This is a genomic window from Fusibacter sp. QWL-12 (genome assembly GCF_058683495.1).
Genome location: NZ_CM178745.1, coordinates 2,764,459 through 3,225,831 on the forward strand (window position 1 = coordinate 2,764,459; position 461,373 = coordinate 3,225,831).

432 protein-coding genes, 13 tRNA genes, 3 rRNA genes, 1 other RNA gene, 3 pseudogenes, 5 riboswitches and 3 other annotated features (1 of these 460 only partly in view) are annotated in these 461,373 nt (G+C 37.1%); of the genes and pseudogenes, 390 read left to right on the top strand and 62 right to left on the bottom strand.

Annotated features, from left to right (window positions below; all coding sequences use genetic code 11):
- Positions 1-132: 132 nt before the first annotated feature.
- Complete coding sequence (locus tag AC4PID_RS13270) at positions 133-768, bottom strand: NUDIX hydrolase (protein ID WP_492132489.1); 636 nt, start codon at positions 766-768, stop codon at positions 133-135.
- 129 nt (positions 769-897) lie between these two features.
- On the opposite strand from AC4PID_RS13270, the gene AC4PID_RS13275 reads away from it, so the two are divergent.
- Both AC4PID_RS13275 and aroF read left to right on the top strand, forming a co-directional pair.
- On the top strand, positions 898-1,407 hold the full coding sequence (locus tag AC4PID_RS13275; protein ID WP_492132490.1) for a DUF2179 domain-containing protein: 510 nt from the start codon (positions 898-900) through the stop codon (positions 1,405-1,407).
- Positions 1,408-1,427: 20 nt separating this feature from the next.
- Complete coding sequence (gene aroF, locus AC4PID_RS13280) at positions 1,428-2,183, top strand: 3-deoxy-7-phosphoheptulonate synthase (protein WP_492132491.1); 756 nt, start codon at positions 1,428-1,430, stop codon at positions 2,181-2,183.
- A 122-nt stretch (positions 2,184-2,305) separates the two neighbouring features.
- Here aroF and hflC read toward each other — a convergent pair whose 3' ends face one another.
- On the bottom strand, positions 2,306-3,358 hold the full coding sequence (gene hflC, locus AC4PID_RS13285) for a protease modulator HflC (protein WP_492132492.1): 1,053 nt from the start codon (positions 3,356-3,358) through the stop codon (positions 2,306-2,308).
- Positions 3,358-4,296 carry an FtsH protease activity modulator HflK gene (hflK, locus tag AC4PID_RS13290; protein WP_492132493.1) on the bottom strand — a complete coding sequence of 313 codons (939 nt, stop codon included), beginning with the start codon at positions 4,294-4,296 and terminating at the stop codon, positions 3,358-3,360. The genes hflC and hflK overlap by 1 nt, the downstream gene beginning before the upstream one ends.
- 200 nt (positions 4,297-4,496) lie before the next feature.
- On the opposite strand from hflK, the gene AC4PID_RS13295 reads away from it, so the two are divergent.
- Entirely contained in the window at positions 4,497-5,375 is an 879-nt protein-coding gene (locus AC4PID_RS13295; protein WP_492132494.1) for a YihY/virulence factor BrkB family protein, read from the top strand.
- On the opposite strand, the gene AC4PID_RS13300 is transcribed toward AC4PID_RS13295, so the two are convergent.
- Positions 5,356-5,973, bottom strand: a complete 618-nt coding sequence (locus tag AC4PID_RS13300; RefSeq protein WP_492132495.1) for a hypothetical protein — start codon at positions 5,971-5,973, stop codon at positions 5,356-5,358. The genes AC4PID_RS13295 and AC4PID_RS13300 overlap by 20 nt on opposite strands.
- 168 nt (positions 5,974-6,141) lie before the next feature.
- On the opposite strand from AC4PID_RS13300, the gene AC4PID_RS13305 reads away from it, so the two are divergent.
- The 3 genes from AC4PID_RS13305 to AC4PID_RS13315 are packed head-to-tail and all read left to right on the top strand — an operon-like array spanning position 6,142 to position 13,315.
- On the top strand, positions 6,142-11,040 hold the full coding sequence (locus AC4PID_RS13305) for a cytidyltransferase (protein ID WP_492132496.1): 4,899 nt from the start codon (positions 6,142-6,144) through the stop codon (positions 11,038-11,040).
- A 5-nt stretch (positions 11,041-11,045) separates the two neighbouring features.
- Positions 11,046-12,275 (top strand): lactate/malate family dehydrogenase, encoded by a 1,230-nt coding sequence (locus AC4PID_RS13310; protein WP_492132497.1) that lies wholly within the window; start codon positions 11,046-11,048, stop codon positions 12,273-12,275.
- Positions 12,254-13,315 (top strand): flavodoxin family protein, encoded by a 1,062-nt coding sequence (locus tag AC4PID_RS13315; RefSeq protein WP_492132498.1) that lies wholly within the window; start codon positions 12,254-12,256, stop codon positions 13,313-13,315. The genes AC4PID_RS13310 and AC4PID_RS13315 overlap by 22 nt, the downstream gene beginning before the upstream one ends.
- A gap of 590 nt (positions 13,316-13,905) precedes the next feature.
- On the opposite strand, the gene AC4PID_RS13320 is transcribed toward AC4PID_RS13315, so the two are convergent.
- Positions 13,906-15,681, bottom strand: coding sequence for a hypothetical protein (locus AC4PID_RS13320; protein ID WP_492132499.1), 1,776 nt, complete (start codon positions 15,679-15,681; stop codon positions 13,906-13,908).
- 191 nt (positions 15,682-15,872) lie between these two features.
- Between AC4PID_RS13320 and AC4PID_RS13325 the strand changes: the two genes are divergently transcribed.
- The 8 genes from AC4PID_RS13325 (at position 15,873) to pepT (ending at position 26,382) form a co-directional block, all read left to right on the top strand.
- On the top strand, positions 15,873-17,099 hold the full coding sequence (locus tag AC4PID_RS13325) for a metallophosphoesterase family protein (protein ID WP_492132500.1): 1,227 nt from the start codon (positions 15,873-15,875) through the stop codon (positions 17,097-17,099).
- Entirely contained in the window at positions 17,089-19,677 is a 2,589-nt protein-coding gene (locus AC4PID_RS13330; RefSeq protein ID WP_492132501.1) for an ATP-binding protein, read from the top strand. The genes AC4PID_RS13325 and AC4PID_RS13330 overlap by 11 nt, the downstream gene beginning before the upstream one ends.
- Positions 19,670-19,936: a hypothetical protein gene (locus AC4PID_RS13335; protein WP_492132502.1), complete on the top strand. Its 267-nt coding sequence runs from the start codon at positions 19,670-19,672 to the stop codon at positions 19,934-19,936. The genes AC4PID_RS13330 and AC4PID_RS13335 overlap by 8 nt, the downstream gene beginning before the upstream one ends.
- A 78-nt stretch (positions 19,937-20,014) precedes the next feature.
- Positions 20,015-20,815, top strand: coding sequence for an ABC transporter ATP-binding protein (locus tag AC4PID_RS13340; protein WP_492132503.1), 801 nt, complete (start codon positions 20,015-20,017; stop codon positions 20,813-20,815).
- Positions 20,816-20,839: 24 nt separating this feature from the next.
- On the top strand, positions 20,840-22,876 hold the full coding sequence (locus AC4PID_RS13345) for a COG1361 S-layer family protein (protein ID WP_492132504.1): 2,037 nt from the start codon (positions 20,840-20,842) through the stop codon (positions 22,874-22,876).
- A complete protein-coding gene (locus AC4PID_RS13350; protein WP_492132505.1) occupies positions 22,869-24,203 on the top strand; it encodes an ABC transporter permease in 1,335 nt (444 codons plus the stop codon). Before AC4PID_RS13345 ends, AC4PID_RS13350 begins: the two co-directional genes overlap by 8 nt.
- Before the next feature lie 128 nt (positions 24,204-24,331).
- Complete coding sequence (locus AC4PID_RS13355) at positions 24,332-25,162, top strand: aminotransferase class IV (protein ID WP_492132506.1); 831 nt, start codon at positions 24,332-24,334, stop codon at positions 25,160-25,162.
- On the top strand, positions 25,159-26,382 hold the full coding sequence (gene pepT, locus AC4PID_RS13360) for a peptidase T (RefSeq protein ID WP_492132507.1): 1,224 nt from the start codon (positions 25,159-25,161) through the stop codon (positions 26,380-26,382). The genes AC4PID_RS13355 and pepT overlap by 4 nt, the downstream gene beginning before the upstream one ends.
- A gap of 118 nt (positions 26,383-26,500) precedes the next feature.
- Here the strand turns inward: pepT and AC4PID_RS13365 are convergent, their stop codons facing one another.
- A complete protein-coding gene (locus AC4PID_RS13365; RefSeq protein WP_492132508.1) occupies positions 26,501-27,040 on the bottom strand; it encodes a LiaI-LiaF-like domain-containing protein in 540 nt (179 codons plus the stop codon).
- A gap of 181 nt (positions 27,041-27,221) precedes the next feature.
- Positions 27,222-27,433, top strand: a binding site (T-box leader).
- 157 nt (positions 27,434-27,590) lie between these two features.
- On the opposite strand from AC4PID_RS13365, the gene AC4PID_RS13370 reads away from it, so the two are divergent.
- A complete protein-coding gene (locus tag AC4PID_RS13370; protein WP_492132509.1) occupies positions 27,591-30,233 on the top strand; it encodes a valine--tRNA ligase in 2,643 nt (880 codons plus the stop codon).
- Positions 30,234-30,242: 9 nt separating this feature from the next.
- Complete coding sequence (locus AC4PID_RS13375) at positions 30,243-31,523, top strand: bifunctional folylpolyglutamate synthase/dihydrofolate synthase (RefSeq protein WP_492132510.1); 1,281 nt, start codon at positions 30,243-30,245, stop codon at positions 31,521-31,523.
- A 147-nt stretch (positions 31,524-31,670) separates the two neighbouring features.
- On the opposite strand, the gene AC4PID_RS13380 is transcribed toward AC4PID_RS13375, so the two are convergent.
- A complete protein-coding gene (locus AC4PID_RS13380) occupies positions 31,671-33,338 on the bottom strand; it encodes a lectin like domain-containing protein (RefSeq protein ID WP_492132511.1) in 1,668 nt (555 codons plus the stop codon).
- Positions 33,339-33,426: 88 nt separating this feature from the next.
- Complete coding sequence (locus AC4PID_RS13385) at positions 33,427-33,960, bottom strand: DUF4364 family protein (RefSeq protein WP_492132512.1); 534 nt, start codon at positions 33,958-33,960, stop codon at positions 33,427-33,429.
- Positions 33,961-34,095: 135 nt separating this feature from the next.
- Here AC4PID_RS13385 and AC4PID_RS13390 point away from each other — a divergent pair, with 135 nt between their 5' ends.
- Positions 34,096-34,227: a hypothetical protein gene (locus AC4PID_RS13390; RefSeq protein WP_492132513.1), complete on the top strand. Its 132-nt coding sequence runs from the start codon at positions 34,096-34,098 to the stop codon at positions 34,225-34,227.
- 234 nt (positions 34,228-34,461) lie between these two features.
- On the opposite strand, the gene AC4PID_RS13395 is transcribed toward AC4PID_RS13390, so the two are convergent.
- Entirely contained in the window at positions 34,462-35,637 is a 1,176-nt protein-coding gene (locus tag AC4PID_RS13395) for a CD0519/CD1768 family membrane protein (RefSeq protein WP_492132514.1), read from the bottom strand.
- A 190-nt stretch (positions 35,638-35,827) separates the two neighbouring features.
- On the opposite strand from AC4PID_RS13395, the gene hpt reads away from it, so the two are divergent.
- Entirely contained in the window at positions 35,828-36,355 is a 528-nt protein-coding gene (gene hpt / locus AC4PID_RS13400) for a hypoxanthine phosphoribosyltransferase (RefSeq protein WP_492135382.1), read from the top strand.
- Positions 36,356-36,410: 55 nt separating this feature from the next.
- Here hpt and dapD read toward each other — a convergent pair whose 3' ends face one another.
- The 4 genes from dapD to AC4PID_RS13420 form a co-directional block, all read right to left on the bottom strand.
- A complete protein-coding gene (gene dapD, locus AC4PID_RS13405; RefSeq protein WP_492132515.1) occupies positions 36,411-37,118 on the bottom strand; it encodes a 2,3,4,5-tetrahydropyridine-2,6-dicarboxylate N-acetyltransferase in 708 nt (235 codons plus the stop codon).
- A 96-nt stretch (positions 37,119-37,214) separates the two neighbouring features.
- Complete coding sequence (gene dapB / locus AC4PID_RS13410; RefSeq protein ID WP_492132516.1) at positions 37,215-37,988, bottom strand: 4-hydroxy-tetrahydrodipicolinate reductase; 774 nt, start codon at positions 37,986-37,988, stop codon at positions 37,215-37,217.
- Positions 37,981-38,865, bottom strand: coding sequence for a 4-hydroxy-tetrahydrodipicolinate synthase (dapA, locus tag AC4PID_RS13415; RefSeq protein WP_492132517.1), 885 nt, complete (start codon positions 38,863-38,865; stop codon positions 37,981-37,983). The genes dapB and dapA overlap by 8 nt, the downstream gene beginning before the upstream one ends.
- A complete protein-coding gene (locus AC4PID_RS13420; RefSeq protein ID WP_492132518.1) occupies positions 38,862-39,863 on the bottom strand; it encodes an aspartate-semialdehyde dehydrogenase in 1,002 nt (333 codons plus the stop codon). Before AC4PID_RS13420 ends, dapA begins: the two co-directional genes overlap by 4 nt.
- Positions 39,864-40,093: 230 nt before the next feature.
- Between AC4PID_RS13420 and AC4PID_RS13425 the strand changes: the two genes are divergently transcribed.
- From AC4PID_RS13425 to pxpB, 26 genes are all read left to right on the top strand, one after another.
- Positions 40,094-41,242: a M20 metallopeptidase family protein gene (locus AC4PID_RS13425; RefSeq protein WP_492132519.1), complete on the top strand. Its 1,149-nt coding sequence runs from the start codon at positions 40,094-40,096 to the stop codon at positions 41,240-41,242.
- Positions 41,243-41,275: 33 nt separating this feature from the next.
- Positions 41,276-42,205 carry a CPBP family glutamic-type intramembrane protease gene (locus tag AC4PID_RS13430; RefSeq protein ID WP_492132520.1) on the top strand — a complete coding sequence of 310 codons (930 nt, stop codon included), beginning with the start codon at positions 41,276-41,278 and terminating at the stop codon, positions 42,203-42,205.
- An 8-nt stretch (positions 42,206-42,213) separates the two neighbouring features.
- Complete coding sequence (locus tag AC4PID_RS13435; RefSeq protein ID WP_492132521.1) at positions 42,214-42,954, top strand: class I SAM-dependent DNA methyltransferase; 741 nt, start codon at positions 42,214-42,216, stop codon at positions 42,952-42,954.
- An 11-nt stretch (positions 42,955-42,965) separates the two neighbouring features.
- Positions 42,966-43,859: an Hsp33 family molecular chaperone HslO gene (gene hslO, locus AC4PID_RS13440; protein WP_492132522.1), complete on the top strand. Its 894-nt coding sequence runs from the start codon at positions 42,966-42,968 to the stop codon at positions 43,857-43,859.
- A gap of 36 nt (positions 43,860-43,895) precedes the next feature.
- Complete coding sequence (locus AC4PID_RS13445; RefSeq protein WP_492132523.1) at positions 43,896-44,603, top strand: DUF6873 family GME fold protein; 708 nt, start codon at positions 43,896-43,898, stop codon at positions 44,601-44,603.
- Positions 44,604-44,607: 4 nt separating this feature from the next.
- Positions 44,608-45,204 (top strand): DUF445 domain-containing protein, encoded by a 597-nt coding sequence (locus AC4PID_RS13450; RefSeq protein ID WP_492132524.1) that lies wholly within the window; start codon positions 44,608-44,610, stop codon positions 45,202-45,204.
- A 488-nt stretch (positions 45,205-45,692) separates the two neighbouring features.
- Positions 45,693-47,624 carry a threonine--tRNA ligase gene (gene thrS / locus AC4PID_RS13455; RefSeq protein ID WP_492132525.1) on the top strand — a complete coding sequence of 644 codons (1,932 nt, stop codon included), beginning with the start codon at positions 45,693-45,695 and terminating at the stop codon, positions 47,622-47,624.
- Between the two features lie 236 nt (positions 47,625-47,860).
- Complete coding sequence (gene infC, locus AC4PID_RS13460; RefSeq protein ID WP_492132526.1) at positions 47,861-48,376, top strand: translation initiation factor IF-3; 516 nt, start codon at positions 47,861-47,863, stop codon at positions 48,374-48,376.
- Between the two features lie 29 nt (positions 48,377-48,405).
- Positions 48,406-48,603 carry a 50S ribosomal protein L35 gene (rpmI, locus tag AC4PID_RS13465; RefSeq protein ID WP_492132527.1) on the top strand — a complete coding sequence of 66 codons (198 nt, stop codon included), beginning with the start codon at positions 48,406-48,408 and terminating at the stop codon, positions 48,601-48,603.
- Positions 48,604-48,632: 29 nt separating this feature from the next.
- Positions 48,633-48,986, top strand: a complete 354-nt coding sequence (rplT, locus tag AC4PID_RS13470; protein WP_492132528.1) for a 50S ribosomal protein L20 — start codon at positions 48,633-48,635, stop codon at positions 48,984-48,986.
- A gap of 236 nt (positions 48,987-49,222) precedes the next feature.
- Positions 49,223-50,227, top strand: a complete 1,005-nt coding sequence (gene pta / locus AC4PID_RS13475) for a phosphate acetyltransferase (RefSeq protein ID WP_492132529.1) — start codon at positions 49,223-49,225, stop codon at positions 50,225-50,227.
- A 224-nt stretch (positions 50,228-50,451) separates the two neighbouring features.
- Positions 50,452-51,810, top strand: coding sequence for a TrkH family potassium uptake protein (locus tag AC4PID_RS13480; RefSeq protein ID WP_492132530.1), 1,359 nt, complete (start codon positions 50,452-50,454; stop codon positions 51,808-51,810).
- A gap of 35 nt (positions 51,811-51,845) precedes the next feature.
- Entirely contained in the window at positions 51,846-52,493 is a 648-nt protein-coding gene (locus AC4PID_RS13485) for a potassium channel family protein (RefSeq protein ID WP_492132531.1), read from the top strand.
- A gap of 1 nt (position 52,494) precedes the next feature.
- The gene (locus AC4PID_RS13490; protein WP_492132532.1) at positions 52,495-53,325 is read left to right on the top strand and encodes a TrmH family RNA methyltransferase; all 831 of its coding nucleotides are present in this window, start codon (positions 52,495-52,497) and stop codon (positions 53,323-53,325) included.
- A gap of 75 nt (positions 53,326-53,400) precedes the next feature.
- Positions 53,401-53,606: a binding site (T-box leader), on the top strand.
- Between the two features lie 106 nt (positions 53,607-53,712).
- Positions 53,713-54,732, top strand: coding sequence for a phenylalanine--tRNA ligase subunit alpha (gene pheS, locus AC4PID_RS13495; protein WP_492132533.1), 1,020 nt, complete (start codon positions 53,713-53,715; stop codon positions 54,730-54,732).
- A 17-nt stretch (positions 54,733-54,749) separates the two neighbouring features.
- Entirely contained in the window at positions 54,750-57,140 is a 2,391-nt protein-coding gene (pheT, locus tag AC4PID_RS13500) for a phenylalanine--tRNA ligase subunit beta (protein WP_492132534.1), read from the top strand.
- Positions 57,141-57,299: 159 nt separating this feature from the next.
- Positions 57,300-58,637, top strand: coding sequence for an MATE family efflux transporter (locus tag AC4PID_RS13505; protein WP_492132535.1), 1,338 nt, complete (start codon positions 57,300-57,302; stop codon positions 58,635-58,637).
- Between the two features lie 89 nt (positions 58,638-58,726).
- On the top strand, positions 58,727-60,346 hold the full coding sequence (locus AC4PID_RS13510) for an ABC-F family ATP-binding cassette domain-containing protein (protein ID WP_492132536.1): 1,620 nt from the start codon (positions 58,727-58,729) through the stop codon (positions 60,344-60,346).
- A gap of 216 nt (positions 60,347-60,562) precedes the next feature.
- Positions 60,563-60,763 (top strand): cold shock domain-containing protein, encoded by a 201-nt coding sequence (locus AC4PID_RS13515; RefSeq protein ID WP_492132537.1) that lies wholly within the window; start codon positions 60,563-60,565, stop codon positions 60,761-60,763.
- 166 nt (positions 60,764-60,929) lie between these two features.
- Positions 60,930-61,778: a CvfB family protein gene (locus AC4PID_RS13520; RefSeq protein WP_492132538.1), complete on the top strand. Its 849-nt coding sequence runs from the start codon at positions 60,930-60,932 to the stop codon at positions 61,776-61,778.
- A 9-nt stretch (positions 61,779-61,787) separates the two neighbouring features.
- Positions 61,788-62,162, top strand: coding sequence for a PTS sugar transporter subunit IIB (locus AC4PID_RS13525; protein ID WP_492132539.1), 375 nt, complete (start codon positions 61,788-61,790; stop codon positions 62,160-62,162).
- 122 nt (positions 62,163-62,284) lie between these two features.
- Positions 62,285-62,830, top strand: coding sequence for a cell division protein ZapA (locus tag AC4PID_RS13530; protein WP_492132540.1), 546 nt, complete (start codon positions 62,285-62,287; stop codon positions 62,828-62,830).
- A gap of 108 nt (positions 62,831-62,938) precedes the next feature.
- Positions 62,939-65,416, top strand: a complete 2,478-nt coding sequence (locus AC4PID_RS13535; protein WP_492132541.1) for a U32 family peptidase — start codon at positions 62,939-62,941, stop codon at positions 65,414-65,416.
- Positions 65,417-65,444: 28 nt separating this feature from the next.
- A complete protein-coding gene (locus AC4PID_RS13540; RefSeq protein ID WP_492132542.1) occupies positions 65,445-67,814 on the top strand; it encodes an endonuclease MutS2 in 2,370 nt (789 codons plus the stop codon).
- Between the two features lie 9 nt (positions 67,815-67,823).
- Positions 67,824-68,570, top strand: coding sequence for a LamB/YcsF family protein (locus AC4PID_RS13545; RefSeq protein ID WP_492132543.1), 747 nt, complete (start codon positions 67,824-67,826; stop codon positions 68,568-68,570).
- On the top strand, positions 68,567-70,555 hold the full coding sequence (gene pxpB / locus AC4PID_RS13550) for a 5-oxoprolinase subunit PxpB (RefSeq protein WP_492132544.1): 1,989 nt from the start codon (positions 68,567-68,569) through the stop codon (positions 70,553-70,555). Before AC4PID_RS13545 ends, pxpB begins: the two co-directional genes overlap by 4 nt.
- Before the next feature lies 1 nt (position 70,556).
- Here pxpB and AC4PID_RS13555 read toward each other — a convergent pair whose 3' ends face one another.
- Complete coding sequence (locus AC4PID_RS13555) at positions 70,557-71,384, bottom strand: rhomboid family intramembrane serine protease (RefSeq protein WP_492132545.1); 828 nt, start codon at positions 71,382-71,384, stop codon at positions 70,557-70,559.
- 164 nt (positions 71,385-71,548) lie between these two features.
- Positions 71,549-71,739: a binding site (T-box leader), on the top strand.
- A 37-nt stretch (positions 71,740-71,776) separates the two neighbouring features.
- On the opposite strand from AC4PID_RS13555, the gene argS reads away from it, so the two are divergent.
- The 5 genes from argS (at position 71,777) to AC4PID_RS13580 (ending at position 76,553) form a co-directional block, all read left to right on the top strand.
- A complete protein-coding gene (gene argS / locus AC4PID_RS13560) occupies positions 71,777-73,477 on the top strand; it encodes an arginine--tRNA ligase (RefSeq protein WP_492132546.1) in 1,701 nt (566 codons plus the stop codon).
- Positions 73,478-73,643: 166 nt separating this feature from the next.
- Positions 73,644-74,174: a 2-oxoacid:acceptor oxidoreductase family protein gene (locus AC4PID_RS13565; protein ID WP_492132547.1), complete on the top strand. Its 531-nt coding sequence runs from the start codon at positions 73,644-73,646 to the stop codon at positions 74,172-74,174.
- Positions 74,174-74,476, top strand: a complete 303-nt coding sequence (locus AC4PID_RS13570; protein ID WP_492132548.1) for a 4Fe-4S binding protein — start codon at positions 74,174-74,176, stop codon at positions 74,474-74,476. The genes AC4PID_RS13565 and AC4PID_RS13570 overlap by 1 nt, the downstream gene beginning before the upstream one ends.
- A complete protein-coding gene (locus AC4PID_RS13575; RefSeq protein WP_492132549.1) occupies positions 74,476-75,660 on the top strand; it encodes a transketolase C-terminal domain-containing protein in 1,185 nt (394 codons plus the stop codon). The genes AC4PID_RS13570 and AC4PID_RS13575 overlap by 1 nt, the downstream gene beginning before the upstream one ends.
- Positions 75,657-76,553: a thiamine pyrophosphate-dependent enzyme gene (locus tag AC4PID_RS13580; RefSeq protein WP_492132550.1), complete on the top strand. Its 897-nt coding sequence runs from the start codon at positions 75,657-75,659 to the stop codon at positions 76,551-76,553. The genes AC4PID_RS13575 and AC4PID_RS13580 overlap by 4 nt, the downstream gene beginning before the upstream one ends.
- 202 nt (positions 76,554-76,755) lie before the next feature.
- Here AC4PID_RS13580 and AC4PID_RS13585 read toward each other — a convergent pair whose 3' ends face one another.
- Both AC4PID_RS13585 and AC4PID_RS13590 read right to left on the bottom strand, forming a co-directional pair.
- Positions 76,756-77,118, bottom strand: coding sequence for a response regulator (locus tag AC4PID_RS13585; protein ID WP_492132551.1), 363 nt, complete (start codon positions 77,116-77,118; stop codon positions 76,756-76,758).
- 19 nt (positions 77,119-77,137) lie between these two features.
- A complete protein-coding gene (locus AC4PID_RS13590; RefSeq protein ID WP_492132552.1) occupies positions 77,138-77,641 on the bottom strand; it encodes a hypothetical protein in 504 nt (167 codons plus the stop codon).
- Between the two features lie 131 nt (positions 77,642-77,772).
- Between AC4PID_RS13590 and AC4PID_RS13595 the strand changes: the two genes are divergently transcribed.
- From AC4PID_RS13595 to AC4PID_RS13715, 25 genes are all read left to right on the top strand, one after another.
- On the top strand, positions 77,773-79,548 hold the full coding sequence (locus AC4PID_RS13595; RefSeq protein WP_492132553.1) for a B12-binding domain-containing radical SAM protein: 1,776 nt from the start codon (positions 77,773-77,775) through the stop codon (positions 79,546-79,548).
- Positions 79,549-79,550: 2 nt separating this feature from the next.
- Positions 79,551-80,372 (top strand): NAD(+)/NADH kinase, encoded by an 822-nt coding sequence (locus AC4PID_RS13600; RefSeq protein ID WP_492132554.1) that lies wholly within the window; start codon positions 79,551-79,553, stop codon positions 80,370-80,372.
- Positions 80,373-80,418: 46 nt separating this feature from the next.
- Entirely contained in the window at positions 80,419-81,561 is a 1,143-nt protein-coding gene (locus AC4PID_RS13605) for a tetratricopeptide repeat protein (protein ID WP_492132555.1), read from the top strand.
- Between the two features lie 331 nt (positions 81,562-81,892).
- Positions 81,893-82,801, top strand: coding sequence for a bifunctional enoyl-CoA hydratase/phosphate acetyltransferase (locus AC4PID_RS13610; protein WP_492132556.1), 909 nt, complete (start codon positions 81,893-81,895; stop codon positions 82,799-82,801).
- 30 nt (positions 82,802-82,831) lie between these two features.
- The gene (iorA, locus tag AC4PID_RS13615) at positions 82,832-84,610 is read left to right on the top strand and encodes an indolepyruvate ferredoxin oxidoreductase subunit alpha (RefSeq protein ID WP_492132557.1); all 1,779 of its coding nucleotides are present in this window, start codon (positions 82,832-82,834) and stop codon (positions 84,608-84,610) included.
- A gap of 2 nt (positions 84,611-84,612) precedes the next feature.
- Positions 84,613-85,194: an indolepyruvate oxidoreductase subunit beta gene (locus AC4PID_RS13620; RefSeq protein WP_492132558.1), complete on the top strand. Its 582-nt coding sequence runs from the start codon at positions 84,613-84,615 to the stop codon at positions 85,192-85,194.
- Between the two features lie 347 nt (positions 85,195-85,541).
- A complete protein-coding gene (locus tag AC4PID_RS13625; RefSeq protein WP_492132559.1) occupies positions 85,542-85,676 on the top strand; it encodes a hypothetical protein in 135 nt (44 codons plus the stop codon).
- Positions 85,677-85,709: 33 nt separating this feature from the next.
- A 16S ribosomal RNA gene (locus tag AC4PID_RS13630) occupies positions 85,710-87,241 on the top strand.
- Positions 87,242-87,446: 205 nt separating this feature from the next.
- Positions 87,447-87,522 (top strand) — tRNA-Ala (locus tag AC4PID_RS13635).
- A 138-nt stretch (positions 87,523-87,660) separates the two neighbouring features.
- Positions 87,661-90,579: ribosomal RNA gene (locus AC4PID_RS13640) — 23S ribosomal RNA — on the top strand.
- Positions 90,580-90,734: 155 nt separating this feature from the next.
- Positions 90,735-90,851: ribosomal RNA gene (gene rrf, locus AC4PID_RS13645) — 5S ribosomal RNA — on the top strand.
- Together the 16S, 23S and 5S rRNA genes with 13 tRNA genes alongside form the textbook arrangement of a ribosomal RNA operon.
- A gap of 108 nt (positions 90,852-90,959) precedes the next feature.
- Positions 90,960-91,034: transfer RNA gene (locus AC4PID_RS13650), tRNA-Asn, on the top strand.
- A gap of 35 nt (positions 91,035-91,069) precedes the next feature.
- A tRNA-Glu gene (locus AC4PID_RS13655) sits at positions 91,070-91,144 on the top strand.
- Between the two features lie 3 nt (positions 91,145-91,147).
- Positions 91,148-91,223, top strand: a tRNA-Val gene (locus AC4PID_RS13660).
- Between the two features lie 9 nt (positions 91,224-91,232).
- A tRNA-Leu gene (locus AC4PID_RS13665) sits at positions 91,233-91,316 on the top strand.
- 4 nt (positions 91,317-91,320) lie between these two features.
- Positions 91,321-91,395, top strand: a tRNA-Gly gene (locus AC4PID_RS13670).
- A 3-nt stretch (positions 91,396-91,398) separates the two neighbouring features.
- Positions 91,399-91,472 (top strand) — tRNA-Gly (locus tag AC4PID_RS13675).
- A 4-nt stretch (positions 91,473-91,476) separates the two neighbouring features.
- A tRNA-Lys gene (locus tag AC4PID_RS13680) sits at positions 91,477-91,552 on the top strand.
- A 7-nt stretch (positions 91,553-91,559) separates the two neighbouring features.
- Positions 91,560-91,634, top strand: a tRNA-Cys gene (locus AC4PID_RS13685).
- Between the two features lie 8 nt (positions 91,635-91,642).
- Positions 91,643-91,719, top strand: a tRNA-Arg gene (locus AC4PID_RS13690).
- A gap of 25 nt (positions 91,720-91,744) precedes the next feature.
- A tRNA-Leu gene (locus tag AC4PID_RS13695) sits at positions 91,745-91,828 on the top strand.
- A gap of 6 nt (positions 91,829-91,834) precedes the next feature.
- Positions 91,835-91,910: transfer RNA gene (locus tag AC4PID_RS13700), tRNA-Val, on the top strand.
- A gap of 13 nt (positions 91,911-91,923) precedes the next feature.
- A tRNA-Gly gene (locus AC4PID_RS13705) sits at positions 91,924-91,998 on the top strand.
- A 188-nt stretch (positions 91,999-92,186) separates the two neighbouring features.
- On the top strand, positions 92,187-93,302 hold the full coding sequence (locus AC4PID_RS13710) for an AI-2E family transporter (RefSeq protein WP_492132560.1): 1,116 nt from the start codon (positions 92,187-92,189) through the stop codon (positions 93,300-93,302).
- 114 nt (positions 93,303-93,416) lie between these two features.
- The gene (locus tag AC4PID_RS13715; protein WP_492132561.1) at positions 93,417-94,373 is read left to right on the top strand and encodes a phosphotransferase; all 957 of its coding nucleotides are present in this window, start codon (positions 93,417-93,419) and stop codon (positions 94,371-94,373) included.
- Between the two features lie 112 nt (positions 94,374-94,485).
- Here AC4PID_RS13715 and AC4PID_RS13720 read toward each other — a convergent pair whose 3' ends face one another.
- From AC4PID_RS13720 to AC4PID_RS13735, 4 genes are read right to left on the bottom strand one after another with little or no spacing between them, the layout of a single operon-like run.
- Positions 94,486-95,703: an aspartate kinase gene (locus tag AC4PID_RS13720; RefSeq protein WP_492132562.1), complete on the bottom strand. Its 1,218-nt coding sequence runs from the start codon at positions 95,701-95,703 to the stop codon at positions 94,486-94,488.
- 6 nt (positions 95,704-95,709) lie between these two features.
- Positions 95,710-96,603: a homoserine kinase gene (gene thrB / locus AC4PID_RS13725; RefSeq protein ID WP_492132563.1), complete on the bottom strand. Its 894-nt coding sequence runs from the start codon at positions 96,601-96,603 to the stop codon at positions 95,710-95,712.
- A gap of 11 nt (positions 96,604-96,614) precedes the next feature.
- Complete coding sequence (locus tag AC4PID_RS13730) at positions 96,615-97,865, bottom strand: homoserine dehydrogenase (protein WP_492132564.1); 1,251 nt, start codon at positions 97,863-97,865, stop codon at positions 96,615-96,617.
- A gap of 17 nt (positions 97,866-97,882) precedes the next feature.
- Complete coding sequence (locus AC4PID_RS13735; RefSeq protein ID WP_492132565.1) at positions 97,883-98,332, bottom strand: ACT domain-containing protein; 450 nt, start codon at positions 98,330-98,332, stop codon at positions 97,883-97,885.
- 163 nt (positions 98,333-98,495) lie between these two features.
- Here AC4PID_RS13735 and AC4PID_RS13740 point away from each other — a divergent pair, with 163 nt between their 5' ends.
- The 14 genes and pseudogenes from AC4PID_RS13740 to AC4PID_RS13805 all read left to right on the top strand — a co-directional run bounded on the left by AC4PID_RS13740 (position 98,496) and on the right by AC4PID_RS13805 (position 114,844).
- Positions 98,496-98,957 (top strand): peroxiredoxin, encoded by a 462-nt coding sequence (locus AC4PID_RS13740; RefSeq protein WP_492132566.1) that lies wholly within the window; start codon positions 98,496-98,498, stop codon positions 98,955-98,957.
- 132 nt (positions 98,958-99,089) lie between these two features.
- A riboswitch (cobalamin riboswitch) is annotated at positions 99,090-99,265 on the top strand.
- A gap of 129 nt (positions 99,266-99,394) precedes the next feature.
- On the top strand, positions 99,395-100,897 hold the full coding sequence (locus tag AC4PID_RS13745; protein ID WP_492132567.1) for a cobyric acid synthase: 1,503 nt from the start codon (positions 99,395-99,397) through the stop codon (positions 100,895-100,897).
- A gap of 2 nt (positions 100,898-100,899) precedes the next feature.
- Positions 100,900-101,955: an adenosylcobinamide-phosphate synthase CbiB gene (cbiB, locus tag AC4PID_RS13750; protein ID WP_492132568.1), complete on the top strand. Its 1,056-nt coding sequence runs from the start codon at positions 100,900-100,902 to the stop codon at positions 101,953-101,955.
- 38 nt (positions 101,956-101,993) lie between these two features.
- The gene (locus AC4PID_RS13755; RefSeq protein WP_492132569.1) at positions 101,994-103,079 is read left to right on the top strand and encodes a pyridoxal phosphate-dependent aminotransferase; all 1,086 of its coding nucleotides are present in this window, start codon (positions 101,994-101,996) and stop codon (positions 103,077-103,079) included.
- An 84-nt stretch (positions 103,080-103,163) separates the two neighbouring features.
- Positions 103,164-103,733: a bifunctional adenosylcobinamide kinase/adenosylcobinamide-phosphate guanylyltransferase gene (gene cobU, locus AC4PID_RS13760; protein ID WP_492132570.1), complete on the top strand. Its 570-nt coding sequence runs from the start codon at positions 103,164-103,166 to the stop codon at positions 103,731-103,733.
- 46 nt (positions 103,734-103,779) lie between these two features.
- The gene (cobS, locus tag AC4PID_RS13765; RefSeq protein ID WP_492132571.1) at positions 103,780-104,508 is read left to right on the top strand and encodes an adenosylcobinamide-GDP ribazoletransferase; all 729 of its coding nucleotides are present in this window, start codon (positions 103,780-103,782) and stop codon (positions 104,506-104,508) included.
- Positions 104,499-106,028, top strand: a complete 1,530-nt coding sequence (locus AC4PID_RS13770) for a cobyrinic acid a,c-diamide synthase CobB (protein WP_492132572.1) — start codon at positions 104,499-104,501, stop codon at positions 106,026-106,028. Before cobS ends, AC4PID_RS13770 begins: the two co-directional genes overlap by 10 nt.
- A 180-nt stretch (positions 106,029-106,208) precedes the next feature.
- Positions 106,209-106,400, top strand: a pseudogene (locus tag AC4PID_RS13775) ((2Fe-2S)-binding protein); the annotation flags it as partial.
- Between the two features lie 300 nt (positions 106,401-106,700).
- Positions 106,701-108,944 (top strand): U32 family peptidase, encoded by a 2,244-nt coding sequence (locus tag AC4PID_RS13780; RefSeq protein ID WP_492132573.1) that lies wholly within the window; start codon positions 106,701-106,703, stop codon positions 108,942-108,944.
- 243 nt (positions 108,945-109,187) lie between these two features.
- On the top strand, positions 109,188-110,906 hold the full coding sequence (locus tag AC4PID_RS13785; RefSeq protein ID WP_492132574.1) for a proline--tRNA ligase: 1,719 nt from the start codon (positions 109,188-109,190) through the stop codon (positions 110,904-110,906).
- Between the two features lie 125 nt (positions 110,907-111,031).
- Positions 111,032-112,810, top strand: a complete 1,779-nt coding sequence (locus tag AC4PID_RS13790; protein ID WP_492132575.1) for an FAD-dependent oxidoreductase — start codon at positions 111,032-111,034, stop codon at positions 112,808-112,810.
- Positions 112,811-112,924: 114 nt separating this feature from the next.
- A complete protein-coding gene (locus AC4PID_RS13795; protein WP_492132576.1) occupies positions 112,925-113,308 on the top strand; it encodes a NusG domain II-containing protein in 384 nt (127 codons plus the stop codon).
- A 15-nt stretch (positions 113,309-113,323) separates the two neighbouring features.
- Positions 113,324-113,860, top strand: coding sequence for a Gx transporter family protein (locus tag AC4PID_RS13800; protein ID WP_492132577.1), 537 nt, complete (start codon positions 113,324-113,326; stop codon positions 113,858-113,860).
- A gap of 24 nt (positions 113,861-113,884) precedes the next feature.
- On the top strand, positions 113,885-114,844 hold the full coding sequence (locus AC4PID_RS13805; RefSeq protein WP_492132578.1) for a polyprenyl synthetase family protein: 960 nt from the start codon (positions 113,885-113,887) through the stop codon (positions 114,842-114,844).
- Positions 114,845-114,894: 50 nt separating this feature from the next.
- On the opposite strand, the gene AC4PID_RS13810 is transcribed toward AC4PID_RS13805, so the two are convergent.
- Positions 114,895-115,389 carry a GAF domain-containing protein gene (locus tag AC4PID_RS13810; protein WP_492132579.1) on the bottom strand — a complete coding sequence of 165 codons (495 nt, stop codon included), beginning with the start codon at positions 115,387-115,389 and terminating at the stop codon, positions 114,895-114,897.
- A gap of 147 nt (positions 115,390-115,536) precedes the next feature.
- Between AC4PID_RS13810 and AC4PID_RS13815 the strand changes: the two genes are divergently transcribed.
- Positions 115,537-116,802: an MFS transporter gene (locus AC4PID_RS13815; RefSeq protein WP_492132580.1), complete on the top strand. Its 1,266-nt coding sequence runs from the start codon at positions 115,537-115,539 to the stop codon at positions 116,800-116,802.
- 114 nt (positions 116,803-116,916) lie between these two features.
- Here the strand turns inward: AC4PID_RS13815 and greA are convergent, their stop codons facing one another.
- Positions 116,917-117,378, bottom strand: a complete 462-nt coding sequence (gene greA / locus AC4PID_RS13820; protein WP_492132581.1) for a transcription elongation factor GreA — start codon at positions 117,376-117,378, stop codon at positions 116,917-116,919.
- A 191-nt stretch (positions 117,379-117,569) separates the two neighbouring features.
- Here greA and glsA point away from each other — a divergent pair, with 191 nt between their 5' ends.
- Positions 117,570-118,487: a glutaminase A gene (gene glsA / locus AC4PID_RS13825; protein WP_492132582.1), complete on the top strand. Its 918-nt coding sequence runs from the start codon at positions 117,570-117,572 to the stop codon at positions 118,485-118,487.
- Between the two features lie 41 nt (positions 118,488-118,528).
- Positions 118,529-119,545: a hypothetical protein gene (locus AC4PID_RS13830; RefSeq protein ID WP_492132583.1), complete on the top strand. Its 1,017-nt coding sequence runs from the start codon at positions 118,529-118,531 to the stop codon at positions 119,543-119,545.
- A gap of 111 nt (positions 119,546-119,656) precedes the next feature.
- Here AC4PID_RS13830 and AC4PID_RS13835 read toward each other — a convergent pair whose 3' ends face one another.
- Positions 119,657-120,829 (bottom strand): GGDEF domain-containing protein, encoded by a 1,173-nt coding sequence (locus AC4PID_RS13835; protein WP_492132584.1) that lies wholly within the window; start codon positions 120,827-120,829, stop codon positions 119,657-119,659.
- Positions 120,830-120,993: 164 nt separating this feature from the next.
- On the opposite strand from AC4PID_RS13835, the gene asnS reads away from it, so the two are divergent.
- Positions 120,994-122,385 (top strand): asparagine--tRNA ligase, encoded by a 1,392-nt coding sequence (asnS, locus tag AC4PID_RS13840; protein ID WP_492132585.1) that lies wholly within the window; start codon positions 120,994-120,996, stop codon positions 122,383-122,385.
- A 100-nt stretch (positions 122,386-122,485) separates the two neighbouring features.
- Positions 122,486-123,643, top strand: a complete 1,158-nt coding sequence (locus AC4PID_RS13845; protein ID WP_492132586.1) for a hybrid sensor histidine kinase/response regulator — start codon at positions 122,486-122,488, stop codon at positions 123,641-123,643.
- 24 nt (positions 123,644-123,667) lie between these two features.
- On the opposite strand, the gene AC4PID_RS13850 is transcribed toward AC4PID_RS13845, so the two are convergent.
- Positions 123,668-124,108: an MgtC/SapB family protein gene (locus AC4PID_RS13850; protein WP_492132587.1), complete on the bottom strand. Its 441-nt coding sequence runs from the start codon at positions 124,106-124,108 to the stop codon at positions 123,668-123,670.
- A 117-nt stretch (positions 124,109-124,225) separates the two neighbouring features.
- Here AC4PID_RS13850 and AC4PID_RS13855 point away from each other — a divergent pair, with 117 nt between their 5' ends.
- The 9 genes from AC4PID_RS13855 (at position 124,226) to AC4PID_RS13895 (ending at position 133,096) form a co-directional block, all read left to right on the top strand.
- Positions 124,226-124,513, top strand: a complete 288-nt coding sequence (locus AC4PID_RS13855) for a DUF1294 domain-containing protein (protein ID WP_492132588.1) — start codon at positions 124,226-124,228, stop codon at positions 124,511-124,513.
- A gap of 161 nt (positions 124,514-124,674) precedes the next feature.
- Positions 124,675-125,631, top strand: a complete 957-nt coding sequence (locus tag AC4PID_RS13860) for an L-threonine 3-dehydrogenase (RefSeq protein ID WP_492132589.1) — start codon at positions 124,675-124,677, stop codon at positions 125,629-125,631.
- Between the two features lie 78 nt (positions 125,632-125,709).
- On the top strand, positions 125,710-126,603 hold the full coding sequence (gene ftcD / locus AC4PID_RS13865) for a glutamate formimidoyltransferase (protein ID WP_492132590.1): 894 nt from the start codon (positions 125,710-125,712) through the stop codon (positions 126,601-126,603).
- A gap of 4 nt (positions 126,604-126,607) precedes the next feature.
- On the top strand, positions 126,608-127,879 hold the full coding sequence (hutI, locus tag AC4PID_RS13870) for an imidazolonepropionase (RefSeq protein WP_492132591.1): 1,272 nt from the start codon (positions 126,608-126,610) through the stop codon (positions 127,877-127,879).
- A gap of 19 nt (positions 127,880-127,898) precedes the next feature.
- A complete protein-coding gene (locus AC4PID_RS13875; protein WP_492132592.1) occupies positions 127,899-128,516 on the top strand; it encodes a cyclodeaminase/cyclohydrolase family protein in 618 nt (205 codons plus the stop codon).
- A gap of 149 nt (positions 128,517-128,665) precedes the next feature.
- Positions 128,666-129,505: a DegV family protein gene (locus AC4PID_RS13880; RefSeq protein ID WP_492132593.1), complete on the top strand. Its 840-nt coding sequence runs from the start codon at positions 128,666-128,668 to the stop codon at positions 129,503-129,505.
- 266 nt (positions 129,506-129,771) lie between these two features.
- Positions 129,772-130,842, top strand: coding sequence for a pyridoxal-phosphate-dependent aminotransferase family protein (locus AC4PID_RS13885; RefSeq protein WP_492132594.1), 1,071 nt, complete (start codon positions 129,772-129,774; stop codon positions 130,840-130,842).
- A gap of 57 nt (positions 130,843-130,899) precedes the next feature.
- Positions 130,900-131,814, top strand: coding sequence for a D-2-hydroxyacid dehydrogenase (locus AC4PID_RS13890; RefSeq protein ID WP_492132595.1), 915 nt, complete (start codon positions 130,900-130,902; stop codon positions 131,812-131,814).
- Positions 131,815-131,845: 31 nt separating this feature from the next.
- On the top strand, positions 131,846-133,096 hold the full coding sequence (locus tag AC4PID_RS13895) for a DUF1015 domain-containing protein (RefSeq protein ID WP_492132596.1): 1,251 nt from the start codon (positions 131,846-131,848) through the stop codon (positions 133,094-133,096).
- A 113-nt stretch (positions 133,097-133,209) separates the two neighbouring features.
- On the opposite strand, the gene AC4PID_RS13900 is transcribed toward AC4PID_RS13895, so the two are convergent.
- Positions 133,210-135,111, bottom strand: coding sequence for a type I glutamate--ammonia ligase (locus tag AC4PID_RS13900; RefSeq protein WP_492132597.1), 1,902 nt, complete (start codon positions 135,109-135,111; stop codon positions 133,210-133,212).
- 154 nt (positions 135,112-135,265) lie between these two features.
- Positions 135,266-136,342, bottom strand: a complete 1,077-nt coding sequence (ytvI, locus tag AC4PID_RS13905) for a sporulation integral membrane protein YtvI (RefSeq protein WP_492132598.1) — start codon at positions 136,340-136,342, stop codon at positions 135,266-135,268.
- A gap of 99 nt (positions 136,343-136,441) precedes the next feature.
- Between ytvI and AC4PID_RS13910 the strand changes: the two genes are divergently transcribed.
- The 5 genes from AC4PID_RS13910 (at position 136,442) to AC4PID_RS13930 (ending at position 141,335) form a co-directional block, all read left to right on the top strand.
- Complete coding sequence (locus tag AC4PID_RS13910) at positions 136,442-137,473, top strand: threonine aldolase family protein (RefSeq protein ID WP_492132599.1); 1,032 nt, start codon at positions 136,442-136,444, stop codon at positions 137,471-137,473.
- Positions 137,470-138,057 carry a hypothetical protein gene (locus AC4PID_RS13915; RefSeq protein ID WP_492132600.1) on the top strand — a complete coding sequence of 196 codons (588 nt, stop codon included), beginning with the start codon at positions 137,470-137,472 and terminating at the stop codon, positions 138,055-138,057. The genes AC4PID_RS13910 and AC4PID_RS13915 overlap by 4 nt, the downstream gene beginning before the upstream one ends.
- Positions 138,058-138,138: 81 nt before the next feature.
- Positions 138,139-139,068, top strand: coding sequence for an RluA family pseudouridine synthase (locus AC4PID_RS13920; protein WP_492132601.1), 930 nt, complete (start codon positions 138,139-138,141; stop codon positions 139,066-139,068).
- A 23-nt stretch (positions 139,069-139,091) separates the two neighbouring features.
- Positions 139,092-139,267, top strand: a non-coding RNA gene (gene ssrS, locus AC4PID_RS13925) — 6S RNA.
- 217 nt (positions 139,268-139,484) lie between these two features.
- On the top strand, positions 139,485-141,335 hold the full coding sequence (locus tag AC4PID_RS13930) for an LTA synthase family protein (RefSeq protein ID WP_492132602.1): 1,851 nt from the start codon (positions 139,485-139,487) through the stop codon (positions 141,333-141,335).
- A 67-nt stretch (positions 141,336-141,402) separates the two neighbouring features.
- Here the strand turns inward: AC4PID_RS13930 and AC4PID_RS13935 are convergent, their stop codons facing one another.
- Together AC4PID_RS13935 and AC4PID_RS13940 are read right to left on the bottom strand one after the other, a co-directional pair.
- A complete protein-coding gene (locus AC4PID_RS13935; protein ID WP_492132603.1) occupies positions 141,403-141,888 on the bottom strand; it encodes a bactofilin family protein in 486 nt (161 codons plus the stop codon).
- A 17-nt stretch (positions 141,889-141,905) separates the two neighbouring features.
- Positions 141,906-142,910, bottom strand: a complete 1,005-nt coding sequence (locus AC4PID_RS13940) for a M23 family metallopeptidase (RefSeq protein ID WP_492132604.1) — start codon at positions 142,908-142,910, stop codon at positions 141,906-141,908.
- A gap of 139 nt (positions 142,911-143,049) precedes the next feature.
- Between AC4PID_RS13940 and AC4PID_RS13945 the strand changes: the two genes are divergently transcribed.
- The 24 genes from AC4PID_RS13945 to AC4PID_RS14060 all read left to right on the top strand — a co-directional run bounded on the left by AC4PID_RS13945 (position 143,050) and on the right by AC4PID_RS14060 (position 171,734).
- Positions 143,050-143,475: a MarR family winged helix-turn-helix transcriptional regulator gene (locus AC4PID_RS13945; protein ID WP_492132605.1), complete on the top strand. Its 426-nt coding sequence runs from the start codon at positions 143,050-143,052 to the stop codon at positions 143,473-143,475.
- A gap of 56 nt (positions 143,476-143,531) precedes the next feature.
- Positions 143,532-148,910, top strand: a complete 5,379-nt coding sequence (locus AC4PID_RS13950) for a diguanylate cyclase (RefSeq protein WP_492132606.1) — start codon at positions 143,532-143,534, stop codon at positions 148,908-148,910.
- Positions 148,911-148,951: 41 nt separating this feature from the next.
- Positions 148,952-150,826, top strand: coding sequence for a YgiQ family radical SAM protein (locus AC4PID_RS13955; RefSeq protein ID WP_492132607.1), 1,875 nt, complete (start codon positions 148,952-148,954; stop codon positions 150,824-150,826).
- A gap of 44 nt (positions 150,827-150,870) precedes the next feature.
- Complete coding sequence (gene hutH / locus AC4PID_RS13960) at positions 150,871-152,400, top strand: histidine ammonia-lyase (RefSeq protein ID WP_492132608.1); 1,530 nt, start codon at positions 150,871-150,873, stop codon at positions 152,398-152,400.
- Positions 152,401-152,467: 67 nt separating this feature from the next.
- Positions 152,468-152,644 carry a DUF896 domain-containing protein gene (locus AC4PID_RS13965; protein ID WP_492132609.1) on the top strand — a complete coding sequence of 59 codons (177 nt, stop codon included), beginning with the start codon at positions 152,468-152,470 and terminating at the stop codon, positions 152,642-152,644.
- Positions 152,645-152,658: 14 nt separating this feature from the next.
- Complete coding sequence (locus tag AC4PID_RS13970; RefSeq protein ID WP_492132610.1) at positions 152,659-153,105, top strand: chemotaxis protein CheW; 447 nt, start codon at positions 152,659-152,661, stop codon at positions 153,103-153,105.
- A gap of 113 nt (positions 153,106-153,218) precedes the next feature.
- A complete protein-coding gene (locus AC4PID_RS13975; RefSeq protein ID WP_492132611.1) occupies positions 153,219-154,346 on the top strand; it encodes a sensor histidine kinase in 1,128 nt (375 codons plus the stop codon).
- Between the two features lie 11 nt (positions 154,347-154,357).
- Positions 154,358-155,008, top strand: coding sequence for a response regulator (locus AC4PID_RS13980; RefSeq protein WP_492132612.1), 651 nt, complete (start codon positions 154,358-154,360; stop codon positions 155,006-155,008).
- A 79-nt stretch (positions 155,009-155,087) separates the two neighbouring features.
- Entirely contained in the window at positions 155,088-156,515 is a 1,428-nt protein-coding gene (locus AC4PID_RS13985; protein ID WP_492132613.1) for an aminopeptidase, read from the top strand.
- A gap of 139 nt (positions 156,516-156,654) precedes the next feature.
- Complete coding sequence (locus tag AC4PID_RS13990; RefSeq protein WP_492135383.1) at positions 156,655-157,344, top strand: response regulator transcription factor; 690 nt, start codon at positions 156,655-156,657, stop codon at positions 157,342-157,344.
- A gap of 9 nt (positions 157,345-157,353) precedes the next feature.
- A complete protein-coding gene (locus AC4PID_RS13995; protein WP_492132614.1) occupies positions 157,354-158,772 on the top strand; it encodes a sensor histidine kinase in 1,419 nt (472 codons plus the stop codon).
- A gap of 123 nt (positions 158,773-158,895) precedes the next feature.
- Positions 158,896-159,306, top strand: coding sequence for an Hsp20/alpha crystallin family protein (locus AC4PID_RS14000; RefSeq protein ID WP_492132615.1), 411 nt, complete (start codon positions 158,896-158,898; stop codon positions 159,304-159,306).
- A 23-nt stretch (positions 159,307-159,329) separates the two neighbouring features.
- The gene (locus AC4PID_RS14005; protein WP_492132616.1) at positions 159,330-160,766 is read left to right on the top strand and encodes a S1C family serine protease; all 1,437 of its coding nucleotides are present in this window, start codon (positions 159,330-159,332) and stop codon (positions 160,764-160,766) included.
- Positions 160,767-160,928: 162 nt separating this feature from the next.
- Entirely contained in the window at positions 160,929-161,399 is a 471-nt protein-coding gene (locus tag AC4PID_RS14010; protein ID WP_492132617.1) for a flavodoxin, read from the top strand.
- 2 nt (positions 161,400-161,401) lie between these two features.
- Positions 161,402-162,181 carry a MerR family transcriptional regulator gene (locus AC4PID_RS14015; RefSeq protein ID WP_492132618.1) on the top strand — a complete coding sequence of 260 codons (780 nt, stop codon included), beginning with the start codon at positions 161,402-161,404 and terminating at the stop codon, positions 162,179-162,181.
- A gap of 97 nt (positions 162,182-162,278) precedes the next feature.
- Entirely contained in the window at positions 162,279-163,892 is a 1,614-nt protein-coding gene (rlmD, locus tag AC4PID_RS14020; protein ID WP_492132619.1) for a 23S rRNA (uracil(1939)-C(5))-methyltransferase RlmD, read from the top strand.
- A gap of 38 nt (positions 163,893-163,930) precedes the next feature.
- Positions 163,931-164,008, top strand: a riboswitch (NiCo riboswitch).
- Positions 164,009-164,119: 111 nt separating this feature from the next.
- The gene (locus tag AC4PID_RS14025) at positions 164,120-165,040 is read left to right on the top strand and encodes a cation diffusion facilitator family transporter (protein WP_492132620.1); all 921 of its coding nucleotides are present in this window, start codon (positions 164,120-164,122) and stop codon (positions 165,038-165,040) included.
- Between the two features lie 138 nt (positions 165,041-165,178).
- The gene (locus tag AC4PID_RS14030) at positions 165,179-166,624 is read left to right on the top strand and encodes a carbohydrate-binding domain-containing protein (protein ID WP_492132621.1); all 1,446 of its coding nucleotides are present in this window, start codon (positions 165,179-165,181) and stop codon (positions 166,622-166,624) included.
- Between the two features lie 133 nt (positions 166,625-166,757).
- Positions 166,758-167,765, top strand: a complete 1,008-nt coding sequence (locus tag AC4PID_RS14035; protein WP_492132622.1) for a GAF domain-containing protein — start codon at positions 166,758-166,760, stop codon at positions 167,763-167,765.
- Between the two features lie 121 nt (positions 167,766-167,886).
- Positions 167,887-168,192 carry an ArsR/SmtB family transcription factor gene (locus tag AC4PID_RS14040; RefSeq protein ID WP_492132623.1) on the top strand — a complete coding sequence of 102 codons (306 nt, stop codon included), beginning with the start codon at positions 167,887-167,889 and terminating at the stop codon, positions 168,190-168,192.
- 103 nt (positions 168,193-168,295) lie between these two features.
- Positions 168,296-169,342: an ACR3 family arsenite efflux transporter gene (gene arsB, locus AC4PID_RS14045; protein ID WP_492132624.1), complete on the top strand. Its 1,047-nt coding sequence runs from the start codon at positions 168,296-168,298 to the stop codon at positions 169,340-169,342.
- Positions 169,343-169,370: 28 nt separating this feature from the next.
- Positions 169,371-169,790 carry an arsenate reductase ArsC gene (locus AC4PID_RS14050; RefSeq protein ID WP_492132625.1) on the top strand — a complete coding sequence of 140 codons (420 nt, stop codon included), beginning with the start codon at positions 169,371-169,373 and terminating at the stop codon, positions 169,788-169,790.
- Between the two features lie 70 nt (positions 169,791-169,860).
- Positions 169,861-170,241 (top strand): YkvA family protein, encoded by a 381-nt coding sequence (locus AC4PID_RS14055; protein WP_492132626.1) that lies wholly within the window; start codon positions 169,861-169,863, stop codon positions 170,239-170,241.
- A 227-nt stretch (positions 170,242-170,468) separates the two neighbouring features.
- A complete protein-coding gene (locus tag AC4PID_RS14060; RefSeq protein WP_492132627.1) occupies positions 170,469-171,734 on the top strand; it encodes an MFS transporter in 1,266 nt (421 codons plus the stop codon).
- Here AC4PID_RS14060 and AC4PID_RS14065 read toward each other — a convergent pair.
- Both AC4PID_RS14065 and AC4PID_RS14070 read right to left on the bottom strand, forming a co-directional pair.
- Positions 171,675-172,682 (bottom strand): DUF6179 domain-containing protein, encoded by a 1,008-nt coding sequence (locus AC4PID_RS14065; protein ID WP_492132628.1) that lies wholly within the window; start codon positions 172,680-172,682, stop codon positions 171,675-171,677. The genes AC4PID_RS14060 and AC4PID_RS14065 overlap by 60 nt on opposite strands.
- 12 nt (positions 172,683-172,694) lie before the next feature.
- Positions 172,695-173,225, bottom strand: coding sequence for a DUF6323 family protein (locus AC4PID_RS14070; protein ID WP_492132629.1), 531 nt, complete (start codon positions 173,223-173,225; stop codon positions 172,695-172,697).
- 243 nt (positions 173,226-173,468) lie between these two features.
- On the opposite strand from AC4PID_RS14070, the gene AC4PID_RS14075 reads away from it, so the two are divergent.
- The 6 genes from AC4PID_RS14075 (at position 173,469) to AC4PID_RS14100 (ending at position 180,038) form a co-directional block, all read left to right on the top strand.
- Complete coding sequence (locus AC4PID_RS14075; protein WP_492132630.1) at positions 173,469-174,584, top strand: PucR family transcriptional regulator; 1,116 nt, start codon at positions 173,469-173,471, stop codon at positions 174,582-174,584.
- A 103-nt stretch (positions 174,585-174,687) separates the two neighbouring features.
- Positions 174,688-175,611: a DMT family transporter gene (locus AC4PID_RS14080; RefSeq protein ID WP_492132631.1), complete on the top strand. Its 924-nt coding sequence runs from the start codon at positions 174,688-174,690 to the stop codon at positions 175,609-175,611.
- Between the two features lie 256 nt (positions 175,612-175,867).
- Complete coding sequence (locus tag AC4PID_RS14085; protein WP_492132632.1) at positions 175,868-177,091, top strand: FprA family A-type flavoprotein; 1,224 nt, start codon at positions 175,868-175,870, stop codon at positions 177,089-177,091.
- A 91-nt stretch (positions 177,092-177,182) separates the two neighbouring features.
- On the top strand, positions 177,183-178,031 hold the full coding sequence (locus AC4PID_RS14090) for a GGDEF domain-containing protein (protein ID WP_492132633.1): 849 nt from the start codon (positions 177,183-177,185) through the stop codon (positions 178,029-178,031).
- Positions 178,006-178,812 carry a polyphosphate kinase 2 gene (gene ppk2 / locus AC4PID_RS14095; protein WP_492132634.1) on the top strand — a complete coding sequence of 269 codons (807 nt, stop codon included), beginning with the start codon at positions 178,006-178,008 and terminating at the stop codon, positions 178,810-178,812. The genes AC4PID_RS14090 and ppk2 overlap by 26 nt, the downstream gene beginning before the upstream one ends.
- A 116-nt stretch (positions 178,813-178,928) precedes the next feature.
- The gene (locus AC4PID_RS14100; protein WP_492132635.1) at positions 178,929-180,038 is read left to right on the top strand and encodes a DEAD/DEAH box helicase; all 1,110 of its coding nucleotides are present in this window, start codon (positions 178,929-178,931) and stop codon (positions 180,036-180,038) included.
- Here the strand turns inward: AC4PID_RS14100 and AC4PID_RS14105 are convergent.
- Positions 180,023-180,949 (bottom strand): hypothetical protein, encoded by a 927-nt coding sequence (locus AC4PID_RS14105; RefSeq protein WP_492132636.1) that lies wholly within the window; start codon positions 180,947-180,949, stop codon positions 180,023-180,025. The two genes, AC4PID_RS14100 and AC4PID_RS14105, sit on opposite strands and share 16 nt — an antisense overlap.
- 178 nt (positions 180,950-181,127) lie before the next feature.
- Positions 181,128-181,225: riboswitch (SAM riboswitch) on the top strand.
- Positions 181,226-181,379: 154 nt separating this feature from the next.
- Between AC4PID_RS14105 and AC4PID_RS14110 the strand changes: the two genes are divergently transcribed.
- Together AC4PID_RS14110 and AC4PID_RS14115 are read left to right on the top strand one after the other, a co-directional pair.
- The gene (locus AC4PID_RS14110; RefSeq protein WP_492132637.1) at positions 181,380-182,684 is read left to right on the top strand and encodes an O-acetylhomoserine aminocarboxypropyltransferase/cysteine synthase family protein; all 1,305 of its coding nucleotides are present in this window, start codon (positions 181,380-181,382) and stop codon (positions 182,682-182,684) included.
- 47 nt (positions 182,685-182,731) lie between these two features.
- Entirely contained in the window at positions 182,732-183,643 is a 912-nt protein-coding gene (locus AC4PID_RS14115; protein WP_492132638.1) for a homoserine O-succinyltransferase, read from the top strand.
- A gap of 82 nt (positions 183,644-183,725) precedes the next feature.
- On the opposite strand, the gene AC4PID_RS14120 is transcribed toward AC4PID_RS14115, so the two are convergent.
- Together AC4PID_RS14120 and AC4PID_RS14125 are read right to left on the bottom strand one after the other, a co-directional pair.
- Entirely contained in the window at positions 183,726-183,983 is a 258-nt protein-coding gene (locus AC4PID_RS14120; protein WP_492132639.1) for a hypothetical protein, read from the bottom strand.
- A gap of 112 nt (positions 183,984-184,095) precedes the next feature.
- Positions 184,096-184,395, bottom strand: a complete 300-nt coding sequence (locus AC4PID_RS14125; RefSeq protein ID WP_492132640.1) for a CC/Se motif family (seleno)protein — start codon at positions 184,393-184,395, stop codon at positions 184,096-184,098.
- 175 nt (positions 184,396-184,570) lie between these two features.
- Here AC4PID_RS14125 and AC4PID_RS14130 point away from each other — a divergent pair, with 175 nt between their 5' ends.
- Entirely contained in the window at positions 184,571-186,277 is a 1,707-nt protein-coding gene (locus AC4PID_RS14130) for a methyl-accepting chemotaxis protein (RefSeq protein ID WP_492132641.1), read from the top strand.
- A 338-nt stretch (positions 186,278-186,615) separates the two neighbouring features.
- On the top strand, positions 186,616-189,162 hold the full coding sequence (locus AC4PID_RS14135; protein WP_492132642.1) for a copper-transporting P-type ATPase: 2,547 nt from the start codon (positions 186,616-186,618) through the stop codon (positions 189,160-189,162).
- Between the two features lie 132 nt (positions 189,163-189,294).
- Here AC4PID_RS14135 and AC4PID_RS14140 read toward each other — a convergent pair whose 3' ends face one another.
- On the bottom strand, positions 189,295-189,699 hold the full coding sequence (locus AC4PID_RS14140) for a SoxR reducing system RseC family protein (protein ID WP_492132643.1): 405 nt from the start codon (positions 189,697-189,699) through the stop codon (positions 189,295-189,297).
- A gap of 78 nt (positions 189,700-189,777) precedes the next feature.
- Between AC4PID_RS14140 and AC4PID_RS14145 the strand changes: the two genes are divergently transcribed.
- The 86 genes and pseudogenes from AC4PID_RS14145 (at position 189,778) to AC4PID_RS14570 (ending at position 280,709) form a co-directional block, all read left to right on the top strand.
- On the top strand, positions 189,778-191,226 hold the full coding sequence (locus AC4PID_RS14145) for a two-component system sensor histidine kinase NtrB (RefSeq protein ID WP_492132644.1): 1,449 nt from the start codon (positions 189,778-189,780) through the stop codon (positions 191,224-191,226).
- Positions 191,201-192,547: a sigma-54-dependent transcriptional regulator gene (locus AC4PID_RS14150; protein WP_492132645.1), complete on the top strand. Its 1,347-nt coding sequence runs from the start codon at positions 191,201-191,203 to the stop codon at positions 192,545-192,547. Before AC4PID_RS14145 ends, AC4PID_RS14150 begins: the two co-directional genes overlap by 26 nt.
- Before the next feature lie 153 nt (positions 192,548-192,700).
- Complete coding sequence (lgt, locus tag AC4PID_RS14155; RefSeq protein WP_492132646.1) at positions 192,701-193,528, top strand: prolipoprotein diacylglyceryl transferase; 828 nt, start codon at positions 192,701-192,703, stop codon at positions 193,526-193,528.
- 9 nt (positions 193,529-193,537) lie between these two features.
- On the top strand, positions 193,538-193,927 hold the full coding sequence (locus tag AC4PID_RS14160) for a NusG domain II-containing protein (protein WP_492132647.1): 390 nt from the start codon (positions 193,538-193,540) through the stop codon (positions 193,925-193,927).
- Positions 193,928-194,058: 131 nt separating this feature from the next.
- Positions 194,059-194,835 carry a hypothetical protein gene (locus AC4PID_RS14165; protein WP_492132648.1) on the top strand — a complete coding sequence of 259 codons (777 nt, stop codon included), beginning with the start codon at positions 194,059-194,061 and terminating at the stop codon, positions 194,833-194,835.
- A 169-nt stretch (positions 194,836-195,004) separates the two neighbouring features.
- Positions 195,005-195,361 carry a DUF4180 domain-containing protein gene (locus tag AC4PID_RS14170; RefSeq protein WP_492132649.1) on the top strand — a complete coding sequence of 119 codons (357 nt, stop codon included), beginning with the start codon at positions 195,005-195,007 and terminating at the stop codon, positions 195,359-195,361.
- Positions 195,362-195,388: 27 nt separating this feature from the next.
- Entirely contained in the window at positions 195,389-195,943 is a 555-nt protein-coding gene (locus AC4PID_RS14175) for a helix-turn-helix domain-containing protein (protein ID WP_492132650.1), read from the top strand.
- A gap of 75 nt (positions 195,944-196,018) precedes the next feature.
- Entirely contained in the window at positions 196,019-196,483 is a 465-nt protein-coding gene (locus tag AC4PID_RS14180) for a flavodoxin domain-containing protein (RefSeq protein ID WP_492132651.1), read from the top strand.
- Between the two features lie 179 nt (positions 196,484-196,662).
- Positions 196,663-197,127 carry an RNA polymerase sigma factor gene (locus tag AC4PID_RS14185; protein ID WP_492132652.1) on the top strand — a complete coding sequence of 155 codons (465 nt, stop codon included), beginning with the start codon at positions 196,663-196,665 and terminating at the stop codon, positions 197,125-197,127.
- Positions 197,128-197,366: 239 nt separating this feature from the next.
- On the top strand, positions 197,367-198,578 hold the full coding sequence (locus AC4PID_RS14190) for a hypothetical protein (protein ID WP_492132653.1): 1,212 nt from the start codon (positions 197,367-197,369) through the stop codon (positions 198,576-198,578).
- Positions 198,579-198,690: 112 nt separating this feature from the next.
- On the top strand, positions 198,691-199,458 hold the full coding sequence (gene ygiD / locus AC4PID_RS14195; protein ID WP_492132654.1) for a 4,5-DOPA-extradiol-dioxygenase: 768 nt from the start codon (positions 198,691-198,693) through the stop codon (positions 199,456-199,458).
- Between the two features lie 394 nt (positions 199,459-199,852).
- Entirely contained in the window at positions 199,853-200,836 is a 984-nt protein-coding gene (locus AC4PID_RS14200; RefSeq protein ID WP_492132655.1) for a helix-turn-helix domain-containing protein, read from the top strand.
- A gap of 148 nt (positions 200,837-200,984) precedes the next feature.
- Positions 200,985-201,179, top strand: coding sequence for a 4Fe-4S binding protein (locus AC4PID_RS14205; protein ID WP_492132656.1), 195 nt, complete (start codon positions 200,985-200,987; stop codon positions 201,177-201,179).
- A 111-nt stretch (positions 201,180-201,290) separates the two neighbouring features.
- Positions 201,291-202,013 (top strand): Crp/Fnr family transcriptional regulator, encoded by a 723-nt coding sequence (locus AC4PID_RS14210; protein ID WP_492132657.1) that lies wholly within the window; start codon positions 201,291-201,293, stop codon positions 202,011-202,013.
- Between the two features lie 71 nt (positions 202,014-202,084).
- Positions 202,085-204,007, top strand: coding sequence for a 23S rRNA (uracil(1939)-C(5))-methyltransferase RlmD (rlmD, locus tag AC4PID_RS14215; RefSeq protein WP_492132658.1), 1,923 nt, complete (start codon positions 202,085-202,087; stop codon positions 204,005-204,007).
- 191 nt (positions 204,008-204,198) lie between these two features.
- Positions 204,199-204,462, top strand: a complete 264-nt coding sequence (locus AC4PID_RS14220) for a (2Fe-2S)-binding protein (protein WP_492132659.1) — start codon at positions 204,199-204,201, stop codon at positions 204,460-204,462.
- A gap of 158 nt (positions 204,463-204,620) precedes the next feature.
- On the top strand, positions 204,621-204,923 hold the full coding sequence (locus AC4PID_RS14225; protein ID WP_492132660.1) for a metal-sensing transcriptional repressor: 303 nt from the start codon (positions 204,621-204,623) through the stop codon (positions 204,921-204,923).
- 25 nt (positions 204,924-204,948) lie between these two features.
- Positions 204,949-206,034 carry a DMT family transporter gene (locus AC4PID_RS14230; RefSeq protein WP_492135384.1) on the top strand — a complete coding sequence of 362 codons (1,086 nt, stop codon included), beginning with the start codon at positions 204,949-204,951 and terminating at the stop codon, positions 206,032-206,034.
- Between the two features lie 211 nt (positions 206,035-206,245).
- Positions 206,246-206,590, top strand: a complete 345-nt coding sequence (locus tag AC4PID_RS14235; protein ID WP_492132661.1) for an ArsR/SmtB family transcription factor — start codon at positions 206,246-206,248, stop codon at positions 206,588-206,590.
- Entirely contained in the window at positions 206,587-206,919 is a 333-nt protein-coding gene (locus AC4PID_RS14240) for a CGGC domain-containing protein (protein ID WP_492132662.1), read from the top strand. Before AC4PID_RS14235 ends, AC4PID_RS14240 begins: the two co-directional genes overlap by 4 nt.
- A gap of 30 nt (positions 206,920-206,949) precedes the next feature.
- The gene (locus AC4PID_RS14245) at positions 206,950-208,083 is read left to right on the top strand and encodes a cysteine desulfurase family protein (protein ID WP_492132663.1); all 1,134 of its coding nucleotides are present in this window, start codon (positions 206,950-206,952) and stop codon (positions 208,081-208,083) included.
- A 2-nt stretch (positions 208,084-208,085) separates the two neighbouring features.
- Complete coding sequence (locus tag AC4PID_RS14250) at positions 208,086-208,406, top strand: DsrE family protein (RefSeq protein ID WP_492132664.1); 321 nt, start codon at positions 208,086-208,088, stop codon at positions 208,404-208,406.
- Positions 208,406-209,395 carry a selenoprotein TsoY gene (gene tsoY / locus AC4PID_RS14255; RefSeq protein WP_492132665.1) on the top strand — a complete coding sequence of 330 codons (990 nt, stop codon included), beginning with the start codon at positions 208,406-208,408 and terminating at the stop codon, positions 209,393-209,395. The genes AC4PID_RS14250 and tsoY overlap by 1 nt, the downstream gene beginning before the upstream one ends.
- Positions 209,396-209,818: 423 nt before the next feature.
- Entirely contained in the window at positions 209,819-213,895 is a 4,077-nt protein-coding gene (locus tag AC4PID_RS14260) for an S-layer homology domain-containing protein (RefSeq protein WP_492132666.1), read from the top strand.
- Positions 213,896-213,946: 51 nt separating this feature from the next.
- Entirely contained in the window at positions 213,947-214,636 is a 690-nt protein-coding gene (locus AC4PID_RS14265; RefSeq protein WP_492132667.1) for a hypothetical protein, read from the top strand.
- 169 nt (positions 214,637-214,805) lie between these two features.
- Positions 214,806-215,093 carry a DUF4314 domain-containing protein gene (locus tag AC4PID_RS14270; protein WP_492132668.1) on the top strand — a complete coding sequence of 96 codons (288 nt, stop codon included), beginning with the start codon at positions 214,806-214,808 and terminating at the stop codon, positions 215,091-215,093.
- 188 nt (positions 215,094-215,281) lie between these two features.
- Complete coding sequence (locus AC4PID_RS14275; RefSeq protein WP_492132669.1) at positions 215,282-215,638, top strand: hypothetical protein; 357 nt, start codon at positions 215,282-215,284, stop codon at positions 215,636-215,638.
- 15 nt (positions 215,639-215,653) lie between these two features.
- Positions 215,654-216,502 (top strand): DNA adenine methylase, encoded by an 849-nt coding sequence (locus AC4PID_RS14280; protein ID WP_492132670.1) that lies wholly within the window; start codon positions 215,654-215,656, stop codon positions 216,500-216,502.
- Complete coding sequence (locus AC4PID_RS14285) at positions 216,499-217,002, top strand: hypothetical protein (protein ID WP_492132671.1); 504 nt, start codon at positions 216,499-216,501, stop codon at positions 217,000-217,002. Before AC4PID_RS14280 ends, AC4PID_RS14285 begins: the two co-directional genes overlap by 4 nt.
- A gap of 57 nt (positions 217,003-217,059) precedes the next feature.
- Positions 217,060-217,617, top strand: a complete 558-nt coding sequence (locus AC4PID_RS14290) for a YodL domain-containing protein (protein WP_492132672.1) — start codon at positions 217,060-217,062, stop codon at positions 217,615-217,617.
- A 40-nt stretch (positions 217,618-217,657) separates the two neighbouring features.
- On the top strand, positions 217,658-217,882 hold the full coding sequence (locus AC4PID_RS14295) for a DUF6133 family protein (RefSeq protein ID WP_492135385.1): 225 nt from the start codon (positions 217,658-217,660) through the stop codon (positions 217,880-217,882).
- A 16-nt stretch (positions 217,883-217,898) separates the two neighbouring features.
- Entirely contained in the window at positions 217,899-218,270 is a 372-nt protein-coding gene (locus tag AC4PID_RS14300; RefSeq protein ID WP_492132673.1) for a SpoVG family protein, read from the top strand.
- 67 nt (positions 218,271-218,337) lie between these two features.
- Positions 218,338-218,532, top strand: coding sequence for a DUF6133 family protein (locus AC4PID_RS14305; protein ID WP_492135386.1), 195 nt, complete (start codon positions 218,338-218,340; stop codon positions 218,530-218,532).
- Positions 218,522-218,944, top strand: a complete 423-nt coding sequence (locus tag AC4PID_RS14310; RefSeq protein WP_492132674.1) for a prepilin peptidase — start codon at positions 218,522-218,524, stop codon at positions 218,942-218,944. The genes AC4PID_RS14305 and AC4PID_RS14310 overlap by 11 nt, the downstream gene beginning before the upstream one ends.
- Positions 218,941-219,162 carry a hypothetical protein gene (locus AC4PID_RS14315; RefSeq protein WP_492132675.1) on the top strand — a complete coding sequence of 74 codons (222 nt, stop codon included), beginning with the start codon at positions 218,941-218,943 and terminating at the stop codon, positions 219,160-219,162. The genes AC4PID_RS14310 and AC4PID_RS14315 overlap by 4 nt, the downstream gene beginning before the upstream one ends.
- Positions 219,163-219,199: 37 nt before the next feature.
- Positions 219,200-219,973, top strand: coding sequence for a Flp pilus assembly protein CpaB (gene cpaB / locus AC4PID_RS14320; RefSeq protein WP_492132676.1), 774 nt, complete (start codon positions 219,200-219,202; stop codon positions 219,971-219,973).
- A gap of 2 nt (positions 219,974-219,975) precedes the next feature.
- On the top strand, positions 219,976-220,788 hold the full coding sequence (locus AC4PID_RS14325) for an AAA family ATPase (protein ID WP_492132677.1): 813 nt from the start codon (positions 219,976-219,978) through the stop codon (positions 220,786-220,788).
- Between the two features lie 53 nt (positions 220,789-220,841).
- Positions 220,842-222,239, top strand: coding sequence for an ATPase, T2SS/T4P/T4SS family (locus tag AC4PID_RS14330; protein WP_492135387.1), 1,398 nt, complete (start codon positions 220,842-220,844; stop codon positions 222,237-222,239).
- Positions 222,240-222,241: 2 nt separating this feature from the next.
- Entirely contained in the window at positions 222,242-223,171 is a 930-nt protein-coding gene (locus AC4PID_RS14335) for a type II secretion system F family protein (protein WP_492132678.1), read from the top strand.
- 9 nt (positions 223,172-223,180) lie between these two features.
- Positions 223,181-224,050 carry a secretion protein F gene (locus AC4PID_RS14340; RefSeq protein WP_492135388.1) on the top strand — a complete coding sequence of 290 codons (870 nt, stop codon included), beginning with the start codon at positions 223,181-223,183 and terminating at the stop codon, positions 224,048-224,050.
- Between the two features lie 15 nt (positions 224,051-224,065).
- Positions 224,066-224,461, top strand: a complete 396-nt coding sequence (locus tag AC4PID_RS14345) for a DUF4320 family protein (RefSeq protein WP_492132679.1) — start codon at positions 224,066-224,068, stop codon at positions 224,459-224,461.
- Positions 224,452-224,994 (top strand): hypothetical protein, encoded by a 543-nt coding sequence (locus tag AC4PID_RS14350; RefSeq protein WP_492132680.1) that lies wholly within the window; start codon positions 224,452-224,454, stop codon positions 224,992-224,994. Before AC4PID_RS14345 ends, AC4PID_RS14350 begins: the two co-directional genes overlap by 10 nt.
- Before the next feature lie 100 nt (positions 224,995-225,094).
- The gene (locus AC4PID_RS14355; protein ID WP_492132681.1) at positions 225,095-225,652 is read left to right on the top strand and encodes a DUF6550 family protein; all 558 of its coding nucleotides are present in this window, start codon (positions 225,095-225,097) and stop codon (positions 225,650-225,652) included.
- 63 nt (positions 225,653-225,715) lie between these two features.
- Positions 225,716-227,458, top strand: a complete 1,743-nt coding sequence (locus tag AC4PID_RS14360; protein WP_492132682.1) for a DUF8193 domain-containing protein — start codon at positions 225,716-225,718, stop codon at positions 227,456-227,458.
- 28 nt (positions 227,459-227,486) lie between these two features.
- Positions 227,487-227,828 (top strand): DUF3852 domain-containing protein, encoded by a 342-nt coding sequence (locus AC4PID_RS14365; RefSeq protein WP_300687950.1) that lies wholly within the window; start codon positions 227,487-227,489, stop codon positions 227,826-227,828.
- Between the two features lie 12 nt (positions 227,829-227,840).
- Entirely contained in the window at positions 227,841-228,278 is a 438-nt protein-coding gene (locus tag AC4PID_RS14370) for a hypothetical protein (RefSeq protein ID WP_492132683.1), read from the top strand.
- A 68-nt stretch (positions 228,279-228,346) separates the two neighbouring features.
- On the top strand, positions 228,347-229,249 hold the full coding sequence (locus AC4PID_RS14375; protein ID WP_492132684.1) for a conjugal transfer protein TrbL family protein: 903 nt from the start codon (positions 228,347-228,349) through the stop codon (positions 229,247-229,249).
- 54 nt (positions 229,250-229,303) lie between these two features.
- A pseudogene (locus AC4PID_RS14380) lies at positions 229,304-230,948 on the top strand (DNA cytosine methyltransferase).
- Positions 230,949-231,206 (top strand): hypothetical protein, encoded by a 258-nt coding sequence (locus AC4PID_RS14385; RefSeq protein ID WP_492132685.1) that lies wholly within the window; start codon positions 230,949-230,951, stop codon positions 231,204-231,206.
- Complete coding sequence (locus AC4PID_RS14390) at positions 231,194-231,814, top strand: hypothetical protein (RefSeq protein WP_492132686.1); 621 nt, start codon at positions 231,194-231,196, stop codon at positions 231,812-231,814. The genes AC4PID_RS14385 and AC4PID_RS14390 overlap by 13 nt, the downstream gene beginning before the upstream one ends.
- Before the next feature lie 58 nt (positions 231,815-231,872).
- On the top strand, positions 231,873-233,636 hold the full coding sequence (locus tag AC4PID_RS14395) for a VirB4 family type IV secretion system protein (protein WP_492132687.1): 1,764 nt from the start codon (positions 231,873-231,875) through the stop codon (positions 233,634-233,636).
- Positions 233,636-234,124: a hypothetical protein gene (locus tag AC4PID_RS14400; RefSeq protein WP_492132688.1), complete on the top strand. Its 489-nt coding sequence runs from the start codon at positions 233,636-233,638 to the stop codon at positions 234,122-234,124. The genes AC4PID_RS14395 and AC4PID_RS14400 overlap by 1 nt, the downstream gene beginning before the upstream one ends.
- 12 nt (positions 234,125-234,136) lie before the next feature.
- The gene (locus AC4PID_RS14405) at positions 234,137-235,186 is read left to right on the top strand and encodes an amidoligase family protein (RefSeq protein ID WP_492132689.1); all 1,050 of its coding nucleotides are present in this window, start codon (positions 234,137-234,139) and stop codon (positions 235,184-235,186) included.
- 8 nt (positions 235,187-235,194) lie between these two features.
- Complete coding sequence (locus tag AC4PID_RS14410) at positions 235,195-235,698, top strand: gamma-glutamylcyclotransferase family protein (RefSeq protein WP_492132690.1); 504 nt, start codon at positions 235,195-235,197, stop codon at positions 235,696-235,698.
- Positions 235,699-235,740: 42 nt separating this feature from the next.
- A complete protein-coding gene (locus AC4PID_RS14415) occupies positions 235,741-236,784 on the top strand; it encodes a M23 family metallopeptidase (protein WP_492135389.1) in 1,044 nt (347 codons plus the stop codon).
- Positions 236,785-236,799: 15 nt separating this feature from the next.
- Positions 236,800-237,375, top strand: a complete 576-nt coding sequence (locus tag AC4PID_RS14420) for a DUF6329 domain-containing protein (protein ID WP_492132691.1) — start codon at positions 236,800-236,802, stop codon at positions 237,373-237,375.
- A gap of 11 nt (positions 237,376-237,386) precedes the next feature.
- On the top strand, positions 237,387-237,767 hold the full coding sequence (locus tag AC4PID_RS14425; RefSeq protein ID WP_492132692.1) for a DUF3846 domain-containing protein: 381 nt from the start codon (positions 237,387-237,389) through the stop codon (positions 237,765-237,767).
- 12 nt (positions 237,768-237,779) lie between these two features.
- The gene (locus AC4PID_RS14430) at positions 237,780-238,178 is read left to right on the top strand and encodes a DUF6103 family protein (RefSeq protein WP_492132693.1); all 399 of its coding nucleotides are present in this window, start codon (positions 237,780-237,782) and stop codon (positions 238,176-238,178) included.
- 63 nt (positions 238,179-238,241) lie between these two features.
- Complete coding sequence (locus tag AC4PID_RS14435) at positions 238,242-238,502, top strand: DUF6103 family protein (protein WP_492132694.1); 261 nt, start codon at positions 238,242-238,244, stop codon at positions 238,500-238,502.
- Between the two features lie 401 nt (positions 238,503-238,903).
- Positions 238,904-239,326 (top strand): hypothetical protein, encoded by a 423-nt coding sequence (locus AC4PID_RS14440; protein ID WP_492132695.1) that lies wholly within the window; start codon positions 238,904-238,906, stop codon positions 239,324-239,326.
- A gap of 21 nt (positions 239,327-239,347) precedes the next feature.
- A complete protein-coding gene (gene mobP3, locus AC4PID_RS14445) occupies positions 239,348-242,020 on the top strand; it encodes a MobP3 family relaxase (protein ID WP_492132696.1) in 2,673 nt (890 codons plus the stop codon).
- A 121-nt stretch (positions 242,021-242,141) separates the two neighbouring features.
- Positions 242,142-242,444: a hypothetical protein gene (locus AC4PID_RS14450; RefSeq protein ID WP_492132697.1), complete on the top strand. Its 303-nt coding sequence runs from the start codon at positions 242,142-242,144 to the stop codon at positions 242,442-242,444.
- Between the two features lie 106 nt (positions 242,445-242,550).
- Positions 242,551-242,682, top strand: a complete 132-nt coding sequence (locus tag AC4PID_RS14455) for a hypothetical protein (protein ID WP_492132698.1) — start codon at positions 242,551-242,553, stop codon at positions 242,680-242,682.
- Positions 242,683-242,692: 10 nt separating this feature from the next.
- Positions 242,693-244,096, top strand: a complete 1,404-nt coding sequence (locus AC4PID_RS14460; protein WP_492132699.1) for a DUF3991 and toprim domain-containing protein — start codon at positions 242,693-242,695, stop codon at positions 244,094-244,096.
- A 53-nt stretch (positions 244,097-244,149) separates the two neighbouring features.
- The gene (locus AC4PID_RS14465; RefSeq protein WP_492132700.1) at positions 244,150-245,997 is read left to right on the top strand and encodes a VirD4-like conjugal transfer protein, CD1115 family; all 1,848 of its coding nucleotides are present in this window, start codon (positions 244,150-244,152) and stop codon (positions 245,995-245,997) included.
- Positions 245,998-246,010: 13 nt separating this feature from the next.
- Complete coding sequence (locus AC4PID_RS14470) at positions 246,011-246,265, top strand: helix-turn-helix domain-containing protein (RefSeq protein WP_346065882.1); 255 nt, start codon at positions 246,011-246,013, stop codon at positions 246,263-246,265.
- A gap of 358 nt (positions 246,266-246,623) precedes the next feature.
- Positions 246,624-246,833: a helix-turn-helix domain-containing protein gene (locus tag AC4PID_RS14475; protein WP_013273423.1), complete on the top strand. Its 210-nt coding sequence runs from the start codon at positions 246,624-246,626 to the stop codon at positions 246,831-246,833.
- A 62-nt stretch (positions 246,834-246,895) separates the two neighbouring features.
- Positions 246,896-247,492, top strand: coding sequence for a DUF1819 family protein (locus AC4PID_RS14480; protein WP_492132701.1), 597 nt, complete (start codon positions 246,896-246,898; stop codon positions 247,490-247,492).
- The gene (locus AC4PID_RS14485) at positions 247,492-248,076 is read left to right on the top strand and encodes a DUF1788 domain-containing protein (protein ID WP_492132702.1); all 585 of its coding nucleotides are present in this window, start codon (positions 247,492-247,494) and stop codon (positions 248,074-248,076) included. Before AC4PID_RS14480 ends, AC4PID_RS14485 begins: the two co-directional genes overlap by 1 nt.
- Before the next feature lie 13 nt (positions 248,077-248,089).
- Positions 248,090-251,713, top strand: a complete 3,624-nt coding sequence (brxC, locus tag AC4PID_RS14490) for a BREX system P-loop protein BrxC (RefSeq protein WP_492132703.1) — start codon at positions 248,090-248,092, stop codon at positions 251,711-251,713.
- 12 nt (positions 251,714-251,725) lie between these two features.
- Entirely contained in the window at positions 251,726-255,304 is a 3,579-nt protein-coding gene (gene pglX / locus AC4PID_RS14495) for a BREX-1 system adenine-specific DNA-methyltransferase PglX (RefSeq protein ID WP_492132704.1), read from the top strand.
- Positions 255,305-255,312: 8 nt separating this feature from the next.
- Complete coding sequence (locus tag AC4PID_RS14500) at positions 255,313-255,978, top strand: hypothetical protein (RefSeq protein ID WP_492132705.1); 666 nt, start codon at positions 255,313-255,315, stop codon at positions 255,976-255,978.
- A 29-nt stretch (positions 255,979-256,007) separates the two neighbouring features.
- A complete protein-coding gene (gene pglZ, locus AC4PID_RS14505) occupies positions 256,008-258,527 on the top strand; it encodes a BREX-1 system phosphatase PglZ type A (protein WP_492132706.1) in 2,520 nt (839 codons plus the stop codon).
- A gap of 20 nt (positions 258,528-258,547) precedes the next feature.
- On the top strand, positions 258,548-260,614 hold the full coding sequence (gene brxL / locus AC4PID_RS14510; protein ID WP_492132707.1) for a protease Lon-related BREX system protein BrxL: 2,067 nt from the start codon (positions 258,548-258,550) through the stop codon (positions 260,612-260,614).
- 52 nt (positions 260,615-260,666) lie between these two features.
- Positions 260,667-265,718, top strand: coding sequence for a DUF3320 domain-containing protein (locus tag AC4PID_RS14515; protein ID WP_492132708.1), 5,052 nt, complete (start codon positions 260,667-260,669; stop codon positions 265,716-265,718).
- 39 nt (positions 265,719-265,757) lie between these two features.
- Complete coding sequence (locus tag AC4PID_RS14520; protein ID WP_492132709.1) at positions 265,758-266,882, top strand: DUF4268 domain-containing protein; 1,125 nt, start codon at positions 265,758-265,760, stop codon at positions 266,880-266,882.
- A gap of 16 nt (positions 266,883-266,898) precedes the next feature.
- Entirely contained in the window at positions 266,899-267,918 is a 1,020-nt protein-coding gene (locus AC4PID_RS14525) for a hypothetical protein (protein ID WP_492132710.1), read from the top strand.
- A 129-nt stretch (positions 267,919-268,047) separates the two neighbouring features.
- Positions 268,048-269,043, top strand: a complete 996-nt coding sequence (locus AC4PID_RS14530) for a helix-turn-helix transcriptional regulator (RefSeq protein WP_492132711.1) — start codon at positions 268,048-268,050, stop codon at positions 269,041-269,043.
- Positions 269,044-269,078: 35 nt separating this feature from the next.
- Complete coding sequence (locus AC4PID_RS14535) at positions 269,079-270,107, top strand: Wadjet anti-phage system protein JetD domain-containing protein (protein ID WP_492132712.1); 1,029 nt, start codon at positions 269,079-269,081, stop codon at positions 270,105-270,107.
- Entirely contained in the window at positions 270,082-271,668 is a 1,587-nt protein-coding gene (locus tag AC4PID_RS14540) for a hypothetical protein (protein ID WP_492132713.1), read from the top strand. The genes AC4PID_RS14535 and AC4PID_RS14540 overlap by 26 nt, the downstream gene beginning before the upstream one ends.
- Positions 271,652-272,386 carry a DUF6063 family protein gene (locus AC4PID_RS14545; protein ID WP_492132714.1) on the top strand — a complete coding sequence of 245 codons (735 nt, stop codon included), beginning with the start codon at positions 271,652-271,654 and terminating at the stop codon, positions 272,384-272,386. The genes AC4PID_RS14540 and AC4PID_RS14545 overlap by 17 nt, the downstream gene beginning before the upstream one ends.
- A 39-nt stretch (positions 272,387-272,425) precedes the next feature.
- The gene (locus AC4PID_RS14550) at positions 272,426-276,838 is read left to right on the top strand and encodes a coiled-coil domain-containing protein (protein WP_492132715.1); all 4,413 of its coding nucleotides are present in this window, start codon (positions 272,426-272,428) and stop codon (positions 276,836-276,838) included.
- A gap of 136 nt (positions 276,839-276,974) precedes the next feature.
- Complete coding sequence (locus AC4PID_RS14555) at positions 276,975-278,012, top strand: LEM-3-like GIY-YIG domain-containing protein (protein WP_492132716.1); 1,038 nt, start codon at positions 276,975-276,977, stop codon at positions 278,010-278,012.
- Positions 278,013-278,045: 33 nt separating this feature from the next.
- On the top strand, positions 278,046-279,419 hold the full coding sequence (locus AC4PID_RS14560; RefSeq protein ID WP_492132717.1) for an ADP-ribosylglycohydrolase family protein: 1,374 nt from the start codon (positions 278,046-278,048) through the stop codon (positions 279,417-279,419).
- Positions 279,416-280,027, top strand: coding sequence for a hypothetical protein (locus tag AC4PID_RS14565; RefSeq protein WP_492132718.1), 612 nt, complete (start codon positions 279,416-279,418; stop codon positions 280,025-280,027). Before AC4PID_RS14560 ends, AC4PID_RS14565 begins: the two co-directional genes overlap by 4 nt.
- A gap of 118 nt (positions 280,028-280,145) precedes the next feature.
- Positions 280,146-280,709 (top strand): hypothetical protein, encoded by a 564-nt coding sequence (locus AC4PID_RS14570; protein ID WP_492132719.1) that lies wholly within the window; start codon positions 280,146-280,148, stop codon positions 280,707-280,709.
- A gap of 127 nt (positions 280,710-280,836) precedes the next feature.
- Here AC4PID_RS14570 and AC4PID_RS14575 read toward each other — a convergent pair whose 3' ends face one another.
- From AC4PID_RS14575 to istA, 3 genes are read right to left on the bottom strand one after another with little or no spacing between them, the layout of a single operon-like run.
- Positions 280,837-281,019 carry a hypothetical protein gene (locus AC4PID_RS14575; protein ID WP_492132720.1) on the bottom strand — a complete coding sequence of 61 codons (183 nt, stop codon included), beginning with the start codon at positions 281,017-281,019 and terminating at the stop codon, positions 280,837-280,839.
- Positions 281,009-281,782, bottom strand: a complete 774-nt coding sequence (gene istB / locus AC4PID_RS14580) for an IS21-like element helper ATPase IstB (RefSeq protein ID WP_492132721.1) — start codon at positions 281,780-281,782, stop codon at positions 281,009-281,011. The genes AC4PID_RS14575 and istB overlap by 11 nt, the downstream gene beginning before the upstream one ends.
- Entirely contained in the window at positions 281,779-283,260 is a 1,482-nt protein-coding gene (gene istA, locus AC4PID_RS14585; protein ID WP_492132722.1) for an IS21 family transposase, read from the bottom strand. Before istA ends, istB begins: the two co-directional genes overlap by 4 nt.
- Before the next feature lie 90 nt (positions 283,261-283,350).
- Between istA and AC4PID_RS14590 the strand changes: the two genes are divergently transcribed.
- Genes AC4PID_RS14590 through AC4PID_RS14615 form a run of 6 tightly spaced genes read left to right on the top strand, consistent with a single transcriptional unit; the run spans position 283,351 to position 287,796 of the window.
- Complete coding sequence (locus tag AC4PID_RS14590; protein WP_492132723.1) at positions 283,351-284,181, top strand: DUF4139 domain-containing protein; 831 nt, start codon at positions 283,351-283,353, stop codon at positions 284,179-284,181.
- 9 nt (positions 284,182-284,190) lie between these two features.
- Complete coding sequence (locus AC4PID_RS14595; RefSeq protein ID WP_492132724.1) at positions 284,191-284,772, top strand: hypothetical protein; 582 nt, start codon at positions 284,191-284,193, stop codon at positions 284,770-284,772.
- A gap of 31 nt (positions 284,773-284,803) precedes the next feature.
- Positions 284,804-286,228, top strand: coding sequence for an SIR2 family protein (locus AC4PID_RS14600; protein ID WP_492132725.1), 1,425 nt, complete (start codon positions 284,804-284,806; stop codon positions 286,226-286,228).
- Positions 286,228-286,710 (top strand): TIR domain-containing protein, encoded by a 483-nt coding sequence (locus tag AC4PID_RS14605; protein WP_492132726.1) that lies wholly within the window; start codon positions 286,228-286,230, stop codon positions 286,708-286,710. The genes AC4PID_RS14600 and AC4PID_RS14605 overlap by 1 nt, the downstream gene beginning before the upstream one ends.
- Positions 286,711-286,738: 28 nt before the next feature.
- Positions 286,739-287,428 (top strand): TIR domain-containing protein, encoded by a 690-nt coding sequence (locus AC4PID_RS14610; RefSeq protein WP_492132727.1) that lies wholly within the window; start codon positions 286,739-286,741, stop codon positions 287,426-287,428.
- A gap of 17 nt (positions 287,429-287,445) precedes the next feature.
- Positions 287,446-287,796, top strand: a complete 351-nt coding sequence (locus tag AC4PID_RS14615; RefSeq protein WP_492132728.1) for a hypothetical protein — start codon at positions 287,446-287,448, stop codon at positions 287,794-287,796.
- A gap of 36 nt (positions 287,797-287,832) precedes the next feature.
- Here AC4PID_RS14615 and AC4PID_RS14620 read toward each other — a convergent pair whose 3' ends face one another.
- Both AC4PID_RS14620 and AC4PID_RS14625 read right to left on the bottom strand, forming a co-directional pair.
- A complete protein-coding gene (locus tag AC4PID_RS14620; protein ID WP_492132729.1) occupies positions 287,833-288,345 on the bottom strand; it encodes an ImmA/IrrE family metallo-endopeptidase in 513 nt (170 codons plus the stop codon).
- A gap of 65 nt (positions 288,346-288,410) precedes the next feature.
- Positions 288,411-288,833 (bottom strand): helix-turn-helix domain-containing protein, encoded by a 423-nt coding sequence (locus tag AC4PID_RS14625; RefSeq protein WP_492132730.1) that lies wholly within the window; start codon positions 288,831-288,833, stop codon positions 288,411-288,413.
- A 179-nt stretch (positions 288,834-289,012) separates the two neighbouring features.
- On the opposite strand from AC4PID_RS14625, the gene AC4PID_RS14630 reads away from it, so the two are divergent.
- The 27 genes and pseudogenes from AC4PID_RS14630 to AC4PID_RS14760 all read left to right on the top strand — a co-directional run.
- Entirely contained in the window at positions 289,013-289,603 is a 591-nt protein-coding gene (locus tag AC4PID_RS14630; protein WP_492132731.1) for a hypothetical protein, read from the top strand.
- 465 nt (positions 289,604-290,068) lie between these two features.
- Positions 290,069-291,268, top strand: a complete 1,200-nt coding sequence (locus tag AC4PID_RS14635) for an IS110 family RNA-guided transposase (protein ID WP_492132732.1) — start codon at positions 290,069-290,071, stop codon at positions 291,266-291,268.
- A 289-nt stretch (positions 291,269-291,557) separates the two neighbouring features.
- Positions 291,558-292,013: a sigma factor-like helix-turn-helix DNA-binding protein gene (locus AC4PID_RS14640; protein WP_492132733.1), complete on the top strand. Its 456-nt coding sequence runs from the start codon at positions 291,558-291,560 to the stop codon at positions 292,011-292,013.
- Between the two features lie 644 nt (positions 292,014-292,657).
- On the top strand, positions 292,658-292,870 hold the full coding sequence (locus AC4PID_RS14645; RefSeq protein ID WP_013273391.1) for an SHOCT domain-containing protein: 213 nt from the start codon (positions 292,658-292,660) through the stop codon (positions 292,868-292,870).
- Between the two features lie 80 nt (positions 292,871-292,950).
- Positions 292,951-294,555 carry a recombinase family protein gene (locus tag AC4PID_RS14650; RefSeq protein WP_492132734.1) on the top strand — a complete coding sequence of 535 codons (1,605 nt, stop codon included), beginning with the start codon at positions 292,951-292,953 and terminating at the stop codon, positions 294,553-294,555.
- A complete protein-coding gene (locus tag AC4PID_RS14655) occupies positions 294,552-295,529 on the top strand; it encodes a recombinase family protein (protein ID WP_492132735.1) in 978 nt (325 codons plus the stop codon). Before AC4PID_RS14650 ends, AC4PID_RS14655 begins: the two co-directional genes overlap by 4 nt.
- Positions 295,465-297,129, top strand: coding sequence for a recombinase family protein (locus AC4PID_RS14660; RefSeq protein WP_492132736.1), 1,665 nt, complete (start codon positions 295,465-295,467; stop codon positions 297,127-297,129). The genes AC4PID_RS14655 and AC4PID_RS14660 overlap by 65 nt, the downstream gene beginning before the upstream one ends.
- A 128-nt stretch (positions 297,130-297,257) precedes the next feature.
- On the top strand, positions 297,258-297,650 hold the full coding sequence (locus tag AC4PID_RS14665; protein ID WP_492132737.1) for a resolvase: 393 nt from the start codon (positions 297,258-297,260) through the stop codon (positions 297,648-297,650).
- A 111-nt stretch (positions 297,651-297,761) separates the two neighbouring features.
- Positions 297,762-297,995: a single-stranded DNA-binding protein gene (locus AC4PID_RS14670; RefSeq protein ID WP_492132738.1), complete on the top strand. Its 234-nt coding sequence runs from the start codon at positions 297,762-297,764 to the stop codon at positions 297,993-297,995.
- A 66-nt stretch (positions 297,996-298,061) separates the two neighbouring features.
- The gene (locus AC4PID_RS14675; RefSeq protein ID WP_492132739.1) at positions 298,062-301,130 is read left to right on the top strand and encodes a UvrD-helicase domain-containing protein; all 3,069 of its coding nucleotides are present in this window, start codon (positions 298,062-298,064) and stop codon (positions 301,128-301,130) included.
- Between the two features lie 90 nt (positions 301,131-301,220).
- Complete coding sequence (locus tag AC4PID_RS14680; protein WP_492132740.1) at positions 301,221-302,804, top strand: hypothetical protein; 1,584 nt, start codon at positions 301,221-301,223, stop codon at positions 302,802-302,804.
- 6 nt (positions 302,805-302,810) lie between these two features.
- Complete coding sequence (locus AC4PID_RS14685; protein ID WP_492132741.1) at positions 302,811-303,908, top strand: hypothetical protein; 1,098 nt, start codon at positions 302,811-302,813, stop codon at positions 303,906-303,908.
- A 65-nt stretch (positions 303,909-303,973) separates the two neighbouring features.
- On the top strand, positions 303,974-304,594 hold the full coding sequence (locus AC4PID_RS14690) for a hypothetical protein (RefSeq protein WP_492132742.1): 621 nt from the start codon (positions 303,974-303,976) through the stop codon (positions 304,592-304,594).
- Positions 304,594-305,538 carry a DNA-processing protein DprA gene (locus AC4PID_RS14695; RefSeq protein ID WP_492132743.1) on the top strand — a complete coding sequence of 315 codons (945 nt, stop codon included), beginning with the start codon at positions 304,594-304,596 and terminating at the stop codon, positions 305,536-305,538. The genes AC4PID_RS14690 and AC4PID_RS14695 overlap by 1 nt, the downstream gene beginning before the upstream one ends.
- Entirely contained in the window at positions 305,535-306,056 is a 522-nt protein-coding gene (locus tag AC4PID_RS14700; RefSeq protein WP_492132744.1) for an HAD family hydrolase, read from the top strand. The genes AC4PID_RS14695 and AC4PID_RS14700 overlap by 4 nt, the downstream gene beginning before the upstream one ends.
- A 364-nt stretch (positions 306,057-306,420) precedes the next feature.
- Positions 306,421-306,684, top strand: a complete 264-nt coding sequence (locus AC4PID_RS14705) for a (2Fe-2S)-binding protein (protein ID WP_213236921.1) — start codon at positions 306,421-306,423, stop codon at positions 306,682-306,684.
- Between the two features lie 140 nt (positions 306,685-306,824).
- Positions 306,825-306,992 (top strand): hypothetical protein, encoded by a 168-nt coding sequence (locus AC4PID_RS14710; protein WP_213236922.1) that lies wholly within the window; start codon positions 306,825-306,827, stop codon positions 306,990-306,992.
- A 496-nt stretch (positions 306,993-307,488) separates the two neighbouring features.
- On the top strand, positions 307,489-307,875 hold the full coding sequence (locus AC4PID_RS14715) for an ArsR/SmtB family transcription factor (protein ID WP_425513872.1): 387 nt from the start codon (positions 307,489-307,491) through the stop codon (positions 307,873-307,875).
- Positions 307,868-310,267 (top strand): heavy metal translocating P-type ATPase, encoded by a 2,400-nt coding sequence (locus tag AC4PID_RS14720; protein ID WP_213236923.1) that lies wholly within the window; start codon positions 307,868-307,870, stop codon positions 310,265-310,267. Before AC4PID_RS14715 ends, AC4PID_RS14720 begins: the two co-directional genes overlap by 8 nt.
- Before the next feature lie 27 nt (positions 310,268-310,294).
- Positions 310,295-310,876: a methyltransferase family protein gene (locus AC4PID_RS14725; RefSeq protein ID WP_213236924.1), complete on the top strand. Its 582-nt coding sequence runs from the start codon at positions 310,295-310,297 to the stop codon at positions 310,874-310,876.
- Positions 310,877-311,042: 166 nt separating this feature from the next.
- Positions 311,043-311,123: riboswitch (cyclic di-GMP riboswitch) on the top strand.
- 59 nt (positions 311,124-311,182) lie between these two features.
- A riboswitch (cyclic di-GMP riboswitch) is annotated at positions 311,183-311,262 on the top strand.
- Between the two features lie 12 nt (positions 311,263-311,274).
- Positions 311,275-312,066, top strand: coding sequence for a transglutaminase-like domain-containing protein (locus tag AC4PID_RS14730; protein ID WP_213236925.1), 792 nt, complete (start codon positions 311,275-311,277; stop codon positions 312,064-312,066).
- A gap of 500 nt (positions 312,067-312,566) precedes the next feature.
- Positions 312,567-316,631, top strand: coding sequence for an S-layer homology domain-containing protein (locus tag AC4PID_RS14735; protein ID WP_459840817.1), 4,065 nt, complete (start codon positions 312,567-312,569; stop codon positions 316,629-316,631).
- Between the two features lie 46 nt (positions 316,632-316,677).
- The gene (locus AC4PID_RS14740; RefSeq protein ID WP_213236926.1) at positions 316,678-317,367 is read left to right on the top strand and encodes a hypothetical protein; all 690 of its coding nucleotides are present in this window, start codon (positions 316,678-316,680) and stop codon (positions 317,365-317,367) included.
- Positions 317,368-317,536: 169 nt separating this feature from the next.
- Positions 317,537-317,824 carry a DUF4314 domain-containing protein gene (locus AC4PID_RS14745; RefSeq protein ID WP_213236927.1) on the top strand — a complete coding sequence of 96 codons (288 nt, stop codon included), beginning with the start codon at positions 317,537-317,539 and terminating at the stop codon, positions 317,822-317,824.
- 336 nt (positions 317,825-318,160) lie between these two features.
- Positions 318,161-319,360, top strand: coding sequence for an IS110 family RNA-guided transposase (locus tag AC4PID_RS14750; RefSeq protein ID WP_492132732.1), 1,200 nt, complete (start codon positions 318,161-318,163; stop codon positions 319,358-319,360).
- Between the two features lie 301 nt (positions 319,361-319,661).
- Entirely contained in the window at positions 319,662-319,925 is a 264-nt protein-coding gene (locus tag AC4PID_RS14755; RefSeq protein ID WP_492132745.1) for a hypothetical protein, read from the top strand.
- Positions 319,926-319,940: 15 nt separating this feature from the next.
- Positions 319,941-320,090, top strand: a pseudogene (locus tag AC4PID_RS14760) (DNA adenine methylase); the annotation flags it as partial.
- Positions 320,091-320,100: 10 nt separating this feature from the next.
- Here AC4PID_RS14760 and AC4PID_RS14765 read toward each other — a convergent pair.
- Positions 320,101-320,769 (bottom strand): Crp/Fnr family transcriptional regulator, encoded by a 669-nt coding sequence (locus tag AC4PID_RS14765; RefSeq protein WP_492132746.1) that lies wholly within the window; start codon positions 320,767-320,769, stop codon positions 320,101-320,103.
- Between the two features lie 90 nt (positions 320,770-320,859).
- Here AC4PID_RS14765 and AC4PID_RS14770 point away from each other — a divergent pair, with 90 nt between their 5' ends.
- Genes AC4PID_RS14770 through AC4PID_RS14785 form a run of 4 tightly spaced genes read left to right on the top strand, consistent with a single transcriptional unit; the run spans position 320,860 to position 322,952 of the window.
- On the top strand, positions 320,860-321,342 hold the full coding sequence (locus AC4PID_RS14770) for a permease (protein ID WP_486724955.1): 483 nt from the start codon (positions 320,860-320,862) through the stop codon (positions 321,340-321,342).
- Entirely contained in the window at positions 321,339-322,076 is a 738-nt protein-coding gene (locus AC4PID_RS14775; protein WP_492132747.1) for a permease, read from the top strand. The genes AC4PID_RS14770 and AC4PID_RS14775 overlap by 4 nt, the downstream gene beginning before the upstream one ends.
- Position 322,077: 1 nt before the next feature.
- Complete coding sequence (locus tag AC4PID_RS14780; protein ID WP_492132748.1) at positions 322,078-322,710, top strand: 4Fe-4S binding protein; 633 nt, start codon at positions 322,078-322,080, stop codon at positions 322,708-322,710.
- On the top strand, positions 322,707-322,952 hold the full coding sequence (locus AC4PID_RS14785; protein ID WP_492132749.1) for a hypothetical protein: 246 nt from the start codon (positions 322,707-322,709) through the stop codon (positions 322,950-322,952). The genes AC4PID_RS14780 and AC4PID_RS14785 overlap by 4 nt, the downstream gene beginning before the upstream one ends.
- Before the next feature lie 8 nt (positions 322,953-322,960).
- On the opposite strand, the gene AC4PID_RS14790 is transcribed toward AC4PID_RS14785, so the two are convergent.
- Positions 322,961-323,623: a Crp/Fnr family transcriptional regulator gene (locus AC4PID_RS14790; RefSeq protein ID WP_492132750.1), complete on the bottom strand. Its 663-nt coding sequence runs from the start codon at positions 323,621-323,623 to the stop codon at positions 322,961-322,963.
- A 91-nt stretch (positions 323,624-323,714) separates the two neighbouring features.
- Between AC4PID_RS14790 and AC4PID_RS14795 the strand changes: the two genes are divergently transcribed.
- The 20 genes from AC4PID_RS14795 to AC4PID_RS14890 all read left to right on the top strand — a co-directional run bounded on the left by AC4PID_RS14795 (position 323,715) and on the right by AC4PID_RS14890 (position 341,980).
- Positions 323,715-324,029, top strand: coding sequence for a cupin domain-containing protein (locus tag AC4PID_RS14795; RefSeq protein WP_492132751.1), 315 nt, complete (start codon positions 323,715-323,717; stop codon positions 324,027-324,029).
- 21 nt (positions 324,030-324,050) lie between these two features.
- Positions 324,051-325,679, top strand: coding sequence for a hydroxylamine reductase (gene hcp / locus AC4PID_RS14800; RefSeq protein WP_492132752.1), 1,629 nt, complete (start codon positions 324,051-324,053; stop codon positions 325,677-325,679).
- A 57-nt stretch (positions 325,680-325,736) separates the two neighbouring features.
- Positions 325,737-325,994: a type IV pili methyl-accepting chemotaxis transducer N-terminal domain-containing protein gene (locus tag AC4PID_RS14805; RefSeq protein WP_492132753.1), complete on the top strand. Its 258-nt coding sequence runs from the start codon at positions 325,737-325,739 to the stop codon at positions 325,992-325,994.
- Between the two features lie 5 nt (positions 325,995-325,999).
- Complete coding sequence (locus AC4PID_RS14810) at positions 326,000-326,263, top strand: MCP four helix bundle domain-containing protein (RefSeq protein ID WP_492132754.1); 264 nt, start codon at positions 326,000-326,002, stop codon at positions 326,261-326,263.
- Between the two features lie 680 nt (positions 326,264-326,943).
- A complete protein-coding gene (locus tag AC4PID_RS14815) occupies positions 326,944-327,561 on the top strand; it encodes a helix-turn-helix domain-containing protein (protein WP_492132755.1) in 618 nt (205 codons plus the stop codon).
- A 98-nt stretch (positions 327,562-327,659) separates the two neighbouring features.
- Entirely contained in the window at positions 327,660-328,580 is a 921-nt protein-coding gene (locus tag AC4PID_RS14820) for a Fic family protein (protein WP_492132756.1), read from the top strand.
- 142 nt (positions 328,581-328,722) lie between these two features.
- On the top strand, positions 328,723-329,298 hold the full coding sequence (locus AC4PID_RS14825) for a helix-turn-helix domain-containing protein (RefSeq protein ID WP_492132757.1): 576 nt from the start codon (positions 328,723-328,725) through the stop codon (positions 329,296-329,298).
- A gap of 395 nt (positions 329,299-329,693) precedes the next feature.
- Complete coding sequence (locus tag AC4PID_RS14830) at positions 329,694-330,575, top strand: carbon-nitrogen hydrolase family protein (protein ID WP_492132758.1); 882 nt, start codon at positions 329,694-329,696, stop codon at positions 330,573-330,575.
- Positions 330,576-330,784: 209 nt separating this feature from the next.
- The gene (locus AC4PID_RS14835; RefSeq protein WP_492132759.1) at positions 330,785-331,546 is read left to right on the top strand and encodes a hypothetical protein; all 762 of its coding nucleotides are present in this window, start codon (positions 330,785-330,787) and stop codon (positions 331,544-331,546) included.
- 134 nt (positions 331,547-331,680) lie between these two features.
- Entirely contained in the window at positions 331,681-332,655 is a 975-nt protein-coding gene (locus AC4PID_RS14840) for an NAD(P)-dependent alcohol dehydrogenase (protein ID WP_492132760.1), read from the top strand.
- A gap of 84 nt (positions 332,656-332,739) precedes the next feature.
- Complete coding sequence (locus tag AC4PID_RS14845) at positions 332,740-333,129, top strand: hypothetical protein (RefSeq protein ID WP_492132761.1); 390 nt, start codon at positions 332,740-332,742, stop codon at positions 333,127-333,129.
- Between the two features lie 871 nt (positions 333,130-334,000).
- The gene (locus AC4PID_RS14850; RefSeq protein WP_492132762.1) at positions 334,001-334,399 is read left to right on the top strand and encodes a hypothetical protein; all 399 of its coding nucleotides are present in this window, start codon (positions 334,001-334,003) and stop codon (positions 334,397-334,399) included.
- Positions 334,400-334,859: 460 nt separating this feature from the next.
- Positions 334,860-335,930 (top strand): glycoside hydrolase family 5 protein, encoded by a 1,071-nt coding sequence (locus AC4PID_RS14855; RefSeq protein WP_492132763.1) that lies wholly within the window; start codon positions 334,860-334,862, stop codon positions 335,928-335,930.
- 73 nt (positions 335,931-336,003) lie between these two features.
- The gene (locus AC4PID_RS14860; protein ID WP_492132764.1) at positions 336,004-336,981 is read left to right on the top strand and encodes a MerR family transcriptional regulator; all 978 of its coding nucleotides are present in this window, start codon (positions 336,004-336,006) and stop codon (positions 336,979-336,981) included.
- Between the two features lie 189 nt (positions 336,982-337,170).
- A complete protein-coding gene (locus AC4PID_RS14865) occupies positions 337,171-338,187 on the top strand; it encodes a GGDEF domain-containing protein (protein WP_492132765.1) in 1,017 nt (338 codons plus the stop codon).
- A 32-nt stretch (positions 338,188-338,219) separates the two neighbouring features.
- Positions 338,220-338,732: a GyrI-like domain-containing protein gene (locus tag AC4PID_RS14870; protein ID WP_492132766.1), complete on the top strand. Its 513-nt coding sequence runs from the start codon at positions 338,220-338,222 to the stop codon at positions 338,730-338,732.
- A 157-nt stretch (positions 338,733-338,889) separates the two neighbouring features.
- Complete coding sequence (locus AC4PID_RS14875) at positions 338,890-339,387, top strand: sigma-70 family RNA polymerase sigma factor (protein WP_492132767.1); 498 nt, start codon at positions 338,890-338,892, stop codon at positions 339,385-339,387.
- Positions 339,368-340,519 carry an anti-sigma-I factor RsgI family protein gene (locus AC4PID_RS14880; protein WP_492132768.1) on the top strand — a complete coding sequence of 384 codons (1,152 nt, stop codon included), beginning with the start codon at positions 339,368-339,370 and terminating at the stop codon, positions 340,517-340,519. Before AC4PID_RS14875 ends, AC4PID_RS14880 begins: the two co-directional genes overlap by 20 nt.
- A 51-nt stretch (positions 340,520-340,570) precedes the next feature.
- Positions 340,571-341,008: a hypothetical protein gene (locus tag AC4PID_RS14885; protein WP_492132769.1), complete on the top strand. Its 438-nt coding sequence runs from the start codon at positions 340,571-340,573 to the stop codon at positions 341,006-341,008.
- Positions 341,009-341,245: 237 nt separating this feature from the next.
- Positions 341,246-341,980 carry a DUF554 domain-containing protein gene (locus AC4PID_RS14890; RefSeq protein WP_492132770.1) on the top strand — a complete coding sequence of 245 codons (735 nt, stop codon included), beginning with the start codon at positions 341,246-341,248 and terminating at the stop codon, positions 341,978-341,980.
- A 65-nt stretch (positions 341,981-342,045) separates the two neighbouring features.
- On the opposite strand, the gene AC4PID_RS14895 is transcribed toward AC4PID_RS14890, so the two are convergent.
- Entirely contained in the window at positions 342,046-342,882 is an 837-nt protein-coding gene (locus tag AC4PID_RS14895; protein WP_492132771.1) for an AraC family transcriptional regulator, read from the bottom strand.
- A 302-nt stretch (positions 342,883-343,184) separates the two neighbouring features.
- Between AC4PID_RS14895 and AC4PID_RS14900 the strand changes: the two genes are divergently transcribed.
- The 11 genes from AC4PID_RS14900 to AC4PID_RS14950 all read left to right on the top strand — a co-directional run bounded on the left by AC4PID_RS14900 (position 343,185) and on the right by AC4PID_RS14950 (position 354,662).
- Entirely contained in the window at positions 343,185-344,546 is a 1,362-nt protein-coding gene (locus tag AC4PID_RS14900) for a carbohydrate ABC transporter substrate-binding protein (RefSeq protein WP_492132772.1), read from the top strand.
- A 127-nt stretch (positions 344,547-344,673) separates the two neighbouring features.
- Positions 344,674-345,558: a carbohydrate ABC transporter permease gene (locus AC4PID_RS14905; RefSeq protein ID WP_492132773.1), complete on the top strand. Its 885-nt coding sequence runs from the start codon at positions 344,674-344,676 to the stop codon at positions 345,556-345,558.
- Between the two features lie 14 nt (positions 345,559-345,572).
- Positions 345,573-346,463 carry a carbohydrate ABC transporter permease gene (locus tag AC4PID_RS14910; protein WP_492132774.1) on the top strand — a complete coding sequence of 297 codons (891 nt, stop codon included), beginning with the start codon at positions 345,573-345,575 and terminating at the stop codon, positions 346,461-346,463.
- Between the two features lie 8 nt (positions 346,464-346,471).
- On the top strand, positions 346,472-346,660 hold the full coding sequence (locus tag AC4PID_RS14915) for a DUF6903 family protein (protein ID WP_492132775.1): 189 nt from the start codon (positions 346,472-346,474) through the stop codon (positions 346,658-346,660).
- 75 nt (positions 346,661-346,735) lie between these two features.
- Positions 346,736-348,898: a 1,3-beta-galactosyl-N-acetylhexosamine phosphorylase gene (gene gnpA / locus AC4PID_RS14920; RefSeq protein WP_492132776.1), complete on the top strand. Its 2,163-nt coding sequence runs from the start codon at positions 346,736-346,738 to the stop codon at positions 348,896-348,898.
- Between the two features lie 165 nt (positions 348,899-349,063).
- Positions 349,064-350,137 carry a phosphotransferase enzyme family protein gene (locus tag AC4PID_RS14925; protein ID WP_492132777.1) on the top strand — a complete coding sequence of 358 codons (1,074 nt, stop codon included), beginning with the start codon at positions 349,064-349,066 and terminating at the stop codon, positions 350,135-350,137.
- A 40-nt stretch (positions 350,138-350,177) separates the two neighbouring features.
- Positions 350,178-351,110: a nucleotidyltransferase family protein gene (locus tag AC4PID_RS14930; protein WP_492132778.1), complete on the top strand. Its 933-nt coding sequence runs from the start codon at positions 350,178-350,180 to the stop codon at positions 351,108-351,110.
- 61 nt (positions 351,111-351,171) lie between these two features.
- Entirely contained in the window at positions 351,172-352,188 is a 1,017-nt protein-coding gene (galE, locus tag AC4PID_RS14935) for a UDP-glucose 4-epimerase GalE (protein WP_492132779.1), read from the top strand.
- Positions 352,189-352,267: 79 nt separating this feature from the next.
- A complete protein-coding gene (locus tag AC4PID_RS14940) occupies positions 352,268-353,158 on the top strand; it encodes a hypothetical protein (protein WP_492132780.1) in 891 nt (296 codons plus the stop codon).
- A 117-nt stretch (positions 353,159-353,275) separates the two neighbouring features.
- On the top strand, positions 353,276-353,503 hold the full coding sequence (locus AC4PID_RS14945; RefSeq protein ID WP_492132781.1) for a DUF4287 domain-containing protein: 228 nt from the start codon (positions 353,276-353,278) through the stop codon (positions 353,501-353,503).
- A 16-nt stretch (positions 353,504-353,519) separates the two neighbouring features.
- Positions 353,520-354,662, top strand: a complete 1,143-nt coding sequence (locus AC4PID_RS14950; RefSeq protein WP_492132782.1) for a M20 family metallopeptidase — start codon at positions 353,520-353,522, stop codon at positions 354,660-354,662.
- A 66-nt stretch (positions 354,663-354,728) separates the two neighbouring features.
- On the opposite strand, the gene AC4PID_RS14955 is transcribed toward AC4PID_RS14950, so the two are convergent.
- Together AC4PID_RS14955 and AC4PID_RS14960 are read right to left on the bottom strand one after the other, a co-directional pair.
- Positions 354,729-355,661, bottom strand: coding sequence for a DMT family transporter (locus AC4PID_RS14955; RefSeq protein WP_492132783.1), 933 nt, complete (start codon positions 355,659-355,661; stop codon positions 354,729-354,731).
- A gap of 31 nt (positions 355,662-355,692) precedes the next feature.
- Positions 355,693-356,109, bottom strand: a complete 417-nt coding sequence (locus AC4PID_RS14960; RefSeq protein ID WP_492132784.1) for a winged helix-turn-helix transcriptional regulator — start codon at positions 356,107-356,109, stop codon at positions 355,693-355,695.
- Positions 356,110-356,251: 142 nt separating this feature from the next.
- On the opposite strand from AC4PID_RS14960, the gene AC4PID_RS14965 reads away from it, so the two are divergent.
- A complete protein-coding gene (locus tag AC4PID_RS14965; protein WP_492132785.1) occupies positions 356,252-356,857 on the top strand; it encodes an FMN-dependent NADH-azoreductase in 606 nt (201 codons plus the stop codon).
- 52 nt (positions 356,858-356,909) lie between these two features.
- Positions 356,910-357,323, top strand: a complete 414-nt coding sequence (locus tag AC4PID_RS14970) for a pyridoxamine 5'-phosphate oxidase family protein (RefSeq protein ID WP_492132786.1) — start codon at positions 356,910-356,912, stop codon at positions 357,321-357,323.
- A gap of 99 nt (positions 357,324-357,422) precedes the next feature.
- Here the strand turns inward: AC4PID_RS14970 and AC4PID_RS14975 are convergent, their stop codons facing one another.
- Complete coding sequence (locus AC4PID_RS14975; RefSeq protein WP_492132787.1) at positions 357,423-358,412, bottom strand: LacI family DNA-binding transcriptional regulator; 990 nt, start codon at positions 358,410-358,412, stop codon at positions 357,423-357,425.
- A gap of 245 nt (positions 358,413-358,657) precedes the next feature.
- Between AC4PID_RS14975 and AC4PID_RS14980 the strand changes: the two genes are divergently transcribed.
- The 21 genes from AC4PID_RS14980 (at position 358,658) to AC4PID_RS15080 (ending at position 378,726) form a co-directional block, all read left to right on the top strand.
- Positions 358,658-359,569, top strand: coding sequence for a sugar phosphate isomerase/epimerase family protein (locus tag AC4PID_RS14980; RefSeq protein ID WP_492132788.1), 912 nt, complete (start codon positions 358,658-358,660; stop codon positions 359,567-359,569).
- A gap of 120 nt (positions 359,570-359,689) precedes the next feature.
- Positions 359,690-360,736, top strand: a complete 1,047-nt coding sequence (locus AC4PID_RS14985) for a Gfo/Idh/MocA family protein (protein WP_492132789.1) — start codon at positions 359,690-359,692, stop codon at positions 360,734-360,736.
- Positions 360,737-360,753: 17 nt separating this feature from the next.
- Positions 360,754-361,926 (top strand): sugar ABC transporter substrate-binding protein, encoded by a 1,173-nt coding sequence (locus tag AC4PID_RS14990; protein ID WP_492132790.1) that lies wholly within the window; start codon positions 360,754-360,756, stop codon positions 361,924-361,926.
- A 76-nt stretch (positions 361,927-362,002) separates the two neighbouring features.
- On the top strand, positions 362,003-363,538 hold the full coding sequence (locus AC4PID_RS14995) for a sugar ABC transporter ATP-binding protein (RefSeq protein ID WP_492132791.1): 1,536 nt from the start codon (positions 362,003-362,005) through the stop codon (positions 363,536-363,538).
- Positions 363,501-364,589 (top strand): ABC transporter permease, encoded by a 1,089-nt coding sequence (locus tag AC4PID_RS15000; protein ID WP_492132792.1) that lies wholly within the window; start codon positions 363,501-363,503, stop codon positions 364,587-364,589. Before AC4PID_RS14995 ends, AC4PID_RS15000 begins: the two co-directional genes overlap by 38 nt.
- 201 nt (positions 364,590-364,790) lie before the next feature.
- Positions 364,791-365,246 (top strand): FHA domain-containing protein, encoded by a 456-nt coding sequence (locus AC4PID_RS15005; RefSeq protein WP_492132793.1) that lies wholly within the window; start codon positions 364,791-364,793, stop codon positions 365,244-365,246.
- Positions 365,239-366,528, top strand: coding sequence for an FtsW/RodA/SpoVE family cell cycle protein (locus AC4PID_RS15010; protein ID WP_492132794.1), 1,290 nt, complete (start codon positions 365,239-365,241; stop codon positions 366,526-366,528). Before AC4PID_RS15005 ends, AC4PID_RS15010 begins: the two co-directional genes overlap by 8 nt.
- Complete coding sequence (locus AC4PID_RS15015; protein WP_492132795.1) at positions 366,503-367,924, top strand: peptidoglycan D,D-transpeptidase FtsI family protein; 1,422 nt, start codon at positions 366,503-366,505, stop codon at positions 367,922-367,924. Before AC4PID_RS15010 ends, AC4PID_RS15015 begins: the two co-directional genes overlap by 26 nt.
- Before the next feature lie 39 nt (positions 367,925-367,963).
- Positions 367,964-368,560 carry an MFS transporter gene (locus AC4PID_RS15020; protein WP_492132796.1) on the top strand — a complete coding sequence of 199 codons (597 nt, stop codon included), beginning with the start codon at positions 367,964-367,966 and terminating at the stop codon, positions 368,558-368,560.
- The gene (locus AC4PID_RS15025; RefSeq protein ID WP_492132797.1) at positions 368,487-369,257 is read left to right on the top strand and encodes an MFS transporter; all 771 of its coding nucleotides are present in this window, start codon (positions 368,487-368,489) and stop codon (positions 369,255-369,257) included. Before AC4PID_RS15020 ends, AC4PID_RS15025 begins: the two co-directional genes overlap by 74 nt.
- 56 nt (positions 369,258-369,313) lie before the next feature.
- The gene (locus AC4PID_RS15030; RefSeq protein WP_492132798.1) at positions 369,314-369,931 is read left to right on the top strand and encodes a DUF6273 domain-containing protein; all 618 of its coding nucleotides are present in this window, start codon (positions 369,314-369,316) and stop codon (positions 369,929-369,931) included.
- Position 369,932: 1 nt separating this feature from the next.
- Positions 369,933-371,903 (top strand): EAL domain-containing protein, encoded by a 1,971-nt coding sequence (locus AC4PID_RS15035; protein ID WP_492132799.1) that lies wholly within the window; start codon positions 369,933-369,935, stop codon positions 371,901-371,903.
- A 195-nt stretch (positions 371,904-372,098) separates the two neighbouring features.
- On the top strand, positions 372,099-373,403 hold the full coding sequence (locus tag AC4PID_RS15040; RefSeq protein WP_492132800.1) for a Y-family DNA polymerase: 1,305 nt from the start codon (positions 372,099-372,101) through the stop codon (positions 373,401-373,403).
- Positions 373,393-373,725, top strand: coding sequence for a YolD-like family protein (locus AC4PID_RS15045; protein ID WP_492132801.1), 333 nt, complete (start codon positions 373,393-373,395; stop codon positions 373,723-373,725). The genes AC4PID_RS15040 and AC4PID_RS15045 overlap by 11 nt, the downstream gene beginning before the upstream one ends.
- Before the next feature lie 127 nt (positions 373,726-373,852).
- A complete protein-coding gene (locus AC4PID_RS15050) occupies positions 373,853-374,761 on the top strand; it encodes an AraC family transcriptional regulator (RefSeq protein WP_492132802.1) in 909 nt (302 codons plus the stop codon).
- Positions 374,762-374,793: 32 nt separating this feature from the next.
- Positions 374,794-375,546 (top strand): NAD(+)--rifampin ADP-ribosyltransferase, encoded by a 753-nt coding sequence (arr, locus tag AC4PID_RS15055; protein ID WP_492132803.1) that lies wholly within the window; start codon positions 374,794-374,796, stop codon positions 375,544-375,546.
- A 21-nt stretch (positions 375,547-375,567) separates the two neighbouring features.
- Positions 375,568-376,020 carry a hypothetical protein gene (locus tag AC4PID_RS15060; protein ID WP_492132804.1) on the top strand — a complete coding sequence of 151 codons (453 nt, stop codon included), beginning with the start codon at positions 375,568-375,570 and terminating at the stop codon, positions 376,018-376,020.
- 196 nt (positions 376,021-376,216) lie between these two features.
- Positions 376,217-377,200: an alpha/beta hydrolase gene (locus AC4PID_RS15065; protein WP_492132805.1), complete on the top strand. Its 984-nt coding sequence runs from the start codon at positions 376,217-376,219 to the stop codon at positions 377,198-377,200.
- 10 nt (positions 377,201-377,210) lie between these two features.
- Positions 377,211-377,645, top strand: coding sequence for a cupin domain-containing protein (locus tag AC4PID_RS15070; RefSeq protein ID WP_492132806.1), 435 nt, complete (start codon positions 377,211-377,213; stop codon positions 377,643-377,645).
- Between the two features lie 11 nt (positions 377,646-377,656).
- Positions 377,657-378,361 (top strand): carboxymuconolactone decarboxylase family protein, encoded by a 705-nt coding sequence (locus tag AC4PID_RS15075; RefSeq protein WP_492132807.1) that lies wholly within the window; start codon positions 377,657-377,659, stop codon positions 378,359-378,361.
- Positions 378,362-378,372: 11 nt separating this feature from the next.
- Entirely contained in the window at positions 378,373-378,726 is a 354-nt protein-coding gene (locus AC4PID_RS15080; RefSeq protein ID WP_492132808.1) for a cyclophilin-like fold protein, read from the top strand.
- Positions 378,727-378,749: 23 nt separating this feature from the next.
- Here AC4PID_RS15080 and AC4PID_RS15085 read toward each other — a convergent pair whose 3' ends face one another.
- Entirely contained in the window at positions 378,750-379,196 is a 447-nt protein-coding gene (locus AC4PID_RS15085) for a MerR family transcriptional regulator (protein ID WP_492132809.1), read from the bottom strand.
- Between the two features lie 192 nt (positions 379,197-379,388).
- Between AC4PID_RS15085 and AC4PID_RS15090 the strand changes: the two genes are divergently transcribed.
- From AC4PID_RS15090 to AC4PID_RS15105, 4 genes are all read left to right on the top strand, one after another.
- Complete coding sequence (locus tag AC4PID_RS15090) at positions 379,389-380,237, top strand: DUF3737 family protein (RefSeq protein WP_492132810.1); 849 nt, start codon at positions 379,389-379,391, stop codon at positions 380,235-380,237.
- Positions 380,238-380,254: 17 nt separating this feature from the next.
- Complete coding sequence (locus tag AC4PID_RS15095; protein ID WP_492132811.1) at positions 380,255-381,415, top strand: MalY/PatB family protein; 1,161 nt, start codon at positions 380,255-380,257, stop codon at positions 381,413-381,415.
- Between the two features lie 187 nt (positions 381,416-381,602).
- Positions 381,603-382,169, top strand: coding sequence for a dihydrofolate reductase family protein (locus AC4PID_RS15100; RefSeq protein ID WP_492132812.1), 567 nt, complete (start codon positions 381,603-381,605; stop codon positions 382,167-382,169).
- Positions 382,170-382,223: 54 nt separating this feature from the next.
- Positions 382,224-382,646 carry a DUF1761 domain-containing protein gene (locus AC4PID_RS15105; RefSeq protein ID WP_492132813.1) on the top strand — a complete coding sequence of 141 codons (423 nt, stop codon included), beginning with the start codon at positions 382,224-382,226 and terminating at the stop codon, positions 382,644-382,646.
- Positions 382,647-382,716: 70 nt separating this feature from the next.
- Here AC4PID_RS15105 and AC4PID_RS15110 read toward each other — a convergent pair whose 3' ends face one another.
- Complete coding sequence (locus tag AC4PID_RS15110; RefSeq protein ID WP_492132814.1) at positions 382,717-383,976, bottom strand: PxKF domain-containing protein; 1,260 nt, start codon at positions 383,974-383,976, stop codon at positions 382,717-382,719.
- Between the two features lie 200 nt (positions 383,977-384,176).
- Between AC4PID_RS15110 and AC4PID_RS15115 the strand changes: the two genes are divergently transcribed.
- Genes AC4PID_RS15115 through AC4PID_RS15125 form a run of 3 tightly spaced genes read left to right on the top strand, consistent with a single transcriptional unit; the run spans position 384,177 to position 386,732 of the window.
- Positions 384,177-384,830 carry a response regulator transcription factor gene (locus AC4PID_RS15115; protein WP_492132815.1) on the top strand — a complete coding sequence of 218 codons (654 nt, stop codon included), beginning with the start codon at positions 384,177-384,179 and terminating at the stop codon, positions 384,828-384,830.
- Positions 384,831-384,846: 16 nt separating this feature from the next.
- Positions 384,847-386,319, top strand: coding sequence for a PAS domain-containing sensor histidine kinase (locus tag AC4PID_RS15120; protein WP_492132816.1), 1,473 nt, complete (start codon positions 384,847-384,849; stop codon positions 386,317-386,319).
- An 8-nt stretch (positions 386,320-386,327) separates the two neighbouring features.
- Positions 386,328-386,732 carry a response regulator gene (locus AC4PID_RS15125; protein WP_492132817.1) on the top strand — a complete coding sequence of 135 codons (405 nt, stop codon included), beginning with the start codon at positions 386,328-386,330 and terminating at the stop codon, positions 386,730-386,732.
- Between the two features lie 76 nt (positions 386,733-386,808).
- Here the strand turns inward: AC4PID_RS15125 and AC4PID_RS15130 are convergent, their stop codons facing one another.
- Positions 386,809-388,554: an ATP-binding cassette domain-containing protein gene (locus tag AC4PID_RS15130; RefSeq protein WP_492132818.1), complete on the bottom strand. Its 1,746-nt coding sequence runs from the start codon at positions 388,552-388,554 to the stop codon at positions 386,809-386,811.
- A 212-nt stretch (positions 388,555-388,766) separates the two neighbouring features.
- Here AC4PID_RS15130 and AC4PID_RS15135 point away from each other — a divergent pair, with 212 nt between their 5' ends.
- A complete protein-coding gene (locus AC4PID_RS15135) occupies positions 388,767-389,948 on the top strand; it encodes an aldo/keto reductase (RefSeq protein WP_492132819.1) in 1,182 nt (393 codons plus the stop codon).
- Between the two features lie 38 nt (positions 389,949-389,986).
- On the opposite strand, the gene AC4PID_RS15140 is transcribed toward AC4PID_RS15135, so the two are convergent.
- The 3 genes from AC4PID_RS15140 to AC4PID_RS15150 are packed head-to-tail and all read right to left on the bottom strand — an operon-like array spanning position 389,987 to position 391,891.
- On the bottom strand, positions 389,987-390,808 hold the full coding sequence (locus tag AC4PID_RS15140; protein ID WP_492132820.1) for an endonuclease VIII: 822 nt from the start codon (positions 390,806-390,808) through the stop codon (positions 389,987-389,989).
- A gap of 14 nt (positions 390,809-390,822) precedes the next feature.
- Positions 390,823-391,260, bottom strand: coding sequence for a YaiI/YqxD family protein (locus AC4PID_RS15145; protein WP_492132821.1), 438 nt, complete (start codon positions 391,258-391,260; stop codon positions 390,823-390,825).
- Positions 391,244-391,891 carry a class I SAM-dependent methyltransferase gene (locus AC4PID_RS15150; protein WP_492132822.1) on the bottom strand — a complete coding sequence of 216 codons (648 nt, stop codon included), beginning with the start codon at positions 391,889-391,891 and terminating at the stop codon, positions 391,244-391,246. The genes AC4PID_RS15145 and AC4PID_RS15150 overlap by 17 nt, the downstream gene beginning before the upstream one ends.
- Before the next feature lie 158 nt (positions 391,892-392,049).
- Between AC4PID_RS15150 and AC4PID_RS15155 the strand changes: the two genes are divergently transcribed.
- From AC4PID_RS15155 to AC4PID_RS15175, 5 genes are all read left to right on the top strand, one after another.
- Positions 392,050-392,385: a PadR family transcriptional regulator gene (locus AC4PID_RS15155; RefSeq protein ID WP_492132823.1), complete on the top strand. Its 336-nt coding sequence runs from the start codon at positions 392,050-392,052 to the stop codon at positions 392,383-392,385.
- An 8-nt stretch (positions 392,386-392,393) separates the two neighbouring features.
- Positions 392,394-393,107 carry a hypothetical protein gene (locus AC4PID_RS15160; RefSeq protein WP_492132824.1) on the top strand — a complete coding sequence of 238 codons (714 nt, stop codon included), beginning with the start codon at positions 392,394-392,396 and terminating at the stop codon, positions 393,105-393,107.
- Positions 393,108-393,126: 19 nt separating this feature from the next.
- A complete protein-coding gene (locus tag AC4PID_RS15165; RefSeq protein WP_492132825.1) occupies positions 393,127-393,561 on the top strand; it encodes a hypothetical protein in 435 nt (144 codons plus the stop codon).
- Between the two features lie 163 nt (positions 393,562-393,724).
- The gene (pulA, locus tag AC4PID_RS15170; RefSeq protein ID WP_492132826.1) at positions 393,725-396,502 is read left to right on the top strand and encodes a type I pullulanase; all 2,778 of its coding nucleotides are present in this window, start codon (positions 393,725-393,727) and stop codon (positions 396,500-396,502) included.
- A 162-nt stretch (positions 396,503-396,664) separates the two neighbouring features.
- Positions 396,665-397,003, top strand: coding sequence for a zinc ribbon domain-containing protein YjdM (locus AC4PID_RS15175; RefSeq protein ID WP_492132827.1), 339 nt, complete (start codon positions 396,665-396,667; stop codon positions 397,001-397,003).
- Positions 397,004-397,086: 83 nt separating this feature from the next.
- Here AC4PID_RS15175 and AC4PID_RS15180 read toward each other — a convergent pair whose 3' ends face one another.
- Positions 397,087-397,992 (bottom strand): ketopantoate reductase family protein, encoded by a 906-nt coding sequence (locus tag AC4PID_RS15180; protein ID WP_492132828.1) that lies wholly within the window; start codon positions 397,990-397,992, stop codon positions 397,087-397,089.
- A 175-nt stretch (positions 397,993-398,167) separates the two neighbouring features.
- Between AC4PID_RS15180 and AC4PID_RS15185 the strand changes: the two genes are divergently transcribed.
- From AC4PID_RS15185 to AC4PID_RS15200, 4 genes are all read left to right on the top strand, one after another.
- Positions 398,168-398,851, top strand: coding sequence for a class I SAM-dependent methyltransferase (locus AC4PID_RS15185; RefSeq protein ID WP_492132829.1), 684 nt, complete (start codon positions 398,168-398,170; stop codon positions 398,849-398,851).
- Positions 398,835-399,605: a DUF6597 domain-containing transcriptional factor gene (locus tag AC4PID_RS15190; RefSeq protein ID WP_492132830.1), complete on the top strand. Its 771-nt coding sequence runs from the start codon at positions 398,835-398,837 to the stop codon at positions 399,603-399,605. Before AC4PID_RS15185 ends, AC4PID_RS15190 begins: the two co-directional genes overlap by 17 nt.
- 69 nt (positions 399,606-399,674) lie before the next feature.
- On the top strand, positions 399,675-400,040 hold the full coding sequence (locus tag AC4PID_RS15195; protein WP_492132831.1) for a DUF8051 family protein: 366 nt from the start codon (positions 399,675-399,677) through the stop codon (positions 400,038-400,040).
- Between the two features lie 8 nt (positions 400,041-400,048).
- Positions 400,049-400,897, top strand: a complete 849-nt coding sequence (locus tag AC4PID_RS15200) for an EFR1 family ferrodoxin (protein WP_492132832.1) — start codon at positions 400,049-400,051, stop codon at positions 400,895-400,897.
- 46 nt (positions 400,898-400,943) lie between these two features.
- On the opposite strand, the gene AC4PID_RS15205 is transcribed toward AC4PID_RS15200, so the two are convergent.
- Positions 400,944-401,717, bottom strand: coding sequence for a helix-turn-helix domain-containing protein (locus AC4PID_RS15205; RefSeq protein ID WP_492132833.1), 774 nt, complete (start codon positions 401,715-401,717; stop codon positions 400,944-400,946).
- 169 nt (positions 401,718-401,886) lie between these two features.
- Here AC4PID_RS15205 and AC4PID_RS15210 point away from each other — a divergent pair, with 169 nt between their 5' ends.
- Positions 401,887-404,181 (top strand): glycoside hydrolase family 3 N-terminal domain-containing protein, encoded by a 2,295-nt coding sequence (locus AC4PID_RS15210; RefSeq protein ID WP_492132834.1) that lies wholly within the window; start codon positions 401,887-401,889, stop codon positions 404,179-404,181.
- 110 nt (positions 404,182-404,291) lie between these two features.
- Here the strand turns inward: AC4PID_RS15210 and nox are convergent, their stop codons facing one another.
- The gene (gene nox, locus AC4PID_RS15215; protein WP_492132835.1) at positions 404,292-405,626 is read right to left on the bottom strand and encodes a H2O-forming NADH oxidase; all 1,335 of its coding nucleotides are present in this window, start codon (positions 405,624-405,626) and stop codon (positions 404,292-404,294) included.
- A gap of 551 nt (positions 405,627-406,177) precedes the next feature.
- Here nox and AC4PID_RS15220 point away from each other — a divergent pair.
- The 13 genes from AC4PID_RS15220 (at position 406,178) to AC4PID_RS15280 (ending at position 419,181) form a co-directional block, all read left to right on the top strand.
- On the top strand, positions 406,178-407,338 hold the full coding sequence (locus AC4PID_RS15220) for a TMEM165/GDT1 family protein (protein ID WP_492132836.1): 1,161 nt from the start codon (positions 406,178-406,180) through the stop codon (positions 407,336-407,338).
- 286 nt (positions 407,339-407,624) lie between these two features.
- Positions 407,625-408,494 carry a helix-turn-helix domain-containing protein gene (locus AC4PID_RS15225; protein WP_492132837.1) on the top strand — a complete coding sequence of 290 codons (870 nt, stop codon included), beginning with the start codon at positions 407,625-407,627 and terminating at the stop codon, positions 408,492-408,494.
- A gap of 78 nt (positions 408,495-408,572) precedes the next feature.
- On the top strand, positions 408,573-409,241 hold the full coding sequence (locus AC4PID_RS15230) for a hypothetical protein (protein WP_492132838.1): 669 nt from the start codon (positions 408,573-408,575) through the stop codon (positions 409,239-409,241).
- 87 nt (positions 409,242-409,328) lie between these two features.
- Complete coding sequence (locus AC4PID_RS15235) at positions 409,329-410,246, top strand: DegV family protein (protein ID WP_492132839.1); 918 nt, start codon at positions 409,329-409,331, stop codon at positions 410,244-410,246.
- Between the two features lie 604 nt (positions 410,247-410,850).
- A complete protein-coding gene (locus tag AC4PID_RS15240; protein ID WP_492132840.1) occupies positions 410,851-411,897 on the top strand; it encodes a C4-dicarboxylate TRAP transporter substrate-binding protein in 1,047 nt (348 codons plus the stop codon).
- Positions 411,898-412,038: 141 nt separating this feature from the next.
- Positions 412,039-412,539 carry a TRAP transporter small permease gene (locus AC4PID_RS15245; RefSeq protein ID WP_492132841.1) on the top strand — a complete coding sequence of 167 codons (501 nt, stop codon included), beginning with the start codon at positions 412,039-412,041 and terminating at the stop codon, positions 412,537-412,539.
- Positions 412,539-413,822, top strand: a complete 1,284-nt coding sequence (locus AC4PID_RS15250; protein ID WP_492132842.1) for a TRAP transporter large permease — start codon at positions 412,539-412,541, stop codon at positions 413,820-413,822. Before AC4PID_RS15245 ends, AC4PID_RS15250 begins: the two co-directional genes overlap by 1 nt.
- Positions 413,823-413,850: 28 nt before the next feature.
- Positions 413,851-414,645, top strand: a complete 795-nt coding sequence (locus tag AC4PID_RS15255) for an HAD-IIA family hydrolase (protein WP_492132843.1) — start codon at positions 413,851-413,853, stop codon at positions 414,643-414,645.
- Between the two features lie 24 nt (positions 414,646-414,669).
- Positions 414,670-415,239, top strand: coding sequence for a glycerol-3-phosphate responsive antiterminator (locus AC4PID_RS15260; RefSeq protein WP_492132844.1), 570 nt, complete (start codon positions 414,670-414,672; stop codon positions 415,237-415,239).
- A gap of 107 nt (positions 415,240-415,346) precedes the next feature.
- Positions 415,347-416,777 carry an NAD(P)/FAD-dependent oxidoreductase gene (locus AC4PID_RS15265; RefSeq protein ID WP_492132845.1) on the top strand — a complete coding sequence of 477 codons (1,431 nt, stop codon included), beginning with the start codon at positions 415,347-415,349 and terminating at the stop codon, positions 416,775-416,777.
- A 15-nt stretch (positions 416,778-416,792) separates the two neighbouring features.
- Positions 416,793-418,088, top strand: a complete 1,296-nt coding sequence (locus tag AC4PID_RS15270; RefSeq protein ID WP_492132846.1) for an NAD(P)/FAD-dependent oxidoreductase — start codon at positions 416,793-416,795, stop codon at positions 418,086-418,088.
- Positions 418,089-418,090: 2 nt separating this feature from the next.
- Positions 418,091-418,465, top strand: coding sequence for a DUF1667 domain-containing protein (locus AC4PID_RS15275; RefSeq protein WP_492132847.1), 375 nt, complete (start codon positions 418,091-418,093; stop codon positions 418,463-418,465).
- Between the two features lie 14 nt (positions 418,466-418,479).
- Complete coding sequence (locus AC4PID_RS15280) at positions 418,480-419,181, top strand: MgtC/SapB family protein (protein WP_492132848.1); 702 nt, start codon at positions 418,480-418,482, stop codon at positions 419,179-419,181.
- Between the two features lie 29 nt (positions 419,182-419,210).
- Here the strand turns inward: AC4PID_RS15280 and AC4PID_RS15285 are convergent, their stop codons facing one another.
- Positions 419,211-419,804 (bottom strand): TetR/AcrR family transcriptional regulator, encoded by a 594-nt coding sequence (locus tag AC4PID_RS15285; RefSeq protein WP_492132849.1) that lies wholly within the window; start codon positions 419,802-419,804, stop codon positions 419,211-419,213.
- 233 nt (positions 419,805-420,037) lie between these two features.
- Here AC4PID_RS15285 and AC4PID_RS15290 point away from each other — a divergent pair, with 233 nt between their 5' ends.
- From AC4PID_RS15290 to AC4PID_RS15315, 6 genes are all read left to right on the top strand, one after another.
- A complete protein-coding gene (locus AC4PID_RS15290; RefSeq protein ID WP_492132850.1) occupies positions 420,038-420,388 on the top strand; it encodes an FMN-binding protein in 351 nt (116 codons plus the stop codon).
- Positions 420,389-420,396: 8 nt separating this feature from the next.
- Positions 420,397-421,842, top strand: a complete 1,446-nt coding sequence (locus AC4PID_RS15295) for an FAD-dependent oxidoreductase (RefSeq protein WP_492132851.1) — start codon at positions 420,397-420,399, stop codon at positions 421,840-421,842.
- 167 nt (positions 421,843-422,009) lie between these two features.
- On the top strand, positions 422,010-422,447 hold the full coding sequence (locus AC4PID_RS15300; protein ID WP_492132852.1) for a DUF2178 domain-containing protein: 438 nt from the start codon (positions 422,010-422,012) through the stop codon (positions 422,445-422,447).
- The gene (locus AC4PID_RS15305) at positions 422,434-422,649 is read left to right on the top strand and encodes a helix-turn-helix transcriptional regulator (protein ID WP_492132853.1); all 216 of its coding nucleotides are present in this window, start codon (positions 422,434-422,436) and stop codon (positions 422,647-422,649) included. Before AC4PID_RS15300 ends, AC4PID_RS15305 begins: the two co-directional genes overlap by 14 nt.
- Before the next feature lie 58 nt (positions 422,650-422,707).
- On the top strand, positions 422,708-423,670 hold the full coding sequence (locus AC4PID_RS15310) for a YbgA family protein (RefSeq protein WP_492132854.1): 963 nt from the start codon (positions 422,708-422,710) through the stop codon (positions 423,668-423,670).
- A gap of 114 nt (positions 423,671-423,784) precedes the next feature.
- On the top strand, positions 423,785-424,099 hold the full coding sequence (locus tag AC4PID_RS15315; RefSeq protein WP_492132855.1) for a cupin domain-containing protein: 315 nt from the start codon (positions 423,785-423,787) through the stop codon (positions 424,097-424,099).
- 30 nt (positions 424,100-424,129) lie between these two features.
- Here the strand turns inward: AC4PID_RS15315 and AC4PID_RS15320 are convergent, their stop codons facing one another.
- The gene (locus AC4PID_RS15320; protein ID WP_492132856.1) at positions 424,130-424,759 is read right to left on the bottom strand and encodes a TetR/AcrR family transcriptional regulator; all 630 of its coding nucleotides are present in this window, start codon (positions 424,757-424,759) and stop codon (positions 424,130-424,132) included.
- A 316-nt stretch (positions 424,760-425,075) separates the two neighbouring features.
- Between AC4PID_RS15320 and AC4PID_RS15325 the strand changes: the two genes are divergently transcribed.
- Together AC4PID_RS15325 and AC4PID_RS15330 are read left to right on the top strand one after the other, a co-directional pair.
- The gene (locus tag AC4PID_RS15325; protein WP_492132857.1) at positions 425,076-425,957 is read left to right on the top strand and encodes an ABC transporter ATP-binding protein; all 882 of its coding nucleotides are present in this window, start codon (positions 425,076-425,078) and stop codon (positions 425,955-425,957) included.
- A gap of 18 nt (positions 425,958-425,975) precedes the next feature.
- Positions 425,976-427,589 (top strand): ABC transporter permease, encoded by a 1,614-nt coding sequence (locus AC4PID_RS15330; RefSeq protein WP_492132858.1) that lies wholly within the window; start codon positions 425,976-425,978, stop codon positions 427,587-427,589.
- Positions 427,590-427,719: 130 nt separating this feature from the next.
- Here the strand turns inward: AC4PID_RS15330 and AC4PID_RS15335 are convergent, their stop codons facing one another.
- Positions 427,720-428,265, bottom strand: a complete 546-nt coding sequence (locus AC4PID_RS15335) for a glutathione peroxidase (protein WP_492132859.1) — start codon at positions 428,263-428,265, stop codon at positions 427,720-427,722.
- Positions 428,266-428,351: 86 nt separating this feature from the next.
- The gene (locus AC4PID_RS15340) at positions 428,352-428,900 is read right to left on the bottom strand and encodes a flavodoxin family protein (protein WP_492132860.1); all 549 of its coding nucleotides are present in this window, start codon (positions 428,898-428,900) and stop codon (positions 428,352-428,354) included.
- 111 nt (positions 428,901-429,011) lie between these two features.
- Between AC4PID_RS15340 and AC4PID_RS15345 the strand changes: the two genes are divergently transcribed.
- From AC4PID_RS15345 to AC4PID_RS15360, 4 genes are read left to right on the top strand one after another with little or no spacing between them, the layout of a single operon-like run.
- Entirely contained in the window at positions 429,012-429,341 is a 330-nt protein-coding gene (locus AC4PID_RS15345; protein ID WP_492132861.1) for a winged helix-turn-helix transcriptional regulator, read from the top strand.
- Entirely contained in the window at positions 429,338-430,021 is a 684-nt protein-coding gene (locus AC4PID_RS15350; RefSeq protein WP_492132862.1) for a MerR family transcriptional regulator, read from the top strand. Before AC4PID_RS15345 ends, AC4PID_RS15350 begins: the two co-directional genes overlap by 4 nt.
- A gap of 46 nt (positions 430,022-430,067) precedes the next feature.
- Entirely contained in the window at positions 430,068-430,580 is a 513-nt protein-coding gene (locus AC4PID_RS15355) for a putative immunity protein (protein ID WP_492132863.1), read from the top strand.
- Positions 430,580-430,930 carry a hypothetical protein gene (locus AC4PID_RS15360; RefSeq protein WP_492132864.1) on the top strand — a complete coding sequence of 117 codons (351 nt, stop codon included), beginning with the start codon at positions 430,580-430,582 and terminating at the stop codon, positions 430,928-430,930. Before AC4PID_RS15355 ends, AC4PID_RS15360 begins: the two co-directional genes overlap by 1 nt.
- Before the next feature lie 88 nt (positions 430,931-431,018).
- Here the strand turns inward: AC4PID_RS15360 and AC4PID_RS15365 are convergent, their stop codons facing one another.
- Positions 431,019-431,489 carry a DUF8821 family protein gene (locus AC4PID_RS15365; RefSeq protein ID WP_492132865.1) on the bottom strand — a complete coding sequence of 157 codons (471 nt, stop codon included), beginning with the start codon at positions 431,487-431,489 and terminating at the stop codon, positions 431,019-431,021.
- A gap of 157 nt (positions 431,490-431,646) precedes the next feature.
- Between AC4PID_RS15365 and AC4PID_RS15370 the strand changes: the two genes are divergently transcribed.
- The 9 genes from AC4PID_RS15370 (at position 431,647) to AC4PID_RS15410 (ending at position 440,721) form a co-directional block, all read left to right on the top strand.
- Positions 431,647-432,204: a TetR/AcrR family transcriptional regulator gene (locus AC4PID_RS15370; protein WP_492132866.1), complete on the top strand. Its 558-nt coding sequence runs from the start codon at positions 431,647-431,649 to the stop codon at positions 432,202-432,204.
- 62 nt (positions 432,205-432,266) lie between these two features.
- Positions 432,267-432,935 (top strand): hypothetical protein, encoded by a 669-nt coding sequence (locus AC4PID_RS15375; RefSeq protein WP_492132867.1) that lies wholly within the window; start codon positions 432,267-432,269, stop codon positions 432,933-432,935.
- Between the two features lie 3 nt (positions 432,936-432,938).
- Positions 432,939-433,355, top strand: a complete 417-nt coding sequence (locus AC4PID_RS15380; RefSeq protein WP_492132868.1) for a DUF2871 domain-containing protein — start codon at positions 432,939-432,941, stop codon at positions 433,353-433,355.
- 144 nt (positions 433,356-433,499) lie between these two features.
- Complete coding sequence (locus tag AC4PID_RS15385; RefSeq protein ID WP_492132869.1) at positions 433,500-435,125, top strand: ABC transporter substrate-binding protein; 1,626 nt, start codon at positions 433,500-433,502, stop codon at positions 435,123-435,125.
- A complete protein-coding gene (locus tag AC4PID_RS15390; protein ID WP_492132870.1) occupies positions 435,092-435,742 on the top strand; it encodes a DUF6305 family protein in 651 nt (216 codons plus the stop codon). Before AC4PID_RS15385 ends, AC4PID_RS15390 begins: the two co-directional genes overlap by 34 nt.
- 7 nt (positions 435,743-435,749) lie before the next feature.
- Positions 435,750-437,114, top strand: coding sequence for a HAMP domain-containing sensor histidine kinase (locus AC4PID_RS15395; RefSeq protein ID WP_492132871.1), 1,365 nt, complete (start codon positions 435,750-435,752; stop codon positions 437,112-437,114).
- Positions 437,115-437,120: 6 nt separating this feature from the next.
- A complete protein-coding gene (locus AC4PID_RS15400) occupies positions 437,121-437,759 on the top strand; it encodes a response regulator (protein ID WP_492132872.1) in 639 nt (212 codons plus the stop codon).
- A 148-nt stretch (positions 437,760-437,907) separates the two neighbouring features.
- The gene (locus AC4PID_RS15405) at positions 437,908-439,452 is read left to right on the top strand and encodes an AbgT family transporter (RefSeq protein WP_492132873.1); all 1,545 of its coding nucleotides are present in this window, start codon (positions 437,908-437,910) and stop codon (positions 439,450-439,452) included.
- Between the two features lie 156 nt (positions 439,453-439,608).
- Positions 439,609-440,721: a M20/M25/M40 family metallo-hydrolase gene (locus tag AC4PID_RS15410; RefSeq protein ID WP_492132874.1), complete on the top strand. Its 1,113-nt coding sequence runs from the start codon at positions 439,609-439,611 to the stop codon at positions 440,719-440,721.
- 96 nt (positions 440,722-440,817) lie between these two features.
- Here AC4PID_RS15410 and AC4PID_RS15415 read toward each other — a convergent pair whose 3' ends face one another.
- Entirely contained in the window at positions 440,818-442,002 is a 1,185-nt protein-coding gene (locus AC4PID_RS15415; protein WP_492132875.1) for a helix-turn-helix domain-containing protein, read from the bottom strand.
- A 104-nt stretch (positions 442,003-442,106) separates the two neighbouring features.
- Here AC4PID_RS15415 and AC4PID_RS15420 point away from each other — a divergent pair, with 104 nt between their 5' ends.
- Positions 442,107-443,624, top strand: coding sequence for a beta-N-acetylhexosaminidase (locus AC4PID_RS15420; protein ID WP_492132876.1), 1,518 nt, complete (start codon positions 442,107-442,109; stop codon positions 443,622-443,624).
- Positions 443,625-443,634: 10 nt separating this feature from the next.
- A complete protein-coding gene (locus tag AC4PID_RS15425; RefSeq protein ID WP_492132877.1) occupies positions 443,635-445,002 on the top strand; it encodes an MFS transporter in 1,368 nt (455 codons plus the stop codon).
- 43 nt (positions 445,003-445,045) lie between these two features.
- Here AC4PID_RS15425 and AC4PID_RS15430 read toward each other — a convergent pair whose 3' ends face one another.
- The gene (locus AC4PID_RS15430; RefSeq protein ID WP_492132878.1) at positions 445,046-445,564 is read right to left on the bottom strand and encodes a YdeI/OmpD-associated family protein; all 519 of its coding nucleotides are present in this window, start codon (positions 445,562-445,564) and stop codon (positions 445,046-445,048) included.
- 103 nt (positions 445,565-445,667) lie between these two features.
- Here AC4PID_RS15430 and AC4PID_RS15435 point away from each other — a divergent pair, with 103 nt between their 5' ends.
- The 14 genes from AC4PID_RS15435 (at position 445,668) to AC4PID_RS15500 (ending at position 458,134) form a co-directional block, all read left to right on the top strand.
- Complete coding sequence (locus AC4PID_RS15435) at positions 445,668-446,219, top strand: putative immunity protein (RefSeq protein WP_492132879.1); 552 nt, start codon at positions 445,668-445,670, stop codon at positions 446,217-446,219.
- Between the two features lie 161 nt (positions 446,220-446,380).
- Complete coding sequence (locus AC4PID_RS15440; RefSeq protein WP_492132880.1) at positions 446,381-447,178, top strand: SDR family NAD(P)-dependent oxidoreductase; 798 nt, start codon at positions 446,381-446,383, stop codon at positions 447,176-447,178.
- Positions 447,179-447,197: 19 nt separating this feature from the next.
- The gene (locus AC4PID_RS15445) at positions 447,198-448,403 is read left to right on the top strand and encodes a sensor histidine kinase (protein ID WP_492132881.1); all 1,206 of its coding nucleotides are present in this window, start codon (positions 447,198-447,200) and stop codon (positions 448,401-448,403) included.
- On the top strand, positions 448,400-449,038 hold the full coding sequence (locus AC4PID_RS15450; protein WP_492132882.1) for a response regulator: 639 nt from the start codon (positions 448,400-448,402) through the stop codon (positions 449,036-449,038). Before AC4PID_RS15445 ends, AC4PID_RS15450 begins: the two co-directional genes overlap by 4 nt.
- A gap of 121 nt (positions 449,039-449,159) precedes the next feature.
- Positions 449,160-450,164: a mevalonate kinase gene (gene mvk / locus AC4PID_RS15455; RefSeq protein WP_492132883.1), complete on the top strand. Its 1,005-nt coding sequence runs from the start codon at positions 449,160-449,162 to the stop codon at positions 450,162-450,164.
- 23 nt (positions 450,165-450,187) lie between these two features.
- Positions 450,188-451,174, top strand: coding sequence for a diphosphomevalonate decarboxylase (mvaD, locus tag AC4PID_RS15460; protein ID WP_492132884.1), 987 nt, complete (start codon positions 450,188-450,190; stop codon positions 451,172-451,174).
- 88 nt (positions 451,175-451,262) lie between these two features.
- Positions 451,263-451,535, top strand: coding sequence for a hypothetical protein (locus AC4PID_RS15465; protein ID WP_492132885.1), 273 nt, complete (start codon positions 451,263-451,265; stop codon positions 451,533-451,535).
- 4 nt (positions 451,536-451,539) lie between these two features.
- Entirely contained in the window at positions 451,540-452,892 is a 1,353-nt protein-coding gene (locus AC4PID_RS15470; protein ID WP_492132886.1) for a tripartite tricarboxylate transporter permease, read from the top strand.
- A gap of 14 nt (positions 452,893-452,906) precedes the next feature.
- Positions 452,907-454,079, top strand: coding sequence for a phosphomevalonate kinase (locus AC4PID_RS15475; protein ID WP_492132887.1), 1,173 nt, complete (start codon positions 452,907-452,909; stop codon positions 454,077-454,079).
- A gap of 67 nt (positions 454,080-454,146) precedes the next feature.
- Entirely contained in the window at positions 454,147-454,893 is a 747-nt protein-coding gene (locus AC4PID_RS15480) for a helix-turn-helix transcriptional regulator (protein ID WP_492132888.1), read from the top strand.
- Between the two features lie 92 nt (positions 454,894-454,985).
- Entirely contained in the window at positions 454,986-456,071 is a 1,086-nt protein-coding gene (locus AC4PID_RS15485; protein WP_492132889.1) for an S-layer homology domain-containing protein, read from the top strand.
- A 61-nt stretch (positions 456,072-456,132) separates the two neighbouring features.
- Positions 456,133-457,029 (top strand): helix-turn-helix domain-containing protein, encoded by an 897-nt coding sequence (locus AC4PID_RS15490; protein WP_492132890.1) that lies wholly within the window; start codon positions 456,133-456,135, stop codon positions 457,027-457,029.
- 216 nt (positions 457,030-457,245) lie between these two features.
- The gene (locus AC4PID_RS15495) at positions 457,246-457,569 is read left to right on the top strand and encodes a PadR family transcriptional regulator (protein WP_492132891.1); all 324 of its coding nucleotides are present in this window, start codon (positions 457,246-457,248) and stop codon (positions 457,567-457,569) included.
- Between the two features lies 1 nt (position 457,570).
- Positions 457,571-458,134 carry a DUF2812 domain-containing protein gene (locus AC4PID_RS15500; protein WP_492132892.1) on the top strand — a complete coding sequence of 188 codons (564 nt, stop codon included), beginning with the start codon at positions 457,571-457,573 and terminating at the stop codon, positions 458,132-458,134.
- A 76-nt stretch (positions 458,135-458,210) separates the two neighbouring features.
- Here AC4PID_RS15500 and AC4PID_RS15505 read toward each other — a convergent pair whose 3' ends face one another.
- The gene (locus AC4PID_RS15505) at positions 458,211-458,870 is read right to left on the bottom strand and encodes a YkgJ family cysteine cluster protein (RefSeq protein WP_492132893.1); all 660 of its coding nucleotides are present in this window, start codon (positions 458,868-458,870) and stop codon (positions 458,211-458,213) included.
- Positions 458,871-459,099: 229 nt separating this feature from the next.
- On the opposite strand from AC4PID_RS15505, the gene AC4PID_RS15510 reads away from it, so the two are divergent.
- The 4 genes from AC4PID_RS15510 to AC4PID_RS15525 all read left to right on the top strand — a co-directional run.
- Positions 459,100-459,444 (top strand): DUF1292 domain-containing protein, encoded by a 345-nt coding sequence (locus tag AC4PID_RS15510; RefSeq protein WP_492132894.1) that lies wholly within the window; start codon positions 459,100-459,102, stop codon positions 459,442-459,444.
- A 237-nt stretch (positions 459,445-459,681) separates the two neighbouring features.
- Positions 459,682-460,212, top strand: a complete 531-nt coding sequence (locus AC4PID_RS15515) for a PadR family transcriptional regulator (protein ID WP_492132895.1) — start codon at positions 459,682-459,684, stop codon at positions 460,210-460,212.
- Entirely contained in the window at positions 460,205-461,005 is an 801-nt protein-coding gene (locus AC4PID_RS15520; protein WP_492132896.1) for an alpha/beta fold hydrolase, read from the top strand. Before AC4PID_RS15515 ends, AC4PID_RS15520 begins: the two co-directional genes overlap by 8 nt.
- Positions 461,006-461,188: 183 nt before the next feature.
- Positions 461,189-461,373: the 5' end (the start) of a mechanosensitive ion channel family protein gene (locus AC4PID_RS15525; protein ID WP_492132897.1), read on the top strand. Its footprint extends 823 nt past the window's final position; the window shows 185 of its 1,008 coding nt (coding positions 1-185); it begins with the start codon at positions 461,189-461,191; the stop codon falls past the right edge of the window.

Here is a 461,373-nt window from a genome sequence, read left to right on the forward strand (position 1 = left end):
TTTAGGAGGAATGCTTATAATTACAGAATTTACCGATACAATTGAATATGTTTTACATCAACGTGCCGAATCCCGTTAAATGGACTTTCATATGTTTGTGAGAGTCCATTTAGTATGTTTAGAGCTAAGCATTTACTCACACTTAAAGGATTTAATTTCTTCTTGATCGAGCATGTCGATAAACTGTTCGGTCATTCTGGCAGTTAACCCCCATATGCTATATGCATCGTAATCATAAAAAACTACTGGATAGCGCGCTGTTTTAAAATTATAGTTTTTACCATCGGGGATACTCTGATACGGAAAATCCTCGGACAAGTTAAAAACGGAGTTAATAAAGTATGTTTTGGGTGGATTTTCAACGAAGTATGAAAGTGGGACGGTAAAGATATGATCAACCTCGTCAGTCGCATACTTAATCTGATCAAAAGGGCGCTTGATGATACCGACATAACAATGGATGATCATGTCAAAACTGGTCATAACAGAGTCAATCTGTCCAACGATTTCTACCTCATTCATGTTGATATTGAGTTCCTCACAGGTTTCTCGTATTGCGGCTTCTCTAGAATGCTCCACATCCTCTATAGCACCACCTGGAAAACAGATTTCACCTGGTTGAGATTTTAAGGTTAATGCTCTTTTCTCAAAGAGAAGTTCCCAACATCCGTTTTTTTCAATAAGTGGAATTAGTACTGAGGACTGTCTTTTAACACCCGAAGTATTTGGTTTATATGCTTTTATTACATCGATAAGACTATCAATCATTTTAACCCCTTGTAACTTCTAATTTTAAATAAAATAAGGTATAATGTTTATGCACAAGATATCCTACTACTATCATACTATATACATACCCAAACTCAAAGGGGATAAGTAATAGAAAAGGAGTTGCCGATGATTTATTTATTTATAGTATTCGCAAAAGTAATAGAAGTTTCTATGGCAACCGTTCGAATGGTTTTAATCACAAAAGGAGAACGGAAAATTGGAGCCGTTATAGCATTCTTTGAAGTTTCACTTTGGGTTATACTGGTCAGTACTGTGCTCGACAACATCATGGAGAATCCATTGAAGATTGTAGCATATGCCTTAGGTTTTTCACTTGGCAACTATATTGGTAGCTGGGTGGAGGAAAAAATCGGAATTGGACTTGCTGAAATTCAAGTTATTTTAAAGGAAGAACATGGTGCAGCAGTGGTCTCTAATCTACGAGATCAAGGCTATGCGGTTACGGTTTTAAGGGGTGAAGGAAAAAATCATCCAAGATATGTGTTACTTATGTATGTGCAACGTAAAAAAATAAAAGAATGTGCCAACTTTATAAAATCGATTCAAGAAAATGCAGTAATTACAGTATCAGATAAAAAATCACTTTATGGTGGATACGGTATGCTCAGAAAATAAAGTGGTTATGAGGAAATGAAATGAAAGTAAAAGAAATAAAAGTTGATTCGTATACAATTGGAGGCGACTCCCCAATTATTATCGCTGGACCCTGTTCTGTGGAATCTCATGAGAGCATTCTTGAGATCGCCAAGGCTGTCAAAGAAGCTGGCGCGCACATGCTCAGAGGTGGCATTTTTAAACCTAGAACAAACCCGCATGATTTTCAAGGCTTGGGTTTAGAGGGACTAGAGTTCATGCTTGAGGCGAAACGATTGTATCAGTTACCTATTGTTACTGAACTCATGGATGAAAAGCATCTCTCTAGATTTGTTGACGATGTGGATGTGATCCAAATCGGATCTAGAAATATGTACAATTACAGTTTATTAAAAGCGGTGGGAGAGACTCAAAAACCGATCCTTTTAAAACGTGGCTTTAGTGCTACCGTAAAAGAATGGATATTAGCAGCAGAGCATATTCTCAAAGGTGGTAATGAAAATGTGATTTTTTGTGAGCGGGGAATTAGAACCTTTGAAACCTATACAAGAAATACATTAGACTTAACTGTAGTTCCAATTATTCAAAAGGAAACTGGACTTCCAATTATCGTCGATCCTAGTCATGGTACTGGAAAACGAGAATTGGTTGAGATTATGTCAAAAGCAGCTCTTGCTTGTGGCACAAATGGCTTGCTGATTGAATCACATATTTCACCTGATTTATCTATATCAGATAAAGACCAAACGATTGATATTGAGACCTTGAGTCGTATCGTTTGTGCTACGCAGCTATAAGCAGTAAACATGATTTGGAATGCAACCGTTTAAAAAAGGAGAACCTGTAAATCTAATGAATAGATTTTAAGGTTCTCCTTTAAATTTTTTGTAATAAGGACTTTCTGATTTAGACAACTTAATTAGTTAATGCTGTTTGCGCCATTTGAGAAGAATTTTAAATATTGATTATTTTTATCGATATACATAATGGTATCTTCATCAATTGTGTTTTCATAAGACTTAAGTGTACGCCAAAATTCATAGAAATCAGGATCCTTACTAAAGCCACTTGCGTAGATTTCAAGTGCAGTTGCATCCGCCTCACCGCGAATTTTTTCAGACTCTTCAATGGCACTTGCTTTAATTTGTGCCACGTTTCTATCTGTATCTGCTACTGTGTTTTGATAGAGTTCAAGTCCTTCTGATCTAATTTGTTGAGCGATCGCTTCACGTTCTGCTACCATTTTCTTATAAGTAGAATCGATATTTGATGCAGGAACAATGGTGCGATAGACATCGATATCAGTTAGCTGAATGCCTTGGGTAGCAAGATTGTTATTAAGCTCAACCATCGCTTCTTGAAGCACAGTTTGTAATGCCTCTTTGTTGTTTAAGAAGTCTAAGCTGCTCAAACGATTGATTCTATCAATGATAACGGCATAAGTGATTTCGTCAATTTTTGTGTTAGCGCCAGTGACAGTTCCAAGTGAAGATCTAAAGATCCCTGGGTGAGTAATCTCCCATTGTGCAAACATGTTTATTTCATATTTGATTTTGTCCTTAGTATTAATTTTAGCAGTGTTTGAAATATAAGTTAAAAGCTTGCTTGTATCTTTGTCGACTGTTGTAATAAATGGCACTTTGAACTTTAAGCCTTTAGAAGTTACTATTTTGACGTCTTTAAATCTTGGGTCAAGGTCATTCTGTAACTGTGCATCCTTGTTATCTGCATCTACAACGATGGCTTTAATTTCTCCAAGTTCTCTTACGGTAGCCACTTCATCTTCTCTAACGATATAGAAGCAGTTGGTTAAAACGACGATGGCGGCAATAATTATAATAAAACCAACCACTGTAGCAACACTTTTCTTAGCTTGAGATTTCACATCTTTGAATTTATCTCTAGCTTGCGAAAACTCATCTCTAACGGTTTCTTGAGATTCTTGTTTATGTTCACCTTGATTAATATTCATTATTGTGTACCTCCTGTTGGTTGGAGTGGTAAAAACTTAAGAACATTATCGTTATCAAAGTCAATAATGTATTTGTTTTTAGCTGTTCCTAAAATTTTCTCCATTGTTTCGATATAGAGTCTCGTTTTTGTGATGTCCTTAGAAACCACATATTTATCATAAACTTGGTTAAAGTTAGTAACATCACCTTTGGCTTGAGCCACCTTTTCAGCTTTGTATGATTCTGCTTCTTGAATCATTTGATAAGCTTCAGCACGCGCTTTTGGCAGCATTTCGTTTGAATACTTATCCGCTTGACTCTTATAAGAATCTTTTTCATTTGAAGCGATGTTCACGTCATCGTAAGCGTATTGAACGTCTTCTGGAAGTAAAACATCGGTTAACTTGACTTCATTTACTAAAATACCGACGTTATAAGTAGCCAGTTTTCTTTTTAAGTCAGGTAAGATTTCTTTTGCGATACTGTCCTTGTTAACCAGTGCTTCATCTAAAATTTGATTTTGGATATTGCTTCTTAATACACTTTCAAATGCAAGTCGGATGGTACCTTCTTGATCGTCAACGTTGTAGTGATAAGCTGCGACATCTGTGATTTTGTACTGAATAACCGCACCGATATTGATTAAATAGGAGCCCTTAGTCAATACGATTTGCTCACTACCAACATCCTGATAAGTTGCTGCAGATGAAGTCGTCGGATCGCTGAGTGGTCGATAGCCGTATTGTAGTGAGTAAATTTCATTGGTATTGTAAATGATTACTTTGTCGATGAATGGAATTTTAAAGTGTAAACCAGCGGTAGTATTTACACTAGACAACTTTCCAAATCTTTCAATGATTGCTTCTTCAGCATTGTCAAGCGTGTAGTAGCTGCTAAGAAAAACAGACGCTATGATAATGATTAAAGGAATCAGAACAAACAATTTTCTTGCTTTCATAGTTTCCTCCTCGTTTCGTTATATTACTAGTTTATAAGTTTGTCACAGAAAATACAATTAATAAACCATTAAATGTGGCAAATTTTGAAGCGCTACATCACAAATTAAATTAAGGCTCTTTTAACGCTTTTTTAAGGATTTCTCTGTAATACTTTAAGAGAAGGCTTAACAAACTGCCATGAAGCGGTTAGAATAGTACTATGTTTAAAGATCAGGTATGGGGGATTCAAATGTCAATTAAGTCAAATGAAAGAATGCTAGGTTACTATATTAGAAGGATTGGTGAGCGATATAAAGCGCATCATATTACTGCATTTGCTGGTCAAATGGCGTACTTCTTTGTATTGTCGTTTTTTCCTTTGTTGATATTTATCATTTCAATTGTATCCAAGCTGAACATTAACTATGATTTCGCTTTAGAAATACTTCAAAGGTTTATTCCAAGTAATATTAGTAAAATGGTTACTGATTTTGTTGGGCAAACCATCATGACTGAGGGGCTAACGGTTTTATCAATTTCCGGGATTACGATGCTCTATTCTGCATCTCGTGCGATCAGTGCACTTCAAAGATCTATTAACATGTCCTATGACGTAAGTGAAACTCGTAATTTTATTTTGGTTAAATTAATGGGAATGTTTTATACGCTGATGTTTATTTTGATTATTGTGTTGTCGTTACTTGTACCTTCTGTTTTCCAAGGCATTTTTGATTTTATTAACACCTATATTAAATTCAGTATTGATGATTATTGGTTAGATCTTGCACATTTACTCAGAAATCTTCTACTTTTCATCAGCTTTATTTTCGTTTTTCTTTCAATCTATTTGTTTTTACCAAACAAAAAAGTACACCTGACAGAAATTCTGCCAGGTGCTGGTTTTGCTGTTATAGGTTCATTAACGACAAATTATATATTTACGAGTATCGTGACCAAATTAACGGATTATTCCATTGTATATGGATCACTATCAGCGATCGTTGCATTTATGGTATGGGTTTATTTCATGGCGTTGATTATCATAATTGGTGCAGAAATTAACGCAATTACATTAAATCTTAAGCACGAAGATCGATAATGGACCCTTCAATTCGATCACTTGCTAGAATGCTTTGAATTTTTAGATAGACCCTTGATTGTAACTCCATAAAACCATCAGGTAATTTAAATAAAAATTTGAATTTATCAGGCTGATCGCACAATGTCTTGAAAAATAGGGTTCGATTTAGCTTGAACTGATATTTAGTATGTGTCAATCCAATTGCTTCAAGACGCTCTTCAAAATCGTTTGTAATACTCTCTACAACAAATGTGAAATGCGTACCATACATTCGATCGCATTGACGCGCCTTATCAAATAGTAAGTGAATGGCTTCGATTAAATCAAGTGCGCCGGATATAACTTCTTCTTCATGTTGCTTGTAATAGCTTTCCATTGTTTGATCATTGCTATCGTGCTCTGAAAGTCGAATAAATGATGCTTTTAAGTTGTGTGCATTAGAGTAAAACAAATCAATGATGAAGCGTTCATTTCCAGATCGATGGTCAGGAGTATTATGCACTTCACCTTTTCCGTAAACATGTGTTACGGGTTGTGACTTTTGTGTACTTTTAACATTACTTACTGGAACTTTGCTATAATTTGATACTGCTGGACTTTTCGTAATATTAGCCATAGTACTCCCTCCTTTCTCTTTCTAATACATATATCGGCATAAATTCAGTATTTATTAGTTTTGCAAAGTTCTTGTAATAAAATCGATACAAGCAGGTGTTAATTAGAAGCTTCAACAACTCTTGGATATGTTATAATATCAGTAAGACTATTTACGAGAGGTGTTGTGATGATCAATCGTATTCAAGCAATTACTGTTGAACTAGAGAAAGAACTGCTCAATCGATCATTTCTTAAGAATTTTGGGATTACACGTAAAGCGATTATAGATTTAACCAGCGATGAAAGATTTAAGGAGCAACTCAAAAGCATGATGGATAATAATTTATATTCCTGTCAGGCTGTTTTCGAGTTGCTTTTACCATTTTTTGATTCTAATTCTGTTCAAATGGATCAAGAAGCTTGGTTGAATTACTTTTATCAGTATGCACTTCATTTTTCATTTCCAGATGCAATTACAACAACGCTTACTGTGGCTAAAAATAAAGTAGCAGAAGTTTATTTGCGCACATTAAAAATAGTGGCTCAATGGCAAATGCATTCAAAGGATGATACATGGCAGAGCCAGTATCCACTTGAGCTATTAACAGATAAAGAAATTGATGCCTTAGAGGATAAAACTGAGTACCTTGCATTTAAAAGGGCTTATCAGCATTTATATGTCTATGAAATGATGAAACTCAATCAAGAAGTGATTGGTTACACGACATTAGATCATATTTGTGGCGTTAATCACTTGGCGATGAAAACCGCTAGACAGCTGAAGGCAGCGGGCTTTCCAATTGACCTAGGTAGGGTTTCAGGTGCTGCAATTGGCCACGATGTAGGTAAATTTGGATGTAAACCAGACGAAATGAAAAGAGTGGCTTATTACCACTATTTTTATACAGGAGAATGGTTTGAAAATCATGGAATTGTCTATATTCGTAATGTTGCGATCAACCATTCAACATGGGACCTAGAGCTAGATGCTTTACCGATTGAATCCTTAATTTTAATACACAGTGATTTTAGGGTTAAAGCTGAAAAAGTTAATAATAAATCAGTAATGCGATTTTATAATCTAAAGGATTCATTTGATGTAATCCTTGAAAAACTTGATAACGTAGACGCCGCAAAAGAAAATCGCTATCGTAAAGTATATGCAAAATTAAGAGACTTTGAGGCCTTTCTACAAGATTTGGGGATTAAAACTGAACCAAATGAAGCGTATGATTTGAACGTTCAATACACGCCAACCGCAGTGCGTAAATATTTCACACTGATGCAAGGTGAGGAAATTTCGAAGAATGTGATTTTTTCGTCTATTGATCATAACATTGAGTTGCTTTATCGACTTAGAGATGAGGCTTCTCTTAATAAAATGCTTGAACCTGTCCGAAATAGTAGAGATTTAACCAGCTTAAGAGGTTACATTGCTATTATGGAGGAATACTATAATTATCTAACTCAGAAGCAAAAACAGATCATGCTGAGTTTTTTATACGAAAAATTAGTATTACCGGAAGAGGATATACGCAAACAATGTGCAGAATTAATTGGTACGATAATTGCGTCATATGATGAGGAAATAAGAAAAGAAACACCCCCAAGTGCAGATCAAGAAGCGCAAGTATTGGATACGATTGGTTTACTAAAAATCTATATTGATAAGTTCTTAAATCCTGAGAACAAGATTATTGATCGTCATAAGAAGTTTATCAGTTACAGTATGAGAGATATGCTAGACGCTTATTTCAAGCATCTTAAAGGGACAGAAAAGCGCATTAAGAGCTTTGAAGTGACTGTGAATTTCTTTACTGAATACAGTGAGCACGAACAGATTCGTTTTTATTTAATTAAATCTGCAAGGATCTTACCTTTTTCCGAATTCACACATGAACAAACCTATACGGTTTTGAACTTTGTCTCCAATCTCCTAACCAGTCCTGAATATAAGGTTAGGTTGAGAGCGTATAATTTGATCTATTCCATCTTACCGCTATCAAGCAAAACGGTTATAGAGCAAGCAAAGGTTGCAAGAGTTCTAGAAGATGTTGCAACTCTAAATGACCCTGCAGAAAATTATGCGAGATTAAAGCTAGCTGAACAGCTTAAACTTGATGAAGAAGTAATTGAGCAATTTAAAGCCATATGCCTAGACGATTTACAATATACCAGTAACATCTTTCTTAGTAATTTGAAAACGGCGACACTTGATGTTGCAAAGCGCTTCCAAATTGAGCTTTTAATGAGAAATACGCTTTTATACGATTATGAAAACTGTTTTTATATGGCAATGCATCTATGCAATTTGCTAAAAGTAAGTGCACTAGAGTCGGTTAGAAATACTGCTGGACGAATGCTTTTAAATTTGATTCCACATCTCAGCTATGAGCAAAAGAATGATATTGCAGTGGAATTGTTACGTGCACTTGAAATGGAAAGTTACGAGTTCACTAAATATATTCCGCCTTATCTAGGTAAAATCATACTATCTGTAAAGCCGAAAGAGTTAGATGAAATTATCGAGAGCTTTGAGAAAAAAATGAGCACAAACAATGAAAAACTCATTGCCCTTATTGAAAAGACAGTAGGCTATGCCATTGCACAGTATGCGGATTACAAGTACGCCTTTAAGGAAGAACTAGAAAATCATAATAAGAGAGTCCTTAGATTGTTTGGTGTGCTATTTAACGGCTTCGTTCATGGCTCAAGCTATGTTAATCAAGTTGCATTTTCAGTGATTGCCAAGGACATTCTAACGGACAAAAATCTGACGCTCAGAAAAAAAGAGTTCCTTTATCGAATGGTCATTAAAAAAGTAATGTCACTAATGATTAACACCGATGAGGGTGAAGAACTTATTTTTTATAACAATACGGCTTGCTTGAAGTATATTTATAGCTTTATTTCAGAGTTTACACATGAAATAGGGCCAATACCGCTTAAGCCCAATAATAAAATTGCATTTTTTCCTGGTGCTTTTGATCCTTTTACACTTGGACATAAACAAATTGCTAATGATATTAAGAATTTAGGTTTCGAGGTCACACTTTATGTAGATGAGTTCTCATGGTCAAAAAGGACACAACCCAATCTGATTCGACGCAATATCATTAAGAAATCAATTGCTAGTGAAATTGATATCTATCAATTCCCTAGGGATATCTCTATCAATATTGCAAATGAGAAAGATTTAAAACGATTAAAAGAGTTATTTCCAGAATCAGAAATCTACATCGTTGTCGGTTCAGATGTCATATTGAATGCATCCGCTTACAAGGGGCAAACGCCAGGTATTATCAATGAAATACCACATATTGTCTATGAAAGGTTTTATGATCAAGCAGAAGAGGAAATGCATCAGAAGCTGGACGAGAAGCTAAAATATCTTCATCCAAATTCTTTGAAGTTTTCTTTACCGAAGGATTATGAACATATAAGTTCTACTTTGATTAGAGATTACATCGATGAAAAACGCGATATTTCAACACTTATAGAGCCACTTGCGCAGAATTATATCTATGAAAAGAGCTTGTATCAACGTGAACCTATGTATAAAAGTATGATGACGACCAAGTCAATTTATTTAGAAGTTCTTGAGCAATTAGAGGATTATTTATTAGACGAAATTGCTGATCTTTTCGGATCAGATGCTGACGAGATGATAGGTAATTTGGTTAAAGTTTCAGAATACCCTAGCTTTAAGCTCTATGTGCTTCGAAGTCTTGAAAAAAGTGGAGAAATCGTCGCTATAAGCGTGAGCCATTGGCTGAGAGCCACTGAGATTCACCATGAGTTTAATGATGAGATGATTATAAGATACATCCGAACCAATTCAATTGGTAGAATTCTTGTAATTGACGGCATCATAAAAAGAAAAAATACAGATATAAGAAATACAGAACAGATTATGCTAACTGAAACCATTGCGCATGCTCTTTCTAGGGATTACACTTACTGTATTTATAAAGAGGCTTTTAAAGGCACAACGACAAAAGAAATTCATGATGTATTAGAAATACAGGGTTTTATCAATTTGACATCAGCAAAAACTGCTGAATTGGTACACGTTGTCAACATGTCTGCGCCTTGTACTTTAAATTTAGATATTCACTCCATGTTTAAAGAGCCCTATAGAAACACACCTGAGATTCTGAGTGCTATGGCAAAGGCGAGACATAGGCTGCAGCTATCGATGACACAGCTATATCCAGGTAATTTAGTTTTGAGCTTTGACCGTGCGATGATCTATGAAAACTTGATTAAAAAGGTCTGTGAAGAAAATAATATGCCAACGGTTCCAATTATTCCTAAAACAGTTGGCGAAGCAATGTGTGTGCCATTTGGTGCTGTTTTTAAGAGATGGTTGATTCCTAATACTGTAACCAAAACACTACATGCAGAAAAATACTTTTCACCAGATCTCATGACACATCAAATTAAAGAGTATCCGTTTTATTTAGACATCGAGAATCAAATAAAAATGTTAAAATCGTTTAATCGACCTGTGATTTTAGTTGATGACCTTTTAAATAAGGGGTATCGAGTTAAAGCATTAGAACCGTATTTTAAAAAGTACGATGTAGAGATCAAGCGATTTATTGTGGCAATTATGTCCGGCCAGGGGAAAGAAATTGCAGAATCTATGGATATTAATGTAGATTCAGCATATTTTATCCCTAAAATTAAAGTTTGGTTTTATGAAAGTAAGCTATATCCATTTATCGATGGAGATGCGGTTTGGAGAGGTGGCATACCTGAGAGAAATCTAATCAACTCAATCAATCTCGTGTTGCCTTATGCATCTGCTTCCTATGTTGCTGATACTACTAAGGAGGCAATCTATAATTTATCTGAGACGGCTTTGACTAATGCAATTGAGATAATGTGTGCAGTCGAAATGGTATATGAGCGACTTAATGATCGTTTGTTAACGATTGATCGATTGGGGGAAGTATTAAATACACCAAGATATCCTGATAAAGGACGACATATTTTTTATTCTGATAACATCAAGCCTTCAGAGTATATTAAAGACGATTTAGAGCAATTGAAAAAAATGAAGACAATCTATATAGGGTGATGATTATGAAGACATATTTTTATAACAACTGGGAAATTGTATCAAATGAAGCTTTCGATTTTTTTGATACTGGGATTGAGAGCATGGAAAAAAAACAAGCCGATAAAATAATCGTTTTTAGAGGTGAGAAAGGTAGGACTAAGCGATTAACAGAAATGCGAGTTGAAGACTTGGATGGGGATTTATGTGAGTCTTTAGAAGCCATTTATGCAACTGACTCAAGTTTTTATCCTGCAATAAACATTGATTATTTTAATGAGGCATCTCTTGAGATCGAACTCTGTCAGTTTTTGGACTCGCTGTCAATAAGTCGTTATGCGTTTAATAAAAAGAGGGTGCATTTACTTGCCTTGGGTGATGTAGGTGGACAGCTTGCAACTGGCTTGAAGCTTTTGGGTGGTGACGTGATTCATACGTTGGGTTTATATGATATCAACCCTAATGTAATCAAACGATATGAATTTGAGTTAAACCAAGTTGCTATAAATTCCGAATTAAAAGTAGTCGGTCTAGATGAGTCGGAATTATTTGATGCAGATGTTTTCCTGTTTTGCGCCTCGAAATATGTACCTAAAGTTGGAGAAGTGGTTGCGGACGTAAGAATGGCACAATATGAGGAAAATTCAAAGCTAGTTGCCCATTTTGCTAAACTAGCAAGGAAAAAATCGTTTAAAGGTATTTTTGGTGTGGTGTCAGATCCAGTTGATCTACTTTGTCTAGCTGCCTATCACAGTTCTAACTTAAATGAAGAAGGCATCTATGATCATAAGGGCTTGTTACCTGAGCAAGTTGTCGGGTTTGGTTTAGGTGTGATGGATGCTCGGGCAAAATATTATAGTGATCTTTTGAAATTTCAGTATCCAGTAGTAGGGCGTGCGTATGGACCACATGGTAAAGATTTGGTTATCGTTGAAAATGTTGAAAAAGCAGCATTGGATAAGTCGACGATATTGACAGAGAAGGTAGTTACTGCAAATCTTGAAATGAGAGCTCTAGGCTTTAAGCCTTTTATTGCACCTGCTCTTTCATCAGGTGCAATTTCAGTGGTTAAGATGCTAACAGGCGAATACCATTATAGTGCAAATTTTTTAAACGGCATTTATTGGGGTGGACTCAATAAAAGAAAAGATAATTGTATAAATTTTGAGAAAATGCAATTGCCTGAAAAAGAGTACGATCGTGTTAAAACGGCATATGAAAAGCTGGAGGCTCTATGGGAAACATTGATGTCATAAAGTTTGAAAGCTTAAATCCTACGATTGATTTTGACTGGATTGAAAAATACGTTGATGAAGTGGTAATGGTTGATGACCCTTTGGTTAAAAAGCGGATACTTTATATCGTTGAACTTGATGAACTAGGTCAATCAGATCAAGTTAATCAATATTTAAAAAAAGCGATAACGCAATATAACACTGACGGAGAGCTCCCTTTTGATAATCAGGTTGCAGCACTTGTTATAAGGTCTGAAAGTGAGCTTTTCACAAAATCCTTTGCAAAGAAATTTATGTTTCATCTCAATCAGTTAGGATGTGAGTTTATAGGACATCCATTGGTAGAGCGAATTGTCGATGGTCAAAATTTTAGAACTTGGTCGAAGGCAACTGGCGAATCGCTTGAGGTAGTAGAGAGAGAACAAGTCTATAAACTGATATCAAGATTGGGAAATTACAGCATAATCAAACGTGAAAAGGTTAAACTGCTCGTACTACACGCAGGACATAAAGATACATCAAATACATTAATGTATTGGGAGAAAATAAAAGAAAAATTGAATCCTGAATTAATTCAAGTCGACGAACTACATGTTGAAGAGGGGAAAATTTCTGATTGTTATGGGTGTAGTTTTGAGACCTGCATGTATTATGCAAAAGAGAAGGCTTGCTTTTATGGTGGCTTTGTTGTAGAAGACTTATATCCGAAAATCGAGCAGGCTGATATGGTTCTGTGGATTTGTCCAAATTACAATGATGCCATATCTGCAAAGCTCATGGCAGTCATCAATCGTTTAACTGCATTGTATCGATCGATGAATTTTTATGAAAAATATCTGTTAAGTATCGTTGTATCGGGAAATTCCGGAAATGATTCCGTTGCGATGCAGTTGCTCGGTGCGCTTTGTATCAACAAAGGCTTTAGACTGCCATCACAATTTGCTGCTATGGCAATTGCCAATGAACCCGGTGATATACTCAGTTTGTCGGACTTAGATACGAGAGTTGGTCATTATGTAAACTCTGTGCATAAATTAACAAACAAAATTGTGACAAAATAGTAAAAAAAGGTTTTATTTTTTTTAATTTGTGGTATAATCATATTAAGAAACCAGTTCAGTGAAAATTAGTATAGAGTAGGAATACCAACCATTCTAGAGCTTTATTCAAAGGAGTGAGTCCGCCAAAATATTAATTTGGAAATAATTGTTTTAAAGAAGTAAATGTTTTGTTGAAACAAAATTATGTCAACTGATGAACAACACCAAGTTATGAGTCGCTAAGGATTCGAAAATTATTGTGGGTCGGGGTCATCGGTAGATATGATCGATTCAAATTTAATTTTTAAATTAGCTTCAAAATTAGTTTTTAATTAGCTTTAAATTAGTTTTATTTAGTTTCAAAATTTAGTTATAAAGAGTTTTGAAAGTTTAGTTTTAAACAGCTTCAAAAATTTAGTTTTGAAATTAGCTACAAAATAAGCTTCAAAAGTATGATTAAATGAACTGGTTCAGATGGACTTTAGTCCAAGAGAAAGGGTGAGTCCACCAGAAGTGTTAGAAGAAATATTTGAAACGAAAAAGTGAAGTATCTCATGAGTTTATGTTGAGATACTTCACTTTAGTTTTTGTAAGAGGTGACTAATAATTATTTATGGTGCTTCAGTCGGATCGGTTATACTTGAAGAGCTACTGCCCTTTGTAGTGTAGTCTACCGTATAAGGAACACTCCATTCGCCATCTTTGCCTTGTACACTTAATTGAATGGTATAAGTGCCATCAGATTCAAAGACAGGGAATAAATTTTTATCGTCAAAGGTTGAAATTAATGAGCCTGCATAGTAGATTTCCCATTCATAAGCGACAATGTCCTTTCCTCCCGTAGACTGATTCATGAAAGCAACGCGATTATCATGAAGGGGTTCAATTTCAAAACTGGCTTCAATAGGTTCATGTTTAAAAAATAATGTACTTCCAAAATAGATTAAGCCAATTACAACTAGAATTACGATTGGTATTATTACATACATAACTTTAAATTTTGAAGGTGGCTTATCAAGATCATCATTTTGAGATTCAAAAAGCTCATCTAACAAGCGATCCTCAAGAGCCTCTTCGTCATCAAACTCTCTTTGCTTACTGCTTTTAGGTAGTGTTTCAGGCAAACTAAGTTCATCTTTGAACAAATCTTTAAAGGATTGCGTATCGGTTGTACGCTTATCGTTTAAATAATCCAATTCGGATTTCGTAGCGTTTTCTTCTTGCATTATAGTTTCAGAAAGATTAATTTCGCCTTCGTCTTCGACAACAGCTGGAACCTGTTCTACAATGCTTTGAGCTTGTACACCGTCATTCTGTTTAGTGTCCTCGTCCTTTTGCGTTGATTCGCCTGTGTTTTGAGAGATTTCCTCTACGTCCTGTGGTTGTTCTATGATATTTTGAATTGGTACTTCAACATTTTCTATTGATTCATCAATATTTTGATTTGATTCGTCAGTATCTTGATTTGATTCGTCAGTATCTTGATTTGAAGCGTTAAAGTTTTGAACTGATTCATCAATTCTTGCCTCAAAATCAATACCATCTGGTGCGGTTACTGGATCTCTTTCACTAACTGCAGTGGTTTCATAATCACCAGCGCTCATATTTTTAAGCAAATTCGCAAGTTCACTTTGCAAATCTTCATGTGTCATTGTTTCTGGAACAGGTATTTCTGTTTTTGTACTAGTAGGTGCAATATGGTTATAAGGTAGTGGTGGCCCAGCTTCTAAATCGTTGATAATGATATGGTATTCAGCATTTATGGACTCCAACGCCTCAGGTTTTTCAAATATAAATACATCCTTGAAATCTTTTCTAAGCGATTTAAATGATCCATATGAGTGATGTCCGAGTATTAGGTTGTCTATAAATTGACTATGATAACCCTCAGAATCATATAAAATAAAATCAATGGTCTTTCCTAATTGTTTAAATAATTCAAAGTCTGAATAAAGATCTGAAGCAGTATAATCGATTAATTCTCTAAATGCGAGACCATCATCAGTTATGAGTATTTGATCTTCATCAACGAGTTGAATTTTAATAGCATTATTAAAGACATCGTACTTTTCAATCATCTTTAAGATTTCATATACAACTTGTATACGGTCGTCATAATCAATTTTAGCTTTATTTATAAATTTTTTTAGCTCACGTCCTGATTGTTGGTGAAGAATGAGATGCAATTTTCCTTCGTCATCAATTAACCCTACATAATTGTGAAGGTGTGATTGGATTAAATGTTTTGTCGCCTTGCTGATGTTTTCTGGATTAAAGAAGGTAATTAGGAATACGGGTGTTTGATCTATTATAGTCACTGCGCTTGAAAAACACAGTTGTTCATCTTCATAAAGAAGTTTCCAAGATTTGAAATCAGTTAGTGTCATTGAGTCCTCCTTATCAGGTAACTTTGATTTATTTTATCATAAGTGGTGGACTCATGTACAAGGAATTATTCAAAAATTCACTACATATGGTATTATGCTTGTTTTTCCACTTATTTATTCTACAATATACTGGTTAGTTTTCTAACCATGTACTATAATTAAAGGAGAAAAGTGGAAAAAGGAGTGGCAATATGATTAAGGTTTTACATCTTTCTGACATACATTTAAATTCTGGATATGCAAATAAAAGCGAAAAGGTACGAAAACAGCTTAAGAACAGCTTGAAACAGTCTTTAACCAATGCATTTGATTATGCAATCAATCATTTGTGTGATGTGATAATGATCGTTGGTGATTTGTTTGATCACGATAAAATTTCATTTGAGGATGAGCAATTTGTAATAAGTGAATTTGAGCGGATATTGAAATCAGGCATTCATATTGCTTACTGCTCTGGCAATCATGATCCCTTAGGCACTTTTCCTTTTATGAGTAAACTATCTCAATATGAGAATCTGCATATTTTTCTCGATGATACCGTTCGAATTGATTTGGTGCACAGTAGAGATAACACACCATTTGAGCTCATAAGCGTTGGTCATCAATCAAAGTCTGAACAAAGAGATCTGATTCGTACATTTCCTAGAAAAGATGGTTTTATCACTAGAATAGGAATGGCACATGCCAGTGTACCCAGTGCGCTTACAACCTCAGATAAAGTTGCATATATGGCAACGCCGTTACACACCATTGAGTCCTTGAATTATGATTATTTTGCTTTGGGTCATATCCATATTCGTCAATTGTTAAACGATAGAATTGGCTATTCTGGTAACATTCAAGGATTAAATATCAAAGAGACTGGAAAAAAAGGTGGTTTTTGGATTGAAATTGAGGGAGGAATCACTCACATTAAGGCAGTTGATTTTAATGCCCTTTCTTGGTATCAATTGAGTTATGCTTTTAGAAGTGAAATTACAAGCATGGAAGCTTTAAAGGATGATCTCATTAGTTTGATTCAGGAAGAATTGAAAGATGAACGTCGTCCAAAATTGATTAGAGTACTGTTAACGGGTAAGACACGATTACTTGAAGAACTAAATTCAATTAATCTAGAATATTTAGAGAAGGATTTGATGGATCTGCTGGATTTACTTTTTCTAGAGTTTGACATAACTCAGTTAGAGGCTTATATATCTGAAGAAGCTCTTAAGCAAGAGCATACGGTTGTTTCAGAATTACTCAGTCTTTTAGATGAAAGAGATTATCCAGAGGAATTATTGATAAGGCTGAATCAGCTACCAGGTTTTTCGGGCTTCAAACAAAAACAACAAAAAATGGATGCGATAAATGCACTCAATCAAGAAGTAAAAACATTGCTAATCAATAGAATGGTGGTATCTAAGGATGAAAATTAAACAACTGGACTATAAAGTATATGGTAAATTGGTGTCTCAATCATTTCAATTAGGTGAGAAGATTACATTTTTCTATGGACGCAACGAGTCTGGCAAATCTACAATTTTCAATTCAATTTACTCAATGCTCTATGGATTTAAGCCTGCCAATAGAGAAAAACATCCCTACGTGAATTGGCAACAAAATGAAATAAATTTTTCTTGTGAAATCGCAAATAATGGGGAACTTTTTGAGGTTGAAAGAAGTCTAAAGAGTGCGCCTAAATTAAATTTAACGGATTTATCAAAAAATAGCATTCAGAGTTATAGAAACGAAAGGCTCCCGTTTATTACAAGTGTCAGTGACAAAATGTTTGAGAGTGTTTTTTATTTAACTGCGGATACCTTAAACAGTATAGAACAGGATACTTGGGAGAATGTACAAGAGCAGCTTATTTTCAACTATGGCTCCGACTATTTGAGAAATGTAAATGAAGTCTTAAATGAACTAGATAAAGAAATTAGTAGTATTTGGAGAAAAGACAAGCGTGGTAATCCTCAAATGTCTGTTGTTCTTTCGGAAATCAATGAGCTTAAGAAAGAGAAACTTAGATTAGAGCAGCTATACGAGGAAAAAAATGCTGATATAGAAAGGCTCTATGAGCTCTCAAATAAGATTGAATCTTTGTCAAATCAAAAGAAGATCATTAACGAGCAATTAAAAGAGATTAGAACTTGGCGCCCTTATAAAGATTTAAATGATAAAATCGAAGAATTATCGCGTCGAATTTATAAACCTGAATCGTTTAATGGCTTACCTGATCAAATCATGAATCAATATGATCAGAGCTTAGCGAAACTTTCAGAATTAAAAATTAGAGTTGAAAGTTTAAAAGAGAAAATAGACCAATTAAAAAGGAATATAAATCCATTAAATGAATCAGACACTAAATTGCTTGAGTTAAACGTAGTTAGAAACGAAATTGAAAGTGGTGTAGCAGTCTATGAAGCAAAAGATCATGAAATTCATAGAATCATTGATGAGAGAATGCGTTTAAATGATAAAATTGCCGCGAACTTTCAAATGCTATTTAACAAGGAACTAACACCAGAAGACAAACGCAATCTAAAAGGTGTTCAAGTACTAGATTTAATCACACTGGTTCAAAAGATAGCCGAAGGTGAACAGAAAAATCAAGAGATCATTCAAAATGAAAAGACAGAGGTTAAGAGCAATAAGCTTATCATGCTTGCTATTGGCACTATTGGTGTTATTCTTACAGCTTTAGGATGGCTGTTACCGACGGTTAAGCTCTTATCGTGGCCAGGACTATTGATGATTGGTTATGCAATTGCTAGTTTAATGCCATTGGGGTCAAAAAAACAGAATTTAATGATGGATTTAAGTGACTTATATGCAAAAATCAATCAATCTACAAATGGGATCACTTTACCAGAATATGTTTATCGTGATAGCGATCAACGATTCTTTACGCGTCTAGAACAGTTGATTGCATTGGTAATTGATGAGTCTGTCCTAGAAAGTAAGCTTGAACAAATGGCGATTGAAAAGAAAAATGATGAAGATAAATTGATAGGTTTAATGAATATGCCAAATGTAGATTTTACAAGAGGCGTGAGGTTGACAATCCAATTAATACTTACTCAACTGGAAGCGCTCAACAAAAGAGTGGCTGAAGAGTCTTCTAAAAACAGAGAAATTATGCAATATGAGGAACAACTTCATCAAGAGTTAAGTCGCTATGAAGCTGAACAAAAAGAGTATGATGCATTCGTAAACATGATCCTTGATTTTGGAGATGGTGATTTAAACTTTGGTCTAAAGCAAATTGAGTCCAATCGCGAGGTCACTCAAACCATTAAAATTTACCAATCGGAGTTAAGTAATTATGATGTGGACTTAGAAAAGTTGAAACTGCTTGAAGTCTATGATTACGATTTGCTTGAAGAGCAGTTTGAAGAAGTGAGTGAACATGAAAAGTCTCTTCTTACAGAGAAAACAAAGCTCACAACAGAGATAGAGAACTTTAAGCAGCAGTTCAACCTAGAAGAAGTCATTAGCAATATACTCTCTAAACAGCTTGAATATGATACGTTGACTAAAAAACGCGATTTGTTAATGCTTTCATTTGAACTCTTAAAATGGACTGATGAGAAGTTTAGAATTGAAAATCAACCCAATATCATTCAAAGAGTTAGCGAGCTTCTTAGAGACATGACCAGTGGTAAATATGAGCAAGTGTTACTACAAGAAGAAAATCAAAAATATGAGTTGATTTTTAGAGTATCAGGTGAGCTTTTACCCGCTTCACTTGCTTTTAGTAAAGGAACAAAACAACAACTATTTTTAGCTTATCGAATTGCAGTGATAGAAGCACTTGATCCCGAGGGTAATTTACCTTTGGTTTTAGATGAAGCTTTAATCAATTGGGATCAAGAGCGATTTGACAATACAATGAATGTTCTAAGCAAGCTAACAGAAAAAAGACAGATTATAGGCTTTACATGTCATCTTGATTTGGCTAATAGACTTAAGAATTTACAATCTGTTAGAGTGATTGAGGTGGAAAATGAGTAAAGAGATTCTAGAACAATTAGAGTTTGAAAAAAACAAACGCAATATATTAAAACAAATTAACGAAAGTAAGACAGAGCAGTTGACCAATAAGACGCATTCAAATCAGAAATATGCATGGGAGTACGAGCTAGAGTACTACAGAAGAAGTAAGCGAAAAGAACGTTTTTACACGTTTGGCGCTATATGTGGCATATTAGCTTTAGTCATTAGTATAGTTTCTAACTTCAATACATGGGTTGGATTTCTAATGCAATTTTAATGAATTCCTTAGTATAAGTAAAGAGAATCGCGTTATGATGGTTACGATATAGAATAGCATAAGGAAGGAGGTCGTAACGTGATTGAACAGACCAGTGAAATAAGTACAAAAAAATCGTCGGAGTCAACATCTAAAGATATCGTCATCGATATTAAAGAACTAAGAAAAGTTTATAAGGTCGGTGGCGAGAAGGTTGTTGCTCTAAACAAGATTGATTTGCTCATTCATCGTGGGGAAATATGTTGTATCCTAGGTACTTCAGGCTCAGGAAAATCAACACTTTTGAACATGATGGCAGGTCTTGAAAAACCTACGAAAGGGACAATACGAATTAAAGATCAAGCAATGGAAAAGATGTCTGAGAAGCAGCTTGCTGTTTTTAGACAAAAGTATATTGGCTTTATTTTTCAATCGTATAATTTACTCCCTGCACTTACAGCACTTGAAAACGTGGCGATGCCATTGATCTTTCGTAGATTTACAAAAAGTAGACGTGAAAAAATTGCTAAGAAATACCTAGAAATGGTTGGCCTCAAGGAACGCTATAAACATAAGCCGAGTCAGATGAGTGGTGGACAGCAGCAAAGGGTTGGTATTGCAAGAGCTTTTGTCGGATCGCCTGAAATTATTTTTGCAGATGAACCGACAGGTAACTTGGATACTAAGACCTCAATAGAAGTCATGCATATCATGTGGAAAATGGCGAGAGAGAAAAATCAAACCATCGTCATTGTAACGCATGATCCTGAGGTTGCTTTATATGCAGATAAGGTTATCCATATTAGAGATGGGGACATTCAAAGCATTGAACTAAGAGATGGCGATGACGTATACGAAAAGTATATAAAACCATACGAAGAGAATTATGTAGAAATTTAACAATCTTATACTAAGGGGAAAACAATGAGAAATAGAATATTGAAAACGATGATTTTGATGATGGTAATCGTTCTAACCGTCAGCGGAAGTGGATTTGCACTTTCGGATCCTTATAAACCAGTAGTCGGCGTAAAAGCAGATGGTACGCTTCAAGTTGTTAAGGCAGGGCAAAATTCAGAATATAAAATCACGCTTCAAAATGTGAGCTACATTATGGCGAAAAATGTTCGCATTACGATTCAAGGCAATCATCCATTTAGAAGTGATATCGCTAACTTAACTCAAAAAGTTACTTATTTGAATCCAAATGAAACTAAAGAACTTGTGTTTAATGTTGCAACTAGCCCAACAGCTGAATCAAAAATATATGAATTTGATGTATTAATTGAGTTTAGCAATTTTGAAGATACCGATTACACCATTACTGACAAGGCATATGTACAAGTTGAAAATTCAAATGTAGAACCTATTTTAGGTGTTGTTTCGTATAATACAGGACAAGATGCACTTCAGGCAGATACGCCAGATGCATTAGCACTTAAAATTAAGAATACAGGAACCATGAAAGCAAAAGATATCAAAGTATCTGTATCCGGTTTTTCCAATGAAGGCGTTGTATTATATAAAGATGTAGATACAAAGACCTTAACGGAACTTTCTTCTAAAACAGAGCAGCTCGTTTATTTTAATATTATTGCTGGAAAAGATGCCAAAGAAGGTACTTTCCCAATCAATGTGAAAATCGACTACATCGATGAAGTGGGGAAACAATACAGCAAAACTTCAACCGCTTATGTTACTTTAGCGGGCAAAGACGCAATTGATGCTGATTTAGAAGTAACAAACGTCGTTTATCCAAACTCAGTCAAAGCTGGAAATGACTTTGAGGTTACTTTTACTGTAAGTAATAAAGGAAATACTGAAATCTCAACTGCAGATATTAGCTACGAATATCCAGAAGTTTTTATCTCTAAAGCAACTTCAAGAGTCGTTGTTAAAGCATTAGCACCAGGAGAGTCAAAAACAGTTACTTTCAAAATGATGGCGAAAGCGGACACAACAACTGAAAACTATCATACCTACATCAAGGTAGCTTATGTGCCTAAGGGTGTTACAAGTGCAGAAGCTGAGACCGTTCAAGAATATGTAGGCATTTATGTTGAAGGCTCAACTGAAGATGCTGGATCAAAACCAAAGTTAATTGTTGAAAGCTATGATTACGGCGGTGAGTATGTATATGCTGGTCAAGATTATCCTTTAACAATTAACATTAAAAATACAAGCACATCTGAAAGCACTAAAAATATCAAAGTGACTTTAACAAGTGAAGATAATGTATTTACACCAGTGGATTCTTCAAGCTCTTTCTTTGTTCCAAGTGTTGGACCAGGTCAAGTTTATTCACATACGGTGTACTTAAAAACAAAAATAGATGCAAGTGTAAAAATCTATACAGTTACAGCAAAAATGGAATATGAAGATGGTAAAGGTAATGCATACGATGCTAACAAATCACCATACGAAGAAAGTGAAGTTCTAAGCGTTGCAGTTGCACAGCCGGTTAGATTGGAAACTGCTGATATGGTCGTGCCTTTTGAAATCTATTCAGGTCAACCGTTTTATATAGAGCAAGAGTTTTACAACATGGGTAAATCGATCATGTACAATATGATGGTTAAACTTGAAGGTGTTGAAACCAACGAAGGCAGCTACTTTGTCGGTAACTTCGATGCTGGAAAGAGCGATTATTTCTCAGCTCAAGCTTTTGCTTATGAAACTGGCACCTTTGAAGGTAAGCTAGTATACACTTTTGAGGATGCATTAGGTACAGTATCCACAGTAGAAAAACCGTTTAGCTATACTGTAATGGATATGCCAATCATTGATAATGGTGGAGAATACCCAATTGATCCAGGGATGCCTGAAGAACAACCAAGTGGCATTGCATTATGGAAAATTCTATTAGGTGCATTTGTAGCTGCTGTAGTGGTATTCTTTATCATTAGAAAGGTCTTAAAAGTAAGAAAACACAAGAAAGAAATGGAGGCTTTAGATGAGTAGTTTCGATTTAGCTGTAATGGGTTTAAAAAACCTATTACGACGAAAAGCTAGAACGATTCTTACGGTCTTAGGCGTTATTATAGGTACAGCGTCAATCGTTGTCATGGTATCATTAGGATTAGGGATGAACAAAGCATTTGAACAACAGCTTGAATCCTATGGTAGCTTAACAATGATTGATGTGTATGCCAATAATTATTATTTTGAAGGTCAATCTAGTAGTGACGGTCAAGTTTACTTGGATGATGACACAATAAGCTCTATTGAAGGTATAGAGAATGTTGAATTTGCTGTTGGCTTCAAGCGTTTCGAATCAAAAATTTATGCTGGGAAATACGAAAGCTATACGAGTATTAAAGCCGTAGATTTCGAAAAATTAGCATTAATGGATATTAAACTCAGTGAAGGGACTTTGCCTACAGGTGAGTTTAAAAATGAAGTGCTTTTTGGATTTTATGCTAAAAATTACTTCTATGATCCAAAGTCACGAAACCCTTATCAAAGCCCACCAGTGATTGATGTGTTCAATACGAAACTTGAAATGCTACCAACTTCTCAATATTATGAAGGAAGAAGACCAAAAGGATTCGTTTTAACGGTTACGGGCGTAACGTCAGAAACAGATTATAATTATGCCAACGACGTGTTTATGGATTACGATACTTTTGTAAAACTAAAAAATGATTTTGATAGAAAGAACAAAACGAGCGATCAAGGGAATACTGGCAACACGAGTTCAAAAGGATCGCGAGGTAATGCTACTAAAGAAAACAAATACGATGAAATGAAAGTAAGCGTTAGTGACATTAAATACGTTCAAGAAGTACAAGATCAAATTAAAGCAATGGGATACGAAGCCTATAGTTTAACCGACGCACTTGAAAATATGAAGCAAACTTCAGGATTGATTCAAGCCATTTTAGGTGGTATCGGAGCGGTTTCATTATTTGTAGCTGCAATTGGTATTACGAATACGATGGTAATGTCGATTTATGAAAGAACGAAGGAAATCGGGGTTATGAAAGTTATTGGCGCTCAATTAAAAGATATCAAGCGATTGTTTCTATTTGAAGCAGCTATGATTGGTCTATTTGGTGGTATCCTAGGCATTGGACTCAGCTTTGGTATTTCATTTATTATCAATTCAGTTTTATCAGGTATGAACGGCAACTCAGGCTATTATGGTCCAACGATATTATCTGATATCCCAGTGTGGCTTGCATTGTCTGGTATGGGTTTTTCAACGGTTATAGGATTAGTAGCAGGCTATTATCCAGCCGTACGAGCAACAAAACTCAGTGCATTAGAAGCCATTCGTACAGAATAAAAAGTGTACCAATTTTTAAACTGTAAGTAGAATCAATAGTGGGTTGTTAAAGGCTTAATTTTAAGTTTTTAGCAACTCTTTTTTTGATTTTGCAGTGGGGATACATTATAATGAGAAAGGAGGTACAAATGCCAAAACAAGTTAAGACAATAAGAATGATTGACGGACATCCAGTAAATCAAACTCAGGATGTACCTTTTACAGCGCCACCTATTTACGAAGTCATTCGTTTGTATGATGGTGTGCCTTTATTTATAGAGTCCCATCTAAAACGACTTTATAACTCAATGCAACTAACCGATTTAATTTTAGATTTGCCATTAGAGTTAGTCGTAAATGCAATCAAAGAGCTAACAGAATTAAATCATATATCAATAACAAACGTGAGATTGGAAGTCGGCAAAATTTCATCTGGTCAAATATGTTGGACGCTTTATTTGGTTGAATCCATTTATCCAGAGCGTTCAACCTATGATACAGGTGTGGAGACTTCTACTTTCAAAATTGAACGTCCCAATCCACATGCTAAAATATACCGAGCGTCATTTACTGATATAATTGGTGCTGAGAAAACTAGAAATAATGTATTTGAAGTTATTTTAGTAAATGAACTAGGTCAAATAACAGAAGGCAGCCGTTCCAATTTGTTTTTTATTAAAGACAATGCACTATTTAGTGCAAATAGAGAACTGGTACTTGAAGGGATTACACGGGAAAAAGTTCTTGAAATACTTTTTGAGAAGGGGATTACCTTGGTCGAAGGTGTTCTGCCAGTTGAAAATTTAGGGGATTTTGAGGCCTGTTTTTTAACAGGAACATCGATTCATATCTTGCCCATTAAACGTATCGATTCATTTTCATATGATTCGGCCAATCATTCAATGATCAAAATGCTACAAATTGAATTTGAAACTAAAATACAAGATGATCTACAACAAACAAGGAGGCTTTACAAATGACAAAAGTACATGAAAGATTTTTAAAGTATGTGGCATTTGATACAGAATCTGATCCTGAATCAGAGAGTTGCCCATCGACAGCTAAGCAGTTAGAACTTGGAAAGTATTTAGTTGAAGAAATGAAAGCAATGGGTATTGAAGGTGTAGAAATGGATGAGAATGGTTATGTCTATGGCCATATTAAGGGCAATGCACCAGGCCCAAAACTTGCTTTTATCGCACATATGGACACATCTCCTGATTTGTCAGGTGCAAATATTAACGCGAGAATCGTATCCAATTACGATGGAAAGGATATCGTTTTAAATGAAACAGAACAGATTATTATGTCGCCAGTTGAGTTTGAAAGTTTAAATCACTATGTAGGTCAAGACTTAATCGTAACCGATGGCTTAACGTTATTAGGGGCAGATAATAAAGCAGGAATTGCTGAAATACTAACCATGGCAGAATATTTGATCAACAACCCAAGTGTAAAACACAGCGATATAAAAATAGCATTTACGCCAGATGAAGAGGTCGGTAGAGGTGCTAACCTTTTCAATCTTGAAAAGTTAGATGCTGATTTTGGTTATACCGTAGATGGTGGTGAGCTCGGTGAAGTGGAATATGAGAACTTTAACGCAGCGACTGCTAAAATAAAAATTAAAGGATCTAATATCCATCCTGGTTCAGCAAAAGGCAAAATGAAAAATGCCATATTAATCGCAATGGAATTACACGGGATGCTACCAGTTTTTGATAATCCTGCGTATACAGAAAAATATGAAGGCTTCAATCATTTAAATGATATATCTGGTAATGTAGAAGGCGCAAGCATGCTTTATATTATCCGCGATCACGACCTTGCTAAATTTGAAGAAAAGAAAGCAATGTTTGTTCAAATCGAAAAGTTCCTCAACCATAAATATGGTGAGGGTACGGTTAAAATTGATCTAATTGATTCTTATTTCAACATGAGAGAAAAAATCCTACCGCATTTCCATTTAATAGAAAATGCGATGACAGCGATGAAAAATTTAGATATTGAACCATTGGTGGTTCCGGTTAGAGGGGGAACAGATGGCGCAAGGTTATCCTATATGGGATTGCCATGTCCAAACCTATGTACTGGCGGTCATAATTTCCATGGTAAATTTGAATACATTCCAGTACAATCAATGGAAAAGACAGTCGAAGTACTTTTAGAAGTGATTCAATTGTATGTGAAAGAAGCTTAAGATAAAAATAAAATCGAATCGATATTAATGTAAAAATCAAATTTGAAGTAACAAAAAAGCCATTTATGACATTTAGACATAAATGGCTTTTGTTTAGCCACGAAGATTTTTATTAGTTTTAGTAGCGTTCATCCTCATCCTCTTGATGATTTCGACTGCTATCATTTGCATATCCATCATCAGAATTAGCTGGTTTTCTAAGTAAGTATAGACCTACTGCGATTAAACCCACAAATAAGATTAAGTCGTAATTTAAGTTGACGAAATTCTCAACTAAGAATAGAAGTGAAATACCAAGCAAGATCATTCCAGTACGGTAGTTAGCTCTTGGACGGTGACCATAGTATGCCATTTGTAAAAAGCCAAGTGCTGGTCCCATAATATAGAGTGGCCATAAGTGTCCTTGCACGTTCCATGTCGTAAATTCACTTACGAGAAAAAATAAACCATAAGTTAAGAAAGTGGCACCAGTTAATAAATTTCTACCGCTTGCATTTCCTGAGAAATAATCTCTTTCAGCTTTAAGTCCAATATAGACAAGAGCAAGTGGCCATAAATCCCAAATGTTAAAATTGATAATGTGATAATGGTCCATGACCAATACCGCGCCAATGGCAATTAAGAAAATGCCAAGCAAACGATTCTTAGAATCTTCCATAGTAACCTCCTATTAATGGATAATTCGTATAAGTGCTAATCTGATAAATCCCCTTCAGATGCATTGTTACGATGATTTTAAACATAGTATAAGATAGAAAGGTTAAATTAACGTTAGAGCAAAATTAGAATGCCCCTTATATTGACTTTCTTTTATACATTTATTATAATGAGAACAATATTGAAATTCAATGAAGATGAGGAGTAATCTTTGGCAATCATTAGAGAGGTGAGCCTAGCGCTGAAAGTTCACTTGATGAAAGAAGATGAAGGTAGCATTGGAGAAGATTTGGTAAGTTAATAGCCAAATCCGGTTAGCGCCGTTAAAGCGTCGAGGTGTCATCTAGAAGCTTAGATGAAATTAGGGTGGTAACGCGGAGCTTTCGTCCCTTGGACAAAGGTTCTTTTTTTATGCCCAAAAACCAAAATGGGCATAAAAACTGAGAGGAATCTCAGTTTTTTTATTTAATAGATTATTATTCAAGATGCGTAGATCATACAAAATTATATATGAATTTCATCCAAGAGAGGTTTGAAAAGTAGGAGGTCAAATGCAAAGTAAGTATAATCCAAAGGAATTTGAAGATCGTATTTATGCGAAGTGGTTAGAAGAAAAGAGTTTTAGTGCAAAAGTGAATCCGGATAAAAAACCGTATACGATTGTTCTACCACCACCTAATATTACAGGACAACTGCATATGGGGCATGCATTAGATCAAACGCTACAAGATGTTTTGATCCGTTTTAAACGTCTTCAAGGCTATGAAGCACTTTGGTTACCTGGAACAGATCATGCGAGTATTGCTACTGAAGTTAGAGTTTTAAAGACGATAGAAGAAAAAGAAGGCTTAACCAAAGACCAATTGGGCCGTGAAGAATTCTTAAGAAGAGCTTGGGAATGGCGCGATGAGTACGGTAGAATTATCGTAAATCAAATGCAAAAGTTAGGTTCAAGCTGTGACTGGGAAAAAGAGAGATTTACAATGGATGAAGGTTGTAATGAAGCCGTTACTGAAGTGTTTGTAAGACTTTATGAAAAGGGCTTAATCTACAGAGGCAATCGACTCATTAACTGGTGTCCTGATTGTAAAACGACGTTATCTGACGCAGAGGTAGAACACGAAGAGAAGCCAGGTGCATTTTGGCATGTTAAGTATCCTGTAGTGGGTACTGACGAATATCTTGAAATCGCAACAACTCGTCCTGAAACTATGGTTGCAGATACTGGTGTAGCCGTACATCCTGAAGATGAGAGATACAAGCACTTAATCGGTAAGAAATGTATATTACCACTATTCGATAGAGAAATTCCAATTATTGCAGACAGTTATGTTGAAATGGATTTTGGTACAGGTGCACTGAAAGTGACACCAGCACATGATCCAAACGACTTTGAGATTGGTCTTAGACATAACCTAGAGCAGATCAATGGAATGAACGAAGACGCAACTATGAATGAAGTTGCAGGTCAATATGCGGGTATGGATCGTTTTGCATGTCGTAAGGCGATCGTTAAAGATCTTGAGGCAAACGGTTATTTGGTTAAAACCAAAGAACATCCACACAACGTAGGTACTTGTTACCGTTGCAGTACAATCATCGAACCTAGAGTTTCGGACCAGTGGTTTGTAAAAATGGAGCCACTGGCTGGCCCTGCAATCGATGTCGTAAATGAAGGCGATCTTAGAATTATTCCAGATCGTTTTACAAAAGTATATATGAACTGGCTAGAAAACATCCGTGATTGGTGTATTTCTAGACAGTTATGGTGGGGGCATAGAATTCCAGCATACTATTGCGAATCTTGTCCAGAGATCGTCGTAGCGAAAGAGATGCCAGATGTATGTCCAAGCTGTGGTGGTACACACTTCAGACAGGATGAGGATGTTCTAGATACATGGTTCAGCTCCGCGCTTTGGCCTTTCTCGACGCTTGGTTGGCCACATAAAACACCTGAACTCGATTATTTCTATCCGACGAACGTATTGGTTACTGGATATGATATCATCTTCTTCTGGGTTATCAGAATGGTATTCTCTGGTCTAGAATCCATGGGTGAAAAGCCATTTGATGACGTATTTATTCACGGTCTCGTTAGAGATGCTCAAGGACGTAAGATGAGTAAGTCTTTAGGCAATGGGGTTGATCCACTTGAGATCATCGATCAATTTGGAGCAGATGCGCTTAGATTTATGCTTGCGACTGGTAATAGCCCAGGAAATGATTTGAAATTCCAAATTGAAAGAGTTGAATCTTCTAGAAACTTTGCGAATAAACTATGGAATGCCTCACGATTTGTAATCATGGGTCTTGAAGGAGAGCTTTCTGATTTAGATGGTACTGAAGCTTTGACTTTAGCAGATGAGTGGATTCTATCTAGACTTGAAACAATGATTGCTGAAATCACTCAAGCGCTTGAAAAATATGAGCTTGGTATTGCCGCTAATAAAATTTATGAATTCACTTGGAACGAGTATTGCGACTGGTACATCGAGCTTGCTAAAAAGCGCTTGTATGGTGAAGATGCAGTTGCGAAAGCAACCGTACAAAAAGTACTTGTAAAAGTATTAAAATCGATTTTAAAATTACTTCATCCATTCATGCCGTTTATCACAGAGGAAATTTGGTCGTTTATGCCAAATGTAAGTGGCTTACTTGTAACGGACCAATGGCCAATAGCAGCACCACAAAACAATAACCCTGATGCTGAAGCGAAGATGACACTCATCATGGATGCGATTAGAAACCTCAGAAATGTAAGAGCTGAGATGGACGTTGTGCCTTCGAGAAAAGCAAAATGCTTAATCGTTGCGTCAGATGCATCTGTAGGACAACTTTTAGTGGATCAAGCGGAGTATTTAATCACCTTAGCATCATGCTCTGAAGTGGTTTTAGTAGCAGCATCTGACATTCCAGAGGATGCGGTGTCTGCAGTTATCCATGGTGCTGAGCTATTCCTGCCATTAGATGATTTGATAGATTATGATAAAGAATTAGATCGATTAACTAAAGAAAAATCAAAGCTTGAAAAGGAAGTGGAAAGAGTGACATCTAAGCTTGCGAATCAAGGATTTGTAAGTAAAGCACCTGCACACTTACTTGATGAAGAAAAGCAGAAAGAGATAAAATACCAAGAGATGTTAGGTACAATCAATTCACGTATCGAAGCCATCCAATTAAAATTAAGCAAGTAGGTGAGCGACATGACATATGAGGCGGCCTTAGCATTTATACACGGCACCTATAAGTTTGGCAGCAAACTGGGTCTCGACAACATCAAACTTTTGATGTCGAGACTCGGCGATCCGCAAAAGAAGCTTAAGTTTGTGCATATAGCTGGTACCAATGGAAAAGGATCTACAAGTGCGTTTACACATTCTGTTCTTGTTGAAGCGGGATATAGAGTTGGACTATATACGTCGCCATTTATTGAAACCTTTAATGAGAGAATGAGAGTTAACCATACTTTGATTAGCGAGTCAGCGCTCGCTAAGCACACAGAAAAGGTAAAAGAACAAATCGACGAAATGGTTAAAGAGGGCTATAATCATCCTACAGAGTTTGAAGTGGTGACTGCCATTGCGATGCTTTATTTTCTAGATGAAGCTTGTGATGTCGTTGTATTAGAAGTTGGCTTAGGTGGAAGACTTGATGCAACGAATGTCATCGATACGCCTCTAGTTTCCGTTATAACGCCTTTGGCACTTGATCATACAGAGTATTTAGGTGACACCATTGAACTGATCGCTTACGAAAAAAGCGGTATTATTAAAAGAGATGGTATCACTGTGTCCTATCCACAAAAGGAAAGTGCGTTGTCTGTTATTTCTGAGAAGTGTCAAAATGAGAATAATGATTTGATCATTACAGATTTAAACCAGTTGTCGATTACAAAGAGCACCTTTGGTGCGTTGGAGATGACCTATAAAAGTCAGCCGTATTCTCTGAGTTTGTTTGCACCTTATCAAGCACAAAATGCGGCTATGGCAATAGAAATCATAGAAGTATTGAAGAGGAAATATGGCTTTTCAGTTTCTGATGTACAGTTGTCAGAAGGCCTTAAAAAGGCTAAATGGATTGGACGTTTAGAAATTATTTCTAGAGAACCTTTTGTCATCATTGATGGTGCCCATAATCTACATGGTATTTTAGGACTTGTTGAAAGTCTAAAAATGCTAAAAGGGGATTTGGACGTAGTTGGTATCGTAGGGATTCTAAAAGATAAGGATGTTTTAGGTATGTTGAATGAAATTACACCATACTTAAAAGGTGTTGTTACAACAAAGCCTGATAACCCAAGAGCACTAAATGAAAGTGCCCTGTCTGATGCTTTCAGAGAACATGGAACGCCAGTCCTTTATGAGAATGAATCAATTAAATCATGTGTCGATTGGGTATTAGAACACGCAAATCCGAATACACTTTATTTGGGATTTGGCTCGCTCTACATGATTGGTGAGATTCGGGCAAAGTTTCATAATTAACTTCAACAATCAAGTTTAAACTGAATCCAATCAAAGAGAAGTAAAATCAATAGAAATGAAATAATTATCAAACAGATCAAAATAAAAAATCCTAGTTATGAATCGAATTTTAACGTTCGTGACATAAATAGGATTTTTTTTAACCTTTTACTGAGTAATGGCACGTATTGCGATACTTCCTTGTTGCCAAATTTGAGTAATGTCCTCAAATCGTTCACCATTACCTATAAAACTTCTTCCCGGCAGACCCTTGATGGTGTAGTCAATCCCTGGATAGGGCGCTTCAATTGGCACTAGAAAGCTCTGCGTGCCATCAAACTGTGCTGCTATCCAGAACCCTTCTTTTGATGTGAGTGTTAAAGGTACGGGGAGTTCAATTTCATGATACCCCTTCTCCCTTAACGTAACTGTGTTTAATTCCGTTCCTATTGCGTTTGCAAAGATACCTTTTCCTGCGAAGATAGAAACACGCTCGTCTGATTCTGTCGTATATACGCCTATCGAAATGAGTTTAGATGCAGCTTTGGCAGTAAATTGATTTACCCCAAAAACGGGATTTTCATCTTCATATGCATCAAAATGAGTCACGCCAGTTTCATCATAGTAATAAAGGGTTGTGTGATCAAGTGAAGTGTCGTAATCGGTTATGGCATATGTGTAGTCCATAATATGAACGTCTTCATAGGAGATGTAGAAAAAACCATTGTCTCCCCAACTGTTGCCAAAACTGTTTTGAGCGATAAATGCACCATCTCTTGTCGGTTTTATTTGAAAATTGGATTTGTCATAAGTGTCATCCCAACCTACAATTACCAGTTCATGTGTACGAGGTTTGTTTTCGCTTGAATTGTAGTAGGCGAAGGTATCTTGCTTATAAACACTGGTATCAGATTCATTTAGATAAATAGAAGATAAGGCAGCGCCGTATTTCATGATGTTGGATTTGATTTTTATCAAATCATTGTTGACTTCTGAGTAGCCAGTTAATCGATAGTTCTGATGACCTTTTGTGTCTACAGGTCCTATCCCATTTAAAAAATAGGTAGAAGAGATATTAAAATTACCACCACTCAATGGTGAAACCGGCATAGGTGCATTATCTAAAAGATGTGCTTCCGAGAAATCGAGAACTTTCCCAGTATTAACTGCAATAGAAAGTTCAAATAGGGTATTGGCTGCAAAAGCCCAGCAGGTTGCTGCGCTACCTTGATCTCTAACAAATGCAGAAGCATCAAACTGTTTATACGTATTGAAAACAAGTGGCATATAAACGGGTAAATCTGGTGCAATCGTAATATTATTCTTTACACTGCCTGTGAGAACTGCATTTAGTATGGGGGTATAATCCAGTGCAACATATGTGACCCCTGATAAGTTATAAATAGGTAATTCACTATAAAGTGGATATCCGAGTGCGCGTACCGGATAGGTAACTTTATTGGTCGAACCGCTTATAGCCAAATCACCAAGGCTTCTAGTGGTAATCATATTCGAGCCAATCGAAGTCCGCTTCTTTAAGATCAACCCAGTTTCAACGGTATATTTTGCATCAAAGCCTAGTGTCTGTGTCATTTCCCATGTAAGTGGAAAGTAGACTTGATCGTCAATGAGAAGTATTGGGTATTTAAAATCTGTATTGTTATAGGTTTTTCCAACCAAGGTTACTTTTATTTGAGGAATGATATAGCTTGTTGGGCTAACTGTTGCTGAAAAGCTGTGCACGTTTGTTCCCCATAATGAAATAAAAAATGCAAGAACAACTAAGAAAGGCCCTTTTATATGAGTTTGAAGGTGTTGAAATAGATTGGATTTCATAAATACTCCTTTAAATAACAGATCGGTATCTAATAAATCAAATGAATCAAGCGAATGCTCAGGTTCTGATATGAAAAAAGATACAGAATCACTCTGTATCATCAATTAATCGGTTAAGGATATCTCCATAGAGATACTGCGCGCGTTTCTCCCAATTTTCGCAAATTTGTTTTGCGTGTTTGTTTGAAACGACATTAACTTTGATGTCCATAAGGGTATAGATGCCTTCTTTAACCGCTAAATGAACAATGTAATCGTTATCGTCTTCTTTATAGTAATCTGCGGTTACATTTGTTTTAATGACAAATGAACGCTTTTTCATATCGATGCTATCGTTGATCGTGCGTCTTAATGTCTGAGAGACACGATCTGAAAACAGTTCTAAGGTGTTTCGACCGGTTTCTGTAATGATATAGTATTTATCACCTTCGCTTGAACTGTACTCAAGCATAGACGTTTCAACGAGATCGGTTAAGTATTGTTGTAGGTCGAAATAATTCATTATATCATGTTCCAAAACAAAGTCAGTGAGTTGTTGATTTGTTAATGGTACCGAAAAATGATTAATCGTATATAAGATTATGATCTTAAATTTAAGTTGCTGGTCTGAGTTGGGCTTCAACAGCAGTCCCTCCTAATCAATATGGTTACAGATGATAGTATAGCATAGAAATCTAAAAACTCAAAACGAATTGAGAAGTTGGATAGAAATTTATCGTATGGTATAATTATTGACATAACAGGTTTGGAGGTAGATATGGGAAGTATAAATTATGAATTGATTGGAATTATTTTCTTCTTCTTGATTCTAGTCTCGATACAGTTTTCACTGAATAAAATCATCGTGTTGCTTAAGGAACTGATCCAAATTACCAAGGCGAAGAAATAAAAAATCATCGGACATCGAGTCCTCAGATTTTACCACAAACAAAGGTTGTGGCTTTATGAAAATCATCGGACATCGAGTCCTCAGATTTTACCACAAACAAGATTGTGGCTTTATGAAAATCATCGGACATCGAGTCCTCAGATTTTACCACAAACAAGATTGTGGCTAAATAAAAAAAGGAGCTAATAGAGCTCCTTATTTTTTGCATCTAATGAAATATGATTTGAAAATGAGCTAGAGGAACATGCTATATAATACAAATAAATAGTGTGCTGCAATTCCTGCCATTAAACCACCGACAGTGTGCGCTATAATCGCTTTTGATGCAAGCTTTCTAACGTGTAATGCATCCATCATACCTACATGTGTACTTAAATAACCACTCCAGCACATACCCATAGCAGTGAAAACAGCAATATCATTTGGTCCGATAAGGTTTTTAGCAAGGAAGTCTTTTACAAGTCCCATAGCTGCACCTACTGAACCAAGAGAAGTAATAGGGAATGCAATTGCTTCGGCACTTTTAAATCCGAAAAGCGGAGTTAAAATCGGACTTAGTAGCTCGCCAATTTTAGGGAAAAGCGCAACCCCTTCTTTTTTAGCGCCTGTATAAACCGCTACGCCATTTACTGTTTCTGCAGGACCAAAAGTAAAGACCATAACTAAGGTACAGATAATAACAACACCTGGTATAATTGCGAGACCGAGCTCAACGCCTGTCTTCCCACCTTCTAGTGTGGCATCGAGAACACGTTCAAATAAGTTGCCATCTCTAACTTCACGGGTTGTCATAAAGTCATCAGAATCAACAGTAGGTGCTGCGTTGTTTTTCGTAACACCATAGTATTGTTTGGTAAAAATCATCATAATTCTGACGCTGACAACGCTGCCCACAACAGCGCCTAAGTTGCCTAGTACGACTGGTACTATAAACTCAGTTCCTTTACCAAGACCGATCATAAAAGTACTTACGATTAAACCCATACCAAATGCAGTACCCAAATTACACAAGGTTGGGAGTTCATAGTTTTTAAAATACTTTTTAAAGCCTTTGTCGTGTGCCAATGAGATAATTGCAGGGTTGTCTGAAAGATAGGTCGTAATCATACCAATAGAGGCAGCACCAGGTAAACCATAGATTGGTTTAATAATTGGTGAAATGATCTTATTGATAAGTGCAACAACCCCGAATTCCGACAAAAGTGCAGCAAATGCGCCAGCTAAAACGGCGATTGCCATAATAAAAAATACGACCTCAATCAACAGATAGTGCGCCGTATTCATAATGGTATTGAACATCTTGTCGATCCCCATAACCGTTCCAAGATATCCGAAAACCAAACCAGCGATACCTAGAAATACAAAAGTTTCTAGTGAAATCGCCTTTTTCACTTTTTTGCCGTGTTCCATTTGTAATCCCCCTTCAAGTCGTTAATTACATTTTACTATTTCACTCGTTAAATTGACATTATTTTCTGAAAGCGGACTGATTAATTTCTTGTAATAACTATTATTTTTTTTGAAATGCCAAATAGACTTGAAAATAGGCAATATCTACTATAAAATATTGATAATTAAATTGTTGGAGGTAATGATGGGAATTGAGAATAAGAGAAGAGAAATCTTATTATCAAAAGAAAGTATTGATGAGAGAATCAAATCGTTAGGTGAGTTGCTAACGTCAGAGTATAAAGATAAAAATCTAATGGTGATTTCACTTTTAAAAGGTAGCTTTATTTTCACAGCAGATTTGGTAAGAAAAATCGATTTACCAGTTAGAATAGAGTTTATGACAACTTCAAGCTATGGCCATAGTGAAGAGAGTACTGGCCAACTAAAAATCGTTCAAGATATTAGTGTAGAAGATCTTTCTGAGTTTGACGTGTTAATCGTTGATGATATTACGGATTCTGCATTGACGATGACAGGTGTGCTAAGCATCCTAGAAAAGAGAAATCCTAAGTCGCTGAAAGCATGTGTGCTTCTCGACAAACCTTCTAGAAGAAAAGTAGAGTATGTACCTAACTACGTAGGATTTGAGATTCCTGATATGTTCATCGTTGGCTATGGTTTAAACTATGGCGATTATTATAGAAATGTGGATCACGTATTTGCGTTTGTTGATTAAAAAATGAAAAAAAAACTAGGTTACTTAGCATCACTAAGTCTCCTAGTTTATTTTTTTATCTTAAGTCTTCTAATAATTGTGTTTTACTTTCTGTTTGCTCATCTTTGGTTTTAATAACCTTTGCAGGTACCCCGGCTACTACTGATCCAGCTGGAACGTCCTTAGTTACAACTGAACCTGCCGCAACGACAGCACCTTCACCAACTCGGACACCTTCTAAAATCACGCAATTGGCTCCAATCATAACATTGTCTTCTATTATAACTGGTGTTGCACTTGGCGGTTCTAATACGCCTGCTAAAACTGAACCTGCACCAACGTGGCAGTTTGCGCCAACCGTCGCTCTTGCACCAAGAACCGCATTCATATCAATCATGGTGCCTTTTCCAATGTGTGCACCAATGTTAATTACCGCTCCCATCATGATTACTGCTTGATCTTCGATTTCAACGCGGTCTCTAATCAATGCGCCAGGCTCAATTCTAGCGTTGACCTTTGTTAAATCAAGAAGTGGAATAGCAGACAATCTTCTATCGTTTTCTAACTCTTGTTCGACGATGACATCAGCATTGGCTTCTAAGAAAGCTTTCATATCGATCACATCGCCAAAAGCGATATAGAAAGGTACATCGCCAAAAAGCTTAATGGTATCTGAAGTTAATGGCGCATTCGACTGGATATAGGCTTTTATCGGGGTTACTTTTTTTGCATCCTTAATAAATTTTGCAATTTCATATGGGTTCGTTAAATCGTATTGACTCATTTTTTCTCCTTTATAACCTTTGTATCAATTGAAGTTATCTATTACTTATTCTATCTATTGTTACTCTATTTGCATATGCAAAAACATTGTGACTCATCATCTTTTACTTAATTTTTCCTGAATCAAGTGGTTCATATCATAAAGACCAGCTGCTTGGTGGACTAAGAATTGGGCAGCCTCAACAGCACCTTTTGCGAATACGCCTCGATCCAGTGCGGTATGCTTGATTTCGATCAGTTCTTCTTCACCTGCGAAAAGCACTTCGTGATCGCCAACGATATTGCCACCTCTAACTGAATGGATGTTGATAACCGACTTTTCCTTAGCGCCATGTGCTGGTCTGCCGAGAGCGACATCATAAGAAGTCGCTTTACCTTGATTAACCGCATCAGCTAGCATAAGAGCAGTACCACTAGGTGCATCTAGTTTTCTGTTATGGTGTTTTTCGATAATCTCAATATCGTAGCTTTCATCTAGAAGCTCTGATACCAATTTGATCGCATGCGATATGGCATTTATGCCAAGTGACATATTACCAGATTTGAAAATAGGGATTTGTTCACTGGTTGCTGTGACCTTTGCATTTGTTTTTTCACTCAGCCCAGTTGTACAAAGAACCAAAGGCAGTTTTCTACCTACAGCAAAATCCAATAAAGCATCCACAATCGATGCATTTGAAAAATCAATGATACAGTCAATTTCAAGGTTTGAAGGGATTTCACTAAAGTTAGTATAAATAGGGTACCGTTCATCTGTATGCGCAACATGTCCGAGTCCGCCAACAACATTACAATTTGGATATCGCTCTATGATTTTGACCAAGTGTCCGCCCATGACGCCAGTAATGCCAGTGATAAAAATATTATTCACTTAAAGCACCTCTTTCCATTAGCAATGTCTTTATGGTCTGTACTGTCGAAGCTTCTGCATCGGTTAATGGTAATCTCACCGAACCCACTTCAAAACCGAGTAGTGCAACGGCTGCTTTAATCGGAATTGGATTAACTTCAGCAAAAACGGATTTAACAAGAGGATTCATCATAAACTGTAGTTGAACACTGGTATTAAAATTGCCATCAAACCATGACTGACATAGGTCATGTACCTCTTTTGGAATAATATTGCCAACCGTAGTAATGACGCCATGACCGCCTAATGCTAACAAAGGTACGATATGATCATCATTTCCTGAATAAACTGAAAAGTCAGATGGCAGGAGTCTAAAGGTTTCTGTAATCTGAGTGATGTCTGCTGAAGCTTCTTTAAGACCGACGATACCAGGTAACTTAGAAAGCTCTAAAACAGTTTGCGGCAACATGTTAAGTCCCGTTCTTGAAGGAACGTTATATAGAATTGAAGGTATCTTTACCGACTCTGCAATCGCAGTGAAATGGGCAATTAATCCCTTTTGTGTACATTTATTATAATATGGCGTGACGAGCAATAAGCCGTCTACACCGCAGGCTTCAGCTAATTGACTATACTTTATAGACGTTGCTGTATTATTTGTTGCAGTACCTGCAATGATCGGGATGCGTTTTGAAGCAGCTTTAACCGATTCTGTATAAAGACACTCCCTTTCTTCATAGGTTAATGTGGAGGCTTCACCTGTGGTACCGCTTATGATAATCGCGTCAGTACCATTATCTATGTGCCAATTAATTAAATCATGCAATACTTTTACATCTATACCGGTAGCACAAAAAGGCGTAACGAGTGCTACGCCTGATCCTTTAAATAAACTCATATTAAATTCCTTTCCAACATCGTTTCAGCGATTTGAATCGCATTAGTTGCAGCTCCTTTGCGAATATTATCAGCAACAATCCAAAGGTTAATGCCGTTATCTGTACTTTCATCTCTGCGAATACGTCCGACATAAACAGGATCAGTACCAGTTGCAGACGCAGCAAGTGGATAAACACCATTGCTTGGATCATCTTGGAGCACGATACCAGGTGCTTCTGCTAAACATTTTTTTACATCAGCAATATCAAATGCAGATTTTAACTCAATGTTCACAGATTCACTGTGGCTGTTGAAAATAGGAACTCTTACTGCAGTTGCAGTAACTTTAAGAGAAGCATCTGAGAGAATTTTTTTCGTCTCATTGATCATTTTCATTTCTTCTTTAGTATAACCATTCTCTAAGAACACATCGATTTGAGGCAAACAGTTACCCGCTATCGGATGTGGGTAGCAAGAAAGTGGATTATTGCCTTTAAGACCTTCTTCAAGGTCGTAAACGCCTTTAACCCCAGAACCTGAAACGGCTTGATAAGTAGAGTAAACAACTCTTTCAATACCGTATTTTTCATAAAGTGGTTTTAAGACGACCATTGCTTGAATCGTAGAACAGTTGGGATTAGCAATGATGTTATTGTGAGTAGAAAGTGCCTCCGGATTGACTTCTGGAACGACGAGTGGTACAGTAGGGTCCATTCGCCAAGCACTTGAATTGTCTATGACGACTACGCCCTTTGAAGCTGCAATAGGCGCGAAAACTTCACTGATGTCACCACCAGCGGAAAATAGGGCAATATCAATGTCTTTATCAAATGAAGCTTCAGTTAATTCTTCTACGACATATTCCTTACCTTTACATACGACCACTTCACCAGCTGATTTTTTAGAGGCAAAACAGTAGAGCTGGTCAAATGGAAAATCTCTGTCTTCAAGAACTTTTAAAAAAGTTCTACCAACCATTCCTGTTGCACCCACAACAGCCAAATTGATCTTTTTCATGAAAAAACCTCCTAAATATAATTGTTTTAATTAGTTAACAGAGCTAACCTTGAATACTTAAACCATATCATATAGAATATAATAATGATTGACACTAAAGTGATGTCCAAAGTTGGGTGATTGGTTCCCAATTATATTGTATACATGCAGGCTTTTGGATAATTATATATATACTATCACTATGAAATTGTAACGTCAATAATAAAAATAATGTTATATGAGGTGATGAAATGGACTTGATGACTTTAAAAAACGATATAATTGAAGATCGTATAGCTTTACATCAGATTCCAGAAGTGGGATTTGAAGAATATAAGACACATGAATATTTAAAAGAGACGCTTATAAAATTAGGCATCGAGTTTGAAGTTGTAGCAAAGACGGGGATTGTCGCTTTTCTTAAAGGCGTATCACCAACCCAAACAATTGCTTTTAGAACAGATATAGATGGTTTAACTGTAACCGAAGAAAGTGATTTTAAGTTTCATTCATCCCACGAAGGGCATATGCATGCGTGTGGACATGACGGACACATGGCGATGATGCTTGGACTTGCAAGGGCTTTGAGTTTACCAGAGGTAAAGCTGGTCGATAATGTGTTATTAATCTTTCAACCCGCTGAAGAAGGTCCTGGCGGTGCAGAAGTTATCGTTAACAATGGCATTTTAGACAAATATAATGTCTCAGAAATTTATGGTATACACGTTTTCCCACAAGTGATGCAAGGTAAAATCGGCCTATGTCCTGGTCCAATGATGGCGATGACCGGTGAATTTGATCTCGATATATTAGGCACCAGTGCACATGGTGCAATGCCACATACGGGGATAGATTCAGCAGTAATAGCGAGTGAAGTGATTTTAGGATTACAAACCATCGTAAGCCGTAATGTTAGCCCAATACAACCTGCTGTATTAACCGTAGGTAAGGTTGAAATCGGTGAAAGACGCAATATTATAGCTGGTAAAGCAAGGCTTGAGGGAACCATTAGAGCCTTTGATAAAAATGTGTATCATTTGGTTAAATCAAGAATGTCTCAATATCTAAAAGGAATTGAAATCGCGTATGGAATTACCATTCAAGTAGAATTTAGAGATATGTATCCACCCGTAATCAACGATCATAAACTATTTACTGAGTTTATGACCTATCATGGTGACATCTGTGAAGAAATTGAACCACAAATGATCAGTGAAGACTTCTCATATTATCAGGAAAAGGTACCGGGCTTGTTTTTCTTTGTGGGTACGTATAATGAAGAAAGAGGCTATGTGCATCCGCTTCATAGTTCAAAATTCAATTTTGATAATGAGATCATGATGACTGGGCTTAAAGCTTATATGAATATATTAACGTATAAAGGCAGCATTCAATACTAATAGACGACTGACCCTAAACTGATAGGAGGACGTATGATTGAACAAGAGCAAACGCAAATTAGAAATAACCTTACAATATCTGAAGCCAATACATTTTTTATTATTTTAGCCGTTCTATTTTTAACCGTTGGTGGGTATGTTCAGTCTAGAGAGTTAATATCAGGACTTCTAATTACAGAGTTTGGTATAATGGCAATCCCAATACTTATCTACACAGCGCTTAGAAAAAAATCAGTTAAAGAAATTTTTCGTTTTAAAAAACTAGAGCTAAAGGCGATTCCAAAAATTATTGTTCTCGCAGCTTTGATGTTACCTGCGGTTGCAGTTGCCAATCTAATTACTATATTTATCATCGAGCTATTGGGTGAATCAATATCTTCACCAGTGCCAACTGCGAGTAGTCCATCTGAGTTCTTGCTTTTATTTGCTGTTATAGCTGGTTCGGCTGGAATCTGTGAGGAACTATTTTTTAGAGGTGCAATTTTAAACGCTTTTGAGTCTGATCTAGGTAAGAAGTGGGGCGCAATTTTTAGTGGATTATTATTTGGCATTTTTCATTTTAATCCTCAGAACCTGTTAGGCCCAATTTTGCTAGGGATCTTGTTTTCTTATTTGGTTCAATTGACAGGATCCATATTTGCAGGTATGATTGCACACGTGACCAATAATGGTCTTGCTGTTACTCTAGGATATGTCAATAATCTATTTAGCTCAGTTGACACGGCGAGCACTGGTGCAGTGCTAGACTCGCCAAGTGCATTGATTGCAGTTATTGGCTTTTATTTAATGATTGCTTTAGTCTGTCTTATGGGTATAAGAGCTGTTCTAAGAAGTCTTAGAAAGCAGTATTCTGTAACAAAGCTTTGGGATGATGAACCGTTAACACTTAAATTCAAACATTATTTACCGATAGCACTTTCATTAGTGATGTATCTATTGGTGATTAAGTTAGCTTATTTTTAGAGGTAATTATGGAAATTTATCAAACATTTGCTTCAGTCTATGACAAGATGCAATATGATGTGAATTATCCTTTTTGGATAGAAAAATTAGACTGCTATATAAAAACTCTTAACCCAACTTCAAAGCAGGTTTTAGAGCTGGCTTGTGGCACGGGTACTATAGGAATTGGGCTCGCTAAGAAGGGGTATATCTGTGATGGTGTCGATATATCCGAGGATATGCTGACAGTAGCGCAGGCAAAAGCCTACGAGGCTGGGTTAAAAATGAAATTTTTTAACCAAAACATGACAGAATTTTTTACAAAAAGAAAGTATGATATGATATGTTGCATGTGCGATGGCATGAACTATTTAACTGAAAACGATCAAATCATACAAACATTTGAAAGAATGGCGATGCATCTCAATGACAATGGCATTGTCATCTTTGATTTGTCTTCTAGCTATAAACTTGAACACGTTATAGGCAATCATACTTTTGCAGAAACGTTTGATACAGAAGCCTATATTTGGGAAAATGAGTTCGATACAGTTTCAAGGCGATTAAGTTTTAATCTAACGCTCTTTGTTGAAGAAGATGGCGTCTATTATAGAGAAGAAGAGCATCACGTACAAAGAGCATATGAAATTGAAGAAATCAAGTCGTTAATACCAGATCAGCTTGAGCTAATTGAGATCGTCGATGGTGATACCTTTGAAAGTATTAAGAATCAATCACATCGAATTTGTTTTATATTAAAGAAGAAATAATTGGAGGCAATATGAAAGGCACACTAATAACTGGCTTAACAAAAAATCATGAGGTCAGAATCTATATTTCACAGACGACAGATATGGTTGAAGCTGCGAGAGCGACACATGATTTATCACCTACGTCAACGTCGGCTTTAGGTAGAACTCTAACGGCTACAGTGATGATGGGTATGATGAGCAAAATCGATAAAGAAAAAATCACTTTGCAAATAAGAGGCAATAATGAAATTCGTCAAATGGTTGCAGTTGCAGACACACATGGTAATGTTAAAGCCTATACCAGCGATCCACAAGCCCCAACGCTTCTTGATAATAATGGTAGATTAAGTGTAGGTCAAGCAGTTGGAACGGATGGACAAATTATCGTTATTAGAGATATCGGTATGAAAGAACCTTTTATTGGACAAATCAACTTGGTTTCAGGTGAAATCGCTGAAGATGTGGCTCAATATTTCAGTCAATCTGAACAGCTAGCTACTGCAGTCGCATTAGGCGTTAGCTTTGGCAACGACGCACATGTTAATTATGCAGGTGGTTTTATCGTGCAGCTATTACCAGAAGCATCTGAAGAAACCATAGATCAGCTAGAAGCTAACCTTCAAGGAATGATGCCATTGACGCATCTTTTTGAAGAAGGTCTAACAATTGAGCAAATTGCTAACCAAGTTCTCGCGGGTCTTGGTTTAGAGGAACTTGAAACCTATGAATTAAGATATAATTGCGATTGTTCTAGAGAAAAAATGGAAATGGGCTTAATGAGCCTTGGCAAGAAAGAAATAGACGCAATTATTGAGGAAGATCATGGTGCAGAGCTGGTATGCCACTTCTGTAATAAGAAATATCATTTTGATGAATCTGAACTAATAAATCTACAAACTGTCCACACTGAGCATTTGTCATAGATGCAACTGGTGTTCTTAAATAGGGATATTGCTCGGATGGTCAAGCAAAATAACGCTTTAATGACACGTTTAAAGACACATCAAATTGAATTGTTTGAGATACCACATCTCCTTAATGTTGACGACAGAGTTTCCGGGCATGTGGATTTAGGATTATATACTGAGGCTGAGTTTATTCTACTGGAACCTGGTATATATGAGTTGATCGGGGTTAAATTAGAGGAAATTATTGATTCTTTTAAAGCAGAGTCTAAAGAGCTTAAGGTCATAAAGGGCAGCCATTATTTGAATAAAACTTATCCATATGATGCGAGATACAATATCTTAATTGTGGGGGAGCAGTGTTTTCATAGGTTAGATATTACCGATGAGCAAATCCTAAAATACACTACAAAGCATTTCGTGCATATGAATCAAGGCTATGCAAGATGCAGTGCACTTACAGTGGGTGATCATGCCGCTATCACATCCGATCAAGGTGTTGCAAAAGTCATGAAAGAGCAAGGGATTGAGGTGCTTCTCATAAAAGAAGGACACATAGAACTACAAGGATTCAAAAATGGTTTTATTGGCGGTGTGGGTGGCAGTGTGGGCTCGCTTATGTTAATTGCGGGTCAGCTAAAGAGCCATCCGGACGGAGAACTGATTCAAGCATTTATTATGGAAAGAGGCTTTCAAATCATCGAACTATTTAACGGACCGCTATTAGATATCGGTTCAATATTATCATGTAATTTGAGGTGACAAAATGAAGCTACTAATCTTAGCCGTCATCGGCGCACTTATTGGTTGGATGACAAATGTGATTGCAATTAAACTCATGTTTAGACCAATTAACCCAATTGGTATAAAAGGAACACCCTTTGTTTTGCAAGGATTAATACCCAAGAGAAAAGCAGATATCGCAAAGTCGATTGGTGAGGTGATCAATGATGAGTTGATCTCTATGGAAGCTATCGTAGACAAAGTGATTGAGGATATGGATAAAAAAGCCGTCGTTGATATGATCAAGACGAAAATTCTATCGATTGCAAATGAGAAAATGCCATCTTTAGTACCTTCGATGTTCAAAGGGATGATCTTACAAAACATAGAGTCAATGATAGAAGAAAACGGCGAATCTATCGTTGTAGAGTTGGGTGAGCAGTTGAGTCATAAAGCCATTGATAGCATTGATATCAGCAAAATGGTTGAAGATCAAATCAACGCATATGATTTTGAAAAAATTGAACAAATGACACTCAAAATTGCAAAAAATGAACTTAAACATATAGAAATCCTCGGTGGTGTTATCGGATTTTTTATTGGTTTGATTCAAGGATTATTTGTTTTATATGTTTTATAAATGGATATAAAGCAGATAGAATATTGATTGATTAATGTGATGTTAACTTATAAAAGAATCAAAATAGAATCATATTGACATTTTTTTAGAGTTGGGCTATCATAGGGTTAATATGAAGGCAATGATAAAGAAGAGTACCGAGTAGAAGACTTTTAGAGAGTTTGCTCCATGGCTGAAAGAGCAGATAAGAGACCTATAAGGGAAAACTAACTTTTAGCTCAATACGAGTAGGAAATCGAAAGTATTGCGACACACCGCGTTAAGGTGATTAGAGTGGCTCTTTTGAGCTATTAGGGTGGAACCGCGATTAACCTCGTCCCTAGCGTATGCTAGTGATGAGGTTTTTATTTTGCCACAATCAAGTCTGTAGTAAAACCTAATGGCTCGGTGCCAGAAGATTTATTTTTTTTAAAACAATTAAAGTGAAAAATCTAATAGAAAATTCCTATCAAAAGGAACATTAGATAATAAGACAAAGGAGGGTATTTATGGTTAAAGTAACATTAAAGGACGGCTCAGTTAGAGAAGTACCAAAAGGATCAAGTGTTTATGATGTTGCAGCGTCTATTTCAGGCAGACTTGCAAAAGAAGCGGTTGTAGGATCGGTGAATGGCAAAACCGTAGACTTATTCTATAAATTAGAGGAAGATTGCGAGCTTAGCATTTTCAAGTTTGATGATTCTGAAGGCGCACACGCGTTTAGACATACAAGCTCTCATATCATGGCACAAGCGGTTAAAAGATTATTCCCAGATACTAAGCTGGCGATAGGGCCTGCAATCGATAATGGTTTTTACTATGACTTCGATACAGATCATAAATTTGTTCCAGAAGATTTAGAAAAAATTGAAGCAGAAATGCAAAAAATCATCAAAGAGGACTTAAAATTAGAAAGATTTGAACTCCCAAGAGATGAAGCAATTAAATTTATGGCAGAGAAGGGTGAGAGCTACAAGGTTGAGCTGATCAATGATCTACCAGAAGATGCAATTATTTCTTTTTATAGACAAGGGGAGTTTGTAGACCTTTGTGCAGGTTGTCATGTGCCAACAACTAAAGATGTTAAAAGCATTAAATTATTATCCCTCGCTGGTGCATACTGGAGAGGCAATGAAAATAATAAAATGCTTCAAAGAATCTATGGTACTTCATTCCCTAAAGCATCTTTATTAGAAGCTTATCTTCAAATGTTAGAAGAAGCAAAAAAACGCGACCATAGAAAACTAGGTAAAGAGTTAGGTCTGTTCTCTTTAATGGAAGAAGGTCCTGGATTCCCATTTATGTTACCTAAAGGTATGGTGGTAAAAAATAACCTTCTTAAATACTGGAGAGAAGTACACGATAGAGCGAACTATGTAGAGATAGAAACACCAATTATGCTCAATAGACACCTTTGGGAAACTTCAGGTCACTGGTTCCATTACAAGGATAATATGTATGCGCTTCAAATTGATGAAGAGGATTTCGCAGTGAAACCAATGAACTGCCCAGGTTGTATGTTAGTATATAAAACTGAGCTACGTTCTTATAAAGATCTTCCAATAAGAATGGCAGAAATCGGTAGAGTACACCGTCATGAGCTTTCAGGAGCGCTTCATGGTTTGATGCGTGTTAGAGCGTTTACACAAGATGATGCGCATATCTTCATGTTACCAGAGCAAATCAAGGATGAAATCATCGGTGTTGTTAACTTAATCGATGAAGTCTATAAGACTTTTGGTTTCAGCTATCATGTAGAGCTTTCTACAAGACCAGAAAAATCAATGGGTAGTGATGAAGATTGGCAATTGGCTGAAGATTCATTGGTAGAGGCTCTAACTTCATTAGGTATCAACTACAAACTAAACCCTGGTGATGGCGCATTCTATGGTCCTAAAATCGACTTCCATTTAACTGACTGTTTGGGTAGAACTTGGCAATGTGGTACAATTCAGTTAGATATGCAAATGCCACAACGCTTTGAACTTTCTTACATCGGTAAAGATGGTGAGAAGCATAGACCAATTATGATTCATAGAGTTGCATTTGGCTCGATTGAACGTTTCCTCGGGATCTTAATCGAAGAATATGCAGGTAAATTCCCTTCTTGGTTAGCACCTGTTCAAGTTAAACTTCTTACAATTGCAGATCGTCATATTCCATATGCTAAAGAAGTTGCAGATAAGCTTGCAGCAAGTGGCATAAGAGTTGAAATCGATGATCGTGCAGAGAAGATTGGCTATAAAATAAGAGAAGCGCAGCTTGCGAAAAGTCCGTACATGTTAATTGTAGGTGATAAAGAAGCAGAGCTAGGTCAAGTTGCTGTTCGTTCAAGAGATATTGGTGAACTTGGAAGTATTGAACTAGATGCATTTATATCTAAAGTAGTTGAAGAAATTGCTGAGAGATCTTTGCAAACAAAATTTGAAAAAGTTCAGTAATAGGGTTGACAGACTAAGACGAACATGATATATTTATTGAGGTTAACAAGTAGAAGTCCGCTTCTCACCATATAACTACGCGTTCATATGGTTCATGTATTCTCATTTTATTTGAGTTATTACGGCGGATATTCTATCCGCCGTTTTTTTATTAATGTAATCTAGTACAACAACCGTAAGAAATTCGATGCAGCGATGCTGTGTCTCACTTATAGTTTCTTATAATACAATAGGGGGTGTATCTTATTAAAACAGCTGAAATCAATGAAGAAATTCGCGACCTTGAAGTAAGAGTTATCGGAGATGACAACGAACAATTAGGTGTGATGACAAGTAAAGAAGCTTATGCTTTGGCTCAAGAACGCAAACTTGACCTTGTAAAAATCGCTCCTAACGCTAAACCACCGGTATGCAAAATCATGGACTTTGGTAAGTTTAGATATGAACAACAAAAAAGAGATAAAGAAGCACGTAAGAAGCAAAAAAGTGCTCAAGTTAAAGAAATTAGACTTGGTCTCAATATTGAGAAAAACGACTTAGAAACCAAAGCTAAAAATGCAATCAAATTCTTACAGAGTGGAGATAAGGTGAAAGTTTCTTTAAGATTCAAGGGCCGTGAAATGGGTTATACTCAACAAGGTTTTGAGGTAATTAAGAAATTTAGCGCAGCTCTTGAAGAAGTTGCTAGCCTTGAAGCTCCAGCAAAATTAGAAGGTAGAAGCTTAGTTGCAACCTATGCACCTAAAAAATAAGCGAACAATTTGGAAGGAGGAAATCAACTATGCCAAAAATGAAAACACATAGTGGCGCTGCTAAAAGAGTTAAAAAAACAGGTAGCGGAAAATTAAAAAGAAGCAAGGCGTTTACTAGCCATATCTTAACTAAGAAAACTTCTAAAAGAAAAAGAGGCTTAAGACAAGCTACAGTTGTTAGTGAGTCAGATATGAAACGTGTAAAAACTTTATTGCCTTATTTATAAGAAATCGATTAGAAGGAGGTCCCTAAACCATGGCAAGAATTAAAGGCGCAGTAAATGCGAAGAAAAAACACAAAAAAATTCTTAAATTAGCTAAAGGCTTTTATGGCCAAAAAAGCTTAGTATTTAGAGCAGCAAACCCTGCGGTAATGAGATCATTAAGATCTGCTTACGTAGGTAGAAAACTTAGAAAAAGAGATTTTAGAAAACTTTGGATCGCTCGTATCAACGCTGGTGCAAGACAAAACGGTCTTAGCTATTCTAAATTCATGAATGGTCTTAAAAAAGCAAACATCGACATTAACAGAAAAGTATTATCTGAAATGGCAATTAGCCATCCAGAAGATTTTGCTAACTTAGTTACTGTTGCAAAAGGTCATTTATAAAAAATGAAAAATAAGGAGTTCTCTTCAGTATGAGAGAGACTCCTTTTTTATGTTTTTAAGCTTGTAATAAAGTGTGTTGTTCATTTTCTAAACACTTGATTTTCCAACGTGTTATCTTTGGTTTACAGATGAAAAATATCTCAAAAATAATACACTTTATTTGTTTGTTGTATCTTGTATACACCAAACAAATGGCATATAATGAACGTGTGAATAATTTCAAAGGAGTGTGTGTTATGGCATTTTTAGACAAAGTGATAGAAGTTGCTAAAAAAGATATTCAAACAATCGTATTGCCTGAAGCGTTTGATCCAAGAACGATTGAGGCGACTCATAAGATTTTAGAAGCAGGAATTGCGAACATCATCTTAGTGGGTGATAAAGAGGAAATTTTATCAACAGCTGGTGAGTGGAAAATCGAAGGGGCAACTTTCATCAACCCTAAAACATTTGATCAATTAGACGCGTTTGCTGCAGAGCTTGCAAATCTCCGCAAAAGCAAAGGTATGACAGTAGATGAAGCAAAAGAAATATTAATAGATAGCGAACTCTTTTTTGGTGTAATGCTTGTAAAAATGGGTCTTGCTGGTGGTATGGTTGCTGGAGCAGCAAATTCTACAGCTAATGTATTAAGACCAGCGCTTCAAATTTTAAAAACTGCACCGGGAACAAAGTTGGTTTCTGCAGTATTTTTAATGGAAGTTCCAAATTGTGAGTTTGGCGAAGAAGGTATCTTTATCTTTGGTGACTGTGCACTTAATCCAAACCCAACTTCAGAAGAACTTGCTCATATCGCAATCAGCTCAGCTAAAACATTTGAATCTATCGTACATGCTGAGCCAAAAGTTGCAATGCTTTCATTTTCATCTATGGGATCAGCTTCTCATGCAGATGTTGACAAAGTAGTAGAAGCAACTAGAATCGCTAAAGAATTAGCTCCTGAATTAGCGCTTGACGGAGAGTTGCAATTTGATGCGGCAATCGTTCCTTCTGTAGGAAAGAAAAAAGCACCTGAATCTAAAGTAGCTGGTGAAGCGAACGTTATCATTTTCCCAGACTTAGACGCTGGCAACATCGGTTATAAACTTGTTCAAAGACTTGCAAAAGCAAATGCATATGGCCCAATTTGCCAAGGCTTAGCTATGCCAGTAAATGATTTATCAAGAGGCTGCTATGCTGATGATATCGTTGGTACAGTTGCGTTAACAGCGCTTCAGGCTCAAATGCAAAGTAAGAAATAAGTGAAGTAAACAGGAAATAAATCTTCCCACTAAAGCCAAGTTGTTTTAGTGGGATTTTTTTTATTTAGTCTTAACCTTACTTGTGGTAAAAACCTAAGACTATATCCTTGAGATTTAATTATATTAATGTAAATCATAGAGATATTTTTGATTTTTAGTACTAAGTTTGATACAATGATAGTTATGAATTACAACGTACGAAGCAGACTTCGTTGGAGGAAATAATGGAATTAAGACGGAAAATGACTAAGACTCTAAAACCAGCACAAATACTAGTATTGAGTTTTGGTGGTATGATACTGTTAGGCGCATTTTTATTAATGTTACCAATCAGTTCGCAGACAAATCAAGTAACTTCATTTATTGATGCTCTATTTACTGCTACTTCAGCAGTATGTGTAACCGGTTTGGTCGTTGTAGACACGGGCACATATTGGTCTGTATTTGGGAAGACAATCATTTTGTTGCTCATCCAAATAGGGGGACTCGGGTTTATGACGATGACGACCTCTATTGCAATTATTTTAGGAAAACGAATTGGACTTAGAAATAGGATGATTATGCAAGAAGCATTAAATCAGTTTTCTATTTCGGGTGTTATTAGATTAACGAAGTACGTCATCATGGCGACTTTTTCAGTTGAGTTAATTGGCGCGTTTTTACTTTCGACGCGATTTGTTCCGCTTTATGGACTTAAGAATGGTTTCTACTACTCTGTTTTCCATTCGGTATCAGCATTTTGTAATGCAGGATTTGATATTATTGGTGGTTATAGAAGCTTAACCCCATTTGCAAGAGATCCAATCGTCAATATCGTTATTATGGCTTTAATTGTACTTGGTGGTTTAGGTTTTGCTGTAATTGCAGATTTATCTACCTTTAAAACGTATAGAAAATTGTCATTACACACTAAATTGGTTTTACTGATGACAGTATCATTAATCCTCTTTGGCTTTGTTATGATATTTACTCTAGAATTTAATAATCCAAATTCAATCGGTGAGTACACTTTAAGTGAAAAAATTGTCGCTTCAATGTTCCATGCGATTACGCCGAGAACAGCGGGCTTTAATACATTAGATCTATCTCAAATGACGGTGCCAGCGCGATTTATTACTATGATATTAATGTTTATTGGTGGTTCGCCTGGTTCTACAGCTGGTGGTATTAAAACGACGACTTTTGGTATGTTAATATTGTATGTTATTTCCGTTTTCAGAGGTAATGAGGACATTAATTTTTCTAATAGAAGAATATCGAAGGAAGCAGTTAACAAAGCACTTGCGATTGTATTTATTGCGACTTTTTTAGTGGTTATTATGACCTTCCTGATGACGGTGTTTGAAGGTGGCGATCATCCGCTAGAAGCGATAATATTTGAAACCATCAGTGCGTTCGGTACGGTCGGCTTATCGCTTGGCATAACGCCAACGCTGGGGATTATGGGTAAGATTATTTTGACCTTTATGATGTTCCTAGGTCGTTTGGGGCCTTTGACGATCGTTATCGCCATCAGTAAAAAAGCATCACAAAGTAAAAAAGACTTATTAAGATATCCAGAAGGTAAGATCATCGTTGGATAATTCATTAGATAAGATAGATAATATGGAGGTATTTTGTGAAACAGTTCGTGGTAATAGGATGTGGTAGATTTGGACAAAGCGTTGCAATCAAATTAGCTGAACTAGGTAGCGAAGTCATGGTTGTAGATGATAAAGAAGAAGTCATCCAAAATATAGCGGATAAAGTAACTTATGCGGTTCAAGCAGATGCAACAGATGAGAGTGCGATCAAAGCACTTGGGATAAGAAATTTCGATGTTGCAATCGTCACAATTGGTTCTGATATACAATCTTCAATACTTGTAACGTTATTGGTTAAAGAGTTGGGTGTAAAGCACATCGTTGCCAAAGCGCAAAATCCTGCACATGCTAAAGTTCTATATAAAATTGGTGCAAATCGCGTTGTATTTCCTGAGAAAGAAATGGGTGTAAAAATTGCTAAAAGCTTGGTTTCAAGCAACGTTTTAGATCTTATCGATTTAGCACCTGAATATAGTATTTTAGAAATCAAAATGAATGATGAATGGGTAGGCAAAACCCTAGTTGAAATCAATATGCGTAGACGATATCAAATATCGGTTATAGCGATTAGACGCGATGATCATGTGGATATCAATGTAGAGCCAGATCGTGTGTTACTTAAAGACGATATCCTGATCGTAATTGGTAACAACAGTGATCTCAGAAAAATAGAAAAGAATTAATATGAGCAAGCAACCTAATCTAATACAATCCAATCAAAATAAAACCTTTAAGAAATTTAAAGCGTTGACTTTGAAAAAGTATAGAGAAGCTGAAAATGCATATTTACTTGAAGGTGAAAGGTATGTGCGTACTGCACTTGGGATCAATCATCCTTTTATAGGTATAATTGTTGAACAAAAGTACTGGTCGCTATTGACAGAAGAGATTCAGAATTACTTTTTAAGTAAAACAGAAATTTATATTATGCCAATTGACCTTTTAGTAGAGATCGTACAAACTGAACAATCTCAAGGCATTGTAGGTGTCGTTGAAAAAAGAAACCACATAACACTTGAAGAACTAGATAAGTTTGATGGACTTGAAAATGTTGAAACTGATCAATTTATTTGGCTTGACAGAATTCAGGATCCAGGTAACTTAGGGACGATTATAAGGACTGCAGATGCTTCTGGATTTAAGAATATTGTTTTAGGCAAAGGGACCGTAGATCCTTACAATCCGAAGGTCGTAAGAAGTACTGCGGGATCGCTATTAAATGTGAATTTTATAGAGGTTTCAGATGAGGATGCTTTGGTTAAATGGCTAAAATCCAAATCGATTAACCTGATTGTTACAGCACTTGAGAATTCAAACAATTATATGGATGATGCAAATTATAGCGAGTTAAATTGTCTAGTAATTGGTAATGAAGCGAATGGTGTAAGTGATTACCTGCTGTCTCAAGCAGATGCTAGGGTGATCATACCAATCTATGGTGGGGCAGAGTCGCTTAATGCATCTGTAGCTGCTGGCATCATGATGTATAGAATTGATATGTTCTTAAAAAAGTAGTACTTGAATGAAGTGGTTTTATGGATTCATCTTGTATACAATAAAAAATTATGTTATGATAGCGATATTGAAAATTTAAAGTCTATGAAAGAGAGAGTAGGCAGTATTGGTATGAAGAGAGGGAAAGGTTGGTGAAATTTCCTTACTGATAGTGTTGAAGTTCACTCTGGAGATTCATCTTTGAACAAAAGTAGGAGATGACGTTCACCGCGTTAAGGTTTCAAGTGATTCGCAATAGCGATTAATTTGGGTGGTACCGCGGAGATAGCTTCGTCCCATTATGGGATGGAGCTTTTTTATTTATCAGCCATAAGCTCACTTGTATTTAAAGCAAAGAAAAATCTGAGTTCTCGGATTTTATGTATATGAAATAGTAGGAGGTATGAGATGAAAGAAAAATTACAAGTTCTGCTTCAAGACGCAAAAACTGAAATAAGCGCTGCAAAGGCACTTAAAGATCTTGAAGATATTAGAATTAAGTTTCTTGGAAAAAAAGGCGAAGTGACTTCAGTTTTAAAGAACATGAAGGATTTAAGTGCTGAAGAAAGACCTTTAATTGGTAAGATTGCAAACGAGATTCGTGAAGAAATTGAGAATCTACTTGATGCTGTGAAAGAAGATAAGAAAAAATTAGAAATTGAAGATCGTCTTGAAAAAGAGTCGATTGATGTTACTATGCCTTCTAAACAGACGTCTAGAGGTCATAAACATCCAATTAATGTGGCACTCGATGAAATCATTGAGATCTTCTTAGGGATGGGCTTTAAAATTGCAGAAGGACCTGAAGTTGAAACGGTATATCACAACTTCGATGCATTAAATGCACCTGTAGATCATCCGTCGAGAAGTCTATCAGATACCTTTTATATTACCGAGGATTTAATCTTAAGAACGCAAACCTCTCCAATTCAAGTTAGAACGATGATGAATCAAAAACCACCTATTAAAATCATAGCACCTGGCAGATGCTTTAGAAATGATGAAATCGATGCGACACATTCACCAATGTTCCATCAAATTGAAGGCTTAGTAATTGATAAAGACATTACAATGGCTGATTTAAAAGGAACACTGGATATGTTTGCAAAAAGATTATTTGGCTCGCAAACAAAAACAAAATTTAGACCACATTATTTCCCATTTACTGAGCCAAGTGGTGAAGTTGACGTCTCTTGCTTTAAATGTGGTGGCGAAGGATGTAGATTCTGTAAGGGCAGTGGTTGGATAGAAATCCTAGGATGCGGCATGGTACATCCGAATGTCCTTAGAGAATGCGGTATTGATCCAGAAGTTTATAATGGCTTTGCTTTCGGTATGGGTCTCGATAGAATTACGATGTTGAAATATGAGATTGATGATATTCGCGTCTTATTCGAAAATGATGTTCGTTTCATAAAACAGTTCTAGAGAAAATAGGAGGGAATATGAGAGCGCCATTACAATGGATAAAAGATTACGTCAAAATTGACGACTTAAATGATAAAGAGCTAATAGATAAGCTTGTTTTAACAGGGTCAAACAACGAAGGTAGTGAAAATTTAAGCAAAGAGCTTGAAAATATTGTCGTTGGTAAAATCGTTAAGATTACCGATCACCCAAATGCTGAAAAGCTTTGTATTTGTCAAGTGGATATAGGTAGCGAGGTTTTGCAAATCGTTACAGGTGCTACAAATGTATTTGAAGGCGCTTATATTCCTGTGGCGGTTCACGGTGCGGTTATCGCAGGTAATATTAAAATTAAAAAAGGTAAGCTTAGAGGCGAAGTTTCGAACGGTATGTTGTGTTCTTTAGAAGAAATGGGATTTGAAACTTCAAATATACCTAAAGAATTTGATGATGGAATTCTAATTTTAGATAAAGAATACCCACTGGGTGAAAACATTTTGACCGCTTTAGAGCTGGATCAAACGATAGTTGAGTTCGAAATTACGCCTAATCGCCCAGATTGCTTAAGCATGATTGGTATGGCACGAGAAATCGCTGCAAGCTTTGATAGAGAAGTAAAAATGCCTGAGGTTTATTCAGCTATGTTGACATCAGAAATTGATAGTCTTGCATCTGTAGAAATCAAAGACGCTGATTTATGTGGTAGATATGTGGCTAAAGCGGTTAAGGATATTAAAATAGAACAGTCACCGATGTGGTTACAGCTTAGACTGATGCAAGCTGGCATGAGACCGATCAACAATATCGTCGATATCACGAATTACGTTATGCTTGAGTATGGACAACCGATACATGCATTCGACATGGATACGCTTAAGGATGGCAAGGTAATCGTTAGAAGAGCGGTTGACGGTGAAGTGTTTGAAACACTGGATGGTAAAGAAAGAGCATTAAATAATGAAATGCTCGTGATTGCAGACGCTGAAAGAACGATTGGTATTGCAGGTGTAATGGGTGGTGCCAATACAGAGATTTCATCCAACACCAAAAACGTTTTAATTGAAGTAGCAAGCTTTGACAAGTCAAGTATTAGAAAAACGTCAAAAACTCTTGGATTAAGAACTGAAGCTTCATCTAGATTCGAAAAAGGCGTGAGTCAAGAACTACCACTTGAGGTAGTGAATCGCGTTTGCTATTTGATTGAAGCGTTGGGTGCAGGTAAAGTAATCGGTGGTACAATTGACGTCTATCCAGGGAAAAAACAGCCAGTAGAGATTCCATTTACAGTTGAAGGGATTAACAGAGTCATCGGTACAGCTTTAAATGAAGCGCAAATGATTGAACTTTTGAACCGTTTAGGTATCACCACAGTAAAAGGTGAAAAATTAATTGCTCAAATTCCACATTATAGATTGGATCTTGATAAGCAAATTGATTTAGTTGAAGAGGTTGCAAGGTTATATGGGTACGAAAAAATTGCGATGACGCTACCAAAAGTCGATGCTTGGGGAGCTAAAACAAACGCTCAAATGATTAAAGATAAAGTCAAATTTGAACTACTATCGAACGGTGTAGACGAAATTCTTTCATACTCATTTGTTTCAAGAAAAGATCTTGATAAAATCGGCCTTCCAGAAAACAGCTTGCTTAGAGAACAAGTTGCACTGATCAATCCACTAGGAGAAGAGTTCAGTGTTATGAGAACAACACTCGTGCCAAATGTTTTAGAGGTATTAGCTAGAAATTACAACCGAAAAAACAAAGACGTTAGAATTTTTGAAATTGGAAGCATCTTCCTGCCGAAAGAAGTACCGGTGGTTCAATTGCCAATTGAAAAAGAAATGCTGACAATTGGAATCATGGGCGAAAAAGAGGATTTCTTTTCATTAAAAGGAATCGTAGAAAATGTAATAAGTGGCCTTGGCATTAATGGCTACTATTTCGAAAAAGAGACCAACCATGGCATGTATCATAAAGGAAGATGTGCAAATTTAATTTGGAATGGACATATTCTAGGCGTACTTGGAGAAGTTCATCCAAATGTAATTGAAAATTTCGGTTTAACTGAACGTGTTTATGTTGCTGACTTGGATTATAACATCTTAATGCAACTTGCTAGAGAAGATAAAAAGTATACACCTGTACCAAAATATCCTGCGATCGAAAGAGATATTGCAGTTTTAGTAAGTGATTCTGTTACTTCAATGGCAATAGAAGAAACGGTGAAGGAAGTTGCAGGAAAGCTACTTGAGTCAGTGAAGATGTTTGATATGTATAAAGGTAAGCAAATTGCCGAAGGATTTAAATCTGTAGCATATGAACTCGTCTTTAGAGCAGAAGATAGAACGCTTGTAGATGATGAAGTGAATACAATCTTCAAAAAAGTACTTTCGGCACTTGAGGAAAGATTGGGTGCTCAATTAAGATAATCAGTTAAAGGTGTTGCTAAAGATCGGGTATAAAACCTGATTTGAAGCAACATCTTTTTTTATATTTTCACATGATAAAAAAGTAGTAATCTATTACATTTTAAGATATGATATTGGAATGAAATATTAGTCGTTCTTATTTGTAAAGGGAGATGAAGCATGAAACTAGATGAGACAACAAGCCCTGTTAAACTTGCAATACCTATATTTATTGAATTATTACTCTTCATGTTCATGGGGAATGTAGATACAATTATGTTGAGTCGTTACTCAGATTTAGCAGTTGCTGCCGTAGGTAACGCCAATCAGCTAACCAATACACTTCTTATTCTATTTAATATCACCTCATCAGCGACAGGTATTATGGTAACGCAATACATTGGCGCATCAAAGAGAGAAAATTTGAATAAGATTTATACGATGGGTTATGGTATGAACTTAATCCTTGCAGTATGCTTGGGTGCGCTTTTTATGTTATTCCAGCCACAGTTTTTCAGCTTGGTTCACATGCCAGCTGAACTTTTTGTGGATGCAAAATCTTATTTGTCGATTATCATGACGTTTTTGTTTATTCCAGCGTTTTTTAGTTTGTCTTCAATTATTCTTAAAAGTCATGGCATTACAAAACTTTCGATGTATTTGGCAATTATGATGAACGTCATCAATATAATTGGTAATTATACTTTCTTGTTTGGTCCATTTGGACTACCTGTTCTTGGTGTCAAAGGGGTTGCTATCTCTACCGTTGTCAGTAGAGGCCTTGCAGTCTTCATCATGATTTGGGTTTTGATAAAAAAAGTAGACGTGAAGGTGAGTTTGTCATTTCTACAACCGTTTCCAAAACAGATTTTCAAACAGTTTTTAAAGTTAGGGATACCGTCAGCTGGTGAGCCCATCTCATATCAATTTTCTCAAGTGGTCATCTTTTCGATGATCAATACCATGGGTACGGAGACAGTTACAACAAAAATCTATGTACAAATCATCGTCTGGTTTACTTTCCTCGCATCATCTGCACTAGCACAAGCCAATCAAATCATAGTTGGACAGCTTGTTGGTGCAAAACGTGAGGATGAAGCAAAACATTTGACTTTTAGTTCGTTTAAAAAAGCATTAATGATTACATTATCGGTTTCTTTATTATTTATTTTGCTCAGAAATCAACTCTTAGGCATCTTTAGTGACAACCAAAGCATTATTCAATTAGGCGCACTTATATTGACGGTTGATATCTTTGTTGAACTTGGACGCGTGTCAAACCTCGTAATTATATCCGCACTAAAAGCGGCTGGGGATGTTAATTTCCCAGTGATCGTCGGAATATTTTCCATGTGGTTGGTTTCAACGTTACTGGCTTATATTTTAGGAATTGTCCTTGGACTAGGACTTTTAGGAATTTGGATTGCAATGGCAGCAGATGAGGTTTTAAGAGGCATTATCATGATCTTTAGACTCAAAAGTGATAAATGGAAAGGAAAACGAATCGTTTCAGAATAAAGTTTATCAAAGGCTTGAGATTGAGTAAAAAAATGGTATAATTAATAGTTGAGTGTATAAGTTCGGATTATTGAAAGGTGGCAAAAAAAGTGATACAAGTAACTAATGTTAGTTTGCGTTTTAGCGATCGTAAACTGTTTGATGAGGTAAATTTAAAATTTACACCAGGCAATTGCTATGGTGTTATCGGTGCAAACGGCGCTGGTAAATCGACATTCTTAAAAATTCTAGCAGGTGATATTGAGCCGACTTCAGGTGAAGTTTTTATTACACCAGGGGAACGTTTGGCTGTATTAAAACAGGACCACTTTGAATTTGACGAATTTTCAGCAATGGATACTGTCATCATGGGTCATAAAAGACTCTATGAGATAATGAAAGAAAAAGACGCACTTTATATGAAGGAAGATTTTACAGAAGCAGATGGTATGAGAGCGGCTGAGCTTGAAGGCGAGTTTGCAGAACTCGACGGATGGGATGCGGAATCAAACGCAGAAAAACTATTAAATGGTTTAGGCGTTAATCCAAGTAGCTTTAGTAAAATGATGGCAGATGTGCCTTCTGATGATAAAGTGAAAATCTTGTTGGCACAATCGTTGTTTGGCAATCCGCATATTCTATTGCTAGATGAGCCTACCAACCACTTGGATTTCAAAGCAATTAAATGGTTAGAAGAGTTCTTAATCAACTATCCAAATACAGTAATTGTCGTTTCCCATGACCGTCATTTCCTTAATAATGTATGTACGCATATGTTAGATATCGATTTTGGAAAAGCAAAGATGTTTGTTGGTAACTACGATTTCTGGTATGAATCAAGTCAATTAATGGCGAGACTATTAAAAGAACAAAACAAGAAAAAAGAAGAGAAAATTAAAGAGTTACAAGACTTTATCGCACGTTTTAGTTCAAACGCTTCTAAAGCGAAGCAAGCGACTTCAAGAAAGAAAATGCTTGATAAAATCAATATTGAAGACATTCAACCTTCTTCAAGAAGATATCCATTTGTAGGGTTTACACCTGAAAGAGAAGCAGGTAAAGATATTTTATTGGTAGAAGGCATTTCTAAAACAGTAGATGGCGAGAAAATTTTAGATAATGTTTCATTTACAGTAAATAAAGGCGATAAAATCGTATTCATGAGTAGAAACGATGCAGCTAGAACGATGCTGTTTAAAATCCTTATGGGAGAAGAAACTGCTGATGAAGGAAGCTTTAAATGGGGCGTAACAACTTCACAAGCATACTTCCCTAAAGACAATACAGAGTTCTTTGAAGATGTGGACATGAACCTCATCGATTGGTTAAGACAATTCTCAGAAGAGAAAACAGAGACCTTTATTCGTGGTTTCCTTGGTAAAATGTTATTTTCTGGTGATGAACCACTTAAAAATGCAAGTGTTTTATCAGGCGGAGAAAAAGTAAGATGCATGTTCTCTAAATTAATGCTTTCTAAAGCGAATGTTATTATTTTAGATGAACCAACCAACCACTTGGATCTTGAATCTATTGAAGCGGTTAATAATGGATTGATCGCATTCAAAGGCACGATGCTATTTACGTCTCATGACCACAAGTTCATAGAAACTATAGCAAATAGAGTAATTGAAATCACGCCTAATGGTTTATTTGATAAGATGATTGATTTTGATGAGTTCTTGGATTCGGATGAAATTCAACAACAAATTGAAGAAATGTATAAAAAGTAGTAGGTTTTCAGAAAATAAAGTCAAATGTAAACTTTTTTTAAATAGTTACTTCTAATTTTCTTGCAAAAGAACTTATTATTGTGTATGATTAAAAAGTAACTTAGATTCACCTGCATCAAATCAATTAATAAGTTGGAACAACCTCTGGTCTTCCAAAGTTTTATTAATGGCGTTCGGGTTTAGGTTTTCTAGGAATAAAAATTTTGGAGGAACAAAATGAACGGTACAGTTAAATGGTTCAACTCAGAAAAAGGATTCGGTTTTATTACTGGTGAAGATGGTAAAGATGTATTCGTACACTTTTCACAAATCAACAAAGATGGCTTCAAATCTTTAGAAGAAGGCGAAGCAGTTACTTTTACAATCGCTCAAGGTCCTAAAGGTCCTCAAGCTGAAAACGTAACACCACTTAGATAGTTGAGCGAGCCCCGATAAAATCGGGGCTTTTTTACATAATAAACAAAGTTATAGGATTACTGAGGTCATAGGTTGTTTAGCTGATTTTAGGGTAATAATAAAACGACGTTTACAATGAAATTAAACATGATATAATGGTTATCAGACTATTTGTAAGGAGTAATTTATGCTAGAGATCGGCAAAGTACAGACTGCCTATGTGAACAGAATTTCTGAGCATGGCGTTTATTTAACAGAACAGAAGGATGGCGAAGTAGAAGTTTTACTTCAAAAGGGTTTTTATAAAGTAGAACCAGAAATAGATGCCTCAATAGACGTATTTATATATAAAGACAGTGAACAAAAATTAATTGCAACAACTAAAAAACCATTACTACAACTGGGTGAAATCGGCATGCTATCTGTTGTAGGTTCAATTCCTAACGCTTATTTTCTCGATCTTGGTATTGAGAAGGATTTATTTTTGCCTAATAATGAAGCTAAAGGAAAACTACAAAAGGGCAGAAAAGTCTTGGTTAAATTGATCAAGGATTCAAATGAACAGCTTTTAGCAACTATGAAAATATACAACCATTTAACAGAAGGGACCCATATTAAGACTGGAGAACATGTTAAAGGTGTTGTCTATGAAATCAAAGATGAGATGGGTGCTTTTGTTGCAATCGATGGTAAATATCACGGATTCATACCAAAACATGAGCTCTACAAGGAAATCAAGGTTGGAGCAGAAATAGAGGCGAGGGTTACGCGCGTTCGAGAAGATGGAAAAATTAACCTTAGTATCAAGGAAAAATCTGCGGTACAAGTACATCAGGATGTTGACATTTTAATGAAAGCATTAACTGAAAACGATGGCCAGCTTTACTTAAATGATGAGAGTGAGCCGGAGGTAATTAAGAAGCGTTTGAACATGAGCAAAAAGGCTTTTAAAAGAGCTGTAGGCCGTTTACTAAAAGAAGGCAAACTTCAGATATTTGAAGATGGCATTCGATTGATCAAACAGGATAAGGAATAAGGTGGTAGTTTGAAAGTTGTTTTAATGCTCTGTAATGGTGGTTTATCAGGCCAACATTTTTTAAATGCACTCGCACGCTCAGCTTCAGAAGATGGGTATAGGGTTGGTGTTGATTTTGGTGGAATTTTGTATGACAAAAAGGCATTAAGTAAGTACGATGAAATGGATTATTTGTTTTTATTTGCACCTGCAACTGAAATGACGCGTGATGCAATCGAAACCAGTTATATGCCGATTCATACCGTTTTACTTGCCCCACAAGTGAGATACCTTTATCAAGCTATGAGTGAACTATTCGACGGCACTGAGATTAAATGTATAGCAATTGAACCGATTACGTTTGCTGAAATGGCGGTTAAAGAACTGTTTACTTTAATAAAATAGCAATTTTCTACCATATTTTGTGTTAAAATACTTGATTCTTTAGTATAATAGACGTGTGGAAAAGTTCACAATCGAAATTCGAATCATGATAAATGGCGAAACTGTATTCAAGAGGTGAGAGAATGAGCAATAAAAACAAAGTGACTGTTAAAATAATGGATAGAGATTATACGCTAGTAAGTGATGATACAAGAGAACATATGCAGCGCGTTGCCAATTACGTCGATGACAAAATGAGAGATCTTTATGTTGGTAACAAAAAATTAAGTACCTCTATGGTTGGCGTTCTAACAGCTCTAAATGTTGCAGATGAGTTGTTTAAAGCGATTTCAGAACGAGATGAACTTGAGAAAAGATTGAATTCACCTCAGTATGAGCTTAAAACCACTAGAGATGAACTGGATGCGGTTGTCGCAGAGTATGAGCGACGAAGTAAAGCATATGAACAAATGATACAAGAATTTTCGAGATTGATCGATTCTTCAAATATTTATGAAACTGGCGTAGCGCAACTTAAAAAGAGAATGGACAAATTGGATATGGATTTACGCGCCAGAGAAGAAAATCTAAAAAAATCTAGAGAAGAGGTTTTAGAGATGGAGAAAGAGTTTTCGTCGAAAGAACCAGGTTCACAAATGATAGATTTTGATGATGAAACAACAAAGTAATCAAAGGCGCCTTAGGCGCCTTTTTTTTAAGCTAAAAATCAATATAGTCAACCGAATGTTTTAGTTATGTAATTTCGTATACCTTATATAGAAAGCAAAGTGAATTAAATGATAAATAAAAATATTGAACTCTTAGCACCTGCAGGATCAATGGAAGCGTTAGTAGCAGCAGTTAATGGCGGCGCAGATGCAGTATACTTAGGTGGCAAGGCTTTTGGTGCAAGAAGATCTGCTTTGAATTTTGATGACGAAGAGATGATTAAAGCAATAACCTACTGCCACGAAAGAAATGTGTCAGTATATGTAACCGTTAACACTTTGGTGAAGCAAGAAGAATTGAAATCAGTGATGGTTTTTATCGATTTTTTATATCGCAACCAAGTGGATGCTGTCATCTTGCAAGATATTGGTCTATTAAAAAGAATAAAAGAGGACTATCCAGATCTACAATGTCACGCGAGCACGCAAATGACCTTTCATAGTTTGAAAGGGGTTCAAATGGCTGAAAAGATGGGTTTTTCAAGAGTTGTTTTGTCGCGAGAATTATCATTTGAAGAAATAAAACAGATATCAGAAGCGACTCAACTAGAAATCGAGTTCTTTGTCCAAGGCGCACTCTGCATTTCTTATTCAGGTCAGTGTTTGATGAGTAGTCATATTGGCGGCAGAAGTGGTAATAGAGGTGCATGCGCGCAGCCCTGTAGAAAAAAATATCGATTGCTAAATCGTACCAATGGTAAAGTATCCGAAGTCGGTTATTTCATGAGTCCTAAGGACATGATGACTGCAAAGCAAATAGAATCCTTTAAAACACTTAGCCGAGTGTCGTTAAAGTTAGAAGGGCGAATGAAGGGTGCGGATTACGTTTACTCTGTGGTGTCATCCTATAGAGAAGCACTTGATGATCAATATGCTGACCGCATAGAAGACGGCTTAAAAAGAACCTTTAATTGTCAATTGAGTACTGGGTTTATGTTTGAGAACACCTATAAAGAGATGATGAACTATCAACTACCAAGTTCTTATGGTACTGAAGTAGCGAAATCAATTGGTTTTACTGAAGGTAAGGTTAAACTCAAACTAACAGATGTGCTCAATAAAGGTGATGAAATTCAGTATCGAATTGGGATGCAAAATTTTGGTACACGAGCAGATTTGATTTATTTAAATGGACAACGTGTCAATCGTGCGTCGATCGGAGACATAGTTGAAGTCCCTTTCAAGACAAAAGTACCATCTGATCAAGTTTTTTTCAAAACCTATGATAAAAATCACATAGATGAAATGACACAAAACAGTACCGTTGAACGTAAGCGTGAGTCAGTTCGTTTCCAGTTTGAAGCGTTTAAAGGCAATCCTGCAAATCTAACTGCTGTCTTTTTTGGAGCGAATCAAAAATGCTATCAGGTACAATCAGAAAAAAAAGTTGAAAAAGCTTTAAAAGTGCCCTTGTCACAGGATCGGGTTAAAGAACAACTGAGTAAACTCGGTGGCACACCATTTGAGCTTGAACGTATAGAGATCAAAATGGATGAAGATGTCACACTGCCTATAAGTGAAGTTAACTCAATGCGACGACAACTTCTGGAATTGTATTTAAAGGAAAAGTGTGTGCGCTATCCTGAACGACAAATCAGCAAACAAAAGGGCAGCGCAACTGCTTTAGAATCAGTAAGTTTATTTAGTGAGCAGAAGACATCCCTTGTGTCAGAAAGAGAACTTTCTGGGACAGAAGCGTTGATTTTAGTGTTTTCAAAATATGAGACACTAAAGCACGCATATGAGTTATTCGAAAAGTATGGATCCCAATCGGTGCATATACATTTCGTATTAGATAACATCGAGGATTATCACACTCACTTTGATGCACTGATTCAAAGTAAGGTGGCGATTAAGTTGCCAAGAATTATTCGTATTAAAGATGAAGAAAGAGTGGTCAGTCTTTTGAAACGTTTAGCGGATTTACAAGATTTTTCAGATCAGTCAAATGTGCCAGCGATACATCTATCTCATATTGGACAACTCAACTACTTAGAGGATAGGTTTTTAGATATTAGAGGCACACATCATTTAAATATGATTAATTCGGAGTGTGCAAAAGCACTTCATGGTTATGGCATGAATACTGTAACTTGGTCTTATGAAATGAGCCAATCTGAGTTAGAAAAAACTAAAGATGTGAATGCGTTTAGTGCGTTATGGGTTTACGGTAGAATACCATTGATGATCTCAGAGTATTGTCCAGTCGGTGGCGTGATGACTGGACATGATAATTGCAATTTATGTACTGTGGGAAGCTATGCCTTAATCGATGAGCATGAGACTGCTTATCCACTAAGAATGAATCGTATGGCTTGCCAAGCTGAGGTTTTATCTGAAGAAAAGCTGTATTTACTAGATCAAGTAAAAAATCTGAAGGCGATTGGCATCAAACGATTTGAACTGAGTTTTGATGAACCAGATGCTTACGATTTAGAGCTTTTAGAAAAGCTCGCACAAATACAATCAGTTGAAGAAATTGTAAAAATTAAAATCAATACAACACAAAAGACTTCTCGCGGCCGCTTTTTTAGTGGCATCGAGTAATCATTAAAGAAGATACACAGGAGGAGTTATGAACGAAAAGGCCTTACGGGTATTGGAATATAATAAAATTATTGAAATGTTATCTGAGAAAGCAACTTCTGCTGTTGGGAAAGAAATGTGCAGAGCGCTTAAACCGAGTTCAGAACTAATAGAAGTAAAAAGAGGTCAAGAAGAAACTAGCGAAGCCGTGAGTATGATGATACAAATCGGAACACCACCAATTGGTCCGATATACGAACTCAAAGATGCTTTAAAGTTAGCAGAAATTGGAGGTTGTTTGACACCGAAGGGATTACTTGAAATTGCTGATGCACTAAGAACGGCAAGATCTTTGAAAAAGTACATCGCAAGTAATGATTCAAATCGTGAGAAATACCCGATATTGTCAGAGCATGCTAGCCATTTAAGTCCTCAAGTTGAGCTTGAGAAACACATTGAGCTCTGCATTATCTCTGAAAACTTAGTGTCAGACAATGCATCTTCAGAACTAAGAAAAATCAGAAGAAGCATTGAATCAAAAAATGCAGCAATAAGAAGCAAGTTAGAGTCCATGATTACTTCACCAAACTATCAAAAATACCTTCAGGATTCTATCATTACCATTAGACAGGATCGATTTGTACTGCCAGTAAAAAGCGAGCATAAGAGTCAAGTAAAAGGATTGGTCCATGACCAGTCTTCAAAAGGCAGCACCTTTTATATTGAACCATTAGCTGTTGTAGAGCTTAACAACGAGCTAAGAGAACTGTTTATCAAAGAGCAGGATGAAATAGAACGTATCTTAAGACAACTAACTGCTGAAGTTGCTGTCGTTTCAAATCCAATCCGATTAAATTTAGAAACGCTTAGAATACTTGATTTTATCTTTGCCAAAGGTAAATTTTCTCTGGATATGAAGGCGGTAGAGCCTGAAATCAACGAGAATCAAACCTTTAGAATAAAGAACGGTAGACACCCACTTTTACCAAAGGATAAAGTGGTGCCAAGTAATATGTGGTTGGGTCAGACCTTTTCAACTTTGTTGATCACAGGCCCAAATACAGGTGGGAAAACCGTTACGCTTAAAACGGCAGGCTTATTGACGTTGATGGCGCAAGCAGGGTTACATGTTCCTGCTGACTATGGCACTGAACTTAGCATTTTTGATGAAGTTTTTGCTGATATCGGCGATGAACAAAGTATCGAGCAAAGTTTGAGTACGTTTTCTTCACACATGACCAATATTGTTAGTATTTTAAATGATGTAACAGATCGATCATTGGTATTGTTTGATGAGTTAGGTGCGGGAACAGATCCTACTGAGGGCGCTGCGCTGGCTATGGCTATTCTCGATTTATTAAAGAAAAGACAGATCAGAACGATGGCAACGACGCATTACTCTGAGCTAAAAGAGTTTGCTATTATGACCGAGGGCGTTGAGAACGCATGTGTTGAATTTGACGTTGAGACATTAAGTCCAACGTATAAGCTTTTGATTGGCATCCCGGGTAAATCAAATGCATTTGAAATTTCTCAAAAGCTTGGCCTTTCCAAACAAGTGATTGAAGAAGCTAAGGCTTATATTCACAAAGACGATATTCGCTTTGAGGACATACTTGCAAATATTGAAAAAAGCCAAAAGCAGATTGAAATTGAACGTGATGAAGCGATTCGCGCAAAACGTGAAATTGAACAATTAAAGTCTTCACTTAAAGATAAAGAGGATAAATGGCTACGTCAACGCGATGATATGGTTAGAAAAGCAAAAGAAGAAGCGAGAGAGCTTCTTAAAGATGCTAAGGATGAGGCGGATGAGATTGTAAAAGAGCTTAGAAATATCAAACAAAAATCAGACCAAAATAGAAATAAAGACATTGAAGAAATGCGCAGACGCTTAAATGAAGGCATCGATAAGCATTCTACTGCAGTAGTTGACTCTGAAGTGGTTAACGAATATGCACCTGAAAGCCTTTTGGTTGGAGATTCTGTACGTGTGCTGACCATTAATCAAGAGGGGACTGTAACAACGCTACCAAACGACCGTGGCGATGTGGTTGTACAAGTGGGATTAATGAAAATGACCGTTAATCTAAAACAGCTTTCTCTCATGAGTAAAAAGAAAACAGATGAGAAAACGTTTAGAAAAGTAAGAGAAATCACTGCTAGAAGTGCTACGATTAGCCCTGAAATAGATGTTAGGGGTCATAACATAGACGAAGCGATCGGTATTGTAGATAAATATCTAGATGACGCAGCTTTATCAAGTCTTAGCCAAGTTAGAATTATTCATGGAAAAGGAACGGGAGCACTTAGAAAAGGATTACAGGATCATTTTAGAGGACACCCACATGTGAAAAAATACGAAGAAGCAGCATACAATGAAGGTGGTAGTGGGGCAACGGTAATCACACTAAAATAGAGGTGACTTATGAGAGTGGATTTAAATTCTGATGTGGGTGAAAGCTATGGCAACTTTAAGGTGGGTGAGGATGCATCTCTGATTCCGTTGATTTCATCTGCAAATATCGCTTGTGGTTTTCATGCAGGAGATTATGATATTATGTCAGAGACCATCGCGCTATGTATTCAGCATCAGGTTAAAATTGGTGCACATGTTGGATTTTATGATTTACATGGCTTTGGGAGACGCAAGCAAGTCATAACTGAAAAAAGCTTAAAATCGCTTGTTTCCTATCAACTAGGAGCCCTTTATGGTATCTGCGCTTTGCAACAAGCGAAGATACATCACGTTAAATTACACGGTGCGTTATACAATCAGGTCGCCGAAAGCGAAGCACTATCAAGAGCCTATGTAGAAAGTGTAAAGGCATTTGATGAAAGCTTAATCCTGTATGTCCTTTCTGGAAGCATCACAGAAAAAGTTTGTGAGTCGCTTAATATGCGATATTATTCTGAAGTTTTTTACGATCGAAACTATACGGCTGCTGGCACACTTGTATCAAGAGAGCTTTCAGATGCAATGTTAACCGATCTTCACTTTGCTGGTCAAAGAATTATTTCACTTCTTAAAACCGGTGAACTCACGGCGCATACAGGAGAAATCATCAAACTGAAAGCAGATACCATTTGTATACATGGTGATCAACCCAATGCGGCTGAGCACGCTTCATTTTTAAGAACTCAATTGATTGAAAGTGGCGTTGAACTAATATGAGAGTCATGAATCTAAATGAAAGAACACTTGCTTTATATTTTGATGAGGTCATCGATGAGCAGCTAAATGAAAAAATCGTCTGGATGAAAATGCAGTTAGAGCGGGCTAACATCAAAGGAAGCAAAGATAGCAAAGGCATCAAAGGTATCCAAGCAGTTCAGAACACCTATCATATGGTAGCGATACATTTTGATCCGTATGTTGTGGACGCTTCAGAGATCGAAGCTGAATTACTAAAATATCTTTCTAAACCAGCGGATAGCGTTATCCAGTCAAGAACGGTAGAAATCCCAGTTTGTTACGATGGTCCTGATTTAGAAAAGGTTGCAAAGACGGGCAAACTCACAGTCTCAGAGGTGATTCGCAAGCACTCTGAGACCGAGTATCATGTCTACTTTTTGGGGTTTGCTGCTGGATTTCCCTATCTCGGTGGGCTGAGTTCAGAGTTAACCACACCTAGACTTGAGCAACCAAGAGTGAAGGTTGATTCGGGTGCTGTCGGAATCGCAGATCGACAAACGGGTATCTATACAGTCCCTTCTCCTGGTGGGTGGAATTTAATTGGTAGAACCCCTTTAGAATTGTTCTCGCCGACGCAACAGCCCAATTGTTTGATTCAGGCCGGGGACAAGCTGAAATTTGTGCCCATCACATCAGAACAGTATGACCTTTATAAGCTGTCTCAGAGCAACCAACCACAGAAGATTCAGATTCAGAACAACCATGCTACTGATACACGACCAGAAAACGCGCAAGTAGAAAATACGCAAGTAGATAACACCCAAGCAGATAACACAAAAGCAGATAACACAAAGAAACCGAATTTTTGCTCAAATGTTGAGAGTACAAATCATCCAAATGAAAAAATTCAGGTTCAATTTAGGGGAATCAAAGTACTGAAAGCTGGCATTTTAACGACGATACAGGATGAAGGTCGGTATGAAGGCTTGAGCAGTGGATTGAGTCAGTCTGGTGTATCAGATCCGTTTGCCTATGAATTGGCGTTAGCGCTAGTGGGTCAAAAAAAGCCACATCCAGTTTTGGAATTAACTCTGGGCGGATTTGAATGTCAGTTTGAGGAGGATACAACCTTTTCGATTACTGGTTCAGATGCGGATGTCTATCTAAACGAGGTTAAAATAAAGAGATGGACAACCTATAAAGCCCGTTCAGGTGATCGACTAAAAATCAACACACCACTTCATGGGCTTAGAAATTATATAGCTTTCGGCAGTATATTTCATGAACAGTATCAGTTTATGAACGCTTATGCAACGGATCTGAAAAGCAAATTGGGTGGGGTAAATGGAAGGAAGCTTATGGAAGGCGACAGCATTTATTTCGCTGAAAAAACAGATAAAGGTGAAGCTCCTGAGGATAAAACAACATCCCCAAAAACGGGGTGGCGAAAGGGTTCGATAAATCAGTCTTTCTTTGAAACAAGTCACTATTTCGAGAATTTGACGCGCACTACAAAGAAAGTCAGACTGCATACAGGGCCTCAACAGAATCGCTTAACTCAATTAGAATGGCAAACGTTTATAGAAACCACCTATATCGTAAGTCCGAAGTCGGATCGAATGGGGATTCGCCTTGAGGGTAGTACATTCAGACCAACTGGAAAGATGGACATACTAACGGATGTGATCGCATTTGGGGCGATTCAACTCACGCAGGACGGAACGCCAATTATCCTTATGTCAGAACGCCAAACCACAGGCGGCTATGCTAAGGTAGCCAATGTCGCTTATGATGATTTAGGCATTTTAGCACAGGCGAAGCCAGGGGATCAAATTGAGTTTGTCGAGTTTGCAAATCTGACAAATAACACAAATAAAACAGTTTACACCAATATCAGTAACAGCTTAGAGGATTTGATTATTTGGGAAGACATGCAAGGCGTTTCAGAAACAAAAAAAATAGCGCTTAAATATGATAATTCAAGCGCTGTGTATCACGTGTTAGTTGAAAGAAAAGACGATTAAATCAATTGCTATTTTGGGTTAGGATGCTCTTCATATACAGTAGATCCTCTTGATCCGGATGAACCTTAAGTCCCTTTTCGATAATGGAAAGGGATTTTTCAATTCTCCCTTCTGTATAATAGTAATAAGCTCCTGAGACGAACATCGTGTCATCTGATTGAATGCGATATGTTCCACCGGCGATAGGTGCAATGAGTAGAATGACAGCGAGGACATAATAAGGCAGACGCTTCATTGAAAATAACTTCATATGATTGATGCCCACTGCGCTTGCAACCACAAAACCACCGATTAAGCCACCGATATGACCTGCCATATCAATGTTAGGCCTTATAAGACCAATCACTAGGTTGACGACGATAAGAATAATCATGTCTCGTCCATAAATACGTTTGTATACCATAGGGTTTAATTTGTATAGATATAAGTTGGCGCCCATTAAACCAAAGATAGCACCTGAGGCACCAACTGACATGCCTTCAACAAGAACGAAGCTCGCAGCTGAGCCGACCAGTCCTGATATAAAGTAAATCAACAAAAACTTCTTCTTGCCAAAGAAGCGTTCGATGTCTCTACCAAAAATATATAGCGCAAGCATATTAAAAACAAGGTGCATGATGTCTGCGTGAAGGAACATCGCTGTCAGCAAGCGCCAGTATTCACCCAATCCAATCAATGGATTTACTTTTGCCCCAAGCTTAAGTAAACCGTTGCCACCTGTCATATCGATGAGCTGAGTGAGTAAAAACATGATGATGTTAACGCCAATGAGAATTTCTGTTAAGGTCGCATTTTTAATTTTATTCTTATAATAATTAAGGTTAGCCATTTGTCATCTCCATTTTACATACTTATAATAGTATGATTATACTATGAATTTAAGCGTTTGTGCGAAAATCAAAATGAATTCATAAATTCTTTACAGACGTGTCAAATACTGAAACAATGGGTTGAATTGTCCTAGAAAATATGCTAAACTTATGTTCAAATTAGTTAAATTCTATGAGTGGAAGAGTAAATCACATGTCCCTTTTAAGCGAATCGGAGTTGGTGGAAGTCCGATAATACATGTAGTTGAAGAGAGCCCATGAGAAGCCTATGGCCGGTCGTCCCCGTTATCGACATTGAGTGAGAAGGAGATTCCTTCTAATAAGAGTGGCAACGCGGATTTATTCGTCTCTTGATTAGAGGCGGATTTTTTTATTTTTTGAGGAGGTAGAGATGGTTAATTACAAAGAGGCAATCGCCAAGATATTGAGTGAATCAATTGATGCGATGTCCTACGATGAGATACTCACCCTCGTAGAACATCCGAAAAATCCAGAGATGGGAGATTATGCATTCCCATGCTTTAAGCTTGCAAAAGCGTTTAGAAAAGCACCAAACGTCATAGCGGAAGAGCTTGTTGCTACACTGGGTACGGTTGAACTGTTTTCTAAAATAGAAGCAATTGCAGGATTTTTAAACTTTACTGTAGATGCTGAACAGTTTGCTAAAAATGTAGTAGAAGAAGTGGTTAAATTAGGAGATGCTTATGGTGCATCTAATGTTGGAGAAGGCAAGAAGACGATAATTGAATATTCTTCTGTAAATATCGCTAAACCTTTCCATATGGGTCATATTAGAAGTACGATGATCGGTGAATCGCTTCATAGAATATATAAATTTTTAGGTTATGATACAGTTGCAGTTAACCACTTAGGTGACTACGGCACCCAGTTTGGTAAACTCATAGTAGCTTATAAGCTCTGGGGAGACAAAGATGTGATCGATGCTGATCCAATTCCAGAATTGCTTAAAATCTATGTGAAATTCCACCAAGAAGCAGAAACCAATCCAGCGCTTGAGGATGAAGCGAGAGCATGGTTTACAAAGCTTGAAAATGGCGATGCTGAAGCAACTGAACTATGGACGTTGTTTAAAGACATGTCGCTGAAAGTCTTTAATCGTGTCTACGGCAAGCTAGGCGTAACCTTTGATTCTTACGCAGGTGAAAGCTTCTATTCCGATAAAATGCCTGCGATTATTCAGGAATTAAGAGATAAAAAGTTGGTTGAGAAATCTGAAGGAGCTGAAATTGTTAATCTAGAACCATATGGTTTAATTCCAGCGTTGATTACTAAAAAAGATGGTTCTTCACTTTACTTAACACGTGACTTAGCTGCTGCTAAATACAGAAAAGAACACTATAACTTCGATAAAAACATCTATGTCGTTGGTAGTGCGCAAAAGCTACACTTCCAACAATGGATTAAGATTGTTGAGCTTATGGGCTACGATTGGTATAAGGATTGTATTCACGTTGAGTTCGGGATGGTTGCTCTAGAAGATGGCGCATTATCCACACGTAAAGGTAACGTTGCGTTTCTTGAGGACGTACTGGATAAAGCCGTTGAAAAGACACTTGAAATTATCAATGAAAAGAATCCAAATCTTGAAAATAAAGAAGTGGTTGCAAGTCAGATCGGTGTTGGTGCAGTCGTTTTCCAAGAACTCTATACTTCAAGAACGAAAGATTATTCATTTGTACTCGATAAAACGCTATCTTTTGAAGGAGAGACTGGTCCTTATGTACAATACACGCATGCTAGAGCTTGTAGTGTTTTAAGAAAAGTTGGCGATAGTACCGAAGTCACTGCGGATTACAGCGTGTTAAGTGATGAAGCATCAAAAGCAGTGGTTAGAACCTTGTCTAAATTTGGTGAAGTGGTATTATTGGCGCACAAAAATTATGAACCACATACGGTTGCTAGATATGCAGTAGAGCTGGCTCAGTCCTTTAATAGATTTTATCATGATAATCCGATCTTGGTTGATGATGAAGCAGTTAAAGCGGCAAGAGTTGCGCTGGTTAAGGCAGTAGAAATTGTTCTTAAAAATGCGTTGTATCTAGTATGTTTACAAGCACCTGAACAAATGTAGTAAATGAGAGCCCTGTTCAAATTTGAGTAGGGCTCTTAAAATTTTTTGATAAAAGTCGTGCTTTAGTGTATTGAATAGTAAACATAACTATGGTATATTTTTAATATGCAACTGATATATCAGAGGCATATTAAACAGAGTTTCTTATTTTGAGAGAGGTGTAGTTATGTTTGAAATCAGATGGCATGGAAGAGGCGGTCAAGGTAGCTTTACTGGCGCAAAACTTCTAGGGGTAGCAGCTTCGATTTACGATCAACAATACGCACAAGCATTTCCATCATTTGGACCAGAACGCCGTGGTGCGCCAGTCCTTGGGTTTAATCGTATCGATTCAAAGAAAATCACTGATAGAAGTGAGATTGATACTTGCGATTATATTGTCTATCTTGACGATACCTTATACGATGATGTCGTTTTAAATGACCTTAAAAATAACGATGCAATGATCCTAATTAATACACAAAGAGAAAGCTGGCACGACCGTATAAAATGTATCGACGCAACACAAATAGCTCTTGAAACCTTGGGATTACCAATTGCAAATACAGTAATGCTCGGCTTTTTAGCGTCTTTTGCATCAAATGCAGTTACAAAAGAGGCGTGTATTGAAGCCATTCGTTCTAGTATGAAACCGAGTCAAGCGGATAAAAATATCAAAGCCTTTGAAATTGCATTTGATAAAGGAGGTAATCTCTAATGAAAGATTTTAAACGTGTTCCTGTACCAATTCTTGAACGCTTAGACCAATACCCTTTGGGATCAAGCTGTAAAAGCTTTCATATTACAGATATGAATGCGGGATGGCGAGTTTTCAAGCCGGTTATAGATAAAGAAAAATGTGTCGCTTGTTATAGATGCTATCTCGTATGCCCTGATGGTGCGATTCATCAATCAGAAGATGGAAAATTCGAGATAGATTATGATTATTGTAAAGGGTGCGGTATCTGCGCCAATGAATGTAAAGTCAAAGTGATCGAAATGGTAAAGGAGGCTAAATAATGAGTCGTAATGCTTTTTTAAATGGCAATGAAGCTGTTGCGTATGGTGTTAAGCTTTCTAGACCTAATGTCGTAGCTGCTTATCCAATAACACCTCAGACAAAAGCAGTGGAAAAGATTTCTTCTTTTGTCCAAAATGGAGAACTCGATTGTGAATATATGCATGTTGAATCAGAACACAGTGAGATGGCTTGCTCTATTGGCGCGAGTTCGGTAGGTGCTAGGACCTTTACTGCGACGTCGTCACAAGGATTGCTTTATATGGCAGAGTGCCTACCATATGCATCGGGTGCTAGACTCCCCATCGTAATGATGAATGCCAATCGCTCTCTAGCGACACCGTGGAATATCTACGGCGATCAAATGGATACCATGTTTCTGTTAAACTCAGGTTGGGTTCAAATTTTCGTTGAAGATGCGCAAGAGGCTCTAGATGTAACCATTCAAAGTTTTAAGCTAGCAGAAGATGAACGTGTAATGGCACCAGTTATGGTGAACTTAGATGGCTTTGTATTGACACATACGTATGAAAAAGTTTCAATTCCAAGTCAAGAAGCGGTTGATCAATATTTGCCACCTTTTAAACCAAGTGCACATATGATGAACGATGAAGAACCAATGAGTATGTGTATTACCGCGGGTAATCAGCATAATATGGAGTTTAAAATAAAGCAGCATCAAGAATTGTTTAATGCGCTTCACGTATTCGAAGAGATCGATCACTCTTTCTACGAAAAGTTTGGCAGAAGCTATGGCGGTGTATTAGAAGGCTACCAAAATGAAGATGCAGATTATTTATTGGTTACGACTGGAAGTGTCACTGGTACAGCGAGAGTTGTAGTAGATGAGCTTAGAAGTAAAGGCGTAAAAGCAGGTATTATAAAGCTAAGAGTCGTTAGACCATTTCCAATAGAGGCTATGATTCGTTCTGTAGCAGGCGCTAAAGCGATTGGTATTATCGATAAAAACATTTCATTTGGTTACGAGGGTACAATTTATACAAATGTTAACTCAGCGCTACTACAAAGAGGGCTAAACCTAATAACATTGAACTTCATAGGTGGCATTGGCGGCAGAGACATTACCAAGCAAAATATCGAGGAAATGTTTGAAAAGCTAAGCACTACGTCATCTTTAGAAGCCGTCGATACGGTTAGCTATTATAATGTGAGGTGTTCATTATGAGTCAACCAGTTAAAATAAATGCTAGAACGATCACCAAAGATGAGTATTTCTATGGACATAAAGCTTGTGGTGGCTGTGGGGAAAGCTTAGCTTTGAGACTTGCTTTGAAGGTAATTGGCGAAGATGCTTATTTATCTCTTCCAGCAGGATGTATGGCAGCGGTATCCTTTATCTATCCGAACATGGCCTTTAAACAAAACGCAATTATCACGCCTTTTGCATCAACTGCAGCAGTTGCAACAGGCGTAGCAGCTGGTCTTAAAGCGCTAAACAAAAACAAACTGTCAGTTGGATTTGCAGGTGATGGTGGTACTGCTGATATTGGCATTCAGGCATTATCTGGTGCAATCGACAGAGGTGAAAAATTTATCTATATCTGTACCGATAATGAAGCCTATATGAATACTGGTATTCAGAAAAGTGGTTTGACACCATTTGGTGCAAGTACGACGACAACACCGGCGGGTAAAGTCATTCGTGGTAATGTAAAACCTAAGAAGAACATGTTTGAGATCGTAGCTGCTCACGGTATCGCATATGCAGCAACCGCAAGTGTTGGTTATCTTGAGGACTTTATGATGAAGGTTCAAAAAGCCAAAGAAGCAAATGGCCCTGCTTATATCCATGTCTTTTCGCCATGCCCGACTGGCTGGGGTCATGAGTCGGATAAAACCATTGAAATTGCGAAAGAAGTCGTAGACAATGGACTTTGGTATCTTGCAGAGTTTGAAAATGGTAAATTTATGCTCAATAAAACACCAAAATTAGATTCTGATGTTAGACCTTATTTAAATGCACAAAGCAGATTTAAGCATTTGACTGACGATGACATAAGAGAGATTGAGGCGTTAAGAGAAGAAAAGTGGGACAGATTAATTAAAGAATGGTCATAAAAAATGTTCGTAAAAAAAAGGTCATGTATATGGTTGTGAACAAAGTAAGGTCATGGATAAAGAATTGTATGTAGTATATTTCTTATAAAATGGCAGTGAAAATGGATCATTGTAAGACAAAAAAGGAGTTCTTGTACATCTATATATAAAAGACGTACAGGAGCTCCTTATTTTTAAAGATTTAGTACAGTTAAAGTAACCGTTATATGGAATCAAATCTGGAGACACATTTTCTAAGTGTTTCACTTGAAAGATTTTCTTTGAGGAGAAAGTCATTAAATTCAATTTCTTTTAATCGCTTATGAATATCAGCAATTTCACTAGAGGTTAATATAACGACTGGAATATGCTTGTATTTTGAGTCTTTTAACTGTTCTATAAGCGATTCTGCATTCATATCGGATAATTCCATTCCTGTAAATACAATATCAATATCATATTTGGCTAATAGCTTAAATAAATCACTGCCATCATGAGTGCCGATGTAATCATAGCCGAGTCGAACGCTTAAATCGTGAACCACTCGTCTGAAAAAATCACTATATTCAAAGTGTAATATCCGCATTTTATACCCCTTTTACGCTTTAAAATTTGATAGAGTCATTCAATATGTCAGGTTCTTTCTTAGTGTAGACGCGTGCAGAACGTTTCATTATATCTTTGATATGCTCTAATATCCCATCGACGCTATCATCTAATTTTCCAAGATCGTCTTTACTGATATTGTAATAAAGATATAAATCTTCAAACAAACGCACCAACTGTGAAAGATGATTGTCTATTTCTATAAACTGACTAAAATTTGAGGAATGCATCGCTATTAAAAATTGCTCTAAATCCACTTTGATGACTTCCACGATTTCTTCTTCAGAATTATACTCGCCTATTCCGAGAAAATAAGGCTGTAATCTTTCAAGATAATAGGTATTATTCTCGGTGATATGATAGGCATAAGTTATCTTATAAGCTTCATATTTAAATTTAACTAAGAACATGATGCCTTCAATATCTATATACCGTGCCCCGAGGTTCTTTAACTCATCTTTACAAATCTCGTGTCTTATGAGACGTGAGGACATGATCGACATAATTACCTCCTTATCGCTTATATACAGTATAACATATTAATTCAGTTAATCATTAGAGGATTTTTCATGGTATACTATAGATTAATTCACGAATATAAGTTCGTGTAATTCGTAATTATAGTGAGGTTATAATGAAAATACTTTTAATGTCTTTGAATTCAAAATACATTCATACTAATCTTGCCATTCATTATTTGTATCAGTTTGCCACTCAAGAAATCCCTGAAGTTGCAAAACAGATTGATGTGAAAGAGTATACCATTAATAATGAAATGGACAATATTTTAAGGGATATCATTCGTAATGACTACGATGCCATCTTTGTTTCAGCATATATTTGGAACATTGATGCTCTAAACATATTATTCTCCGATTTTAGGAAAATTAATCGCAATACGAAAATTTATTTTGGCGGGCCAGAAGTGAGCTACGATGCTGAAGTAAAGTTAAGTCATTATGCTTACCTAGATGGCGTGTTGGTTGGAGAGGGTGAAGTAACTTTTGTTGAATTCATTCGATTGATTGATTCAGTAGGGTTTGAAATCGCTGAGGAAGAAACTGAAGGTATCATTTATAGAAGAAATGATAAGGTTATAGCAAATCATGAGCGGGCGTTAATTGCCAATTTGGATATCGTTCCATTTCCATATACAAATGAGCAGCTCTTAGATAATCGAATTTTATATTATGAAAGTTCGAGAGGGTGTCCTTATAGCTGTTCTTATTGCTTGTCATCAGCTGAAAAAGGTGTGAGAAATTTCTCTCTTGATCGCGTCTTTGCTGATTTGGAACGATTTTTAGAGGCAAAAGTGCCACAAGTCAAATTTGTCGATCGTACCTTTAATGCCAATAAGAAACATGCCATTCCTATCTTAAAGTATTTAATTGAAAGGGATAATGGCATTACAAATTTTCACTTTGAAATCACTGCATCACTTTTAAATGAAGCCTATTTTGAAGTGTTGCAAAAAGCTAGACCAGGTCTTTTTCAGTTTGAAGTCGGCATTCAAACCACAAATGAAGATACTCTATTTTCAATCAAAAGACCAATTCAGTTTGAAAAAGTACGTGAGGCGTGTAAAAAAGTAATAGCGCTGAAGACCATACACCTGCATGTAGATTTGATCGCGGGGCTACCATATGAAGGCTTTGACCGTTTTCTAAAGTCTTTTGATCAAGTCTATGAAATTGGTGCAGAGCAGTTACAATTGGGATTTTTAAAGATTTTAAAGGGCACACTAATTGATCGACAAAGAGATTTACATGAATATGTCGTAAAAGAGTATGCACCTTATGAAGTTATGCAGAACAGGTACTTATCTTATTCTGAAATGTGCCGCTTAAAAGAAATAGAATCTTTAGTTGAATCCTATTATAATTCGGGTAAGTTTAAAATTACTTTGGCGTTTTTAATGAAGAAGATGAAATTGTCGCCAAGTCAATTTTATCTAAAGCTTTCAGATTATTATTTAGAAAGAGGCTACTTTAATTCACCTGTAGGCGTTTATCGACTATATGAAATCCTATTTGAGTTCGGCATATCAAATCAGTTTAATGGAACTATTATTAAAGATCTTTTGAAATACGACTACTACGCTGCAAATCTAAAGGGGCAGAAAGAGCTGTTTAACTATGTTGAATTGCCACAATTTAATCAACGAAGACTAGAACTGCTTAAAGACAACAACTTCCAAACACAGTATTTTAGTTGTAGTGATGTACCTGCAAAGCAGTTACTGAAAAATCTAGAATTTATTACACTTACTTATGATATAATGACTTTAATTGAAACCGGGTTTAAAACGTTAAATGAAAACCTTAGTGTCGTTATGTTTGACTATCATCAGGATAGCAATATCAAAGCATATAGGCTGGATGAAAACTATTTTACTGAAAAGGGTGATTGAATATGGAGAAAGTACTGATACATCATAATATAAAAGCGGATTCGATGAATGTTAAGAAGGCTTTGACAGAATTATTACTATCAAAAGGAAAGCAAATCGTTTCGGATCAACCAGATGTGATTATCGTTATCGGTGGTGATGGAACGATGCTAAGTGCTATCAGAAAGTACAGACATTTGAAAAAGCCCTTTGTTGGCATTGACACAGGTACACTTGGATTTTTAACGACAATTATGCCGGATAACCTAGAGAAAATCTTTGATGTTCTAGATTCTAAGAACTACAGAATTATGTCATATCCTTTATTAATGGTAAATACGAAAACGCTAAGTGGTGAAATTTATACTGATTTTGCGTTTAATGAAATCACCATTAAGCACGTTGAGCCTAAACTTATGGAAGCGAAAGTTTATCTCGATTCGAAGCCGTTTAACTACTTTACTGGTGATGGCTTAATCGTATCGACACCTATGGGGGCGACGGGCTATGCGATTTGGGCGGGTGGTGCTGTTGTACATTCAGATATACCAGTCTATCAAATTACACCTTTGACACCTAATGATAATAGTGTGAACCGACCTATGAGTTCCACTATGATCGTTCCAATTCAAACCTGTTTGGATATTAATATCATTAAAGCACATAAGAGAAAGGTCATCGTGGCATGTGATGGGATTAAATTATCTAACGAATACATTGAAGACATTCACGTTAAGGTTGCACCGGATATGACCATTGATGTTATTCGTTCGGATGAGTTTGATTACTTTGACTTATATAAAAGAAAGATAATCGACAAGAACATTAGAAGAGTTCTAGAATAAGTTGAGTTTATAATTTTCAAATCAGAATTATTAGAAAGAGGACGTTATGCATACAAAATTTGACCAAATCCTAAATAAATTATTGGACCGATTCGTTAATGAAGTGGTTTTTATTGAGCTTAAGGAAACGCATCAGTTGAATATCGACGGGATTGAAATGCCAGAGAATATTTCATTACCAGTTTATCTAGATGATTTGGCTAAAAATATTAAAACCGGTGATTTAGAGGTCATACCAACGGTGGGACTAATTAAAGGTTTGGTTTATATCGTTGGTTCAAGATCAACCATAGAAACCTACGAGCTTTATAAAAATATGTTGGTTTCTCTTAATCGAGTGAAAGCATATGGCGATTTAAATTTGGCTGGTTCACTCTTAGTGGATGGGATAAATTATGCTGAAAGCAAGCAATACGCAAATGCAATCCTTTATTTTAGTGCCGTCAATGCGATTGATCCTGATAATTTAGATGCGTTATATAATATGGGTAGGGCTTTTGAAGATTTATCAATAAATGAAGAAAGAGAAGAACTTCGTCGATTGGCTATTAGCTGTTTTGAATCTTGTCTTGCTATAGATGACGATTTTGAGTTGGCACATTTTAGTTTGGGATTTCTTTATTATAATGAAGAAAAGTACCTACAGGCAGAAACTCATTGGATCAAAGCGCTTCAACTTGGTATTTCAGATGAAATGAGAGAAGAAATAGCTGTTGGTTTAGGCAGAGTTAAAGACAAAGCCGCTTATGAACGTGGATATGGGATGATTTTATCTGGTAGAGTTGAGGAAGGATTAGAAATCCTAAAAACACTTGAAGATGAACATGATGAATGGTGGAATTTACTGTTCTTCATCGGTGTTGGTTATCGAATGCTTGAGCAATACGAAGATGCACTAGGCTATTTTTTAAAGGTCATGACATTAAATACAGGTCATATTCAAACCATGAATGAGATTGGGATTTGCTTATTGTCATTGGGCGATTTTAATGAAGCCGAAAGATACTATAAAGAAGCAATTCGATTATCTCCTCAAAATAGCGAGCTTGTATGCAATCTTGGTATCGTCCATTTCCATAGAGGCGATTTAGATGAGGCAAGAAGGTTGTTTGATAAAGCACATGAATTAGCACCTGACGATGAGGTTGCTAAAATGTGGCTGGATCACATCAATAAAAAACTGATGTAATTCAGAAAAAATGATTTAAGAGAATTATTACAAAGAGACTCACTTTTATGTGGTGTAGTTGTGTTGTGGAATGAAGTGAATAAATAAATAAATGCAAAATCAAGAGCTGATAAGATCCTTTAGGGTTTTTATTAGCTCTTTTGTTTTGAGTAATTCGTTTAAAGAGCCATTCTTTGCTTTGGTGTGTATAATATAAAGTCTGAAGAAATTTTAACAGTCTAAGGCATAGAAATTTACTAATTGTATTGAAGCTTTCAAAAATTTATAGTAGAATGAGTTGAGATTAAAATTTTTGTTGAACACATCTAAAAAATATGTAAAAGGTGAAATTATGATTACAAAACTTGAAATGTTGGTTGATGCAGCTAAACAAGGGAAAACGATGAAGTTAGTCGTTGCTGCTGCACATGATGAGGATGTTCTTGGGGCAATTTGTAAAGCCGCAACCGATAAAATTATCGATCCGATTCTAGTTGGTGACAAAAATGAAATTCTAGCCATTGCCGACAGACAAGGTTTAGAAGTTTCAAATTATGAAATTCACGACATTACCGATTTATATGAAGCAGCAAGGTTTTCAGTCAAGCTTGTTTCAGAAGGTAAAGGTGATTTTCTTATGAAGGGTCTTATCGATACTGCAATTTTATTAAAAGCAGTATTGGACAAAGAATATGGCCTAAGAACAGATCGTTTACTAAGTCATGTAATGATTTATGAAGTACCACATTATCATAAATTAATCTATCTTACAGATGGTGGCATGAATATTGAACCTTCATTTGACGAAAAGGTCAAAATTACAGAAAATGCAATTGATGCTTGTAAAGCACTTGGCAACAAAGTTGTAAAGGTAGCAGCTATTGCGGCTAAAGAAAAAGTTTCAGAAAAGATGCCTACTACAGTTGACGCTAGAAAACTACAAGAATTATGTGAGCAAGGTCATTTTGGACCAAACGCAATTGTAGAAGGGCCATTGGCACTTGACTTAGCAATTTCAAAAGATGCAGCTGCAATTAAGAAATTTAAGAGCGAAGTATCAGGTGATGTTGATATTTTACTTGTGCCTACCATCGAAGTTGGCAATGGTATTGGTAAAACATTGACTTACTTGGCGGGTGCAGAATCCGCAGGAATCATTATGGGTGCTAAGGTACCAGTAGTTTTAACTTCAAGAGCAGACAGTTATGAGGCGAAACTGTATTCAATCGCTCTTGGATCAGTTATTTCAATGAACAGTTAATTGTTTAGAATATGTGTAAGGAGTAAAATAATGAAAGTTTTAATGACGGGGAATGAGGCGGTTGCCAGAGGTGCTTATGAAGCCGGTGTTACTTATGCGAGTGCATACCCGGGTACACCAAGCACAGAGATTTTAGAAAACATGGTCCAGTACAAAGACGATTTAGTAGCTGAGTGGGCACCAAATGAAAAGGTGGCACTAGAAACTGTAATCGGCGCATCTTTAGCGGGTGCAAGAACGATTGCTGCTATGAAACATGTGGGTGTTAACGTTGCAGCAGATCCATTATTTACTATCGGTTACACAGGTGTAACCGGCGGATTGGTTTTAGTTTCAGCAGATGATCCAGGTTGCCATAGTTCACAAAATGAGCAGGACAACAGATACTATGCAAAATTTGCTAAAATTGCAATGTTAGAAGCAAGTGATTCACAAGAATCAAAAGACTACGTCAAGGCTGCTTTTGAAATATCAGAAAAATTTGATGTCCCAGTTTTATTCAGAATGACAACCAGAGTGTGTCACTCAAAAGGTCTTGTTTCTTTAGAAGATAGAAAACCAGTTGAAATTATTCCGTATAAAAAGCAACCACAAAAATTTATCGCTGCACCTGCACATGCTAAAATGTTGCATCCTATTGTAGAAGATAAATTGGTTAGACTTGAGCAATTTTCAAATGAAACTGAGCTTAACAGAATCGAATGGGGTTCTAAAAAAATTGGTATTGTTACTTCTGGGGTTGCATATAATTATGCGAAAGAAGTATTTGGTGATGATGCATCTTACTTAAAGTTAGGTTTCACATTCCCATTGCCTATGGATAAAATCAGAGCATTTGCAAATGAAGTAGAAGTGCTTTATGTAGTTGAAGAGCTAGAGCCATTTATTGAAGATCAAATGAAAGTGGCTGGAATTCCATGTATCGGTAAAGAGAAGATTCCAAGAATTGGCGAGTTAAATCCTGATATCGTTGCAAAGGCTTTATTAGGCATTGAGAGAGAGACGGTTCAACCCAGTCCAGAGCAAATCGTTGGTAGACCGCCTACACTATGTGCAGGCTGCCCTCATAGAGGTTTCTTCTTTGCGCTTAGCAAGAAAAAGAATGTCGTTATAACAGGCGATATCGGTTGCTATACTTTAGGTTCAGCAGAACCACTTAATGCAACAGATTCGGTTATTTGTATGGGTGCATCTATTTCCATGGGACATGGTGCTTCAAAAGCATTTAGCTTTAATAATGTAGATAAAAAAGTGGTATCAGTTATTGGAGATTCAACTTTCTTCCATACAGGGATCAACTCTTTAATTCATGTTGCTTATAATAAAGGCAATACAGTAAGTGTAATCCTTGATAATAGAATCACAGGTATGACTGGACATCAAGAGAATCCAGGAACAGGCTTCACATTACAAGGTGATCCTGCTAATATTATCGATATTCCACAACTCGTTAAGTCAATCGGTATCGAACATGTAATTACAGTAAATCCACTTAAACTTAAAGAAGTTGACGCTGCTCTTGAGGAAGCATTTGCTTACGAAGGACCGTCTGTAATTATCACTAGATGGCCATGCGTTCTTAAAAACTTCTCTGAAGCAGATATTAAGGAATTTGATTTAAGCAAAAAACAATGCCATGTAATTGAAGATCAATGTAAAGGCTGTAGAGTATGTACAAAAACAGGTTGTCCAGCAATCAGTTTTGATAACAAAACTAAAAAAGCTAAGATTGATAAGTACATGTGTGTCGGATGTGAAGTTTGTTTACAAGCATGTCCATTTAAAGCTATTGAAAGGGTCGGTGAATAATCATGTCTGAGATTAAGAATATTCTATTATGTGGTGTTGGTGGTCAAGGTATTATCCTTGCATCAAAAATCCTCGCTACTGGCCTAATTAAAGCAGGTTATGATGTTAAAATGAGTGAAGTTCACGGTATGGCTCAAAGAGGTGGTAGCGTAACAACTCAAGTTAGATATGGTGAAAAAGTTTATTCTCCAATTATTGGAAAAGGACAAGCAGATGTTTTAGTTTCATTTGAAACTATGGAAACACCAAGATGGATTGATTACGTTAAACCAGATGGTAAAGTTGTAATTAATGCCTATCAGATTCCGTCTGCAACCATTTTGTCAGGTGCTGCAGAGTATCCAGAGGGTGTTATTGAGGATCTATCTTCTAAAGTTAATACGACGGTGTTTAAAGCTGCAGAATTAGCTGAAGAACTTGGAAATATCAAAACAATGAATGTGATCATCGTTGGCGCGCTTGTTAAGGCGATGGGGCTCGAGTCGGCAATTGATTGGACAGAGATTATTAAAGAGAACGTAAAAGAGAAGTTTATTGATATCAATATCAAAGCTTTTGAAATTGGTATAAACCAAGTGAACTAGTAGCGATTTATAAATCGTATTATCATAGTAAGAATTACGCCACTGTTATAGTGGCGTTTTCTTTTATAGATAAGTATAGTTTTCTGAATAGTTTTTCTTTTACATTTTAGCTTGACTCAAAAAATAAATGGTGTTATTATAACTAAGCACCTGTCGAGAACACAAAAATGTTTAAGACGAGTGAGTAAAGCGTAATATATAAACATTGAGATTTATGTTAAATCGATGTTAAAAACTTTATGAAAAACTCTAAGAAAGATATTGACAACGAAAACGAACGGTGATATCATAAGAGAGTCGCCGCAAGACATTGCGGACACAAAGGGTAATAAATAGGACCTTGAAAATTGAATAGCGCAAATGAAAAAAACCAAAAAGAATTGAAAAATTCTCGTCAACCTTTTGAGGCTCTAGTAGCAACAAAAGAAGTGATAAAAAACGGAAACGCTTCGCAAGAAATTGAGAAGCAAAAAGCAAGTTAGCTCGTTTTGAGATAACAGGCAAAACTTAAAATTAATTTTAAGAGTTTGATCCTGGCTCAGGATGAACGCTGGCGGCGTGCCTAACACATGCAAGTCGAGCGTGATTAAGTGGAGTGGAGACTTCGGTCAAAGCGAAACTTATGAAAGCGGCGGACGGGTGAGTAACGCGTGGGCAACCTGCCTCATACAAAGGGATAGCCACTGGAAACGGTGATTAATACCTTATAAGTCGGTAGCATCGCATGATGTAGCCGACAAAGATTTATCGGTATGAGATGGGCCCGCGTCTGATTAGCTAGTTGGTAAGGTAACGGCTTACCAAGGCGACGATCAGTAGCCGACCTGAGAGGGTGATCGGCCACACTGGAACTGAGACACGGTCCAGACTCCTACGGGAGGCAGCAGTGGGGAATATTGCACAATGGGCGCAAGCCTGATGCAGCAACGCCGCGTGAGTGATGAAGGCCTTCGGGTTGTAAAACTCTGTCCTATGGGAAGAAACAAATGACGGTACCATAGGAGGAAGCCCCGGCTAACTACGTGCCAGCAGCCGCGGTAATACGTAGGGGGCAAGCGTTATCCGGAATCACTGGGCGTAAAGGGTGCGTAGGCGGCTTATCAAGCCAGGGGTGAAAGGCATTGGCTCAACCAATGTAAGCCTTTGGAACTGATAGGCTTGAGTGCAGGAGAGGTAAGTGGAATTCCTAGTGTAGAGGTGAAATTCGTAGATATTAGGAGGAACACCAGTGGCGAAGGCGACTTACTGGACTGTAACTGACGCTGAGGCACGAAAGCGTGGGTAGCGAACAGGATTAGATACCCTGGTAGTCCACGCCGTAAACGATGAATACTAGGTGTCGGGCGTCAAAACTCGGTGCCGCAGCAAACGCATTAAGTATTCCGCCTGGGGAGTACGCACGCAAGTGTGAAACTCAAAGGAATTGACGGGGACCCGCACAAGCAGCGGAGCATGTGGTTTAATTCGAAGCAACGCGAAGAACCTTACCAGGTCTTGACATCCCTCTGAAGTAGCCTTAGCCGGCTATGTCTTTCGGGACAGAGGAGACAGGTGGTGCATGGTTGTCGTCAGCTCGTGTCGTGAGATGTTGGGTTAAGTCCCGCAACGAGCGCAACCCTTATGTTTAGTTGTCATCAGGTAATGCTGGACCCTCTAGACAGACTGCCGTGGATAACACGGAGGAAGGTGGGGATGACGTCAAATCATCATGCCCCTTATGATCTGGGCTACACACGTGCTACAATGGTCGGTACAACGGGCAGCGAAGTCGTAAGATGGAGCGAATCCTAAAAAGCCGATCCCAGTTCGGATTGTGGGCTGAAACTCGCCCACATGAAGTTGGAGTTGCTAGTAATCGCGAATCAGAATGTCGCGGTGAATGCGTTCCCGGGTCTTGTACACACCGCCCGTCACACCATGGAAGTTGGGGGCGCCCGAAGCCAGTGGCCTAACCGCAAGGAGGGAGCTGTCGAAGGTGAAACCAATGACTGGGGTGAAGTCGTAACAAGGTAGCCGTATCGGAAGGTGCGGCTGGATCACCTCCTTTCTAAGGAGAAATAGACATTTGCGCTGTTCAATTTTGAGGGTCTTAGAGATAAGATGCTTAATTGAATAAAAAGTTACCACCCAATTTTCGAACAAGTCGGAAAAGGAAGCTTAAGAACGAGAAAAACGCTTGAACTTATGCCCTCCTAGAAATCCAAAGGATTTCCCACGTCGGGTTCGATAAATTACGGAGTAATTTATCTCATGGGGGTTTAGCTCAGCTGGGAGAGCACCTGCCTTGCACGCAGGGGGTCAAGAGTTCGAATCTCTTAATCTCCACCATGACAAGTAGTTGATACTTGTGAAAAAACCATGTACCTTGAAAACTGCATATAGAGAAGACATTAAAAAGTGTAGATTTAGATGAGAGTCTAAATCGAAAGAAGTAAAAAACCCGATATTAGTAAAATAATATCAAATGGTCAAGATAATAAGAGCATAGGGCGGATGCCTTGGCACTAGGAGCCGAAGAAGGACGTGGTAAGCTGCGAAAAGCTACGGGGAGCTGCAAGCAAGTGTAGATCCGTAGATATCCGAATGGGGCAACCCGGCTGGAGTAATGTCCAGTCATCCATAACTGAATTCATAGGTTATAGGAAGGGAACTCAGGGAACTGAAACATCTAAGTACCTGAAGGAAGAGAAAACAAAAGTGATTTCCTAAGTAGTGGCGAGCGAACGGGAAATAGCCCAAACCTAAGTCTTCGGACGAAGGGGTGTGGACAGTCGATAAAGTGAAAATGTATCTTAGCAGAACTGCTTGGGAAAGCAGGCCGAAGAGTGTGAGAGCCACGTAAGCGAAAAGAGAAGTATAGCGAGACTGATCCGGAGTACCACGGAGCACGTGAAACTTTGTGGGAAGCAGGCAGGACCATCTGCCAAGGCTAAATACTACCTAGTGACCGATAGTGAATAGTACCGTGAGGGAAAGGTGAAAAGAACCCCGAGAGGGGAGTGAAAAGAACCTGAAACCCTATGTTTACAAGCAATGGAAGTTCGTTAAAGAACGACCATGTACTTTTTGTAGAACGGGCCAACGAGTTACGTTATGCAGCAAGGTTAAGTGCTTCAGGCACGGAGCCGCAGCGAAAGCGAGTCTGAAAAGGGCGAATGAGTTGTATGGCGTAGACCCGAAACCGGGTGACCTATCCATGTGCAGGGTGAAGCGAGGGTAAAACCTCTTGGAGGCCCGAACCCATATCTGTTGAAAAAGGTTGGGATGACATGTGGATAGCGGAGAAATTCCAATCGAACCCGGAGATAGCTGGTTCTCCTCGAAATAGCTTTAGGGCTAGCCTTGAGGTAAAGAGATACGGGGGTAGAGCACTGAATGTCCTAGGGGCTTTCACCGGCTACCGAAGACTATCAAACTCCGAATACCGATATCTTATACTCAGGAGTCAGACTATGTGTGATAAGATTCATAGTCAAAAGGGAAACAGCCCAGACCATCAGCTAAGGTCCCAAAATGTAAGTTAAGTGGAAAAGGATGTGGGATTGCCCAGACAACTAGGATGTTGGCTTAGAAGCAGCCATACATTTAAAGAGTGCGTAATAGCTCACTAGTCGAGTGATCCTGCGCCGAAGATTACCGGGGCTCAAACTTACTACCGAAGCTATGGAATTAGAGTAATCTAATTGGTAGAGGAGCATTGTATACGGGGTGAAGCACGATCGTAAGGACGTGTGGACTGTATAGAAGAGAGAATGTTGGCATGAGTAACGAGAGACGGGTGAGAATCCCGTCCGCCGAAAACCTAAGGTTTCCTGAGGAAGGTTCGTCCGCTCAGGGTAAGTCAGGACCTAAGCCGAGGACGAAAGTCGTAGGCGATGGACAACAGGTAAAGATTCCTGTACCACCGAGAACCGTTTGAGAGAGGGAATGACACAGGAGGTTATGCTAAGCGCACGATTGGTTGAGTGCGTCCAAGCAGCGAGTCTGAGAGGTAGGCAAATCCGCCTCTTGTAAAGGGTGAGCTGTGATGGGGAGTGAAAATAGTAGCGAAGTAGCAGATATCACACTGTCGAGAAAAGTTTCTATCGAGGGAGCAGGTGCCTGTACCGTAAACCGACACAGGTAGGAGAGTAGAGAATACTAAGGCGAGCGAGAAAACTATTGTTAAGGAACTCGGCAAAATGACCCCGTAACTTCGGGAGAAGGGGTGCCATCACAGGTTCAGAGCTAGTGGTGGCCGCAGAGGATAGGTCCAAGCGACTGTTTACCAAAAACACAGGTCTCTGCTAAATCGAAAGATGATGTATAGGGGCTGACGCCTGCCCGGTGCTGGAAGGTTAAGGGGAAGTGTTAGAGCAATCGAAGCATAGAACCGAAGCCCCAGTAAACGGCGGCCGTAACTATAACGGTCCTAAGGTAGCGAAATTCCTTGTCGGGTAAGTTCCGACCCGCACGAAAGGCGTAACGATTTGGACGCTGTCTCAACAATAGACTCGGTGAAATTGTAGTACCGGTAAAGATGCCGGTTACCCGCAGCTAGACGGAAAGACCCCGTGGAGCTTTACTGTAGCTTGGCACTGGATAATGGTATATCATGTACAGGATAGGTGGGAGACTTAGAAGTTAGGACGCCAGTCTTAATGGAGTCACCGTTGGGATACCACTCTTGATATAACGTTATTCTAACTGTAATCAGTTACCCTGATTCAGGACAATGTCAGGTGGGCAGTTTGACTGGGGCGGTCGCCTCCTAAAGAGTAACGGAGGCGCCTAAAGGTTCCCTCAGCGCGGTTGGAAATCGCGCGAAGAGTGTAAAGGCAAAAGGGAGCTTGACTGCGAGAGAGACATTTCGAGCAGGTACGAAAGTAGAGCTTAGTGATCCGGTGGCACCGCATGGAAGGGCCATCGCTCAACGGATAAAAGCTACCCCGGGGATAACAGGCTTATCTCCCCCAAGAGTCCACATCGACGGGGAGGTTTGGCACCTCGATGTCGGCTCGTCTCATCCTGGGGCTGAAGTAGGTCCCAAGGGTTGGGCTGTTCGCCCATTAAAGAGGCACGCGAGCTGGGTTCAGAACGTCGTGAGACAGTTCGGTCCCTATCTGCTGTGGGCGTAGGAAATTTGAGAGGAGCTGTCCTTAGTACGAGAGGACCGGGATGGACAAACCTCTGGTGGATCAGTTGTCTTGCCAAAGGCACAGCTGAGTAGCTAAGTTTGGACGGGATAAGCGCTGAAGGCATCTAAGCGCGAAGCCCCCCTTAAGATGAGATTTCCCATCCAGAAATGGAGTAAGACCCCATGAAGATAATGTGGTAATAGGCCTGAGGTGTAAGTGCAGTAATGCATTCAGCTGACAGGTACTAATAGGTCGAGGTCTTGACCAAATTTTTACTAAAACTTTTAATGAATGATCTGTATGTAGTTTTTAGGGTATATGCCTTAAACTGTTGAAACCATCATTTTATGATGTTTTAATAGAAAGCCTAGTCTATTTACTTCGTAAACAGACCTACGGCAAATTTCACTACGTGAAATTTTATCTAGTGACGATGGCGGAGGGGCAACACCTGTTCCCATACCGAACACAGAAGTAAAGTCCTCCAGCGTCGATGGTACTTAGCGGGCAGCTGCTTGGGAGAGTAGAACGTTGCTAGTTAGAAATTCTCATACTATATGAAAATTTCAAAAGTGCTGATATTTGTTACTTGTGCCTTCACGCAAATTGTATTTGCGACGTCGGCTAATCTTAACAAGTTAAGCTTATTCCAAGGTAGCTCAATGGTGGAGCACTCGGCTGTTAACCGATAGGCTGAGGGTTCGAATCCCTCCCTTGGAGCCATTTATTTATCGGTTGGTATTTTACCAAAGTATTTAGGCCCCTTGGTCAAGCGGTCAAGACACCGCCCTTTCACGGCGGTAACAGGGGTTCGATTCCCCTAGGGGTCACCATTTGGAAGTTTAGCTCAGCTGGGAGAGCATCTGCCTTACAAGCAGAGGGTCATAGGTTCGATCCCTATAACTTCCACCATTTTAATACGCGGGTATGGCGGAATTGGCAGACGCGCTAGACTTAGGATCTAGTGACTGGTTCGTGGGGGTTCAAGTCCCTCTACCCGCACCAATTTGCGGAAGTGGCTCAGTGGTAGAGCATCGCCTTGCCAAGGCGAGGGTCGCGAGTTCGAATCTCGTCTTCCGCTCCACTTGCGGGTGTAGCTCAATGGTAGAGCCCCAGCCTTCCAAGCTGGTTGTGAGAGTTCGATTCTCTTCACCCGCTCCATCGTGATCCATTAGCTCAGTCGGTAGAGCACCTGACTTTTAATCAGGGTGTCCCGCGTTCGAGTCGCGGATGGATCACCATTTTTTTGGCGGCGTAGCCAAGTGGTAAGGCACGGGTCTGCAAAACCCTTATTCACCAGTTCAAATCTGGTCGCCGCCTCCAAAATTTATGCGCTCTTAGCTCAATTGGATAGAGTGTCTGACTACGAATCAGAAGGTTAGGGGTTCGAATCCCTTAGGGCGCGCCATTTAGGTTTTTATAGTATTACAATCGCGGGTATGGCGGAATTGGCAGACGCGCTAGACTTAGGATCTAGTGACTGGTTCGTGGGGGTTCAAGTCCCTCTACCCGCACCATTTTGTGGAAGTTTAGCTCAGCTGGGAGAGCATCTGCCTTACAAGCAGAGGGTCATAGGTTCGATCCCTATAACTTCCACCATTTAATTTCATCTGCGGAAGTGGCTCAGTGGTAGAGCATCGCCTTGCCAAGGCGAGGGTCGCGAGTTCGAATCTCGTCTTCCGCTCCATTTAGACGAACACAATGTGTTCGTCTTTTTATTTACCCGCATTTATATATTTGATTGTAGCTTCTAATGGTATTCTAATATGATTTTATTTTTGCATAAATTGACTTAAGATTAGATATTTGGATATAATAATGATAGAAGAAAGTAGAATGAGTAAAAAAAGAATATAGCAATTTAAGGAGTATAAAATGTCAGTATTTAAAAAATATTTTCCCATTGTAACTTATGCGATAATCCTATTTTGGGGCGTTATGTATTATGAAGTTGTAGCAAAACTCTTATCAAAGTTATTTTCTGTGCTTACACCACTAATAGTTGGAATCGCAATTGCTTTTGTTCTTAATTTGCTTATGAGAAAAATTGAAAAAATGATCAAATCCACTTCTAAGTTAAAAGCTCTACATAAAAAAAGTCGAATGGTTAGTTTATTGTCAACATATCTAATTACATTATTGGCTTTTACACTTATTATTATCTTTATCGTACCGCAAGTAGCGGCGAGTGCTAAAACACTAATTGATAAACTACCTGATTATGCGGTTAAATTGACAGAGTGGGGAACTGATATTTATGAAGACTTAAATTTATCAAGCGATCTCACAGCTCAATTATTTGATAATTTTAAAGAAATTTTTGTAGGACTTTCATCGTTTACAGCAAATACGTTTATTAAAGTGATTGATGTAACTCTAGGAATCACATCTAGTGCATTAATAACATTTATGGGAATAATATTTTCGGCATATATATTGGGGCAAAAGGAAAAACTTATTAAAATAGTATCCGATTTAAATAAAGCGCTTGCACCTAAAAAGGTAAGTAAATATTTAAGTGAGTTAATGCAGATGACTGAAAGAACATTTTCAAAGTTTGTAGGTGGTCAACTCACTGAAGCCATGATACTGGGGACACTTTGTTTTATTGGACTTATATTATTTAAAATACCTTATGCGCCGTTAGTTAGTGTCTTAGTAGCGGTTACTAGCTTGATCCCAGTTGTTGGAGCATTTATTGGAACTGTACCTTCTGTATTAATTATTGCAATGGAAAGTCCATCTAAAGCACTTTTCTTTGTTATTTTTATCGTTATATTACAACAAATTGAAGGAAATCTGATTTATCCAAAAGTAGTTGGCGATGCAATTGGAATTAGTGGCTTTTGGGTATTCTTAGCGATTACTGTAGGTGGTGGATTGTTTGGTATCCCTGGAATGCTATTAGGTGTTCCTTTAATGGCAGTACTTTATACAGCTTCAAGTAAAGCGGTTAAGAATAGACTAAAACATGTTGGTGAAAATAATTAAATAAATCAAAACAAACAAAACAAGCAAAAAGAGAATTACAATTACATCTAAGAATGTGTAACAATAAATAATAGCGTGTATTACCATCTTACTAGTAAAAATTTGGAGGGAAGTATGGAAGATAGAGTTCAAGAGACTAAAGGCCTATTTTACAATCTTTTTAAAGAAAATATTATTGAAATCCTTCCTTGTGGTAATCATGAGCTTAAACGCAATTTGGTCTATCATGTGAGGGTTTCAAGTGATCACTATATTATAAAGTATTTTTATAAACCGCTAAAAAGAGATCGTGAAATCAACATACTTCCTCAAACCTACGCATTTAATCCTCTTAGAGTTTTGCATCAAGGCGAGTTAGAAGATGGTACTGAGTGGATTATTTATAATTACATTGAAGGATGGCTTTTAGATCATATCCTTGATGATTTAGATTTAGATCAGAAAAGGGCAATTTTTGAGCAAATTGGAATTAAACTGGCAAGACTTCACAGTTTGAAATCTTTTGATTATTTTGGAGATTTGAAAACGGAAAAGCAAAGTAAATGTTCATCTTATAAATCATTTATAATGGAGGATACTGAGCGTTTAATCAAGAATATTAATGATCAAGATTTATCGAGTATACCTGAGATAAAAAGAGCAATTATGGTCATTAGAAAGGAATATGATAACATAAGAGTTCTTACAGAAGGTAGATATTGTCATAGAGATTTAGATGGAAGAAATATTATTATTAAAATGAGTATAGAAGAAGGTTTAACTTTAGAATCATTCTTAGATTTTGAAAAGACGGTCATTTATAATGAGTATTATGACATTGTAAATCTGTATAGAAGATATTTTCTAGTTGAACCAAAGCTAATTCCACATTTTTTTAAAGGTTATACGAGTGTTTTGCAGGTGGATGACAGCTTCAACAAAGAACTGAGATTTAATCTCTATAGATTAGGGATTGATTTATGTAGTTGGTCCAAAACTTTGTCAGACAAATTTTTTGAGCATACCATTGAGTATCTCAATGTGTTGATTCATAAGGACGAGCATTTGAGTAATTACTATTATTGCAAGTAAGTTAACTTACTTCAAATAGGTTAGAAAAAATAAAAGCGTCTACATTGTGTAGGCGCTTTAATCATTTAAATTATAATTACGAACATAGAAGTGAATAACTATAAGCCATTAACTATAAGCCATTAACTTCAAAATATCTATGAACCTCTTCTAAAGCTTGTTGCGCTTGATTCTGATTGATAATACAAGAAATTTTTATTTCTGATGTAGAAATCATTTCAATATTAATACCTAACTCATAAATCTTACCAAATAGTCCAGATGCGATTTTTACATCTGACGTAATGCCAGTACCGACAATGGATAGCTTCGCAACATCTTTTTTAATTAATATTGGAGAAGCACCGACCTCATCGACAAAGGCTTCAATTGTAGGGATAATTCTATCAATATCTTCGAGTGGTACAGTAAAACTAATATCGTTGAACCCATCGTGATTTAAGTTTTGTAGAATCATATCAATGTGAACATTCAAATTTATAAGAGAAGAGAATAGTTTATAAGCAATACCTGGTCGATCCGGTACGTTTGGTACAGAGATTCTCACTATATCTTCGTCTAACGTAACACCTCTTACTTGTGCTTTTTCCATTTCTTTCACCTCGATTATTTCTGTCCCGTCATTAGTAAAATCAAAGGTTGATCGAACAACTAACGGCATATTGTTTTTTCTTGCAAGCTCTACAGATCTAGGATGCATTACGCCAGCACCTAACTTAGCCATTTCAAGAATTTCATCATAGCTAATTGTAGGTAGCAATTTAGCTGTACTGACCATTCTAGGGTCAGCGGTATAGATACCAAGGACGTCAGTATAAATTTCACATTTTGCTGCATTTAAAGCGACTGCAATAGCTACCGCTGTCGTATCGGAACCCCCACGTCCTAACGTCGTAATTTCAAGTGCATCTGTATATCCTTGAAATCCAGCAACAATTACAATTTGATCATCATTCAAAGCATCTTGAATTCTGTGAGGATCTATTGAGTCAATTTTCGCTTTCGAAAAGTACCCGTCTGTGTGAATACCACCTTGATACCCTGTTAATGATACCGCTTTATAGCCGTATTCGTCAATAGCCATCGCCAATAATGCCACAGAGGTTTGCTCACCAGTAGCCAAAAGCATGTCAAGTTCGCGTTTGGGTGGGTTTTTATGAATTTGTCGTGCAAGTGTAATTAATTGATCAGTAGTATCTCCCATAGCTGAGACGACAACTACAACATGATGACCTGCCTGTTTTGTTTCTATAACACGTCGGGCAACGTTTTGAATACGTTCAACACTACCGACGGATGTTCCGCCATATTTTTGTACTATGATATCCATAAAGCCTCACTTTAATACTTCTATAGTTGTGCCGCTGTGATTAACTGGAATTGAAAAATATTGCCAATTGTGCTTAAACTCAGATGTATTTATAAGACTTGAAATATTAATAACAGTTCCTTTTTTTACAATTGTAATTAAGGTTGGGCCAGCACCTGAAATAAAATAACCTAAATGATCGATTTCATTTATTGCGGTAAGAATCAAATGACTGTCTTCAATGAGTGGAAAGCGGTACGGCTGATGGACACAATCTTCAAAAGCCATTTTAAGGTGTTTATAGTCCTGTGTAATCAAGCCATGCATCAAGAATCCCATTCTTGAAACATTGAAAATTACATTTTCACGAGGATATTCAGCTGGCAATGATCGACGTGCTTTTTCTGTACTAAGTTTATAATTGGGCACAAAAACAACAAGCTCTAGTTCTTTTGGAAATTTAATTTGAGAATAAATCGTTTGATCATTAATTGTGGTTGCAAGAACCACATTGCCTAAAATTGCTGGAGCAACATTATCAGGATGACCTTCTAGCTGATTGGCATAGTCGATAATCTCATGCTGAGAAAGTGGATAATCCAAAAGGTAGTTTGCGGCAAAAAGTCCAGCTACTAACGCTGCTGCAGAACTGCCCAAACCTCTAGATACTGGAATTTGAGTATCTTCCATAACAAGAGTATAGCCAAGTTTGGATTGGTTAAATTTTCTAAGTACAAATTCAATTGCTTGAATTACATAATTATCTTTATCCTCGACAAGCTTCTCATTTGTCCAAAAGACCATTTTTTCGGAATCGTTCTTTTCTATTGTGATGGTTTGAAAAAGCTCCAATGCCATTCCGAGACAATCGAAACCTGGACCGAGATTAGCTGTGGTTGCAGGAACTTTTATACGAACCATAGGACCTCCAATTAGTCTAGCATAAGGTAGTGTTGTAAATGAGATAACTGATATTTTAACTTTAACTCTATAACCTCTTTTTCAGTGAGTGAATCAAGTTGAATATAGAGATGATCCACGTTACTTTCAATTTTATCTGTCGAAGGAAGAGGTTTAATCTCTGAGCCAGTAAGAACAAACAACTTATAATCATTAAGAGATCTAACTTCAATAGCATTAAATTGTTGTTTTGGAATGCTAATAAGCCATGATGTAGCAACTGGATAAAGCTTTAATTGAGGCACCTCTTTTAATATTCGGTTGATTGATTTTTTCTTGTTTTGCATTAGATCAACCAAATCACCTATGACTGCAGTAGCTGTAGGATTTTTACCCGCACCTTTTCCTGAAAAAAACAATTCACCTACTGCTTCTCCAACAACGCTAATTGCATTAAACTCATTGTTTATCGAAGCAAATTTTGAACTTGATGGCAACATCACAGGTCTGACGCCGATATATAGCCCATCATCAAACTGCTTTGAAATTCCTAATAGTTTTATGATCTTCCGTTGACTGTTTGCAAACAAAACATCTTCAAAAGCAATTTTTGTAATTCCTTGAACCGGAACCTCTTTCCAATTGATATTCGTCTTCATACCAAGTTTGGTTAAAATGGTGATTTTTCTTGTGGCATCAAGTCCTTCTACATCAGAAGTCGGATCAGCCTCTGCGAACCCAGCAGCTTGTGCTTCAGCTAAGGCATCACTGTAGCTCATATTCTCATGAATCATCTTTGTTAGAATGAAGTTAGTTGTACCATTGATAATGCCCATTATTTCATGGATTTGATCACCACCAAGACATTCTCTAAGTGGTTTAAGAACTGGGATGCCACCACCCACGCTTGCTTCATAACTGAGTTCAACTTGATGTTCAAGTGCAAGCTTATGCAGTTCGGCACCTTTTTCAGCGATTAGATCTTTATTGGAAGAAATAACTGGTATGCCACGCTTTAGAAGAGAACTCACGTAATCAAATGCTGGCATTATTCCGCCGATGGTTTCAATTGCCACATCAAAATCCAGTTGAAACAGTTGATCAAAGTCATTAGTAAATAAATTAAAATGAGGTAATTCAGCATATTTGTCTAATCGATTGACGAGGATGCCAACAACTTCGACATTTTGATCATACTCTTCATTAAATCGGTTTTTGTTTGCTTGTATTAACTCATAGACGCCAGATCCAACGACGCCATAGCCTAATAGTAGTACTTTCATTTTGCCCCCTAGTTGATTTATTCGTTTGATTCGATGGCGTCTAATGTAAATCGATACACACCTTCAATATTTTTTAATTCTTGTGTGAGAGAGGTAAATGTCGTAGACATTTCCGTTATATCTAATGTAATAGTAACATTTGCTTTCCTATCAATCGGTGTACTTTGACTAATCGTAAGAATATTGCCATGATTTTCAGCGATAATCTCTAGTACTTGAGATAGAATTCCCGAATGATGATCCAAGGTCATTGAAATTGTCGCTTTCTTACCTAAGAAGCCATCCGTTAGTGTGAAAACATAATCATTGTATTTATAAAAAGTACTTCGACTAATTCCAACTATTTTAACAGCCTCAGCCACAGATGATGCTTTTCCATTATGTAGTAGTTCTTTGGCTTCAACAACTTTTAAGAACACTTCTGGAAGAACATTAATGTGAATCATTAAAAAATTACCTTTTTCCATATTGCCTCCCTGTCTTTCTATCGCGTACAACTGTACGTCGTTTGCATTACAAGGATTATAGCATAGGTTAATCACAGTGACAATAAAATGCTTGAGAAAAATAATGTTTTTTTTCTTGAACAAGGGTATAATACAGTTAAATACAATTATTTGGAGGCATAAAATGTCGTATTTTAAAGAGATAATTGAGTTACCTGCAACTGGTAATAAAGTGATTACTTTGGACTTATTAAAAAATCAAAATTTTGTTCTCTATTTTTATCCTAAAGATAATACTTCTGCTTGTACAACCGAAGCGATAGAGTTTGGTGAACTATATGATGATTTTCGAGCGCTCGGATATCATGTTTATGGCATTAGTAAAGATACGCTGAGTTCACATGAAAAATTTAAAGACAAATATCAAATTCCGTTCACGCTAATTAGTGATAAAGATAAATTATTGCTAACTGATTTTGATGTTATCAAGGATAAAAAAATGTATGGAAAAGCAGTGAAGGGGACCGTAAGATCAACATTCATTTTTAATGAAGGTTTGAGATGTGTGAAAGAGTTTCGCGACATAAAAGCGGTCGGTCATGCAAAAGAAGTTTTGAATTTTATTGAAGAACATCTTGAAAAGTAACAGATTAAATAATATACTATATATTGATCGTTATTGTATGTCTCGATCTAAATATAGTATATTTTTAATTAGAAGGGCATAAATATTTTGTTTATAGCTTGACAATTATTTGTCACAAGATTATAATGAGTTTAATTGAATAGCCATCTAGGTGCTTAGCCATAAGCTAAGAGGGAAAGAGGTTGAAATCCTCTGCAGCCCCCGCTACTGTAATTAGGGATGAAATCCGGAATACCACCGATTATCGGGAAGGTCGGAAAGTAAAGTGAACTATAAGCCAGGAAACCTGCCTTGATGTAATATAACCAATACTTCGGAGGGAAGTTATGTGGAATGGTAGATACCAGCACACGTTTTCCTCGTGTGCTGTTTTTTTTATACAAGAAAACATTTTCTTATATATTAATGGCGTTTTTTATAGATTATTTGGGGGAAATATGGCGAAAAAAATTATGTTTCAGGGTACGGGTTCATCTGTTGGAAAAAGTTTAATTGTGGCTGCTATGTGTCGTATTTTGAATGACGAAGGCATAAAAGTAGCACCCTATAAATCACAGAATATGGCATTGAACTCTTTTATTACAGAAGACGGAAAAGAAATGGGGCGTGCGCAAGTGGTTCAAGCTGAGGCAGCACGTATTAAACCAACTGTGGAAATGAACCCTGTTTTATTAAAGCCTACAAGTGATGTGGGTAGCCAAGTCATATTAAATGGCGTCGTATTTACCAATATGGATGCACTTAATTATTTTTCAGCTAAAGAAATCTTAATTCCCCATGTAAAGGCAGCTTTTGATGCTTTGGCAAATCAGTATGAGGTTGTCGTCATTGAAGGCGCAGGGTCACCAGCTGAGATCAATCTCAGATCGCGAGATATCGTCAATATGGGCTTAGCAGAGCTCGTTGATTCTGATGTGATCATAATCGGAGATGTGGACAAAGGTGGCGTTTTTGCTTCATTATATGGTACTTTTATGCTTTTGAGTGAATCTGAGCAGAAGCGTGTCAAAGGATTTTTGATCAACAAATTTAGAGGGGATGTTAGCTTACTTATGCCAGGCGTTGAAATGCTTGAAAAGCTAATCGATCGCCCATGTGTTGGTGTTATTCCGCATATCCAAAACTTAAAAATAGACGATGAAGACAGCGTGACTGAAAGGTTTAATGCAAATAAAAAAGGCGATATCAAAGTCGGAGTGGTTAAACTCCCTTATATGTCCAATTTTACTGATTTTACTGTTTTTGATATCGAACCCGATGTAAACCTGAATTATTTAACAGAAGCAGAGCAAGTGAGCGATTGTGACCTCATTATCATTCCTGGAAGTAAAAATACGATTCACGACATGCGATTTGTAAGTGAATATGGATTTCAGCAAGCACTTTACAGATACCATAGACAAGGTAAGAAGCTCATAGGCGTCTGTGGTGGTTACCAAATCCTAGGACAAACCATAGAGGATAATTATGGCGTAGAATCAAAAGAAGTGAAAATTAATGGTCTAGGACTTTTAAATGTAGCGACGCAAATGGCAAAAGAAAAAACGACACGTCAAGCAAAGGGCAAAATTCTTCATACCATCACAGATGAGAAACTAGTTGGCACTGAGGTGACCGGCTATGAGATCCATATGGGTGAATCTACTGTGCTGAGTGGTGAATCGAAGGCATTTTTAGTGACAGACAAGGGTCATGAGGATGGTCAAATCAGCTCAGATGGGCTTGTTATGGGCACTTATTATCACGGTATTTTTGACAATGATGATTTTAGAAATGCTTTATTAAGTGAAATTAGAAACCACAAGGGATTAGCTCAAAATACGGCGACACTTAGCTACGAGCAGCTAAAAGACCTTGAATACGATAGATTGGCAAAGCATGTTAAAGAACACCTTAACATGCCACTTTTGAAAGACATTCTAAATGCATCTAGGAGTTAAGAATGAACTATTTTGTAATCATCGCAATTGCGATACTTCTAGATCGATTAATTGGTGATCCTCCTAATTGGCCGCATCCAGTTAGGTTTTACGGGTGGTTGATCAAACGTAATGAAAGGTGGGTCAGAAAGCATTTCACAAACCTAGTGGTAGGTGGTTACTTTCTCGTCTTCCTTTCAATTGCGGCTGCAGTTTTACCTATTGTGATCCTGCATCTACTTCTCCCACCTCTATTTTTTAAAATTCTAGCAGTTTATGTACTGTTTACTTGCTTGGCTTCAAAATGCTTATGTGATGAAGCAAAAAAGGTTGCAGAGACACTATTGCAAAACGATATAGAAAAGGCGAGGCTTCAAATCTCATATTTGGTTGGTCGTGATACCAGTCAGTTAGATGAAGCGGGCATTGTTAGAGCAACTGTTGAAACCGTTGCTGAAAATACCATAGATGGTGTTTTAGCGCCACTTTTTATGATGCTGATCGGTGCGCCATTCGGCATCTCAGTTGAGCTTGCTGTGGCGTATAAGGTAGTAAATACATTGGATTCAATGGTGGGCTATATCCACGATCCCTATCGTGAAATTGGGTTTGCATCTGCCAAGTTGGACGATCTATTTAATCTCATTCCAGCGAGGCTTGGCGCATTGCTGATGATTCTTGCAGGTGGGGTGAGCGGTAGCTTGAGGAAGAACGCCAACACAGGTAAAAACGAAACCTCAGTAGAGGATACCTATTCAGTAAAGAGAGCTTATACGATAAATTACGACTACTCAATAAAGAATGCCTATCGTGTATTTATGAGAGATCGTTATAATCACAAAAGTCCGAACTCTGCACATCCTGAATCGGTGGTAGCGGGACTTTTGGGCATTAGACTGGGCGGCACCAATACCTATTTTGGCAACGTCGTTGTAAAGCCAACCATCGGTGATTCAATCCATGAAATCGAGGTTCAGCACATAGACGAAACCAATCGAATCCTCTATAGCACATTGTGGCTTGTAGCAGCGATAACCATACTTTTGGCAATTTTTAGTACGTTTCATCCTTTGGGGTAAAACGTGCTTTGCTTTTCAAAGACAAGGAGTAAAATCGAATGATGAACTACCATGGCGGGCAGCTTAAAAAAGAAGGTCTCATTGATTTAAGTGTGAACATTCCACAAATTAAGTTCGAAAATGAGCTAAAAGCACTGATCTATGACAGCATAGAAGAAATGATGAAGTATCCTGAAATTGATGGTATTACCGCTAGACGGTCTATCGGAGAGGCACTGGGCTTAAGTGAAAGTGAAATCGTCTTAGGAAATGGCGCTACTGACTTAATTTATCTCATCGCAAGAGCACTTAAGTTTGAAAGCGCAGTGATACTTCAACCGACATTTACAGAGTATGAAAGAGCTTTAAAACAAAATCAAACTGAAATTGAACACGTAGCTACATTTATGGAACGTGATCTAAATATGATGCATGTTTCAGAGGCGGTATTGAAGACAGCGAGATTAAGATTTGGTCGCATGGCTGAGGCAGTCTATTTTTGTAACCCAAATAATCCAACTGGTCATTTTATACATGCTGATGAGATTGAAAAGTTTCTGGCACTTTTTCCAGAAAATGAAGTGCCAACGTTAGTGATCGATGAATCCTTTGTCGAGTTTAAGGATCGACCAGATCACCATGAGAAAATGAAGGTCTTAACTCAAAAATATCCGATCATTATCATTCGTTCTATGACGAAAACTTATCGCGTTCCGGGTATTAGAATTGGCTACTTGTTTGGTAGTAAGGTTCTAATAGAGAAGATAAACAAATTGCGAGAACCCTGGGCACTTAACCATTTTGCGCTGCGCATGATCCCTTATTTTATGAAGCAGTCGGCATTCAGAAGCGATTTGGAAAAGTGGGTCACTACAGAAAGCACATGGGTAGAAGATCAGTTCAAAGGGATAAACGGTGTTGATGTTTTTTCAGCAGAGGCAAACTTTGTTTTAATCAAGCTGGATTACGAAGTTGAAATTTGCGAAAAAATTTATCGAGATCTTATAGATCAAGACGTGCATTTTAGAAAATGTCTTGATTTTAGAGGTTTGGATGCAAGCTATTATCGAATTGCGATTAGTACACGTGAAGAAAACCAGAAGATGATCAATGCGTTTAGAAGTGTGCTAAAGCCATATATTTAGACGATGAAATAATACGGATAATTGAGCAGTTAAGTGAACATAAACGATAATGAAATTTCGAAATTGTTTTAAGTAGGAGGCAACATGGCTATAGTACATCTCGTCGTCGGCGGCGCAAGAAGTGGCAAATCAGAGTATGCTGAAGGCTGTGCAAAAGCACTTTCTGAGAAGGTGACTTATATTGCAACCGCAATTGATACCGATGGTTCGATGTCAGATCGAATTAAAAAACATATAGAGAGTCGACCTTCTACTTGGCCAACGATTGAACAGTTTATACATTTTAAGTCAATTGAGCAGCATAAGGATTTTATAGGTGCGGATGTGATTCTACTGGACTGTATGACAGTGATGATGACTAATCTCATGTTTGCGTATCATCAAGATTATGAAGCGATTTCACCCGAACAACTTGATGAAGTTGAAAGTAACATCATAGGTGAGTTCGATAGTTTGGTCGATAGTTGCCGAAAACATGGGAAAGAACTGATCCTTGTCACCAATGAGGTGGGTTTAGGTTTGGTAGCACCCTATAAGCTGGGCAATTACTTTAGAGACATTTCTGGACGCGTCAATCGGTATGTAGCAACACTTGCGGATGAAGTCACATTTGTCGCTGTGGGATTGCCACTTAAGTTAAAAGTGGCTGAATAAAAAGCATTTTAGGAAGGAAAATGAACCTATGTCGGGATTTTTATTAATGATTAGTTTTTTTACTAGAATTCCAATCGGTAATCGAGTTGAGTATACCGAAAAACGATATCTCAGTGGATTAAAGTACTTTCCATTTGTGGGATTGATCATTGGTCTTTTTCTTGTGCCATTCTCAATGCTGCCAATAGATAATACTTTAATTAAAGGGCTGCTCATTACCATCGTTTATCTCTTTATATCTGGAGGCATTCATTTAGATGGGCTTGCTGATAGTACAGATGGACTTTTCAGTGCGAGAGATAAAGAGCGTATTTTGGTGATAATGAAGGACTCGCACATTGGTTCTTTTGGTGTAATCGCACTCATCCTTTATTTTATTAGTATGGTAATCATTTCAGGCAATCTATCATTTATGTGGCTCCTGTTAATGCCTTTTATTGGGAAATCCTTTGGCCTGATTGCGGGAAGTTTTTCAGATTATGCGAGAAAAGATCAAGGTATGGGCTATTTGTTTATGCATCATCTTAAACCATTACATGGGCTACTCATTCTTGCGGTAGTAGCATGCGCGGTTGGTGTTTTTCTAGGTTTAGTGGGACTATTAGCCATCCTTTTTTGTTTATTGATGTTATTTTTGATTCAAAATAAGTGTATTAAAACGATTGGTGGACATACGGGAGATACGATTGGTATGACCATAGAAGTCATTCAAGTTTGTTTTTTACTTGCAGGTTATATCTGTAGTGCTTTAATGGGGAGTCAAATATGGGGATAATGATAGCTGGCGTTTCCAGTGGATCGGGGAAAACGACATTAACAATTGGATTGATGCGAGCATTAAGGGATAGAGGATTAAGAGTTGCAGGCTTTAAATCGGGACCAGACTATATCGATCCTATGTTTCACCGTCTAGCAACTGGAAATCCATCCTATAATTTACCCACCTGGATGGTTCCGGATGATGCTTTGGCATATCTATATCATAAACATTCTGAGACCGTAGATCTGTCAGTCATAGAAGGTGTAATGGGATACTTCGATGGGCATGATACGTCTAATATTACTGGTAGCTCTGCTCACCTCGCAGAAGTCATCGATACCCCTGTTGTGATCGTAATGGATGGTTCAAGTACAGCGCTTACTGCGGCAGCTGTTTTAAGTGGATTGATAGGATTTCATTCGCCTTCCAAAATTCAAGGCGTTGTTTTTAATAAGATCAAAACAGAGCACCACTATCAGCTACTGAAACGAGCAGTAGAAACACACTTGCCAATTAAAGCCTATGGTTATTTAAAACCCAATGAATCTATTAGCTTAAAAAGTCGCCATTTGGGTTTGGTTCAAGCTGAAGAAGATGTTGAGATCGAAGCTAAAATATGTGCGATGGCTAAAATGGTAGAGGAGACGGTTGATGTCGAGGGGATTATAGCGGATTTTAGAATCGTTCAGACTCAGGCACAATCAGAAACCATATCAGAGTCAGTGTATAATAGAGAAGTGAATATTAATAGTGATTCAAATAACAGTGATCCAAATAAGATTGATTCAAATAAGATTGATTCTAATATGGACTGTGAAACTCGCATTCACAAAGTTACAGATGGTCATAATGATATTGCTTACGGGAGCAACTTTAAAGAATACGCTCTAGAAAAAATTGAACATATTAAAGATAGGGTTCTGCAAAATGGTGGACTTACTTTAGCCTATGCGAAAGATCAGGCTTTTTCATTTTACTATGCGGATAATTTGGAGTTACTTGAAGCGGTAGGCGTAAAATTAATACCATTTTCACCGATGCTGGATTTAGAATTACCACCTCAAACCGATGCGGTCTTACTGGGGGGTGGCTATCCGGAAATTTTCAGTGAAGCACTAGAGCAAAATAGAACAATGAGGAAGTGTATTCACGATTTTATAGCTTTGGGTGGTCCAGTATACGCTGAATGTGGTGGCTTCATGTACTTGACGAACTCAATCACCGATTTGAACCAAAAAACATATAGTATGGTTGGTGCCATAGATGCTGAAACGATTATGACTCAGAAATTACAGCGTTTTGGACATGTAGAGGCAGAATTTGAGGACTTGGTGTCTGTTAGAGGACATGAATTTCATCATTCTCAGATCATCCCCAAAAGCGAACAAAGCTATCAGATTACAGTCAATCGTAAAGGGAAACAACATTTATGTGGCCTTAAATATAAGAATGCCTTTGGCACTTATGTTCATACACATTGGTACAGCAATCTTGAGTTTTTCGATTATTTAATCACACATTTATCAAAGAAGTAGTTTAAAGATGATATAAGAAAAAGTTTAAAGATTATATAAGAAGTAATTTAAGGACTCTAGTTGATATATGCATAAGGATAAGATAAAATAGTTGAGAAGTCGAATTTAGGAAGTGTTGAAATGGAAGTATTGAAATGTTCTTGTTGCTCAAGTCAGAAGGCTGAGCCAGTCATCGGTGATTATGTGTGTTATTGTAACCATGTAACGGAACAAGACATACATAAAGCAATAGATAATGGCGCTCAGACCGTTGAGGCTGTTATTGAAATCACAGGTGCAATGAAGAACAGTAACTGTGCGGTTAATAATCCTAAAGGAAAGTGCTGTTATTCGGATATCGTCTTTGTTTTTAATCGATATAGAAGTGTGTAATTTCTAGCTTTCAAAGTATCTCTAAACACATATTCAAACGTGTTTAGAGATTTTTTTGTTGTCTTATATTTAGTCATGTCTAAATGTTCACACAAGATTTCTTGTTTTGTGTGACCTGACTTGTTATAATGCTATTTGAGGAAATTTAAGTCATAAGATTTTATTAAAGTGGGTAAATATAGGATGTGATCAATAAGTGACACGATTCTTAATAGCTAGGATTGATCGACGTCATAGTGATAATAGTAAATACCTATTGGAAATACCTAGCGCTATGAAGCGAATAGTTTGGAGGAAAAAATGACGGAATTATTAGCTCCTGCAGGAAATATGGAGGCTTTAAAGGCTGCTATTTCAAATGGGTGTGATGCAATATATCTGGGAATGCAAAAATTTGGTGCGCGTGCTTATTCATCAAATTTTGATTTTGAAACGTTGAAAGAAGCTGTGGCATATGCACATCTTAGAAATGTAAAAATCTACGTTACAATGAATACAATCGTATTTGAAAGTGAAATCTCAGAGATGAAAGAGCAAATGAATCTTTTAAATGAGATTGGGGTTGATGGTATTATTGTTCAGGATTTGGCGGCACTTGATTATATTGTTAAAAACTTTGTTGATTTAGAGGCACACTGTTCAACTCAAATGGGCATTGATGATTTAGAGGGGACTCTTCTTTTTAAAGAGTTAGGGGCAAAACGTGTCGTATTGTCACGTGAAGTCGAGATTGAAAAAGTAAAAGAAATTAAAAAAAATGCAAAAATTCCTTTAGAAATTTTCGTACATGGTGCACTATGTGTCTCTTATTCAGGAAATTGTCTCATGTCAGGATTAATTGGTTATAGAAGTGGCAACCGTGGTCGTTGTGTAGGTTCTTGTCGTAAAGAATATGAACTCATAGACCAAACTACGGATACAATAATAGGAAAAAACTATATTTTATCGACAAAAGATTTAAATACCATTGAACATATTGAAGATTTAAAAGAGATAGATTCTTTAAAAATAGAAGGTCGAATGAAAGAGCCTGCTTATGTGGCCAATGTGGTTTCAAAATATAGAAAAGCTTTAGATGGTGAAATTACCACGACTGATATTGCAGATTTGAGTAAAACCTTTAATAGAACCTACACAAAGGGCTATCTATTTCATGAAGATAAAAAAGACATTACCAATATCACTCGACCAAATAACGTCGGATTTGAGATTGGTCGGATTTCGAAGATTATTAAAGATACGTATGAGATTACACTAACGAAACCCTTAAATCAAAACGACATTATCAGAATCAGTCACGATAATGAAGATGTCGTACTCACTGTAGTCAAATTATATGATAAAGAGGGGAATTTAATTAACAAAGCAGACCGCGTTTGCTATATCAAGATTAAAGAAAAGTTATCAAAAGGTGACCTTGTTTATATCACCAAAGACTTTGCATACTATAAATCACTTGAGGCTTCACTTGAAAATGAGTTTAAAAGATTTGATTTGAACTTGAAAATCTATGCCTATCCAGATTCAAAACTGGTTATTGATGCTGAGGGGTTGGGATTTAATTACGTCTATGAAAGTGAAGACGTTTTAGCTGAGGCAATAAATAATCCGACCACAAAGGAACAAGTGGTTAAACAAGTTGCAAGGTTAAACGATACGATATTTGAGCTAAACCACATAGAGTTCGACGAATATGGTGCGTTTATACCCGCTAAACTTCTTAACGCTGCAAGACGTGATATTGTTCAGGCATTATATGACTTAAAGTTAAATAGTCAGAAGAACCGAGTAAAATCAGTTGAGCCAAATAAAAAAATAGCGTTTTCACTCAATCTGCCGTATCTTACTGCAACTGTAACGACTAAGGAGCAGTACGATGCGTGTATTAGCAGTGGTATAAAGGAAGTCTATTTTGATAACATCATTAGAAGAAATCAAATTGAATATCAAGAAAAGTCAGGACAATTGCTCATTGGTGGCTATGGTGGTGTTTACCACTATAAAGATAAAAATGACTATGTAACAGACTATTCGTTGAATGTTGTCAATGCAACCAGCTGTTTAGAGCTTTATAATTTGGGTGCCAAACGCGTTACTTTATCTTATGAGCTTAATAAAAGTCAAATTGATGACTTAATTGAAGCTTATCATAAAGAAAATGAGGGTGCACCAGCACTTGAGATGATCGTCTATGGCAAAGCACCTTTGATGTTCACCAAATACTGCCCACTAAAAAAAATGAATCAATGTGGTTTGTGTAGAACGAAGCAATATGTAATCAAAGACGAGCATGGTACGTTTCCTATTATCACACATGATGATTGCACTGTAACCATTTTGAACGGAAAAACATTGAATTTACTAGATGAAATTCAAAGTATAAAGGGAATCGAGGCATTTCGCTTGAACTTCACCGTTGAATCAAAAGATCAAGTGATCAAAATCATCAATAGGGCATTAGGAAAGTTAGATGGGTCTCTAAATCGATCTGTTTTCAATCAAGAAACGGATACGAGAGGGCATTACAACAAAGAAATTATGTAATCAAATGTGCGCAACAAATCGTTAATCAAATTAGTAATAAAGTGAATTTGGTCCTCAAATTTATTGGAAACAATAGGTTTGAGGACTTTCCGTCTATAAAGATAAATGGTTTATTGTTAAAGCAGAATATAATATAAAAAAATGAGATGTTAATTATTATTATTTTAGTCGGGTTTTCCTTGTATTTTTATGTTTTTTCATATATTATAGTGAATTGAGCAGTACGATAATGAGGTGAATTATATGAAAATGTCAAATTTATATATGCCTACACTTAGAGAAGTGCCAAGTGATGCAGACATCATGAGCGCACAACTTTTATTAAGAGCTGGTATGATTAGAAAGCTAGTTTCGGGAGTGTATTCATTCTTGCCACTGGGTTTTAGAGTTATGAAAAATATTGAACAAATCGTCAGAGAAGAAATGGATGCTCATGGTGCACAAGAAGTGCTGATGAGCGCGATTCAACCAAGAGAGATTTGGGATGCAAGTCAAAGATGGGAAAACTTTGGTCCAGAGATGTTTAAGTTAAGGGACCGACATGATCGTGAGTTTTGTTTAGGACCCACACACGAGGAATATTTCACATTTTTAATTAATAATGAACTAAAATCATACAAACAATTGCCACTTAATCTCTATCAAATTCAGACAAAATATAGAGATGAGAGACGCCCACGTTTTGGACTTGTAAGAGCAAGGGAGTTTATTATGAAAGACGCCTATACATTTGATGTTGATCATGAAAGCATGGTTAAATCTTACGATAATATGGCGGTTGCTTATAATAAAGCGTTCGATAGAATGGCGATGAAATATAAGGTTGTCTTAGGTGATTCAGGAAACATGGGTGGCAGTATTTCTCATGAGTATATCGCTATTACACCTAGTGGTGAAAGTACGATTGCTTATTGTGATGCCTGTGATTTTGCTGCAACGGATGAAGTTGCACCTGCAATATTTAACATTGAAGCGTCAAAACAAACGGATTCGTTAGAAAACGAAAAAGTACACACGCCAAATGTAAAAACAATTGAGGAGCTAGAAAGCTTTTTCCATTGTGATGCAAGCCGTTTTATAAAGACATTGCTTTATCGTTCAGAGGATGCAAAACGCGTTTTTGCCGTTATGGTGCCAGGTCATAGAACCTTGAATTTGGTCAAATTTGGAAAACTTGCTGGTATATCTGAAGATGAAATTGTCATGTTATCAGAAGATGAAATTAAATCTATGGCAGGAACGGTACTTGGATTCGTTGGCCCAGTAGGTTTAAGTTCAAATGTTGAACTATATGCTGATCAGCGCGTTTTCGAAATTCAAAATGGTATTTGTGGCGCTAATGAAGCTGACTATCACTTAAAGAACATTAAATTAGATAAAACAATCTGTAAAGGGATTGATGACTTAGTTTCAGTTGAAGCAGGAGATGCATGTCCACATTGTCACAAACCACTTGCTATTGATAGAGGAACTGAAGTTGGAAACATATTTCAGTTAGGCGATAAGTACTCAAAAGCAATGAATGCAACTTTCCTTGATAAAGATGGCAAAGCAAAACATTTTGTCATGGGCTCATATGGTATCGGAATTTCAAGATGCGTTTCAGCAATCGTTGAGCAATTTCATGATGAAAAAGGAATTGTATGGCCAATTGCAGTAGCACCTTATCAAGTTCTGATTACAATTGTTAATGTTAAGAATGAGCTTCAAGTTGAAAAAGCATTTGAGCTTTATATGAAATTACAAAAGATGGGCATCTCTGTAATGATAGATGATAGAAATGAAAGAGCAGGTGTTAAGTTTACCGATGCGGATTTAATTGGTATTCCATTAAGAGTCACAGTTGGTAAAGGTATTGATGAGGGCATTGTAGAGTTCTCAAAAAGAGTAGATTGCGTTAAAGAAGAAATAGAATATATTGCAATCTCAGAAAAATTAGAAATGTTAATCAAAAACCAGTAATTATAGAATACATTGACAAATTTTATTCAATTTTGTTAAGCAATTATTAAAATTGTATTTCTATTTAAGTGGTTTTTGGTATAATATTAAAGAGGAATTATAGAAATTATAGAAAGAGGGATACTATGGCTGAAAAGAAGCGAATTTTGATTCTCGGCGGTGGCTATGCCGGAGTCAAAGCTGGCAAGACGCTCCACAAAATCTTCAAAAATGATGATTCAGTAGAAATCACATTGATCGACAAAAAACCATACCACACATTGATGACAGAACTTCACGAAGTTGCTGGTCATCGTACAGAACCACATGCGATTCAAATCGATTTGAGAAAAGTTTTTGCAGCAAGAAAAGTTAAAGTTGTAACAGACACAATTACTAACGTTGACTTTGAAGGTAAGAAACTGGTTTCTGAAAGAAAAGAATATCCATTTGATTACTTGATCTTAGCTGCTGGTTCAGATTCAAACTCATTTGGTATTGAAGGTGTTGATCAACACGCCTTTACACTTTGGTCGTATGAAGATGCTGTTAAATTAAGAGCACACATCGAAAACATGTTCCAAATGGCTGCAGTTGAAGAAGATGAAGTAAAAAGAAAACAATTATTAACTTTTGCAGTTGTTGGTGGTGGTTTCACTGGCGTTGAGATGGTTGGTGAAATCGGCGAAGCTAAAGATCATTTAGCTGAAAAATACGGTGTTGATAAGAAAGAAGTTACAATCTACAACATCGAAGCAACACCAAGAATCCTTAATACACTTAAGGACGAAAGACAAATTGCTAAAGTAGAGAATAGATATAAAAAATTAGGTATCGAGCTTCTTAAAAATGCTGCTTTAGTTAAAGCAACTGAAGAAGGCTTTGAGCTTAAAGATGGTAGATTCATCAGCACTAAGACATTGGTCTGGGGCGCTGGTATCAAAGTAAGCAACTTTGTTGGTAAATTAGGTCTTGAAGCTGGTAGAGGCGGAAGAGTTATCGTTAATAAATTCATGCAAACTAACAAGTATGATTATGTATTTATGGCTGGTGACAATGCACACTACGAAGATAAAGATGGTTTCTTACCACAAATCGTTGAAGCTGCTGAGCAATCAGGTCATACTGCAGCATTAAACATCGGTAATTTAATTCAAAATAAACCACTTCATGAACACAAACAAAATTATCACGGATTCATGGTATCTATCGGTTCTAGATACGCAGTTTCTGATAACAATGGTTTAAAATTCAATGGTTGGTTAGCAGTTCTTGTTAAGCACATGGTAAACTTCTACTACTTATTTATGGTAGCAGGTTTGGCTCAATTGTTTGAGTACATGCAAAATGAGTTCTTCAAAGTTAAAAACAGAAGATCATTCGTAGGTGGTCATTTCTCTAAAGCGTCTCCTAACTTCTTCTTAATGCCTTTCAGAGTATTCTTAGGCGTTATGTGGTTAATTGAAGGCCTTAACAAGATCGATGAAGGTTGGTTAGTTGAAGCAAAAATGTATGCGTCTGATGCAGTTACACAAGCTTCTGAAACTGCAGAGACTGCAGTAGAAGCAGCTAAACCATTAATCGAAAAAGTTCCAGGCGTCGTTCAATGGGCAATCGATAATATCATCGCACCACATGCTGTTTTATTCCAAACAGGTATGGTATTCATGGAAATTATCTTCGGTTTAATGCTAATTGCTGGTTTATTCACATTTATCGCATCAATCGCTACAACGTTTATGACAGTAGGTATTACACTTACAGGTATGTCTGATGCATCAATCTTATGGTTCTTCTTCGGTGGTATCGCTATGATCGGTGGTTCAGGTAGTGCACTTGGTTTTGACTACTATGTACTTCCAGTTCTTAAAAGATGGTGGAAGAAAACACCTCTTGCTAAGAAGTCGTATTTGTATTTCCATTAATTGAATAATCAATAGCTATTGCTATAGATGAATCACAAGAGTTTGTGACTTAAAATTAAATCGTATCTGCTCTGCAGATACGATTTTTAAATGATTTATGAAAAGAAGGTATAAATGAAAAAGAATGATATTATTCTCATGTTGATTGTCTTAATAATTGCAGTAGTTGCATTTATTGGGTTTAAAATATCATCTGAGTCGAATCAAGGTGATCTTGAGGTTTTAATCAAACATGATGGAGAGATCATAAAATCATATCCATTTTCACTTAAAACAAACGAAACCTATATCTTTGAAGAGGATGGAGAGCTTAATATCATCCAAATTAAAGATGGTATTGTCAACATGGTTGAAGCAAACTGTCGAGATCAAATATGTGTTAAAACTGCTGCAATTTCACAAAATGGTGAAATTATTGTCTGTTTACCACATAAGTTAACCGTAGAAATTTTTTCTGAAACGGTTGATAATGATGGTTTGGATAGTATAGCAGATTAGTTGAAGGAGATGTGTATGGAGCAAACAAGAAGCAATAGACCTCCTTCTAAGACGAGAATGTTAGTGTTTATCTCTGTTCTAGTAGCACAAGGGATGATTCTTTCATTTATAGAGACGATGTTACCTATACCTTTTATTGCACCAGGTGCAAAGCTTGGTTTAGCGAATATTGTTACTTTGTCAGCTATTTATCTTTTGACATTTAAACAAGCTGCAGCAGTTGTACTATTAAGAGTTGTTTTAACTGCTGTAACCTTTGGTTCGTTATCAAGCTTTTTATATAGCTTATCAGGTGGCGTACTAAGTCTATTAATTATGGCTGGAATTCTTAAGGTCTTTAAAGGTGAAATTAGTTTGATGGGCGTCAGTGTTGCTGGTGCAGTTGCTCATAATATTGGACAGCTTGTGGTAGCGACTATTATGATTCACAATGTTTTAATTTTCACTTATTTGCCAATATTATTAATTGTTGCGATTCCAACAGGGATATTTGTGGGAATCGTTGCAAGAATACTAATAAACTATTTAGAAAAAGTAAAATTTATGAGATAACATAGATTTGAAATGGAGATTGTTATGGCACTTACTGTACAACAAAAAAACGAAACAACTGAATTACAGCAAGCGCTTACAACAGAGTTGATCAAAGTTAGAGAAACCATAATCAAACAGTCAAAATCAAAGTTCTCTGGAATCAGTGAAATCATATCGGATATCATTGATTTAAATGGAAAAATGCTAAGACCACAAATGTCTATTGTTTCAGCTCACTTTGGAGAGTATCAATCAGATAAGAGTGTCAATCTCGCAGCAGCTGTAGAAATGCTCCATATGGCAACTTTGATACATGATGATATAATTGATGACTCTAAGTTGAGAAGAAATAAAGAAAGCGTTCAGAGCAAATATGGCAAGGATATGGCGGTGTATGCTGGTGATTATCTACTTTCAAAGGTAATGGGCATGCTTAATAGCAATGACTATGATGGTGAACACATGCAGAAAATTGCTAAAGCCATCGAACATATTTGTGAAAGTGAATTATTGCAATTTCACAGTAAGTTTCAGTTTATGACAGTTAAAAACTATTTGAGAGTCGTATCTGGAAAAACGGCTGCACTTTTCGCTGTGAGCATGTATGCAGGTGCTTTTGAAAGCAAATGCTCAGAGCGCTTATCCAATCAACTCGGTAGAATCGGCTATGAACTAGGAGTGGCTTTTCAAATTATTGATGACATTTTGGATTTTTCTGATGATCAAGCATTGGTAGGGAAGTCAACACACAACGATTTGAAGAAAGGGTATTATACTTTACCTGTAATATATTCATTTCAGCGTGAGGATGCTTCTGTTTTGCAAAAATCAGAAGTAGAGTTACTAGAACTAGTTAAAAAGAAAAAAGGTCTAGAAAAAGCGAGAGCACTTGCACAGAAATATACAAATAGAGCATATCGAAAAATAGATGCATTGCCTGAATGCGAGGCAAAGATTGTATTGAGTGAAATGTCACGTCAATTATTAGATCGTAAATACTAAAAAAACACCGCTGTGCGGTGTTTTTCTTTTTAAAAAGAGAATCCTATATTTTATAAAGGAAAACCTACGTGTTCTACAATAAGAGTAGCAATTTTTTCTAGAGCTAATTGATCGACTTCTTTAAATCGGCCAATTTCAGGGCTATCGATATCTAATACACCGAGTAATTGGTCATCTTTGATTAACGGAATAACGATTTCGCTATTTGAGAAAAGATCGCAAGCGATATGACCAGGATATTGATGAACATCTTCCACTACGATTGTTTTCCGAGCTGAAGCCGCATCACCACAAACGCCCTTTCCTAGTGCAATTCTAGTCACTGCTGGTTTACCCCAGAATGGTCCTAGTACAAGTTCGCCACCTTTTAAAAGATAAAAGCCTGCCCAATTTAAATCGTGAAGTAAGAAGCCAAGAGTAGCAGCTGCATTCGCTGCATTGGCGATCCAGTCATTTTCATCGATGAGGAGTTTTTTCATTTCTTGTTCAATATATGGATACAAAATTTCTGGTTCTTTACTAGTAGATGGATACATACATGCCATAATAGACCTCCAGTATTTTTATATTAAGTATACCCAAAAGCGTACCGTGTGACAATGCGAATATTATAAAAAAAATATAATATTTCGGATTCCTAAATTTATATTTCGAATACCGAAATTTATGCTATAATGTGTATTGGTGATGATATGAAAACAGCATTTTCAGTATATGTAGATTTTTTTAAAAATATTTCCAAAAACGTCAAGCTCTATTTGGGAATCATATTTTTTGCAACCGTAGTCAGTTCTGCGTACAATGTTTTGTTTGGAATTTATCTTAAAAACTCAGGATTTAATGAAGCGTTTGTCGGACAAATTATGTCTGTCAATACTTTAGGGGTTGCTCTTGGTGCACTACCCGTTGCCATATTTGCAGAGCGTATGAATAAGAAGATAACCTTAATCGTCGGTTTGTTAATTATGGTCATCAGTAACTTAGTTGTTTTGAATGTTCATATTCCATTTGTGATGGTATTTTTTGCATTTACATTTGGCGTTGGTAACTCAACCTTAATGATTCTTCAAGCACCGATTATTTATGAGCATACACCTGATGAACATAGAGTGACGGCGTTTAGTATGGCATTTGTTTTACAAAATGTCGCATTTGTAACTGGTAGCCTTGTATTGGGACACCTATCTAGCATGCTTGGAAATATCTACGGGGATCAAATCGCAGGAAGAATTGTACTCAACGTTTCAACCGCACTGATATTTATTGCTGTTGTGATTGCACTGAAGTTCTCAGGAACCCATATGGTTTCCGGTCAAAGAGATAAACCACTTTCTACTACGGTTAATTTAACGCTCAGTGGATTTAAGAAACTGCTGCAAGGGAAGACATTGCTATACTTAATTCAGGTTTCATTAATTGGTTTAGGCGCCGGAATGATTGTTCCGTTCTTTAGTATGTACTTAAAATATACCCTAGATATATCCGATGGTGTTGTCGGTAACATTATGGCGATCAGTCAGATCGGAACGGTTATTGGTGGGTTGATTGTGCCACCATTAGCCAAGAAGCTAGGGCGAATTAGAACGGTAATAGCATGTCAGCTTCTGTCGATTCCTTTTTTAATTTCAATTTCATTTCCACAAGGTATTATCGTGATCACGATGTCGTTCTTTTTTAGAAGCTCACTGATGAATATGGCAAGTCCAATTATTGGAAGCTTGGCGATGGAAATTGCAGGTGATGAAGCGCGAACATTTATGAGTAGTCTCGTTAGCTTAACTAATAATTTATTTAGGGCTGTGGGGATTTACTTAGGTGGTATTATCATGTTCAAATATAGCTATAACACACCTTACTATTGGACGATTGGTTGTTATCTGATAGGTACATTTATCTTGTATAGGGTGTTCAGGCACATCGATCACCCAAAAACGAAACAAAGTATGGTTATAGAATAAAAATGCTTTGACATTGAACCTTAAAATTATACCAATTACTAAATTTAGACTAAATAAAAAAGGATTTGAAACTATTTTGAAAATAGTTTCAAATCCTTTATTTGATTATGCTGATTATAAAATGTCCAAAACTTCAAGCTTAACAAGTCCATTTGGAGATTGAGCTTCAACTTTATCGCCTTTTTTCTTACCCATAAGGGCATTTCCAATAGGGGATTCATTTGAAATCTTTGAGTTCAACGGATCAGACTCAATTTTTGTAACGATTTCAATCTCTTCAATATCGTCGAAATCAATATATTTTACTTTGATTTTTGAGCCGATAGTGATGCTGTCTTTATCAAAAGCTTCCTGAACAAGTTCATAGCTTTCTAAGATCTCTTTAAGTTTTAATATTTCAGTCTCATTATGCGATTGAGCTTCACGAGCTGCATGGTATTCTGCATTTTCTGAAAGGTCTCCAAATCCTCTGGCTCTTTTTATCTCGTCAGAAATCTGATGTCTCTTTTCAATGAGTTCATCGTATTCTTGTTGTAGTTTTGCAAGTGCCGATTCAGTTAATAAAGTTTTCTTCATTCCTGACAACTCCTTATGTGATATGGATATGTAACATATAATATACTACCAAATATCAGCATGTTTGTAAATAAGGAATCTTCATGATATGGCTGTCATGTCTAAAAAAAAATACACAATTGTTAAAATCACTTCAAATTTTTCATATCACTGTTATAATGGATATTGAAACTATATATGAGGTGGGTAAAATGCAGTCATTACTTCAAGAACTCGTCAGCAAGAATTTACCATTATGTGCACAAGGAAAAGTAGCAAGCTATATTCCTGAGCTAAGTAAAGCAAAACCAGAACAGCTGGGCATATCCGTGTTTGATATTGAAGGGAACTTATATGAAGCAGGGGATACGAGCACCTTATTTACCATTCAAAGTATATCAAAACCAATTGTACTCTTATTAGCACTGTTGGATAATGGTGAGGATAGAGTATTTGAGAAAGTTGGAAAAGAACCAACCGGTGATCCTTTTAATTCAATTGTTCGTCTTGAAACCTTTGATGAGCACAAACCACTTAATCCAATGATTAATGCTGGCGCAATATCTGTTTCAGCACTAATTAAAGGTGATTCCGCTGAAGAGAAAATCTATCGTATATTGAGTTTTATTAGAAAATTAACACATAATCCTGAGATTCAGATCAATGAAGCGGTTTATAAATCTGAAGCAAGAACTGGACATAGAAACCGTTCAATGGCATATTTTCTTAAAGATTTTGGCAACATTGAAGGAGATGTGGAGGAAACACTTGAGGTATACTTTAAACAGTGCTCTATAGAAGTCAATACAAGAGATTTGGCATATATAGGAGCGATTCTTGCTAACGATGGTGTTGATATTGTCTCAGGAGAAAGACTTTTCTCAGCTAGGTATAGCAGAATTGTTAAATCCTATATGGCAACTTGTGGTATGTACGATGGTTCAGGAGAGTTTGCTATTAATGTTGGGATTCCCGCAAAGAGCGGCGTTGGAGGCGGTATTATGTGTACCGTTTTAAATGATATTGGAATCGGTGTATTTAGCCCTGCACTCGACAAAAAGGGAAATAGTTTGGCAGGCATTAAGGTTTTAGAAATGTTATCTCAAAGCTTAGAACTCAGCATCTATTAATTTAATCAAAATATTCACTATACTATAGAGGGAGGGATCATATGAAGAAATATGCAGTATGGATAATCGTGCTTTTAATATTAACATCATGTGGTCGTACTCCCTATAACTTAAATCCACCAAATGAAACTTTATTGGCTTTTTTACAAAATACGGTTGATTCCTATACAGGAGACAGTAATTATTTTCATGTAGTAAAAACAATCACCAATGAAGCGTCCAATTCAGTAACGCTCACTGGAGAAGTGAAAAACAATTCAACGGGTGGCACTAAAAGTGAATATGAGTTTGAAATATCGTGTTCAGTGGACGGAGATCGAATGATTCAAAGTATTGAAGGAACACGACTAAATGATAGTGATTACAATGAGGTTGTACTTCTAGAAGCACCGTTAGAGATTGGACATCAATGGCATTATAAAGCGATTGATTATGATGGCAAAAAGGTGACATTTAATGCAGAAATTATAGATGTTTGGAAAAATGGCGATGCAGTGAAAGTAAGATATGAGACCAAAGAGGGCTATTATGAAGAGCGCACTTTATTTAAAGGACACGGTACCATTGATTTTGTTAAAGGGATATCCTATAAAGGGACATCCATAATAACGGGATATCATAGTGCCTTTGATCTTGAAAGTGTTAGTGATTTGGAATCTACTACTAGTGTCGAAATTGAAACCTCTTCTGAAGTGCCAACTGTGGATATACCTTTAGTTTCAATTAATATACCAGTATCTATATATAATTTGCTATTGGGTTTTAATCAATCCTGGGATGGCCTTATTAATGACGGGGATGACGCAGTATGGAAGCTAGTTGAAGAAGCCTCTCCAGCTTCAGATAAGCTCAGTGCTGTGGATTTTTCTGAAGAGAAAGGTTACCGATTTTCAAAATTCTACGCGTATGAGCTATATGAGGAAAAGCCGTATGTTGTCGTTTCTATCGTCGAAACCTATATAGATGAGAATCAAAATGAGATTAGGAATAAAGTAACGTATTGGATCAGTGATAGCGATACAGTGCCAAAGATATATGATTTCTCAGGAAATAATTAAAACCACTAGCTCGGTTGAAAAATGAGTTAGTGGTTTTTAATTTGTCACAATATTGATAGTGGTAAAATTAGAGGACTTGATGTTAGTGATTTGCATTTGAATAAAAAGGTATTATTTCTTCAACATAGGGACATTGCCCTCATAGGCAACTCTATTTTTTCCAAGCTCCTTAGCTTTATATAAACTTTTGTCGGCATTTTCCAACAGCTCATTAAAGCTTCTTCCGTCATAAGGATAAGATGCGATGCCCATTGAAATCGAGAATTTTGGAGAAGATTTAAGTGCCACCTCTTTGCGTAAGCGATCACAAATTTCCATAGCGGCAGGGGCGTTGACGTGAGGCATTAGCAAAATGAACTCATCACCACCATAACGGCCTAGTAAATCGGTCTTTCTATTATGAGTCATAAAGGTATATGATAAAAATTTCAGACATTCATCACCAATGATATGCCCTTTTGTATCGTTAATCGTTTTAAAAAAGTCGATGTCAAACATCGCGATTGAAAAGATTTTGACAGAGGAGTCATTAATTAATCCATTCATTTCATTTAGGATGCCATTTCTATTGTAAGCCTTTGTCAATGGATCTTTTTGAGATTTTTCTTTTATATATTCAACTTTATCTGCCAATTGTGCTGTTCTTTTCTTTGCCTCAAACTCTACAGACCGTTCAAACTTATTTTCAAGCTCAGAAAGCCTTCCGTCTGTACTTTCAACAGCCCTTCTATAATGCTTTGCTTCTAAAGCGAGATGGGCGACAACCGCTATAATAATAACTGAAATACCAAGGTTTTGATTGAATACGCTTGAGCCTAGAGACAAACTGATGCCACCAACCCAGCCTATAAAACCAACTTCCATTGTTTCTTTTGAGTAAAGTGATCTTTCAGAATTATAGACATGCAGTTTAGAAATCATTTCTAAAGAAAAGACCAGTGCCACGAATATATTAATGATTAAATTAGGGATTAGGATTGGATTGAGAGCAATCGCAAGTATAATACCTGCAGCTACAAAATCGTAAACAAGCAAATATTCCTTTAATGTTTTTATCATTAATCGTTCAAAAATAAGCCTTCCACCTATGCTTAATATTAGACTGAGCTTTAAAATAGTGAAACTACTCACTTGAAGTGGCATCAGCGATGTCACCCATATCGTAACAAAGGGGATTAAGTCTGTAAGAAAAGCTTCATTTTTCTTATTTGTAAAGGATAGATGATAAATAAAGTTGGTTAAAAAAAGTGATGATAAAAGAAACAAAAGGTTAATATATTGCATGGACAAGTCTCCTTACTTTTTAAAGAGTTTTAGTACTATAATAGTATAAGAAAGTGATTGATTTTTCAACGTATTATTTTGACTTAGGCGGTTGATTGTATTATAATTTAATAGAATTTTAGAGCGAGACAGAAGGTCATATTAGATAGATTATGGAGGAAAATATGAAAAATACCGTTATTAGAGAATTATTTCTCAAGCCTTCGGAGTATGTTGGTAAGGAATTACAGGTTTCAGGTTGGATTAGAACCTCTAGAAGTTCAAAAACATTTGCATTTATTGAGTTAAATGACGGAACGTACTTTAATAATTTACAAGTTGTATATGATGATACACTTGAGAATTTTCAAGATATAGAGAAATGTGCAATATCTTCTGCATTGATCATTAAAGGAACCCTAGTGGAAACGCCAAATGCCAAACAACCATTTGAGCTGAAAGCGACTGAAATTGTTGTGGAGGGATACTCAAGTGCAGATTACCCACTTCAAAAGAAAAGACACACAATGGAATATCTTAGAACGATTGCGCATCTTAGACCAAGAAGTAACACATTCTCAGCTGTATTTAGAGTTAGATCCGCAGCAGCATATGCCATCCATAAGTTTTTTCAAGATAGAGGCTTTGTCTACGTTCATACACCAATTATTACAGGTAGTGATGCGGAAGGCGCAGGCCAAATGTTTAGAGTTACGACTTTAGATTTCAATGACTTACCTAAAACTGAGGAAGGTGCAATTGATACAACTTTAGATTTCTTTGGTAAAGAAACCAATTTAACTGTAAGTGGTCAGCTTGAAGCGGAAACATTTGCACTTGCATTTAGAGATGTTTATACATTTGGACCAACTTTTAGAGCTGAAAATTCAAATACGAAAAGACATGCTGCAGAATTCTGGATGATCGAGCCTGAAATTGCTTTTGCTGACTTAAATGACAATATGGCTTTGGCTGAAGATATGGTTAAATATATCATTGCATATGTTTTGGAAACTTGTCCTGAAGAAATGAAATTTTTCAATGAAAGAATCGATCAAGGTTTATTAGAGAGATTAACTCATGTACTTAATTCGGATTTTGGCAAAGTGACGTACACAGAAGCGGTTGACGCATTGATAAAATCTGGTGAAGAATTTGAATATCCAGTATTCTGGGGTGCTGATTTACAAACTGAGCATGAAAGATATTTAACAGAAGTGATTTATAACAGACCAGTCTTTGTTATAAATTATCCAAAAGAGATTAAGTCATTCTACATGAGAATGAACGAAGACCAAAAAACCGTTGCTGCAATGGATTTACTAGTTCCAGGTGTTGGCGAGCTAATCGGTGGTTCACAAAGGGAAGAGCGTTTGGATCTTTTACTTGAAAGAGTTAAAGAGCTAGGCTTACACGAATCGGATTACTGGTGGTATTTAGAACTTAGAAAGTTTGGTACAACTAGACATGCTGGTTATGGTCTGGGTTTTGAAAGAATGATTATGTATTTAACTGGTATGGGAAATATCAGAGATGTTGTTCCTTTCCCAAGAACAGTAAAGAACGCAGAATTTTAAGAAGTGGAGCTGTGGCGTGACTATTTGTGTAGTTGTGCTACAGCTCCTTTGATTTTCAAAGGATAACTTGGGTATATATGCAACAGTTAAGGAGGCTTACATGAATATACTAATTGTTGATGATAGTCGATTGAATGTTAAATTAATCGAAGATATATTACACCAACTCCAAGGAGATCACTTCATTCTAAAAGCTTCAAGTGGCGAGGAAGCTGTGGAAATTTTGAGAAATACGGAAGTTAGTGTTGTCTTGTTAGATCTAGTCATGCCAGGTATGTCGGGAATAGATGTATTAAAGGTTATGAACGAGATGGCTTTGATGGCACAAACTCAAGTAATCATGGTGACAAAGGTGGAGGATTTAGAAATATTAAAGGAATGCTTTGAACTAGGTGCCAAAGATTTTATTAGGACACCTTTTAATGCACTTGAATTTTCAGTGAGGGTCCAAGCGATTATTAGTTCGGTTGAAAAAGACTCTAGATTAAATAAAGCATTAAATTTACTTGAAAATCAAAATGTTGAACTCAAACGGATCAACCAATCATTGAAGGATACGCAAAGCTATGTTGTTGAAAAAGAAAAAATAACTGCTATTGGAAGTCTACTGAAAAACCTATCAGAAGAAATAGAAAAACCAATTGGTAATTCACTCCTAGAATTGAATCATTTAAGAGATGAATTAAATCAACTTTCACAGCCTTTAGAGATAAGCTATAAATCAGTAGAGAATATTGAAAAACAGCTCGGAAGTGTTCAAAAGAGAATTAATGCCATTAAGACATATTTTGATGAGGAAGAACATGGCGGCTTTATTTATGTGACACTTGGGGATCTGGTAGATGAAGTTGTTTATTTGATGAGCAGAGAATTGACCAATATCAGTGAGCTTGTTAGAGATTATAGGGAAGAGCAAATGGTATATTGTAACCCCTTAATGTTAAAACAGGCAATAAAGTATATCGTAGAGAATGCAATTGAAGCAGTTAAAGAGTTACCTCGAAGTAGGATTGAAATCAAGACTTTTAGTAACAGTGGAACTGTGTTCTTGATCGTTGAAGATAATGGAGAACCTGTAATCGGTGAAGCGACAAGTCGAGTCTTTGAACCATTCTTTACAACAAAATCAAGGCAACATCACATGGGTTTAGGTCTCAGCATCGCTTACGATATTATCGTGAACAAGCTTGGTGGAAATATTGAGTTGGAACAACTTGAAAATACAACACGCGTGAGTGTCGCTTTTATAAGAAAATAGAGGATAGAATCATCTATCCTCTGTTTATGCTTTAGGTGGTTTTTTTCTACCTGAGTATTTTCTTTCTAGCTGGCTGAACGTTTTCAGTGTCAGTAACATTAGTAGTGCTGCAAATACCGCAAGAAGATAATATCCTGCGCCAATGACCAATCCTAGACACGCGACAGCCCAAAGTCCAGCAGCGGTAGTTAAACCACTAACCGTTGCACCTTCTTTTAGTATGGTACCGGCACCTAAGAAACCCATACCGCTAATGACCTGAGCACCGAGCCTCATGGGATCAGCATTAACAAATTCTTTTGCTACTAGAAGATTCATATCCATGATTAGGGCACTTGCCACACAGACTAAGATATGAGTTCTAAAACCTGCTGGACGTCTGACTGATTCTCGCTCTAGACCAATTAATCCGCCAACCAATACGGCTACTAATAATTTAATAATACTTTCAATTTCTAGTGTCATATTAACCTCTTTTTGATTGATAGGGTGAAAATATGAAGCTTACTTAAAAAACAAGATATTTCTTACATTATACATTATAATAAGAGTATTATTAAGGAGAGTTTTATTGGAGGCATTATGTTTTTTAAGAGCATCACTCTTATTGTTGGTTTAATTAATCTGTCTGCATTTATCTCCATGTTACTGGATAAAAGTTATGCTATAAAAGGGAAGTGGCGAATTTCCGAAAACTTTTTATTAATGCATGCTTTTTTAGGTGGTGGCATTGGTATGGTGCTTGGGATGATTATTGGAAAGCATAAGCTTTCAAAACCTCGGTTTAGATGGATTGGGTTGTTTAGTATATTAATTTGTTTGATTATTTTAGGTTATTTTATTGCGTCTGACCATATCATATATGTGTAGTCAGTACAGCTTTGTGATGAATCCATTCTAATGCAATGACTTGAATCTAAATGTTAAAACAATTTAAGAAAAGATTTATTTCACTCAATGTAACAATCATGTAAAATAGAGTTGGTGAATTGTTTTTAAGGTTTCAAATATTTTTATAAGGGGAGCGCTAAATGAAAAAAATATTGATTACAGGAGCTTGTGGTCAGATTGGAACAGAACTGACACATACCTTGAGAAAACTTTATGGAGTTGAAAATGTCGTTGCTACAAATATCCGTAGAGGTAGTAGTGAAACAGTTGAAAACGATGGTATATTTGAAGAATTGAACGTAACAGATTACGATCGTATGTTAGAACTCGTTAAGAAATATGAAATCGATACAATTATGAATCTAGCTGCTTTATTATCTGCAGTAGGTGAGAAAAATCCGCAACTTTTATGGGATGTTAATATGAACGGGCTCTATAATTGTTTAGAAGTAGCAAGAGAGACGGGTGCTATGGTCTTTACGCCTAGTTCAATAGCTGCCTTTGGCCCTTCAACACCAGCTGACTTAACACCACAAGATACAATTCAAAGACCGACAACTATTTATGGCGTTTCAAAAGTTGCGGGTGAGTTACTCTGCGATTACTATTTCAATAAATTTGGTGTAGATACAAGAGGTGTGAGATTCCCTGGATTAATTTCTTATAGCGCATTACCAGGTGGTGGTACTACTGACTATGCTGTTCACATTTATTATGAAGCACTTAAAAACAAGAAATTTACTTGTAACCTAGCAGCTGATACGTATATGGACATGATGTATATGCCGGATGCGATTGAATCGATTATACAGCTTTGTGAAGCAGATGGTTCAAAGCTTATTCATAGAAATGCATTTAATATTACTGCGATGAGTTTTTGTCCAGAAGATATTAAAAAAGCAATACAAAAACATATTCCAGAATTTGAAATGGATTATGGTATAGATGAAGTAAAACAAAAAATTGCAAATTCATGGCCAAATTCGCTTGATGATTCTTGTGCAAGAGCCGAGTGGGGTTGGAATCCTAAGTTTGATTTAGAAAAAATGACAGCAGATATGATTGAGAAGTTAACGATTAAATTAGACATTAAATAATCCGTAGGATTCAATATGATGGGCGTAAAATAGACGTCTTTTCAGTATAATCATACCATCAAACTTTTGGAGGTTATTATGCATCAAATTATTCAATGTGTTCCTAACTTTAGCGAAGGCCGTGACCTTGATAAAATCGATAAAATTGTATCTCCTTTTAGAGGAAAACAAAATGTAAAATTATTAGATTACAGCAACGATGAAGATCATAACAGATTGGTTGTAACTGTAGTAGGTGAGTATGAAGCATTGAAAAATGCTGTTGTTGAAGCAGTTGGCATTGCAACAGAGTTAATTGATATGACGAAGCATGAAGGTCAACATCCAAGAATGGGTGCAACAGATGTTATCCCATTTATCCCAATCAAAAATGCTTCTATGGAAGAATGTATTAAACTTTCTAAAGAAGTGGCTGAAACTGTATATAATAAATTTGGTGTGCCAAGCTTTTTATATGAAAAATCAGCTTCAAAATCTGACAGAGAAAATCTTGCAACGGTAAGAAAAGGTCAATTTGAAGGTATGTCTGAAAAAGTTAAGGATCCAGAATGGACACCTGATTTTGGAACTGATATTCATCCTACAGCTGGAATTACAGCAATAGGTGCAAGAATGCCACTAGTTGCATTCAACGTAAACTTAAACACAAATGATATTGAAATCGCTAATAAAATCGCAAAAAATGTAAGACATCTTAGCGGTGGCTTAAGATATTGTAAAGCACTTGGCATCGCTCTTGAAGAAAGAGGGATTGTACAAATTTCTATGAATATGACGGATTTCACAAAAACACCATTGTATAGAGCGTTTGAATTAATTCGTATTGAAGCTCAAAGATATGGCGTTTCAATAGTTGGAAGTGAAATCATTGGACTTGTTCCGATGGATGCACTATTAGCTACTTCTGAATATTATCTTGGAATTGAAAATTTCTCATATGAGCAAGTATTAGAAAAAAGAATAATGGAGTAAATTCATGAAAAAAGGAAGCATAGTGATCTATAACGCATCTGAAGTCGTTACATGTAGCGGATTTAAAGGAAAAGCAGGAGATCAAATGCAAGATTTAAAGGTAATTAAGAATGCGTCTATCGTCGTAGAGGACGGCATAATTACCAAAATTACTGATGATGTTTTAGACCTTGATTACTACAGAGAAAAAGAGTTTGCATTGATTGATGCAACCGATAAATGTGTTTTACCTGGATTTGTTGATTCACATACACATTTTATCTTCGGTGGCTATCGAGCTGATGAATATAACTGGCGTTTGAATGGTGTTTCATATATGGAAATCATGAATCGCGGTGGTGGTATTATTAATTCGGTAAAAGGCACAAAAGAAACGACTAAAGAAGAGTTGATTTCATTAGGCATTCGTCGATTGAACTCAATGGCTGGTTTTGGTGTTACAACGGTTGAAGGCAAAAGTGGATACGGTCTAGACTTAGATACTGAAATCAAACAATTAGAAGTAATGAAAGAGTTAAGTAAAATACATTCTCTCGATATTATTACAACTTTTTTAGGACCTCATGCGCGTCCTGCTGAATACAAGCAAGAGCCTGATAAATTTATCGATTTTATGATTGACGACGTATTACCAATCGTGGATCAAAGAGGACTAGCTGAGTTCGCTGATATTTTCTGTGAGGAAAATGTATTTTCAGTTGAACAGTCTAGAAGGTTTTTATTAGCTGCTCAAAAGAGAGGGTTTAAATTAAAGGTACATGCTGATGAAATTGTGAGACTCGGTGGCGCTGAACTTGCTGCTGAATTAGGTGCAATATCTGCTGATCATTTGCTCCAAGCGTCTGATGAAGGTATTAACGCTATGAAAGAGGCTGGAGTGGTTGCGACTGTTTTACCTTGTACAGCATTTTCACTTAAGGAATCTTATGCACGCGTACGCCACATGATAGACCAAGGCTTAGTGGTTGCTCTTGCAACTGACTTTAATCCTGGAAGTTGCTTTACAGAGTCAATTCCTCTTTTAATTGCTCTTGCTACAAATCAAATGGGAATGACAATTGAAGAAACCATAACAGCTTTAACCATAAATGGCGCTGCTGCAGTTGATCGTGCTGATCAAGTTGGCAGTATCGATATTGGTAAAAAAGCGGATTTAGTAGTTCATGAGTTCCCATCGTATAAATTTTTACCATATCATATCGGTGTGAGTACCGTTGAAAAAGTTATAAAAAATGGCGTTTTAATTTTAGATAAAGAAAACAATAAACCACTTTAAGCACTTCTTAGGAGGAATAATGTTAAAAGAACTTGGATTACAAGCGTTTCTTAATCAATTAGAATCTAACGAACCAGTACCTGGTGGTGGCAGTGTAGCTGCATTGTCATCTGCACTTTCTGTTGCTCTAGGTGCTATGGTTGCAAATTTAACCGTTGGCAAAAAGAATTATGAGGCTGTCAATGATGAAATGCAAGCTGTTGCTGTTAGAATGAGCAATCATAAAGTCTATTTTGTAGATATGATTGACAAAGACGCAACTTCATTCGATAGTGTTATGAAAGCTTTTAAATTGCCTAAAGAAACTGATGAAGAAAAAGCACACAGAACTCAAATGATTCAAGAGGGTATGAAATATGCTGCATCTGTTCCTTTTGAAGTTGCTGAAAAAACGTCTGAGTTATTTGATGATCTTGCGTTCTTAGTGGAAAATGGCAATCAAAATGCGCAAACTGATGCATTGGTTGCTGCTATGATGGCAAGAACTGCAATTCTTTCAGCGTTATACAATGTAAAGATTAACTTGGGTAGTATTAAGGACGAAACCTACGTATCTGACATGACATCTAAAGTAAAAGCTTTGGAAGAAAAAGCGATTTCTGAAGAGAAACGCGTTCTTAGCCTATCAACTTTATAAGTTAAGAATTGTACAAATCTGTTTAGTTTTATCCAAATAAGGAAATATATATGAACACCAGAGAGGGAGACCTTTCTGGTGTTACTTTTATTTGTAAAACAGTTGTCTATACAGTATAATGTAGATATTAACCCTTAGGAGATGATTTGATGTTTAAAGTGATAGGAGATAGCAGTACGGATGTGGATCAAGCATTCCAAGAAAAATATCCAGTTACGATAGTGCCTTTTAAATTAATGATTGATGGAAATGAGTATGTTGATGATGCATCACTTGATGTAGATCAATTTATTTCAGATATGAAAAAATCAGAGAATACGCCTAAGTCAGCGTGTCCATCACCCAATGATTTTTTAGCACATTTTGACGGCGATGACGATGAAATTTTTATCGTAACCATATCTTCTAAATTAAGTGGAACATATAATAGTGCAATGTTAGCTAAGAATATATACGATTCAGAGAATCCTACAAAAAAATTAATTCATATTTTTGACTCTCTTGGTGCAGCCGCTGGTGAAACACTCATTGCGAGAAAAATATATGAGTTTAAAAATTTAGGTTATTCTACTGAGAAGCTAATTGAGCAAATGACGGATTTTATCAGCGATATGCGCGTTATATTTATATCTGAGAGCCTTGATAATCTTATTAAGAACGGTAGAATATCCAAATGGAAGGGCTTAATTGCCTCTACATTAAACATTTTGCCAATTATGGGAAGCGATGGACATGGTGAAATTAAATTGATTGAAAAGGTTAGAAATACAAATAAAGCCTATTCGAGATTGATTGAAATTATGCAACAAGAACTTATAAAGAATGGGAAAAAAATTGTAGCAATTACGCATGTAGGTAACCCTGAGCGTGCAGATCAAATTGAAGAAGAAATTTCTAAGATGGATTGTGTAGAGGAAGTTGTCAATGTAAAATGTGCTGGTTTATCCTCTATGTATGCGGATAAAAAAGGTATTATTGTAGCGTTTTAATTAATGATTCGTAGAAGGCCAGTTGGATTATTTAAGATTCGATTGGTCTTTTTCATTTTTTGAAAAGAAGGAAGAATACTTATCGATATATCAAAAAATATTTTTATACCAGAATTTGTTAAAATGATGTCAAATTGCAAAAAAAATTGAATATATGAAATAAATTTAAAAGATTTTGGGGAAAACTTAGTGGGACAAATATTGTTATTCAACCTATTAAATGATATGATAAACTTGATTTAAATAATAATTTTGAGGTGATTTGAATGCATAAGAAATTGTTTATTCCAGGTCCTGTAGACGTTAGAGAAGATGTTCTTTTGAAAATGGCAACACCACAAATCGGTCATAGAACAAAAGAAGCATCAGCTTTACAAAGAGGTATTTCTGATAAGCTTAAAAAATTAATGTACACAGAAAGTGAAATCCTACTTTCAACATCTTCAGGTAGTGGATTAATGGAAGGCGCAGTTAGATCTTGTACACGTAAAAGAGCTGCAATTTTTTCTGTTGGTGCGTTTGGGGATAGATGGTATAAAATGGCTACCTCAAATAATGTTCCTGCAGATATCTTCAAATCGGAGCTTGGTCAACCGACAACTCCTGAGATGGTAGAAGAAGCATTGGCAACTGGAAAATACGATTTAATCACCATTACACATAACGAAACATCAACCGGTATTATGAATCCAGTTGATGAAATCGCAGAAGTAGTAAAAAAATACCCTGAAGTGATTTTCTGCTTAGATACAGTTTCTTCACTTGGTGGTACAAAAATTGAAGTCGATAAGCTTGGTGTGGATATTTGTATTACATCAACTCAAAAATGTTTAGGCTTACCAGCAGGTATGGCGATTTGTACTTTCTCTGAGAAAGCAAAAGCAGCTGCAGAACAAGTTGAACACAGAGGTTTATACTTCGATTTACTTGAAATCTATCAATATATTCAAGATAAAGATTACCAATATCCTTCTACACCTTCTTTATCTCATATGTTTGCTCTTGATTATCAATTAGACAACATTTTAGCAGAAGGTCAAGAAAACAGATTCGCTAGACATCTTGAAATGGCTAAAATCACAAGAGAATGGGCAAACAAACACTTTGAAATGTTAGCTGAAGAAAAATATGCTTCAAATACACTTACAACAATAAGAAATACAAAAGGCATCAGTGTATCTGATCTAAATAAAGAACTTGCTAAACGCGGTTATATGATCTCTAATGGTTACGGTAAACTTAAAGATGTAACGTTTAGAATTGCACATATGGCTGATACACAAGTTGAAGAACTTAAGACTTTATTATCTGTTATTGAAGAAATTCTTGGCTTATAATTATCATTCTAGGGCAATTGACAACAATTGCCCTGTCTTATGAAGGAGAGGGGTCTCATGGTTTTAAAAATTTTAGCAAACGATGGTATGGATAAAAGTGCAGTTGACGCACTTGTTGGATTGGGTCATGTCGTAGATACAAATCACTATGATGGTGATACATTAGTTGAAGTTTTAAAAGATACTGACGTTATCGTTATTCGTTCAGCTACAAAAATTAGAAAAGATTTAATTGATCAATTAAAAGGCAGTCGTCTTAAATTGATGATCAGAGCTGGTGTTGGTATCGATAACATTGATCATGTCTATGCTACTGAACAGGGCTTTACAGTAAAGAATACGCCAAACTCTTCAAGTGCTGCTGTTGCTGAGCTTGCGATTGGACACATGTTTACATTGGCAAGATTCATTCACATCGCTAACGTGACGATGAGAAATGGTGAATGGAATAAAAACAAATATTCAGGAATAGAGCTATCTGGCAAAACGCTTGGCTTAATTGGTATGGGAAGAATCTCTCATGAAGTAGCTGTAAGAGCTAGAGCGCTTGGAATGAATGTTATATATACAAATAGACGAGGTAAATTGGCTGAATACCCTGAATTTGAGTATAAGTCTATGGAAGACCTTTTAAAGGCTTCCGATTTTATCTCACTACACATTCCGTTTGATAAAAATGTTGGCGCAACACTTAAAAAAGAACAATTCGATATGATGAAAGATGGCGTTTACATTATTAATACTGCTCGTGGTGGTGTTGTTTGTGAAAAGGATTTACTTGATGCATTGAATTCAGGTAAAGTAGCAGGCGCAGGTATCGATGTTTTTGAAGAAGAGCCAACTAAAAATCTTGAGTTAATCAACCATCCTAAGGTTTCTTGTACACCTCATATAGGCGCATCAACTGGAGAAGCACAAGAGAGAATTGGGGATGAAACGATTTCTGTAATCAAAGCGCATTTTAACTTATAGTTTGAGATAATTTAAATTTTGGAGGTATATTGTGGCAGTTGTTAGACCTTTTAAAGGAATTGTACCAAAACAAGAGTTAGCTGAACAAGTAGCTTGCTTACCTTATGATGTAATGAATCGTAAAGAAGCAAAACAAATGGCTGAAGGTAATCCAAATTCTTATTTACACATCGTTCGTTCTGAAATCGATTTACCAGATTCAGTTGGTGATTATGACAAGTTGGTTTATGAAACAGCACGCAAAAATTTAGACAAGTTTGTTGCTGAAGGCATCATGTCACAAGATCCTGAGCCAATTTACTACATTTATCGTCAATTAATGAACGGCAGAGTTCAAACTGGTATCGTTGCATGTACTTCTATTGATGATTATATGAATGATATCATCAAAAAGCATGAGTTTACACGTCCTGCTAAAGAAGTAGATAGAATTAACAATTTTGATTATTGTGATGCAAATACTGAGCCAGTATTTTTAACGTATAGAAAAAATGACGAGATCAATCAAATCGTTAATGATTGGATTAAATTCCATATGCCGATCTATAACTTTACATCAGAAGATGCAATCACACATATTTTCTGGAAATTAGATGATCAAGCATTGGTAAGTAGAATTCATGAAATATTCAATGGCATTGATTATTTATATATCGCAGATGGCCACCACAGATCAGCTTCTTCAGTAAAAGTGGGCTTAAAGCGTAGAGAAGAGTATCCTAATTATGATGGTTCAGAAGAATTTAACTATTTCATGGCAGTAATTTTCCCAGATGAAGATTTGTTCATCATGGATTACAACAGAATCGTTAAAGATCTTAATGGTAATGACAAAGATGCTTTCTTAAAAGCAGTAAGTGAAAAATTCGAATACGAGTTAGCGACTCAAGAGGGTCCATTTAAACCGATGAGCAGAGCAACATTCGGGATGTATCTTGATGGTGCTTGGTACAAATTAACAGCAAAACCTGGTACTTATGATGCAAATGATCCAATTGATAGATTAGATGTATCTATTTTACAAAAGAATCTACTACAACCAATCTTGGGTATAGAAAACCCAAGAACGGATGATAGAATCGACTTCGTTGGTGGTATTAGAGGTTTAGGCGAGTTAGAAAGAAGAGTAAATGAAGGTTTTGCAGTGGCGTTCTCAATGTATCCAACAACTATGGATGATTTAATTGATATCGCTAATGCTGGTGAAGTAATGCCACCAAAATCAACTTGGTTCGAGCCAAAATTGAGAAGTGGGTTATTCGTTCATAAACTTGGTGAGTAAGTTAATTTCGACTTGAAATAAGAGAGAATGAGATGAAAAAAGGAAAAGGCTCAAGCGTATGCTTGAGCCTTTTCCCTTTGAAATAAGAATAGGAGTGAGATGGGATTTTATGGTTATTCACTGATAATGAGGAGATTGCGTCTATAATCTAAATACATTTTTGTGAGGGCAGTCATTTGTGCGTTCATTTCAATTTGAAGAAGTGAAGCAAGTGAGTAATTGCCGTCAGCTAAAGCTTCTCTGATACGTGTGAAAAGTGATTTCGTATCGAGAGAATCCTTCATTAAATAATGTTTGAGTGTCTTAATTTTTTCCCAGTTAACGATATCCAAATCTGTGATTTCTTCGTCAGTATGAAGCTTTACTAATCTTCTTATCGTTTTTAAGTGATCTGGGATAATTCTATCTTTAAGTTCAATTGACCATTCGCTTAACATAAATGATTTATATGAAGCAATGATTTTATCTGTAAATACATCGTTACCAAGTAATACTTGTGCTTTTTCTGCATTTTGATCAAATGCAAGAAGGTTTTCATAAACTGTTTTTGGAGGCATACCAAACAATTTATCTCTTTCTTCTGGAGAATAATCTTCAAATACATCTTCTTCAGCTCTGTATGTGCGATTTTCTTCTAAATAGAAATGTTTTTCGCCATAACCTTTATTGAAGCCTTGCTCAATTGCAGCTAATTCTAAACCACTCTTTAAAGTTGCTTTGATCCCTTGTAAACTAGCTTGACATACAGCAGCAAGTAAAAGGTAAGAGTTAGAGTTAGGATTTGGTGCTCTTAATTCGAATCGAGTTGCATATTTGCTACCCATATCTCTAACCAATCCAATTAATACCGTTCTGTTTCTTGATGGTACCTCAGGTGAGTGACCTAAAGAAGATACGATACAAACTGGTGCTTCAAAACCAGGTTTCAATCTATTTAAGCTATCATTTGTAGAAGAAACAAATGGATTGATGATTTCGTAGTTTTTTAAGATGCCCATCAAAGCGCCATAACCAACTTTTGTCATATAATTTTTAGTCATGTCGATTGGAGTAAATAAGTTGATTATTTTACCGTTTTTAAGCTTAAGTGCAGCGCCAATGTGGTGATGCTCGCCACTTCCAGCAACACCTTCAAGAGGTTTAGCTTGGAAAGTAACGCTTAAACCGCAAGATTCAAAAGCATCTTTAATAATATCTTTAGCCAATAATTCTTTATCTGCAGCAAGAAGTGTTTTGTCATACTTCCAGTCGATTTCAAGTTGTTCCATTACTGATGTGTGAATGTTTGTACCAGATAATTTTGAGGCAACGCCACCAACTTCTTTATGGCCCATTTCTGGTTCGAAACCATAGTTTTGTAGATCCATTAGAGATTTTTCTAATGCAGTTCTTACTTGACCATAAGTTCTTTTCCAGTATTGTTCTTTTAAATTTTGTGAAGTGGCAAGTTTTTCAATATCTGTTTTAGATTCAGGTGTTTTAACCCAAAATTCTAACTCAGTAGCACTAGTTAAAATGACGTCATCAATGTCATCGGCAGAAGTAATGCCTTCGTAGTCGTTCACTAATGTAGGATTTTCTTTAAACAATTCAATTATTTCATTTTTGAAGTTTACAACTGCATTTTTGAGTACGCTTCTTGAACATACTTCATTCTCGTCGTGTACTAAGAAAGCTGGAATAAGAAGGGAACCACAAGGTTTACCACTTGGTAGAATATGACCATAATTATAATCAACTACCCAGTTGGCATCAAGATCAGGAATTAAATCAACTTTAGCGTTGTTGATAGAAGCAATTTCAGGAAGATATACAGATGAACCATCCGTTTGAATCCCCACTTTTAAAAAATCTTCAAGATCATCAATAACTAAATCTACAGGAATTTTTTCATCTGTATGGTTGTTACCAAAGTCTACTGCTAATAATGATAAAAATTGAATTTCAGGATGTTCCTTTAAAAGTGCCGCTAGTTTAGCTGGCGATTTGTCTTCTGGCTTAACGACGTATAGCATTTTATTGCCTCCTTGTAAAATTGTATACACACATCGATTATATGAATTATTATAGCATGGCATAAAAAAATGTAAAGATTTTATTTGCACAAAAAATCTCTACATTCCTTGTGTTTTAATATGCGAACAGGGTTATTCAAAAATTATAATAAGTTCAACAATTTGTTGAATGTTCGTCTTTTTGCTTTAGTTCTTTATAAGTTTGTAGGGTTATAATGCCCAACATAACTAAAATTGCTCCGAGAATAAACCCGAAGACACCAAATATTCTGTAGCATGTATACATTGAAATTATCGTAATAAGAGGATGTGTGCCTATCTTACTACTAACAATTTTAGGTTCAATAATCTGACGCGTAAGCGTTGTTACTAAATAAGCGACAAGTAGTCCAAAACTTGTTGAATATTCGGAAATTAGTATGGTAAAACCAATCCATGGCATATAAACAAAAGCAGGTCCAACCATTGGAATTAAATCAACAAAGGCGATTAAAAACGCAATTAAAGGTGAAAATGGAATCTTCAGAATTGTTAAACCAATCAAAGAAATTGTGAAAGTAATGCTAACTAAGATCAATTGAGCCTTAACGTAGTTAAATAGCGTTTCTTTAGTCTTTTTTAGTAACAGTAACATGAATGATGAATTTATTTTTGAGTAACCTTTCTTTAACATCTCATTTACCCAATCCTGATCTTTAATAAAAAAGTAGAGTGAAATAAACAAGAAGAAGAAGAAAAACAAAACGATAGGAATGGTTTTGATGATACTCATTAAAGTATCTACAACTGAGTTTGTGATACTTGATAGGGATTCAAAAATTAAATTATACCCTTGCAATATCATATCGTTAAGTGATAATGGTTGATCCAACCATGGCAAATCAATCTCAATATCTCTCAAATTACTTGTGAGTGATTGAATGGAATCTATAGTAGTAGTAATGTGAGATGAAAATCCACTTAATGAAGTTGCAAATTGGTAGACGGCAAATGAAATTATAAAGATAAATGCAGATACAAATAATAGAACAATAAATAAGGTTAAAATACCAAATGGTATTCTTATTTTTGAATGAAGCCATCTAGTAAATCTTGATAATGGTTTTGAAAGCAGATAAGATATGATAAAGGGGATTGCAATAAAGAACACTCTTACGCTAAGCCATAAACTTGCTATGACCAATGATGTAAAGACGATGACAAATAAAATTTTAGATACAAACACGTTCATATGCGTCCTCCTTAAGTGTTTTTTTAGTTTCGGCGCTATGGTATAATTATATATATTATAACCCAAATGGCACAAAATAATTATATGAAGGTGAAGATTATGCAATATTTTGATTTTAGAAGTGATACAGTGACTTTGCCAACAGATGAGATGAGAAACGCTATGGCTCAGGCCCTTGTTGGCGATGATGTATATGGGGATGACCCAACAGTAGCAAAACTTGAGGAAATGAGTGCCAAATTGTTAGGTAAAGAAGCTGCACTATTCGTGCCTAGTGGTACTTTTGGTAACCAATTGGCATTGCTGACGCATACGAGAAGAGGCGATGAAGTGATTGTAGGAGATGCTTGCCATATCGTTATGCATGAGGTAGGCGCAGCATCTGTAATTGCTGGTGTACAGCTTAGACAAGTTCCTACTGTAAATGGTTCTATGTCAATTAAAGATATAAATCGCATGATTCGCGAAGTCGATATTCATTATCCGGACACAGGATTAATTTGTGTTGAAAATGCACATTCCTCTGGAGCTGTAGTTAAATTGAGTGAGATGAAAGCTGTTTATGAGTTGGCAGCTCAGAAGAAAATTCCAGTCCACTTAGATGGTGCTAGACTATTTAATGCAGCACAAGTTTTAGGTGTTCCTGCGAGTCAGATCGCTAGTTATGCAGACACTGTAATGTTTTGTCTTTCTAAAGGCCTATGTGCCCCAATGGGTTCAATGTTAGTGGGGGATAAAACTTTTATTGATCGAGCGCGTAAAAATAGAAAACTGATGGGTGGCGGTTTAAGACAGGCGGGCATTGTTGCTGCCGCAGGAATTGTTGCTTTAGAATCAATGGTCGAACGACTTGTAGAAGATCATGAAGGTGCAAAGTACTTGGCCGAAAAGCTCAACATGATTGAAGGCATTACTGTTTTAGAAGATCGACTTGATATCAATATGGTGTTTTGTAAAATTCGTTTGAATCATTTGACGGAAGAAGCATTTGTAAATAAGCTCTTAACTGCAGGTATAAAAGTCAACGGTTCAGAGGATGGGGAGTTTAGATTTGTCACCAATTATTGGACGCCAATCGAAGCCATTGATAAGTTAGCCACAGAAATCAAACAGATCTTGGAGGCAAAATGAGTTATCAAATAAACGATTTGAAAGAAGCGGTTGAGAGACTAAGCGATTGTTTGTTACGTGATGACCCAGAAGAAGTGGATATGTTTGTTAGAATGATCAAAAATATCGTCACTCAAATAAAAAACGATTATTGGAGTCAGCATGTTAACGAGGACGATATCGTCATACAACCGGTTCAATCTAAATCGAAAGAGTATAGAATTATCAATACTATAGAATTTTTATATAAGCCGATGTACTTTCAAAATATATATGAAGGTAATGAAATAGAGCTATATTCAAGGGATCGCACGGAAGAATTGATGGAATCAGGCGCTATTGAAGCACATAATGAATTCTGGCAAGCACACGAAATTATTTATGGCAATGTCTATGGGTCAATGCCTTTGGAAATGGCCGACACAGAGGGTATTGCAAAGCTTATCAGATGTGGGTGGAAAAAGGTGTCTGTTGATATTGTAGAATTTGATAAGAAATTGGATGAAAATAGAGTGCGTTCTATAGCAGAATCAAAATACAGACATTATATTCTACTGAGGGAACTGGAAACACAGAGTATTTTATTACTTCGATATAATTTTTAACTTTAAGTAGTCACTTAAAAGTGACTACTTTTTTAAAGTCATCACCTTATTTAAAATCATTAAATCGATAAAGGAAAATTTATGTTTGTTAATAAAGAAACATTGCGACTTGCCTATCAGGTTGAAAAGAAGGATGAAGGATTAAAAGTGATTGACGTTTTGGCGACTTCGATGAACATATCCAGTCGATTAATTCGCAAGTGTAAAAATCATAAGAATATTTTATTGAATGGTAAAAGTGGCTCTGTCAACCGTCTGGTTTATGAAAATGATATCATCACCATGATGCTTGATCATGATGATAATACGTTTGACCCAAATCCGATAGAGGTTGAAATTCTCTACGAGGATTGCGATATGATGGCAGTGGCTAAAAAGCCATTTTTAGTTGTTCATCCGACAAAGGGCCATCCTGAGGGAACCCTTGCAAATGCATTGTCTCATCATCAGTATCAAACTGGAGAAAACTATAAAATCAGATTTATTAATCGATTGGACCGAGATACTTCAGGGATTGTGTTAATTGCAAAGAATGCATATGCCCAGCAAATTATTTCAGAGCAAATGCAGGCGGATGAAGTTGATAAAACGTATTATGCAGTAGTGATGGGAATCCCAACGCCGCTAAAGGGGACCATTGATCTTCCAATTGATCGTGAAAAGGAAGAAGATATCAAACGAATCGTTATAGACTCTGGTCTCAGATGTGTTACGCATTATGAGGTCGTCACCTCAACAGAAACACATAGTTTAGTAAAAATAAAGCTTGAAACAGGTAGAACCCATCAGATTAGAGTACATTTCTCACATATTGGACATGCAATTGTTGGTGATACACTTTATGGTGAACCGAGCAGTTTAATCAACCGGCAAGCATTGCACTGTTATCAGATGTCGTTTAGACCTCCAAGATCTACAGAAAGAATAGATGCAATTTGTCAGCTACCAGATGATATAATTTCTGTGATGAATCAATTGAATTTAGAGATTAAGATTGATAATAAAGCATAAAAGGGGTATAATAAGTCTAAGAAAAGCTTCTGGAATGTTGGTCATCTTTTGAAATTTTACCACTGATTATTTATAGGGAAGACGTGTTCCACTGCGTATGACAAGCTGCTTTAGGTAGAAGTCAGAACCAGTAGATAGTCCACCCACCTGGTGAAGGTGTGGTGTGAGATTTTAGGGATGACGGCATTCTGGATAAAATAACAATTAAGCCACGTTTACGTGGCTTTTTTATGTTTTATCTTAGAATTTTTACTTATGAAATGTCCAATTACATCATAATACATTTAGAATAATTTTTAAGTGATCTCGTTAATGAAAATTTAAGAATCTTGTCATAGAATTGTGAAGAATTTGTTAATTTAATTTTATTGTATTCCGCATATGTGAAGCATATAATCACGATATGGAGGTGTGACATGAAATTGCTGCACAAAGTCAATTTTAGAAGCGACACAATCAAACACGCTATTATACTCATTATATGTTATTTAATTAAAGTCAATTATTTCAATTTTTCTACAGGAATGCCTCTCAATAAGATCAGCTATAGCGTCGTTACCGTATCGGTGCTTTTTTTATTGCTAACATTACTATATAAATTGAGAAAATGGTACATTGTTGTCAGCTTGGCAATTACAACGATCATGTTTGGAGATTTGTTGTATTTCAGGTACTTTAATGATTTTTTATCAGTAAAGCTAATGAATCAAGCGACCTTTGTTGGTTCCGTAACATCTATTATTGTGTTGATATTTAAGCCAACCGATTTGATATTATTCATCGATATCATCGTGTATGTCGTTTTAACAAAGAACAAAAACAAATTAGAACTATTTGCTCATAAGCTATCATTTATACTGACACTTATTGTTTTACCAACTATAATTCTAAGTATTTCATTTTCATCCATCTATACTGGAATTAAAAAGTATGAGTTTTTTAATTACCATGTATATGATTTGATTTCATTGGATACAGAGAATGGTAATCTAACCAATGAAGAGCGTAATGCTGTTGTCGATGAAATGCGATCGGATTATCGAGACAGCCTTTCGGGTAATTACTTTGGATTGGCTGCAGAGAAGAGAAACGTCTATGTTGTTCAGATTGAATCTTTGCAAAATGCGCTTATTGGTAAGTATTACAATGGGCAAGAAATCACACCAAATATCAATAAACTATTGAAAGAGGATTCAATTTATTTTGACCATTACTATCAAATGATAGGCAAAGGGAATACTTCTGATGCTGAGTTTACAACACTAAATTCACTATATGCAATTACTACAGGCAATACCTACAATGTCTATGAAAATAATAATTTTTATGGTATGCCTTGGATTTTAAGAGAGAATGGTTATTCAGCTACCTCTTATCATGGCTTTGAAGCAAGCTTTTGGAACCGAGAAAATATCTATCCTCAAGAAGGCTTTGAATTGAGCCATTTTGAACCTGATTATGTACTGGGTGAAAAGATAGTTTTTGGACTTGATGATCACGACTTCTTTGAACAAACTTTACCAATGCTTAAAAGTCAAGAAGGTAAGAATTTCAATTTTTTAGTGACATTGTCCTCTCACAAGCCTTTTACTTTACCAGATGATAAGAAATGGATTCAACTGGATGAAGCTGACGACAACTTCTTCGGACATTATATCCAATCGGTACACTATATGGATGATGCCTTTGGTGAGTTTATTGAAGGTTTAAAAGAAGAGGGGCTTTATGAAGATTCTATTATTGTATTCTATGGTGATCATTTTGGAATAGGTATGGAGGATGAGGTTGCACTTGAGAGGATGGAGAACTTTTTAGGCGTTCCTTATACATTTGAAGAAATGTTCAACATTCCTTTGGTATTTCACATTCCTGGATCGGGAGTCTCTGTGACAAAGGAAATCACAGGTGGTCAAATTGATCTATTGCCAACCTTATTGAATTTACTAGGGATAAAGAACAATTATCTAACACTTGGACAAGATCTACTTAATTCAGAATCTGGATTTGTGGCAACTCAGACTTTTATGGAAAAAGGCTCTTTCATAGATGATGAAAAAGTGTTCCAAATTGCAAGAGATGGTGTCTTTGAAAACTCAACCGCTTATACGCGTGATACTCATGAACCTATTGATATCGCAAGCTGTAGAGAAGGATATGAGTATGCCATTAAAAGAATCAATTTAAGCAAAAAAATAACAGAGTCCGATTCGGTAATGGACATTGTCACTGAGCTAATGAATAAGAATAGTAAATTTGAAATTGAATAGGCTGGTTACACAATAATACTAAAAGGGCTGATTCATGATATTACATGAATCAGCCCTTTTTTATTCTTTATGCTTTTTTATCCTCAAGATTTTGATTTTTATCGCTATTTTCGTTTTTATTATCTTTATTTTGCTTGTTACCTGGCTTAGTAAAATCAACTAGGTTTGTATCTGTCGATTCGTTTATATTGACGTTGATAACCAGTTCCTCATTTGGATCAACAACACAATTCCCCTTAAATGTAGAGCCTTCTTTTGTGTTAAAGCTTTTTGCAATAATATCTCCAAGAAGTGAAGAGTTTTGATGAATGTTAATTTTACCTTTTACGTGAACATTACCTTCACAGCTACCGTAGATATCAGCGTTAACGCTTGTAATATCACCTTTGACAAAAGCATTTTCACTAATAATGACATTACCTAATGCAGTTATATTGCCATAGATTTTGCCATCGACTCTAATACTACCTTCACTTTCAATATCTCCTCTGATAATAGAGTTAGGACCTATGATAATATCGAAGTTTACTTCCATTTCTTTTCTTTGAAACATTTCAGCCTCCTAATTAACTATTGGTTGAGTATCTTAAGTGGATTAATTGGTGTACCGTTATATCGAATCTCAAAATGTAGATGAGGTCCGGTTGTTCTTCCGGTTTGACCGATGGTAGCCACTTGTGTGCCTTTTGTTATTTCATCTCCTGGGCTATAAAGTAAGGTTTTACAATGCGCATAAACGGATTCATAGCCATAACCGTGATCGATGATCAAGACGTTACCAAAGTTGCCGTCATATCCTGCAAAGGTGACGATACCAGTACCAGCTGCATAAATTGGCGTACCAACCTTATTGCTGATATCGATACCATTGTGAAGTGCTGTTTTTCCCGTAATCGGGTCTTTTCTATATCCAAATGGTGAGCTATATGTACCCTTAGCTGGATAATAGTCAGGACGAGCATCTAAATAGCTTAATTGTGATTCCATTGAACTAACAAGATCGTTATAAGCTTGAGTTTGCTCAGCTATAATAACAGAAATCTCATCATTAGTAATAAGGGCATTGATGTCAGATAATAAGACGTCATCAGCACTTAATTCAGCACTTTGAGATTGGCTTGAATCAAGCTCACGATTAAAGGATCGACTGATCGGTGCTTTTACATCTGAATTAGTTTCTTCATTGAAAAGGGTCACCAATTGGGTTACATAAGCCTGTGTTTGTTCCATTTCAGTTAATCTCGCAACTAGAAAGTCATTTGAACTTTGAAGAGATTCTTTCAGCTTTGTAATTTCTTCGGTTTTATTAGAGTTAATGTTTTCAAGTAATGCAATTTTATCCTGAGTCATTAGCAAGTCGGTTGAGAGCTGCGAATTTTCTGTGCTAAGCGATTGTGAGATATAGTTTGATGTAATCGTATTGATAAGTAGTGTCACATTGACCAAGATTAACCCAACCAAAATGATAAAAGCGATTGCTATATTAAACTTCCATTGCTTTATTGATTTTTCAGCGTTAGGTATGATCATTATAGTTACTTTATTACGCATAAAGTAATTTTTAATTTTTTCCATATTACCCCCGTTGTAATAAAAACTTAATATATTGTACCATAGTTTCTGATAAAAAAACAATGTTAATGGAGAATTTAGTTTACCTAACTATATTTATTCTGTAAAATAGAATATAAGAGAAGACTATGGAGGTTTATAAATGAACGAAAGAACGATTAGAATAGAGGAAAACTTACGTAGAGTTTGCTATAAAATTAAGAAAAAAGGAAGAGAAATCTTAAATGATGTTGATATAACGCCACCACAATTCGAAGCATTACAATATCTAAGAAAACAAGATAATCTCACTATCGGTGAATTGAGCAGTCAGATGTACCTAGCTTGTAGTACTGTGACAGATCTTTTAGATCGTATGGAGAGAAATGAACTTGTTAAGCGAGTAAAAGATGAAAATGACAGAAGAATTGTGCGTATAGTGGTACTTCAAAAAGGGCATGATTTGATAAAGCTAGTTATGGACAACCGCGTCAATTATGTAGAGAGCATATTAACGGAGCTTGATGAAGAGACAATTGATGCCATCGATAGAGGATTTGGTATCTTTAACGAAAAAGTTGAGTTATAGTGAAATGCAATTGTCTAATAGTTTGTTAAGATAATTTGTGTAGGAGGAATGTTCAGTTGAAGGTTATTAATGATCGATACGATGTCATAAGATTATTGCATAAAGACAGTAGTTTTATAGAATATCTCGTATCAGACAAGGCAAAAAATAAAGAAATTAAACGTATTAGAATTTTCGACACTGAAATGTCCAACTATGACTTTATCAAGCAGATGGAGGAACAATTTGTCGAGTTAAAAACAATTGTACATGAAAATGTACTTTCTAATTATGAATTTCAAGCGATTTTAACGGTAAATGGCAATCGAGTTAATCGGAAACAGTATTTCTATACTTATGAACATTATGAAGACTCAGATATTGTCAATTACATTGAATTGAATAAATCCGAAATCAATAGCGTTATTGCACAGTTATGTAAAGCGATAAGATATCTGCATTTTAGAGGAATCGTATATAAGTACCTCAATTTTGATCAGTTGATTCTACTTAAAAAAGAGGGCAGTATACAACTTAAGCTAAAAGACATCGCAAGTAACTTCATCAATGATTATTATTTTAAAATGGACCATGAACGCTTTAGTCAATTCATTGCCCCAGAGATCGTTTGGGGTGAGGAGACAAATGAACAAGTAGATATCTACTCGTTAGGCGCTATGGTCTATTATTTGTATTACAGAATTGATTACAGAACAAAATCCCTTCAAACTTTAATTGGAAGTGGTCATAATAACGAAATACAAAGAATGATTATGAAAGCAACCAGTCAAATTAGAGATGAAAGACATGAGAACATTGACCGCTTCATCTCAGAATTGTCGAGTTTGATTTGGATTGAGGTTGATCATGGCGATGTAAAATACTATGACAAAATCAACGAAAGTACCCGTTTAATTGGTAGAGACTCACTGATAAAGGATGTAAAACGCCTTTTAAGTTTAAAAAGTAGAAAAGCCTTAAATCAGCATGGCATTATGATTCAAGGCGAGATGGGAAGCGGTAAAACGAGAGTCCTAAATGAAATCTTCTACATCTCTAAGTTTAGTCGTTATAATTATATTCAATTAAGACCTACGGATTATTCAGATGTATTCTATACAACTAAAGCTCTTATAAGGCACATTTCTGCGCAAGACGACGTCTCTCCTATGCTCATTCAGAAATATGGTCAAGAGCTTGTTTGTCTTGTGCCTGAGTTGGCAGTCCAATGGAATATTAAAGACGTTAAAAGCATTGATATAAAGAATCAGTATCTACGAATTTTAAATCGAGTGTTTAATTTCTTTATCGATTATACCAGCAACAAGTTTTTCCTTTTTTTAATAGATGATTTTGATAAGATTAGCAAAGTAGAACGTACCTTTTATGAAATGCTCTTTGAATATAAGGGGACGAGCAATTACTTCGTTATTGCAGCAACTTCAGAAGAAGATACATCGTTTAAAAAGTACGATGAGGTAATCACCCATTTTAAACTGTCATCACTCAATCTAGAAGAGACCGGTCAAATGGTAAAGGCTTTGCTTGGCCTAAATTATATTCCATATAAGTTGACACACCGCTTAATGCTTGAAAATCAGGGGAAAGCGAGTGTTACTAAAAGACTTGTAAAACGTCTTTGGTATGACAATGTTATCTATTTTGACGATCAAAGAATGGTTTGGAATTTTGATGAAGTGGATGATAGCTTTACCTTTGACTATGTGGATCAGAAGAAGGAAGATTTCGATACTATTATCAATAGTATAAAAAGAGAGCATTATGAAGTCCTTAGAAAGTTATCAGTACTGAAGGGCTCATTTAGCATGCAAACATTAATTAATTTTGCTGATGTAGAAGAAGAGTTCGGCTATTACTTTATCTATGAAATGGAAGAAAAACACATTTTAAATAAGAGAATCAGCGACGTTGAATACGTTTTCGTCTTTCATACAAATGAAATGAGAAAAGCCTTTTACGACACACTTTCGAGTGAAGAAGTGATTGCAATTTCTCAAAAAGCATCCGGTTTATTTGAAAAGAAGTTTACAGATTATGGAGAAATCAATGAGTCTTTAATCGATTATCTTGTTGCAAGTGAGGACCTTCCTAAAGCTGCAGATTATTGTATGACTTTTTCAAAAGTTTACATGGACAAATCAAACATTCATAAAGCAATTGATCTCATGGAGCAGGGACTAGAACTGTACTTGAAACAAAACGATAATATTAAAGTTGTGGATTATGCGATTCAGCTAATAAAATTATTAATAAAAGCAGGTCGACTTGAGCGTGCAATAGAAAAGGTTGAGTTCACTTATACAATCATTCCTGAAGAAGCAAAAGAGCGTTTGATTGATCTGAAAATTGAAAATGCATATATCTTGTATTTTAAAAATGACATTACAAGATCAGAGGAACTCGCAAGAGAAGCACAAGAATCAGCACGGAGTATTGAATATATCGACGGTGAGCTTAGAGCCGGTTATATTATTTCTAGATGCTTAATCAGTCGCGGCGAGCTTGTAGCACATGAAAAACTTGCACTAGAATGTCTTGAATTAAGTAAAAAGCACCAATTAACTTATCACAATGCGGTTTTCGAAAATGAGAAGGGAATCAACAGTCTTTATAACAACAAGTTTGACGAGAGTATTGAAGCTTTTACTGAAAGCTTAAAATTGCATAAAGAAATTGAAGACGACGAAAATATCGTGAAAGCCTATAATAACTTTGGCGTCATCTATCTAGATGGATATGGTGATTATATTGTTGCGCGTGATTACTTTAGAAAAGCATATACGAAGGCAAATTCAAAAAACTATTTTATGAACCTGCCTGTTTATCTGAACAACCTTGGCGAGACTTATCGCATTGAAGGTCGTTACGAGATGGCAAATAAGTATTTTGATGAATCTTATCAAATGGCTGAAACCGTGGGTGACAAAACCATGATCATATTGGCACTCCTCAATTTATGTCATGGTAAGCTTTTAGATGAGCAATATGGTAAGACGCATAAACTGATTGCTAGATTAGAGCATGAGATTGGTATTATTCAAAATAGAGATTATGACAAATTGGATTTTTACTTACTTCACTTTGAATATTTCCTAACCATGAACAGCATTATGAAAGTTAATCAGTGGCGATATGAGTTTAATGCAGATGATGTTGTAGACGATTATAGAAAATATCGTTTAAAAATTATAGATTTAAAACTAAGCTATAGAAAAGAACACCAGGCAATCCCTCAATTGAGTGAAGGCGTTTCAAAGCGTGTTTTACCTATTGCAGAGATAGAAACTCTTTTTGAGATTACCGAAAACCCAGCTGAATCAAAGCTACTTAGAGAGTTCGTTCTAGAGCTATTAATTGATATTATAGTAGAGAGAGATTATCTACAGGCTGAAAAGCTACTTCAAATTGACAACGCACTAATGAAAAGATATAATACCAAATTGGTGCGATTGAAAAGAGATTTTATAGAAGCTTGTTTTTCTGATTATTCTATTGAGAGAACCGTTTCTCTTCTCGATCAAATTAAAGAGCAGTCTGCAGAGTTTTTATGGCGCGTTTACTATATATTAGGCAATGAGTATTACGATAAGAACAACACTTATGAGGCATTAAAATACTATTTAATGGCACTTGATGTCATCGCTGATTTAACTGCGAACATTCCATATGAGTTTAAAGAAACCTATATCCTACACGATGATTTGAAAATGGCTTTAAAAAATAAAATCAATAAAATCATCAGGATTTTACTTAATTTCGAGGGGACGCGTTATGGCGTGATTTCAGAAGGTAGAATCGATACGGTAGAGGATTTCTTTGATCTTAGTCAGTTTAATTTACTTTACAACAATTCAGAGTTTTTGAACCTAGTTTATAAAAATTATGATTTATCGGAAAGTGAAAAGTATGAGAGCTCAATTGACTTAATTAAGCATTTAGAGAAGGATGAGATTACAAATCTTAAGCTGATTTTAAAATATTTACAGCAGCTGACGATTGGTGAACGTGCCTTTATTTATCTTTTGGATGAAAACGATAACATTAGTGAAGTTATTCGAACAGAAGCATCTACACCAGATTATGACATAATAAAGCTGATTAATAATTTTGGTAATGATATTGAGGGCATTCATATTTCTAAGCTCAATCCGCATACCAATATTCAGCTTTTATCAGAAGATCAAAAAGCGATGATCTGTTTTCCTATCTACGAGGCTTCTGCAGATCGTAAGGATGGGGAAAAGCGTCGAGATGATATTTTTTCTTCGAAGAAAAAAATCAGTGGTTATGTGTTTTTGGATACAACAAATGTCATTAATCGATTCAATGATTATACTTTTGAACAGGCGAAATCGTTTATCAACTTGATTTATGTGTTTATAGACAACTATAATCTCAAGAAGCTATCGACGATTGATAAACTTACAGGCGTTTATCTAAGAAAGCATATAGAACAGCAATTTGCTGTGCTTATGAGTATCTCTAGACAACAGAATTATAGCTTATCCGTCATTATGTTAGATATTGATAAGTTTAAAAACGTCAATGATACGTATGGTCATAGAAAAGGTGATGAAATCCTTTCTGTCATTGGTGAGCTTTTATTAAAATCAGTTCGTAACACAGATTTTGTCGGGCGATATGGTGGTGAAGAGTTTGTCATTATCTTACCTGAAACGGATGCTTCTAGCGGTTATAAGGTCGCTGAGAAAATTAGGCTCTTAGTTCAGGAAAGTAAACTTTTAGGAGAAGAACATCCTTTAACTGTTAGCTTAGGGATTGCGACCTATCCAATTGACGGTGCCAATGAAGAAGAGTTGATAGAAAAAGCTGATCAAGCGCTGTATTATAGTAAAAACAACGGGCGAAATCGATCAACCAGTTGGGACGATAACTTAATCAAAGAAGGGCACCGCTATGACCGTTTAACTGGGATTTTAACTGGGAATATTTCATCTGATACAAGAAACATGCAAGCCATTCTAGACATTATCAATCAATTGAATCATGGTCATAGTCAAAAGGATGGTATAAAAAACACCTTCATTTCACTACTGGATATCACAGAGGGTGATGAGATACAGTTCATAAAATTTGATAAAAAGGGTCAAATTCAAGATATCTTGTATAAGAAAAAAGGATTTGATGAGATTGTCGATAAACAAATATTAGATCAAAGACTCATCGAGCAGTTTACTGGCACCAATCAGAGTCATTATTTTATCGATTGGGAAGAAATTACAGACAAAGATGCACTTGCTATAGATGATGCCATTATGCCTGATTGGAAATCATATATTTTTATGAGTTTTCATTCAGAAGACAATTGTGGACTATTGGCTATATCAGTTAGAATTAAAGTTAAAGAATTTGATTTTAGCAATTTTAACTTTGTAGAATCGTTAAGACCTGTTCTTGAACATATTTTATTTTGATGTTATGGCATTAAGCTGTAACGATTTGGAAAGGGAAACAAATGATTTTAAATGACTTTCTCCCGATGAATAGGGAGGATTTAAACCGATTAGAATGGGATGCTGTAGACTTCGTGCTCGTTTCTGGAGATGCGTATGTTGACCATCCGAGCTTTGGTCCTGCCATTATTGGCAGGGTTTTGCTTGATGCTGGGTTTAAAGTAGGGATTATTGCTCAGCCCAACTGGAATGATCCTGAAAGCGTTAAGGCCTTAGGAACACCTAGATTGGGTTTCTTGGTTACTGCTGGAAATATGGATTCTATGGTTAACCACTACTATGTGTCGAGAAGAAAAAGAACGACTGATAATTATTCTCCTGGTGGCGAAATGGGGTTAAGACCAGATCGTGCAACCATCGTTTATACCAACCTGATTCGTAAATCCTTTAAAGATATGCCTATAATTATAGGTGGGATTGAAGCCTCGCTTAGACGATTTGCACACTATGATTATTGGGATGATAAAGTGCGTCGTTCAGTCCTTTTTGATAGTGGTGCGGATTTACTCGTGTTTGGAATGGGGGAATCTCAAATTGTTGAGATTGCTGAGTTCTTAGACAATGGGATAGATGTGAAGTACATTCAGCATATTCCTGGGACTTGTTTTATAACAGATGATTTGTCAAATGTTCCCGGTGCACTTGAAATCGATTCTTTTGAAGTCGTATCAACAGATAAAGTGGCCTATGCTAAGAGTTTTAAAATACTCTATGATGAACAAGATCCAATTAGAGGTAAAATCATAGCACAAAAACATCAGAACTCTTATATCGTTCAAAATCTACCTGCAAGACCTTTAGAAAGAAAAGATTTTGACTGGGTGTTTAAACTTGGATATCAAAGAGAAGTTCATCCATCTTATATGCCACAAGGCGTTCCCGCAATCTCAGAAGTTAAGCTGAGTATCATCAGTGAGAGAGGCTGCTTTGGAAACTGTTCTTTCTGCGCACTGGGCTTCCATCAAGGTAGGATTATTACCTCTAGATCGCACGAATCGATTATGGACGAAGCACAAGAAATTATTACAGATAAGGATTTCAAAGGCTATATTCATGACGTTGGTGGTCCGACGGCTAACTTTAGAAATCCAGCGTGTGAAAAACAATTAAAGCATGGTGCGTGTAAGCATAGACAATGTCTTTATCCAGAGCCTTGCGAACATTTGAATGTCAATCATGAGGACTATGCAGAGCTTATGAAAAAGCTTCGTGAGATGGAAGGGGTCAAAAAGGTCTTTATCCGAAGTGGTATTCGATATGATTATCTAATGTACGATGATTCGAAAGATTTCTTCGTAGATTTATGCGAGCATCACGTCTCAGGGCAGCTAAAAGTCGCACCTGAGCATATTGATCAAACCGTTTTAGATTATATGGGTAAACCTAGTGGAAAGCTCTATGGGGATTTCGTAAAAACATTTGATTCAATAAATGCTTCGCTACACAAAGACCAGTATATCATTCCATACTTGATGAGTTCTCATCCAGGGAGTACAATTAAATCGGCAATTAAGCTTGCTGAGTACCTTCGTGATATATACTATACACCAGAGCAGGTTCAGGATTTTTATCCAACGCCAGGTACACTTAGTACGTGTATGTACCATACAGGACTTGATCCTAGGACTATGAAACCTGTTTATGTGCCAAAATCAACACATGAAAAAGCGATGCAGCGCGCATTGCTACAATATAAAAATCCCAAAAATTACGATTTAGTGTATGAAGCGCTTGTTTTAGAGGGAAGAACTGATTTAATCGGATTCCATGATAAAGCACTCATTCGCCCGCGAAATGAAAAGCGTCAACATCCAGTCAAAACAGGGAAGGGCAACCCTCCTAATAGAAGTACGCAAAAGACTCAAAAAAGACGATAATTTGATACGATTTAGACAAAATATCAACAAAAAGGGGAAGCGTTATGAAAAAAGTTGTGATTGATGGTCAAAGTTTAACGATTGATAAAGTATTAGAAGTTGCTAGATTTGGAGCTGAAGTAGTCATCTCTGAGGAAGCAGCTATAAAAGTAGAAAAAGCTAGACAATTCGTAGATGAGTTAGTGGATTCTAAAAAGGTTGTCTATGGCATAACCACTGGTTTTGGTAAATTTTCAGACGTAGTTATCTCTAAGGAAGAAACAAAAGACCTTCAAAGAAACTTAATTATCAGTCACGCTTGTGGTGTTGGTAATCCTTTCTCTGAAGAAATAGCAAGAGCAATTATGCTTCTTAGAGTGAATAACTTATCAAAAGGTCACAGTGGTGTTCGTCCAGTGACGATTCAAACTTTAGTTGATATGTTAAACAAAGGAGTTAATCCAATTATTCCTGAGAAAGGATCTTTAGGCGCGAGTGGTGATCTTGCACCGTTATCTCATATGGTTCTAGTTATGATAGGACTTGGAGAAGCGACTTATAAAGGCGAGAGAATGTCAGGAGCTGAAGCAATGAAGCAAGCTGGCATTGAACCAATAGAATTGACTTCGAAAGAAGGCTTAGCTTTAATTAATGGCACACAAGTTATGACTGCAGTAGGCACGATTGCAGCATATGAAGCGATTCAACTTGTGAAACTTAGCGATATTTCTGCTGCGTTAACTCTTGAAGCATTGAATGGCATTACAGATGCCTTTGATCCAAGATTACATCAAGTAAGACCACATCAAGGTCAAATCGATACAGCTGCAAATATGCTTAGATTAGTTGAAGAAAGTGGATTGACGACAAGACAAGGTGAAATTAGAGTACAGGATGCCTATACATTAAGATGTATTCCGCAGATTCATGGTGCGTCTAAAGATGCACTTAATTTTGTAGTCGATAAAATCAATATCGAAATCAATGCAGTGACTGATAATCCAATTCTATTTCCTGAAGATGGTGTTGCTTTTTCAGGGGGTAACTTCCATGGACAACCAATGGCATTGCCATTCGACTTCTTGGGAATAGCGCTTTCTGAAGTTGCGAACGTTTCAGAGAGAAGAATAGAGAGACTTGTGAACCCTCAATTAAGTGGTTTGCCTGCATTCTTAACACCTTACGGTGGTTTACATTCAGGATTTATGATTGCTCAATATGCTGCAGCAGCTCTCGTATCAGAAAATAAAGTGTTGGCACATCCAGCAAGTGTCGACTCTATCCCTTCATCAGCAAATCAAGAAGACCATGTAAGTATGGGAACGATCGCCGCTAGAAAAGCAAAAGAAATACTATTCAACGCACAAAATGTAATCGCAATTGAGCTTTTATGTGCTGCTCAGGCGATTGATTTTAATGATGCTAGTAAGCTTGGCAAAGGAACTGCTATTGCGTACAAATGCATCAGAGAGGTAGTTGACAAAATAGAAGAAGATAGAGTAATGAATGTAGATTTTAACAAGATTTATGATATAATAAAGTCAAATGTAATTTTATCAAGAGTAGAAGAAGTGCTTGGTACTCTTAAAGCCTAAAAGAATCTTTATGAATAATTGAGATTCAGCGGTTGCTAATGAGACTCAAGCTTAGAAAGGTGAAAATTTGTTAGGACAAGATAAGTTGGATCGAATTAATTTTCTTGCTAATAAGAAGAAAACTGAAGGACTTACTGAGGCAGAGGCGATTGAGCAAGCAGAACTTAGAACGAAGTATCTCGAAGCCTTTAGGAAAAACTTCAAACAACAGCTAGATAACGTTGAAATTGTTTATAAAGATTAGTGTGAGGTGATTGTATGGCAGATAAGCAGTATATAATATTTAAGCTGAATGATGAAAAATTCGCAGCAAACATTAACCATATAGCTTCAATTACTGAATATGCCTCAATTACGCCACTACCTAATGGCCCGGCATACGTTGATGGTTTATTGAACTTAAGAGGCGATATTATTCCAGTTGTCAACTTGAAAAAGCGCTTTAACTTAGCTGAACAACGTATGAATCAAAAGAGAATTTTAATTGCGCGAAAAGGGGATATGCAGATTGGCTTTTTAGTTGACGATGCGTCTCAATCGATGTCTGTTGATACAGCAGATATTTTACCGCCACCTAAAATCGCAATTAAAAGAGACAATGCTTATATTTCAGAGGTGTGTGTCCATAAGGGTGAACTCATAATTGTAATTGACCTTGACCGCGTCTTAAGTGATGAAGAGATAGACGAATTGACCGGATTATAATACAGAATATATTTACTAGATTACTAGGACTCAAGATTCAAAAAAGCCCACGTTATATATACACGTGGGCTTTTATGGTATAATACTCTTTAGACTAAATATGGGGTGTTGATGTGAAAAACGCTATAACAATTGGCAGTTTAGATCAGATTATTCAAAAGACAGCTTCGGCCATTGAAGAGGGAAAAAAAGAAATATTTGAAATTTCCGAACGGGCTAGACATGACTTTATTTCCTATGAACAAGAGTTGATTGGAATTAAGGCAAAGTTGACCATCATGATCAACGAGGTCGATAAGCTTGAAATTCGGTCTAAAATGGCGCGAAATATGATTAAAACCATCAACGAGCATTTTGAAGAGTTTACTGAAAATGACATAAAAGAAGCCTATGCGCTTTCACAAAAGGTTATTGTAGCTTTGAACTCCAAAAGACAAGAGGAAAAGGAACTTGGAGAACGAAGAAATGAGCTAGAGAGACTGATGCGCAACAGCATTGAAGTGATTAAGAAATCAGAGATTTTGGAAACTAAAGTGAGCGTTGCCTTAGAGTATTTGACAAGTGGCGTGTTTGAGCAAATAGAAGATTTGAAGCAAAAGCGTGATCTGAGCATCAAGATCGTCGAAGCTCAAGAGAACGAGAAGAAGAGGATTTCGAGAGACATCCACGATGGTCCTGCACAATCTTTAGCAAACGTCATATTTAAGGCAGAATATGCCTCCAAAATGATCGACGCCTCTCCTGTAAAAGCAAAACGTGAGATTGCAGAGCTTCAAGAGGATGTACGCGTTACACTTAAAGACATCAGAAAAATCATATACGACTTAATGCCAATGTCACTAGATGATTTAGGACTAGTCCCGACGATTAAGAAACTGATCAATAATATAATGGATACGACCAATATTCATATCGATTTCAATGTTATGCAATCATCTGTCATCGATAATCAGCTGACAAATTTAATGGTTTTTAGAGTCATTCAAGAAGCGTTTAATAACATTGTTAAGCACTCTAATTGTAAAAAAGCCAGCATAGATTTATATATAAGCGATTTAGAAGTGACGCTAACCATTTCGGATGATGGTGTAGGCTTCGATGTCGATAAAACGACGCTTAACCCAATGGGTTTTGGATTATATAACATGAAGGAACGAATTGAGATTATCAACGGAACACTAGAGCTCGTTTCTGGTCACCTTCAAGGAACGACAATCAAAATAAGAATACCTAATAGTTGACGGAGGCTTATATGAATAAGATTAAAGTAATGATTGCCGATGACCATGCATTAATTCGAGAAGGAATTAAAAAATTACTAGAACTGGAAGAAAACTTCGAAATCGTTGCATTAGCTGGTGATGGTGAACAGGCAATTGCAAGTATTAAAGAGACATCTCCAGATGTGGTTCTACTTGACATCAATATGCCAGTGATGAATGGTATCGACTGCTTAAAGCAAATTAAACAAGATTACCCAGAAATCAAAGTAATTATGTTGACGATTCATGAAGATGCAGAATATCTTATTGAAACGATTAACATAGGTGCAGAAGGCTATGTACTTAAAGATGCAGATGTTTCATCACTTGTGAAAGCCATCCAGAAGGTTGTTCAAGGTGAGGTTTATATCCATCCAACACTCTCTGGGATTCTTGTCAGAGAGTATAAAAGAAAAGATAAAAACATAGAAGATGTTATAGGTAATAACCTTACGAAAAGAGAGTACGAGGTCATCCGTCTAATTTCAAAGGGATATAATAATAAAGAAATTGCAATTGAGCTTTTTATCTCTGAGAAGACCGTTAAAAACCATGTTTCAAACATCTTTAAGAAGATCAAAGTAACTGATCGTACTCAAGCGGCACTCTATGCAATTAAACATAATATTACAAAAATTTAATTGACTTGAATATATAAATTTATTTAGATATCCTATATATATGGCGTAGCGATATGCGAATCAATTCAAGGGGGATATTATGGAAGATTCTAAGTCATTTGAAGAATTGTCAAAATCTTTAACACACAGTTTCAAAAATGCCTGGGAAGCATTAAGCGAAGAAGAAACAAAGGTATGCTTTGACTTTAATGAAGATTACAAACGTTTTCTTGATAAAGGTAAAACTGAACGTGAAAGTGCTAACGAGATTTTGAGACTTGCAGTTGAAAAAGGATATAAAAGTATTGATCTTTTCTTAGAAGGAAAAGAGAAAATTAATGCTGGTTCAAAGATTTACGCGATGAATCGTGACAAATCGATCGTTCTTTTCGTAATCGGCGAAAAACCATTAAAAGAGGGTATGAACATCGTTGGTGCACACATAGATGTACCTAGAATTGATTTAAAACCATTCCCACTTTATGAAGATAGTGATATGGCTTTCTTTAAAACACACTATTATGGTGGCATTAAGAAATACCAATGGACAGCTACTCCGTTAGCTTTACACGGTGTTGTATTTAATAAAAATAACGAAAAAATCGAAGTTATAATTGGTGAAGATGATAATGATCCTGTATTAGCAATTACAGATTTACTACCACATCTTGCTAAGGATCAAGCTTCAAAATCACTCGCTGAAGGTATTGATGGAGAGACTTTAAATGTCTTAGTCGGTCATATGCCAATCGGTGATGATAAAACAAAAGATAAAGTTAAACTTCATGTTCTTAAAATTCTTAGCGAAAAATACGGTATTGAAGAAGCTGATTTTATGTCTGCTGAATTTGAAATCGTGCCTGCAGGAAAAGCAAAAGACCTTGGTTTTGACCGTTCTATGATCTCTGCTTACGGACATGATGATCGCGTTTGTAGCTATACAGGACTTGCAGCTATGCTAGAACTTGAAAATGTTCAAACAACTGCTTGCGGTATGTTTATGGACAAAGAAGAAGTGGGCAGCCAAGGTAATACTGGCTCACAATCTAGATATTTTGAGAATATCGTTGCAGAGTTAATCGCACTTCAAGAACCGAACTTTAGTGATCTTCTATTAAGAAGGTGTATTTCAAACACACAAGTGTTATCTGGAGATGTTGGCGCAGCATTTGATCCGAATTATGCTGGGGCATATGACAAACGTAACTCGGCTCATATCGGAAAAGGTGTTCAATTGGTTAAGTACACTGGCGCTAGAGGCAAAGGTGGCTGTAACGATGCCAATGCAGAGTTTCTAGGTGAAGTAAGAAAAATCTTTAGTGACAACGATATTGTATGGCAAATTGGTGAACTTGGTAAAGTTGATCAAGGTGGTGGTGGTACAATTGCTTATATATTAGCAAATTCAAATGCTGAAGTTGTTGACTGTGGCGTTCCTGTACTAAGCATGCATGCACCATATGAAATCGTAAGTAAAGTTGACGTTTATATGACTTTCAAAGCGTATAAAGCATTCTTGAATCGCTAGAACAAGCCTATATCGTCACAAATAATTTACAACCTATTCAATAGTTAAATTGGAAGAAACCATAAAAGTATTGTATAATATTTCTAGACTAGTAAATGAGCATTGTTACAATGCTCATTTTTACTTTAATTAGGAGGGCATTATGAGCAAACAGATTTTTGTAATCGACGACGATGAGAATATCAGAGAACTAATCGCATTATATCTCACAAAAGAAGGTTATTCTGTTGAGCAATATGACAGCGGCGAAAAAGGAATTGAAGCATTTAATAAGACGACACCTGATTTAGTTTTGCTTGATATAATGATGCCTGGCATGGATGGTTATGACACATTGAAAGCAATCAGAAAACTTGGATCAGTGCCAGTAATAATGGTAACAGCAAAAGACGAAACTTTTGATAAAGTACTAGGCTTAGAGCTTGGTGCAGATGATTATATCGTTAAGCCGTTCGAACCAAAAGAGATGACTGCTCGCGTTAAAGCGGTTATAAGAAGATTTCAAAATTCAGATAAGATTGAAAACGAAGGAATCGTATCTGTTCCGAATTTAACTATAAATATGTCAGATTACAATGTTACTTACTTTGGTGAAATTTTAGAATTACCACCTAAAGAAATTGAATTACTCAATTACCTAGTGAGTCATCCCAATAGAGTGTTTACTCGTGAACAGCTTCTAGATCATATCTGGGGTTACGATTTCTTTGGTGAGACGAGAACGGTAGACGTTCATATTAAACGCCTTAGAGAAAAATTTGAACGTGAAGATAACGGTTGGGAAATTAAAACTGTTTGGGGCGTTGGGTATAAATTTAAAATAGATTAGAGGTGTTTTATGAAGACCATTTTTCATAAATTTGCTTTTATCTATATTATGATTTTTTTAATTTCTTTTATACTGATTATCATAGGTGTAAGAACGGTTCTTGACATCTATTTCGTCAGCCATGAAACCGATTTGATTATTAAAAGAGTTTCCAATTACGAAGAGCTCGTCAATAGCAGATATGTCAATTCCATAAGTCTTAATGTATTACAGGAGCAGGTGATTCTGCTGGATGGCTATACGGGTGCAAATATTTGGCTGTTTACAGAAGATGGACAGCTTTATACGACTGAAATTGATCGTTCTGCGATGAATTTAGAGGAGTTTCCTGATTTAGCGAGTGAAATTCAGCAAGTCTTCGCAGGTGAGACAACCAGTAAAGAAGTTTCATATAAAAATCTATATACAGATAGAATGCTAAGAGTTGGTTATCCGTTCAATGTTGGTGAAACCACTTATGCAATGTTTATAAATGTGCCGATGCCGGAAATTGAAGATACCATTTCAAGAGTTTCTATTATTATCTTTGTTTCACTTGCGATATCTGGTTTGTTGGCCGTTATTTTAATTTTCATGATCACGCGTCGAATGGGTTATGAGATTAATGTTATTAACGAGTCAGCGAGATATATTGCTGAAGGTAACTTTGACAAAAAGATCATCATCAACAGAAAAGATGAGTTGGGCGAACTTGCAGAGAGCTTTAATGTTATGGCAGATGAGCTCAATAAACAAGAGAATACAAAGAGAATGTTTATATCCAGTTTATCTCACGATTTAAGAACGCCACTGACTACCATCAAGGGTTACACACAAGGGATATTGGATGGTACGATAGATGGCGAAAAACAGGATCGTTATTTAAAGATCGTATTGAATGAAATTGACCGCTTGGTTAAAATGATTAACGATTTACTGGACCTTTCGAAAATGGAAAGTGGCGCATTGGTATTAAACAAAACTGACTTTGATTTAAATGAGTTAATTGTCAATGTACTGGATAACTTCGAACAGAAGATTGTTAGTAAGCGAGTTAAGTTGACGATTGATTTATCGAAAGAAAAAGTGTTGGCACATGGTGATTATACGGCGATTCATAGAGTGGTTTATAATCTTATGGACAATGCAACAAAGTTTGTAAACGAAGATGGGTCTATCAGTATTCGAACAGAGTTTCGTGATGACAAGCTTTATGTAGGCGTGAGCAATACAGGTAAAGTACTTAGCGCGAAAGAACTGTCAATGATCTGGGATCGATTCTCTAAGCTGGACAAATCAAGAGGTCTTGAAAAAAAATCCTCAGGTTTGGGTCTATCTATTGTAAAGGAAATTATTAAAGCACATCATGAAAAAATTGATGTCTTTTCAAATGAAGATATAGGTGTTGCATTTATTTTTACTGTATCTACTCAGATTTTCAAGTCGTAAATAACACGTCATTTATGTTCGTTTTTTCGGGTTATTGTGGCAAAATCTTTAAATATGATTATAGTATTATTCATAAAATGTTCAAATTAATGCCTTATTGTATAGTCTAGGAGGTGTGTAAAATTGTTGAAGACGAATACAGGTTCTAAACATCGACAAGCTTTGGATCAACTGTTTTACGATGTCATGGAAGAAAAAGTCAGTTGTGCTATCAAGAAGGGTGAAAGTGTCATTAATACGTTTGACGTCGACGTAAGAGAAAATGACAAGGGTTTCGTCGTAGAAGCCGAGTTACCTGGATTTACAATTGAAAATATCACGATTGTCTACGAAAACAGTTATCTAAGTATCATTGCTGAAAAGCGTGGGCTTGATCACGATGAGGAATATGATTTTATACGCCGCGAAAGAAGGTTTGGAATCTTTAGACGCAATTTCTTAGTTCAAGATGTTGACAGTGATCATATTAAAGCGACACTTAAAAATGGCGTGTTAAAGATTGAATTACCCAAAGCTTCACATACGATGTTTTAAATCTTATGACGAGGTGATTCAAGATGGATGAAAACGAACGCAAAGATTCATATTTAGATTCAGAATTGACAGATCAAGATTCAGAATTGACCAATCAAGATTCGTCAGTTGAAAATGAGGCAGATTCAAAAGCTGAAAATAGCGATATTATTGAAGCTGTTAGCTTAGAAGGAAATACTGAGTATTCAGAGCAAGCAAAGCAAGAACCAAGCAATAAACCGCCTGAGTTTATTACAATTAAAGAAGAGGCTACAGAAGCTAAACCTATAAAGGTGAATAAGAAAAGACATATTAAACTCTCTTCTGTCTTAACGGTTATGCTCGCAATTGTTTTAATTAGTGGCAGCACTTATACGATTGGCTATTATAATGGTCAAATTAATTTAAATGAATCAGCAATCAATGATAAAATTGACAAATTGCTAGAAAGTAATTTCAAGGCAGATATTTATCAATCTGTAAAGGAGTACATCGATCAAACTGGCGTCAATACCACTATGACAGATGCGGATGTAAGTGAAATATATAAAAATGTTGGTAACTCAATTGTGGGCATAACCAGCAAGTCTTATATTTACGATTGGTTCAACAATCAACAAGAAGCAACTGCAAAAGGTTCAGGTGTAATAATTGATCAAGATTCGAAACAGTTCTTTATCGTTACAAACTACCATGTGGTTTCCGATGCGACAGATGTCGTCGTTGAGTTAGCAAAAGATCAGATCGTTGATTCGAAACTGATAGGATATGATGAAACCACTGACTTAGCAGTTATATCGATTCAAAAATCAGATGTAAACAGCGATTTGATAGGGGATCTCAGACCGATTGCTATTGGTGATTCAAGCAAGCTTCAAATTGGTGAAGTTGCTATCGCAATTGGTAATCCACTCGGCTATAGTAATACTGTAACGTCAGGCATCGTAAGTGCCGTTGATCGTCAAGTATCGGAAGATACAGACATGACTTATATTCAAACAGATGCCGCAATTAATCCAGGTAACTCTGGTGGTGCACTTGTGAACAGTAAGGGCGAATTAATCGGTATTAACTCAGCTAAGATAGCTGAAACCGATGTTGAAGGTATCGGGTTTGCCATTCCTTCAGATAAAGTCATGGAGATTGCACAGGAGTTGATGGACAAAGGCTACGTATCTAGACCATTTATTGGTATAGGTGGTGTAGATGTTGATGAGAACTCTGCTAAACTCTATAACATACCAATGGGTGTGCTTGTTAAGTATGTTTATGAGGGTTCACCAGCTGAAAAGGCTGGCCTTCAAGTAATGGATTTAATCGTCGGTATGAACGATCAAAACATTTACAATATGGAGGATTTAACCACTCAGCTTGCAACCTATAAGGTAGGCGATACCGTTAAACTTAAAATCGTTAGAAACGAAAAAGAAGAAATGGAAATCAACGTTGTGCTGGGTGAAAAAGGCACACAAAAACAATAGTCGATTCAACAAGTGATACTAAATGACCATAAAAAGCTATTCTCAGAGATGAGAGTAGCTTTTATTTTATTACATAAACAAGACATTGACAGTAACGTAACGTTACAGCATATAATAAAGCTAGTTACAAAATGATACGAAATAGACTCTTGGAGGATAATAATGGCACAATCATTAATTGTATATTACTCATATTCCGGCACAACCGAGCATTTAGCTGAAACCATAGCGATTATTACTGACGGTGACATTAGAAAATTGATTCCCGAAAGGCCATATTCGTTTACCTATAATGGTGCAACAAAAGAAGCAAGGAATGAGATTGAGAGAGGGTATTGTCCCAAACTATTAACAGGTTTGGAATCAGTTGAAAATTATAATCGCATTTATATAGGGAGCCCGAACTGGTTTAAATCATTTGCCCCGCCAATATTAAGCTTTTTACGGTCAGTAAATTTGAACGGTAAAACGGTGATCCCTTTTTGTACGCACGGTGGTGGTGGTTTTGGCAGTATTGAGGCGGGTATAATCAAAGAGTGCCCACAATCGATCGTATTACCGGGTTTTGAAACGACAAGCGCATTTTGTGATGAGCATGTTGAAATTTGGATTAATAGTATGATAGGGAGGTAATTTTGAAAGAAAATCATTTTACTGTAAAAGATATTACAAAGATAACAGGAATATCACGTCGAACTTTGCATTATTATGATGAGATTGAACTATTAAAAGCCACTGAATATACTACAAATGGTTATCGGCTGTATAGTAGAGAAGAACTTGAAAAATTACAAATTATATTATTTTTAAAAGAGTTGGACTTATCTTTGAAAGAAATTTCAACCATTTTGAAATTATCAAAATGTGAGCAAAATGAATTTTTGGAACAACATTCTGATATTTTATCAAGTAAAATTCAACGGTTAGAAAATATCAAATCCAATTTATCACGGTATTTATCAGGTGAAAATCTTGTGGCATTAGAGTTGTTTCAAAACTCTAAAATTATTCCCTATAAAAACCAGTACGAGAGAGAAGGAAAGTTGATCTTTGGAGAAACCCCCAAATATAAAGAATATGAAGCAAACTTGGCAAAGTTGAATAAAGAGGAAAGAGATCAATTTTTTATTTCTTTTGAAAGTCGTATGGAAGAAATTTTCAAACTATTTGCAATGCATACTGATGAATCACCATATTCTCAAGTAGTTCAAAGCATTGTAAGTCAATGGGTAGATGGGTTTACAGGCGTGTTTGAATGTGACAATGAAATCCTAATCTGTGTGGCACAAAATTATAAACACGATAATCGATTTAGGACCTATATTAATCAGTTCAGCAATATAGATTTAAGTGATTATATCTATAAGGCGATTCTATTTTATTGTGGTGAAGAACCTGTTAAACTGGATCAATAGATCCAATTTGACTCTTTTTTATTAACATCTTTCCAGCAAGCGATAGAAAAGGTATAATCAGAGTATATTCTTTGAGGAATATAAATAAGGAGATTATATGTCAAATAAAGAAGTAAGAAGTTCAAGTGAAAAGAAGCATCGAAATGATACTGAAAATACAAAACAGAGGTCATTTAAATCTAAACCTTCATTAGATAGAAGCAAAACTGAATCAGAGAAATCGATGTCTGTATCAGAAAAATCGAAATCTGTTTCAGAAAGGTCAAAATCAAATTCAGAAAGACCTAATCGACCATCGGGTTCGACCTATGATAGAAAGAAAAAAACTGAGAAGAAACCTGAGAAGAAATCTGTCTCCGGACCAACAATTGAGTTGGCGATTACAGATATTGGTGAAAGTGGCGAAGGCGTTGGCAAATTTGAAGGCATGACGGTTTTTGTTCAGGGTGCTCAGCCTGGCGACACAGTAAAATGTCGTGTATATGAGCAAAAAAAGACTTACTCAAGAGCCAAAACAATTGAAATTATTAAACCTTCAAAGTTTAGAATTGTACCACCATGCCCAGTTTACGAAGCTTGCGGTGGTTGCCAGATTCAAGAAATCGAGTATCAGCAACAGCTCAAGCTTAAAGAGTCCATGGTGAACAATGCGGTTAAGCGCATTGGTGGCGTTGACCTTAAAAGTGCGCCAATTATTGGAATGAACAATCCATTTAGATACCGCAATAAAGGTGTCTATCAGATTCAAGGCTCATCAGAACAGCCTAAAATCGGGTTTTTCAGACCTAAATCACACGATGTTGTTGACGTGAAGGATTGTTTGTTACAAGATGAGATCAATGCTAAAATCGTTGATGTCATTCGTAAATACATGAAAGACTTTAAAGTCGAACCTTACAATGTCGCTAAGAAAAAGGGGACATTGATTAGTTTGATGATTCGAAAATCTGAAACAACTGGTGAAATAATGGTGGTTTTAGTAACCGCATCAAACAAATTGGCGATGTCTAAGACATTAGTAGAACTCCTTAAAGCGGTCTCGTCCAATATCGTATCTATCATTCAAAGCGTCAAAGAACATCACGGCATCAAAGGCTTGGGAGACCACTCAAAAGTTCTATATGGTAAATCCACTATTTCAGATGCCATCGAGGATTTAAACTTTGAGATTTCCGCAGAATCGTTTTATCAAGTTAACGCTAAGCAAACCAAGCAATTGTATCAAAAAGCACTTGAGTTTGCAGCACTAACGGGTGAAGAAAACGTATGTGAGCTTTACTCTGGAACGGGTACAATTTCTCTGTTCTTGGGAAAACGTGCAAAGCGTGTTTTCGGTGTGGAAATAGTACCAGAAGCAGTTGAAAACGCTAATTCAAATGCAAAGCGAAACGGACTTGAAAATGTTACATTTATCGAAGGCGATGCACATAATGTCATTACAGATTTGAGTAAGACACTTGGTGAAGATCAAAAAATAGATGTCGTCGTAGTCGATCCACCTCGTTCAGGATGTGATGAAGGCGTTATCAGTGTGATCAAAGAAATGAATCCCGAAAGAGTTGTCTATGTATCATGTAAGCCTTCTACTTTATCAAGAGATATAAAGAGACTCACAGAGGATGGTCAATATCATCTAAATCAAATCCAAGCGGTAGATGTATTTTGTCAAACGGCACATGTGGAATCTGTTGTATTATTAACGCGAGCATAATAGGAAGTCGTTACTTGACTATAAATTAACATTGAGCTATACTAAAATTCAGATCAGGTGTTACTTTACAAGTAATAACCGGGCCTTATGGCAGCAGATTAACCTGTGGGACTGTGAAATCATTCATAGTACCACAGGTTTTTATTTTTATAAAGTGCAAGTCACCAATTGATTTAAAAAAAACTTGGACAACTGAGAATGATAATAAATTAAATGAGGTGAAACGCATGGCAGAATTAACTAAAAAAGAAAACCGCCAGGAATATATTCGAGCAAAGACAGCAAAAAAAGTTACTCTAGTAGGGTTTGTAGTCAATGTGATCCTAACAATTTTTAAAATTTTCGCTGGGATACAAGGCAAAAGTGCTGCAATGCTTGCAGATGGAATTCATTCTTTATCGGATTTCTTTACGGATATCGTTGTACTCGTCGGATTTAAGTTTACCGAAAAGCCTGAAGACGACGATCATAATTATGGACATGGCAAATATGAAACATTAGCAACTGTAATCATTGGAATTGCACTATTTTTGGTAGGATATAAGATATTTTCTTCTGGTGTTGGTAACATTTATGCAGTTTTATTTAAAAGTGTTAGTCTACCAAAACCAACTGCAATTGCACTAATAGCGGCTTTTTTTTCGATCCTATCAAAAGAACTTTTATTTAGATATACGAAAGCAGTTGGTGAAAAAATTAATTCAAGTGCAGTTATTGCCAATGGTTGGCATCATCGTTCTGATGCGTTTTCATCTATAGGTACGTTAGTCGGTATAGGTGGTGCAATGCTTCTTGGACACAGGTGGACGATTCTAGATCCAGTGGCATCTGTTTTGGTTAGCTTTTTCATCTTTAAAGTAGCTTTTGAGATATTAATGCCTGCCATAAAAGAGTTAACCGAAGTCTCACTGTGTGAAAGTGAGTTAAAATACATTGAAGATACCATTAATAATTGCGAACAGATTATGAATTATCACCATCTTAGGACTAGAAAAATTGGAAACAGGGTAGCCATTGAAGTTCATCTGATGTTCGATAAAGGGATGACTTTGTATGAAGCACATGAACATGCAACCGAAATTGAGCGTGAAATTAAAGCGCATTTCGGTGCTCAAAGCATTATTACGACGCATCTTGAACCCAATTGAATACAATAAATAAAAAAGAATCATTTTTTTCAAAAAAGGTTTGGTTTTAAAGTTCCATTTAAGGTTCGTATTCTAATATAGTATCAAGGAAGCGCTCAGACAGAGATTACTTGAAATTAACTATAAGGAGATTAGAATATGAAACTAAAAAATTTGAAACCCCAAAATATGAAATTAAAAAATATGTCAGTGATTGGACTGGTGTTAATTCTGATTGTATCGTTGGCGGGCTGTGCAAGTACGACAGCGTCTGCGGATACAGATAATACTGCAAAAGTAACAGAAAGTTTAACAGATACCGTAACGATTAAAGATACTTCAAATGCTTCGAACGATGCTACTTCAGCTTCAAATGTTGATGGAGATACCAATGAAAATGTAGATGAAGTTACATCTGCAACCCAATCAGATGCACCTGCAGGTGGCGGTGATGCACAATTCCAAGGAAAAGGTCAGGTGCCAAATGGTCAGCAACCGAATGGCAACTTAGGCGGAATGCCTGGTGAATCAACCCCTACAACTAATGAATACTCAAGTGATGCGTCTCTTGATACAGGGATTGATGTAACCGATCAATTTTCAAACAGAGATTTAGAGCAAACCGCAGATTTAACTGGCGCAACAACGATTAACTTAACCAGTGGAAAAGATGTTACTATAACTGCAGAAGGCGTTTATTTAGTAAAAGGTAGTGCGACAAACAGTTCTATTATCGTCGCTGCGCCAGAAGATGCTAAAGTTCAAATCGTACTTGATGGTGTAACGATTACCAATGAAACCACTCCAGCCATCTATGTTAAGACTGCCGATAAGGTTTTTGTCACGACAACAAGTGCAACTTCGGTACTAACGGTAAATGGTACATTTACAGCCGATGGCGAAACAAATGTTGATGCTGTGATTTTCTCAAAATCTGATTTGACTTTAAATGGTACTGGCACTTTAAAAGTCGTATCTAAGCAAGGAAATGCAATTACTTCAAAAGATGACTTGAAAGTAACTGGCGGTACCTATAATATAACTGCATTGGGTCATGGTCTTGAAGCAAATGATTCAATTAGAATCTACGACGGTAACTTTACAATGAACGTTCAAAAAGATGCTGTACACAGTGAAAACGATGAAGATAGCACTAAAGGATATATTTATATTAAAGATGGCAATTTTGAGATTACAGCTGCTGATGATGCAATTCACAGCAATACGATCGTACAAATCGATGGTGGAACAATTAATATAAAAACTGCTTCTGAGGGCATTGAAGCAACCTTTGTACAAATCAATGGCGGAAATATTACCATTTATGCAACGGACGATGGCATCAACGCAGCCAATAAAAGTGATAATGAGGTTAGAATCGAAGTAAATGGTGGTACAATTTCCGTAACCATGGGCAGTGGTGATACAGATGGATTTGACTCAAATGGTGATCTTTACATCAATGGTGGCAATATTACAGTCACTGCAAATTCATCATTTGATGTAGATGGAACGAGACAACTCAACAGTGGAACTGTCATCGTCAATGGACAACAAGTAACTGAAATTACAGTTCAACAAATGGGTGGCGGAAAAAGACATTAATGAGCATGAAATATTTCAAAGGCGATCTCTCATAAATCTGAGGAATCGCCTTTTTTATATTGAAATTATTTGATAAAATAGAAGTATACGAAACAATTGCATACGATTGCAAATGGGTTGAAAGGATTTTTTAATGGGACAAGTGAATTTTCAAAATGATCGATTAATTGAAATCATCAATATACAAACTGAAATTGCCCAACTGGGTTCTGATCTTACGAGTATTATGAATCTGGTTACGAAACGTGCGGGTCAATTAACCGTTTCAGCAGGCGCTTCTATTGAGTTGATCCAAGCGGATGAGCTTGTTTATAGTGCTGTTTCAGGTGGCGCTGAGTCCTTTCTTGGACTTAGAATTCCCATTGGTAATAGCTTGTCTGGACAATGTATCACACAAAAGATACCTTTGATTAGCAATGATATTGAATTAGATGAACGCGTTAATAAAGAGGCTTGTCGTAAAATTGGGATTCGTTCAATGATTGTGTTACCACTTATATTTAGAGCGTCAGTAGTTGGAATTTTAAAAGTGTTTTCAGATCAGCCTGATCATTATAAAGAGGACGACTCAAAAACACTTGAACTGATGACAGGGTTAATCGCTGCAGCGATGTATACTGCGATGCAGACTGAAGACAATGCGTTGTTTTATAAAGCGACACACGACAGTTTAACTGGAATTGCAAATCGATCCTTATTTTATGATCGGCTGCGTCAAAAATTAGCACAAGCTTTGCGACTTCATGAAACCTTTAGCATCATTTCTCTTGATATGGATGGTCTTAAAATGATTAATGATACTTATGGACATCGTTTTGGTGATGCCGCATTAACGGAGCTTGCAGGTCGCGTATCAAAGGTGCTTAGAGATACAGACACGTGGGCAAGACTTGGTGGTGATGAGTTTGGAATTATTGTTTCTTCCGTAAACGAGGCAAATGATGTCAAACAATTGATAAAAAGAATCGATGAAGTCCTATGCAAAACATTTGAATATGACAACATAGCGATTCCTTTAAAAGCAAGCATTGGGTATGCTTTATTTAGCCAAGATGGTATTGAGCTAGAAATGTTGATTGAGAAAGCAGACCAAGCCATGTATGCATCAAAGAGGGCAAAAAAGCAAACTAAGAAAAGTTAAAGACGGCGAGAGTCGTCTTTTTTTACATAGATTTTACATGAGGATTGACAGTGATATATTGAATACAGATCATAACCGTGGTATACTCATATCGATATTTATCGATTTGAGGAGGTGTATTTTGAGTCATGTAGAAGTAGCTAAAGTTTTTAAAGCATTTTGTGATGTCAATCGTCTTCAGATAATAGAGAGTTTACAGCATGGCGAGAAATGTGCCTGCAATTTGCTAGAAGAACTTCAGATCGTTCAGTCAACTTTGTCACACCATATGAAAATTTTAATTGAAAGTCAAATGGTCATTCAAAGAAAGAATGGTAAATGGACGTATTATCAGTTATCAGATCACGGATTTGAGAAAGCTCAAAAACTGCTAAGTGATTTACAGTCTAAGGCAGCAGATTATTCGCCGAGCTGTCAGTGTGAGTAAGTGTGGAAAAGTGTAAATAAGAACAGACTTTAACTAGAAATAATTTATCTATACAAAACTAGAGATAAAAGAATGTAATAAAACTAAATAAAAGGGGATAATTATGAAAAACAATTCGAATAAGATCGATATGAAATTTTTCGAAAAATACCTTAGTGTATGGGTACTTCTTTGTATGGTTCTAGGTGTATTTATTAGCATCTATATACCTGTAATACCAGATGTGTTAAGTCAATTTGAGTATGAGAATGTCTCTATACCAATAGCACTTTTACTTTGGCTGATGATTTATCCAATGATGCTAAAGGTTGACTTTGTTTCAGTAAAAAACGTAAGAAAGAATCCAAGAGGCTTATATGTGACATGGATTACAAACTGGTTGATTAAGCCATTTTCCATGTATCTAATCGCTTCATTTTTCTTTATGACGGTATTTAAAGCATGGCTACCAAATGATTTGGCGAAGGATTACCTTGCAGGTGCAATCCTCCTAGGTGCTGCACCTTGTACGGCGATGGTTTTTGTATGGAGCCATCTGACTAAAGGCGATCCAGCCTATACAGTGGTTCAGGTTGCGACTAACGATCTGATTCTATTAGTGGCATTTACACCTATTGTTGCTTTTTTACTTGGGCTTAGTGGTATCACAATCCCTTGGGGAACCTTACTTTTATCAGTATTACTTTTCGTTGTCATTCCATTGGCACTCGGTGTGATTACAAGACATACTGTCGTTAAATCAAAAGGAAAGGCTTACTTTGAGAATGAGTTTTTAAAGAAATTTGACCATGTTACGATCGCTGGACTATTATTAACTTTGGTACTCATCTTCTCGTTTCAAGGAAGAACGATCATCGATAATCCAGTTCATATCGTACTTATCGCAATTCCATTAATTTTGCAGACGTTTTTAATCTTTGCCATCGCTTATGGCGCAAGCTATCTATTAAAATTACCACACTGTATCAGCGCACCTGCTGGGATGATTGGTGCTTCCAACTTCTTTGAGCTAGCAGTTGCAGTAGCCATCGCATTATTTGGTGCTGATAGTCCAGTTGCACTTGCGACAATCGTTGGCGTTTTAGTTGAAGTACCGGTGATGTTACTATTAGTTAGTTTTGCAAATAAAACAAAAGAAAAGTTCATCTAATTGATGATCATTATAAGGAGAAAGAATTATGGAAAGAAAACCAAAAGTCGCATTTGTATGCGTCCACAATTCATGTAGAAGTCAAATGGCAGAAGCGCTTGGCAAGCACTTCGCTGGAGATGTATTTGAAAGCTATTCAGCTGGAACTGAAAGAAGACCACAGATCAATCAAGATGCAGTTCGACTCATAAAAAAATATTATGACATCGATATGGAAGCGACACAATCTTCAAAATTATTGAATGAAATTCCCGAAGCGGATATTTTGATTAAAATGGGCTGTAACGTTATTTGTCCAGTTTTACCAAATCAACATGAAGAGGATTGGGGATTAGACGATCCAAGTGGCAAAAGCGATGAAGAGTTTAAGATCATCATCGACAAAATCGATGAAAATGTAAAAAATCTAGCGAAGCGCATCCAATCAGGAGAAATCAAAATCCAATAAACAATTATTATGATAGAATATAAATGCACTGTACTTGAAAGTAAATAAAAAAGGTCAATATGGAGCTTTTATGAAAATCATAGAACATGCAAAATCATATGCAAAAAAAATCAAGCGAGAGCTTCCTGTTTTATATCTGGCGATGAAGCATAAAGACACGCCTTGGTATGCTAAGCTTTTAGCACTAATCACAGTAGGATATGCACTGTCGCCCATCGACCTAATTCCGGATTTCATCCCCATATTAGGCTATTTGGATGACATTATATTAATCCCATTGATGATGACTTTAACGATCAAGTTGATTCCTAATGCCGTCATCGAATCGTGTAGAGTAGAGGCCGTTGAGATATGGGCTGAGGGCAAACCTAAGAAATGGCGATACGCTATCCCCATCGTTTTGATATGGACAGTGGTTATCGTTTCTATAGTAACCCGTCTATTGAAATGAAGAACATTAAGTGATAGAATATAAGAATCGAAATCCGATATCGGGAATCGATTCTTATTTTTTTTAAGCCACAATGAAATACAATATCGTTAGTGGTCATATCAAATAGCTGAAATGAGACATTAATCGGTATACTATATAAAATAAAAATATGACATATATAAGTGTATGAGGCGTATAATACTTAATGAGGCATTTGATAAATTTACATGAATAAGGAGACTAAAATGATCTTGCACAATGAAATCAAGAAGGATCATCAAATCATTAAATTTTGCTTTTATGGCTTTTTTAAAAATCTTAAGTTCTTTGAACCCTACTTAATTATCTATTTGATAGGACTTGGACTATCTCTATTTCAAATTGGGATATTGTATGCCATAAGAGAAGCGGCAACTTATGCGCTTGAGATCCCCAGTGGCATTTTCGCAGATCATTATGGTAAAAAGAAAGAGCTCTTGCTTTGCTTTACTTTTTATATCGCATCCTTCATCGCATTGTTTATCGGTCAAAGTTTTATATTAATTGCACTTGGCATGCTGTTATATGGACTGGGTGAAGCCTTCCGATCAGGCACACACAAGGGCATGATACTCAGCTATCTAGAACAAAAGGGCTGGTATAGTGAAAAGGGGTTTGTCTATGCGAGAACGCGATCGTTCTCACTCCTCGGCTCATCTCTTTCAGGTTTTTTATCAATTTTATTCGTTTTGAATTTACCATCCATGAGGTGGATATTTTTGATGAGTACGATTCCTTATCTTTTTGACTTTTTTCTGATTTTAAGCTATCCAGAATCCTTGGATGAAGCAACTCAAAAGCATTTTAAATTTAAAGAGTTTTGGCAAACCAGCTTAAAACAGCTTAAGGCGATTCTTAAAAAGCGCAGATTGCTGGGGATTGTCATCAGTGCGTCTTCCTATGATGCCATTTTCAAGACCATTAAAGACTATATTCAGCCCATCATGGGCAGTTTACTAGTGGCTTCGTCAATATCGATCATTTCTGATTTTACTGTGGATCAGCAACTGAAAATCAGCTTAGGGATTTTATATGGACTATTTTATATACTCAGTTCAATCGTTTCTAGAAATAGCTATCGTCTCACTAAGAAGTCCAGTGCAGAAACGGTATTTAACAAACTCTATGAGCTTATGGGCGTCGGACTGCTTTTACTTGGCGTCGCGCTTAGACAAAATATGCTGATCGCTTCGATACTCGTGTTCTTAAGTCTTTATTTGATGATGGACGCAAGACGACCGATCTTCGTAGATGTTTCCAGTGATTACATGACCAAAGAGGAACGCGTTACGACACTTTCCATAGAAAGTCAGTTTAAATCACTATTTATGATCGTATTTGGGCCCGTTTTTGGGTTTATAGCAGACACCTGGCAGATTAGCACCTTGTTCTTAACGCTTGGGGTACTGGTTTTAGTCTTTGGCGCACTTTTGAAACGTTTCAATAGCGACAAAGTTGCCAACGCCGAGTGATGTAATGGTGGTGAGGAGTTTAATGGTAATGCTGTTCATATAAGTAACGCAATAGCTTTGCACGTACGCATCCGAAAGATTTAGAGCTTTAAAAATCCTTTTGAGGGCGGTTCGCATATCTCGGGTTAGCGCTTCATAGGTGGTATCGCGGTATCGGTGATGAAAAGTATCGATGTCTTCAGCAGTAAGAGCGAGCATGGGAATCCGAGAGGGATAGAGCATGCTTTCAATAAGTGCATGCTGGATGGCCGGCTCAAACAGGTTGAAGATGACGTCGATATCGTCTGCTGAAACAAAGCGATACAAACGCTTTAGAGCATCAAGTTCAAATTTTTGGAGAAAAACGTGCTCCGCTGTTAAGTGGCGAATGTAAACGTTGATAAACTCAGTTCCCAGAAGCTGTGTCGCAGGGAGTGCAGTGGGATAATCTGCCGTAATGATTTGGTCGTGAGCGAAAAAATTCGGCCGATAGTGTTTGAAAAAGCCTTGAATGGCATCGCGAACAGTCTCGTTGTAGGTGCGATTGTCTACTAATAAGAGCTGGGGCAGTAGCGCCTTGTAACGCAATCGAGATTTATATAGTAATTCTTTTAGGGTTAAGCGCCCCAAATCTAAAAGTGCTCGGGCATCTTGATATTGCTCGGGTGCTTTTTTATAAGCTTTGGAACGTAGTGCGAGATCGAGTGTGAATTTAAGTGAGGTCAGTAAGTCCTTTGTCTTATCCGTAGATAAGGTGAAGCCTTCATCTCCTAGGTACTCCTCGAGATATGTCTGTGAAAGTAGTGTGACGTAGTGCTTGAGAAGGGGATTTGACGTAGAGTTAAGGTCGTTTGATTTTTTTATGCTAGCGTTTTGGTAGTTTAGTGCTTGGTCGCTCAGATTTTGATTACTCAGATTTTGGTCGCTCTGATTTTGATCGTTTTGATTTTGATGATATGGATGATTCATAATTGACTCCTTTTAATAAAGATCTGTTTCAAAATCTTCTTGAATCGGTCTTAAAGGTAGCGTTTCATCTAAAAAATCTTGAAGTTCATCTAGAGTAGGGGCTCTACCAAGATCGTAGGATAGGTTAACCAGCTGCGGCATACAAGTTCCCTCTAGATAGGACATAGCGCCTTCACATCTCTCTTCGAAGAGGTAAAACATCAGCTCGATCAAGGGGGCATCTTCAATTAAGCCTTCTAAGTCACTTTTATAGTAATGATAGATATTGAGTAGGTCAAACCAGTCTTCATCCGATTCGAAGTAGGCGGATTCAGAGAAGATGAGTAGTAATGAAGGGATAAATTGATCCTTAATCATGATGCGTTTGTGGTGAATTAAAGCGTCTTGATTGCTTTCACGAATGGCTAATACGCTGGATTTGATTTCGCTGATGGATTTGTTTTTGAAGTACGGTGTGGCAGCTAAAGCGCTATATAGCTCTGATTCTGTGAGAGCTGTCGTTGTTTGGAAGTTTCGCATAGCTGGAAACGATGATGATGACATAATACCTCCTTATAAAAAACACTTGACATTTTACTTAAAGTGTGAAATAATATATTTGTATAAAACTATTTAATTTTAACCATTGCCATCTAAATAGAATATCACATTTAATTGAGTGCGTCAACTTACTGGAAAATCTGAGGAATTATATCCGATGATTTATTTTTTTGCCACAATCTCACTTGTGGTAAGATATAATGAATCGAGGACAGAAATTTTTTTTATACCATTATGGAGGCGACTGTGGGAATAACGATTTTAGAAACGATGAAACTGGATATTTGCAAAAGCTTTAGATTGATTTCTGGAATCAATGGCCTTGAAAACCCAGTGGATAAAGTCGGGATATTGGATTGGGAGTTTTTTAAAAGGGAAAAAGGCCAGTTTGTGCATGGTGAATTTGTTTTGACCAGTTTACTATTTGCCAAGGATCACCCTGAGTACATCTATGATGCGGTTAAGGATTTGATAGAAGACGGTGCCAGTGGACTTGCGATTAAAAACATCTACTATGATGCCATGCCTGCAGAAGTGGTTGAGATGTCAAACGATCATAAATTTCCAATCTTTATCTTTGATAACAGTGCTTATTTTGAAGATATCATCACTGAGGTGAATGACTGCATCCGTATTCAGTCGGATTCTGAACTCATAGAAGCAAAGCTCTCGCTTATGATTGAAAAGGCATTAGATCCAAGAACGGTAAAAGAAATATCCAGTGAGATCAATCCTTTTTTTGAGGAAGATTTAGAGTTTCTTTATTTGAGTTCAGAAAGCTATGTCAGTGAAGGGAATTTAAAAAAATGGCAGCAGAAATTTAAAGCTGAAAAATGGCTACCCAAGCAATACAGTTTACTTAAATACAGACAAGGCCTGTTTCTAATAGGCAATAACCTCGATGCGGTACTTGAGACCGTTGTATTACGTCTTGGTAAGGCTTATGAAGGTCGAATCGTAGGCAAAAGCGATGGGAACCAAGCCTTTAATATTGGATTGAAGCAGGCGTATTACAGTTATCGATATGCTATAATGACTGAACAAAATGAGGTACATTTTAAACAGCTTGGTCTTTTTCAGTTTATATTGCCACATCAAAACGATTACTGGCTAAATTGGTTCAGTGATCACACTTTAGCGCCGCTCATACAACATGACGAGAAATATCAGTCAGAGCTAATGACAACAGCTGTCACCTATATCGACAAGGGCGGAGACTTAAAGCAAACTGCTGAGGCTTTATTTCTGCATATCAACACAGTGCGCTATAGAATGAGTAAGATTGCTGAGCTGATAGGGGATGCACTTTCTGAATACGATTTATATGCCACTCTCCTTATGGCGATTAAGAGTCGAGGGTGATTGTAAATATTACAAAACATTTGATTAATGATTGTAAAAATGACAATGACAAACCACCTTCGAGTTGATAGAATAAATTTAGAAATTTATTATGAGGTGAATTATGCATAAACGCGCATTTGCAAACGCTGCATTACTATTAACTGCTGCTATTTGGGGGCTGGGTTTCGTCGCACAACGCGTAGGCGCTCAATATGTCGGCGCATTTACATTTAACGGAATTAGATTTGGATTAGGCGCACTTTCTCTTTTACCACTGATCTACTTCATGGATAAAAAAGACTCCGAAAAAAGAGTTAAGACAGGCGAGGTGAAAGCGGTTGGTACGTTTAAAACCAATATCTTGCCAGGTATTTTGGTAGGACTTGTACTCTATATAGCGGCGACATTACAACAAGTGGGATTAACTTACACCACTGCAGGAAAAGGCGGCTTTATCACAGGCCTTTACATGGTGTTTGTACCACTACTTGGACTATTATTAAAACACAAAATCTCAAAAAACTCATGGGCAGGTGTGGTCATCGCAGTTGTGGGTCTTTATCTCCTTAGCGTCAATGAAGATTTTACCATCGCTTATGGTGACTTGTTGGTACTCATCGGTGCCATCTTCTGGGCAATCCATATCTTAACCATCGATCGTTTCGCACAAAGAATGAATCCACTTAAGCTCTCAAGTCTTCAATTTGCAACCTGTTCAATACTGAGCTTAGGAACTGCTTTAGCGACAGAAACGGTTACTATGGCTGGACTTCAAGGTTCATTGATTCCAATCCTATACGGTGGTCTTTTATCAGTTGGGGTTGCCTATACGCTTCAGGTGGTTGCACAAAAGCATGCAAAACCGTCACATGCAGCGATTATCCTCAGTATGGAATCGGTGTTTGGTGCAATTGGCGGTGCGCTATTGCTAGGTGAGAGCATGAACCTAAGAGGTTTAATCGGTTGTGGGTTGATCCTTGCCGGTATTTTAGTCTCTCAAATGACATTTGGTAAAAAGCCTGTTCCTGTTTCGGTTACAGAGTAATAGTGATAGAGCCTAAAACAAGTAAATCATAATAATCAAATTCAATGATACAATCATAAATGGTCCTATATGGATTTGTTTTTAGACCCAATCTTCTTTTGATTCAGAATTAACATTCTAGATTAAGACGATTGGGTTTTTATATTTCACTTTTTTAATGTTTAAAGATAGGTTTTTACTGGTATAATTCAATTGAGAAATATTATCAATAAAATGTTCGAAACGCAAAGTTAAATTATTAACGAAGGAGAAAACTATGAAAACCCAACGCATTCATGAAGGAATTGATCAATTAACAATCGATGTAAAAGATATACTCTTTGAAGGTCTTTGGGAAATGCCAAATGGTGTCACACTGAATTCTTATATCGTACATGGCGATGATATCGCAATTATAGATGGCGTCTGTGGCTGGGATGGCGTCCCAGAAACACTGTTTCAGTTATTTGATTCCCTTAATTTAGATGTAAAAAAGGTCAAGTATTTGATTCTCAACCACTTAGAGCCAGACCATTCGGGATGGATCGAGCCTTTTAAGAAGATTCACTCTGATTTTGAAGTCGTATGTACCGACAAGGGAGCAGAGCTTTATCGCTCCTATTATGGTGATAACGAAACCATTCATGTGGTGAAGGACGGCTCTGAACTCAATCTTGGGAATGGGAAAAAATTGAACTTTATCACCATCCCTCATGTCCATTGGCCAGATGCGATGCTCACCTATGAGGTTAACAGTCAGACGGTGTTTAGCTGTGATGCGTTTGGTATGTTTGGCACATATGAAAAATCCAATGCTTCGGAGTATACGGTAGATGAGCTAAAAAGCTTTACTCGTGATATTGATCGCTATTATTCCAACATCATCGGTGCTTTTTCACCCTTTGTACTAAAGGCGATAGAAAAATGTGATGGGATTGAGATCAGTAGAATTGCGCCTGGTCATGGGCTGCTCTGGGATACGCAGATCGACTGGATTATAGAAAAGTACCGTTCTTTGGCGAATTGTCAAAAGGGTGGCGAACAGAAGATCACACTATTATGGGGCAGTATGTACGGTATGACAGAAGCCGCTGTGAAAGTGGCTGAGTCAGTACTTAAAGCTTCTGGTATAACCTATGAAGTGCATCGAGTACCTGATTCTAGCTGGGGAGAGGTTTTAACCTCTGTTTGGACTTCTAAGGGTGTAATTCTTGCGATGCCAACCTACGAATACAAGATGTTTCCACCTATGGCAGCAGTTTTAGAAGAAATCGGTAGAAAAAAAGCACATTGTAGGTTGGGCTTTAGATTTGGTTCATTCGGTTGGTCCGGAGGGGCACAGAAAGAACTCGATGAAATTTTAGAGAAATATAGAATGAATTGGACCTTTATTGAGCCACATGAGTTTAAAGGTCGAGCAACCGATGAGAGTCTGGAAATCGTCAAACAGCAAACGCTTGAGTTGATTGAACTGGTTAAGCAGTGTGAATCAGCAAACTAAATAAGTATCATAAAGCAGTTTCTAAATACTGTGTAAAATAAAAAAATTATGGGTATATAACCATCAAATAAATTTAGGTGGTTAGTGATGTATGAGTAGGCAAAATTCAAATGGACAAAAACTTAAGAGAATCAGTCGGCGTTCTAAGCTCGTTTTTCTTGTAGTTGTCACATTGATGATGTCTACTCTTTTTGCGTTTGTCTTTAAGACCGACCGAATTTATGCGCATCTTTTTTATCTGCCCATTGCTTTATCAGCCTTGTGGCAGTTACAAACCACCACGATCCTCGGTATCGTCTTTGGCATCTATCATATCCTTCTTGAGTGGCTAATCGTAGGTGAAATTGAATTAACCGTCATTCTACGTGCTGGGATGTTGGTCTTGATTGCTTTATTAATGCAGGTATTATGTGAAAGAGAGATTCTGTATCAGAAGGAGATTGAAAAACTCTCCCAAGAAAGTTCACACGATGCGTTGACAGGCGTTTATAACCGACGAAAGCTCGATCATGTGTTCCAAGGTCATTTGGGCTTTCCAGTGTGTCTGTTTATTGCAGATATTGATGGACTCAAGCGTGTTAACGATCGATTGGGACATGCAGCAGGAGATATTCAAATTAAAGAAACTGCAGACGTCCTACATAAAAGTTTGAGAGCCTATGATGTACTCGCACGTGTGGGCGGCGATGAGTTTTGTGCCATCGCACAAGAGTGCGACGAACAAGGTGCTTTAGAAATTTTACTTAGAGTTGAAAGTCAACTTGAAAAGCTCAATCAAACCCTTGAACCGCAAGAATGGCTGTCGATTTCCATCGGTTACGAGCTTTGTCAATCGAGAGATAACCTTAAAGAGGCTTATCGAATTGCTGATCAAAAGATGTATGAAAACAAAAAGAGAAAGTACGAGGTGTTAAATGAAACTGACGAAAGAACTCTATGAAAAAAGGCTGGAACACTTACAAGTCGAACTTGTGAAGCTACAAGAATGGGTGGTTTATAAAGGCTTGAGAGTGGTCGTTCTGTTTGAGGGGAGAGATGCGGCTGGTAAAGGCGGTGCAATTAAGCGCATCACTGAAAGCCTAAACCCTAGAACCTGTCGAGTCGTTGCTCTACCAAAGCCTACAGAAAAAGAGCAAACACAGTGGTATTTTCAAAGATACGTCTCACATCTGCCAAGTGCCGGTGAAATTGTCCTATTTGATAGAAGCTGGTATAATCGTGCAGGCGTTGAACGCGTTATGGGATTTTGCTCCGATGAAGAGTACTGGGAGTTTCTTAAATCCGTTCCAGAGTTTGAAGATATGTTAATCCGTTCTGGAATTATCTTGATTAAGTATTGGTTTTCTGTTTCTGATGAGGAACAGGAACAAAGATTCCAAGACCGCATCGACGACGTAACCAAACAATGGAAACTCAGTGATATGGATCTTGAAGCGCGTTCAAAATGGGTTGAGTATTCAAAGGCAAAGGATGTGATGTTCCAGTACACGGATACTGAAACCTCACCTTGGTATGTAATTGATTCAGACATAAAGCGAAATGCGAGAATCAACTGTATCTCACATTTGCTCGCCATGATCCCTTATGAGCCACTTAAACATAAGAAAATCGAACTACCAAAACGACAAGAAAATGCCGGCTATGTCCGTCCGCCTATGGATACGATGAAGTTTGTCCCCGACTATGCGAGCGAGTATGCAAAAAAGCATAAAAAGGATTAATTGACTTTTAGGTCAAGTCATAGCATACTTATGAAGGCTCATTCAGAGCCAAATGAATGCTCACGTTGAGCCAAATGATTGTTCATGCTGAGCCAAATGAATGGTAGGAGATTCTTATGTCATTTTATAAATTAGGACTTTCATATATGCTAGTGACACGCCTTGAAGAGATGGGCATTATCGACCCAACACCGATACAAGCCATGTGTATCCCTGAAGTGTTAAAGGGAAAAGATGTGTTAGGTGAGGCTCAGACGGGTACGGGGAAAACCTTGGCATTTTTACTGCCGATTTTTGAAAGGATTAACCTTGAGGATTCGAGAACACAAGCCCTTGTCATTGCACCCACGAGAGAATTGGCTTTGCAGATTGCTTCGGTGGCAAAGCAGTTAACACAGGCTTACCCAGTTAAACTTCTAGCGGCTTATGGTGGCCAAGATATCATGGCTCAGCTTCACAAATACGGCGGTGAAGCACAGCTGGTAATCGGTACCCCCGGTCGTATTTTAGATTACTTAAGAAGAGAAAAACTGAATTTTAGTACCCTAGATACGTTAGTTGTAGATGAAGCCGATCAACTCTTTCAAATTGGTTTTAGAGAAGAGCTCTACGCGATAATCGATCAAACCAATCCTGAAAGACAGACGCTCTGTTTTTCAGCGACGCTATCTCAAAGTGTGGATCGCTTTGCAGAAAAAGCTTTGAATAATCCTGTAGCGATGACTGCTCCAAGAAAACAAATCACACTGGATGCCATCGATCAATACGTGGTACTTACCTCTAACCGTAGAAAATACCATGACTTTAAGCAGATTTTTAAACAGAATTATCCGCAAAAAGCAGTTATCTTCTGTCGCTCAAGAATCGGCGTGGAAACGCTGACTAAGGAGATGCTACAGGATGGTTTTGATGTAGATGCCCTTCATGGCGGACTAACACAAGCCAAACGTGAAGCGGTGATGCAGCTTTTTAGAGATAATAAACTTAGCTATTTGGTTGCTACAGACGTGGCTGCAAGAGGCCTTGACATTGAGGGCGTCAGCCATGTGTTTAATTATAATTTACCCGATGAGCCTGAAAATTACGTCCACCGTATCGGTCGTAGTGGGCGCGCTGGACAGATAGGCGTCGCCTATACCTTCTTGACTGGAAAGGATGAAAAAAGGCTCCAAGCAATTGAAGCCTTTATCGGTCAGTCAATCAAACAGATTCACTTGGGAAACTGATACTCTGAGCAGATAATTTCATGGTATTTTAAGGGGCGATAGGCTCTTAATATCTTCAGTGCTCTCAGTGTATTAAAACGCCCTCCACGTCCTTCTTCAAGAGGAAAGTGGACCTTTCCAGAATATTGTGTTCCCTTTGAAACATAGCCCTTTTCTATTGCTTTTTCGATGAGATCAAGTGACTCATCCATGATGCTAGAATAGGGTCTTTTCATGTCTACAAAGTACTCTAATGCGCGAGGCATATCGTAGTACCAGCGAGGTGGATAGTGAAACTGGGTAAAACGTGGATGGATGGCTTCGCCCGTACTTTCACGGCGGAAAAAGCGCTTTTTAAGAATGAATGCTTCACCGTCCTGTAGACATTTTTCGATACGGTCACGCTTGTAGGGATAGCAATTTTTTAGCACCTCTGCAAAGCCCTCAAGCACTGAGAGTGTCGTGTGGAGTGAACTTTTTTTCGATCCACCCCTTTTAGGGTGATAGCGGCAGTTCCATCCACCGTCAGGCTGTTGATTCTCTATGATAAAGTCGATCATTTCAAGCAGTCGAGGGTCTTTTGAGTGACCGTATGCAGAAAGCCCGACGAGCATGCCGATGATACACATGTCCACTTTAAGTGGGTCATCAGCCACCCATTCATAATCGATGACGTGAGAGAGCCCCTCGTGGTAATAAGAATGATCAGGATCGATGGCCATGTATTTTAGTTCCATCAAGGTATAGTGTGTGGAGATCCATTTCGGACCGTAGACACCGCCTCCCCAGAGCCGAGTTGAAGGGTCGTATAGATCGATATAACGCTGAATATACCCATGCGTTTCAGATAGCACAGGCTCGTTTTCCAAATGCCGTTTGGTAAGTGTTTCAATGACTGGATCTCCTTCTTTTAGCCAAGCAAGTACTTTCATAAGACCTCCTTATTGTCATTCCCCAATTTCTATTTGTAGCTTATAATAAAGGTTTTGTTCACCTTACTATCTTTTACGCACGGATATTATGTATGATTTTATTATGATACCCAATATAAAAAAATATTGACATGAAAAACGGTAGGTGCTAAGATAGGAAAAACCGAATAACAAGATACTCTTATCCAGAGTGGCGGAGGGACAGGCCCTATGATGCCCGGCAACCAGCGAAAGCATGGTGCTAATTCCTGCAGGTAAAAACCTGAGAGATGAGAGAGGACGAATCCGCATGTTTTGACCTCTTTCTAGGAAAGAGGTCTTTTTTATTTAGCCACAATCTTGCTTGTGGGAAAATCTAAAGACGCTATGTCTGAGGACTTTTAGTTTGATATTAGATCAGCCGAGGATAGGCTTAAAAAAGGAGAAAGACATGAGTGAAAAACATTTGAGATTCGAGACATTACAAGTACATGGTGGTCAAGTTGCAGACCCTACAACTGGTTCAAGAGCGGTCCCAATTTATCAAACCACTTCATACGTCTTTAACGACGTTCAGCATGCTGCAGACCTTTTTGCTTTAAAGGCGGAAGGCAATATTTATACGAGAATTATGAATCCGACAACAGACGTTCTTGAAAAACGCATTGCGCTTTTAGAGGGCGGTATCGGCGCACTTGCAGTAGCATCTGGCTCTGCAGCGATTTCCTATGCGATTCAAAACATCGCTGAGGTGGGCGATGAAGTGGTGGCGGCTACGACACTTTACGGCGGTACTTACAACTTATTGAAGGTGACGCTACCTAAGTTTGGGATTAAGACGAACTTCGTAACCCCTGATCCTGAAAATCCAAACTCTGTGGATGCATTTGAAAAAGCGATTACTGAAAAAACCAAAGCGATTTTAGTAGAGGCAATCGGCAATCCGGAGATCAACATCCTCAATATTGAGAAATTAGCAAAAGTGGCACACACACATGGCATACCGCTCATCGTGGATAACACCTTTGCAACCCCATATTTGTTTAGACCCTTTGAGCACGGAGCAGATATCGTAGTTCACTCTGCGACGAAGTTTATCGGTGGCCATGGTAACTCTATCGGTGGCCTCATCGTCGATTCAGGCAACTTTGATTGGGCAGCTTCGGGCAAATTCTCTGGATTAACAGAGCCAGATGAAAGCTACCATGGTATCAGGTATGCACAGGACGTCGGTGCAGCAGCCTACATCACGAAAGCACGCGTACAACTGCTCAGAGATACAGGTGCTTGCCTCAGTCCATTTAATGCATTCTTGCTTTTACAAGGCTTAGAGACACTTTCGCTAAGAGTAGAGAGACACGTATCAAACGCTACTAAAATCGCTAAGTTTTTAGAAAATCACGAAGCGGTAAGCTGGGTCAAATACCCTGCACTTGAAAGCTCGCCATACTTTGATCTGGCGACGAAATTCTTCCCAAAAGGCTGCGGCTCAATCTTTACCTTCGGTATAAAAGGTGGCACAGAGGCAGGAAAAAAATTCATTGAAGCTTTAGAAATCTTTTCGTTACTAGCAAACGTAGCCGATGCTAAATCACTGGTGATTCACCCGGCGAGTACCACGCACTCACAGTTAGGCGAAGCAGAGCTCTTTAAGGCAGGCGTCACACCAGATTTAATCCGTATCTCTATCGGTATAGAAAATGGCGATGATCTTATCGCTGACCTTTCTCAGGCACTTGAAGCCTCACAATTATAAACCGAAACGAAGTCAGTATAGATCTGCTTAGTGAAAGGAGCAAATAGATGCCAATTATTATCCCAAACGACCTACCAGCTGCTGTCCAGTTAGCATCGGAAAATATCTTTACCATGACTGAGTTTCGTGCGATTCATCAGGACATAAGACCGCTTCGCATCGGCATACTCAATCTTATGCCGACGAAGGAAGTGACCGAAACCCAGCTCCTTAGAGTTTTGGGTAACTCGCCACTTCAAACTGAAATCGTCTTGATTCAGCTTGACGGTCACGTGCCACAAAACACGACAAAAGAATATCTTAAAAGGTTTTACGTCCCATTTTCAAAGGTCAAGCATCTGAATTTTGATGGACTTGTCATCACAGGTGCACCAGTGGAGAACCTCACATTTGAAGAGGTGAGCTACTGGAACGAGCTTGAGGAGATCTTAGACTGGTCAAGACACCACGGCTTCGCCACTTTCCATATCTGCTGGGGCGCACAAGCTGCTCTTTACAAGCACTACGGCATTCCTAAATATCCACTGAACGCCAAATGCTTTGGCGTCTTTGAACACAAATGTGTGCAAAAACACGTCAAACTGTTAAGGGGCTTTGATGATACGTTTAACATCCCACAGTCCAGACACACAGAGGTGAAGCTCACAGATATAGAAAGCGTTTCAAACCTTGAGGTGATTGCGTATTCTGAAGAGTCTGGTGTCGGCTTGATCGTATCGAAGGATGGACGAGAAGTGTACGCCACTGGTCACTCTGAGTACGATGCGGAAACACTTGGGCTTGAATACTTTAGAGACTTAGATAAGGGACTGCCGATTACGGCACCGAAGTACTACTTTGTAGACAATCAGCCTGCGAAAGGGGTCAGCGTTTCATGGCGTTCACATGCACATCTGCTGTTTTCCAATTGGCTGAACTATTATGTGTATCAGGAAACACCGTTTGAACAACTTGAATAATTAAGTATTTAAATTAAAAACACCATCTGATCATTCAATATAGTTGATCAGATGGTGTTTTTTTAGGGACAAACAAAGATCATTAACGGCGATGATCTTTAGAAAATAACATCATTCCTACATGCATTAGTGGACACATTAGAAGCAATAACCATCTATACGCACCACCTGTTACCCCCAAAACTGGGAGTAAAAAAATAAGTACAATTGGGATTAAACAACATAATAACATCATTAGCATGTGCTTACTGTGGTTACTACCGTGTGATGATGATTCAGAAGAGTGGCAATCACTTTGATTTTTTTTAACTTCTAGATTCTTAGAATTGTCATTTTCCATATTGGTTACTCCTTCTAATAATAAATATTTTATAATTTGGTATTTCAATAAAAGCTTAAATCAACTGTGTCATTTCACACAGTTACTGTTGCATATAGTAATTATATTTAAACTATCTTCTTTTTAATGAAAGACCAGATACAATTATTGAGTTTGTAAAAATATTCTTTTGTAGGCTAAAAGCTAATGTAGATATAATAATCGCTTTTTTAGACATAAATATGGTAATACCGTTGGATTGATAAATATCATATGTGTTTATATCTTTTGGTTTGCCTAATTCAATTTCAGCGATTTCAAAAGTTGGACAGCAGCCACCGCCAGATGTTGTAATATTGACTGCAAAACTATCATTTTTTTTCTTTTGAAGATAATTGATTACAGCCTCCTCAATGTTAATGTTGATATTCATTTTAATTTCCTCCTTTGTTATTTATTGATACCTTAACTATAAATTATGCAAAAACGATGCCAATTATTTTGTTGATTAAATATAGTCATATTAAAACAATAAATATTGTTGACATGTCATAATTCTGTCATAATGATATTATATTCTTTGTAAAGAAAATAATGCGGAGGCTTTTATGTTAAGAAAATTAAAAATAAGCTATAAATTGATTCTTATTTCTGCTGTATCAATGATTATAATGATTGTTATGAGTTTTTTGAACCTATTCCAATTGAATGAAGTCAACCAAAATTCAATTGTCATGTATGAGGATAATTTGATGCATATTAGAGAAATAGGTGAAATAAAAGAAAATTTTCTTCAAATTCATAGCGATTTAGTTTCACTTGTTAGCATTCACGATTCAACTATTACAAATACTCTTAAAGATGAAATAGACCATCTGAGTGAGAAAAATATGATGCTAATTAATGAGTTTGATAAAATGACCATGCAAAATGAAGAAGGAACTTTGATTAAAGAATTTTCATCTAACCATGAGGCTTACATGATGATTCGGGATGAGTTATTAAGTGCAATAAATCAAAATAATACAAACAAAATAGATGAACTAATTATTAAAGCTAATGCGGCGCGTGGCGTTACATTTGAAAGTATTAACAAGCTAATTGATTTGAACATGGGTGAAGCAGAGGACGCAAGCCAAAAGAATGCAGAAATATATAAGCAAGCGGTTGGAATTACTTTATTGCTTTCTTTTTTGGGAATTACAATATCACTGATTTTAGGTATCTTAATTTCTAAAAGTATTTTAAAGCAATTAAGCCATATATTAAAATTTGCCAATACATTTAGTGTTGGAGATTTAAGTCAGGAAATTATAATCGAGTCAAATGATGAAATCGGAAAACTCTCTCTTGCATTAAATAAAGCAAGAGAGAATACTATTGAGTTGATTAAAACGCTCATGTCAACTTCTGAAAACATGAATAACATGAGTATAGCATCTAAAGAACTTAACAATTCCTTATTTTTACAATTGAACAGCATTAAGGAAGCCACAAAAGGAATTTCAGTCGGTGCTGTTGAACTAAGTGCAACTACGCAAGAAATAAATGCTACTGTTGAAGAAATAAACGCGAACACAAATGATCTATCATATAAAGCTAGCGAAGGTGATCAAGAATCTGTAAACATCCAGATGAGAGCAAAAAAGATTAAAGAGAATAGTGAGAAAGCGATCATACAGTCCAAAGCAGTTTTTGAAGATAAGAAAAAAGTCATCTTAGAAGCTATTGAAATTGGAAAAGTAGTTGAAGAAATTGGTATAATGGCTGACTCAATTGCTGCAATTGCATCACAAACTAATTTATTAGCTTTAAATGCAGCTATTGAATCTGCTAGAGCTGGAGAAATGGGAAAAGGGTTTGCTGTCGTTGCTGACGAAATTAGAAAATTAGCCGAACAATCTTCTGTTAATGTATCCAGTATTAGAGAGGTAATAACACAAGTAAAAACAGCCTTTTCAAATCTAACTGAAAATTCTACTGGTCTATTAGATTTTATTAATGAAAGTGTGCTTGTTGATTATACAAATTTTTTAGAGACAGCAATGAAATATCAAGAAGATTCAAATTTCATTATGAATATGTCTAAAGAAATATCTACTGGGAGTCAGTTTATATTAAATGCAATTGAACAAACGAGTAACTCTTTGGAAATAGTTTCTACCACAACACAAATTTCAGCTTTGAATTCTGAGTCGATTTTAAGCAATTTAGAAACTGCAGCTGACGCATTTAACAGTGTGCTAGAAATGTCTAATGCTCAATTGAGATTATCCGAAGAGATTTATAACAGTATTCAAAAATTTAAATTTTAATAAATTAAACTTTAATTTAGTTTAATTTAGTTATTATATAAATTGTAAAATATTAATGTACGCATGTGATTTGTTTTCAATTTATTAAGGACAGAGGAGATCAATATTTATAATATAATCTCCTCTTGTTATTTTTAATTACTTGCCAATAGTGGTTCTACGGCATCAATATTATATATAATATTGCTATTGATTATATTTGGATTTGTTTGATATTTTGACATGAAATATGCTGATCAATAGCTGAAAAAATAACCTGTGTTGTTACATAATTAATAAATGTGGCTCTAATATTTTAATATGGGTATATAAAACAAAAACATATTAAGGAGGATTACATGTATCAATGTCCAATGAATTGTGAAAAAGGAAAATTTTATGATCAACCTGGTAAATGTCCGATTTGTGGTATGCATTTAAAAGACTTAAGTGATTCTAATATTAATAACAAGAACATTCATGGTATTGAACAAGAACACCATGATCACCAAAAACACCAAGAACACCAAGAACACCAAGAACACCAAGAACACCACGAACACCAAGAACACCAAGAACACCACGAACACCACGAACATCACGAACATCACGAACACCATGTACACCATGAACATTTAGATCCATTAAACCTTGAACATCAAAGCTATAAAAATCCAAGTGTTTGCTTGTGTGGAGAGTCGAATTGTGACGGAAGATGTGAAAATGAAAGTCAATGTACTTTTGAAGAAAAAAATTATAGTAGTAGGATTACTTTTTCAAATAAAAAGAATGAAAAAAAATATATTTGCCCTATGAGGTGTGAAGAAAATAAAACTTATCCTAATCCAGGTGATTGCCCTATTTGTGGTATGCACCTGATTGAGTTAGTTTCTTTTGGAGAATATAATGAAAATGACGATTCAGGGTATGTTGCTTACCAAAAAATGAAACGGCGGCTAATCATTTCAACAATCTTCTCAATACCGATTTTGATGTTAGCAATGGGAGAATTAATACCAGGTCTAAGTAATGTCATATCGACTTTATTTACAAGAAGGTTAAATCTCACTTTACAGTTAATATTATCATTACCTGTGGTACTCTATACATCTACCTTTATTTATAAAAAAGCTATTCGTAGTTTAAAAGGGCGAAACTTTAATATGTTTACATTAATTGGATTAGGTACTATAATTGCGTGGCTGTTTAGCGTAATTGGAACTTTGTTTCCTTCATTTATCCCTCAAGCAACTGCTATGATGGATGGTTATCCAGCAGTTTATTATGAAACGACTGTAATTATTCTGACTTTAGTAATTCTTGGACAAATGTTAGAACTAAGAGCGCATTCTAAGACAAGTTCAGCAATAAAAGAACTTTTGAATCTTGTTCCAACAACAGCTATTGTCATTCGTCAAGATGAAGAAATTGAATTAAATCTGAATGATGTAGTGGTTGATGATCTAGTAAAAGTAAAACCTGGAAACAAAATTCCAGTTGATGGCGTTATTATTGAAGGTGATGGTGTCGTAGATGAATCAATGATTACAGGTGAGCCTATTCCAAAAGAGGTCAGTGTTCATTCAAAAGTCACTGGTGGTACAATAAACATAAATGGTAGTTTTATTATGGAAGCGAAGCAAGTAGGTGGAGATACTGTACTCGCTAGAATAATTCAAATGGTTAACGAAGCATCAATTTCTAAAGCGCCAATTCAGAAGGTTGCAGATAGAGTTGCAGGGTATTTTGTTCCATTGGTTATCGCATTTTCTATTTTAACATTTTTTGTTTGGGGGTTATTTTATGGTAATTGGCAGTCAGGATTATTAAACTCTATAGCTGTGTTAATCATTGCTTGTCCTTGTGCATTGGGCTTAGCAACTCCTGTTTCAATAATGGTTGGAACAGGAAAAGGTGCTCAAAATGGTATTTTAATTAAGAACGCTGCTGCAATTGAACAAATGAGAAAAGTTGACACTGTATTAGTAGACAAGACAGGTACTTTAACAATTGGTAAACCTACCTTTAAGTCGACAACATCATTTGAAAGTATCACGGAGGATGAAATTTTAAAATTGGCAGCATCAATTGATAATAATAGTGAGCATCCATTAGCGATTTCTATTGTGAAAGCAGCATCAGAGAAGCGAATTAGTTTGTATAAAACTGAAAATTTCAAAATGATAACAGGGGAAGGTGTTTTTGCAGATATTAACGGTTTGAAATATGCACTTGGAAATGAAAAGCTTGTTAACAGGCTAGGGATGAAACTCATTTCAAATCAGGATGAAATTAGAAAGATGCAATCAATAGGCCAAACTGTAATGTATCTTATGGATCCTTCAAAAATACTTGGAATTGTCAGTGTTCATGATCCAATTAAAGAATCATCACTAAATGCTGTAAAAGGTCTTCATGATTTAGGTGTTAAAGTAATAATGTTAACGGGTGACAACGAAGTTACTGCCAAATCAGTCGCTGAGACACTTAATCTTGATTCGTATCAATCTGATTGTTTACCAGATGATAAATTTGAAAAAGTTAAGAGTTTACAAGAAAACGGTTCGATTGTAAGCATGGCTGGCGATGGAATCAATGATTCACCAGCGATAGCCTTAGCAGATATAGGTATTGCAATGGGGACTGGAACCGACATAGCTATGGAAAGTGCAGATATTACTTTAATTAGTGGAGATTTAAATGGAATTGTGAAAGCAAAGCAATTGAGTGTAAAAGTTATGAAAAATATTAATGAAAACTTATTCTTTGCATTTATCTATAACATTATAGGAATTCCAATAGCAGCGATAGGATTATTAAATCCAATAATCGCAGGCGTAGCCATGACATTAAGTTCTATATCAGTACTAACCAATGCACTTAGAATAAGACAGATTAAACTGTAATGTAATTTCTAATACACAAAATAAGCAGTTATCTATAAAGGTATAGTTAACTGCTTGTTTTTTTATCCAAATTTTATTTCTCATTAATAAACGTATGTTATAATGAACTATGTGTAGCATATGCTACGCCAGTTAGAATCTTCTGATTACGCTTGTAAGTTTAAAGTTGATATGTGAATCCTTAGTTAGTTTATGAATCAAAAATAGACTGATGGCTAAAAGTAATGTACCTACTAAGAGTGAAACAAGATCAGAACCTTTTAAGAAAACTGATGTGCCAAGTATGCCAACCATTAAAAATACTAGCGGAATTAGATAAAAGACACTGCTGAATTTTAATACGCGTTTAGTATCTGCGTCTATCCTTACGATATCTCCCTTTTGTGCTTCTAGTGTATTTTCGACTTTTACAAGTATGCCATTAGTTTGACAACCACCTTTGCATGATGCGCAATTTTCACCACATGCACTTGTTCTAATTACTTCAATAACAGCCATTTTATCTGCAATTGAAACAACTGTACCATTTTTATACATATATGCACCTCCTGAGAATATTAATTAAAAATCTATTAATAATATAATTATGCAAATTATATGCCAAAGAGGTTTAAAATGAAAAAAATCATTCAAGCAGTTAAAGAGAATTATTATAAATTTCGAAACTTAAATTATGCAAATGCACTGGCTTTACTCCTTGTTATTAGTTTTGTACATTATTTTCAAATCGTTATGAATGCATCAGTGCATGATATATATCGAAGGTTGTACTATATCCCAATCTTAATGGGTGCTTCAACTAAGGGAATAAAAGGTGGTATTCGAATCGCCTTTTTTTCGATGTTAGTCTATTCACCACATTTTTTTATTTTGAATCAATACGAATTTAATACTTATATTAATTTAATACTTGAAATTGTAATGTTTTATTTTATAGGAATACTCGTTGGCTATTATAGTGAAAGACAAAATAAAAACCAAAGGATTTTAAGAGAACAAATAGAACAACTTGAATCATTAGAGTCAGAAACACGAGCACTGATTGAAACCGTTCCTGTGGCAGTTCTGTCGACAAATCGATATTTTGAAATTAATAAGTCAAATGATTTAGCAAGCAAGATATTTAACAATCCTGTTTCAAAATTAAGTGTAAAAGACAAATTAATCGAACTTGGGATATCAGAAAGAGTTTTGAATGAACTGATGTTTGGCAATTTAGACGACTATGATATAGATATATCTATAAAGGACAATATGGGTACAAAGACATTTGCATGCTCACTTGCAGCTCGGTTTGACCAAAATAAAAGCAAAATAGGAATTGTTATTGTAATGAGTGATATAACAAAAATCATTGAGTTTGAAAAACAATTAGGCCAAGCCGATAAATTGTCTTCACTTGGATTGATGGCCAGTGGTGTTGCTCATGAAATACGCAATCCTTTAGCTATAATAAGGGCAATAGTTCAACAATTAACACATGATAATGTAATTCATGATACTGAAGGGATTGAGATTATTTTGGAGGAGATTGACAGAGTTAATAGATTAATACAAGATATGTTGGTATTTTCTAAACCAGAGGAGTCACAGAGACTTTTGATTGATCTTCAGGAGGTGATTGAATATGTCACCCATTTTACTAAAAATTATGCACAGCAAAATAATGTTGAGATTAATGTGAGTTCAGATGAGAAAATATTAATTTGTGTAGATAAACCCAAGATAATTCAAGCTTTGATTAATATTATTCTCAACGGCATTCAATCCATATCGTTGGAAGGTTATATTGATATTACAACATTAGAAAGTGAAAACGATGTAGAAATTAAAATTAGTGATAATGGATGTGGCATTAGCGAGGATAAGATTAAATATTTGTTTGACCCCTTTTTTACTACGAAGGATACTGGCACAGGCTTAGGACTTTCAACAGCACAAAGTATTATTCACGATCATGGTGGTAAAATAAAAGTTAATAGTACGGTAGGTATTGGAACGCAATTTATTATTGAATTACCTAAGGTGGAGGAAAAACATGAAGACAATTCTAATAGCAGATGATGAGAAAAACATGCGTTGGATATTAAAAAATGCATTATCAACGTCTGGATTTAAAGTGATAGAAGCAGAAGACGGCGAAGATGCACTTGATAAATATAAAACAGAGTATCCGGATCTGGTTTTGTTAGATCTTAAAATGCCGAAGATACAAGGTATTCAAGTTTTACAAACTATGATTGAAATCCGCGAGGATATTCCAATTATTATTATTAGCGCTCATGGCACTATGAAAAATGCAATAGATGCAATGAAATTAGGCGCTTTCGATTTTATATCTAAGCCCTTTGACCTTGAAGCTTTAAAACTGCAAATATTGAGAGCACTTAAAATGAATGGACTTTCTCAAGAAATTAGCGACTTTAAGAAAACCTTAATGGATATTGGTAATACAGGCATTATAGGGACTAATCCAATTATGGTACAGATCTATGAGATCATCGAAAAAGTTGCTAAAACAGAAGCAGTAGTTTTAATAACAGGTGAAACTGGGACGGGAAAAGAAGTCATTGGAAATGCCATATTTTCAAAGAGCAATCGATTTAACCAACCCTTTGTAAAAGTTAATTGTGGTGCAATCCCTGAAACATTGATTGAAAGTGAGCTTTTTGGCCACGAGAAAGGTGCTTTTACGGGTGCAATTTCTCGTAAACCAGGTAAATTTGAGAGAGCTGAGAATGGGACGATATTCTTGGACGAGATAGGCGAACTTCCAATGGACATACAAGTTAAACTGCTTAGGGTCATTCAGAATAGAGAATATGAACGTGTAGGTGGAACTGAAACTTTAAAATGCGATATCAGAATAATTGCATCTACTAATAGAGACCTTAAAAAAATGGTTGATGAAGGAAGCTTTAGAGAGGATTTATATTATAGACTAAATGTAATTCCCATTCATGTACCACCATTACGAGCGAGAAAGACGGATATTCCTTTATTAGGACAGTATTTTATTCAAAAAATTTGCGGAGAGATGAATAGAGAGGTTCCAGATGTAGAAGATGAAGTCTGGACATGTTTGATAGATTATCAATGGCCTGGTAATATAAGAGAACTACAAAATATCGTTGAACGTATCTTGATACTTCATGACAGTTCTATTATCAAAGTGAAAGATTTACCTTTGGAAATCAGAAATTATCAGCTTAAAAATTCTGAAATACAACTACCCAGTGAAGGGATTAATATGGATGAGGTTATTAAATCTTTTATTGTACAAGCGCTTGATAGATGTGATGGAAATAGGACTAAAGCTGCAGAATTACTTGGTATTACTAGGCATACTTTACTTTATAGGATGGATAAATATAAAATTGAATAAAGACAATTATTTGCTACAGCAAGTGTAGCAAATCCCACAATTAAATGTTGAAATTATTAATTTCGCCATTAATTTTGTGGGATTTTTTAATTCAGCAATTGGCACGATATTTGCGTATCTCTTATAATTAAGAAATATATTTTAGGAGATTATATGGAACGCATTCTTACAATTGGGAACATAAGTGTTTATTTGTTTGGTTTAACCGTAGCATTAGGACTACTTTCAGGTATTTTCATTTCATATCAAGAAAGCAAAAGGAGAAGACTAGATTCAGATTCATTTTTTAATTTTGCTATTTACTCAATTATTGTCGCTATTGTATCAGCTAGAATTTTTTATATTTTTGTATTTGACCCCAAGTATTATATGGAAAATCCGAAAGAAATTTTCCATATTAGCAATGGTGGGTTATCAATTCAAGGCGCTTTGTTTGGCACAATTATATTTGGATTGATTTACTCTAAATTGAAAAAAATTTCGTTTTATGACTTTGGGGATGTTGCTGTATTAGGGTTATCTTTTGGACAGTTTATCGGGAGAATCGGATGTGACGTATATGGAAAACAAATGGCGTCAAATTATCCTTGGGGAATTTGGCATAATGGTCAATTACTACATCCTGTTCAAATTTATGAAGCGGTATTGGACCTAGTATTATTTACTTGGTTGATGTTACGAAGGAAAAACAGTAAATTTAAAGGACAATTATTAGCAGAATATATCATTGGGTTTGCCATCATTAGAGGGATTGTTGAATTTTTTAGAATCAATCCAGCGGTGGTTGGTGACATTACAGTTGCACATATAAGTAGTTTAGGACTAATGATTGTTGGTCTTATATTTTACTTCGTTTTAAAGTCAATTGCACCTATTCGAGAAGAACGTCATAAGATTGCACCCAAAGAGGTCATTGCAGTTCTAGTTAGCGTAGTTTCAATAGGTATAATTGGTATCATTATTTTTTTTATGATTAGATAAAGTGTATGTATGAAAAAAGTTGATATAATCATTTTATCGGGCATTTTAATTTTAAGTATAATGCTGATGGTTTTCATGAAATATGTACCAAATTTATCTAGTGAAATGACAGCAGTTATTAACATTAAAGAAGAGACCTATCGAGTAAATTTTAGTTCCACTGATATTTTCGAACAAACGATACCCTTTGAAAGAGGTACACTAACTGTGGAATTTAATAAAGGCAAAGTAAGCGTTAGAGAAATGGATAAAAGTATCTGTCCAAAAGGAATTTGTTCTAAAACGGGCTGGATCGATAAATCTTATCAAACGATCGTTTGTCTCCCTAATAAAATAAGTGTGAAAATCATTGATGGGCTGGATACTAAAATCAATTCAATAGATTCAATCTCTAATTAAATTAAGAGATACAAAGTGGATGTGATGGCATTTAATAAACTTGTTATATTTTTTTGTAATCAGTCATATTTGAAACACAATTATATTTGATAATATACTCAAGAAAGGATTATTTTAGAAAGGTGATCAATATGATGAAAAAGAGAGTTTTTATGATATTAATTGTTGTGTTGCTATTAGTCGCTAGCATTAGCGGGTTTGTATTTGCACAAGACAGTTTTGGAAACTATGGTTTTAATTCGATGATGGGACAAGGCTATTCAAATAATAATGGCTTTAATTTTGGTAGTATGGGTTCCATGATGCGTGGTTTTTTTAACCAGTCAAACTTGAATGAAAACAACGAGCCATATCCTGTTGAAGATCTAACTTTAGAAGTTGAAAAATTCCTCGCACATTATGGTGATGATTTAGTAATTGAAGATATTTTTATCTTTGAAGATAGTGATTATTATTATTCAGTTGTTGAAAAGTCTACTGGTAAAGGTGCAATGGAGCTTTTGGTTAATCCATACACAAAAGCGATTTATCCTGAGTTTGGACCTAATATGATGTGGAACCTAAAATATGGTATGCACTCAGGTGGCGGTATGATGGGAAACTCATATATGGGAAGAGGCATGATGGGCAACTATTATACAAGCTATAATGATTCTAACGAAGGTATTGTTGAGAACACAATATCGAGTGATGAAGCATATAAAAAGGCTGAAGCATATCTTGCAAAGTATTATCCTGAGATCAGCTTAGGAGATGATGATCATGAATTTTATGGCTATTATACTTTTCATGTTATGAAAGAAGGGCAACCATTTGGTATGCTAAGTGTTAATGGTTTTACAGGTTATGTTTGGTATCATGATTGGCATGGTAGCCTTATTGATGTAATTGAAAACGAAATTAAATAGATTGTAATCCACTTCTTAAGTTTTTGAAAAATCCCGATATTAGCAGATAAAATGCTGGTGTTGGGATTTTTCGTTTTTTATTTAATAGTACTAAAGTTGACAATTGACAAAAGGTAATATATACTCCTTATAAACTACTATAAGATATAAAAAGGAGCAATTAGTAACCATGAAACGTTTAAATGAATACAAAGTACCCATCGTACATCTAGATACGAGCTATGAAATTCACGGAACTGATGCGTTATTGGATGTCATCGCAACCGTTCAGTATTATGAAAAGTGCAACCGAATTATCGTACACCGTGAGAGTCTTGGTGAGGCATTTTTCGACTTAAAGACTAAAATCGCAGGTGAAATACTGCAAAAACTGATGAACTATAACATGAAGATCGCTATAGTGGGCGATTTCAGCGAAGTACAAAGCAATGCGCTAAAGGATTTTATCTATGAATGTAATAAAGGAAAAGCCGTTTTCTTTAAAGCGACAATTGAAGAGGGTGCAACTGCTCTAGAAATGGTATAATGAGATATCATCAAACAGGAGAAAATTATGTCGATTTATTATACAGTGGATCAGGTGGCTGAATTACTAAACCTTCATCCGAAAACCTTACAGCGATATATCAGAGAAGGCAAGCTAAAGGCGACCAAGCTAGGGAAAAGCTATCGTATTACTGGACATGATCTAAGTGTGTTCACAGAAGGGACCAGCTTTTACAGCGGCAATGATAGAAATAATGATAGAAGTAGTGATGGAAGTAACGAAGCAATTCTTGATCATGAAAAAGATGCTACGTTTCAAAGCGAGTCCTTTAGTAGTAAGCCTATATATAATGAAGAAAAACGACCCCCTCATCAGACCTCAAAAAGAAAACCGATCATGCTCTCATCCGTAGTGGATATTCCAGTGCTGTCAAGAGATGAAAGCATCCGTATCGCCAATATGATGACCGCACTCTTAAACACAAGTACCAAAAGAGAAACCCCTGCTTCCTTAACCGCACAATTTTTAGAGTCCGAAGGGGTATTAAGGTTAATGATTTGGGGCGATTTGGATTTGACAGAAGGTTTACTGGGACACTTAAAACAATTACTTGACCATTAGCAAATTTCAAACAATTCTCTTACGCGATTATAACCTTTAAGGCATATAATCATTTTAAAAAAGGGGGCGTGTGTTATGAAAACTCTTATCGTCTATTATTCAAAGACCGGAACGACGCGACAGATTGCAGAAGCTATGGGGGCAGAACTTGAAAATGCAGAAGTAAAAGCGATTGGTGACGCTATCAAATTTGACGATTATGACAAGGTGATCGTCGGGGGGCCAATCAATGGTATGAACTGGAACGAATCGGTTAAAACATTTGTAAAAGCAAATCAAACAGAGCTTGAGAAAAAGAAAGTGGCTTTCTACGCAGTGTCTTATATGGTGGACGCATGCCGAGATGGCTGGAACAAAAAAATCCATCACTTTTCAGATGGTATGATGAAAGTCGATGCCAACACCGTATTTTCAGGCAGAGTAGACAAAGAAATGCCAGGCTTTGCTAGATTGATCTTTGGACTAGAAAAGGGGATGCCGATAGATCGCGTTGACCTAAGTCAAGTCAAACAGTTCGCAGAGCAAGTAAAAAACATCTAAAAGATGCCAACTCATAAACAGAACCTATTTCATCCTACCCATAAATCCGATATGATTTAGAGGTAGGAATTTTTTTTAGCCATAATCTCATTTTTTTTAAAATATTTTTGGACACTTTGGGAGACTCATCCGTTATATAGATGTAACACATAAGCACAGAGTAGTGCATGAGGTGCAAGATGAAGATTTATCAGATATATGAAACCTACCAAGAGCAACTGATTCGATACGCTTTTTCCTTAAGCCGGCAATGGGAAGATGCGGAAGATCTCGCACAACAAGCGTACATCAAAGCGCTTGAGCAGTATGAGATGTTCGAACAGATGCATCCGATGCAGATTAGAGGCTGGCTGTATACCACAGTCAAACGTCTTTACATCGATCAATATCGGAAGCAGAAAAGACTGGTACACCTAGCTGAAGATTATGAAATGGGCTATGAGGCCTTTATAGAAGATCATCTGGTAACCTCAGACCTGTTGATGCGGCTGCCTGAAAATCTCAGAACCGTTGTGGCACTTAGATATATAAGTGGCTATAACAGTACTGAAATCGGCGAGCAGCTTTCGATGAAACCGTCCACCGTCCGATCTAGACTCAGTCAAGCGATTGAATTCCTAAGAACGGCACTAGAGGATGTATAACGAAAGGAGTCTTTTATGAAATTAGATTCTATCTATAATGGTTTGTGGTATGGCGATCCAAATGGCAGAATCGTCTTCAAACCAGAACCCAAACAAGAAGAAAAAGAAAAAATAGAAAAATGGTGTAAATAAAACGATTAAAAGGATGAATTGGGAAAACGTGCAACGCTATTCAGAAGCAGAGCCGTCAAATAGACAAATGATAATAAACCGATAAGATAATCACTGAGGAGGATTTTATGAAAAAGTATATGAACATTGGCATGCTAGATCTTAGAAAAGCGACAAAAGAAGAGCTTAAAAATATTTCAAAGATAGAAAATATCGGAACCGTGGTGATCACAGAAGAACAACTGGGTGATATGGATCAAATCAAGCAGAAAAATGTCGGTGCACTTTTACAGGTACCTGAGAATGTAGATTTGGTAACGCATAATGGGATGCACACACTTTCAAAGGTCATACTTGAAGGTTTAGAAAATCCGATGTTATTGGTCATCAACGGTAAGCTTAAAGTTGAGCCAATTAACTCACCGGAAGCTTTGAAAAAGCTTTATAAAGTCGTTATCAATGGCAGAATGATTATCAGTGAAACCGACTTTGGAGCAATGGCGGGCCGTGTCACTGTAAATGGAGATACCGTTCTCTATAGAAACGATGAAGTTTACGTAGAAGGTACTTTTTCAGTAATAGATGAACAACTTTTTGGTGTTCAGCTAGGAACCAAGCTTTTAACTGATCATTTAAAGGTGCTTGAACCATTTGATGAAGCTTTATTTAATGAGACCTTTGATAGCGTTAGAATTCTCAACACCTTGATTGTTAGCAAAAACAATATTAGATTAGTCGCAAGAAAAATCAGTAATTACCTTGAAATCGAAAAGGTTATCGTAGAAGAGGGCTATGCTTATTTCGATAAGCTCACGATCGATGAATCAAACTACCAATCTCTTGGAAGTGATCGACTTCATATTAAAGGTAAACTTGTCATTGATCTACCAGTTGAAAAGATCAAACCATATGTGAATAAAATCATCTGCAAATCGGTTGAAGTCACAGAGGCAGAATTAGACGCCCTTAAAGAAATCATTGAAAAAGCAGAGCACATCAGTGTGATTGACCCCAATATGACCAAAAATTTTGCCATATTGACCATCAATAAGGCTTACCTCGAAGATTCTGAAGGTGTAAAAATTAAAAATAACGGCGTTCTAACGTTTGATTCATCGGTTACAAAAGAAATCGTTGAAACCAAGATTATTAAAATCGAGAATTACGGCGTATTGGGCTTCCAAAAAGAAATCCAAAATGCGATCATGCAGAAGTTATCTAAAAACTATGGTGTGATCAATTTACAGGATGGTGATGCTGAACCCAGCGATGCAAACACATCTGATATAGATGACGAAAGCAATCAAACCATCTCTAACTTAGGTAGCTATGAACTTTAGCATATAAACGCTACATCCTACTTCTTGAAAAGTCGTTGATCCTCCCTTTAAAGTGGTATAATACTAATTAGGAAATGGCTTCACTAATTAGTGAGCTTAAAGGGAGGTAAAGATGACTAGAATGCCTGTAATATTTGCCGGACACGGCAATCCAATGAATGCAATTGAAGACAACGCGTTCACACAGAAATGGGAAGAACTCGGTAAAAAAATTCCTAAGCCAGTTGTGATACTGGCTATTTCTGCGCACTGGTATACTGAAGGGACTAAGACCTCGGATACTGTAGAGCCAAAACAAATCTATGATATGTACGGTTTTCCAAAAGCGCTGTACGAACTGAAATACCCAGTCAAAGGTTCAAAAGCATTTGCTGAACAATTGGTGGGTCTTTTAGGTGATGAAGTGACCATCGATAATCGATGGGGCATCGATCACGGCACGTGGTCCGTTCTTTGCAAGATGTTTCCAGAGGCGGATATTCCAGTGGTTCAACTGAGTGTTAACCTTCGTGCACCTGCACAGAAGCACTTTGAAATCGGACAAAAATTAAAAGCATTAAGAGAACAAGGTATTCTTATATTTGCCAGTGGAAATGTGGTTCATAACCTTTCATTGGTGAACTGGAACATGGCAGATGGCTATCCTTGGGCACAAGAGTTTGATGATTATATTAAAAATAGAATATTAGCGCATGATTTTGACGGCTGTGTGAACTATGAGCGCGCAGGTGCATGTGCAGAAAAAGCATTTTATACGCCAGATCATTATTATCCATTATTATATGCACTTGGTGCTGTAGATCCTAAGGATACAATTGAAGTTTATAACGACAAATGTCTGATGGGCGCTATGTCCATGACGGGGTATTACTTTTATTAGAGTCTAAGTATGCTTGTATTTAAGCAAAATAATTTTATGAACCAAAATAAGATAAGGATCATAGTCATATAATATAAGGATCATAGTCAAAATAATATAAAGATCTTAGTCATATCATGATAAATACAAGACCTCGCTCGACGGTATCTTCATTAAATTTGGATTTGTAAAATCATAAGGTTAATTTCTAAAAAAAATCTTAGTCGCAAGTGACAGTTCGGTAGTTGCTACCGAAATTGATTGAAATTCCAACAAACGCAACCGTTAGTTGACAAATTTCAAAGCGTGATTGGTGGCTTGCCACTGCTTCGAATGTTAGAATTTGACCATAAACCAAATCCACTTTGTAGGATCAAAACGCTACTTAGTGGCAAATTGAGAAAGGATGGTCGTTATGATTCTAGCAGATAAAATCATACAATTAAGAAAACAGTTTGGATGGTCACAAGAAAATTTAGCAGATGCATTAAACGTATCTAGACAATCAGTTTCAAAATGGGAAAGTGGCAACAGCATTCCCGATTTAACCAAAATCCTAAAAATGGCTGAAATTTTCGGCGTCTCCACAGATTACTTATTAAAAGATGAAATTGAAATACCAGATGCAACAGGTACAGATGATAATGAAGGCTTAGTCAAACTATCTTTGGAAGATGCGAATCATTATGTGTCTGAAAAAGAAAAAAGCATCAAGATGGTAGCAAGAGGCGTACTATTATGTATCTACGCAGTCATTCCATTATTGATTCTTTTGGGTCTTTCAAAAGGTGAAGGCGCATTTGTCAGTCACAATGTGGCATTATTGGTGGGCTTGACCTTGATCTTACTCATTGCAGCGATAGGCGTTAGTTTGTTTATCATCAGTAACCAATTCAACCTTTCGGTAGAAAAGCTGGAAGCACAGTTTGAACTGAGCTATGGGGTTGAAGGTGTTTATAAAGACAAGTTGGCAAAATACAAACCTAAGTACAATAGAGGCATCGCAATTGCCATCATTATGATGATCACAAGTGCAGTCCCTCTCATCTATGCAAGTGTACTTTCTAGTTCTGCCACATTGAAGCTTATGATGGTTGTGGTTTTGATTTTACTTGCTGGATTTGCACTCTACCGATTGATCCTTGTGAATGCGACTAAAAATGCTTATGAAGTCATCTTAAAAACAGGTGAGTTTACACCAACGCGTATTAAGGAAAATAAAAAAATTGGTTTACTGGCAGTTGTCTTTTGGCCGATCGTGGTAGCCATCTACCTCTATTGGAGCTTCTGGTTAAACGCTTGGTACATCTCATGGCTGATTTGGCCAATCGCTGGACTCGTCTTTGCAGCATTAGCAGGGCTCGTACAAATCTTGTTCCCTGTGAATAAAGAAAAGTAACCTGTGATTAAATCACTGATGCACATGCGCTTATTCACTATAATGACTTAAGAGGTATAGCATGACCTAACACAGAGCTAAAGTCCCCCAGACTCAGGTTAGATGGAAGAGGTCAGCACAGTAAGGATTTAGATTAGAGGTGTAAGAAATGAGCAGTACTTTAACTTTAGTAGTGAAGACAAACCGTTGTCCACAAAACCACCCCTGTCCAGCAGTTCGGGTATGTCCGGTAGACGCAATGCGTCAAATCGGATATGGCGCACCGACTGTCGATATGGACAAATGCATCGCTTGTGGTAAATGCGTACGTTTTTGCCCGACGAGAGCACTCGTATTAGAATAGTTTCGCGAATTCTACTAATATCCCAATAGCCGTGGTATAATAGACATTGACCACATCTGTTGGGATTTTTTGTGTCTAAAAATCCCACTGAAATGAGCAGAGGGGAGTAATATGGGTATATACGATTTAGACAGAAAATTGCGGTCAGATTTTGACGAAAATGCACTGAGTGAGCTGCTGAAACAGTTCCTACCATTTTGGTCGAATCTCACAAGTAACGAACAGCATAAACTGATCAACAACACTTATAATGTGTCTTATAAAAAAGGCGAAATGATCCATGGTGGTGAAAGCGATTGTATCGGGATTTTGTTGATCCGCACTGGAGGGCTTCGCACGTACATCCTATCAGAAGACGGAAGAGAGGTCACCTTGTACCGACTCGCACCCAATGACGTGTGTGTGCTTTCGTCCTCATGTGTGCTGAGCAACATCACCTTCGACGTGCACATCGATGCGGACTTTGACAGCGAGCTTTTGATCATCAATTCCGACGTCTACAGCGAGCTGGCAGCGACCAACGTTCACGTGGAGAACTTTACAAACAAAGAGGCTGTGGCGCGTTTTTCGGACGTTATGTGGGCGATGCAGCAGATCCTTTTCATGAGCTTCGACAAGCGACTTGCCAGCTTTTTACTGGATGAGATTTCTAGAAATGGCTCGGTAGAAATCCTAATGACGCACGACCAGATTGCCAAGTACGTTGGCTCCGCAAGAGAAGTGGTCTCGCGCATGCTCAAGTACTTTGCTGCTGAGGGGATTGTTACCATGCAGCGCGGTGGCGTCATCGTCAACGATAAAGCGAGATTAAGAGAGATCGTTGGCTTGTTTTAATAAATAGAGAAAAAACGTGTAAAGACTTGATTACTAAAAAGTCAGCGTATTTATAAGAGAGTGTGAGGTATATGGCGAAAAAATCCAAACCAAAAAGTAAACTAAGCGATTCTCCTTTTTTCGAGGGACGCAAAACACCAAAGCAAGGACAGATGAATCATTTTGAGGACGATTATGACCAAGCGTCAGAAAAACGCACATCAGATCGTAAAAGTGCTAAACCTATCGGCAATGCATACGGCAAAGCCAGTGGAAAGCCAAAGCCTTATGATCAATCAAATAGCAACTATAATAACAAATCTAAAGCTAAGGGTGAATCCTATACCAACGTTGTGATCGACGGGGATTGGGATGACGAGGACGAATCTGATTATGATAACCTAGCCCACGGAAAGGGTGCGCATTATAAAGAGAAGGCGTATAAAAAATACGGCTCAGAGTTTAGCGACCGTTCAAAGGGCGGTTCTAATCAAAGCCCTGGTGCTAGAAATCGCGCTAATGGGAACCCATCAAATGGCAATGCTGCTTATGGTAGTAAACCGAATGCGGGTAAAGCAGGTGCGAATAAGCCGTATGCAGGCAAAGGTGCATCAAAGAATGAGTCAAAGGGCAGCTATAATAGATCTGAACAAACAAAAGGCGCTAATCAAGGGGCCAATCAAAATTCAGATCAAAGATCAAATCAGAGATCAAACCATAACTCAAATAATTACTCAGGAAAACCATCGCCCAACTATAGAGGCAAAACCAATTATAGAGGTAAAGGCAATACGCGCAACGGCTATCAACAAGCTGAAGACCGCGTCGTTCGTGAAATCTTCCACAAATTTCACACCGAAAATACCTGTGGTGTCTATGGTAGTTGTGGTGGCTGTCAGCTACAACATCTCACTTATGAGGGACAGCTCCGTTACAAAGACCATAAAATCAATCAGCTGCTAGGTGCATATGGTAAGGTGCAACCAATCGTCGGTATGGACAACCCACTTCACTACAGAAACAAAGTGCATGCGACTTTTTCATACGATAAAAAGGGAAAGATTATTTCAGGGATCTACGAAGAAGAGTCGCATCATGTCATTCCTGTGACCAACTGTGAGATTCAGAATTCAGTGGCAAATAAGATTATCAACACGATTCGCGAGCTGATGCCTTCGTTTAAAATGATGCCATATGACGAGGATTTTGGAACTGGCTTCTTAAGACACGTTCTAATCCGCCGCGGTCATGTGAGTGGAGAAGTGCTTGTGGTACTTGTAGCTGGGAGACCAGTTATGCCGAGTAAGAACAACTTTGTAAAGGCACTTTTAGAAAGACACCCAGAGATTACAAGTGTGGTGCTTAACATTAATAGCAGAAGAACCAGCATGGTACTGGGCAATCAAGAGACTGTCCTTTACGGCAAAGGAACGATAGAGGATACACTTTGTAGTACGGTATTCCGCTTATCTCCAAAGAGCTTTTATCAGGTTAACTCTGTTCAGACGGAAAAACTTTACAATAAAGCCATCGAACTCGCTGGGCTGACGGGTGCTGAAACAGTTCTAGATGCCTACTGCGGTATCGGAACGATCGGTCTCATCGCTAGTAAAAAGGCAAAAGAAGTTATCGGTGTCGAGCTCAATAAAGACGCCGTAAAAGACGCCATCTATAACGCAAAATACAACCACATCGATAACGCTAGATTCTATCAAGCCGACGCAGGCGACTTCATGGTAGCACTTGCTGAAGAAAAAGAAAAGATCGACGTCGTGTTCATGGACCCACCAAGATCAGGCAGTGATGAACCATTCTTGGCTTCACTTGTGAAGCTTTCACCGAAGACTGTGGTGTATGTGTCGTGTGGTCCTGAGTCACTTGCAAGGGATCTTAAGTATCTGACTGCGAATGGGTTTAAGGTTCAGTCGATGCATGCGTTTGACATGTTTCCTATGACGGAGCACGTAGAAGCGATAATTCTGATGACGCGTAGTGGTTCTGGTGATAAAAAGTAGAGTTTGACCACAACATATAGTGGTTTTGGACTGAATTTTGGGTCAAAAAACAGCAAAAAAATGACGTTTTTTGACCCCGAAAAAAGGGCAAAAATATAGATGACATAGCTAATTTGATGAGTTAAGGATACAAAAAAAGTCTAAATAGTTGTGATATCAAAAAAACTAGAAAGCCTAGAGGTGGTCATTCAATGAGTGAAGAAAAATGTTGCTCTTGTTGCAGTTCTGAGAATAAGGATCCTATTATCGGTGAATATGTTTGTTATTGTGATCATGTAACTGAACAGGATATTATCTTAGCAATTGAGAACGGTGCATTAACTGTAAAAAATGTAATTGAAGCAACAGGTGCTATGAAGAATAGTAATTGTGCAGTTAATAATCCTAAAGGGGTTTGCTGTTATTCAGATATTGTATATGTATTCAATAAACACTCAGATAAAATGAAATTGTAAAATTTGATACCAATTGAAAATAATATACTTTTGAATCAAAGGCAGAGTTTCTAGGTCAACTTAAATTGACCAATAGACTCTGTCTTTTTTTATCGCATCTAATTAGGATATATGATACAATATAAAAAACCCCCAGGGGGGGATATGGAGGTGTAAAAATGAATGAACATAACCATCCACAAAGTAAACAAGTTATAAATCGATTATCCAGAGCGATAGGACATTTAGAATCTGTAAAGAAGATGGCTGAAGAAGGTAGAGATTGCAGTGAGTTATTGGTACAAATTTCAGCAGTGATATCGGCTCTAAATAGTGCAAGTAAGGTTATACTAGAAGATCATATCAACCATTGCGTTGTAGAGGCAGCAAAAGAAGGTGACAAGAAAGTTATTAACGACCTTATTGATGCCATCAACGAATATGTTGGAATCAATGTTAAGAAAGACGCTGGAATACATTAGTATTCAATTTGAGGGAAATAGAATGATGGAGAGACTAAATGAAATTAATTCAATTAAAGGTCGTGATAAAAAATTAAAAGCAGTCAGCTATGCAATACTGGCGGCACTATTATATGGCATAAGTTCACCGGTATCTAAGATCTTATTAGTTGAAATTCCACCAACATTGATGGCAGCACTTTTATATCTTGGTGCAGGCATAGGGATGGCTGGCATCAATTTGTACAATGTGCTTTCAAAAAAGGAACAACTTGAGGCTAAAATGACAGCAAAAGAACTGCCATTTATATTGGGCATGATTCTACTAGATATTGCGGCGCCAATATTTTTGATGCTTGGACTGACATTGACTACTTCTTCAAACGCATCTTTGCTCAATAATTTTGAAATAGTCGCGACTTCCTTAATTGCACTTTTTATCTTCAAAGAAACAATCGGAAAAAGAATGTGGTTAGCGATAACGCTCATTACAATTTCGAGCATTATTTTGTCAGTATCTGATTTAAGCAGCCTGTCATTTTCAGTAGGTTCTATTTTTGTGTTGTTGGCGTGTATAGCGTGGGGCTTTGAAAATAATTGCACCCGAATGCTATCGTTAAAGGATCCACTCCAAATTGTCGTGATAAAAGGCTTTGGATCTGGTTTAGGATCTTTAATCATTTCATTTGCAATTCATGAATCAAGTTACAACTGGCTCTATATTCTATTCACATTATTATTGGGATTTGTCGCATATGGCATGAGTATTTTTCTATATATCAAAGCCCAAAGAGAATTAGGCGCTGCAAGGACCAGTGCATTTTATGCGACTGCACCTTTCATCGGCGTGGTGATATCGTGGATTGTGCTACATGAGCCTGTCACAGCCACATTTGTGATAGCGCTGACAATTATGTTAATTGGTACGTACTTTGCAGTTTCAGAAGATCATAAGCATAGTCATGTACACTTGGAAGAGGTTCATGAGCACAAGCATAACCATCTTGATGGACATCATAACCACACACATCATGAGGAAATACAAGGTGAGCATTCTCATCAACACACTCATGAAATAATTGAGCATGTTCATACCCACTTGCCCGATTTACATCATAGACATCAACACTGATCAATATGGGTACAAAATGATGAATAGGTTATAGACAAAGTTTTTAGGTCAACTCACATGATCGATAGACTTTGTCTATTTTTTTTCAAATTCATTTAGTATCTCAAACAGCAGACACTGAATAGTCATCTTGACAAAACCTTATCAAATGGGTAATATTAAGTTATTACTTATTTGCGAAAGTATGCAAATATAAAAAGGGGTAAATTCTTTGCAAAGTGAAAAAGAGTTATATAAGTTACATGCAGAATTTTGCAAGTTCATGGCAAACCCAAAAAGAATAGAAATTCTATTTTTATTAGGTAATCAAGAACTTTGTGTTGAGGAAATTGCATCCAAAATGGAAGTTAAAGTGCCAAATATCTCGCAACATTTAGCTGTCATGCGAGAAAAGGGCGTAGTGACAGTGCGGCGTGAGGGAACGAAGATGTATTATTCATTGGATAATCCCAAAACGCTACAAGCATGTATGATCATGAGAGATGCAATGGTTGAACAAATGGAAAAACAATTTGATAAGATTAAATCGATTAGAAGTGAGGTGCTCGAAAAATGAAGGTAGGTTTAATAAGATGTATGCAGACGGAGGATATGTGCCCTGCTACAACTTGTTTCAAAGTCATGAATACTAAAAAATTAGCCTTTGAAGGTATTGAAGAAGATATTGAAGTTGTTGGTGTGAATACATGTGGTGGATGTCCAGGTAAAAAAGCTGTTACAAGAGCTGCGGAGATGGTAAAACGTGGGGCAGATACTATTGTACTCGCTTCGTGCATCACAAGAGGCAACCCAATTGGCTTCCCCTGTCCACATGCTGAACAAATGAAAGCGGCCATCGCTAAAAAAGTTGGAGACTCGATCAAAATCATAGATTATACACACTAAAATAGTTCAAATTAAGAGAGGAGCGTACAAATGATCTATCTCGACTATAATGCCACGACACCCATAGACAAAGTCGTTGCAGATGCTATGCTTCCCTACCTATATGGTCATTTTGGGAACCCATCAAGTACTCATGCGCTTGGAGTAGATGCTAAAAACGCTATTGAATATGCAAGGAAGCAAGTTGCAGACTTATTAGGTTGTACTCAAAATGAAATTATTTTTACAAGTGGTGGCAGTGAATCAAACAATACTGTCATAAAGGGTGTTGCTCATAGTTTTCAGAAAAAAGGGAAGCATATCATTACTTCTGTAACAGAGCACCCAGCAGTTATTAATCCTTGTAAGTATCTTGAAAGTATTGGATATGAAGTGAGCTATCTGTCAGTTGATCAACATGGAATGATTGATCCAGCAGATGTGGAGCGACTGATTAGAGAACAGACGATTTTGGTAACCATAATGCATTCTAATAATGAAACGGGAACAATCCAACCCATCAAAAAGATTGCCCAAATCTGCCAAAAACATCAAGTTCTTTTTCATACCGATGCATCACAGTCTATAGGCAAGGTACCCATTGATGTTAACGATTTAGGCGTGGATTTCCTAACCATTGCAGGACATAAACTCTATGCACCAAAAGGCATAGGAGCCTTGTATATCAAAAATGGGTTACACATTGAACCTTTGATTCACGGAGCAGGTCATGAAGCTGGAAGGCGAGCCGGCACTGAAAATATCATTCTAGAAGTTGGTTTGGGAAAAGCATGTGAAATTGCTATTGAAGCACTCAATAATTCGGATGTTCATAAGATGACGTCATATTTTTATGATCAGATGAGACAAAACTTCGGAGAACGGATTGTATTAAATGGACATCCTGAGAAACGGCTTCCCAACACTCTAAATCTCAGTTTTCTTGGCTATAACGGGCATGAAATTTTAAATCATCTTATAGATGTTGCAGCTTCAACAGGCTCTGCGTGTCATTCTGGCATGACGACCATATCGCCTGTTTTAAAGGCAATGGGAGTGACCGAAGAAGTTGGACGTGGTGCAGTGAGATTTAGTCTTGGCAGGTATACCACGAAGGACGAGTTAGATGTAGCGATTGTAGCGCTAGTGAAAACGATAAAATTATTACAAAATCAGGAGGGATAAGAATGAAACTTGGAATTATTATTGAAACAAAAGAATTTGAAAAATCATGGAATGCGATGAGATTTGCTGTTACTGCTAAGAAATCAGGACATGAAGTAAAAGTGTTTCTCATGGGAGAAGGTGTTGAAATTGAAAATTTAACACACGATGTATTTGATGTAGCAGCTCAAGTAAAGGCTTTTCACGAAATAAAGGGTGAGATACTTGCCTGTGGAACATGCTTGAAATCAAGAAGCATGGGAGGCACTGAAGTTTGTCCGATAAACACAATGAGTGACTGTGTTGAAATGGTTGAGTGGGCGGACAAAGTGATGATATTCTAATGGATAAAAAATTAGGTAGTAAGATGAATTTTAATCCATTATTTTTTCAAGCCACATTAGCTGCGGGTGGCATTTCACTGATGCCTTTTAATTTTTTACAATTTGCTTTGCCTCATGGAAAAGGTCTCATTAAATTTTCTGATATTGTATGGGGTAACATGAGCAGCATGGAAATTGGTCTATATGGTGTTTTGGTAGCGATTATGCTTGTAAGCATCATGATGCATTTTGTACTAACCACCCTATTTCTGGGTGGATTGACTCAGTGGTTGAAGACTAAAGGGACGTTTTTGGAGTTTATGAGCGATCCGTATAAAAACGTCACAATATTTGCCGTTATAGGTTCTTTAGCGATGAGTGCAAATGTACTATGGGCACCAGTTGGATTTTTCATGCCTTTTTTATCGATGAACTTACAGAAACTGATGCTTCCCTCTTTGATATATTTTGGATTATTGGTGGGGACTCTCAGTTATTTAGAATTAAAAGTCATGAAAACTTGGCGTATAGATTCCACTGATGTGAGGAAGTTTAACTTTGTTTGGTTGTTAGACACATTTGCTTTTGGATTGGTAAGCTTAACGGGTTCAGGAATCGCCATCATGGCAAGCAATGTCACTATTTCTAATCTTGCAGTAATAGGGACATGCTTTACTGTCAGTTTAGGATTATTTATATTGGTTGCTAAGCTGGTTCGTTTAATGAGTAATCAAATCAAAGCGGCCAAGTTGCCTGATACGCCCATTCTGCCAGCATTTTTCTTAGTGATTCCCATTACTTGTCTGTATGGACTAAGCCTGTTTAGATTAGCATCTTATGGCCAGACGCTTTTATCTGTTGATTTAAGTGGGTTATCTTTTATAGTAGTCATTGCATCTTTTGCGATAACAATAATATGGGCAGTATTCACCGTTTACTTAATCGGTGACTATCTAAAGAATCAATTCATAAAGAGCAGTTTTTCTGCACCGCAGTGGGGAATGGTCTGAGCGTTCGTTGGCACTCAAGTTTTGGGTGTGTATGTACAAGGCTTGTACATTGGGAATTTCTATTTGGACCTTTTTAATTACCTAAGTATTATTGTAGCTGTGGTCATTTATTCCACAATATTTGTTAAGTTTATTAAAGCTAATGGATATTTAGGATTGTTTAGCAGATAAGCTCTGGTATTATGGTTTTTATATTAAGTAATGGAAATAGAGGCGTAGTTTGTGGGTCAACTCAAATGACCTATACACTACACCTCTTTTTTTATTCTAAAAAAATATGAAAGAAATCACTAACAATCAATTTTTGAACTGTACTTATGCAAATAGCCAATGTATATGAATTTAAAATGGATTTGAAGCCGGGGTCAAATAGCTGACTCCGGTTTTTTCATATCAAAAATTAAACGAAAGGATGGAAAATTTATGAGACAGAAAGAAAAACGAATTGGTATTATTGCAATCGTCTTCTTGATTCTGCTGTGTAGCGGAATCTATATTGCTTACCGACTTCATCCGGAAAGCTTTATAGGCAAGGACGAAATTATCACACGTGGCGAATACGCTACAATTCTAGCTAAGGAGATCTCGCTTGATATCTCAAATTCAGAAAAGGAACCACCGAGTTTTTCAGATATCGATGGACACTTTGCAGAGAAGTACATTGAGGCATTAGTAGACGCAAGTATCATCAATCCTTCAGATTATCCAGATGGTTTTCACCCCGATGATCCAATCACTCGCTCCGAAATTATTAAACTGATAGTGAAAATTAAAGGTTTGGATGATGAAGCAGAACAAACAAAAGGGCATAGTGGTTATAAAGATCAGTCAGACATCAAAGATGAAGACAAAGGCTATGTAATCATTGGTCGAGAGAATGGAATCATTGGTGATGAAGATGATGATAAAATCAGACCCTATGATCCGGTGACTAAAGGCGAAGCTGACAAAATGAATGAGAGCATTAAACCAAAGCCACCACAAGTAAAGCCTACAAAACCTTCTCAAACACCCGATACGACAAAACCTGTTGTAATACCTGAACCTAGCACGCCAACAGAGCCTTTAGATCCCACAGGCCCAAGCACAACGACAGAAGAGAACGTGCCACCTATTACACCAGCTCCGGATTATAGTGGTGGAAGTTCACACGATAATTCTGATAGAGATTCTTATCATCCAACAGCAGAGGTGAAATTTGAATTGCCACAGATAGCCCACACAGACAATGAAATTGAAGTGATGCCCGTATGGAAATACATGACTGACTATACTTGGACGTTAACTAAAACTGATGTCGATGGTTCTGAAAAGCCTATTGAAATGAAAGATGCTGTCACAGGGACACTCGGACTTGAAGGTGGTGCTATTAAGTTTAAGGAACACGGTCAATATACTTTAACAGCCACCGCTAAGAATACCAGAGGAAAAGAAACGGTTCTATCAAAGCAAATCAAAGTATATCCAGTTATCAATATGAACTTTGAATTGCCAGAAACAACACACACTGACAAATCAACAACAATCATATACTCATTGGAAAATCTGTACGGAAACACTATTGAGTGGTCGGAAACGAAAGACGGAGAAACTACTAATCTAGCGGATATCCTTGAAGGTGATCTTAATAATGAAGGCGGAACTTTTGTCTTTAAGAACAGTGGTGAGTATGCCTTAACTGCATCAATTAAAGATGAAACTGGACGTGTCTTTTCACATTCGGTATCTACAAAAGTATACCCTGTTGCAGGGATTTCATTTGATATTCCGTCAGCGTCTCATACAGACAAGGAAATTCATCTAACAACGGTCCTAAAAAATGCGAATAACCTAAATGTTGAATGGAGCCTACAGAAAAATGGTGAAATAGCTGAACTTTCAAAAGATGTCGAAGGTAAGCTATCAAATGAAGGTGGAAGCATTCGCTTCAAAGACAAGGGAGTCTATTTGCTCACTGGAAAAATAATCGATGAAACGGGTAGAATGTTCGAATCTTCAAAGACAATAACAATCTACCCCGTTGGTTCAGTTGGGTTTTATGCACCTGAAATCACGCATACAGATAAGACCGTCCATGTAGAAACTAGGTTTGAACACCTTGGAGACGCATCAATTGAGTGGTCACTATTAAGAGATGGTGAAATAGTTGAAATTGAAAATATGGTTCAAGGTAATCTTTCTGACGAAGGTGGCTTTGTTCGCTTTGTAAATGACGGCGAGTATATTCTTAAAGCATCTTTCGCTGATAAAGCAGGAAGAAGTTATAGTTACTCAGCTCCAGTAAAAGTGTATCCTGTTCCGAGTATTGCTTACTCTTTGCCTGACACTGCACACACAGATACATTAGTCCAAGTGGTCACTGAATCATCTGAAATGGATGGACTTAATGTTGAGTGGTTACTAGAGAATGGATTTGGATTTCAAGATTTTGAAACATATGTTGATGGATCGCTCGATAATAGTGGCGGTTCAATAAAATTCAAACATGTTGGCACTTATGAATTGATTGCTCGCATTACTGATGAAACTGGGCGAGTATTCCTATTTGAAAAGGGTGGTAAGGTTGAAGTTCTACCAGTGCTGAACATTTCATTTGAACTTCCAGAAACGACACATCTCGACCGAACTCTTGATATGAGAACAAGAGGCAATAACAATGTACTACCGGTGACGTGGTCAATTATGAAGAACGGAGAGTCAGTAGAAATATCTGATGTTATCCAAGGAGAACTCAATGCCTATGGCGGACAAATTAATTTTAAAGAAACTGGAGAGTATACGCTGACGTCATCGATGACAGATGCTCTCGGAAGAGTATTCGCTTTTACAGCATCAACGACAGTATATCCAGTTCCAGAAATTTCACTTGATGTGCCAAAGATTTGGTACGTAGGTGAGGAAGGGACAATCAATGCTGCTGGTACTTATGTGAATGACCTCACTACGAAGTGGACCATCATAAAAGATGACGGGGGCTCTGAGCCATGTTCCAATTTTGCAACGGGTGAGTTGAGCAAACAAGGTGGTAGTCTGGTCTTCTCTTCAAAGGGTCAATATGAATTAATATTAACCATGACAGATCCTACAGGTAGAAGCTATGTAAAAAGTAGCATCTTTACTGTTTACCCGGTTCCGAACATGGGCATTTCGCTCACTCCGTTAACTTACAGTGGAGATAGCATTACAGCAATTGCATTAGGTTCAGAACTTGATGAAATGGATACTGAGTGGCTAATGTCTATTGATGGAGCGGAAGAAAAGCCTTATACAGAATGCGCTGCAGGTTTACTTGGGGCAAATGGTGGATATTTTAGAATAAACACAGAGAAAACAATCGAAGTTAAGCTGATCGCAAAGGCCACAGATGTAAACGGCAGAGAATTTACTTTCAAATCAAATACAGCGACAGTCAAGCCATTAGCAAACTTCATTTTCTCGGTTCCACAGACTGCGCATATTGGTGATAATCTAAGTGTTTCAATGCAGTCCATTTCGGGGCTTGAGGGAAGGACTTTAAACTGGTCCTTATCACAAGAAAGTAATCCAGAAAGTTATTCTGGAACATTATCAAATTTAGGTGGCAACATTGTCATCACCAAAACCGGTAGCTTTATTTTGAAGGCAAGCTCGTTTGATAGCACAGGGAGAGAATTCAGTTATTCTAAAAGCATCTCCATTGCAAATACCGCACCGAATAAACCTGTTGCAAGTGCTGTTGTAACAAGAACCGCACTGAATTCTAAGTTAAAGGTCAATATTACTGCTACAGCAACAGACCCAGACTCAGATCAAGTTACACTTGAGTATTCAGGAAATACAGATGATGGTTATTATTCTGTTGGTACTCATTCTGTGAAAGTTAGAGCAAAGGATAAGTGGGGTCAGTATTCGGATTGGACAATCATAGCATTCACTGTTACAAATTCAGCACCGACAACACCAATAATTACACGTACACCAGACGGAAATAGCGTCGCTCCTAGTGTACCAATCACCATTACAGCATCAAGTACTGACCCTGATGGCGATGCCATCACATACGTTTGGGAAGGAAGACCTTCACAGACAAGCACAGCCTATCCACTTGGGAAAAATGTTGTTCGTGTTAAAGCAGTGGATTCAACTGGAGCAGAGTCACCATGGGCAGCTATCGTGTTTTTCGTTGCGGATCCTAATCGAGGTGGAGGTATGATGCTCAGTGGTCCTGAATCCGTAATTCTCGAACAGGGCATTACAGGCGCTACTATTACGAACTACACCTTTACAGTTCCACCAGTCAGTGGGCATAGCGGTGAGGACTATGGGCGAGTACGTGGCTATAATGTGTTAGCTGGGCAGTGGGATCAGCTTGACTACGCACCGACAACTAATGGCATTACATTCAGCCGAAGTCTTTCACCGAACATCTATAGTAAATTGGAATTCTATTATTACACCAACCATAACTGCATGTACAATCAATCCAATATTACCTATTCGGTAAGCTATCATTTTCAGTAACCGATAACGAATCCAACTAAAATAAACAAATAAGATTGAGAGGAGAAAACAATGTCAAAGTTATATATGTATGGCACTGAGCTTCAAGAGCTAGAACAGCTGATGATGCTCGTGCCTAATTTTATGCCAAGAAAAAGTGAAATGATTGTTGTTCATGGCAGAAACAGTCAAGTATCAGTATCAAAATGCCGTCCATGTCCGAATAGTGAGAGGAGAAGACAAAAAAATGAAACTGGTGATCAGAATAGTGAAAGAAATATATTGGTATTTGATAGTTACAAAGACTTAGCATTCTCTTGCTTCAAGAGATATAGATCTTTTAGACTTAATGAAAGACTAATAGAATTGGTCAGACATTATGACGGGGAAATTTTTTTGAATGAAAATCATCGCTTAAGATTTTACTCTGTCTGTAGACTGCAAGACGTGACTTCCGAGGTTAGAAATCCATTTTACCTTGCTGTACTTTATCTAATTACAGCTGATGATAAATTATGGAGTGCTGCAAAAGATCATGTCTATTCAGAGTGCTTTGATTTTAAAGGAATGCACCTCGGTGGAATTAATACTGATGGATATGCTCTCTATCAAACGGCCCGAACGATTTGTTTGGGAAGAGAGTATATCCAGATGGCTGAAATTGCAGATAAAACGCTTATTGGTGACATGGCTTTTAAAGCGATTATTAATGCAATACTCATTTCAAAATATGGATTTGAAATGCTAAATGTAAATGACTAGAAGAGTTACTTTCTTGTTGAGATATCAGTCTCAATAAAATAGAAGGTAGCTTTTTTTTAATTGGGTCAAATAGTAAGTGGCCTAGCTTTATGGATCATGAAAATTGGTCTTGGAAGACCGCTGAAGTGCTTGAAATAAAAGAACACACAGACCATGGGGGTATACGTATATGAATGGGTTTAAATCTCGAAACGAAGTTGAAAGAATCAAAGAGCAGTATCCTGTAGGCACTAGAATTGAACTCATCGGTATGGATGATCCATATGCACCAGTTGAGTCAGGTATACAAGGAACTGTTGAAATAGTTGACGATGCGGGCACTCTCCACATGAAATGGGATAACGGAAGAACTTTGGGCATCGTCCCCGGAGAAGATCAGTTTAGGGTAATATCGAAACCCACTGAGGAAACAATGGACAATGATCAAAAGCAAGGTATGGGAGGATTAAATATGTAAAGACAAGAATAAAAACTGCTACAAACGAATTAATTGAATAATTTAAGGCATATGCGTACGGAGTTAAAACCGTACATTTTTTATGCTGTAAATTCTATGGGCCGCTTGAATGACTGCAATACGCAGTGAATCGAGCGGCCTTTTTTTATTTCTAAGAAAACTATCCCACCAGAAAAGGAGGCGAGGAGGTGGAACATGTAAATCTAAACGAGAGACTTTTAAGTCACTTAAAAAGAAATCATACGGGTGCAGGAAGGGCTGTACAAAGCAAGGGATTGGAACTTCGGTTTCAGATGAGCGGTAGAAAGATTCGTGACATTGTCAATGCACTCAGGTGCGAAGGACATCCCATCTGCAGTGATGATGGTGGCTATTACTACGGTGCTAATCGGCATGAAGTACTTGGAAGCATACGACAGCTGAGTAGTCGAGTTGAAAAAATTGCAGAAGCAAAAAACGGACTTGTGGATGCCCTATCTCACTATCCAGATTCAAAAAGTAGTAAGCAGCTTCAAATCTGGGTTGTGTGTGTGAAGGAGGGATGATGTATTAATAGTTTTATGAGTTGGATAGGCGGAAAGAAATCCATGAGGGAACTGATTGTTTCTCTCTTTCCGCTCTATTATGAAAGGTATATTGAAGTGTTTGGGGGTGGGGGCTGGGTACTATTTCATAAACCACCGGGCAATGACTTTGAAGTTTACAATGACTTCAACAGTTTGCTTGTGAATTTATACCGATGCGTCAGGGAACAATATAAGGACCTAGAAGAGGAACTCAAATATGTGCTGAATTCCAGAGAAGATTTTGAAAAAGTAAGGTCCATACTGGATACAGAACAAGTTGAAGATGATGTCAAAAGAGCAGCATATTTTTATCAACTCATCAGATACAGCTATGCATCAGGCCTAACTAGTTTCGGAAGTCAACCACATGACATCAGAAGTAATTTTCCTATCATCGAGCAGGCACACAGAAGACTCTCAAAAGTAGTCATTGAAAATAAAGATTTTGAAAAGCTGATTCGGCAGTATGATCGCCCTGTCAGCTTTTTTTATTTGGATCCGCCATATTTTGACACAGAAAAATACTACAAGAATGTTGGTGAAGGTGGATTCCAAAAGGAAGATCACATCAGACTTAGGGATACACTGCTCGGCATCGAGGGGCAGTTTCTGCTTTCTTATAATGACTGTGAGTATATCAGAGAATTATACGATGCCCCAGGTATCATGATTGAAAGCTACAACCGTATCAACAACATAAAGCAAAGATATGACAATGGCGCTCAGTTCCCCGAGATTCTCATAGCCAACTATGACATGCATGAACGGGAGCGAGATGGATTGGGGCAATTGAATCTATTTGATATTAATAACGAACTTAATAAGGAGGAAAATAGCTTATGAAAAGACTAGAACAAACGGTGAAAGGTTTTCTGTGCCTACCCATTACAGAATCAGCAGAAAGAAAAATTGGTGATGTTGGAATGCTCGAAGCAACCATCATCAAGAGTGGTGTAGTGCTTACGAAGTCTCAAATGACAGCAATGGACGTACTTGAAACTATTGATGGACTAGAGGAGATTCTCAAAGATCTGTACAACGCACTTATTGATGCCACCGGTATTTGTTGTGAGGATTGTGATCAAGACGAAACAGAGGAGGCCACCAGTATCAAACTGCCAGAATTTATTCTTGAAGATGCAGGTATTCCAAAAGATGCTAAGCTTTGTGCATTTACGACTGAAGAGAGCGGCGAAGTGACTGTCATGGAGGCTGAATACAAACATGATCTCACAGATGTGCCTGAAGACATGCTTAGGTTATTGAAAGATATTGGTGTGTGCCTGTCGTGCCTCAATGGGTGCCTAATGTCTGAAAGGATCATATACGGAAAACAGAAGTAACTCAATTCTCAAATCAGATAATAGGAGTCGGCGCTACGACACGAGGAGGTGATGTAAATGGGCGGCATTGAAATGAAAAATGGACTACTTGTCTATTATGGGAATCCAGCTGGCTATCTCAAAGAAAACGAAGCAACGGTGGACAAGATGTTTCAGAGCAAGGAGTTCGAAGAGTGGCTTTCAGAAAAAAACGTAAGTGTAAACTGGACAGAAGGCGTATTCGAAAGGCTTTCAAAAGGTGAAACCTTAGGGGATCTACTTGAGACTAGCAGTTCTCTTAAAAACGTTCGAATATGGCAGTTGAAGTCAGACTCGGATATCGAACTTAGGTTTAGAGGCTATGATGAAATACTGAAGGTATCAGGCGAACCGAGCAGCAACAATTATGATGTTGTCTTTGATGGTGAACTTGAAACAAATGATCTTGAGACCATCTATACAAAGTTTAACTTGAATCACCCATCAGATTTTAAAGGACACTCTCTTTCAATTTCTGATGTGGTGGAGCTCTACGATAAAAACTGCAGTGAGTTTCATTATGTGGATCAATTCGGATTCAAGAAAATCGAATTTATGGATCAAGAAAGAGAACCGGATATAAAAATGAGTATGTAAAAAATCTAAACTACAGGAGGAATTATCAATGAAAAGATTTATGAAAAGTGTAAACAACTTTGCTGTAAGACAGGCTATCAGAGTGGATCAAGCACTTAGAAATAATAAGGGAGAAGGCTATATCGATACAGCGGTCAAAATTTTGATTGCCGTTGTACTTGGCGCACTTTTACTTGCAGGACTCTACGCATTGTTTGGCGAGGTGGTCATGCCGACACTCACACAACGCATTAGAGACATGTTCAACTATGGTGGTGCAAATTAAGGAGGGTTGATGACTCATGGGAAAAACAACAAAAGCTCAGAATAAAGAACAGTCTAGTCTTCACTATGATGTGAAGATTCAAAGTATTAGACCTGAAGGAACGCTAAGAGCCACTGCAACAGTCAACATCAATGATGCTTTTGCCATCAGAGGTGTAAAACTCATGGAAGGATCAAAAGGGCTTTTTGTATCCATGCCAAGTTACAAAGCAGGAAATGGGGAGTATAAGGATATCTGTTTCCCTTGTACCTCTGAATCCAGAAAAGAATTTGATAAAGCGGTGATTGGAGCGTATGAACAGGCTCTGACACAAGGGCAAGATCAGAAACAAAAGGAAAAAGCTTCAGAAGAAGCGACTCAAGAAAAAGCACAAACGATGACTTTGTAAATCAAAATAAAGAAAGGTTGGGAACGCTGATATGCATGAATTTATAAAGAAAGTGAACGCCTTTACTATGACCTACGCCATTAAAGCAAGGATGGCTATCGAAGGCAATAAAGGAGAGGGCTACATTGATACAGCTGTTAAAATTCTGATTGCAGTAGTGCTTGGTGCATTACTACTTGCTGGACTTTATGCTTTATTCGGTGAGGTGGTTATGCCCACCCTCGAGCAAAGAATTAGGAACATGTTTAACTATGCAGGTTAGTAGCATCATACAAGTGGTGCTGTTTTTCATTTTGATGGGATGTGCAGTCTATACTGATATCAAAATAAGAGAAATTCCAACGATTATTTGGTCATCTGTGGCTTTGATATCGCTTTTGAATTTTCAGGCTGTGCATCTGTTTGGCATTTTAGCAGCATTGCCATTATTAATTGCAGCTATGATGAGCCCATCTGGCATTGGCGGTGGCGATATTAAGCTTATAGCTGCGATTGGACTTGTCATTGGCTTTTGGAAAGCATTGATTGGGATGGCCATTGGACTGTGCCTAGTGATTGTTTTTCACGGAAGTATAAAACTGATTAATGCAGCCATGAGAAAAAAGTATGGGCGTAGGGCTTATCCTCTAGCGCCTTATCTCGCTCTTGGCTATATGTTCATCTATTTTTTATGAAGGAGATAATAAAAGTGTTTGTAAAAGGACAAAGATTTGAAACGAGTTATAACAATGAGACCTATTCATTTGCAGGCAAATGGTCAGGATCCATGGTACTTGCTCCTGAAAATGACGAGAATGCGGAGGTTCTCATTTATACAGAAAATGAAGTTAACGAACTGATCGAGTCAGGTGAATTAAAGCTGATCATAGGTCAGGAAATGGTGATGCGCTAGCAATCTAATCAATGAATCTATAAAAACGGAGGTACGTATGAATATATTTAAAAACAGAATGGTGGTCGGGGTGTTTTGCATTGTGCTGTCGCTCCTCATTTGCTTTGGCATAACACCGTTATTCAATAAAGGCATCAGCCAAAAGACTGAGATTGTCAGAGTAACTAAAGAAATCAAGACAGGGGCTCAAATTACTAAAGATATGGTCCAAAACGTTGAAGTTGGTGGGTACAACCTCCCAACAAATGTAGTGAGATTAAAAGAAACAGTAGTTGGAAGCTATGCACTTGCTGATTTATCAGTTGGTGATTATATCCTAAGTTCGAAAGTTTCAAAATCACCGGCTGCTGAAAATGCCTATTTGTACAATCTAGATGGCAGTAAACAGGCCATGTCAATTACCATTAAGAACTTTGCAAATGGTCTATCTGGAAAGCTTCAAAGTGGTGATATTGTATCCGTCATTGCCCCAGACTATAAAAAACAGGGGGCAACTGTCATTCCACCAGAACTTAAATATGTGGAGGTCATCTCGGTAACAGCCCCAAGTGGGTATGATGCCAACACAGGTGAACAGAAGGCTACCGAGGACGAAAGAGAACTACCTTCAACAGTTACACTTCTTGTAACGCCTGAACAGGGAAATATATTAGCGAGTCTTGATGCAGATGGAAAGACCCATCTTTCACTTGTGTATCGAGGAGAACCGAAAAACATTAAGGAGTTTCTTGATACACAGACTAAAATTTTAGATGCTCTTTATCCCAAAAACAGCGCTAATACTACCACTTTTGACGGACAGGGGGAATAAGGATGATTAACTTTAAGAAGAATTCAATCTTCTCCCGTGATGCCAAAGAAGAGTCAGTAAAAGAAGAGATTCTCCACAGCGGTGTTCTTGCTGTTTGGGGTAGTCCTGGATCAGGGAAAACTACGACAGCCGTCAAACTAGCCAAGTATCTTGCAGATAAAAAGAAAAATGTCATTTTAGTACTCTGTGATATGACTGCACCGATGCTACCGTGCATTTGTCCACCATCAGATTTGGAATGTGAAAAGTCTCTTGGAAGCATTCTATCTGCAACACATGTGACCGAACCTTTGGTGAAATACAACATGATTACCCACAAGAAGATGGCCTATCTATCAATGATTGGAATGTTGAAAGGCGAGAATGAGTATACCTATGCTTCGTATTCAAAAGTGCAGGCGATGGAATTCATTGAATCTCTAAGAAAAATTGCGCCATTTGTTATCATTGACTGCAGCAGCTACATTGCCAATGATATTTTATCAGCTGTTGCTCTTCTTGAATGTGACAGCGTTCTGAGACTGTCCAACTGTGATTTGAAGTCTATAAGCTATCTCTCCAGTCAGTTATCACTACTTCAAAACAGCAATTGGGATATGGAGAAACAGTACAAAGTCGCATCCAATATCAAATCCAATCATGGAATAGAACATATGGCGGGGGCACTCGGGAATCTTTCGTTTAAACTGCCATATTCAGAAGACGTTGAAGAGCAAACACTAGCGGGAAATTTGCTTGCAGATCTATCACTTAAAAACAGTAGGGAATTCAGAAGAGAAATTGAAAAGATTGCAAAGGAGGTGTTCGGATGTTAGAAAATCAAAATGAAAAACTGATTGAACCAATGGAAAATCGAATCGAAGAACTGATGAACACCTCAAACAAATATAAGAAAAATAAGGAGTTGGGTACTGAAAATCGTACACACTCCTTATTTTTTGCCCCTGAGTCAGAGAAGAAAGACTTTCAGGCTGTCCTTAAAGAAGTGCAAGAATACATCTCGAGCAACTACTCTGTTCTGATCACCGATCAGGGTTTAGAAGATGCTAAAGAGCAGATGAAACGTTACATCAGCAAGTACGTCATGGATGAAAGAATTGCAGTCAAGGGCATGGAAGGACAAGAACTGGTTGATGCCCTATATACCGAAATGGCTGAGTATGGTTTTCTCACAAAATACATCTTTGGAAAAGGCATTGAGGAGATAGATATCAACTCATGGCAGGATATCGAGGTGCAATACTCTGATGGAAGAAATGAAAAACTGAAGGAGCACTTTGACTCACCTGAACACGCAATCAATGTCATTAGAAGGATGCTTCACGTCTCTGGGATGGTCCTTGATAACGCAAGCCCTGCAGTTCTTGGACATCTTTCAAAGAATATCCGAATTGCTGTCCTTAAAACGCCACTTGTGGATGAAGATGTTGGCATTGCAGCATCTATTCGAATTGTTAATCCTCAAAGTATGAAGAAAAAGGATTTTGTCAGGAGCGGTACAGCTACGGAAGAGATGCTCGACTTCCTGTCCAACCTGATTCGCTACGGCATTTCTGTTTGTGTAGCAGGAGCAACAAGCTCTGGTAAAACAACGGTCCTTGGATGGCTACTGACAACCATCCCAAACAATAAGAGAATCTACACCATTGAGAATGGATCCCGTGAGCTTGATTTGATCCGTCATGATGATGGGAAGGTCGTCAATTCAGTGATTCATACTATCACTCGTGACAGTGAAAATGAAAAACAAAGAGTCGACCAAATCATGCTTCTGGATATGGCACTTAGGTTTAATCCTGATATTGCAGTAGTTGGTGAAATGCGTGGTGCTGAAGCAAACGCAGCTCAGGAGGCCGCTCGAACGGGTATTGCGGTACTTACAACAATCCATGCAAATTCTTGTGAAGCAACCTACCGAAGGATGGTATCTCTTTGTAAACGTGCAGTGGATATGTCAGATGACACGCTTATGGGATATGTAACAGAAGCCTATCCAATCGTGGTCTTTTGCAAACAGCTTGAAAACAAGCAACGAAAGATGATGGAGATCATGGAATGCGAAATTCTACCGGATGGATCCAGGAATTATCGTGCACTGTTTCAGTACATCATTACAGAAAACCGAATGGATGAGCAGGGCAAATTTATCATTGAGGGAACACACAAACAAGAGTGTAGCATATCAGAGAGCCTGTCTAAAAGACTCCTTGAAAATGGGATGCCTATTGAAATGATCAATCGCATGAAACGAAGGGAAGTGACTTAAAGATGAATGTGATACTACTAATAGCCTGTATCGGAATGATAACGGGCTTTTTTATACTCTTATCGTTATCACCAATGGAATTTACAGATAGCGTTTTTAAAAATGTTTTAAATAAACCACGCAGTATAAAAGAAGAAATTAATGAAATAACCAAACGAAAGAAAGTGTCTTACTTTAGACGTGAAGTTATTGAAGTGCAGTCGATTTTGAAGCTGACCGGACGCGAAGGCTGGTTTCCTATGATATGTGCAGTGTCACTGTTTTTATTTGCCATTGGGAGTGGAATCGCAATCGTGCTCGGGAATTTCTTTTCGGTGCCTGTCCTTGGGATCGGATTTATGCTCCTGCCGTTTTGGTATGTAAGGCTAACTCAAACCCATTTTAAAAGGGATATTGCAGCTGAGCTTGAAACAGCTCTGTCGATCATCACGACAGCGTACCTAAGAAATGAAGATATTGTGACCGCAGTAGAAGAAAATATTGATTATCTAAATCCACCAGTTCTGTCTGTATTCAAGGGATTCGTCTATCGCATTAAGATGATTAATCCAGACATTGCAGCAGGTTTGGAGGACATGAAAGTTCAGCTTGAAAACGCTGTGTTTCGTGAATGGTGTGATGCTTTAATTGCATGCCAGATTGATAGAAACCTAAAAACCACACTTACGCCAATTGTATCAAAGCTTTCTGATATGCGAGTGGTAAATGGCGAGCTAGAAAACATGGTTTTTGAGCCGAGAAAAGAGTTTATTTCCATGCAACTCTTAGTGGTTGGCAACATACCTTTATTATATTTTTTGAACAAAGATTGGTATAACGCATTAATGCATACACCTCTTGGACAGATTATTCTAGCCATCTGTTTTGCTGCAATCTTTATTTCGGCAGCATTTGTTATTAAGCTGACACAGCCCATTGAGTATAGGAGGTAGGCAGAGATGATGTTATTGATTGTATTATTTGGACTTCTGTTTGCCGTGGGTCTGTTCTTCATACTAGCTGAAGTACTCAAGCTTCCAAGACTTGCAACTGGGAAAGCCATGCTCTCTGCAGTTAGTCAGCATAAGGGTAAGACAAAAAATCTGGATGTTCTGATTGGTAGTTTATCAGTGAAGCTTGCCAAGTATCTTCCTATGGATGAATACAAAAAAAGCAGGATGAAAAATACGCTCAAAGCTGCAGGAATGAGCCAAAGTCCAGAAGAATTCATGGCATTCGCACTAGTGAAAGCTTTACTTGTGGCGGTTGGTGTTATTCCATGCCTTCTGGTTTTGCCGTTACTTGCCCCTGTTTTGATGTTCCTCGCAGTGATGATTTACTTCAAGGAAATTAAAAAGGCCGATGAAAAACTGTCTGTCAAAAGAGAAAAAATCGAATCAGAACTGCCAAGGTTTGTGGCTACGATCACACAAGAGCTGAAGGCAAGTAGAGATGTTCTTGGCATACTTGAGAACTTTAAGAAAAATGCTGGGGAGGAGTTTGGAAATGAACTGGACGTTTTAACTGCGGATATGAGATCTAGCAGTTATGAAGCGGCCCTGACAAGATTTGAGGCAAGAATCAACTCGCCTATGCTATCGGATATCACAAGAGGTTTAATTGGTGTTCTTAGGGGTGACGAAGGGGGCGTATATTTTCAGATGCTTGCCCATGATATGAAACAACTGGAACTTCAAAGATTGAAAGCGCAGGCGATGAAGATACCACCCAAAATTCGCGTGTTCAGTTTCATCATGCTCATGTGTTTTTTAATGACTTATATGGCCATTATTGTGTATGAAATTCTACGTTCCCTTGGCGGAATGTTTTAGGGGAGGTGGTGACGTGTGAAACATTTATTAAAAAGCAACCGTGGTGAAGGATATATTGATGTGGTTGTGCTTGTACTTTGTGCAATGCTTGTGATTGCGCTTGCTGTGAAGGTATTTCCTGCCTACATCATCAAACAGCAAGTGGATACCTTTGCCGTTGAGCTGATGAGAGAAGCAGAAATTGCTGGAAGAGTGGGAACAGAAACTACCCAGAGAGAACTGATTTTGAGAGAAAAAACTGGAATTATCCCAATGATTGTATGGTCGAAATCGGGTCAGATTCAGCTCAACGAAGAAATAACAGTGACAGTGACTTATCCGATTAACATAGGACTGTTTGGAGGTTTTGGGTCCTTCCCGATTACCCTCAGAGCAGATGCTACAGGAAAGGGGGAGGTCTATTGGAAGTGAAAAAAGTACTGTCAAACAACAGGGGCAGTGGTTTTCCACTGGCAGTTGCCATCACACTATGTCTGGTCATGATTTTCACTGGGATATCTGAATATTTTAGGCTCATGATAGTTTCACAAGGTGTTCGTGATGCACTTCAGTCAGCTGTCATTTCAACAGTCAGTGATAATTATGATGATGTTTATCATGGTGTTCGTGAAGGGTACTCAGGTGGGTATCAACCTATTGATTCAGATTTTGAAGAGTCCTTCGACTATGGTGATGTTTATGATCGTTTAGATGGAATTCTTGGTTTGAATCAACTTGGCTATGACCACATAAAAATAACCAACGAAGGTAAAACAGAGTTTAAAATATGGGATTTAAACGTTGATATTCAAAATGCGCCACTTGCTAGTGGAGATATCAAGCAGCAAAGATTTAAGGTGGATAGTTCCATCATGCTTGAAGTACCAGTGTCTTTTGGTGGGAAACTACTGCCACCTATGATAATTAAGGTCAAAAACAGTGCTGGTTACACCCCGAAATTTTAGATTCTTACAACTTGTAAAATTATAGTAGACTATTCCAAAAGCTTGTGCTAGGGTGAGGTCTAAGAAGGACAATACTTTAAAAATTAAGGAGGCATTTCTCATGAAAAATATGAACGATAAAACGAAGAAAAGAGTAATACTGGCTGGAGGTCTCGTGATCAGCGTGGCACTTATTGTGATGATCGGGGCTAGATTTACGAAAGCACCAGTGACTGAGGCTGTCAATAACACCCAAAACACTGAAATCAGTGAAGTTATCGTAGAAAATCCTAATGGTGCAGAAACAAATAAAAATGTCGAGGTCAAGGTCGAACCAATAGAAGTGCCAAAAGAAACTCAAGCGGATAGTGGTGCAGACGATACAGGAAGAGACCAAAAAATTCAAGGTGATATCCCCGATAAACCAACTTATACCGAAGAGCAACTGACGGATCCGACACAAAAGCCTGACGGCGAAAAAGTGGATCCACCAAAATCAGAAGTAAAGAATCCTCCAACGACTACAACTCCAAAGCCAAATAAACCAGTAGCGACTACGGAACAGAAACCTTCTGGTGGGCTACCCGGATTTGACAGTGTGCCAGATGGTGGAGCAAATCAAGTGATTAACGGAGAAAGCGACGGAGATATCAACAAAGAAGTTGGATCAATGGATTGAGAAAAGTAGCAAATGGGGGCACTGCGAATAGCAGTGCTTTTACTTTTGCAGAAAGGAGCACAAATGAAAAAAATAGCTAGAAGCGTTTTGATGATTCTGATGATATTCAGTCTATTGGTACCAGTGAATTCATTTGCTGATGGGGACGGAAACATTGATACAGGTGGTGGGAATATGGGTTCGGGAACCAGTACCAATGTATGGAATCCCGGGAATGAAGGCGTTAGAGTTACTGTTGTTAGAAGCAGTGATCATGCAATAGTAACGACACCGATTGATATTACTAACAAGCAGCCCAGTGCGTCCATTTATCACTTTGGTAAAGTGAGTAAAGTCCAATACAGTGGCGGTAGAGCACTATCGCCAGTAAAAGGTGGATATGCTAGTGTGAAACCATCTCAGAGCATGCCTAAGATAATCAGTACGAGCGGGAAAAATAACATAACAGCTATTAAAAAATACTTCTGTTCGGAGTATCTGGTCAAGTTGATTGCCAATCAGAGCAGTATGGACTATGACGTTTTAGTCAGTGGCGATTACAAATTACTCCTTGAACCGATGGCATATTATAAATTTGAAGGGGTTATGATTGCAACTACAGCGACTGAAGCTGCCATGTATGATGAGAAAGTAAATGGCTTGCTGAGAAAAAGAATGGTTTCATTAACTCATAAAAACTTGCCACTAGCCATGTTCTTAGAAGTTGCGGATTTAGGATATCCTGCGTGGAATGGTAGCACGACAACACCAGCTACAAATGCAAATATTAAATCCTCATTAGGACTTGGTATAGTCAGGTATAAGGATGAACCAACCGAAGCACCAGTAGTAAGTGCTAATGATTACGAATACCGGGTCAACACGGATGTCATCACAGCGGTTACAGTTAGTGGTGGTCAATCGGATCCAGATCACCCAACGCGGGTCAGTTTTAGCATTGAAGGAACTACCTATAACGTTGGAAATGTATTTTATCCGAGTGGTGATTCACAACTGGCATGGGTCAAATGGAGGACTCCTTCAGAACCAAGAAACATAACCATACAAGTAACTGTAAGTGGTCCTGGAAATACTTCGAAATCAATGATTCATGTGAAGATTGTTGATCTTGATAAGAATCCACCACCGAATCCTGTGGCAGACGATAGGAACGATGAGTTCACATTTTCATCAGTACCTACAAGACAAGAAATGACAAGGGCAGATTGGAGTATTTGGCGCCCTTGGTGGTTTGCATACTGGGTCGATGAAGGTCATTGGGAGAGTGACTCATGGACGGATAGTGAGGGACACTCACACTCGAGTAGTTACTGGGTATCAAATTGGGTTGATCGAGGGTGGTGGGAATTTAATCTAGATCAATATTATGCTACTTTTTCATCGAACATGAGTATCAAATGCGACAGTAAAAACCCAACCGCAAATGGCAAAACGATGAAAAGTGGATACGGAATCAATGAATCTGTAACTGCATCAATCACCAGTAATCAAAGTACTGCAGTCACACATCCTCAAAATGCAGTGGCTTATTTCCCAGAGTTTCAGTACAAAACTTACTGGAGGCTACTTGAAAAAATTCAAAGTGGATCAACAGCTAGATTTGAGTATAAGAGGAATTCATATAGCACTTACAATAACCGAACACACTTCACACCTATATGGATGCCTGATGGAAACTACACAGTGAATACTTGGGTCATCGATGCATGGACTCCTGTTGGGATGTTATCCATGAACCTAACGGACTCATTAACAATCAGGGGCAACCTTTGGAATGATTGGCACATTGCACCGCTAAAACCTTAGATAAAAACAAGAGAGGTGGAAAATATAAATGAAAAAATATAAAAAAATAGCAGTGATTATCTGCATGGTATTACTTCTGACATTGATGTTTAGTACCACAGCCTTTGCAGGTGGTACTGGAGATGTTGCAGGCGCAATTGAGAGCACTTGGACTGATGCCTCTGGGCAAATCAAAACCGTTGTGAACAAGGTAGTCTTTCCGGCAATCGACCTTATTCTAGCGGTTTTTTTCTTTGCTAAACTTGGGATGGCATACTTTGACTATCGCAAGCACGGACAATTTGAATGGGCAGCGCCGGCTATTTTGTTTGCGTGTCTTGTTTTCACATTGACCGCCCCAACATATATTTGGAAGATACTCGGGATATAGGAGGCATTGTCTATGAACTTTTTTGAAAAGGAACTAAGAAAATTTTTCGCAAAGGATCACGCATTCGATGATGTAAAATTCATCGGAAAAGTCTGCTATGGTACTTTGGGTGAAACGACAAGAATGAAACTTGAATTTGTAACAATTGGTACCTATCAGAAATATGAAGGGATCAAGGCGACAGTCATTGATAAAACAGATGGTGTCATTGACACACTCACGTTGAAGTTTTCAGATGTTTGGGGTAAGAAAAAACTCAATAACCCCAATTTCAGAGATGGAATAGAGCCATACGTCTGGATTTATAACGAAAAAGCAGAGTGGTATGCATATGAGCCAACAAATGCTGATTACAAAGTAATGGCGGAATCAGTGAGTGACTATGCTGAGCTATTCAAAGAGCAGACACAAAAGATGAAAAACAGTTATTTTCTAAATCAACAAATGTAATAAAGAGAGGCATGTCGTGACAAAAGCGGCATGCCTTTTCACTTTGATGGAAAGGAGGTAGCTGTCAAATGTTTATATGGGATTTTGTAATGGGTGATGTCATGGATCAGATAATCAACTGGTTCTATGGTCACCTTGTAGGTTTTCTGGGAGATTTCTTTGCCCAGATGGGGAACATGGGTGTTGAACTGTTTGATATGACATGGGTGCAAAGCATTGTGCTTTTTTTCACTTATCTTGCTTGGATGCTGTATGTGGTGGGGTTAGTTGTGTCTTGCTTTGAAACAGGAATTGAGTATCAATCAGGAAGAGGAAGTGTCAAGGATGCTGCACTTAATGCTATTAAAGGATTCATGGCAGTGAGTCTTTTCACAACTGTACCGATTGAACTCTACAAGCTATCAGTAACGCTACAAAGCAGTCTAACTGCAGGCATTACGGGTAACAATAGCGGCGTTGGAGATCTTGCAAATGCAATCATTGGGGAACTGGGAAACATCAGTGATGTTTCAAGCGTAGGCAGTTCAGGTGTGTTCGGTGGACTTTCTACGATAACAAGTCCTATTATGGCTCTTTTTATTATTATCCTCATGGGATATGCAGTCGTGAAAGTGTTCTTTGCAAACCTTAAAAGAGGTGGAATCCTGCTCATACAGATAGCCGTTGGAAGTCTTTATATGTTCTCGGTTCCAAGAGGATACATCGATGGATTTATTCAGTGGATAAAGCAAATCATTGGTCTTTGCCTCACGACTTTTTTGCAGGCAACAATGCTGACTGCAGGCCTAATGGTGGTAAAAGATAACGCGCTCCTCGGTCTTGGACTCATGTTATCAGCAGGAGAAGTACCAAGAATCGCGGGTGCCTTTGGTCTAGACACATCAACAAAAGCCAATGTGATGAGTGCGGTTTACACCGCTCAAGCAGCCGTTAATACAACTAGAACCATTGCACAATCTATACCAAAATAGATTAATTGGGAGGATTATAAAAATGTTACGACTGGCGCAAGGGGAGGCGTTGCCATGATTACTATGGGAAGCCTCTTTGATGGAATTGGAGGTTTTCCACTTGCTGCAGTCCACAATGGTATTGTTCCAATGTGGGCAAGTGAAATTGAGAGTTTTCCAATTGAGGTCACAAAAATAAGATTTCCTGAAATGCTTCACGTAGGGGATATTACAAAACTTAGTGGAGATACCCTTCCTGTTGTGGACATTATCTGTGGAGGATCTCCTTGTCAGGATTTATCTGTTGCGGGACAAAGAGCTGGACTTGCCGGTGAGCGATCAGGGCTTTTCATGGAACAGATAAGGATAACGAAAGAAATGAGGATTGAAGATGGAAAACGAGGCAAAACAAATGACCTTGTGCGACCTCGATTCTTCGTTTGGGAAAACGTCCCTGGAGCATTTTCATCAGCAGAAGGAGAAGATTTCAAAGCAGTTCTTGAGGAAACCGCAAGAATTGCTGACAACAACATACTTATACCTCGACCTCCGGGAGGGGTATGGAAATCTGCTGGGTGCATTTTGGGAAGTCAATTCTCCGTTGCTTGGAGAGTTCTCGATGCTCAACACTGGGGTGTCGCCCAACGACGCAAAAGAATCTTTCTTGTCGCAGATTTTGGAGGATACACCGCTCCCAAAATATTATTTGAGCAAGACCGCTTGCTTAGGAATACTTAGAAGGTCGAAAGCTAGAGATAAAGAACTACCATTTCAACTTAAAAAGGCTCTCGAAATTCAGGCAGGTATCACTCATTTGGATCAAGATTTATCAAGCAATTTGGCAACAGAACTGAGGTCATATCACATAAATCAACGAAACGAGGGCATCGATCTAAATGGAATATCCGGTGCGTTAATGGCAACTCAAAATATGCAGATGCAGACCTTTATTGCAGAGCCTATGATTTGCCTTAACGATCAAGGTGGTAATCGGATGGATATCACTGAGAATATTACATCCACGTTAAGAGTTTGCATGGGAGGGCATCTGCCGATTGTAACTCAGCACTTTCAAAAGGGTGTTGAATCAGAAAGGGGAGAAACTGAATTACTTTTCGATAATCATGCGAAGGACTGTAGATACACTGGTCCACTGCATGTAGCTCCCACCATTGCAGCAACCTACGGGACAGGTGGTAATAATGTTCCTTTGGTTTCAAAACACATGAATGACGAAAGTTATTGTATCGCAAGTAACATCATCAATCGGCAAGATAAGAATGGTGGAAATGGTTGTGGCTTTCAAGAAAATATAAGCTATACCTTGACTACAGCAGACATCCACGCTGTATGTTCAATCCCGAAAGCCTACCAGAATATCGTTGGAGCTTTGTGTGTAGGTGATGAAAAAGGAATTGGAAATCAATATGTGAGTCAAGATAAATGCATAATAGACTATCAAGAGATGACATCTGAGAAAACTGAGGATACTGAAATTCATAAAAGAACATCCTCAATAAATCTTGTTCGGAGATTAACTCCACTAGAATGTGAAAGACTTCAAGGCTTTCCGGATGGGTGGACAGATATATCAAAAGCATCAGATAGTCCGAGATATAAAGCGCTCGGAAATAGTGTAGCAGTTCCATGTGTAGATTTTATTATGCATGGAATTGCTTGTTTTTTGAGAAAAATCAGGCAAGAAGAGGAGGAGCGATAGATGTACATGTACCCTGACAACCTGAAAGCTAAAGCCACACTTTGGCTTTGGGAACTAAAAGATATAGGCATTATTGGAGTGGGACTTCTGATATCTGTATTTGCACTTTCACAGACTGGAATCCTGGTTCCTTTAGTGATAACAGCAGTTTATGCCTTTTTAGCAATCCGATTTGAGGACACGAGTATTTTGGATTTTATCCGTTATGCTTGTGCCTTTTTTATTTTAAAGCAGCAAATGTATGAATGGAGGTTGTAGATTTGAAAAATAATCGTCAGAAAGAAAAACAAAAGCAGTCCACAAGGGAGCTCATTGGGATCAATGAAATCACGGACTACAGCATTAAAACGGCATTTGGGGAACTAGTCTATTTCATCATTCATCCTACAAACATTTCTGTTTTATCAGAATCAACAGTCAGTGCAAGGATCTATGCCCTCATGACTGTGCTTAAAGGAATTGCTGAGATTGAAATGCTCTGTTTAAACTCGAAAGAGAACTTTGATGAAAACAAGCAATACCTGAAAAAAAGAATGGAGGAAGAATCAAATCCAGTGATTAGAAAACTACTTCAAATGGACAGTACAAATCTTGATCGAATGCAAGTTCAAATGGCTACTGCCAGGGAGTTTCTAATCATTATTAGATTAAACAGAGGCGAAGAAAAAGGGCTGAAAGATAAAACTTCAGATGTGTTTCCTTATCTATCAAGAATTGAAAAAAGCCTTAAGGATCAAGGCTTTACTGCTAGACGAGCAGACAATGCTGACATAAAGCGATTACTCGGAGTCTACTACGAGCAGAATGTAACGACTGAGAAGTTTGAGGATTATGATGGCGAAAGGTGGGTGATTATCGGTGAGTAAAAAAAGAAGTGAGAAGTTGTCCAGTTATGATAGTGAAAAAATAAAAGCCTTTGTCGACATGATTGCTCCATCAGTCATCAAATTTAACGTGGACCATTTTATCTGCGGTAACACATTTCGCTGTGTTTGGGCACTCCGTGAGTATCCGACAAGCACCAATGAGCAAGCAATTCTCAGACATCTGGGAGAGAAAGATGGTGTTACACTGCGTATCTATACAAGACAGGTGACAGCAACTGAAGAAAAGAAAATCATTCATAATGCAGCCAATAAGAACCGCATGCATTCCACAAGCACGAATGACCTTCAACAGACCGTCACAGCCGAAAGCAACCTTCAAGATGTGGTTACCTTGGTATCTACCATGCACCGAAATAGAGAACCATTGCTTCACTGTGCTGTTTATATTGAACTTACTGCTAGTGATATGGATGGCTTAAAGCTCTTGCAGACGGACGTTCTAACTGAGCTTGTAAGGAGCAAATTGAATGTGGATCGGTTGATGCTTAGACAGCAGCAGGGTTTTATGTGTGTTGGACCAACGGGTAGAAATGTGTTCGGCAGTCAGTATGAAAGGGTGCTTCCAGCATCTTCTGTAGCCAACTTATATCCATTCAACTATTCGGGGAAGACCGATAGCAATGGCTTTTATTTAGGCAGAGACAAGTACGGATCCAATGTCATTGTAGATTTTGACAAGAGGGATGATGATAAGACCAATCCTTGTATCCTCATCTTGGGGAACTCCGGGCAGGGCAAGAGTTATCTCTTGAAACTCATTTTGTGCAACATACTGGAATCTGGCAAGAATGTCATCTGCCTTGATCCTGAGCATGAGTATGTGGAGCTCGCTGATAACATCGGTGGATGCTTTGTAGATTTGATGTCTGGTGAGTACATGATTAATCCGCTTGAACCCAAAACATGGGATGAGGGGGGAGCTCCACAAGATAAGGATGCTCCCATTGCTTTTAGACAGGCAACAAAACTTAGTCAGCATATATCATTCTTAAAGGACTTTTTCAGATGCTATAAGGATTTTGATGATAAGCATATTGATGTCATTGAAATTATGCTTGGGAAGCTGTATAGCAAGTGGAACATCAGCGACAATACCAATTTTAAAAGCTTAAGCTCCAATGACTATCCAATCCTTTCAGATCTTTATCAGTTGATTGAAGAAGAATATCAAAACTATGATAAAGGCAAATTTCAACTGTACACGACAGAATTGCTTCAGGAAATACTCCTTGGGCTCCACTCCATGTGTCAGGGGGCTGAAAGTAAATTCTTTAATGGGTACACCAACATCTCATCGAATCGCTTCATAGTGTTTGGTGTGAAAGGGCTGCTTCAAGCGAGTAAAAATGTGAAAAATGCTTTGCTTTTCAATATACTATCCTTCATGAGCGACAAGCTTCTGACGGAAGGAAATACAGCAGCTGGGATTGATGAGCTCTATCTGTTCTTAACCAATCTCACAGCAATTGAATATATCCGAAACTTTATGAAACGTGTACGTAAGAAAGAATCATCGGTTATTCTAAGTTCTCAAAACCTTGAAGATTTCAATATCGAAGGGATTAGAGAACTGACAAAACCGCTGTTTTCCATTCCAGCGCATGCGTTTTTATTTAATGCAGGCAATATCGATAAGCAGTTTTACATGGATACCTTGCAGTTAGAAGAATCAGAGTACAACCTCATTAAGTTCCCTCAACGTGGGGTCTGCTTATATAAGTGTGGGAACGAACGATATAACCTTGCCGTACATGCCCCGGCATATAAAGAAAAACTGTTTGGAAAGGCAGGTGGAAGATAATGAATACCCATAACAATCTAGTGGAACTTAGAAAGAAAAAGGATGAGATCATTGCCGATATGAAAGCTTGCATTACTTATACACCAGATCAAGTAAACGATCTGCTATGCCTAATGGAGCAATATATAAAAGCAGAGACAGAAGAACGGCAAAGGCTTATTGGCCAGATCAGAAGATGCATGGATGGAGAAATCTATGATAATCCTTTCGAGGCGTATTATTGTTATTCAATCGATGACATTGAAAGATTCGACCAGATCCTGAGCAGTTTTATCAATCAAAGTAAGGGCCTTGGCTATAGACAATTGGAACTTGAAACTGAGGTGCAGAATGTAGTAAAACAACTGAATCATTTGAATGCCAGTTGCCTTGACGAGTTAATTGATCCTTACAGAAGAGAAAAGCTGATAAGTCTGTTTGAAGACGTAGGAAAGCTTCTAAAAATTGAGGGCATCAAAGGAACTATCAATAATCACCGAACATGGTAAGGCGGTGACTTCATGGACCTACGAGAGCAGAAGTTTGGAATTGAAATTGAAATGACGGGCATTACAAGACAAAGAGCTGCCGAGGTGCTTTCAGAATATCTTGGCGGCTATACGGATTATGAGGGAGGTGGGTATGGCACTTATACTGTAGCTGATAGTGAAAACAGGAAGTGGAAACTGGTCAGTGATGCCAGCATTCAGTGCCAGAAAAAAGTGGGGAACCGCAAGCAGATTGCCGACCGAGATTACAGTGTTGAACTGGTAAGTCCGATTTGTAGGTATGAGGACATTGAAAAGATTCAGGAGATGATCCGAGTGCTTAGAGAGGCAGGGGCTTTCAGTAACAAATCCTGTGGCATTCATATTCACATCAATGCAGCACCCTTTGAAGCGTATCAGCTCAGAAATTTGGTGAATATTATTGCTTCGAAAGAAGACATGGTCTACCGTGCTTTACAAGTGGATTCACAGAGAGAACGGCGATATTGCAAGAAAATCGATTCAGAGTTTCTCGAAAGCATGAACCGCCATAAGCCTAAAACTATAAGTCAGTTGCAGAACCTTTGGTACAAGGGGAACGATGGCAGCTATCAGCATTATCATGACAGTAGGTATCACTGCCTTAATCTTCATTCTGTCTTTCAAAAGGGAACGATTGAATTCAGAGCGTTTAATGGAGCTCTTCATGCAGGTAAGGCGAAAGCTTATGTTCAGTTCTGCATGGCAATTACAGCCCAAGCTTACAATCAACGCTCAGCGAGTCCTATCAAAACGGTATCAGACAATGAGAAATATACGTTCCGTGTTTGGCTACTTCGCCTTGGTCTTATCGGAGATGAATTTAAAACAGCACGAAAGCATCTGTTAGATCATCTTGAAGGGAACATCGCATGGAAATCCCCAGAACAGGCCATTGCACAGAAAGAAAGGCTTCGAAAGAAAAAGGAGCTAGAGCTCATTGAACCTAGTGAATTAGTAATAAATCAAACAGAATATGTAGTCATTGAAGAAATTCAGCAGGAGGAAGAGTCTCCTGCTTTTTCTATGTCTATGGGAATGTAGGAGGAAAAATGCAGAAAGAAAAACTATATATCGCCTATGGTAGCAATATGAATTTGCCCCAAATGAAACAACGTTGTCCCACAGCAAAACCAGTGGGGACAACTGAAATCAAAGATTACGAACTGCTATTCAGAGGTTCTAAAACGGGTGCTTATGCAACGATAGAGCCAAAGGAAGGTAGCACTGTTCCTGCTATGATTTGGTCTGTTGGTCCCAAGGATGAAATTGCGCTAGACCGATATGAAGGATATCCGAGGTTTTATGACAAGGAAACTGTGGAACTTGAGGTAGATGGTGAGCCTGTGTCGGCTTTTGTCTATGTAATGACAGAAGGTCATTTGCTTGGCATTCCGTCTGATTTTTATTTGAAAACCATTGAAGAAGGCTATCAGGCCGCAGGTTTTGATACGGAAATTCTAGAACGGGCAGTCGAGTATACCAAAGAACGAATGGAATCAGAGCAAGTTGAAGACTACGAACAAGATAATATGTATGGACTCGGGTGGTGGTGATAAAAAATGGCGGATCCTGTTTTAGTGGCTAGAGCTGTGGCGATGGCCCTTAGTGATGAAAGAATTAGAAAAAGTGTTGGGTGGACGATAGTCGCAATACTGTCTCCAATCATTGTGTTAATCGCTATCCTTTGCGGGATGCTTTCTGGGTCTGCAAATCATAACAATACAGCACTTGAACTGTGCTTTCATGGAGGTGTCATAGCAGGGAGTGTGCCAGCAGAGTATCGCGAGCACATCGAGAATATGCGGGGTAGTTTTTCTGTTCTTGATGATGCAATCAAAGAGGTAAATTCAAGTATGGATGGTGGAGATAGTCTGGATTCAACAAGAATCAAGGCTATTTTTTATTCTCTGTATTTCGGCGCCGAGCAGCCATCCCAGGTAAACAGCAAGACATTTGTTGATTGCTTTGTAACTTATGAAGAACGCACAAGGTCGGTGATTGGTAAAGACGGAACAACTCATACTGAAGTTTATACCGTTACAGTTCCAATAAAAGACAAGCCTACCATCGATAAAAATATAGATAAGAAATTGGGCATTACCGTCACAAGTGAAAATATAGCAAACGCAACAGAAATCTATTATCGGATATTGTACGAAAAACCTGCGCCTACTTACGGTAGTGAATTTGACGATTTTATAAACGGAATTGCAGTTTCAACGGAGCCTTTCATTGGTGAGGATGGGTTCTGTTCGCCTGTCGGTGTTAATTGGAGGAGTACTGTGACGAGCGAATTTGGATATCGAGCGGATCCTTTTACTAAAAAGAAAAAAGGGCATGGTGGTATAGATTTGGGGATGCCCAAAGGAACACCTGTCTACTCGGCTCTAAGCGGTACTGTCATGTTGGTGAGGTACTCAACCTCTGGATATGGCTATCATGTCGTTGTTGATCATGGTGGTGGCGTTATCACTTTGTACGGACATTGCTCGAAAATACTTGTTAGTGAGGGAGAACCAGTAACTGTAGGACAAGAGATTGCCAAGGTCGGCTCTACCGGAAGAAGTACAGGAAACCATCTACATTTTGAAATCAGAGTAGGTGGTGAAAAACAAGACCCAAGAAATTATTTACCCTAGAAAGGACGTGTAGAAATGCTAAAAACAAATGCTATATTTTCTAGAAAAGTAAGCGAACTAGAAACACAGCCATGTGTGATTCAAGCTATACAGCTGATGAACCAGAGTGAATATGATGAGCTTTCAAAAGGATTACTAAGGGATAGGCCATTTATTTCAGACAGAAAAGAAGATATGTTCACAGACCCCTCTGGACAAACTCACTGTCTGCTTGCACTAAATGAAGAAAGTGGTGACGGGATTTTGATTGATAGCAGCGGCTATAACTACGCAAGATACATCAGTTTTATGCCAAACATTAAGGCGTACATCGATCAGCAAATCTCTCAAGTAGCAGATCAAATACTACAGGAGGCTGCCGAAAATACATCGAATGGGAGTTGGATTGTGTACTTTGAAGAAATCGCTGAACAGCACAGCCTTAATGTGAAACCAAATAACGGAATCGGTACTTTGCTTGTGAACGAGCTTCAGGGCAGAGAAGAAATGGCGGAAATTAACTTGGAGGAGGATTGCCTTGATATGACGCTATACCTCGACTTCTGCAAGAATATCAATCCATCTGAGCTAGAACAAAACATGGGAATGTAGGGAGGACTACGATGATGAAAAACGAAAATACGATTAAGGTACTGAAAATTGAACCCGGGAAAATGCCTTATGAAAAAGAAATGGTCAATGACCTTGAAGGGATTCAAGCTGAAGTAGAAGGTATGTTTGAATGTGTTTATCTGGATCACAACTGCATCGCCGTTGTGAATGAAGAAGGAAAATTGAATGGAATGGAGCTGAATCGAAGGATTGGTAATGACATTATTGCCGGTCCTTTTTTCATTTGTGGCGATAGCGATGATGGTGAGTTTATTTCATTAACAGATGAGCAGATGGATGTATTCGCTAGTGAATTTAAGGATGCCCCTGTATTTACTGGTGATGAGCCAGAGGCTCAACCGAGAATGATTGTTACTAGTTTCAACTATTAGGAGGTGCAAATCATGAGTATAACAACAGAAAAAACAACGCTTCAGGTGAGCTTTCCAAAAGAAAAGTTGGAGGCGCTCAAGTTTTATATGGACGAAAAGGATACCACTGTTGAAAAAGAATTGCAGGGTCATATCAAAAGTATTTATGAAAAATATGTACCTGCAGCGACAAGAAGATACCTTGATCGAAACGATCCTGCGGAAGGTCTGCAAACTGAAGTCAGAGTTGAAGCAGAGGAACAACCGCAAGAAATAACTGCGCCAACGCCTTCTACACGTGGCAGAAGACGTAACGCCAGAGAACAAAATGAGGAAATTGTCGAAGTAAATCAATTGGTTGAATCCGAGAGTGCTGATGAAAATCAGGAGCAAGGTGAAGAACAATCACAAGGGATGAGCATGTCGATGTAGGCTTTTCTAAACTTTAAATTGCGACTTTTGATCATGAAAAATCAAATATGGAGGACTACGAATATGAAAAAAGAAACAATTGCTATCAGCCTTGAAGCTGAAAAACTGAGAGCTATTAAGAAGTATATGGAGAAAAAGGAGGCCGATTTGCAGGCAGAGATGGCAGATCAGTTACAGAAGCTTTATGAGAAATACGTGCCAGCCAATGTAAGAGAGTACATTGACGAGCGAGAAGAGGAGGAAATCGCGCCGGAGAAGACAAAAAAAGTGATCAAAACAACTACTCAGCCGAGATCCATTCCAACATCTCATGAAGGGCAGTAGTTAATCGGGTTTTTGAGCCGCCATTTGCCCCTGTGTGCAATTCTTTGGCATGGAGTGGAGTAACACTACCCCCTGCTGATATTTTGGCGAAATTTGAGCCGAATCTAGCAGTTTTTAAAACCCAGGAATGAGGCGGTAATTGAATGTGAAATCAGGCGAGAATTGGTGCTGATTCTATTTATGATTCTGGTGCAGGATAAAGAGAGGTGGTCGCACAGCGCCACCTCTCACCCACATCGCCCGGCAGTGCCGAGCGTTCAAAGATTTACGATAGGTGGTCAGAATCGCGTAAATGGGACAAATAGGTGGTCAGATACGGAATGAATGCCCATATTGCAGGGTATTTCAGGTGGTCAATTGTGTGGACAAGATTGGTAAATGACGATATGGAGGTGGTGTGATTGAGTCCATTACAGAATAAAACCAAGAGCAGAACGGCAGTGTGGCTTTATCCTGAGACAATGAAGCGCATGGATGACATGCTGGAAAAGGACAACGTGAAAAATCGGAGTGAGTTCATCGAAAAGGCTTTGCAGTTTTATATGAGCTACCTTAACAGTGAAGGTTTAACGGAATACTTGTCCAAGGTAATCGTCTCAGCAATGCAGGGGCTACTTAGAGAAACGGAAAGCAGACACTCCGGAAACCTATTCAGGCTTTCCGTTGAAATGTCCATGATGATGAATATTCTGGCTGCGGGGCTTGAGATTAGCGATGAAGATTTAAGAAAACTCCGTGGACGATGTGTCAATGAAGTGAAAAAGACAAAAGGTAAAATCAGCATGGAAGAAGCGGTGAAGTTTCAGCAGGGATTCGAAGAATAACGCATGAAGGGAAGGTGACCTATGCCAAGGATCGTATTGAAATGTCCGTACTTAAAAGGAGGCACAAAAAAGTCGGCTGCTCATCTTTCCAATCTTGTAACCTACATGGCGACTCGAAGCGGTGTTGAAAAGTTACCAAAGGAAAGGAGAAGTCTTCCTTCAACATTGAAACAGGGGGATTTGATTCAGCAGATTATTAATGAATTCCCAGAAGCCAAGAAACTATTTGAGTATGAAGATTACATTGAAAGCAAAACAGTAGAAAACGCATCTGAGTTTATCACAATTGCACTTGAGCAAAACATGGATAAAATCGGTCAGCGAGAAAACTACGTGGATTATATCGCCAACCGTCTAAGGGTACAGCGAATGGGGACTCACGGTTTATTCACCGATGGGGATGATGAAATTGTCCTAAGTAGAATTGCAGAAGAGGTTGGCAATCATCCTGGCAACATCTGGATTCCTATCATTTCACTCAGAAGAGAGGATGCGATCCGTACAGGATTTGATAAAGCCGAAGCTTGGCATAACATGCTTTCCTATTTCACCCCGGAACTTGCGGAGGCGATGAAAATACCGATTCAGAATTTTAGGTGGTACGCTGCATTTCATAATGAGAGTCATCATCCTCATGTTCATATGGTCTGCTACTCAACAGAACCAAATGAAGGGTTTCTTACGAAAAAGGGAATCGAGCAAATGAAGTCCGGACTTGCCAAAAACATCTTCAAAAGTGAATTGCAGGAGATATATGCTCAGCAGATGGAGAGACGGGATCAACTAAAACGTGAGAGTAACGAAGCACTGCTTAAGCTGATCGGTGAAATGAAAACAGGACATGCTCAGAATCCCAAAATCGAAGCGCTATTCTTGGAGCTATCAGAAAAACTAAAGCGTTCAAACGGTAAGAAAGTCTACGGTTATTTGCAGCCAAGCTTAAAAGCGCTTGTTGATGAATTGATTGACGAGCTTTCAAAAGAAGACGTTGTGGCGAAAGCATATGCGCTATGGTACGAGATGCGAGAAGAGGTACTCCATAGTTACATGGATGATCTCCCATACCGGCTTCCGCTTTCAGAGCGAAAAGAATTCAAATCCATCAAGAACATGATCATTGCGGAGGCAAATCAGTTTTCGGTTGAGTCATTTGAGTTTGCGGAGATGACTGTAATTGAAGATTCATTCAATGATGAAATTCCAGAGCCTCATGGATATGAAGTGGGTGAAGAGTTCAATGGCTTTGACTATGAGCAGGATGAAGTACAGAGTAGAAATGTTTTGAATGAAAATGCACAAGAATTTTTTGTGGATTGGACTGATTCATATAAGATGGCTCGAGAACTTTTAGTTGGGACAGAAGACATTCCACAAGATTTTGAGATGGCGCAAATTAAGCTAGAGCAAGAAGCAGAAACGGGAAATGTGCTTGCGATTTATGACTTAGGAAGAATCTATTATTTGGGCCTTGGCGTGGAGAAGAATTCGGATGCTGCAGATGAATACTATGTCAAAGCTTTTGCAGGATTTCAACAAGTAGAATCGAGCAAGCCATGGAAGTACACAGAGTACCGCATTGGCAAAATGCATGCAGCAGGACAGGGCACGGATCAAGATTATCAAAAGGCAGCAGAATGGTTTCAGTTATCAGCAGAGAAAAAATACAAGTATGCTCAATATTCCCTTGGAACACTGTATCAGCGAGGACAAGGCGTCGAGCAAGATTTAGATAAAGCTTTTGAACTGTATCTGAAGTCCGCAAAGCAAGGATTTCCCTATGCGAATTTTGAAGTGGCCAAGATGTACCGGGATGGTATTGGAACTGACAAAGATGAAACAAAAGCGAGACAGTATTTTCAAAGAGCCTTTAAAGGGTTCGAAAGTTTAGAGCAAACTGGCAAGGATGATAAAATCAAGTACCGTTTGGGGTGGATGCTCCAAAACGGTGTTGGTACAGAGCCAGATTTAATAAGGGCAAAAGATTACTATAAGAAATCAGCAAAGATGGGCAATGTCTTATCAAGCTTCGCACTTGCCAAGATGGTTCTTAAAGAAGAAACGCCTGACCCAGATGAATTGAAAAAGGCGATAGCGTTTCTGCAATCAGTGGCTGATCGTGATGATGTTTCTTTGAAAGACATCAAGAACTCAGCCGCCTATTTACTGGGGAAGCTTTTTATTGAAGATAAGGTTGTGGCTAAAAATATAGCCCATGCAATTCGTTACTTTGAGACATCGAATGAGTATGGCAACCAGTGGGCGAGCTATCAGCTTGGGAAACTGTATTTGCACGAAAAGGAGATGCCCCAAAACATTGAAAAAGCAATTCAATATCTAACGAGCTCTGCGGAAGTTGGCAATCCTTTCTCACAGTATCTTTTAGGGAAGACCTATTTGCTTGGAAAAGATGTGGCGAAGGATAAAGAACAAGCAATTAAATGGCTGAGCCTTTCTGCAGAACAGGGAAATGAATATGCAATGTTCTTTCTTGATAACATCGATAAGTTCAGAGATCCTTCAGTGGCGTTTGTTATATCCCGTTTGCTGAAACACATGAGTAAGATATTCGAAGAAAATAGCATGCCTTTCAGAAACTCAAATGGTATGAAAATTGACAGCAAGCTGCTCAGAAAGTTGAAGGAGAAGAAGGTGGCTCAAGGGCATAAACAAGATGAGCAAAACTATTTACTATAAATAGAATAGCAAAGATGTATTTGTTTTCAATTAACACAATATGGTAAAATAAAAAGGTGGGTTTATATATGCTCAATACAACAAATAGATTTTATGCCATAGAGTTAATGGAGGGATACACATGATTTCAGATAAGCAGTTTGATGATGCTTTTACAGCAGCAGGCGGTTGGTTTGTTGCTATGTACTATGAATTGGTTGCAGATTGGAAGGGCAGCAAAGATGACTTGATAGACAGAATTTATCAAGATGGAACTGATGCCAAACGAACTGGTACAAGTACAAGGGTTTCATCGCTAATGAGGATTATTGACAATCAAAGAGGACATGAAGCATTGGAAAAAGTGAAGGAATCTTCTAGAATAGCTAAACAAAATCCGGAAGCAGTAAAAACTGCGAAAAGAATAATCGCTGAGCGATTTTAATAAACATGAAGACAAATCAAAGATGATATCTATCACATACAGCCTTTCATTATGAGGGGCTGTTTTTATTTCGCATTAATGAATAGCAAATGAGAGGAGAGTCCTTATGAAGAAATCTCAATATTTATATTCAAACAATAATTCTAAGAAACCACCAAATAAAAATATCAATCCTTACATGAAACGCCGTCCGGTTAAAAGGACGGCGTTTCATCGTATAGGAAGTAGAAAACAGTAGGAGGAACGCCATGGGGACATACATTCATTTTACTGATGAACAAAAGCTAAGAGCCAATAGCGTGGATCTTACCGTGTTTCTAAAATTGCATGGTGAAACACTACTCCCTTCTGGAAGAGAAAAGCGTCTTCAAAGCAATCACAGCATAACCGTGCGAGGCAATGAATGGTTCGACCACGCAACGAAGGAAGGTGGTCTTGCTATTGATTTCGTCCAAAACTACTACGGCAAATCATTTCCTGATGCCGTTATGATGCTTTTGAATGGTGAGCAAGGTGCACCCTATGCCATGGCAAAAGACCGGGTAGAATCCAGAAAGCCCTTTGCACTGCCGCCGAGCAACAATGACATGCGAAGAGTATTTGCATACCTGATAAAGCATCGACTGATAGATCGTGAAGTGGTGAACTTTTTCGCCAGAGAAAAACTCATCTATGAAAGTAAGGAGCCTTCTGCAGATGAATCAAAGGAATATCATAATGCCATTTTTGTTGGCTACGATGAAAATGGAGTGGCACGCCATGCACATAAAAGAGGTCTCTACACGGAAGGGAAAGGCTTTAAAGGAAACATAGATAATAGTAATCCGTGCTATAGCTTTCATTATATGGGGAGTAGTGATCGATTGTATGTGTTTGAAGCGCCAATCGACCTGCTGTCCTTTATCACAGTCCGTAAGAATTCAGACTGGAAGAAGCATAGTTACCTTGCCCTTTGTGGAATATCCGAGCAATCCATTTTTAAATCCATTGAGAACAATGCGGAACTAGCCCATGTGGTTTTGTGTTTGGATCATGATTCAGCTGGCATTGAAGCCAGCGAGAAAATTGAAGATATGCTAGCTGAGAGAAATCTAAGCTGTAGTAGGTTAGTACCTTGCTTTAAAGACTGGAATGAAGATTTAAAGGCAGCACATAACCGCACTGCTATTCCAGCTGAAGAACATCCTCAGCACCAATTCAAAAATGAGCTTTGCGAAGAAATCTTGCTAATCGTTAAAGATATGAATACCACACAAATCGAATATTCAGATGGGGAGCAGATACTGAAACAAGTTCGGAACCAAAATGAGCATCCGGCTGAAGCTATGAAGTTAGCAACAGCCGTTTTTTTATGTCTAGCACTGAGAGAATATCGGCAATTAGGCAATCAGATGGCTGTAGAAGAAATCGTTCAAAGAATGAGTGAGCAGTTCCGTGCATATCAAAATCGGAGCCGCTGGGATCCGAAACTTACAGAAGCAGTTGAACTGTTTTCTAAAATTGAAAAGCCGGCAACAATCATAGGCGAAGTAGAAAAGATAAACTGTGCTAATGGGTACTTTGGCGTAGCGTTAGAACTCTTGAAAGCCACAATTAAGTTAGAACTCCATGAGCATAAGCAGGCGCAAGCAGCAGTTTTAAAAATGGCATGATTGGATGAGGCATGGGAATTCCTGTGCCTCTATGTACTGAAAGGAAGTGAAAAATGAGTTCACAAGTTTATATGTTAATCGCAGCTGCTGCAATTATGTTCTCCGTTATCGGCGGGCTGTCATTACTTGCCCATTACTATACCTTGAACGGAATCAAATCGAAAACTGTAGGGGATGGACAGCATGGTGTCGCAAGATTTGCAACAAAGAAGGAAATAGAAAATACCTATCATCACATTCCTTTCAAGGTGAAGGAGTGGAGGCAAGGCATTAACCTGCCAGTTGATGAAAGAGGCAATCCGATACAAGGGCTTATAGTTGGGTGCAAAGGATCAAACAACATAGTGACAAGCATTGTGGATCCTGGAGATGTCCACTGTTTAATGATTGGTGCAGCAGGCGTTGGTAAGACGGCATATTTTCTATATCCGAATCTAGAATATGCCTGTGTCAGTGGAATGTCGTTTATCACAACTGACACCAAGGGCGATCTTGCCAGAAATTATGGAATGATTGCGAAAGAAAACTATGGCTACAATATCGCAGTCATTGATTTGCGTAATCCAACCAGAAGTGATGGGAATAACCTGCTCCATCTGGTCAACAAGTACATGGATTTGCATCGAATGGATAGTAGCAATTACTCAGCGAAAGCAAAAGCAGAGAAATATGCAAAAATCATTTCCAAAACGATTATTTCAACCGATGGAAATAATGCTGCAATGGGGCAGAATGCATTCTTCTATGATGCAGCAGAGGGGCTACTTACATCAGTGATTCTTCTAATTGCAGAATTTCTCCCACCAACCGTTGAAGACGGCAAGAAGATAGATAAACGGCATATCATTTCAGTCTTTAAAATGGTACAAGACCTCATGGCACCGAGCAAGATCAAAGGAAAGAGTCAATTTCAGCTCTTGATGGATAAGCTACCACCGACTCATAAGGCAAAGTGGTTTGCTGGGGCAGCTCTCAATTCTGCTGAACAAGCTATGGCATCTGTACTCTCAACGGTACTGTCGCGGCTCAATGCTTTTCTGGATTCCGAGATGGAACAGATTCTTTGTTTTGATACGGCGATTGATGCGGAAACTTTCTGTAACGAGAAATCAGCAATCTTTCTCATTCTCCCGGAGGAAGATAACACAAAGTACTTTATGGTGTCGCTATTCTTACAACAGTTTTACCGAGAAATGCTTACTGTGGCAGATGAGAACGGTGGTAAGCTCCCAAGTAGAGTGATGATATACGCAGATGAAATTGGGACCATCCCAAAGATTGAGTCTTTTGAGATGATGCTGTCTGCTGGTAGGTCGAGACGGATATCGGTGATTCCAATTATTCAGTCATTCGCTCAGCTCGATAGAAACTATGGAAAAGAAGGCAGTCAAATCATAACAGATAACTGTCAGCTTACCATCTTCGGTGGCTTTGCTCCCAACTCTGAAACTGCACAGGTACTCTCTAAGGCTCTTGGCAGCAGAACTGTGATGAGTGGCAGCATTAGTCGAGGAAAGAATGATCCGTCTCAGAGTCTACAGATGATAGAAAGACCACTACTAACAGCGGATGAATTAAAGGCATTACCCAAAGGAAACTTTGTTGTTATGAAAACGGGTGTACATCCGATGAAAACAAAGCTGAAACTCTTCTTGGACTGGGGAATAACATTTGAAAAGATATATGAAACCGAGGAGAAGTCCCATCGTAAAGTGTACTACGCTGATAAAGAGGAGCTTGAAGAAAATATAGTGAGACATACTATGGCTCTTGATGTGGATGATGAAGTGACTGATGACGAAACTACTGAAACCGGCAAGCGGGGTGGAATGCTCCATTCTCCTGCGATGGATTCAAGTGATGAATCAGCCGTGAAACGAAAAGCAATTATTAGAACATAGGGAGGTGAAGCGGTTGAGTTTCTTTGGGAATCTATACCGAGAAGAAATACCCTCTAGAGCCAAAGCAGTATATATGTATTTGAAAGACAGAAGCAATGCAGAAGGCGAATGTTGGCCAGCCATAAAAACCATTGCTAGAGATACTTCAATGTCAGTCAGTACAGTAAAACGAGCTTTAAATGATTTGTTGAAGTGTGGATTGCTTCGTAAGGAATGCCGCTATAGGGAGAATGGCAGCAATTCTTCAAATCGATATTTTATAAAATAGCAGTATGCCGGTCGTGAAATAAGTATAGTTTTCCACCAAGGGGGAACTATGCTTTTTTCGTGGACTGAGCTGGGGTTCATGATGGACTGACAAGAAGGACTCACTTGAAGAATTAATTTAACATCAGAGAAAGAACAATTATAAAGGCAGAGTACTAGATGATTAATGCTATAGCGCAGCAAAGCACCGTTCAATAGGTTGTTTGTTACTTGCTTATTCATGATACTTTTTTCGAGATATTGAACGATTGTATTGAAAGACTATAACGTTATTGATATAATTAACTTGGTAGTATTTGTATGACCAAATGTAGCTGTATGGCTTTCACAAAATTTGTTAGCTGTGAAGAGGTGTAAATATGGGCGTAAGCTATAAACGACTTTGGAAATTAATAATTGATAAGGACATGACGAATGTCGAAGTGAGAAAAGCAGCGAAGATAAGTCCTGCTACATTTACAAAACTAAAAAAGAATGAGATTGTATCTCTCGATGTATTGCTCAAGATTTGTCAAATACTTGACTGTGATATCGGAGATATTGTTGAAGCCGTTAAAAGTGTAGATTAGTGTCCGTTTTATAGGACAAGCAATTTGATATATTTATAGTGGTATCATGCGGAGGGTGAACTATGGAGAAGTACAGTTCTGGTCTTGTGTCAGAATCCTTTTGGTTTATAGAATTCAGGAAAATCATTAAACTCAAACACGAAGGAAAGTCATGGGATGAAATTAAAGACTTATGTTTAACGGATAATCTGCTTGGTATTTCCAAGGAGTATCGAGCTAAGCGGAATTATGGATATCTCAAAAACAGAATAGATGCGCTTGATACAGGTTTGATTGAAGTTTTCATTCACGCAGACTTGAACACGCAGAAGATCATCAATCTGATTGCCATTGCAAAAAAAAATAGGCTGTTCTTTGAGTTCCTTTATGAGGTCTATCGCGAAAAAGTGCAGATGGGAGCACCTGAGCTTACTGAGAGTGATATTAATATCTTCTATAAAAACAAACAAAGTCAAGATGACGATGTGAGTATGTGGACGGATGTTACACTCCGAAGGCTAAGAAGCACATACATGAATTTTTTGACTGATGCTGGGCTTCTAACTGTTAGTAGCAAAGAGAAAAAAATAACACCTCCAATTCTTGATATAACGCTTGAAAATTACCTGAAAGATAACGGTGATAATCAAATGATTAAAGCCATTACGGGGGTGAGCTAATGATAGAACTGGAAAACAGATTGAATAAACTCGAGGAAAAGATTAAGCAGCCGAATTTCAGAAAAAACAAAGGATTAGGAAATGAAGTTGGTTATTATGTGTTTGATTATCCAGCGGAATATGAGCTGTTGGTACGGGAGCGGATCGAGTACCTTGCTTCAAAGTATGAAAACGATAATCATGATTTCCGGATTGTTGTCTTTGACTTATATGACATCATAATCGACAATCTGATAAGAGAAGGCTTTTTAGACATATGTATGGACTTTGAGAAAACAAAAGGGTTTTCTGAAATAACCAAGGCAGTTAATGAAATGTTGAGAATGGAAGAGGATAATCAGAGTAATGAAATCTTGGCACATATTAAGAACAACACACCAAGCAATTCCATTGTGTTCTTAAAAGGGGTAGGAAAGTGCTTCCCAATGCTACGATCACATAAGATTTTGAATAACTTGCATCAATTCATAGATGATGTACCGGTTATTATGTTTTTCCCTGGAAAGTATGATGGTCAATCCTTAATGCTTTTCTCAGAAATCAAAGATGATAATTACTACAGAGCATTCAAGCTCGTAGATTAAGGGGTAGAAGACTATGTATGTAAAAAATATGTTTGCAAAAGCAATTGATAGGGATATTAAAGGTGTTATCAAAGTTGGACAAGGCGATGATGAAAACGTCAGACAGGAGCTTGAGGAATATGTTGTTACCAGAGAATTGCAGAAGCATTTTGCTGACTTTTTCTCAAGCTATAAGAAGGGAATAACAGGCAATACCGACAAGATGGGAGTATGGATTTCAGGCTTCTTTGGAAGTGGTAAATCTCATTTCTTAAAAATATTATCTTACCTATTGGAAAATAGAGTTGTCGATGGGAAGACAGCTCTTGATTATTTCATTGAAGATCGAAAAATTAAGGATGAAATGGTGCTTGCAGATATGAAATTAGCTGCGAACATTTCAAGTGATATCATCCTGTTTAATATAGACTCCAAAAGTGGCATGGCAGATGCACAGAACAACAAAGAAGCCATCCTTTCTGTGTTCCTTAAAGTGTTTAACCAGCATTTAGGGTTCTATGGAGCAAATCCGTTTTTAGCAGATCTGGAAAGGCATTTATCCGATGAAGGCAAGTATGAGGAGTTTAAGAACGTATTTGCTGAAATCAGAGGGAAGGAATGGGAAGCCTCAAGGCATCAGTTCAGATTCGTACAGGATCAGGTTTGCAAAACATTAGTACATATAGGCTATATGAGCATGGAGGCTGCTAAGAATTGGTGTGAAAGCTCTACCGGAGCGTACAACATTGATGTAGCGACCTTTGCAAATATGGTGAAGCATTATATCGACAAGAAGGGAAACAACCATCATGTGGTTTTCCTCGTGGATGAAATCGGTCAGTATATCGGTGAAGACTCAAAGCTGATGTTAAATCTTCAAACGGTTACTGAGGATTTAGGTTCAGCATGTGGTGGTAAGGCATGGGTAGTAGTAACGAGCCAGCAAGACATCGATAGCATAACGAAAACGAAGGGGAATGACTTTTCAAAGATTCAGGGCAGGTTTGATACAAGGCTGTCTCTTTCTTCTGCAAACGTTGACGAAGTAATCCGGAAAAGAATTCTCGAGAAAACAGAGAGTGGAAGGCAAACATTGGGCCTCCTCTATGATGAAAAAGATACGATAATCAAAAACCTGATTATATTTAATGACGGCATTGAAAAGAAGCTCTACTCTGATAGGGTTAATTTCTCTGCAGTTTACCCATTTGTTCCATATCAGTTCAATCTTCTTGCAAGTGTGCTTACATCGATAAGAACCCATGGCGCTAGTGGTAAGCACTTAGCGGAGGGTGAACGGTCCATGCTGGCACTGTTCAAAGAATCTGCTGTTAGAATTATGGACAAGTCAGAAGGAACCATTGTGCCCTTCAATATGTTTTATGACGCTCTTGAGCAGTTCTTGGATCATAGTCACAAGGGTGTTATTATCCGTGCCTACGATAATGAGTATTTAAATCCTGATAAAGCAGAGGATTGCTTCGATGTAAATGTACTAAAGACTTTGTTTATGATTAAGTATGTCAAAGAAGTTGTTGCTAACCTTGAGAACATCACAAGTTTGATGGTCTCAAGTATTGATCAGGATAGAATTGCTCTGAAGAACAAAGTTGAAGAGGCGTTAAAACGCCTTGCAAGACAAACGTTGATTCAGAAAAATGGAGAAATCTATGTGTTCCTTACGGATGAGGAACAAGAAATCAACAGAGAAATTGAAAGTCAGAATGTAGAAATCTCAGAAGTTGTTGGTAAGGTATCGGAATTGATTTTTGATGGGCTTTATGACGAAAAGAAATACCGTTATCCAGCATTTAACGGGCGGTATACTTTTGGGTTCAATCAATTGGTTGATGACAGGCCATATAAGGCAAATCAAAACTTTGATATTTCCTTGAAAATACTGACTCCAAATTATGAGATGGGAACAGATGAAACGACTCTTCGACTGATGAGTGGACAAAGTAAAAGTGTTCTGGTAGTTCTCCCCGATGATAAAGCATTTATTGATGAGATTAGAAGTGCATTGAAAATTGAAAAATACTTAAGACTTAATACATCAAATACAGTATCAAAGTACGAGCAGATCAAGGAAGCGAAGAGAGTGGAGATGCGTGAGAGAAGTGGAAATGCACGAATCTTTCTTGAACAATCTCTTAGAAGCGCTGACATTTATACGAATGGAGATAAACTGACTATTGGTGCAAAGGATATTACTGCTCGCATCAATGAAGCTATGGGCAAGTTAGTTAATACAACTTTCCACAAGCTGTCATATATCGATACTGCAATGGGAGAAGCTAACGTTCGAGCAGTTCTTAAAGGCACAAATAATAGCCAAATTTCACTTGAAGGCACAGTGCAAACACCTAACCGGCTTGCACTCAATGATGTGCTTGATTTCATCAGTATGAATTCAGTAAGACATGCAAAGACTTCGATGAAGGCTATTATGGAGCGTTTTACAAAACCACCGTACGGATTCATTGAAGACGATGTTCAATGGTTGGTAGCCAAGTTATTCAAAGATGGTGATGTTGCTTTCTTTGTGAATAATGATGTGGTTAATCTTCTGACGAAAACTGAGGATGAAGTATACCGCTACCTAAGCCGTAAGGAGTATCTTGAAAAGCTGCTCGCAGAAAAAAGAGAAAGAGCAAACGATAAGCAGAAAAAGGCCGTAAGAGATGTTATGAAGGAACTCTTCAATATCACACCTTCAAGCGATGAAGATGATGCAATCTTGAAGAGCTTTCAGCAGTATGCTTCACACCTGAAGAATGATTTAGAGAAACTTGAAATCCACTATAAAAACGAACCAACCTATCCGGGCAAGAACGTCGTTAAAGAAGGAAAATCGTTGCTCTTAAATTTACTGGACATCCAGTATTCTTCAGAGTTCTTTAGAACAGTGGATGAAAAGCAGGATGTGCTCTTAGACTTTGCTGAATACTACGAACCGATTAAAGCCTTCTTTAAAGGGGATCAAATTGATATTTGGAACCGAAGCCTTAAACTCATTAAAATCTACGATGATAGTAAAACTTTCATTGTTAATGCAGAGATAGAATCTGTCGTGGAAGAAGTTAAAAGCATCATGAAGAAATCTGCTCCATTCGGTGAAATCAGAAAGATTCCTGAGCTGCTGGATCGCTATACGGATCTATATAGTAGTATGCTGACCGAGATGGAGAAGCCAATTTTTGCTGCCATAAAAGAAGCTCGCCAGAGAGTAATTGAGGATCTAGATTCAAAAGAATGCAAAGAATCCTTCTCAAAGAAGGTTGCGGAACGTTTTGATGAGCTATATAAAAAGGCTGAATCTTGCAATAATGTAGCAACACTGCAGAATATTAAAGTTGAAGCAGATGCACTAAAAGTACGTCTGCTAAATGAGATAGGTGAAGAAGAAGCTAGACTTATTGCAGCGAGAAAACCAATAACACCTGTGTTTCCTCCTACTGGTGGTGTAAGTGATTCGCCTGGAACCTACGATTTGCCTAAAGTTAAAAAACAAAAGACGGTGAGTATTAAAACAATCAATACCGAAGCAACATGGAGAATCGAGACTGAAGCAGATGTAGAGCGATATGTAGACGCACTCAAAGCCAAATTGAAGCAACGGATCCAAGACGATATTATTCTAAACGTAGAATTTTAGTGGAGGGGCAACATGAATAAAACAGCTATAAAAAATTTCGCAGTATGGGCAAGACGAAAACTCATTAGCGAAATCACATATAAAGCCGGACTTATTGGTATTACAGAAAAGGGCATCTCGAAACCCCTTTCTATGTCTACCGACAATATTCAGTTTTTTGATATTGGCACTGGAAAACCTACTGAAATATCAGATAATGAAATCAAACAGCGAGAGGCACTAGTTAACCGGATCAAAGATAAAGAGAGTACGTCTGACTACAAAACTGCTTTTCAATTTGTAATTGAAGAAGTAGCGTATACGTGGTTTAACCGTTTGATTGCTATTCGATTTATGGAAGTTAATGACTACTTGCCATCCCGAATTAGGGTACTTTCAAGTGAAACAGCAGGCAAATCTGAACCAGATATGGTAACAACACCATTTGATACAGATATGGTCTTCTCGGCATATGAAAAAGATAGAGTCATGCAGCTCAAACATGAAAATGAACTGGATGAGCTTTTTCGTATGCTCTTTATTAAACAATGTAATAAGTTGAACGAAGTATTGCCTGAGCTGTTTGAAAAGACTGCTGATTACACGGAGCTACTTTTGACTATTGCATTCACTGATAGTGATGGTATAGTCAGTCATTTGGTGAAGGATATTGCTGAGGAAGATTTTACTGAAGCAGTTGAAATTATAGGATGGATGTATCAATACTACAATGAAGAACGGAAAAATGAAGTAATAAATATTTACAAAGGAACCATAAAGAAGGAAGATATTCCTGCAGCAACTCAGCTATTTACGACAGACTGGGTTGTTCGTTATATGGTTGATAATTCATTAGGTCGCTATTGGATTGAAAGAAATCCTCAAAGCAAGCTTAAAGAAAAACTTGAGTATTTTGTTACCCCTAAAGATGGGCAAATTCAATTTGTTAACGAAAAAGTTGCTCCAGAAGAACTCACATTTTTCGATCCTTGTATGGGTAGTGGCCATATACTTGTATATGCTTTCGATGTCTTGATGGAAATCTATCGAGAATGTGGTTTTGTTGATAGGGATGCTGCACAAGCGATAATTGAAAAAAACATATTTGGCTTAGATATTGATAATCGTGCCTACCAACTTTCATATTTCGCTGTGATGATGAAAGCCAGAAGCTATGATAGAAGATTTCTGACAAGAGAAATAGAACCAAATGTTCTGGCAATCAACGAAACAAATAGCTTATCGAGATTCACATGTGATGGTATCACAAATGATAAGGAACAAAATAAAATTGGCGAATACTTAATTGAAGTATATAAGCATGCCAAAGAAATCGGCAGCTTGATTTCTGTTGATAAGCATGATTACAGGTCGTTCATTGAATATCTTGGCAACTGTAGCTTGTCAGGCCAACTCACCCTGGAAAGTGATCACTGGCTTAGAGTTGTTATGCCGGAAATGAAGTGGTTGGCAAAGCAAGCATCATTTATGTCAGAAAAGTATGCCGTTGTATGTACTAATCCACCTTACATGAATAAGTTAGAAGGGCAACTGAAAAAGTTTGTAGTAGGAGAGTACAAGCAATATAGTGGAGATTTATTCTCAGTATTTATCTATAGGAATTTTGAATTCTGCAAACCAAATGGATACTCTGCTTTCATGACACCATTTGTATGGATGTTTATAAAAACATATGAGCAGTTAAGGGGATATATAATTCAGCAGAAGTCAATAACAACACTCGTTCAGATGGAATATTCAGCATTTGAGGAAGCCACGGTTCCAATCTGTTCGTTTGTGTTAAAAAATGGTAACGAAAACACAAAAGGCTTATATTTCAAACTTTCAGAATTCAAAGGTGGAATGGAAATTCAGAGGAAAAAAGTTTTAGATGCAATTAGCAATAAAGATTGTGGTTATTTTTTTGAAACGAGTGAAGTGAATTTTACAAAAATATCAGGAACACCTATAGCTTATTGGGTAGGAAGTAAATTGTTATATGCTTTCGAAACCGGCACAAGACTGGGCGAAATTTCAAAGCCGAGACAAGGGATGGCAACAACAAACAATGAACGTTTTTTGCGTCTATGGCACGAAGTCCATTATTCCAACATTGGATTTGACTTAAATAGTATTGAGGATACTATGGGAGATATAAAATGGTTTCCATACAATAAGGGTGGCGATTTTAGGAAATGGTATGGGAATAATGATTATATTGTTAATTTCAAAGATAAAGGAGCAGAAGTGTGTAAATATATTGATGAAACTTCTGCAGTTAATAGCAAAGGAAGAGTAATTAATAGAGAGCATTATTTTCATGAATGTATATCTTGGTCACTAATATCATCTTCGAGTATAGCATTTAGATATAAACCAAATGGTTTTATATTCGATGTAGCTGGAATGAGTTGCTTTGCAGAAAAAGGTATTCTTTTTTATTTGTTAGGCTTGAGCAATACTAACGTTGTAAGAACTATTATGCAAACATTGGCACCTACGATCAATTATCAGGTAGGTGATATAGCTAACATACCCGTCATAATAAATGATGAGCAAAAGCAAAAGGTAATCGAAATTGTGATGGAAAATATTGCTGTTGAAAAAGAAGAATGGGATTCGTTTGAAAACTCATGGGATTTCACGGTTCATCCATTAGTTCGTTTTAGAAATCACGTAGATAATTCCTTCAAGGACAATCAAGGCATGCTTGAAAGTGCTTTCTTATACTGGGATTCGAAATCCAAAAGCAATTTTGATAAAGTAAAGTATAACGAAGAAGTACTTAATAGCATTTTCATTGAGGTTTACGGATTAGAAAAAGAAATTTCCGCACATGTGGAAGAAAAAGACATTACTCTTCGTAAAGCTGACTTATTAAGAGATGTTAAGAGTTTAATATCGTATTCTGTTGGCTGTATGTTCGGCAGATATTCGCTTGATGGCGATGGAATTGCTTATGCTGGCGGTGAGTGGGAATCAAACAGATACAACACTATTGTTCCGGATAAAGATAATTGTATCCCGATCACTGACGAGGAGTACTTTGCTGATGATATAGTTGGTAGATTTGTTGAGTTTGTTAAATGTGTATATGGTTTGGAGACACTTGAGGAAAACCTTGATTTTATAGCAAAGGCACTTGATAACAAAGGGAATACTTCAAGAGAAATAATTCGTAACTACTTTGTTAAGGACTTCTATAAAGATCATGTGAAGACCTATCAAAAGCGCCCAATATACTGGCTGTATGACAGTGGTAAACAAGATGGATTCAAAGCACTTGTTTACATGCACCGTTACACTGCAGATACAACAGGTATTGTCCGTGTAGACTATCTTCATAAAATGCAGAAAATCTACATGAGTGAAATTGATCGAATGAAAGAAATGGCAGAAAACAGCAATAACACAAGAGAAGTTGCTCAAGCTGAGAAGAGAAGAGAAAAACTTATAAAACAGTTGAAAGAGACAAAAGAATATGATGAGAAAATTGCCCACCTTGCTCTAAGCCGTATAGCGATTGATTTGGATGACGGTGTAAAAGTGAACTACGAAAAAGTTCAAATAGGTCAAGATGGTAAGAAGCTTGATATTCTTACGAAGATTTAGGTGAGCGGATGAAAGAAACATTTATAAATCTGTTAAAAAGTATTGAAACGTTTTTTACGGAATACCAGTTCACCAAAGATTTCCTCATCACATGCTTAGGGGTTATCTTTGGTGGTGGCATAACTATATTGATTAATAGGGGTGCTATTAGAAAAGAAGCATATTTTAAGCTACAATATGAAACCCTAAGCGAACTGATAGATGAAGTTTACCAACTCGAAAAGAGTATTGAACATTTGGAGATTGGATTATCTTTTGGAAACAGAGAAACAGCTACGTTTGAAGATCAAATTTCTTCAATCGAAAAAAGTGCACTGGCACTGAATGAAGCTTTTAGAGAAAAGCGTAATCTGATTCATCAATGCCTGACTGGAGTTATGCTTGAAGAGTCCGCTCATATTCCTGGGACTTTTTTGGGGATTTTTCTTGACAAAGAAAAGGCAAGTCTCACTAACTTTAGAAGGAAGAAAATGTTATTGATTGAGGATGTAGAAAAATTAAGAAATCTCACAATCGATGTAAGAAGATTAAAAAATCAAATGATTGATTCTCTTGAAAGCATAATTTTCCCTGGCTTTTTTTCGAAAGTAATTAGAAATCTAAAGAAAATAAAAGTTGTATGTGGTAATTTGTATGGCATGTGGAAAGTGAATAGAAGAAAAAGTAATAAGTAGTATCTCATGAAGAAGAGGTAGGTGAAAAAATGGCAGAGCTTAACCTAAAACAAATTACAGATAAACTCAATGCTGAGTTCGCGTCTGACATACGAAAATTGATATTTTGGTACGATGCAGGCGCTGAGTTCAGTTCAGATATTGAATCCATAGAACTTGAAAATGCCAAGGTGTTGAAGCTGGAGCGGGATAATCAATTTTATATCAAGTATTTCTTGGAGCGTGAGGATACTACAACGAACTACTTGATTTATGCTCCATTTACAAAGCCTGCCCTTAAGGAAAATCATCTTGCAGATACGATTCGATATTCTAAAGAATTCTTTGCGGATCGAGCATCTTTACTAGCAGTTGACTTAGGTATTGATGAAAAATATAAGCCGGTGTTGCAGCATTATATCAAGTTCTTTGGATCAAAAGAAAGGACTCAAAAATTCTACGAGCTTGAAATTGAGAATTTTAGCAAGAGTATCATTGAAACGGCTCTAATGGGAGTTCTATGTAAAACGAAAATTGTATCCTTCGAGGAAATCGTTCGTACAGTGCTTACTGATGATGATCTGGAAGACAATAAATACATTGCTGATTTTGAAAAATTCGATTTACTTATGCCGTTCTGGAAGATGTGTGAAGAGACTTTTGGTTACACAGATGTTTCGCCATCTCTCAATAAATTAGTGTATACACTCTTTGTAACGTATACTTCAAAGGCAATTCGTACAGAGCTTCCTCAAGCTTGGAAGAATTATTGCTCTTATAAGTCGGGGAACATTATTGCTTTTCTCGACAGCTTGATGAATAGTTTGATCTTCAAGGAGAACTTTGATGTTTTATCAGACATGGTATACAGCACACTGAATGGTGATGCCATCTTTGAAAAATTGAATGTTAGTGACTATTCAGAGCTAGAGATCTTCAAGAAAACAGACATTTTTATTCTTAAGTGGCTGATTGATAGACTTGAGGGTGAGGACACAGCAGCCAAATTGAATGGGCACTCAATACCGGAGCTGTGCAGAGTAAGAAGAAAAATGCACTTTGGCCAGATGTATTTTTCGCATTATTACATTCTAGAGAATGCATACCATCTAATAATGTCAGCAAGGTTTGAACCACAAAAATCATCCTCCGATATTTGGAAGAGCTATATTTCAAAGGATTATGTTGTCGACCAAAAATATCGATATTTCTATTACCATTATGATTTGCTAACTAACAATTCTCCTTATGAGAACTTGAGAGATTTGGTTGAAAATATTTATACAAATCGCTATTTGGATCCTTTATCTGTTGCTTGGAATCGATCTTTTTTTGAGTGCAAAGGAGATACAGGATTAATCAAGCAGCATGAGTTTTATAACAAGTTTATACGTCATGCAAAGGAGCGAGTAGTCGTCATTATTTCTGATGCGCTCCGTTTTGAAGTTGGGCAAACACTACTTAAGAGACTTATAGCTGATGAGAAATGTAATGCGTCTATGAGTATGATGCAAAGCGTCCTTCCATCATATACGCGGTTTGGTATGTCGGCACTTCTGCCACACAAAGAGCTGTCAATGAGCGAAGACTTTAAAGTACTTGTAGACGGAAAGGTTTGCGATGATCTTAAGACCAGAGAGCAGATACTCCAGAACTTCGTGCTTAATAGTCGTACTGTCCAGTTCGATGACATCAAAACAATGAAGATTGCAGATTTGAAGGAAATCTTCACTGGACAAGAGGTTGTCTATGTATATCACAATCAAATAGATGCCAGAGGGGATAAGCTGAATACTGAGAATGAAGTATTTAGCGCTTGCGAAGAGGCAATCGAAGAAATCCACACAATGATCAAGAGATTGACCAGTGCAAACAACACACGCTTTATTATCACCGCTGACCATGGCTTTATTTATAAGCGTGATAAGCTGGCTGAAAGTGACAAGATTGGCGGCTTTGATAAAAAAGATGCCTTTGTAGGTAGAAGGTATGTCATTGCTAATGAAGCAGTTTCTGCAGATGGTATTGGAACTGTTACCTTGGGAGATATATTAGGCAATCATGATGAGCGCATCATATCTGTTCCTATAGGAAGTGATATCTTCAAAGTTGCTGGAGGGGGACTGAATTATGTTCATGGTGGATCATCACTCCAAGAAATGCTGATTCCAGTCATTGATGTGAAAACGAGCAAGGCACACACAGAGACAAAAGCAGTGAGCATAGCACTTGTTAGCCTAATTCATAAAATTACTAACCTAACAACCAATTTGGATTTTATTCAAACAGAAGCTGTTACTGACGTGAATAAAGAAACAACATACAAGCTATTCTTTATCTCTGGCGATAATGAAAAAATATCCAATGACAATATTTATGTGGCTGATAAGAAGGACGAGGATGCAAGTAAGCGAGTATTCCGATTGAAGTTTACATTTAAGAACAAGAAATATGACAAGACTAGAAAATACTATTTAGTAGCTTATGATGAAAAAAATGCTCTTGAAGTCTTAAGGCATGAAGTACAAATGGACTTGGCTTTTGCAGATGACTTTGGGTTCAATCTTTAAGGCAGGAGGATTAGAGAGAAGTGGAAGAATTTAAATTCGAAGAAGTGGACAATCCAAATGCTGCACTTAACAAAAAACTAAGACAGTTTTTTGATGGCAAGATTGTCCGAAAGGACTTAACAAAGTCCATAAAAGAAGGGGCAAATGTCCCTGTATATGTATTAGAGTTTTTACTCGGGCAGTATTGCAGCTCAGATGATCCTGAGATCATCGAAGAAGGGGTTAAGACGGTAAAGAGGATACTCTCTGAGAACTTTGTAAGGCCGGATGAGGCTCAGAAAGTATTGTCTATTCTGCGTGAACGGGGTAGCTATACAGTAATAGATCGAATCACTGCTAAGCTCAACATCAAAGAAGATCGATACGAGGCTGAGTTTTCAAATCTTGGAGTTCGAGAAATCCTTCTTGCTCCGAGTTATGTATCAGAATATGATCGACTCTTGTGCGGTGGAATCTGGTGTATCGTTCAGCTTGAATATGAGTATTTGGAAGAAGATAGACGAGCTAATCCTATCAGGGTTCGAAAACTGACACCTATCCAAATGCCGCACATCGAGCTTGATGAAATAAAGCAAGCAAGAAGGGAATTCACAAAAGAAGAGTGGCTGAATGTTCTTATTCGTTCAACAGGTATGGAATCGGATAAGTTCTCTACTCGTGAGAAGTGGTTGTTGCTTGCTCGTATGATTCCACTCGTGGAAAACAATTTCAATCTATGCGAATTGGGTCCTAGAAGCACCGGTAAGTCCCATATTTATAAAGAGATATCACCAAATAGTATTCTCGTATCGGGGGGGCAAACCACGGTCGCAAACCTGTTCTATAACATGTCCAATAAAACAGTAGGGCTTGTAGGTATGTGGGACTGCGTTGCGTTTGATGAAGTTGCCGGAATCACATTTAAAGATAAAGACGGCGTACAGATCATGAAGGACTATATGGCATCTGGTTCTTTTGCACGAGGCAAAGAGGAAAAGGCTGCCAGTGCTTCAATGGTCTTTGTGGGTAATATAAATCAAAGTGTGGATGTATTACTTAAAACGTCTCACTTATTTGAGCCGTTTCCAGAAGTTATGGCATACGATACAGCATTTTTGGATCGTATGCATTGCTATGTGCCGGGATGGGAGATACCAAAGTATAGACCGGATTTTTTCACCAACGAGTATGCATTCATAACCGATTATTTATCAGAATTTATGAAGGAAATGCGAAAAGAACAGTATGGCGATGCCTGCGATAAATTCTATAAATTCGGTTCTAATTTAAATCAGCGTGATGTTATCGCTGTCAGAAAAATGATTTCTGGCTTTACCAAGCTCCTGTATCCAAATGGAGAATTCACTAAAGAGGATATGGCAGAAATAATTACTGTTTCGCTTGAACTTCGTCGCCGTGTCAAAGAGCAACTCAAGAAGATTGGCGGGATGGAGTTCTATGATGTGAATTTCTCCTATGTTGATAATGATACTTTTGAAGAACACTACGTCCCGGTACCTGAACAAGGTGGAGGTAAGCTGATCCCAGAAGGAATGACTAATCCTGGCCATGTCTATACCGTATCAAGAGGTAAATCAGGCATGGTGGGTGTCTACCGCTTAGAAACACAAGTGTTGCCTGGAAATGGCAAGTTTGAACGTACAGGACTTGGATCGGATCGTGATGCCAAAGAAGCTACTAACACAGCATTCAACTACTTGAAAGCCAATGGCAGGCATATTAGCAATTCGGTCAGCACTACGACAAAAGATTACATGATTAATTATCAGGATTTAAATGGGATTGGTATTACAAAAACCTTAACCCTCCCAACTTTGATAGCAATATGCTCGGCCGCTCTTCAAAAACCAACTCTTTCAAGTCTTGCGGTACTTGGGGAAATAAGCATCAGCGGCACTATTCAAAAGGTCGAAGAGCTTGCAAATACTTTGCAGGTATGCCTTGATAGTGGAGCTAAAAAGGTATTGATTCCGATCACATCAGCAGTAGATATGGCGACTGTACCTCCGGAGCTTATGGGGGCATTCAGTATTATATTCTACAATACACCGCAGGAAGCTGTCTTTAAGGCTTTGGGCGTGGAGTAATAACCGGATAAAAATAACAGAATTTAATCGTTCGTAGATAGGGAGTGAAAATATGGCCGCCATAGATTTGAAATTAGAAGCTTGGAAAAATAAGCTACTTGATCTTGGGAAAAGAAACCGACTGATAAACTACAAAGAGACAAAAAGGTCTAGTTTGAAGATCATTAAACCTGACATTCTAAATCTGTGGCAAGATTTTGTTGTGAATGAAAGAGCCATAGAATTCCCTTTTTTTGATGAAGAGCTGTCGGATTCAGATAATGAGCAATTAAGCTTGATAGAAGAAGATTTAATCGATATACAAAGCTACATTCAAACAAACCAGTCAATAAAGGAACAACAAAGGACATTAAGATCACTAAGAGAAAAGGCTAAAACAGCTTCAGAAGAGCTTGGGGTAAATATTCTATATTTGTCTTTTGGATTTTTGAAATGGACTGAATCAGGTAAATCAGAACAGTCAATGATGTCACCACTTGTTTTAGTACCGGCATCATTGACAATAGAATCAATCAATGATCCTTATATTCTCAATATTCATGAAGACGAAATAGTTATTAATCCAACTTTGAAATACAAATTGGAAAATGACTTTGGGATTATTTTGCCTGAAATTGATGAAGACCAAGATTTGAAATCATACTTTAGTCGAATAAGGGATCAGATTTCAAAAAACAAATGGGATCTTGTTGAGGATGCAAGTCTGAGCTTGTTGTCGTTTTTAAAAATTAATATGTACAGAGACATTGAAAAACACAAGGAAAAGATAAAAGCTCATACTGTCATTCGGACAATTTCAGGGGATGCAAGCGCATCTAATTATGATGTTGATAGCATCAATAATTTTGATCATGACAAACAGACGAAACCAGTTGATGTTTTCCAAGTGGTTGATGCAGATTCAAGTCAACAAGACGCCATTGTGAGTGCGAAAAAAGGCGTTAGCTTTGTGTTGCAAGGCCCTCCTGGAACGGGCAAAAGCCAGACTATAACAAATATCATTGCAGAAAGTATTGCGGATGGGAAAAAGGTTTTATTTGTATCAGAAAAAATGGCAGCACTAGAGGTTGTACATAGAAGACTATCTATTTCGGGATTAGAAGATTTTTGTCTAACCCTGCATAGTCATAAAGCAAATAAGAAAGAAGTACTTGAGCAACTACGTACTGTTCTTGATTTTACTCAGAATACTGTTAAGTTAAATGATGAAGCTTTTCAAAAACTTGATCTTTTACAGACAGATAAAGAGAAACTGAATGCCTATATTGAAGCAATTCACACAAAAGTGTTACCTCTAGAGAAAACAATCTATGAGGTTAACGGAATATTGGCAAACTTAAATCAATATGAGGATATTATCTTTAGTGTCCCCCAAGTCAATGAAACAACGTCACAAAAATATAACCGGCTTATTAACTTACTTAATCAATTCGTTCATACCATGGGAAAAATGACTGATGATTATAAATCAAACCCTTGGAATAGTGCGAATGTTGCGATTGTAACTAATGAATTGAGACATGATATAAGTTCGAATTTGAAAAATCTAATTCCTAAGCTTGGTAATGCACTAGATCTTTCCTTAAAAATAGAAAGTTCGTTGGGGCTTAAGGGTGTTAACTCATATGCAACTTTACAGGGTATGTCTGAAATTTTGGAAGTCTCATCTCGTTCGCCGCAGGTACCTGTAAGTTGGATAATAGGTGATGATTTATCAGGACTATTTAAAGAAATTGATGAGTATTCGGCCATCAAAACAAAGTATATGGAATCAAAAGAAGATTTGTTTTCAATCTACCGGACAATTGAAAAGATGAGCTCTGATATGATAAGTGCCGATGATAGAGAACTTTTGACTACGGTGCAGATTGATGATGCTATTGCAAAGTGGACTTCGATTATAGATAAAAATAACTCATTTGATACTTGGAACAAGACCGCGTGTTTTGATAAGGCAAAGAGTCTTTTTGATGAGCTGAGTTGCAAACTGGGTGATTATCGTTCGTTAAAAGAAGACTTACTAAATACTTTTGAGAGTGAAGTTTTTAATATTGATTATCAGTCGATGTTACTTAGATTTAAAACTGAATATACGTCATTCTTTAAGTTTTTCAAAAAACAGTATAGAACAGACCGAAAAGAGATTTTAGGAAAATACAAAACTATAGTAAAAAAGATTGATGATGGTACTGTTGTAGAGATTCTTACGCATTTGAAGCAATTGGATGAATTGTCTAAGTGGGTGACTGAAAAATCTCAAGAGTACAAAATGCAGTTTTTTGAAGCGTTCAATGGTGAAAATACTGATTTGAAAGTTTTAGAATCATCATTGGAAATGTATTCAAATATTAAGCTGAGTCTTAATACATTGAATTCTCTAAAATCTATGACGAGCTCGATAGAAGAAAATGAATTCAAACTAAAGAACCATTATGAAGGCATGTATGCTGGCTTCAATACTGACTGGATTCAAGTAAGAAAATCACTAGAATGGGCGAGTGAATTCAGAAAAATTGTAGAACGGTATGATATTAATAAGGCGTTTTGTGAGAACGTTTGTAGTGATAATGCAAAGGTGACTCTCTGCTCCGAATATTTAGTAAAAGTAAACTCTTTGCTACAGCAAATTGACTTAGAATTTAAATGGTTTTTATCGCTATTTGATGATAAAGATTCATTGTTAATGGCCAACTTTAGCATGCTCATTGAACGAATTAACAGATGTCAGAATGGCCTTGCAAGCCTTGAAGAATGGATTGATTTTAGAACCGCACAAGAGAATTGCATTAGTGAAGGTTTAGAAGATTATATATGCAAGATTAAGGACCAACAGATAGAAACTAGTAAAATCATACCGGTTTTTAGAAAGCGATTTTATCGTTTATGGCTTGATGCTATAATGCCCCAATATCCAGATGTAATGAACTTTAGAAGAAAGAATCAAGACCACTTAATTAGTGAATTTTCAGCTTTAGACAGAGAACAATTAGATATAGCCAAAGCAAGGATAAAGAAAAAACTTATTGAGAACCTGCCTTCTCTCTCTAGATTTACAAATGGTGCAGATGAAATCAGCATATTAAAAAGAGAACTGAGTAAACAGAGAAGAATTATGCCTATTAGAAAGCTGTTTGCTCAGATCCCTAACTTATTATTAACTTTAAAACCATGTTTGATGATGTCACCATTGTCAGTGAGTATTTTTCTTGAGTCAGAGAGCTATGAATTTGATCTTGTAATATTTGATGAAGCATCACAAATTAATACTGAAAATGCTATAGGTGCAATCTCGAGAGCAAAGCAAGTTATTATTGCAGGTGATAGTAAACAGCTTCCACCTACGAATTTCTTCTCAGCATCTGTATCTGATGATGATTTTGATAATGATGAAGATGATGATTCAGAAGATGTGAATGCATATGAGTCAATTTTGGATGAAGCTAATTTGTTACCTGAAAGAACTCTATTATGGCATTACAGGAGTAGACATGAACATTTGATTGCGTTTTCAAATGCAAAAATTTACAAGAATAAGTTAGTTACTTTCCCTTCAAACTCAGAAAAAGTGAAAGATAACGGTGTTGAATATGTTTATGTCAAAGAAGGATTTTACGATAGAGGTGGGAAAAAGGGAAATATTATCGAAGCGCAAAGGATTGCAGAAATGGTATTTGATCATTTCAAGCGGTTCCCAAATCGCTCATTAGGTGTAATTGCATTTGGGGAAGTTCAGCAACAAGCCATTGATGCGGCAGTTCGCCACTTAAGAATGAATAATCAGTCTTATGAACACTTTTTTAAAGAAGATCTGGAAGAAGCGTTCTTTATTAAAAATCTAGAAAATGTTCAAGGGGATGAAAGAGATACAATTATCTTTAGTATTGGATATGCAAAACCACCTCAAGGTGGACAGATGCACATGAACTTTGGTCCGTTGAGCAAAACTGGTGGTGAAAGAAGGCTAAATGTTGCGATTACCAGAGCAAAGCACAATGTTAAACTGGTTGGTTCTATTATGCCAACAGATATCGACCTGAATAGAGTAACCTCAGATGGACCCAAATTACTTAGAAGCTATATTGATTTTGCTATAAATGGTCCATCTGTGTTCCTGGCTGAAGTTATAGATAATAATATCATTGAACATGATTCAGCTTTTGAAGAAGCTGTATACAATTATCTGGATAGAAAAGGATACAAAGTTGGATCTCAAATTGGATGTTCCGGATATAGAATAGATCTTGCAATTAAGCATCCAACACATAGTGGGAAATATGTTCTTGGTATTGAATGTGATGGTGCTGCCTATCACTCAGCAAGGACAGCCAGAGAAAGAGATCGACTGAGACAAGCAGTACTTGAAGACATGGGATGGAAAATATATAGAATATGGTCTACCGACTGGATCAAAGATCCGGTTACGGAAGGCCAAAAATTAGTAGATGCAGTTGAAAAGGCTCTGTTAGATTGTAGTAACGAAACAGACGATTCACTATTTGAACGAACTGAACAAATAGAAGAAAGCACAGAACAGACATACTTGACGATTGATATTAAAGATACAAGGGAAGAGGACGAAGATAATCCTTATCAATTTGAGATCAGAAATACAGCAAGCTTTGAACGACTCCCTAGAGATGCAAATGGTTACTTGGATCTTGCTGACTGCATCATGGAAGTCGTTAATGTAGAATTTCCTGTCCATTACGATTTGCTTTGTAAGCGAATAGCACCACTGTTTGGTTTTGAAAAAGTGACATCTACTGTAAGGAAAGAAGTGGATTATAAGCTTCAACAACTAAAAAAACAGGTCATTAAAAAGGGTGATTTCTTTGTGCCTAATAAGGATATTGCCATAAAGCCAATGCATAACAATACTAGACAAATCCAGCATATTTGCACAGAAGAACTTGCTGTTGCTATGCATCATGTAGCCAGAGTCTGCGTAGGAGCCACTGTTGATTCAGTTTGCTCAGAAACGGCAAGGGCTTATGGGTTTAAGAGAAAATCTGATAAAATCAATAGTTCAATGATGGAAGCATATGAACATCTAACATTAAGCGGAAAAGTCAAAGAGGTTGATGGAAAAGTTATCGTTCTCTAAGGCTTTATGCGCTATTAGTGATTTGAAATGAGGTGAACCATGTATATCATCAATAGAGATAACAAACAGTCTAAGAAGATAGAAGCCATTACATTCTCGTCGTTAGGATTAAAGGAAAGAGATGATTTGCAGGAATGGATTGTAAAAGAACCAACTATTTTGGGTGAGGAGCTCCTGATCATTCAAAAGGAGTTCAGCGGCTTTTCGGATACCAACGAAAGACTCGATTTACTTGCCATTGATCGCAAGGGTAATCTTGTAATCATTGAAAATAAGCTCGATGATTCAGGGAAAGATGTTACGTGGCAGGCAATGAAATATGCTTCATACTGTTCAACTTTAGGGAAAGAAGGTATTCGTAAGATTTATCAAGATTATCTGAATAAAACAGAACCTGGCATTATAGCAGAAGATAAAATATGCGATTTCCTGAACAAATCGGACTTTGATGAGGTGCAATTGAACCATGACCTTTCCCAGAGGATTATTCTGGTTGCCAGAGAGTTTCGTAAAGAAGTGACTTCAACAGTTTTGTGGGCAAGGAAGTTCAGGATCCAGATTCAGTGCATCAAAGTGACACCGTATCTGTTTGAGGGTCATTTGTTGCTTGATACGGAGCAGATTATACCTGTAAAAGATGTGGCGGATATAACGATCTCCCTTGATGAGAAGGCTCATGATGAAATAGCAACTGGAGCTGAGATTGCAGAAAGAGAGATTATTAGAAATCGGTTTTGGAATGAACTGCTTCCTATGATGAATGCGAAGTCACAGTTGTTTAGTGGTATCAGCACAGATTCGACTCATTATGACCATTGGCTGACAGCAGGCGCAGGCATGAGTGGTTTAGGCTATAGTTTTGTTATCACGAAAAAGTATGCAGCGGTTGAACTTGGGATAAATAAACCGAACCAAGAAGAAAACAAGAGAATCTTCGATTTGTTATTTGAAGATAAAGAGAATATCGAGCAGACATTTGGGTCACCTTTGTCATGGCAGAGATTAGATGACAAAAAGATGTCCAGAATTACTTATATTTTAGATGGGGTGAATGTCTTTAACGAAGACGATTGGCCACAGATGCAGCATTTTTTAGTGGAAAATATGATCAAATTGAATGACGCTTTGAAGAAAAACATAAATAAGCTTAAACAGAGCCTATGAACGGGAGGTTAGTGAAATGAACATACAAGGGCAGATTGTAAAACATAAAGCATTTGGAACCGGAACTGTTATTGAGAGTGATGACAACTTAGTTGTCGTATCATTTTCAGTGGGAGATAAGAGGTTCCAGTTTCCTGAAGCCTTTGGTTCATTTTTGGTGGCTGAAGATGATAGCTTTGCTGCATATATTGACACTATAAAAAAAGAAAAAGAACAGAAGGAAGCAGAAGAAAAAGCTATCAAATCAGAAGTGGCTGCTATCAAGCACGCTGCAGCAGCCAAAGAACCAGAAGTTAAGAATAAAAAGATGGCGAGAGCCAATATTGCATTTAAGTGCAACTATTGTGATGGGGGAAGATCGGACAAACAAGTTGGTTTTGAAGGGGTTTGTAGTGACTCCATTATAAATAACAATATCGCTATAGAACGCAGAACATGGTGTAACTCAGAAGACTGTGCATGTTTGGATTATTATAACGGCAAGATATCTCGTGAAGAACTGGATGCACATTGCGATGATGGCGGATTTGTCTGCTATGAAAGCCAGATGTTAAGAGATTGGAAGGCGCTTGCAGGCATCGTTCAAAATGGCGATCGAAAAGGTGAGCCGATGAAGCTACATCAGGTTCAAAATAACAGCTTGTGTGTTCTTACGACTCGTAATCCAGGCAGTTCGGAAAATGAAAGATACATATTTGCCGTTTTTCTGGTAGATGATACGTATGAAGGCGACAATAGGGATGAGGGGTACGTTTCAACAACATCAAAATACAAACTGAAACTCTCGCCAACTGAAGCTCAAAAAATGTTGTTCTGGAACTATCACTGTAATAGCAATAATCCAGGTATCCCTGCGTGGAACTCTGGACTCCATAGATATTTTCAAGATGATGTCGCTGCGCTAATTCTGCGTGATATTTCAGAAATTAAAAAGGGAACTAAAGATCATAACCTTGCAGAAGAATTCTTCAACTATTTTTGCAGAATCAATCGAATTTCAGAACTTAATGAGTATAGTGGTGCTCTAAGAAGGTAATTGAGTTGGTAAAATCAATGGAGCTGTCCTTCTAGTTTAATCACTATCCGTTTTAATGGACACCTCTTGTGATAATATGTTATCATAGGAGGTGTAATTATTTGGGATTGATATTATGAGGTGGATGCTATGGCCAAGAGTTCAAATCAGAAATTGAAGCTGCTGTACTTGCTTAAAACACTGAATGAAAAGACAGACGAAGAAAATACCTTGACGATTAATGATATGATCGCAGAGCTTGAGCGCTATGGAATAACCGCTGAGCGAAAATCTATTTATGATGATTTGGAAGCATTAAGACATTACGGATTGGATATTGCGACACGCAAGTCAAAGACCACTGACTATTTTGTTGCCAGCAGATTATTTGAGCTCCCCGAGCTCAAGCTATTAGTTGATGCTGTCCAATGTTCAAAGTTTGTTACACATAAGAAAAGCAATGAGCTTATCAAGAAGATTGAGAGTTTAGCGAGCTATAGACAGGCTCAATCGTTGCAGAGACAGGTTTATGTCTCGAATAGAGTCAAGACCATCAATGAAAGCATTTACTACAATGTGGACAGGCTTCATACAGCAATTGCAGAGAACAAAAAGGTGTCATTCAAATACTTTGACTACGATATCAAGAAAGAAAAGGCATTCAGAAAGAATGGTGACAAATATTCGGTGAGTCCGTATGGCTTGTCATGGGATGATGAGAATTATTATCTGATTACTTTTTCGACTAAATATAATGGATTTACACATTACCGGGTAGATCGAATGACAGATATCGATCTGATTGATGAGGAAAGAGATCCGCTGCCGGATAGGGAGCATTTCGATATTGCTGAGTATACAAAAAAGGTTTTTAACATGTTCGGTGGTGAGGAAGTTCTGGTACAGCTGCAATTTGATAATTCGCTTGTAAATGCAGTTATCGACCGCTTTGGCAAAGACGTTGCGATTGGAAAAAAGGATGAAAATAGCTTCTGTATCTGGATTAAGGTAGCCGTAAGCTCTACTTTCTTTGCTTGGATATCACAGTTTGGAAGCAAGGTGAAAATACTATCTCCAGAGCCGGTGATTGAGCAGTATAAACTACATTTGAGTGGAATTCTTGATCAATACCAGCTAGAAATTTAGAAACGCTCGAGTATAAATCATTGGAGGCAATGTTGATGATAAATATTCTAAAAAACTATAGCAAGAAAACAATAGATATATATGATCTAGCTTTCGAATATCGTAAGAAACCGGTACTGCAATGGTCTCGTGAAGAAATCAATGAATATATTCAGCAGCTTCAAGATTTGGATGACCAAAGAATTATTCAAATAAAGAGAAGTGCCAAAGGTGAGACAAATTTGGATTCTATCCAGAGAAAAATCACTATTAATAAATGGAATTTGGAAGGTCAATCTGGAGACGTAGATCTTGATTTGTTTTGCCACGATTTAGGGATGGACGCTTCATACTATCTGAAGAATTTAGAGCAATATCATATTGATAGACCCCACATTGAGAGATTAAAAGCCCTTCTACATAGAAATTCTGGAGAATTGACGCTCAATGAAATTTCATATGTGGTTTTCAAAGACGAAAAAGCATTATCACAGCCCGAAAAAGCTTCAGTGAATGGGAAACGTATCCTTAACAATCTGGGGCTAGAGATTAGTGACATTCCGTATGTGGATACAATATCGCCCTTCTATTATCCGACATCGTCCGATGGTGATACGGTTCTAGTTGTCGAGAATAAAGATACCTGCTTTTCACTACTAAGACTATTAGCTGGGAAAGAGTCCAACATCAAAGGTGTTCTCTTCGGAGAAGGAAGAGCAGTTATTAAGATCTTTAAGTTCTTGCATGTATATAGCCTCGGGAACAACGATTTGTTTTTATACTATGGAGACGTTGATCAAGAAGGTTTTGATATTGCAAGGTCGCTTATAGAAAAGTATCCGCAGCATAACATCAAGCTCTCAAGGGCTCTTTACCATAGCTTGCTTAGCTACGAAGGACGGGCGCTTTACAAAAAACGAACGATTGATAACTCAAAAGCGGAAGACATACTGACAAACCTATATGACGAAGATAGAACCACAATAATGTCAATATTGGAATCTGCGGGATGTATTCCGCAGGAAGCATTAAACTATGATGATATGAAGGTGACAATGGATGAATTACAATATAGACTATTCTGATGCCAGTAACCGTCAGGAAATAATAGGGATATATTCGCTGTATTATTATATTGTGTCGGGAGCTTCCTATGCGTTCGATATTGGCAATTTGGTAATATCACTTCTCATTTACATGGTTGAGGAAGGGCGACTGAATGCATATGCGATGAAAGTATATGAAATCAAAACTTTTATAAATGAGTACTTAAGTGGTATTGCGTATGTTGATGAATACAACTTGGATGAGATTGCCGAGAACCTAATTTCCAAGCTTCAAGGAGCTAAACCGAATGGAGATCCAATCAAATTTGAATATTATGATCACGAAATTCGCAGTGTAAAATCGGTTAAGGTTGCCTATGTGGATTACAGCCTAAAAGATGAAGGCTTCAAGATAACCGATAAAGGTTTGGAGTTTCTTATTTCATCAAAGGAGATTCCACAGGAAGCTAAGTTGACCGTGGCGTTATACCTTTTCAAACTGCAATTGGAAAAGAAAAAGTATAAAGCAGCTCTAAATACCATTAAGAGCATTAATCTGGAAACCTTGAGGCAATTGGACATTAAGACCGAAATCTTGTCGATGAACAGATTTGGCCGTGATGAAGCGAGTAGACTTTACAAAAAATATTGGGGCGATTTCTTTGAACTTCGCAGCGAAGAAACAAGTCACTATGAAGATGCCAAGGAGCGCCTGCAGCTTTACAAGGAGAGCGAATACCTAGAAAAGAATAACATTACACTCACACCCGAAGATATCGAGGTGTTAAGAGCTATTGAAATTGAACTCAGCAAGAGTTCGAACCTTCAAGCCCTGTATACAAATGAAATTTCAAAAATGCCAGTTGAGATGCTTGAAATTGATAAATCATCGATGATTAATATCTTTCTAAGTCTGTTCAATTTACAGGAGCACTTTGATGAATTGACAAAACTCGATACCCCTATCGATAAATTTATAAATTCTGTTCAGCCATTACTATTGCCGAAACGAAACAAGCGATTTGGGGTTACGGTCGCGTTATCGGGGCAAAAGGTTACAAGGCAAATGGAGAACATAGCAGCCGAAGAAATCAATGTAAAACCGCAAAAACATGAAGACTTTGAAAAAATCTACGATGGCCGAATGAAGAACAATTATTTTAAACTGTTCGAGATGTTGGTCGAATACCTGGTTAAGATAAATACTACGATAGAGGATATCTCAGATTTTATAATCTATGTTGAGCAAGGAAAGGGAACAGCAGCAATAGGGTCAATTGACTTTTTAAGCTTCTTATTAAGCTTAAGCTATTTGCCGGATGCTCAAAGAGAGAATGATTACGGTTCTGATAATGTGCAGGTGATACAACTGAATGAAAGAAACTTGATAATAGATAAACCTATTGAAGTGTTCCAAGTACAAGAACTATTAACATACTTCTGGTTTGAGAAAATGAAAATGGCTTATAATGCCGAGATCCATATTGCAACTGAACCGGATCAAAAGGTACAAATTAACGGTGAAGAGGATAGAACGATCGGGAATTTGAAAATTAGCTTGATTGAGAAAGGAAGCTTGAAAAATGGCCAAGAATATTGATGCCGTAGGAAATGCTCTTAAAGTGCTGATTGAAAAAGGAAGTCTTTCAAGAGATGAATTTCCCATAATCCATGAAAGTATTATTAACGATGGAGATACTCTGAGTGACTTAGAAAATCTATGCCAAACAATGGGGCTATTTTTAAATGAAAAAGCTGGAACCTTCTACGTCTCGCCGATACCTGGAGTAAAAACATTTGGTTATACAAACGAAGAGATGAGGAAAGAATTCGGATATTCCTTTAATAACGAAGATCTGTATACAGCTCTATTTATCATTGCAAATGTTATTACTGAGTTTTTCCCAGAAGCAAGCCCCTCAGCAATGAAGCCATTCATGAAAAGCAACGACTTGATGGATATTGTTGATAAAAAGGTAGAAATTCTAAGAGAACAAGCTAATCTAGATGAAATCTCATACGAGAAATCATACAACTTTGAAGTTGTAGTAAAGAAATGGTCTGATTTGCCCAGAGTAAGGCTTGATAAGGGCGAAGGGGATAGCAGGAAGGAATATGGTAAATCATCGAAAATCCAACTGCTCAATACAACGCTTCGCTTTATGGAAAATCAAGAACTTATTAAGCTGGTCGACTTGAATGGAGACAAAGTGATTTACATTACAGACCGCTTCAAGGCTACAATTTTGAATGCCTACAATGCAGATGAAATTCAAGCTGAAATATACAATTACCTTGATAACCTGATTACTGAATAAATCGAAGATAATGTGTTTCTAGAGAAGGAAGGGAGAAATATGGCCAAATTAGAGGGTTTTAGGTTGGTAAATGTTCATGCTAATCATAACTCGATTGTGTATCCAAACGAGTATTTCTTTATTGATGGCAAAAATGCTCTGCTTGATATGAAAAATGGTGGAGGCAAAAGTCTTGCAGCCCAGATGCTGTTTCAAACTGTTTTGCCTAATTCATTTTTTTCTGATAAAAACCAAGTTCTTAATTTGTTTTCAGGGGTAACACTGGGATCAACAGTACATTCGGTATCTCATTTTAGTATTGAAGGACACCAGTTCAACAATATCTATCTTGGGTTTGCTGCTATGGCTGAGCCAAGAAATAGTGATGAAGCTGCGGATGCAGTAGATAACTCCGACTTGGGACTCAAATATATGAATTACATCATTGCTGGCAATAATTTAGCGGCAGATTCGTTATCAATTGAAACATTGCCATTGTGCAAAGAGGACGGCGACAGGATAACACCTGCAAACTATAAAAGTATAAAGGACTTTTTACAGGCAAAAATGAGAAGCGATAAGCACGGTCGCTATTTTGTCATACAAACTTTTGAAAATGAAAAGAGTCGGTACTATCAGGAGTTAAAGAAATTTGGAATCAACTCAGAAGTATTTGAATTCTTGAGAGAAATCAACAAAGACGAAAACTACATCAAGCAGTTCTTTGAGGAAAAATGTAAGCGCCCCAAGGACCTGCTGATGAATTTTATTGTTCCAAATACAGAAAAAGCGCTTGACGCTAGAGCATTCGTAATGAATCTGGAAAAAGTAGACCGATCATCTCAACTCGCGGAATCGCTTTTTGAAAAATCACAGAGTCTGAATGAACTTAATAAATTTCAAGCTGACAAAGCAGAGTATGAGCGGTTAAGAGAGGAAATTGCAGCCTTTATTGAATTTGTGAATGGGAGAGTAAATGCTCTTGAGGAGTATGATACTCATTTGAAAGAATACCCTAAGCAAGCTGCGGCATATGTATTTGCTCTCAGGCAAATGGAAGAGCGCTCGAGGGGATTGGAAGCTGAACATGTTGGACTTAATGTTCTGAAAAGTAATTTCGAGAAAGACATTGAAAATATTGAAATTCGCAAGCTTCAGATAGAACTTGAAAAACTAAACAAGACGCTCGCTTATAAAACAGAGATCGTGAATCAACAAAATGCAGAAATAGAAGATCTGCAGCAAGAAAAGACCAAACTTGAGACTATTAATTTGACTATTGATTACAAGCAACATGAGTCTGAAAAAAATGGGATCGACGAAAGATTGGAGAAATTAACGAGCGCACACTATGACGAGAAAAAGATCACAGCAGAATATGCGAATACAATCTATATGATTGCAGAAAAAGAAATCGACCATTTGGAGATTCAGCTTGACTCGAATAATAAGCATTTGTTTCAAGTAAATCAGAAAATTGGTGATATAAAAAAGGCTGAAGGCGAATTTGGATTACGATTAAAACAATGCACAGAGAACATCTCAAGTGCTAATAATCAAAAGTACAACTTGGAAAGTTCTTTATCGGATATCGACAAAGAACTTAGAGAATACCCTAATTTCAGTAATTCGCTGTTGGATGAAGAAGAGCTTAAATGCCTTGAAACGCTAAAAACAAGTGTTGCATTAGAATTGAAAGGCACATCTGAAGCAATCAATAAGAACAAAGAAGAGCAAATAACAGCCAAAGGTGATGTAAACAATACTGAGACAATCATCGGTGAACGTAAAAGACAGCTCTCAGAGAAAAATGAATGGGTGGAAGCATACAGAAACTCTCTCAAAGAAATTAGGACAAAGACATCCGCTCAAGAGAGTGATATCGAAGAAATTTGTGGCCAGTTTAAAAAACAGGTTGAAAGTCATGCTTCAAGATTGATTGAAATCAACAAATCTGTAGATCAGTTAAATGACGAGATTAAAATACTCGAAGACTATGGGTTCCTAAGAGCTAGATCAAAGTATGATGCTCTTAATGCAATTAAAGGCGACTGGAAATATGCGAAATTTGGATCGGATATTTTGAAAGAACTGGATGAAGAGAAATCCAGAAAAATACTTGATAGATTTCCGGGCTTTGCTGAGGTCTTGATAGTTGCAGATGATGACTATAAGCGTGTTTCAGAAGGTAAGAAAACCGTAAGTATATCGGTAGCTCAAGAAAACTTGGTGTTAATGCCGTGGTCCGCTATAAAGAAATTTGAGGAAGAATTTCAATTCAACTCACTGTTTCTGCTTACCCGTGATGGAGAGTATTATAGAAATCTTCTCAATCCAGAAGTGGCAATTGAATCGAGATGTAAAGAAATCAATAAATTATCAGAAAAGCAAACTGCTCTAACTACAGAAAAGGAAATGATAGAAACACAGATAGCCTTGTTAAGCGCCCATATTTATAAGTATCCCTTACAAACAGTCGAAAAATATTTAGAATCTGTAAGTAAATTGGAAAAAGAAATTTCTGCATCAACGGCGACAAAGCTGCAGCAGGAGCAGTACATTCGAACACTAGAGCTTAAAGCAGAGGAACTAAAGGATAAGCTTCAGAAGCTTGAAAACGAAAATACAGAGGTAAATGAAAAGCAGCAACTACTCATTTCCAAACTGAAATTGACTAACGAGATTAGTGAAATTGCTGCTCGAATTAAAGATTTCATTGATGAGAAGTCAAGTTTAGAATATGAAAATGACAACAACAATGCTGATCTTAACCTTGCCCAAAAGGAAAAGGATCATCTTGAAAAGACCATTGAAAGATTAAAAGAAAATATCCGCATATATCGTGACTATGTAGACGGATCGAAAGGTTATAAGGATGAAAGCTTTGGCATATTAGAGGAAGCGGATGTAGCCAATCTCTACAGCAAATTTATAGCAGCAAAGCATGCATTCGATGAAAAGGCACAGAATTACGAAGAGCTGGTTGAAAGGCAAGCCAAACTGAATAAATTGATGCAAGATATCCAAGAAGACCATAGGTTCGGGCAGATAGATTTTTCGGAAGTCTACGCACTTAATTATGTTCAAAAGGTTGCTCCGGAAGAGTTTAAGGTTATTGATCTGAAAATTGAAGACTTGAATAAAAAGAAATACGGATTTGAAGAAGAAAGAAACAATGTCAAAGCTGAACTGATCGCCTGCAAAAAGGGTTACGAAAAACTAGAGAATAAAATTACTGTGTACTTTGATAAATTTAAAGCTCTTGATGCGCAGCAATTATCTAGCTTGGAGAGAGAAAGTCATACAGAGCTATTGAAGGTTAATGATCAAATTGAAACTATTAGAAAAACAATGAATGACATAACTGAGGAACGTAATCTATATACGAACGAGCTTGGTCAGTTCAAAGTTTTTTGTGACACAAATGCGTTGAATTGGCAAACCGCTGTAAAATCAGATTTCATGCTTTCTTATAGTGAAATGCAAAAAAGCTACGCAAAAGTGAAAGCAGAGTATGATAAGGCAATTAGTCGAATAAATGGGGAGATAAAAAAGCTCGACGCCATGCTCCATAAGCTTATTATCAACGAGCAGCTTAAGCTTAAGCTCAAAGAATACCTTACCAATAAGCGGACGTTTGAAGAAACGATATTGCTTGTAAAACTCCTTTTACAAACTTCTGATAGCATCAATACGACTATTCGAAATTTAGAAACATCGATTGAAAACATCGGACGTCTTGATGAAGAGATTGCTGAACAAGTATTTAGAATGCTTAAAACGATATTGGATGAGATTGCAAAAATTCCGGAGTATTCAAAGTTTAAGTACGGTGATTACACAAAAGAATCATTTAAAATCAACTTAAGTGATGAGAACAGTTGCAGGATTGAAAATGATATTGCTCTAAGCAGACTTAAGGCTTATGTCTATGAACTGGCGTATTCAGTCCAAAATGAAGGGATGACTAAGAAGGAAATCAAAAACCGGCTTAGCATTAACAATATCATTCAATATGGAATTGATTTTGATAAGCTGAATATCCAGATACTAAAGATTGAGCAAGAAAAGCCTAAATACTATAGTTGGGGAAGGCTTTCAGCATCATCAGGTCAAAGCTATGTAACATATGTTATGTTTGCTATCACGATGGTTAAGTATTTTAACAATGTGACAGTGATAAATGACAAGATGAAAGCACCGATTTTTATGTTCTTGGATAATCCGTTTGCATCTGCATCCTCAATTGAGCTTTGGGAACCAGTAAGGCGATTCCTCGATAAAAGCAATGCTCAACTACTCTGTGTTGCGCACAACGTACCAAGTTCAGCACAGATATTGTTTGATAAACACATGATTATTGAACAGACAAAGAATGCTAAAGGTCAGTTCATCAATACTATACGGAATGAGAAAACGGAATCAAAGGAAATCATTCAAATGAGGCTGTTCGATCATTTAGAGATTGATTAGCAATAGCATATTGAAAATGCAAAGTTAAGTACACACGGTATTAAGTCATGCAAAATGAATTACTCTCGTCTTTAAAGGAGGGATAGAAGTGTTTTCACCACTAACGCAAGAGAAAATCGGGTATTACGTATATTGCTTGAATTATCCTGATACAGGAGAGACCTTTTATATTGGAAAAGGCAAAGGAAATAGGGTATTTAGTCATGCCAACGGAAACTTGGAAAGTGATTCAAATATTGAGAAAATTGAAGTGATCAATAGTATAAAAAGTAGAGGTCAAAAGGTTGAACACTGGATTATCAGATATGGAATGAGTGAGAAAGAGGCTTTTGAAGTTGAAGCAGCTTTGATTGATTTTGTTGGACTTGATAATTTATCAAACTGTGTCAAAGGGCATTCCATTGAACGAGGTAAAATTTCTTGTGAGGAATTAGATATTCTTTTAGGAGCTAAAAAAATTGAGATCCAAGATAATGTTATGACAATAAAAATAAATGCCAAATATAGAAGCGATATGAATGAACAAGAAATATATGAGGCAACGAATAAATGGTGGAAAGCAAATCAAGTAAATGCTGAAAAAGCAGATTATGTTCTTAGTATTCATAACGGGATTGTGAGAGGTGTTTTTAAACCTATAGCATGGTTTAAAGCAGAGGACTCCAACAGAATTGGATTCGAGGGAATACCAGCTTATGATTTAATCAAGGAAAGGTATCTGCATCGTTCAATTGAAGAATTTATCGTAAAAGGAAATGCAAATCCGATTCAATACTTCTTTGTGAATAATTTTAAAGAGAGCTTCAATATGCAAGAATCTGACGACATAAACGATGACGAAGAAACAAGGATTGAAGAAAAAGCAATTTTGATAAAGGTAAATGCAACTTACCGTGATGGGATGACCAAAAATGAAATCTACACTGCTACTAGAGGTAATTGGAAGCTGTCATTGATAAAAGCACAAAATGCAGAATATGTATTTAGCATTGTAAATGGGACAATCATGGAGGTATTTAAGCCTTTGAGCTGGAGCAAATGTACTGATTCAGAAAGAATATTTTTTGATGGAATATTAGCTCCAGAGGTTATAAGAGAAAAGTATCTCGATAAATCCGTTAAACATCTCTATTCAAGGGGAGAAGCAAATCCATGTAAGTATTTGAACTTATGAGGATAGAGATTATGTATGTGGAGGGGCATAACCATGAAAAATCTAGTTATTGACGGGATAATGGGTCTATGTGTAGCAGATGCACTTGGAGTACCTGTTGAATTTAATAGCCGTGAAAAACTCAAGGCAAACTCAGTTACAGATATGAGGTCATACGGGACGCACAACCAACCGTCTGGAACATGGTCAGATGATACCAGCATGAATTTATGCCTTCTCGATAGCTTATGTCACGGTCTTGATTATCAGGATGTAATGGAGAAGTTTAAATCCTGGCTCACCGAAGGGAAGTACACGCCTCATGGAAAAGTGTTTGATGTAGGAGTTGCCACAAGACAAGCAATTATGAGATATATCTCTGGAGTAGCGCCATTACAGTGCGGTGGTGAAGGTGAACGTGATAATGGCAATGGATCTCTTATGAGAATTCTACCGTTGCTGTTCTACATTCAATCGTTGTATGGCACTGACTTTCAGGAACATGACGAAGCATTTTATATGATCCACCAAGTGTCTGCTTTAACCCATGCTCATAAGCGAAGCCAAATAGCATGTGGCATTTATCTTTCGGTAGCATCAATGCTTATTGGGAACATGGACCTTAGCATTGCAGTAGAGTTGGGGATTTACAAAGCTTTTGAGTACTACAAGGGAAAATCGGAGTACGAAACAGAAATTAGGCATTATCATCGGCTGTCTGAAAAGAACTTTAGAGAAATCAATGAGGCTGAAATAAGAAGCAGTGGCTATGTAGTGGACACTCTAGAAGCTGCAATCTGGTGCTTGATTAATACAAAAACATATAAAGATTGTGTTCTTAAGGCGGTCAATCTTGGAGATGATACGGATACGGTTGCAGCCGTTGCAGGAGGCTTGGCGGGACTATACTATGGAAGCGAGAATATTCCAATTGAATGGACCGCAAAAATCGTGCGTAAAGATTACATTGAAGAGCTTTCAGAACGGCTTCATCGCTCTCTGGCAAAACGAAGCATTGATAAGCTGCTGGCATTCATCCCTTACTTTGAAAACGTAAATGAGAAAAATGCTTGTTCCTGGGGTGGTGGAGAAAAGCTTGGAGAGAATCACTTTTCCATGCCATATCCTATATATGAACAAACATTGGAGGATTTTATCCAAGCAGTATATTCATCAAATCTAATTTGCTACAACTACCTTGAGGTCATTGAAAAACATGGTCTACATGGTACGGAAGAAATGAATACAGCAATAGAAGAATCTGACCTTGAGTTGACTCTGGCGATTTTAACTGGATATATTCGGCAAGAAAGATTTTGTGATGGACTTTGGGAGTCGGCGGTAAAAGACAAAACATTTTTAAAGATGTTAAGAAGATTTGAGCGGTTGACGTATGCAGCAAAATGTATTGATGAGGGTGGTGTTTGACAGTGAGATTAAATATTGATGTTATTCAGCGAGAAATAGAGAATCTAAAGGAACTTCGAAATGTTAATCTTCTGGATGTTGTCGATCACCTTTCTGATGGGAGCTATAGATTAAAGGCAAACATCTTTCCGAGTTCAGGGGCAGTTTATGCCTTTTGGTGGACAGGCTCATCAGAATCCTTTATGGCCGAGGAAGTGAATCGAATAATGAGATTTAAAGGGCCAAACGGTAGAAATGTTGATGTGGAATTCTCTGATGATTGGATTAATCAAATTCATGTTGATGGCAAGATTCCCTTATACGTTGGGAAAACAGCGGACAGCTTACATAAAAGGTTAAGCCTTCATTTGCAGCTGAAAACCAAGAGAGGGTTGAGCCTGGGTGAAAAAGCTCTCAGCGAAGAAAGAAAAACAACAAGCAATCAGGTAAGGGATAGAATTGAGAGGATGTTCTTGAATGAGGCTGATATTAGAAAATTGATGCTACATAATATTGGGCTTTCATATGTGTTACTTGATGGGGATATTGAATCTGCAAATAGGTTTTACCTCGAAGACAAAGCGATCGGCGAATTACTGCCTCTATTTAATATTGACATTGAAAGATAGTAAATTGGTGTCTTGACCCATTTGAGAAAATTATAAATATTGAAAAATGAGAGATGCACTGTCCGTTTTATTGTACTTGCTGTTTGATACAATAATTATAAACGGAGGTGTATTTTTTATGGCGAAAATTTCTACTCGTGAAGACACAAAGGAAATAGCATTAACAATCTACAATGGTGGATTTGGTGCTGTCAAAGAAAGAAGAACAGTTCTTCTGGAGAATGGGGTTACAGAGCTGATTTATGCAGATGTTTCACAGAAGATTGAAACGGATTCACTGATTGTTGACGGTATAAATATTCTTGAATTCAACTACGATTTTGATCTAGTTGATCGAGACAAATTGCTAAGAAAGTATATTGATAAAGAGGTTTATTTAAAAGATCGTAAGACTGGAGATAAAAAGAACTGCCGGTTGTTGTCTGTTGAGTGCGGCGGTAGATGTGTATTGGAAGATTCGGAGACGAAAGAAATCTATCTAGACACACAGGCGGAGCTTGTCCTTCCATCATTACCATCCGGTCTTATTGTAAAACCTGCATTGGTATGGAAAACAGATGGAAAGGCAGCTGAGGATGTTCTGGTTTCGTATTTGAGTGGCGGTTTCACTTGGACTGCCAGCTATGTATGTGAATGTCAACGAATTTCTTTACCACTTGATCACGAATTTGTTTACCAGTAGTGATCACGAATCTGTTTACCACTTTGGGAAATTTGATCATGAATTTGTTTACCACTAAACTGCTAAATATGGGGAAAAACCGTTGCCAGCCTTTCCCTTTTGATTATTTAAATATGCTATTACCCAATTAAAAGACAGCAGGCTCTTCAAATGGCGGAAACTCAACGTAATGCTTCTTACAGAGGTCTGTAATGAGTTCTATATAGTCCTGAAGTTTCTTGTTTTCATCTAACACGTCTTGGTATTGGTGCTTAAGTTCACAAAAACAATCTTCCAAGCTAAGCTGATGCTCTCGTTCATTATTGCTCATTGTCGGCATTCTCCTTTGTCCTTTTTTCTGAGTGTTCTCTGCGAAATGAATCACCATTCATATTTAAAACATGAGATCTGAACGTCAACCGATCAATCAAAGCCGCAACCATCGTCGCGTTCTCAAATAAGGTAGTCCACTCAGAGAACTTTAAGTTGCTAGAGACAATAACACTTTTCTTTTCGGCTCTGTCAGCGATTACTTTAAACAGAAGTTCTGATTGATGCCGATTAAAGGTGATGTATGACAGCTCGTCAATAATGAGTAAGTCCACTGCAGCAAGCTGTCTTTCAAATTTCAAAAGCCGTTTATACTCCCTTGCTTCAATGAGCTCATTGGAAAGATTGGCTGCGGTATAGAACCGAACATTCATACCTTGCATGCATGCCTTAATTCCAAGAGATATTGCGCAGTGCGTTTTCCCTCGGCCTGTATTGCCTATCATTACTACGTTCTGCCGTTTATCGACAAAGTCGCAAGTGGCTAACTCGTGGAACGTCGCTTCTGAAACATGTTCATAACGCTTTAGATCTAACTCGTCAAAGGTTTTTACATAGGGAAACTTTGCCATATGAATTCGACGTTTTTGACGACTCTCCATTCTTGATATATTTTCGAGTTTTAAGAGTTCTATTAAAAAAGCTTCATATCCACCCTGTGTACCCAGCTGGCGTATCACGTCCTCATATCGGTTAAATGAAGGTGTCTTCAACTGCTTTGAGTATAGGGCAATCGTTTCTGCATTTAGATTTTGTACGCTCATTCGTGCACCGCCATTCCATATTTTTTATCGTATTGAGTGAGGTCGACTGAATCGACTCCGATTTCATTTGACAGGTAGATCACTGAGGATTCAGTGGGTTCGTTCAAATGGGACCGGATCATGTCAACAGTAGGCACGACATGGCTGGGGATCAGATTCTTTATCTTAATGATTCGCTCCGTTCCATAATCGACACACAGTCTGAGCAGCTTGACCATTTCTTTATTGCCTCCAGGAAGTTGTTTACCCCAATCAAGCAGAACCTTCTCCATTGTTTCTTTTACGGGTCTGGCATTGAATATGGAGCGTGGTTTGCGTTCCAACAGGTCGATGTAATGCTCAAGTTTATAAAATGTTTTCCTCTCAGAATAAGCTCGATCATAGGATGCAATTACTCTATTCTGATGTAAAATTTGAATGTCATTACCGAATCCTTTTACTGTCACCGTCTGACGCAAAAATTTTACCGGTACAGAATAGTTGTTTTTATCAAAACGAACGGTTGAATAATCGTCCACATGACAAAGTATCGTTTTACTTGTATCGAATTTGTATGGCGCAATTGCGTTCAAATGTCGCAACTCTTCGGCATATAGAATGCTTACAGGATGATTTCGACTTTCCACCTTGTGCTTTTGGCGGTACTTCAGACAATCATCTAAAAGACGGAGGTTTAATTCTTCAACACTGGTTATTCTAGGAACAGGGACTAAAAAGTTGCGTCTAGAATAACCTACGAGATTCTCCACCAATGATTTCTCATTGCCCTTACCAGGATTGCAAAAATCCAGATCAAAGGCGTAGTGGGCACTGAAAGATAGGTATTTGTCCTGTGGCTTGGCATGTAGTCCAAAACCTTCTTTAACGGCAACCTTAGCGTTGTCAAAGATGACTCTCTGAGGTACACCCGCGAAATAATCAAACATTCGCTGTTGGGCTTCTAGAAAAGATTCTTCATTGGCGGCTTTGAATACTTGGACGAATATATCGCAACTGTAGCAAAGCCGAGCACAGAAGATATATAGTTTCAATTTCTCATCGTTCAGATATACAGTGACTTCACCCCAATCAATCTGTATTGCTTCACCTGGTTCATAGGAAAGTGGAACAATTGCCTGCGGAGGGACGGATTTTCTGCCTTTGATTTCACGAACGACTCTTCGTATCGTTGATTCGGCTCCTAAAAAGTCTTTCTCATCTACAAGACGATCAAAAATGCGTTTTGAAGTGTGCTTTTGCTTTTTCAGATTCTCTTCTTGATCTTCTTGTAGACACTTCAAGATAAAGTTGGTAATGTCCTCGGTTACGATTTCCGGACGCCTTTGATACGGCTTTCTCTCATCCGGATGGGTAGCTCCTTCACAGTATTTTTTTACAGTTTGTCTCGCAATCCCTAATCGCTGCGCGATGTGACGCTGAGACTCACCCTCAATAAAGCTACTGCGAATGTCTTTGTATATATCCACTTCGACTTTCACACCTTTCGTCCTCCTGTAAAATAGCTATACTCATTTTACAAGATTTTTATTGTCGGGTGGTAAACTTATTCGAGATCATAAACCGCTCAAGTGGTACACTTTTATAGTATCATTCACAGCTATGTAGTTGAACTAAAAGATGGAACCTTAAATCTTATTGGTTGGGCAGAAATCGAGAACAAATGCGGGATGTCATTTGAAAACGCAAAAATAAAACTTATTGCTGGTGAAGTTAATCGGTTTAAGGATGATGAAGATGAGATTGATTCAAGATACTATGTCTGCGAATCTGCAGCTGCACCTCAAGCAGAAGAAAAGGCATTCTTCGACTATCATATGTATACGTTAAACCAGCGTACAACGCTCAAGGACAATCAATCGAAACAAATATGTATTTTGTCAGGAAACCAAATTCCGTATAAGCAGTACTATAAGCTCGATTTGCATGAAGAGAAGGCGGATGTAATTGTAGAGTTTATTAATCGCAAAGATGATGGACTTGGCATAGCGATGCCGAAGGGCAAAATAAAGCTGTATAAAGAAGACGAGGCTGATGGCTCACTTGAATTTATCGGTGAAGATCATATTGAGCATACAGCAAAAGATGAAACTCTCAAGTTATCTATTGGCAAGGCGTTTGATATTGCTTTTGAATACAATGAAGTTGACCGAAAGAAAGCTGCAGGATTCGAACATTACACATATGAGTGCATCATTCGAAATCACAAAAATACTGAGGCTGAAATCAGCTTTGAACCATACGTATGGGGCATTTGGGAAATGGTAAAGTCCTCTCATGAGTTTATAAAGAAAACTGCTACACAGTTGGAATATAGATTATCTGTGCCAGCTGACAGTGAGGTATTAGTACGATTTGAGTACAAGATTGACAGACGTACTGAAGTAATTGTGAAAAAGTAGGGTGAAAATATGGACAATAAAATCGCCGAAAGGTACGAATCGTTAAAGGGCATGGTGGTCGAACGGAGAAGTCAGTTTGATAGGCTAATAAGCTTTATGGAAAACGAAACCACATGGCTTACGGCTCCGGCAAGTACGAAATATCATCTTTGCAAAGAAAGTGGATTACTTGAGCATTGTGTCAATGTTGCTGAATCTATGCTGAAAATTCGAGAAGCACTGGCTCCAGATATCAGTGCGGAAAGCTGCGTCATTGTTTCGTTGGTTCACGATTTAGGGAAAGTGGGGATGCCTGGGAACCCTCAATATCTTATAAATGAACCTACTGATAAACAACAGCAAAGTGGTTATAAGCCGGATCCACCATATCGTTTCAATAAGAATCTAACGTATTTAAGCGTTCCAGTGAGAAGCCTATATCTTGCTTCAAAACATATAGATCTCACGGAAGAAGAAGTACAAGCCATTGTTTATCATGATGGGCAGTACGTTGATGATAACCGGTCGGTTGCAACACACGAAGAGCCTTTGACATTGCTGCTGCAGTATGCGGATAGCTGGAGCGGGTTTGTATTGGAAAAATCTTATTAAGAAAAACATATTAAATGGAGGGGTGCTACTTATGTCAGTAAGCTTAGAAGAATTTAAAAGAGAATATACGAAAGCAGTTATTGAAGGATATGCAGCAATATTTGCTGGTGCAGGTTTATCGAGGGCTGCAGGTTACGCTAATTGGAAAGAGCTATTATCTGTGATAGCTAGAGATATTGGCCTTGATGTGGATAAAGAAACGGATTTAGTGGCTGTTGCTCAATATTACAAGAATGAGAAAGGTGATAGACGTGATGGCATAAATCAGAGAATAATTAATGAATTCACTAGAAATGCACAGCAGAACGTTAACGTTGAGATATTAACAAGATTGCCTATCATCTCATACTGGACAACAAATTATGATGAATTGATAGAAGATAATCTAAAGAGTAACAAGCGAAAACCAGATATAAAAGCCAATCAAGATAGTCTTGCAAACAATATATACGATAGAGATGCAGTTGTTTATAAAATGCATGGTGATGTTAGGAATCCTTCTGAAGCTGTTATAACAAAAGATGATTATGAAACGTACAATCAAAAGAGACCACTCTTCACAACAGCATTGCAGGGTGATTTAATTTCTAAAACCTTTTTGTTTATTGGTTTTAGCTTTGAAGATCCGAACTTAGAATATATATTGAGCCGTATAAAAGTTCTGCTTGGCGAAAATACTCGAACGCACTATTGTTTTTTGAAAAAAGTTGTTGCAGATGACTTTGAAAGTGAGGACGAATTTAAGTATGCAGCTGTCCGACAAGACTTGAAAGTAAAAGATCTGAGGCGCTATGGAATTGAAGCAGTTATGCTTGATTCTTATGAGCAGATAAAAGAAATACTTACTGACATTGAGACCAATTATAGAATAAACAATATTTTCATTTCAGGCAGTGCAGAAGAATACGGTGACGTCTGGAATGAAGATGCAATTTGTTTTATGCATAACCTTTCAAAGCGGTTAGTTGTTGAAAATTATCGTATTATCTCAGGGTTTGGCCTTGGGGTTGGTAGTGTTATTATCAATGGAGCGTTGGACGAAATAATGACTAGCAAATTTAAGCATGTCGAGGAACATTTATGTCTTAGACCGTTTCCTCAAATTCAGTCCGGCACAAAAACGCTGAGCGAATCTTGGGAAGAATATAGACAAGAAATGATAGAAAATTGTGGGATAGCAATTTTTATCTTTGGAAATAAGATTACGGATGCTGGTATAACTGTGGCAAATGGAATGATTAGAGAGTTCGAAATAGCAAATGAAAAAAACAAGTATATTATTCCGATTGGATCCACAGGTTATGCAGCAAATGAAATCTGGATGAAAGTGAAGGAGAATATCGATCAATATCCATACTTGCTGAAATTTATTGATGCTCTTGGAACTGAGACAAATGTAGATAAATTAATCACTCTCATTACTACGATTATCAAAGAGGTCAGGGGTGATCTGTAATGGGAAGGAGGGTATTTTTCAGCTTTCATTATGAACGGGATGCGTGGCGTGCTGCACAGGTTAGAAATAGTGGTGTAACAAAAAACGATGCTGGTTTTATTGATTCAGTCGATTGGGAAGAAGTTAAGAAAAAAGGTGACAAGGCAATTAAGGAATGGATTGATGGACAGTTAAAAGGAACTTCAGTAACCGTAATTCTAATTGGAAATGAAACTGCTGATAGGAAATATGTCCATTATGAGATTAAGAAGAGCGCTGAAAAAGGAAATGGTTTTTTAGGTATACGCATTCATGATTTAGAAAACAAAGACAAGAAAACAGATTTAAAAGGGAAAAATCCATTAACCAAATTTTATTATGTGAAAGAAAACAAGAAAGTATTTCTATCGGATATCTACAAAACGTATTCATGGAAAAGTGATAATGGATATAAAAATTTTGGAAAATGGATAGAAGAAGCGGCAAATATTGCGGGCAAGTAAAAGTGATTAATTGAAAGGTGTGTGTGCTATGGGACGAAAAATTTTCATTTCTTATAAATTTGCTGATGACAATGTAAACAATATTAGTGGAAGCATTTGGGGAAGCAGTACTGTAAGAGATTATGTTAATGAAATTGAAGAAAAAATTGACTCTTCAGATCATATCTATAAAGCAGAGTCAGATGGTGAAGACCTATCAGATTTAAGTGAAGATCAGATATGGGAGCTTTTAAAAGATAGAATATATGACAGTACACTTACGATTATAATGATATCTCCAAATATGAAAGAGTATTTTAAGCTTGAAAAGGAGCAATGGATCCCGAGAGAGATTTCATATTCCTTGAAAGCAATTTCTCGTAAGAACAAGAATGGGGATTCTGTAACAAGTACTGAAAATGCTTTATTAGCTGTAGTTGTTCCGGATAGAAATAATTCATATTCATATTATACGGATAGCAAGAGCTGCTGTAGTTCAGGCTGTATTACGTATAAAAATACTAATCTGTTTAACATTATGTCAAGTAATATGTTTAATTTGAAAGAACCAAATACGAAGGAATGTGATGACGGCTCGATTATCCATCATGGCGATTATAGTTATATTTCGGTGGTCAAGTGGCCAGACTTTATTTCCAATATGAACAAATATATTGATAAGGCATATGAGATCAAAGGGAATATTTCAAGCTACACAATCACAAAAGAACTAAGCTAGACGAGGAGTTGGCGTTGATGAATAAAAGTATGAATTGTAATGATATTAGCAAACTGTGCTTAACTGTAATTTTTCAAGACAACCAAGGATTCCACTATTCTTGTCAACTAGCATATCATCCGTGCCCAGTTTGGATGAATGGACCGAATGATTACAAAGTTACAATGCCAGACAGTGTAAACTATGAATTTGGAAGCTTTGAAAAGCTCTTAGGGTATATGCAAGAGTCACAGCATGGTTATTTCATACCTGGGGACAAGTGCATCGTTGTTGCGGATAATGAATGGATGAACTTTGGAACTGAGTTTGGGAAAGTTGTTCAAGATATTGAAGCCACAGGGTTTGACACAACGATAATGCTTATTTAACTCAAAAGAAAAGAGCTCTTCTTCACAGAAGGCTCTTTATTTGCGTAGAAAATCAGATTTTGCATCAATTGTATTATTGAACCGATATCCCCTTGTATTCATTGACGATACCTTAAGAGCAATCAGATTTATGTCTGTGCAGAGCTCTTTTGAAATCTGCTCAATGTCATAGCCGTCACGGGCTAAGTTTAAAATGATATCGTCAGGAAGAAGAATCTCCGAGGCAAAAAGGTTGGCCTCATATTCTGGGCGACTCTTCATGTCATAGAGGATGAACTCCTGGAGGCAAACCTTTCTGGCCAGATTCTGATGCAAAATATCATGGCCAAGCTCATGGGCACAAACAAGAGTCTTAGTGAATGGATCCAGATTTTCATTTATGACTGCAAACCGGTTTTTCTTAAGGTATTTGTACATACCCTTCAGGCTGCCAAGATCAGCGTAGAAGACTTCTACACCGATTGCTTGGCATAGTTGAAAAGGATCACGGGTATCAAATTTCTTGATTAGCTTATTGGCGACATTTTGAATATATTCTCTATTTGGCACGAAAAGTTCACCTCCCCCAGCATAATAAGTATAACAAACAGACTATCCCGAAAAACGGACAGTGACTATTCATTAGACCCGCTGTTCTTTTTGTATTTTTTGGGAGTGTACTTTTTATTATTGTCTTTCGCTTTCCAATACATTTCGGTAATAGCTCTAAAAACCTTATCTTTGTCTTCTTCATTCAGTTCGCCACCGGCAAAAAGTCCGCCAACTTCTTCAATGAGTTTCTCGGCATCATTTTTACCACGGGAACCAAATTTCGATGCTGCTTCCAAAATAAATTGGTCTTCTTCTTTCATCAGCTCCTCAATGGTTGTGCCTAATGCGGCACAAAGCTTATTTAGGATAGCCACATCCTTCGGATAGCGCTGATTGCTCTCATAATTCTGAATGGAGCGTAATGAAAGACCTGTCCTGTTCGCCAATTCCTGCTGACTCATATCAGCCAAATTCCTGAGTTCTTTAATTCGATCACCAAATAACATGGCCTTAACTCCTTCCTTTTCTGCTGCTTTTTTATGCAGCCTGGTGCACTATATTCCGATTGACAAAAGAACATAAGTTCGGTTATAATTTGACTATGTTGCACGCAACATCGTGCGTAATAAATATACCACTAACCGTTGATATTAGTCAACATGAAATATAAGGAAGGGTTGATGCCATGAGAAAAGAAAGTAAGGTTATGAAACAATGTTCGCTAATGTTCAAGGGATTGAATATTGAAAGGGAGGGTGTCCTGCATAAAACAAAGCTACTCCTTAAGATATATAGGCCGGTAGTTTGGTCCGCATCCAGCCGAGCTCTTGAAGTTTGTGAAAGTGCTGAGATTTATTGCAGTAGAACAATGGAAGAGGCACTGGAATATTTGGCGAATTACGCACCGGAGTTCGAGCAGGATCGCTTTTCTGAAAAAGTGAAATCCCTTTTTGAAACTCAATGGTTGATTGCTTTGATTGACAATGCGATGAACAAGATCTATGACTATCCGGACAATGGGAAGCTTTATCATGAGATTCTAAGCAAGCAATATCTGACGGTGTATAAGTACTCCGAATTTGAGATGCTAGAGCTATTGAATCTCGAACGCAGCACATACTTTGATAAAAAGAAAGAAGCGCTGGAGCTCTTTGCAATCTGCCTATGGGGTTATACCATTCCGTCAATGCGGGGGATTTTTGGTCCAATCAATGATGACATTGAAATACCTAACTTTTTTCAAAGCGGAACTGCCCCGACAAATTCCCGACTATAACCCGATATAAACCCGACGGAGTCCCTACTGCTTTCCGACAACTGACATGTTACACTGACTATGCTGGCGAATTATGGCATTTTTAAAACACATATATATAAGGCAAATCAGCCCCATGACTATTTTAGTTATGGGGTTTAATCATGCCTAAATTCGCTTAAAGCTGGCAGCCAAAGCCGAGTCTAACAGAAATGTTATTCTCGGCTTTTTGGTACGATAAAAGTGTAAATGCAAGACATTCTTAGTGATGTTGAGCGTTTGCACTTATTTTTTTACAATGAGAGGGTAATTGGTCTGGCGTGGGCTTTTTTGGATCCTTGCATCCGTCAATAAAAACTGTCAGCCATCTCTTATTGTGAGCATTCGATTAAGCAGGTTGAACCAGATAGCGTTCGTGTAACTAACCAAACTGAATGGGCAATGAGTGCAGATGGATTGCAATTACAATAACTCATGGAGGTTGTTATGATAAGCGTTGGAATCGATGTATCAAAAGAAAAAAGCATGGTTTGCATTTTAAAGCCATATGGTGAAGTCCTTTTATCACCAACAGAAATCGTTCACACAGAAGAAGCGGTATCAAAGTTAGCAGATACCATATTAAAGCTTGGCAACGAGGTAAGAGTAGTATTAGAAGCAACGGGAGCCTATCATCTACCGCTGTTAAGCGTTTTTACAGAGAAGAAAATCTTCGTTAGCATCATCAATCCACTCGTGATGAAAAAATACGCCTCAACAGCTATTAGGAAAGGCAAAACGGATAAGATTGATTCTGTGAGGATTGCAAATTATGGTCTCGATAATTGGTTTCATCTACGAAGGCATGAACCTAGCGAAGAAGTTTATGAAGAACTCAAATTTCTCGGAAGGCAGTATTCTCATTATATTCGAATGAAGATAGACAGCAAGTTGTCTCTTAACGGCATATTGGACAGAACGATGCCTGGCATAAAAAAATTACTTTCAGGGAAACGATCTGATTATCCAACAAGAGACAAACTCAGTGATTTCGTTGAGCATTATTGGCATTACGACAACATCACAAAATTAAGCGAGGAAGACTTTATTAAGAGCTATCAAGAATGGGCTAAAAAGAAGAAATACCACGCCAGTGAATCCAAGGCGAGAAAAATCTACGCCATTGCCAGCAGTGGTATTCCAACGCTCTCTTCTAGCACACCATCGACGAAAATGCTCGTGCTAGAAGCAGTCAGAGTGCTTGGTGAAATCAACAAGACTCTACAAAATATTTTAACACAGCTGCAGGTCACGGCAAGTACTTTAAAAGAATATGAGACCGTTAGAGCGATGAGTGGTGTCGGCGATGTCCTGGCACCAAGACTAATTGCGGAAATAGGAGACGTTAGAAAATTTCACAATGGAAGTGCATTAGTCGCCTATGCGGGGTTAGATTCTCCACCTTTTGAATCTGGTAATTTCGTAGGCACAAGGAGAAAGATATCCAAACGTGGATCATCATTACTTAGAAAAACTGGTTATGAAGTCATGAAATGCTTAAAAGCAATACAGCCTGTGAATGATGCCGCAGTATATCAGTATATGTTGAAAAAGGAAGCAGAAGGAAAGGCAAAAAAGGTAGCTAAAATTGCAGCTTTAAACAAGTTCTTACGCATTTATTATGCGAGGGTTATGGAACTGCAATAACATTTATAAAAGCAATTTCAATAAAAAGCAGGCTAACTTCAGGTAATCAGTTAGCCTATTTGTCGTGCTTAAAACATCATCTTTTCGAAGATGGTGTTTTTTTATTGCATCGAAAACTTGACTGAGAATTCAAAAGTTCTTCTTGATTTTTCTTAGCAGGTTTTTCTGCCCATTTTTAGGAGGTCAGATGAAAAAGTCAGTATGTTGTTTAAAGCTCAAATGCCATTCACCTCCTTTTTTCTGATGTTGCTCAAAGACACTTTAGAAATCAGAAAAGGAGATATGAAAAATGGCACATGAAAGAAGAATACCAAATTATCGAAAGATGTACCCAGCTGCAAGTGAAGAGGTGATTGCAGTTTTAAGACAAAGTGAGAGAAGGCTTCAATATCTTGAATATGACCTTAAAGTAGAGCGATTTGTTTTGGATGAAACCAAGCAAGTCGCTTTTTTTATTCCAAGCAGAGAGGATTCGTTGGAACGATTGATGGATGCAGATGCCCAGTTTGTAGATGAAGAGACAAATGTAGAAGAAATAGCGATCAAGGCTGTGATGATTGCAAAACTTAAAGAGAGCCTGGGGTTACTCAGTGCTGATGAATTAGAAATGATTCATGCACTGTTTTACCAAGGTTTAACGGAACGAGAATTCGCTAAGAACGTTGGAATTCCTCAGAAAACCATAAACGATAGGAAAGCGAGAATACTCCGTAAGCTAAAAAAACTTTTGGAAAATCAAAAATAAATCCGCTCAACCCCCTCGCTCATCGTGGAAGTAAGTGAGGGGGTCTTTTCATCTTCTCATTTGAACCTTGAAAAATAAATATCCGGTTTCATAAATACGTTAGCTGATGAGCCTGAAAAGGGTAAGCGACACGGGTAGATGCGCAATGACCACCTGTAAGGTCAGAACAGATCCATGCAAATGGATTTTTTCTCTTGGGAGATTTTCTGATTTTATAAATGCGGCCAACAATAAGGTGCGAGCGGGTCCATCTGATCCATAAGCAGAGCGTTGGAACTACGGTTCCAAACAGTTCGACTGTTTTGCCATAACCTCATCAGCCTACAATGATACTTCTGTCCAGCCATAGACATCGCAATGGGGGCAGCCTGCGGAGATCCCGGAGGAGGTGAGAATCCTATGATGAGGTAAACTGACCTCAGTTTATGAAACCGCCCTTAAGTCTTGAAAAAGGCTATGCACTGGGGAAGTTGTGTCAAATACAGTGTGTGAACGAATAAAAACTGACTTAATGTCAGAAGCCATGGGGATTGCAAGAGTCTATAGACTTGCTTTCTTCTGGTGTTCGCGGATGCGGGTGTCAGGAGAAAGGCAATCCCTATTTTTGTGATATTAAGCAAAATGAAAGATTGGAGGCAAAAGATATGGATTTTGATTTAACTAAAATCGGGGAAGAAGAAGCGAAACTTCATGGAATGACCAGAGAGCAATCCAAGGGTGAAGTTCAATATAAAATGGCACTGAAGATGTTAGACATTCTGATGAGAAGAGGCATCGTGAGCGAGGAAGAGTACGAAAAAATCGATCATTTGAACCGCCAATCCTTCTCCCCACAGCTTGCTAAGGTATATGCGTAAAAACACTTGCTATGTTCCAGCCTTTGGAGTATTGTGTGTTGCTAAGAAGGGGCACATGCCTAGAAAGGAGGAAACCGCATATGGCAAAGAAAGTAACTAAAATAGAACCGGTGAGACAGAATGTCATCCAAACCCTCAGACCGAAAAAACGGGTTTGCGCTTACTGCAGAGTCAGCACGGATTCCACCAAGCAGCACACATCCTATGTGGCTCAAGTGGAATATTACGAAAGCTATATCGGAAAAAGTGAGGATTGGGAATTTGTTGGCATCTTTGCGGATGAAGCAAAAAGTGGAACAAAGGTTAAGAGTCGAGATGAATTTCTGCGAATGATGCATGAATGCGAAAATGGCAATATCGATATCATCATCACGAAATCGGTCACTCGGTTTGCTAGAAATACAGTTGATAGCATAGAAGCCATCCGGAAACTGAAATCCCTTGGAGTTACAGTATACTTTGAAAAAGAGAACCTCAACACCCTATCAGAGCAAAGCGAACAGATGCTGACGATTTTGAGCTCCTTGGCACAAGGGGAATCCGAAAGCATTTCGACCAACAACCGCTGGGGTATTCAAAAGAGATTCAGGGATGGTAGCTATAGGCTCAGCACAGTGGCTTATGGATATACGAAGGATGAAGATGGCGAACTGGTGATTAAAGAAGATGAGGCGGAAATAGTACGCCGAATTTATCTGGAGTATCTGGGTGGGAAAGGATCCTACATCATCGCCAGAGATTTAAATAAAGACCAAGTTCCAACCGTTAGAACGGCAGAAACTTGGAATGAAAGTACAGTGAAAGAGATTCTACAAAATCCTATATATGAAGGTGATCTGATCTTACAGAAAACCTACACCACTGAGGTACTCCCGTTCACGAAGAAACGAAATCGTGGCGAGATGCCTCAGTTTTTTATTAAAGATAACCATGATCCGATTATCACCAGAGAACAAGGACAGTTGGTTCGGGAGATTTATGAATATCGAAGAAACCAGATGGGGAATGACCGCAGTGAAAAATATCAAAACAGGTACGAGTTCAGCAGCAAAATCATGTGCAGTGAATGCAATGGCTCATTTAAAAGGCAAAAGATCTATATCGGTAAGCCTTATGAGAAAATCCAATGGAGCTGTACGAACCACATTAAGAACAGTGCAATGTGCAAAATGAAGCCGGTTCGTGAGGACATCATCAAAGATGCCTATCTGACAATGTGGAATAAACTTGTCAGCAATTATGGGGAGATACTCGTCCCGATGCTGGACTCCCTTAAGAATCTTCGAATCAATAAGGAACAAGAAACTGAAATTGAAGAATTAAGCCATAAGATCATGGAACTGACTGAGCAGAGCCATATCCTGAGCCGAGTAGCGCAAAAGGGATATGTGGACTCTGCTCTTTTTATACAGAAACAAAATGCTCTGAATGTTGAACTTGAAGAAACGAAGAGAAAAAGGAACAGCCTTCTGGATTCCAATGGGTTCGAAAAGGAGATCGCTGGTACTCAAAGACTGCTTGAAATCATCCGCTATAACCCAGAGATTATGGAGGATTATGATGAAAGCCTCTTTAGACATACAGTGGAGCAGGTGATTATCGGTCAAAAGAATACGATAACCTTCAAACTGGTTAATGGACTGGAGTTGATGGAGAAGGCAGGAACAGGTGGTGAGCAGGAATGATGCAAAGACATATGCCCATGGGATACAAGATGGTGAATGGAGCAGTAGAAATACAAGAGGAACCTGCGAAAACGGTAAAATCAATTTTTACAGATTACATCGCTGGGAAGTCAATGTTTGCCATCGCAAAAGATCTGACAGCAATGGGTGTACTGAATGCCAACAAGAAACCGAATTGGAATCATGGTTCAGTGGGGAAGATCCTGCAGAACATCAGGTATCAAGGGGACGAATTATATCCAAGACTTATTGACGATGAGACCTTTAAAAGGGCACAGGAGCGACGGGTAAGCGTAGAGAAAAAGCTCAGTAGAACACAGCAAGTGCAAGCCATTCGAAATCAAACGGTTTTTAGTGGCATGATCCGATGCGGCGAATGTGGTGAAAACTACAAGAAGTACATCGAGCACGCTGGAAAGCCTTCTGAAAAGGTCAAATGGAAGTGCAAACATTATATCTACCAAAACCGAGTTTTATGCAAAAACCATTTCTTCACCGATGAGGACTTGAAAGCGATTTTTATAGAAGCTACCAATCAACTATTAAGGCAAAGGTGGCTGATCGAAAAAATCAAACCGCAAGAACCGCCGAAGATGAGCTTGGATTTAAGAGAGACAGAAAACCGGATTAAGGAACTAGAGCTGGAAGGTGACTACTCCAATCCGGAGCTGCCAGAACTGATACTCAGGAGAGCGAAGCTCTACTATGCAGGGGCTAAAGTATATGATCAACCAAGAAATGCTGAGAGATTGAAAGAAGCTCTTGTGGAAACCAGCACCTTGACGGAATTTAACGAGGAACTGTTCAAAACGATCATTAAGCAGATGACCATTTATAAAGAAACCAAGATAGCGGTTGAATTTATAGGTGGCATCATCATAGAACGACCCATAGAAACCCAAAGAAAGGATGGTAACCATGGCAGTAGCAAAAAAGACTGTAGCAATCATACCGCCTCAAATGAAATACGATAGGCATGTGCGAGTAGAACAGAAAACACTTAGAGTGGCCGCTTATTGCAGAGTCAGTACGCTTCTAGAACAGCAGGAAGGTAGCTACGAAGCACAGGTCGATTATTATACAGAAAAAATCAATAGCAACCCAAACTGGAAGTGTGCCGGAATATTCGCTGACGATGGCAAAAGCGCCACACAGACAAAGAAACGTGACGATTTCAATGCCATGATCGATGCATGTATGGCTGGAAAAGTGGATCTGGTACTGACAAAATCGGTTAGCAGATTCGCAAGAAACACAGTTGATGCGCTGCAGTGCATACGAAAGCTTAAAGAAAAGAATGTACCGGTAATCTTCGAAAAAGAGGGCGTCAACACCATGGAAAGCGGTGGCGAACTCCTGATTACGATCCTAAGCAGTCAGGCGCAGGAGGAAAGCCGGAATATCAGCGAGAATACAAGATGGGGATTAACCAGACGATTTGAAAATGGCATCATATCAGTAAACCATAAGAAGTTTCTCGGCTACACCAAAGATGCTGATGGTAACCTCATCATCGTCCCGGATGAAGCGGTGATTGTGAAACGAATTTTCAGAGAGTATCTGGAAGGGAAAAGCATTATACAAATTACCAAAGGGCTCCAAGATGACGGCATAAAGACCGTAACAGGACTTGAAAACTGGCATCCTGGCACCATTGATAAGATGCTCTCAAATGAGAAGTTCTGCGGAGATGCCTGCATGCAGAAAACCTACACCATCGACTTCCTAACGAAGAAGAAGGTCAAGAACCAAGGGTATGCACCACAGTACTATATCGAAGACAACCATGAGGCGATTATCCCGAAAGAGCTGTTTCACCAAGTACAGGTGGAGAAAGCCAGAAGAGCAAGTCTCAACAAAGCTGCAGTAACAAGAAAGGCAAATAAGGCTAAGAAAGAAAAGAGCAAATACAGCTCAAAGTATGTGCTGACGGAACTCCTGACTTGCGGAGAATGTGGACACTCATACAGAAGACAGACATGGTCTAAATATGGTCAGAAATCAGCAGTATGGCGCTGTGAGGACAGACTTAAGCAAGGGACAAGCTCCAAATGCCATCACTCGCCAACCCTGAAAGAAGAACAACTGCACGATGCAATCATGAAGGCAATCAATAAGGTAGTAGAGAATAATGGCGACTTTATCGGGACCTTTCGAGAGAACGTGATCCGAGTAATAGGTAACTATAGTACCAAAGGGGTTACAACGGAATACGATGACCAGATCGATGCCTTGCAAAAACAGATGTTGGCGCTCATCGAAGATAACGCACGACAAGGCGCTGTAAGCGAAGAATTTGATGAAGAATATCGACAATTATCTGAGCAGATAAACGAGCTAAAACAGGCGAAATTACAGGTTGTAAGGGCACAGAAGCAAGCTGAGAACTATGCTGAAAGAGTTGATGAACTGGACAAGGCAATCAAGACCGTAAACCCAGAGGTAAGAGAGTTTGATCAAGAACTGGTGAAAAGGTTAATCTACAGCATCAAGGTGAATAAGGGCATGAAAATTACCATACAGTTTCACTCCGGGATTGTGATGACAGAGAGTGTTGACTACTACGAAGACTAATAAATAGGAATATCAGATAAGGAATAATGGCCGTGGCTGTATATGTAGCTGCGGTTTATCTGTTTGGATGAGCTAAGGCTGTGAAACTTAACTGCTGTCCAAGTAGCACTACGAATGGAGAACTGACGATGACGAGAGATGAATTATATGAACTCATGGAAGACGGTAACCTTGGATATGCCTGTGTTTTTAAAAGAGAAGATCAAGGAACGCATACCGATTATATGTTCAAGATGACAGCAGAAAACATTGCTAATTTCATTGGGAAGAATGCTTTTACAGCGGATAAGATTATCATGACGGATATGTGTGACAGATTGATTTGCGAATCAGTATTTGGTGGATTTCTAATGAATTGCCCGGATCAGGATTTATGCCGAGAGATTATTCCACACTTAGCTCCAATACAGATGGGAGAAGCAGTACCTAAAGAATTCCCAGTAGCAGCCCGAGAAGACATGGAGCAGCTCTGGGCAGAAGAGGAAGAGTCAGTGATGCAGGCAGAATTTAGAATGTTGTAGATGGTATAATTTCCAAATATTTGGTCGAATCTTCTTGTGAAAATCTTCTCATAGGGGTACAATTAACATAACAATGTTGTTGATATTGTTATCCATGTGGGAGGTAAGAAAATGCCAACTGTGAATGAATTATTAGATAAAGCAAAGGCTGAAATATCAAATCTATTATCCGGGGAAGTATTCCTATTACGGGATCTGTTCAAGGGATATGAATGGAACCGGATTTCACGCAGTGATCGATTGCTCCTTGGTACCTTATTTCTCAATTATATAAAAACAGTTGATATTGGGGTTGTTCCGAGCGAAAAGACTTCATCGGGGCAACAGAGATATGTTTGCATTTGATTCAAAGCCAAGATTCTATATGAATGCAAAACAGACTAAGCATATTTGAGAAAAAGGGGTGTTGAAGTGGGATTATTCGATTTTTTTAAGAAAAAAAAGATTGTGGAAGATACAAAAAAAGAAACTGAAGATACATATGATATTGAGACTGGAATTAGAACCGGACAGAAGTTATTTGCCCAAAATGGAGATATGGTGACAGTCTGTGCGATTAAGGAAAAGACAATAATTGTTGAATATAAATACAGAAAACATGAACGTGATAAGTCTGTTGTTGGAAAAACCTTGTTTGTTACGAACCCACTAGAACGTAATACCCTACAACAACAGCCACAAGCAGAAGAACAAGACCGTCAAGAGCAGTTAAAGCTGAAACAGGAGAAAGAAACTGAGCGTCTACGGATAGAACAAATAGAGATAAATAGGAAACAAGAGGAGGAGCGTAAACGACAAGAACAATTAGAACTACAGAGGAGACAAGAAGAAAGAAAACGACAAGAACAACTGGAATTTCGGAAAAGACAGGAAGAGGAAAGAAAGCGGCAAGAGCAGCAAGAAATCCAAAGAAAGAAGGATGCAGAACGCAGAATTCAGGAAAAACTAGAATTTGAAAAAAAGCAGGAAGAAGAGCGTCGGATACAAGAACAATTAAGGTTAGAAAAAATAAAAGAGATCGAATTATCCGGAGGATTTAAAAAGAATGTGACACCTCTCTATCATGAAGTTTATGGAGAAGGTGTATTTGTTGAGTTTGATACAACTAAAAGTTACATGCATGTAAGTTTCAATGGCCAAGCAAAGACTACTACCTTCGCATATCCAGATGCAATTGGCAAACATCTGTTTATACAAAAAACGGACAAACTTTTAAAGAGAGAAGAGTTCTTAAAAAATCCAAAAAATGAGCAAGAAGACCAAGTTGAACAACAGTATTTTATCAAGGTTTGCGAAATCGCAGACAAAAATCTGAAAAGTGCGAATGAAGAAGAGCAACTCATTAAGTATGGATATAATGATTTTTCTGATAGTTTTGATTCAACGATATATCAACAGCATCAGATTGCTTATGCAAAGTTGGATTTATGGCGAGAGATTAGAAATAATCCATATTTTGCTCGGGTTGATCATGGTAAGAATTTAAAATTTTATATTGGCAAGAATGCAATTAATAATCTGGTTGTTGATTGGAGAGATAAAGCCTGCAATTTATACTACCAATATAATATCTATATTGGGAATGAAGAGAGGAATCTTTCACTAGTACGTGATTTTGAGATTATTTCAGGTACATATTGTGGCTTTTTTGATAAATACTCTAAAAAAGGAGATTACGGAGCTAGTGATGTCGAAGATCACGTGATTTCTGATGAATTCCTGTTAAAAGTCATTAGTGCAAACAGAGGAGATAAGAAGACTCACGATATTATTCAGACAATCCAAAAAAATCAGTATGAAATAATCACCTATAACGAATTGAAAAGTATGCTTGTATTGGGGTGTGCTGGTTCAGGAAAGACAATGATCATGCTGCATCGTCTTTCGTATATGGTGTTTAATAATCAAGAATTGGATATCAAGAGTATATATATAATTTCGCCAACACGGTTGCTGAATCTAGAAAATGATGAATTGTCGCGTACGCTGAAGATTAATTCGGCGAATAGGCTGGCAATTGGACTATTCAATGCTAGTTTGATAAGACAGTACTACAATCAACACGATGTCTTTATCAATTTAAATTTCAGAAAAATCACATCGAACTCATTTATAGATGCTGAGTTAGTTAAGCGTGTCTATAGTGATAGTTTTATTAAAGCATTTAGAGAAGAAATCATCGCAATAGTATTATCTAACAGTGAAAAGCGTAAGAAGTTTATTGAACTCGAAGATGCGAGAATATTAGATGAGTATAGGCCGTTCTGTGAAGAAGGCGTAGTGCTTACTAGCACTACGGATGCAGTTGAGAAGAACACATTATTAAATAGCATCTATGAGGATGTAAAAAAGACCGTTGCAAATCTGCCAATGGAAAACGCAACAAAAAAATTAAAAAGTATCAACGATTCTCTAATAGCAAATTCAAATGACAGAACATTGAAAGGCAAAAAAGAAATACTAGAACATTTGATCAGTAACTGGACATTATCTGAAAAAACAGTCTATAAACAAAAAAATGGGATTAATACAGATGAAGTATCGATAGCAGATAATATATTTAGTGATGTGTTTAGGTCTTTTAACGTTTCTGAAAATCGCAGCGACAAAACTAAAGACATCTTAAACAGATTTCCGCAGCTTAGCGTTCGTTATAGCACTGTATTGCAACTATTGAACAGATATAAAGAACTAGTAGAGAGAATAAATCGATTTGAACAGTTTGTTAATAGGAACAACCATGATTACTTGTCTGAAGTTATCCAGCAAATGATTGTTGATATAAAGAAAGACAATCAAATAGATTGCAACTTCACTTATGAATTTGAAGTGTTTCTACATTTGGTGGGGTGCAATGTAATTTTTAATAGTCTACATGATAAACGTACACTATTATTTGTTGATGAGTTTCAAGACTATGCATTTACCGAAATATCGCTGTACAAGCATGTATTTCCTAATGCTGTATTCAATCTATTTGGAGATATAAAGCAAAGTATCAATCCTAAGGGAATGAACGAAGATCAAGTAAAACAAATGGTGGACAACCATTGGATGACGTTTGGTATAAATGAAAATTATCGAAATGCTCACCAGATAACGGAGTTTATAAACTCTGAGTTTGCCATTGATATGATGCCAATTGGGATTGATGGTTCTGTAAAACACTATGATATAACTAAGTTGAGTTCTGAAATTAAGCTTAACGACAGCGATAGAATCGCGTTTATCATCAAAGACATTGCATTATATGAAAGCATAGAATCAAAATATCTTCTTAACGCCAATGAAAAAGTCAATGTGATTAGTGACGACGAGTGTGAAGTAAGAAGAGGCTTCTTAAATGTCATCCCAATAAACCTAGCTAAAGGGCTAGAATTCGAAAAAGTTTATGCATTACCATATCAGATGACTCAAAACGAAAAATACGTAGCATATACGAGAGCACTAAACGAATTGTATGTGATTGCTATTGAGTAAAGAATCACAGAGACGTTTATTGGACATCTATTGAAGTATAATTTATGTTAAAGGATCACAAAAACAAATGATGGCGTAGAGGTGCTAAAAATGGAAGATATCAGAGTTCTTAGTTTTCCAGAAATGAAGATTATAGATAACGACTTCGAGGTAGATTTTGAAATTGAGCTAGATGTTGCGGCAGTAAAAAATAGTAAAACTGACGTTAGGTCAAACGAAATTTCTAAGCATGTTGATGCAGTAAATGCTTCTCTTAATTCAAACTACAAACGCTTGGGTGAATTGAATAAAGAGATTGAAAGATTATCTAATAGTGCAGATGGTATTGACTATATGGTCGCAGTTGGTAGCGGGATATTGGCAGGTTTGATTGATTCATTCTGGGTGGGTGAGTTTAGCTTCGAACGTGGCAATGATTGGAGCGACGAAAAAGTAAATGGTTTTGTTAAGAATGTTGCGAAAAAGAATGGCTATGCTGGAGATGATCTTGAAGGTGCTATAAGACATCTTGAGAATAAGTTTGGAGCACCAAGTGATAGTGTTACAGACAAGTTTGGTGGCGGACTACAGCATCACCTCCGCGATTTTGCACATCATCCCACGCCAATTGGACTTTTATTCTCTATGCTCACCCAGTTTAGCGGTAAGTCTTATGGTACTGATAAAAATGGTATGTTTATGATTGTCGAAGTTGAAAATAAGTTACTAATCGGAGAGGATATTCCGCAAAAGTTTTTGTTTGGTACAGTATTTTGGTTTTTCCATATGATCAGTGATATCGCAGGTTCAAGTTCTAACCCGGGAGCTGGTACCGGTTTGCCAGGCCCTATACTTTCTCTTTTGAAGGAACTTTCGGCATTGCCAATCTTTAATAATTTCAAGAATGAAGATGGTGTTAAAGAGTTTTCATTGTGGATTTCGAAGTTGTTTAATGGAACGTTACTTGCCGAACGAGATGAGAACGGTAAAATCATTAAAGAATCAGCACAGATGATGAAGTTTGATTTTCGGGCAGAACTTGGTGTAGCTTATGAACTTGGGAGGCAAGCACTCCCAGTCATATTAAATGAGTGTATAGTTCGCAGCTTTTATTTTATCCGTAGACTAACTGAAGAGATTAAGGAAAAAGATATAAAGCAATTTAGCGAATTGAAAAATATTGACTGGAATATAGTTAAACCCGCAAAGAACCGCACGGTTGTGCGTATGTTGACTATAGCAACAGGCACCTTTACTCTTGTTGATATGGCTGATGCAGCAATACGTGGAGCAATTAATTCTGGAGGGAATACGGCTGTTTTTGCTAAGGAATTTTTGCTGCGAGTTAATTTTGTTGGGGTTGGTCGATTTGCAATAGCAGTTGGAACAGATGCTGCAATGGGTGTGAAACGAGAAAAAATGAGAAATGAGAGAATCGCTATATTTAGCGAACAACTGCACTTGATGAATGCAAAAGTATACTACCTGCAAGCAGATTCGTGGGTAGCAGCTGAACAGACAGAAAAAACAATAAATGAAGCGATGGAAATGATGCAGCAAACATCTGTAATTTTTCTTGAGTCATGGAAAGACAATCGGGAGTCAATGAGAAAAATTGGCGAGTATAGAAATGAAATTGAGAAGAAAAATTCAGGTTTGATAGATGAAATTAATGATGTTTTAACATGGGGGTAATAGGACATGGAAAATGAGATATTGGTTTTAGGTCCAGATGACATACTCGAGTCAGGCATTAATGGCATTGAAGAGAAAGATTTACCAGCAATCATTTCAAGTCAAATAAATAAATTAAATGAGCTGGATCAAAGCGTAAAAAAGGCAATGGATGCTGCTGAAAAAGCAAAAGATTCCGCCGATGCAGCAAAAGGTAAATCTGCAGGAATGTTTAAGAAAAAAGTGGCTATTGAAGAGTTGCAATCTGCAGGTATTGACCTTGCTGAAGCAGTTCAATCTGGAGCTGAAGCACAAAAGATATCATTTGAATTCCAGACTAAATTGGCTGAAATAACGAAATACTTATTTGGCTTAGGAGTTAGTAATATTGCTAGCAATAGATTTGTTGTGCGTGAACTAGAAATGAAATTAAAAGGTGCCACTGAAGAGGAATTATCGGAACTAGCAAGACAAGAATTGATTTCTGTTGTAAAGCAGTTAAAGGATCAAGAAGATATACTCAAAAAGCAAGAGAACCTTTCCAAGCGTGTTAAGACGCATGAAGAAATGTTAAGAGACCATAAGAATAAAACTCAAGAAATCACTAATCAGTTAAAAACACATTCGGATACGGATAAGTTGCTTGGTGAACAACTGAAATTACAGGAAGAAGCAAGTAAGCGATTAGAAGAACAACTGCAGGCTCAAGCTGAACTGGATAGGTTACATAGTGAACAACTGCAAGCACAGGCTGAAATAGACAAGCTACATGAAGAGCAGATAAGACTACAAGTAGAGCAGATAAGACTACAAGTAGAGAATGATAAAAAGCTACTTGAAAAATTGAAGGTGCAGGAAGACGTAGATCTAATGCATGCTGAACAATTAAAAATACATGCAGAAACTGATAAGAAGTTTGAAAAGCTATTGGAAACCCAAGCTGAAAACGACAGAATTCATGATGAAAAGATAAAAGAACAAGAACTAAAAATGAATATTATGCAAGATGAAATAAACCAACTAAAACTTGCGTTGGAAACAAAAGCAAATAGCACTTTATTAAGAATTACATTGGGACTAGCAGGTTTTTCGACTGCAATTGCTATAATTGCCTGTTTCCTATGATTTGTGAGCGGTATTTAGAATAATTCAATTTAATCAAAGCAATACTTGCATTAAAGGGGGATATCATGATCAACGAATTCATCATTGATAGAAATGGTTATTTAAATAGGAGTATACCTGGATATTATCATCAGCTCTATACTGGATTTAGGCAACCGGGTAACCCTGATTTTCTGAATACCTTGAAAAATACCTTCGATTCAGAGCCACATAGAAATTTAGTTGAAGCAAGGGACAAGGTTATAGAAATCTTGATAGAGGATATTCCGGAAATTTTAGCAGACAGTAGTTGGTCAAATTGCATGCTCATTGGAGTGCCAAGAGCGAAGTCGTTGAAATCATTCTCGAATTCACAGCTAATGTTAAGAGAAGCAATTAGAATTGCTGCTAATAATATTCATGGCGTAATTGATGGAACGGATTGTATTAAACGAGTAGTAAACACTCGTACAACCCATCTGCGTACTGCAACTGGTATTCCAAATGATGGTGATGAACCATATCCTGGCATCACGGTTGCAACTTGTCAAATAGACAAAAGTAGAATAATGAATCAGAATATTATTCTTATCGATGACATTTATACGAGAAACGTTAATATAGATGAAGATTGTATCCAAGCATTACTTGATAATGGTGCGAATAAAGTAATATTTTATTCAATTGGGTACACGAGGAGGAACTAATGAAATATTCAGATATTGCATTAAGGGTACTTGCCGCAAAAGAGTGTGGGATAGTGAAAACAAATGCACAATTTTGGGCAAACTATGCAGATAGAGAAAAGTTTAATAAGGAAGTATTGAATGATGAAAGAGTTATTAAGGCATCCGAAAAAATGTCAAGCGAACTTGATTCAATAGATAGCGAAGAAGGAATCATTTGTGCTTACGATGATGAGTTTCCATTCATTAACCGAAAGGTTAAAAATAATGGAGACAAACCATATTTGTTATTTTATAGAGGCGACTTATCATTGCTGTGTGATTTAAATAAGAATGTTGCTGTTATTGGCCTGACAGATCCTGATGAAGATATTATTAAAAGAGAGACTGATATAGTTAGAAGGCTAGTTAAAAATGATTTAGTAATAGTAAGTGGATTAGCAATCGGCTGCGATACAATTGCTCATAAAACTAGCATAGAGACAAATGGAAAGACAATTGCAATTTTACCATCCCAGTTAGGTAAAGTATATCCCGCCGAAAATCGAGATTTTGCAGAAGAGATTGTCAAAAAAGGCGGACTGCTGATTTCGGAGTATTATAAAGATGCTGGTTCAAAACATGAAGCAATAAATCGATTTATTGAAAGAGACCGATTACAAGCAATGTTTTCTAAAGCAATTATTCTGGTAGCTAGCTATAGGAAGGGAGAAGGAGATAGTGGTTCGCGACATGCAATGGAAGCCGCAAGGAAGTATGAAATAGAAAGATATGCAATGTATAATAGCAAGACAGATGAAGATAATAAGCGGTTTGCTTTAAATAAGGATTTTGTAAATAGCAAAGGCGCGGATCAAGTGAAGATTTTGATACCGAGTTCAATTGATCTTATTAATTCATTAGTGAATCCGAATTTATCTTCAGATGCGGATTCTTATGTTTATGAACAGTTGACACTATTATGAGAATAATGAAGAGATATATATTTGATCTTGATAATACGCTAGTATATACAGATTCATTAAACAATGATTCTTACAATTATGCATTGAAAAAACTAGGGTTAGCAACAATTAATGATTGTAAAAGGATAACTCGAGATGTTATTTTGAGCAAATATCCAGAACTTAATAGCTTTCAAAAAAATGAAATCATTGAATTGAAGCAAAAGTACTTCATGAATAACTTGAAGAGGACTTCGCCAAATACATCTGTAGTTCAAGTTTTACAAGATCAAAATGTTGAATTATGTATTTTATGGACAAGCGCTGATGAGGCTAGAGTATTTGCAATTCTAGAGCACTACAAAATTTACAACCGATTTAAGAAAGTCTTATTCAGCAGTAAACTTGAAGTGGTTAAGGATATAGAGAAAATCTGTGAAATACTTGAATGTGGGTTTGAACACTTAATTTTTTACGAAGATAATCAGAGAGTAATTCAAGATTTGCAACAGTTAAACCTGAATGTAATATCTGTATGATTCAACGGAACAATAGCAGGATAAAGGTATTATAGAAGTAGTTATTGGAGTTTTTCGAGAAAAATAACCCTCCGCCAAGGAACCAGTGGGTTCGCACGACATCATTTTTGTCTACTCAAGGCACGTGGAAGCGATAATTCTGATGACGCGTAGTGGTTCAGGTGAGAAAAAGTAGATGTTGACCACAACATATAGTGGTTTTGGTCTAAAATTTGGGCAAAAAACAGACGAAAAAATGACGTTTTTTGACCCCGGAAAAAGGGCTAAAATATAGATGACATAGCGGATTTTATGAGTTGAGAGTATAATAAGAGCTTAGAAGCATATGAAATAAGAAATTAAAAAGTTTGAAGGAGGACAATGGATGAGTGAAGAAAAATGTTGCTCTTGTTGCAGTACTGATAGTAAGGATCCTGTAATTGGTGAATATGTTTGCTATTGCAACCATGTAACTGAACAAGATATTATAGAAGCAATTGAAAATGGAGCATTAACTGTAAAAGACGTGATTGATAAGACTGGCGCTATGAAGAACAGCAATTGCGCAGTCAATAATCCAAAAGGGGTATGTTGTTATTCTGATATAGTTTATGTTTTCAATAAACATATGGAAAATACAAAATTATAGATTGTAATGAGTGAAATTTATTGAACTTAAATAATCAATAAATGATAATTTGAAAGGCGAGGCAGAGTTTTTAGATCAACTAAAATGATCTATAGACTCTGCCTTTTTTATGTCCAAAAACAGAAAGTGAGGAAAAAGAGATGGCTAAATTTCTTATGTATGATTCTGGATTACAGGAACTAGAGCAGTTGATGATGCTAGTTCCAAATTTTGTACCAAGAGGAAGCGGTATGGTTGTAGTCCGCGGATTTGTAAAGGAAGATACACATCAAGTATTAAAGTCACTGCCTAACTTATTAACCAAGTAAGCGTTAAATCAGATACTGGATATCTTGATTAATGTTGGAATTGTTAAGCAAACATAAACGATGGGAGTTCTGAACAAGTAATATTAATCCAGCTAAAATTTAATTAATTGAATAATCAATGGCTTAAGCGTATAGTATGGCAATTAAACCGTACATTTTTTTTACTATAACCCAATGGGTCACTTGAAAAACTGCAATATGCAGTGAATCAAGCGGCCTTTTATGCCCAAAATCAGAAAGCTGAAAATGGTCACGTTGAATTAAAAACAATGACTCAGTTCTTCAGTAACTTGAGTACCTAACAGCTCTTCTTATTCCCAATTTTTACCAAAACGAAGTAGTGAGCTTGTTATGTAAAGTATATAAATATAGAAAGGTAAAATGATATATGAGTGTGCATTCATATATGTTGACATTTTTAATATAAATGGTAAAATGAAATTATAATATATGAACGTTTGAACATATAATCATACGAACAAGAGGTGGCATAGTGATCAAAGATTTCGAAGCAGAGCGATGTGACTGTAATGTGCTTCATGAAGATGTGGTGAAGAAGGTAAAATTGAAGATGCCTCAGTACACAGATATGAATGATTTAGCAGAATTATTTAAGATCTTTGGGGATACAACCAGAATTAACATTTTATCTGCATTATTTGAAGAAGAAATGTGCGTATGTGATATCGCATATTTATTAAACATGACTCAGTCTGCGATATCTCATCAATTAAGAGTCTTAAAACAAGCAAGAATAGTGAAGAATAGGAAAGATGGTAAAGTAGTCTTCTACTCTTTAGATGATGAGCATGTAAAGAGAATAATTGATCAAGGCTTAATTCATGTTAATGAAAACAATAAAGGGAGGGCTTTAAATGAGTAGCACAATCAAGAAAGAACTGATACTGGAAGGCTTAGATTGCGCAAATTGCGCAACTAAGATTGAGGATAGAGTGAGTAAACTAGAACATGTTACTTTATCTTCAATGAACTTTGCAACCAAAACACTGACGATTGAAGTTTTGCAGACTGGTGATATCGATCAAGTGATGAATGATACCACTGCCATTGTTGCAAAACTGGAGCCAGATGTAGTTGTTAAAGAGAAAGTTATTACTAAAGCAGAAAAAAAGATTTTGATGCTTATGGGTTTAGGATGTGCAAATTGTGCCTCTAAGATTGAAAAAGAAGTAAAAAATATCGATGGGGTTGTGAATGCAACAGTGGATTTTGTTTCAAAAAAACTCATTATAGAAGTAAGACATAAACGAGAACTACCAAGAATTGTTGAAGAAGCAACAAAAATAGCCGTAAGAATTGAGTCAGGAATTAAAGTGGTTGATATGGAAGTGCACAAGAAAAAAGAAGTCAGTGAAGACAACAGACATGAAGAAAGTGGACATGAAGAAGATGGTATCAATAAAGTAGAGATAATCCGTCTCGGCTCAGGTTTTGTTTTGTTCTTAGTAGGTCTACTGATGAATTTCTCACCAATGATTGAATTGGTAGTTTTTTTAACAAGTTATCTTTTAGTTGGTGGAAGTGTCGTTCTAAAAGCTTTGAGAAATATATCAAGAGGACAGGTTTTCGATGAAAACTTTCTGATGGGTGTAGCAACCATAGGCGCATTTGCTATTGGAGAATATCCAGAGGGTGTTGCAGTAATGCTCTTTTACCAAGTGGGAGAATTTTTCCAAAGTATGGCTGTAAATCATTCAAGAAGGTCAATAACTGCTTTAATGGATATTCGACCTGACTTTGCAAATCTCAAAATTGGTGATAATGTCGAGAAGGTTTCTCCTGAAGATGTAGCAGTTGGAGATACTATTATTGTAAAACCGGGAGAAAAGGTTCCACTAGATGGCAAAGTACTTTCTGGAACTTCTATGTTGGACACTTCAGCAATCACTGGTGAATCGGTTCCTAGAGAAGTAGAAACGGGAGATGATATTCTTTCTGGAACAATTAATAAAAACGGACTTTTGACAGTTTTAGTGACGAAAGAATTTGGAGAATCAACGGTTTCTAAAATTCTTGATTTGGTTCAAAATGCAAGCAGTAGAAAAGCGCCTACCGAGAACTTCATCACAAAATTTGCTAGATACTACACACCAGCCGTTGTTTTTATCGCTCTTGCACTGGCTATAATTCCACCACTAATGATTCCGGGAGCAACTTTTAGCGAATGGATTTATAGAGCACTTGTGTTCCTTGTAGTGTCATGTCCTTGTGCATTAGTAATATCAATTCCGTTAGGTTTCTTTGGTGGTATTGGCGGTGCATCAAAAGCAGGCATTTTGATGAAAGGGAGTAACTACCTTGAAGCCTTGAACAATGTTGATACAGTTGTTTTTGATAAAACAGGAACTTTAACTAAAGGCGTTTTTAAGGTAACAAAAATTGTGAACTTAACAAATCAATTATCCGATGAAGAACTTCTTGAATACGCAGCCTACACTGAAAGCTATTCAAATCATCCAATAGCTCAATCAATTTTGAAAGCCTATAAGAATAATGTTGATAAGAGCATGATTGAAGAGTACGATGAAATTTCTGGATATGGTATTCAAGCGAAAGTTAAAGGGAAAACCGTACTGGCTGGGAATCTCAAACTGATGAAAAAGGAGAATATATCCTTTGATGAAGGTCGTACGAAGGACGAAGTTGGTACGATTATTCATATGGTTATCGATCAAAAGTACTCAGGATTTATTGTTATTTCTGATGAGATCAAGGAAGATTCAAAGCGAGCAATTCAAGAGTTAAGAAAATTAGGCGTTAAGAAACTTGTAATGTTGACAGGTGACAATAAAGCAATTGGTGAAAAAATAGGTCAACAACTTGGATTAGATGAAGTATATTCAGAACTTTTGCCACATCAGAAGGTTGAAAAGCTTGAAATGCTGGAAGGCCGAGAGGGTAGAAAAGGTAAATTGGTGTTTGTAGGTGACGGTATAAATGATGCCCCAGTTTTAACACGGGCAGATATTGGTATAGCAATGGGTGGGATTGGTTCTGATGCTGCAATTGAAGCTGCGGATGTCGTAATCATGACGGATGAACCATCAAAAATTGCAAGTGCAATACGCATTGCAAAACGAACGAAGACCATTGTGTGGCAGAATATTATATTTGCTTTCGCAGTTAAAGGAATTGTACTGGTTCTTGGCGCTGGCGGACTAGCCACAATGTGGGAAGCTGTATTTGCAGATGTTGGTGTTGCTGTTCTAGCTGTTTTCAATGCTATGAGAGTACTTAATTCGAAAACTCAATAAACGCATTGTTGAGTTTCAGGAGGTAACATGCTAAATGTAATATCAAGTGGGTGTCTGCTTCTTTTTGGTAGTGTGTACATTGCGAAATTGTTGCTTTTAAAGTATAGGGATAAAATCCTCGCCAATTCATTAGGTGATAAGGGAAAAGAACGAAATTTGAGCAGAGTTGAAAGACTGGTTAAATGGTCTGTATATACTTGGATTGCAATTTGGATTTTGAATATTTTCGGAATTTCGATTTATGCACCATTGTTGATGAATATGCCACTTAGGTACATTGGTGTGGCATTGAATGCACTTGGAGCAATCTTGTTTTTCATATCCGTTATTGTTATGAACAAGTCGTGGCGAGTAGGTATTGATCACAATAGCACTGCTAAACTAGTGACAAGTGGGATTTACAAATTTTCTAGAAATCCTGCTTACGTTGCCTTTGATACTATGTTTTTAGGAACGGCAATTACTTTTGGAGATTTTGGATTGTTGTTGATAGGTATAGTTGCTGGATTTAGTTTGCACAATTTGATATTGAAAGAAGAATCGTATCTTGAAGAAAAATTTAAAGGTGATTATATAAAGTATAAAAATGATGTTGGTAGATATTTATAAAGAATAAACTTATTAAAATCCCTGAACGCTATGAATCGACAATTCAATTCAGGGATTTTAATTATTTGGTTTATAGGTTAGTAAGCATGAATTGGTTTGACAATTACGGATAATGTGCTATTATAAAATTATATTAAATAAAAGTAACAGTGAAGAGATACTCTTTTCACGATAATGGCAAACCATTGGAAACGGTGGGACGCAAAGCTATAGGGCCTTTCGAATGAATGGCAGCCTAGCCACCGAATGAGAAGATTTTCTGTTTTTTGAAAACTTCAATAAGTCCATATTGTGATGAGTAACTCTCAACGATAATAGCAAACCATTAGTAATGATGGGACGCAAAGCCATAGGGCCTTTTAAAAAGAGGCAGCCGTGCTACCGAAAGGAGAGTTATTATGAAAAAAATAATAAGCATTTTAATGGTTTTAATGATTTTAGTTGGAAGTTCAATACAATCATATGCTTCAACACAAGCGCTCCAAGCTGATACTGATAATGGATTAGTAAGAGTTCAGCTTGATGATGTAGACGGTGCTAAAATGCTGTTATTAGTTGAAAAAGATGGTGTACGATACTCTTATCCAATTACTGATACAGATATCAATCAATTTCCACTTCAATTGGGAAATGGCAACTATCTCGTTAGAATTATGCAAAATACAACCGGCAACAGTTATAAAGAGTTATCCAGAATTGATGTTACATTAGAATTAGAAAACAACAATAATGTATTTCTAGCATCTATACAAGACATAGAGTTTGATGATACTTCATTACCTATCGTCAAAGCCAAAGCATTAACAAAAGGATTAAAAAATGACATCGATAAAGTTAAAGCAATATATAATTATGTAAATCAAAATATTAAGTATGATTATACAAAAGCAAAAAATGTTAAAAGTGGTTATTTTCCAGATATCGAGTCTACTTATATCACAAATACAGGTATTTGTTATGATTACGCTTCAATTGTAGCTGCGATGCTTAGAAGTGTTGGTATTCCAACAAAATTGATAAAGGGTTATTCAATTCCAACGAAAGACATCTATCACGCATGGAATGAAGTATATGTCGATGACGAATGGAAAATAATAGATACTACAGTTGACTCTGCATATGTTCAAGCAAATTTGAGTACAAAAATGTTTAAATCATTTACTGATTACAAGGCATCTAAAATGTACTGATATAATCTTCGATTTTGATTTTTAAGAAGTCATTGTCGTGTTTATTAGTCTCTGAAAATCGTAAATGGATGAGCTATCGGAAACAAATTTGATTCAATAAATTCATATTATTACTTGTCGGGCCCCAAAAGTCAATTATGCAGATTTCTGAATTAGGGATTTGATTTTTGACAACAATGAAGATTTATGAAAGTATATTGATAGAGCTCACATTAGCAGAAAAGCGTGAATGCTTTGAATTTGATTTGAATTGAATAGTCGAATTAATATTTGAAAAGTTATGAGGCAATTGTTTAAGGTCAACTATAATGACCAATAAGCTATGCCTCTTTTTTTATTTTAAAAATCTGTGAAAAAGAGTCATTCATAAACAAGCCAATTGTTTATTTAGCTTATGTAAGAATCAAAGTTATATGAATTTAAAATGGATTTGAAGCCGGGGTCAAATAGTTGATTCCGGTTTTTTCATATCAAAAATTAAACGAAAGGATGGAAAATTTATGAGACAGAAAGAAAAACGCATTGGTATTGTTGCACTCGCCTTCTTGATTCTGCTATGTAGTGGAATCTATATTGCTTACCGACTTCATCCGGAAAGTTTTATAGGAAAGGACGAAATTATCACACGTGGCGAATACGCTGCGATTCTAGCAAATGAGATTTCGCTTGATATCTCAAATTCAGAAAAAGAACCACCAAGTTTTTCAGACATCGATGATCATTGGGCAGAGAAATACATTGAGGCTTTAGTAGATGCAGGAATCTTTGATCTAGCAGACTATCCAGATGCTTTCAAACCCGATGAGCCAATTACCCGTGCTGAAATTATCAAGCTTCTAGTGAAAATTAAAGGTTTGGAAGATGAGGCAATGAACACTCAAGGGCACAGTGGCTATAAGGATCAAGAAGTCATCAAAGATGAAGACAAAGGCTTTGTAATCATTGGTCGAGAGAATGGAATCATTGGAGATGAGGAGGATGATAAAATCAGGCCAAATGATCAGGCGACCAAAAGCGAAGCGGAGGAGATGACAGAGAGTATTAATCAAAAGCCGATTGAAGAAAAGCCTACAATACCATCACAAACGCCTGATACGACAACACCAGAACCAATTAAACCGACTGAACCTGAAACTCCCACAGACCCAACGACAAATCCAGAAGAGAACATGCCACCTATAACACCAACTCCAGACTCTAGTGGTGGAAGTTCTCACGATAAATCTGATAGAGATTCTTATCATCCTACAGCAGAGGTGAAGTTTGAATTACCCGAAGTAGTCCACACAGACAATGAAATTGAAGTGATGCCTATGTGGAAATACATGAATAGCTATACTTGGACACTGTCTAAAACTGATGTAGATGGCTCTGAAAAGTCTATTGAGATGAAAGATGCTGTTACAGGCGCACTTGGACTGGAGGGTGGCACCGTTAAGTTTATGGAGTACGGTCAATATACTTTGACAGCCACCGCTAAAAATGCCAGAGGAAAAGAAACTGTACTATCCATGCAAATCAAAGTATACCCAGTTATCAATATGAACTTTGATATGCCTGAAACAACGCACACTGATAAATCAACAACCATCACATACTCGTTAGAAAATCTATATGGAAACAACATCGAGTGGTCAGCGATAAAAGATGGTGAAGTAGCAAAAATAGCTGACATCTTTGACGGTGAACTTGGAAATGAAGGTGGAACCTTTGTTTTCAGGAACAAGGGGGAATATACCCTAACTGCATGGATTAAGGACGCTACTGGCCGTATATTTTCACATACGGAATCCACAAAAGTTTATCCTGTTGCGGGAATTTCATTTAACCTTCCATCCGTGTCTCATACGGATAAGGAACTTAATCTTTCAACGGTCCTAATTGAAGCAAATAACATGAACGTTGATTGGATCCTACTGAAGAATGGCGAGGCAGTTGAACTTTCAAATGAGCTCGAAGGTAAGCTAACCAATGAAGGTGGAAATATTCGTTTCAAGGATAAGGGCGTGTATATGCTCATTGGAAAATTAATCGATGAAACCAATAGAACATTTGAAGTTTCACATAGCATAACAATCTATCCCATTGGTTCTGTTGGATTTTATGCACCTGAAATTACGCATACAGATAAGACAATCCACGTAGAAACCCGATTTGAAAATCTCGGAGATGCATCAATTCAGTGGTCACTATCCAAAGATGGTGAAACAGTTGAAGTTAAAAATGCAATTCAAGGTGAACTTGCTGATGAGGGAGGCTTCATCAGCTTTGTAAATAAAGGAGAGTATGTTCTTAAAGCATCCTTCACTGATAAGGCAGAAAGAAGTTACAGTTACTCAGCTCCAGTCAAAGTGTATCCAGTCCCGAGCATCTCGTATACTTTGCCTAAAACGGCTCACACAGATACTGTAGTCCAAGTGGTTCCTGAAACCTCAGAGATGGATGGCCTTAATGTTCAGTGGTTACTTGAGAATGGTTTTGGATTCCAAGATTTTGGAACGTATGTTAATGGAACGCTTGATAATAATGGTGGTTCTATAAGTTTTAAACATGCTGGAACTTACGAATTGATTGCTCGCATTACTGATGAAACAGGTCGAGTATTCCTATTTGAAAACGGTGGTAAGATTGAGGTTCTGCCAGTGCCGAACATTTCATTTGAACTTCCGGAAACGACACATCTCGACCGTACCTTAGATCTTAGAACAAGAGGAAATAACAATGTACTTCCGGTGAATTGGTCAATCATGAAGGATGGTGAGTTAGTAAATTTATCTGACGTTATTGATGGAGCCATTAATGCCTATGGTGGACAAATTCGTTTTACTCAGACTGGAGAATATACACTTACTTCCTCAATGACAGATGCTCTGGGAAGAGTATTTTCTTATACAGCATCAACTACAGTCTATCCAGTTCCGGAGATTTCACTTTCTGTGCCAGAGACTTGGTATGTAAGTGAGATGGGGGCAATCAGTGTTACCGGTACTTATATTGATAACCTCATTACAGAATGGACTATTATAAAGGATGACGGTGGCTCTGAACCTTATTCCAATTTTGCAACTGGTGAATTAAACAAACAAGGTGGCAACCTAACATTCCCTTCAAAGGGCCAGTATGAACTAACCCTAACAATGGCAGATACTTCTGGTCGAAGTTATGTAAATAGTGGTAGGTTTACGGTTTACCCAATCCCTAGCATGAGCACTTCACTGACACCAATCAGTTACAGTGGTGATGCCATTACCGCTACAGCACTTGGTTCAGAACTTGATGGTATGGACATTGAATGGCTAATTTCTGTTGATGGTGGTGAGGAAAAGCCATATGCACAATGTGTAACAGGCTCGCTAGGTGAAAATGGAGGCAGCTTTACAGTCACTACAGATAAAACAATCTCTATTAAGCTGGTTGCTGAGGTGACAGATGTTAATGGTAGGAAATTTACTTTCACATCTAATACTGCGACAGTCAAGCCGGTAGCAAGTTTTAGTTTCTCAGCTCCACAGACTGTTCACGTTGGTGATAGCATAAACGTTTCTATGCAGTCCTTATCTGGACTTGAGGGTAGGAATCTTAATTGGTCTCTATCTCAAGATAGCAATCCAGAGAATTATTCTGGAACATTATCAAATAGTGGCGGTAGCATTGTCATAAACAAAACCGGCAACTATGTTATAAAAGCTAGTACTATTGATAGCACCGGTAGAGAATTCAGTTTTTCCAAGAGCATCGCCATAACAAACACAGCACCTAACAAGCCAATCGCTAGTGCTGTTGTAACAAGAACTGCACTGAACTCTAAGCTAAAGGTCAATATTTCAGCCACAGCAACTGATCCAGACTCAGATGCATTCACACTTGAGTATTCAGGCAGTACGGCAGACAATTATTATCCTGTAGGAACTCATACTGTAAAGGTTAGAGCAAAGGATAAATGGGGTCTATATTCAGAATGGACAAACATCACTTTTACAGTTACAAACTCTGTACCTACTACACCAGTGATTACACGTACACCAGACGGAAACAGTGTCGCTCCCGGTGTACCAATAACCATTACAGCATCGAGCAGCGATCCTGATGGTGATGCCATCACATATGTTTGGGAGGGACGACCTTCACAAACAAGCACAGCTTATCCACTGGGTAAAAATGTTGTTCGCGTCAAAGCAGTAGATTCTACTGGAGCAGAATCGCCATGGGCAGCTATCGTATTCTTTGTTGCTGATCCTAATAGTGGCGGTGGTATGACGCTAAACGGTCCTGAATCCGTTATTCTTGAACAGGGGATTGCAGGTGCGACCATTACAAACTATACCTTTACAGTGCCACCGGTTAGCGGACATAGTGGTCAAGATTATGGAAGAGTACGTGGATATAACGTTTTAGCTGGACAGTGGGATCAACTTGACTATGCAACGACTACAAATGGCATTACATTCAGTAGAACTCTGTCGCCGAGTGTTTACAGCAAATTGGAGTTTTATTACTACACCAATCACGATTGCATGTACAACAAATCAAATATCACCTATTCAGTAAGCTTCTATTTTCAATAACGATTCAGATTTAAATAACAAAACTTGAAAGAGAGGTAGATAACCAATGTCAAAATTATATATGTACGGTACAGAGCTTGGGGAGCTGGAACAATTGATGATGCTAGTGCCCAATTTTATGCCAAGGAAAAGCGGAATGATTGTTATGCATGGTATTAATAGGGGGAAAGAGGCATCGAAATGTCAGCCATGCTTGTATGAGGAGAGTAGCTCCCAAATAAGTGAAATTGGAAATGTGATTAATGAAATAAATCGATTAGGATTTGACAGCTATAAAGACATCACTTTCACTTGTTTTAAAAATCATAGGTCAATTCGACTCAATGAAAGACTTATCAATTTAGCCAGAAATTATGATGGGGAAATATTTTTAAATGAAATTCAGCGTTCGAGATTTTATTCAGTGTGCAGGTTGCAAGGTGTATCCACTAAAGATAGAAATTCGTTTTACCTTGCCACATTGTTTTTGCTTACTGCGGATGATAAGTTGTGGAGCGTTGCAAAAGATCATGTTTATTTAGACAGTTTTGAATTTAAAAAGATGCAGCTTAGTGGAATTAATACTGAAGGATATGCTCTCTATCAAACCGCCAGAACCATTTGCATGGGTAGAGAGTACATCAAACTGGATGAGATTGCAGACAAGACGTTAATCGGTGATAGGGCTTTTAAAGCGATTATCAATGCAATACTCATTTCAAAATATGGATTACTAGTGCTAAACCTAAATGACTAGAAGAGTTACTTTCTTACCGAGATGACTGTCTCAATAAAATAGAAGGTAGTTCTTTTTTATTGGCTCAAACTAGAAAGCGGGTTAGCTTATGAGATCATGAGAATTGGTCTCTGAAGACCGCTGAAGAGCTTGGAGTAACAGAATGTACAGACAATGGAGGGATAGGTATATGCATGGTTTTAAATCTCGAAACGAAGTTGAAAGAATCAAGGAGCAGTATCCTGTAGGCACTAGGATAGAACTTATCCAGATGGATGATCCATATGCACCTGTTGAGTCTGGTATACAAGGAACTGTTGAAATCGTTGACGATGCAGGCACTCTTCATATGAAATGGGATAACGGAAGAACTTTGGGCATCGTCCCCGGGGAAGATCAGTTCAAGGTAATCTCAAAACCTGCTGAGGAAACAATGGACAATGATCAAAAGCAAGGCATGGGAGGATTGAATATGTAAAGACAAGAACAAAAACTGCTACAAGCAAATTAATTGAATAATTCAAGGCATATATGTACGGAAAGTAAACCGTGCTTTTTTGGTACGATAAAAGTGTAAATGCAAGACATTCTTAGTGATGTTGAGCGTTTGCACTTATTTTTTTACAATGAGAGGGTAATTGGTCTGGCGTGGGCTTTTTTGGATCCTTGCATCCGTCAATAAAAACTGTCAGCCATCTCTTATTGTGAGCATTCGATTAAGCAGGTTGAACCAGATAGCGTTCGTGTAACTAACCAAACTGAATGGGCAATGAGTGCAGATGGATTGCAATTACAATAACTCATGGAGGTTGTTATGATAAGCGTTGGAATCGATGTATCAAAAGAAAAAAGCATGGTTTGCATTTTAAAGCCATATGGTGAAGTCCTTTTATCACCAACAGAAATCGTTCACACAGAAGAAGCGGTATCAAAGTTAGCAGATACCATATTAAAGCTTGGCAACGAGGTAAGAGTAGTATTAGAAGCAACGGGAGCCTATCATCTACCGCTGTTAAGCGTTTTTACAGAGAAGAAAATCTTCGTTAGCATCATCAATCCACTCGTGATGAAAAAATACGCCTCAACAGCTATTAGGAAAGGCAAAACGGATAAGATTGATTCTGTGAGGATTGCAAATTATGGTCTCGATAATTGGTTTCATCTACGAAGGCATGAACCTAGCGAAGAAGTTTATGAAGAACTCAAATTTCTCGGAAGGCAGTATTCTCATTATATTCGAATGAAGATAGACAGCAAGTTGTCTCTTAACGGCATATTGGACAGAACGATGCCTGGCATAAAAAAATTACTTTCAGGGAAACGATCTGATTATCCAACAAGAGACAAACTCAGTGATTTCGTTGAGCATTATTGGCATTACGACAACATCACAAAATTAAGCGAGGAAGACTTTATTAAGAGCTATCAAGAATGGGCTAAAAAGAAGAAATACCACGCCAGTGAATCCAAGGCGAGAAAAATCTACGCCATTGCCAGCAGTGGTATTCCAACGCTCTCTTCTAGCACACCATCGACGAAAATGCTCGTGCTAGAAGCAGTCAGAGTGCTTGGTGAAATCAACAAGACTCTACAAAATATTTTAACACAGCTGCAGGTCACGGCAAGTACTTTAAAAGAATATGAGACCGTTAGAGCGATGAGTGGTGTCGGCGATGTCCTGGCACCAAGACTAATTGCGGAAATAGGAGACGTTAGAAAATTTCACAATGGAAGTGCATTAGTCGCCTATGCGGGGTTAGATTCTCCACCTTTTGAATCTGGTAATTTCGTAGGCACAAGGAGAAAGATATCCAAACGTGGATCATCATTACTTAGAAAAACTGGTTATGAAGTCATGAAATGCTTAAAAGCAATACAGCCTGTGAATGATGCCGCAGTATATCAGTATATGTTGAAAAAGGAAGCAGAAGGAAAGGCAAAAAAGGTAGCTAAAATTGCAGCTTTAAACAAGTTCTTACGCATTTATTATGCGAGGGTTATGGAACTGCAATAACATTTATAAAAGCAATTTCAATAAAAAGCAGGCTAACTTCAGGTAATCAGTTAGCCTATTTGTCGTGCTTAAAACATCATCTTTTCGAAGATGGTGTTTTTTTATTGCATCGAAAACTTGACTGAGAATTCAAAAGTTCTTCTTGATTTTTCTTAGCAGGTTTTATTGCTTAAAAAAGCTCACCCCACCGGAAAAAGGAGGCGAGGAGGGGGAACATGTAAATATCAATGAAAAGTTCTTAAGGTATTTGAAAAGAAGTCACACAGGAGAAGGTAAGGCTGTGCAAAGTAAGTGCTTGGAAATGAAATTTCAAATGAGTGGTCGGAAAATCAGAGACATCGTCAACGCACTCAGATGCGAAGGACATACGATTTGCAGTGATGATGGCGGTTATTATTATGCTGCGAATAGAAATGAAGTTTTGGGAAGCATCAGGCAACTAAACAGTCGCATAGAAAAAATTGCTGAAGCCAAGGATGGACTTGTTAGGTCACTGTCTCTCTTTCCGGATTCGAACAGCAACAAGCAGTTTCAAATCTGGTTTGTGTGCGTGAAGGAGGGATGATGTATTAATAGTTTTATGAGTTGGATTGGCGGAAAGAAATCCATGAGGGAACTGATTGTTTCACTCATTCCGCTCTATTATGAAAGGTATATTGAAGTGTTTGGCGGTGGGGGATGGGTGCTTTTCCATAAACCACCCGGCAATGATTTTGAAGTGTACAATAATATGTTCAAATTTATAAAAGTATACTCTGAACAAGTATAGAAATACTGGACTTATCATATTCAACAAGTCCTTCATTCTTCATCTTCTGTAATTCCCGTGACAGCGAAGTGCGTTGCACCCCAATACGATCAGCAAGTTCTTTTTTTGTTAAGCGAAGTTGTAGCGTCTGACACTTCTGTATTTTATATTCGCTTTTTAAATAAGCGATGATACTTTCGCGAATAGAACGATTCACATAATGTTTAAGTTTGTCACCCAGTAATAGTGAATGATCGGAAATATATTCTAAGTATACTTTTAAGAAATCTTTATTTGTTGCACAAAAATCAAAAACGAGATTCTTGGCGATGCTGAGCAACATTACCTCTGTTTTAGCAGTAACCATCATTGGATAGCAAGGATTTTTAGAAAATAATAAATTGCCCCCAAGAATATCGTCGGGGGAAAACTCGGTAATCCTCATCAAATTTCCGGCATCATCAATCCGTTCTATGACAACTTGTCCATTCAAAATAACGTCAATTGAACTACAGAAATCACCATCAAAATGTATGATTTCGCCTTGTGAATATTTGTTTACTTGAATATGCTTATTGGCATTAAGGTTCTGTTCCCAATAACTTTCGGGTATAGTCTTCAAAAGTGAAAAATCGTTAAAAATGTTTGTTGGCAAATTCATTAAATATCCTTTCTGGAGTTACCGAGGTAACGCCACTCTTTTTGACTATAGTATATACTTTGTCTAAACGAATGGGAAGGAGATTTTTAAATGGATGTATTTACACTGTCATTTTGGGGCATTTCAATTGCTTTAACTGGTCTATCACTAGTCAAAAGCAAGAAGAAGACCTTTGAAGCAATGAAAAAATCAAAAGGTATGATGGGAAATATGCTTGGAGAAATAATCGCAATTATTTTCATTATTGGAATTGTATTGACCTTTATACCACCCGAGTCTATAAAAAGTGTTTTAGGTTCAGAAAATACAACACTGGCGACTCTTGTAGCAGCAGTTGCTGGAAGCGTAACCTTAATACCTGCTTTTGTTGCTTTTCCACTGGTAGGATCATTTGTGGATGTAGGAGCGAGTATTGTTCCTGCAGTTGCTTTCTTAACCACACTCACAATGGTGGGAATAGTGACTTTTCCACTTGAAAAGAAAGAATTTGGATTTAAATTCGCCTTGATCAGAAATGTACTTAGTTTTGTCATGGCACTTATCATTGCTGCGGCTATGGGGGTGTTGCTATGATGGTAAAAACGATGATTAAGAAAAATAGGTTACTAGTAATTGTTGCAGTAATTTACCTAATTCTATTTGCCTTGATGCCGGATAAAGCTACAACAGCCATTAAAAATAGTATTTACTATTTGATAGAAATGTTTGAAGTGTTACCTGTTATTTTTTTACTAACGGTGGTCATTGAGGCACTTGTTCCAAAAGAATTGATTATCAAACACTTTGGTGAAAAATCTGGACTTTTAGGTAATCTATTGTCTCTTGTATTAGGGAGTATATCGGCAGGTCCGATTTATGCAGCCTTTCCTATCAGTAAAATGTTAATGACTAAAGGTGCAAGTGTAGCTAATATCGTCATTATCTTAAGCTCATGGGCGGTTATAAAAGTACCAATGCTGGCAAATGAGGCAAAATTTCTAGGCGTTACTTTCATGAGTATTCGTTGGGTTTTGACTGTAGCTGCAATTCTCATCATGGCTTGGCTCATGGGTAAAATGATCAGTAAAAAAGAAATGGGCAATGATGTAACAGATCACTCAAAACCGATAGTCACTGTTAACCAAGATTATTGTGTTGGATGTGGCATCTGTGTGAAAATGATACCTGAGGTTTATGAACTTATTGATCAGAAAGCATATGCCCGCTTAGAAAATGTGAATTCGGGTAATATGACAATGATTCTTAAAATCGTGAGTAAATGTCCAACTCAAGCGATTACCATTAATGCAATTGGGGGTGCATTATAAAATGAAAAAATACAGGAAGTTAATTCAGTTTGCATTCTTATTCATTTTCTTTTTCATTATTGCAAAAGGAAATATGTTCATATGGTTAGGGTTGTTTCTAATCAGTTTAATTGGGACTACAATTTTGGGGAGATTCTATTGTGGTTACATTTGTCCAATGAATACGGTTATGGGAGCAACGGAGAAACTTTCTAAAAAACTAAATTGGCGAACAAAGTCAGTTCCGCAAGTACTTCAAAGTAAATACCTGCCTTGGATTGTGTTGTTATTAATGATTGGCACGATGGTTTTATCAAAAAAAGTATTCCATCAAGAGGTGCCAATTTTAATCCTATTGATGGCAGTATCTATCTTAGTAACGTTGAGATATGAAGAATGGGTTTTCCACAATCACATCTGTCCATATGGTGCATTATTAAGTCTAACGGGTAGGTGGGCTAAGTTTTCAACAAAAGTTGAATCAGACCGGTGTATTGGTTGTAAAAAATGCGAAACGGTTTGTCCATCTAAAGCCATAAGTGTAGATCACTTAACTAAGGTAGCGCAAATTGATCCGTCAACCTGTCACCAATGTCAAACGTGCACTATGGTGTGTCCTAAAAATGCGATTCATTACACTGGTGGGCTGAAATGAAAATTACACCCGAAATTAAAGCAATTCAAAATGCTTATATGCAAGCTAGAAGTGAAAATAATCGTCCTGAAATGAGCCGGCTTAAGGCAGAAGCAATGGCACTTATGAATCAGGGGAGTTCAGAAAGAACACCAGAAGCAACTCAAAACAGAGAAGATTTGAAAACTTCCCAAATCACTCAAAATGAAGATGGTGATCAGTTGATTATTTCATCAAATGTAGGAGAAAACGCCTCAAAATAGTAGCTGAATCAAAATAGCTCCGGTTTTAAAAGCGTGATCATTTGGCCAGAAGTATGAATGAGATGATCATCGGCCATATTTTTTAGTTCCCGGGAAACAGAGGGTCTGGCAACGCCGATGATATCGGCAATCGCTGATTTCGAGTGCTGAAGTTTGAATGTTTGTAAGCCATTGATTTTGAACTCGTTTGACAAGTAGAGCATTAGCCTTGAGCGAACGTCCTTGTATTGAAGCATTTGTAGTTTTTCTTTAAAACTTAGAACCCTTGATGATAAAAAGGTTATAAAGTTATCATTGAATATTGGATTAGCTTTTAATAGACTGCGGACTTGTTCAAAAGGCAGATAAAGTACCTTGCTGTTTTTCATAGTCATCAAAGTAAATGGATACTTTGGCTCCTTTGAACTATAGAGAGCAGTTCCGAAAGCATCATTGGCGTTAAACATCTTAACGGTTAGAAGTTCACCGGAAGGTGTGAGTTGTTGTATGGCTAAAACGCCAGAAAGAACAAATCCGATGGAACTGCACGGATCACCTTCCTGTACAATGAGTGTTCCTTTTTTATAGTTTCCCATAATACAGTGATCAAAATCGATTAATTCTAATAGCGTCTTCAAGTCCATGTCTTTAAATAGCGGGTTATTTAACAATAGATTTACATCTAGAAGCATATGACCTCCTGAAAAAGTGTAACTGCTGTTACAGTTTTGATATACCAAATAAAGTATACTATAACCAATGATTAAAGGAAAGGTGATTAAAATGATTGAACAAGTATATAAAATTACAATGGGAAATGATCGCTTAGTGGAAAAAGTAATTCAGGACGAGAATGTCCATTACATTCACATGATATTTAATCAGAATGAGGGACTACCTGAACACTTTTCAAACTCTACCGTTTACATGACCGTTTTAAGAGGTAAATTGTCAATTGGGTTAGGTGAACAAGACGTTTGTCTATATGAGGCAGGCACAGTTCTTAAAATACCTTTTAACATCAAAATGAATGTTAAAAATTTAGATGCTGAAGTGTTAGAACTCATTGTGGTGAAAGCACCGGCCCCTCAAAATTAGAACAAAATAAGGAGGATTATCATGAGCATGTTCTGTTACCAATGTCAAGAAACTGCAAAAAATACCGGCTGTACAGTCAAAGGTGTTTGCGGAAAAAACGAAGAAGTTGCAAAGCTTCAAGATCTTCTCATTTACGCATGTAAGGGTGTTTCTGAAGTGGTCACAAAAGGGAAACTAGATGTGAACACACTAAGTGAAGTCAATCATGAAGTACTTAAGAGTCTTTTTATTACCATTACAAACGCGAATTTTGATGAAGCCGCTATTGAAAAGCAAATTCTAAACATGATTCGTTTAAGAGATGCACTGAGACAAAAAACTTCTGGTGTTCAATTGGGTGATGCAGGTCTATTTACAGTTACAGATCGAGCTTCAATGCTTGAAAAAGCATCAACAGTTGGTGTACTTGCTACTGAAAATGAAGACGTGAGATCATTAAGAGAACTTATCATTTATGGACTTAAAGGTATGGCAGCATATACCCATCATGCCCTTAATATTGGGAAAGAAAATACAGAAATCAATGCATTTATTTATGAGGCACTTGCAGCAACTTTAGATAATTCATTGACTGCAGATCAACTGGTTGCATTAACCCTTAAAACAGGTCAGTTTGGTGTTTCAGCAATGGCACTTCTTGATGAAGCAAATACTTCAAAATACGGTAATCCTGAAATCACAAGCGTCAATATTGGCGTTAGAAAAAATCCTGCAATCCTGATTTCTGGTCATGACCTTACAGATCTCGAACAATTATTGGAGCAAACTCAAGGAACAGGCGTTGATATCTATACACATAGCGAAATGTTACCTGCTCATTACTATCCGTTCTTCAAAAAGTATGAAAACTTCGCTGGTAACTATGGTGGTTCTTGGTGGCGTCAAGTAGATGAGTTTGGCCCATTCAATGGACCGATTCTATTTACAACGAACTGTATTGTACCACCAAGAACAGATGAAATTAGGAATAGAATTTTCACATCAGGAGCTTCTGGCTTCCCAGGATGTATGCATATCGTTGCAGACGAGAAGGGTAAGAAAGACTTCTCAGCTGTTATTGAGATGGCAAAGAAATGTCCTTCTCCAACTGAAATCGAGACAGGATCAATTGTTGGTGGTTTTGCACACGAACAAGTATTTGCTTTAGCTGACAAAGTAGTAGATGCCGTTAAAACAGGTGCCATTAAAAAGTTCTTTGTTATGGCGGGCTGTGATGGCAGAATGAAGTCTAGAGAGTATTACACTGAATTTGCTGAAAAACTCCCTAAAGATACAGTTATTCTTACCGCAGGATGTGCGAAGTACAGATACAATAAGTTGCCACTTGGAGATATTGGTGGCATTCCAAGAGTTCTTGATGCTGGACAGTGTAATGATTCCTACTCGTTAGCTATCATTGCCCTTAAACTTAAAGAAATATTCGGGTTAGAAGATGTGAATGAACTTCCAATTGCTTATAACATTGCTTGGTATGAGCAAAAGGCTGTCATTGTACTTCTAGCACTTTTATACCTTGGCGTGAAGAATATTCACCTTGGACCAACGCTTCCAGGTTTCTTATCACCAAACGTTGCTAAAGTCCTAGTTGAGACATTTGGCATTGCAGGCATTGGTACTGCAGAAGACGATATTAAACTTTTCATGGCTTAATTTTAAAGAGCAGCCTCAGTGTCTGGGGCTGCTTTTCTAAATAATAGGGGTGGCTTTGTGAAAATTAAGAATCAATTATTACTAACACACGGAATTTTAGTTACTCTGGCACTCGCCATAGTTTTTATTAATATTTGCACTTATAAGGACATGGAAAACGACGCCAATATTATCAATCAAGCAGGAAAACTGCGAATGTTGAGTTACAATATGGCTCATCTCTCCAATCAAATTACAACTGGAAATGATCCAGTCCATGAAGAGCACCTAGCTTCAAATTTGAAATTAAAATTGACGAATTTGAGAACACTTTAATCTTCTTGAATGGAAAAGGTGCAGATTCAATTTCAGTTGATCACCCACAAACAGCGATTAGACTTGAAACCATATCCAAAGAGTGGCGAGAGGCATTTAAACCGGCATCTCTTAGTATCATAAGAACTATTCCAGATGAGAAGTCGTGTGAGAAAATTAATCGCGAAGTCGATTCCTATGTAAATGACATCAATGAGATGGTTGCATGCCGACTCGACAGTGTATTTGATCAAAACAAAAGCTGCTCTAATAGTAAACCTTGGAGATAAAGAAGAGTTCAATGATGACGTGTTAACAAAGCAATTACTGAGTAAGATGATAGATCGGATTGTCGTTATTGATGAAAAAACTGCGACTGTGCACTTTAAATCCGGATTAATAATGGAAAAGACTTTATCATGACAATTGAATAATTGTTCAGAATAAAGCTCTCAAACCACTACAAGTTTGAAAGTTTTATTGCGCACAATTTTTACTAACTGGTAAAGTTATAGCAGCACTACTAGATGCCGAACAGAAATGACGTCCCTTTTGATCTTAAAAGAGCGGAGGTTAGGATTCGAAAAAAAGGATTATTATGATCCTATTTCGAGAAAAATATCCTTCCGCCAAGGCCCCTATAGGTTCCAACGACATCATTTTGTCTACTCAAGGCATGTGGAGTGCGTGGTGAAACTTGTGAAAATTTAATGTATTTATAGATTTTCCAAAGTTATTAAGTAGTCACCGAATCAAATCTAAGCTTATTTCATGCCGATATTAGAATATCTACTAAAATATTCTAATATCGGTATTTTTATGAACTTAGCATTTATAATACTATAATTCAAGCTACAACTAATAAGAATTTCAAGTAAAAATTCCAGTTGAGTTAAGCACAACTATTGCGTTATTGTATTTACTAGTGCTCATGGTATGATTTAATAAAATAAGCCATCAGGAGGGTGCTATGATATACTTATCAGAGAATATTAAGAAATATCGTATTTTGAAGAATTTTACACAGGAAGATTTGGCGGAACATTTAGGGATAACGACGCAGAGTGTTTCTAAATGGGAACGTGGAGAGTCTTATCCTGACATAACGCTTTTACCTGCACTGGCTAACATTTTTGAAACCAGTATAGATTTATTGGTGGGGATGGATGCCATTCGTGCTAAGAAAATGAGATTTGAAATTCATAAAAAAGCCGTTGATCATCAAAGAAAAGAAGAGTATGAGATGGCTGAAAAAGTATATCGAGATGCACTTTTGATTCATCCCAATAAGCCTGGGATGATATTAGGGCTTGCCAGTACACTTGCACTAAAGGGAGAAACACATGAGGCAATCCAATTAATGGAAAGAGGATTGCCAATTTCCATCAACGAAAAACAAAAGGCTACCATTCGTGCTACCCTGTGTTTTCTGTATTTGAAGGCGGGATATGAAGATAAAGCCTATAAGTTGTCTTCCGAGTTACCTCATACAAGAGAAAGTCGAGAGGTCATACAGCCACTGATTCAACAAGGGTTAGCTGAAAACGAAATCAATAGGAATATAAAGCATATTTTATACGGAGATTGATAACAGATATGCTTCAGGGCAATTTGTTTTATACCGATATCGGAATGATGTTTACTTTATTCCGATATCGGTATATTATATTTATGAGGTGATTTCTAATGAGTTATATTAGCATATCTGAAGCAAGTAAGAAGTGGAAAATTAGCGATAGAAGGATACGCGCACTGTGTTCGGAAGGACGAATTGAAGGTGCGGTGAAGATCGGTCGAAACTGGTCAATTCCCTATGAGTCTACAAAGCCGTCTGATGCCAGGTTAAGTCTAAAAAAATCATATAAAGGCATTTTATATGATTTTAGTAAAATTGATGAAATGAAAATGATGATTGATCAAAAAAGACCATTTTCAAAGCGATTATCAGATTCTTTACGTGAAAAACTGATTATTGAATGGACATATAATAGTAATGCTATTGAAGGCAATACATTGACTTTGTCTGAAACAAAGGTAGTTCTTGAAGGCATAACAATCGGTGGCAAAAGCATCGTGGAGCATTTAGAGGCAATCAACCACAGGGAGGCAATTTTATTTATAGAGGAACTGATCGAAAGCAAGGAATTATTGTCCGAATGGAACATTAAATGCATTCATGGACTGATACTCAAGGAAATTGATAATCAGAATGCAGGTAAATACAGAATGGAAAATGTTGTGATTGGTGGTGCTGTTCATATTCCGCCCAAATATCATGAAATTGACTTATTGATGCAAAACCTAATCTTGGAATATAAAGAAGAGTGGCATAGATTGCATCCGATAGTAAGAGCAACTTTGCTTCATGGTGAGTTTGTAAAAATTCATCCATTTGTTGACGGAAATGGAAGAACGTCAAGGCTCCTACTAAACTTTGAACTGATGAAAAATGGATATACACCAATAATAATAAAAAAAGAGAATCGTTCTCGATATTATGAAGTTCTGGACTATGCTCATACTACAATGGATTATCATCCGTTTATCGAGTTTGTTGCTGAATCAGAAATTGAATCAGAGCAACTTTGGTTATCTTTGTTGGAATAATAAGCATTTATAAGCCACTCTTTAAGCCAATGTCAAAAGACTTTGACACACAATTACAGTCTCATTTAACCGCGAGTAAAAGACCTTTGATAGACGTATAGGTCAAATTTAATTAAGGTGAAAGAGAAAAGGAGGTGAAAATATGGAACTTGGAAAACAGATTAAAAAATATCGTAATGAGTTATCCTTATCTCAAGAAACACTGGCAGATAAAGTCTATGTTTCAAGACAAACCATTTCCAATTGGGAAAATAATAAGAGCTATCCGGATGTTAACAGTCTTGTCCTTCTGAGCGAAGTATTTCAGATTTCCTTAGATCAATTAATCAAAGGAGATATTGCGTATATGAAAGAGCAAATTAAACTGGAAGACAGAAAAGAATTTGAAAAATTAGCTCAGGTATTTGGCATTTTGTTTGTTGCGGTTGTGGTAACGCCCATTCCACTGATTCATTTTTTTAAGTATGTGGGCGTAGGCATTTGGGTTGTTCTAGCAGGCTTGGCTTTATATGTTTCAATCCTAGTAGAAAAGAAGAAAAAACAATTCGATGTACAAACTTACAAAGAGATTATCGCATTTACTGAAGGTGCTAGACTAGATGAAATTTCAAAAGCTAGAGAAGAGGGGAAAAGACCTTATCAAAAGATTTTTCTGGCATTTTTAGCGGGTATGCTAACACTGATCATAGAGATCGTATTCATATGGTTACTTAAATAGGAATGAATCACCTTAAGCTGCTTTTCATACATTTATGAGAAGTAGCTTTTTATATAGCAGCAAAAAAATTGAAGTAAATTCTATGGACTCGATACCGCAAGATTATTATTTAACCACTTTATTGTTTGTCTTTATATTCTGTGGACTTGGCAGACAATGTTTATTATTGAGTTATAAACTTATGAGATAATATGATTATGTTAAGACTAATAATAATGATTATGTTGAGATTAATAATAACGATTATGATAAAATTAGTAAAAGAAATATAATAAAATATAAATCAACTTAAATAATCCGTATAAAAATATAAGAAAGTTAATAATTTGGATTATGCTTAAACCAATCATAAAGCAAAAATCAATCATATCGTGAGTTTAAAAAGGGGGATAAACATGAATCAACATCTAAAAGTGGCATTAATGCAATTGTTACCAGAAAAAAGTATAGAAGAGAATTTACAAAAAGGCATCGACTACTGCAGAAAAGCGAAGGAAATGGGAGCGGATATCGCTTTGTTTCCAGAGATGTGGAGCGTTGGTTACTATATTCCTGAAGATTTAGATAAGCTTAGAAGCATCTCTATAGACGATAGTAGCGACTTTATTTTGGCGTTTAAAAACCTTGCAAAAGAACTTAACATAGCTATAGGTTTAACTTATCTTGAATCTTATGAGCCATTACCGAGAAATACTTTGATGTTGATCGATCGTCAGGGTCGTGAAACGCTTAAATACGCCAAGGTACACACTTGTGATTTTGGAGAAGAGTGTCGATTGACACCAGGAGATGATTTCTACGTGACAGAGCTAGATACTTCGATCGGACCAGTAAAAATCGGTGCGATGATTTGCTATGATCGAGAAATGCCTGAAAGTGCTAGAATTCTCATGTTAAAAGGTGCAGAAATTATATTGGTACCCAATGCGTGTCCTATGGAGATCAATCGTATTTCACAGCTACGTGGGAGAGCGTATGAGAACATGGTGGGGATAGCAACTGTGAATTATCCGAAGGGTCAACCGGATTGTAATGGCCATTCAACTGCATTTGATGGTATTGCTTATAAACCCACTGAAAATGCTTCAAGAGATACACTGATCATCGAAGCAGATGAAAGTGAAGGTATATTTATGGCAGAGTTTCCACTTGAAGAAATCCGTGATTATAGAGAACGCGAGGTTCATGGAAATGCGTATCGACACCCACAAAAATACAAGCTATTAATCAGTGAAAGGATAGAAACCCCTTTTATTAGGAAGGATTATAGAAAGTAATAGAAGTAATAGAAGTAATAGAAGTAATAGAAGTAATAGAAATAATAGAAGCATTAGCCATTAGAACCATAATTTATTTATAAACAAATAAAACGTAAGAAATTCGTAAAGCATATATTTATTCTTTTGTAATATTCAACCTCTATGATAAACCTATCACGTTAGATCATATATATATTCTGACGAATAACTGAGTTATATGGAGGTTTGTGTTGATAGAATTTCAAAAGGCTTTAAAAGAAATAATTGATTTGAGTGTGCAGCCAAATGCCACTATGCAGAGAATTATCTTCGATTATTCCAATTATCATGCCATTATGGTGATGTTGAGTGGTATGCTGTTGATTTTATTTGGCGGATTAGGGTTTAGATTTTGGTTAAAGTTAAGAAAATCACCCAAACAGGCGAATATAAAATGGCATTTTGAAAAGAAAGCCAATTTATATTTTATGAGTATATGTATCTTTGTTGGATTGTTTATGCTGTTATTAGTAATCGCTAATACATCTAACACCATTAATCCGTTAAAGGGTTTGAAATTAGCTTATTTGAATACACAAGATATATCAATAGATACTGAGAATAGTCATGTATCCTATAGTGATTCGATGCAATTGACACTTCAGCAAGCCTTTAGTGGCTGGATACAAGCAGGTGATGGCGTTATTCCTACACCAATTCTGAATGAAATGGAAAAGCGTGTCGAATTTCATAGTAATAAAGCTTTTAAAAGTTTCATCTTGATGTGTGCATTTATTGGCATAGCTATAAACCGCTGGAAAGTGATGCTAAAAAACGCAAAGTCGATTCAGTCTGGTATAAGACCTGCTAAGTGGGGCGTTGTAGATAAGTTTAATTTTATTGTTGGAAATAGTTCAATTGGGCTAGCTCTTTTATCGATGATCATTGTAGTTGCTAATATTCAAGGTGCATTTGCACCACTAACGGCGTTTTTAGTTGGTTTTTTATAGTAAAAGCACTATTTTGTTAGACTTAAACTTGCTATTACGGTTTGTTTTGATTATTCTTTTGTTAAGATAGTAGTTTTTAATGGCATAATCATAGATAATACTAATTTGTTTATTTTTGAAAAAGCAGGTGAAAAATGAAAGCACTCGTCAACCGCAAGTATGGCTCACTTAAAAATTTAACCATTGAAGAACTCCCAACACCAAGAATCAAAAAAGATGAAGTCTTAGTTAAAGTTAAAGCGGTATCGATAAACGATGGGGACTTAGGCATGATAAAGGGTAGCCCGTTTGTCAATCGAATGCAAGCTGGTCTATTTAAACCTAAGCTACAAATCCTCGGCTCTGATGTGGCGGGTGTTGTAGTGGCGGTCGGTAGTGATGTGACGAAGTTCAGAATAGGGGATTGCGTTTATGGTGATCTGAGTAACAATCAATTCGGTGGTTTTGCTGAATTTATCGCTACATCTGAAAAGCATCTCTGTCATATGGCTGAAAGCATGCCCTTTGATATAGCAGCGGCTATTCCACAAGCGGGGATGCTTGCTTATCAAGCGCTTTATGATTTTGGTGAGATCAGAGATGGGATGCGGATTTTAATCAACGGCGCTGGTGGCGGCGTTGGGACCTATGCGGTTCAAATGCTTCGTGACCTCAACGTTCATTTAACAGGGATAGATGCAGAGGTGAAAAGAGAAATGCTACTTTCGTTGGGATACGATGCTTTTATGGATTATAAGAAAGTGGATTTTACCAAACAAGCCGACAAGTATGATCTAATCATCGATTGTAAAACCAATAAGCCACTCAGTAAGTATGCCGAGATTTTAAATGATAATGGCATGTACATCACGATTGGTGGCGATATGCTTAAAGTGATACGCATATTGTTAGGTTCTAAATCCTTAGAGAAAAAGTATGGTAGAAAGTACAATTGTGTTCAGCTTAGTACAAATCGCAATTTGCCTGAGATCAATCAGCTTTATGAAGAGAGAAAATTAACTTCAATAATAGATCCACGTCGCTTCACTCTACTCAGTGGGAGAGAGGCTATGACGTACTACGCCAGCGGAGAGCACTTGGGAAAGGTTTTGATTGTCATTGAGGAGTGATTGGGTATAATAGAGTAAGTGGATTATGAATATTGATATTTAAACTATTATATAATTCTATATTATAGACAAGGGAGAATAAGGATGATTAAAGCATATATGGCTGCATTTTCAACTTTATATGAAGGCGAGGACATTGAGGTTAGATACAGCTTGATTCAAGACGATCAAGTGATTAAAGAAGAGTCTGTTTATTTGGAATATATGAAACCAGCAGTTGTAGGCGTAAACGCATTACTGATACTTTTAAGAAAGCTAGAAGCCTATAAACAAGAGACCATCGTCATCACCATCAATGATGGGGCACTGAATGAAATCATTAGAGGCACAAACACCACCCAAAATGGTGAAGTGCTTAAATTAGCTGGCAAGATAAAAAAAGAGTTGTCAAAGTTTCAAAGAGTTTCTTTCGTGAATGTGACAAACAAGGATCGAGCAGAGCTTGCTGAGTGGAAGGAAGTATTGGGCATATAAGCGACCAGGCAAGAAGAAAGATTTTGAAGCGCTGCCTGAAGAATAGTGAATACGTAACAGATAAACCAAAAGAGCAGTTGATATTACTGCTCTTTTTTTATAAAATTTATAGTAATATAGTATATATTTTTTTTAATAATGAAGTTCGGGATTGCTTTGATTTTGTAATCTATTATTAACTATAATCTGAATTGAATATATTGACAGATGTAACTGAATATAATTTTTTAAAATTTGCATTTGTTTAAAAAAAATGCAAGATCAATAGAGTTTATTATATAGAAGTATCATTTTGAAATGATGTGGAAAGAAGATGATATACTACACGGAGTTAAATAGGTGAAGTTGGTTTAATGGGAGATTGCTCATTATTCATAGCCTTAATGAACTCAAAAGAAAAGTTAAGATATGATTTGAATTTTTTAGAAGTTAAATTTGAGAATTGATTCAACAGCATTTTCATAAACATAAATGATAAAATAATAAAGATTAGCGTATTATTGCTGATTTTAGCACTCTCTACTTTTGATGGAAATTATTACTAAATATCAAAATTGATAAAAGAACTCATTAATTCAAGATTTGACATTGATGTTTGAACGATCCTTTGGAATTTGTAGGTTAATGATAATAATTGATGAATTCGCTATAAGGGATAGTTGGAGTAATTTAAACAGAGTATAGAAGTATTATTGATTATAAAAAAATAAAGTCATTTGAATATTGTAATATATATTTATGATATTAATGAATATTATTATAATAGAAAAAGATACAATATGTTAATATAAAAAATAGAATCAAAATATTTTACTGAGTTGATTGTAATAGAAAAAACTTGATTTTGATCAAAAGACAAAAGGAGTATAGTATGAATTTTTCTGATGTAATGAATGTTCTAGGTGCTGTTATAACGATTACTTCAATAATTGTTGCTATCTTTCAACTGGTTAGCAAGAGGGAACTAAAATCAAATATGAAAACACAAATGCAAACGCACTATAATATCTACTTTCAAGTCGCTAGAAGTTGTACAAGAACTAGAGAGGTTTATGATAATCCTGATATTTCAAATGAGAGGAAAATTGAAATGATATATTCCGAAATGAGTATAATCAGAGGAGTTGTGGATGCTGCAAGAACTACCCTTATTTCATATTCACGAGAAAATTTCGAATTTATTCCATTTTATGAACATCCTGCATATCCAAACGAAGAGATGTCTGATGAAGTGAAAATGGGATATTCACCAGAAAAAGAAAACAGATAACAGATTATTATTTATTATAGAACATAATGAGAACAAGTGGGCAGGATTAAATAATGCTCCACAAGAATTTTAATCTAATCACCAAAGTTATTCAAATAGTAATAATCTTTTTAGGCTCATATGAAGTATTTAAGTACTTATAAAATCACATGAAATGACAATGATCTTTATGAAATATATTATTTGGAATCTCAGTCTGATTAAAATCATGGAATAGAAACATTTCAAAGGGCGATAAGGAACATCAAAAAGCTAATGATGGAATGAAGTTGCTGTTGCAAAATCCAAAAGATATCAAAATTTGTATGAAGGAAATGTGAAAGCGTTTGAAACACTACCAGAAAAAAATGTTAATCTCACTAAAAGGAGTTGTTGTAAATAGGAACCATATGTTTACAGTGACTCCTATTTAGTATCTTCAATTAAGTATATTATTTTTTGCAAGAAAGTTGGCGATTTTATGTACATAATAGCAAAAGGAAGACAATTGATCCATCCTAAAACAGGTGAACCCATCAGACTTGTTGGCTTTAACTTTACTCAAAATTATTGGATGCCCAACGAAGTGATTTTACAAACGGGAGTGGATGCTTCAGCATATAAGTATGCTTCAGAGCTAGGGGCAAATAGCGTTCGTCTGTTAATACGTCATAGCTTTTTCGAACCTTATGAAACACCATTTACTTATGATACTACAGCTCTAAATTGGTTGGATTTACAGATTAAGCATGCGAAACAGAATGGTCTACTGGTTACTTTGGCATTGGTTCTACCTCATGGTGGCGACTGGCTTGATAAGGAAGATGGTAAAGATTTTAGATTTTGGTACGATGAAGCATTACAGAAACGATTTATTGGGATTTGGCAGGTGTTTGCGGAAAGGTATAAAGATGAAGAAGCGCTACTTGGCTACGACCTTTTTAATGTACCTGTTACGGATGATCATAGTGGACAAAGCTACTATGATTTACTAGATAAAACAATAGAGCGCATAAGACAGATTGATGAGAATCATCTGATCGTAGTATCTAAATTGTATGGCTGTCATGGAAAAGGGGATGATTTGGATTCACCCAAGTACTATAAAATAGTTAACTGGGAGAATATCCTCTATGACTATCACTTCTATGATCCCATTGATTATACACATCAGTATGCAGGGTGGATTGGTAATAACTCAGATGGTGGTAGCTACCCGGATGAATCAATTCTTGAACCGGTAGAGGAAGGTGTTTCTCTACCTAGGAATATTGACTATCTTCGAAAAAGATTAAACCATATACTACAGTTTGGCAGAGAAAATGACGTTCCTGTCCATATCGGAGAAATCGGACTAACACATCCTTGCTATCATCACAAAGGCGCTCTAAACTGGATTCAGGATGTGAAGGCTATTTTAAGCGAAGATAACGTAGGGTATTATTATTGGGACTTCCAATCGGAAGCGATGGGCCTAATTATGCAAAAAGCTGAAGAAGAAATAGATTCATCCAAAATAAATCTTGGACTCGCAGAAAATTTATTTAGATAAGCATTGACTCTTCCTTTGGGTAATCCTTTATTCTAAGGTTAGAACATAATAATTTAGAAGAGAGGTAACGAAAATGAGTAACTTAGTAAAGATCAAAGATGTGTCCAACCAATACGATGTAACTGCTCGCACATTGCGTTACTACGAGGATATGGGACTGCTCACAAGTGTAAGAAGTACCGATTATGCGTATCGTATGTACGATGAAGGTGCGATTCGAAGACTGGAGCAAATACTGATTCTCAGAAAGCTGAACATTAGTATAAAAGACATTCAGCGCGTGTTCAGTGCATCGGGTTCAGATGTGGTTTTAGAGGTACTGGGCAAGAAAGTCACAAGCATAGACGATGAAGTGGCGCTATTGCATGAACTGAAAGAAATCGTGATGGATTTTATTCATGAAATTGAGCAAGTGAACTTTTCGGATAACTCAGATATCAAGTTGCTTTATTCCAAAGCAAAGGAAATTGAAACACAGTTGACCAGTATCGACTACATAGGAAAGCCTTCTAATGTGAATCGACTCCTTGAAATATCAGACCGATTGGACAAGAAGATTCCAGATATCATGGTGGTTAGAATTCCAGATTTTAAAGCAGTAACCGTTGGCGTTCAGTCGTGGGATGACATGTTTAAATATGGCGGTTATATGTATCAGCTATGGCAAAAGGTGCATCTGTATAAGCCTGTCATCTTTGATTGCTTTGATTTCTTGTTATCGGTTGAAGATAAGGCTGAGTGGATATGCGCTGTTAATGAAGGCGTTGATGCTGATGCGGCTGCACCATTTGACTTGATCGATTTTAAAGGTGGTTTGTATGCAATGGCTGTCAGTATCGATGAAGATAACGAGAGCCTTAGTAAAGTAGAAGGCAAAGTGCGTCAATGGATTGAAAATACAAATTTCAGCATAGATGAAGACAGGAATGTGATGTTTAACATGCCTTATCTCTATGAGGATGGAAGAGATCCAGCTTATAGGGAAATTGAGCTAGGATTAGGCTATAAGCAAATGCAGCGATATTTTCCAATTAAATTGAAAGAGGAATAAATAATAAGTAGTTCATTTAGGGCACTTCGTGAGAAGTGCCTTTTATGTGTGCAAAAACTATTATATAATTTAATAGGATAGACAAGAGATGATTGGTATTCATAAAGAAGACTGAAACACATTTCCAATTTTATATGCAATGATGCAAGTTCTGCTTATTAAAATCAATTATGAAATGAGGAGATCTAGATGGATCGATTGATAAAAAATTATAAAGACAAAGATTTCTTCATTAGAAAAAAAGCGGAATATAGCTTTCCCTTTGTAATTGTAATGATGCTTGCAATTTTAGTGATTGTTATAACTGAATTTTTCATATTGGAGGATACACTACGTGCTGTAATCATCGGTGGGATATCACTATTAGCATTTTGTGTTGTTTTCGCTTTCCTCTATGTTGGTAAGTATGAGACTGGATTGAACTTGATGATTGGACTGGGGTTCGTCAGGTTATTTCTTATATTTGGTTATACGACGCCTTTCCAGTTTTATGCCATGATGGCGCTAATTCTAGTTTCTGTTAATGTCCTATATATTAGAAAGTATCAGATTTACTTTACGGATATAGGCGCATTATCTATATTAATTGCTCAAAGTGTGAGAATCAGTCATTTGGTCGAATCTGGAGTTTTAGAGAAAAGATCATTTTATGAATCTGCCTTAGCTATTTTTCTATTTTTAGCGATGTTCTATATGTTGAGGTATATTAGAACCATTATTGATCGTGAAATCACTGAGAACAATGAGCTTCAAAATTTGGCACAAAGAGACTCTCTGACAAATTTATACAACAGGCGAAAAATTACTGAATACTTCAATGATTACTTGAGACATAAAATAAAATTCAAAATCATCCTATTTGATATTGATAATTTTAAACAAGTTAATGACAGTTTTGGACATAAAATAGGAGATGAAGTTCTAGTTGAAATCGCGAGAATTATCATGCTAAGGTATGACAACACTGGTTTTTCGCGATGGGGCGGTGAAGAGTTCCTCCTTATCACTGAGTTAGAAGCCGATATAGCAACAGAGATCCTAGAATTAATTAGCCATCACGTTTTTCCAAATGACATACGGATTACTGTCAGTATAGGTGAAACGATGGTTGGTGAAGCGGATAGCATCGTTACAGCTGTTACACGAGCAGATAAAGCGATGTACATTTCTAAGCAAAACGGTAAAAATCGTATTACTGTATTATAAGTTGGGTATAAGAGAGAAGCGGAGGTAAGCTTATGAATGTAAAAATCGAAGAAAAACCTGCATTTAAAATGTTTGGTGTTGAAAGAATCATAAGTATGGCAAATGGACAAAATTTCATAGATGTACCAAAGTTTTGGCAAGAAAGCTTTGCAAATGGGACGGTAGAAAAGCTAGAAAAGGCTTCTGGTATTGAAGTGTTCGACGATTACGAAGGTGTTTTACCGGTTCATGCGGTTATGAGCTACAAAGAAACAAACGATGAGTCTTTCCCTTATATGATAGGTGCTTTATTACTTGATAATAGCGATTCTTCAGATTATGAAGTCATTGAAATTCCTGCTACCAAGTGGGCGATTTTTTCAACTGAGCCATATCAAGTTGAGCAAACCACTGAACATGTCCAAGCACTTTGGAATACGATTTTTTCAGAGTGGTTTCCAAGTTCAGGATATGAAGTCGCTACAGGTGCAAGACTTGAAATGTATTATAAAGCCAAAGGGACAGATGAATATTGTGAAATCTGGATTCCAGTTCAATCCGTATAAACTAAATAATGAAACTAATGTAAGATAATAAAGTATGAAACTAAAAGTATAAAATCTCATGTAGAAAGATATGAAGCCAAATGCCTTCATATCTTTTTTTATTTAATGCATGGTTTTTATAAGTTCAATCGTTTTATAAGTAGAAGGGGACGATATTATGGCCTTGCTTGATAATAAGGATGATGTTGCAGCTCGAGCATTAAACCAATATGCAGATATGGTTCGAAGAATCTGCTTTGTCTATCTCAAAGATCAAAACGACGTCGAAGATGTCTTTCAAGAAGTTTTTATCAAACTACTTCTAAACAAGACACCTTTTAATAATGATGCCCATGAAAAAGCATGGTTAATTAGAGTTACAATCAATACCTGCAAGGATGTACTAAAAAGCTTTTGGCGTAAGAGAACCGACCTCGTAGAAGCGATTGCAATGCCATTTGCGGAACCCGCTGAAAATCAGTTAATGACAGTGGTGTTATCTTTACCAACAAAGTATAAGGACGTCATCTATCTTCACTATTATGAAGATTTGACGGTGCCACAAATGGCAGAGCTATTAAAAATGAATGAAAATACCATTTACTCTCATCTACATAGGGCAAAAACACTTTTGAAAAAGAAACTGGAGGGCATGGATGATGAATACCAAATTTAAAAGTGCACTCAATCAAGTACATGCTGAAACGTCGCTAATAAGTAAGACAGAGTCTGCTCTGAATGCAGTTTTATTAGGTAAAAAAAGACACGTCAATCTAATTCTACCCGTAAGACGATTAGCCTTAATTATGTGCATGCTCATTGTTACCATGGGAAGCAGCTTTGGTGCTTATAAGTTATATAAAACACCGATCAATTATCTGAGTATTGATATTAACCCTAGCATAGAGCTTGGGGTAAATGTCTTTGGTTTAGTGGTAGATGCATATGCTTTTAATGATGAAGGGGCAATTATATTAAATGAGGCTTCAGTTAACGGAAAAAATGTAGAGAACTCTGTAAAAGCAGTCGTAATAGCAGCAGCAAATAATGGCTATATTTCGGATGATGGTAATAACATCATTTTAATCACCACAGAGGTAAAAGGGAATAATATTGATTCATTTGAACAACTAGAAGAACGTTCAGAGAATGGGCTGATTCAAGGTTTAAATGAAGTTAAAAAAACGGCCATAATACAGCAAGAGCGAACTACGCTAAAAATTAGAGAAGAGGCCTACGAATACGGTATATCATCTGGCAAACTGAACTTAATCAATCAACTGAATGAGATGAACCAGGACAAAAATACCGAAGCATACATGAACATGAGCATAAGAGAGATGATAGGTCAAATTAAAAATGAAACTACTAATGAAAATCAATTTAATGAGAATAGAGAAGATAATAAGGAAAACAGTAATGAAATGAATCGTGAACAAAACACTGAAAGGAGTTCAGAGAACACAACTTCTGAATATACAGAGGCAAATACCGAGCAGAACAACAAGCAAAATAGGCAGCTGAACTCTGGACAAGCCACAGAGGAAAACACTTTGGAAAACACAGAGCAAAACACAGAACAAAACACAGAACAAAACACTGAGCAGAACACTGAGCAAAACACCGAACAGCATACCGTTGGCAAACCAGATCCATCAGAGGAAACTGAAGAAAATATTGATGAATCAACTTCTGAAGAAGCAACCTCTCCAAACACATCACAAGGTAGTACAGAGCATCAAGGTCAAGAAAATTCAACAGGTGGTCAAAACACATCAGAGTCAAATGGCAATGGAAAAAGTAATTAGATAAAGTGTGACAAATAGAATTTTGAAAATCATGGGAGCGAGGTGAATTTTATGAAAAAAGGCATAGCAATTCTATTAATGAGTATGTTAGTGATACTATCAAGTACCACTGTATTCGCAGCATGTAAGGGTAATGGTGATCAAATTAGAGATCAATTACAATTACGAGATGGCACTTGTGTTGAAACATGCAACTACGTAAACTGTGGTGATTGTGTACAAGACAGAGTTCAAGACAAAGACATGCTTAAAACTCAGGACAAGCTTATGACACAGGACATGCTTATGACTCAAGACATGTTGAAAATAAGAGAGATGTTGAATGAACAAGATTGGTTTAAATTACACGAGTGGTTGAAAACTAGAAGTCGAGAGCAGCTTATGGATTTACTCATAACATTAGATCAAAGTAAGCTTCAGGATCAGAAAAAAGATCAGTTGTTAGAGCAAATTAAGGAACACATATATCTCCACGACGAAAGTTGTTAATTTGTTAACATAAACTTAAGTCCAAAATATTGCTAACGTCTATTTGTCATTTAAACAAGTATAAGCTTATGAGTTGCATCGCTCGTAAGCTTATTTTCTTATGAAGTGATGTGTAGTGACAGGGCATGGATTGACACTTGGTGTTAAAGTGACTATAGTAATTATAGCATCAAAACGTTGGAACGCTGTGGTTCTAACATTTAGAACGCAATACAATAGTATAGGAGTCGATATTTAATGCCAATTGGAGTTACCATCAACGTATTATCAGTCGTATTAGGCGGAATCGTTGGTACACTTATGGGTAATAAGCTACCAGCAAGAATTAAGGACAATTTAACACTTATTTTTGGCGTATGCGCCATCGGCATGGGCATAGTCGCTATTGATATGATGAAATTTATGCCAGCTGTGATTCTATCTGTTGTTTTAGGAACAATTTTTGGATTTATCATAGATTTAAACAAATGGATAACCACTGGTGCGCTTTCACTGCAAAAACCTATTGCTAAGTGGATGAAACACGGCCACACGAAATTGTCAGATGATAATGTAACAGCAACCTTGGTTACGATAGTCGTATTATTTTGTGCAAGTGGCTCTGGGATCTATGGCAGTATAGATGCAGGAATGACGGGAGACAGTACGATATTGATTTCAAAGTCTATTCTTGATTTTTTTACAGCAGCTATTTTTGCGTGTAACCTAGGCATCGTCGTTTCAATGGTAGCTGTTCCACAATTCATTATATTTGGCGCGCTTGCATTAAGTGCGCAATTGATTTTTCCACTTACGACGCCAGATATGATTGGCGACTTTAAAGCCTGCGGTGGTTTTTTACTTCTTGCAACAGGTTTTAGAATGACAAAAATTAAAGAGTTTCCAGTTGCTGATATGATACCTGCAATGGTAATCGTAATGCCGATTAGCTGGATTTGGGCCAATTGGATCGTACCATTGATTACATTATAGTCATTAACAAACATTAACACAAAAGAACGACCTACTTTTATACAATAGAAGTAGGTCGTTTTATGTTAACTCGTTACAGTATTTGTCTTGGTTCGATACTTAGTTGGGCTCATGCCTTTGGATTTTCGAAACATTTGAGAAAAATAGCTTGGTGATGAAAAGCCGACTACTTGGGATATTTGGGACAAGGACATATCGGTTTGTGTTAAGAGGACACAGCTTTCTAGGATTCTTCGATCAATTTGGTAGTTGATTGGGCTTACACCGTATTCCTCTTTAAATGAGTGCACCAAATAGTATTTGTTTAGATGTGAGATATTTGCAAGCTGCTCAAGTGTGAGATTTTCTTTATAGTGTGCGTCGATATATCTGCGAACGATGGCGCATTGTCTGCTTGAAGTTGGTAGGGGCGTGGTATTTAAAGATAGATTGATCCGTCGCATCAATCTGACAATTAAGATTTCCATATACGCTTGGCAGACGGTTTGATTGCCGGGTTGACTGTCTGTGGTTTCTTGAAGGATGTTTCTAAGACAGGTTGTTATGTCATCTCCGTCGTTGAAATCTAGAATTTTAAACCTGTTTTCACCTTCGGTGTATTCGGACAGCTCTAGACCTTCGATTCCAAGTACAGCGTATTCAAGCGGTGAGTCCTGATAACTGATTTCCGTATGGAGAACGTTTGGGTTGATGATGATGAGCTGTTTGGGTGATACAGGATAAAATTCCTGTTCAATTTGGAATTCACCTTTGCCACCTAGCACATAGAATAACTCAGCGTATTTATGTGAATGAGGAAACGAATCCCAGTCGCCGGAGTATTTAGAACTATCCACGTTGAGAAGTCTTAAAGAGGTTCTTATATTGGACTCATTATTTAAAGAAAAGCGCTTATGACTCATAAGGAAACCCTCGCTTATTTGAGTAATTACATATACTTGTAGTATATTGCTAATCTTATGAAAACACAAATGTCATTTTAGTAAAATTAAAGTGATGTGATTGATTAACATTAGCTCAAACCCAGTAAAATAAATGTTTTGATGTCGTTTTATCAAAAACGTTCAAAAAAGCTTAAAAAATTATAAATACCGCAATATATATAAAATTATGGGCAAAATCATGATTGCTTAATCATCCCATAAGTCTATACTGGGTATAGGTTCAGAAAAAGACAAAATAACTATTTATGGAGGAATTAACAATGAAGAAGATCATTGCAATACTGTTAGTTTTTGTCATGACTTTAAGTTTGGTTGCTTGTGGCAATGCGGCAGAGCAAACTACAGAAACAACAAATGCGGCTTCAAGTGAGGCGACATCATCAGAAGTGGTGGGGAGCGACGTAACGATTTCGGTAGCAGCTATTGAAACGGCGTACGGTTCTGAAGGATGGCGCGAGGTTGCTGAAGCATTTACAGCACAAACAGGTATCAAAGTAGAATTAACAACAGATAAAAACCTTGAAGACCTTATTGGTCCTGCGATGCAAGGCGGAGAGTTTCCAGATGTGATTCACTTAGCGACGGGTCGACCAGCGGGTTTAACTGAACAATTTATAAAAGATAACAACATTGCAGATCTTACAGACGTATTATCAATGACCGTACCAGGTGAATCAGTAAAAGTTTCTGATAAAATCGCTGGTGGCTTTACAGATACATCACTAACAAACCCTTACGGTGATGGTAAAACTTATTTAGCACCGATGTTCTATTCACCTTGTGGTTTATTCTATAATGCCGGCTTATTTGAAGAAAAAGGCTGGGAAGTGCCAACAACTTGGGATGAAATGTGGGCACTTGGAGAAACAGCTAAAGCAGAGGGGATCTCACTTTTCACTTATCCTACTGCAGGCTACTTTGACGCATTCTTATATTCACTAATGTATTCAGTAGGCGGTGCTGAGTTCTTTGATGCAGCAACACATTATGAAGCTGGAATTTGGGATACTGAAGAAGCAAAACAAATTTTTGATATCATTGGAAAATTAGCAGCTTACACTAACCCAATTACACCAGCTCAAGCAAACAACCAAGATTTTACTCAAAATCAACAATTGGTATTAGACAATAAAGCGCTATTTATGCCAAATGGTACATGGATTGTAGGCGAAATGGCTGAAGCACCGAGAGCAGATGGCTTCAAATGGGGTATGACTGCATTACCAGCGATTTCTGAAGGTGAAGCAGGCTATTCTTACAGCTGGTTCGAGCAAGCTTGGATACCAGCAGGTGCTGAAAATGTAGATGCAGCGAAACAATTCATCGCATTTTTATATTCTGATACAGCAGCTGAAATCTTTGCTAAAACAGGCGCAATTCAACCAGTACTTGGTATAGCAGATAAGTTAGAAGGCGATAACGTAATGTTTTACTCGATTTACGACAATGGCGCAAAATCAGCTATGGGTAACTTTGCAGCATTCGATGCAATTCCAGGTGTAGAAACTTCTACAGTATTCTTCGAGCCAGTTAACTCACTTGTTTCAGGTGAATTAACGGTTGATCAATGGTTAGAAAATATTAAAGCAGTTAACGATCAGATGCGCGGTAATTTAAAATAACCAAATTCTCTTCTTTAAATTGAAAGGTGGCGGGGCAACCCGCCGACTTTCTAAGTTATAAGAAACTTCAATAAAAAGCTTCATTAAAACACTTCATTAAAACGCTATAGAAAGGAGCGACCTTATTATGAAAAAGAGTATTGGACGGAGCAGCTTTATATTGCTGTGCGTCGCTCCGGCAGTGATTTTGTTTACTGTATTCATGATTTTACCTACAATTAATGTTTTTAGAATGTCATTATTTCAAAGAGGTGCTTATTCACCTAAAGAAACCTTTGTAGGCTTGGACAACTTTTTGTATTTACTAAATGATGCTCAGTTCATCAGATCTATGCAAAATACAATTCTGCTGATTGTGGTGGTTACCATCATTACATTTTGTACAGCAATAGTATTTGCTGCGATATTGACTCGTGAAAATATCAAGGGACAGAATTTCTTTAGAATCGTGTTTTACATTCCTAACATTCTGTCAATTGTTGTCATTTCAGGTATATTCTCAGCCATTTACAAACCAGAAAACGGAATGCTAAATTCCATAATCGGTCTTTTTACTGATCTATCTAACCCCATCCTATGGAAGGGCGAAAAACTGGTCATGGTAAGTATCATTATGGCGATGGTATGGCAAGCGGTTGGCTATTATCTCGTTATGTATATGGCATCGATGTCGAGTATTCCTGAAAGCTTATATGAAAGTGCAGGACTTGAAGGCGCTAGCAGATTGACCCAGTTCTTTCAAATCACCATTCCATTAATTTGGACGAATATTAGAACGACTTTAACCTTTTTTATCATATCAACCATAAACATGGCGTTTTTATTTGTAAAATCAATGACCTCAGGAGGTCCGAACGGGGCTTCTGAAGTGGCACTTGGCTATATGTACAGTCAAAAAGACGCTGGTTTATTTGGCTATTCGATGGCAATTGGCGTTATGATTTTTCTATTTTCCTTTGCATTGTCTGCGCTGGTAAATAAGGTAACTAAGCGTGATGTTCTGGAATTCTAAGGAGGAGGAAAAATATGAGATCTAAAGAGCGTACCTCTTCGAGCGAAAAATTATATAAAGTATTTGTCTATTGTGTACTGACCTTGATGGCTTTATCCATTATTATACCTGTGGCTTGGGTCTTCATGGCATCCATCAAGCAGAATGTAGAGTTTTATGCAAATCCTTGGAGTTTACCTGCTAGCTTCTATTGGGAAAACTTTAAAGATGCTTGGACAACTGCAAAAATGGGCGAGTATATGCTGAATTCAGTATATGTCACTGCACTTGCACTCGTCATATTACTGGTTGTTGCTTTACCTGCTTCGTATTGCCTCGCTAGATTTAAGTTTAAAGGTGCTAAATTTTTAAATACTGCTTTTATGGCGGGCTTATTTATCAACGTCAATTACATTGTCGTACCGATTTTTCTTATGCTGAAAGATGGGGATCAGATGATTAAGAAAGCCTTTGGTGAGGCGCTGTTACTGAACAATCTTACGGTACTTGCAGTCGTATATGCTGCGACGGCTTTGCCCTTTACCATTTACCTGATTTCAAGTTATTTTGTTACGATTCCAAAGGATTTCGAAGAAGCGGCATACATCGATGGTGCTGGATATGGGAGAACGATGATTCAAGTGATTTTTCCAATGGCAAAACCATCGATTATTACGGTCATACTGTTTAACTTTTTATCTTTCTGGAATGAGTACATCATTTCAATGACGCTTATGAGTTCAGCAAAAGGGCCGAAAACACTTCCCGTTGGACTTTTAAATCTAATGCAAGCACAGCAGTCAGCGGCAAATTATGGACCGATGTACGCAGGACTTGTTCTGGTTATGTTACCGACACTCATCCTCTATATTCTCGTTCAAAAGAACTTGACTAAGGGAATGACGGTTGGCGGACTGAAAGGTTAGGTGGCAGAATGAGAATTTTTCCAAAAGACAATGAAGCACTGCGGTTGATGTTAATTACAATTTTTAGCCTATTAGGTTTTGTATTAGTAATCATTGGCTGGAAGATGACGGGTCAATTAATAGGACTTGGGCTAATGATCGTTGGCGTCGCATTACTTCTGACCGCTATGGGCATTTATAACGATAAATACAAATAATAAATACAAATAATAAATACAAATAATAAATACAAATAATAAATACAAATAATAAATTTCATCTTAGGAGATTCTATGAGTAATAACAATTATGGTAGAGTTACGATCCCCACAGATATAGATGTTGTCCCAGAAACGATAGATCTTATAAAAAGATGGGGTGCTGATGCGATCCGTGACTGCGATGGAACGGATTTTCCAAGAGAGCTACAAAGCCAAAATGCAAAAATATATGCAACTTATTACACCACGCGTAAAGACAATACATGGGCAAAAGCCAATCCCGATGAAGTGCAGCAATGCTACATCATGACGGGCTTTCACACGGCAACAGAAGAAAAGTTAGAAATTAATCTTTTAAAAGGGATCTCCCAAGAGCTGATCGAAGTGAACACGCGTGATGACATCAAACGTTGGTGGGAGGTTATGGACCGTACAACTGGTAAACCACTGGCTACAGATGCTTGGCATTACAATGCCGAAACCAACTGTGTGGTGATTCAAAATCCAGTTTTATATCACGAATATACGGTTGCCTTTTTGGGCTATATCATTTGGGATCCCGTCCATATGTATAACGCAGTGACGAATAATTGGGAGAATTTTGAGCATCAAATCACCTTCGACGTGAGACAGCCTAAAACAAAGGCTTTTACAATGGAAAGACTCAGAAAGTTTATCAAGGATAACCCATATGTGAATGTAATAAGGTTTACGACCTTTTTTCATCAATTCACACTGATGTTTGATGAACTTAAAAGAGAGAAATACGTGGATTGGTACGGCTACTCAGCCTCTGTTTCGCCGTATATTTTAGAACAGTTCGAAGCCGAAGTTGGCTATAAGTTTAGACCTGAGTTTATCGTTGACCAAGGCTATTATAATAACCAATATAGAATTCCATCAAAGGAGTTCAAGGATTTTCAAGCCTTCCAAAGACGTGAAGTTGCAAAGCTAAGCAAGGAAATGGTAGACATTACACATGAGATGGGTCTTGAAGCCATGATGTTCTTAGGTGATCACTGGATCGGAATGGAGCCGTTCATGGATGAGTGGAAGACCATTGGTATGGATGCGGTTGTCGGTTCAGTTGGCAATGGCTCTACGCTTAGATTGATTTCAGATATTCCTAATGTCAAGTATACCGAGGGTAGGTTTTTACCTTACTTTTTCCCAGATACCTTCTATGAGGGCGGGAACCCAGTAAAAGAAGCCAAAGAAAATTGGGTGGGAGCACGACGTGCGATTTTAAGAAAACCCATCGATCGAATCGGATACGGTGGTTACTTAAAGCTCGCTCTCCAGTTCCCTGATTTCATCGAATATATTGAGTCGGTGTGCAATGAGTTTAGAGTTTTATATGAGAACATTAAAGGGACGACACCCTACTGCGTTAAACGTGTGGCAGTTCTTAACAGCTGGGGGAAAATGAGAGCATGGGGAAGTCATATGGTTCATCATGCGCTCTATCAAAAACAAAACTACTCTTATGCTGGTATTATAGAAGCGCTTTCAGGAGCACCGTTTGATGTAAAGTTTATCTCGTTTGACGATATCCGAAATGATGCAACATTATTAGAAGAAATCGATGTGATTATCAACGTCGGGGATGCCGATACTGCTCAGACGGGTGGCGTTGAATGGCAAGATCCAAAGATTGTTGCGGCGATTAGGGGCTTTGTCCATCGTGGTGGCGGTTTTATCGGCGTGGGCGAGCCAACTGGTCATCAATACCAAGGACATTACCTTCAGCTGAGCACCGTTCTCGGTGTTGAAAAAGAAACGGGTATGACGCTCAATTATGACAAATACAATTGGGAGCCTGTTCAGAATCACTTTATTTTAGAAGATGTTAAGAACTCAGTGGATTTTGGTGAGGGTAAAAAGAGCATTTATGCACTCCCAGAAACTGAGATTCTCGTTCAAAGAGACAAAGAAGTGCAAATGGCTGTCAATGCTTTTGGAGAGGGTAGAAGCGTTTATATATCTGGTTTACCATACTCGTTTGAAAATAGTCGCATCTTATATCGCGCTATTTTATGGGCGTCACATGGCGAACAAGACCTATACAAATGGTTTTCAACCAACTACAACGTCGAGGTTCATGCCTTCGTTAAAAACGGAAAATATTGCGTAGTGAATAATACGTATGAGCCTCAGTCTACGACTGTATTTACAGATATTGGCTCATTCGCCTTAGATATGGATGCTAATGAGATAAGGTGGTATGAAATTTAAGGTTAGCCGCCCTGCTTAGCAGGGCGGTTTTTTTTAATTAAGCCAAAATCTCGTTTTTGGTAAAATCTGAAGGCTCGATGCCTGAAGATTTTCACTTAGCAGCAAAGAAATTGATGTAAAATCTGAGGACTCAATCTCCGAAGATTTAATTTATGGAGAAATCAAATGGATAAATTTTATGAGCATATAATAGAGCAGTTTAAGATAGAGGGCACACCAATTTCTTGCGAAAGATATGGTGAGGGACATATAAATGTCACCTATCTCGTTGTGACAAATACTGGACGACGCTATATTTTACAGAAAATCAGCAACCGTGCGTTTCCAGACGTTTCTAAGTTACAAGCAAATATCGCGGCAATTACAGAATATTTGCATCGGCAAAACGATCAACCCAATAGTGCCTTAACCTTAATCAAGACAAAGTCGGATCAAAATTGGCTGCATTATGAAGCCAATAGCGATTGGCGGATGTACGATTTTATCGAAAACTCAATTTGTCTCCAAACACCTGAGTCACCAGAAGACTTTTATCAGTCTGCAGTTGGCATCGGTACCTTTCAGCAGCAATTAAAGGACTTTCCAGCAGAGACCTTACATGAGACCATAGAGAATTTTCACAACACACCCAATCGTTATCGATTATTTAAAAAAGCCTTGGCACTAAACCCCATGAATCGGGCGAGCGAGGTACAGACTGAAATTGACTTTATTTTAAAGCACGAAGCTCTCGCTGGAAAGCTTGTCAGTATGCTACAAGTCGGTGAACTGCCACTAAAGGTAACGCATAATGATACAAAGCTCAACAATGTCATGCTGGATGCTGAAACAAGAAAGGCACTGTGCGTCATCGATTTAGATACGACCATGCCTGGATTAACCGCCTATGACTTTGGTGATTCTATAAGATTCGGGGCGGCGACAGCAGCAGAGGATGAAAAGAATCTTGATAAAATAACCATCAACTTAGAGCTATATCGCATTTTTACAAAAGGTTTTCTAAAGTCTTGCCCAGGATTGACTGAAAAAGAAAGAGAGGTTCTACCACTAGGTGCAGTAACGATGACGCTCGAATGTGGTGTCCGCTTTCTAACGGATTATCTAGAAGGCGATCATTATTTTGGAATTCGCTATCCAGAGCACAATCTTGACCGCTGCCGAACCCAGCTAAAGCTTGTATCTGAGATGCTTGACCGCTTTGATGAGATGAAGAGAATCGTTACGGAAGAGAGTAGATAAAAAACTTACATTTGAGTTTGAAGAAGAAAAGGAGTTTATTATGTCTAATAAACCAGTTCTTGTTGTAATGGCTGCCGGTATGGGGAGTCGCTATGGTGGTTTAAAGCAAATTGACCCTATTGGGCCAAATGGTGAAGCCATCTTAGATTACTCCATATACGATGCGATAGAAGCGGGCTTTGAAAACGTGGTACTTGTAATAAAAAAATCAATTGAAGCCATTTTTACTGAAACAGTGTTAAGTCGTTTGAAGTCAGCACCTGTGACGCTTCGAATCGCCTATCAGGAGCTTGAAAATGTGCCGCATAATTTCACTGTACCTGACGGACGTACCAAGCCGTGGGGAACAGGCCACGCAGTCTTATGTGCTAAAGAGGCAATTGGCAGTTCACCCTTTGCAGTAATCAACGCAGATGATTACTATGGCAAAACGGCTTATCGCCTAATTTACAATTATCTTGCCACTCATGAGGATGCGCAAAAGCACAGCTATTGCATGGTGGGTTATGAGATTGGAAAAACGGTTACTGAAAATGGCTACGTATCTCGTGGCGTCTGTGAAATCGATGCATTGGGCGATTTAACTTCGGTAGTTGAGCGCACGCGAATTGAGCAAACGGGTGAGCAGATTAGCTATACTTTGGATGAGGGCAGCACTTGGCATGACCTTGATAAAAAATCCATCGTTTCGATGAACATGTGGGGCTTTACACCAAGCTTGTTAACCGAATCAGAAGCACGATTTGAGCAGTTCTTAGAAAAAATGGTTCCCGCCAATCCTTTGAAAGCAGAGTTTTTTCTACCGACGACTGTATCTGAGCTCTTAAATGAAGACAAAGCGACGGTTAAGGTACTGTCCTCTCCCGATCAGTGGTATGGTGTTACCTATGCTGAGGACAAGCAGATCGTAAAAGACGCTTTAAAGACGATGATGGATAAAGGTATGTATCCACATTCATTGTGGCAAAAATAACAGCTGAATTTACAATTACTGTGATCCTATGTGATTCAGTTTTATAGACGAGGAGTAGAATATGACAATATTGGTGACAGGTGGTGCAGGTTACATCGGTTCACATACCTGTGTGGAACTCTTAAACAGTGGTTACGACGTTATCGTCATCGACAATCTTTGTAACTCAAGTGTCAAAAGTCTTGAAAGAGTAAAATCACTCACTCAAAAGGATTTGGTATTTTATGAAGGTGATGTGAGAAATCAAAAATTACTTGAAACCATTTTCACAGAAAATAAGATAGATTGCGTTATTCATTTTGCCGGATTAAAGGCGGTGGGCGATTCTGTCAAGAACCCATGGTATTACTACGATAACAACCTTAATGTATCTTTGGTCTTAACGAAGGTCATGCAAAAGTACGGCGTAAAGAAAATCATTTTTTCATCTTCAGCAACCGTTTACGACGTTAATAATCAGATGCCTCTGGGTGAAGAAAGCATTACTGGCAATTGCACTAACCCATACGGCTGGACGAAATATATGACCGAACAGATCTTAAGGGATATGGCTAAGGTAGACGCAGAATTTGGTGTCGCCCTATTGAGATATTTTAACCCGATTGGCGCGCATCAGTCGGGAATGATCGGCGAAGATCCCCTTGGTGTACCTACGAATCTAATGCCATTTATCACACAGGTGGCAATAGGTCGAAGACCTTATCTGAGCATCTATGGGGATGATTATGATACATCAGATGGCACCGGTGTAAGGGATTATATCCACGTAGTAGACTTGGCAAAGGGGCATGTGGCTGCCGTCGCCTATTTAAATGACAATAATGGTTGCGAGGCCTTTAATTTAGGCACTGGAACGGGCTATTCTGTACTTGAGATGGTTCGTGCATTTGAGAAAGTCAATGAAACAAAGGTAGCCTATAAAATAGTAGAAAGAAGAGACGGGGATATCGGCACCTGTTACTCTAATCCGGCGAAAAGTATCGAAAAGCTGGGCTGGAAAGCGCTCTATAATTTAGAAGACATGGTAAGAGACGCATGGAAATGGCAGTCTCAAAACCCTTCAGGGTACGAAGTATAGAAAAAACACCTCATTTGTGAACATACAAGTGAGGTGTTTTTATGTTAAAATAAGTATATTAATATGTAGGAGGCTATGAGTGGTTAATATAGATAAAAATAGGACAGAGGGATACATAATAGAACTTTCAGAACATCAAATAAACGAAGCGGCTCAATTTGCTTGGCAGACCTATCTATTTGATACAAAGCGAACCACGCCACCCTATCATTCACGGTCAGTGATGGAAAAGCAGTTTCATAAAAAAGTGAAAAGTAAGTACGAACGATTACTTGGCTATTACGAAAATCAAAAGCTGATAGGCGTGTTTTCGATAGATGTAAACGATGAAGAAAAATACATCGGTACGACTGGCGGTCCTTATATAATGGATGATGGTCGTTATGACGAGATTGCGACCGCCTTTATGGATTATCTTGAAGTCGCTTGTAAAGGATATGTTTGCTATTTTGGAACAACAAAACTGAACAGAGCTTCTCAGAAGTTTTTAGAAAAGAAAGGGTTTATTTGTACAGAAGACACGGTACAAACAAGAATTGACAGCAGTCATTTAAAAGAGATAACTTTAAATTATGAGATAAAGACTTTGACAGAGGATGACTTCGATGCCTATAGGCATTTTCATCAAATACACTTTAAAGATTATTATTGGACGGCGGATAAAATCTATGGTGTCTTTGAAAAATGGCTGGTTAATATCGTTAAAGATCACGATGAAATTGTTGGAAGCATTTTCACGATGCGTCAAACAGAGAAGTCAGGCGAAGTGTATGGCGCTGTAGTATTACCAAAGTTTGAAGCAACGACTCTGCTAGAGGAACTGATCTATGTAAATACAGCCACCTGGTTAAATAAAGGATTAACACAAATCGTGAATTTTGTACCAGAAGGCAAGATGCTGGATGCGGCATTAAAAGTGGGATATGAAGCCTATGATACCTATCTCTGCTATTTTAAAGAATCCCTATAATTGAAACCGCGAAAATTTAAATGATTTAGGTTATCTATTATCTAGTTTAACAATTATTTAGTTAAACAATTACCGGGTATGAATGAGTCAATAGATTTACAAAATAGGAGGTTAATTATGTCATTTCAAGCTTATATTGATAATATCACGACCAAAACCGGTCAAACACCAGAACAAATCAAAGAGAATGCAGTCAGTCAGGGCATTTTAGTTGAGGATATGAAAGCAACCGTCTTCACAGATTGGCTAAAAAAGGAGTACGACCTAGGACATGGACATGCAATGGCACTCTGGAAGTACTTTTTAGCTCATAAGTGGATTGTAACGAAACATTCAAAAATGTAAAATAGCAGGAGGTATTATGATCAATCAAAGCATAAAAGAAAAGGTAAAAGCACGCATGCCAGAAATGAAAGCACTATCGGATTGGATGTACGAACACCCTGAACTTGGTGATGAGGAATATGAAATTTACAATAGATTGGTTGAGAAACTAAAAATTGAAGGCTTTCAGGTTGAAGAGCAATATTTAGGAATTCCGACCTGTTTTAGAGCAGAATATGATAGTGGAAAGCCCGGCCGAACTGTAGCTTATCTTTCTGAATACGACGCATTACCTGATATAGGTCATGGCTGTGGACATAATCTCATTTGTGTTTCTGGTCTTACAGCAGCACTGGTTACAAAGGCCTTGATTCATGAGGTAGGTGGAAAAGTCATCTTACTTGGGACACCAGCAGAAGAAACAAACGGTGCGAAGGTTGATATGGCGGATAAAGGAACTTTTGATAACATCGATGTGGCTATAATGACACATCCTGGTAATCAAAATTTTGCAACAGTGGGTTCACTAGCAATGCTTGCAATAGAGTTTACTTTCAAAGGTCAAACCGCGCATGCTGCAGCTAGCCCAGAAAAGGGAATCAACGCACTCGATGCAGTGATTAACACATTTAATAATCTCAATGCATTTAGAGAGCATATGCCATCTGATGGTAGAATTCATGGGATCATTACAGAAGGTGGTGTTGCGGCAAACATCGTACCAGACAGAGCGGTTGCACAATTCTATGTGAGAGCCAATGAAAAAGAAACAGTTGAGTATCTGAAAAATAGATTAATCAATTGTGCAAAAGGGGCTTCGCTAGGTGCAGGGACTGAGATGAGTATCAAGTATTATGAGAAAGCGTATGATAATTTTAAAACCAATAAAAAACTAACTGATATATATTATGAGAATGCCAAATCATTCGGTATTGAGGATATTTTATTTGAAAGATCTAGAAGCGGTTCGCTTGATGCAGGAAATGTCAGTCACGTCGTTCCAACCATTCACAGTATTTTTAAGCTCTCGAATGAAGAATTAATTTCACACTCTAGAGAATTTGCGTCGGCAACTTTAACGGATTACGCGTTTGAAAGCATGGAAAAAACGGTTTGTGCAATGGTGAAGACAGGGTATGATGTTCTAGCATCAGAAGGGCTACTGAGTTTAATAAAATAAAAAAATAAAGACAAAAGAATGTGATTAAGAATCGTGTTCTCTTGTCTTTTTTTGATTTTAAGGTGATCACGCTTGAGTAGACGTTTTAGTTATGAATAATGAAACAACAATCAATGAAATCCCAATCACAATATTGATCGTTAAATCCTCCCCAAATAAAAAGACACCTACTAAAGTTGCGACCAAAGGCTCAACAAACGTAAATAAAGATGCTTTACCAGCTTCTAAGGTTTGCAGTGCACTAGTATAAAGAAAAAAAGGTAAAAGCGTTGAAATTAAACTCAAAGCAAGAATTGTTATTAAGTAGGATGGCGAAGATACAAGTAACCCTTTTATTTCACCTGGGTGACAAAACGGTAAAAGTGAAATCGTCGCAAATATAAAGGTATACATAATAACGGTGAGCCAATTGTATTTTTTTAGTGCAATTTTACTAAATATACTGTAAAGTGCATAGCCAAGACCAGAACCTAAACCAACCAATAAACCTAATAATGAGGTTTGTACTGAACTCCCGAATAATCCTGCGGCGAAAAAAGAACCTGCGAAAGAGAGTACAAGAGCCATCAGTTTGCTTTTAGTAATTTTTTCTTTAAAGATTATTTTTGAGAAAATTACTACAAAGGATGGTGCTGTATAAAGCAAGATGGCTGCTAATGACAAGCTGTTTAAACTTATGCTGATAAAGTAGCAAACATTAAAGGCTGCGATGCTTAAAATTCCTGTACCTACGAACAACCAAAGGTCTTTAAATTGTACGTGAAATTTGCTTTTGTCTTTTACCAATGTATAGATCATCAGAAAAAGTGAAGTAAAAAGAGCCCGTAGGAGACTGACTTGAATTGCGCTATAACCGATGGCTAAAAGCGGTCTTGAAAATAAACCGATTATGCCCCAACAACATCCGGCGATAATTACATATAAAATTGACTTTAGTTCAGTGTGTTCAGTTTCCTTTTGGAAAGGGTGTGTTGTTTTTGGTTGTATTTTTCCTATCATAGAAGATGTTTCTCTCAATCTTTAGTATTCTTTAACCCGCAGATTCGTCTGTGTTTTTTAATAACTGAACCTTTTTATGCGATGTGCTTGCTAAGTAATCACTTCCAAAGTTGTGCATTGCTTCTAAAATTGGAATGATCTGTTTACCTAAGTCTGTTAATGAGTATTCTACCTTTGGAGGGACAATCGGATAAACGATTCTATCAATAAGACCATCGGTTTCCAAGCTTCGTAACTGTTGAGTTAACATCTTTTGTGTAACTTCTGGCATTTTACTTTTAATCTCATTAAACCTTAATGTTTGATAACTTAGATACCATAGAATCAATATCTTTCGCTTTCCAGATAAAAGATTTTGGACATAAATCATAGGACAGATCTCATATTGTTTACAATTTGCTTTCATATGACAGAGTTCGTGCTTGTTGTCTGTAATAATGGATTCCATTTCATACTCCTTATTATTCTAAGTATCTTTTAGGATACTATAGCACTTTAAAGTGCCTACTTGTCTAAAAGAGACTGCGTGATAGAATTATATCAGAATTCAAATGAAATGAATATCATTTTAAAAAAGCAAGGAGAAGAACATGAGCAAAGTACTTTACATTAAAGCAAATGTTAAACCAGAAGGCGTATCAAGATCTTTCAACGTTTCAGATCAATTCATTGAAACCTATAAAAAAAATAATCCAGAAGATGAAATAATTACGTTAGATTTATACCAAGAAGATATCAATTTCTTAAAGTCAGGAGACATTCAAGCGGTATTTGGACCGAAGACAGAAGAAAGTAAATCACATCCAATTTTAAAATATGCTTATCAGTTTGCTGAGGCTGATAAATATGTAGTATCTGCTCCATTTTGGAATTTAGGATTCCCTGCAATTCTTAAAGCATATTTAGACTATATCTGTATTACAGGTATAACGTTCAAATATACTGAAAATGGTCCAGTTGGTTTATGCACAGGGAAAAAAGCAATCCACATCGTATCTAGAGGTGGCCAATATGCTGATGGTCCAGCTTCAGGCGTTGAAATGGGCGATCGATATTTAAAAACGCTTTTCGCATTTTTAGGGATTGAAGATTTCACTACTGTCGCTGTTGAAGGTGTTGATATCATAGGAGCGAATATTTCTGAGATAGTTGGCACTGCAGTTGAATCTGCTCAAGAAATCGCTGTGAACTTCTAAGAAAATAAATTAGAAAGGTGAGTGTGAGTTCTTAAATTACACAAGGTTAATCATGGATAGATTAGTAGATTTTTTAAATGAAGCAAAGATATTTTATTTAGCTACAGTAGAAAACAATAAACCAAAGGTGAGACCAGTTGGTGGAAAACCTGGATTTGAGGGGAATGGTTTTGTTGAGCTTGATAGCAAACTCTATTTTTATACAGATAATAGAAAACCAATGTACCAACAACTCGTTAAGAATTCTTCACTCGAACTGACATTTCTCGTATCAAAGGGCTTTGTGAGAGTATCTGCAAATTGTGTTTTTGAAGACAACCGAGATGCGAAAGAAGCAATTTTAAGAGAAAACCCAGTTCTAAATAACTTGTATAAAGCAGACGATGAATTTCTTGAAGTTTACTACTTGGATGAAGTCGACGCTTATTTATACTCAGTAGGGCAAGCGCCACAAATACTTGCTTAGTTCTACGTAATAAACCCCATCATTAAGAAATGGTAATACCAAAGTAAAAGGCACATGTATGATAGCGCATACACGTGCCTTTGCTTTTTTTAGTAATCACTAAATAGATTCTCGAATAATAATTTCAGCATCTAAAAAAATCTGACGTGGAGGAGTGGTGTTATCTCTAATATGTTCAATCAGCATTTCACCTGCTAAGAATCCAAGTTGGATTTGAGGCTGCCAAACTGTGGTAAGTGGTGGTTCAGACATGATAGAAATATTGGTATTATCAAATCCAATGATGCTTACATCCTCTGGTACTTTTAGCTTCAACCGTCTAGCTGCTTTCAGTGCTGCCACAGCAAAGATATCAGATGCAGCAAAGATACAATCAGGTGGCTCGCTTAGTGTAAGCATCTGAGTGGCTACTGAGATAGCGGCGTCATAACTAAACTTAGGCAATGCTACCATTAAATTCTCTATAGGTGTAATCTCTGCATTTGCAAGTGCTTGGAGATAACCTTCTTGACGTTTGCGCGCATATTTGTATTTTAAAGGACCATTTATAAGTGCGATTCTTTTCTTCCCTTTACTGATCATGGTTTCAACAACTGAGCGACTTATGGCAGCATCGTCGATCGAAACAAATGAAGCTGAGCTTTCTTCATTATACTCAGCACATTGGACCAGAGGAATCTTTTGAGAAATTCGTTCAATATCAACCGCTGATGGAATCGGATCAAGTGTAATCACGCCCTCGGCTTGAGTTTTGTTGACGATATTGACGATGAAGTCGTAATCTAGTGTACAATTTCCGGTTCTTACGATTATTTCTTGATACCCTTGTCGAGAAGCAGCCTGAGAAATCCCTGCAATTACTTTAGAATAAAATGGATTCTCGATGTCTGGGAGCAAAATTAAAATTAAATTAGTATTGTGTTGATTGGTATAGAGCTCATATCCCGTTTCTCGCATAACGCGAATAATTTTGTTGTAAGTGTTTTCTTTAACACTGTTCTTATCGTTTATGGCACGCGAAACCGTAGCTATTGAAACACCCGCAGCTTCAGCGATATCATGCATGGTCACTTTTTCTTTTTTATTCATGACATACCTTTCTGTAGTTGGTAAATATTATCAGTTCCAAAATATACATTTATAATATCACCAAACATTTTTTATGTAAATATTTTTATACAGAGAACTCTAGAAAGTTCAAAATGTAAAAAATGTAACGAAAAACGTGCTAAAAATCGATTTAAGTGTAAAAAATGAAATTAAAGTTGACATGTTTTGTAATTGGTGATAGATTTGAAGTGTAAAAATGTCGTTCGTATTTAAGGAGGGTATTTATGAAGATTGGTTTTGTAAGTGCAATTTTACCTGAACTTGATTTAGAAGATGTTGTTGATTTTGCAAGCTCTAATGAGTTTCAATGCATTGAAGTTATGTGTTGGCCTTCTGGAAAAGCAGAAAGAAGATATGCGGGCGTAACTCATATAGATATGGAAAAAAGTGATGAAAATTATGTAAATAATGTAAATGATACATTTAAAAAACATCATCTTGAAATTTCAGCGCTGGGTTACTATCCCAATCCTCTAGATCCAGACCTAGAGAAAAGACAAATTTACTGTGAACATATAAAGAAGATGATCTCAAGAGCGAGTGATTTTGGCGTAGATACAATTACGACTTTTATAGGCAGAGACCCGAATCTATCAGTTAGTGAAAACTTGAAACGGGTCGGCGAGATTTGGCCAGATATTATTCGATTTGCAGAAGAAAAAAATGTAAAGGTTGCGATAGAGAATTGTCCGATGCTTTTTACTGAAGATGAGTGGCCAGGTGGAAAAAATTTGATGACGACGCCTAAAATCTGGCGACAAATTTTTGAATTGATTCCAAGTGATCATTTTGGTCTAAATTATGACCCATCTCATTTTATTTGGCAACAGATGGACTATATTAAACCGATTTACGAGTTCTCTGACAAAATTTTTCATGTACATATTAAGGATCTTAAAATACTAAAAGACAAACTAGATGAAGTGGGCATTATGGCGACACCACTTGAATATTGTTTGCCTAAGTTACCTGGGTTAGGTGATGTTAACTGGGGTAAATTCATGTCTGCATTAACGGATATAGGTTATCATGGACATGTTTCGATAGAAGTTGAAGACAAGGCATTTGAAAATAGCTTGGAGGATCGGTATACAGCATTAAACCAAGCACATAGATTTATCAGTCAATATCTATAAGCAAGTTTGATTTTATGATTAATTTAATAGAGAAAACGATTCTTTTGGAAAGGAGGATGTATTTCGACAAGTTAATGATTGATTTAATTAGGAGAAATATACTTTTGGAAAGGAGGATGTATGCTTAACGTTGGGATTATCGGGTGCGGAACGATTGCAAGGAAACGTCATGCTGTGGAATATAATAATAATTCCAATGTGATTATCAAAGGTTTTTATGATAGAACGAGTGCTAGAGCTAAAGAGATGACAGAGCTATATGGTGGTTCTGTATATGAAACAGTTGAGGAAATGTTAGAGGATCCAACGATAGATGCAGTTAGTGTTTGTGTGGCAAATGCCCTTCACGCACCCATTACGATTCAGGCATTAAACAAAGGCAAACACGTGCTATGTGAAAAGCCGATGGCGATTACATTAGAAGAATGTGAAGCCATGGTAGATGCTTCTGTAAAGAACAATAAAAAATTATTGATTGGACATAATCAAAGACTCAATGCAGCACATGTCAAAGCGAGAGAAATTATTGCCTCAGGTCAAATGGGAAAGGTTCTTTCATTTCAATCCACATTTGGACATAAAGGCCCAGAACTATGGAGTATCGCTCAAAGTAGCAATACATGGTTTTTTAAGAAAGATGCAGCTGTATTTGGCTCTATGGCAGATTTAGGGATACACAAGATCGACTTATTATGCTATCTACTGGAAGATAAGGTGGTTGAGGTTTTTTCTAAATTTGTCACATTAGACAAGCGTTTTCCAAATGGGGATCTAATCGAAGTAGATGATAATTCGTTTGAACTACTTACTTTTGAAAAAGGTGCGATGGGATCGGTAACCACCAGTTGGACACATTATGGAAAAGAGGCAAATTCAACCGTGTTGTATTGTCAAAATGGTATTATTCGTTTGTTTGACGACCCTATATACTCACTTGATATTGTGAATGCAGATGGGACTAAAATTCACTATGAGCTTGAGGCGATGCAAACGAATGATGATCATCAACAGATTAACTCTGGCGTAATTGATACATTTGTTGATGGTGCAATAAATAAGAAGAGGACAGTTTTGGATGCTGAATTGATTCTAGAATCCATGAGAGTCGTATTCGCATGTAAGGAATCAGCGGAAAAGGGAAAAGAGATTAGGATTTTGAGGGTTTAATTGGAAGGAGAATGCAAATGAAAAAGTATTTGGCTATTTTATTGTGTGTAGTGATGTTACTTTCAATGGCAGGATGTTCTTCAAGTTCAAACGAGGAATCGACAACTGAAGCGATGACAACAGCAGCAACAACTGCAGGAGAAACAATGGCACCAACGATGTCAGGCGATACAATTTATGTTCTTGGACCAACACCAGATCATGGTTGGACGGCACAAGCTGGGGTATATGCAGAACAAAAAGCGAGTGAGATTAATGCTGCTGGTAAATATAAAGCATTATATATGTCTGCATCAACTGGTGAAGAACAAGTTGACCAAGTTCAAACTATAATTGCAAACGGTGATGCTGCTGGCGTTGTATTCTTTGCACTTGAAGATTCAGCAAAAGCAGGACAAGAAAGCTTAATCGCTGAGAACATTCCATTTGTATCTTTCGATAGAATTATCGAAGGTCCAGATAAGTATGCGATTATCAATACTTCAGGTAACAACTGGCAATGTGGTGCCGGAATCGCTTATTGGTTACAACAAAACGGCATGGAACCTGGTGCTGTTCTCGTGACACTTATAGGTGATAATGGTACAGTATGTAGCAGAAGACAAGAAGGATTTGAACAATTCTTATTAGGCGAGCTTGATTATTTCGACGCAGATAAAAATGAAACCTATCACACCACTAAAGAGTGGACACAAGAAGAAATTGATGCTTTAACTGCAACTTATAAAGTCGTATGTAATTGGAGTGCAGACGGTGCATATGGTTACTTAGAGCAAAAGTTGGGGGATATCGTTGCTGATGCAAAAGATAATGGTCAACTCTTTATTTACTCTATGGATGATGAAATGACATTTGGTTTTATGAATTTACTAGAAGCAAATGCTGTGGACGATAGTACAAAAGCGGATCTTGAAGCACTTGATGTTTATATCTCAGCTATCGGTGGTATGGCAGAACTTTATTCTGTAATCGATGGGACTTCAAACCAAGCACCTATCGCTCAAAAATACTTTGACAACTTAATGAGCGTTTATTTCTCACCTAAGATGTTTGAAAACGCAATCAACTATATGGTTGATTATCTTGATGGCAATTGGTCACATGCAATAGGCGATGGCATCTATGAAGATGTTTGGATCGTTGACAAAGACAACGTATCAAAATATGAAGGCTTCAAAGGTCATAAATAGTTAGTCATTTGGGTGCGGATAATCACGGTTATCTGCACCCAATATACATTAATTGGATCAATGTGGGGAACGAATTATGAAGATTCTTGAAATGAAAAGTATCTCAAAAGCATTTGGTGGTGAACAAGCACTTAAAGAGGTTCATTTTTCAGTAGATCAAGGAACGGTACATGCGCTATTAGGGGAAAATGGTGCGGGAAAGTCCACGCTTATGAATATATTGACTGGCGTTATTCAAGGTGACACTGGTCAAATTATTTTTGAAGAGAAGCACTATCATTCACCATCTATCAACCAGATGGAAAAAGCGGGGATCGCATTTGTACATCAAGAAATTAATGTCGTTAACGATCTTATGGTATATGAGAATATATTTTTGAGTAAAGAATTGACGAATCAATTTGGCTTGCTTGAAAAAAAGAAGATGATTCAAGAAACGAAAAATTTGTTTGCGAATTTAGGCGTCTTCATCGATCCAAGTGTTATGGTTTCTGAACTGGAGACCAGTCAAAAGCAGCTCTTGGAAATTTGTCGTGCCCTTTATCAAAATGCAAAATTATTGATTTTAGATGAACCGACGACAGCGCTCAATACCAAAGAGGTTGAGCAGTTGTTTAAAATTATTAACAAGTTAAAAAGCGATGGCAAATCCTTTATTTTTATCTCTCATAAAATGCCTGAGGTTTTTGAAATCGCTGATGCATATACGGTTCTTAGAAATGGTGAATTTATTTCAAGTGGTAAGTTGAAAGATACAACACCCTATCAGATTGCTTCAGATATGGTAGGCGTCAAGTACGTAGACAAAGACTATTATATAAAACGAAAATTAGGTGACACAATATTAGAACTTGTGGATTTCACGGGAATAGGTTTTTATAATGTGAACTTACAGGTGAAAAAGGGTGAAATTATTGCTTTCACTGGACTAGCAGGAAGTGGTGCCAGTGAAGTGCTTCAGACTATGTTTGGTGTCATGCCGATAGAGGGTGGTTATGTAAGTTTACATGGCAAACCGATTCGAGGCAAAATCAAACGATTTATGAAAAATGGCATAGGTATGCTACCTTCCAATAGAAAAGAGAACTCAGTGATTCAAGATATGAATATCCTTGAAAACATGAATATTGCTGAGCATAATCTTACTATTAAAAACCAGCTTATAAAAAATAGCAAAGAACTGATTAAATATGAAAATTTGAAACAAATGCTTTGGATTAAAGCAGGTGATTCTAAAAATTATATTACTTCTTTATCAGGCGGTAACCAACAGAAGGTATTTTTTGCAAGGTGGCTCAATACTCGGGCGGATGTCTTACTATTTGATAATCCGACGCAAGGTGTGGACATCGGGGCAAAGGTTGAGATTTACAAGTTGATTTTGGCTTTAGCTGAAGAAGGCAAAACAATTATTATAAATACACTCGAGATACCTGAAATTATGAAAGTCTCCGATCGATGTGCCATTTTTTTTGAAGGTAGATTGGTCAAAGTTCTAGATCACGATGACATATCAGAACATAAAGTTATGCTATATTCAACAGATGCCATTAATGCAGGGGGAGGAGAAGCACATGAAGAAGCTATTAATGACGGCTTGGAAAAAATATAGTTTCATCTTTGTATTTGCCATCATACTCATTGTCTATGGAATTACCATTCAATTGAATGGCAAAACCTTTAGATGGAGCCACATAACCGCAATTCTTTCCAGCCAAAACACAGTTATCGTCGGTACGATTGCCTTAGGTATGGCACTTGTCATCATCACAGGTCAGATAGACTTATCCGTTGGTTCAGCACTTGTACTTAGCACCAGTGTCAGTATTATGGTTTTTAACATGACCAACAGCATTATACTGATGTTACTTGCTGCGATTCTTGCTGGAGTAGTATGTGGTGCCATCAATGGTATTCTTGCAGGCTACGCGAAAATGCCACCATTTATCGTGACTCTTGGTACCATGCTTATCTATAGATCGTTAATGCTCTCATTTGTTAGAGAGATTGATCCATCAATCACAGGATCCTCCAGTAGTCAATTTGCCATGATTTCAGATCATAGTAACTATGAAGCGCTAAGAATGCAGTTTGGAACAGGGAAACTTGCGGGTTTGTCTATACCTTACATCACCTTCGTGTTCGTAGGCGTTATGCTACTTATCCTTCTGATCTCTAAGAGTACAAAATATGGCAAGAGCGTCTATGCGGTAGGAAGTAATGAAAAAGCTGCTTTTTTAACGGGTACCAACGTCAATTGGGTCAAAGTCTCAGTATTTATCATAACTGGTATGCTCGTAGGAATCGCAAGCTTTATTCAAGCAGCTAAGATCGGCAATATCACACCAGCATCTTCTGGAAAAAGCTATGAAATGTATGCCATAGCTGCCGTGGTTCTCGGCGGTATTAACATGTCCGGTGGCCGTGGTAACATTTTGGGTGTCTTCTTTGGTGCTTTATCTTATACGACAATCAACTTTATCATCGTTAGTATTCCATCACTTAGTACAGATATTCAAGATACATTCCAAGGATTAGTATTAATACTTGTGATTTTGGTTCAAACGGTTGGGCCAGTAATCAAAGAGAAATTTATAGAAATAAGAAAGCACATGAAAAACGATCAACATCCTACGGTTTCTCCCAAACCAGTAGATCAATAGGCTCACTACCCCCTCTACCTATAGAATGAAGGTTAGACAGGCCTCGAGTTTGTTGCGCGATATGCGTACTGCTCGAGGTCTGTTTTTATGCGTGTTTCACTTAGATTTAGGTATAATTAAAATAAGTTAAAAACTAGCCTATCTCTTTGTAGAATAAGTTGTGATATAATCAAGTTTGGTAATCCATTCTGAGGTGATTTTATGTATGAAATTATAGCTATGACAACCAAATATGCACTGACTTTTGTAATTTATTGGTTTATCTTTAGAATTGCAAAATTAATTTATCAAGATATAAAAACGATGACCGTATGGGAAAGTGCCAAGGCATCTAATCCACACTTAAAATTGTTGTCTACACTAGAAGGCAATGATAAGCAAACAGTTACTGAAATTTTTCCTCTCGTCACTGGGACAACCTTAGTCGGTCGTGGCATTGAAGCACAGATAATTATCGCAGATCCACACATTTCATCGAAGCATTTACAGATCGAAAATACAGTCAACGGATTTGTAGTACGTGATTTAGGCAGTGCAAACGGCACCTTTGTTAATGGTGAGAAGATTGTTAAGGCTGAGCTATTGAAAGAAGGCGATGCCATAACACTCGGCGTCTCAAAATTGGTTTTTTCTGAAGGCAGGGAAACAAATGGATAAATTTGTCGATGAAAGATCTAAAAAGCATAAAGCAATTTCCCCAGTACATCTAGTTGCACTCGTGGATCTTGGATTATTTGCACTCTTATCCATAAGAACGGGTGTTTTTGAATCTATTATTATGATTTTAGGTGCTACGAAAATCGTTTTAACTTATACAATGTATCTAGTTTTAAAGAAATTTAAGATGGGAGATCCTTACATTGCGCTGATTGTAGCCTTACTTACCAGTTTAGGCCTTACAATGCAGCTTAGGCTTTCTACAGAAGTTGGAACGAAGCAGTTTATTTGGTTTTTATTAGGCATGGGCATTTTTTTAGTGACAACCTTTATCTACCATTATTTTCACAAACGCGTCAGAGCAATTTGGCTTTTTTACACGTTCATGTTTTCTCTATTTATTTTAACGCTGTTGATAGGGGTTAGGATTAACGGTGCAAAAAACTGGATTATTATTGGGCCTTTCTCATTTCAGCCCTCTGAATTTATAAAGATTTTGTTTGTATACTTTATGGCTTCATTTGTCTCAAATCCTGAAAAATTAGAATTTGAATTTAAAGGACGAAAAATCACCTCAAAGTGGACCTTAATGGGGCTGGTATTCGTCTTATTGGGATTTTTTGTCCTTCAAAGAGAATTCGGTACAGCACTTTTAGTGTTTATGGTTTACATTTCTACGCTGTATGTTTTTGAAAAAGCAATTGTATTCTCTGTGATCAATATTTCAGTTGCTGGGTTTGCAGCATTTTTAGCCATTCAAGTTCTACCTCATCTTCAAACGAGAATCACAACTTGGCTACATCCCTTTGCCGATATCGCTGGTAAAGGCTATCAAATCACCCAATCCCTCTTTGCAATAGGCAGCGGTAGCTTTTTTGGCACTGGAGTGGGACTTGGCTATCCGCAGTTTATTCCAAATGTTGAAACAGACTTTATTTTTTCAGCGATCTGTGAGGAGATGGGAATCTTTGGTGGGATTGCAGTCATTATATTGTTCATGCTATTGGTGTATAGAGGGATTAAGATCTGCTTGCTTTTAAGAGACCCATTTACAAAAACGGTGGCATTTGGATTGACCACAACATTAGGTTTTCAGACGTTCCTCATTATAGGTGGGGTAACGAGAGTCATTCCACTAACAGGCGTCACTTTGCCTTTTGTTAGCTATGGCGGCTCCTCACTGGTATCTAGTTTTCTGATCCTAGGTTTGCTCCAAGCACTTTCAGGATCAATCTTAAGAGAGGAGGGCTTTGGCGATGAAAAAAACAACAACAAACAGTAGAATTCTGCACGTTTTTGTCGTTATGAGCATCTTATTTTTAATCTTGATCGGCTATATGACCTACTTTGAACTTCAGGGCAAATCATCTTTGATGTCCAATAGCTATAATAGACGTTTAAAGGCCTATGAAGAAGGGATAATCAGAGGTTCCATTCTCGATCGAGATGGTGAGGTCCTTGCCGTTACAAAGGTAAAAAGCGGTGTAACAACCAGAAGCTATCCTTATAAAAGACTGTATGCACATGTTATCGGATATAGCAATGATATGCTAGGCAAAACACTTTTAGAAGCTCAATACAATGACACCTTACTCGGACTCAATGCACTTGGCATCGTCGGAAATACGATGAGCCTCATAACCGGTGAACCAAAGACGGGAAACAACTTGATTTTGACCATAGATCATGACTTACAATCACGAGCGCGAGAACTCATCGGCGACAAACGCGGTGCAATCGTGGCGATAAACCCCAAAACGGGTGAAATCCTAGCCATGGTGAGTACGCCAGACTATAACCCAAATGAAAGCGCATTAGAAGAGAATTGGGATTACCTAACGGCGGATGAGAACAGTCCCTTGCTACCAAGAGCTGTACTTGGTTTATATCCACCAGGATCTACTTTTAAGGTAGTAACTGCTGTCGCTGCCATTAAAAAAGGTTTAGATGACTTTCAAGTTGAGGACACAGGAAGTGTCGTTATCGATGGTAAAACATTTACAAATGCTGGCGACAAAGTCTATGGTACACTAGATATGATTTCAGCAATGACCGTATCAAGTAATGTTTATTTTACGACTTTATCTGAAAAACTCGGGGGAAGAGCACTTGTAAATACTGCTGAAAAAGCTGGGATCAACAAGAAGTTCGATTTTGATATACCGACGAGTAAAAGTAAAATCAACACAAAAATTAAAAGTGATACAGAGCTAGCAGCGACAGTAATTGGTCAAGGAAAGCTACTAGTAACGCCATTGCAAATGGCGCTTATCTGCGCGGGGATAGCAAATGATGGCGTTATTATGAAGCCATATTTGGTAAAGAGCGTTTCCGATCGAAATGGAGAAATTCTTACAACTACTTTTACTAAGAAGCTCTATCGATTTACTGATGCTAAAACGGCAAATCTAGTAACGGATATGATGGTTGAGGTTGTAAAAAACGGGACTGGCAAAAGAGCTGCGATATCAGGCATAACCGTTGCAGGTAAAACAGGTACTGCACAAAACGAAAAATCCAGTCAAGGTGGCTACGATCACGCATGGTTTATAGGGTTTGCACCTGCTGAGGATCCTGAAATTGCCATTGCAGTTCTCTTAGAAAACCAAGCCGAGGACGGTGGTCAGGTGGCAGCGCCAATTGCAAGAAAACTAATGAATTTATGGTTGAATCAATAAATTTTATAAACTACCGCTAACCTGTACAGGAGAAAAAGCATGATTAAGATGAATCGTTTTTTTAAGACCTATCAAGGATTACCAAAAAGTGTTTATGTCATATTTTTGGCTCAAGTCATCAACCGATTTGGTGATTTTGTCATGCCTTTTCTCACGTTACTGTTAACGACGCAATTTCATTATTCTGTTGCACAGACAGGATCTATCGTCATGCTAACAATGATTTTATCTATTCCTGGTGGTTTAATTGGTGGTAAAGTCGCGGATCATATCGGGCGGAAAAAATCTTATTTAATCTTTCAAGGTGCATCTGGTTTATCACTGATGATGTGTGCTTTCTTTTACACACATCAAGTGATGCTACTCTTTATTTTCATGTCCTCATTTTTTAGTGGTGCAGTTAGACCGATACTCTCAGCGATCTTATCTGATGTTCTGAAACCAGAAGACAGACAGGCTGGCTTTTCTTTATCCTATTTGGGAATCAACCTTGGCGTCGCATTAGGACCAATCGTTGCAGGCTTTCTTTTTAATCATTATCGATTTTGGATTTTTATGGGGGATGCAATTACCTCTTTTTTTTGCAGTCGCGTTGGTCATGCTGACCATAAAAGAATCACTTCCAAAAGCTATTGATAGTTTAGAATTTCAAAACGAACAAAATCAAGACATGCAAATTCAAGAGAATGACGTTGTGGAGAATCTATCTAAAGTCAATGAACATGAAAATGTAATGGAAGGCAACATTTTAGACGTATTAAAGAAACGACCACAACTTGTATTTTTTATGCTTTTCAACTTGTTCTTTAGTGCGACTTATGTTCAAAGTGGATTTTCGCTACCTTTGATTTTGAATCATCTTTATGCAGATCAAGGGCCACAGATATTTGGTACGTTAATGAGTACCAACGCAATCTCAGTATTGGCTTTTACCTTAATGATTACAGTGTTTTCTAAAAGAAATTCAGCGATTACGAACATCGCCATTGGTGGTATCGCTTATGTAATTGGATTTGGTATGATTGGTCTAATTAAAACGCTTCCGTTATTCTTTATCTCCACCATCATCTGGACCATGGGTGAAATCATCATGTCGATCAATTTTGGCGTCTATATAACAAGTCAAACCCCTGCCAATTTTAGAGCGCGTTTTAACGCAATTATAAATATGAGCTATGCAATTGGGGCCATACTTGGAACCGCGATAATAGGCATCTATATCGATCATTTTAGTATTTCAATGGCTTGGCCACTGATAGCGGGGTCATCAGCGATTGGTACCATAGGCATGTTCTACTTAGCTTTAAGAGAAAATCGAGGTAATCAAAAATAATTCGACTTTTACTTCTTATCATACTATCATAGTTATATAAACATATAGGAGGCGGTATGCAAGTTGGCGAAATTGTTAGATTTGGAGCATATGAATGGCGTGTTCTGGAAGTAAAAGAAAACGCTGCTTTGATAATGACTGATCAGATTATTGGACAACGCCCTTACCATAATAAAAAAGAGGATGCCTATTGGTTCAATAGTGATATTAGAAAGTATTTAAATGGTGCGTTTTATAATTCATTTAGTGAGTCTGAGCAGATAAAAATCATTGAAAGTCATAATGTGAACAAAGCAAATCCTTGGTATGGAGTGGATGGCGGTGAAGATACATATGATAAGATTTTCTTGCTTAGCCTTGAAGAAGCTGTCTTAAAGTACTTTGGGGACAGTCGCCAATGCTTAGAAAATAGAAACCCTAAGCAAAGATATTGGTTCCAGAAAAAAGACATTAACAATCCATTAAGGCGCTCAAGTTATGAAGGCTATATTTGGTGGTGGTGGTTGAGAACCCCAGGAAGAGATAATAGAAGAACCATATACATTCATGGTGATGGCAATATTGGGATACAAGGAAATGGTACATACAAATACAGCAGTAACACGCTTCACCCTAAAACGATGGATAACAGCGGTGGCATTCGACCGGTACTTTGGTTAAAAATTGGGAGTTAATATGCAGAGCAAGATTATAGATTTTCAATATTTTTTAATGAGTGTCATCTTATTAAGCAATACAAATTACATGTATTTCGCACTCTATGATATCAAGGCAAATAACAAGGACCATAAAACGTTTGTCAACAAATGTCTCATGTTTTCAATCTATACGATGTTCTTCTCGATCATGCATGTGACAAAGTACTTGATTTTTGAAGTTCAACATCTCTTTCAAGATGATACCTTTATTATTTTGATGATTGCCTGTGCCATGTTCTTAATCGTTACCATTTCAGTCTATATATTAATCACTAAGATTTTAAAGATTAAAGTTAAACTTCTTGAATGGAACGTTCAAGTTTCATTTATAGTGGTTTTACTTTATTCGTTTGGTGTTATCAACAATGATAATCTATTCAATATAATTTTTGGTGGTTATGCAATTGTTATCACAAGGTTCATTTACAACATCGTCATTTTGAAAAAAAGTAAAATGAACTATGGTTTGTACTTTCTCGCAACCAGTTTTCTCGTAATGATGCTCGCTACACTATTAAAGCCATATTTTCCATTTGAAATGAACGTAACTGTTATTTTGGCATTGTGTGGGTTAAACATTTATGGTTTATTTTTATTCTATGCACAGTTTTATGTGGAAGAGCTAGAGACTACAAACAAAAGCTTGTTTTCACGAAGTGAGGATCTAATTCAACTAAATGATGAGATGAAGGCAATGGCCTATAAGGATTCACTGACTGGATTGCCAAATGAGATTGCCTATTTAAATTTCATGGAAGATACTCAAGGTAAGCATCTTTTTATTTTGATCAATGTAAGAAACTTTGCATCTTTTAATCAAATACTCGGATTTCATCAAGGCAACCTTCTACTGAAAAAAATGGCAGAGCAATTACAAAGCTATACAGAAAAAAGCCATCACTTATTTAAACTGTACAACGATAAATTTTTAATCGTCACAGAAGACATGACACAACATGAGGTTTTTAACTTTATCAAACAAATTCAGGTTGCATTTTCACTGGAATCAATCATGAATTTTCGACTTGAGATTGCTGTAGGGATCACTTCGCTTGAAGCGGACAAAACATACAAAGAATATGCACATACAATTATCGGAGCACTTGAGGTAGCAAATCAGAAATCAAAAAGCAATGATGGTGGTGTCTATTTCATAGCGATGTCAAAATACTTAGCGGAAAAAGCACAGTATAATCTTGAATATCACTTAAAAAATGCAATAGCGAATCATCAAATTGAGGTATATTATCAACCGCAAATTGATGCAAAAACTAAAGAAGTGATTTCCTATGAAGCGCTAGCAAGATGGCAGTTAGAAGATCAATTTATATCGCCAAGTGTGTTTATACCACTTGCTGAAAAAACGGGTTTAATCTCAAAGCTTTCCTATCAGGTCATCGAGTCTGTCTTTTTTAATATTCATCATCTAAAGTGGAATAATGGCCGTAAAATCAGCATTAATTTATCTTCGATACAGCTAATGGAGTCAGATTTCATGCTCATTGTCAACAACTTGCTAAATAAGTATGAAGTGAATTCTCATGAGATCGTTTTTGAAATAACTGAAACCGCACTTTTATATGATATCAAAAAAGTTGAAGATACGATTAAAACCATAAAGAAATTTGGTTTTGAAATTTCCTTGGACGATTTTGGAACAGGGTATTCTTCATTAAATCGATTTTCAAAACTCAATTTTGACGAAGTAAAGTTCGATCGATTCTTTATAAAGGATTTGCTAGCGGATGAAAAGCTAAGACTGGTATTTTCGAAGACCCTCGAGCTGTTTAATCTTTTTGAAATGAGGGTAGTAGTGGAAGGTGTAGAAACCGTTGAACAAGAGCAAATACTGGATACCTTTGAGATCGATATTTATCAAGGCTATTATTATGCGCGTCCTATGAGCTTAGGTCAACTGTTGTCTACCCAAATAGTAGAAAAGCAATAAGTTTAGACACCATGAAAATTTGATTATATAAGTTTAGATAATTTAATCTATAATATTAAATCTTAAAACCGTTGGACTAATCATGTACTTACAAACTTGGTTAGAACAACGGTTTTTTTATAGAAAGAACATTTGTTCTTTTTCGTCAAAAAAGTTATAATATATATGGAAATCAATTGGCTAAGGAGGTGTAAAATGAATGAACGCGTATATATCTGCATCGATCTAAAATCCTTCTATGCCTCGGTTGAATGTGTTGAACGTGGACTTGATCCAATGACCACTAATTTGGTAGTTGCAGATCCTGAACGCTCTGAAAAGACTATTTGTTTAGCCATTACACCTTCAATGAAAGCGCTCGGTATTAAAAATCGTTGTCGTCTGTTTGAGATTCCCAAAGGGGTTGACTATATTATTGCGCCCCCTAGAATGCAAAAATACATCGATTATTCTGCAGATATCTATGAAATTTATCTGAGATACATTTCTAAAGAGGACATTCACATCTATTCTGTAGATGAAGCTTTTCTAGATTTAACGAGCTATCTAAATACCTATCATATGACAGCAAAAGAAATGGCACAAATGCTGATGAGCGTGATCTTAAAAGAAACAGGCGTTAGAGCGACCTGTGGTATAGGTACAAACCTATATTTAGCAAAAATTGCCTTAGATATAACCGCAAAACACTCTGAGGATTTTATTAGTGAGCTTACAGAAGAATCATTTAAAATCCAGTTGTGGGAGCACCGTCCTTTGACTGACTTCTGGCGTATTGGTAAGGGAACTGCGAGAACGCTAGCGCGTTATGGCATTCAGACCATGCGACAAATCGCTGAAATGGATGAAAATTTTTTATATGAACTTTTTGGTATCGATGCAGAACTTTTAATCGACCATGCTTGGGGACGTGAACCAGTGACGATGGCAGATATTAAAGGCTATCATTCTAAAAGCAATTGCTTATCAAGTGGTCAAGTGCTCATGAGAGATTATGATTTCTATGAGGGTAGACTGATTGTTAGTGAGATGATGGATTTAATGTGTTTGGATTTAGTAGATAAGAAACTCGTCACTAGCTCAGTTACCATTTATGTAGGCTATTCTAACAGCCTGCATGCGGATCCTTCTAGAGGAACTGCTAAATTTGTGGTTCCCACAAGTGCAGATCGTATAATTATCCCTGCAGTGGTCGCACTTTACAATAGGACGGTAGACAAAACAAAGATGATTAGGCGTGTAAATATAACCTGCAATCAAGTGATAGACGCTGATGCAAGTATCTCGAATCAGCTCAGCTTCTTTGATCAAATTGAAGGTCAAACCTCAGAAAATAACACTGCTGAAAATTCTGATAAAAATCGTCGCGTTCAAAAAGCAGTCCTTGATATAAAGAAAAAATATGGCAAAAACAGTATTTTAAAAGGTATGAATTTTGAAGCATCTGCAACGACCAGAGAACGTAATCGCCAGATCGGAGGTCACAAAAGTGGGGAGTAAACCGAAGTCACCTATGCCACTTTCTGAAAGAGCAAAGCAATTCTTACCCTTTGCAGCAGTAAAGGGATTAACTGAAGCATTGGAAAAAAAAGAAAAAGCTTTGCAACATGTTGAGAAGATAGAATTAAGTGAAGAAAGATCCGATGAACTCAATCAAAAGATATCACAGTTAAACAAAGGTGATATTATTTCCATAACCTATTATGATCATGGAGAGTATATTCAGGTAACGGGTACATTCTTGGGGATCGACAAAGTGTATAAGTCTATACTATTAGATACAATAGAAATCGGCTTTGATGACATATTGTTGATAGATTAATTTTCTATAAAAATCTTTTGAGTAAGTTATATGAATCTAACTTACTCAAATCCGACTTTATTGTGCACAGATTATCGGATACGCATCCTCAGAATTGGATAAGATGGTTTTGAAAAGGAGGTGAATTATGGATTCGCTTAAAAGTATGAATTCGGCTTTGGATTATATTGAAAATCATCTTACAGAAGAAATTGACTATAACGAGGTTGCTAAAATAGCACTTTGTTCAGAGTATCATTTTAAAAGGATGTTTTCATTTTTAGCGGGTATTAGTCTATCCGAGTATGTACGAAGAAGACGCATGACGCTGGCTGCTCAAGATTTAAAGCAATATGAGGAAAGAGTGCTCGATATCGCTGTTAAATATGGCTATAACTCTGCCGATGCTTTTTCAAGAGCCTTTCAACAGATTCATGGCATACTGCCATCTGAAGTAAAAGGGAATGCAGCAATGATTAAAGCCTATCCAAAATTGACCTTTAAACTATCTATCAGTGGAGGTATTGAAATGAATTATCGTATCGTTGAAAAAGAAGCATTTAAGATTATTGGATTTATGAAAAGAGTGCCTATCGTATTTAGTGGCGTTAACCCTGAGATCGCATCCATTTACCAGAGACTAACACCTGAAATCATCCAATATTTGAAAGGCCTCTCCAATGTGGAACCAAAGGGGATTATTAGTGCATCTACCCATTTTTCTGAGGAAAGAATGGAAGAAAAGGGAGAACTGGACCATTATATCGGCGTAGCCACAACCAAATTTGATCCAAATGAATCAAGTCCTATTTCAAACTTTGATATTCTAGATGTGGAAAAGGGAACATGGGCAGTTTTTGAGTCAATAGGGCCATTTCCAGAAACCCTACAAGAAATTTGGGGTCGAATTTACTCAGAATGGTTTCCAGCATCTATCTATGAAGCCTGTGAAGGACCCGAAATCGTATGGCATGAATCGCCCGACACGACAAATCCCAATTATAAAAGTGAAATCTGGGTAAAAGTAAAACAACAAATGAGTGAACAATCTTCTTAAGTCCACTTAAATTTTTATTTGGAGAGGTGGGTATGCCAGTTCTATTTAATCCAACAACGAATCCATTAATCAAGTTATGTATGGCTGCCATGAAACAGGAAGCTGAAGGAAATATCGAAGCTGCTAAGAGCACCTTCTTAAGTGCAGTTGATCATTCAACTAGTGATTTCGAAAAGTTTTTCACCAAATATCATTATGCTAGGTTGATGACGGATCAGATGGAACAGCTAAAGTATTTTAAAGAAGCCTTGGATCATGCGATGACAGTTGACGATGATAATGTCTGGCGTGCTTATCAGACGCTATATAGCGAGATAGCAGCCATTTATATGGCAATGGGCGATGAAGTTAATTATGATAAATTTAAAACGCTAGAGAATCAAAGCAAAGTTTTTCCTAAAGACAGGGGACCATTTTATCATGGGACTAAGGCGGATCTTAAAGTGGGAGATTTTTTAAACCCAGGTGGGCAATCCAATTATCAAGAGGGTCTGAAAATGAATCATATTTATTTTACAGCCAATATTTCAGGTGCAGGTCTGGCAGCTTCTCTAGCAAAAGGAAATGCAATGGAGAGAATATATGTGATTTCACCTACTGGTGATTTTGAAGATGACCCAAATGTAACCGACAAGAAATTTCCAGGGAACTTAACGCGCTCTTACCGATCCATTTATCCTTTGAAAATTATAGGGGAGGTCACAGATTGGATCACATTAACTGAAACTGAAAAGCAAAAATGGCTTGATGATATTGAAAAAGGAAGTGGAGATATCATCAATTAGTTGATTCATTAGGAGGCTACTATGGTTGAAACTAAGTACAGTATTGTCATAAAAGCATCCAGAGAAAAAGTATGGGGCGTCCTTTGGAACGACGAGACTTTTAGAGACTGGGCAAACCTTATCGATGAAGGGACGTATATGAAGGGTGAGCTAAATGAAGGGTGCGAGGTTGAATATATTTCTTCGATTAATGGGTACGGTGTCACCAGCTTTGTTGAAAAGCTTATTCTTGGTGAGTATGTTAAGCTGAAGCATTTAGCAGATACGAAAGAAAATGGCACTGAAATTAGAGAGAAAGAGTGGACCGGTGGTACTGAAAGTTATCAACTTACTGAAAGTGCAAGTTCGACGGGAGATGTTCTTACGGAACTTTCAATTGTGATGGATGTTCCTGAGAATTTAGTTGATTATTTTAATGAGGTTTATCCAAAGGTGATGCGTAGAATAAAAGACTTATGTGAATCAATGCGCTAAGTGTGAATATAGAATTAGAGCTTGAAACTTTTCAAGTGAATAAAATGGGAATTCTGATAATTGTTTCAGGGTTCTTTTTTTTAAGATAATTTATGAAAAAAGTTTACAAATAGACTATTGACCTAAAGTTAGCTTTAGGTATTATGATGAATCCAGAAGATACTTAAAACAATTATATTTTGAAAGGATGAATCAAATGAAATTAGAAAATTTAACATTAGTTAGTGAGTGGGACAAAGTGTTTCCATTGAGCAGTGAAGTCAATCATAGAAAAATTACGTTTATCAACAGATATGGCATTACACTTGCTGCTGATCTTTATGAACCAAAAAATAGCACTGGTAAATTGCCTGCATTAGCAGTTTCGGGTCCTTTTGGTGCAGTTAAGGAACAATCATCTGGATTATACGCACAAATAATGGCAGAGAAAGGGTATTTGACAATTGCTTTCGATCCTTCTTATACAGGCGAAAGTGGTGGAACACCAAGATATGTTGCTTCCCCTGATATCAATACTGAAGACTTCTCAGCAGCAGTTGATTATTTGTCAAACCTCGATCAAGTAGATCCAGAAAGAATTGGTATTATCGGGATTTGTGGTTGGGGCGGAATGGCATTAAACGCAGCTGCAAATGATCCTAGAATTAAAGCAACTTTGACATCTACGATGTATGATATGACGAGAGTAACTGCAAATGGCTACTTTGACTCAATGAGTGCTGACGATCGTTATGAAATGAGAAAAAACTTAAATGCCATTAGAACCGTTGATTACAAAAATGGCACTTATGCAGTTGCTGGTGGTGTACCAGAACGCTTACCAGAAGAGGTCCCACAATTTTTGAAAGACTACAGAGATTACTATAAAGCTGAAAGAGGCTATCATGAAAGATCGCTAAATTCAAATGGTGGCTGGAATGTAACTTCTTCGTTATCATTTGCCAATATGCCAATTCTCATGTATTCTTCAGAAATTAGAAGTGCCGTATTAATGCTTCATGGTGAAAAAGCGCATTCAGTTTACTTTAGCCAAGATGCATTCAAAAATTTAACAGGGGATAATAAAGAACTCATCATTATTCCTGGCGCAAGTCACACTGATTTATATGATCAACTGGATGTTATCCCATTTGACAAAATCGAAGCCTTTTTCAATCAATATTTATCTTCAAATGTTTAGGAGGCATATTATGAAATTTTTAAATGAAAGTGAATTTAATTCAGAAAATATCTTTGGAAAGGGTTTTCCAAACACCATGTTCTCAAAGTACTTTATTGGAGAGTCTTTTTTAAACCCATTAACTGAGTTTGGAAAAGCACCATTATTCCTTGCCAATGTAACATTTGAGCCAGGTTGTAGAAATAACTGGCACATTCATAAGGCAGAAAAAAATGGTGGACAAATTCTAATCTGTGTTACTGGAGAAGGCTGGTATCAAGAAGAAGGTAAAGAAGTAGTGAGCCTAGTTCCTGGTAGTGTAATCGTAATCCCTGCGAATGTGAAACACTGGCATGGCGCGAAAGCAGACAGCTGGTTTTCACACATTTCTGTAGAAGTTCCGGGTGAAAGTGCGGCAAATGAGTGGTTAGAACCAGTAACAGATGAATATTACTTTGCATTATAAGTAGGTGACAAATGAAATTAGATCAAATTAAATTAACAGATCCTGAGTTGTATGAGGTTCATCAGCAATTCGCTCTAGAAGAAGTTCTTAATGAAACAATTGCAAAACTTGATACAAAATCTAAGGATCTTAGTATTCTCGCTGTTTTGATTGGCTCGCAATCAAACGATGCATTTGAGTTGTTTTTAAATGAGACACTCGATACTGAAAGTCTCACACCTATTGAAGTAAGAGAAGTTGTTTATCAAGCAATAGACTATCTTGGTCTTGGCAGAGTTTACGGTATTTTAAAAATTATGAACTCTGTTTTTGAGTCAAAAAATTTGAGTCTCCCGCTTGAAAATCAATCGACCACTGACAAAGCGTCTCGACTTGAAAAAGGCATCGACACACAGGTTCAGATCTTTGGTGAAGGAATGAAAGACTTTTGGAGAGCAAATCACGTCAATAAATGGTTAGCTGCAAATTGCTTTGGTGATTATTATACACGTAAAGGGTTAAACTTAGCCGAGCGTGAACTGATTACATTTTGTTTCTTATATGCGCAAGGTGGGTGTGAGCCACAAGTCATGAGCCATATTTTTGGAAACTTAAAATTAGGAAACAACTTAGAATTCCTTATGAGTGTTGTGTCACAATGTGTACCGTATATTGGCTATCCCCGCAGTTTAAATGCGATTTCTGCGATCAACAAAGCGAAAGAATCATTAGGTTAAAGGAGCAGACTATGATTAAGCTTATCATTGGTGAGCATGTACTAAAGGCAAAACTTGAATCAAATTCTAGTGCTGAAGCATTATTAAAACGTTTAAATGAGGGTCCTTTGACGATCTCGATGAGCGATTATGGCAACATGGAAAAGGTAGGTTATTTCCCATCCGCACTTCCGAGAAATGACCAACAGATAAAGACAGAAGCAGGAGATCTCATTCTATATCAAGGTAATGCATTTGTCATCTATTATGCGCCAAACTCTTGGAACTTTACAAGATTAGGCAAAGTTCAGAATATAACTGGAAAAGAGTTATTATCAATATTAGGAAAAGGTAATGTTAATGTTACTTTAGAAATTGAAAAATAATAAGAAAAACCTCCTTGTTAAATTTACAAGGAGGTTATTTCTTCATTTTTTCCTTTTAATAAAAATCGCATTGCAAGTGCCTCTTCAAAATCTGTCGAAGTGGTTGTTCCTTTTTCCATAGCGATTTTATAGTACTCTACCTTGTAATTAACAAGTTCAAGTGCTTTTTCTAGTTCTTTGATTTTTTCTTCAGTTTGTTTCTTTTGTTCAAGAAAAAGCTGATATCTTTTTTCGATCGTTGCATCGCCAATTTCACACCAGTTAAAAAATACTTTTATATCCTTAAGTGGCATGCCTGTTGTTTTTAAACATTCAATCATTTTTAAACACTCAATATCTGTTTGATCAAATAGACGGATATTACCATCTGTTCTATTGACCAGTGGCAATAACCCCTCTTTGTCATAGTATCTCAATGTTGAGATAGAAAGATTGAGCAATTTTGATACTTCACCAATTGTATATGTCATAAGTACCTCATTTCAAAATCGAGTTAACCTAAAGCTATCTTTAGGTTTAGCATCATTATACATGTGTATTATGGCTCAGTCAAATATTAATAATTTAGTCACAAATATTTAAAGATAAAATACATTGACCTAAAGCTAGGTTTAGGCGTTAAACTTTAGATAATCAATAATGTTTACGAAAGGAAATTAATAATGAAAATTTACAATGAACAAAAATTTACAGGCGAAAGACCGCTGTTTCAAAGCTGTGAAGTAGAGGTAAATAATTGTACCTTTGCTGATGGAGAATCTCCATTAAAAGAGAGCAAAAACATTGAAATCAATCAATGTCTATTTGAGTGGAAGTACCCATTATGGTATTGCTCAAATGTTACTATGAATAATAGTGTGTTTTTCGAAATGGCAAGAGCAGGCATCTGGTATAGCGATCATTTAAAAATTAAGGATTTTACAGTAGCGGCGCCAAAGACATTTAGACGTTGTAATAATGTTGAAATGGAAAACGTTGAAATGCCAAATGCTGCTGAAACTTTATGGTTTTGCGATACAGTTAAAATGAAAGGTGTAAGAGCAAAAGGCGATTACTTTGCAATGGGTAGTTCAAATCTTGAGCTTGAAGACTTTACTTTGTTTGGTAACTATTCATTTGATGGGGTAAAGAATTTAACCATTAGAAATGCAAGAATTTTATCAAAGGACGCATTTTGGAACTGTGAAAATGTGACCGTATACGACTCATTCATTTCAGGTGAGTACTTAGGCTGGAATGCAAAAAATGTGACCTTGATTAATTGTACAGTTGAGAGTGAACAAGGTATGTGCTATATGGAAAACGTTACGATGAGAGACTGTAAACTATTGAATACAGATTTAGCATTTGAGTATTCGACGGTAGATGCTGAAATTAATTCTTCTATTGATAGTATTAAAAATCCTTACTCAGGCAGAATTGTTGCAAAAGAAATCAAAGAAATCATTTTTGATAATAAAGAGATGGATGCAGCTAATACGGAGATTATTCTCAAGGCGGCTTCAAACTAAAAGAAAGGACGTACATTATGTCAAGCCAATTTGATCATATTAACAACAGAAGAAATACGAATTCTATGAAATGGGATGTTGCCTCAGATGAATTACCGCTTTGGGTTGCTGATATGGATTTTAAAACAGCACCTGGAATCGTTAAAGCATTAGAAAAGAGAGTTTCAACTGGAATATATGGTTATTCGATAGTATCGGAAGAATGGTACGAAGCGATTCAAAATTGGTGGATGAATCGACACAATTATGTTCTTGAAAAAGAGTGGTTAATTTTTACGACAGGCGTTGTACCCGCATTATCAACTGCAGTGAAGCGTTTGACGAATGTTGGTGATCAGGTGCTGATTCAAACACCAGTGTACAATATCTTTTTTAACTCAATTGTCAATCATGGCAGGCATGTTATTGAAAATCAATTGATATACGAAAATCATCAATATCAGATTGATTTTGAGGATTTAGAAATGAAGTTATCACATCCCTTAACGACATTAATGATCCTTTGTAACCCACATAATCCTGTGGGCAAAATTTGGCAGCCTGAAGAGTTGAAACGAATAGGTGAGTTATGTCATAAATATAATGTCACAGTTGTTTCAGATGAAATTCACTGTGATATCACTGATCCGGCTAAAACTTATACACCCTTTGCCAAAGTATCAGAGATTTGCTCCAATATTAGTGTGAGCTGCTTTTCTGCTAGCAAAGCATTTAATCTAGCTGGGTTACAGTCAGCGTTTGTATCGATTCCTAATAAAGCATTGAGAGCAAAAATGGAAAGAGGTCTTAACTCTGATGAAGTTGCTGAACCCAATGCATTTGCAGTAGAAGCTCTAATTGCAGCTTTTAATACGGGTGCCGAATGGCTGGATGAGCTAAGAGCCTATATCTATCAAAACAAGCAAACTGTAAAACAGTTCCTAGTAAAAGAGTTGCCACAGATTCATTTGGTTGAATCAGAAGCAACCTATCTGCTTTGGCTGGATGTAAGTGCTGTGAGTCATAATACACCTGATCTTCAAGAGTTTATTAGAGGAAAAACAGGACTCTACCTTTCTGAAGGCACACAATTTGGTGGTAATGGACATAATTTTTTAAGGATGAACATTGCATGCCCTAGGGAAGTCCTGATGGAGGCATTATATAGACTCAAAACAAGCTTAAATCTATATCTTTAGTTCTTAAAAAGGTCAAACATTTGTTTGATCTTTTTAGGTTTTGCAGGGTGCATATGACATATGATTATAATATCGTATTATTTATTTTAATACATAATAAAAGGGTACAAATTAATTAATAATTGAATTGGAGCAATGAAATTAAATATTGAGTATCAGTTTTTTTAAAAGAGAAAAAGGAGGCAAAATGAGGAACTTAGTTGTATCTGTTCATATGTCCTTAGATGGGTTTGTTTGTGGACCAAACGGAGAGATGGATTGGATTCATGTGGATGAGGAACTTTTTAATTATATTGTCAATTTAACCAATCAAGCAGATTCAGCAATTTATGGTAGAGTAACCTTTCAAATGATGGATGCCTATTGGCCAACAGCAGGTGAACAAGCTAATGCTTCAAAGCACGATATTGAACACTCGCAATGGTATAATCGCGTTGAAAAATATGTATTATCCAACACGATGGTAAGCTCAAAAGACAAAATATCTGTACTTTCAGGTGATATTGCGTCAAAAGTAAAAGCAATTAAATCAAAACCAGGTCAGAACATACAAATGTTTGGCAGTCCATCAGCTGCGAAATCTCTTATGGCGTTGGACTTGGTTGATGAATTATGGGTATTTGTTAATCCGATATTGCTAGGGAAAGGGAAGTCTTTATTTTCAGACTTTGACACACCTAAAAGGTTGGAACTAGTTGGATCTCATGTCTTTACATCAGGCATCATTGAATTGCATTATAGTGTTAAAAATTAGAAAAGAGAAGGGTTAGATTAAGGCGTATTCATTTAACACCGGAAAGGAGAAAATATGATTGATTTTAAAATTAACGTCCTAGCTTTTTTTATTGTAGCAATAGTGAATTTCTTTTTAAGTTGGATTTACTACTCACCGATTGCACCTTGGTTTAAAACCTGGCAAATAGGAGTGGGTGCAGATATTAATAAAAAAGAAATGACAGATGAAGACAAAAAAAGTATGCCAAGATTGATGGGTGGCGCTGTGATTGCGAGTCTTTTATATGCATATGGCTTACAGATCATTGTTCATAGCGTTAAGGCAACTGATTTTATTTCAGGTGCAACAGTTGGCTTTGTATTGTGGTTTGCTTTTGCAGTAACACATAGTCTAAATACACAGTTTGAAGGCCGAAAACCAATTGTCTTACTAATCAATAATGGCTTGTATTTATTAACTTATGTTATTTTTGGTGGTATAATTGCAGTGATGTAATAAGATGAATAAAATGTTCAATAAGAATGAATCAAAAAAGCTACTGCTTTAGCAGTAGCTTTTTATTTGATTATCTCAAACTGATTCGTACAGAGTACTCTTTTCCATCATCTAATCTCACAATGATTAGGTAAGAGCCTTTTGAAAGAGATTTTGTGCTTAAATTAAAGATATATTGATTGTCAGTAGAATCATATCTAAATAAATTACCAGTAGAGGCATTTCCAGTACTTGTTGCTTCTACTACAGAGCCAAGAATTGAATCTGTCAATTTAGAAAAATAGATTTTAGCAACTGCAGTAGGTACATAATTTCCATTTGCATCAAATAGTCTAAATTTTACTGGGACAGTACTCCCTAGTTTAAAAATACTTGATCCATCTGTATTGATTGGTTCTAAGAACCCACCAAATTGGTAACTGACTTCAATCACTTGTGTATATACTGAAACATTACCATTTGAATCTGTCGCTTTCCATTCAACATATGATTTTCCTAGTGGGAAACCACTTTCAGGTGCATCATTTGAAATTTCAACAGGGAAAATATCCGTAGCTTCTACCAAACCTAAATCAACTTCAGTTAATTGACCCTGATAGATAACTGATAAATTCTGAGGGAATGAAGTAAAAACAGGAGCTGTTGTATCAACTATGGTAACAAGTTGTTGGTCATATCCTTCATTACCACTCAAATCAGTAGCCTTCCAGTTAACTTGTGTAGAGCCTAGAGGGAAATATTCAGGACTGTCGTTTGTTACAATTGCATCAGGATCATCCACAATCGCTTCGCCTAAGTAAACAGGTGTTAATAGCGCGGTTGCCTCTACTTGAAGATCATCAGGAGCAATAATAATTGGCGCAACTAAATCAAGTTGATTTTCGTTGTCTAGATTATTAAAGTCATTGCTTTCATTAACTTGAACTCTAATGTTTACTTTATCAAAGGATTTTGATAATGCTGATAAATCTGTTGTTGCTTCGAATGTAACGGAATAGGAGTAGCTACCAGGTAAAAGTTCTTCTTTTGAGACTTGTACCGTGTCAGGTGAATCATACCCATTTACTTGCCAGCTTAATTTCGAAAGGGTTAATGATGAATCTGCATTAATAATACCATTGACTGGAAAACTTACTGCGGCGCCACTATCAACTATATAAACCTTAAGTGGCGTTGACCATGTTTCACCTTGACTAATTGTAATATCAATAAATTGATCGTGATTGGAACCTAATACTTCAACGGCATCTCCCCAGACTTGATCTGCAAAAACCAAAGATGATGTTGACACTAAAACAAGAACTAAAATAATACTATATAATTTTTTCATAAGAACCTCCCGATTGATAATCGATATCATTTAATATAGTGTTATTATAGTTGGACTGCTTATGAATAGATATAGATTAATTCACGATATTATGTGAAAAAATAATTATGTTTATGGTAAAACGTGAAATTTTCACACATATGCTTTAAAGCATATTTAAAGGGAATACATCGACTAAATAACCATTTTGGAGGTGCGCTATGATTAGAGTCTTAATTGCCGATGATCAAGAGTTATTTAGCGAACTACTAGAGCATATGTTGAGTAAAATAGAAGATATTGATGTGATTTCAAGAGTTAATAATGGTGAGGATGCGATTATCAATGCGAATATACTTAAACCGGATATTATCCTAATGGATGTTGCAATGCCAATTTGTAACGGCGTTGATGCGATTAAGAAAATAAGGGATAATGAAAATAAATGTAAAATACTAGTTTTAACAACCTCAAAAGATGGCAAGGACGTACAAGATGCAATTAAAGCAGGAGCAAACGGGTATATCTTGAAAAGCGTTTCAAAAGAGAAATTGATTATAGCGATAAGAAGTGTCCATGCAGGTATGGAGGTACGTGATAAAGAAGTTGTTGCATTGTTCAATCAAAATTCAGCAAATATGGATGGTAGAACGATTAAAACGGGTAGTAATGTAGTTCAACTATCAGAGCGTGATCTAAAAATTCTACAAATGATAGTGGATGGGAAAAGTGCACAAGAGATGTCTCAAGAGCTCTTCGTGACAGAAGGGCGTACGAGAAACTTAATTACTGAGCTATCTTCAAAGCTAATGTTGCAGGATAAAACGCAGTTGGCTGTGTTTGCTATTCGAAACAAACTCGTTAAATTTGAATAGGTTAGAGGATAAAGAGATGAATTATAAAAGTATATTTAATCTTGACTTCAATATTCTATTTGATCAAATTTCATACATGATGTGTGTCAAGTCTCCCGAGGATCGGTTTATTAATGTAAACAAAGCCTTTTTAGATTTTTTCGATTTAAAGATCAATGATGTGATCGGTAATGAGAGTAAATTGATTTTACCTATAGATATTTATAATAAAATGAAAACGCATCTTGATTATGTCGTTGTAACTCAAAGTAATTATGTCTCTGAAGAAATGTTCCTTGTTGAAGAGAATCAATATTGGTTTGAAATTCAGAGTTCTCCTATTTTTAATGAAGTTGGTCAAATTGAAGGCATATTTACGCTATCTAAGAACATTTCTAAAAGAAAATCCTTTGAACTTGAGCTTGAAAAATCGAGAAGTGCAGCTGAAACTGCAAATCTATTAAAAAGCCAATTTGTTTCTAACATGTCTCATGAGATTCGTACACCGATGCATGCCATCTTAGGATATACAGAATTATTAAAGGAAGAAGTTATGAGCGAGGAAGGCCAAGTTTATTTGAGCTCAATACAAAAAGCTGGAAGTGCTTTAATGAGCCTATTAAACGATATTTTAGATTTGTCTAAGATTGAATCGGGAAATCTAGAAATTCAATACAGTTATGTTGATGCTACTCAACTTTTAAATGACGTTTATGAGATTTTCAAAGGTAAGACTGACGAAAAAGGCCTGTTATTCAATATTGAAATTGACCAACGATTACCACAAATCATACAGCTAGATGAAATGAGATTCAAACAAATCATTTTTAATTTAGTCGGAAATTCAGTTAAGTTTACGCTTAAAGGACAAATAACAATAAAGTTGGAGGTCATTGACATTGATTTAAATAAGAATCTTTTGTGCTTTAAAACATCTGTTAAAGACAGTGGTATTGGGATTCCAGAATCTCAGTTCAATCTGATTTTTGAACCTTTCGTACAACAGGATGGTCAAAGTAATAAAAAATATGGAGGGAGTGGGCTGGGACTCTCGATTTCAAAAAGATTAGTTGAGCTGATGGGTGGTGAACTTTCTATTTCCAGTCAGGTCGGGATTGGATCAGAATTTTGTTTTACATTAGCAAATATTGAAATTATTAAGTTTGGTGAATCTAAAAAAAGCAATTTCCAATTGAAATCCAAAACTGCATTGAATACAAGCGTTCATATTACTAATAATGAATCCTATTCAGAGGCACTATTGAATCAATTGTCTACAATTATTAATTCAAATGAACTGATAGGAGCAATGAATGGTAGACTTTCCGATTATAAAACGATTTTGTATAGATTAGAAACTCTTGCCAAACAAAATGATTCTAAAGAACTTTACTACCAGTTCTATCAAATTTTGAAAGGTTTAAAATCTTATGATATTAGCATAATGAAAGAAGCTTTGAACCAATTTGTTGCTTGGTTCAAACACTTTACATCTTCTTTATCAAAGTGAGGTATTATATGAATCCAATGAATGATATTAAAATACTTGTAGTAGATGATATCCCTCAAAATATGGAAATCGTTATAAAAGCGCTCGAAAAAGACGGTTACGATCTTTATATTGCAAACAGTGGGTTCATGGCATTAGAGTTAATCTCTAAGGTGAAGTTAGATTTAATATTACTTGATATTATGATGCCTGAAATGGATGGCTTCGAGACGTTAAGTAGAATTAAACAGTTGGATCAGCAAAATGAAATTCTCGTTATTTTTATTTCAGGAAAGGTTGAAGTTGAAAACATAAACAAGGGATATGATTTAGGTGCTATAGACTATATAAGAAAACCATTTAATATTTTGGAGTTAAAAACTAGAATTAAGCAACAGGCAGAACGAATTTTAGAGAAAAGACATAATAGATAGAATGACAAAAGAAGGTCAAATTTTGACCTTCTTCTATTTGAGATTATTAATTTGATTAAAAAGAAACTTGATAGAACTATTGAATCATTTTATCGATGACTTCTTCAAGCTCGCCTGAAATTTTCTTCGCAGTTTCAAAATCTTTTTGGCTTAGGGCGAGTTCAATTTTAGTCTCTAACGTCTTTTTCTTTTGCTCTAAGACGAGATAGTCATGAGAAAAATGGTTTTCATAGATCATTTTTCTAAACTTTTGAATGTTAACTTTTCGAATGGTTTGGTTTTCAATCAGTAATACATAATCAACTGTATTTGCAATCGTGTAATAATCATGAGAAATCATTAAAACCGTTCCCTTGTACGCTTCAATTGCTTGCTCTAATGCGATCTGAGCGTAAGTGTCCAGATGACTTGTAGGTTCATCTAAAAGTAGGAGTGATGAATGTAAAGCAGATACGATTGCGATTTGAAGTAAATTCTTCTCACCACCTGAAAGTGCGTTTATTTTCTGTTTTAAGATAGTTTCATCAAAACCGAAATTCCTAATATGCGCCTTAATCTCTTGATAATTGTGCATATCAACATCATAGAAAGCTTCAATTACTGATTTTGATTCATCCAGTGATTCGCCCTGCAGCTGAGATAAATAACTGGTTTTTACACCTTCGTGACGGATAATATTTTCGTTCTGGTTAAGATGGATGGCTCTAAATAAAGTCGTTTTACCAGTACCATTTGCCCCTATGATCGCCACTTTATCGCCGTAATTAATATCGAAGGTTGCGTCATAAATCAAAGTCGACTCATAGCCTAAGGTTAAATTGGACACAGATAAAATCGGTGTTTCAATATCAAGAGGAACATCAACAAACTTAATATAAGGTTTCTTGATGGATACGAAAGGGGCCTTGATACGTCTTGCCACAAGTCTCTCTTGAACTTTAACACGCGCTTTAAGTGCTTTTCCTCTTGCTGCTTCTGTATTATAAGTTGCAATGGTTCTTAGCTTTCCAATAAGCGCTTCATTTCTTTCAATTTCAGCATCGTCCTTAATTGAAAGCTCCTGCTGCTCAATTTTAGTTTGCAAGAGTGCAAAATTATATTCAATGAAATTGCCTTCAAACTCCTGAATGAGCTTGTTCTCAAGATGGATAATTTTATTAAAACAGTGATTTAAGAGGTAGCGATTGTGTGTGATCACCAAAAGCATTCCCTTATAGGTGTTGATTAGATCTTTTAATGCGTTTAGATTTTCAAAGTCTAAAAACACATCGGGCTCATCCATGATGATGAGCTGTGGATTTAGAACCATCTCTCTAATTACTTGAACGATTTTAAACTCACCGCCACTTAACTGGAGTATATTTAAATCCCTATGCTTGCCTAAGTTTGCAAGATTTAGCTTTTTAATAATATCCGTTTCATAATCATGACCACCGATGGCATCAAATGCATCCAGTGCATTTTGGTATGCCTCAAGTATTGGCTCGATGTCTTCTGCAGTCTCCATTTTTAAACAAAGGGCATCAATCTCAGCCTGTAGCTTAAGAAAAGGCGCACAGAGATATTCAAATACAGTAACAGAATCGTTCGTCTCATTTTTATAGAACTGGCTGACATAGCCAATTCGACTGCCTGGTTCGATTTCGATTTTGCCATCGTACATGTATTTTTCTGTATCCATAATCATTTCTATTAAAGTGGTTTTTCCATTGCCACTGGCACCTATGAATGCAAGATGCTGTCCATCCTCGATACTAAAAGAAACCTTTTCAAAAAGGTCTTTCTGAGGAAATCCAAAAGATAAATCAATAATATTAATCATATTTGATTCCTTTCCTAATTTATAAAATGTCTGTATTAGACGAATGTTCACCTTCTAAAAATAACCAATCACTCAATCATAAAGCTTTTATTAAAATCTGTCAATTAGTAGAGGGGAGTTGTTAAGTGAAATTAAGGAATCATAGAAATGCAATTTACAAGTCTTTGTAATAGGTATAAACTGATTCTATTACAAATGATAAGGGGTTAAGAATGCAGTATAGAATTGATACAAAAACAGGAAATAAAATCAGTATTCTAGGGTTTGGCTGTATGAGGTTACCGTCTAATCTAGGACAGATTAATATTGAGAAAACTGAGGCACTTTTTTTAAAGGCGATAAAAGAGGGTGTAAATTACTTTGATACAGCTTATATCTATCCTGGGAGCGAAGCGGCACTTGGACAAATTTTAGATAAGAATAATCTAAGGAATTCCGTTTATATTGCGACTAAGTTGCCAATCATGATGTGTAAAAAGTTTGAAGATTTTGACCGAATTTTTAATAAGGAGTTAGAACGACTTAAAACGGATTACATCGACTATTATTTCATGCATATGGTAACGAGCCCTGCACAGTGGCAACTGCTTTGCGATCTAGGGATCGAAAAGTGGATTGAGGAGAAAAAAGCAAGTGGCCAAATCAGACAAGTTGGTTTCTCATTCCATGGTAAAAAAGATGATTTTACAGCTTTAGTGGATCTATACAATTGGGACTTCTGTCAAATTCAATACAATTATATGAACATAAACTATCAAGCTGGTCGTGATGGCCTAAGATATGCTTATGAAAAAGGCATGCCTATTTTCATTATGGAACCTTTACTTGGTGGTCGTCTTGCTGACGGTGTACCTGAAAAAGCGGTCAACGTCATGAAAAGTACAAAGCCTGAGCTCTCCAAAGTGGGTTGGGCTTTAAATTGGCTTTGGAATCAGCCAGAGGTTACCATGGTGCTATCTGGTATGAACGAAATGTCTCACCTTGAAGAAAACCTAAGTCTCGCAGATCATGCAACCGTTGGTATGTGGGGAGAAGCAGAAGAAAAAATATTCAGCCAAGTTGAAGCCATCTTTAATGAAGCCTATAAAGTACCTTGTACAGGCTGTAACTACTGTATGCCTTGTCCACAAAACATTAACATCCCTGGTTGCTTTACAGCGTATAATACCTCATTTGCCATTAAGAAATCCACAGGGTTAAATCAATATATGATCAATACCGGTGCAATGACACAAACGCCTGCATTTGCGAGTAATTGCGTCAGCTGTGGTAAGTGTGAAAAACACTGTCCGCAAAATATTGAGATTATCAAAGAGTTAAAGAATGTCAAAAAAAGGCTTGAACCAGTTTGGTTAAAGCCAGTGATGTCTGTTGCTAGAAAAGTGATGAGATAGATAAAAAAGATTAAAAAGATAAAATAATAAGATAAGCACTATTTTTGACAGGTTGCACAAAAATAAATACTGCCACCCATATAGCTTTCTTTATGAATGATATCGCCACATTTGTGACAAGGTAGGTTTTGTGTTTTACTACTTAATCGAGTGGGATAGCCACCAGGTTCACCATAAATGTTTTTTTCAGTATCACGGCCACCTAGTGCTGTCATCTGCTGAATGGTATTTTTTATGCTAATATAAAGCGCTTTTAGCTCTTGCGTAGAAAGCGTTCCTAATTTGCGTTTTGGATGTATACCTGCTTCGTATAGAATGTCTTGTAAAACACCATTACCCAGACCAGGGATGCGTTGCTCAGTTGCTAAAAGTGCTTTTGTTGATAGAGTTGGTTTTTCAGCGCTGACCAAATTTAAAAAATAATCTTCCGAGAAATCATCCGATAAAGGCGTAGGCTTTTGACCCGCGATTATGTAGTAGGGGTTCTGATACTGTCCTTTTGGAAACGCAACAAGCCCACCATACATTTGAACAGAACAAACTAAGGTGCTTTGATCATCAAAAGAGAGTAATAGCTGATGTTTTAATGTTAGCTTTGAGCCCGGTTTAAAATAACGAAGATTAACACCATCACTAAAGGTTAGATGCACAGCTTCAAAAATCATCTCAACCTGACCAGAGCGTGGTTTTACCTCAATAAGATTTTGTCCTATAAGTCTTGAGGGATAATCATCTGGATTTTCATAAAACCAAGCAAATTTATGAGGGCTAGAGTTGGTGACGACACCTGTAATAGTTTTTCCTTTTAGTTCAAGCTTCAACTGTTCACTTAAAACGACGGCTTCAGGTAGTTCAATCATTCGAAAACTCCTTTCTAATTCGCATTTGAGATCAGCTTCTCTAAAGACATTTCAAAATCACGATCATCTTGAGTGGTTCTTTTTTTATGACGAGGTCCTTTAAGATTCTTCATTCGCGCTTCACGTCCATGATGTCTAGAATCCAGAATGAAGTCAATGTTCTGCGAGTTGATCACTTTACCACTTACATTGATAACATTACCTTGCTTTGCTAGTACCATTGCTGCTAAACCATTATCCTGTGTAATCACCAAATCATTTGGAAGCAGGTGATTGGCAATGTAATAGTCAGCAGAATCTCTAGAAATATCAACTGTAACAATTTCAGCGTAATCACTTTCGATGTGAATGGCATAATTCTTTACCACAGTTACTGGAATTTTATATTTTTTTGCTAGTCGAATCGTTTGATTCACTACTGGACAACCATCAGCATCAATCCATATTTTCATCTGTGCCTCTTTTCACCTTACATATATACCAAGAAGCTTGAGGCGCAACTTTAACTTCAATGACTTCTTCAAAGCACTTTTCAAGTCCAATTTTACACTCGGTAAACTCAGAACGTGCTGTTTTAATAAATCTAAAATAATCACTGCCTTCTAACCATTCTATGAAAGAAATCGTTAAAGAGCGATTTTGATTAAAATCGTGAAAAATGACATATTCCTTTGCCAATCTTTGCATCTCTTGATACATGACTTTCCGCTTATCCAAGGATAAGCCATGAGCCACATATGAGGCAATGACAAGATCAAATGAACGATCTTCAAAGGGAAGTCCTTCAAGCACATTCCCATCCATAAAGTTGATTTCTAAACCTTTAGTTTTTTCATTTGCGACATTTCGCATTCTTTCAGCAGGCTCAATCCCTTGAGCTTCAAGCCCAAACTGCTTTAAAACACTGCATAGCGCACCTGTGCCACTTCCGATATCTAATACGGATTGAAAGCGCGTAATGTCAAACATAGGCATAGCATTTCGAATTGCTGCTTCAAAGCTTCTCTTTTGACTGTTATAAAAAAAGCCATAAAAGTAGGCTAATTTGTTAAATAAAAGATGGTGTGGTTTTTTATGACGCATCATTTACTCCATAGATTTGACATGTATTATTAAATTCATTTTATCATTTTAATTTTTGAAAGCAAACTATTGACAGAAAATAGAATAAGTAATACTATATACTTAGTAATACAAAGTACATAGTATTGGTTAACACTTAGTATAAAGGAGGTACTTTATTGGACAACTTACTAAAGCAGTTCAAAAAAGGTGTACTTGACCTATTGGTGCTTGATTTGCTCAACCACGGAGATGCATACGGTTACGAGATTATCAGTCAGCTCGATAAAGCGTCTGATGGGTATTATTTAATGAAGGAAGGATCGCTTTATCCGGTTTTATACCGTTTAGAAGATAAAAATTTGATTCAAAATTATAGACAGCCTTCTGAAGCCGATCGTGCAGTACCTAGAAAATATTATAAAATCACTGAGGATGGCATCCAACAGTTGGCTCTTATGAAAGCGGAATGGCAACAGTTCTATCAGATAACAAATCACGTGTTGAAAGGATAGGTGATCCAATGAAAAGTGCAAATCAAAAATATGCAGAGCAAGTCGTAGCGTTGATTCCCGTTGACCGAGCTTATAAAAACCGCATCAAAGAGGACATCATCTCACGCTTAGAAGAATATCATAGTTCGGCTTCGCCAGAAGATTTAATGGGGAGTACGTACGAAGTCGCTCAGGAATTTATCGAAAATATTGAACCGAGTGCTCTAGTCAATCAGGGTAAAAAGACATTTAACTACACGAGTAAAGCAAAAATAATGGGCATTCCATTAATCAGTATAAGAGTAGGAAAGTTTGAAGTGGCAAAAGGCATCATTGCCATAGGGAACTTCTCAGTTGGCGTCATCTCTATTGGCGCGTTTTCATTAGGCATATTTTCACTTGGTGGTATTGGCTTAGGCGTAATGGCATTTGGTGGACTTGCACTAGGAGCGATAGGTGCGTTCGGTGGTGTTGCAGCGGCTTACATGCTAGCGATTGGTGGCGTAGCAGTGGCGCATAATTTAGCCATTGGAGGTGTTGCGATTGCAACTGACATCGCTATAGGCGATGTCGCACATGCAAAGCTTACGGCATATATGTCAGAATACAAAGGTGAGTTTGGATTTAATCGCTTAACCGATTCCACGCAAATGTTTACAGCACAACTGAATAAATCCTTCCCAAACTTCCCGAAATTCTTAAAGCGGATATTGGATATCGTATATAGTTCAACAACATATTAATAAAAAGTAGGAGCGTGTTATGAGTATACTTGATTGGTCAATTATCATTTTTGTTTTAATGGAATCTGCAAATGTAATCATTCTTTACTTTTTTCCTGATTTTAAGTACGGTAATGGCATCGCTGTATTTAATCAGTGGTCTAAAACTCAGAAGGATCCATCTGCGAGGTTATTTGCAAGTTATTTGGTAAACTGGGTTGCAGGAACCAAGTTGATATTTATCGTTTTATTGCTTGTGATTTTGTTTACAGGTAGTGAGTTTACAAAACAGTTAGCAGTTGCAGCTATGATCCTATCTATTTCAACTTATTTTTGGCGACTACATGCCATTATTAAAAAGCTGGATGAAATGGGAGAAATCACACCGAAGGGCTATTCAAAAGGACTGGATATGATGATCGCTGGTTTTATGGGGATGTTTACACTTGCATTTATTATCAGTTTTTTCGTTTAAAGAAATCTCATATTTGGTAAAAATAAACCAACTGGTTCGACTAAGTTAACTTTAGTCAAACGAGTTGGTTTTTTATATGATTAATGATTGTTGTTGAAGATAGTTTGTTTTGATATAATAGTACTAACAATCCGTGCAACCGATTGCACAAAGAGGGGGATTTATGAGAAAGTGGATTAGTATTTTGTTGATAGTTGTAATGATGGTGCTACTTCTTCCAAGTGAAGTCATATCAAATGCAGCCTCTGAGGATCAAATCAATATGACCGTACATTATCATCGATTTGATGAGCAGTATGATGGATGGAATTTATGGATCTGGGTGAAGGGGAAGGACGGGCAAAGCTTCGCATTCAACTCGGATGACGCATTTGGTAAGAAAGCTGATTTTGTTTTAGAGGGAATAAGCTCAGCTGAAGAGATCGGATTTATTGTAAGAAAAGGGGAATGGGAAGCAAAGGATGTCGATGCTGATCGATTTGTTAGTATCGATGCAAAAAATGCTGAAGGTAATATTGAAATATTTTTGGTTCAAGGTGTAGAGAATGTGTATTACTCAGAATCAGAGATTGATCTATCGCCGAAATTCCTTAAAGCGAGCTTTATTGATGCGGGTACTATTAAAATAAGCACATCTAAACCGATTGAGGCTGGAAGCCTTCGAAATGAGTTTAGTCTAATATCTGAATCAGGAGCAACTCTTAAGCCAACTGCTGTGAGCTCAGGCAGTAGCTCTTTATCGACGAATTTTGTCATCTTATTAGATGGTGCAGTCAATATAAATGAATCCTATATTACGAATTATCTCGATTATACGCCGATTCCTGTAGAAATCAGTGGGTTATATGATTCTGAGGCATTTGAGACCACCTATACGAGTAATAAAGCGCTTGGAGCTGTATACACAAAAGAACAAACGACGTTCAGAGTATGGGCACCAACAGCAGACTTAATGGTCGTAAATCTTTATCAAACCGGTGATGGTGATACATTTATTGAGTCTCAACCAATGAGCATGGATACAAATGGTGTTTGGGAAGTTACAGTTGATGGCGATCAAAATGGTGTTTATTATACCTATGGTGTGACAAGAAAAGACATTACTAAAGAAACCTATGACCCTTATGCCACTGCAGCGGGTGTAAATGGCGATCGATCCATGGTTCTCGATTTTAATAGTGATCTGCCAGATAACTGGTCCGAAGATGATGGTCCAAATGTCGAAAGTCAGAATGATATCATCGTTTATGAAATGCACATTAGAGATTTATCGATAGACGCAACATCAGGGATTGATCAAGCAGGTAAGTATTTGGGCGTCATCGAGCCAGATACACAAACAGCAGATGGTACGAAAACGGGGCTTTCTCATCTGAAAGAGTTGGGCATCACGCATGTTCAAATCTTACCTATGTTCGATTTTAATAGCATTGACGAAACAAGGCTTGCTGATAATAATTTCAATTGGGGCTATGACCCGAAAAACTATAGCCTACCTGAAGGTTCTTATTCATCAGATCCTTACCATGGTGAAGTAAGAGTTGAAGAAATGAGAGAAATGATACAAGGTTTACATGACGCCGGTATTGGGGTCATAATGGATGTGGTCTATAACCATACTGCATTAAGTGGTGATTCGAACTTTTCAATTATCGAGCCTAATTACTATTATCGTATGATCGATGGAAAATATTCCAACGCATCTGGAACCGGTAATGAAATTGCAAGTGAAAGAAGTATGGTTAAAAAGATGATTATTGATTCCTTAGTTCATTGGGTTTCAGAATATCACATCGATGGTTTCCGTTTCGATTTAATGGGCGTTTTAGATATTGAAACGATGAATGAGATAGAAAAAGCACTGCGTGAGGTCAACCCGGATATCGTTATCTATGGCGAAGGATGGACAGGTGGTAGCTCACCGTTGCCAGAAGGCCTTAGACTGGTTAAAGCAAATATGTCTGAGGCAACTGGTATTGGTGCATTTAGTGATGATTTTAGAGATGGCATCAAGGGGCATGTATTCAATGCAACCGAGGGTGGCTTTGCAGGCGGTTTCCCTAATTTAGAAGAGAGTGTTAAATTTGGTATCGTTGGCGCAGTTGAACATGACGGCGTTAATTATAAAAAAGTCAATTACTCTAAAAAACCATGGGCGATATACCCATGGCAGTCGGTTAATTATGTTTCAGCACATGACAACTTAACCCTTTGGGATAAGCTTGCAGTGACAAATCCGGATGCAACAGAGGCTGAGCGAATTGCAATGGATAAGCTAAGCAATGCCATCGTACTAACTTCGCAAGGCATGCCATTTTTACATGCGGGCGTTGACTTTTTAAGAACAAAGGATGGCGACGAAAACAGCTATAAATCTTCGGATGCCATCAATGCTTTGGATTGGGATTTAAAAACCATGCACAAAGATGTCTTTGAATATTACAAGGGACTAATCGCTGTACGCAAGGCATATTCAGCATTCAGTATGGCGACACAAGAGGAAATACAAGCCAATTTGCATTTCTTTAGCAGCGAAGCAAGTACGAATGAATTTGCAAGTGATGCATCGGTTCTTATGTCTGAAATGATGATTGGTTACAAAATAGATAAAGCCGCAAACGTAGATACCAATCAAGATCTATATGTCTTTTTTAATGGGGCACTTGAAGCGCAAAGCATAGAAATTCCAGCTGGCAAATATAAAGTCCTCATCAACGATCAAATGGCGGCACCCGAAGGCGTAGAAATCATCATGGGTGGGACGATTCAAATACCCTCTTCTTCGGCACTGGTATTAGAAGGTCAAGAAGGCGTAATCGTCAGTGGCACAGGATCTAGTGACAACGATTCACAGATGATAATCATCATCTCAGTGACCGCACTGATTATGATTGGATTGGTCTTATTCCTTTATAGAAGAAGGCAAAAAGTAGTAAAATAAAATAGATTTATAATTGTATTGCAATGGTTGCTTTAACATATAAAAAAGGGCATTATATAAGAATCAAAATGAAGTCATCAACTTTTACTACAAATTTGCCAATATTGACCAGCTGTGTTACTATAGTCAACGTGAGTAAAAAATTATGGATTGGAGAACGAAATGTTTAAATTACCAAATTGCCCAAAGTGTCAATCTGAATACACTTATGAATCAGATATCTTTTATGTGTGCCCTGAATGTGGTCATGAATGGCCAATAACAGCGAATGATACAGAAGAAGCTTTCATAGTAAAAGATGCAAATGGGAATGTTTTAACAGATGGTGATACGGTAAGTATCATTAAAGATTTAAAAGTGAAAGGCAGTAGTTCAACACTTAAAATGGGCACAAAAGTAAAAGGCATTCGTTTAATTGAAGAAGGTGACCATAACATAGATTGTAAGATTGAAGGTTTTGGTGCAATGAAGCTTAAATCCGAATTTGTAAAAAAAATATAGTGTTAATTAAACCTAAAAAAGAAGTGATGATTGGCTCATCGCTTCTTTTTCTTTATTTAGCAGCAATTTTGATTGTGGTAAAATCATCCTTTTACGATTTGCTCTTTAAGCTTAATCATATGATACATGAGATCGTTATAAGGCGTTTCGATTCCGTGTTCATCACCTATTTTACAGATAACACCCGAGAACATATCGACCTCAGTTGCTCGACCGGCATCCATATCCTGTAGCATCGAGGTTTTATTCTCTGGCACCATCGTTCCAAGCAGCTTGATCCAAGCGTTAAAATCGTCCTCAGTGATAATGACACCCTTAACTTTCGCGATAGCACTGACCTCTGTCATAACCAAGTGCATGATACGATGACCATTATCGGTGTTAAGAAAATGATAGTTCGCACCTAAGATGGCAGTCGGTTGATTGCTACAGACGTTGATCATAAATTTCCACCACATTTGTTTATACATATCTGCTGGATTTTCATAAGGTACGTTTGCTTTTTCAAACAACCTAGAGATGGTTTCAACTCTGGTTGAAATATGGCTGTCTTTTTCACCAAATACGATCTTTCCAATACTACCATAGCTCACTTCTTTATTTGTTCTTTGTGCATCAATGCCTAAGCACATACTGAATAATAGTTTCTCAGCACCATAAGTGGCACCGATGATCTCTTCTGAGTCGATGCCATTGAGTAATGACATAATGGTTGTATTTTCACCAACGTGATTGCGAACCAAATGAATTGCATTTTGGAGTTCATTATACTTAACGGCAATAATGACCAAATCAGCAGGGACAGCTGGGTCCGTATCTTTTACATAGTTAAAATGTTGCACTTTACCATTGATTGTGAATTCACTGTTAAAATAAGTCTTATAACGATTTTCATCTAATATAATGCTGAGATTAGCACTTTCACATTCGTTAAGTTTTTCTGCATAGGATGCGCCTATTGCACCCAAACCAATTAAAGAAATATTCATAACGCCTCCTGTTCTCAAGCTTTAAGGACTGATCATCAAATTTTCATCTATTTTATCATAAATTCTCATAAATTATCATTAAAAATGAGTTTTCATTTTACGCATTTGGATTTTAACAGCATTTGGTCTATCATAGAAATAGTGATAACATTTGTTTGTAGAAGAGAGGCTGAAAATGATTGATAAAAAAAGTGCACATGAAGCTGTCTATCAGACCCTTGTTGAAAAGCAGTATGAAGGCTGGGGCGGTTCAAAATATAAAGATAGAATGGCAGGTTGGGACGATAATATCGATAAGATTTTAAGAGAATCTCATTTGGTAGAGGGTAAAATTCTTGAGCTTGGATGTGGTGCAGGGGATGTCTCTATTAAACTTGCACAAAGAGGATTTGATGTTGTCGGTATTGACTTTTCAATAACCGCAATCAAGTGGGCGAATGAAAAAGCCGCTTCAATTTTCTCTCAAACAGCGGCTAATTTCGATTCCGAAAAGATTCGATTTTTTGAAGCAGATGTTACAGATGACAACCTGCTAACGGATGAACAATTTGATTTAATAATCGACGGTAACTGCTTGCATTGCTTATTTGATGAAGCTAGAGCAAGCTTTTATAACAACGTCAAGCGACTTATAAAACGCAGTGGCTATTTTTTTGTTGCTTCAGCCATAATGGCACCAAATGCACTTGAAAAGCCTAAGATTTCAGAAATTGATAGATGCTTACTTTCTAAGGAAGCATTAGAACAAGAGCTGGCCGACAATGGTTTTATAGTACTTAATACATGGGTAATTGAGCATGAAACGCATCACCATTATAGAGGCTTACTAAAGGTGAGACCAGATGATAAAACACTATAAACCGGATGCTGATTTGGCATACTGGATCGATTATATTTGGATGATAAAGATTGAAGAGGTACCAGAAGCACAACGTGATGATATCATTATGCCATTAGCGCATATGAACGTTATTTTTAATTTTGGTGATGCCTATTACTTTAGTCCTTCTGATTCACAAACGTACTTTAAATTACCTGACATTGCCGTCGTAGGGATGATCGACCAAGCTTACAAGGTAAGATATGAAAAGAATTTGTATCAAATAGGAGTTGCCATAAAACCAATCGCTTATCAAAACTTATTTAGTGAAAATGAGACAAAAACCATCCTAGAGGGCAGTGACACTTTTAGAACACTTTATGAGCAACTCAAAATAGAAGTGGACGACGAGGTTCGTATTTCTTGTATATGGACGTTTATTCGCAATCATCTAGTGCGTTTGAGCTATGAAAATAAAGGTCTGTATCAAATGATGCAATACATTGATCAGCATATCCATATCTTCAGTGTTAAGCAAATGGCACATGATTTGGGGATGAGTCTTTCCACATTGGAAAGAAAATTTAAACGTTCTTTTGGTATCTCACCAAAGGCGTATGTGAATATTAAAAGATTCCATTTGTCACCAGAGGATCATGATTATTTTTACGATCAATCTCATGCCATTAAAACTACAAAGCGCTATACGACCAAGACGCCTCAAGAGTTGGAAAGGGAGTCTAATGAGCTGACACTAAAGTACTTATCTGAACACAAACATTTAAGAAAATGACGATTTTTTACAATACCGCTTCAAAGGGACGAAGTAAAATTGAGATATGTAATCACATAGGAGGATGTTATGTCTATTTTTATCAGTCTGGTACTTTTTCTTAACGTTACTTTACTAGCGATTCAAGTACCTGGAGGCCCCATAGAAAACCGAGATTTTACACACCTTAAGGGAATTGTTTTTTGGGGGTTTAATGTATTTTTAATTTCACTGGGTTTAATGACGTTTGTTAATGCTTATTTTGTACTTAGTGGCAATTCAATTTGGCAACCTCTTACGATAGCTGTTGCCATTGGCTATATGATCGTCTATGCACTGGATTTGGCAAAAATATTTCCCAAATCGCCAACCAAAATGTCTAAAGCACTGCAATTACTTGAAATAGTCAATTTTTCAGTAGCCGTTTACTTATTTATTTTAGCCATTAGCCAATAGGAGAGGGAATGAAAAACGTTAAACTAATCTACTTCTCAGGGACTGGAAACACATATCTGGTTATGAGAATGATGCAAACACGGTTTGAAATGAAAGGTTTTAATGTAGTTTTAGAGAAAATGTCTGATGGAAATCGGTCTGATGAAAACCAGTCTGATGAAATTAAGTCTAAGCAAAATAGTTCAGATCAATATAGCTATGATAAAAATAGTTCTTTGAGCTCTAGTATAGATTATGAGTTCGTTGGTATCGTCTTTCCAGTTGCGGTGCAATCCACATTTCCAAACGTTTGGGCTTTTGTGAATCAAATGCCAAACGTGAATGGGCAAAAGATTTTTATGGCAGACACTATGGAAAGCTACTCTGGTGGCGTGGTGGGACCTATGAAACAGCTTTTAAAGAGTAAGGGTTACAAATGCATTGGCGCAATGGAGTTTAAGATGCCAACCAGTATGCAGATGAGTCAAAAGAAAGTGGATCAAGGGATTCTAAAAAGTGAAAAGGTGCAGGAAGAGGTTGAAGCTTATGTGGATGCACTTATAGCAGGCAATACAAAATGGCGTCGAGTTCCAATTTTTTCAGATTGGATGCGAGCTATCTCAAAGGGTAAGAAAATTTGGGGTCAAATGGCTTCAAAGCTTTCGGTCACAGCAGATAAGTGCATTGAGTGTCAACTGTGTGTTTCGCATTGTCCAGTACAGGCTTTAAGCTCAGTTCCTGAACTGAAAATTGCCATAGATACGACCAAGTGTATCTCGTGTATGAGATGTGTCAATTATTGTCCTAAAAATGCATTCACTTTAAATGGTAAAACGCTTTATCAGAAGAAAAATGCAAGGCTGAAGGATTTTTCGTAATCTACAGGGACCATATTTACGAGGACTAAATCAACGAATTCTAAATTTATGAGGACCAATTGTGCCTGAAAAAGAGTTTTCGATATAGCTTTGGCGTGTACCCGGTTTGTGTTTTAAACACCTTTGAAAAATGACTTTGAGAGCTGAAATTAAGATAATTGCTGATTTCCAAAAGTGAAAAGCTCGAATATTTAATCATATTTTCAGCAGCCTCGATCCGCTTACTTCGAATGTATGCCGATAGACTCATGCCAACCTCATTCATAAATAGACTGGATAAATAATTAGGGGTTAAATCAACCGTTTTTGCTAAGTCAGAGACGGTTATTTCTTTGTGCAGATTCATATAGATGTAATCAAAGCTAAGAAGTACTTTCTTAGAATAGCTTTTGGATGTTCTTGTTTCAGCCATGCGGGAGGTAAAGTCATGGAACATTTCGCTGTGTAGTGTGTATAGTTGATGCAGAGCATGAATCTCGTCCATTTTTTGAATATAGAGGTCACTTAGCGTGTAGGCAATCTCTGATGGCATGCCGCCCTCGATACAAAACCGCGTTAAAAGTGTGACCGATGCAACGAAGAGATACTTGGCATTTCTAATGGGATCGTTTGAAAGCTGCCCCGTAGAATCACCTTGGAAAATACGCTTGCTTTCTTCGATACTTCTGAAGTCGCCTTGCTTGGCATACTCGTATTGACGCATTTCATCATCATAGGTATGGTGAGCCGATAGGTGTTCACGCTGCAAAAAAGTGGTATGCGTCAGCTTGGTCTGTACGGAGGTATCTAGATTTAGCGTTGTAGATGTGTTTGTTTTCATATTAACCTTCCATTTAGTAAGATCGTAGTTTAAGTTAGTAATTTAAGTTATGTGTAATTATAGATACAATTACAATATAAATATACAATAAATCGTAGATATATGATAGTTTCAACTTCTATAATTTGATACGCTAAGGGAAATAATGAAATATTTCATGAGGTGGCGAATGAAAAGTTCAAATGGAAAACAATCAAACGAGAATCATACACATTTGAATCAAAGCAAATTGGATCAATCCTACTTAGACTCAACTCTAGCGCCAGAAATCAGAACTGAACGTTTGCTAGCACAGATGACATTAGAGGAAAAAGTGGGGCAAATGATGCAGATTTCTTGCATGAAGGCCGATCCCGAGTTTGTGGATGGCAAGGCAGTGGGCTGGATCTATAGTAGAATGTCTGACGAAGATAGAAATGACTGGGTTCAAAATAAGCATGCTGGATCGTTTTTACATGTACTGGGCGATGAAATTCATATGATACAAGCGTTGGCAAAGAGCACACGATTAGGTATTCCAGTGATGTTCGGTATCGATGCCATTCACGGGCACGCGCTTCACAACGGCGCCACGGTATTTCCTTCTCAGCTAGCCGCTTCTTGTAGCTGGGATAGAGAAGCACTAAAGGAAATGGGGCATGTTACAGCCAAAGAGGTTGCAGCGGATGGGATCCATATGACTTTTTCACCAGTGCTTTGCATCGCACGAGACCTTAGATGGGGGCGTGTGGGCGAAACATTTGGAGAAGATCCTTATCTCATCGGTGAGCTGGGCAGTGCGATTATTAAAGGCTATCAAGGTGAGTCACTTGCTGAGCCAACCAGTATATTGGCATGTGCAAAGCATTACCTTGCATATGGCGAATCCGTAGGTGGTCGCGATTCTTATGACACACAAATTTCCTTTAGAAAAGCCCGAGAAACATTCCTACCTCCCTTTGAAAAAGCCATAAAAGCAGGCTGTATGTCTATTATGACTGGCTATCAATCCATCGATGGCACACCTGCAACGGCAAATCAGCCATTGATTAAAGGGATACTAAAGGATGAATTCGATTTTACAGGGTTCATCATCACTGACTGGAATAATACTGAGAGTCTTGTCACGCAACAGCGCGTATGTGAAAACTTAGCAGAAGCTTCAAAAGTAACCATAGAATCAGGAAATGACATGATTATGAACACGCCTGCTTTCTTTGAAACCATGGTAGAACTTGTGAAAGTAGGCAAGGTAGCTGAAGCAACCTTAGACGATGCAGTAAGAAGAATATTGCTAACTAAGTTCAAGATGGGGTTGTTTGAAAAGGTGCATCAGTCGGAGGGGTTAGAAAGAAGCGACTCTGTTTTCGCGTGTGATGCACATTTAGAGCGTAATTTAGAACTCACAAGGAAGTCCATCGTACTACTTGAAAATAAAAATAAGTTATTACCATTAGGCAAAAAGTATAAAAAAATCGCAGTAATTGGACCGAATGCGGATGATTTGAGAGCGCAGTATGGTGACTGGACTTACTTCACACATCCATTTCCAAAGTATGAACCATCATTGACTCAGACTTATACGGTTTTAAAGGGGATCGAAAAGCTTGCCGAAAGTTATGATGTAAAAGTCAATTATCAAAGAGGGTGTGATGTTTCGGAAGTTTCAAAGGATGATTTTGAGATGCGTGCGGCGATAGAATTAGCCGACACATCTGATCTTATCATAGCAGTGGTGGGCGATACCATTGAGCAAAACGGTGAGTTTAAGGACCGTGCTAACTTAGATTTGATGGGAGAGCAGCAGCTCTTATTGGAAAAGCTTAAAGCGACTGGTAAACCTATGGTAGTCGTCTTAGCGAACGGTAAACCGTTGTCCATACCATGGATCAAAGAAAATGCTGATGCTGTGATCGAAACGTTTAACTCTGGCCAATTGGGTGGTCTTGCTTTAGCTGAAATTGTCTTTGGTGAGTGTGTGCCGAGTGGAAAGCTGTCTATATCATTTCCTTATCATGTTGGTCAGCTACCGGTTTATTATAATCAGCTACCGGGTTGGCATGGTAGTAAGTATATTGATTTACCGATGACGGCACTTTATCCGTTTGGCTATGGCCTTTCTTATACAACTTTTAAATACTCAAATTTAGGACTTTCTCAAACGATTTGCGGGCCGACAGATTCTATCACTGTATCTGTGGAAGTGACCAATACTGGAAATTATGATGGTGAAGAAATCGTTCAGCTCTATGTGAGTGATTTAGTCAGCTCAGTTATGACCCCTTTTAAGATGCTGAAGGGCTTTGAACGTGTAAAGATCAATCGAGGTGCAACCAAAGTCGTTACGATTAAACTTGAGATTGAAGAGCTCGCTATTATTGATCCTTCTGGTAAAAAAATCGTAGAGCCAGGAGACTTTAAAATTGGGGTTGGACCAGATTCTAGGGATACGTCATTATTATATGAAACGCTAATCGTTAAATAATTGAAAGCCTCTAACACAGTGATCTAGATTATTCTAGTACTGGTTAGAGGCTTTTATTTTACTTAGAGTATCGTTACGTTTGACTTAGCATATAAATCTAACTTTTTTCCTTATTTTGCACTTAAAGCAGCCACTGTGACATAGTTGTATGGCTTATTGAAATGCGGTAAGAAGAATAAGTCAGTTAATGCGAGTTTATCGATGGTTACTTTTTCTTGTATCGCAAGTGAGAAGAGATGGATGCCCATGGACATATCGTGTTTTGAAGCCATTTGTGCACCTAGAATCACTCTTGTGTTTTTATCATAAACGATTCTAAGTTTGACTTTTTCGTTATGTTCTTTTATGAATTCTGGTTTTTGATAATCTTCAATATCGGTATAAGCGACGTCAAGTCCTAACAGAGCAGCTCTTTCAGCGGTAACGCCAGTTGAGACCATTTTTAAATCGTATATAGCGATGCCATTAGAGCCTTGTACACCAGCACTTTCCACCGAATTGCCTAAAACATTATGCGCTGCAACGATAGCTGATCTAACGGCATTTGTTGCTAGAGCGATGTAGCTTGGACGATCAAGTGAGTTATCGTATACGGTTGCACAGTCACCGATAGCATAGACGCCTTGTGCAGAAGTACGTTGTCTCTTATCTACTAGGTAAGCGCCATTTTTAAAGGTGGTGAGGAACTCACTACCTAGCTCAGTATTGGGTCTAAATCCGATTGCAAGAACCACCATATCTGCTGGATGTGTTGCTTTATCAGTAATGACGCGTTCAACCTTTCCATTGCCTTCGAGTTTTTGTACCGTTTCACCAAAAGCGAGTTTAATGCCATTGCCAGATAAGTTTTCATTCATCATAGCTGTGAAAGGTGCATCGTAGTAAGCAGGGAGGCTTGTCTGAGCAATGTCTATTAGTGTCACTGATTTACCATGTCTTTGGAAGGCTTCTGCAAGTTCAACCCCAATATAACCCGCACCAACGACGACGACATCCTTGATGGTTGGGTCTGCAAGCTTATCGATTACCACTTCTGCATGTTGATATAGCTTAACTTTTTGTACGTTTTCAAGATCGCCACCTTCAAGTTTCGGTACGATAGGCAATGACCCAGTTGCTAGAATTAAATCATCGTATTCTGCTTCGATGACCTCTCCAGTAAGTGTTTTAGCGTACACAATTTTGTTTTCAAAGTCGATTCTTTCAACAGGTGTTTCCATGTAGATTTTTGCACCTTTTGATTCAAGTGTTTCTTTATTTGAGTAGAAAAGACCATCGGGTCCGTCGATTTGATTACCGATCCAGAGCGCCATGCCACAGCCTAAAAAGCTGATATTGCTATTTGCATCAAATACGGTTACTTGATGATCTTTTGAGTTATCTAAAATAGTATTAGTTGCTGCTGTACCTGCATGATTTGCGCCAACGATTACGACTTTTTTCATATGTGTTCTCCTTAAATGTAATTAGTTTAAAATTGTAATTGTTACATATTTAACAGATACCATTTTTAGAGATTTTTAAACAGTTAAAATATTAACAATTCGTAACAGTTGTCAATCGGATAGAGAAAAAGAGTTTTTTAAGGCGACCAAATTTGCATTTATATAGGAAAGGCATAGATTTTTATTGACGTAAAACGTCTAAAGATGTTAAAATTAGGGTGCTCTAAAGGGGAGTAGCTATGGGAAACCAAGTTATGGTCAACATACTGGAGAAATCCTGGTCATAACTGCTTTGAAAGATAAGAGGCGAGACTTTTAGATTATTAGGCGATTAGTCTATTAATCTACAGGTCTCTTTTTTTCGTTTAAAAGTCAAAGTTTAAAGACCATTAAAAGTTAATAATTAATATCTATTAAAGTTAAAAATAAAGATCCATTAGTGTCAAAATCTAAATACCATTAGTAATGGCATAATATTGGAATTGGAGGTGTTTGAGCAAGTTTACAGATTAAAGATTTCAAAATAAAACGAGTTATAAGGAGAATTTCATATGTTTCAAGAAATACTTAAGGCTTTTACCTTGATCTTTATTGCAGAAATGGGAGACAAAACGCAAATCCTGGCGATGGCATTTGCGACGCGTTATCCTGTTAAGAAGGTACTCTTAGGGATTGGTATAGGAGCATTTCTCAATCATGGATTGGCGGTTCTGTTGGGAAGTTTGTTATCGAATTTTATACCAATCAACACGTTACAGCTGGTTGCAGGTATTGCATTTGTGGGTTTCGCAATTTGGTCACTTAAGATTGAAGAGGATGACGAAGAAGAGACGCCTAAGTTTCAGTTTGGTCCAGTCGTGACGATAGCACTTGCCTTTTTCATCGGAGAACTTGGGGATAAAACCCAGTTGACTGCGATTACGCTTGCATCAGATGCGACTTATCCAGCATTTATTTTAGTGGGAACAGTGCTTGGGATGATTGCAACGGGTTTTATCGGTATCCTAATTGGTAGAACACTGGGGGATAAAGTGCCAGAAATTGCAATTAAGATATTTGCATCATGTATCTTTTTAATATTCGGAATCCAAAAGCTGTCACAAACCGTTCCGACACAGTTTTTAACGGTTTATTGGATTTTACCTGTTTTATCGATCTTATTTGGTACGATTGGATTTATGATTTACAAGTTATTAGATCACAAGAGAAAAGGGATTGCTTCAGAATACGTCACAGCAGCTAAGGCGCTATACGCCTATTATCATCATATTCAAGATGACTTAGAAGGCATATGTCTGGGAACAGAATACTGTGAAACTTGTCAAGGTGGCGCTTGTCCAGTTGGCAAAGCGAAACAAATTGTCCAGCTTGAGCTAAACAAAGAAGTTGATGTTTCAGCCTCAATAAGCGATGTTTCTACTAGTCAGCACAATATAAATTCAAAATCAGATATAAACGAGCGCTTTAAAGAGAAGGCTTTTAATAAAGAGTCAGTAATAGATAGTTTAGCGGATACACTGATGATGCTGTCTAAAAATGTAGATGCCACTCGTGATGATCAGTTAAATGAACTTAGAAAACAGTTAGAATTACTGTTATTCCATGTGACGATCGAGGAATTTACAACTGTAGAAGCTTATTTGGCCCAGATTCGTGAAATGGATTCAAGCAGTACGGATAAAATTGAAGTTTATCTAAATAGCACAGTTTAAGTTGAGTTAAGATTACAGTTGTGTTTAAACAGTGCCGAATTAATATAAACTAATGTGAAGAGTTATCTTAATATTGAGATACAAAATAGAACTTAACAAATAGTATTTAAATATTGCAAACCTGTAACTGCAATCGTTGATGCCATAAGAAATTTGTTATCAAATCAACCAATAGGTGATAATATTTATATAGCAATCGTGTGGTGCTTGGCGATAACTTTAATTGCCTTTGGCTTTGCAATGCGAATTTATAAAAAAATTTAGAATCGCATCATCGGGAGGAAATATGGTATATTTTGATCTAATCCATCAGTCACTTCAATATATTGAAACGCATTTGGACCAATCAATTACTCTTGAAGGAACAGCACAAACTTTTAACGTTTCAAAGTATTTTTTTAATCGCGTTTTCAATGCAGTTCTTGGAGAAAATTTTAATCAATACATTCGAAAGAGAAAGATGAATCTTGCGATAACACTTATGAAAAGTGGTGAGATGACTTTGACTGAAGTGGCATATGCCTTAGATTTTCCCGATCAATCCAGCTTTATAAAGGCTTTTAAAAAGGTTTATGAGGTAACACCAACAGCTGCACTTCAAAATATGGAACAATATACAGTTACTGATATTCCAGAAATTATCGAAAGGCCTTTTAAAAACTATAATGGTGATATCGTCTCAGATTTTACACTTTTGGATTTTGAGTCTCGTACCATTCGTGGGATTGTATTTGAAGTTGATTTGGCAGATGACGAGTTTAAGACTTTAATTCGTTCTAAAGCGGAACTACTAATAAATGAATTGAACTTAAGTGAGAATACTAGAAGCTATATGGTGTACTCAAATTGCAGACCGGGGTCAACTAAGTTTAATGCGATTTATGGGATAGAAGCTGAATTTGAAACAAGCATTGAAAATGTCTATTCAACTCAGTTACCTGGTCTATTTACTGCAAAGTTCAATTATTCAGGAGATTTACTAGAAATAGGGGATTTGCTGGAGACAGATTTTTATCGGTTTCTGAGGGTTTCAAAACTCGAATCTGCAGAAAATCATATTGAGCTGATACAGGTATTTAACAATTTCAAATCCATCGAAGGTAACTTTGAGGTCTATGTGCCAATCAAAAAATTTCTGGAAGATGAGAATTTATAATTACAGCAATAAATGACAATTCAAAAAAAATCTCCTTTGTTATAGTTAGATCATAACTTAAACAAAGGAGATTTTATTATGAAAAATAAACATCAGAACAATACTGAAAGACAAGTAACAGATGATTATATGAAAGATTCACTAGCACTAATTTTTATGATTGGACTAATGATATCAGGCGCACTTTATATTATGATTCAACTCATTCATCCGCGTGAAACGATAGACATTGTTAAATCTAACCTATGGATTATTGTGGCAATCCTCACGATGATCATGTCACTCTTAAACGCAGCGGGATTTATAACACTCTATGTTAGAGAACGTATGTATTTCAAATCACTTGGTAAGATTTGCTTTCTGTTATTAGTAACTTTTTGGCTCTTATCTGCAATTTTTAGCTTTAATGAAGCATTTGTTTTACCCTTAGTAGCGGATACATCAAGTGACTATGTCATCGGTATGATGGGGTTGTTTGATCATGTAACAGTATCTGTGTCACTTGGTATTTTTCCAGTACTCTCCAATGTAGCAGGTTTATTATACGTCTTTGGTGGATTAGGTTTTGGTTTAAGCTTATCTAAATCCGTACGTTATAGTAAAGTCGTCACTCTGTTATTTGCATTTGCATCCTTTGCGACGATTGCAGCATCCTTCGTACCACATCCTTATAATCGTATCTTCGCATTTCCTATGGGAATCGCTTTAATTGCTTTAGGATATAATAGTATAAAGATGTACAAATAGCGATACAACCAGTTCACAGAAAAGTAAATCCATAGTATAATGAATTACACAAATTTTTTAGAACTATGAATTTATTTGGAGGTTAGAATGATTAAACTCGTCGCGGATTCAACATGCGATTTAAGTGAAGAACTGGTGGCCAAGTACGATATAGGAATTGCACCACTGAGTATCACCATAGATGGAAAAACCTATAAAGATCGCATTGATATTACAGCCGATGAATTCTTTTCTAAAATAGCTGAATTTAAGTCTCACCCTACGACTGCAATGCCTTCACCAGTTGACTTTTTAAAGCATTTTGAACATGCCTATCAAAATGGTCAAAATGAAATCCTTTGTATTTGCATGTCAAGTAAGACAAGCGGTTCCTATCAATCTGCTGAAATTGCCAAATCTTATTTTAAAGATGAACATCCTGAAAATGATTATAAGATTCACGTACTAGACAGTACATCCATGAGTCATGGGAGCGGTTGGTTAATTCTCAAAAGTTTGAGACTGATAGAAAAGGGATTAAATTTCGAAGAAATTGTCGATTATCTCGAACAACATAAGCGTAACGTAAAGCATTTTCTATCTGTGGATGATTTAGACAATTTAGTACGTAGTGGTCGATTGCGATATGGTAGCGCATTGATTGGTAAAATCATGAAGGTAAAACCAATCATGACCATGAAACAGGGTGAGGGTGCAATTGTAAGTAAAGAGCGAGGTAGAAAAGGCGTTCTTCAACATTACATCAATGCATTTAAATCTAGGGTTGATCTTGAACAAACCGATTTTGTCATTGTCGGCTATACTTCAGATAAACTCTACGCAGAGAATTTAGTTCATCTCATTCATTCAGAAACGGAGTTTAAAGGTGATATTCTTTTACTTCAAATGGGTGTTGCTGTAGGGACACATGTCGGACTTGGTGGATTGTCATTTTACTTTATGGAGAAACCACATATTAAGGATGGCTTGCTCGTCAATAATATTAATAAGATTACGCACAAATAGTGTGTAAATATGAGTAATCAATAGACCAAGTCCTTAAAGACTTGGTTTTTTTTATTAGCCCCAATATCTCTTGTGGTAAAATCTAAGGACCTGATGTCCAAAGTTTTTTACTGTGATTTTTTATGCACTATTTTCTAAGGTGAATATTGATTTGTTAATAGGTATTATGTTATGAGACCAATAAAAACATCAAGAAAGCAAAAAAAATGATAAAGTATAACTTATTTCAAAATAACATATATTGATATAAAGCTTTAAAATATTGGGATTTATAAGTCGTGTATATACATGTAAATATACAGTATAAATATTATAATAATATCATTTTGACTTTACAAAAAAAATAGCATATGTTAAAATTACCTTGTTGGAAAGAATGAATTTTTAAAATTTCGCAATAAGATTTGTGTTATTGATGACAGGAGAAGAGGAGCGTCAACAATAGACAACATGCTTTTGGGTGTTGTTTCATTGTTGTTTTTTTTGCCTATTTTTCGAATTATTCAGAAAATTCCAACATCTCTGATGCTCTCAACAAAGTAAGACTAAAACGAAGATGGGCGTTTATAAGTTGAGAGAAAATATAATAAGGGGGAGAAACTCTATGAAAAAGTTTCTGGCAATGCTATTGATTCTTGCATTGACATTTTCTTTAGTCGCTTGTGCAAGCGAAGCTAAAGAAAGTACTGATGCTGCAAGTGATCAAACAACGGGTGAGAAAGTTGAAACAAGAGTAATCAAAGTAACAACGAAATTCGTAGACGATGAGCAGACTGCGATTTCACTTAAAAAAGTAGTTGAAGCAATCAACGAAAGAAGCAACGGTTCTTTAGAATTACAGTTATTTACTGGCGGTATCTTACCGATTGGTAAAGATGGTATGGAACAAGTTGTTCAAGGTTCAGATTGGATCTTAGTTGATGGCGTTAACTTCTTAGGCGATTATGTACCAGATTATAACGCAGTTACAGGACCATTCCTTTATACTTCATTTGATGAGTATTTGGCTATGACAAAAACGCCACTTGTAGAAAACTTAAATGCACAAGCTGAAGAGCAAGGCATAAAAGTTCTCTCATTGGACTGGGTTTTTGGATTTAGAAGCATGATGACAAATAAACCGATTCATGAACCTGCTGATATGAATGGTTTAAATATCCGCGTTCCTACCAGCCAACTTTACACTTATACACTTGAAGCAATGGGCGCTAACCCAGTATCTATGCCTTATCCAGATACTTATGCTGCTATCCAACAAGGTGTTATCGACGGTGTTGAAGGTTCAATCATGACATACTATGGTACAAAGCAGTATGAAAACGTTAAAGAATATTCATTAACCAATCACCTTTTAGGCGTATCTGCAGTTTGTATTTCAACTCAAGTATGGGATAGCTTAACTGAAGAACAAAGAACGATTATCTCAGAAGAGTTTGAAAAAGGTATGGAAGACAATTTAGCTGAAACTGAGAAGTTAGAAGCTGAATATGCTGATCTACTTAAAGCTGAAGGCGTTAACTTTAATGAAGTTGACGCAGTTGCATTCCAAAAAGCAGCAGCACCTGTTTTTGAAAAATTCGACAAATGGACACCAGGTATCTACGATGAAATCATCAAGGAACTTACTGTTATCCAAGAAAATCTAAAATAGTTAAGTAATATGTGGAGAAGTTGGAAGGATACGTCTTTCCAACTTTCTCAATAAAATTACAAGTGCATCTTATGTAGATACGAGTCAATGAACTCGTATGATATAAGATGCATTTGGATAGTAATATTGTTGGGGGTATATATGAAAAATTTCCGTAAGTTATTTGGAAAAGATTATGCCTTATATATCGGAAGTGTCTTTTTGTTAATAACGACATTAATTGTTATGATGAATGTATTTACGCGTTATTTCCTTAAGTTCACCTTTCATTGGGCTGAAGAGATTGCAGTAGGCTCGTTTGTATGGGTTATCTTTTTAGGTTTTGCTAGTTCTTTTAAAAGTAAAGGGTTAATAGGTGTTGAAGCCCTAGTAAAGTTATTGCCACCAAAAGGGCGATATATTTTAGAAATGATCACACTACTCATTACAGCTGGTCTTTCGTTTATTATGTTATTTTTTAGCTACAAGTACGTTTCGAATTCAACTAAAATAACAGCTGCACTAGAGATATCTTATAAGTATATTTATGCAGCAATTGTAATTGCATTCGGTCTTATTTCCATATATGCAATTTATTTCTTCATACAACATGTAATGGGATTATTTTCAAAAAATAAAGAAGATAAGGGGGATATAGAGTAATGGAAGCCTTGTATCCGATTATAGTACTCTTCGTACTATTTTTTCTAAATATCCCTATTGCATATGCATTAATGGGGGCATCACTTTTTTATTTCATCTTTATCAACAATACAATGCCTATGGAACTGGTTATCCAACAGTTTGTAACCTCTGTTGAATCTTTCCCATACTTGGCAGTTCCGTTCTTTATAATGGTCGGGTCCGTTATGAACTACTCAGGGATCAGTGAAGCCTTGATGAATTTCGCTGAAGTACTGGTAGGCCATTTAAGAGGCGGTCTTGCTCAAGTTAACGTTCTTCTAAGTGCACTAATGGGTGGTATCTCAGGTTCTGCTAATGCAGATGCTGCGATGCAATCGAAGATCCTAGTTCCTGAGATGGTTAAAAAGGGTTTTTCAAAACCGTTTTCGGCGGCTATTACAGCGGCATCATCAGCAATTAGTCCAGTTATTCCACCGGGAACAAACCTAATTTTATATGCAATTATTGCCAACGTTTCTGTTGGAGATATGTTCTTAGCTGCGTATATGCCTGGTATACTCATGGCAGTGGCTTTAATGATCGCAGTGCACATTATCTCAAAACGTAGAAACTACGAACCAAGTAGAGATAAAATGGCGTCTCCAAGAGAAATAGGTGGTCAATTTATCAAATCGATTTGGGCTTTACTCATTCCGTTTGGTATCATCATGGGGATGCGTATCGGTATGTTTACACCGACTGAAGCGGGTGCAATTGCAGTTCTGTTCTCTGTATTTGTTGGATTCTTTGTCTATAAAAAGTTAAAGTTGCACCATATTCCAATTATTCTTATGGATACAGTGAAAAGCACCGGTGCAGTTATGATTATCATTTCAAGTGCAAAGGTATTTGGATACTATTTAACACTTGAGAGAATCCCTCAAATGGTAACAGAGTTCTTGATGAATATGACGAGCTCACCACTCATATTATTAATGGTCATCAATATTATGTTACTTTTTATCGGTATGTTTATCGAAGGTGGCGCAGCGTTAGTTATTCTAGCACCGTTATTAGTACCTGCTGTTAAAGTGTTTGGTGTAGATCCAATTCACTTTGGTATGATTTTCATCGTTAATATCATGATTGGTGGATTAACACCTCCATTTGGTTCAATGATGTTTACCGTATGTTCAATAGTAAATGTAAAACTTGAGGACTTCCTAAAAGAGGTTTGGCCATTTATAATAGCATTATTACTCGTGCTTGTTTTAATCACTTACTCAGAGGGTATTGCGCTATTTACGCTTAATTTATTTTAGAATTAGGTAAAAGAACAAAGGAGTGTCCATGCAAAATATTAAAGATGTAAAAACGTTTCTTTTAGATATGGATGGAACGATTTATTTGGGCAATCATATGATTGACGGTGCATTGGAGTTTCTTAAGCTTCTCGAAGCACAAGGAAAATCTTATGTATTTTTAACCAATAATTCTTCAAAAAATCGGGAAGCGTATCAAGCAAAATTAAGTGGCTTAGGACTTGAAGTTGATCAAAACAGAATTTTCACTTCTGGGGAAGCAACCGCAATCTATTTAAAAAATCAGAAAAAAAATGCGAAGCTATTTGTTCTAGGGACACATTATCTCGAAGAAGAGTTGATTTCACACGGGTTTGAGCTCATTCGTGATCGATCTGAAATACCAGATTTCGTGGTACTAGGATTTGATACAACGCTCACTTATGAAAAGTTATGGATTGCCTGTGATCATGTAAGAGAAGGTGTGCCTTACCTAGCGACACATCCAGACTTCAATTGCCCCCTTGATGGTGGCAAATATATGCCAGATACAGGAGCGATGATTAAGTTTATCGAAGCTTCTACAGGTAAGTTACCTGAGGTCATAGGTAAACCAAGTCATCATATCGTTGAATCCATTTTAGATAAGTATCAGTTGGATAAAGACGAGGTTGCTATGGTAGGTGATCGATTGTATACCGACATTCAACTTGGTGTAAACGCTGGTATAACCTCAGTACTTGTATACAGTGGCGAAACGACAATCTCTGATTATGAATCATCAGAAGTGAAATCGGATTATCAATTTTCATCAGTAAAGGCAATCAGTGAAGCGATAAGATAAATAGAGAAAAGTAAAGGAATTGAGATGAGAGAGTTAATTGTTGACAAACTCAAAAGCAATCCAGTTATTGCAGCAGTTCAGACCGAAAAGGACGTCGATGCAGCGATCAATTCAAAGGCGAGTACGATTTTTCTGCTCTGTGCAGATATATTCAATGCGCGACTTCTTGTTGATAAAATAGAAAAGGCGGGTAAGAATGCCATTATTCATATGGATTTCTTGGAAGGAATTGGTCGTGATTCAAAAGCGATTGATTACATCATAAAAGAGATTCGTCCATTTGGTGTGATTAGCACCAAAAGTAGTCATATAAAAGTGGCAGCAAGTAAGGGCATATTTACCATTCAACGTTTTTTCTTAATTGACAATAAGTCTTTTGAGATGACTGTAAAAAGTGTTCATACGCTTAAACCAGATATGGTTGAAATTATGCCAGGCGTAATGCCGAGTGTAATTAAAAGAGTAAACAGTCAGTTAAGCGTTCCAGTCATTGCTGGGGGCTTGATTGATTCAGAACAAGACGTAAGAGATGCACTCGCATCCGGAGCGGTTGCAGTTTCAACTAGTAAAAAAAGTTTGTGGAATTTGAAGTAATTAAATAGGGATGGTTGAGAAGATGGAGAGCCAATTAGTAAGCCTTACAAAGGTTTATTAAAAGTGCTCTCCTTTTTTAATTGAAAAAATAGGATTGGAGTTTATGTATGTATGATATAGCGATTATTGGTGCTGGAATAACTGGTACTGCTATTGCGCGTGAACTTTCGAAGTTTAAGTTGAATATTGCACTTATCGAAAAAGAAAATGATATTTCTGACGGTACCACTAAGGCAAACAGTGCAATTGTTCATGCCGGTTACGATGCCACAGAAGATAGTTTAAAAGCTAGGTTCAATGTAAGAGGCAATGAACTTTATGAAGCATTAACCAGAGAGCTTCATGTTCCGTTTCAAAGAATTGGTTCATTGGTTTTAGCATTTTCCGAAGAAGAAATGACTACCGTTCATCAATTGTACGAAAGAGGTCTAAAAAATGGTGTGCCTGAGTTAAGTATACTTACAAAAGAAGAAACTTTAGCACTGGAACCAAATGTATCGGAAGAAGTCTTTGGAGCACTTCATGCAAAAACAGCTGGGATAGTGGGTCCATGGGAGCTTGCCATTGCACTAGCTGAAAATGCAATCGATAATGGCGTTAGACTATTCTTAAATCACAAAGTGACAGGAATTGAAAAAAAGGCTGAAGCTTATGTCGTTAAAACGAATCAAGCAGATATTCCCACTAAGCTAGTCATCAATTGCGCAGGTCTTTTTGCGGATGAAATAAACGACATGATTGCACCAAATGCATTTAAAATCTTACCGAACTCTGGTGAGTATAACCTATTTGATAAATCAATGGGCAAGCACGTTAATTCAGTCATCTTTAGATGTCCAACAAAAAAGGGAAAAGGTGTTTTGGTAGCACCTACCGCACACGGTAATCTTATCGTAGGTCCAACATCGAACTATGTAGAGGACAAGAATGATTTTGCGACAACATTTGATGGCTTATCATTTATTAATGATTATGCAAAAGAAACGGTAAAAGACCTTGATTTTAGAAATGTAATCACTTCCTTCACGGGACTAAGAGCTAAAACTGAAAATGGTGATTTTATCGTTTCGCTATCAAAGGACACACCTAATTTTATCAATGTAGCTGGTATTGATTCGCCTGGTTTAACAGCAGCGCCAGCCATTGCCGAATATGTGGTTTCTTTAGTTGAAAATTCGTTTGGTGGTTTGAAAATCAATGTGGATTTTAACCCAAATCGTAAACCTCCGATTCATTTTATTAGTTTACCAGATGAAGAAAAAGACAGTTTGATAAAAGAGAATCCTGCATTTGGTAGAGTGATTTGTCGATGTGAAAACATAACAGAGGGTGAAATTATCGACGTCATAAGTAGAAGTGCAGGGGCGACTACCTTGGACGGCGTAAAAAGAAGAGCAAGACCTGGCTCAGGTAGATGTCAAGGTGGATTCTGTGCACCAAGAGTTATGGAAATTTTATCACGAGAGTTAAAGATCGATATTGAGAATGTGGTCAAAGACTCAAAGGACTCGTTTATACTAACGGGTCATACCAAATAACACTTGGAGGATTATATGATTCATTATGATATTGTTGTAATCGGTGGTGGCCCAGCGGGGCTGGCAGCTGCAATAGAAGCTAAGAAAAACGGCATTGAAAAAGTACTTTTAATTGAAAGAGATAGAGAGCTAGGTGGCATCTTACAACAATGTATCCACAACGGCTTCGGACTTCATACTTTCAAAGAAGAATTGACAGGTCCTGAATATGCTGAAAGATACATTGAAGCATTTCATAACTTAGGAATTGAATATAAGCTAGATACTATGGTTTTAGAAGTATCTCCAGACAAACTGGTAAAAGCCATCAATTCAGTGGATGGTTTGCTTAAAATACAGGCAAAAGCGGTTATATTGGCGATGGGGTGTAGGGAAAGAACAAGGGGCGCTATTAGAGTTCCGGGAACACGACCAGCGGGTGTGATGACGGCTGGAACGGCACAACGATTTGTCAATATGGAAGGCTACATGGTTGGTAAAAGAGTGGTCATCCTTGGTTCTGGTGACATCGGTCTAATCATGGCAAGGAGAATGACGCTTGAAGGTGCAGAAGTTCTGGCAGTAGCTGAACTAATGCCATTTTCAGGCGGTTTGAAAAGGAATATCGTTCAATGTCTAGACGATTTTAATATTCCACTGTATTTAAAGCATACGGTGACCAACATCGAAGGAAACGATCGAGTCTCGGCGGTTACTATTGCAAAAGTTGACGAGAAATATAAGCCAATCCAGGGTACTGAGAAACGATTTGAATGCGATACATTGCTCTTATCAGTTGGCTTAATTCCCGAAAATGAACTCTCCAAGGAGACCGGTGTTGATCTGGATCGAATAACAAGTGGACCAGTCGTAAGCAACACTAGAGAAACATCTATACCAGGTATTTTTGCATGTGGTAATGTGGTTCAAGTACATGATTTGGTAGACTGGGTTTCTGAGGAAAGTCAAATTGCTGGTAAAAATGCTGCAAATTATGTAAAACAATTAGATGGATCAATTGGTGAAGCAATTTTAAGTTTATATCGAGTTAAAGCAACTAATGGAATCAGATATGTGGTGCCTCAAAAAATTGAAATCTCGAAAGATATCGTTAATCAGGAACCTCATAACAAAGTCGAATTAATGATGCGTGTAGACAACGTCTATAGCGATGTTGTGATTCAAGTTAAGTCGGGAGAGCAAATCCTAGATGAGTTTAAAAGACCGCATGTCGCACCAGGTGAAATGGAAAATATTAAAGTAAATGTAGAAAAGCTATTATTAGCTCAAAATGGAGAAATTTCAATAGAACTTTTAAGAAAGGAGGCGTAATTTTGGAAAAAATAGATATGGTCTGTATCGTTTGCCCAATCGGTTGCAACATGACAATTAGTGAGGACACTTCGGAAAAAAGTGGCTTTAAAGTAGTTGGCAATAAGTGTTCAAGAGGTAAAAATTACGCTGTAAAGGAAATGAAAAAGCCGACGAGGATGCTGACGACGACAGTCACTATTTCTCATGCCTTTATCAGTAGAATGCCAGTTAAGTCATCTGCACCACTACCTAAGGAACTTCTTGGACAGGCAATGGCAATCATTAATAGAGTAGAGGTAAAGGCACCTGTAATAGCTGGTGAAATTATTATAACCAATATCCTTGGAACAGGGATTGATATACTTGCTTCTAGAAGTATGAAAAATGTTCAATAAGAAGGAGGCATGACATGATAAGCGAAGTTGAATTGGTACTGAGATTAGTTGCATCTGCTATAGCTGGTGGCATCGTCGGCATGGAAAGAGAAGCACAAAATCGACCAGCTGGCTTAAGAACGCATATCTTAGTAACTTTGGGCTCTGCACTTATTATGTTGATCTCTATGTACGGCTTTTCTGGAATGGGAAATAGTGGATCAGGCGGTGAGCCTGCAAGATTAGCTGCACAAGTCGTTAGTGGGATTGGTTTTTTAGGGGCAGGGACTATATTAAGGAACGGCAATAGCATACACGGTTTAACCACCGCAGCGAGTATATGGGTTTGTGGGGGAATTGGTTTAGCGATAGGAAATGGTTACTATATCGGTGGCGCAGCAACGACGATTATCGTACTCATCACTCTTAGAAGTATGGGCTTCATCGAGAAGCGCGTTTTTAAGAGTAATTATAAATCTTTGGTTGTCTACTGTACGAAACGAGTGGGATTGATAGGAGATGTCGGTCAAATCCTTGGCAAAAACAATATAAGTGTAAAAGATATCAAAGTAAACAGCGAAAACGAATACGATGACTTTGGTAAAGGCATTATCTATTTTACGATAAAATTGCCTTCAAAGCTTATCATGGAAAGATTTTTCGATGAACTGCTTGGCGTTGAAGGGGTCGAAAGCGCAGGCTGGGAAGAAGACTTTGGTGAAATAGAAGTAAGTTAGAAAAGGGGCTTTCAGATGAAAGCCCCTTTTTATGCACAACAATATCTTTCAATACCAAACAATAAGATTCTAATTAAATTTCTCATTTCATTTTCAGTATAATCTTTAAGTAAATTTGATTGAATGGAAGTAAGTAATCCATTATAAATAACGTAAATCAAATCAGCAATTTGTTTAGCGTCGATACTTTTCATTACTTCACCTTTATTTTTTGCACGCTCTACATAATGTATTTTTTCTTGGTATATATCAGAGTTCATTAAATCATACTTATACTTCACATCTTTAAGTTCTTCAATTGTTTCAATTCCTACAAAAAAATTAGGACCATAAATTGTATTTCGAATAGCACAATCAAAAATAACATCTTCGATGAAGTTAATGATGTGCTTATCATTATCAATTATTTTTGCATGAGCTGCTCGTACATCAGAATCAAATTTATCAAATGCAGCAGTGTATAATCCCAATTTGTCTTTAAAATGATAATATATTGGGCCCCTTGAGATGCCAAGAGCGTCAGTTATATCGGTTAGATTAGTTGCCGCATATCCTTTGATAGAGAACAGTTCGATTGCTTTCTCTACCAACTCATTAATTGTATTCTTATCAGATGAAATCAAAATAAACACCTCCGAGATATATTTATAATAACACAGTAGATAGTGGACTACAAACTGGTATTTTATACTTTGATGTATAAATATTGCTTATAATTCACTTTTGTTATTGATGTATGGGGAAATATGAGTTATAATCGACTTGAACATACATACATGCATGTATAATTAAGCGCTCGACGGAGCGACTTTATTTTTTAAGGATATGTTAATTTATTCACATTTGGAGGTTTGTTTTGAAAAAAACTAGTATTTTGCTATGCTTTATTCTCATTTGTTCATTAAGTTTATTTGCATGTGCTAAAGAGTCTGAGTCAAAATGGAACGATGGTTCATATGAAGGAAAAGCAGAAGGTGTTCATGGTGACATACAATTATTGGTTACGATTGAAAAAGGCGCAATAAAGTCGATCGATGTAACCTCACAGGCAGAAACATCTGGTGTTTCTGAAGTCGCTTTTACAGAAGTGCCAAAGTCAATTATTGATAGTCAAAGTACAGATGTAGAAACGGTTACAGGTGCAACCGTTAGTTCAGAGGCAATCATCACAGCTGTAAATGATGCGTTAAATAAGGCAACTAAATAGGGGGAGTTATGAGAAAGTTAATCGCGTTTGTTTTAGTATTTGTTTTAATTGGGGGGCTATTTACTGGGTGTAGTCAAGATACACAGCCTACCGAAGAAAAAATTAATGTTGAAGAGCTAAACTATGATGTTGTAGTAGTAGGTGGTGGTGCAGCTGGTTTATCTGCTGCAATAGAAGCAGCAGAAGCAGGTGCCTCAGTAGTACTTTTAGAAAAATTACCAATGCTAGGTGGTAGCACAGTGTTGTCAGGCGGAATCGTGTATTCCACTGGTTCAAAAATTCAAGAGGAAAATGGAATTGAAGACTCAGTCGATGAGTTGGTTAACTACTGGTTAGAAAGATCAGAGAATAAGGCGAGTGAGTCCTATCTAAGATTTGTAGCTGAGCAATCAGGTGCAAATGTCGATTGGTTAGTTGACTTAGGTGTGAAGTTTAGTGAGCCACACGCAACTGGAACATCGCCAGTTTTAAGAGCGGTTTCGGCATTAGAGCATGGCTCTGGAATTATCAATCCTTTGAAAGACTATGCTATATCAAAAAATGTTGAAGTTAAACTTCAAACCTCAGCAAAAAAACTAATTACAAATGAATCTAACGAAGTTGTTGGTGTAGAAGCTGAAGACAAAGATGGTAATATTCTTAAAATCAGCTCAAAAGCAGTTATTATTGCCACTGGTGGATTTGATAGAAGTAGTGAACTAGTTAAAGAGTATGCGACTGTTGCAGTAGATCAAAAGACATTTTCTGGAGTAGGTAATACTGGTGATGGCCTTTCAATGGCAAAAGAAATTGGTGCAAAAGTTGTATCAAATGATGGCGTTATTGGATTTAGAGCAGTTGAAGGTGAACCTGCTTATACAACAGAGATTTGTATGTTGATGTGGATGCCATATTTATATGTCAATGTTGATGGTGAGAGATTTGTTGATGAATCTTCTGATTATCCAGTATTCTATGAATCATTAAGAAATCAACCTCAAGGCGTATCGTATTTAATCTTTGATCAAAACACTTACTCTCCAGCATTGGACAAAGCAGTTGAGAAAGGTTCAGCCTTTGTTTCAGATTCTCTTGAAGGCTTAGCGGAACAAGCTGGCATTAATGGTGAGAATTTTGTTAAAACAGTAAATAACTATAATCAAATGATCACAGATGGTGTAGACGGTGAATATGGTAAAATATTAACTGGTCATCCGGAAATTAACGCACCTAAGTATTATGCATTGAAAATCGTACCTGCGATTTTAGGAACACTTTCCGGTCTTAAAACTGATTTAGATGCAAGAGTTTTAAAGGAAGATGGGAATCCGATTACTGGGCTATATGCTGCAGGCGAAGTGGCAAATGGTGACTTCTTCTATAAAGTATATCCAGCAAGTGGTACTTCTATTCAAATGTGCATTGCTTTTGGTAGAGAAGCAGGAAGAAATGCAGCTCAACTCATCGAAAAATAGTGATTAACAAGATTTAATTGAATGAAAGCATTTGAACGCATATATATGAAGTTCAAATGCTTTTTATTTTAGCTGGATTATAATAAAAGTGAGCAATCGAGATGTAAAATATATTTTACATTGTGTAAAAAAAGTATTACAATAAAATCATAGAAAGGAGTGAGTTTATGCAAACGAATCGATCAAAGGCGTGGATGACTTTAATTCTTTGGAGTTTGGTTTTAGTTGTGTTTATCTACTTATTTGCAATAGCTACAGGTCCTATAGATTGGATGGCACAAAAGAATATCCGGTTTATGTGTGCATTACTATTTGGTGGTGGCTATTTAGTATTTTCATTAATTTTATTTAAAACGAGGAAAATAAAGTCAGATGAAAGAGAATATCTTGTAGAGTTAAAAGCTGTGAAAGCAACATCGATTTCTATTTTGATGTATGTTTTTATATTTGGCATTACCATTTATACGATATACGAAAATAATCAGATGATGCCAGCATCGTGGATGTGGTTTTTAGCATATACCTCAGCATTCTTATTTTATATTTTAAATAGCGCCTATTTCCTCTATTATGATCGGAAAGAAGAAGGCTATGGCAGAATTTAAACTGACGAACAACATTCGTAAACTCAGATTTGAAAATGGAGAAATGAGTCAGCAACAATTGGCTGATTTAGTGGGGTGTACAAGGCAGACCATCATTTCATTGGAACAAGATCGTTATTCACCATCCTTGATACTTGCAGCTCGAATCGCGTATGTATTCAAAGTTTCTATTGATGACATATTTATTTTTGAGTTTGGGTAGGATTAGTTGGTATAAAGTTGATATCAACTAACTAAATTATAGGAGGTGGGTGTTTATAATGGTTAAACCTAATATTGTAATAAGTAAGTGTATCGAGCATGGTCATTGCAGATATGATGGTTCTCAAATAAACGACTCAAATGTAAAACAATTAATGGCGTTTGTGAACTTTATACCACTTTGTCCGGAAATGGCAATTGGATTGCCTTCACCACGACAATCTCTTAGAATTGTTGAAAAAGATCAAGACGAAATGCTAGTATTCTCGTTGTCAGGAGAAGATGTTACGCATCAAATGAAGGCTTATGCTCAGGATCAAGTTCTGCGGATTAATCAAATGGACTTGGACGGTTTTTTACTCAAGAGCAAATCGCCTTCCTGTGGCATAAAAGACGTTAAGGTCTATCAGTCACATGGAAAAGTACCAAAGTTGCCCAAAAAAACAAAAGGCATATTTGGAAGTATTATACTTGAACAATTTGATCGTTTGGCAGTAGAAGATGAGGGTAGACTTTTAAACTACAATATTAGAGAACAGTTTTATACAAGAATTTTTACCCATGCACGGTTTCGTGAGGTAATAAAGGAAAATAATCATAAAAGCCTAGTAGCATTTCACAGCAATCATAAGTATCTTTTAATGGCATATAACCAAAATCAATTGACTGTAATGGGACGAATCGTTGCGAATCATGAACACCTTGAGTTAAAGGAGGTGCTAGTCAAATATGGCGAAGCCCTTGACAAAGCTTTAAAAACCCCTGTAAGTTCAAGTCGTAATATCAACGTCGTCTTACACATTTTTGGTTATTTTTCGAAGCATCTAAATACGAAAGAGAAGGCTTATTTCTTAGACACTTTGGAACATTATCGAAATAAACAATTGCCATTTTCAAGTGTAATGTCAATTCTGAGCTCTTGGGTAGCAAGATTTGAAATGGATTATCTAGAGAACCAAGTTATATTTGCGCCATTTCCTGAGGCGTTAATTAATGTTACGGATTCTGGCAAAGGGTTATAAATGCAACCCTGTTTTAATGTCTTCAAGTCGAATGAAAATGCATCAAAAGTAACTATGGTTACCGACTCAATTTTCTAACTTTGATAAACTAGAATAAATAAGAGGAGGTGCCTAATGTTAGAGCAAGTTTTTCATTTGACGCAAAACGCCGAGAAGGTGGTAGAGAAAATAATCCAGGATGAGAACATTCACTTTGCACACATTGTATTACCAAAAGGTGATGTCGTACCCTCACATAATACAAATGCAACTGTTTATATGACCGTTGTTAGAGGTACGCTATCGATTGCATTGGGCGATCAAGAAGTTGCAATATACGAGATGGGAACCGTTTTAAAAATTCCATTTGATACAAAAATGCAAGTGAGTAACCAACATTTAGCGACTTTAGAGCTAATCGTTGTTAAGGCACCTGCACCACAGTTATAACACTAAAAAAAGGATTGCTTAAGCAATCCTTTATTTTTTTGGCGCAACACCTTTTATAAGTAACTCTGTCCATTCCATTGTATAGGGAAGGATTCGATTATAGATTTGTGGGCTGGAGATTCCCTCTATCATGGCTTGGAAGAAAACCAATAAGAATTCATCAGAGTATTTTAAATCCACTTTTCCTTCTTTTCTACCCCTATGGAAGATATCTAACATGATACTAAAGCTTTTATTAGAATACTCCCTCATAATAACCGTTAAGCCTTCATCATTTCTATCAGTGACAAACGCCATCATATCCAAGTAAAACTGTTTGTTCACCTTTCGTAGATGCTCAAGCTCGTTTTGTGTCATAGTGATTAAAGTTTCTTCAAAAGGTAAGTTTTGCTCAATGATGGCTTGCGTTTCGTTGCCAATTTTATCAAGATAATCTTTATAAACCTCATGAATCAATGTGTCTTTATCACCAAAATATTTAAAAATAGAAGTTTTACTGACCTTCGATTTCTCTGCGATTTCTTCCATGGTCAAACCCTTTACGCCAATATCTGTATTTAAGAGGTCAAAGGTAGCATCCATTACTTTTCTTTTCTTTTCAAAGGTTCTTTTTTCATAACCTGACATATCTATCTCACTCATTTGATCACCACTTTTCATAAAGTTATAAACTTAGGCATGCGAAACAGTACAAAACTATCTCAAATTTAATTATATAGGATATATTTTGGTATTTCAATTGCAAAAACAGAAAAAATAATAGCCAATTTATTGACTTCTAAAATTCAATCCGATACAATTGGATTAATAAATGAAATATAGTTTAAAACTAGTGAAAAAACACATAGATTTAAACTAATTAGTGATTTATAGTTTAAAATGTGTGAAACTATAAAATTTGGTTAGAAACAATAATTTCAAAAAAATATAGAAGTAACACTTTAAGAGAGATAATAATTTTTTAAAGGAGAAAATTATGTCAGAGATGATACGCATTGAGGGATTGAAGAAGAACTTTGGTAAGTTTACTGCTCTTCACGACGTTACTTTTACAGTAAAAGCAGGGGAAGTTGTTGGGTTTATAGGACCTAATGGTGCTGGCAAGTCAACAACGATTAGAACATTATTAGGCATTATTAAGGGTGATGGTGGTAGTGCCAAAATATTCGGCCTCGATGTGTGGAAGGACAGTTTGGAAATCCATAAAAGGATTTCATATGTACCTGGTGACGTTGCGCTTTGGGGCGGCTTTACTGGCGGAGAGATCATCGATCTTTTTATGAAGCTTCACGGTGGCGGCGATCAAGCGAAACGAGATCAACTGATAAAAAGATTTGAACTCGATCCAAAGAAAAAGGCTAAAACTTATTCAAAGGGCAATCGTCAAAAAGTGGGGTTAATTGCTGCATTATCGGTTGAAGCGGATCTATATATCTTAGATGAGCCAACTTCAGGGCTAGATCCACTGATGGAAGCGGTTTTTCAAGAGGAAATTGCAAAGATTAAAAAAGAGGGTAAAGCCATTTTACTTTCTTCTCATATATTGAGCGAAGTTGAACGCTTAGCCGATAAAGTGGTTATTATTAGACAAGGTAAAATAGTTGAAACTGGAACACTTGAGGAATTGAGACACTTGACGCGTTCATCGATTACACTTACGACTGAAGATGACGTTGCAGCAATGGAAAAAGTCAAAGGGGTTCATGATTTTAGCATCAAAGATGGCAAAGCTGTATTCTATGCAGATAATGAATCCATTAATGAAATTTTATTAGAAGCCACGAAGCTGGGCGTAAAGAAGTTTGAGTCTGTACCACCAACGCTTGAAGATTTATTCATGCGCCACTATGAAGCGTAGAAGAGTGGGGTGAAGATGATGAAAGAGAAATTTGCGCGATGGCATGTACTATGCTTAAACTATTTTAAAAGAGATTGGAAGAAAATATTGATCTGGACACTTGGGCTTGCCGCATTCTCAGGTGGTTACATTCCACCTTTTGTAGAAATTAGTAAAGGTCAAGGTTTGATTGGACTATATGAAACCATGAGAAATCCCGCAATGATTTCAATGGTAGGACCAACACCGATTACAGATCCATCGAATTATACGCTTGGTGCAATGTATTCGCATATGATGCTACTCTTTTGTGGTCTATTTGCAATGATCATATCAGCATTACACGTAACGAGTCATACCCGAAAAGAGGAAGAGCTCGGACTTACTGAAATCGTTAGATCGTTTCAAGTAGGTCGACAAGCCAACTCACTTGCAGTTCTGATCGAAACTCTTGGGATTAATCTCATACTTGCACTTGTGACGACACTTATAATGACGGTTTTAAAGGTTGAATCTATTACGGTTACTGGGATTGTATTATTTTCATTATCTCTTGCGCTTGCTGGGATGATCGGAGCTGTTGTTGCTCTGGTTATGTCACAAATCATGCAGACGTCAACTGGTGCTACCGGTTCATCAATGGCGATTATCGGTTTACTTTATATCTTAAGAGGTGCAACTGATGTATCGAATCAAAATCTTTCAATGATGAATCCAATGGGTTGGACCTATTTGACTTTTCCATTCACAGAAAACAACAGTTTACCAATTTTTATCGGAATCGTCTTTTGTGTGGTATTAGCCATAGTCGCATTTGCACTTGAGGGTGGAAGAGATATGGGCGCTGGGTATTTACCCGCAATAGAAGGTAAAGCCAATGCAAAAAAATCACTTTTATCTGTACCCGGGTTATTCTTTAGATTAAATAGAGGCTTAATTATAAGTTGGTTGGTTGCTTTTGTCATACTTGGTGCTGCCTATGGGTCTATCTATGGCGATATGCAGGTGTTTTTAGAAAGCAATGAAATCATTAAGCAAATGTTTACCATGACTGGTGTGACGATAGAAGAGTCATTCACTAGTGTCATCATGATGGTTATGATTGGTATGGTAGGTATATTGCCTATTGCAATCGTTAACAAGCTTTATGCTGAAGAAGAGAGAATGCACTTAAGCCAGCTATACGCGACTAAAATTACACGTTCAAAGCTTTACTGGACAACGATCGTACTTTCTATAATAAGTGCGATTGCTGGAATCGTGTTTGCAGTAATTGGACTAGGTGGTACAGCAATTGTTGCGATGAATGGTGAATCGACAATGACTCTGGCAACCTTTATGAAGGCAGGGTTCAACTATTTACCATCTACACTTTTCTTCGTAGGATTGTCAGCAGTTGTTTTAGGCTATGTGCCTAAAATTGGCAAAGCTGTATATGTGTATTTAGGCTATTCATTCGCCCTTAACTACTTTGGTGGTATGATTAATTTACCAGAATGGTTTTCAAAAACTGCGATTCAAAGCTGGATTCCAAGAATGCCAGCTAGTGATTTTGAAGTGATGCCTTTTGTTACGATTACTTTAATCAGCGTGGCTATGATTTTAATTGGATATACAGGATATATTAGACGGGATATGCAAGAGGGCGCATAAATCTTCAGACATCAAATCTTAGGATCTTACCAAAAGTGAGATTTTAGCTAAATAAAAACCACAAGCCATTGATAATAAAGGCTTGTGGTTTTGTTTAATTGGTATCATTAGCTTATATTTTCAGTTGAAATTATAATAATCCTTCAATGTCACTTGCAATTGAAAGTGGCTCTACTGAGGATTCAAATCTCTTAACGACATTTCCATTTTTATCAACTAAAAATTTTGTAAAATTCCAACGAATGGCATTGCCCATTCTGAACTCAGGATATTTTTCAGAAAGAATTTTATCGATGATTTTGTTTGTTGGATTACTAAAATCAAGACCTTCAAAAGGAGCAGCTTCTTTTAAAAACTTAAATACTGGATGCGCTTCAGAGCCGTTTACATCTGATTTTTCAAACAATGGAAAAGACACGCCATAATTTAATGAACAGAAGTTTTTTGTTTCATCATTACTGCCTGGTTCCTGTGCTTCGAACTGATTACATGGGAAACCAAGTATCTCTAAACCTTGTGATTGATATTGATCATATAATTTTTGAAGATCTTCGTATTGGGGCGTGAAACCACATTTACTTGCAGTATTCACAACAAGCAGTACTTTTCCTTCATATTCACTTAAATTTACTTCATCTCCATCGATGTTATTTGCTTTAAAATTATAAAAACTCATAAATACCTCCAATAAATTAATTACAATTAAATTGTACGCAATTATATTTAATCTGTCAAGGTAATATAGAATTGTTCAAAATTTATTCACACTATATTTTTCCCTAAGAGATAAGCCTTTTCCAATTCAATTCTGCCTTTGATATCACCAAGATTGTTAACACCACCAGCGAGTATCTTACCTAGATCCATCCAACCAAGATGTTGCATCAGACGATTATAATAAAAATCAATTTCTGTGAAATCTTCTCCGGCCGCAGCCATAATTAAGATGCTTTCTTTTGTAGCTCCCAAAAGGTCACCACCTGCCTCAGCAACTGCAAACAGACGGTCAAAAGTCGTTCTCAGCTGTCCACTGAAGTTCCAGTAGTACATTGGTGATGCCATAACGATGATGTCAGCAGCTTGAAACACAGGATAGATTAAGTCCATATCGTCCTTGATAACACAGGGGCTATGCACGTCTTTCCCGCCACCAAAACAGCCTTTACAGCCCTTGATCGACATTTGGTCTAAAAAAAACGTCGTGACCTCATGTCCAGCTTCAGTTGCACCTTTTGAAAACGCTTCAACTAAAGAAGAAGTGTTGCCTTTAGCTCGTGGGCTGCCATTTAAGATTATAATTTTTTTTTTCATTTTGAACTCCTTATCGTTATATAGTAGGTTTACAAGGATTAGTATATAAATATATAATAGTCATGTGAAGTATGCACATTTAAGTTAGATACTAACCTAAAGGAGAGTATAATGGAAAATTGTCGTGAGACGGGTACGAAAATAGAAGACACTGGATTGGGCTATACTTTATCTCTGATCCAAGGCAAATATAAAATGGTAATCCTATACTGGTTATCAGAGTATCAAGTGATTCGATACAATGAGCTAAAAAGAATTGTAGGCAGCATATCACATAAAACCTTAAGCCTGCACTTAAAAGAACTTGAGGCAGATGGCTTGATTCATAGAAAAGAATATCCACAGATTCCACCGAAAGTCGAATACCGTTTAACTGAAAAAGGTGCGTCCTTAATCCCAATAATGGATCAAATGTGTGAATGGGGGGAGCAGAATAGATGATCTATTCGACGTCGCAGATAGCGAAGAGATTTGGCGTCCATAACAATACGATATTGCATTATGAAGCTTGGGGTTATCTTTCTAATGTTGAAAGATCGCAAAATGGCTATCGACAATTTACAGAGGATCATGTCAATCAGATTGAACTCATTCAGCAGATTCAAAAATTAGATCGCGTAAAGCCCTATATGAAGTTTGTGCATCAATCGATTATTAGGCAATGTGCTGCGTTTGATTACGATGAAGCACTTGTTTCGGCTAAAAATTATAAGCTGAGCTTGAAGAATGATCAAGCGCTTGAAGATCAGATTTATACGCAATTGAATCAGATAAATGAGGTTAAAGAAGACGATATATCGAGGTATTTGACACGATGTGAAGTTGCCAAGTTTTTAAATGTCTCAAGACACGTGATTTTGTATTGGGAGAGAAATGGCCTTTTAGAAGCGCCAAGGGGGAAAAACGGCTATCGCTATTACGGTACAGATGAGATTCGTAAGCTAAACATCATTAAGGAACTAAGGCAATACCACTACAGCACATCAACCATTAGAGACATCGTCCAGAAAGATATAAATGATCATCTTATTTCAAGCTTTAAAGACAATTTAAGCGCAATAGAAGCAATCATCAAAACCATAGAAAAAAACCAAACCCTCCACTGTCGTACCAAGGTATAGTGACTATGCTATAATTGCCTAAAGAAAAACAAAGGCGGATATGAATATGCATAAAAAAGAAGAAGTGAATAAGAAAGAAGAGAATAAGCCAAAAACAAATGTGATGAGCTCTGTTGGGATAATAAAGAAGATAGATGATCTACCTGAGCTAAAGGAAATCTTGATCGAAATTTTTGAAAACAAAACCCATGTGGCGATCTCTAATTACAGTATAAAATACGCCTATCATATTCTTGAAATTACAGGATTAGAGGAATTTGATTTGTTCGAAGAATGCATCGAAATCAATCGGCTTTGGCAACAAAAAAAAGTCAATTTTCAAGCAGCGAGACAGGTTGCTTTTAAGGCGAATCGTGCAGCTAAGGAAGAGAAGAATCCTTTAAAAGTTAAACTTTTAAGGGTTTTAGGACAAGTGGCAGCCACACCGCATGTGAGAAGACACTCACTAATTGCCTCAGACTATGGGATAACACTAATTAATCTGATGTATCCTAAGGATATGAAAGCCGTTGAAAATGAACGGCTGTATCAAATTCAGTTGATGAAAGAGGTAGAGTAATGGATGAGAAGTATCACCTAGTTAACCTCGTCGCGTTTGATGATATGATACAAAGAAGCGAAAGGGTGTTGCCCAAGCTCAAAGAGGGATCATCCCAACAGAGTTTGGTGAAGAATCGTATAAAAGCACTTAAAATTGCTAAAATGGCTTGCGAAGCGCATACGAAAATGACTCAACATAGTGAGATCTATAGCAACAAGGAGATTGAAGATGCCATTGCACCTATTCAATCCTTAATCAGTAAGTCCGAAAAGGTAATGCTTAAGATAAAACCCGATTCTTGGCAATATAGAATGATTGAAAGAAATATAAGTGCATTAAAATATGCTTTAGAAATATTAAAACCCTGATCATGAAGCTCTCAAGATATGAGAAACTCATTTTCAGGGTTTTTCTTATACAGGTAAGGTGAGTCTCTTTCTATCTATCAAGGATGAATTATCTTGGATATTCACCTTTAATGACAAAGAACGAACCGCGAATTGAACCGGCAAGTTTAGACTTTTGAGTTGCAAACTTAAATTTGCCTTCTAACTCTGGAGGTACTGGCATACCTTCACATAATTTAAAGCCTACGGCCCTTTTCTTAGGATTATCAACCGTATACATGACGTTGATTGCCAACCCACTTTCATAAAACACATAAGTGAACTGAATGTTCTCAACCTGAAATTGTGATACTTCAAGTGGTGTAGCACCAAAGACAATATTACGCTCTGTTTTTAGTATGTTTTCTGCATAGGATAAAGCCACTTTATTTTCAGATGCTGGTGAAACTTCAAAAGCATGTTTGTATTTGGTCATAAAATAACGGGCTTCATTTGCACGTAACCCTGCCAATGCATCTGTATAAGGTGATGAAGTTAAGCCTTCATTGGTTACCGTTTTAAAATCAATGATCTTTGACATATTGAGCTCCTTTATTTATTCTATAGGACTATAATAAGTTTATACTTTAAAAAATCAAAATCAAACATTATTATAAATGAACACGTTCATTTAATACTTGACAATGCTTTATTATTGATGTAAATTATAAATGAACATGTTCATTTAAGAGGTGGCTATGAGAAAAAGAGATGATCAATTAAGAGATAATTTATTGGAAGTTGCAAGTCATATTATGGATAACGAAGGGGTAGAGGCAATCAACATTCGTTCCATTGCAAAGGCTGCTGGTGTCGCAAGTGGCACGGTTTACAATTATTTCTCCAACAAAGAGGAAATCGTTTTGTCTTTAACCGAGGTGTATTGGGAAGCCATCATGATAGAAATACGCACCTTAAATTTTACCAATTCATTTTGTGAAAATATTGAATTGATTTACAGGTTTTTGAAAGAAAAAATTGACACACGTGCAGGTATGCTCATGAGAAGTCTCTCTACGACGACACTGGAAATAAGTGGTCAAGAGAAGATGGGACGCATGCATTCTAAACTAAGTGAAGTCTTAGTTCTATTCTTAGAAAAGGATGAAGCGATTGACAAATTCGTATGGTCAGAACAGCTAAGTAAAGAGGCATTTATAGCGTTTGTCATTTCAAATTTAATTCTTCAATTTAGAAATAAAGCAGAAAATATTACGGTATTACTGGAAATCATTCAGCGTGTCATCTATAAGTAATCGGTTAGTTATTCGATCAATTTATTGGTTTTATGAGTAATGGAATAGAAAAGAGGTATATTATGTATCAGGCATTAGGAGAGACAATTTTTGATGTTGTCTATTTAAGTTTTGCGATCATCACTGGGATTATTTTAGTTTCGAAGGGCAAAAGTACTTTAATCAAACTCGTAGGTTGGATGACTTTTCTTTTAGGTTTTGGAGATGCGTTTCATTTAGTACCACGAATGTATGCTTTATGGACCAATGGACTTGAGGCAAATGCAACTGCACTTGGTATAGGAAAATTGATAACGTCGATTACAATGACTGTATTTTATTTACTCCTATATTACATTTGGCGTATTTACTTTAAAGTGGATGATAAAAAGAATTTAACCTTTGTTATGTGGGGACTTGCAGTCGTTAGAATTGCACTTTGTCTATTCCCGCAAAATGAATGGCTAAATTATCAACAGCCACTGGATTTTGGGATCTATAGAAATATCCCATTTGCTTTTATGGGTATATTGATTATTTGGATTTTTGCAACCGAGGTTAAGAAAACCCAAGATAATGTATTTAAGCAAATACCGGTAGCAGTAATTTTGTCATTTGGATTTTACTTACCAGTTGTACTTTGGGGCTCGAGTATACCCGCTTTGGGCGCTTTGATGATTCCAAAGACTTTGGCTTATGTCTGGGTGATTTTCATGGGACTTAGCTTATATCGTCAAACTCAGAAAGGATAATTTATGAAAAAAAAATTCGCAAATGCAGCACTCATTTATGCAGTGATTGCACTTATATCAGGTGTTTTTTACAGAGAATTCACTAAGCTCAATGACTTTACAGGTAAGACAAAACTATCAGCACTTCATACGCACTACTTTGTGCTCGGTATGTTCTTCTTCTTAATTTTATTACTGATGGAAAATGCATTTCATCTATCGAATCAACCGAAATTAGCAAGTGCAGTGGTCGTCTATCATGTTGGACTTAATCTTACCACTGTTATGCTACTCGTTAGAGGGGTACAGCAAGTACTAATAGAAGCGCCTAGTCGTGGACTTGATGCTTCTATTGCTGGGATTGCTGGTCTGGGTCATATCGTCTTAGGTGTTGGTCTCATATTAATATTAATAAAAATTAAGAAAGCAGCGATACAGTAGTAAAATCAGCCTTAAAGCCTTTGAAATAGACCAGTGAATGGTTTACATTCAAAGGTTTTTTTCATGTCTGAGTTGAGTCGATCTTTGTTTTTCTGTTACAATGGGTCTAACAGTTTAAAACGTGAATTTGATTAGGAGTTTACTTTGATAAATTTTAAAAGTTTGGAGCATCTTAAGATAAAGAGTATATTGATTGTGGTTTTGATTTTATCAGTCATTGGGATCTTTTTTATTCTAAAAATCACCTTGCCAAAATCTGAAAATGATGGTCGTTTGGTCATAGGTAGGAAAACGGATTCTATTTCTCTTGATCCTGCCATTACATCAGACTCTGAATCCTTTCAGGTTACCGCTAATATCTATGAAACACTTGTCAAATTCGAAAAAGGCGGCACTGAGGTTATTCCAGGTTTAGCTGAGGAATGGAAGGTGAGTGAGGATGGCAAAACGTGGCAGTTTAAAATAAGAAAAGGTGTAAAGTTTCACGATGGAACGGATCTTGATGCCAATGTTGTTGCCTTTAATTTTGAAAGATGGATGGATCCAGATAGTCCTTACCATACAGGTCAATTTATCTATTGGCGATATTGCTTCGGAGGCTATCCAGGAATTGTTGAAAGAGTAACTGCTCTTTCAGATGAAACATTAGAAATCGTATTAAAAGAGCCCTATGCACCATTTCTAAATGCATTATCAATTCCCGCTTTTGGCATTGCTAGCCAATCAGCCATTACCAAGTACAACGAAACACTAAAAAATCATCCAGTGGGAACAGGACCTTATATTTTCAGTGAATGGAATCAAGACGAGAATATCGTTTTAATTAGAAATGAACTCTATTGGGCAGGGGAGGCAAAGTCCTCAGAGCTAGAATTCAAAATTTTTCCAGAGGAAACAGATCGTGTTGCCTTATTAAGATCAGGTGAGGTTCAAATAATAGATCAGCTTTCAGATGAGGAAGCAAGAACCATCGTTTCAGATGACAAGCTTCAAATCTATTACAGACCCTTTTTTAACATTGGTTACCTAGCATTAAACAATTCAAAACCACCCTTTGATAACATAATGGTTAGAAAAGCCGTTTCACTTTTAGTGGATAAGGAGGCTATCATTGCTGCTTCAGATAATACGCTAGCAAGACCGGCAAACTCTTTCTTACCACCAGTCGTTATGGGTTATCATGAGGGTATAAAATCAGAGGAAGTTAATGTTGAATTAGCTAAATCACTATTAAAAAGTGCAGGCTATTCTGAGGGGATTGATATCAGCCTTTGGGTAATGGATCGACCAAGAACGTATTTACCAAATCCAATTTCTACTGCACTTGCGTTAAAGGAACAGCTAGAAGTTGGTGGAATAAGAGTTACCGTGAAGATTATTCCTTGGGACAGTTATATAGATGACATAAAAACTGGCGAACATGAAATGGCACTGATTGGCTGGAATGGGGACATCGTTGATCCTGATAATTTCATGAATACCTTGTTTTCATCAGAGCATTTAGATGCAAAGTTAAGCTTTAATTATGCATTCTATTCGAACCAAGAAGTAGATCGACTGCTCACACAAGCAAGACGCGTTTCTGATGTTTCGTTTAGAACGAGTTTGTATCAGGAGCTTCAAGAGCTTATTGAAGCAGATGCCGTTTCTATCCCTTTAATGCATACGATGACGGCTATTGGGGTTGCTGACGGCGTTATGGGTTTTGAACCACAAATAACAGGCGAAGAGGTATTATGGAAAATTCAACTGATCAATACGCAGAAATAAAAAAAGGAAAAAAAGAGATCAAACAACGTCGCAATTATTCTGTCTTAATCGTTGTGATGTTGGTCGCGTTTTTACTCATAGTATCGTTAAATCACAAGAATAAAGAACTACCACAACAGATTTTACCTTCTTTACCACAGCCAATAGCGAAAGAGATGATTCTAATTACCTCCGCTGGACAGAGCACAGACACTTATATTGTAAAGGACATCGCAAATACGCTTAAAATTCACAATTATTTTATGCCAAAAGCCACATCTGAGGATTTGGAGGAAATTAATACAATCGTTTTTGTAGTAGGCTACAGTCAAATTAATGAAAAATTATACAGTCTAGATTTTGAACAGGAGCTTCAGCGTATAGAAAATCTGATTGATGAAGCCAAACGCCTTAACATGTCTATGATAACGGTCTTCATTGGCGGTGAATATAGAAAAGATGAACATTCAATTGCATTATTAGAAATGACAAGCGCAGTATCTGATTACATCATTGCAACGGACAATGGCACCGATAATCTTACTGTCTACTCGATTGCAAAGCAGAATCAAATCCCACTAACCATCGTTGAGAGCTTAGGGGATTTGTCTGAACCATTTGCATCGGCATTTAGGTAGGTGAGAGATGAACACGTTATTACATCGATTTAAAAAATGGCAATACGCATTTTTAGGGATTGGATTTACAGTGTTTGCGTTTATTCTCCCAGCGTTGGTAGATTTCTTTTGGCTGGATATGATTGCAAAGATTCGTGAATCTATTGTACTGGGTGATAGTGGGCCTCTAGTGATGGCTTCTGCAATTTACAGCCTTTTAAATACAGTTCAGAACTTACTGACATTTATGGCTGCTTATGCATTTGCTGAGCAATTTTTTAATGAAAAAATAAAGTTTTTTGTCCTTAAGGTTCTTTGCGTTGTCATATTATTCTTTGTCATTAACTATTGTGTGGATGCGCTGCATTTAATCACATGGGACTCTTTTGCTAGTGTTTTTTCAGCTATTATTGTGATGATTCTTATAAGAAAGCCTTATCATCATGCATCCGCATTTTATAGAACCATTATTATAGCTATCTTAGTTTTCTTTGCTTTTCAATGGCTGAATCTGATGCCTATGTTTTCAAGCGGTGAGTTTGGTAGAACGGATATCCCGGTTAGTATAAAAATAGCCTCTCAATATTTGCAAAGCGAAACGGTAATGAACTTTGTAGGATTTGCTTTTTTTATCCCTCTTTTCCTATCTGCACTGGTAACTTCAACCTTATTCGATAGCTTTGATCGAAATATTGCCTTTGCTGAGGAAAATCACCTGAATGCAATTGCTTTAGAAACACTTAGAGCAAAAGCGCTTGAGCAAAGGGTTAATCTTGAGATAACCTCTATCGCTCATGACTTAAAGACGCCTCTTGTAACCATCAGAGGGTTAAACTCACTTCTCGCACTTTCTAAGGATGAAGACAAACTTATCACTTATACAGAACGCATTGACGGCGCTGTTGAGAAAATGTCTGATATGATCTCTGGCTTCCTCTATGAGACTTCAAAAAAGCCTGTTAAAGTTGCAGAACTAATCTTATACATTCGCGCACAGATTCCAATAAGTGATGATAAATTGCGAATAGAAGTGGAACAAGATAAGGATTTACCTGAGCTTATGATTAATAAAATAAGGGTAGCTAGGGCGATTACCAACTTAATAGACAATGCTATAAATGCGCCTAATCTGAATGAGACTAAAATCATTACAATACGACTATATCAAGAGGTGAAATCAGTTGCTATTGAAATTGTTGATAATGGTTCTGGAATATCAGAGGACAAAATACATGATATTTGGGAGTTGGGATACAGCGATTCAAATTCTACAGGATTAGGGCTTCACTTTGTTAAAAGAATTATGGATGAGAATGAAGGTGCAATAGAGATGCACAGTCAGATTAATGTAGGAACTACGGTTAAAATGAAATTTCCGATTTACGAAAGGTAGGTAAAAATGAGCCTGAATACTGTATTGATTATTGATGATGAGTCAGACATTGTTTTTACCATCACTGAAATTTGTCAGTTCGCTGGATATGAAGTTTTAAGCGCTACAAATGGCATAGATGGTTTTGAGCTATACAAGGCAAAATTGCCCAATCTCGTCGTTGTGGATTATCATATGCCCGGTTGGGATGGGATGAAAACAGTAAAAAAAATCAAGCAGTTTGATGAATCAGCAGCAATTTTAGTGTTAACGGTTGATGAAAGGCAAGAAATTTCAGATCGATTTATGGATGCTGGTGCAACTGATTTTGCAATTAAGCCAATTAAAGCGCCTGATTTGATTGCGAGATTGAAGGTCAATCTAAGAATCAGTGAAATGCAAAGAACTGCAAAAAGAACAAAAGAAAATGTATTTGTAGATAAAGGCATCTCTTCAGCAACTTTAAAATTGGTTCGAGAATTCTTAAAACTGAATCCAAACGGTATCACAATAGAAGAAACCTCAAACGGTGTAAACCTTGCTTATCAAACGGTACACCGATATATACAACACATGTTGGAGACGGGCGAAGTAGAAGTTGTACCGACCTATGGTCAAGTTGGTCGTCCCAAGAATAGATATCACCTTGTAGGTGATGAAATTTAAATAAGGAATAATCCCCAAATTCTGATAATTGCAAAATAAATCAGGGGATTATTCTTTTTTTTTCAGAGAAAAAAGAGAGAAATGCATGATTTCAAAAATCCATAAGTATAATAGTCATGACTACTATAAATGTTTATGGAGGGGAATTATGAGTGTTAAAAGTACGACTGGTAAAAAAGGCATATTCAATGGCTTTTTAAACCTCGTTGAGAAAGGTGGTAATAGATTACCACATCCTGTAACAATCTTCGTCATTTTATCTTTATTAGTTATTATTGTTTCTGAAATCGGTGCTCGTATGGGGATGACGGTATCGTATTACGATGCAAAAGCAAAAGCAGATGCAACCGTATCAGCAGTGTCTCTTTTTAATGCAGAAGGGTTAAGATATATGTTTAACTCAGCGGTTAAAAACTTTACAGGATTTGCACCACTTGGAACAGTTCTTGTAGCAATGCTTGGTGTTGGTGTCGCAGAAGGTACTGGATTAATCGGTGCGACATTAAAGAAAATCGTTTTAAGTACACCTAAGAAGTTAATCACAGCAGTTGTTGTGTTTATGGGGATCATGTCAAACGTTGCTTCTGATGCTGGTTACGTTGTATTAGTACCACTTGGTGCAATTGTATTCTTAAGCTTTAACAGACATCCATTAGCAGGTCTTGCAGCAGCATTTGCCGGCGTATCAGCTGGTTTCTCTGCAAACTTACTTTTAGGAACACTTGATCCATTGTTAGCAGGTATTACAAATGAAGCGATCAAAGTTGGTGGTTATGATTTCGAAATCTTACCAACAGCAAACTTCTATTTCATGTTTGTTTCAACTTTCTTATTAACGTTTTTAGGTACAATTGTTACTGAAAAAATTGTTGAGCCTAGATTAGGTGAATACAAAGGACCAAAGCTTATTGACTCGATGGAAGTAACGCCAGCTGAGAAAAAAGGCTTAAAAGCAGCTGGTTTATCACTTTTAGTATTTGCAGCGGTCATGCTATTCCTTACAGTTCCTAATCAATCAATGTTAAGAGAAGTTTCTGAAGCATTTCCAAATGGAGATTTAAATGGCTTCATTCATTCTGGACTAGTTCCGACAATTATGTTATTTTTCTTAATTCCAGGGATCGCTTTTGGTTTGGCTTCAGGTACAATTAAAAGCGATAAAGATGTCGTTCACTCAATGGGTAAAGCGATGTCATCAATGGGTGGTTATTTGGTTCTTGCGTTTGCTGCAGCTCAGTTTGTTGCATATTTTTCTTACACTAAACTAGGTATTATCTTAGCTGTTAGTGGAGCAAATTTACTTGAAGCAATTGGATTTACTGGGTTACCATTAATCATTGGATTTATTATCGTCGCAGCATTTATCAACTTATTCATCGGTTCGGCATCTGCTAAATGGGCAATTATGGCGCCAATCTTTATTCCAATGATGATTCAATTAGGCATTACACCTGAGTTTACTCAGTTAGCTTATAGAATTGGTGATTCAACGACGAACATCATTTCGCCATTAATGTCTTATTTCGCTGTAATCGTAACCTTTGCACAGAAGTACGATGAAGATACAGGTATTGGTACATTAATTTCGTCAATGTTACCATACAGCATTGTCTTTATGTTAGGCTGGACAGTACTCATGATGATTTGGTACTTCTTAGGCTTACCAATCGGACCTGGTGCATTCATGAGTTAATACTAGAGCATGGGGTTTCATTAGAACCTCATGCTTTTTTATTTAGCCACAATCTCGCTTGTGGTAAAATCTGAGGACTCAATGACTAAAGATTTTTGTTTTAGATAATGTTATAATCTGAGATAGACATAATTATAAAATCACATAGGAGGTTATATGATTAATCAAGAAAGAATCGTGAACGCTTTCTTACAGTATGTGCAAATTTCTAGTCCAACGACTAAAGAGGGTGCATTTGCACGTTTTATTAAAGCTGAACTTGAGAAAATAGGCTGTGAAGTAACTGTCGATCAAGCTGGTGAAAAACTAGGCTGTGACACAGGTAATGTCATCGCACGAGTGAAAGGTAATACGTCAGGTGAACCAATCTTATTTAGCTGTCATATGGATACCGTATCGCCTGGTGAGAACATCAAGCCAATCATTAAGGATGGCGTTATCTATAGCGATGGAACGACGATACTAGGTGGGGATGATAAAGCAGGTATCGCAGCTGTTATCGAAGCTTTAACCGTAATTAAAGAGAACAACCTATCACATGGAGATATAGAGATTGCTTTTACTGTCTTTGAAGAAGGTGGCCTACATGGCGCTAAGAATCTTAACTTTAGTGAGCTAAAGTCTAAGCATGCCTTTGTTTTAGACAGCGGTGGCGATCCTGGTCAAATTATTATTCAAGGTCCTGCACAGGATAAACTTGATTTTAAAGTAATTGGACGTCCTGCACATGCAGGTGTTGCACCTGAAGAAGGCATTAGTGCCATTATGGTTGCAGCAGAAGCGATCAGCAACATGACACTTTTGAGAATTGACGCTGAAACGACTGCTAATATCGGTAGATTTGAAGGTGGTACGGTAACGAATATCGTCGCACCTGAAGCAATCGTTAAAGCAGAGGCGAGAAGCCTTAACAACGATAAATTAAAGGCGCAATCTGAACACATGGTAGACTGCTTTAACAAAGCCGCTGAAAAATTTGGTGCAAAAGTAGAAAGCAACGTCGTCAGAATGTATTCCGCTTTTGATGTTGAAGCTGATCATGTCATTGTAAAAAATGTTGAAAAGGCTTGCGAAATAGTAGGTGTTAAGCCTTTCACAGCGGCTTCAGGTGGTGGTAGTGATACCAATATTTTAAATGCAAATGGAATTACAGCAGTTAATCTTGGCATTGGCGAGAGAAAGCCACATACTTTAGAAGAACATCTTCATATCGTGGATTTGGTGAATGCTGCTAAAATCGTGATGGAGATTATTAATCAATATAAGTAGTTCATTTTCTAATTAACATAAAATGCACTAAATCAACTGCTCCAGTTCCGGTCAGTAAACTGAAGGAACCTCCACAGTTGATTTAGTGCATTTTTTTTAGTTTTTTAGCTGTGTTCTATATTCAGCAGGTGTGATACCAGTTACTTTTTTAAACACTTTTGAAAAATAATTTGGATAGTTGTATCCTAGTAACTCTGATATCTGCAAGATGGTCAAGGCAGAGTCTTTTAATAATTCTTTAGCTTTGATGACTTTTATCCGTGCTTCATATTCTTTAAAAGTACAGTTCATTTCTTTGACAAAAAGTTGAGAAAGATAATTTATATTCAAATTATATTTTTCTGCGTAATATTTCAAGTAATGTGTTTCAGCATCACGATCTTTAAGCTCTCCAATCATAGATCTAATTACAGGGTGAATTTCATTGTTTTTTTCTTTCAATCGAATTGCATTAGAATATCCTTGGATGAGCTGATTTGAAAAAAAATAAATCAGATCCTTCACACTGTTGATGGATTCAATCGCCAAAACAAACTGATCTGATAAGTTGAATGCGACTTCAGAAGGCGCACCATATCGAATTGCTTCTCTACATAAGATTGCATTTGCTCCAATAATTCTATTTTTTTCTGAACGCAAATAATCGTTTGCTAAAAATGGGAAAAGCAGTTCATCAAATGCCAGCATATTGTCTATATCAAAATCACCAGAATTAAGCAGTAATTTTTCGAGTAAAATTTGCTCATCATTAAAATTATGATGTCGGATAGTGGGCTGTGTAATTAAGTAATCCTTTTTTACGGCTCTAATAGTATTTTTTGATTCAAAATTAGCAATTTCATTTTTTAACGAGGATGAACTATTGCTGATTAAATTTAAGAGATGTAAAAAACTCTGATACTGATAAGGGCTGAGTCTAGGTAATTCGTGAATATAGGGATGAATGTCATTGTTTTTTTGGAAGCTTGATGAAATAAAAGGACCAAGAATGAGCATTCCATCGAGTTTATGCCTTTTGTAGACCGGTTGAAATAAGATTAATTCACCATATTTTAATACAAATAATTTAGGAACATCTTCCAAACCGTTCAAGCGGTCAATTATACTTTTTAGTTCAGTTTGAAAATAGTTTGGGAAGGGTTCATTTATTTTCAATTCTGATACTATTTTTAGATTGGCTGCAACCATATACCATATCTTATACCCTGTTGTTAAATAGTGAATTTCACATAATTTGTGAACATGTTTTTCTGATATGGAACCATCGCTTTTAAATAACATAAGTCACCTGTAATTAGTATCTTCGACCTAATAAATGTATCACATAAGTTGATACATTTATTATACACTCTTTTTAACAATTATTAAATAGAGGAGGATTTGATTTGAATGTTATACCAAAACCCAATCATATTGAATTTCTAGGTGGATTATTTCCTGTTTTGGACAATGTTCGTATAAACTTTGGTGAATTTGAGTGCTTAAGGGAGATTTTAACTGAACAAATAGAAGCATATACCAAATTAAAGTTGCAATCAGATACTAAGACATACTTTAATATTAATATTTATCAAAACATAGTAATAGAACTAGAGGGCTATATAATGAGTTTTGATGGCAATTCTTTTGAAATAGAAGCCTCTAGTAATGAAGGCATTTATTATGCATTTCAAACCCTTATTCAAATATTGTCAAATCACAATGAGTTGATTTGTTTTAGAATTATTGATGCACCTAAATTGACGCATCGTGGATTTATGTTAGATGTGAGCAGAAATTATTTTGAGATAACGCAAGTGAAAAAAATGATTGATACTGCCTCGAGATTGAAATTTAATCGATTTCATTGGCACTTAACAGATGACCATGGTTGGCGTATACATTTAGATGCATTTCCAGAGCTTACAACTAAAGCCAATAATAATCAACATCAAAATTTGTATTATACAAAAGAAGAGATTGAAGAAATCATTGAATATGCGAGTAAAAGAATGGTTTCAATCATTCCTGAAATTGATATGCCAGGACATATTTTAAGTTTACTTCAGGTTATGCCTGAATTATCGTGTGAACCTAAAGACTTTCAGCTTGCCCAAGGTCCGGGAATTAGTGAAGAAGTCCTTTGTTTAGGGAATGAGAATACCTATAAGGTAATGTATAAGATTTTAGATGAGATTGCATCAATTTTTAAATCCAATGAGCTACACATTGGAGGAGATGAGGTACCTAAAACCAGATGGTTATCTTGTGACAAATGTAGAACCTTTGCAGAATCGCATCAAATATATAATCCTAATCTGCTTCAAGCACACTTTTTACAGAAAATGATTGATCACATTAACAATAAAGGGAAAAGCGTAATTCTTTGGAATGATTCATGTATGGATGTTAGTTTTAATGGAGATGTAATTTGTCAATTTTGGATGACTACAGATAAATCAAATGGTATTAATAAATTATCGGAAAAATACAGAATAATAGATTCTAATTTTAAATTTTATTATCTAGATTATCCTATAGAAATGAGAGGACTAAAGAACTGTTATAATTATCAGTCATTGTTTAGCAAACTCGATTTATATGGGATAGAATGTCCAATCTGGACGGAATGGATTGATTCGGAGCAAATATTAAGTGAACGAATATTTCCCAGACTAATGGCAATATCTGAAGTTTCTTGGACGAGAAGCGAGTTGAAAAACTACTCAGATTTCGAAAATAGATTGGTTAAACAGTATAATTGGTGGGAAGATACGGGTACTCCCATCGTCAATCATGAAAAGTGGAATACTGGTGGATTAAGTCAGTTCAAACATACTTTAAGGCACATGACTAAAATGCTTGATTTAAAAACAATTAAAATAGCGATGAAAATGCAAAAACAAAATAATATTGGTTTTTAGGGGGGCAAAAATGGAATCAGTTATTAACTCAAAAAATGTTAAGATGTCGTCAAATACATTTTTGACAACAAAAAAGGAGAGAATAGGTTATTACAGTTACTTTGCAGGTCAAAATATTATGTTTATTTTCGTCACACTATATTTAAGTCTTTATTTTACTACTGTTCTTGGTATTCCAGCTGCAACTGTTGGCGTTATTTTTCTTATTGCTAGGATCTGGGATGCAGTAAATGATCCACTTCTATCCATAATTGTAGAAAAGTCCAAACTCTCAAGTGGAAAGTTCAAACCGTGGATTAAATCGGTTACTTTTTTAATACCTATTTTTACAGTTTTAAATTTTTCTTTTTCCTCACTACTAATCGCTTTACCAGTTCAAGTAAGAGTCATTTATTCCTTGGTAGTATATATAATTTGGGGAATGATTTATACGATTTCTGATGCGCCTGCTTATGCTTTAGCCACTGTTATGACTGATCGACCACATGAAAAAAATAGTTTGATTTCATTTGCAAAGTTCTTTGGGATGATTGGATTAATGTTTTCAATGGTATTATCTCCAATACTCGTTGATGCTACAGGTGGTAACTGGAGTTTTGTTGCAATCCTTTTGTCTAGTATTGGCTTTTTCTTCTTAATTTGGATTAACCGTGCAAAAGAAAGAGTTCCGTCAAATGAACACTCACCTAGTTTAAGAGATATTGCAAATGTCATTCTAAAAAACAAGTACTTAGTAACCATAGTTTTTATTATTATTGCAATTAATGGCATGAATTTTTCGATGACAATTACGCCATATTTGACGCAGTACGTCTTCAATGATGCAAGTTTAACAGCAATATTAATGGCTTTTTCTGCTCTACCAATGCTCATAATTGCACCTTTAATGCCTAAATTGATTCAAAGATTTGGGAAAAATAACCTAATGATATTCGCTATGTCCTCAACTATAGTACTATCTATTATCACGTATTTTATTGGTAAGCACTCATTCACTTTGTTTGTAGGGCTTACAATAGGAAAATACCTAACAAGTTCACCATTGCTCATTGTGACTGCGCTTTATTTTACAGATATCATTGAATACGAGTATATAAAATCAGGTAAAAGGTTACAAGCTGTTACATTTTCAATTCAAACGTTTACAAATAAAGTAGTGAGTGCTTTTGCTGGTGCAATTCCAATGTTCATTTTAGGTGTAATTGGATTTGTTGAATCCTCTGGAAATACAACTGTCGAGCAAACTACAAAAGTTATTGATGGTATTTGGGCAATGTTCAATTTAGGACCTGCAGTTGGTGCTCTAATCGGGTTGATTGTATTTATGAAGTTTTATGATTTAAATGAAAGTAAGCTAGAGCAACTTAGTAAAAAATAATCATAAAAAAAGCGCAAGATTTGCGCTTTTTTTATTTTATACATTATTTAAGTATTCCAGAATTACTTACAGATGTATCCGTGCATTGGTTGGTGTTAAAACAGCAGGGGCGTCTAGAGCCGTGATTCATTTTAGAGTAGGCGACACCAATTCTTTTTTTTCTTGTTTCTGGATTATTTGTGCTTCGAATCCATCTGATCCATTCCCATCTTGCCTTAACGGTCAATGTTTCCCAAAATGCCATTAGGCCCTCATTAAGCAGCATGGTTTCGACATCTTTAGGTAGAGGTGGTTCAAACCCTTCTTTAGAGATTGAAAACACTACAGTAACAGGATCTCCTGCTTTTAAAGTCTTCATATCGAGATTTGTATCATCTAGTTTATAGAAATGGCCGCCATTGCCGTCTGGTTCAAAGGGAAAATTGATAGACGATTGATTAAGTGTACCAGTGGCGAGGACTAAGCCTCTAGTAGGAAGCTGCTCGCTAATGTCTTGAGGTAGCTTTAAAATTAACCATTCATTTATTTCATATAGGGTACCTTCGAATTTTATGTTAGTCATAGTTTCTCCTTTTGATGATGTGATATAATTTATATACCCCAAAAAACGCATTTAATTGATACAGATGAAGATAGATATAATTGCGAAAATTAAGGAGCGATTCATGTTTGACGATGTTGCAATCAAAATAAAAAAGAAAAATCAAATTTTGTTTAATTTTGATAGTGAATGCCTGCAAGAACTTATTCATGACTTTCAAACCCTAGATAGAATTGAGGCTATTCTGTGGGCGTTTGATGAAGTTGAACTTATTGTGGAAAGATTGCAGACAAAGTATCCAGACTATAATGACTTAACTGAAGTGCTTAAATTGGCACGGTTATGGGCACATGGTGAAATTAAAATGCCTGAAGCGAAAAAGGGGATATTATCCTGCCATGCGCTTGCTAAAAAAATGAATGATAAAGTTGACATTGCACTTGTGCATGCCATCGGTCAAGGATGCTCTACCGTTCATGTTAAAGATCATGCGATGGGCATCGTATTTTACACTTTAACTGCAATCGTCATTGAGCAGCATTACGAATCCTATGCATCAGCACTTTTAAATCAAATTGATGCCTATAAACGGCGTATGGCTTTTTGGAAAGAAAATGGAGCGATAAAAGTAACAACCGAAAAATGGGCACCATTTATACTAAAAAGTTATCAGTAAATCTTTTTTCAAAAAAATATATGCCCAAAAGGGTAATCGATTTGCCTATTTGTACAATATTATTTGCATTTGAATATATGATATAACCTTTATATAACTTAGACACAATTCACTAAAAATGAATGTCTATAATCAAGTATGAGATATAAAGGAGAATGAAAATGAAATTAAGTGGAAAAACTGTAGTTGTAACTGGCGGCGGTAATGGCGTAGGTAGAGAAATCGCACTACAATTGATAAGAAAAGGTGCCAATGTCGCAATTGCGGATATTAATTTAATTGGAATGCAAGAAACCTTTCGTTTATCCGGTAATAGCAAACAATTATCGATTCATCATATCAATATAACGCAGTTCGATGAGGTTGAAGGTTTTGTGATAGAGGTCATTAAAAGATTTGGAAGCGTTGATGTACTGATTAATAATGCTGGGATTATTCAACCCTTTGTGTCTTTATCAGAAATGGAATATGAAGTTATCGAGCGCGTTATGAATGTCAATTATTATGGCACGCTCTATATGGTAAAAGCATTTATGCCTGAATTGTTGAAAAGGAGTGAAGCACATATCGTAAATATATCTAGTATGGGAGGCTTTTTACCGGTTCCTGGGCAGAGCATTTACGGTGCTTCCAAAGCAGCTGTGAAACTTATGACGGAAGCATTGATGTCTGAGTTAGCTGAAACCAATATCAAAGTTAGTTTAATCGTTCCAGGTGCGATGGCAACCGATATTAAGAAGAATTCCAACTTAGAAGTAAATGAAGCAGCTGACATCAAAAAGGCAGGGAACATATTAACGCCTCAAGTCTCAGCGGCGAGAATTATCAAAGCCATTGAAATGGACAAAAAAAGGCTATATCTTGGTAAAGACTCAAAAATGATGAATTTTCTATACCGTGTAAATGAGCAATTTGCTTCGAATTTAATACGTCAGGTGATGCATGCAAATGGTCATTAATAAGTTACTGTGAGGGCACATGAAAACAGAGCTAAAAAGTAGAATAAGTAGAATTATCAATTTTAACAATAAGCTAGACACTGAAGCACTCCTATTTTTAGGAACCACATTTTTTGTCTATGTTGCAACCTTATATGCACATATCGATACTGGAATATCAAAGGAATCATTTTCAGGAATTACGATTTTAATGGTTATTTTTGGTGGGGTCTATTTAAATAAAGAACGGTTATTTAAACGTTATGAGATTGTATACTTTATTTTACAAGGTTTGATTGTTTTTGACTGTGCCACTATAATTACCGAAGGGTTTGAGATCCTTTTTTTAGGGTTAATTCCTTTTTTAGCGGTTCAAGCGATTAATAGTTTTAGACAACTTAAATGGATATTTGGTATACTCGGTAGCTATTATTTGATATTCGTCGTCGTTCTTTGGGTAACTGGGGGAATGAAAAATGTATCGATATACCTTCCGATTTTATTATTTTTAAATGTTGCAGTATGGTTTTATTATTCAATTGTTTTAAAGCAAATTGAATTAAGAAGAAAGTTACAGAAATCATATTATGAACTCGAACGAGCCAATGAGAAAGTTGAAATGCTATCAAGAAAAGCTGAAAGAACAGAAATTGCTCGCGAGATGCACGATATTCTATCTCAAGGTTTATCAGCTCTAGTTTTGAAGCTTGAGGCAGCAGAGGTCAATTTAGAAAGTGGTAAAATAGAGAGAGGTCATGAAATCGTTCAAATTTCAATAGATGATGCAAAACGTACCTTAAATGATACGAGACAATTACTCTCTAGTTTGAGATTAGAGTCCGATGATCTACAAGATGTTATTCCGTTAATTGAAGATGAAATCACAGCTTTTTCATATCATTTTATGGGTAAAATAGAATCAGACATGATTGATAAGCTTTATATAGATCCTAAAATTGCAAATCACTTATCTAGAATCGTACGCGAATCCTTGAACAATATTCTTATACATTCAAAGGCTACCCAAGCTGAAATAAGTTTGAAGGTATATGATAAAAAAATTCAGCTTAACCTAGTAGATAACGGTCAAGGGTTTGATGTCGTTAAAGCGAGCCAATTATCGGATCATTTTGGGCTCATCGGTATGAGAGAACGTACTGAAGTCATAGGTGGTCAATTAACCATAAGTTCGTCAAAAAAGCGTGGAACGCATATACAAGTTACATTAGAGGATGTGAATAAATGAAATACAATTTAATGATAATAGATGATCATCAAATTGTTCGTGAGGGTTTAAAATTAATTATTGAAACGATTGATCATCTAGAGGTCTGTTGTGAGGCTTCAAATGGTAAAGAGGCTATTCGTCTTTTAGAGCAAAATCAACCGGATTTGATTTTGCTTGATTTGATGATGCCTGAAATGGATGGTATACAGTTTTTAACCGCTTTAAAATACGATATAAATCTGAAAATTCCAGTTGTTATTCTGACGACTCTCCTTGAAGAAGATCGAATTAAACAAGCAATCAGTTTAGGGGCAAAAAGCTATTTGCTAAAAGATGCCTCAAGACAAACTTTAATTAGAACGATTGAATCTGCGTTGGAAGATGAAACCATTCTTACAAAACCAATACGAGAGCTTTTGTTAAAAAAAGACGAGATGAAATTGATTCATCACCAAGATAAGATTCAGCTTACAGAAAGAGAGCAATACATCATAAAGCGTGTTATTTCAGGCGAAACAAGTAAATCTATCGCAATAGAGCTAAATCTATCTGAAAGAACGGTTAAAGCTTATTTAACAGCTATCTATAGCAAGCTAGGCGTTAATTCACGTTCAGAAGCAGTTGCATATGTTTTAGAAAACCATATTATTTAAATTAGATTTATATTAGAAAAAAGGTAAAGCCACTACGATTGTAAATGATTATTAATATCATTTACAATCGTAGTGGCTTTTGTTATGATGTATAACATAAAGTACAAAGAAGAGGTGGCTTGTGGAACAGATAAAACGAGCTTATACAAACCATTCAGAGGGTAAAGCACATGCGAAGTTGATTCTCGGTGGTGAACACAGTGTGGTATACGGAACACCGGCTGTCGTTCTACCAGTACCATTAAGTGTCATAGCAAAAGTAGCTAAAAATGAGGAAAGTGATCATACATGGATTCGTTCCAAACTTGTAGTTGGGAATGATCGGGAACCATCAAGTTTGTTGGATGGCTATTTTAGAATGATTCAGCAGATTCAAAAGCTGTGCCATGTTCCTAAAATGGATAGGGCACTAAATATAGAGATATTGTCTGATATACCCATTCGTTCAGGACTTGGTTCGAGTGCAGCAGTTGCAAACGCAATCGCTACAGCGGTGTTTAAATTCTATAAGGGTAATGTCCCACAGGACTTGCTTTATCAAGCGGTTCATATCGCAGAGTGTTATGCACATGGGAACCCAAGTGGGATGGATATGATCGCAACTTCAGAAAATGCACCTATTGTATTTAAGAGGAACATATCAAACCCCAATAAACCGTTTCAATTCAAAAAGGTACCTATTGTGGGTACTTATTATTTTGTTACAGGGCTAACTGGAATAGAAGTAATGACCAAAAAGGTAGTAGAGAAATTTGCACAGACGCTTAATCAGAATAGAGAGGACAATTATTTGTATGGACTAAATGACTTTGATGCTGTGGTCAGTAAGATGCTTGTTGCGTTAAATTTTGGCAATCTAAAAGCATTGGGCGAAGCTATGAATGACAATCACCAGTTGCTTATAAAATATGGTGTGAGCTCTCCTGCACTTGATCACTTAGTCTCTACAGCGATAAGTTCTGGTGCACTTGGCGCAAAACTAACTGGAAAAGGTGTTGGCGGTGCGATGATTGCATTATGTGACACCTTAGAAGCTGCAAATACTGTGAAACAATCTTTACTGAATCAGGGAGCATATAAGAGCTATGGCTTTTGCATTTCCAAATCTGGAATTACTGAATTTTAGGGCTATATGAGGAAAATTTAAAGATGTTAAATTATTCAAAAGCGAGAGCAAACACAAATATAGCTCTCATAAAATATTGGGGCAAAAGAGATGAAACGCTTTTACTACCCATGAACAGCAGTCTATCCATGACTTTAGATCGTTATTTTACTGAAACGGAGGTTTGGGTTGATCCTCTCTTTAGTAACGATCAGATTTTAATCGATCAAAATGAAATCGATGATATATCACATCAAAATTTAGTAAGATTTCTAAATCTCATTAGAGAGATGAGCGGTAATCCATACTTTGCTAAAGTCGAGTCAATCAATCACGTGCCAACTGCAGCGGGCTTTGCTTCCTCTGCATCAGGGTATGCTGCGCTAGCACTTGCGGCTTCAACCGCGTATGGTATGAAATTGACACCAAAAGAGCTATCGATTCTTGCGAGAAGAGGATCTGGTTCTGCATCACGTTCTATATTTGGTGGATTTGTGCTTTGGCATCGAGGGCAGCTTTTTAATGGTGAGGATAGCTACAGTGAGTCTCTTATTGATGAGGTATATGAGTGGCCGATTGAGGTTATATCAGCGGTGGTTTCAACGGACAAAAAGTCCATATCAAGTCGAATGGGCATGAAGCAAACGGTTGAAACCTCACCTTTGTATAAGGGGTGGCTCGAGTCTGTAGATGGGGATATTATGCAGGCGATTCATGCAATTAAAGCGAAAGATTTTACCAGCTTAGGTGAAGTGGTTGAACACAATGCACTTAAAATGCATGCGACAATGATGAGTGCGTGGCCTAGCGTCATTTATTTTACTAGCGGTACATTAGAAATCATCAACTTAGTTCAAAGGATGAGACAAGAAGGGATTGAAGCCTATTTTACGATAGATGCAGGACCAAATGTTAAAATCCTATGTCAGAAATCAGAAACAGAAAAAGTTAAGAATGCGCTTTTGCAGCTCTCTACTGTTGAATCAGTAGAAATTTGTGGCATTGGAAAAGGTGCATCCCTGATAGAGTGAAAGGAAAATTCAGATGATAAACTGCATTAATGATAATAACAGCATCAAAAATAATAATACTAATAAGAACACTAATAATAACAATACAATGAATTATGATAATAAAAATGAAAACACAAATGAGAATATAAAAGCCTATAACGAAATATGGGATGATTTGATCCAATTTACGGATTTATTAATTGCATTATTTATAACCATTAGTTTTACTGCAATTGGCTATTATTTTGCGCCAAAGACTGCACCCTTGCCACTTTTCATATCTTTAGCAGGGGCACTCGTTGGTTTTGTCGTTTCTAGCTTGGTTATTAAACCAAAACGACAGCTTGTACTTGAATCTCAAGAAAATAAAGAGGAATAATGAAATGTCATTAATTTTAATTATACAAATGTGTATCGCCTCACTTGCAGCAACCGCAATCTATACGATAGTGGGTGCAATTCCTGGCGCAGATGAAACAGCGACCTTAGCACCTGTAACCCTTGTACTGATTTTAGCAGGGATTCATCCTGCTGTCGTTCTCGCTTTCTTTATAGCAGCGATTATTGCATGTAAACTGATCGATGCAGTTCCAGTATCTGTTGCAGGCATCCCAGCAGGTGTCATGTCGACACCACTTGTACCACATGCGCTCGTGTTAAAGGCGGAAGGCAAGACGGACATCAGCATCCAAAAGATTGCAGCAGGTGCCGTCGTGGGAACCATAGTATCTATTCCGATTAGTTTAATCCTTGCAAGCGCAATCGTTCCTTTTGCAGATGTGATTAAAAACAGCAGTGGTTTGATCTTTTTTGTGGGAAGTTTGTTCTTGGCTTTACTCAGTCAAAAAAAGATTGTATCCTTAATCAGTATTTTTCCAATGGCATTGCTCATTCAAGGTATGCGAACGCTGTATACTGCAACAGGTGCAGTCCCAGAGGGGAAAACAGTATTTATATCCATTTTTTTAGCGATTACTATTGGTCCTGCGATGTTGTCACTATTAGAGCTTTTAAACCCGAATTTAAGAAAAAGCAAACAGGTTAATGATAAGCATGTCATAACGCTATCGGCAAATCAAAAAATGAAAGGCTATCCTAATCCATTTAAGATATTATCAAAAAAAGAAATGGGTTTAAGTGCACTGGCTTCAGCGATTGGATCGTTCTTGTTTATTTTGAGTCCCGTTGGATTAACTGTATTTTTAGGTGAGCTGGTCGCTTCAAAGGAAAAGAATCCAATTAAAAAAGCTGGTGTCGCGCTAAGTGCAATGGAGGCATTGGCACAGGGAACTTATATTTCAGGTACATTAATTCCACTATTGGCCATCGGTTTACCGCTTTCGCCAATGGCAATTGGTCCTGCTAATCCACTGTTCAATGCACCTCCCGTATTAACCTTAGAGAACAACTTGCATCACTTACTCAGCTATCCAGAATTTGTAACTGCTACACTGATCGGCGCAATTATTGCTACGATTGTCACATTTTACATTGCAGTTAGATTTTCAAGACAGATTAGTATCATCGTATTTAAATATATCCCACATGAATCACTAATTGCTTTGTTTATGGCTTTGGTGTTGTTGCTCGCCTATATGGACGGTGGCATGACCAATATCGTAGGTGTTTTTGTCATCGGTTTGTTCTCAGGTGCATTACACCGAGCTGGTGTAAGCTATGGCGTAATGTTTATGACGCTATATGCAGCACCTTGGATACTGACAAAACTATTTTAAAATTTGGAGGATGAATGCAGTTTAAAGTACCCGGAAAACTAATACTTTCAGGCGAATATGCGATTCTCTACCCCAATCAAATCGCCATCGTTGCAGCCACTAACCGGACGCTGACGGTGGCGATTTCACATTCAGATGAAGAGAAAAGCTATGTCTACTCAAAAGATACTGATGTCAAGCTTTACTTCGATGCCTTAGGTGATGGCTTTATCGATGAAGCCATTAGAACTGCAATGGCTTATATTAGACAGATAATGAAAAGGAATGTTCTTACGACAACAGAGACAGATCTTAAAAAGACATCTGTGCCAATGAAGTTAATAAATCCAATAAGTTCGAAAGGCTCAATAAAACCCAAGATCACGAATGAGCCCACAGCGCATTTAAAAATCACACTTGCAAGTGAATTATCTAACTCAGAGAAAGTCTCTTTAGGTTTAGGTTCTAGTGCGGCAGTGGTTGTCGGCGTAATTAAAGCACTACTCAAATGGCATGGCATTCGATCTAATAAAGCGCTTCTTTTTAAATTGGCATATCTTGCACATTATCGTGTTCAGGGAAGCGGTTCAGGTGTTGATATTGCCGCAGCTGTATATGGTGGTTTGATCCTATATGAAAGTGTGGATTTAAATCGTATACTGCAAGAGGCAAATCATGAAAATCTTTACTATGAAAATATATATAGGATTGTCAACTCTAAGTGGTCAGGTGGGGATGTTACATCGCTTAAGCTTCCGGATGCCATCAATTGTGTGGTTTTTTGGACAGGTGAAAAAGCATCGACAAAGGACTATATCAAGCGCTTTAATCAGATGGCAGAAAAGGATAAAAAGGTAATAGACACCTTCTTAATGAGGACACATGAAAACGTAAAAGCCTTAGAAATGGCGTGCCATAACAACGATGCGTCAACTTTTTTCGAAGCCATCAAAAGTCAAAGACAGACCTTATTGGATTTAGAGCAACAACTTGGGTTAAAGTTAGAATCAGAGAAACATACTGTTTTCTCAAACACTATGGCTCAAATAGGCGCGGCTAAGTTTTCTGGCGCTGGCGGTGGCGACTGTGCGATTGGATTTTATAGGTCAACCGATCAAGTGGCTATCGAACAGATACTAGAGAGAATGTTTGAAACGGATGCGTCTGCTGAGGAACAGCTGTTTTGGGATTTGATTCAAAAAACTTGACAGTTCCCAAGTTTTGGATAAAGATAAAGGAAAATAGTATAAGTAGATAAATTATAAGAGGTGAAATATGAGTTATTCTGGATTTGCTTCTTTTTTAGATCAAGAGCCTCAATTTAAACAGTTCTTAGATACCTTTCCCTATCCGATTCAAGTTTATTCAACTACTGGATTATCTGTTTTCATGAATTCGATATTAATCGAACAATATGGGATTGATCCTTCAAAAGTAATTGGCTATTACAATGTTTTTGAAGATCCTGAAGTGTGTGGTAAAGGACTTGCACAGCCACTCAAAGCCGTATTAAATGGTGAAACTGTTAAATTTACAGATATTAAAGTGCCTCTCGAAACGGTCTCTCAGATATACGATATCGAGCATATGGAGATGGTAGCACTATATCAAGATCTAACCGCTTTTCCTTTAAAAGACATAAGAGGAAACGTCTGTTTTTTTGCAGTGATGATGATCGACAAACGGATTTATTGCGAAAGAAATGAGATATCAAAGGCGAAAGCTTATATTGAGGATCATATCCTAGAACCCTTTAATCTTGAATCCACAGCAGCTGCAGTCAACTTAAGCAAGTATCATTTTACTCGTGCATTTAAAAAATCAATGGGAATAACACCACTAGCATTTTATCAGGAAATAAAGCTTCAAAGATTAAAATGTTTAATAGAAGATGAAAACATTTCAATCTCCGAGGCGTTTTCTAGATGCGGATGGGACTATAGTAGTTATTATGCAAAGCTATTTAAATTAAAATTTGGTATGTCACCTAAGCAGTATCAAAGCAATATTCATCATAAATAGAGCACTTTTTTGCTTTTTCTAGTTTTTTCACCTCGTTATCATAAACTTATCATCTAAGAACAAAATGTTCTTATGAAATAAGGAGGTTGAAAATGAGAAAGACGATTTGCTTACTTTTAGTTGTATTTTTGTGTGTTACAATAATAACAAGCTCTGCTTGGGCTGTGGATACACTACCAAGCAAGCTGGAAGCACCAAAGCTAATTGCACTTAATTTATTGAATGATGATGATGGCGTACCCTACATAGAAGTTGTCTTTGATGTGCCAGATAGCATCATCGATCTGATAGAGACACGTCCAGCTGATGGAGACGTACTTTACGAATATGCCATTCAGATCGATTCAAATCCTTGGGGAGAATTTGGAAATGGTGGCTACTTAGATACGGTTCTGGAAACAGAAGAAGCCAAAGTTAATGGTTTTTCAAACCGATACAAGGTAACCATAGAAGTCATTGATGAAGGCAATCTTGAAACCATAGATATCAAAGAACATACGTATAGCATTATGTTTCATTTCTACTATGATCATTTTGAAGGTGTCGACACAATAGGTTATATTTTTTCACCATCTTCAAATGCGCTTTCAATTGGCACGCCAAGTTTTTACTCAAAAGCAAGTAGTTGGGCAGAAACAGAACTTCAAAAGGCGTTAGAATTAGGATTGATTCCAGATCTTTTAAAGGATCAAGATTTGACAGCACCGATTACTCGAGAGGAGTTTTGTGAGCTGGCGATTTTATTGTATGAAAAAACAAGTGGAAAGTCAGGAATCCCATATGCACCTAATCCGTTTACAGATACTAAAAATCAACAAATATTAAAAGCGTATCAACTGGGTATAACCTCAGGTACATCTGCAACAACCTTTTCACCATTTAGAGTCATCAATCGTGAGCAATGTGCAGTGATGCTTTTCAATGCGATCAAAGCAATAGTACCAAATGCTGATTTTAGCATTACAGGGGTTAAAGATTTCCCCGATCAAAATGAGATTTCATCATGGGCGATAAATGCTGCAAAGTACATGTCGAAAATTGGTATTATAAATGGTAATTCACAAGGAATGTTTATGCCAAAAGCTTCATCAACTGTACAGGAAGCTGCAAAATACGGTATGGCGACTAGGGAACAGGCAATTGTCATGTCGGTTAAAATTTATGAGAAGTTTAAATAGTATTAATCAAACAGAGCAAAAATAGTCGAGTCTTTAAATCGGTCGTTTTGTTACACTGTTAGTGAAAGGAGTGAGAGCTATCGGCGCACAGAGAGAAGCTGTACAGCGAATGCAAGATTTCATCATAAAGCATCTTGATGAGGAGATCGGTCCTGAAGAGCTGGCAAGGGCATCTTACTTTTCTCCTTGGCATGCCAATCGCTTGTTTAAAAAGTTTACTGGATTTACGCCTGCAGAGTATGTCCGGAGACTGCGATTATCAAGATCAGCACTACTTTTAAGAGATTCTGAAAAAAAAATTATTGAAGTGGCTTTTGAGATGGGATTTGGTAGTGTGGATGGTTATCAAAGGGCTTTTTTCAAAGAGTTTGGTCTAAACCCAAGCGATTATGTGGATCATCCAGTGCCCCTTTATCTGTTTATTCCTTACCGTGTGGAAAACGATCGAGAAGAAGAGGAGTTTAACATGAAAGAGACAGAGACTATTTTTGTAAAAACAATTAATAAACCTAGACGTAAAGTTTGGATCAAGAGAGGTGTTAAGGCGACTGAGTATTTTGGCTACTGCGAAGAGGTAGGATGTGACATATGGGGACTACTTACAAGCATAAAAACGCCTTTTGAGGAGCCAGTTAGCCTTTGGCTACCTGAAGCATATATCAAGCCTAATACATCAAAATATGTGCAAGGTGTTGAAGTTCCGTTAGATCATACTGGTATTAAGCCAAGTGATTTCGATGAAATTGAATTGCCAGAAGCAGAATATCTTTTATTTCAAGGTGAACCGTTTGAGGAAGAGGATTATGGCAAAGCAATAGAGTCGGTTTGGCAAGCCATCCAAAAATACAATCCTAAAAACATTGGTTATGAATGGGATGAATCCAATCCACGGATTCAACTCGAGCCTTTGGGTGAGCGTGGTTATATGGAGCTTATGCCAATAAAGCCAATCAAATAGAAGACGGTCAAAAAGCGTTTTGATAAAGAAAATTTATCAAACGCTTTTTTAAATTTTTTGTTGACATTTATATCGGCAAGCGATATAGTTGTATTACGGAAGCCGATATAACGTTATGCGTAATATCGTTAAACGTAATAACGGTATCCGTAATAAAATCAGACCTGATTGTTTTTATAAATACGTCTCATATAACTGCTATAGGAGGAAACTCAAATGCCTGAAAGTTCAGAGAGAAATGCATTAACCGAAGCTGTTTACTACATACTTTTGTCAGTGTTTCAACCACTGCATGGTTATGGCATCATGCAACACGTTAAAGAATTAAGCCATGATCGAGTCACACTTGGTCCAGGAACCTTATACGGCGCCATTAACACTTTGCTAGAAAAAGGATGGATCGAAGCGCTAGAAGGTGAAAAAAACGCGCGTAAGAAGGAGTATCGAATTACAGCGAGAGGGATGAACGTCGTTGAAGAAGAAATCTTGCGACTAGAAGAATTGATTTTAAATGGCAAACAGAAGTTGGGGGTGATTTAGGATGAAGCAAATTATTTGGAAAGCCTTCTGGGATTTTGAAAAAGAGGAGAAATGGTTAAACGAACTGGCTGCTAAAGGGTTAGCACTATCTGATTACTCATGGTGTAGATATGCGTTTGAAGAGACCGATCCAGGAAAATATGAATATAGAATTGAGCTCTTAGGTGAAGTGCCAAAACATCCAGAAAGTCAATCTTACATTCGATTTTTAGAGGACAATGGCGTCGAATGTGTTGCCACATATATGCGCTGGGCTTATCTTCGTATGGAAAAAACAGAGGGTGGATTTGAACTTTATACAGACAAAGCGTCTCAACTGAAACACTACTCTAAAGTGTTCAAATTTTGGAAAACGATGTTTACTATGGAAGTTGTCGTGATGCTGTTCAATCTAGTTGTGGGAATACTCGTTTGGCGACTGGCTGATGGTAATCATCAGTTCTTAAACATCAATACCGTCTGTGCGCTGGTGCTGACGCCGATAGTGATACTTTACTATAAGTTAGGTGTACCGATTAGAAGAAGATTAAGAGCATTAAAGCAGGAGATGATCATTCACGAATAAAAAATGCCACATCGAGCCATTCCTATAGATAATGGCTTGATGTGGCATTTGCTTTATTTTAAATATATTAATATTTCTAGAGTATCCCCAATGCGCTTTTCACATGAGAGAGACGGTTATAAAATTCTTCATAAAAATCGTCGGTGTCAAATGTATAGAAACCGTCTAAGAAAAGGTCGTACATTGCCTTTTGATCCTCTGGATCACGTACGAATTTCATACGAAATGCAAGTGCCTTTAAAACGTTATACCAATCCAGTAAGAACTTTTTATTTTCAGTGTAGTTTTCGATACCGATCCATTTCTTAACCTTAATTTTTTCCAGTTTAGGTTTGACACATGCGTCTTGAAGTAGGAAATATTTAAAATCCTCATCCTCATATACCCTGCCTAGTGGAAATAAACGACAGATGTTTGGACGGTAGGCGTGAATTGAGCATCGCTGATTTTCATTTAGAAACGTACAGCTTTCAGCTTCACCGACCATGGATAGAAATGGTTGTACCATGCCACCAGATAGCTTTAAAGTTAGATGCCTTTCCAATAATGTTTCCCATGAAAGGCCAGTTGCACGCTTGATTTCGTAGACATCAAACGGCGTTAAGGTGATGTAGTCGCCGACGCTTTGACAGCAAGCGCTACAGCCCTCACAACCCATCGTGTCCGCTTTCACTTGATCGTTAAGCCCGTAGGTTTGACCGTCTGATACCGCATTTAAATAAACATTTGTTTGCATACTTGCTCCTTATATCATGAACCCTAGTTTGACCAAGGGATCTAGTTCATTTTCACTCTCTTATCATACATGACTGACAAACATTTTAATAGTCTCAAACACAGTAATATTATCCTTTGAGATCAAGTCATAAAAGTTAACAGAAATTTATCATTTCGAAACCGCTGGGATATCGACATTTCAACGAATCCATTGTATAATCAGATATAAAATCCAGTGAGGTGACAAAATGTCTGAATTAAAACACGATCACGATGATCAAGCATGTGGCTGCGGTCATGACCACGATCACGATCATGATCACGAGCATAATCATGTGCATACAGTAACTTTAGAACTTGAAAACGGCGAAGAATTAGTTTGTCCAATTCTTGAAATCTTTGAAGTAGATGGCAAAGAATATATTGCTTTATTACATCCAGAAGAAGAAATCGCATTGCTTTATGGTTTTACTGACTATGAAGACGGTTCTATTGAGTTAACTGAAATTACTAGCGATGACGAATACGAAGTCGTATCTGAAGCTTTCAATTCTTTATTTGATGAAGAAGACGAAGAGGGCGAAGAAGAATAATAAGTAATATACAAATCCCACAGACTTACACAAGTAAGGTGTGGGATTTTTTGCGCTTTACTTTTATATACCTAATAGGTATAATTAGATTATAAGTATACCTATTAGGTATATTCGGAAACATTTACAAATTTCTCTTGATTGAAAAGTGCTTATCATAAGCAACCATTCAAAGTTATCATTAAAAAAATCAATCGGATAGCATTTAACGCTGTCCTTATTTTAAAGGAGACGCATATGGAATATATCATTTTAGGTTTGCTGATGATCCGAAGCCTATCGCAGTACGACATTTTGAAAGCACTTGAAAAAGAGGTTTCTCCCTTCTATAGTGCGAGTTTAGGCAGCATCCAAAACGCTCTAAAACGATTGGCAGAAAAATCTTTGATAGAGATGCAGACAGTTGAAAGTTCCAATAGAGGTAAAAAAATTTTTAGTATTACAGATGAAGGTATGCATTATTTTAGAACCTGGATGCTGTCCGAATCAAGTCGAGATAAACTTGAAAACGAACTACCCAATAAACTCTTCTTTATGGGACACTTATCTAAACATGATCGAAAAGTACTCATACAAACGAATATTCAGACGTTAAAGACGATCATCGATGCTTATAGTTTGATACAAGTAGCGTCGTCTACGATGGAAGCGGATAAAATTATGCACTATCAACTTAAGACCTTAAAGCTAGGACTCAGTTATTTCGAAAGTACATTGACTTTCTTAGAGAACTTACTTATTGAAGAAGAGGCGGTTAACTATGAATGAAAAATATGCACTAAAGCAAATTAAAGTAAAGGGCGAGGCTTTTAATTATTTTACAGTTGGCGATGCGTCAAACCCAGCGTTGTTACTTTTTCATGCAGCTTATGCGGATCATCATATCTTTGATTCACAAATCGATGCACTTTCAAAAACGCATTATATGATCACTTTGGATTATCCAGGACATGGTATTGAGCGACAGATGAGTAGTTCCTTTTTAATTAAAGAGGTTCCAATGCTTGTGGAGACAATTTTAGAAGATGAGGGCGTAGCGTCAGTTCACGTTATTGGCGTTTCACTGGGTGCTCTAATTGCACAGTACTTTTGCTCAGTGACACAAAGAAATATACTTAGCTTGGCACTGGTAGGGGGGTATTCCGTACTTGAGGATAATAAAGCACTTTTGAAGCTCCAAAACAAGGAAATGATCAAACTCATGCTGAAGCTCATCTTTTCACCCAAAGCCTTTAGAAATGCCATTGCTTCTGAGGCGACACAGTCGAAGCAGGGACGAGAAGTTTTCCAAAAAGCCTTAGAGGGGTTTGGATTAAAGCATATGCGTGCATTCTCAAATGCCAATCAGCTGATGCAGATCAGTAGTTGGCAATATACATTTCCAATGCTACTCTTCACAGGTGAGTTTGAAAGGGGCGAAGTTATAAAGCACAATCAAGCCTGGGCACAGCGCTCAGAAGTAATTGCCCATCGCCAAATTAATGTGGCTGGCCATTGTGCTAACCTTGATCAGCCAATTGTGTTCGTAGAAACATATAACGCATGGCGTGAGGATTTGTAGATGGATTTGACGGCAGTTCATAGATACCGTTATACTATAGAGAGAAGTTTTAAATGATCACTAATCTAAAGAGGAGGGATTCATATCCAAGAATTATTAACCTACAAAATTCTCAACAACACGATAGAAAACTACCTTTGGTTTCTCGGCGCTTTTGTAATCGCAACACTCGTCATCCTATTTTTGAAGTCTGTCCTTTTAAAGCGGATCTTTGGCTGGGTGATAAAACGATCTTCGGTAGAGGATACTGTTTTTATTCCTGCAGTAAGAAAATACCTACCTAGGTTTTTATATATCGCCGCACTCTATGTGAGCTCTCGCATCTTAACCATCACTGATAAAGTCAATCACGTGCTAGGGCTCTTCCT

What these genes read in the sequence shown, in the direction of transcription:
- AC4PID_RS13605 (WP_492132555.1), top strand. Translation starts at nt 80,419, where the DNA reads ATGCATACAAAATTTGACCAAATCCTAAATAAATTATTGGACCGATTC.
- AC4PID_RS15190 (WP_492132830.1), top strand. Translation starts at nt 398,835, where the DNA reads ATGATAAAACACTATAAACCGGATGCTGATTTGGCATACTGGATCGAT.
- AC4PID_RS15375 (WP_492132867.1), top strand. Translation starts at nt 432,267, where the DNA reads ATGTATCAGGCATTAGGAGAGACAATTTTTGATGTTGTCTATTTAAGT.
- AC4PID_RS15315 (WP_492132855.1), top strand. Translation starts at nt 423,785, where the DNA reads ATGTTAGAGCAAGTTTTTCATTTGACGCAAAACGCCGAGAAGGTGGTA.
- AC4PID_RS15040 (WP_492132800.1), top strand. Translation starts at nt 372,099, where the DNA reads ATGAATGAACGCGTATATATCTGCATCGATCTAAAATCCTTCTATGCC.
- AC4PID_RS15425 (WP_492132877.1), top strand. Translation starts at nt 443,635, where the DNA reads ATGGAATCAGTTATTAACTCAAAAAATGTTAAGATGTCGTCAAATACA.
- AC4PID_RS14400 (WP_492132688.1), top strand. Translation starts at nt 233,636, where the DNA reads ATGAATACCCATAACAATCTAGTGGAACTTAGAAAGAAAAAGGATGAG.
- AC4PID_RS13505 (WP_492132535.1), top strand. Translation starts at nt 57,300, where the DNA reads ATGAAACTAGATGAGACAACAAGCCCTGTTAAACTTGCAATACCTATA.
- AC4PID_RS14980 (WP_492132788.1), top strand. Translation starts at nt 358,658, where the DNA reads ATGAAGATTGGTTTTGTAAGTGCAATTTTACCTGAACTTGATTTAGAA.
- AC4PID_RS14870 (WP_492132766.1), top strand. Translation starts at nt 338,220, where the DNA reads ATGAATGTAAAAATCGAAGAAAAACCTGCATTTAAAATGTTTGGTGTT.
- argS (WP_492132546.1), top strand. Translation starts at nt 71,777, where the DNA reads ATGGTTAATTACAAAGAGGCAATCGCCAAGATATTGAGTGAATCAATT.
- thrB (WP_492132563.1), bottom strand. Translation starts at nt 96,603, where the DNA reads ATGGTTCGTATAAAAGTTCCTGCAACCACAGCTAATCTCGGTCCAGGT.
- AC4PID_RS15305 (WP_492132853.1), top strand. Translation starts at nt 422,434, where the DNA reads ATGGCAGAATTTAAACTGACGAACAACATTCGTAAACTCAGATTTGAA.
- AC4PID_RS14605 (WP_492132726.1), top strand. Translation starts at nt 286,228, where the DNA reads ATGGGAAGGAGGGTATTTTTCAGCTTTCATTATGAACGGGATGCGTGG.
- AC4PID_RS14425 (WP_492132692.1), top strand. Translation starts at nt 237,387, where the DNA reads ATGATGAAAAACGAAAATACGATTAAGGTACTGAAAATTGAACCCGGG.
- AC4PID_RS14965 (WP_492132785.1), top strand. Translation starts at nt 356,252, where the DNA reads ATGAGCAAAGTACTTTACATTAAAGCAAATGTTAAACCAGAAGGCGTA.
- AC4PID_RS15120 (WP_492132816.1), top strand. Translation starts at nt 384,847, where the DNA reads ATGAATTATAAAAGTATATTTAATCTTGACTTCAATATTCTATTTGAT.
- AC4PID_RS13815 (WP_492132580.1), top strand. Translation starts at nt 115,537, where the DNA reads ATGAAAACAGCATTTTCAGTATATGTAGATTTTTTTAAAAATATTTCC.
- AC4PID_RS13310 (WP_492132497.1), top strand. Translation starts at nt 11,046, where the DNA reads ATGAAGACATATTTTTATAACAACTGGGAAATTGTATCAAATGAAGCT.
- AC4PID_RS15030 (WP_492132798.1), top strand. Translation starts at nt 369,314, where the DNA reads ATGCAAGTTGGCGAAATTGTTAGATTTGGAGCATATGAATGGCGTGTT.
- AC4PID_RS14570 (WP_492132719.1), top strand. Translation starts at nt 280,146, where the DNA reads ATGGCGAAAATTTCTACTCGTGAAGACACAAAGGAAATAGCATTAACA.
- ppk2 (WP_492132634.1), top strand. Translation starts at nt 178,006, where the DNA reads ATGAAACTGACGAAAGAACTCTATGAAAAAAGGCTGGAACACTTACAA.
- AC4PID_RS15450 (WP_492132882.1), top strand. Translation starts at nt 448,400, where the DNA reads ATGAAATACAATTTAATGATAATAGATGATCATCAAATTGTTCGTGAG.
- AC4PID_RS15195 (WP_492132831.1), top strand. Translation starts at nt 399,675, where the DNA reads ATGTCTATTTTTATCAGTCTGGTACTTTTTCTTAACGTTACTTTACTA.
- AC4PID_RS14755 (WP_492132745.1), top strand. Translation starts at nt 319,662, where the DNA reads ATGAAATTTCAAATGAGTGGTCGGAAAATCAGAGACATCGTCAACGCA.
- AC4PID_RS13555 (WP_492132545.1), bottom strand. Translation starts at nt 71,384, where the DNA reads ATGGCTAACCTTAATTATTATAAGAATAAAATTAAAAATGCGACCTTA.
- AC4PID_RS15510 (WP_492132894.1), top strand. Translation starts at nt 459,100, where the DNA reads ATGTCTGAATTAAAACACGATCACGATGATCAAGCATGTGGCTGCGGT.
- AC4PID_RS13565 (WP_492132547.1), top strand. Translation starts at nt 73,644, where the DNA reads ATGTTTGAAATCAGATGGCATGGAAGAGGCGGTCAAGGTAGCTTTACT.
- AC4PID_RS15150 (WP_492132822.1), bottom strand. Translation starts at nt 391,891, where the DNA reads ATGCGTCATAAAAAACCACACCATCTTTTATTTAACAAATTAGCCTAC.
- AC4PID_RS15260 (WP_492132844.1), top strand. Translation starts at nt 414,670, where the DNA reads ATGAGAGAGTTAATTGTTGACAAACTCAAAAGCAATCCAGTTATTGCA.
- AC4PID_RS14100 (WP_492132635.1), top strand. Translation starts at nt 178,929, where the DNA reads ATGTCATTTTATAAATTAGGACTTTCATATATGCTAGTGACACGCCTT.
- AC4PID_RS13830 (WP_492132583.1), top strand. Translation starts at nt 118,529, where the DNA reads ATGAAGAAATATGCAGTATGGATAATCGTGCTTTTAATATTAACATCA.
- hutH (WP_492132608.1), top strand. Translation starts at nt 150,871, where the DNA reads ATGAAAAAAGTTGTGATTGATGGTCAAAGTTTAACGATTGATAAAGTA.
- AC4PID_RS15070 (WP_492132806.1), top strand. Translation starts at nt 377,211, where the DNA reads ATGAAATTTTTAAATGAAAGTGAATTTAATTCAGAAAATATCTTTGGA.
- AC4PID_RS13835 (WP_492132584.1), bottom strand. Translation starts at nt 120,829, where the DNA reads ATGCAATATATTAACCTTTTGTTTCTTTTATCATCACTTTTTTTAACC.
- AC4PID_RS14615 (WP_492132728.1), top strand. Translation starts at nt 287,446, where the DNA reads ATGAATAAAAGTATGAATTGTAATGATATTAGCAAACTGTGCTTAACT.
- AC4PID_RS14520 (WP_492132709.1), top strand. Translation starts at nt 265,758, where the DNA reads ATGTATATCATCAATAGAGATAACAAACAGTCTAAGAAGATAGAAGCC.
- AC4PID_RS14365 (WP_300687950.1), top strand. Translation starts at nt 227,487, where the DNA reads ATGAAAAAATATAAAAAAATAGCAGTGATTATCTGCATGGTATTACTT.
- AC4PID_RS13430 (WP_492132520.1), top strand. Translation starts at nt 41,276, where the DNA reads ATGATTGAACAAGAGCAAACGCAAATTAGAAATAACCTTACAATATCT.
- AC4PID_RS14845 (WP_492132761.1), top strand. Translation starts at nt 332,740, where the DNA reads ATGATTAAAGCATATATGGCTGCATTTTCAACTTTATATGAAGGCGAG.
- AC4PID_RS13435 (WP_492132521.1), top strand. Translation starts at nt 42,214, where the DNA reads ATGGAAATTTATCAAACATTTGCTTCAGTCTATGACAAGATGCAATAT.
- AC4PID_RS15340 (WP_492132860.1), bottom strand. Translation starts at nt 428,900, where the DNA reads ATGAAAAAAAAAATTATAATCTTAAATGGCAGCCCACGAGCTAAAGGC.
- AC4PID_RS15475 (WP_492132887.1), top strand. Translation starts at nt 452,907, where the DNA reads ATGCAGTTTAAAGTACCCGGAAAACTAATACTTTCAGGCGAATATGCG.
- AC4PID_RS15360 (WP_492132864.1), top strand. Translation starts at nt 430,580, where the DNA reads ATGGATGAGAAGTATCACCTAGTTAACCTCGTCGCGTTTGATGATATG.
- AC4PID_RS14025 (WP_492132620.1), top strand. Translation starts at nt 164,120, where the DNA reads ATGGCAGAATTAACTAAAAAAGAAAACCGCCAGGAATATATTCGAGCA.
- AC4PID_RS14180 (WP_492132651.1), top strand. Translation starts at nt 196,019, where the DNA reads ATGAAAACTCTTATCGTCTATTATTCAAAGACCGGAACGACGCGACAG.
- AC4PID_RS15390 (WP_492132870.1), top strand. Translation starts at nt 435,092, where the DNA reads ATGGAAAATTCAACTGATCAATACGCAGAAATAAAAAAAGGAAAAAAA.
- AC4PID_RS15405 (WP_492132873.1), top strand. Translation starts at nt 437,908, where the DNA reads ATGAGTGTTAAAAGTACGACTGGTAAAAAAGGCATATTCAATGGCTTT.
- AC4PID_RS14230 (WP_492135384.1), top strand. Translation starts at nt 204,949, where the DNA reads ATGGAGAGACTAAATGAAATTAATTCAATTAAAGGTCGTGATAAAAAA.
- AC4PID_RS14010 (WP_492132617.1), top strand. Translation starts at nt 160,929, where the DNA reads ATGGCACAATCATTAATTGTATATTACTCATATTCCGGCACAACCGAG.
- AC4PID_RS14115 (WP_492132638.1), top strand. Translation starts at nt 182,732, where the DNA reads ATGCCAATTATTATCCCAAACGACCTACCAGCTGCTGTCCAGTTAGCA.
- AC4PID_RS15410 (WP_492132874.1), top strand. Translation starts at nt 439,609, where the DNA reads ATGATTAATCAAGAAAGAATCGTGAACGCTTTCTTACAGTATGTGCAA.
- AC4PID_RS14560 (WP_492132717.1), top strand. Translation starts at nt 278,046, where the DNA reads ATGAAAAATCTAGTTATTGACGGGATAATGGGTCTATGTGTAGCAGAT.
- AC4PID_RS14480 (WP_492132701.1), top strand. Translation starts at nt 246,896, where the DNA reads ATGGAGAAGTACAGTTCTGGTCTTGTGTCAGAATCCTTTTGGTTTATA.
- AC4PID_RS13315 (WP_492132498.1), top strand. Translation starts at nt 12,254, where the DNA reads ATGGGAAACATTGATGTCATAAAGTTTGAAAGCTTAAATCCTACGATT.
- AC4PID_RS13295 (WP_492132494.1), top strand. Translation starts at nt 4,497, where the DNA reads ATGTTTAAAGATCAGGTATGGGGGATTCAAATGTCAATTAAGTCAAAT.
- AC4PID_RS14335 (WP_492132678.1), top strand. Translation starts at nt 222,242, where the DNA reads ATGAATGTGATACTACTAATAGCCTGTATCGGAATGATAACGGGCTTT.
- AC4PID_RS14895 (WP_492132771.1), bottom strand. Translation starts at nt 342,882, where the DNA reads ATGAGTCATAAGCGCTTTTCTTTAAATAATGAGTCCAATATAAGAACC.
- AC4PID_RS14635 (WP_492132732.1), top strand. Translation starts at nt 290,069, where the DNA reads ATGATAAGCGTTGGAATCGATGTATCAAAAGAAAAAAGCATGGTTTGC.
- AC4PID_RS13350 (WP_492132505.1), top strand. Translation starts at nt 22,869, where the DNA reads ATGAGTAGTTTCGATTTAGCTGTAATGGGTTTAAAAAACCTATTACGA.
- AC4PID_RS14535 (WP_492132712.1), top strand. Translation starts at nt 269,079, where the DNA reads ATGATAAATATTCTAAAAAACTATAGCAAGAAAACAATAGATATATAT.
- AC4PID_RS14790 (WP_492132750.1), bottom strand. Translation starts at nt 323,623, where the DNA reads ATGCTTCTAGATGTAAATCTATTGTTAAATAACCCGCTATTTAAAGAC.
- AC4PID_RS14890 (WP_492132770.1), top strand. Translation starts at nt 341,246, where the DNA reads ATGCCAATTGGAGTTACCATCAACGTATTATCAGTCGTATTAGGCGGA.
- AC4PID_RS15205 (WP_492132833.1), bottom strand. Translation starts at nt 401,717, where the DNA reads ATGAAAACAAACACATCTACAACGCTAAATCTAGATACCTCCGTACAG.
- AC4PID_RS15050 (WP_492132802.1), top strand. Translation starts at nt 373,853, where the DNA reads ATGGATTCGCTTAAAAGTATGAATTCGGCTTTGGATTATATTGAAAAT.
- arr (WP_492132803.1), top strand. Translation starts at nt 374,794, where the DNA reads ATGCCAGTTCTATTTAATCCAACAACGAATCCATTAATCAAGTTATGT.
- AC4PID_RS13535 (WP_492132541.1), top strand. Translation starts at nt 62,939, where the DNA reads ATGATAAATAAAAATATTGAACTCTTAGCACCTGCAGGATCAATGGAA.
- AC4PID_RS14955 (WP_492132783.1), bottom strand. Translation starts at nt 355,661, where the DNA reads ATGATAGGAAAAATACAACCAAAAACAACACACCCTTTCCAAAAGGAA.
- AC4PID_RS14600 (WP_492132725.1), top strand. Translation starts at nt 284,804, where the DNA reads ATGTCAGTAAGCTTAGAAGAATTTAAAAGAGAATATACGAAAGCAGTT.
- AC4PID_RS14970 (WP_492132786.1), top strand. Translation starts at nt 356,910, where the DNA reads ATGGATAGATTAGTAGATTTTTTAAATGAAGCAAAGATATTTTATTTA.
- AC4PID_RS13320 (WP_492132499.1), bottom strand. Translation starts at nt 15,681, where the DNA reads ATGACACTAACTGATTTCAAATCTTGGAAACTTCTTTATGAAGATGAA.
- AC4PID_RS14175 (WP_492132650.1), top strand. Translation starts at nt 195,389, where the DNA reads ATGTCGATTTATTATACAGTGGATCAGGTGGCTGAATTACTAAACCTT.
- AC4PID_RS15300 (WP_492132852.1), top strand. Translation starts at nt 422,010, where the DNA reads ATGCAAACGAATCGATCAAAGGCGTGGATGACTTTAATTCTTTGGAGT.
- glsA (WP_492132582.1), top strand. Translation starts at nt 117,570, where the DNA reads ATGCAGTCATTACTTCAAGAACTCGTCAGCAAGAATTTACCATTATGT.
- AC4PID_RS14130 (WP_492132641.1), top strand. Translation starts at nt 184,571, where the DNA reads ATGTTAAGAAAATTAAAAATAAGCTATAAATTGATTCTTATTTCTGCT.
- AC4PID_RS14330 (WP_492135387.1), top strand. Translation starts at nt 220,842, where the DNA reads ATGAACACCTCAAACAAATATAAGAAAAATAAGGAGTTGGGTACTGAA.
- AC4PID_RS15235 (WP_492132839.1), top strand. Translation starts at nt 409,329, where the DNA reads ATGATTAAACTCGTCGCGGATTCAACATGCGATTTAAGTGAAGAACTG.
- AC4PID_RS13370 (WP_492132509.1), top strand. Translation starts at nt 27,591, where the DNA reads ATGCAAAGTAAGTATAATCCAAAGGAATTTGAAGATCGTATTTATGCG.
- AC4PID_RS14420 (WP_492132691.1), top strand. Translation starts at nt 236,800, where the DNA reads ATGCTAAAAACAAATGCTATATTTTCTAGAAAAGTAAGCGAACTAGAA.
- AC4PID_RS14080 (WP_492132631.1), top strand. Translation starts at nt 174,688, where the DNA reads ATGCATAAACGCGCATTTGCAAACGCTGCATTACTATTAACTGCTGCT.
- AC4PID_RS15110 (WP_492132814.1), bottom strand. Translation starts at nt 383,976, where the DNA reads ATGAAAAAATTATATAGTATTATTTTAGTTCTTGTTTTAGTGTCAACA.
- AC4PID_RS13395 (WP_492132514.1), bottom strand. Translation starts at nt 35,637, where the DNA reads ATGGAACACGGCAAAAAAGTGAAAAAGGCGATTTCACTAGAAACTTTT.
- AC4PID_RS14945 (WP_492132781.1), top strand. Translation starts at nt 353,276, where the DNA reads ATGTCATTTCAAGCTTATATTGATAATATCACGACCAAAACCGGTCAA.
- AC4PID_RS14260 (WP_492132666.1), top strand. Translation starts at nt 209,819, where the DNA reads ATGAGACAGAAAGAAAAACGAATTGGTATTATTGCAATCGTCTTCTTG.
- AC4PID_RS13575 (WP_492132549.1), top strand. Translation starts at nt 74,476, where the DNA reads ATGAGTCGTAATGCTTTTTTAAATGGCAATGAAGCTGTTGCGTATGGT.
- AC4PID_RS13585 (WP_492132551.1), bottom strand. Translation starts at nt 77,118, where the DNA reads ATGCGGATATTACACTTTGAATATAGTGATTTTTTCAGACGAGTGGTT.
- AC4PID_RS13620 (WP_492132558.1), top strand. Translation starts at nt 84,613, where the DNA reads ATGTCTGAGATTAAGAATATTCTATTATGTGGTGTTGGTGGTCAAGGT.
- AC4PID_RS14705 (WP_213236921.1), top strand. Translation starts at nt 306,421, where the DNA reads ATGAGTGAAGAAAAATGTTGCTCTTGTTGCAGTACTGATAGTAAGGAT.
- AC4PID_RS13480 (WP_492132530.1), top strand. Translation starts at nt 50,452, where the DNA reads ATGGAATTAAGACGGAAAATGACTAAGACTCTAAAACCAGCACAAATA.
- AC4PID_RS14855 (WP_492132763.1), top strand. Translation starts at nt 334,860, where the DNA reads ATGTACATAATAGCAAAAGGAAGACAATTGATCCATCCTAAAACAGGT.
- AC4PID_RS15220 (WP_492132836.1), top strand. Translation starts at nt 406,178, where the DNA reads ATGTTTCAAGAAATACTTAAGGCTTTTACCTTGATCTTTATTGCAGAA.
- AC4PID_RS13570 (WP_492132548.1), top strand. Translation starts at nt 74,174, where the DNA reads ATGAAAGATTTTAAACGTGTTCCTGTACCAATTCTTGAACGCTTAGAC.
- AC4PID_RS15430 (WP_492132878.1), bottom strand. Translation starts at nt 445,564, where the DNA reads ATGACTAACATAAAATTCGAAGGTACCCTATATGAAATAAATGAATGG.
- AC4PID_RS13590 (WP_492132552.1), bottom strand. Translation starts at nt 77,641, where the DNA reads ATGTCGATCATGTCCTCACGTCTCATAAGACACGAGATTTGTAAAGAT.
- AC4PID_RS14110 (WP_492132637.1), top strand. Translation starts at nt 181,380, where the DNA reads ATGAGTGAAAAACATTTGAGATTCGAGACATTACAAGTACATGGTGGT.
- AC4PID_RS14680 (WP_492132740.1), top strand. Translation starts at nt 301,221, where the DNA reads ATGGAAGATATCAGAGTTCTTAGTTTTCCAGAAATGAAGATTATAGAT.
- AC4PID_RS14170 (WP_492132649.1), top strand. Translation starts at nt 195,005, where the DNA reads ATGAAACGTTTAAATGAATACAAAGTACCCATCGTACATCTAGATACG.
- rlmD (WP_492132658.1), top strand. Translation starts at nt 202,085, where the DNA reads ATGGCGAAAAAATCCAAACCAAAAAGTAAACTAAGCGATTCTCCTTTT.
- AC4PID_RS14160 (WP_492132647.1), top strand. Translation starts at nt 193,538, where the DNA reads ATGAAAAAAGTTGATATAATCATTTTATCGGGCATTTTAATTTTAAGT.
- AC4PID_RS14700 (WP_492132744.1), top strand. Translation starts at nt 305,535, where the DNA reads ATGAGAATAATGAAGAGATATATATTTGATCTTGATAATACGCTAGTA.
- AC4PID_RS14820 (WP_492132756.1), top strand. Translation starts at nt 327,660, where the DNA reads ATGAGTTATATTAGCATATCTGAAGCAAGTAAGAAGTGGAAAATTAGC.
- AC4PID_RS15295 (WP_492132851.1), top strand. Translation starts at nt 420,397, where the DNA reads ATGAGAAAGTTAATCGCGTTTGTTTTAGTATTTGTTTTAATTGGGGGG.
- AC4PID_RS13595 (WP_492132553.1), top strand. Translation starts at nt 77,773, where the DNA reads ATGAAAATACTTTTAATGTCTTTGAATTCAAAATACATTCATACTAAT.
- AC4PID_RS13970 (WP_492132610.1), top strand. Translation starts at nt 152,659, where the DNA reads ATGGCAGATAAGCAGTATATAATATTTAAGCTGAATGATGAAAAATTC.
- AC4PID_RS15135 (WP_492132819.1), top strand. Translation starts at nt 388,767, where the DNA reads ATGCAGTATAGAATTGATACAAAAACAGGAAATAAAATCAGTATTCTA.
- AC4PID_RS13780 (WP_492132573.1), top strand. Translation starts at nt 106,701, where the DNA reads ATGACGGAATTATTAGCTCCTGCAGGAAATATGGAGGCTTTAAAGGCT.
- AC4PID_RS13770 (WP_492132572.1), top strand. Translation starts at nt 104,499, where the DNA reads ATGGGGATAATGATAGCTGGCGTTTCCAGTGGATCGGGGAAAACGACA.
- AC4PID_RS14250 (WP_492132664.1), top strand. Translation starts at nt 208,086, where the DNA reads ATGAAACTTGGAATTATTATTGAAACAAAAGAATTTGAAAAATCATGG.
- AC4PID_RS13900 (WP_492132597.1), bottom strand. Translation starts at nt 135,111, where the DNA reads ATGCTATACGTCGTTAAGCCAGAAGACAAATCGCCAGCTAAACTAGCG.
- AC4PID_RS15165 (WP_492132825.1), top strand. Translation starts at nt 393,127, where the DNA reads ATGAGTATACTTGATTGGTCAATTATCATTTTTGTTTTAATGGAATCT.
- AC4PID_RS15025 (WP_492132797.1), top strand. Translation starts at nt 368,487, where the DNA reads ATGCAATTACCTCTTTTTTTTGCAGTCGCGTTGGTCATGCTGACCATA.
- AC4PID_RS14485 (WP_492132702.1), top strand. Translation starts at nt 247,492, where the DNA reads ATGATAGAACTGGAAAACAGATTGAATAAACTCGAGGAAAAGATTAAG.
- AC4PID_RS14640 (WP_492132733.1), top strand. Translation starts at nt 291,558, where the DNA reads ATGGCACATGAAAGAAGAATACCAAATTATCGAAAGATGTACCCAGCT.
- AC4PID_RS14740 (WP_213236926.1), top strand. Translation starts at nt 316,678, where the DNA reads ATGTCAAAATTATATATGTACGGTACAGAGCTTGGGGAGCTGGAACAA.
- AC4PID_RS14035 (WP_492132622.1), top strand. Translation starts at nt 166,758, where the DNA reads ATGGGACAAGTGAATTTTCAAAATGATCGATTAATTGAAATCATCAAT.
- AC4PID_RS13445 (WP_492132523.1), top strand. Translation starts at nt 43,896, where the DNA reads ATGGTCAAGCAAAATAACGCTTTAATGACACGTTTAAAGACACATCAA.
- pepT (WP_492132507.1), top strand. Translation starts at nt 25,159, where the DNA reads ATGACAAAAGTACATGAAAGATTTTTAAAGTATGTGGCATTTGATACA.
- AC4PID_RS14315 (WP_492132675.1), top strand. Translation starts at nt 218,941, where the DNA reads ATGAAGGAGATAATAAAAGTGTTTGTAAAAGGACAAAGATTTGAAACG.
- AC4PID_RS15075 (WP_492132807.1), top strand. Translation starts at nt 377,657, where the DNA reads ATGAAATTAGATCAAATTAAATTAACAGATCCTGAGTTGTATGAGGTT.
- AC4PID_RS14650 (WP_492132734.1), top strand. Translation starts at nt 292,951, where the DNA reads ATGGCAAAGAAAGTAACTAAAATAGAACCGGTGAGACAGAATGTCATC.
- AC4PID_RS14005 (WP_492132616.1), top strand. Translation starts at nt 159,330, where the DNA reads ATGGATGAAAACGAACGCAAAGATTCATATTTAGATTCAGAATTGACA.
- AC4PID_RS14280 (WP_492132670.1), top strand. Translation starts at nt 215,654, where the DNA reads ATGAGTTGGATAGGCGGAAAGAAATCCATGAGGGAACTGATTGTTTCT.
- AC4PID_RS14775 (WP_492132747.1), top strand. Translation starts at nt 321,339, where the DNA reads ATGATGGTAAAAACGATGATTAAGAAAAATAGGTTACTAGTAATTGTT.
- AC4PID_RS15320 (WP_492132856.1), bottom strand. Translation starts at nt 424,759, where the DNA reads ATGAAAAGTGGTGATCAAATGAGTGAGATAGATATGTCAGGTTATGAA.
- AC4PID_RS15335 (WP_492132859.1), bottom strand. Translation starts at nt 428,265, where the DNA reads ATGAGTTTTTATAATTTTAAAGCAAATAACATCGATGGAGATGAAGTA.
- AC4PID_RS15465 (WP_492132885.1), top strand. Translation starts at nt 451,263, where the DNA reads ATGAATTATGATAATAAAAATGAAAACACAAATGAGAATATAAAAGCC.
- cobU (WP_492132570.1), top strand. Translation starts at nt 103,164, where the DNA reads ATGGCTATAGTACATCTCGTCGTCGGCGGCGCAAGAAGTGGCAAATCA.
- AC4PID_RS13305 (WP_492132496.1), top strand. Translation starts at nt 6,142, where the DNA reads ATGATCAATCGTATTCAAGCAATTACTGTTGAACTAGAGAAAGAACTG.
- AC4PID_RS15230 (WP_492132838.1), top strand. Translation starts at nt 408,573, where the DNA reads ATGAAAAATAAACATCAGAACAATACTGAAAGACAAGTAACAGATGAT.
- ytvI (WP_492132598.1), bottom strand. Translation starts at nt 136,342, where the DNA reads ATGAACGTGTTTGTATCTAAAATTTTATTTGTCATCGTCTTTACATCA.
- AC4PID_RS15105 (WP_492132813.1), top strand. Translation starts at nt 382,224, where the DNA reads ATGATTGATTTTAAAATTAACGTCCTAGCTTTTTTTATTGTAGCAATA.
- AC4PID_RS15015 (WP_492132795.1), top strand. Translation starts at nt 366,503, where the DNA reads ATGAAAAAAACAACAACAAACAGTAGAATTCTGCACGTTTTTGTCGTT.
- AC4PID_RS15005 (WP_492132793.1), top strand. Translation starts at nt 364,791, where the DNA reads ATGTATGAAATTATAGCTATGACAACCAAATATGCACTGACTTTTGTA.
- AC4PID_RS14340 (WP_492135388.1), top strand. Translation starts at nt 223,181, where the DNA reads ATGTTATTGATTGTATTATTTGGACTTCTGTTTGCCGTGGGTCTGTTC.
- AC4PID_RS14450 (WP_492132697.1), top strand. Translation starts at nt 242,142, where the DNA reads ATGATTTCAGATAAGCAGTTTGATGATGCTTTTACAGCAGCAGGCGGT.
- AC4PID_RS14765 (WP_492132746.1), bottom strand. Translation starts at nt 320,769, where the DNA reads ATGAATTTGCCAACAAACATTTTTAACGATTTTTCACTTTTGAAGACT.
- AC4PID_RS14815 (WP_492132755.1), top strand. Translation starts at nt 326,944, where the DNA reads ATGATATACTTATCAGAGAATATTAAGAAATATCGTATTTTGAAGAAT.
- AC4PID_RS14905 (WP_492132773.1), top strand. Translation starts at nt 344,674, where the DNA reads ATGAAAAAGAGTATTGGACGGAGCAGCTTTATATTGCTGTGCGTCGCT.
- AC4PID_RS14210 (WP_492132657.1), top strand. Translation starts at nt 201,291, where the DNA reads ATGGGTATATACGATTTAGACAGAAAATTGCGGTCAGATTTTGACGAA.
- AC4PID_RS15440 (WP_492132880.1), top strand. Translation starts at nt 446,381, where the DNA reads ATGAAATTAAGTGGAAAAACTGTAGTTGTAACTGGCGGCGGTAATGGC.
- AC4PID_RS14065 (WP_492132628.1), bottom strand. Translation starts at nt 172,682, where the DNA reads ATGAATCATCCATATCATCAAAATCAAAACGATCAAAATCAGAGCGAC.
- AC4PID_RS14090 (WP_492132633.1), top strand. Translation starts at nt 177,183, where the DNA reads ATGAGTAGGCAAAATTCAAATGGACAAAAACTTAAGAGAATCAGTCGG.
- AC4PID_RS14875 (WP_492132767.1), top strand. Translation starts at nt 338,890, where the DNA reads ATGGCCTTGCTTGATAATAAGGATGATGTTGCAGCTCGAGCATTAAAC.
- aroF (WP_492132491.1), top strand. Translation starts at nt 1,428, where the DNA reads ATGAAAGTAAAAGAAATAAAAGTTGATTCGTATACAATTGGAGGCGAC.
- AC4PID_RS14145 (WP_492132644.1), top strand. Translation starts at nt 189,778, where the DNA reads ATGAAAAAAATCATTCAAGCAGTTAAAGAGAATTATTATAAATTTCGA.
- AC4PID_RS14125 (WP_492132640.1), bottom strand. Translation starts at nt 184,395, where the DNA reads ATGAATATCAACATTAACATTGAGGAGGCTGTAATCAATTATCTTCAA.
- gnpA (WP_492132776.1), top strand. Translation starts at nt 346,736, where the DNA reads ATGAGTAATAACAATTATGGTAGAGTTACGATCCCCACAGATATAGAT.
- AC4PID_RS13875 (WP_492132592.1), top strand. Translation starts at nt 127,899, where the DNA reads ATGTTAAAAGAACTTGGATTACAAGCGTTTCTTAATCAATTAGAATCT.
- AC4PID_RS14840 (WP_492132760.1), top strand. Translation starts at nt 331,681, where the DNA reads ATGAAAGCACTCGTCAACCGCAAGTATGGCTCACTTAAAAATTTAACC.
- AC4PID_RS13930 (WP_492132602.1), top strand. Translation starts at nt 139,485, where the DNA reads ATGAAATTGCTGCACAAAGTCAATTTTAGAAGCGACACAATCAAACAC.
- hslO (WP_492132522.1), top strand. Translation starts at nt 42,966, where the DNA reads ATGAAAGGCACACTAATAACTGGCTTAACAAAAAATCATGAGGTCAGA.
- AC4PID_RS13300 (WP_492132495.1), bottom strand. Translation starts at nt 5,973, where the DNA reads ATGGCTAATATTACGAAAAGTCCAGCAGTATCAAATTATAGCAAAGTT.
- AC4PID_RS15180 (WP_492132828.1), bottom strand. Translation starts at nt 397,992, where the DNA reads ATGAATATTTCTTTAATTGGTTTGGGTGCAATAGGCGCATCCTATGCA.
- AC4PID_RS14915 (WP_492132775.1), top strand. Translation starts at nt 346,472, where the DNA reads ATGAGAATTTTTCCAAAAGACAATGAAGCACTGCGGTTGATGTTAATT.
- AC4PID_RS15485 (WP_492132889.1), top strand. Translation starts at nt 454,986, where the DNA reads ATGAGAAAGACGATTTGCTTACTTTTAGTTGTATTTTTGTGTGTTACA.
- mobP3 (WP_492132696.1), top strand. Translation starts at nt 239,348, where the DNA reads ATGCCAAGGATCGTATTGAAATGTCCGTACTTAAAAGGAGGCACAAAA.
- AC4PID_RS13355 (WP_492132506.1), top strand. Translation starts at nt 24,332, where the DNA reads ATGCCAAAACAAGTTAAGACAATAAGAATGATTGACGGACATCCAGTA.
- AC4PID_RS15200 (WP_492132832.1), top strand. Translation starts at nt 400,049, where the DNA reads ATGAAAAACGTTAAACTAATCTACTTCTCAGGGACTGGAAACACATAT.
- AC4PID_RS13490 (WP_492132532.1), top strand. Translation starts at nt 52,495, where the DNA reads ATGAGCAAGCAACCTAATCTAATACAATCCAATCAAAATAAAACCTTT.
- AC4PID_RS13940 (WP_492132604.1), bottom strand. Translation starts at nt 142,910, where the DNA reads ATGGAAAAAATTAAAAATTACTTTATGCGTAATAAAGTAACTATAATG.
- nox (WP_492132835.1), bottom strand. Translation starts at nt 405,626, where the DNA reads ATGAAAAAAGTCGTAATCGTTGGCGCAAATCATGCAGGTACAGCAGCA.
- AC4PID_RS15445 (WP_492132881.1), top strand. Translation starts at nt 447,198, where the DNA reads ATGAAAACAGAGCTAAAAAGTAGAATAAGTAGAATTATCAATTTTAAC.
- AC4PID_RS13425 (WP_492132519.1), top strand. Translation starts at nt 40,094, where the DNA reads ATGGACTTGATGACTTTAAAAAACGATATAATTGAAGATCGTATAGCT.
- AC4PID_RS14880 (WP_492132768.1), top strand. Translation starts at nt 339,368, where the DNA reads ATGATGAATACCAAATTTAAAAGTGCACTCAATCAAGTACATGCTGAA.
- AC4PID_RS14735 (WP_459840817.1), top strand. Translation starts at nt 312,567, where the DNA reads ATGAGACAGAAAGAAAAACGCATTGGTATTGTTGCACTCGCCTTCTTG.
- AC4PID_RS13730 (WP_492132564.1), bottom strand. Translation starts at nt 97,865, where the DNA reads ATGAAAGTACTACTATTAGGCTATGGCGTCGTTGGATCTGGCGTCTAT.
- AC4PID_RS15100 (WP_492132812.1), top strand. Translation starts at nt 381,603, where the DNA reads ATGAGGAACTTAGTTGTATCTGTTCATATGTCCTTAGATGGGTTTGTT.
- AC4PID_RS14455 (WP_492132698.1), top strand. Translation starts at nt 242,551, where the DNA reads ATGAAGAAATCTCAATATTTATATTCAAACAATAATTCTAAGAAACCA.
- AC4PID_RS14745 (WP_213236927.1), top strand. Translation starts at nt 317,537, where the DNA reads ATGCATGGTTTTAAATCTCGAAACGAAGTTGAAAGAATCAAGGAGCAG.
- pta (WP_492132529.1), top strand. Translation starts at nt 49,223, where the DNA reads ATGGCATTTTTAGACAAAGTGATAGAAGTTGCTAAAAAAGATATTCAA.
- AC4PID_RS15280 (WP_492132848.1), top strand. Translation starts at nt 418,480, where the DNA reads ATGATAAGCGAAGTTGAATTGGTACTGAGATTAGTTGCATCTGCTATA.
- AC4PID_RS13810 (WP_492132579.1), bottom strand. Translation starts at nt 115,389, where the DNA reads ATGGCATGTATGTATCCATCTACTAGTAAAGAACCAGAAATTTTGTAT.
- AC4PID_RS13855 (WP_492132588.1), top strand. Translation starts at nt 124,226, where the DNA reads ATGTTTTTTAAGAGCATCACTCTTATTGTTGGTTTAATTAATCTGTCT.
- AC4PID_RS13545 (WP_492132543.1), top strand. Translation starts at nt 67,824, where the DNA reads ATGAGAGTGGATTTAAATTCTGATGTGGGTGAAAGCTATGGCAACTTT.
- pheT (WP_492132534.1), top strand. Translation starts at nt 54,750, where the DNA reads ATGAGAGCGCCATTACAATGGATAAAAGATTACGTCAAAATTGACGAC.
- AC4PID_RS14850 (WP_492132762.1), top strand. Translation starts at nt 334,001, where the DNA reads ATGAATTTTTCTGATGTAATGAATGTTCTAGGTGCTGTTATAACGATT.
- AC4PID_RS13380 (WP_492132511.1), bottom strand. Translation starts at nt 33,338, where the DNA reads ATGAAATCCAATCTATTTCAACACCTTCAAACTCATATAAAAGGGCCT.
- rpmI (WP_492132527.1), top strand. Translation starts at nt 48,406, where the DNA reads ATGCCAAAAATGAAAACACATAGTGGCGCTGCTAAAAGAGTTAAAAAA.
- AC4PID_RS14290 (WP_492132672.1), top strand. Translation starts at nt 217,060, where the DNA reads ATGGGCGGCATTGAAATGAAAAATGGACTACTTGTCTATTATGGGAAT.
- AC4PID_RS14960 (WP_492132784.1), bottom strand. Translation starts at nt 356,109, where the DNA reads ATGGAATCCATTATTACAGACAACAAGCACGAACTCTGTCATATGAAA.
- AC4PID_RS15355 (WP_492132863.1), top strand. Translation starts at nt 430,068, where the DNA reads ATGCATAAAAAAGAAGAAGTGAATAAGAAAGAAGAGAATAAGCCAAAA.
- AC4PID_RS15010 (WP_492132794.1), top strand. Translation starts at nt 365,239, where the DNA reads ATGGATAAATTTGTCGATGAAAGATCTAAAAAGCATAAAGCAATTTCC.
- AC4PID_RS14135 (WP_492132642.1), top strand. Translation starts at nt 186,616, where the DNA reads ATGTATCAATGTCCAATGAATTGTGAAAAAGGAAAATTTTATGATCAA.
- AC4PID_RS15250 (WP_492132842.1), top strand. Translation starts at nt 412,539, where the DNA reads ATGGAAGCCTTGTATCCGATTATAGTACTCTTCGTACTATTTTTTCTA.
- AC4PID_RS15125 (WP_492132817.1), top strand. Translation starts at nt 386,328, where the DNA reads ATGAATCCAATGAATGATATTAAAATACTTGTAGTAGATGATATCCCT.
- AC4PID_RS14930 (WP_492132778.1), top strand. Translation starts at nt 350,178, where the DNA reads ATGTCTAATAAACCAGTTCTTGTTGTAATGGCTGCCGGTATGGGGAGT.
- AC4PID_RS14190 (WP_492132653.1), top strand. Translation starts at nt 197,367, where the DNA reads ATGAAAAAGTATATGAACATTGGCATGCTAGATCTTAGAAAAGCGACA.
- AC4PID_RS14730 (WP_213236925.1), top strand. Translation starts at nt 311,275, where the DNA reads ATGAAAAAAATAATAAGCATTTTAATGGTTTTAATGATTTTAGTTGGA.
- AC4PID_RS15265 (WP_492132845.1), top strand. Translation starts at nt 415,347, where the DNA reads ATGTATGATATAGCGATTATTGGTGCTGGAATAACTGGTACTGCTATT.
- AC4PID_RS15035 (WP_492132799.1), top strand. Translation starts at nt 369,933, where the DNA reads ATGCAGAGCAAGATTATAGATTTTCAATATTTTTTAATGAGTGTCATC.
- AC4PID_RS15330 (WP_492132858.1), top strand. Translation starts at nt 425,976, where the DNA reads ATGAAAGAGAAATTTGCGCGATGGCATGTACTATGCTTAAACTATTTT.
- AC4PID_RS14300 (WP_492132673.1), top strand. Translation starts at nt 217,899, where the DNA reads ATGGGAAAAACAACAAAAGCTCAGAATAAAGAACAGTCTAGTCTTCAC.
- AC4PID_RS15505 (WP_492132893.1), bottom strand. Translation starts at nt 458,870, where the DNA reads ATGCAAACAAATGTTTATTTAAATGCGGTATCAGACGGTCAAACCTAC.
- AC4PID_RS15085 (WP_492132809.1), bottom strand. Translation starts at nt 379,196, where the DNA reads ATGACATATACAATTGGTGAAGTATCAAAATTGCTCAATCTTTCTATC.
- AC4PID_RS14785 (WP_492132749.1), top strand. Translation starts at nt 322,707, where the DNA reads ATGAAAATTACACCCGAAATTAAAGCAATTCAAAATGCTTATATGCAA.
- AC4PID_RS13785 (WP_492132574.1), top strand. Translation starts at nt 109,188, where the DNA reads ATGAAAATGTCAAATTTATATATGCCTACACTTAGAGAAGTGCCAAGT.
- AC4PID_RS15160 (WP_492132824.1), top strand. Translation starts at nt 392,394, where the DNA reads ATGAAAAGTGCAAATCAAAAATATGCAGAGCAAGTCGTAGCGTTGATT.
- AC4PID_RS13755 (WP_492132569.1), top strand. Translation starts at nt 101,994, where the DNA reads ATGATGAACTACCATGGCGGGCAGCTTAAAAAAGAAGGTCTCATTGAT.
- AC4PID_RS13720 (WP_492132562.1), bottom strand. Translation starts at nt 95,703, where the DNA reads ATGGATATCATAGTACAAAAATATGGCGGAACATCCGTCGGTAGTGTT.
- AC4PID_RS13335 (WP_492132502.1), top strand. Translation starts at nt 19,670, where the DNA reads ATGAGTAAAGAGATTCTAGAACAATTAGAGTTTGAAAAAAACAAACGC.
- AC4PID_RS14265 (WP_492132667.1), top strand. Translation starts at nt 213,947, where the DNA reads ATGTCAAAGTTATATATGTATGGCACTGAGCTTCAAGAGCTAGAACAG.
- AC4PID_RS14695 (WP_492132743.1), top strand. Translation starts at nt 304,594, where the DNA reads ATGAAATATTCAGATATTGCATTAAGGGTACTTGCCGCAAAAGAGTGT.
- dapD (WP_492132515.1), bottom strand. Translation starts at nt 37,118, where the DNA reads ATGAGTCAATACGATTTAACGAACCCATATGAAATTGCAAAATTTATT.
- AC4PID_RS15500 (WP_492132892.1), top strand. Translation starts at nt 457,571, where the DNA reads ATGAAGCAAATTATTTGGAAAGCCTTCTGGGATTTTGAAAAAGAGGAG.
- AC4PID_RS14375 (WP_492132684.1), top strand. Translation starts at nt 228,347, where the DNA reads ATGTTTATATGGGATTTTGTAATGGGTGATGTCATGGATCAGATAATC.
- istB (WP_492132721.1), bottom strand. Translation starts at nt 281,782, where the DNA reads ATGAGCGTACAAAATCTAAATGCAGAAACGATTGCCCTATACTCAAAG.
- mvaD (WP_492132884.1), top strand. Translation starts at nt 450,188, where the DNA reads ATGTTAAATTATTCAAAAGCGAGAGCAAACACAAATATAGCTCTCATA.
- AC4PID_RS14910 (WP_492132774.1), top strand. Translation starts at nt 345,573, where the DNA reads ATGAGATCTAAAGAGCGTACCTCTTCGAGCGAAAAATTATATAAAGTA.
- AC4PID_RS14625 (WP_492132730.1), bottom strand. Translation starts at nt 288,833, where the DNA reads ATGTTATTTGGTGATCGAATTAAAGAACTCAGGAATTTGGCTGATATG.
- AC4PID_RS14370 (WP_492132683.1), top strand. Translation starts at nt 227,841, where the DNA reads ATGAACTTTTTTGAAAAGGAACTAAGAAAATTTTTCGCAAAGGATCAC.
- ftcD (WP_492132590.1), top strand. Translation starts at nt 125,710, where the DNA reads ATGCATCAAATTATTCAATGTGTTCCTAACTTTAGCGAAGGCCGTGAC.
- AC4PID_RS14995 (WP_492132791.1), top strand. Translation starts at nt 362,003, where the DNA reads ATGAAGATTCTTGAAATGAAAAGTATCTCAAAAGCATTTGGTGGTGAA.
- AC4PID_RS14885 (WP_492132769.1), top strand. Translation starts at nt 340,571, where the DNA reads ATGAAAAAAGGCATAGCAATTCTATTAATGAGTATGTTAGTGATACTA.
- AC4PID_RS14430 (WP_492132693.1), top strand. Translation starts at nt 237,780, where the DNA reads ATGAGTATAACAACAGAAAAAACAACGCTTCAGGTGAGCTTTCCAAAA.
- rlmD (WP_492132619.1), top strand. Translation starts at nt 162,279, where the DNA reads ATGTCAAATAAAGAAGTAAGAAGTTCAAGTGAAAAGAAGCATCGAAAT.
- AC4PID_RS13540 (WP_492132542.1), top strand. Translation starts at nt 65,445, where the DNA reads ATGAACGAAAAGGCCTTACGGGTATTGGAATATAATAAAATTATTGAA.
- AC4PID_RS13980 (WP_492132612.1), top strand. Translation starts at nt 154,358, where the DNA reads ATGAATAAGATTAAAGTAATGATTGCCGATGACCATGCATTAATTCGA.
- hutI (WP_492132591.1), top strand. Translation starts at nt 126,608, where the DNA reads ATGAAAAAAGGAAGCATAGTGATCTATAACGCATCTGAAGTCGTTACA.
- ygiD (WP_492132654.1), top strand. Translation starts at nt 198,691, where the DNA reads ATGACTAGAATGCCTGTAATATTTGCCGGACACGGCAATCCAATGAAT.
- cobS (WP_492132571.1), top strand. Translation starts at nt 103,780, where the DNA reads ATGATTAGTTTTTTTACTAGAATTCCAATCGGTAATCGAGTTGAGTAT.
- AC4PID_RS13735 (WP_492132565.1), bottom strand. Translation starts at nt 98,332, where the DNA reads ATGGAAAAAGGTAATTTTTTAATGATTCACATTAATGTTCTTCCAGAA.
- AC4PID_RS14515 (WP_492132708.1), top strand. Translation starts at nt 260,667, where the DNA reads ATGGCCGCCATAGATTTGAAATTAGAAGCTTGGAAAAATAAGCTACTT.
- AC4PID_RS13790 (WP_492132575.1), top strand. Translation starts at nt 111,032, where the DNA reads ATGGCTGAAAAGAAGCGAATTTTGATTCTCGGCGGTGGCTATGCCGGA.
- AC4PID_RS13885 (WP_492132594.1), top strand. Translation starts at nt 129,772, where the DNA reads ATGCATAAGAAATTGTTTATTCCAGGTCCTGTAGACGTTAGAGAAGAT.
- AC4PID_RS14610 (WP_492132727.1), top strand. Translation starts at nt 286,739, where the DNA reads ATGGGACGAAAAATTTTCATTTCTTATAAATTTGCTGATGACAATGTA.
- AC4PID_RS14295 (WP_492135385.1), top strand. Translation starts at nt 217,658, where the DNA reads ATGAAAAGTGTAAACAACTTTGCTGTAAGACAGGCTATCAGAGTGGAT.
- AC4PID_RS14825 (WP_492132757.1), top strand. Translation starts at nt 328,723, where the DNA reads ATGGAACTTGGAAAACAGATTAAAAAATATCGTAATGAGTTATCCTTA.
- AC4PID_RS13710 (WP_492132560.1), top strand. Translation starts at nt 92,187, where the DNA reads ATGTCAGTATTTAAAAAATATTTTCCCATTGTAACTTATGCGATAATC.
- tsoY (WP_492132665.1), top strand. Translation starts at nt 208,406, where the DNA reads ATGGATAAAAAATTAGGTAGTAAGATGAATTTTAATCCATTATTTTTT.
- AC4PID_RS13805 (WP_492132578.1), top strand. Translation starts at nt 113,885, where the DNA reads ATGGCACTTACTGTACAACAAAAAAACGAAACAACTGAATTACAGCAA.
- AC4PID_RS14500 (WP_492132705.1), top strand. Translation starts at nt 255,313, where the DNA reads ATGAAAGAAACATTTATAAATCTGTTAAAAAGTATTGAAACGTTTTTT.
- AC4PID_RS14245 (WP_492132663.1), top strand. Translation starts at nt 206,950, where the DNA reads ATGATCTATCTCGACTATAATGCCACGACACCCATAGACAAAGTCGTT.
- AC4PID_RS15080 (WP_492132808.1), top strand. Translation starts at nt 378,373, where the DNA reads ATGATTAAGCTTATCATTGGTGAGCATGTACTAAAGGCAAAACTTGAA.
- AC4PID_RS13270 (WP_492132489.1), bottom strand. Translation starts at nt 768, where the DNA reads ATGATTGATAGTCTTATCGATGTAATAAAAGCATATAAACCAAATACT.
- AC4PID_RS14240 (WP_492132662.1), top strand. Translation starts at nt 206,587, where the DNA reads ATGAAGGTAGGTTTAATAAGATGTATGCAGACGGAGGATATGTGCCCT.
- AC4PID_RS14575 (WP_492132720.1), bottom strand. Translation starts at nt 281,019, where the DNA reads ATGAGCAATAATGAACGAGAGCATCAGCTTAGCTTGGAAGATTGTTTT.
- AC4PID_RS14655 (WP_492132735.1), top strand. Translation starts at nt 294,552, where the DNA reads ATGATGCAAAGACATATGCCCATGGGATACAAGATGGTGAATGGAGCA.
- dapA (WP_492132517.1), bottom strand. Translation starts at nt 38,865, where the DNA reads ATGAGTTTATTTAAAGGATCAGGCGTAGCACTCGTTACGCCTTTTTGT.
- AC4PID_RS14690 (WP_492132742.1), top strand. Translation starts at nt 303,974, where the DNA reads ATGATCAACGAATTCATCATTGATAGAAATGGTTATTTAAATAGGAGT.
- AC4PID_RS13530 (WP_492132540.1), top strand. Translation starts at nt 62,285, where the DNA reads ATGAGCAATAAAAACAAAGTGACTGTTAAAATAATGGATAGAGATTAT.
- AC4PID_RS15515 (WP_492132895.1), top strand. Translation starts at nt 459,682, where the DNA reads ATGGAATATATCATTTTAGGTTTGCTGATGATCCGAAGCCTATCGCAG.
- AC4PID_RS14205 (WP_492132656.1), top strand. Translation starts at nt 200,985, where the DNA reads ATGAGCAGTACTTTAACTTTAGTAGTGAAGACAAACCGTTGTCCACAA.
- AC4PID_RS14050 (WP_492132625.1), top strand. Translation starts at nt 169,371, where the DNA reads ATGGAAAGAAAACCAAAAGTCGCATTTGTATGCGTCCACAATTCATGT.
- AC4PID_RS14595 (WP_492132724.1), top strand. Translation starts at nt 284,191, where the DNA reads ATGGACAATAAAATCGCCGAAAGGTACGAATCGTTAAAGGGCATGGTG.
- AC4PID_RS14360 (WP_492132682.1), top strand. Translation starts at nt 225,716, where the DNA reads ATGAAAAAAATAGCTAGAAGCGTTTTGATGATTCTGATGATATTCAGT.
- pglZ (WP_492132706.1), top strand. Translation starts at nt 256,008, where the DNA reads ATGGCAGAGCTTAACCTAAAACAAATTACAGATAAACTCAATGCTGAG.
- AC4PID_RS14185 (WP_492132652.1), top strand. Translation starts at nt 196,663, where the DNA reads ATGAAGATTTATCAGATATATGAAACCTACCAAGAGCAACTGATTCGA.
- cpaB (WP_492132676.1), top strand. Translation starts at nt 219,200, where the DNA reads ATGAATATATTTAAAAACAGAATGGTGGTCGGGGTGTTTTGCATTGTG.
- AC4PID_RS14325 (WP_492132677.1), top strand. Translation starts at nt 219,976, where the DNA reads ATGATTAACTTTAAGAAGAATTCAATCTTCTCCCGTGATGCCAAAGAA.
- pulA (WP_492132826.1), top strand. Translation starts at nt 393,725, where the DNA reads ATGAGAAAGTGGATTAGTATTTTGTTGATAGTTGTAATGATGGTGCTA.
- AC4PID_RS13275 (WP_492132490.1), top strand. Translation starts at nt 898, where the DNA reads ATGATTTATTTATTTATAGTATTCGCAAAAGTAATAGAAGTTTCTATG.
- AC4PID_RS15310 (WP_492132854.1), top strand. Translation starts at nt 422,708, where the DNA reads ATGGTTAAACCTAATATTGTAATAAGTAAGTGTATCGAGCATGGTCAT.
- arsB (WP_492132624.1), top strand. Translation starts at nt 168,296, where the DNA reads ATGAAAAACAATTCGAATAAGATCGATATGAAATTTTTCGAAAAATAC.
- AC4PID_RS14475 (WP_013273423.1), top strand. Translation starts at nt 246,624, where the DNA reads ATGGGCGTAAGCTATAAACGACTTTGGAAATTAATAATTGATAAGGAC.
- AC4PID_RS15240 (WP_492132840.1), top strand. Translation starts at nt 410,851, where the DNA reads ATGAAAAAGTTTCTGGCAATGCTATTGATTCTTGCATTGACATTTTCT.
- AC4PID_RS15365 (WP_492132865.1), bottom strand. Translation starts at nt 431,489, where the DNA reads ATGTCAAAGATCATTGATTTTAAAACGGTAACCAATGAAGGCTTAACT.
- AC4PID_RS14140 (WP_492132643.1), bottom strand. Translation starts at nt 189,699, where the DNA reads ATGTATAAAAATGGTACAGTTGTTTCAATTGCAGATAAAATGGCTGTT.
- AC4PID_RS14725 (WP_213236924.1), top strand. Translation starts at nt 310,295, where the DNA reads ATGCTAAATGTAATATCAAGTGGGTGTCTGCTTCTTTTTGGTAGTGTG.
- AC4PID_RS15020 (WP_492132796.1), top strand. Translation starts at nt 367,964, where the DNA reads ATGATTAAGATGAATCGTTTTTTTAAGACCTATCAAGGATTACCAAAA.
- AC4PID_RS13450 (WP_492132524.1), top strand. Translation starts at nt 44,608, where the DNA reads ATGAAGCTACTAATCTTAGCCGTCATCGGCGCACTTATTGGTTGGATG.
- AC4PID_RS15270 (WP_492132846.1), top strand. Translation starts at nt 416,793, where the DNA reads ATGATTCATTATGATATTGTTGTAATCGGTGGTGGCCCAGCGGGGCTG.
- AC4PID_RS13330 (WP_492132501.1), top strand. Translation starts at nt 17,089, where the DNA reads ATGAAAATTAAACAACTGGACTATAAAGTATATGGTAAATTGGTGTCT.
- AC4PID_RS15140 (WP_492132820.1), bottom strand. Translation starts at nt 390,808, where the DNA reads ATGATTGAACTACCTGAAGCCGTCGTTTTAAGTGAACAGTTGAAGCTT.
- AC4PID_RS15380 (WP_492132868.1), top strand. Translation starts at nt 432,939, where the DNA reads ATGAAAAAAAAATTCGCAAATGCAGCACTCATTTATGCAGTGATTGCA.
- AC4PID_RS13375 (WP_492132510.1), top strand. Translation starts at nt 30,243, where the DNA reads ATGACATATGAGGCGGCCTTAGCATTTATACACGGCACCTATAAGTTT.
- AC4PID_RS14525 (WP_492132710.1), top strand. Translation starts at nt 266,899, where the DNA reads ATGAACATACAAGGGCAGATTGTAAAACATAAAGCATTTGGAACCGGA.
- AC4PID_RS14830 (WP_492132758.1), top strand. Translation starts at nt 329,694, where the DNA reads ATGAATCAACATCTAAAAGTGGCATTAATGCAATTGTTACCAGAAAAA.
- AC4PID_RS14225 (WP_492132660.1), top strand. Translation starts at nt 204,621, where the DNA reads ATGAATGAACATAACCATCCACAAAGTAAACAAGTTATAAATCGATTA.
- AC4PID_RS15060 (WP_492132804.1), top strand. Translation starts at nt 375,568, where the DNA reads ATGGTTGAAACTAAGTACAGTATTGTCATAAAAGCATCCAGAGAAAAA.
- AC4PID_RS14270 (WP_492132668.1), top strand. Translation starts at nt 214,806, where the DNA reads ATGAATGGGTTTAAATCTCGAAACGAAGTTGAAAGAATCAAAGAGCAG.
- AC4PID_RS13390 (WP_492132513.1), top strand. Translation starts at nt 34,096, where the DNA reads ATGGGAAGTATAAATTATGAATTGATTGGAATTATTTTCTTCTTCTTG.
- AC4PID_RS15345 (WP_492132861.1), top strand. Translation starts at nt 429,012, where the DNA reads ATGGAAAATTGTCGTGAGACGGGTACGAAAATAGAAGACACTGGATTG.
- AC4PID_RS14900 (WP_492132772.1), top strand. Translation starts at nt 343,185, where the DNA reads ATGAAGAAGATCATTGCAATACTGTTAGTTTTTGTCATGACTTTAAGT.
- rplT (WP_492132528.1), top strand. Translation starts at nt 48,633, where the DNA reads ATGGCAAGAATTAAAGGCGCAGTAAATGCGAAGAAAAAACACAAAAAA.
- AC4PID_RS14390 (WP_492132686.1), top strand. Translation starts at nt 231,194, where the DNA reads ATGGAGGTTGTAGATTTGAAAAATAATCGTCAGAAAGAAAAACAAAAG.
- AC4PID_RS14285 (WP_492132671.1), top strand. Translation starts at nt 216,499, where the DNA reads ATGAAAAGACTAGAACAAACGGTGAAAGGTTTTCTGTGCCTACCCATT.
- AC4PID_RS14780 (WP_492132748.1), top strand. Translation starts at nt 322,078, where the DNA reads ATGAAAAAATACAGGAAGTTAATTCAGTTTGCATTCTTATTCATTTTC.
- AC4PID_RS15225 (WP_492132837.1), top strand. Translation starts at nt 407,625, where the DNA reads ATGGTATATTTTGATCTAATCCATCAGTCACTTCAATATATTGAAACG.
- AC4PID_RS15095 (WP_492132811.1), top strand. Translation starts at nt 380,255, where the DNA reads ATGTCAAGCCAATTTGATCATATTAACAACAGAAGAAATACGAATTCT.
- AC4PID_RS14465 (WP_492132700.1), top strand. Translation starts at nt 244,150, where the DNA reads ATGAGTTCACAAGTTTATATGTTAATCGCAGCTGCTGCAATTATGTTC.
- hflC (WP_492132492.1), bottom strand. Translation starts at nt 3,358, where the DNA reads ATGAATATTAATCAAGGTGAACATAAACAAGAATCTCAAGAAACCGTT.
- AC4PID_RS13795 (WP_492132576.1), top strand. Translation starts at nt 112,925, where the DNA reads ATGAAAAAGAATGATATTATTCTCATGTTGATTGTCTTAATAATTGCA.
- AC4PID_RS14665 (WP_492132737.1), top strand. Translation starts at nt 297,258, where the DNA reads ATGACGAGAGATGAATTATATGAACTCATGGAAGACGGTAACCTTGGA.
- AC4PID_RS13915 (WP_492132600.1), top strand. Translation starts at nt 137,470, where the DNA reads ATGAGTTATCAAATAAACGATTTGAAAGAAGCGGTTGAGAGACTAAGC.
- AC4PID_RS13325 (WP_492132500.1), top strand. Translation starts at nt 15,873, where the DNA reads ATGATTAAGGTTTTACATCTTTCTGACATACATTTAAATTCTGGATAT.
- AC4PID_RS14925 (WP_492132777.1), top strand. Translation starts at nt 349,064, where the DNA reads ATGGATAAATTTTATGAGCATATAATAGAGCAGTTTAAGATAGAGGGC.
- AC4PID_RS15145 (WP_492132821.1), bottom strand. Translation starts at nt 391,260, where the DNA reads ATGAAAATATGGATTGATGCTGATGGTTGTCCAGTAGTGAATCAAACG.
- AC4PID_RS13880 (WP_492132593.1), top strand. Translation starts at nt 128,666, where the DNA reads ATGTTTAAAGTGATAGGAGATAGCAGTACGGATGTGGATCAAGCATTC.
- AC4PID_RS14860 (WP_492132764.1), top strand. Translation starts at nt 336,004, where the DNA reads ATGAGTAACTTAGTAAAGATCAAAGATGTGTCCAACCAATACGATGTA.
- AC4PID_RS14220 (WP_492132659.1), top strand. Translation starts at nt 204,199, where the DNA reads ATGAGTGAAGAAAAATGTTGCTCTTGTTGCAGTTCTGAGAATAAGGAT.
- pglX (WP_492132704.1), top strand. Translation starts at nt 251,726, where the DNA reads ATGAATAAAACAGCTATAAAAAATTTCGCAGTATGGGCAAGACGAAAA.
- AC4PID_RS13520 (WP_492132538.1), top strand. Translation starts at nt 60,930, where the DNA reads ATGCTAGAGATCGGCAAAGTACAGACTGCCTATGTGAACAGAATTTCT.
- AC4PID_RS14750 (WP_492132732.1), top strand. Translation starts at nt 318,161, where the DNA reads ATGATAAGCGTTGGAATCGATGTATCAAAAGAAAAAAGCATGGTTTGC.
- AC4PID_RS14865 (WP_492132765.1), top strand. Translation starts at nt 337,171, where the DNA reads ATGGATCGATTGATAAAAAATTATAAAGACAAAGATTTCTTCATTAGA.
- AC4PID_RS13845 (WP_492132586.1), top strand. Translation starts at nt 122,486, where the DNA reads ATGAATATACTAATTGTTGATGATAGTCGATTGAATGTTAAATTAATC.
- AC4PID_RS14545 (WP_492132714.1), top strand. Translation starts at nt 271,652, where the DNA reads ATGGCCAAGAATATTGATGCCGTAGGAAATGCTCTTAAAGTGCTGATT.
- AC4PID_RS14030 (WP_492132621.1), top strand. Translation starts at nt 165,179, where the DNA reads ATGAAACTAAAAAATTTGAAACCCCAAAATATGAAATTAAAAAATATG.
- AC4PID_RS14645 (WP_013273391.1), top strand. Translation starts at nt 292,658, where the DNA reads ATGGATTTTGATTTAACTAAAATCGGGGAAGAAGAAGCGAAACTTCAT.
- asnS (WP_492132585.1), top strand. Translation starts at nt 120,994, where the DNA reads ATGAAAAATACCGTTATTAGAGAATTATTTCTCAAGCCTTCGGAGTAT.
- AC4PID_RS13850 (WP_492132587.1), bottom strand. Translation starts at nt 124,108, where the DNA reads ATGACACTAGAAATTGAAAGTATTATTAAATTATTAGTAGCCGTATTG.
- AC4PID_RS13610 (WP_492132556.1), top strand. Translation starts at nt 81,893, where the DNA reads ATGATTACAAAACTTGAAATGTTGGTTGATGCAGCTAAACAAGGGAAA.
- AC4PID_RS14975 (WP_492132787.1), bottom strand. Translation starts at nt 358,412, where the DNA reads ATGAATAAAAAAGAAAAAGTGACCATGCATGATATCGCTGAAGCTGCG.
- AC4PID_RS15065 (WP_492132805.1), top strand. Translation starts at nt 376,217, where the DNA reads ATGAAATTAGAAAATTTAACATTAGTTAGTGAGTGGGACAAAGTGTTT.
- AC4PID_RS15395 (WP_492132871.1), top strand. Translation starts at nt 435,750, where the DNA reads ATGAACACGTTATTACATCGATTTAAAAAATGGCAATACGCATTTTTA.
- AC4PID_RS14070 (WP_492132629.1), bottom strand. Translation starts at nt 173,225, where the DNA reads ATGTCATCATCATCGTTTCCAGCTATGCGAAACTTCCAAACAACGACA.
- AC4PID_RS13580 (WP_492132550.1), top strand. Translation starts at nt 75,657, where the DNA reads ATGAGTCAACCAGTTAAAATAAATGCTAGAACGATCACCAAAGATGAG.
- AC4PID_RS14410 (WP_492132690.1), top strand. Translation starts at nt 235,195, where the DNA reads ATGCAGAAAGAAAAACTATATATCGCCTATGGTAGCAATATGAATTTG.
- AC4PID_RS15130 (WP_492132818.1), bottom strand. Translation starts at nt 388,554, where the DNA reads ATGATTAATATTATTGATTTATCTTTTGGATTTCCTCAGAAAGACCTT.
- AC4PID_RS14950 (WP_492132782.1), top strand. Translation starts at nt 353,520, where the DNA reads ATGATCAATCAAAGCATAAAAGAAAAGGTAAAAGCACGCATGCCAGAA.
- AC4PID_RS13935 (WP_492132603.1), bottom strand. Translation starts at nt 141,888, where the DNA reads ATGTTTCAAAGAAAAGAAATGGAAGTAAACTTCGATATTATCATAGGT.
- AC4PID_RS14660 (WP_492132736.1), top strand. Translation starts at nt 295,465, where the DNA reads ATGGTAACCATGGCAGTAGCAAAAAAGACTGTAGCAATCATACCGCCT.
- AC4PID_RS15090 (WP_492132810.1), top strand. Translation starts at nt 379,389, where the DNA reads ATGAAAATTTACAATGAACAAAAATTTACAGGCGAAAGACCGCTGTTT.
- thrS (WP_492132525.1), top strand. Translation starts at nt 45,693, where the DNA reads ATGGTTAAAGTAACATTAAAGGACGGCTCAGTTAGAGAAGTACCAAAA.
- AC4PID_RS14085 (WP_492132632.1), top strand. Translation starts at nt 175,868, where the DNA reads ATGAAAACCCAACGCATTCATGAAGGAATTGATCAATTAACAATCGAT.
- AC4PID_RS14055 (WP_492132626.1), top strand. Translation starts at nt 169,861, where the DNA reads ATGAAAATCATAGAACATGCAAAATCATATGCAAAAAAAATCAAGCGA.
- AC4PID_RS14720 (WP_213236923.1), top strand. Translation starts at nt 307,868, where the DNA reads ATGAGTAGCACAATCAAGAAAGAACTGATACTGGAAGGCTTAGATTGC.
- lgt (WP_492132646.1), top strand. Translation starts at nt 192,701, where the DNA reads ATGGAACGCATTCTTACAATTGGGAACATAAGTGTTTATTTGTTTGGT.
- AC4PID_RS15185 (WP_492132829.1), top strand. Translation starts at nt 398,168, where the DNA reads ATGATTGATAAAAAAAGTGCACATGAAGCTGTCTATCAGACCCTTGTT.
- AC4PID_RS15370 (WP_492132866.1), top strand. Translation starts at nt 431,647, where the DNA reads ATGAGAAAAAGAGATGATCAATTAAGAGATAATTTATTGGAAGTTGCA.
- AC4PID_RS13745 (WP_492132567.1), top strand. Translation starts at nt 99,395, where the DNA reads ATGGCGAAAAAAATTATGTTTCAGGGTACGGGTTCATCTGTTGGAAAA.
- AC4PID_RS15400 (WP_492132872.1), top strand. Translation starts at nt 437,121, where the DNA reads ATGAGCCTGAATACTGTATTGATTATTGATGATGAGTCAGACATTGTT.
- AC4PID_RS15415 (WP_492132875.1), bottom strand. Translation starts at nt 442,002, where the DNA reads ATGTTATTTAAAAGCGATGGTTCCATATCAGAAAAACATGTTCACAAA.
- iorA (WP_492132557.1), top strand. Translation starts at nt 82,832, where the DNA reads ATGAAAGTTTTAATGACGGGGAATGAGGCGGTTGCCAGAGGTGCTTAT.
- AC4PID_RS14630 (WP_492132731.1), top strand. Translation starts at nt 289,013, where the DNA reads ATGAGAAAAGAAAGTAAGGTTATGAAACAATGTTCGCTAATGTTCAAG.
- AC4PID_RS14795 (WP_492132751.1), top strand. Translation starts at nt 323,715, where the DNA reads ATGATTGAACAAGTATATAAAATTACAATGGGAAATGATCGCTTAGTG.
- AC4PID_RS14120 (WP_492132639.1), bottom strand. Translation starts at nt 183,983, where the DNA reads ATGGAAAATGACAATTCTAAGAATCTAGAAGTTAAAAAAAATCAAAGT.
- AC4PID_RS14060 (WP_492132627.1), top strand. Translation starts at nt 170,469, where the DNA reads ATGATCTTGCACAATGAAATCAAGAAGGATCATCAAATCATTAAATTT.
- AC4PID_RS14310 (WP_492132674.1), top strand. Translation starts at nt 218,522, where the DNA reads ATGCAGGTTAGTAGCATCATACAAGTGGTGCTGTTTTTCATTTTGATG.
- AC4PID_RS13860 (WP_492132589.1), top strand. Translation starts at nt 124,675, where the DNA reads ATGAAAAAAATATTGATTACAGGAGCTTGTGGTCAGATTGGAACAGAA.
- AC4PID_RS14405 (WP_492132689.1), top strand. Translation starts at nt 234,137, where the DNA reads ATGGACCTACGAGAGCAGAAGTTTGGAATTGAAATTGAAATGACGGGC.
- AC4PID_RS14385 (WP_492132685.1), top strand. Translation starts at nt 230,949, where the DNA reads ATGTACATGTACCCTGACAACCTGAAAGCTAAAGCCACACTTTGGCTT.
- AC4PID_RS14550 (WP_492132715.1), top strand. Translation starts at nt 272,426, where the DNA reads ATGGCCAAATTAGAGGGTTTTAGGTTGGTAAATGTTCATGCTAATCAT.
- AC4PID_RS14105 (WP_492132636.1), bottom strand. Translation starts at nt 180,949, where the DNA reads ATGAAAGTACTTGCTTGGCTAAAAGAAGGAGATCCAGTCATTGAAACA.
- AC4PID_RS15115 (WP_492132815.1), top strand. Translation starts at nt 384,177, where the DNA reads ATGATTAGAGTCTTAATTGCCGATGATCAAGAGTTATTTAGCGAACTA.
- AC4PID_RS14150 (WP_492132645.1), top strand. Translation starts at nt 191,201, where the DNA reads ATGAAGACAATTCTAATAGCAGATGATGAGAAAAACATGCGTTGGATA.
- AC4PID_RS13365 (WP_492132508.1), bottom strand. Translation starts at nt 27,040, where the DNA reads ATGGAAGATTCTAAGAATCGTTTGCTTGGCATTTTCTTAATTGCCATT.
- AC4PID_RS14305 (WP_492135386.1), top strand. Translation starts at nt 218,338, where the DNA reads ATGACCTACGCCATTAAAGCAAGGATGGCTATCGAAGGCAATAAAGGA.
- AC4PID_RS13920 (WP_492132601.1), top strand. Translation starts at nt 138,139, where the DNA reads ATGTTTGTTAATAAAGAAACATTGCGACTTGCCTATCAGGTTGAAAAG.
- AC4PID_RS14530 (WP_492132711.1), top strand. Translation starts at nt 268,048, where the DNA reads ATGGCCAAGAGTTCAAATCAGAAATTGAAGCTGCTGTACTTGCTTAAA.
- AC4PID_RS15470 (WP_492132886.1), top strand. Translation starts at nt 451,540, where the DNA reads ATGTCATTAATTTTAATTATACAAATGTGTATCGCCTCACTTGCAGCA.
- AC4PID_RS14460 (WP_492132699.1), top strand. Translation starts at nt 242,693, where the DNA reads ATGGGGACATACATTCATTTTACTGATGAACAAAAGCTAAGAGCCAAT.
- AC4PID_RS14395 (WP_492132687.1), top strand. Translation starts at nt 231,873, where the DNA reads ATGATTGCTCCATCAGTCATCAAATTTAACGTGGACCATTTTATCTGC.
- AC4PID_RS13515 (WP_492132537.1), top strand. Translation starts at nt 60,563, where the DNA reads ATGAACGGTACAGTTAAATGGTTCAACTCAGAAAAAGGATTCGGTTTT.
- AC4PID_RS14200 (WP_492132655.1), top strand. Translation starts at nt 199,853, where the DNA reads ATGATTCTAGCAGATAAAATCATACAATTAAGAAAACAGTTTGGATGG.
- AC4PID_RS15245 (WP_492132841.1), top strand. Translation starts at nt 412,039, where the DNA reads ATGAAAAATTTCCGTAAGTTATTTGGAAAAGATTATGCCTTATATATC.
- AC4PID_RS15435 (WP_492132879.1), top strand. Translation starts at nt 445,668, where the DNA reads ATGTTTGACGATGTTGCAATCAAAATAAAAAAGAAAAATCAAATTTTG.
- AC4PID_RS13420 (WP_492132518.1), bottom strand. Translation starts at nt 39,863, where the DNA reads ATGAAAAAGATCAATTTGGCTGTTGTGGGTGCAACAGGAATGGTTGGT.
- AC4PID_RS14165 (WP_492132648.1), top strand. Translation starts at nt 194,059, where the DNA reads ATGATGAAAAAGAGAGTTTTTATGATATTAATTGTTGTGTTGCTATTA.
- greA (WP_492132581.1), bottom strand. Translation starts at nt 117,378, where the DNA reads ATGAAGAAAACTTTATTAACTGAATCGGCACTTGCAAAACTACAACAA.
- AC4PID_RS13715 (WP_492132561.1), top strand. Translation starts at nt 93,417, where the DNA reads ATGGAAGATAGAGTTCAAGAGACTAAAGGCCTATTTTACAATCTTTTT.
- AC4PID_RS14540 (WP_492132713.1), top strand. Translation starts at nt 270,082, where the DNA reads ATGAATTACAATATAGACTATTCTGATGCCAGTAACCGTCAGGAAATA.
- pheS (WP_492132533.1), top strand. Translation starts at nt 53,713, where the DNA reads ATGAAAGAAAAATTACAAGTTCTGCTTCAAGACGCAAAAACTGAAATA.
- AC4PID_RS14415 (WP_492135389.1), top strand. Translation starts at nt 235,741, where the DNA reads ATGGCCCTTAGTGATGAAAGAATTAGAAAAAGTGTTGGGTGGACGATA.
- AC4PID_RS13910 (WP_492132599.1), top strand. Translation starts at nt 136,442, where the DNA reads ATGCAATATTTTGATTTTAGAAGTGATACAGTGACTTTGCCAACAGAT.
- AC4PID_RS14770 (WP_486724955.1), top strand. Translation starts at nt 320,860, where the DNA reads ATGGATGTATTTACACTGTCATTTTGGGGCATTTCAATTGCTTTAACT.
- AC4PID_RS14685 (WP_492132741.1), top strand. Translation starts at nt 302,811, where the DNA reads ATGGAAAATGAGATATTGGTTTTAGGTCCAGATGACATACTCGAGTCA.
- cbiB (WP_492132568.1), top strand. Translation starts at nt 100,900, where the DNA reads ATGAACTATTTTGTAATCATCGCAATTGCGATACTTCTAGATCGATTA.
- AC4PID_RS13600 (WP_492132554.1), top strand. Translation starts at nt 79,551, where the DNA reads ATGGAGAAAGTACTGATACATCATAATATAAAAGCGGATTCGATGAAT.
- AC4PID_RS15000 (WP_492132792.1), top strand. Translation starts at nt 363,501, where the DNA reads ATGAAGAAGCTATTAATGACGGCTTGGAAAAAATATAGTTTCATCTTT.
- AC4PID_RS15495 (WP_492132891.1), top strand. Translation starts at nt 457,246, where the DNA reads ATGCCTGAAAGTTCAGAGAGAAATGCATTAACCGAAGCTGTTTACTAC.
- AC4PID_RS15480 (WP_492132888.1), top strand. Translation starts at nt 454,147, where the DNA reads ATGAGTTATTCTGGATTTGCTTCTTTTTTAGATCAAGAGCCTCAATTT.
- AC4PID_RS15350 (WP_492132862.1), top strand. Translation starts at nt 429,338, where the DNA reads ATGATCTATTCGACGTCGCAGATAGCGAAGAGATTTGGCGTCCATAAC.
- AC4PID_RS13955 (WP_492132607.1), top strand. Translation starts at nt 148,952, where the DNA reads ATGATTTTAAATGACTTTCTCCCGATGAATAGGGAGGATTTAAACCGA.
- AC4PID_RS13945 (WP_492132605.1), top strand. Translation starts at nt 143,050, where the DNA reads ATGAACGAAAGAACGATTAGAATAGAGGAAAACTTACGTAGAGTTTGC.
- AC4PID_RS15520 (WP_492132896.1), top strand. Translation starts at nt 460,205, where the DNA reads ATGAATGAAAAATATGCACTAAAGCAAATTAAAGTAAAGGGCGAGGCT.
- AC4PID_RS13740 (WP_492132566.1), top strand. Translation starts at nt 98,496, where the DNA reads ATGTCGTATTTTAAAGAGATAATTGAGTTACCTGCAACTGGTAATAAA.
- AC4PID_RS15325 (WP_492132857.1), top strand. Translation starts at nt 425,076, where the DNA reads ATGTCAGAGATGATACGCATTGAGGGATTGAAGAAGAACTTTGGTAAG.
- AC4PID_RS14710 (WP_213236922.1), top strand. Translation starts at nt 306,825, where the DNA reads ATGGCTAAATTTCTTATGTATGATTCTGGATTACAGGAACTAGAGCAG.
- AC4PID_RS15255 (WP_492132843.1), top strand. Translation starts at nt 413,851, where the DNA reads ATGCAAAATATTAAAGATGTAAAAACGTTTCTTTTAGATATGGATGGA.
- pxpB (WP_492132544.1), top strand. Translation starts at nt 68,567, where the DNA reads ATGAGAGTCATGAATCTAAATGAAAGAACACTTGCTTTATATTTTGAT.
- hcp (WP_492132752.1), top strand. Translation starts at nt 324,051, where the DNA reads ATGAGCATGTTCTGTTACCAATGTCAAGAAACTGCAAAAAATACCGGC.
- AC4PID_RS14985 (WP_492132789.1), top strand. Translation starts at nt 359,690, where the DNA reads ATGCTTAACGTTGGGATTATCGGGTGCGGAACGATTGCAAGGAAACGT.
- AC4PID_RS13890 (WP_492132595.1), top strand. Translation starts at nt 130,900, where the DNA reads ATGGTTTTAAAAATTTTAGCAAACGATGGTATGGATAAAAGTGCAGTT.
- AC4PID_RS13995 (WP_492132614.1), top strand. Translation starts at nt 157,354, where the DNA reads ATGAAGACCATTTTTCATAAATTTGCTTTTATCTATATTATGATTTTT.
- brxC (WP_492132703.1), top strand. Translation starts at nt 248,090, where the DNA reads ATGTATGTAAAAAATATGTTTGCAAAAGCAATTGATAGGGATATTAAA.
- AC4PID_RS13985 (WP_492132613.1), top strand. Translation starts at nt 155,088, where the DNA reads ATGGAAGATTCTAAGTCATTTGAAGAATTGTCAAAATCTTTAACACAC.
- AC4PID_RS14435 (WP_492132694.1), top strand. Translation starts at nt 238,242, where the DNA reads ATGAAAAAAGAAACAATTGCTATCAGCCTTGAAGCTGAAAAACTGAGA.
- galE (WP_492132779.1), top strand. Translation starts at nt 351,172, where the DNA reads ATGACAATATTGGTGACAGGTGGTGCAGGTTACATCGGTTCACATACC.
- AC4PID_RS14990 (WP_492132790.1), top strand. Translation starts at nt 360,754, where the DNA reads ATGAAAAAGTATTTGGCTATTTTATTGTGTGTAGTGATGTTACTTTCA.
- hflK (WP_492132493.1), bottom strand. Translation starts at nt 4,296, where the DNA reads ATGAAAGCAAGAAAATTGTTTGTTCTGATTCCTTTAATCATTATCATA.
- AC4PID_RS15175 (WP_492132827.1), top strand. Translation starts at nt 396,665, where the DNA reads ATGTTTAAATTACCAAATTGCCCAAAGTGTCAATCTGAATACACTTAT.
- AC4PID_RS15210 (WP_492132834.1), top strand. Translation starts at nt 401,887, where the DNA reads ATGAAAAGTTCAAATGGAAAACAATCAAACGAGAATCATACACATTTG.
- AC4PID_RS13345 (WP_492132504.1), top strand. Translation starts at nt 20,840, where the DNA reads ATGAGAAATAGAATATTGAAAACGATGATTTTGATGATGGTAATCGTT.
- AC4PID_RS14355 (WP_492132681.1), top strand. Translation starts at nt 225,095, where the DNA reads ATGAAAAATATGAACGATAAAACGAAGAAAAGAGTAATACTGGCTGGA.
- AC4PID_RS13800 (WP_492132577.1), top strand. Translation starts at nt 113,324, where the DNA reads ATGGAGCAAACAAGAAGCAATAGACCTCCTTCTAAGACGAGAATGTTA.
- AC4PID_RS14670 (WP_492132738.1), top strand. Translation starts at nt 297,762, where the DNA reads ATGCCAACTGTGAATGAATTATTAGATAAAGCAAAGGCTGAAATATCA.